Source organism: Kitasatospora brasiliensis (assembly GCF_032654805.1).
Lineage (GTDB): Bacteria > Actinomycetota > Actinomycetes > Streptomycetales > Streptomycetaceae > Kitasatospora > Kitasatospora brasiliensis.
In genome coordinates, this window is record NZ_JAUOOW010000001.1 from 1,135,656 (window position 1) to 1,586,061 (window position 450,406).

At 71.8% G+C, this 450,406-nt stretch carries 420 protein-coding genes, 4 tRNA genes, 1 other RNA gene, 4 pseudogenes, 1 CRISPR repeat array and 3 riboswitches (2 of these 433 only partly in view); of the genes and pseudogenes, 163 read left to right on the forward strand and 266 right to left on the reverse strand.

The window, feature by feature from the left end; genetic code table 11:
- Nucleotides 1-92, forward strand: a riboswitch (TPP riboswitch); it begins 21 nt to the left of the window's first position.
- Nucleotides 93-95: 3 nt separating this feature from the next.
- From thiO to pknB, 4 genes are all read left to right on the forward strand, one after another.
- Nucleotides 96-1,271: a glycine oxidase ThiO gene (gene thiO / locus QWJ13_RS05160; RefSeq protein WP_316520796.1), complete on the forward strand. Its 1,176-nt coding sequence runs from the start codon at nt 96-98 to the stop codon at nt 1,269-1,271.
- Nucleotides 1,268-1,492: a sulfur carrier protein ThiS gene (gene thiS, locus QWJ13_RS05165; RefSeq protein WP_316520799.1), complete on the forward strand. Its 225-nt coding sequence runs from the start codon at nt 1,268-1,270 to the stop codon at nt 1,490-1,492. The genes thiO and thiS overlap by 4 nt, the downstream gene beginning before the upstream one ends.
- A 3-nt stretch (nt 1,493-1,495) precedes the next feature.
- Nucleotides 1,496-2,293 carry a thiazole synthase gene (locus QWJ13_RS05170; RefSeq protein WP_316520800.1) on the forward strand — a complete coding sequence of 266 codons (798 nt, stop codon included), beginning with the start codon at nt 1,496-1,498 and terminating at the stop codon, nt 2,291-2,293.
- 97 nt (nt 2,294-2,390) lie between these two features.
- Entirely contained in the window at nt 2,391-4,169 is a 1,779-nt protein-coding gene (gene pknB / locus QWJ13_RS05175) for a Stk1 family PASTA domain-containing Ser/Thr kinase (protein ID WP_316521679.1), read from the forward strand.
- Nucleotides 4,170-4,188: 19 nt separating this feature from the next.
- Here pknB and QWJ13_RS05180 read toward each other — a convergent pair whose 3' ends face one another.
- Nucleotides 4,189-4,818 (reverse strand): molybdopterin-dependent oxidoreductase, encoded by a 630-nt coding sequence (locus QWJ13_RS05180; protein WP_316520802.1) that lies wholly within the window; start codon nt 4,816-4,818, stop codon nt 4,189-4,191.
- Between the two features lie 185 nt (nt 4,819-5,003).
- Here QWJ13_RS05180 and bfr point away from each other — a divergent pair, with 185 nt between their 5' ends.
- A complete protein-coding gene (gene bfr, locus QWJ13_RS05185) occupies nt 5,004-5,483 on the forward strand; it encodes a bacterioferritin (protein WP_316520803.1) in 480 nt (159 codons plus the stop codon).
- Nucleotides 5,484-5,496: 13 nt separating this feature from the next.
- Here bfr and QWJ13_RS05190 read toward each other — a convergent pair whose 3' ends face one another.
- Nucleotides 5,497-5,799, reverse strand: a complete 303-nt coding sequence (locus tag QWJ13_RS05190) for a (2Fe-2S)-binding protein (protein ID WP_316520805.1) — start codon at nt 5,797-5,799, stop codon at nt 5,497-5,499.
- 161 nt (nt 5,800-5,960) lie between these two features.
- Nucleotides 5,961-7,310: a class II 3-deoxy-7-phosphoheptulonate synthase gene (locus QWJ13_RS05195; protein ID WP_316520807.1), complete on the reverse strand. Its 1,350-nt coding sequence runs from the start codon at nt 7,308-7,310 to the stop codon at nt 5,961-5,963.
- 290 nt (nt 7,311-7,600) lie between these two features.
- Here QWJ13_RS05195 and QWJ13_RS05200 point away from each other — a divergent pair, with 290 nt between their 5' ends.
- The gene (locus tag QWJ13_RS05200) at nt 7,601-9,550 is read left to right on the forward strand and encodes an anthranilate synthase family protein (RefSeq protein WP_316520808.1); all 1,950 of its coding nucleotides are present in this window, start codon (nt 7,601-7,603) and stop codon (nt 9,548-9,550) included.
- Between the two features lie 44 nt (nt 9,551-9,594).
- On the opposite strand, the gene QWJ13_RS05205 is transcribed toward QWJ13_RS05200, so the two are convergent.
- The 3 genes from QWJ13_RS05205 to QWJ13_RS05215 are packed head-to-tail and all read right to left on the reverse strand — an operon-like array spanning nt 9,595 to nt 12,348.
- A complete protein-coding gene (locus QWJ13_RS05205; protein ID WP_316520809.1) occupies nt 9,595-10,275 on the reverse strand; it encodes a response regulator in 681 nt (226 codons plus the stop codon).
- Complete coding sequence (gene macS, locus QWJ13_RS05210) at nt 10,275-11,498, reverse strand: MacS family sensor histidine kinase (RefSeq protein ID WP_432277429.1); 1,224 nt, start codon at nt 11,496-11,498, stop codon at nt 10,275-10,277. The genes QWJ13_RS05205 and macS overlap by 1 nt, the downstream gene beginning before the upstream one ends.
- A gap of 52 nt (nt 11,499-11,550) precedes the next feature.
- Complete coding sequence (locus QWJ13_RS05215) at nt 11,551-12,348, reverse strand: lysophospholipid acyltransferase family protein (protein WP_432277451.1); 798 nt, start codon at nt 12,346-12,348, stop codon at nt 11,551-11,553.
- A gap of 261 nt (nt 12,349-12,609) precedes the next feature.
- Here QWJ13_RS05215 and QWJ13_RS05220 point away from each other — a divergent pair, with 261 nt between their 5' ends.
- Together QWJ13_RS05220 and QWJ13_RS05225 are read left to right on the forward strand one after the other, a co-directional pair.
- Nucleotides 12,610-13,401, forward strand: coding sequence for an alpha/beta hydrolase (locus QWJ13_RS05220; protein ID WP_316520811.1), 792 nt, complete (start codon nt 12,610-12,612; stop codon nt 13,399-13,401).
- A 10-nt stretch (nt 13,402-13,411) separates the two neighbouring features.
- Nucleotides 13,412-14,224 carry a hypothetical protein gene (locus QWJ13_RS05225; RefSeq protein WP_316520813.1) on the forward strand — a complete coding sequence of 271 codons (813 nt, stop codon included), beginning with the start codon at nt 13,412-13,414 and terminating at the stop codon, nt 14,222-14,224.
- A gap of 44 nt (nt 14,225-14,268) precedes the next feature.
- On the opposite strand, the gene QWJ13_RS05230 is transcribed toward QWJ13_RS05225, so the two are convergent.
- The 5 genes from QWJ13_RS05230 to QWJ13_RS05250 all read right to left on the reverse strand — a co-directional run bounded on the left by QWJ13_RS05230 (nt 14,269) and on the right by QWJ13_RS05250 (nt 18,591).
- Nucleotides 14,269-15,054: an endonuclease/exonuclease/phosphatase family protein gene (locus QWJ13_RS05230; RefSeq protein ID WP_316520814.1), complete on the reverse strand. Its 786-nt coding sequence runs from the start codon at nt 15,052-15,054 to the stop codon at nt 14,269-14,271.
- A gap of 131 nt (nt 15,055-15,185) precedes the next feature.
- The gene (locus tag QWJ13_RS05235; RefSeq protein WP_316520816.1) at nt 15,186-16,130 is read right to left on the reverse strand and encodes an ROK family glucokinase; all 945 of its coding nucleotides are present in this window, start codon (nt 16,128-16,130) and stop codon (nt 15,186-15,188) included.
- Nucleotides 16,131-16,321: 191 nt separating this feature from the next.
- Complete coding sequence (locus tag QWJ13_RS05240; RefSeq protein ID WP_316520817.1) at nt 16,322-16,789, reverse strand: DUF5304 family protein; 468 nt, start codon at nt 16,787-16,789, stop codon at nt 16,322-16,324.
- 145 nt (nt 16,790-16,934) lie between these two features.
- The gene (locus QWJ13_RS05245; RefSeq protein WP_316520819.1) at nt 16,935-18,107 is read right to left on the reverse strand and encodes an ArsA family ATPase; all 1,173 of its coding nucleotides are present in this window, start codon (nt 18,105-18,107) and stop codon (nt 16,935-16,937) included.
- Between the two features lie 31 nt (nt 18,108-18,138).
- Nucleotides 18,139-18,591, reverse strand: a complete 453-nt coding sequence (locus QWJ13_RS05250) for an SRPBCC family protein (protein WP_316520821.1) — start codon at nt 18,589-18,591, stop codon at nt 18,139-18,141.
- 313 nt (nt 18,592-18,904) lie between these two features.
- Between QWJ13_RS05250 and QWJ13_RS05255 the strand changes: the two genes are divergently transcribed.
- Nucleotides 18,905-20,698, forward strand: a complete 1,794-nt coding sequence (locus QWJ13_RS05255) for an AMP-dependent synthetase/ligase (RefSeq protein WP_316520822.1) — start codon at nt 18,905-18,907, stop codon at nt 20,696-20,698.
- A 51-nt stretch (nt 20,699-20,749) separates the two neighbouring features.
- On the opposite strand, the gene QWJ13_RS05260 is transcribed toward QWJ13_RS05255, so the two are convergent.
- Nucleotides 20,750-21,901, reverse strand: a complete 1,152-nt coding sequence (locus QWJ13_RS05260) for a glycosyltransferase family 4 protein (protein WP_316520824.1) — start codon at nt 21,899-21,901, stop codon at nt 20,750-20,752.
- A gap of 211 nt (nt 21,902-22,112) precedes the next feature.
- Here QWJ13_RS05260 and QWJ13_RS05265 point away from each other — a divergent pair, with 211 nt between their 5' ends.
- Nucleotides 22,113-23,483: a glycosyltransferase 87 family protein gene (locus tag QWJ13_RS05265; protein WP_316520826.1), complete on the forward strand. Its 1,371-nt coding sequence runs from the start codon at nt 22,113-22,115 to the stop codon at nt 23,481-23,483.
- Nucleotides 23,484-23,503: 20 nt separating this feature from the next.
- On the opposite strand, the gene QWJ13_RS05270 is transcribed toward QWJ13_RS05265, so the two are convergent.
- From QWJ13_RS05270 to QWJ13_RS05295, 6 genes are all read right to left on the reverse strand, one after another.
- On the reverse strand, nt 23,504-24,535 hold the full coding sequence (locus tag QWJ13_RS05270) for a hypothetical protein (protein WP_316520827.1): 1,032 nt from the start codon (nt 24,533-24,535) through the stop codon (nt 23,504-23,506).
- Nucleotides 24,536-24,678: 143 nt separating this feature from the next.
- Nucleotides 24,679-25,725 carry a C40 family peptidase gene (locus QWJ13_RS05275; RefSeq protein WP_316520828.1) on the reverse strand — a complete coding sequence of 349 codons (1,047 nt, stop codon included), beginning with the start codon at nt 25,723-25,725 and terminating at the stop codon, nt 24,679-24,681.
- Between the two features lie 227 nt (nt 25,726-25,952).
- The gene (locus QWJ13_RS05280) at nt 25,953-27,071 is read right to left on the reverse strand and encodes a C40 family peptidase (RefSeq protein ID WP_316520829.1); all 1,119 of its coding nucleotides are present in this window, start codon (nt 27,069-27,071) and stop codon (nt 25,953-25,955) included.
- 10 nt (nt 27,072-27,081) lie between these two features.
- A riboswitch (cyclic di-AMP (ydaO/yuaA leader) is annotated at nt 27,082-27,235 on the reverse strand.
- Nucleotides 27,236-27,565: 330 nt separating this feature from the next.
- On the reverse strand, nt 27,566-28,603 hold the full coding sequence (locus QWJ13_RS05285; RefSeq protein WP_316520832.1) for a C40 family peptidase: 1,038 nt from the start codon (nt 28,601-28,603) through the stop codon (nt 27,566-27,568).
- Nucleotides 28,604-28,782: 179 nt separating this feature from the next.
- Complete coding sequence (locus tag QWJ13_RS05290; protein WP_432277430.1) at nt 28,783-30,177, reverse strand: NYN domain-containing protein; 1,395 nt, start codon at nt 30,175-30,177, stop codon at nt 28,783-28,785.
- A 133-nt stretch (nt 30,178-30,310) separates the two neighbouring features.
- A complete protein-coding gene (locus QWJ13_RS05295; RefSeq protein WP_316520834.1) occupies nt 30,311-30,574 on the reverse strand; it encodes a hypothetical protein in 264 nt (87 codons plus the stop codon).
- Nucleotides 30,575-30,775: 201 nt separating this feature from the next.
- On the opposite strand from QWJ13_RS05295, the gene QWJ13_RS05300 reads away from it, so the two are divergent.
- Nucleotides 30,776-31,558, forward strand: a complete 783-nt coding sequence (locus QWJ13_RS05300) for a rhomboid family intramembrane serine protease (RefSeq protein WP_316520836.1) — start codon at nt 30,776-30,778, stop codon at nt 31,556-31,558.
- 41 nt (nt 31,559-31,599) lie between these two features.
- Nucleotides 31,600-31,881 carry an Lrp/AsnC family transcriptional regulator gene (locus QWJ13_RS05305; protein WP_316520838.1) on the forward strand — a complete coding sequence of 94 codons (282 nt, stop codon included), beginning with the start codon at nt 31,600-31,602 and terminating at the stop codon, nt 31,879-31,881.
- A 15-nt stretch (nt 31,882-31,896) separates the two neighbouring features.
- Here QWJ13_RS05305 and QWJ13_RS05310 read toward each other — a convergent pair whose 3' ends face one another.
- The 3 genes from QWJ13_RS05310 to QWJ13_RS05320 form a co-directional block, all read right to left on the reverse strand.
- Entirely contained in the window at nt 31,897-33,261 is a 1,365-nt protein-coding gene (locus QWJ13_RS05310; protein WP_316520839.1) for an aminotransferase class V-fold PLP-dependent enzyme, read from the reverse strand.
- 52 nt (nt 33,262-33,313) lie between these two features.
- Nucleotides 33,314-33,432, reverse strand: a riboswitch (SAM riboswitch).
- 109 nt (nt 33,433-33,541) lie between these two features.
- Entirely contained in the window at nt 33,542-34,618 is a 1,077-nt protein-coding gene (gene trpD, locus QWJ13_RS05315) for an anthranilate phosphoribosyltransferase (RefSeq protein WP_316520841.1), read from the reverse strand.
- 120 nt (nt 34,619-34,738) lie between these two features.
- On the reverse strand, nt 34,739-35,164 hold the full coding sequence (locus QWJ13_RS05320) for a response regulator (protein WP_316520842.1): 426 nt from the start codon (nt 35,162-35,164) through the stop codon (nt 34,739-34,741).
- A gap of 397 nt (nt 35,165-35,561) precedes the next feature.
- Between QWJ13_RS05320 and ctaE the strand changes: the two genes are divergently transcribed.
- From ctaE to QWJ13_RS05345, 5 genes are all read left to right on the forward strand, one after another.
- Nucleotides 35,562-36,182 (forward strand): aa3-type cytochrome oxidase subunit III, encoded by a 621-nt coding sequence (gene ctaE / locus QWJ13_RS05325; protein WP_316520843.1) that lies wholly within the window; start codon nt 35,562-35,564, stop codon nt 36,180-36,182.
- Between the two features lie 187 nt (nt 36,183-36,369).
- Complete coding sequence (qcrC, locus tag QWJ13_RS05330; protein ID WP_316520844.1) at nt 36,370-37,179, forward strand: cytochrome bc1 complex diheme cytochrome c subunit; 810 nt, start codon at nt 36,370-36,372, stop codon at nt 37,177-37,179.
- An 8-nt stretch (nt 37,180-37,187) separates the two neighbouring features.
- Nucleotides 37,188-38,240 (forward strand): cytochrome bc1 complex Rieske iron-sulfur subunit, encoded by a 1,053-nt coding sequence (gene qcrA, locus QWJ13_RS05335; RefSeq protein WP_316520845.1) that lies wholly within the window; start codon nt 37,188-37,190, stop codon nt 38,238-38,240.
- The gene (gene qcrB, locus QWJ13_RS05340) at nt 38,237-39,898 is read left to right on the forward strand and encodes a cytochrome bc1 complex cytochrome b subunit (protein WP_316520849.1); all 1,662 of its coding nucleotides are present in this window, start codon (nt 38,237-38,239) and stop codon (nt 39,896-39,898) included. Before qcrA ends, qcrB begins: the two co-directional genes overlap by 4 nt.
- A 104-nt stretch (nt 39,899-40,002) precedes the next feature.
- Nucleotides 40,003-40,374, forward strand: coding sequence for a GntR family transcriptional regulator (locus QWJ13_RS05345; RefSeq protein WP_316520851.1), 372 nt, complete (start codon nt 40,003-40,005; stop codon nt 40,372-40,374).
- Nucleotides 40,375-40,393: 19 nt separating this feature from the next.
- Here QWJ13_RS05345 and QWJ13_RS05350 read toward each other — a convergent pair whose 3' ends face one another.
- The 4 genes from QWJ13_RS05350 to ctaC all read right to left on the reverse strand — a co-directional run bounded on the left by QWJ13_RS05350 (nt 40,394) and on the right by ctaC (nt 44,870).
- Entirely contained in the window at nt 40,394-41,653 is a 1,260-nt protein-coding gene (locus tag QWJ13_RS05350; protein ID WP_316520854.1) for a L,D-transpeptidase, read from the reverse strand.
- A gap of 174 nt (nt 41,654-41,827) precedes the next feature.
- Nucleotides 41,828-42,244, reverse strand: coding sequence for a cytochrome c oxidase subunit 4 (locus tag QWJ13_RS05355; protein ID WP_316520856.1), 417 nt, complete (start codon nt 42,242-42,244; stop codon nt 41,828-41,830).
- Nucleotides 42,244-44,019 carry an aa3-type cytochrome oxidase subunit I gene (gene ctaD, locus QWJ13_RS05360; RefSeq protein WP_316520858.1) on the reverse strand — a complete coding sequence of 592 codons (1,776 nt, stop codon included), beginning with the start codon at nt 44,017-44,019 and terminating at the stop codon, nt 42,244-42,246. Before ctaD ends, QWJ13_RS05355 begins: the two co-directional genes overlap by 1 nt.
- The gene (gene ctaC / locus QWJ13_RS05365; protein ID WP_316520859.1) at nt 44,016-44,870 is read right to left on the reverse strand and encodes an aa3-type cytochrome oxidase subunit II; all 855 of its coding nucleotides are present in this window, start codon (nt 44,868-44,870) and stop codon (nt 44,016-44,018) included. Before ctaC ends, ctaD begins: the two co-directional genes overlap by 4 nt.
- 369 nt (nt 44,871-45,239) lie before the next feature.
- Here ctaC and QWJ13_RS05370 point away from each other — a divergent pair, with 369 nt between their 5' ends.
- Nucleotides 45,240-46,661, forward strand: coding sequence for a cysteine desulfurase/sulfurtransferase TusA family protein (locus QWJ13_RS05370; protein WP_316521686.1), 1,422 nt, complete (start codon nt 45,240-45,242; stop codon nt 46,659-46,661).
- 6 nt (nt 46,662-46,667) lie between these two features.
- On the opposite strand, the gene QWJ13_RS05375 is transcribed toward QWJ13_RS05370, so the two are convergent.
- Nucleotides 46,668-47,645 carry a carbohydrate kinase family protein gene (locus QWJ13_RS05375; protein WP_316520860.1) on the reverse strand — a complete coding sequence of 326 codons (978 nt, stop codon included), beginning with the start codon at nt 47,643-47,645 and terminating at the stop codon, nt 46,668-46,670.
- 276 nt (nt 47,646-47,921) lie between these two features.
- Here QWJ13_RS05375 and QWJ13_RS05380 point away from each other — a divergent pair, with 276 nt between their 5' ends.
- Together QWJ13_RS05380 and QWJ13_RS05385 are read left to right on the forward strand one after the other, a co-directional pair.
- On the forward strand, nt 47,922-48,128 hold the full coding sequence (locus QWJ13_RS05380; RefSeq protein ID WP_316520861.1) for a hypothetical protein: 207 nt from the start codon (nt 47,922-47,924) through the stop codon (nt 48,126-48,128).
- 103 nt (nt 48,129-48,231) lie between these two features.
- Nucleotides 48,232-48,861 carry a hypothetical protein gene (locus tag QWJ13_RS05385; RefSeq protein ID WP_316520862.1) on the forward strand — a complete coding sequence of 210 codons (630 nt, stop codon included), beginning with the start codon at nt 48,232-48,234 and terminating at the stop codon, nt 48,859-48,861.
- A gap of 55 nt (nt 48,862-48,916) precedes the next feature.
- On the opposite strand, the gene erpA is transcribed toward QWJ13_RS05385, so the two are convergent.
- Nucleotides 48,917-49,270, reverse strand: a complete 354-nt coding sequence (gene erpA, locus QWJ13_RS05390) for an iron-sulfur cluster insertion protein ErpA (RefSeq protein WP_316520866.1) — start codon at nt 49,268-49,270, stop codon at nt 48,917-48,919.
- Between the two features lie 243 nt (nt 49,271-49,513).
- On the opposite strand from erpA, the gene QWJ13_RS05395 reads away from it, so the two are divergent.
- Nucleotides 49,514-50,374, forward strand: a complete 861-nt coding sequence (locus QWJ13_RS05395; protein WP_316520867.1) for a GNAT family N-acetyltransferase — start codon at nt 49,514-49,516, stop codon at nt 50,372-50,374.
- Between the two features lie 53 nt (nt 50,375-50,427).
- Here QWJ13_RS05395 and QWJ13_RS05400 read toward each other — a convergent pair whose 3' ends face one another.
- The 3 genes from QWJ13_RS05400 to QWJ13_RS05410 form a co-directional block, all read right to left on the reverse strand.
- Nucleotides 50,428-51,810 carry a pyridoxal phosphate-dependent decarboxylase family protein gene (locus tag QWJ13_RS05400; protein WP_316520868.1) on the reverse strand — a complete coding sequence of 461 codons (1,383 nt, stop codon included), beginning with the start codon at nt 51,808-51,810 and terminating at the stop codon, nt 50,428-50,430.
- A gap of 187 nt (nt 51,811-51,997) precedes the next feature.
- Nucleotides 51,998-52,462, reverse strand: a complete 465-nt coding sequence (locus QWJ13_RS05405) for an Lrp/AsnC family transcriptional regulator (protein WP_316520869.1) — start codon at nt 52,460-52,462, stop codon at nt 51,998-52,000.
- A gap of 115 nt (nt 52,463-52,577) precedes the next feature.
- Nucleotides 52,578-53,501, reverse strand: coding sequence for an NADP-dependent oxidoreductase (locus QWJ13_RS05410; RefSeq protein WP_316520871.1), 924 nt, complete (start codon nt 53,499-53,501; stop codon nt 52,578-52,580).
- Nucleotides 53,502-53,692: 191 nt separating this feature from the next.
- Here QWJ13_RS05410 and nadA point away from each other — a divergent pair, with 191 nt between their 5' ends.
- Nucleotides 53,693-54,877: a quinolinate synthase NadA gene (gene nadA, locus QWJ13_RS05415; protein ID WP_316520872.1), complete on the forward strand. Its 1,185-nt coding sequence runs from the start codon at nt 53,693-53,695 to the stop codon at nt 54,875-54,877.
- Between the two features lie 110 nt (nt 54,878-54,987).
- Here the strand turns inward: nadA and pspAA are convergent, their stop codons facing one another.
- Entirely contained in the window at nt 54,988-55,281 is a 294-nt protein-coding gene (gene pspAA / locus QWJ13_RS05420) for a PspA-associated protein PspAA (protein ID WP_316520873.1), read from the reverse strand.
- A gap of 37 nt (nt 55,282-55,318) precedes the next feature.
- Nucleotides 55,319-56,125, reverse strand: coding sequence for a PspA/IM30 family protein (locus tag QWJ13_RS05425; RefSeq protein WP_316520874.1), 807 nt, complete (start codon nt 56,123-56,125; stop codon nt 55,319-55,321).
- A gap of 301 nt (nt 56,126-56,426) precedes the next feature.
- On the opposite strand from QWJ13_RS05425, the gene QWJ13_RS05430 reads away from it, so the two are divergent.
- Both QWJ13_RS05430 and QWJ13_RS05435 read left to right on the forward strand, forming a co-directional pair.
- On the forward strand, nt 56,427-57,026 hold the full coding sequence (locus QWJ13_RS05430) for a DUF3043 domain-containing protein (RefSeq protein WP_432277431.1): 600 nt from the start codon (nt 56,427-56,429) through the stop codon (nt 57,024-57,026).
- A 179-nt stretch (nt 57,027-57,205) separates the two neighbouring features.
- Complete coding sequence (locus tag QWJ13_RS05435) at nt 57,206-57,946, forward strand: methyltransferase domain-containing protein (RefSeq protein ID WP_316521692.1); 741 nt, start codon at nt 57,206-57,208, stop codon at nt 57,944-57,946.
- Nucleotides 57,947-57,984: 38 nt separating this feature from the next.
- Here QWJ13_RS05435 and QWJ13_RS05440 read toward each other — a convergent pair whose 3' ends face one another.
- Nucleotides 57,985-58,185, reverse strand: coding sequence for a hypothetical protein (locus QWJ13_RS05440; RefSeq protein ID WP_316520875.1), 201 nt, complete (start codon nt 58,183-58,185; stop codon nt 57,985-57,987).
- 53 nt (nt 58,186-58,238) lie between these two features.
- Here QWJ13_RS05440 and cobU point away from each other — a divergent pair.
- The 7 genes and pseudogenes from cobU to QWJ13_RS05475 all read left to right on the forward strand — a co-directional run.
- Nucleotides 58,239-58,847: pseudogene (gene cobU, locus QWJ13_RS05445) on the forward strand (bifunctional adenosylcobinamide kinase/adenosylcobinamide-phosphate guanylyltransferase); the annotation flags it as partial.
- Between the two features lie 31 nt (nt 58,848-58,878).
- Nucleotides 58,879-60,003 (forward strand): nicotinate-nucleotide--dimethylbenzimidazole phosphoribosyltransferase, encoded by a 1,125-nt coding sequence (locus tag QWJ13_RS05450; RefSeq protein WP_316520876.1) that lies wholly within the window; start codon nt 58,879-58,881, stop codon nt 60,001-60,003.
- A gap of 99 nt (nt 60,004-60,102) precedes the next feature.
- Nucleotides 60,103-60,894, forward strand: a complete 792-nt coding sequence (locus tag QWJ13_RS05455; RefSeq protein WP_316520877.1) for an adenosylcobinamide-GDP ribazoletransferase — start codon at nt 60,103-60,105, stop codon at nt 60,892-60,894.
- Between the two features lie 257 nt (nt 60,895-61,151).
- Entirely contained in the window at nt 61,152-62,651 is a 1,500-nt protein-coding gene (locus QWJ13_RS05460) for a leucyl aminopeptidase (protein WP_316520878.1), read from the forward strand.
- A gap of 408 nt (nt 62,652-63,059) precedes the next feature.
- Nucleotides 63,060-64,466, forward strand: a complete 1,407-nt coding sequence (lpdA, locus tag QWJ13_RS05465) for a dihydrolipoyl dehydrogenase (protein ID WP_316520879.1) — start codon at nt 63,060-63,062, stop codon at nt 64,464-64,466.
- Between the two features lie 80 nt (nt 64,467-64,546).
- Complete coding sequence (sucB, locus tag QWJ13_RS05470; RefSeq protein WP_316520880.1) at nt 64,547-66,313, forward strand: 2-oxoglutarate dehydrogenase, E2 component, dihydrolipoamide succinyltransferase; 1,767 nt, start codon at nt 64,547-64,549, stop codon at nt 66,311-66,313.
- Between the two features lie 148 nt (nt 66,314-66,461).
- Nucleotides 66,462-66,977: a DUF4240 domain-containing protein gene (locus QWJ13_RS05475; protein ID WP_316521694.1), complete on the forward strand. Its 516-nt coding sequence runs from the start codon at nt 66,462-66,464 to the stop codon at nt 66,975-66,977.
- 9 nt (nt 66,978-66,986) lie between these two features.
- Here QWJ13_RS05475 and QWJ13_RS05480 read toward each other — a convergent pair whose 3' ends face one another.
- Both QWJ13_RS05480 and QWJ13_RS05485 read right to left on the reverse strand, forming a co-directional pair.
- Entirely contained in the window at nt 66,987-68,078 is a 1,092-nt protein-coding gene (locus QWJ13_RS05480; protein WP_316520881.1) for a DUF2510 domain-containing protein, read from the reverse strand.
- A 162-nt stretch (nt 68,079-68,240) separates the two neighbouring features.
- Nucleotides 68,241-68,747: a GNAT family N-acetyltransferase gene (locus QWJ13_RS05485; protein ID WP_432277432.1), complete on the reverse strand. Its 507-nt coding sequence runs from the start codon at nt 68,745-68,747 to the stop codon at nt 68,241-68,243.
- 67 nt (nt 68,748-68,814) lie between these two features.
- On the opposite strand from QWJ13_RS05485, the gene QWJ13_RS05490 reads away from it, so the two are divergent.
- Nucleotides 68,815-69,720 (forward strand): TIGR01777 family oxidoreductase, encoded by a 906-nt coding sequence (locus QWJ13_RS05490; RefSeq protein ID WP_316520883.1) that lies wholly within the window; start codon nt 68,815-68,817, stop codon nt 69,718-69,720.
- Nucleotides 69,721-70,164: 444 nt separating this feature from the next.
- The gene (locus tag QWJ13_RS05495) at nt 70,165-71,496 is read left to right on the forward strand and encodes an FAD-dependent oxidoreductase (protein WP_316520884.1); all 1,332 of its coding nucleotides are present in this window, start codon (nt 70,165-70,167) and stop codon (nt 71,494-71,496) included.
- Between the two features lie 338 nt (nt 71,497-71,834).
- Here QWJ13_RS05495 and QWJ13_RS05500 read toward each other — a convergent pair whose 3' ends face one another.
- Nucleotides 71,835-73,691, reverse strand: a complete 1,857-nt coding sequence (locus QWJ13_RS05500; protein ID WP_316520886.1) for an NsdA family TPR-like regulatory protein — start codon at nt 73,689-73,691, stop codon at nt 71,835-71,837.
- A gap of 416 nt (nt 73,692-74,107) precedes the next feature.
- Here QWJ13_RS05500 and QWJ13_RS05505 point away from each other — a divergent pair, with 416 nt between their 5' ends.
- The 7 genes from QWJ13_RS05505 to QWJ13_RS05535 all read left to right on the forward strand — a co-directional run bounded on the left by QWJ13_RS05505 (nt 74,108) and on the right by QWJ13_RS05535 (nt 81,648).
- On the forward strand, nt 74,108-74,869 hold the full coding sequence (locus QWJ13_RS05505; protein WP_316520887.1) for a 3-hydroxybutyrate dehydrogenase: 762 nt from the start codon (nt 74,108-74,110) through the stop codon (nt 74,867-74,869).
- A 148-nt stretch (nt 74,870-75,017) separates the two neighbouring features.
- Entirely contained in the window at nt 75,018-76,397 is a 1,380-nt protein-coding gene (locus tag QWJ13_RS05510) for an MFS transporter (RefSeq protein ID WP_316521696.1), read from the forward strand.
- Nucleotides 76,398-76,463: 66 nt separating this feature from the next.
- Complete coding sequence (locus QWJ13_RS05515; protein ID WP_316520888.1) at nt 76,464-78,374, forward strand: helix-turn-helix domain-containing protein; 1,911 nt, start codon at nt 76,464-76,466, stop codon at nt 78,372-78,374.
- Between the two features lie 133 nt (nt 78,375-78,507).
- Nucleotides 78,508-79,278, forward strand: a complete 771-nt coding sequence (gene lipB / locus QWJ13_RS05520; protein WP_432277452.1) for a lipoyl(octanoyl) transferase LipB — start codon at nt 78,508-78,510, stop codon at nt 79,276-79,278.
- A gap of 155 nt (nt 79,279-79,433) precedes the next feature.
- Entirely contained in the window at nt 79,434-80,387 is a 954-nt protein-coding gene (lipA, locus tag QWJ13_RS05525; RefSeq protein ID WP_316520890.1) for a lipoyl synthase, read from the forward strand.
- A 234-nt stretch (nt 80,388-80,621) separates the two neighbouring features.
- Nucleotides 80,622-80,816: a hypothetical protein gene (locus QWJ13_RS05530; RefSeq protein ID WP_316520892.1), complete on the forward strand. Its 195-nt coding sequence runs from the start codon at nt 80,622-80,624 to the stop codon at nt 80,814-80,816.
- Between the two features lie 142 nt (nt 80,817-80,958).
- Nucleotides 80,959-81,648: a DUF4191 domain-containing protein gene (locus tag QWJ13_RS05535; RefSeq protein ID WP_316520893.1), complete on the forward strand. Its 690-nt coding sequence runs from the start codon at nt 80,959-80,961 to the stop codon at nt 81,646-81,648.
- A gap of 83 nt (nt 81,649-81,731) precedes the next feature.
- Here QWJ13_RS05535 and QWJ13_RS05540 read toward each other — a convergent pair whose 3' ends face one another.
- Nucleotides 81,732-82,199 (reverse strand): RDD family protein, encoded by a 468-nt coding sequence (locus QWJ13_RS05540; RefSeq protein WP_316520895.1) that lies wholly within the window; start codon nt 82,197-82,199, stop codon nt 81,732-81,734.
- Between the two features lie 299 nt (nt 82,200-82,498).
- Here QWJ13_RS05540 and glnA (QWJ13_RS05545) point away from each other — a divergent pair, with 299 nt between their 5' ends.
- A complete protein-coding gene (glnA, locus tag QWJ13_RS05545; RefSeq protein ID WP_316520896.1) occupies nt 82,499-83,911 on the forward strand; it encodes a type I glutamate--ammonia ligase in 1,413 nt (470 codons plus the stop codon).
- A gap of 453 nt (nt 83,912-84,364) precedes the next feature.
- On the opposite strand, the gene QWJ13_RS05550 is transcribed toward glnA (QWJ13_RS05545), so the two are convergent.
- Nucleotides 84,365-92,134 (reverse strand): polymorphic toxin-type HINT domain-containing protein, encoded by a 7,770-nt coding sequence (locus QWJ13_RS05550; protein ID WP_316520897.1) that lies wholly within the window; start codon nt 92,132-92,134, stop codon nt 84,365-84,367.
- Nucleotides 92,135-92,753: 619 nt separating this feature from the next.
- Between QWJ13_RS05550 and QWJ13_RS05555 the strand changes: the two genes are divergently transcribed.
- Nucleotides 92,754-96,902, forward strand: coding sequence for an FG-GAP-like repeat-containing protein (locus tag QWJ13_RS05555; RefSeq protein ID WP_316520898.1), 4,149 nt, complete (start codon nt 92,754-92,756; stop codon nt 96,900-96,902).
- Between the two features lie 57 nt (nt 96,903-96,959).
- Here the strand turns inward: QWJ13_RS05555 and QWJ13_RS05560 are convergent, their stop codons facing one another.
- The 3 genes from QWJ13_RS05560 to QWJ13_RS05570 form a co-directional block, all read right to left on the reverse strand.
- Nucleotides 96,960-97,529, reverse strand: a complete 570-nt coding sequence (locus tag QWJ13_RS05560) for a phosphatase PAP2 family protein (RefSeq protein ID WP_316520899.1) — start codon at nt 97,527-97,529, stop codon at nt 96,960-96,962.
- Entirely contained in the window at nt 97,522-98,898 is a 1,377-nt protein-coding gene (locus tag QWJ13_RS05565) for a diacylglycerol/lipid kinase family protein (RefSeq protein ID WP_432277433.1), read from the reverse strand. The genes QWJ13_RS05560 and QWJ13_RS05565 overlap by 8 nt, the downstream gene beginning before the upstream one ends.
- An 87-nt stretch (nt 98,899-98,985) precedes the next feature.
- The gene (locus tag QWJ13_RS05570) at nt 98,986-100,086 is read right to left on the reverse strand and encodes a PP2C family protein-serine/threonine phosphatase (protein WP_316520900.1); all 1,101 of its coding nucleotides are present in this window, start codon (nt 100,084-100,086) and stop codon (nt 98,986-98,988) included.
- Nucleotides 100,087-100,594: 508 nt separating this feature from the next.
- Between QWJ13_RS05570 and QWJ13_RS05575 the strand changes: the two genes are divergently transcribed.
- Complete coding sequence (locus QWJ13_RS05575) at nt 100,595-100,951, forward strand: arsenate reductase family protein (protein WP_316520901.1); 357 nt, start codon at nt 100,595-100,597, stop codon at nt 100,949-100,951.
- A 24-nt stretch (nt 100,952-100,975) separates the two neighbouring features.
- On the opposite strand, the gene QWJ13_RS05580 is transcribed toward QWJ13_RS05575, so the two are convergent.
- Nucleotides 100,976-101,446 carry a pyridoxamine 5'-phosphate oxidase family protein gene (locus tag QWJ13_RS05580; RefSeq protein ID WP_316520902.1) on the reverse strand — a complete coding sequence of 157 codons (471 nt, stop codon included), beginning with the start codon at nt 101,444-101,446 and terminating at the stop codon, nt 100,976-100,978.
- Nucleotides 101,447-101,533: 87 nt separating this feature from the next.
- On the opposite strand from QWJ13_RS05580, the gene QWJ13_RS05585 reads away from it, so the two are divergent.
- Together QWJ13_RS05585 and QWJ13_RS05590 are read left to right on the forward strand one after the other, a co-directional pair.
- Nucleotides 101,534-102,082 (forward strand): DUF1697 domain-containing protein, encoded by a 549-nt coding sequence (locus QWJ13_RS05585; protein ID WP_316520903.1) that lies wholly within the window; start codon nt 101,534-101,536, stop codon nt 102,080-102,082.
- 115 nt (nt 102,083-102,197) lie between these two features.
- Nucleotides 102,198-102,725 (forward strand): FHA domain-containing protein, encoded by a 528-nt coding sequence (locus QWJ13_RS05590; protein WP_316520904.1) that lies wholly within the window; start codon nt 102,198-102,200, stop codon nt 102,723-102,725.
- Between the two features lie 114 nt (nt 102,726-102,839).
- Here the strand turns inward: QWJ13_RS05590 and QWJ13_RS05595 are convergent, their stop codons facing one another.
- Entirely contained in the window at nt 102,840-103,646 is an 807-nt protein-coding gene (locus tag QWJ13_RS05595; RefSeq protein WP_316520905.1) for a hemerythrin domain-containing protein, read from the reverse strand.
- A gap of 266 nt (nt 103,647-103,912) precedes the next feature.
- Nucleotides 103,913-104,959 carry an alpha/beta hydrolase gene (locus QWJ13_RS05600; protein WP_316520906.1) on the reverse strand — a complete coding sequence of 349 codons (1,047 nt, stop codon included), beginning with the start codon at nt 104,957-104,959 and terminating at the stop codon, nt 103,913-103,915.
- A gap of 350 nt (nt 104,960-105,309) precedes the next feature.
- On the opposite strand from QWJ13_RS05600, the gene QWJ13_RS05605 reads away from it, so the two are divergent.
- Entirely contained in the window at nt 105,310-106,053 is a 744-nt protein-coding gene (locus tag QWJ13_RS05605; protein WP_316520907.1) for an SDR family oxidoreductase, read from the forward strand.
- Nucleotides 106,054-106,162: 109 nt separating this feature from the next.
- Here the strand turns inward: QWJ13_RS05605 and QWJ13_RS05610 are convergent, their stop codons facing one another.
- From QWJ13_RS05610 to pulA, 3 genes are all read right to left on the reverse strand, one after another.
- The gene (locus QWJ13_RS05610; protein WP_316520908.1) at nt 106,163-107,899 is read right to left on the reverse strand and encodes a carbohydrate-binding module family 20 domain-containing protein; all 1,737 of its coding nucleotides are present in this window, start codon (nt 107,897-107,899) and stop codon (nt 106,163-106,165) included.
- Between the two features lie 256 nt (nt 107,900-108,155).
- A complete protein-coding gene (locus QWJ13_RS05615; protein WP_316520909.1) occupies nt 108,156-110,486 on the reverse strand; it encodes a M4 family metallopeptidase in 2,331 nt (776 codons plus the stop codon).
- Between the two features lie 591 nt (nt 110,487-111,077).
- Nucleotides 111,078-116,624 (reverse strand): pullulanase-type alpha-1,6-glucosidase, encoded by a 5,547-nt coding sequence (gene pulA / locus QWJ13_RS05620; protein ID WP_316520910.1) that lies wholly within the window; start codon nt 116,622-116,624, stop codon nt 111,078-111,080.
- A 339-nt stretch (nt 116,625-116,963) separates the two neighbouring features.
- On the opposite strand from pulA, the gene QWJ13_RS05625 reads away from it, so the two are divergent.
- A complete protein-coding gene (locus tag QWJ13_RS05625; RefSeq protein WP_316520911.1) occupies nt 116,964-117,932 on the forward strand; it encodes a phosphatase PAP2 family protein in 969 nt (322 codons plus the stop codon).
- 48 nt (nt 117,933-117,980) lie between these two features.
- Here the strand turns inward: QWJ13_RS05625 and QWJ13_RS05630 are convergent, their stop codons facing one another.
- On the reverse strand, nt 117,981-121,007 hold the full coding sequence (locus QWJ13_RS05630) for a bifunctional [glutamine synthetase] adenylyltransferase/[glutamine synthetase]-adenylyl-L-tyrosine phosphorylase (protein WP_316520912.1): 3,027 nt from the start codon (nt 121,005-121,007) through the stop codon (nt 117,981-117,983).
- A 218-nt stretch (nt 121,008-121,225) separates the two neighbouring features.
- Here QWJ13_RS05630 and QWJ13_RS05635 point away from each other — a divergent pair, with 218 nt between their 5' ends.
- On the forward strand, nt 121,226-121,954 hold the full coding sequence (locus tag QWJ13_RS05635) for a class E sortase (RefSeq protein ID WP_316520913.1): 729 nt from the start codon (nt 121,226-121,228) through the stop codon (nt 121,952-121,954).
- 82 nt (nt 121,955-122,036) lie between these two features.
- Here QWJ13_RS05635 and QWJ13_RS05640 read toward each other — a convergent pair whose 3' ends face one another.
- Nucleotides 122,037-123,350: a hypothetical protein gene (locus QWJ13_RS05640; protein ID WP_316520914.1), complete on the reverse strand. Its 1,314-nt coding sequence runs from the start codon at nt 123,348-123,350 to the stop codon at nt 122,037-122,039.
- 162 nt (nt 123,351-123,512) lie between these two features.
- The gene (gene glnA, locus QWJ13_RS05645) at nt 123,513-124,874 is read right to left on the reverse strand and encodes a type I glutamate--ammonia ligase (protein ID WP_316520915.1); all 1,362 of its coding nucleotides are present in this window, start codon (nt 124,872-124,874) and stop codon (nt 123,513-123,515) included.
- Between the two features lie 176 nt (nt 124,875-125,050).
- Here glnA (QWJ13_RS05645) and QWJ13_RS05650 point away from each other — a divergent pair, with 176 nt between their 5' ends.
- Nucleotides 125,051-126,805 (forward strand): NAD+ synthase, encoded by a 1,755-nt coding sequence (locus tag QWJ13_RS05650; RefSeq protein WP_316520916.1) that lies wholly within the window; start codon nt 125,051-125,053, stop codon nt 126,803-126,805.
- 16 nt (nt 126,806-126,821) lie between these two features.
- Here QWJ13_RS05650 and QWJ13_RS05655 read toward each other — a convergent pair whose 3' ends face one another.
- From QWJ13_RS05655 to QWJ13_RS05665, 3 genes are all read right to left on the reverse strand, one after another.
- A complete protein-coding gene (locus QWJ13_RS05655; RefSeq protein ID WP_316520917.1) occupies nt 126,822-127,874 on the reverse strand; it encodes an endonuclease/exonuclease/phosphatase family protein in 1,053 nt (350 codons plus the stop codon).
- A 201-nt stretch (nt 127,875-128,075) separates the two neighbouring features.
- On the reverse strand, nt 128,076-128,705 hold the full coding sequence (locus tag QWJ13_RS05660) for a TetR/AcrR family transcriptional regulator (protein WP_316520918.1): 630 nt from the start codon (nt 128,703-128,705) through the stop codon (nt 128,076-128,078).
- A 165-nt stretch (nt 128,706-128,870) separates the two neighbouring features.
- Nucleotides 128,871-130,478, reverse strand: a complete 1,608-nt coding sequence (locus QWJ13_RS05665; protein ID WP_316520919.1) for an MFS transporter — start codon at nt 130,476-130,478, stop codon at nt 128,871-128,873.
- Between the two features lie 320 nt (nt 130,479-130,798).
- Here QWJ13_RS05665 and panB point away from each other — a divergent pair, with 320 nt between their 5' ends.
- From panB to QWJ13_RS05680, 3 genes are all read left to right on the forward strand, one after another.
- Complete coding sequence (gene panB / locus QWJ13_RS05670) at nt 130,799-131,668, forward strand: 3-methyl-2-oxobutanoate hydroxymethyltransferase (protein WP_316520920.1); 870 nt, start codon at nt 130,799-130,801, stop codon at nt 131,666-131,668.
- A 139-nt stretch (nt 131,669-131,807) separates the two neighbouring features.
- Nucleotides 131,808-132,830 carry an ATP-binding cassette domain-containing protein gene (locus tag QWJ13_RS05675; protein ID WP_316520921.1) on the forward strand — a complete coding sequence of 341 codons (1,023 nt, stop codon included), beginning with the start codon at nt 131,808-131,810 and terminating at the stop codon, nt 132,828-132,830.
- Complete coding sequence (locus tag QWJ13_RS05680; protein WP_316520922.1) at nt 132,827-133,642, forward strand: ABC transporter permease; 816 nt, start codon at nt 132,827-132,829, stop codon at nt 133,640-133,642. The genes QWJ13_RS05675 and QWJ13_RS05680 overlap by 4 nt, the downstream gene beginning before the upstream one ends.
- A 62-nt stretch (nt 133,643-133,704) precedes the next feature.
- Here the strand turns inward: QWJ13_RS05680 and QWJ13_RS05685 are convergent, their stop codons facing one another.
- Nucleotides 133,705-137,064, reverse strand: a complete 3,360-nt coding sequence (locus QWJ13_RS05685; protein WP_316520923.1) for an AfsR/SARP family transcriptional regulator — start codon at nt 137,062-137,064, stop codon at nt 133,705-133,707.
- A gap of 170 nt (nt 137,065-137,234) precedes the next feature.
- On the opposite strand from QWJ13_RS05685, the gene QWJ13_RS05690 reads away from it, so the two are divergent.
- The gene (locus QWJ13_RS05690) at nt 137,235-138,050 is read left to right on the forward strand and encodes a site-2 protease family protein (protein ID WP_316520924.1); all 816 of its coding nucleotides are present in this window, start codon (nt 137,235-137,237) and stop codon (nt 138,048-138,050) included.
- A gap of 33 nt (nt 138,051-138,083) precedes the next feature.
- Here QWJ13_RS05690 and QWJ13_RS05695 read toward each other — a convergent pair whose 3' ends face one another.
- The gene (locus tag QWJ13_RS05695) at nt 138,084-138,275 is read right to left on the reverse strand and encodes a hypothetical protein (protein WP_316520925.1); all 192 of its coding nucleotides are present in this window, start codon (nt 138,273-138,275) and stop codon (nt 138,084-138,086) included.
- 113 nt (nt 138,276-138,388) lie between these two features.
- Entirely contained in the window at nt 138,389-139,081 is a 693-nt protein-coding gene (npdG, locus tag QWJ13_RS05700; protein WP_316520926.1) for an NADPH-dependent F420 reductase, read from the reverse strand.
- A 47-nt stretch (nt 139,082-139,128) separates the two neighbouring features.
- Between npdG and QWJ13_RS05705 the strand changes: the two genes are divergently transcribed.
- Nucleotides 139,129-139,731, forward strand: coding sequence for a hypothetical protein (locus QWJ13_RS05705; protein ID WP_316520927.1), 603 nt, complete (start codon nt 139,129-139,131; stop codon nt 139,729-139,731).
- A gap of 79 nt (nt 139,732-139,810) precedes the next feature.
- A complete protein-coding gene (locus QWJ13_RS05710) occupies nt 139,811-141,148 on the forward strand; it encodes an MFS transporter (protein ID WP_316520928.1) in 1,338 nt (445 codons plus the stop codon).
- A gap of 34 nt (nt 141,149-141,182) precedes the next feature.
- On the opposite strand, the gene QWJ13_RS05715 is transcribed toward QWJ13_RS05710, so the two are convergent.
- From QWJ13_RS05715 to QWJ13_RS05725, 3 genes are read right to left on the reverse strand one after another with little or no spacing between them, the layout of a single operon-like run.
- Complete coding sequence (locus QWJ13_RS05715; protein ID WP_316520929.1) at nt 141,183-141,446, reverse strand: type II toxin-antitoxin system RelE family toxin; 264 nt, start codon at nt 141,444-141,446, stop codon at nt 141,183-141,185.
- Nucleotides 141,439-141,708, reverse strand: a complete 270-nt coding sequence (locus QWJ13_RS05720; RefSeq protein ID WP_316520930.1) for a type II toxin-antitoxin system Phd/YefM family antitoxin — start codon at nt 141,706-141,708, stop codon at nt 141,439-141,441. The genes QWJ13_RS05715 and QWJ13_RS05720 overlap by 8 nt, the downstream gene beginning before the upstream one ends.
- A 48-nt stretch (nt 141,709-141,756) precedes the next feature.
- The gene (locus QWJ13_RS05725; RefSeq protein ID WP_316520931.1) at nt 141,757-141,984 is read right to left on the reverse strand and encodes a hypothetical protein; all 228 of its coding nucleotides are present in this window, start codon (nt 141,982-141,984) and stop codon (nt 141,757-141,759) included.
- Between the two features lie 104 nt (nt 141,985-142,088).
- Between QWJ13_RS05725 and map the strand changes: the two genes are divergently transcribed.
- Complete coding sequence (map, locus tag QWJ13_RS05730) at nt 142,089-142,934, forward strand: type I methionyl aminopeptidase (RefSeq protein WP_316520932.1); 846 nt, start codon at nt 142,089-142,091, stop codon at nt 142,932-142,934.
- Nucleotides 142,935-142,970: 36 nt separating this feature from the next.
- Here the strand turns inward: map and QWJ13_RS05735 are convergent, their stop codons facing one another.
- The gene (locus QWJ13_RS05735; protein WP_316520933.1) at nt 142,971-143,666 is read right to left on the reverse strand and encodes a bifunctional DNA primase/polymerase; all 696 of its coding nucleotides are present in this window, start codon (nt 143,664-143,666) and stop codon (nt 142,971-142,973) included.
- Nucleotides 143,667-144,063: 397 nt separating this feature from the next.
- Between QWJ13_RS05735 and QWJ13_RS05740 the strand changes: the two genes are divergently transcribed.
- From QWJ13_RS05740 to QWJ13_RS05755, 4 genes are all read left to right on the forward strand, one after another.
- Nucleotides 144,064-144,282 (forward strand): DUF8847 domain-containing protein, encoded by a 219-nt coding sequence (locus QWJ13_RS05740; protein WP_316520934.1) that lies wholly within the window; start codon nt 144,064-144,066, stop codon nt 144,280-144,282.
- A gap of 33 nt (nt 144,283-144,315) precedes the next feature.
- Nucleotides 144,316-144,513 carry a hypothetical protein gene (locus QWJ13_RS05745; RefSeq protein WP_316520935.1) on the forward strand — a complete coding sequence of 66 codons (198 nt, stop codon included), beginning with the start codon at nt 144,316-144,318 and terminating at the stop codon, nt 144,511-144,513.
- A gap of 28 nt (nt 144,514-144,541) precedes the next feature.
- Nucleotides 144,542-144,940 (forward strand): ACT domain-containing protein, encoded by a 399-nt coding sequence (locus tag QWJ13_RS05750; protein WP_316520936.1) that lies wholly within the window; start codon nt 144,542-144,544, stop codon nt 144,938-144,940.
- 96 nt (nt 144,941-145,036) lie between these two features.
- Nucleotides 145,037-145,294, forward strand: coding sequence for a Prokaryotic metallothionein (locus QWJ13_RS05755; protein ID WP_316520937.1), 258 nt, complete (start codon nt 145,037-145,039; stop codon nt 145,292-145,294).
- Here QWJ13_RS05755 and QWJ13_RS05760 read toward each other — a convergent pair.
- The 3 genes and pseudogenes from QWJ13_RS05760 to QWJ13_RS34320 all read right to left on the reverse strand — a co-directional run.
- Nucleotides 145,239-145,829 (reverse strand): aminotransferase class I/II-fold pyridoxal phosphate-dependent enzyme, encoded by a 591-nt coding sequence (locus QWJ13_RS05760; protein WP_316520938.1) that lies wholly within the window; start codon nt 145,827-145,829, stop codon nt 145,239-145,241. The genes QWJ13_RS05755 and QWJ13_RS05760 overlap by 56 nt on opposite strands.
- Nucleotides 145,711-146,319 (reverse strand): Gfo/Idh/MocA family protein, encoded by a 609-nt coding sequence (locus QWJ13_RS05765; RefSeq protein ID WP_316521700.1) that lies wholly within the window; start codon nt 146,317-146,319, stop codon nt 145,711-145,713. Before QWJ13_RS05765 ends, QWJ13_RS05760 begins: the two co-directional genes overlap by 119 nt.
- Before the next feature lie 37 nt (nt 146,320-146,356).
- Nucleotides 146,357-146,620: pseudogene (locus QWJ13_RS34320) on the reverse strand (Gfo/Idh/MocA family protein); the annotation flags it as partial.
- A gap of 303 nt (nt 146,621-146,923) precedes the next feature.
- Here QWJ13_RS34320 and QWJ13_RS05770 point away from each other — a divergent pair.
- A complete protein-coding gene (locus tag QWJ13_RS05770; protein ID WP_316521742.1) occupies nt 146,924-147,364 on the forward strand; it encodes a hypothetical protein in 441 nt (146 codons plus the stop codon).
- A gap of 242 nt (nt 147,365-147,606) precedes the next feature.
- Here QWJ13_RS05770 and QWJ13_RS05775 read toward each other — a convergent pair.
- A pseudogene (locus tag QWJ13_RS05775) lies at nt 147,607-147,819 on the reverse strand (arsenate reductase/protein-tyrosine-phosphatase family protein); the annotation flags it as partial.
- Nucleotides 147,812-149,275: an ASCH domain-containing protein gene (locus tag QWJ13_RS05780; protein ID WP_316520939.1), complete on the reverse strand. Its 1,464-nt coding sequence runs from the start codon at nt 149,273-149,275 to the stop codon at nt 147,812-147,814. The gene QWJ13_RS05780 and the pseudogene QWJ13_RS05775, both read right to left, overlap by 8 nt.
- A gap of 572 nt (nt 149,276-149,847) precedes the next feature.
- Here QWJ13_RS05780 and QWJ13_RS05785 point away from each other — a divergent pair.
- Genes QWJ13_RS05785 through QWJ13_RS05795 form a run of 3 tightly spaced genes read left to right on the forward strand, consistent with a single transcriptional unit; the run spans nt 149,848 to nt 151,451 of the window.
- The gene (locus QWJ13_RS05785; RefSeq protein WP_316520940.1) at nt 149,848-150,126 is read left to right on the forward strand and encodes a hypothetical protein; all 279 of its coding nucleotides are present in this window, start codon (nt 149,848-149,850) and stop codon (nt 150,124-150,126) included.
- On the forward strand, nt 150,095-150,595 hold the full coding sequence (locus QWJ13_RS05790; protein ID WP_316520941.1) for a DUF6879 family protein: 501 nt from the start codon (nt 150,095-150,097) through the stop codon (nt 150,593-150,595). Before QWJ13_RS05785 ends, QWJ13_RS05790 begins: the two co-directional genes overlap by 32 nt.
- 4 nt (nt 150,596-150,599) lie before the next feature.
- Nucleotides 150,600-151,451, forward strand: coding sequence for a helix-turn-helix domain-containing protein (locus tag QWJ13_RS05795; protein WP_316520942.1), 852 nt, complete (start codon nt 150,600-150,602; stop codon nt 151,449-151,451).
- 166 nt (nt 151,452-151,617) lie between these two features.
- Here QWJ13_RS05795 and rnpB read toward each other — a convergent pair.
- Both rnpB and QWJ13_RS05805 read right to left on the reverse strand, forming a co-directional pair.
- An RNA gene (gene rnpB, locus QWJ13_RS05800) (RNase P RNA component class A) lies at nt 151,618-152,015 on the reverse strand.
- 13 nt (nt 152,016-152,028) lie between these two features.
- Nucleotides 152,029-153,513, reverse strand: a complete 1,485-nt coding sequence (locus QWJ13_RS05805) for an MFS transporter (protein WP_316520943.1) — start codon at nt 153,511-153,513, stop codon at nt 152,029-152,031.
- 335 nt (nt 153,514-153,848) lie between these two features.
- On the opposite strand from QWJ13_RS05805, the gene yaaA reads away from it, so the two are divergent.
- Nucleotides 153,849-154,634, forward strand: coding sequence for a peroxide stress protein YaaA (gene yaaA / locus QWJ13_RS05810; protein ID WP_316520944.1), 786 nt, complete (start codon nt 153,849-153,851; stop codon nt 154,632-154,634).
- Nucleotides 154,635-154,651: 17 nt separating this feature from the next.
- Here the strand turns inward: yaaA and QWJ13_RS05815 are convergent, their stop codons facing one another.
- The 3 genes from QWJ13_RS05815 to QWJ13_RS05825 are packed head-to-tail and all read right to left on the reverse strand — an operon-like array spanning nt 154,652 to nt 157,393.
- Nucleotides 154,652-155,785 (reverse strand): bifunctional RNase H/acid phosphatase, encoded by a 1,134-nt coding sequence (locus QWJ13_RS05815; RefSeq protein ID WP_316520945.1) that lies wholly within the window; start codon nt 155,783-155,785, stop codon nt 154,652-154,654.
- 4 nt (nt 155,786-155,789) lie between these two features.
- The gene (locus tag QWJ13_RS05820) at nt 155,790-156,533 is read right to left on the reverse strand and encodes a zinc ribbon domain-containing protein (protein WP_316520946.1); all 744 of its coding nucleotides are present in this window, start codon (nt 156,531-156,533) and stop codon (nt 155,790-155,792) included.
- 23 nt (nt 156,534-156,556) lie between these two features.
- A complete protein-coding gene (locus QWJ13_RS05825) occupies nt 156,557-157,393 on the reverse strand; it encodes a Nif3-like dinuclear metal center hexameric protein (protein WP_316520947.1) in 837 nt (278 codons plus the stop codon).
- A 724-nt stretch (nt 157,394-158,117) separates the two neighbouring features.
- Here QWJ13_RS05825 and QWJ13_RS05830 point away from each other — a divergent pair.
- Nucleotides 158,118-160,103 carry an alpha/beta hydrolase family protein gene (locus QWJ13_RS05830; protein WP_316520948.1) on the forward strand — a complete coding sequence of 662 codons (1,986 nt, stop codon included), beginning with the start codon at nt 158,118-158,120 and terminating at the stop codon, nt 160,101-160,103.
- Nucleotides 160,104-160,414: 311 nt separating this feature from the next.
- A complete protein-coding gene (locus QWJ13_RS05835; RefSeq protein ID WP_316520949.1) occupies nt 160,415-160,588 on the forward strand; it encodes a hypothetical protein in 174 nt (57 codons plus the stop codon).
- Nucleotides 160,589-160,663: 75 nt separating this feature from the next.
- On the opposite strand, the gene QWJ13_RS05840 is transcribed toward QWJ13_RS05835, so the two are convergent.
- Nucleotides 160,664-161,746 carry an alcohol dehydrogenase catalytic domain-containing protein gene (locus QWJ13_RS05840; RefSeq protein ID WP_316520950.1) on the reverse strand — a complete coding sequence of 361 codons (1,083 nt, stop codon included), beginning with the start codon at nt 161,744-161,746 and terminating at the stop codon, nt 160,664-160,666.
- Between the two features lie 187 nt (nt 161,747-161,933).
- Here QWJ13_RS05840 and QWJ13_RS05845 point away from each other — a divergent pair, with 187 nt between their 5' ends.
- From QWJ13_RS05845 to QWJ13_RS05860, 4 genes are all read left to right on the forward strand, one after another.
- Nucleotides 161,934-162,587: a class I SAM-dependent methyltransferase gene (locus QWJ13_RS05845; RefSeq protein ID WP_316520951.1), complete on the forward strand. Its 654-nt coding sequence runs from the start codon at nt 161,934-161,936 to the stop codon at nt 162,585-162,587.
- A gap of 96 nt (nt 162,588-162,683) precedes the next feature.
- On the forward strand, nt 162,684-163,697 hold the full coding sequence (locus QWJ13_RS05850) for a hypothetical protein (RefSeq protein ID WP_316520952.1): 1,014 nt from the start codon (nt 162,684-162,686) through the stop codon (nt 163,695-163,697).
- Between the two features lie 7 nt (nt 163,698-163,704).
- Nucleotides 163,705-164,718: an N-acetylmuramoyl-L-alanine amidase gene (locus QWJ13_RS05855; protein ID WP_316520953.1), complete on the forward strand. Its 1,014-nt coding sequence runs from the start codon at nt 163,705-163,707 to the stop codon at nt 164,716-164,718.
- Between the two features lie 214 nt (nt 164,719-164,932).
- Entirely contained in the window at nt 164,933-165,814 is an 882-nt protein-coding gene (locus tag QWJ13_RS05860) for a hypothetical protein (protein WP_316520954.1), read from the forward strand.
- Nucleotides 165,815-165,875: 61 nt separating this feature from the next.
- Here QWJ13_RS05860 and QWJ13_RS05865 read toward each other — a convergent pair whose 3' ends face one another.
- The 3 genes from QWJ13_RS05865 to QWJ13_RS05875 all read right to left on the reverse strand — a co-directional run bounded on the left by QWJ13_RS05865 (nt 165,876) and on the right by QWJ13_RS05875 (nt 169,124).
- Nucleotides 165,876-166,937 (reverse strand): prenyltransferase/squalene oxidase repeat-containing protein, encoded by a 1,062-nt coding sequence (locus tag QWJ13_RS05865; protein WP_316520955.1) that lies wholly within the window; start codon nt 166,935-166,937, stop codon nt 165,876-165,878.
- Entirely contained in the window at nt 166,934-167,677 is a 744-nt protein-coding gene (locus QWJ13_RS05870; RefSeq protein WP_316520956.1) for a class I SAM-dependent methyltransferase, read from the reverse strand. The genes QWJ13_RS05865 and QWJ13_RS05870 overlap by 4 nt, the downstream gene beginning before the upstream one ends.
- Nucleotides 167,678-167,813: 136 nt before the next feature.
- A complete protein-coding gene (locus QWJ13_RS05875) occupies nt 167,814-169,124 on the reverse strand; it encodes a glycosyltransferase family 4 protein (RefSeq protein WP_316520957.1) in 1,311 nt (436 codons plus the stop codon).
- Nucleotides 169,125-169,381: 257 nt separating this feature from the next.
- Between QWJ13_RS05875 and QWJ13_RS05880 the strand changes: the two genes are divergently transcribed.
- The 10 genes from QWJ13_RS05880 (at nt 169,382) to QWJ13_RS05925 (ending at nt 184,934) form a co-directional block, all read left to right on the forward strand.
- Nucleotides 169,382-169,999, forward strand: a complete 618-nt coding sequence (locus tag QWJ13_RS05880; RefSeq protein WP_316521702.1) for a TetR family transcriptional regulator — start codon at nt 169,382-169,384, stop codon at nt 169,997-169,999.
- Between the two features lie 292 nt (nt 170,000-170,291).
- Nucleotides 170,292-171,533 carry an SCO2321 family membrane protein gene (locus tag QWJ13_RS05885; protein ID WP_316520958.1) on the forward strand — a complete coding sequence of 414 codons (1,242 nt, stop codon included), beginning with the start codon at nt 170,292-170,294 and terminating at the stop codon, nt 171,531-171,533.
- A complete protein-coding gene (locus tag QWJ13_RS05890) occupies nt 171,533-172,213 on the forward strand; it encodes an SCO2322 family protein (protein WP_316520959.1) in 681 nt (226 codons plus the stop codon). Before QWJ13_RS05885 ends, QWJ13_RS05890 begins: the two co-directional genes overlap by 1 nt.
- Nucleotides 172,214-172,229: 16 nt before the next feature.
- Nucleotides 172,230-173,339, forward strand: coding sequence for a CbiQ family ECF transporter T component (locus QWJ13_RS05895; protein ID WP_316520960.1), 1,110 nt, complete (start codon nt 172,230-172,232; stop codon nt 173,337-173,339).
- Complete coding sequence (locus QWJ13_RS05900; RefSeq protein ID WP_316520961.1) at nt 173,336-174,937, forward strand: ABC transporter ATP-binding protein; 1,602 nt, start codon at nt 173,336-173,338, stop codon at nt 174,935-174,937. Before QWJ13_RS05895 ends, QWJ13_RS05900 begins: the two co-directional genes overlap by 4 nt.
- Complete coding sequence (locus QWJ13_RS05905) at nt 174,934-175,770, forward strand: ECF transporter S component (protein WP_316520962.1); 837 nt, start codon at nt 174,934-174,936, stop codon at nt 175,768-175,770. The genes QWJ13_RS05900 and QWJ13_RS05905 overlap by 4 nt, the downstream gene beginning before the upstream one ends.
- Before the next feature lie 168 nt (nt 175,771-175,938).
- On the forward strand, nt 175,939-176,340 hold the full coding sequence (locus QWJ13_RS05910; protein ID WP_316520963.1) for an NUDIX hydrolase: 402 nt from the start codon (nt 175,939-175,941) through the stop codon (nt 176,338-176,340).
- Between the two features lie 57 nt (nt 176,341-176,397).
- Nucleotides 176,398-178,692, forward strand: coding sequence for an excinuclease ABC subunit UvrA (locus tag QWJ13_RS05915; protein WP_316520964.1), 2,295 nt, complete (start codon nt 176,398-176,400; stop codon nt 178,690-178,692).
- Nucleotides 178,693-178,918: 226 nt separating this feature from the next.
- A complete protein-coding gene (locus QWJ13_RS05920) occupies nt 178,919-183,991 on the forward strand; it encodes an HD domain-containing protein (protein WP_316520965.1) in 5,073 nt (1,690 codons plus the stop codon).
- A gap of 343 nt (nt 183,992-184,334) precedes the next feature.
- Nucleotides 184,335-184,934 (forward strand): hypothetical protein, encoded by a 600-nt coding sequence (locus tag QWJ13_RS05925; protein WP_316520966.1) that lies wholly within the window; start codon nt 184,335-184,337, stop codon nt 184,932-184,934.
- Between the two features lie 67 nt (nt 184,935-185,001).
- Here QWJ13_RS05925 and QWJ13_RS05930 read toward each other — a convergent pair whose 3' ends face one another.
- The 3 genes from QWJ13_RS05930 to QWJ13_RS05940 form a co-directional block, all read right to left on the reverse strand.
- Entirely contained in the window at nt 185,002-185,325 is a 324-nt protein-coding gene (locus QWJ13_RS05930; protein ID WP_316520967.1) for an antibiotic biosynthesis monooxygenase family protein, read from the reverse strand.
- A 136-nt stretch (nt 185,326-185,461) separates the two neighbouring features.
- Nucleotides 185,462-185,944, reverse strand: coding sequence for a CYTH domain-containing protein (locus QWJ13_RS05935; RefSeq protein WP_316520968.1), 483 nt, complete (start codon nt 185,942-185,944; stop codon nt 185,462-185,464).
- A 22-nt stretch (nt 185,945-185,966) separates the two neighbouring features.
- Complete coding sequence (locus tag QWJ13_RS05940) at nt 185,967-188,039, reverse strand: MFS transporter (RefSeq protein ID WP_316520969.1); 2,073 nt, start codon at nt 188,037-188,039, stop codon at nt 185,967-185,969.
- Nucleotides 188,040-188,306: 267 nt separating this feature from the next.
- Here QWJ13_RS05940 and QWJ13_RS05945 point away from each other — a divergent pair, with 267 nt between their 5' ends.
- Complete coding sequence (locus QWJ13_RS05945) at nt 188,307-189,497, forward strand: peptidoglycan-binding domain-containing protein (RefSeq protein ID WP_316520970.1); 1,191 nt, start codon at nt 188,307-188,309, stop codon at nt 189,495-189,497.
- Nucleotides 189,498-189,574: 77 nt separating this feature from the next.
- Here the strand turns inward: QWJ13_RS05945 and QWJ13_RS05950 are convergent, their stop codons facing one another.
- The 4 genes from QWJ13_RS05950 to QWJ13_RS05965 form a co-directional block, all read right to left on the reverse strand.
- Nucleotides 189,575-190,162 carry a TMEM165/GDT1 family protein gene (locus QWJ13_RS05950; RefSeq protein WP_316521705.1) on the reverse strand — a complete coding sequence of 196 codons (588 nt, stop codon included), beginning with the start codon at nt 190,160-190,162 and terminating at the stop codon, nt 189,575-189,577.
- Nucleotides 190,163-190,402: 240 nt separating this feature from the next.
- Nucleotides 190,403-191,194 (reverse strand): ABC transporter permease, encoded by a 792-nt coding sequence (locus QWJ13_RS05955; RefSeq protein WP_316521707.1) that lies wholly within the window; start codon nt 191,192-191,194, stop codon nt 190,403-190,405.
- Nucleotides 191,194-192,807, reverse strand: coding sequence for a dolichyl-phosphate-mannose--protein mannosyltransferase (locus QWJ13_RS05960; RefSeq protein WP_316520971.1), 1,614 nt, complete (start codon nt 192,805-192,807; stop codon nt 191,194-191,196). The genes QWJ13_RS05955 and QWJ13_RS05960 overlap by 1 nt, the downstream gene beginning before the upstream one ends.
- 208 nt (nt 192,808-193,015) lie before the next feature.
- Nucleotides 193,016-194,311: an MFS transporter gene (locus tag QWJ13_RS05965; RefSeq protein ID WP_316520972.1), complete on the reverse strand. Its 1,296-nt coding sequence runs from the start codon at nt 194,309-194,311 to the stop codon at nt 193,016-193,018.
- Nucleotides 194,312-194,466: 155 nt separating this feature from the next.
- Between QWJ13_RS05965 and QWJ13_RS05970 the strand changes: the two genes are divergently transcribed.
- Nucleotides 194,467-195,048: a MarR family winged helix-turn-helix transcriptional regulator gene (locus tag QWJ13_RS05970; RefSeq protein ID WP_316520973.1), complete on the forward strand. Its 582-nt coding sequence runs from the start codon at nt 194,467-194,469 to the stop codon at nt 195,046-195,048.
- Nucleotides 195,049-195,168: 120 nt separating this feature from the next.
- Here QWJ13_RS05970 and QWJ13_RS05975 read toward each other — a convergent pair whose 3' ends face one another.
- The 3 genes from QWJ13_RS05975 to QWJ13_RS05985 form a co-directional block, all read right to left on the reverse strand.
- A complete protein-coding gene (locus QWJ13_RS05975) occupies nt 195,169-196,971 on the reverse strand; it encodes a glycosyl hydrolase family 18 protein (protein WP_316520974.1) in 1,803 nt (600 codons plus the stop codon).
- Nucleotides 196,972-197,331: 360 nt separating this feature from the next.
- On the reverse strand, nt 197,332-198,009 hold the full coding sequence (locus QWJ13_RS05980; RefSeq protein ID WP_316520975.1) for an FxLYD domain-containing protein: 678 nt from the start codon (nt 198,007-198,009) through the stop codon (nt 197,332-197,334).
- A 149-nt stretch (nt 198,010-198,158) separates the two neighbouring features.
- A complete protein-coding gene (locus tag QWJ13_RS05985) occupies nt 198,159-198,719 on the reverse strand; it encodes a DoxX family protein (protein ID WP_316520976.1) in 561 nt (186 codons plus the stop codon).
- A gap of 295 nt (nt 198,720-199,014) precedes the next feature.
- Here QWJ13_RS05985 and QWJ13_RS05990 point away from each other — a divergent pair, with 295 nt between their 5' ends.
- Complete coding sequence (locus tag QWJ13_RS05990) at nt 199,015-199,647, forward strand: MarC family protein (RefSeq protein WP_316520977.1); 633 nt, start codon at nt 199,015-199,017, stop codon at nt 199,645-199,647.
- On the opposite strand, the gene QWJ13_RS05995 is transcribed toward QWJ13_RS05990, so the two are convergent.
- Together QWJ13_RS05995 and QWJ13_RS06000 are read right to left on the reverse strand one after the other, a co-directional pair.
- Nucleotides 199,648-200,193, reverse strand: coding sequence for an NADPH-dependent FMN reductase (locus tag QWJ13_RS05995; protein ID WP_316520978.1), 546 nt, complete (start codon nt 200,191-200,193; stop codon nt 199,648-199,650).
- A 104-nt stretch (nt 200,194-200,297) separates the two neighbouring features.
- Nucleotides 200,298-200,732, reverse strand: coding sequence for an Lrp/AsnC family transcriptional regulator (locus tag QWJ13_RS06000; protein ID WP_316520979.1), 435 nt, complete (start codon nt 200,730-200,732; stop codon nt 200,298-200,300).
- Between the two features lie 243 nt (nt 200,733-200,975).
- On the opposite strand from QWJ13_RS06000, the gene QWJ13_RS06005 reads away from it, so the two are divergent.
- The 3 genes from QWJ13_RS06005 (at nt 200,976) to QWJ13_RS06015 (ending at nt 203,730) form a co-directional block, all read left to right on the forward strand.
- The gene (locus QWJ13_RS06005; protein ID WP_316520980.1) at nt 200,976-201,806 is read left to right on the forward strand and encodes a tryptophan 2,3-dioxygenase; all 831 of its coding nucleotides are present in this window, start codon (nt 200,976-200,978) and stop codon (nt 201,804-201,806) included.
- A 99-nt stretch (nt 201,807-201,905) separates the two neighbouring features.
- Entirely contained in the window at nt 201,906-203,132 is a 1,227-nt protein-coding gene (gene kynU / locus QWJ13_RS06010) for a kynureninase (protein WP_316520981.1), read from the forward strand.
- Nucleotides 203,133-203,232: 100 nt separating this feature from the next.
- A complete protein-coding gene (locus QWJ13_RS06015; protein WP_316520982.1) occupies nt 203,233-203,730 on the forward strand; it encodes a F0F1 ATP synthase subunit B family protein in 498 nt (165 codons plus the stop codon).
- Between the two features lie 181 nt (nt 203,731-203,911).
- Here the strand turns inward: QWJ13_RS06015 and QWJ13_RS06020 are convergent, their stop codons facing one another.
- A complete protein-coding gene (locus QWJ13_RS06020; protein ID WP_316520983.1) occupies nt 203,912-205,729 on the reverse strand; it encodes a choice-of-anchor A family protein in 1,818 nt (605 codons plus the stop codon).
- Nucleotides 205,730-206,010: 281 nt separating this feature from the next.
- Here QWJ13_RS06020 and QWJ13_RS06025 point away from each other — a divergent pair, with 281 nt between their 5' ends.
- The 3 genes from QWJ13_RS06025 (at nt 206,011) to QWJ13_RS06035 (ending at nt 208,261) form a co-directional block, all read left to right on the forward strand.
- Complete coding sequence (locus tag QWJ13_RS06025) at nt 206,011-206,718, forward strand: 4'-phosphopantetheinyl transferase family protein (protein WP_316520984.1); 708 nt, start codon at nt 206,011-206,013, stop codon at nt 206,716-206,718.
- A 139-nt stretch (nt 206,719-206,857) separates the two neighbouring features.
- Nucleotides 206,858-207,340 (forward strand): hypothetical protein, encoded by a 483-nt coding sequence (locus tag QWJ13_RS06030; RefSeq protein WP_316520985.1) that lies wholly within the window; start codon nt 206,858-206,860, stop codon nt 207,338-207,340.
- A 51-nt stretch (nt 207,341-207,391) separates the two neighbouring features.
- A complete protein-coding gene (locus tag QWJ13_RS06035; RefSeq protein WP_316520986.1) occupies nt 207,392-208,261 on the forward strand; it encodes a helix-turn-helix domain-containing protein in 870 nt (289 codons plus the stop codon).
- On the opposite strand, the gene QWJ13_RS06040 is transcribed toward QWJ13_RS06035, so the two are convergent.
- A complete protein-coding gene (locus tag QWJ13_RS06040) occupies nt 208,230-208,658 on the reverse strand; it encodes a hypothetical protein (protein WP_316520987.1) in 429 nt (142 codons plus the stop codon). The two genes, QWJ13_RS06035 and QWJ13_RS06040, sit on opposite strands and share 32 nt — an antisense overlap.
- Nucleotides 208,659-208,829: 171 nt before the next feature.
- Entirely contained in the window at nt 208,830-209,810 is a 981-nt protein-coding gene (locus QWJ13_RS06045; RefSeq protein WP_316520988.1) for an Lrp/AsnC family transcriptional regulator, read from the reverse strand.
- A 114-nt stretch (nt 209,811-209,924) separates the two neighbouring features.
- On the opposite strand from QWJ13_RS06045, the gene QWJ13_RS06050 reads away from it, so the two are divergent.
- Nucleotides 209,925-210,737 carry an inositol monophosphatase family protein gene (locus tag QWJ13_RS06050; protein ID WP_316520989.1) on the forward strand — a complete coding sequence of 271 codons (813 nt, stop codon included), beginning with the start codon at nt 209,925-209,927 and terminating at the stop codon, nt 210,735-210,737.
- Between the two features lie 3 nt (nt 210,738-210,740).
- On the opposite strand, the gene QWJ13_RS06055 is transcribed toward QWJ13_RS06050, so the two are convergent.
- The 5 genes from QWJ13_RS06055 to QWJ13_RS06075 all read right to left on the reverse strand — a co-directional run bounded on the left by QWJ13_RS06055 (nt 210,741) and on the right by QWJ13_RS06075 (nt 216,583).
- Nucleotides 210,741-211,646, reverse strand: coding sequence for an amidohydrolase family protein (locus QWJ13_RS06055; protein ID WP_316520990.1), 906 nt, complete (start codon nt 211,644-211,646; stop codon nt 210,741-210,743).
- Nucleotides 211,643-213,277, reverse strand: coding sequence for an acyl-CoA dehydrogenase family protein (locus tag QWJ13_RS06060; protein ID WP_316520991.1), 1,635 nt, complete (start codon nt 213,275-213,277; stop codon nt 211,643-211,645). The genes QWJ13_RS06055 and QWJ13_RS06060 overlap by 4 nt, the downstream gene beginning before the upstream one ends.
- Nucleotides 213,261-213,896, reverse strand: a complete 636-nt coding sequence (locus QWJ13_RS06065; RefSeq protein ID WP_316520992.1) for a TetR/AcrR family transcriptional regulator — start codon at nt 213,894-213,896, stop codon at nt 213,261-213,263. The genes QWJ13_RS06060 and QWJ13_RS06065 overlap by 17 nt, the downstream gene beginning before the upstream one ends.
- A 141-nt stretch (nt 213,897-214,037) precedes the next feature.
- Nucleotides 214,038-215,576: a S28 family serine protease gene (locus tag QWJ13_RS06070; protein WP_316520993.1), complete on the reverse strand. Its 1,539-nt coding sequence runs from the start codon at nt 215,574-215,576 to the stop codon at nt 214,038-214,040.
- Nucleotides 215,577-215,728: 152 nt separating this feature from the next.
- The gene (locus QWJ13_RS06075) at nt 215,729-216,583 is read right to left on the reverse strand and encodes a S1 family peptidase (protein WP_316520994.1); all 855 of its coding nucleotides are present in this window, start codon (nt 216,581-216,583) and stop codon (nt 215,729-215,731) included.
- A gap of 249 nt (nt 216,584-216,832) precedes the next feature.
- Here QWJ13_RS06075 and QWJ13_RS06080 point away from each other — a divergent pair, with 249 nt between their 5' ends.
- Nucleotides 216,833-217,717 (forward strand): metallophosphoesterase family protein, encoded by an 885-nt coding sequence (locus QWJ13_RS06080; RefSeq protein WP_316520996.1) that lies wholly within the window; start codon nt 216,833-216,835, stop codon nt 217,715-217,717.
- 112 nt (nt 217,718-217,829) lie between these two features.
- On the opposite strand, the gene QWJ13_RS06085 is transcribed toward QWJ13_RS06080, so the two are convergent.
- A complete protein-coding gene (locus tag QWJ13_RS06085; RefSeq protein ID WP_316520997.1) occupies nt 217,830-218,459 on the reverse strand; it encodes a hypothetical protein in 630 nt (209 codons plus the stop codon).
- A 595-nt stretch (nt 218,460-219,054) separates the two neighbouring features.
- Between QWJ13_RS06085 and QWJ13_RS06090 the strand changes: the two genes are divergently transcribed.
- The 5 genes from QWJ13_RS06090 to asnB all read left to right on the forward strand — a co-directional run bounded on the left by QWJ13_RS06090 (nt 219,055) and on the right by asnB (nt 226,689).
- Entirely contained in the window at nt 219,055-219,831 is a 777-nt protein-coding gene (locus tag QWJ13_RS06090) for a phytanoyl-CoA dioxygenase family protein (protein ID WP_316520998.1), read from the forward strand.
- A gap of 245 nt (nt 219,832-220,076) precedes the next feature.
- Nucleotides 220,077-222,002, forward strand: a complete 1,926-nt coding sequence (locus QWJ13_RS06095) for an NAD-dependent epimerase/dehydratase family protein (protein WP_316520999.1) — start codon at nt 220,077-220,079, stop codon at nt 222,000-222,002.
- Nucleotides 221,995-223,380, forward strand: a complete 1,386-nt coding sequence (locus tag QWJ13_RS06100; protein ID WP_316521000.1) for an MFS transporter — start codon at nt 221,995-221,997, stop codon at nt 223,378-223,380. The genes QWJ13_RS06095 and QWJ13_RS06100 overlap by 8 nt, the downstream gene beginning before the upstream one ends.
- A gap of 81 nt (nt 223,381-223,461) precedes the next feature.
- Nucleotides 223,462-224,724 (forward strand): nucleotide sugar dehydrogenase, encoded by a 1,263-nt coding sequence (locus tag QWJ13_RS06105; RefSeq protein ID WP_316521001.1) that lies wholly within the window; start codon nt 223,462-223,464, stop codon nt 224,722-224,724.
- A 114-nt stretch (nt 224,725-224,838) separates the two neighbouring features.
- Nucleotides 224,839-226,689, forward strand: coding sequence for an asparagine synthase (glutamine-hydrolyzing) (asnB, locus tag QWJ13_RS06110; RefSeq protein ID WP_316521002.1), 1,851 nt, complete (start codon nt 224,839-224,841; stop codon nt 226,687-226,689).
- A gap of 128 nt (nt 226,690-226,817) precedes the next feature.
- Here asnB and QWJ13_RS06115 read toward each other — a convergent pair whose 3' ends face one another.
- The 6 genes from QWJ13_RS06115 to QWJ13_RS06140 form a co-directional block, all read right to left on the reverse strand.
- A complete protein-coding gene (locus tag QWJ13_RS06115; RefSeq protein ID WP_316521003.1) occupies nt 226,818-227,105 on the reverse strand; it encodes an SHOCT domain-containing protein in 288 nt (95 codons plus the stop codon).
- A 222-nt stretch (nt 227,106-227,327) separates the two neighbouring features.
- Nucleotides 227,328-228,005, reverse strand: coding sequence for a response regulator transcription factor (locus QWJ13_RS06120; protein ID WP_316521005.1), 678 nt, complete (start codon nt 228,003-228,005; stop codon nt 227,328-227,330).
- A complete protein-coding gene (locus QWJ13_RS06125; protein WP_316521006.1) occupies nt 228,002-229,264 on the reverse strand; it encodes a sensor histidine kinase in 1,263 nt (420 codons plus the stop codon). The genes QWJ13_RS06120 and QWJ13_RS06125 overlap by 4 nt, the downstream gene beginning before the upstream one ends.
- A gap of 150 nt (nt 229,265-229,414) precedes the next feature.
- Nucleotides 229,415-231,961 carry an ATP-dependent Clp protease ATP-binding subunit gene (locus QWJ13_RS06130; RefSeq protein ID WP_432277453.1) on the reverse strand — a complete coding sequence of 849 codons (2,547 nt, stop codon included), beginning with the start codon at nt 231,959-231,961 and terminating at the stop codon, nt 229,415-229,417.
- A gap of 84 nt (nt 231,962-232,045) precedes the next feature.
- Nucleotides 232,046-232,750, reverse strand: coding sequence for a VIT1/CCC1 transporter family protein (locus QWJ13_RS06135; RefSeq protein ID WP_316521008.1), 705 nt, complete (start codon nt 232,748-232,750; stop codon nt 232,046-232,048).
- A 535-nt stretch (nt 232,751-233,285) separates the two neighbouring features.
- Nucleotides 233,286-233,357, reverse strand: a tRNA-Val gene (locus QWJ13_RS06140).
- 145 nt (nt 233,358-233,502) lie between these two features.
- Between QWJ13_RS06140 and QWJ13_RS06145 the strand changes: the two genes are divergently transcribed.
- Together QWJ13_RS06145 and QWJ13_RS06150 are read left to right on the forward strand one after the other, a co-directional pair.
- Nucleotides 233,503-234,912 carry a coiled-coil domain-containing protein gene (locus tag QWJ13_RS06145; RefSeq protein WP_432277434.1) on the forward strand — a complete coding sequence of 470 codons (1,410 nt, stop codon included), beginning with the start codon at nt 233,503-233,505 and terminating at the stop codon, nt 234,910-234,912.
- A 149-nt stretch (nt 234,913-235,061) separates the two neighbouring features.
- On the forward strand, nt 235,062-235,274 hold the full coding sequence (locus QWJ13_RS06150; protein WP_316521010.1) for an FmdB family zinc ribbon protein: 213 nt from the start codon (nt 235,062-235,064) through the stop codon (nt 235,272-235,274).
- On the opposite strand, the gene QWJ13_RS06155 is transcribed toward QWJ13_RS06150, so the two are convergent.
- The 3 genes from QWJ13_RS06155 to QWJ13_RS06165 form a co-directional block, all read right to left on the reverse strand.
- A complete protein-coding gene (locus QWJ13_RS06155; protein ID WP_316521012.1) occupies nt 235,271-236,245 on the reverse strand; it encodes an HAD family hydrolase in 975 nt (324 codons plus the stop codon). The two genes, QWJ13_RS06150 and QWJ13_RS06155, sit on opposite strands and share 4 nt — an antisense overlap.
- Nucleotides 236,245-238,764 carry a phosphoribosyltransferase gene (locus QWJ13_RS06160; protein ID WP_316521013.1) on the reverse strand — a complete coding sequence of 840 codons (2,520 nt, stop codon included), beginning with the start codon at nt 238,762-238,764 and terminating at the stop codon, nt 236,245-236,247. The genes QWJ13_RS06155 and QWJ13_RS06160 overlap by 1 nt, the downstream gene beginning before the upstream one ends.
- A gap of 104 nt (nt 238,765-238,868) precedes the next feature.
- Nucleotides 238,869-240,077, reverse strand: a complete 1,209-nt coding sequence (locus tag QWJ13_RS06165) for an HpcH/HpaI aldolase/citrate lyase family protein (protein WP_316521014.1) — start codon at nt 240,075-240,077, stop codon at nt 238,869-238,871.
- A gap of 380 nt (nt 240,078-240,457) precedes the next feature.
- On the opposite strand from QWJ13_RS06165, the gene QWJ13_RS06170 reads away from it, so the two are divergent.
- Nucleotides 240,458-241,576 carry a TerD family protein gene (locus QWJ13_RS06170; protein ID WP_316521016.1) on the forward strand — a complete coding sequence of 373 codons (1,119 nt, stop codon included), beginning with the start codon at nt 240,458-240,460 and terminating at the stop codon, nt 241,574-241,576.
- 94 nt (nt 241,577-241,670) lie between these two features.
- Here the strand turns inward: QWJ13_RS06170 and QWJ13_RS06175 are convergent, their stop codons facing one another.
- Nucleotides 241,671-242,411 (reverse strand): Tellurium resistance, encoded by a 741-nt coding sequence (locus QWJ13_RS06175; RefSeq protein ID WP_316521018.1) that lies wholly within the window; start codon nt 242,409-242,411, stop codon nt 241,671-241,673.
- A 340-nt stretch (nt 242,412-242,751) separates the two neighbouring features.
- On the opposite strand from QWJ13_RS06175, the gene QWJ13_RS06180 reads away from it, so the two are divergent.
- Complete coding sequence (locus QWJ13_RS06180; protein WP_316521019.1) at nt 242,752-243,873, forward strand: DUF2637 domain-containing protein; 1,122 nt, start codon at nt 242,752-242,754, stop codon at nt 243,871-243,873.
- A gap of 204 nt (nt 243,874-244,077) precedes the next feature.
- Here the strand turns inward: QWJ13_RS06180 and QWJ13_RS06185 are convergent, their stop codons facing one another.
- The 5 genes from QWJ13_RS06185 to QWJ13_RS06205 all read right to left on the reverse strand — a co-directional run bounded on the left by QWJ13_RS06185 (nt 244,078) and on the right by QWJ13_RS06205 (nt 248,132).
- A complete protein-coding gene (locus tag QWJ13_RS06185; RefSeq protein ID WP_316521021.1) occupies nt 244,078-245,172 on the reverse strand; it encodes a DUF475 domain-containing protein in 1,095 nt (364 codons plus the stop codon).
- Between the two features lie 148 nt (nt 245,173-245,320).
- Entirely contained in the window at nt 245,321-245,899 is a 579-nt protein-coding gene (locus QWJ13_RS06190) for a TerD family protein (protein WP_316521022.1), read from the reverse strand.
- A 266-nt stretch (nt 245,900-246,165) separates the two neighbouring features.
- Complete coding sequence (locus QWJ13_RS06195; RefSeq protein WP_316521024.1) at nt 246,166-246,741, reverse strand: TerD family protein; 576 nt, start codon at nt 246,739-246,741, stop codon at nt 246,166-246,168.
- A 200-nt stretch (nt 246,742-246,941) separates the two neighbouring features.
- Nucleotides 246,942-247,400, reverse strand: a complete 459-nt coding sequence (locus tag QWJ13_RS06200) for a peroxiredoxin (RefSeq protein ID WP_316521026.1) — start codon at nt 247,398-247,400, stop codon at nt 246,942-246,944.
- 294 nt (nt 247,401-247,694) lie between these two features.
- A complete protein-coding gene (locus QWJ13_RS06205; protein WP_316521027.1) occupies nt 247,695-248,132 on the reverse strand; it encodes a DUF3052 domain-containing protein in 438 nt (145 codons plus the stop codon).
- A 516-nt stretch (nt 248,133-248,648) separates the two neighbouring features.
- Between QWJ13_RS06205 and aceE the strand changes: the two genes are divergently transcribed.
- Together aceE and QWJ13_RS06215 are read left to right on the forward strand one after the other, a co-directional pair.
- Entirely contained in the window at nt 248,649-251,399 is a 2,751-nt protein-coding gene (gene aceE, locus QWJ13_RS06210) for a pyruvate dehydrogenase (acetyl-transferring), homodimeric type (protein ID WP_316521029.1), read from the forward strand.
- Nucleotides 251,400-251,584: 185 nt separating this feature from the next.
- Nucleotides 251,585-252,043, forward strand: coding sequence for a nitroreductase family deazaflavin-dependent oxidoreductase (locus QWJ13_RS06215; protein WP_316521030.1), 459 nt, complete (start codon nt 251,585-251,587; stop codon nt 252,041-252,043).
- Nucleotides 252,044-252,100: 57 nt separating this feature from the next.
- Here the strand turns inward: QWJ13_RS06215 and QWJ13_RS06220 are convergent, their stop codons facing one another.
- On the reverse strand, nt 252,101-253,705 hold the full coding sequence (locus QWJ13_RS06220; protein WP_316521031.1) for an MFS transporter: 1,605 nt from the start codon (nt 253,703-253,705) through the stop codon (nt 252,101-252,103).
- Between the two features lie 219 nt (nt 253,706-253,924).
- Between QWJ13_RS06220 and QWJ13_RS06225 the strand changes: the two genes are divergently transcribed.
- The 4 genes from QWJ13_RS06225 (at nt 253,925) to QWJ13_RS06240 (ending at nt 256,784) form a co-directional block, all read left to right on the forward strand.
- Entirely contained in the window at nt 253,925-254,602 is a 678-nt protein-coding gene (locus QWJ13_RS06225; RefSeq protein ID WP_316521033.1) for a TetR/AcrR family transcriptional regulator, read from the forward strand.
- A 72-nt stretch (nt 254,603-254,674) separates the two neighbouring features.
- The gene (locus QWJ13_RS34325; protein WP_432277435.1) at nt 254,675-255,043 is read left to right on the forward strand and encodes a histidine kinase dimerization/phosphoacceptor domain-containing protein; all 369 of its coding nucleotides are present in this window, start codon (nt 254,675-254,677) and stop codon (nt 255,041-255,043) included.
- Complete coding sequence (locus QWJ13_RS06235) at nt 255,037-255,384, forward strand: MmcQ/YjbR family DNA-binding protein (RefSeq protein ID WP_316521035.1); 348 nt, start codon at nt 255,037-255,039, stop codon at nt 255,382-255,384. Before QWJ13_RS34325 ends, QWJ13_RS06235 begins: the two co-directional genes overlap by 7 nt.
- A gap of 185 nt (nt 255,385-255,569) precedes the next feature.
- Nucleotides 255,570-256,784, forward strand: a complete 1,215-nt coding sequence (locus tag QWJ13_RS06240; RefSeq protein ID WP_316521037.1) for an alpha/beta hydrolase — start codon at nt 255,570-255,572, stop codon at nt 256,782-256,784.
- A 51-nt stretch (nt 256,785-256,835) separates the two neighbouring features.
- Here QWJ13_RS06240 and QWJ13_RS06245 read toward each other — a convergent pair whose 3' ends face one another.
- From QWJ13_RS06245 to QWJ13_RS06255, 3 genes are all read right to left on the reverse strand, one after another.
- The gene (locus QWJ13_RS06245) at nt 256,836-257,816 is read right to left on the reverse strand and encodes a helix-turn-helix transcriptional regulator (RefSeq protein ID WP_316521038.1); all 981 of its coding nucleotides are present in this window, start codon (nt 257,814-257,816) and stop codon (nt 256,836-256,838) included.
- Nucleotides 257,817-257,989: 173 nt separating this feature from the next.
- On the reverse strand, nt 257,990-259,015 hold the full coding sequence (locus QWJ13_RS06250; protein ID WP_316521039.1) for an aldo/keto reductase: 1,026 nt from the start codon (nt 259,013-259,015) through the stop codon (nt 257,990-257,992).
- Complete coding sequence (locus QWJ13_RS06255) at nt 259,012-259,515, reverse strand: MerR family transcriptional regulator (RefSeq protein ID WP_432277436.1); 504 nt, start codon at nt 259,513-259,515, stop codon at nt 259,012-259,014. The genes QWJ13_RS06250 and QWJ13_RS06255 overlap by 4 nt, the downstream gene beginning before the upstream one ends.
- Before the next feature lie 121 nt (nt 259,516-259,636).
- Here QWJ13_RS06255 and QWJ13_RS06260 point away from each other — a divergent pair, with 121 nt between their 5' ends.
- Complete coding sequence (locus tag QWJ13_RS06260) at nt 259,637-260,470, forward strand: serine hydrolase domain-containing protein (protein ID WP_316521041.1); 834 nt, start codon at nt 259,637-259,639, stop codon at nt 260,468-260,470.
- Here QWJ13_RS06260 and QWJ13_RS06265 read toward each other — a convergent pair.
- Nucleotides 260,467-261,243: a pirin family protein gene (locus QWJ13_RS06265; RefSeq protein WP_316521043.1), complete on the reverse strand. Its 777-nt coding sequence runs from the start codon at nt 261,241-261,243 to the stop codon at nt 260,467-260,469. The genes QWJ13_RS06260 and QWJ13_RS06265 overlap by 4 nt on opposite strands.
- Nucleotides 261,244-261,480: 237 nt before the next feature.
- Between QWJ13_RS06265 and QWJ13_RS06270 the strand changes: the two genes are divergently transcribed.
- The 5 genes from QWJ13_RS06270 (at nt 261,481) to fabF (ending at nt 266,551) form a co-directional block, all read left to right on the forward strand.
- A complete protein-coding gene (locus tag QWJ13_RS06270; RefSeq protein WP_316521713.1) occupies nt 261,481-262,677 on the forward strand; it encodes a PucR family transcriptional regulator in 1,197 nt (398 codons plus the stop codon).
- A gap of 90 nt (nt 262,678-262,767) precedes the next feature.
- Entirely contained in the window at nt 262,768-263,718 is a 951-nt protein-coding gene (locus QWJ13_RS06275; protein WP_316521045.1) for an ACP S-malonyltransferase, read from the forward strand.
- Nucleotides 263,715-264,746 carry a beta-ketoacyl-ACP synthase III gene (locus QWJ13_RS06280; RefSeq protein WP_316521046.1) on the forward strand — a complete coding sequence of 344 codons (1,032 nt, stop codon included), beginning with the start codon at nt 263,715-263,717 and terminating at the stop codon, nt 264,744-264,746. The genes QWJ13_RS06275 and QWJ13_RS06280 overlap by 4 nt, the downstream gene beginning before the upstream one ends.
- 111 nt (nt 264,747-264,857) lie before the next feature.
- The gene (locus QWJ13_RS06285) at nt 264,858-265,100 is read left to right on the forward strand and encodes an acyl carrier protein (RefSeq protein ID WP_316521048.1); all 243 of its coding nucleotides are present in this window, start codon (nt 264,858-264,860) and stop codon (nt 265,098-265,100) included.
- Nucleotides 265,101-265,285: 185 nt separating this feature from the next.
- Complete coding sequence (gene fabF / locus QWJ13_RS06290; protein ID WP_316521049.1) at nt 265,286-266,551, forward strand: beta-ketoacyl-ACP synthase II; 1,266 nt, start codon at nt 265,286-265,288, stop codon at nt 266,549-266,551.
- Nucleotides 266,552-266,642: 91 nt separating this feature from the next.
- Here fabF and QWJ13_RS06295 read toward each other — a convergent pair whose 3' ends face one another.
- Nucleotides 266,643-267,137, reverse strand: a complete 495-nt coding sequence (locus tag QWJ13_RS06295) for a DUF3145 domain-containing protein (RefSeq protein ID WP_316521050.1) — start codon at nt 267,135-267,137, stop codon at nt 266,643-266,645.
- Nucleotides 267,138-267,501: 364 nt separating this feature from the next.
- Nucleotides 267,502-268,527: an NADP-dependent oxidoreductase gene (locus QWJ13_RS06300; protein WP_316521052.1), complete on the reverse strand. Its 1,026-nt coding sequence runs from the start codon at nt 268,525-268,527 to the stop codon at nt 267,502-267,504.
- A 131-nt stretch (nt 268,528-268,658) separates the two neighbouring features.
- On the opposite strand from QWJ13_RS06300, the gene QWJ13_RS06305 reads away from it, so the two are divergent.
- On the forward strand, nt 268,659-269,123 hold the full coding sequence (locus QWJ13_RS06305) for a MarR family winged helix-turn-helix transcriptional regulator (protein WP_316521054.1): 465 nt from the start codon (nt 268,659-268,661) through the stop codon (nt 269,121-269,123).
- A gap of 121 nt (nt 269,124-269,244) precedes the next feature.
- Nucleotides 269,245-270,768, forward strand: coding sequence for an LCP family protein (locus tag QWJ13_RS06310; protein ID WP_316521055.1), 1,524 nt, complete (start codon nt 269,245-269,247; stop codon nt 270,766-270,768).
- A gap of 45 nt (nt 270,769-270,813) precedes the next feature.
- On the opposite strand, the gene QWJ13_RS06315 is transcribed toward QWJ13_RS06310, so the two are convergent.
- Genes QWJ13_RS06315 through QWJ13_RS06330 form a run of 4 tightly spaced genes read right to left on the reverse strand, consistent with a single transcriptional unit; the run spans nt 270,814 to nt 273,638 of the window.
- Nucleotides 270,814-271,725, reverse strand: coding sequence for a 1-aminocyclopropane-1-carboxylate deaminase/D-cysteine desulfhydrase (locus QWJ13_RS06315; RefSeq protein WP_316521057.1), 912 nt, complete (start codon nt 271,723-271,725; stop codon nt 270,814-270,816).
- Between the two features lie 22 nt (nt 271,726-271,747).
- Nucleotides 271,748-272,416, reverse strand: a complete 669-nt coding sequence (locus QWJ13_RS06320) for a GOLPH3/VPS74 family protein (protein ID WP_316521058.1) — start codon at nt 272,414-272,416, stop codon at nt 271,748-271,750.
- Nucleotides 272,417-272,453: 37 nt separating this feature from the next.
- Nucleotides 272,454-272,681, reverse strand: a complete 228-nt coding sequence (locus QWJ13_RS06325; protein WP_316521059.1) for a type II toxin-antitoxin system antitoxin — start codon at nt 272,679-272,681, stop codon at nt 272,454-272,456.
- Nucleotides 272,682-272,690: 9 nt separating this feature from the next.
- Nucleotides 272,691-273,638, reverse strand: coding sequence for an SPFH domain-containing protein (locus QWJ13_RS06330; RefSeq protein ID WP_316521060.1), 948 nt, complete (start codon nt 273,636-273,638; stop codon nt 272,691-272,693).
- A gap of 203 nt (nt 273,639-273,841) precedes the next feature.
- Here QWJ13_RS06330 and QWJ13_RS06335 point away from each other — a divergent pair, with 203 nt between their 5' ends.
- A complete protein-coding gene (locus QWJ13_RS06335) occupies nt 273,842-275,932 on the forward strand; it encodes a hypothetical protein (RefSeq protein WP_316521061.1) in 2,091 nt (696 codons plus the stop codon).
- Between the two features lie 627 nt (nt 275,933-276,559).
- Here the strand turns inward: QWJ13_RS06335 and QWJ13_RS06340 are convergent.
- From QWJ13_RS06340 to QWJ13_RS06520, 37 genes are all read right to left on the reverse strand, one after another.
- Nucleotides 276,560-276,952 (reverse strand): hypothetical protein, encoded by a 393-nt coding sequence (locus tag QWJ13_RS06340; RefSeq protein WP_316521062.1) that lies wholly within the window; start codon nt 276,950-276,952, stop codon nt 276,560-276,562.
- A gap of 281 nt (nt 276,953-277,233) precedes the next feature.
- Entirely contained in the window at nt 277,234-277,578 is a 345-nt protein-coding gene (locus QWJ13_RS06345; RefSeq protein WP_316521063.1) for a hypothetical protein, read from the reverse strand.
- Between the two features lie 22 nt (nt 277,579-277,600).
- Complete coding sequence (locus tag QWJ13_RS06350) at nt 277,601-277,918, reverse strand: DUF6349 family protein (protein ID WP_316521065.1); 318 nt, start codon at nt 277,916-277,918, stop codon at nt 277,601-277,603.
- A 17-nt stretch (nt 277,919-277,935) separates the two neighbouring features.
- On the reverse strand, nt 277,936-278,790 hold the full coding sequence (locus QWJ13_RS06355; protein ID WP_316521066.1) for a hypothetical protein: 855 nt from the start codon (nt 278,788-278,790) through the stop codon (nt 277,936-277,938).
- A gap of 127 nt (nt 278,791-278,917) precedes the next feature.
- The gene (locus tag QWJ13_RS06360; protein ID WP_316521067.1) at nt 278,918-279,676 is read right to left on the reverse strand and encodes a hypothetical protein; all 759 of its coding nucleotides are present in this window, start codon (nt 279,674-279,676) and stop codon (nt 278,918-278,920) included.
- Between the two features lie 207 nt (nt 279,677-279,883).
- A complete protein-coding gene (locus QWJ13_RS06365) occupies nt 279,884-280,987 on the reverse strand; it encodes an N-6 DNA methylase (RefSeq protein ID WP_316521069.1) in 1,104 nt (367 codons plus the stop codon).
- Nucleotides 280,988-281,150: 163 nt separating this feature from the next.
- Nucleotides 281,151-281,762, reverse strand: a complete 612-nt coding sequence (locus tag QWJ13_RS06370) for a hypothetical protein (protein ID WP_316521070.1) — start codon at nt 281,760-281,762, stop codon at nt 281,151-281,153.
- The gene (locus tag QWJ13_RS06375) at nt 281,759-282,415 is read right to left on the reverse strand and encodes a hypothetical protein (protein WP_316521071.1); all 657 of its coding nucleotides are present in this window, start codon (nt 282,413-282,415) and stop codon (nt 281,759-281,761) included. Before QWJ13_RS06375 ends, QWJ13_RS06370 begins: the two co-directional genes overlap by 4 nt.
- Nucleotides 282,416-282,439: 24 nt before the next feature.
- Nucleotides 282,440-282,793, reverse strand: a complete 354-nt coding sequence (locus QWJ13_RS06380; protein ID WP_316521072.1) for a hypothetical protein — start codon at nt 282,791-282,793, stop codon at nt 282,440-282,442.
- Between the two features lie 42 nt (nt 282,794-282,835).
- Nucleotides 282,836-283,192, reverse strand: a complete 357-nt coding sequence (locus QWJ13_RS06385; RefSeq protein WP_316521073.1) for a hypothetical protein — start codon at nt 283,190-283,192, stop codon at nt 282,836-282,838.
- Between the two features lie 56 nt (nt 283,193-283,248).
- Nucleotides 283,249-283,527, reverse strand: a complete 279-nt coding sequence (locus QWJ13_RS06390) for a hypothetical protein (protein WP_316521074.1) — start codon at nt 283,525-283,527, stop codon at nt 283,249-283,251.
- A gap of 129 nt (nt 283,528-283,656) precedes the next feature.
- Nucleotides 283,657-284,775 (reverse strand): SpoIIE family protein phosphatase, encoded by a 1,119-nt coding sequence (locus tag QWJ13_RS06395; protein ID WP_316521075.1) that lies wholly within the window; start codon nt 284,773-284,775, stop codon nt 283,657-283,659.
- Between the two features lie 27 nt (nt 284,776-284,802).
- The gene (locus tag QWJ13_RS06400) at nt 284,803-284,943 is read right to left on the reverse strand and encodes a hypothetical protein (protein WP_316521076.1); all 141 of its coding nucleotides are present in this window, start codon (nt 284,941-284,943) and stop codon (nt 284,803-284,805) included.
- Nucleotides 284,944-284,967: 24 nt separating this feature from the next.
- The gene (locus QWJ13_RS06405; protein WP_316521078.1) at nt 284,968-285,453 is read right to left on the reverse strand and encodes a hypothetical protein; all 486 of its coding nucleotides are present in this window, start codon (nt 285,451-285,453) and stop codon (nt 284,968-284,970) included.
- The gene (locus QWJ13_RS06410; protein WP_316521079.1) at nt 285,450-285,896 is read right to left on the reverse strand and encodes a hypothetical protein; all 447 of its coding nucleotides are present in this window, start codon (nt 285,894-285,896) and stop codon (nt 285,450-285,452) included. Before QWJ13_RS06410 ends, QWJ13_RS06405 begins: the two co-directional genes overlap by 4 nt.
- A gap of 56 nt (nt 285,897-285,952) precedes the next feature.
- Complete coding sequence (locus QWJ13_RS06415; RefSeq protein ID WP_316521080.1) at nt 285,953-286,255, reverse strand: hypothetical protein; 303 nt, start codon at nt 286,253-286,255, stop codon at nt 285,953-285,955.
- 70 nt (nt 286,256-286,325) lie between these two features.
- A complete protein-coding gene (locus QWJ13_RS06420; protein ID WP_316521082.1) occupies nt 286,326-286,625 on the reverse strand; it encodes a hypothetical protein in 300 nt (99 codons plus the stop codon).
- Nucleotides 286,626-286,725: 100 nt separating this feature from the next.
- Complete coding sequence (locus QWJ13_RS06425; RefSeq protein WP_316521083.1) at nt 286,726-287,700, reverse strand: hypothetical protein; 975 nt, start codon at nt 287,698-287,700, stop codon at nt 286,726-286,728.
- 12 nt (nt 287,701-287,712) lie between these two features.
- Nucleotides 287,713-288,039: a hypothetical protein gene (locus QWJ13_RS06430; protein ID WP_316521084.1), complete on the reverse strand. Its 327-nt coding sequence runs from the start codon at nt 288,037-288,039 to the stop codon at nt 287,713-287,715.
- A 49-nt stretch (nt 288,040-288,088) separates the two neighbouring features.
- Nucleotides 288,089-288,424 (reverse strand): hypothetical protein, encoded by a 336-nt coding sequence (locus QWJ13_RS06435; RefSeq protein WP_316521085.1) that lies wholly within the window; start codon nt 288,422-288,424, stop codon nt 288,089-288,091.
- 79 nt (nt 288,425-288,503) lie between these two features.
- A complete protein-coding gene (locus tag QWJ13_RS06440) occupies nt 288,504-288,881 on the reverse strand; it encodes a hypothetical protein (RefSeq protein ID WP_316521087.1) in 378 nt (125 codons plus the stop codon).
- A gap of 92 nt (nt 288,882-288,973) precedes the next feature.
- Nucleotides 288,974-289,594, reverse strand: coding sequence for a hypothetical protein (locus tag QWJ13_RS06445; protein ID WP_316521088.1), 621 nt, complete (start codon nt 289,592-289,594; stop codon nt 288,974-288,976).
- Nucleotides 289,595-289,754: 160 nt separating this feature from the next.
- A complete protein-coding gene (locus QWJ13_RS06450) occupies nt 289,755-290,201 on the reverse strand; it encodes a hypothetical protein (protein WP_316521090.1) in 447 nt (148 codons plus the stop codon).
- Nucleotides 290,202-290,492: 291 nt separating this feature from the next.
- Nucleotides 290,493-291,980 (reverse strand): DNA cytosine methyltransferase, encoded by a 1,488-nt coding sequence (locus tag QWJ13_RS06455; RefSeq protein WP_316521092.1) that lies wholly within the window; start codon nt 291,978-291,980, stop codon nt 290,493-290,495.
- A 14-nt stretch (nt 291,981-291,994) separates the two neighbouring features.
- Nucleotides 291,995-292,153, reverse strand: a complete 159-nt coding sequence (locus QWJ13_RS06460; protein ID WP_316521093.1) for a hypothetical protein — start codon at nt 292,151-292,153, stop codon at nt 291,995-291,997.
- A gap of 68 nt (nt 292,154-292,221) precedes the next feature.
- Nucleotides 292,222-292,650 (reverse strand): hypothetical protein, encoded by a 429-nt coding sequence (locus QWJ13_RS06465; protein ID WP_316521094.1) that lies wholly within the window; start codon nt 292,648-292,650, stop codon nt 292,222-292,224.
- A 542-nt stretch (nt 292,651-293,192) separates the two neighbouring features.
- A complete protein-coding gene (locus tag QWJ13_RS06470) occupies nt 293,193-294,026 on the reverse strand; it encodes a hypothetical protein (RefSeq protein ID WP_316521095.1) in 834 nt (277 codons plus the stop codon).
- 32 nt (nt 294,027-294,058) lie between these two features.
- Complete coding sequence (locus tag QWJ13_RS06475; RefSeq protein ID WP_316521096.1) at nt 294,059-294,463, reverse strand: hypothetical protein; 405 nt, start codon at nt 294,461-294,463, stop codon at nt 294,059-294,061.
- Nucleotides 294,464-294,553: 90 nt separating this feature from the next.
- Nucleotides 294,554-294,982 carry a hypothetical protein gene (locus tag QWJ13_RS06480; protein WP_316521097.1) on the reverse strand — a complete coding sequence of 143 codons (429 nt, stop codon included), beginning with the start codon at nt 294,980-294,982 and terminating at the stop codon, nt 294,554-294,556.
- A gap of 53 nt (nt 294,983-295,035) precedes the next feature.
- Nucleotides 295,036-295,938 (reverse strand): helix-turn-helix domain-containing protein, encoded by a 903-nt coding sequence (locus QWJ13_RS06485; RefSeq protein WP_316521098.1) that lies wholly within the window; start codon nt 295,936-295,938, stop codon nt 295,036-295,038.
- Between the two features lie 48 nt (nt 295,939-295,986).
- Nucleotides 295,987-297,126 carry a hypothetical protein gene (locus QWJ13_RS06490; protein WP_316521099.1) on the reverse strand — a complete coding sequence of 380 codons (1,140 nt, stop codon included), beginning with the start codon at nt 297,124-297,126 and terminating at the stop codon, nt 295,987-295,989.
- A gap of 175 nt (nt 297,127-297,301) precedes the next feature.
- Entirely contained in the window at nt 297,302-298,399 is a 1,098-nt protein-coding gene (locus QWJ13_RS06495) for an AAA family ATPase (protein WP_316521100.1), read from the reverse strand.
- 31 nt (nt 298,400-298,430) lie between these two features.
- Nucleotides 298,431-298,796, reverse strand: a complete 366-nt coding sequence (locus tag QWJ13_RS06500) for a hypothetical protein (protein ID WP_316521101.1) — start codon at nt 298,794-298,796, stop codon at nt 298,431-298,433.
- 224 nt (nt 298,797-299,020) lie between these two features.
- Nucleotides 299,021-299,611 carry a hypothetical protein gene (locus tag QWJ13_RS06505; protein WP_316521103.1) on the reverse strand — a complete coding sequence of 197 codons (591 nt, stop codon included), beginning with the start codon at nt 299,609-299,611 and terminating at the stop codon, nt 299,021-299,023.
- A gap of 279 nt (nt 299,612-299,890) precedes the next feature.
- Nucleotides 299,891-300,142 (reverse strand): hypothetical protein, encoded by a 252-nt coding sequence (locus tag QWJ13_RS06510; protein ID WP_316521105.1) that lies wholly within the window; start codon nt 300,140-300,142, stop codon nt 299,891-299,893.
- Between the two features lie 29 nt (nt 300,143-300,171).
- A complete protein-coding gene (locus QWJ13_RS06515; RefSeq protein WP_316521107.1) occupies nt 300,172-301,026 on the reverse strand; it encodes a peptidoglycan-binding protein in 855 nt (284 codons plus the stop codon).
- Nucleotides 301,027-301,083: 57 nt separating this feature from the next.
- Nucleotides 301,084-301,443, reverse strand: coding sequence for a hypothetical protein (locus tag QWJ13_RS06520; protein WP_316521108.1), 360 nt, complete (start codon nt 301,441-301,443; stop codon nt 301,084-301,086).
- A 688-nt stretch (nt 301,444-302,131) separates the two neighbouring features.
- On the opposite strand from QWJ13_RS06520, the gene QWJ13_RS06525 reads away from it, so the two are divergent.
- Nucleotides 302,132-303,079, forward strand: coding sequence for a NucA/NucB deoxyribonuclease domain-containing protein (locus QWJ13_RS06525; protein WP_316521110.1), 948 nt, complete (start codon nt 302,132-302,134; stop codon nt 303,077-303,079).
- Between the two features lie 690 nt (nt 303,080-303,769).
- Here QWJ13_RS06525 and QWJ13_RS06530 read toward each other — a convergent pair.
- The 14 genes from QWJ13_RS06530 to QWJ13_RS06595 form a co-directional block, all read right to left on the reverse strand.
- Nucleotides 303,770-305,782: a hypothetical protein gene (locus QWJ13_RS06530; protein WP_316521112.1), complete on the reverse strand. Its 2,013-nt coding sequence runs from the start codon at nt 305,780-305,782 to the stop codon at nt 303,770-303,772.
- Between the two features lie 2 nt (nt 305,783-305,784).
- Nucleotides 305,785-306,873: a hypothetical protein gene (locus QWJ13_RS06535; protein WP_316521113.1), complete on the reverse strand. Its 1,089-nt coding sequence runs from the start codon at nt 306,871-306,873 to the stop codon at nt 305,785-305,787.
- Entirely contained in the window at nt 306,873-307,799 is a 927-nt protein-coding gene (locus tag QWJ13_RS06540; protein WP_316521115.1) for a hypothetical protein, read from the reverse strand. Before QWJ13_RS06540 ends, QWJ13_RS06535 begins: the two co-directional genes overlap by 1 nt.
- Before the next feature lie 31 nt (nt 307,800-307,830).
- Nucleotides 307,831-308,739 (reverse strand): phage tail family protein, encoded by a 909-nt coding sequence (locus tag QWJ13_RS06545; protein ID WP_316521117.1) that lies wholly within the window; start codon nt 308,737-308,739, stop codon nt 307,831-307,833.
- The gene (locus QWJ13_RS06550; protein WP_316521119.1) at nt 308,739-312,920 is read right to left on the reverse strand and encodes a phage tail tape measure protein; all 4,182 of its coding nucleotides are present in this window, start codon (nt 312,918-312,920) and stop codon (nt 308,739-308,741) included. The genes QWJ13_RS06545 and QWJ13_RS06550 overlap by 1 nt, the downstream gene beginning before the upstream one ends.
- A 10-nt stretch (nt 312,921-312,930) precedes the next feature.
- A complete protein-coding gene (locus QWJ13_RS06555; protein ID WP_316521121.1) occupies nt 312,931-313,233 on the reverse strand; it encodes a hypothetical protein in 303 nt (100 codons plus the stop codon).
- 26 nt (nt 313,234-313,259) lie between these two features.
- Nucleotides 313,260-313,763 (reverse strand): hypothetical protein, encoded by a 504-nt coding sequence (locus tag QWJ13_RS06560; protein ID WP_316521123.1) that lies wholly within the window; start codon nt 313,761-313,763, stop codon nt 313,260-313,262.
- Between the two features lie 115 nt (nt 313,764-313,878).
- A complete protein-coding gene (locus QWJ13_RS06565; protein ID WP_316521125.1) occupies nt 313,879-314,370 on the reverse strand; it encodes a phage tail tube protein in 492 nt (163 codons plus the stop codon).
- A gap of 177 nt (nt 314,371-314,547) precedes the next feature.
- Entirely contained in the window at nt 314,548-314,985 is a 438-nt protein-coding gene (locus QWJ13_RS06570; protein ID WP_316521126.1) for a hypothetical protein, read from the reverse strand.
- Nucleotides 314,986-315,258: a hypothetical protein gene (locus QWJ13_RS06575; protein ID WP_316521128.1), complete on the reverse strand. Its 273-nt coding sequence runs from the start codon at nt 315,256-315,258 to the stop codon at nt 314,986-314,988. It lies immediately after the preceding gene.
- A complete protein-coding gene (locus QWJ13_RS06580) occupies nt 315,255-315,659 on the reverse strand; it encodes a hypothetical protein (protein WP_316521130.1) in 405 nt (134 codons plus the stop codon). The genes QWJ13_RS06575 and QWJ13_RS06580 overlap by 4 nt, the downstream gene beginning before the upstream one ends.
- Nucleotides 315,659-316,066: a hypothetical protein gene (locus QWJ13_RS06585; RefSeq protein ID WP_316521132.1), complete on the reverse strand. Its 408-nt coding sequence runs from the start codon at nt 316,064-316,066 to the stop codon at nt 315,659-315,661. The genes QWJ13_RS06580 and QWJ13_RS06585 overlap by 1 nt, the downstream gene beginning before the upstream one ends.
- A gap of 1,135 nt (nt 316,067-317,201) precedes the next feature.
- Nucleotides 317,202-317,624: a DUF6093 family protein gene (locus tag QWJ13_RS06590; RefSeq protein ID WP_316521134.1), complete on the reverse strand. Its 423-nt coding sequence runs from the start codon at nt 317,622-317,624 to the stop codon at nt 317,202-317,204.
- Nucleotides 317,621-318,070, reverse strand: a complete 450-nt coding sequence (locus QWJ13_RS06595) for a DUF6093 family protein (protein WP_316521135.1) — start codon at nt 318,068-318,070, stop codon at nt 317,621-317,623. Before QWJ13_RS06595 ends, QWJ13_RS06590 begins: the two co-directional genes overlap by 4 nt.
- Before the next feature lie 196 nt (nt 318,071-318,266).
- Between QWJ13_RS06595 and QWJ13_RS06600 the strand changes: the two genes are divergently transcribed.
- Genes QWJ13_RS06600 through QWJ13_RS06615 form a run of 4 tightly spaced genes read left to right on the forward strand, consistent with a single transcriptional unit; the run spans nt 318,267 to nt 320,851 of the window.
- Entirely contained in the window at nt 318,267-318,959 is a 693-nt protein-coding gene (locus QWJ13_RS06600; RefSeq protein WP_489753392.1) for a WXG100-like domain-containing protein, read from the forward strand.
- Entirely contained in the window at nt 318,937-319,731 is a 795-nt protein-coding gene (locus QWJ13_RS06605; RefSeq protein WP_316521138.1) for a hypothetical protein, read from the forward strand. Before QWJ13_RS06600 ends, QWJ13_RS06605 begins: the two co-directional genes overlap by 23 nt.
- Nucleotides 319,728-320,270, forward strand: coding sequence for a hypothetical protein (locus QWJ13_RS06610; protein ID WP_316521140.1), 543 nt, complete (start codon nt 319,728-319,730; stop codon nt 320,268-320,270). The genes QWJ13_RS06605 and QWJ13_RS06610 overlap by 4 nt, the downstream gene beginning before the upstream one ends.
- A gap of 41 nt (nt 320,271-320,311) precedes the next feature.
- Complete coding sequence (locus QWJ13_RS06615; protein WP_316521141.1) at nt 320,312-320,851, forward strand: SUKH-4 family immunity protein; 540 nt, start codon at nt 320,312-320,314, stop codon at nt 320,849-320,851.
- A gap of 288 nt (nt 320,852-321,139) precedes the next feature.
- Here QWJ13_RS06615 and QWJ13_RS06620 read toward each other — a convergent pair whose 3' ends face one another.
- Nucleotides 321,140-321,610 (reverse strand): hypothetical protein, encoded by a 471-nt coding sequence (locus QWJ13_RS06620; RefSeq protein WP_316521143.1) that lies wholly within the window; start codon nt 321,608-321,610, stop codon nt 321,140-321,142.
- A gap of 331 nt (nt 321,611-321,941) precedes the next feature.
- Here QWJ13_RS06620 and QWJ13_RS06625 point away from each other — a divergent pair, with 331 nt between their 5' ends.
- Entirely contained in the window at nt 321,942-322,850 is a 909-nt protein-coding gene (locus tag QWJ13_RS06625; protein ID WP_316521144.1) for a hypothetical protein, read from the forward strand.
- A 77-nt stretch (nt 322,851-322,927) separates the two neighbouring features.
- Here QWJ13_RS06625 and QWJ13_RS06630 read toward each other — a convergent pair whose 3' ends face one another.
- Genes QWJ13_RS06630 through QWJ13_RS06635 form a run of 3 tightly spaced genes read right to left on the reverse strand, consistent with a single transcriptional unit; the run spans nt 322,928 to nt 327,076 of the window.
- Nucleotides 322,928-324,940, reverse strand: coding sequence for an ABC transporter ATP-binding protein (locus tag QWJ13_RS06630; protein WP_316521145.1), 2,013 nt, complete (start codon nt 324,938-324,940; stop codon nt 322,928-322,930).
- Complete coding sequence (locus tag QWJ13_RS34330) at nt 324,937-325,170, reverse strand: helicase associated domain-containing protein (RefSeq protein ID WP_432277437.1); 234 nt, start codon at nt 325,168-325,170, stop codon at nt 324,937-324,939. The genes QWJ13_RS06630 and QWJ13_RS34330 overlap by 4 nt, the downstream gene beginning before the upstream one ends.
- Nucleotides 325,142-327,076 carry a DEAD/DEAH box helicase gene (locus tag QWJ13_RS06635; RefSeq protein ID WP_316521147.1) on the reverse strand — a complete coding sequence of 645 codons (1,935 nt, stop codon included), beginning with the start codon at nt 327,074-327,076 and terminating at the stop codon, nt 325,142-325,144. Before QWJ13_RS06635 ends, QWJ13_RS34330 begins: the two co-directional genes overlap by 29 nt.
- A 178-nt stretch (nt 327,077-327,254) precedes the next feature.
- Between QWJ13_RS06635 and QWJ13_RS06640 the strand changes: the two genes are divergently transcribed.
- The gene (locus QWJ13_RS06640; RefSeq protein WP_316521148.1) at nt 327,255-327,941 is read left to right on the forward strand and encodes a nucleotidyltransferase family protein; all 687 of its coding nucleotides are present in this window, start codon (nt 327,255-327,257) and stop codon (nt 327,939-327,941) included.
- 17 nt (nt 327,942-327,958) lie between these two features.
- Here QWJ13_RS06640 and QWJ13_RS06645 read toward each other — a convergent pair whose 3' ends face one another.
- From QWJ13_RS06645 to QWJ13_RS06720, 16 genes are all read right to left on the reverse strand, one after another.
- Complete coding sequence (locus tag QWJ13_RS06645) at nt 327,959-328,768, reverse strand: endonuclease/exonuclease/phosphatase family protein (protein ID WP_316521149.1); 810 nt, start codon at nt 328,766-328,768, stop codon at nt 327,959-327,961.
- Nucleotides 328,765-329,427: a hypothetical protein gene (locus QWJ13_RS06650; RefSeq protein ID WP_316521151.1), complete on the reverse strand. Its 663-nt coding sequence runs from the start codon at nt 329,425-329,427 to the stop codon at nt 328,765-328,767. The genes QWJ13_RS06645 and QWJ13_RS06650 overlap by 4 nt, the downstream gene beginning before the upstream one ends.
- Nucleotides 329,424-330,701, reverse strand: coding sequence for a formyltransferase family protein (locus QWJ13_RS06655; protein ID WP_316521715.1), 1,278 nt, complete (start codon nt 330,699-330,701; stop codon nt 329,424-329,426). Before QWJ13_RS06655 ends, QWJ13_RS06650 begins: the two co-directional genes overlap by 4 nt.
- Nucleotides 330,701-331,894, reverse strand: coding sequence for a DegT/DnrJ/EryC1/StrS family aminotransferase (locus tag QWJ13_RS06660; protein WP_316521153.1), 1,194 nt, complete (start codon nt 331,892-331,894; stop codon nt 330,701-330,703). The genes QWJ13_RS06655 and QWJ13_RS06660 overlap by 1 nt, the downstream gene beginning before the upstream one ends.
- Nucleotides 331,891-332,577, reverse strand: coding sequence for a nucleoside/nucleotide kinase family protein (locus QWJ13_RS06665; protein WP_316521155.1), 687 nt, complete (start codon nt 332,575-332,577; stop codon nt 331,891-331,893). The genes QWJ13_RS06660 and QWJ13_RS06665 overlap by 4 nt, the downstream gene beginning before the upstream one ends.
- Nucleotides 332,574-333,668: an aldo/keto reductase gene (locus tag QWJ13_RS06670; protein WP_316521157.1), complete on the reverse strand. Its 1,095-nt coding sequence runs from the start codon at nt 333,666-333,668 to the stop codon at nt 332,574-332,576. The genes QWJ13_RS06665 and QWJ13_RS06670 overlap by 4 nt, the downstream gene beginning before the upstream one ends.
- A gap of 31 nt (nt 333,669-333,699) precedes the next feature.
- Entirely contained in the window at nt 333,700-335,826 is a 2,127-nt protein-coding gene (locus QWJ13_RS06675) for a B12-binding domain-containing radical SAM protein (RefSeq protein ID WP_316521159.1), read from the reverse strand.
- Nucleotides 335,827-336,058: 232 nt separating this feature from the next.
- The gene (locus tag QWJ13_RS06680) at nt 336,059-336,952 is read right to left on the reverse strand and encodes a hypothetical protein (protein WP_316521160.1); all 894 of its coding nucleotides are present in this window, start codon (nt 336,950-336,952) and stop codon (nt 336,059-336,061) included.
- A gap of 17 nt (nt 336,953-336,969) precedes the next feature.
- Complete coding sequence (locus tag QWJ13_RS06685; protein ID WP_316521161.1) at nt 336,970-337,413, reverse strand: hypothetical protein; 444 nt, start codon at nt 337,411-337,413, stop codon at nt 336,970-336,972.
- 29 nt (nt 337,414-337,442) lie between these two features.
- A complete protein-coding gene (locus tag QWJ13_RS06690; RefSeq protein ID WP_316521163.1) occupies nt 337,443-338,252 on the reverse strand; it encodes a phosphotransferase family protein in 810 nt (269 codons plus the stop codon).
- A gap of 197 nt (nt 338,253-338,449) precedes the next feature.
- Nucleotides 338,450-339,025: a helix-turn-helix transcriptional regulator gene (locus QWJ13_RS06695; RefSeq protein ID WP_316521165.1), complete on the reverse strand. Its 576-nt coding sequence runs from the start codon at nt 339,023-339,025 to the stop codon at nt 338,450-338,452.
- The gene (locus QWJ13_RS06700) at nt 339,022-341,103 is read right to left on the reverse strand and encodes a tetratricopeptide repeat protein (RefSeq protein WP_316521167.1); all 2,082 of its coding nucleotides are present in this window, start codon (nt 341,101-341,103) and stop codon (nt 339,022-339,024) included. Before QWJ13_RS06700 ends, QWJ13_RS06695 begins: the two co-directional genes overlap by 4 nt.
- A complete protein-coding gene (locus QWJ13_RS06705) occupies nt 341,097-342,575 on the reverse strand; it encodes a Scr1 family TA system antitoxin-like transcriptional regulator (protein WP_316521169.1) in 1,479 nt (492 codons plus the stop codon). The genes QWJ13_RS06700 and QWJ13_RS06705 overlap by 7 nt, the downstream gene beginning before the upstream one ends.
- 291 nt (nt 342,576-342,866) lie before the next feature.
- The gene (locus QWJ13_RS06710; RefSeq protein ID WP_316521171.1) at nt 342,867-343,238 is read right to left on the reverse strand and encodes a hypothetical protein; all 372 of its coding nucleotides are present in this window, start codon (nt 343,236-343,238) and stop codon (nt 342,867-342,869) included.
- A 62-nt stretch (nt 343,239-343,300) separates the two neighbouring features.
- Complete coding sequence (locus QWJ13_RS06715) at nt 343,301-343,867, reverse strand: hypothetical protein (protein ID WP_316521172.1); 567 nt, start codon at nt 343,865-343,867, stop codon at nt 343,301-343,303.
- A 263-nt stretch (nt 343,868-344,130) separates the two neighbouring features.
- The gene (locus QWJ13_RS06720) at nt 344,131-344,727 is read right to left on the reverse strand and encodes an ATP-binding protein (protein ID WP_316521174.1); all 597 of its coding nucleotides are present in this window, start codon (nt 344,725-344,727) and stop codon (nt 344,131-344,133) included.
- Between the two features lie 333 nt (nt 344,728-345,060).
- On the opposite strand from QWJ13_RS06720, the gene QWJ13_RS06725 reads away from it, so the two are divergent.
- On the forward strand, nt 345,061-345,906 hold the full coding sequence (locus QWJ13_RS06725; protein ID WP_316521176.1) for a helix-turn-helix domain-containing protein: 846 nt from the start codon (nt 345,061-345,063) through the stop codon (nt 345,904-345,906).
- The gene (locus QWJ13_RS06730) at nt 345,903-346,124 is read left to right on the forward strand and encodes a DUF397 domain-containing protein (protein WP_316521178.1); all 222 of its coding nucleotides are present in this window, start codon (nt 345,903-345,905) and stop codon (nt 346,122-346,124) included. The genes QWJ13_RS06725 and QWJ13_RS06730 overlap by 4 nt, the downstream gene beginning before the upstream one ends.
- 300 nt (nt 346,125-346,424) lie before the next feature.
- Here the strand turns inward: QWJ13_RS06730 and QWJ13_RS06735 are convergent, their stop codons facing one another.
- The 10 genes from QWJ13_RS06735 to QWJ13_RS06780 form a co-directional block, all read right to left on the reverse strand.
- Nucleotides 346,425-347,279 carry a helix-turn-helix domain-containing protein gene (locus tag QWJ13_RS06735; protein WP_316521179.1) on the reverse strand — a complete coding sequence of 285 codons (855 nt, stop codon included), beginning with the start codon at nt 347,277-347,279 and terminating at the stop codon, nt 346,425-346,427.
- A 39-nt stretch (nt 347,280-347,318) separates the two neighbouring features.
- Nucleotides 347,319-347,837 (reverse strand): DUF6879 family protein, encoded by a 519-nt coding sequence (locus QWJ13_RS06740; RefSeq protein WP_316521181.1) that lies wholly within the window; start codon nt 347,835-347,837, stop codon nt 347,319-347,321.
- A complete protein-coding gene (locus tag QWJ13_RS06745; RefSeq protein ID WP_316521183.1) occupies nt 347,761-348,063 on the reverse strand; it encodes a hypothetical protein in 303 nt (100 codons plus the stop codon). The genes QWJ13_RS06740 and QWJ13_RS06745 overlap by 77 nt, the downstream gene beginning before the upstream one ends.
- Before the next feature lie 312 nt (nt 348,064-348,375).
- Complete coding sequence (locus tag QWJ13_RS06750; RefSeq protein WP_316521184.1) at nt 348,376-349,179, reverse strand: hypothetical protein; 804 nt, start codon at nt 349,177-349,179, stop codon at nt 348,376-348,378.
- Nucleotides 349,176-349,502: a hypothetical protein gene (locus tag QWJ13_RS06755; protein ID WP_316521185.1), complete on the reverse strand. Its 327-nt coding sequence runs from the start codon at nt 349,500-349,502 to the stop codon at nt 349,176-349,178. The genes QWJ13_RS06750 and QWJ13_RS06755 overlap by 4 nt, the downstream gene beginning before the upstream one ends.
- 85 nt (nt 349,503-349,587) lie before the next feature.
- A complete protein-coding gene (locus QWJ13_RS06760) occupies nt 349,588-349,821 on the reverse strand; it encodes a hypothetical protein (protein ID WP_316521186.1) in 234 nt (77 codons plus the stop codon).
- The gene (locus QWJ13_RS06765) at nt 349,821-350,870 is read right to left on the reverse strand and encodes a major capsid protein (RefSeq protein ID WP_316521188.1); all 1,050 of its coding nucleotides are present in this window, start codon (nt 350,868-350,870) and stop codon (nt 349,821-349,823) included. Before QWJ13_RS06765 ends, QWJ13_RS06760 begins: the two co-directional genes overlap by 1 nt.
- Nucleotides 350,871-350,882: 12 nt before the next feature.
- On the reverse strand, nt 350,883-351,302 hold the full coding sequence (locus tag QWJ13_RS06770; RefSeq protein ID WP_316521189.1) for a head decoration protein: 420 nt from the start codon (nt 351,300-351,302) through the stop codon (nt 350,883-350,885).
- A 134-nt stretch (nt 351,303-351,436) separates the two neighbouring features.
- Complete coding sequence (locus QWJ13_RS06775; protein WP_316521191.1) at nt 351,437-352,045, reverse strand: hypothetical protein; 609 nt, start codon at nt 352,043-352,045, stop codon at nt 351,437-351,439.
- 299 nt (nt 352,046-352,344) lie between these two features.
- Nucleotides 352,345-354,165 (reverse strand): hypothetical protein, encoded by a 1,821-nt coding sequence (locus QWJ13_RS06780; RefSeq protein ID WP_316521192.1) that lies wholly within the window; start codon nt 354,163-354,165, stop codon nt 352,345-352,347.
- Between the two features lie 312 nt (nt 354,166-354,477).
- Between QWJ13_RS06780 and QWJ13_RS06785 the strand changes: the two are divergent.
- Nucleotides 354,478-355,137: pseudogene (locus QWJ13_RS06785) on the forward strand (NF041680 family putative transposase); the annotation flags it as partial.
- Here the strand turns inward: QWJ13_RS06785 and QWJ13_RS06790 are convergent.
- From QWJ13_RS06790 to QWJ13_RS06800, 3 genes are all read right to left on the reverse strand, one after another.
- Nucleotides 355,086-355,301 carry a hypothetical protein gene (locus QWJ13_RS06790; protein ID WP_316521745.1) on the reverse strand — a complete coding sequence of 72 codons (216 nt, stop codon included), beginning with the start codon at nt 355,299-355,301 and terminating at the stop codon, nt 355,086-355,088. The pseudogene QWJ13_RS06785 and the gene QWJ13_RS06790 overlap by 52 nt on opposite strands.
- A gap of 167 nt (nt 355,302-355,468) precedes the next feature.
- Nucleotides 355,469-355,786, reverse strand: coding sequence for a helix-turn-helix domain-containing protein (locus QWJ13_RS06795; protein WP_316521194.1), 318 nt, complete (start codon nt 355,784-355,786; stop codon nt 355,469-355,471).
- 154 nt (nt 355,787-355,940) lie between these two features.
- Nucleotides 355,941-356,756 (reverse strand): SAM-dependent methyltransferase, encoded by an 816-nt coding sequence (locus tag QWJ13_RS06800; protein ID WP_316521195.1) that lies wholly within the window; start codon nt 356,754-356,756, stop codon nt 355,941-355,943.
- A gap of 393 nt (nt 356,757-357,149) precedes the next feature.
- Between QWJ13_RS06800 and QWJ13_RS06805 the strand changes: the two genes are divergently transcribed.
- The 4 genes from QWJ13_RS06805 to QWJ13_RS06820 all read left to right on the forward strand — a co-directional run bounded on the left by QWJ13_RS06805 (nt 357,150) and on the right by QWJ13_RS06820 (nt 360,753).
- Complete coding sequence (locus tag QWJ13_RS06805; protein WP_316521197.1) at nt 357,150-357,716, forward strand: RNA polymerase sigma factor; 567 nt, start codon at nt 357,150-357,152, stop codon at nt 357,714-357,716.
- Nucleotides 357,713-358,405 (forward strand): hypothetical protein, encoded by a 693-nt coding sequence (locus tag QWJ13_RS06810; protein ID WP_316521199.1) that lies wholly within the window; start codon nt 357,713-357,715, stop codon nt 358,403-358,405. The genes QWJ13_RS06805 and QWJ13_RS06810 overlap by 4 nt, the downstream gene beginning before the upstream one ends.
- Before the next feature lie 189 nt (nt 358,406-358,594).
- On the forward strand, nt 358,595-359,692 hold the full coding sequence (locus QWJ13_RS06815; RefSeq protein WP_316521200.1) for an IS110 family transposase: 1,098 nt from the start codon (nt 358,595-358,597) through the stop codon (nt 359,690-359,692).
- 413 nt (nt 359,693-360,105) lie between these two features.
- Entirely contained in the window at nt 360,106-360,753 is a 648-nt protein-coding gene (locus tag QWJ13_RS06820; RefSeq protein ID WP_316521202.1) for a hypothetical protein, read from the forward strand.
- A gap of 10 nt (nt 360,754-360,763) precedes the next feature.
- Here QWJ13_RS06820 and QWJ13_RS06825 read toward each other — a convergent pair whose 3' ends face one another.
- Complete coding sequence (locus tag QWJ13_RS06825) at nt 360,764-361,195, reverse strand: hypothetical protein (RefSeq protein WP_316521203.1); 432 nt, start codon at nt 361,193-361,195, stop codon at nt 360,764-360,766.
- 163 nt (nt 361,196-361,358) lie between these two features.
- Between QWJ13_RS06825 and QWJ13_RS06830 the strand changes: the two genes are divergently transcribed.
- Nucleotides 361,359-362,021 carry a hypothetical protein gene (locus QWJ13_RS06830; protein ID WP_316521205.1) on the forward strand — a complete coding sequence of 221 codons (663 nt, stop codon included), beginning with the start codon at nt 361,359-361,361 and terminating at the stop codon, nt 362,019-362,021.
- Between the two features lie 62 nt (nt 362,022-362,083).
- On the opposite strand, the gene QWJ13_RS06835 is transcribed toward QWJ13_RS06830, so the two are convergent.
- Together QWJ13_RS06835 and QWJ13_RS06840 are read right to left on the reverse strand one after the other, a co-directional pair.
- Nucleotides 362,084-363,619, reverse strand: coding sequence for a terminase large subunit domain-containing protein (locus QWJ13_RS06835; protein ID WP_316521207.1), 1,536 nt, complete (start codon nt 363,617-363,619; stop codon nt 362,084-362,086).
- Nucleotides 363,616-364,167: a hypothetical protein gene (locus QWJ13_RS06840; RefSeq protein WP_316521208.1), complete on the reverse strand. Its 552-nt coding sequence runs from the start codon at nt 364,165-364,167 to the stop codon at nt 363,616-363,618. The genes QWJ13_RS06835 and QWJ13_RS06840 overlap by 4 nt, the downstream gene beginning before the upstream one ends.
- Before the next feature lie 346 nt (nt 364,168-364,513).
- Between QWJ13_RS06840 and QWJ13_RS06845 the strand changes: the two genes are divergently transcribed.
- Entirely contained in the window at nt 364,514-365,422 is a 909-nt protein-coding gene (locus QWJ13_RS06845) for an SRA domain-containing endonuclease (protein ID WP_316521210.1), read from the forward strand.
- 1,194 nt (nt 365,423-366,616) lie between these two features.
- Complete coding sequence (locus tag QWJ13_RS06850; protein WP_316521212.1) at nt 366,617-367,306, forward strand: DUF4145 domain-containing protein; 690 nt, start codon at nt 366,617-366,619, stop codon at nt 367,304-367,306.
- Between the two features lie 45 nt (nt 367,307-367,351).
- Here the strand turns inward: QWJ13_RS06850 and QWJ13_RS06855 are convergent, their stop codons facing one another.
- Nucleotides 367,352-367,726 (reverse strand): hypothetical protein, encoded by a 375-nt coding sequence (locus QWJ13_RS06855; protein ID WP_316521213.1) that lies wholly within the window; start codon nt 367,724-367,726, stop codon nt 367,352-367,354.
- 42 nt (nt 367,727-367,768) lie between these two features.
- Nucleotides 367,769-369,349: a restriction endonuclease fold toxin-2 domain-containing protein gene (locus QWJ13_RS06860; RefSeq protein ID WP_316521215.1), complete on the reverse strand. Its 1,581-nt coding sequence runs from the start codon at nt 369,347-369,349 to the stop codon at nt 367,769-367,771.
- Between the two features lie 1,036 nt (nt 369,350-370,385).
- Between QWJ13_RS06860 and QWJ13_RS06865 the strand changes: the two genes are divergently transcribed.
- Both QWJ13_RS06865 and QWJ13_RS06870 read left to right on the forward strand, forming a co-directional pair.
- Nucleotides 370,386-370,628, forward strand: coding sequence for a DUF397 domain-containing protein (locus QWJ13_RS06865; RefSeq protein ID WP_316521216.1), 243 nt, complete (start codon nt 370,386-370,388; stop codon nt 370,626-370,628).
- Between the two features lie 94 nt (nt 370,629-370,722).
- Nucleotides 370,723-371,676 carry a helix-turn-helix domain-containing protein gene (locus tag QWJ13_RS06870; RefSeq protein WP_316521218.1) on the forward strand — a complete coding sequence of 318 codons (954 nt, stop codon included), beginning with the start codon at nt 370,723-370,725 and terminating at the stop codon, nt 371,674-371,676.
- Between the two features lie 17 nt (nt 371,677-371,693).
- On the opposite strand, the gene QWJ13_RS06875 is transcribed toward QWJ13_RS06870, so the two are convergent.
- From QWJ13_RS06875 to QWJ13_RS06890, 4 genes are all read right to left on the reverse strand, one after another.
- On the reverse strand, nt 371,694-372,506 hold the full coding sequence (locus QWJ13_RS06875; RefSeq protein WP_316521219.1) for an SAM-dependent methyltransferase: 813 nt from the start codon (nt 372,504-372,506) through the stop codon (nt 371,694-371,696).
- A gap of 216 nt (nt 372,507-372,722) precedes the next feature.
- The gene (locus tag QWJ13_RS06880) at nt 372,723-373,178 is read right to left on the reverse strand and encodes a sigma factor-like helix-turn-helix DNA-binding protein (protein ID WP_316521221.1); all 456 of its coding nucleotides are present in this window, start codon (nt 373,176-373,178) and stop codon (nt 372,723-372,725) included.
- Between the two features lie 900 nt (nt 373,179-374,078).
- Entirely contained in the window at nt 374,079-374,810 is a 732-nt protein-coding gene (locus tag QWJ13_RS06885) for a hypothetical protein (protein WP_316521223.1), read from the reverse strand.
- Nucleotides 374,783-375,049 (reverse strand): hypothetical protein, encoded by a 267-nt coding sequence (locus QWJ13_RS06890; protein WP_316521224.1) that lies wholly within the window; start codon nt 375,047-375,049, stop codon nt 374,783-374,785. The genes QWJ13_RS06885 and QWJ13_RS06890 overlap by 28 nt, the downstream gene beginning before the upstream one ends.
- 138 nt (nt 375,050-375,187) lie before the next feature.
- Between QWJ13_RS06890 and QWJ13_RS06895 the strand changes: the two genes are divergently transcribed.
- Complete coding sequence (locus tag QWJ13_RS06895; protein WP_316521226.1) at nt 375,188-375,487, forward strand: DUF8825 domain-containing protein; 300 nt, start codon at nt 375,188-375,190, stop codon at nt 375,485-375,487.
- Between the two features lie 25 nt (nt 375,488-375,512).
- Here QWJ13_RS06895 and QWJ13_RS06900 read toward each other — a convergent pair whose 3' ends face one another.
- Nucleotides 375,513-375,935 (reverse strand): Ser-Thr-rich GPI-anchored membrane family protein, encoded by a 423-nt coding sequence (locus QWJ13_RS06900; protein WP_316521718.1) that lies wholly within the window; start codon nt 375,933-375,935, stop codon nt 375,513-375,515.
- Nucleotides 375,936-376,123: 188 nt separating this feature from the next.
- Between QWJ13_RS06900 and QWJ13_RS06905 the strand changes: the two genes are divergently transcribed.
- From QWJ13_RS06905 to tnpB, 3 genes are all read left to right on the forward strand, one after another.
- Nucleotides 376,124-376,606: a hypothetical protein gene (locus QWJ13_RS06905; protein ID WP_316521228.1), complete on the forward strand. Its 483-nt coding sequence runs from the start codon at nt 376,124-376,126 to the stop codon at nt 376,604-376,606.
- A 5-nt stretch (nt 376,607-376,611) separates the two neighbouring features.
- On the forward strand, nt 376,612-377,685 hold the full coding sequence (locus QWJ13_RS06910) for a hypothetical protein (RefSeq protein WP_316521230.1): 1,074 nt from the start codon (nt 376,612-376,614) through the stop codon (nt 377,683-377,685).
- A 131-nt stretch (nt 377,686-377,816) separates the two neighbouring features.
- Nucleotides 377,817-379,316: an IS607 family element RNA-guided endonuclease TnpB gene (tnpB, locus tag QWJ13_RS06915; protein ID WP_316521232.1), complete on the forward strand. Its 1,500-nt coding sequence runs from the start codon at nt 377,817-377,819 to the stop codon at nt 379,314-379,316.
- Nucleotides 379,317-379,417: 101 nt separating this feature from the next.
- Nucleotides 379,418-380,422: direct repeats of the CRISPR family, unit length 29 nt; unit sequence GTCCGACCCGGGCACGCGCGGGCTGACCG.
- A gap of 65 nt (nt 380,423-380,487) precedes the next feature.
- On the opposite strand, the gene QWJ13_RS06920 is transcribed toward tnpB, so the two are convergent.
- From QWJ13_RS06920 to QWJ13_RS06940, 5 genes are all read right to left on the reverse strand, one after another.
- Nucleotides 380,488-380,862: a hypothetical protein gene (locus QWJ13_RS06920; protein WP_316521233.1), complete on the reverse strand. Its 375-nt coding sequence runs from the start codon at nt 380,860-380,862 to the stop codon at nt 380,488-380,490.
- Nucleotides 380,863-381,240: 378 nt separating this feature from the next.
- On the reverse strand, nt 381,241-381,837 hold the full coding sequence (locus QWJ13_RS06925; protein ID WP_316521235.1) for a site-specific integrase: 597 nt from the start codon (nt 381,835-381,837) through the stop codon (nt 381,241-381,243).
- Between the two features lie 128 nt (nt 381,838-381,965).
- Nucleotides 381,966-382,661: a hypothetical protein gene (locus QWJ13_RS06930; protein WP_316521237.1), complete on the reverse strand. Its 696-nt coding sequence runs from the start codon at nt 382,659-382,661 to the stop codon at nt 381,966-381,968.
- A gap of 69 nt (nt 382,662-382,730) precedes the next feature.
- Complete coding sequence (locus QWJ13_RS06935) at nt 382,731-384,143, reverse strand: ParB N-terminal domain-containing protein (protein WP_316521239.1); 1,413 nt, start codon at nt 384,141-384,143, stop codon at nt 382,731-382,733.
- The gene (locus QWJ13_RS06940) at nt 384,136-384,807 is read right to left on the reverse strand and encodes a ParB/RepB/Spo0J family partition protein (RefSeq protein WP_316521241.1); all 672 of its coding nucleotides are present in this window, start codon (nt 384,805-384,807) and stop codon (nt 384,136-384,138) included. Before QWJ13_RS06940 ends, QWJ13_RS06935 begins: the two co-directional genes overlap by 8 nt.
- 463 nt (nt 384,808-385,270) lie before the next feature.
- Between QWJ13_RS06940 and QWJ13_RS06945 the strand changes: the two genes are divergently transcribed.
- Nucleotides 385,271-385,471 (forward strand): hypothetical protein, encoded by a 201-nt coding sequence (locus QWJ13_RS06945; protein ID WP_316521243.1) that lies wholly within the window; start codon nt 385,271-385,273, stop codon nt 385,469-385,471.
- Nucleotides 385,472-385,585: 114 nt separating this feature from the next.
- Here the strand turns inward: QWJ13_RS06945 and QWJ13_RS06950 are convergent, their stop codons facing one another.
- The 5 genes from QWJ13_RS06950 to QWJ13_RS06970 form a co-directional block, all read right to left on the reverse strand.
- Nucleotides 385,586-385,855 carry a hypothetical protein gene (locus QWJ13_RS06950; protein WP_316521245.1) on the reverse strand — a complete coding sequence of 90 codons (270 nt, stop codon included), beginning with the start codon at nt 385,853-385,855 and terminating at the stop codon, nt 385,586-385,588.
- A gap of 98 nt (nt 385,856-385,953) precedes the next feature.
- The gene (locus QWJ13_RS06955) at nt 385,954-386,190 is read right to left on the reverse strand and encodes a hypothetical protein (RefSeq protein ID WP_316521247.1); all 237 of its coding nucleotides are present in this window, start codon (nt 386,188-386,190) and stop codon (nt 385,954-385,956) included.
- 362 nt (nt 386,191-386,552) lie between these two features.
- A complete protein-coding gene (locus QWJ13_RS06960; protein WP_316521249.1) occupies nt 386,553-386,813 on the reverse strand; it encodes a hypothetical protein in 261 nt (86 codons plus the stop codon).
- A gap of 570 nt (nt 386,814-387,383) precedes the next feature.
- Nucleotides 387,384-388,472: a ParB/RepB/Spo0J family partition protein gene (locus QWJ13_RS06965; RefSeq protein ID WP_316521250.1), complete on the reverse strand. Its 1,089-nt coding sequence runs from the start codon at nt 388,470-388,472 to the stop codon at nt 387,384-387,386.
- Between the two features lie 143 nt (nt 388,473-388,615).
- Nucleotides 388,616-388,843 (reverse strand): hypothetical protein, encoded by a 228-nt coding sequence (locus QWJ13_RS06970; RefSeq protein WP_316521252.1) that lies wholly within the window; start codon nt 388,841-388,843, stop codon nt 388,616-388,618.
- A 195-nt stretch (nt 388,844-389,038) separates the two neighbouring features.
- Here QWJ13_RS06970 and QWJ13_RS06975 point away from each other — a divergent pair, with 195 nt between their 5' ends.
- Together QWJ13_RS06975 and QWJ13_RS06980 are read left to right on the forward strand one after the other, a co-directional pair.
- Nucleotides 389,039-389,608: a hypothetical protein gene (locus QWJ13_RS06975; RefSeq protein ID WP_316521254.1), complete on the forward strand. Its 570-nt coding sequence runs from the start codon at nt 389,039-389,041 to the stop codon at nt 389,606-389,608.
- Nucleotides 389,609-389,652: 44 nt separating this feature from the next.
- Nucleotides 389,653-390,420 (forward strand): hypothetical protein, encoded by a 768-nt coding sequence (locus QWJ13_RS06980; protein WP_316521255.1) that lies wholly within the window; start codon nt 389,653-389,655, stop codon nt 390,418-390,420.
- Nucleotides 390,421-390,431: 11 nt separating this feature from the next.
- Here QWJ13_RS06980 and QWJ13_RS06985 read toward each other — a convergent pair whose 3' ends face one another.
- Nucleotides 390,432-391,430, reverse strand: a complete 999-nt coding sequence (locus tag QWJ13_RS06985; protein WP_316521257.1) for a recombinase family protein — start codon at nt 391,428-391,430, stop codon at nt 390,432-390,434.
- A 72-nt stretch (nt 391,431-391,502) separates the two neighbouring features.
- Nucleotides 391,503-391,745 (reverse strand): DNA-binding protein, encoded by a 243-nt coding sequence (locus tag QWJ13_RS06990; protein WP_316521258.1) that lies wholly within the window; start codon nt 391,743-391,745, stop codon nt 391,503-391,505.
- Between the two features lie 283 nt (nt 391,746-392,028).
- Here QWJ13_RS06990 and QWJ13_RS06995 point away from each other — a divergent pair, with 283 nt between their 5' ends.
- Entirely contained in the window at nt 392,029-393,696 is a 1,668-nt protein-coding gene (locus QWJ13_RS06995; RefSeq protein WP_316521260.1) for a tyrosine-type recombinase/integrase, read from the forward strand.
- Nucleotides 393,697-393,854: 158 nt separating this feature from the next.
- On the opposite strand, the gene QWJ13_RS07000 is transcribed toward QWJ13_RS06995, so the two are convergent.
- From QWJ13_RS07000 to QWJ13_RS07010, 3 genes are all read right to left on the reverse strand, one after another.
- Nucleotides 393,855-394,268 carry a PIN domain-containing protein gene (locus QWJ13_RS07000; protein WP_316521261.1) on the reverse strand — a complete coding sequence of 138 codons (414 nt, stop codon included), beginning with the start codon at nt 394,266-394,268 and terminating at the stop codon, nt 393,855-393,857.
- On the reverse strand, nt 394,265-394,879 hold the full coding sequence (locus QWJ13_RS07005) for a hypothetical protein (RefSeq protein ID WP_316521262.1): 615 nt from the start codon (nt 394,877-394,879) through the stop codon (nt 394,265-394,267). Before QWJ13_RS07005 ends, QWJ13_RS07000 begins: the two co-directional genes overlap by 4 nt.
- Nucleotides 394,880-395,462: 583 nt before the next feature.
- Nucleotides 395,463-395,536: transfer RNA gene (locus QWJ13_RS07010), tRNA-Ile, on the reverse strand.
- Between the two features lie 201 nt (nt 395,537-395,737).
- Between QWJ13_RS07010 and QWJ13_RS07015 the strand changes: the two genes are divergently transcribed.
- Nucleotides 395,738-396,595, forward strand: coding sequence for a trypsin-like serine peptidase (locus tag QWJ13_RS07015; RefSeq protein WP_316521263.1), 858 nt, complete (start codon nt 395,738-395,740; stop codon nt 396,593-396,595).
- A 128-nt stretch (nt 396,596-396,723) separates the two neighbouring features.
- Complete coding sequence (locus QWJ13_RS07020) at nt 396,724-397,473, forward strand: trypsin-like serine peptidase (protein ID WP_316521265.1); 750 nt, start codon at nt 396,724-396,726, stop codon at nt 397,471-397,473.
- 130 nt (nt 397,474-397,603) lie between these two features.
- On the opposite strand, the gene QWJ13_RS07025 is transcribed toward QWJ13_RS07020, so the two are convergent.
- Nucleotides 397,604-397,676 (reverse strand) — tRNA-Asn (locus QWJ13_RS07025).
- A gap of 62 nt (nt 397,677-397,738) precedes the next feature.
- Nucleotides 397,739-397,811 (reverse strand) — tRNA-Asn (locus QWJ13_RS07030).
- Between the two features lie 243 nt (nt 397,812-398,054).
- Here QWJ13_RS07030 and QWJ13_RS07035 point away from each other — a divergent pair.
- The 4 genes from QWJ13_RS07035 (at nt 398,055) to QWJ13_RS07050 (ending at nt 402,833) form a co-directional block, all read left to right on the forward strand.
- Nucleotides 398,055-398,348, forward strand: coding sequence for a hypothetical protein (locus tag QWJ13_RS07035; RefSeq protein ID WP_316521266.1), 294 nt, complete (start codon nt 398,055-398,057; stop codon nt 398,346-398,348).
- A gap of 148 nt (nt 398,349-398,496) precedes the next feature.
- Nucleotides 398,497-399,930: an FGGY family carbohydrate kinase gene (locus QWJ13_RS07040; protein ID WP_316521268.1), complete on the forward strand. Its 1,434-nt coding sequence runs from the start codon at nt 398,497-398,499 to the stop codon at nt 399,928-399,930.
- A gap of 111 nt (nt 399,931-400,041) precedes the next feature.
- Entirely contained in the window at nt 400,042-401,445 is a 1,404-nt protein-coding gene (gene gad / locus QWJ13_RS07045; protein ID WP_316521269.1) for a glutamate decarboxylase, read from the forward strand.
- A gap of 371 nt (nt 401,446-401,816) precedes the next feature.
- Entirely contained in the window at nt 401,817-402,833 is a 1,017-nt protein-coding gene (locus QWJ13_RS07050; protein ID WP_316521270.1) for a helix-turn-helix domain-containing protein, read from the forward strand.
- Between the two features lie 10 nt (nt 402,834-402,843).
- Here QWJ13_RS07050 and QWJ13_RS07055 read toward each other — a convergent pair whose 3' ends face one another.
- From QWJ13_RS07055 to QWJ13_RS07075, 5 genes are all read right to left on the reverse strand, one after another.
- Nucleotides 402,844-403,995, reverse strand: coding sequence for an RNA polymerase sigma factor (locus tag QWJ13_RS07055; protein WP_432277438.1), 1,152 nt, complete (start codon nt 403,993-403,995; stop codon nt 402,844-402,846).
- A 137-nt stretch (nt 403,996-404,132) separates the two neighbouring features.
- On the reverse strand, nt 404,133-406,040 hold the full coding sequence (dnaG, locus tag QWJ13_RS07060; RefSeq protein WP_316521273.1) for a DNA primase: 1,908 nt from the start codon (nt 406,038-406,040) through the stop codon (nt 404,133-404,135).
- A 57-nt stretch (nt 406,041-406,097) separates the two neighbouring features.
- Entirely contained in the window at nt 406,098-407,408 is a 1,311-nt protein-coding gene (locus QWJ13_RS07065; protein WP_316521275.1) for a deoxyguanosinetriphosphate triphosphohydrolase, read from the reverse strand.
- A 103-nt stretch (nt 407,409-407,511) separates the two neighbouring features.
- Nucleotides 407,512-408,522, reverse strand: coding sequence for an SGNH/GDSL hydrolase family protein (locus QWJ13_RS07070; RefSeq protein ID WP_316521277.1), 1,011 nt, complete (start codon nt 408,520-408,522; stop codon nt 407,512-407,514).
- A gap of 216 nt (nt 408,523-408,738) precedes the next feature.
- Nucleotides 408,739-409,683, reverse strand: a complete 945-nt coding sequence (locus tag QWJ13_RS07075) for a PAC2 family protein (protein ID WP_316521279.1) — start codon at nt 409,681-409,683, stop codon at nt 408,739-408,741.
- Between the two features lie 682 nt (nt 409,684-410,365).
- Here QWJ13_RS07075 and QWJ13_RS07080 point away from each other — a divergent pair.
- Entirely contained in the window at nt 410,366-411,097 is a 732-nt protein-coding gene (locus QWJ13_RS07080) for a GNAT family N-acetyltransferase (protein WP_316521280.1), read from the forward strand.
- Here the strand turns inward: QWJ13_RS07080 and QWJ13_RS07085 are convergent.
- The gene (locus QWJ13_RS07085; protein WP_316521282.1) at nt 411,087-412,355 is read right to left on the reverse strand and encodes an ADP-ribosylglycohydrolase family protein; all 1,269 of its coding nucleotides are present in this window, start codon (nt 412,353-412,355) and stop codon (nt 411,087-411,089) included. The genes QWJ13_RS07080 and QWJ13_RS07085 overlap by 11 nt on opposite strands.
- Before the next feature lie 112 nt (nt 412,356-412,467).
- On the opposite strand from QWJ13_RS07085, the gene QWJ13_RS07090 reads away from it, so the two are divergent.
- The gene (locus QWJ13_RS07090; RefSeq protein ID WP_316521283.1) at nt 412,468-413,463 is read left to right on the forward strand and encodes a hypothetical protein; all 996 of its coding nucleotides are present in this window, start codon (nt 412,468-412,470) and stop codon (nt 413,461-413,463) included.
- A gap of 7 nt (nt 413,464-413,470) precedes the next feature.
- On the opposite strand, the gene QWJ13_RS07095 is transcribed toward QWJ13_RS07090, so the two are convergent.
- From QWJ13_RS07095 to QWJ13_RS07130, 8 genes are all read right to left on the reverse strand, one after another.
- Nucleotides 413,471-413,791 carry a transcriptional regulator gene (locus QWJ13_RS07095; protein WP_316521285.1) on the reverse strand — a complete coding sequence of 107 codons (321 nt, stop codon included), beginning with the start codon at nt 413,789-413,791 and terminating at the stop codon, nt 413,471-413,473.
- Nucleotides 413,791-414,261, reverse strand: coding sequence for a hypothetical protein (locus tag QWJ13_RS07100; protein WP_316521286.1), 471 nt, complete (start codon nt 414,259-414,261; stop codon nt 413,791-413,793). Before QWJ13_RS07100 ends, QWJ13_RS07095 begins: the two co-directional genes overlap by 1 nt.
- Before the next feature lie 224 nt (nt 414,262-414,485).
- Nucleotides 414,486-414,998 (reverse strand): ribonuclease, encoded by a 513-nt coding sequence (locus QWJ13_RS07105; protein ID WP_316521288.1) that lies wholly within the window; start codon nt 414,996-414,998, stop codon nt 414,486-414,488.
- Nucleotides 414,999-415,230: 232 nt separating this feature from the next.
- On the reverse strand, nt 415,231-417,939 hold the full coding sequence (ppdK, locus tag QWJ13_RS07110; RefSeq protein WP_316521289.1) for a pyruvate, phosphate dikinase: 2,709 nt from the start codon (nt 417,937-417,939) through the stop codon (nt 415,231-415,233).
- A 563-nt stretch (nt 417,940-418,502) separates the two neighbouring features.
- Nucleotides 418,503-419,672 carry a tRNA dihydrouridine synthase DusB gene (gene dusB, locus QWJ13_RS07115; RefSeq protein ID WP_316521291.1) on the reverse strand — a complete coding sequence of 390 codons (1,170 nt, stop codon included), beginning with the start codon at nt 419,670-419,672 and terminating at the stop codon, nt 418,503-418,505.
- A 67-nt stretch (nt 419,673-419,739) separates the two neighbouring features.
- Nucleotides 419,740-420,594 (reverse strand): DUF4097 family beta strand repeat-containing protein, encoded by an 855-nt coding sequence (locus QWJ13_RS07120; RefSeq protein ID WP_316521292.1) that lies wholly within the window; start codon nt 420,592-420,594, stop codon nt 419,740-419,742.
- A gap of 2 nt (nt 420,595-420,596) precedes the next feature.
- Nucleotides 420,597-421,241: a response regulator transcription factor gene (locus tag QWJ13_RS07125; RefSeq protein WP_316521294.1), complete on the reverse strand. Its 645-nt coding sequence runs from the start codon at nt 421,239-421,241 to the stop codon at nt 420,597-420,599.
- Nucleotides 421,229-422,443 (reverse strand): sensor histidine kinase, encoded by a 1,215-nt coding sequence (locus QWJ13_RS07130; RefSeq protein WP_316521296.1) that lies wholly within the window; start codon nt 422,441-422,443, stop codon nt 421,229-421,231. Before QWJ13_RS07130 ends, QWJ13_RS07125 begins: the two co-directional genes overlap by 13 nt.
- Nucleotides 422,444-422,578: 135 nt before the next feature.
- Between QWJ13_RS07130 and QWJ13_RS07135 the strand changes: the two genes are divergently transcribed.
- Both QWJ13_RS07135 and QWJ13_RS07140 read left to right on the forward strand, forming a co-directional pair.
- Entirely contained in the window at nt 422,579-423,157 is a 579-nt protein-coding gene (locus tag QWJ13_RS07135; RefSeq protein WP_316521298.1) for a hypothetical protein, read from the forward strand.
- A gap of 73 nt (nt 423,158-423,230) precedes the next feature.
- Complete coding sequence (locus tag QWJ13_RS07140; RefSeq protein ID WP_316521299.1) at nt 423,231-423,620, forward strand: hypothetical protein; 390 nt, start codon at nt 423,231-423,233, stop codon at nt 423,618-423,620.
- Here the strand turns inward: QWJ13_RS07140 and QWJ13_RS07145 are convergent.
- On the reverse strand, nt 423,614-424,504 hold the full coding sequence (locus QWJ13_RS07145) for a helix-turn-helix transcriptional regulator (protein ID WP_316521300.1): 891 nt from the start codon (nt 424,502-424,504) through the stop codon (nt 423,614-423,616). The two genes, QWJ13_RS07140 and QWJ13_RS07145, sit on opposite strands and share 7 nt — an antisense overlap.
- Before the next feature lie 102 nt (nt 424,505-424,606).
- Between QWJ13_RS07145 and QWJ13_RS07150 the strand changes: the two genes are divergently transcribed.
- Nucleotides 424,607-426,085 (forward strand): MFS transporter, encoded by a 1,479-nt coding sequence (locus tag QWJ13_RS07150; RefSeq protein WP_432277439.1) that lies wholly within the window; start codon nt 424,607-424,609, stop codon nt 426,083-426,085.
- An 88-nt stretch (nt 426,086-426,173) separates the two neighbouring features.
- Here the strand turns inward: QWJ13_RS07150 and QWJ13_RS07155 are convergent, their stop codons facing one another.
- Nucleotides 426,174-426,977: an alpha/beta fold hydrolase gene (locus tag QWJ13_RS07155; protein WP_316521301.1), complete on the reverse strand. Its 804-nt coding sequence runs from the start codon at nt 426,975-426,977 to the stop codon at nt 426,174-426,176.
- Between the two features lie 95 nt (nt 426,978-427,072).
- Nucleotides 427,073-427,435 (reverse strand): MerR family transcriptional regulator, encoded by a 363-nt coding sequence (locus QWJ13_RS07160; protein WP_316521303.1) that lies wholly within the window; start codon nt 427,433-427,435, stop codon nt 427,073-427,075.
- Nucleotides 427,436-427,513: 78 nt separating this feature from the next.
- On the opposite strand from QWJ13_RS07160, the gene QWJ13_RS07165 reads away from it, so the two are divergent.
- The 3 genes from QWJ13_RS07165 to QWJ13_RS07175 all read left to right on the forward strand — a co-directional run bounded on the left by QWJ13_RS07165 (nt 427,514) and on the right by QWJ13_RS07175 (nt 431,215).
- Complete coding sequence (locus tag QWJ13_RS07165; protein WP_316521304.1) at nt 427,514-428,752, forward strand: MFS transporter; 1,239 nt, start codon at nt 427,514-427,516, stop codon at nt 428,750-428,752.
- A 502-nt stretch (nt 428,753-429,254) separates the two neighbouring features.
- A complete protein-coding gene (ybiA, locus tag QWJ13_RS07170) occupies nt 429,255-429,830 on the forward strand; it encodes a riboflavin biosynthesis intermediates N-glycosidase (RefSeq protein ID WP_432277454.1) in 576 nt (191 codons plus the stop codon).
- Nucleotides 429,831-430,144: 314 nt separating this feature from the next.
- Nucleotides 430,145-431,215 carry a hypothetical protein gene (locus QWJ13_RS07175; protein WP_316521306.1) on the forward strand — a complete coding sequence of 357 codons (1,071 nt, stop codon included), beginning with the start codon at nt 430,145-430,147 and terminating at the stop codon, nt 431,213-431,215.
- An 84-nt stretch (nt 431,216-431,299) separates the two neighbouring features.
- Here the strand turns inward: QWJ13_RS07175 and QWJ13_RS07180 are convergent, their stop codons facing one another.
- Nucleotides 431,300-432,682: a glycine--tRNA ligase gene (locus QWJ13_RS07180; protein WP_224279482.1), complete on the reverse strand. Its 1,383-nt coding sequence runs from the start codon at nt 432,680-432,682 to the stop codon at nt 431,300-431,302.
- Between the two features lie 191 nt (nt 432,683-432,873).
- On the opposite strand from QWJ13_RS07180, the gene QWJ13_RS07185 reads away from it, so the two are divergent.
- Genes QWJ13_RS07185 through QWJ13_RS07200 form a run of 4 tightly spaced genes read left to right on the forward strand, consistent with a single transcriptional unit; the run spans nt 432,874 to nt 436,023 of the window.
- On the forward strand, nt 432,874-433,872 hold the full coding sequence (locus QWJ13_RS07185) for a metal ABC transporter substrate-binding protein (protein ID WP_316521308.1): 999 nt from the start codon (nt 432,874-432,876) through the stop codon (nt 433,870-433,872).
- 14 nt (nt 433,873-433,886) lie between these two features.
- Nucleotides 433,887-434,651: a metal ABC transporter ATP-binding protein gene (locus QWJ13_RS07190; RefSeq protein WP_316521309.1), complete on the forward strand. Its 765-nt coding sequence runs from the start codon at nt 433,887-433,889 to the stop codon at nt 434,649-434,651.
- Nucleotides 434,648-435,577, forward strand: coding sequence for a metal ABC transporter permease (locus QWJ13_RS07195; RefSeq protein WP_316521310.1), 930 nt, complete (start codon nt 434,648-434,650; stop codon nt 435,575-435,577). The genes QWJ13_RS07190 and QWJ13_RS07195 overlap by 4 nt, the downstream gene beginning before the upstream one ends.
- 35 nt (nt 435,578-435,612) lie before the next feature.
- The gene (locus QWJ13_RS07200; RefSeq protein WP_316521312.1) at nt 435,613-436,023 is read left to right on the forward strand and encodes a Fur family transcriptional regulator; all 411 of its coding nucleotides are present in this window, start codon (nt 435,613-435,615) and stop codon (nt 436,021-436,023) included.
- Nucleotides 436,024-436,110: 87 nt separating this feature from the next.
- Here the strand turns inward: QWJ13_RS07200 and QWJ13_RS07205 are convergent, their stop codons facing one another.
- From QWJ13_RS07205 to leuA, 4 genes are all read right to left on the reverse strand, one after another.
- Nucleotides 436,111-436,941 (reverse strand): isoprenyl transferase, encoded by an 831-nt coding sequence (locus tag QWJ13_RS07205; RefSeq protein ID WP_316521314.1) that lies wholly within the window; start codon nt 436,939-436,941, stop codon nt 436,111-436,113.
- A gap of 4 nt (nt 436,942-436,945) precedes the next feature.
- Nucleotides 436,946-437,692 carry a DNA repair protein RecO gene (gene recO, locus QWJ13_RS07210; protein WP_316521316.1) on the reverse strand — a complete coding sequence of 249 codons (747 nt, stop codon included), beginning with the start codon at nt 437,690-437,692 and terminating at the stop codon, nt 436,946-436,948.
- 163 nt (nt 437,693-437,855) lie between these two features.
- Complete coding sequence (locus QWJ13_RS07215) at nt 437,856-438,521, reverse strand: TerB family tellurite resistance protein (protein ID WP_316521318.1); 666 nt, start codon at nt 438,519-438,521, stop codon at nt 437,856-437,858.
- 238 nt (nt 438,522-438,759) lie between these two features.
- A complete protein-coding gene (gene leuA / locus QWJ13_RS07220; protein ID WP_316521319.1) occupies nt 438,760-440,556 on the reverse strand; it encodes a 2-isopropylmalate synthase in 1,797 nt (598 codons plus the stop codon).
- A 353-nt stretch (nt 440,557-440,909) separates the two neighbouring features.
- Here leuA and QWJ13_RS07225 point away from each other — a divergent pair, with 353 nt between their 5' ends.
- Both QWJ13_RS07225 and QWJ13_RS07230 read left to right on the forward strand, forming a co-directional pair.
- The gene (locus tag QWJ13_RS07225; protein WP_316521321.1) at nt 440,910-441,932 is read left to right on the forward strand and encodes a M4 family metallopeptidase; all 1,023 of its coding nucleotides are present in this window, start codon (nt 440,910-440,912) and stop codon (nt 441,930-441,932) included.
- Between the two features lie 144 nt (nt 441,933-442,076).
- The gene (locus tag QWJ13_RS07230; RefSeq protein WP_316521323.1) at nt 442,077-442,343 is read left to right on the forward strand and encodes a protealysin inhibitor emfourin; all 267 of its coding nucleotides are present in this window, start codon (nt 442,077-442,079) and stop codon (nt 442,341-442,343) included.
- Between the two features lie 40 nt (nt 442,344-442,383).
- On the opposite strand, the gene era is transcribed toward QWJ13_RS07230, so the two are convergent.
- The 12 genes from era to QWJ13_RS07290 form a co-directional block, all read right to left on the reverse strand.
- Nucleotides 442,384-443,313, reverse strand: a complete 930-nt coding sequence (gene era, locus QWJ13_RS07235) for a GTPase Era (RefSeq protein WP_316521324.1) — start codon at nt 443,311-443,313, stop codon at nt 442,384-442,386.
- 70 nt (nt 443,314-443,383) lie between these two features.
- A complete protein-coding gene (locus QWJ13_RS07240) occupies nt 443,384-443,569 on the reverse strand; it encodes a hypothetical protein (protein WP_316521327.1) in 186 nt (61 codons plus the stop codon).
- Between the two features lie 119 nt (nt 443,570-443,688).
- The gene (locus tag QWJ13_RS07245; protein ID WP_316521330.1) at nt 443,689-444,042 is read right to left on the reverse strand and encodes a cytidine deaminase; all 354 of its coding nucleotides are present in this window, start codon (nt 444,040-444,042) and stop codon (nt 443,689-443,691) included.
- A gap of 22 nt (nt 444,043-444,064) precedes the next feature.
- Nucleotides 444,065-444,616, reverse strand: coding sequence for a DUF4383 domain-containing protein (locus QWJ13_RS07250; RefSeq protein ID WP_316521333.1), 552 nt, complete (start codon nt 444,614-444,616; stop codon nt 444,065-444,067).
- 36 nt (nt 444,617-444,652) lie between these two features.
- Entirely contained in the window at nt 444,653-444,889 is a 237-nt protein-coding gene (locus QWJ13_RS07255) for a hypothetical protein (protein WP_316521335.1), read from the reverse strand.
- A 33-nt stretch (nt 444,890-444,922) separates the two neighbouring features.
- Nucleotides 444,923-446,248: a hemolysin family protein gene (locus QWJ13_RS07260; RefSeq protein ID WP_316521337.1), complete on the reverse strand. Its 1,326-nt coding sequence runs from the start codon at nt 446,246-446,248 to the stop codon at nt 444,923-444,925.
- A gap of 20 nt (nt 446,249-446,268) precedes the next feature.
- A complete protein-coding gene (gene ybeY, locus QWJ13_RS07265; RefSeq protein ID WP_316521340.1) occupies nt 446,269-446,763 on the reverse strand; it encodes an rRNA maturation RNase YbeY in 495 nt (164 codons plus the stop codon).
- A gap of 14 nt (nt 446,764-446,777) precedes the next feature.
- Nucleotides 446,778-447,809, reverse strand: a complete 1,032-nt coding sequence (locus tag QWJ13_RS07270; protein ID WP_316521723.1) for a PhoH family protein — start codon at nt 447,807-447,809, stop codon at nt 446,778-446,780.
- Nucleotides 447,810-448,090: 281 nt separating this feature from the next.
- Nucleotides 448,091-449,014 (reverse strand): ribonuclease Z, encoded by a 924-nt coding sequence (locus tag QWJ13_RS07275; protein ID WP_316521343.1) that lies wholly within the window; start codon nt 449,012-449,014, stop codon nt 448,091-448,093.
- A 6-nt stretch (nt 449,015-449,020) separates the two neighbouring features.
- Complete coding sequence (locus QWJ13_RS07280) at nt 449,021-449,374, reverse strand: histidine triad nucleotide-binding protein (protein ID WP_316521345.1); 354 nt, start codon at nt 449,372-449,374, stop codon at nt 449,021-449,023.
- A gap of 56 nt (nt 449,375-449,430) precedes the next feature.
- A complete protein-coding gene (locus QWJ13_RS07285) occupies nt 449,431-450,111 on the reverse strand; it encodes an RDD family protein (RefSeq protein WP_316521348.1) in 681 nt (226 codons plus the stop codon).
- Nucleotides 450,112-450,211: 100 nt separating this feature from the next.
- Nucleotides 450,212-450,406: the 3' portion of a S41 family peptidase gene (locus QWJ13_RS07290; RefSeq protein ID WP_316521350.1), read on the reverse strand. It continues 3,069 nt past the right edge of the window; 195 of the gene's 3,264 nt are visible here — the last part of the coding sequence; its start codon lies off the right edge, out of view; the stop codon is at nt 450,212-450,214.

Consider the following 450,406-nt stretch of genomic DNA (forward strand, 5'->3'; position numbering starts at 1 on the left):
GCGAACCGGGCTGAGAGGCGGGCTGACACGGCCCGCGACCGTCCGAACCTGATCCGGGTCATACCGGCGAAGGGAGAAGAGCAGCCTTGTCACGCTTGCCCTCAGGCAGCCACCCCGACGTCCTGGTGATCGGCGGGGGCATCATCGGCCTCGCCGTCGCCTGGCGCACCGCCCGGCGCGGGCTGCGGAACGTGATCGTGGTCGACCCCGAGCACGGCCACGGCGCCGCCGGGGTCGCGGCCGGGATGCTCGCCCCGGTCACCGAGCTCCAGTACGGCGAGGAGCCGCTGCTGCGCCTCGGCATGGCCTCCAACGAGCGGTACCAGGGCTTCGCCGCCGAGCTCACCGAGGCGAGCGGCGGCCTGGACACCGGTTACCGCCGCTGCGGCACGATCGCCGTCGCCCAGGACTCCGACGACCGCGCGGAGCTGCGCGAACTGCACGCCTTCCACCGGCGCCTCGGCCTGGACTCGACCTGGCTGACCGGCCGGGAGGCCCGCAAGCTGGAGCCGATGCTCGCCCCCGGTGTGCGTGGCGGCCTGCACGTCGCCGACGACCACCAGGTCGACCCGCGCCGTCTGCTGGTCGCCCTGTCCGCCGCCTGCGAGCGCGCGGGCGTCCTGCTCCACCGCGCCGAGGCCGTCGAGCTGCTGGTCGAGGACGGCCGGGCGACCGGCGCCCGGCTTAGCACCGGCGAGACCGTGAGCGCCGGGCAGGTCCTCCTCGCCGCCGGCCCGCACAGCCACCGGCTGCCCGGACTGCCGGAGGGCGTGCTGCCCGCGATCCGTCCGGTGAAGGGCCAGATCCTGCGGCTGCGCGTGCCGGACGCCTACCGGCCGTTCCTGTCCCGCAACGTCCGCGCGGTCGTCCGCGGCCGGCACCTGTACGTCGTTCCGCGCGAGAACGGCGAGCTGGTGGTCGGCGCGACCACCGAGGAGCAGGGCTACGACACCACCGTCACCGCCGGAGGGGTTTACGAACTCCTGCGTGACGCCCACGAGTTGATCCCGGGCATCACCGAACTCCCGCTGGTGGAGACCGCGGCGGGCCTGCGCCCCGGCTCGCCGGACAACGCCCCGCTCCTGGGCCCGACTTCACTGCCCGGCCTGGTCGCCGCCACCGGCCACTACCGCAACGGCGTGCTGCTCACCCCGGTGACCGCCGACCTGCTCTCCGAGTACCTGACCACCGGCGAACTCCCGGATCCGGCACAGCCGTTCACCCCCACCCGGTTCTCCCCCGCCCGCCTCAGCACGAAGGCCTCCGCATGACCGAGATCGCCCTGAACGAGATCACCCTGACCGTCAACGGCGAGCCCCGCCGGGTGCCCGCCGCGACCACCCTCGCCGAGCTGGTGGCCACCGTCAGCGCCGCCCCCACCGGTGTCGCCGCCGCCCTCAACGAGGCCGTGGTGCCGCGCAGTTCATGGTCCGGGACGGCGCTGAGCGCCGGCGACCGGATCGAGATCCTCACCGCCGTCCAGGGAGGCTGAACCATGGCCGACGACCTCCTCACCATCGCCGGGACGACCTTCTCCTCCCGGCTGATCATGGGCACCGGCGGCGCCCCCAGCCTGGAGGTCCTGGAGCGCGCCCTGCTCGCCTCCGGCACCGAGCTGACCACGGTCGCGATGCGCCGGGTCGACGCCTCCACCCAGGGCTCCGTCCTGGACGTGCTGACCCGCAACGGCATCCGCGTGCTGCCCAACACGGCCGGCTGCTTCACCGCCGGCGAGGCCGTACTGACCGCCCGGCTGGCCCGCGAGGCGCTCGGCACCGACTGGGTGAAGCTGGAGGTGATCGCCGACGAGCGCACCCTGCTGCCGGACCCGATCGAGCTGCTGGACGCCGCCGAGACCCTGGTCGACGACGGCTTCACCGTGCTGCCGTACACCAATGACGACCCGGTGCTGGCGCGCAAGCTGGAGGACGTCGGCTGCGCGGCCATCATGCCGCTGGGCTCGCCGATCGGTTCGGGCCTGGGCATCCGCAACCCGCACAACTTCCAGCTGATCGTGGAGAGCGCGGGCGTCCCGGTGGTGCTGGACGCGGGCGCCGGCACCGCCTCCGACGTCGCGCTGGCGATGGAGCTGGGCTGCTCCGCGGTGATGCTCGCCTCCGCGGTGACCCGCGCTCAGGACCCGGTGCTGATGGCCGAGGCGATGCGGCACGCCGCCGAGGCGGGCCGCCTCGCCCACCGGGCCGGCCGCATCCCGCGCCGCTTCCACGCCGAGGCCTCCTCCGCGATGGCCGGCCGCGCCGACCTGGACACCCGGGAGCACCCCGCGTTCTGACCCCGGGCCCGTGTCACAAGCCGGGCACAGCCGGGCCCGGAGGCGGTGTCCTCCGGGCCCGGCCCGGCGCTTCGCCACTACAATCGCCCAGGTGGACATGGCACTGCACGACCCCCTGATCGGTTCCCTGCTCGACAACCGGTACCGGGTCGAGCAGCGGATCGCGACCGGCGGGATGTCCACCGTCTACAAGGGCACCGACACCCGCCTGGACCGGGTGGTCGCGCTCAAGGTGATGCATCCCTCACTGGCCGGCGACGAGGGCTTCACCGCCCGCTTCATCCGCGAGGCCAAGGCCGTCGCCAAGCTCACCCACCCCAACGTGGTCAACGTCTTCGACCAGGGCGCCGACGGCGGCCATGTCTTCCTGGCCATGGAGTACGTGCCCGGCCGCACCCTGCGCGACCTGCTGCGCGACCGCGGCGCGCTGTCCGTCCGGGCCGCGCTGGACGTGCTGGAGCCGGTGCTCGCCGCGCTCGGCGCCGCCCACCGGGCCGGGCTGGTGCACCGCGACGTCAAGCCGGAGAACGTGCTGATCACCGAGGGCGGCCTGGTCAAGGTCGCCGACTTCGGCCTGGTCCGGGTGCTCGGCGCCGGCGACGGCGCGCCCACCTCGACCACCACCGCCACCGGCGGCACGGTCATGGGCACCGTCTCCTACCTGGCTCCCGAGCAGATCCTCCCGGACGCCCCCACCGACCAGCGGGTGGACGTCTACGCGGCCGGCATCCTGCTGTACGAGATGCTCACCGGCCACCGCCCGCACACCGGCGACAACCCCGTCCAGGTCATGTACAAGCACCTGCACGAGGACGTCCCGGCCCCCTCGCTGGTCGCCCCCGCCGTCGCCCCCGCGCTGGACGCGATCGTGGCCGGCGCCTGCGCCCGAGCCGCCGACGCCCGCCCGTACGACGCGGTGGAGCTGCTCGCCGCCCTCCAGCGGGTGCGCCGCACCCTCACCCCGGCCGAGCTGGACGCCGAACCGCCGGCCTCCACCCGGCCCAGCCCGCGCTACCCGACCAGCGAGCCGACCTCGGTGATCCAGCCGCTGCCGCGGCCCGCCGAGGCCCCGCCGACGGAGCGCACCAGCGTCCTGGACATGCCGCCGGAGCTGATGGACCAGCTGCTCACCGAGCCCCGCCCGTACGACGAGCCGGCCCCGGTGCGCCGGCGCCGGCCGAACCCGCTGCGCCGCCTCCCGCGCAAGCCGCTGATCTGGACGGCCGCGGCGACCGCCCTGGTGCTGACGATCGGCGGCGTCACCTACGGGATCTCCGAGGGGCTGTACGGCTCGGTGCCCAGCGTGCTCGGCGTGGACCGGGCGCAGGCGCAGCGGGTCCTGGACCAGCAGGGCCTGCACGGGAAGTTCGTCGAGGCGTTCAGCGAGTCCGTCCCGGCCGGCCAGGTGATCTCCTCCGACCCCGGGGTGGGCGCGCGCACCCGCAAGAGCGACAGCGTGACCGTCACCGTCTCCAAGGGCCCCAAGCGGATCGCGGTGCCGGACCTGGTCGGCAAGAGCGCCGCCGACGCCGCCACGGCGCTGGCCGGCGCCCAGCTGACCAAGGGCGGCGTGACCGAGACCTACGACGACACGGTGCCCGAGGGCTCGGTGATCAGCACCTCGCCCGCGGCCGGGCAGCTGTTGCAGGAGAACAGCTCGGTCTCGCTGGTGGTCAGCAAGGGCATGGTAGCCGTCCCGAACGTCACCGGGATGAGCAAGGACGAGGCGCAGAAGACGCTCCAGGCGGCCGGCTTCATCATGCAGACCAGCGGCTGGGACGTGTTCGGCGCGGTGACCTCCTCCGGCCAGTCGCCGGCGGCGGGCGAGCGGCGGCCGCAGCGCACCGTGGTGACCGTGAAGTTCTCGCTGTTCTAGAAGCTCCGGCCGGGCCCGGTCAGCGCAGCGGCCCGTCGCCGGGCTCCTCCTGGTAGGAGTAGCGCTGCTCGCGCCAGGGGTCGGCGAGGTTGTGGTAGCCGCGCTCCTCCCAGAAGCCGCGCCGGTCGGCCCGCATGTACTCCACCGCGCGCACCCACTTGGGGCCCTTCCAGGCGTACAGCCGCGGCACCACCAGCCGGACGGGGAAGCCGTGCTCGGCGGTGAGCGCCTCGCCGTTGCGGTGGGTGGCGAGCAGGGTGTGCGGGTCGGCGAAGTCGGCGAGCCGCAGGTTGGCGCTGTAGCCGTACTCGGCCCAGACCATGACGTGGGTGACGCCGGGCGCCGGGGGCACCAGGTCGAGTACGGCGGCGCCGGGCACGCCCGTCCACTCGTTGCCGAGCACGGAGAACTTGGTCACGCAGTGCAGGTCCGCGACGACGGTGGTGCGCGGCAGGGCGTTGAAGGCCTCGAAGTCCCAGCTGTGCTTCTCCGCCGAGGCGGTGGCGCCGAACACCTGGAGGTCCCAGGTCAGCGGCTTGAAGCGGGGCACCGGCCCGTAGTGCAGGGCGGGCCAGCCGCGCTGTGCGCGCTGGCCCGGCGGGAGCCTCGGGTCAGACGGCGGAAGCGGTTCGTGTTTCGACTGACCCATGAATCCATGGTGACAGACGGCGGACGGGCCCCGGTGCGCGCCCCTTTCGCGAATCCACGCCCCACCCAAACGGGACATTCCGACACATGTCCTAGTGAGTGTGAACTTACTGGAATTTCCGCCCGAACCGGTGCCAGGATGCCCAGCGCAGGACCCACGGCCGGACGAGCGCAGGAGGCACCACCATGCAGGGCGATCCCGAGGTCATCGAGTTCCTCAACGAGCAGCTCACCGCCGAGCTGACCGCGATCAACCAGTACTTCCTGCACGCCAAGATGCAGGAGAACTTCGGCTGGACGAAGCTCGCCAAGTACACCCGGCACGAGTCCTTCGACGAGATGAAGCACGCCGAGACCCTCACCGACCGGATCCTGTTCCTGGACGGGCTGCCCAACTACCAGCGCCTGTTCCACGTCCGGATCGGCCAGACGGTCAAGGAGATGTTCGAGGCGGACCGCCAGATCGAGGTCGAGGCGATCGACCGGCTCAAGCGCGGGATCGTGGTGATGCGGGCCAAGAACGACGTCACCTCGGCGAACATCTTCGAGGACATCCTGGCCGACGAGGAGCACCACATCGACTACCTCGACACCCAGCTGGAACTGCTGGAGAAGCTCGGCGAGCCGCTCTACCTCGCCCAGGTCATCGAGCAGCCGGACTCCTGAGGGCCAGGGCGGCTCAGGCCGCCCGCAGCGGGATCACCGGCGCGGGCGCCGGAACCGGGAGGACGGGCGCCGAAACCGGGACGGCGGGCGCCACCGGCGCCTCCGGCTCCGCGAGGCCGAGCTTCGCGGCCAGCCGGGCGGTCGGGCAGGGCCGGGCGCCGTGCTCGCCGAGCAGCCCCTGGATCCGGCGCACGCAGGACCCGCAGTCGGTGCCGGCCTTGCAGCCCTTGGCGATCTGGCGCGGAGTGCTGGCACCGCCGTCGATCGCCTGCTTCACCTGGTCCTCGGTGACCGCATGGCACATGCACACGTACATCGAGGACTCTCCCGGGGGTGAAGCGGAGTGGATCTTGACTAAGGCTTGCCTTAGTTCACTAAGCCTCACCTTACCTGGCGATCCGGGCACGAAGAAGCCCCTCCGGGTTCGGGAACCCCGAATCCGGAGGGGCCTTCGTCACATTCGGCGCTACCCGGGGATCACTGCCCCCGGTACATCTCCGCCACCAGGAACGCCAGGTCCAGCGACTGGCTGCGGTTGAGGCGCGGGTCGCACGCCGTCTCGTAGCGCTGGTGGAGGTCGTCCACCAGGACCTCGTCGCCACCGCCGACACACTCGGTGACGTCGTCGCCGGTCAGCTCCATGTGGATGCCGCCCGGGTGGGTGCCGAGCGCGCGGTGCACCTCGAAGAAGCCCTTGACCTCGTCCAGGACGTCGTCGAAGCGGCGGGTCTTGTGCCCACTGGACGCCTCGAAGGTGTTGCCGTGCATCGGGTCGCAGATCCACACCGGCTTGGCGCCGGAGGCGGTGACCTTCTCCACCAGGGTGGGCAGGTGGTCGCGGATCTTGCCCGCACCCATCCGGGTGATGAAGGTCAGGCGGCCGGGCTCGCGCTCCGGGTCCAGCTTCTCGATCAGGGCGAGCGCGTCGTCCACCGTGGTGGTCGGGCCGAGCTTGACGCCGATCGGGTTGCGGATCTTGGAGGCGAACTCGATGTGCGCGTGGTCCAGCTGCCGGGTGCGCTCACCGATCCACACCATGTGGCCGGAGACGTCGTACAGCTCTCCGGTGCGCGAGTCCACGCGGGTCAGCGCGGTCTCGTAGTCGAGGATCAGCGCCTCGTGCGAGGAGAAGAACTCGACCGCCTTGAACTCCTCCGGCTCCACGCCGCAGGCGCTCATGAACGCCAGGGCGTTGTCGATCTCCCGGGCGAGCTGCTCGTAGCGCTGGCCGGCCGGCGAGTTGCGGACGAAGTCCTGGTTCCAGGCGTGCACCTGGCGCAGGTCCGCGTAACCACCGGTGGTGAACGCGCGCACCAGGTTGAGCGTCGCGGCGGACGCGTTGTACATCCGCTTCAGGCGCTCCGGGTCCGGGTTGCGGGACTCGGGGGTGAACTCGAAGCCGTTCACCGAGTCGCCGCGGTAGACCGGCAGGGTCACGCCGTCGCGGGTCTCGGTCGACTTGGAGCGCGGCTTGGAGTACTGGCCGGCGATGCGGCCGACCTTCACCACCGGCACCGAGGCCGCGTACGTCAGTACGGCGGCCATCTGGAGCAGCGTCTTCAGCTTGTTGCGGATGTGCTCCGCCGAGACTCCGTCGAAGGCCTCGGCACAGTCACCACCCTGGAGGAGGAAGGCCTCCCCGCGCGCCACGGCACCGAGCCGGGCGCGCAGCTGGTCACACTCGCCGGCGAAGACGAGGGGCGGATAGGAGGCGAGCTCCGCAAGGGTCTTGCGCAGAGCCTCTTGGTCCGGCCATTCAGGCTGCTGCGCCGCGGGCAGGGACTGCCAGGAATGGGCAGTCCGCGATGTCTCAGTCGTAGCGGTCACACCGCCAAGGCTACGGGGTGACAGGAGTGGCACGTGACTACTGACCGAGGAATGAGACACATCTCGGACAAAAGCCCGACCGTCCTCACCCCCCGCACCGCATCCGCTACGCTCGCACCATGCACGCGTCCCACACCCACTCCTGGTGGTGGTCCTCCCCCAAGGGTGGCCCACAGTTGACGCGTTCCTAGACGAACACGACGGCCGCCCCTCGGGGCGGCCGTCGGCATCTGAGCAGACGGCCCTCCGGGAGCGGACCTCGCACCGCCTTCACCAGTCCACCCGGAAGGATGCCGATTCCCGTGACCGCCGCCGCCACCCTGCTCGCCCGCCTCACCGCCCCCGACGCCCCCGCCTTCGCCCTGCTGCACCGCCGCACCCCGCGGCTCAGCCCGGACACCGTCGAGGTGCTGCTGGGCACCGTCGACAGCTACGAGCACCTCGCCGACCTGCCCGTCCGCAGCGGCGCGCCGGCCGGCGGCAGCCCGGTGCACGACCTGCTCGCGCTCGTCCCGTACCGCCAGATCCGCGAGCGGGGCTTCGAGGCGCACGACGACGGGACCCCGCTGCAGGCCCTCTCGGTGACCGGGCAGTACACCCTGCCACTGGCCGAACTCACCTCCGCCCTACCGGAGTTGCCGGTCTCACTGACAGGCGGCGGGTTCGACGTGGACGACGACGCGTACGCGGAGATCGTCCGCCGGGTGATCCGGGACGAGATCGGCAACGGCGAGGGCGCCAACTTCGTGATCCGGCGCGACTTCCACGCGACGCTCGAAGACTGCTCCACCGAGCTGGCGCTGACCCTGTTCGGCCGGCTGCTGGAGCAGGAGCGCGGCGCGTACTGGACCTTCCTGGTGCACACCGGGGAAAGGGTCCTGGTCGGCGCCTCCCCCGAGGTGCACGTCCGGCAGAGCGGCGGCACCGTCGTGATGAACCCGATCTCCGGCACCTACCGCTATCCGGCCGGCGGCTCCGACCTCGACTCGCTGCTCCGATTCCTGCACGACCCCAAGGAGTTGGAGGAGCTCACCATGGTCGTGGACGAGGAGCTCAAGATGATGTGCACCGTCGGCGACCTCGGCGGCCAGGTGCTCGGGCCCCGGCTCAAGGAGATGTCCCACCTCGCCCACACCGAGTACGAGCTGCGCGGGCGCACCTCGCTGGACGTCCGCGAGGTGCTCCGCGAGACGATGTTCGCCGCGACCGTCACGGGCAGCCCGGTCGAGAACGCCACCCGGGTGATCAAGCGGTACGAGCCCGCCGGGCGCGGCTACTACTCCGGCGCGCTCGCCCTGATCGGCCGCTCCGCCAGCGGCGGGCAGCTGCTGGACTCGCCGATCTGCATCCGCACCGCCGACATCGACCCGGCCACCGGCCGGCTGGTCGTCCGGGTCGGCGCCACCCTGGTGCGCCACTCCGTCCCCGAGTCCGAGGTCGCCGAGACCCACGCCAAGGCCGCCGGGGTGCTCACCGCGATCGGTGCCCGGCCCGCGCCCGCCCGGCTGCCCCACCCGGTCGGGCCCCGGCTCGCCGACGACCACCGGGTCCAGGCCGCCCTGGACGCCCGCCGGGCCGACCTCGCGCCGTTCTGGCTGCGGATGCAGCAGCCGGCCGAGATCACCGAGGCCGAGCCGGCCCTGGTGGTGGACGGCGAGGACACCTTCACCTCGATGCTCTCCCACCTGCTCGGCTCGCTCGGCCACCGGGTGACGGTCGTCCGCTACGACGAGCCGGGGCTGCGCGAGCGGGTCGCGGAGCACCGGGGCGCCCTGGTGCTCGGCCCCGGCCCGGGCGACCCGGCGCTCGCCGACGACCCCAAGATGGCGGTGCTGCGGCCGATCGTCGCGGACGCGCTGGCCGCCGTCCGCTCCGGCGCCCGCACCTCGCCGGTGCTCGCGGTCTGCCTGAGCCACCAGCTGCTGGCCGCCGAACTCGGGCTCGCGCTGGGCCGCAAGGCCGTCCCGTACCAGGGTGCGCAGGAGCGCATCGACCTGTTCGGCAGCCGGCGGACGGTCGGCTTCTACAACACCTTCACCGCGCGCTGCTCGGAGCAGGACGCCGCGCGGCTCGCCGCCGAGGGCGTCGAGGTCTCCCGGGACGCCGTCACCGGCGATGTGCACGCGCTGCGCGGGCACGGCTTCGCCGGGCTCCAGTTCCACCCGGAGTCGGTGCTCACCCGGAACGGGGTGGACATCGTGGCGGGCCTGCTGCGCGAGGCGGCGGCCGCACTGCGCTGAACGATCGGGCCGGGGCGCGGCGCGGCCACGCCCCCGGCCGGTCCTCAGATCTCGTCGTCCAGGCCCTGCTCGATCGCGTACCGGACCAGCTCCACCCGGTTGTGCAGCTGGAGCTTGCCGAGCGTGTTCTGCACGTGGTTCTGCACCGTCCGGTGCGACAGCACCAGCCGGTCGGCGATCTGCCGGTAGGACAGCCCCTTGGCCACCAGCCGCAGCACCTCCGTCTCCCGGGCGGTCAGCTGCGGGGCGGCCGGCGCCGAGGCCGGGGCCGGCTCGGCGGCCAGCCGGCGGAACTCGCCGAGCACCAGGCCCGCCAGGCCGGGGGTGAACACCGCGTCGCCGACGGCCGTACGGCGCACCGCGTCCAACAGCTCCTCCCGCCCGGCCGACTTCAGCAGGTAGCCGGTCGCGCCGGACTTCACCGCTTCCAGCACGTCCTGGTGCTCGCCGCTGGCCGACAGCACCAGCACCCGCACCCCCGGGTCGTGCGCGACCACTTGGCGGCACACCTCGGCGCCGGGCAGACCGGGCAGGTTGAGGTCCAGCACCACCACCTGCGGGGTGCAGGCGCGGGCCCGGCGGACGGCCTCCTCGCCGTCGCCGGCGGTGGCCACCACGTCCAACCCCGCCTCGGCGAGGTCGCGCGAGACGGCGTCCCGCCACATCGGGTGGTCGTCCACCACCATCACCCGCACCGGCCGGTCGGCGGTCGGCTGATCGGTCATCAAGAGCTCTCCCTCGGGACGCGCAGTTCGACCTCGACGCCCTCGCCGGGCGTCGAGTACAGCTCGGCCGTGCCGCCGAGGTCCAGCAGCCGGCCGCGGATGGACTGGGAGACGCCGAGCCGTCCGGCCTGTTCCGCCTCGCCGAGCCGGCCGGGCGCGAAGCCGGGGCCGTCGTCACGGATGCTGACCGTGACGGCCTCCGGCTCGTCCTCGACCAGGATCCAGGCCCGGGCCCGCTCCCCCGCGTGCTTGCGCACGTTGTCGACGGCTGCGCCGACCGCCGCGGCCAGCTCGCCCGCCGCCGGGCCGGGCAGCAGCACCGGGGTGCCGGGGGCGGAGAGCGTGATCCGCTCGTCCGCGTACGGGCGCAGCAGCGCGGTGAGGTCGCTCGGCGCGTGCGGGTCCGCCGGCTCGGCGGCGTCCGGTCCGGCGTTGCGCTGGGCCGGCAGCGGACCGCCCGTCATCAGGGCCCGCAGCGCCCGCTCCTGTTCCCCCGCCAGCCGGCCCAGCTCGGCGAAGTCCGCGCCGCCGCCCGCTTCCCGGCTCAGCTCGGCGCCGCGCCGCTGGACCAGGGCGAGCACCTGGAGCACGCCGTCGTGGATGTCCCGGGAGAGCCGCTCGCGCTCCCGGGTGGCCGCCTCGACCTGGAGCGCCCGGGTGAGGGTGGCCTCGCTGGCCCGGGCCAGCTCGATCACGTAGCCGATCGCGCACCCGGCCACCAGCAGCAGCACGATGTTGTGGATGTTGTCGCCGGTCGGCCCGCCGTGGCCGAGGATGTTGGCGACGCCGATCACCGAGCCCGCGGCCGCCGCCGGGCGCCAGCCGGCCTTCGCGGCGTAGCCGAGCACCGTGCCGGCGGCCCAGATGGTCGGCAGGGTGGGCGCGCCGTGGCTGATCCGGGCCGGGGAGTCGGTCAGGCCGCTCAGCACGATGCCGGTGACGGCGAGGGCGAGGTCGGCGCCCAGGACGTACCGGGTGCAGCGCTGCGGGTCGGCGAAGGCCCGGGTGCTGGCCAGGGTCCAGAGGGTCAGCGCCCCCATGAAGATCCAGCCGGCCACCGGGTGCAGGAAGTGCAGGTACGAGTTGAAATAGCGCAGCAGGGCGTAGCACAGGGCCAGCACCCGGAAGTAGGAGATCGCCCGCCACAGCGGGAGCTCGACGGACATCCCGCCGGCCGCCACCGTGCCGCCGACCGCGCCGGCTCTGCCGCCGCCCTCGGTCATCCGCCCCGCCCCTCCCCTGGGCCCGTCCGGGCCGCTCGGGCGGCCCGGACGCCTACTCCGGCTTCTCGGCTTCGACGGCCTTCTCGGCATCGGCGGCCTTCTCGGCCTTCTCCGCCTCGGCGGCCTCCGCCTTCTCCGCCTTGGCGGCGGCCCGGCGCTCGGCCTCGGCCTTCTTCTTGTCCTCGGCGATCTGCCGCTTGGCGGCGGTCGCGTAGACGTCCACGTACTCCTGGCCGGAGAGCCGCATGATCTCGTACATCACCTCGTCCGTCACCGAACGGAGGATGAAGCGGTCGTTCTCCATGCCGTGGTAGCGGGAGAAGTCCAGCGGGCGGCCGATCCGAATGCCGGGGCGGATGCCGAAGTTGGGGATCACCTGGCCGGGCGGCTGCACCTTCTCGGTGTCGATCATGGCGACCGGGATCACCGGGGCGCCGGTGGCCAGCGCGACGCGGGCCAGACCGCCGACCTTGCCGCGGTACAGCTTGCCGTCGGGCGAACGGGTGCCCTCGGGGTAGACGCCGAACAGCTCGCCGCCCTCCAGCACCGCGATGGCGCTGCGGATCGCGGCCTCGCCGGCGCCGCGCACGCCCGAGCGGTCCACCGGCAGCTGGCCGACGCCCTTGAAGAACGCGGCGGTCAGCCGGCCCTTGAGGCCCGGGGTGTTGAAGTACTCGGCCTTCGCGATGAAGGTGACCCGGCGCTTGATCAGCGCGGGGAAGAAGAACGAGTCCGAGAAGGACAGGTGGTTGCTCGCGATGATCGCCGCACCCTCGGTGGGGATGTTCTCCTCACCCTCGATCCAGGGCCGGAAGAAGATCCGAAGCAGTGGCGCGACGATCATCTTCATCAGTCGGTAGAACAACCCGGGCCTCCTGTTATGCGGACCGGTCGATCCTAATGCCCCGCGGCCGTCCGCTGCGCCCGGCCCCGCCGAAGGGGGTCCGGGCGGCCCTGCCGTGGGGGGCCGAGGCGGCCCTGTCGTAGAGGTCCGGGCGGCTCTGCCGTAAGGGGTGTACGACCCGGCGCGGAGCGTGGGACGATGCGAATCCGCAACGCCCCACGCCAGCGTCACCTCCCCCAGCGCCACCCGCCCGCGAAGGAGTCCGCCATGCCGTTGCTGCCCGGCGCCGAGCCGTACCACCACCGCGGTGGACGGGTGGGAGTGCTGCTCTGCCACGGCTTCACCGGCTCCCCGCAGTCGATGCGGCCGTGGGCCGAGCAACTGGCGGCGGCCGGGTTCACCGTCTCGGTGCCGCTGCTGCCCGGACACGGCACCCACTGGCAGGACATGCAGCTCACCCGCTGGGAGGACTGGTACGCCGCGGCCGAGCGTGAGCTGCTGACGCTCGCCGACGCGTGCGACCAGGTCTTCGTCTGCGCGCTGTCGATGGGCGGCGCGCTCGCGCTGCGGCTCGCCGCGCTGCACGGACCGACGGTCTCCGGGCTGGTGCTGGTCAACCCGTCGGTGCGCTCGGACACCCCCGTGAGTGTGCTGCTGCCGGTGCTGCGCCACCTCGTCCCCAGCGTGCCCGGGGTGGCCGGCGACATCGCCCGGCCCGGCTCGGCCGAGGTCGGCTACGACCGCACCCCGCTGCACGCCGCCTGGTCGCTGAGCCGGCTGTGGCGGGAGGTTCAGCGACTGCTGCCGGAGGTGACCCAGCCGGTGCTGCTCTTCCACAGCCCGCAGGACCACGTCGTCTCCGCGGCCAACTCGGAGTTGGTGCTGGCCCGGATATCCTCGACCGACGTGACGGAGCGGCTGTGCCAGCGCAGCTTCCACGTCGCGACGCTGGACCACGACGCGGCGGAAATATTCGCGGCCGGCGAGGACTTCATCCGACGGCTGGCCGCGCACGCGGCGGGCGTCACCCGGGTCGAATCCGACGATCACCATGGCTGAAGGGCCGGAAGTGCACGAGAGCAGCACGACGGGCGGCGGGGACGAGACTCCCCGCGAGGACGGCGCGACCAAGGACAGCGCGGCGAACGCCGCCGCCCCGGGCGGCGCGCCGACGGACCGTACGGGCCCGGGCGGCGCGCCGACGGACCGTACGGGCCCGGGCGGCGCGCCGACGGACCGTACGGGCCCGGGCGGCGCCGCGACGCCCCCGCCCGTCCAGGACGCCGCCGGGGAGCCGGCCGCGGACGCCGCCGCACCGGAGGCACCCGCCGAGCGCCGTGCGCGCCGCGCGCCCGAGCGCAGCCAGGCCGAGCAGGACGAGATCTTCGCCGCCCTGGTGGCCCAGTTCGACGACCCGGTCGACCTCAACAACCCCAACTGGCCGGAGGTCGAGAACCTCCGGGCGCAGAACGAGCTCAAGGGCGGCCCCAAGGACGACCCGGCGGGCGGCCGCGCCGACCTGGACGACCTGTCCGGCCTCGCCCCGCAGCCCCGCCCCCGCTCCGGCCGGCCGGTGATGCCGGCGGGCGGCGCCGGACCGCGGGACTTCGAGCTGGCCGAGGAGACCGACGAGGGCCACTTCGTCCCGCCGGAGCCCCCGCCGCTGCCGGCCGCCGACGTGACCGCCAAGTTCGCCTGGCTGGCGGTGCTCGGCGGCCCCGCCCTGCTGCTGATCGACGCGGTGGTCTGGCGGGAGATCTCCGGCTGGCCGGCCTGGGTCGGGATCACCGCCTTCCTCGGCGGTTTCGTCACGCTGGTCGCGCGGATGAAGGACCGCGACGAGGACGAGCCGGAGGACCCGGACCACGGCGCGGTCGTCTAGCCCTTCGGTCGTCTAGCCCTTCGGTCGTCCAACCCTTCGGTCGTCTAGCCCTTCGGCAGTCCCTTCGGCGAGGTCCTCGGCAGTTCGAGGACGGCGAGCACCGGCAGGTGGTCGGTCGCGGCCCGCAGGTCGGCCTCGGTGACGCCGGGCAGCCCGTGCGGCACCCCGCAGCCGAGGACGGTGATCCCGGGCGTGGCGAAGACGGCGTCGATCCGCTGGTAGGGGCGCTCCGGGACGGAGGTGAACTCGCCTCCCCAGGGCGCCGTCGGGTGCCCGTCCTGGAGTCGGGAGGCCAGCAGCTGCCAACCCGGGCCGTCCGGATGCTCGTTGAAGTCCCCTGCCACGACGCCGAGTTCGGCGATCCCGAGCTGATCGAGCAGCAGCTCGAACTGCCCGTACCGCTCCGCCTGGTCCAGGCTGAGGTGGCAGCTGGTGACGGTGAACGGCGCCGTGCCGGGCAGCCGCAGCAGCGCGGTGGCGAAGCCCCGGGCGTGCAGGCCGCGGGTCTTGGGCAGCAGCCGGTCGTACACCCCCAGCCGCTCCACCGCGCCGGGCCGGGCCAGCAGCAGCGGACCGGCGGCGGTGCGGCCGCCGCCGGCCAGCACCCGCGTCCCGGTCCGCCGGGCCAGCCAGGCCGCCTGCCCCTCGGGCCGCCAGTAGCGCGGGGCCTCCTGGACGCAGACCAGGTCCGGCTCGCAGGCCCGGATCACCCGGGCCAGCGCCCGCCGGTCGTCGCGCAGCGAGCGGACGTTGTAGCTGAGCAGGCGCAGCCGGCCCGGACCGGACGGCGGCAGCGGCCCGACGGCTTCGACGGCTTCGACGGCGGTCATGGTCCTCCCCTGGACGGTCACCGGATCGGGTCCGACCGTACGCGGCGGCGCCGGGACGCGCGACGGCGGCGGTGCGTCCGGGATCGGTCGGGGATCCGGGTCGCACCGCCGCCGGCGGGCTGGAGGGAGTGTCAGGCGGTGCGCGCGAGGTCCGCGGCGCCGACGATGCCGGCCGCGGAGCCCATCGAGGCCAGGACGACCTCGGCGCGCGGGCGGTGCACCCCGCCGGTCAGGTAGTGCTCGAAGGCCTTGGCGACCGGGTCGAGCAGCAGCCGGCCGGAGTCGGAGACGCCGCCGCCGAGCACGAAGACGCCCGGGTCGAACAGCGCGGCGAGGTCGGCCATGCCGCGGCCCAGCCAGTCGGCCAGCTCGGCGTAGCACTCCAGGGCGAGCGGGTCGCCCTCCTCGGCGGCCTGGGTGATGTGGATGCCGCGGATGGTCTCGGCCACGCCGTCGTTGAGCTCCAGCATCCGGCGGCCGCGCCGCGGGTCGGCGGCGGCCTTCTCCCGGCCGTAGCGGCGCAGCGCCCGCCCGGAGCCGTACTGCTCCCAGCAGCCCTTGCCGCCGCAGCCGCAGGTCAGGCCGTCGGGGACCATGTTGAGGTGGCCGATCTCGCCGGCCACGCCGAAGTGGCCGCGGTGCAGCCGGCTGTCCAGGACGATGCCGCCGCCGATGCCGGTGCCGACGGTGATCAGCACCATGTCGCGGTGGTCGGCGGCCGCGCCGAAGCGGAACTCGGCCCAGGCGGCGCAGTTGGCGTCGTTCTCGACGACGGTGGACAGGCCGGTGAGCTCTTCGATCCGCCCGCGCAGCGGCTCGTTCTCCCAGTCGATGTTGGGCGCGAAGATCACCGTGGAGCGGTTGCTGTCGACGAAGCCGGGGGCACCGACGCCCACCGCCGTGACGCCGGGGTGCTCCTCCTTGAGCTCGCGCACGGCCTGCGCGATGGCGTCGACCGCCCACTGGGGGTCGGCCGGGGTGGGCACCCTGGTCCGGGACAGGATCGCGCCCGCCTCGTCGACCACACCTGCCGCGATCTTGGTCCCGCCGACATCGACGCCGATGGTCAGAGCCATGTGTCCCTCAGCTATTCACTCGTTCCGCTGGGCGGAACGCTACCGCCCAACCCGGCCCCCGTACACAGCCTCGCATACATTATCCGAAGGCAATCCAGGAGAGACGGGGCCGCGAAGCTTCAAAAGTCGTATCTAATCTCCTTCTTCGTGACGTATGAGAGCAACGCGATCACCGTCCGGAAGTCACGGTTTCACTGCTTGGCGGACGACCCGTCAGCCCCGTCAAGGTCACCGTCGAGGTCGATCTTCTCGGTCGGCGCGCCCTGCCCGGAGGTCCAGCGGCTCTCGTGCCCGGCCACGGCGGCGCGGTAGGCGGCCAGCAGCTCGGTGCCCGCGGTGGCCAGCCCGGTGCCGACGGCGGCGAGGTGGGCGTAGACCTCCGGCTGCTGGGTGCGCAGCCGGTCGGCCATCCCGGAGAGGGTGATCAGGGTGGTGGCGCCGGCCTCCTGGGCCTTCTCGCCGAGCGCGCCGGCGAACCGGCGAACCTCGTCCACCAGCGGGCCCAGCTCCGGCCCGAACGGGTGCTCGGCGCGGTCCTCGGCACGGCCCTCGGCGCGGTCCTCGGGGCGCTCGTCCGTACGGCTGTCGGCGCGGTCGTCGGCGCGGTCGTCCGCACGGCCCTCGGTACGGTCCTCGGCGCGGTCGTCGGTGCTGGTCATCGCGGGCGTCTCCTCAGCCGTGGCCGCACCCCGCGGCCCTCCGGCCCGACGCTACCCGACCGGCCGTGAGCCCAAGAAAAGCCCGGGAAGGCCGGGGAAAGCCCGGGAAAGCCCGGGAAAGCCCGGGAGGCGCCGATAGCCCCCGTCAGCCCCGCGGCCAGAGCGCCGGATCCGGCGCGAACCGCACCGCGAGCACCCCGTCGGCCAGCCCCGCCCCGGCCACGGTGCAGCGGCGCAGCGCGGAGGGCAGGGTGAGCACCCGGCGGTGGGCACCGAGCCCGACCACCAGGTCGTCGCCCCGGCGGACCAGGTCCAGCTCGGCGCGGTCGGCGCCGGGCAGGTCGAGGTGCCAGACCAGCAGGCCGTCCTCGGCGAGCCGGTCCTCGACCGGCCAGTGCCCGGGGGCGAGCCGCTCGGGCCCGTCGCCGTCGCCGTAGAGGCGGTCGGCGACGGCTTCCAGGGTGACGTCGGTCAGGTCCCCGACCAGCACCGGGGCGTCGGTCTCGGCGGCGAGGGCGGTCAGCTCCTCCTGCCGGCGGCGGGCCAGGTCGGCCAGCCAGGGGTCGGGCGAGGCGGCGGCGGCCTCGGGCAGCGCGCCGTGCACCACCACGGCGTCCGGCCGGTGCCCGTGCAGCGCGAGTCCGGCCCGGATCCGGCGCAGCTCCCCGTACGGGTGGCCGTCGGCCGGGACGACCAGCCGGACGCTGGTGCCGGGGTCGGTGATCGCGGCCCGGGACTCGGCGAGCGCCGCGGCAGCCGTGGTGCGCCCCTCGTACAGCCAGTCGGCGGGCATCGGGACGCCGGCCAGCCCGGCCAGCAGCGGGCGCAGCGCCCGGGCGGCCTGCCGCTGTTCGGGGACGAGCCGGTCCAGGTAGCGGGCGAGCTGCTCGGGCAGGGCGAGGGTGGCGATCAGCTCGGCGGGCGGCGGGGCGAGCACGACCAGGACGTCCTGGTCGGCGGCGGGCAGGGCGCGCAGCAGGGCGAGCCGGGCGATGCCGGGGAGGGCGGTGAGCTCCTCGGGGTCGAGCTGTTCGGCGCCGAGCAGGTCCAGGGCGGGCTTGAGCCGGCCGGTGAGCGCGCCGACGGCGTAGCGGAAGGCGGCCTGCTCGTCGATCCGGGAGACGGTCAGGCCGGGCGCGTAGCCCAGCGGTTCGGGCTCCAGCCGGATGCCGAGGGCGGAGTCCAGGGCGCGGTGCGGGTCGTCGGCCGCCAGCAGCCAGGTGCGGTGGCCGCGCCGGGCGGCGTGCAGGGCGGTGGCGGCGGCCACCGTGGGCGCCCCCGCGTCGCCGCTGACCAGGATGGTGCGTGTCGCCGTCATTGCGTCCGGCCCCCCTTCGGTGGTGTCGGCGTCAGGGCTTCTTGCCGGCGGTGTCCTCGACGCGCTTCTTCAGGCCGGCCAGGGCGCGGTCGATGATGACCTTCTCGGCCTTGCGCTTGATCATGCCGAGCATCGGGATCTTGACGTCCACGGCGAGCTGGTAGGTCACCTCGGTGCGGCCGCCGGCCAGCGGGGCGAGGGTGTAGGAGCCGTCCAGCGAGCGGAGCATCTGGCTGCGGACGAGGGTCCAGCCGACCTCGCGGTCGCCGTCCCAGGTGTAGGCGAGGACGTGCTCGTCGCGGATGGCGCCGGCGTCGAGCAGCAGTCGGACCTGGGCGGCGCGGCCGTCGTCCCCGGTCTCCAGCACCTCGATCTCCTTGACCTCGCCGGTCCACGCCGGGTAGGCCGCGAAGTCGGCGATCACGGCCATGACCGTGGCCGGGGTCGCGTCGATGGTGATGCTCGACCTGGTGTGCTCCGCCATGGAAATGGCCCTCCGCCTCGTCCCTCTGACTGCCGGTCCGGCCGGGGCGCGCTCGGCCCGGTCCGCCCGGAGCAGGCTATCGCGACCTGTGGCCGGTGATCGGCGACGGGCGGCCGCGGTGCGGCGGGCGGGGGCATGTTACCGGCCGGTCGCCCTACGCTGCCGTAGGGTGCCATTCGAACGACCTGGTCACGGCCCGGTCGGACCCGGCCGGATGTGACACTTCGAACACCGGACCCAACCCCCCTGGTCGAAGCTGCCTACCGGGCAGTAACGTCCTGCCGTCCCGCAGCGTCGCGAACGAGGAGCAGTCTTGCTCGACTTCAGCCTTCCGGCCCTCTACCAGGTACCGAGCGACGGCAACCTCGCCGACCCGGTGCACCGGAACGCCGAGGAGCACCCGGACGTCGCCGTCCTCAGCCGCAAGGCCGACGGCCAGTGGCAGGAGCTGACCTCGGTCCAGTTCCTGGCCGAGGTGCACGCCGCCGCGAAGGGCCTGATCGCCGCGGGCGTCGAGCCCGGCGACCGGGTGGGCATCATGTCCCGCACCCGGTACGAGTGGACGCTGCTGGACTTCGCGATCTGGACGGCCGGCGCGGTCACCGTGCCGGTGTACGAGACCTCCTCCGCCGAGCAGGTCGAGTGGATCCTCGGCGACTCGGGCGCGGTCGCCGTGATCACCGAGACCGCCAAGCACGTCCAGGTGGTCGACGAGGTCCGCGACCGGCTGCCGGAGCTGAAGCACACCTGGCAGATCGAGGGCGGCGCGCTCGCCGCGCTGGCCGAGGCCGGCCGGGACGTCCCGGACGCGACCGTCCACGAGCGCCGCCGGATCGCCGGCCCCGACGACGTCGCCACCATCGTCTACACCTCGGGCACCACCGGCCGCCCGAAGGGCTGCCAGCTGACGCACGGCAACTTCCTGGCCGAGTGCGGCAACGTCGTCGAGCAGCTGGCCCCGCTGTTCCGGACCGGCGAGAGCTCCGTCCTGCTCTTCCTGCCGCTGGCCCACGTGCTCGGCCGGATCGCCGAGATCGCCCCGGCGATGGCCCCGATCAAGCTCGGCCACGTCTCCGACATCCGGGACGTCACCGCCGAGCTGGCCGCCTTCAAGCCGACCCTGATCCTGGGCGTGCCCAGGGTCTTCGAGAAGGTCTACAACACCGCCCGCGCCAAGGCCCAGGCCGACGGCAAGGGCAAGATCTTCGACAAGGCCGCCGAGACCGCGATCGCCTACAGCCGCGCGCTGGACGCCGGCGGCGCGGGCCTGGTGCTGCGGCTCAAGCACGCCGTCTTCGACAAGCTGGTCTACAGCAAGCTGCGCGCCGCGCTCGGCGGCCGGGCCACCCACGCCATCTCCGGCGGCGCCCCGCTCGGCGAGCGTCTGGGCCACTTCTACCGCGGCATCGGCTTCACCGTCCTGGAGGGCTACGGCCTGACCGAGACCTGCGCGGCCACCGCCTTCAACCCGTGCGACAAGCCGAAGATCGGTACGGTCGGCCTGCCGGTGCCCGGCTGCTCCGTCCGGATCGCCGAGGACGGCGAGGTGCTACTCAAGGGCCCGCACATCTCCACCGGCTACTGGAACAACCCGCAGGCCACCGCGGACTCCCTCAAGGACGGCTGGTTCGCCACCGGCGACCTCGGCTCGCTGGACTCCGAGGGCTACCTGACCATCACCGGCCGCAAGAAGGAGATCATCGTCACCGCCGGCGGCAAGAACGTCGCCCCGGCCGTGATCGAGGACCGGATCCGCGGCCACGCCCTGGTCGGCGAGGTCATGGTGGTCGGCGACCGCAAGCCCTTCGTCGCCTGCCTGATCACCGTCGACCGGGAGTTCTTCCCCAAGTGGAAGGAGCTCAACGGCAAGCCGGCCGACGCCGCCATCGCCGACCTCGCCACCGACCCGGACCTGCTGGCCGCCCTCCAGGCCGCCGTGGACGACGGCAACGCGGCCGTCTCGCACGCCGAGGCGGTCAAGAAGTTCCGGCTGCTGGACACCGAGTTCTCCGAGGAGAGCGGCCACCTGACGCCCTCGCTCAAGCTCAAGCGCAACGTCGTGCTGAAGGACTTCGCGGCCGACATCGAGGCCCTCTACCAGAAGTGAGACCGTGACGGGCCCCGCCTCCCCAGGAAGGGGGCGGGGCCCGTCGCCGTCTCAGCCCGTCGGCCCGTCGCTCGCCAGCAGCGAGGTCAGCCGCCCGGCCAGCAGGTCCCAGCGCCAGGAGCGCTCCACCCAGCGCCGCCCGGCCTCGCCCAGCTGCCGCCGCAGCTCCTCGTCCCGCAACAGCCGGACGATCCGCTCGGCCGCCGCCGCGGCCGAGCCGCCGGGCACCACGTACCCGGTCTCGCCCTCCAGCACCGCGTCCGGCGCGCCGCCGGAGTCCCCCGCGACCACCGGCAGGCCGGTCGCCGAGGCCTCCAGGTAGACGATGCCCAGGCCCTCGACGTCCAGCCCCCCGCGCCGGGTGCGGCAGGGCATCGCGAAGACGTCCCCGGCCCCGTAGTGGGCGGGCAGTTCCTCCCACGGCACCGCGCCGGTGAACCGCACCGAGGCCCGTACGCCGGTGGCGTCCACCAGCTTCTCCAGGTCCGCCCGGTACGGGCCGCCGCCGACGATCAGCAGCACCGCGTCCGGCACGTCCGCGAGGATCTGCGGCATCGCCTCGATCAGGGTGTCCTGGCCCTTGCGCGGCACCAGCCGGGAGACGCAGACCACCACCGGCCGGTCCGCCAGCCCCAGCCGGCGGCGCACCTCGGCGCCCCCGGAGTCCGGGTGGAAGGTCGACTCGTCCACGCCCGGCGGCAGCTGCACCATCCGGGCCGCGGCCCGCGGCCCGACCGCGGCGGCGATCCGGGAACGGGTGTACTCGCCCAGGTAGGTCAGCACGTCGGTGCCCTCGCCGATCCGGCGCAGCAGCTGCCGGGAGACCGGCAGCTGGGCCCAGGCGGCCTCGTGCCCGTGGGTCATGCCGAGCTGCCGCCCGGCGCCGGCCCGGCGCAGCGCGGGCGCCATCAGCCCGAGCGGGGCGGCGGCGCCGAACCAGACCGAGTCGCACTTCTCCGCGCGCAGGATCTCGGCGGCCCGCCGGGTGACCCGCGGTGTGGGAACCATCACCTTCGTCCGGTCCCTGATCACCGGGAACGGCTGCTCGGCGTCGAAGCGGGCCACCTCGCTGCCGTCCCGCCAGGTCGAGGCGTAGACCACGACGCTGCCTGCGGGCTGACGGACGGCCATGTTGTGGACGAAGGCCTGGATGCCACCGGGGCGGGGCGGGAAGTCATTGGTGACGATCAAGGTTCTGTGCATCAGGCCACGGCTCGCTCGGTCGGGGGGTGCGCGGTGTACCGCTGGGTGATCCGTACGATAGGTCAACACCACGACCCGCCGGGAACGGAACCGTCCATGGCAACCGTTTGACCCCCGGGTCTGTCCTAGTACCTAGGCCGCGTCGCGCGGCCCGGGCGTCCGTCGGTACGACGCCTCCGGTGGGGACGTACGAGACGAACGAGGGAGCGCAGTGGAATTGGCCCCGGCCACCGAGACCGGCTCTTCGCGCGGCCGCCTCGGCCGCCCGCTCGGGGCGCTCGCCGCGCTCGGGGCCACCTGGGTGGCCACCCGCACCCTGCTGGTGCTCCTGACGACCGGCGTGCTGAAGGGGCCCGGCGGCGACGTCACGGCCGACGTCTGGATGATCTACCACGCCTGGTACGGGGTGCTCCAGACCGGCACCTTCCCGTTCGACGACGTGACCTGGCAGTACCCGCCGGGCGCCGCCCTGGTGATCCTGCTGCCCGGCCTGCTGCCCTGGTCGTACCTGGTCTCGTTCTGGGTGATCTGCGGGATCGCCGACGCCGCCGCGGCCGCGCTGCTCATCCGCACCGGCCTGCGCCGGGGCCGGGCGCTGACCGGCGCCTGGATCTGGGTGGTGGGCGTCCCGCTGCTCGGCCCGATGATCTACAACCGCTTCGATGTCATCGTCACCGCGGTCGCCCTGGCAGGCCTGCTGGCGCTGATCCGCCGCCCGGCCCTCGGCGGGGTGCTGCTGGGCCTGGGCGGCATCGTCAAGATCTGGCCGCTGCTCGGCCTGATCGGCACCCCCTCCGGCCACCGCACCCGCCGCTCCTGGACGCTGGCCGGCGCCACCGCCGTCTCGATCGGCTTCCTGCTGACGGCCGGGATGAACGGCGCCTTCGACTTCCTGGCCTTCCAGAAGGAGCGCGGCATCGAGGTCGAGTCGCTCGGCGCGCTACCGCTGCACGTCGCCCGGCTCGCCGGGGCCTGGGACGGCAAGGTCACCATGAACTACGGCTCCCCCGAGATGCTCGGGCCGTGGGTCAGCGTGATCAGCAAGGTGATGATGGCCGGCACCGTGCTGGGCTTCGGCTGGCTGCTGCTGTGGCGCTTCACCTCCAAGCGCCGCAACGCGTCCACCATGTACGACGCGGCGCTGTGCGCGCTGCTGATCTTCGTGGTGACCAGCCGGGTGATCAGCCCGCAGTACCTGGTCTGGCTGCTCGGCATCGCGGCGGTCTGCCTGACCGTACGGGGCACCAGCCAGCGACCGGTGGCGGTGCTGATCCTGCTCGCCTGTCCGCTGACCCTCCTCGAATTCCCGACCATGTTCTCCCAGGTCCTGTCCAGCGGCCCGGCGGCGGTCGCCGTCCTGGCCCTGCGCAACCTGCTGCTGCTGGCCGCGACCGTGCTCTCCTGCGTCCGGCTCTGGCGCTCCACCCGCGGCGAGGCCCCGCTGCCGCCGACCGTGGTGCTGGACCGCGAGCCCCCCGCGCTGCCGGCCGCCGGCTACCCGGTGCGCCCGGGCATCGCCTACGAGCAGGACCTGCTGGACGGCATCGGCCACCCGGGTGCCCGGGCCGAACAGCGCCGCTGAGTCGCCGAGCCGCGCCCCGGTCAGCCCTTCAGCGCCGCCACCTGCTCCAGCCAGCGCCGGGTGAACTCCGCCAGGCCGACGCCCAGCTCCCGGCGCAGCAGCCGGTCGGTCCGGCCCTCCCGGTCCTCGCCGTGCCCGTCGGCCGCGCCGACGGCCCGGTAGAAGGCCACCAGCCGCTGCGGCCCGTGGTCGCGGGCGATCAGCTCGCAGGCCAGCCAGGACTGCTCGTAGGCCTGGGCGATGCCGCTCGCACCGGCGGTGAAGTCCCGGTCGGCGGGCAGTGCGGTGGGCAGCTTCCCGGCGGCGACGTCCCGGGCCAGCTCGGGGGCGATCTGCCGCGGGCCGCGGCCGGAGTCCCGGTAGGCGGTCCAGTCGGCGGCGCCCTCGGAGAGCCACATCGGGGTCCAGGCCCGGGTGTCGGCCCTGGTCGCGACGTGGGTGGCCTCGTGGGTGACGACCACCTGGCGGCCGAAGTCGCTGAGCCGCCCGTACGCCTGCGGGTTGACCAGCACCCGGTCCGCCGGGGTGTGCCAGGGCGCGCCGGGGGCGGCCACGGTGACCGCCGCCATGCCCGTCCAGTCGGCCGGGTCGCCGTCCAGCAGCCGGGCGAACGACTCCTCGGTGGCCGGCCGCTCCAGCAGCAGCCGCCCGGCCCAGGCGCTGCCCCAGACCTCGGAGACGGCGGGCACCGCCCGGTCCCCCACCGCGACCAGCTCGGCCGGATCGGGGCCGGCGGCGGGCCCGAGCACCAGGCAGTGCGCGCCCGGCGCCGCGCGGAGCGGCCCGAAGTCCCACGGCGCGGGCGGGCCGCTCGCGCTCTCCTCGCGCTCGACCCGCCAGCCGTCCCCGGTCAGGGCCAGCTCGATCCGGCGCGGGTACACCACCGGGTACGCGTCGTACCCGGCGATCCGCACCGCCAGGTCGGCGGCGGCGGTCAGCCGCTCCGGCCCGCCGGAGCCGGCGAGCACCAGGTTGCGGTACTCCGCCTCGGCCACCGGCAGCCCGGCCCAGGGCGGCGCCGAACCCGCCCGCCGCGCCAGGGCCGCGGCCACCTCGGCACGCCGGTCCGCCGAGCGCGCCGCGGGCACCGCCGACGGGGCGGCCGGCGGCAGCGACAGCTGGGCCAGCCCGCCGGCCGCGAGCAGCAGCGCGCCGCGCCGGGACAGCGGGCGGCGGGGTATCCGGGCGGGAGTGCTCAGAGCCGGACCACCCCGGAGACCGGCATCGCGGTGACGCTCTCGTAGCGGACCTTGGCGCCCGGGCGGGGGGCGTGCACGATCACCCCGCCGCCGGCGTACATGCCGACGTGGTGCATGTCCCGGTAGAAGATCACCAGGTCTCCCGGTCGCGCTTCGGACAGGCTGATCCGCTGCCCGGCGTACGCCTGGGCCTGCGAGGTGCGCGGCAGGGTCACTCCGGCCTGCCGCCAGCTGTAGTACATCAGACCGGAGCAGTCGAACGCGTGCGGCCCGGTGGCCCCGTAGACGTACGGCGAGCCGATCATCCGCACCGCGGCCGCCAGTGCGGCCGCCCCGCGCTCGGAGGCGGCCGGCGCGTTGCCGAGGTCCAGCCGGTCGGTGCCCCGGGTGGCGCGGTCCTCGGCGTCCCGGGCGTCCTGGGCCGCCAGCCGGGCCCGCTCGCCGGCGCCCAGGCCGTTCAGCAGCTTCTGCGCCGCGGCCAGCCGCTGCTGGATCTGCTGCTTGCCGTCGGCGAGCGAGCGGCGGGTCTCGTCCAGCTCGGCGAGCTTGTCGGCCGCCTCGGTGCGGCGCTGGTCGAGCCGGCGCTGCCGGGTGAGCAGCTCGTGCAGGGTCTCCTGCTGGCGGGTGGCGGCCTGGCCCATGGTGCGGGCGCGGGCCAGGTAGCCCTCCGGGTCGGTCGAGAGGATCAGCTGGGCGGTCTGGGTCATCCCGCCGCCGCGGTACTCCGCTCCGGCCACCGCCGCCAGGTCGCCGCGCAGCTGGTTGAGCTGGTCCTGGGCGAGGGCGATCTCCCCCTGGAGGATGGTGGTCTCGCCCTGGAGGCGCCGCTGCGCCTCCTGCGCCGCGTTGTACTTCTCGGACGCCTGCTCGGCCTCGTCGTACAGCTGTTCCACCTGCGCCTTGACGTCCTGGCGGTCGGTCGAGTCCGGGCTGCCGGGGGTGGCCTGGGCGCTGCCGCCGGTGGCCACGCCCAGCGCGGTGGCGGCGGCCGCGGTCAGCACCAGCGCCCGGGCGAGCAGTGGGGAACGACGGTGCACGGGCATGGCGGCGGCGACTCCAATCCTGCGGCGCGGACCCCCGCCGCCGCACCACTGCGGGCGGCGTCGAGCGGAAGTCCGGTGGCAGACGTTAGCGAGTCCGGGCAAGCGAGTCCAAACCCCTCCCAACCCGAATATTCGACCGCCAATCGGACATCAGCTCGACCGCGCCGCAAAGCCGCAGGCCCGGCCTTCCCTGGGGAAGACCGGGCCTGGAGGCGTTCGAGCAGGTGTCAGACCCGCACGATGGAGGCCAGCGGCATGTTGGAGACCGCCTCGTAGCGCACCGACGCACCCGGCTTGGGGGCGTGCAGCACCTGGCCGTTGCCCGCGTAGATGCCGACGTGGTGGGCGTCGCTGTAGAAGATCAGCAGGTCGCCGGGCTGGGCCTGGGAGAGGTCCGTGCCGATCCGGGTACCGGCCCCGGCCTGCGCCTGCGAGGTGCGCGGCAGGGACACGCCCGCCTGGTTGTACGCCCAGACCATCAGGCCGGAGCAGTCGAAGGAGCTCGGGCCGGTGGCGCCCCAGACGTACGGGCTGCCGATCTTGGAGGCGGCGTACGAGAGGGCGGCGGCACCGCGCGAGCTGCCCGCGGCCACCTTCACCGGAGCGGTGGTCGTGGGGGCCGAGAGGTCGCTGCGGCCATTGTCGCGCGAGGCGCGGTCGGCGCCCTGCTGCTGCGCCTGGGCGGCGTCCGCCTTGGCCTTGGCGTCGGCGGCGGCCTTCTGCTCGGCCTGCTGGATCGCCTGGCGCTCCTGCTCGGACAGCGTGTTGAACAGGTCCTGGGCAGCCTTCAGCTTGCTCTGGACCTCCTCCTTGGAGGCCTTCAGCTGCGTGGTGGTGGAGTCCAGCTCCGCGAGCTTGTTCTGGGCCTCGGTGCGGTCCTGGTCCAGCTTGCGCTGCTGCTCCTGGAGCTGCTTCAGCTGGTTCTTCTGGGTGTCCCCGGCCTGGTTCAGCGCACCGGCCTGGTTCAGGAAGGTGTCCGGGCTGGAGGAGAACATCAGCTGGACGGTCGGCGAGATGCCGCCGTTGCGGTACTGCTCGCCGGCGATCTCGGCGAGTCCGCCCTGGAGCTCGGTCACCTGGGCCTGCTGACGGGCCACCTGGTCCTGGAGGCCGGAGACCTGCTTCTCCAGCTCCTGCTGCTTCTCCAGCGAGGCGTTGTACTTCTCGGTCGCGACCTCGGCCTGCTCGTTGTACTGGTCGACCTGCTCCTTGACCTGTTCCTTGGTCGGCTGCGGGTCGGCGTGGGCGCCGGACTGCGCGGAGAGGGCGACGGCCGCGGCGGCGAGACCGGTCATGATCGAGACGCGGGCGCGGCCGGCGGGCTTGGGACGACGATGGGACGCCACGAAGGCGGGCTCCTTCTTCCTACGTCCGCCTACCGGGTGAGCTGACGGGTTCGGGCCGGAAGCATGCCCTACGACGCCTCACGGCCGCTCCAGCGGCCGACCTGGCGCCGATTCACCCCGGAGGAACATGGTTCCCCGGCTCCGCTCCGCAGCGCCCCCAATTGCTGGGCTCCCCTGTCGGGCAGTCGCTTCGACCTGCCCCGCTGCCTCGCGAACTCGGCGGAGACCACCGCCGCCACCCTGGCTGGGCGATCGACAGTGCGGTGGTCCAAGGCTCGACCCTAGTAACTGAACCGTGATCCGTTCAAATCCTTGTCAGAAAAAAGACCGAAGATTACCCAAGTTCTTTTGTGAAAATGACCGATGGTGACCACTGGTACACGCAAGGCTGATCAGTTCTCAGCATTCGACCGCAAAAGGGTTTGAAAACCCGAACGCCACCCCCGAACGGAGGTGGCGCTGGTCACAACTGCTCGCGCGGGCGTGTCGGGCCGTCAGACCCGGCGGATGGTGTTGATCGGCATCGCGTCGGCCTTCATCACCTTCACCACGTCACCGGTGTGCGGCGCGTGGACCACCATGCCGTTGCCGATGTACATCCCGACGTGGTGCATGTCCGAGCCGTAGACCACCAGGTCGCCCGGCTGGGCCTCGTTCAGCGAGGGCACCCGGGTGCCGTAGTGGCCCTGCTCCTGCGAGGTGCGCGGCAGCGAGACGCCGGCCTGCCCGTACGCCCAGACCATCAGGCCCGAGCAGTCGAAGGTGGTCGACCCGGTGGCGCCCCAGACGTACGGCGAGCCCTGCTTGCCCATCGCCTTGGACACCGCGGTGGCCGCGTAGCCGCTGGCCGCCGGCAGGTTGCCGAGGTCCACCCGGTCGCTGCCGCGCGAGGCGCGGTCGTCCTGCGTCTCCTGGGCCTTCAGCGCGGCACGGTCGGCGGCGCTGAGCGAGTTCAGCAGGTCCTGGGCGGCCTTCAGCTTGGCGTTGACGTCCGACTTGGCCTGGTTCAGGTCCTTGGTGGTGGTGTCCAGGGAGGCGAGCACCGCGGCCGCCTCGGCCTTCTCCTGGTCCAGCCGGCGCTGCTGGTCCAGCAGCCCCTTGAGCGCCTCGGCCTGACTGGTGCTGGCCTGCTGGATGGTGGAGGCCTTCTCCAGGTAGCCGGAGGGGTCGGAGGAGAGCATCAGCTGGACGGACGCGTCGATGCCGCCGGTGCGGTACTGCTCGCCCGCCACCTCGGCGAGGCCACCCTGGAGCTGGGTCATCTCCTCCTGGCCGCGGGCCACCTGGTCCTGGAGCTGGTCGGCCTGCTTGCGCAGCTGGTCGGCCCGCTCCTTGGCGCCGTTGTACTTCTCGGCCGCCTGCTCCTGCTCCTCCTGGAGCTGGTCGATCTGCGCCTTGACGTCCGCCTTGTTCGGCTGGGGCGCGGCGTGTGCGGCCACCTGGGCGGAGAGGGCGACCGCGGTCGCAGCGGCAGCGGTGAGCACGGAGATCCGCGCGCGGCTCGGCTGCTTGGGACGGCGGTGGGAGGCCAAGGGACCGGCTCCTTCTTCCAACGGACTCACCTGATGGGATGAGATTCCCGAAAATAGGTTTGACACCAGACCCTAGTGAAGTTCTATCGGTTCTGCCACTCCCCCGAACGCGTGAAATCCGTTCACCACGCTGACTTCACGTTTCCTGACCGACCCTCACCACACCCGCGAATTCGGGCTCAGGGCCGGGCCAGCCGGTTCAGCAGCAGCACCGACGCCACCGGGCGCGCACCCGCCTTGCGCACGCCGTCCGCGACCTCCCGGTCGGTGGACACCACCACCACCGGACGGCCCTGCGGCTCGGCCCGCACCAGACGGCGGATCAGCTCGTCGGCCGTCTCCCCGGTCCGGCTGAACCGCACCCGGACCCCGCGCGGCGGCGCCATGATCACCGGGACGTCCAGGTCCTGCCCGTCGAACACACAGGTGACCTCCGCCTGGGTGCGCTGGGCCAGCATCGCCAGCCCGCCCAGCAGCCGGATCCGCTGCTGCTCCAGCGGCAGCGTCGGATAGCCGGTCTTGGTCACGTTGTAGCCGTCCACCACCAGGTGCACCTGGGGGATCGCCAGCAGCTGGTCCAGCAGCGCCGGATCGTCCTCGGCCAGCCCGCGCCGGGCCACGTCGTGCGGCGAGGCCGCTCCCGGCACCACCGCCTCCACCAGGTCCGCCGGGCGGATCTGGGAGACCGGCAGCGCCAGCTCCCGCTGGAGCCCCTGGGCCGACTGCAACACGGTGTCCAGCAGCAGCCGCAGCCGCATGTCCTCGACGCTGCGCCCCTCCCGCGCCGACCGGCGGCCCTGCTCGGCCGCGTTCTCCAGCTCGGAGACCCGGTGCCGCAGCCGGCGCGCCTCGATCTCGGCCGCGCTGCGCTCGGCCGCGGCCTGCGCCTTCACGGCCTCCAGCTCCCCGGTCACCCGACGGGCCTCGGCCTGCGCCCGGCGGGTGTCGCTCTCCAGCGACCGCACCTTCTTGCGCAGCGACTCGGCCTCCTTGCGGACGCCGTCGGACTCGGCCCGCTGCCGGTCCAGGTCCGCCCGCCCGGAGGCCCGCAGCTCGGCCAGCTCCGCCTGGAGCTTCTCCACCAGCCGGGCCGCCTCCGCGGCCGCGTCCTCGGCGCCGGCCCGCTCGGCCTCCTCGCCGGCCTCGGCCACCAGCCGGCTCCAGCCCGCCGACCGCACCAGGTAGGCGGCGGCCGCGACGTCCATCGGATCGGCGGCGCTCGGGACGGTGCCCGACTCCAGCGCCTTCACCAGGTCCGGCTGCCCCAGCCGCAACCGCTCCGCTATCCGTACCCGGAAGGCCGGCTCCGCCTCCAGCGCCGCCGCCAGCGCGGTGGCCGCGTACTTGGCCCGCCGCGCCGGGGTGAACTTCACGTACTGACGCAGGCTCTGCGGGAGCTCGGCCGACGGCAGCCCGCCGAGCGCGTCCGAGGCCAGCCCGACCACCCGCCGGCGCACCCCCTCGGGCAGCGGCCGGTCGAGCTTCTCGACGACGCGCTCCGCCTCGGCCGGGGCCTCGGCCGCAGCTGGCTGAAGCCCCTGGGCTTCGCCGGGCTCCTTCGCTGCGTCCACCACGTCCTCGGCTCCGATCCTGGTCCAGCGGGGTACGGCCGCTGCCGCCCCTGTCGTCACGCTCCGTGCGTCTTGTTCTGTATTGTCCCGTGCGGCGGACGGGGGTGTCGCGCACCGCCCGCCGCACCGCCGGGGATCAGCCCTGCTCGGCGGGGGCCTCCGCGTCCTCGGCCCCCGGGCGGGCCACCAGCTCGACCTGGTCCACCGCGTTGCACCAGCGGCAGCGCACCGACTCGATGGTCTCGCTGAGCACCTCGGTCTCCTCGACCTTGGACTCGCCGGACAGGTCGAAGTGCAGGAACTCGGTCACCCGCGCGGTGCGGGTCACGTCGAAGCGGGTGAGGTTGCCGCACAGGGTGCAGCGCCAGCGCGTCTCAGCGGTCAGGGCGGGGACGGTCATCGGGGGTCCTCTCGGGTGGTCCCAGGTCGGGCTGGGCACTCCCCCCGGAGCCCCGGCGTCGGCGGCGGGAGGCGGGATCGCCCGCCCCCAGCCTATTGCCTGGGGCAACCGCCGCGACCACCGGTTGCCCGAACACCCGCGCTGGTCCACCTGCCGTAAACCGCCGTGTCACCTGCGGCGCCCGGAGGGATGCTTGGCCGCATGGCGATCGCGGTCCCCGACCACACCGCCGCCCGGGGCCGACACCGGGCGGCCACCCTCCTCACGGTCACCTACGCCCTGATCGCGCTCAACACCCTGGTCTTCCTGCTCGGCCCGGCCGCCGGGCTCAACCCGCTGTACGGCAGCGGCCAGACCCGGGTCTGCGCGGAGCAGCGGTACGAGCAGCGCTGGGGCGCCGTCCCGGCCGAACTGCTGTCCGGCCGGCCGCTGACCGCCGAACAACTGGCCGAGGCCCCCGACCCGGTCCCCGGCTGCCCGGCCGCCCCGATCCCCGGCAAGCACCCGGCCCTGTCCGCGCTCACCGGCCTCTTCCTCCACGCCGGCTGGCTGCACCTGCTGGGGAACCTGCTCTTCCTCCACGTCTTCGGCCCCACCGTCGAACAGCGGCTGGGCCGGGCCCGGTACGCCGTGTTCTACCTGGCGGCCGGCTGCCTGAGCACGTACGGCTTCGCGCTCGCCGAGGCGCACTCGCCGGACGCCACCCGGGTGCTCATCGGGGCCTCCGGCGCGATCTCCGCCGTCCTCGGCGCCTATCTGCGCTTCCACCCCCGGGCCCGGGTGACCACCCTCGTCCCGCTGCTGTTCTTCCTGCCGCTGCGCTTCCCGGCCTGGCTGGTGCTCGGCCTCTGGTTCGCCCTCCAGTGGTGGTCGGTGCACTCGGCCGGCCCGGGGGTGGCGTACCTGGTCCACGTGATCGGCTTCTCCGCCGGGTTCCTGCTCGCCTGCCTCGCGGCCCGCCACCCCCCGCGACGACCCGGCTGACGCCCGATACGCTGGCGGGACCTCACAAAGGAGCCCGAACAGTGATCACCGCCATCGTCCTGATCAAGACCAGTGTCGACCGCATCCCGGAGATCGCCGAGTCCATCGCCGCCATCGAGGGCGTGAGCGAGGTCTACTCGGTGACCGGCGGCTACAACCTGGTGGCGATGGTGCGGGTGCGCCGGCACGACGACCTGGCCGAGGTCATCCCGGGCCGGCTCAACAAGGTCCCGGGGGTGGCCGACACCGAGACCCAGATCGCCTTCCGCACCTACTCCCAGCACGACCTGGAAGCCGCCTTCGCCCTCGGCCTGGACGAGTAGCCGAACGAGTGGCGCTCAGCCCGCCCGACGAGTGTCCGCGACGCAGCGCCCGCCCTCGTTGCGGTAGTTCCAGGCCGCGCCGTCCGTGACCAGCTCCCGGACGGCGGTCAGGAAGCGCTCGACGTGCTCGTCCGGCGTCCCGGCCCCGAAGCTCACCCGGATCGCGTTCAGGCTGCGCTCGCCGGGCAGTGAGGGCTCCGGCGCACCGCACTCGGACGGGGCGACGTCCTCGTCCCCGAGCAGGGTGCGGAGCAGCGGGTGGGCGCAGAACAGCCCGTCGCGCACCCCGATGCCGTACTCGGCGGACAGCGCGGCCGAGAAGTGCGAGCTGTTCCAGCCCTGGACGACGAAGGACAGCACGCCCACCCGGGCGGAGTCGGCGCCGAACAGGTTCAGCACCTTGACCTGCGGGATCTCGGCCAGCCCGGCCGTCAGCCGGGCGATCAGCTGCCGCTCGCGGGCCTCCAGCGCGTCGAAGCCGGCCTCGCTCAGCGCCCGGCAGGCCGAGGCGATCGCGTAGGCGCCGATGACGTTCGGCGAGCCGGCCTCGTGCCGGGCCGGGCCGGTGTGCCACTGGACGGCCACCGAGCCGTCGGTCTCCCGGGCCACCGTCCGGGTCGCCCCGCCGCCGGCCAGGTACGGCTCGGCCGCGTCCAGCCAGTCCGCCCGGCCGGCCAGCACCCCGGCGCCGAACGGCGCGTAGATCTTGTGGCCGGAGAAGGCGATCCAGTCGACGTCCAGCTCGCGCACCGAGACCCGGTGGTGCGGCGCCAGCTGGGCGGCGTCCAGCACCACCCGGGCGCCGTGCCGGTGGGCGGTCCCGGTCAGCTCGGCGACCGGCCAGAGCTCGCCGGTCACGTTGGAGGCGCCGGTGACGCAGAGCAGCTTGGGGCCCTCGGGCGCCTCGGCGAGCGCGGTGTCCAGCGCGGCCACGGCCTCGGCCCGCGAGCGCGGCGCCCGCAGGTAGGTGACGTCCAGTCCGGCGTGCGCCCAGGGCAGCAGCGAGGCGTGGTGCTCGGTCTCGAAGGCGAACACCCGGGTGCCGGCCGGAACGGCGGCGGCCAGCAGGTTGAGCGAGTCGGTGGTGGCCCGGGTGAAGACCACCTGGTCGCCCTCGCGCAGGTCGAGGAACTCGGCGACGGTGCGGCGGCTCTGCTCGAACAGGTCGGTGGACAGCTGCGAGAGGTACCCGGCCCCGCGGTGCACGCTGCCGTAGTACGGCGCGTAGGCGGCGACGTCGTCCCACACCCGCTGGAGCGCCGGCGAGCTGGCCGCGTAGTCGAGCGCCGCGTAGCCGACCTTCTCACCGCTGGCGAGCGGGACCTGGACATCGGCACCGAGGACGGCGAGCGGGGCACAGATTTCGGCAACAACGGACATGGGGATGCACTCCTTCTCAGGGTGAGGGACCCCGGGAGTGCTAGTCGTCCGGCGTCCGCGCTTGTCGCACGGACGGCTTGCCGTGACGACCCGGTCCTCACCCAGGGCACCCCGCCACGGACGGAGGGTTGCCGGACAGCAAGCTGGGGCTTGGCGCTGTCACTCATGACCTGGCCAAGACTCTAGGTCGCGGCCGACGGGCGGTCAAACGGCGTTCCACCATCCGGACAGCGCGCGGAAGCCCGCGCCGGCGCACCGACGCGGGCTCCCAACTACCGCCTCAGGCCCGGCTGGTGGCCTCCGACCACCGCCGCAGCAGGTCCTGCGCCGCGCCGGAGTCGATCGCCCTCGCGGCCCGCTCCATGCCCGCCGCCAGCTGCTCGGCGAGCGGCGCCTCGCCCAGGTCCAGTGCCACCAGCGCCGCCGCCGTGTTCAGCAGGACGGCGTCCCGCACCGGCCCGTGCTCCCCGGCCAGCAGCCGCCGCGCGACCTCGGCGTTGTACGAGGCGTCCGCCCCGCGCAGCGCCTCGATGCCGACCAGCTCGATGCCGACGTCCCGCGGGTCGAAGGTGCTCTCGGTGACCTCCCCGTCGCGCACCAGCCACACCCGCGAGGTGGTGGTGATGGTCAGCTCGTCCAGCCCGTCGTCGCCGCGGAAGACCAGCGCCGTCGCGCCCCGCCGGGCCAGCACCCCGGCGATCAGCCCGGCCAGCCGGGTGTCGAAGCAGCCGACGGCGTGCGAGGCGACCTTGGCCGGGTTGGTCAGCGGCCCGAGGATGTTGAAGGCGGTCGGCACTCCGAGGTCGACCCGCGCGGTGGCGGCGTGCCGCATCGAGGGGTGGAACTTCGCCGCGAAGCAGAAGGTGAGCCCGACCTCCTCGGCCACCTCGGCCACCCGCCGGGCCGACAGGTCCAGCGCCACCCCGAGCTTCTCCAGCACGTCCGAGGAGCCGCTGGCGGAGGAGGCCGACCGGTTGCCGTGCTTGATCACCTTGGCCCCGGCGGCGGCCGCGACGATCGCCGACATGGTGGAGATGTTGACGGTCTTCGCCCGGTCGCCACCGGTGCCGACGATGTCCACCGCCGGGCCGGGGATGTCCAGCGGCTCGGCGTGCTCGTACATCGCGTCGACCAGGCCGGTGATCTCCTCGACCGACTCGCCCTTGGCCCGCAGCGCGACCATGAATCCGGCCACCTGCGCGGGGGACGCCTCGCCGCTCATGATCCGGTCCATCGCCCACGCGGTGGACGAGCGGTCGAGGTCCTCCCCCTTCAACAGCGCCGTCAGGAGGTCCGGCCAGGTGCGGACCACCTGCGCGGGGTCGCTACCGCCGTTCGCAGGGTTCACGTTCACCATGGCTGACTCCAGCTGTTGTCGGTTCCCCGCTCCGGGGGGACGTCCGTACGGATGGAGCCAGCCTATCGAGCGCGACGCCCGCTTCTCCTCCTGTTCTGCGGACCGCCGCCGGGGCGGGACTCAGCGGACCGCCGGAGCCCGCTTCGCCAGCCGCGCCCGCAGCAGGGTGGCCACCGCCTCGGCCAGCGCCACCGGTTCCACCGGGCGGGAGATCGCCGCGTCGGCCCGGCTCCAGGCGGCCAGCCAGGAGTCCTGCGGCCGGCCGATCAGCACCAGCACCGGCGGGCAGCCGTAGATCTCGTCCTTGAGCTGCCGCCCGAGGCCCAGCCCGCCGACCGGCACCGCCTCGCCGTCCAGCACGCAGAGGTCCACGCCCCCCTTCTCCAGCGCCTTGAGCACCGCGGGGGTGGTCGCGCACTCCAGGTAGGACAGTTCCGGAAGATCCTCGGCGGGCCGACGGCCGAGTGCCGTCAGCACCTGCTCACGGGTGTTGCGGTCGTCGCTGTAGACGAGGACGGTGAGCGTCTCATCGGTCGTGTACGCCATGGGCCCTGCTCCCTCAAGTGTGATCCGGACCACGTTCGCCTGATCCGGATGCTACTCCCGATCACCCGTCGCCGAGTCCCCCTCGCGCACCTTCCTCCCCGAGCCGCCGCGCCCGGGGCTCACCCGCTCGGAGGACGGCCCGTCACCCGATCCGGCCCGGTCCACCCGTACGGCCGACCCGGAGCCCCTTTCCCCTACCTCCCGGGGCTGCGCCGACCGTGCAACGACCCGCCGGGCAAGGGGGTCGTGAGCTGCTCCGAGGAACCATCAGAAAAGGGACGCGCCGCTGCTCAGCCCCCGTCCGGACACCCCGTCGCCCCTCAAGCGGGCATACCGCACGCACCGGACACTCCGAGGGACACCCCCCGACGTGAAGACGGAATAAGGGACCGACATAATGTCCGTCGTGGCGACAGCAACAGCAGTAGAAACCGGGCACGCGCACGGATCGGTCAACCGGCCGAACATGGTCAGCGTCGGAACGATCGTCTGGCTCAGTTCCGAGTTGATGTTCTTCGCGGCCCTCTTCGCGATGTACTTCACGCTCCGCTCCGTCAAGGGGCCGGAGTTCTGGACCGAGAAGGCCCACGCCCTCAACGTGCCCTTCTCCTCGGTCAACACCACCATCCTGGTGCTCTCCTCGCTCACCTGTCAGCTCGGCGTGTTCGCGGCCGAGCGCGGTGACGTGAAGAAGCTCCGGGCTTGGTTCATCCTCACGTTCGCCATGGGCGCGATCTTCATCGGCGGCCAGGTCTTCGAGTACACCGATCTGGTCAAGAAGGACGGTCTGTCGCTGTCCTCCGACCCGTACGGCACGGTGTTCTACCTGACCACCGGCTTCCACGGCCTGCACGTGACGGGTGGTCTGATCGCCTTCCTGCTGGTCCTGGGACGGACGTACGCAGCCAAGCGCTTCACGCACGAGCAGGCCACCGCCGCGATCGTCGTGTCGTACTACTGGCACTTCGTCGACGTCGTGTGGATCGGCCTGTTCGCGACCATCTACCTGATCAAGTAACCAGCTGATCAGGTCGCTGGCCACCGGCTGCGGCCCCCGCCCTCACCGGCGACGGGCCGCTTCTGCCGGTGCCGACGCTCCCACCGACCGACCGCGCGCGCAGCCCTAGACGGGCAGCCTCGTGCCGGCCAGACCGGCCGCCGGGTGCACCCACCAGTCGACCAGATCCTGACACCGGGGTTATTCCGTGAAAAAGCTCTCCGCACGACGGCGCCACCCATTGGCGGCGCTGGTCGTCCTACTTCTCGCCCTGGCGGCAACCGGGGGGCTGTACGCCGCGTTCGCGCCCGCCGACAAGGCGCAGGCCGACGTCGCCGCGCAGTCGCTCGCGATCGATGAGGGCAAGAAGCTCTTCGCCGTGGGCTGCTCCTCCTGCCATGGCCTGAACGGCCAGGGCAGCAGCGACGGTCCGAGCCTGGTCGGCGTCGGCTCCGCCGCTGTCGACTTCCAGGTCGGCACCGGCCGCATGCCCGCCCAGCAGCCCGGCGCGCAGGTCCCGCGCAAGAAGAACATCTACTCGCAGGCCGAGATCGACCAGCTCGCCGCCTACGTCGCCTCGCTCGGTCCCGGCCCGGTGACCCCGACGGAGGAGCAGTTCACCTCGACCAACCCCGAGGACATCTCCAAGGGTGGCGAGCTGTTCCGCACCAACTGCGCCCAGTGCCACAACTTCGCCGGCCAGGGTGGTGCCCTGACCAAGGGCAAGTACGCCCCCTCGCTGGAGGGCGTGGACGCCAAGCACATCTACGAGGCCATGCAGACCGGCCCGCAGAACATGCCGTCGTTCCCGGACACCACCATGCCCGAGGAGCAGAAGAAGCAGATCGTGGCCTTCGTCCGCCACACCACCAACGATGAGCCCAACCCCGGCGGTCTCACCCTGGGCAGCCTCGGTCCCGTGACCGAGGGTCTGTTCGGCTGGATCTTCGGCCTCGGCACGCTCATCGCGGTCGCGATCTGGGTCGCCGCCCACACCACCAAGGCCAAGAAGTCATGAGCCACGACATGTCAGAAGAGAAGCTCCCGGAGCCGCACGGCTCCGCCGGCGAGGTAGCCGACCACGGCAACCCGTTCGCCGACCCGGGCCTGCCGGCCCACGAGGTCCGTCGCACCGACATCGACGAGCGGGCCGCCAAGCGCGCCGAGCGCCAGGTCTCGCTGATGTTCGTGATCTCGATGCTCGCCACCGTCGGCTTCATCGCCTCGTACGTGGCCATCGACCCGGACAAGATCGTCTACATCTTCCCGTTCGGGAAGGTCAGCGGTCTGAACTTCGCGCTCGGCCTGACCCTGGGCGTCGCGCTGTTCATGATCGGCGCGGGCGCGGTCCACTGGGCCCGCACCCTGATGTCGGACGTCGAGCTGCCGGCCGAGCGTCACCCGATCGAGGCCTCCGACGAGGTCCGCGCGGACGTCATCGACCAGTTCAAGACGGGCGCCGCGGAGTCCGGCTTCGGCCGCCGCAAGATGATCCGCAACACCCTGATCGGCTCCATGGCGCTGGTCCCGCTCTCCGGCGTGGTCCTGCTCCGTGACCTTGGCCCGCTTCCCGAGAAGAAGCTCAAGGAGACCGGCTGGAACGAGGCCACCCAGGCCAAGCCGCTGTCGCTGATCAACATGAACACGATGCAGCCGATGAAGCCCGAGGACATCATCGTCGGCTCGCTGACGTTCGCCATGCCGGAGGGCCTGTCCACGCACAGCGAGGACTTCCAGCAGCGGATCGCCAAGGACGCCCTGATGCTGGTCCGCATCGCGCCCGAGGACATCAAGGACGACAAGTCCAAGGAGCTGGGTTTCGAGGGCATCCTCGCCTACTCCAAGATCTGCACCCACGTCGGCTGCCCGATCAGCCTGTACGAGCAGCAGACCCACCACGCGCTCTGCCCCTGCCACCAGTCGACCTTCGACCTGGCGGACGGCGCTCGCGTCATCTTCGGCCCGGCCGGCCACCCGCTGCCGCAGCTGAAGATCACCACTGACGAGAAGGGCAACCTGGTCGCCACCGGCGACTTCGCTGAGCCCGTCGGCCCGAGCTACTGGGAGCGTGCTCGATGAGTAGCGCGAGCAGCACCACGACCGGTGCCGCCAAGCCCTCCAGCACGCGTGAGAAGCCCGCCAACAAGTGGGAAGCCGCAGCTGACTGGACGGACGGCCGGCTGGGGATCTACTCCCTGGCCAAGGCCAACCTGCGGAAGATCTTCCCGGACCACTGGTCCTTCATGCTGGGCGAGATCTGCCTCTACACCTTCGTCATCATCATCCTGACCGGTGTCTACCTGACGCTGTTCTTCAAGCCCTCGATGGCCGAGGTCATCTACGACGGCTCGTACGTGCCGCTCAAGGGCATCCCGATGTCGGAGGCCTACGCCTCCACGGTGGACATCAGCTTCGAGGTCCGCGGCGGTCTGCTGATCCGCCAGATCCACCACTGGGCCGCCCTGGTCTTCGTGGCCGCGATGCTGGTCCACATGCTGCGCGTGTTCTTCACCGGCGCGTTCCGCAAGCCGCGTGAGATCAACTGGGTCTTCGGCTTCCTGCTGCTGGTCCTGGGCATGTTCGACGGCTTCTTCGGCTACTCGCTGCCGGATGACCTGCTGTCGGGTACCGGTATCCGCTTCATGGAAGGCGCGATCCTCGCCGTCCCGCTGATCGGCACCTACGTCCAGATGTTCCTGTTCGGGGGCGAGTTCCCCGGCCACGACATCGTGCCGCGGTTCTTCACCATCCACGTGCTGCTGATCCCGGGCATCATGCTCGGCCTGCTGGTGGCGCACCTGATCCTGGTCTTCTACCACAAGCACACCCAGTGGGCGGGCCCGGGCAAGACCGAGAAGAACGTCGTCGGCATGCCGCTGATGCCGGTCTACATGGCCAAGGCCGGTGGCTTCTTCTTCCTGGTGTTCGGCCTCATCGCCGTCATCTCGGCGATCGCCACGATCAACCCGATCTGGGCGTACGGCCCGTACCGTCCGGACCAGGTCTCCACGGACGCCCAGCCCGACTGGTACATGGGCTTCTCCGAGGGCCTGATCCGTGTCATGCCGGGCTGGGAGATCAGCGTCTGGGGCGGCCACACCCTCAACCTGGGTGTGATGGTCCCGCTGGCGATCTTCCCGCTGGTCCTGGTCTCGATCGCGGCCTACCCGTTCATCGAGGGCTGGATCACCGGCGACAAGCGCGAGCACCACATCCTGGACCGCCCGCGCAACGCTCCGGTCCGCACCGCCCTGGGTGCCGCCTGGATCAGCCTCTACCTGATCCTGCTGATGGCCGGTGGCAACGACCTGTTCGCCACCCACCTGCACCTGTCGATCAACTCGGTCACCTACTTCGTCCGCGTCGGCTTCTTCGTCGTCCCGGTCGTCGTCTTCATCATCACCAAGCGCTGGTGCCTCGGCCTCCAGCGCCGTGACAAGGAGAAGGTGCTGCACGGCCGCGAGACGGGCGTCATCAAGCGCCTGCCGCACGGCGAGTTCGTCGAGGTGCACGCCCAGCTGCCGCAGAAGGACCTGTACAAGCTCACCGCGCACGAGCAGCCCCAGCCGGTCGAGCTGCCGGCCCAGACGGACGAGAACGGCGTGGCCCGCAAGGCCGGCGTCGTCACCCGCACCCGGGCCAAGCTCTCCCGCGGCTTCTACGGCGAGGGCAGCCAGATCCCCAAGCCGACCGCCGAGGAGCACCACGAGATCACCAGCGGCCACGGCCACCACTGATCCCGTAGCACCACAGCGTCACCCCGAGGGCCGCTGACCAGAGTTCATCTGGTCAGCGGCCCTCGGGCCTTTGTGTACCCGCCCGCGCGCCCCTAGGAGCCCCCGTGCAGCTCACCGTCGACCCCACCTCCGCCACTCCCCCGTACGAACAGATCCGCGCCCGGATCGCCGAGCAGGCCCGCTCCGGCGAGCTGCCGACCGGGCTGAAGCTGCCCACCGTCCGGGCCCTGGCCGAGGAGCTGGGGCTGGCCGCCGGCACCGTCGCCAGGGCCTACCGCGAGCTGGAGGCGGACGGCGTGGTGGAGACCCACGGCCGGCGCGGCACGCTGATCGCCGCCACCGGGGACGCCGCCCACCGGCTGGCCGCCGAGGCCGCCGCCGAGTACGCCACCCGGGCCAGCCGCCTCGGCCTCACCGCCGCGGAGGCCCTGGCCGCCGTGGACACCGCCCTGCGGCTGGCCTACCCGGAGGGCTAGAAGGGCTTCTCCCGGCCTGTCACATCTCGGGGCGGATCATCCCCGAGGCGGGGGCCTGGGAGGCCGGTGCGGTGGTGCTGACGGGCTGTCCGGTGGCGCTGTGCTTCACCCAGTCCGTCCAGCCGATGTTCCAGTCCCCGAAACCGTTGCCGAAGGGCTCCATCGCGCCGCCCCTGCTGTTCACCACCGTCACCAGGTCCCCCACCCGGGTGTGCTGGAAGAACCACTGCGCGTTGTCGGTACTCATGCCGGTACAGCCGTGGCTGACGTTCTCCAGGCCCTGCGAGCCGACCGACCAGGGTGCCGCGTGGACGTACTCGCCGCTCCAGGTCACCCGGGTGGCCCACTGCACGTCGAGGTCGTAGGACTCCGAGCTGCCTGCCGCTATCCCGATCGTCTCCCCGTTCATCCGGACCGAGCGCTCCTGGCCGAGCACCACCTTGACGCCGTTGCGGGTGTCGAAGCCGGGCTTGCCGGTGGTGACCGGGATGGTCCGCAGCACCTCGCCGTCACGCTTCAGGGTGAGCTCGTGGGCGGCCGCGTCGATCACCGACTCCACCCGCTCGCCGATCCGCAGCCTCAGCGAGCTGCGGTCGCCGCCGTAGAGGCCGTCGGCGATCCGGCTGCCGGTGCCGTCGAAGGCCAGCGAGACGGCCGTACCGGCCGGCCAGTAGTCCTCCGGACGGAAGTGCAGGTTCTTGTCGTCCACCCAGTACCAGGCGCCGTTGACGGCGGGCTGGGAGCCGACGGTCAGGACACGCTCGACCTCCTGGCGGGCCTGGGGGTCCTTCACGGCCTCGGAGAGCTGCACGGTGAGCGGCTGGCCCACCCCGTAGACGCCGCTGCCGGAGGAGTCCGGCCCGAGCTTGGCGGTGAGCAGGCGCTGGGCTTCGAGAGTGCTGAACTTCGCGGTGGTGTCGCCGCGGCCGCCCTTGCCGTCGTCGGCGGAGATCCGGACCGCGTACGCGGTGGAGGCCTTCAGCCGGCCGGTGGTCTGCCAGCTGTGCTGGTCGTCGGCGAGCTTCCCGGCGACCACCCGGCCGTCCGGGCCGACCACGGTGACATCGGTGAGCCGGCTGCCCTTCAGGGCGGTCACGGTGACCGGCTGGGCGGGGTCGGCCTTGGTGTCCGCCGAGAGGTGGACCAGCGGGGCGGCGTCGATCCGGTGCGGCCCGGCGGTGTCGTCCTGCCCGGAGGACGTGCAGCCGGCCAGCGGGGCCAGGACTGCGAGGGCCAGCGAGATGCCGCCGAGAGCTGCGATTCCGCGCCTGTCGGCCATGGCCGCCTCCGATGGTTCGCACGATTGATCAGATCGTAGGAACGCGCCAGACGAAGCGACATCCGAGGGACTTCCGCTTCACCCGTCGGGGTGAGGCCATCACCCCTGGGGACGCAGCAGGGCCGGTCCCCCCTTGTGCGGGGGGACCGGCCCTGGTGCCGGAGGCGGAGAACCCTACTGGTTCTGGTTCTCGCCGCGGTAGAACTCGAAGACCCATCCGAAGATGCCGATCAGGATGATCGGGGCGGCCCAGAACATCAGCCACCAGCCGAAGATCACGCCCATGAAGGCGAGCGCGCCACCGAGCGCCAGCGAGAGCGGCTGCCAGCTGTGCGGGGCGAAGAAGCCCAGCTCGCCGGAGTCGTCCACGACCTCGGCCTCGGGGTTGTCACCCGCGCCACTGTCCACCCGACGGGCGGTGAAGGCGAGGTAGTACCCGATGAAGGCGCAGAGGCCGAAGGCCAGGAACAGCGCCGTGGTACCGGCGGCCTCGACGCCCTTGTCCGAGTGGTTGGTCCACAGGCCGTAGGTCACGGCCATGGCCAGCACGAAGACCGACAGGCCCAGGAAGATCTTTCCCTGTTCCTTCATCAGGCGTCGCCCTCCTTCTTGCCCTTGCCCAGCTGCGGGGCGTCGTACTTCGCCGGGGTCACGCCGGCGAGGTGCTTGGCCGGCTCACCGTGGTTCTCCAGGTAGTCCAGCGCGGCGATGTCCGGGTGGTGGAGATCGAAGGCCGGGGATTCGGAGCGGATCCGCGGGAGGGTGAGGAAGTTGTGCCGCGGCGGCGGGCAGGAGGTCGCCCACTCCAGGGAGCGGCCGAAGCCCCACGGGTCGTCCACGGTGACCTTCTCGCCGTACTTGGCCGTCTTCCACACGTTGTAGAGGAACGGCAGCATCGACAGGCCGAGCACGAAGGAGCCGATGGTCGAGACGGTGTTCAGGGTGGTGAAGCCGTCCGAGGCCAGGTAGTCGGCGTAACGGCGGGGCATGCCCTCCGCGCCGAGCCAGTGCTGCACCAGGAAGGTGGTGTGGAAGCCGAAGAACAGCGTCCAGAAGGTGATCTTGCCGAGGCGCTCGTCCAGCATCTTGCCGGTCATCTTCGGCCACCAGAAGTGGAAGCCGGCGAACATCGCGAAGACGACGGTGCCGAAGACCACGTAGTGGAAGTGGGCGACGACGAAGTACGAGTCCGAGACGTGGAAGTCGATCGGCGGGGAGGCCAGCAGAACACCGGTCAGACCACCGAAGAGGAAGGTGACCAGGAAGCCGACCGTCCAGAGCATCGGGGTCTCGAAGCTCAGCGAGCCCTTCCACATGGTGCCGACCCAGTTGAAGAACTTCACACCGGTCGGGACCGCGATCAGGAAGGTCATGAACGAGAAGAACGGCAGCAGTACCTGTCCGGTGACGTACATGTGGTGCGCCCACACCGTCACGGACAGACCGGCGATCGCGATGGTGGCCGCGATCAGACCGGAGTAGCCGAACATCGGCTTGCGGCTGAAGACCGGGATGATCTCGGACACGATGCCGAAGAACGGCAGCGCGATGATGTACACCTCGGGGTGGCCGAAGAACCAGAACAGGTGCTGCCAGAGCATCGCCCCGCCATTGGCCGGGTCGAAGACGTGGGCACCGAACTTGCGGTCCGCCTCCAGGGCGAACAGCGCGGCGGCCAGCACCGGGAAGGCCAGCAGGATCAGCACCGACGTCAGCAGGACGTTCCAGACGAAGATCGACATCCGGAACATCGTCATGCCCGGAGCGCGCATGCAGATGATCGTGGTGATGAAGTTGACCGCACCAAGGATCGTGCCGAAGCCGGAGAAGGCCAGACCCATGATCCACATGTCGCCGCCGACGCCGGGCGAGTGCACCGCGTCCGACAGCGGGGAGTAGGCGAACCAGCCGAAGTCGGCGGCGCCGTTCGGGGTGACGAAGCCCGCCACCGCGATGGTCGAACCGAAGAGGTACAGCCAGTACGCGAACATGTTCAGACGCGGGAACGCCACGTCCGGGGCACCGATCTGGAGCGGCATGATCCAGTTCGCGAAGCCGGAGAACAGCGGCGTCGCGAACATCAGCAGCATGATCGTGCCGTGCATCGTGAACGCCTGGTTGAACTGCTCGTTCGACAGGATCTGGGTCCCGGGACGAGCCAGCTCGGCGCGCATGACCAGGGCGAGGATGCCACCGATCAGGAAGAAGGCGAACGACGTCCCCAGGTACAGGGTGCCGATCGTCTTGTGGTCAGTGGTCGTCAACCACTTGATGATGGTCGAACCCGGCTTCCGGGTCCGCTGCGCCCCGACCGTGACGGCACCGGCGCCCCCGCCGGCCGCGGCGGGCTCGTTGAGGATTGTCACTTCTCTTCACTTCCCATGCCGATGAGGCCGGAGGGCACCGCACCGTTCTGGCCCTTGGCACGAAGCTCGGCCAGGTGCTTGTCGTAGTCGGCGCGGTCGACGACCTTGACGTTGAACAGCATGCGCGAGTGGTCGACGCCGCAGAGCTCGGCGCACTTGCCCATGTACTCGCCCTTGACGGTCGGGGTGACCTCGAACTTGTTCACCACGCCCGGCACGACGTCCATCTTCATCATGAAGTTGACGGGCCAGAAGTCGTGGATGACGTCACGCGAGGTGAGACGGAACTGCACCGTCTCGTTGACCGGCAGCCAGAGCGTCGGGGCCTCCTTGGGCGTGCCGACCTCGTACGCGGCGTCCTTGTTGGCCGGGTCAGGAGTCTCGGTGTTCTCGTAGTTGAACGCCCAGCTCCACTGGAAACCCACCACGTTGACGTAGTGCTGCGGCTTCTCGGAGGTGGCGGTCAGCTTCGCCTCGTCGCGGGCGACGAAGTAGAAGAGGACCGAGACGATGATGATGGGGACCGCGGTGTAGAGCGCCTCGATGGGCACGTTGTACCGGGTCTGCGGGGGGATCTCCACGCCGGTGCGCTTGCGCCGGTGGAAGACCACGCTCCAGATGATCAGACCCCACATCAGTACGCCGACCACCAGCGCCGCGATCCAGGAGCCCTGCCACATCTGGAGGACCATGGGTCCTTCCTTGGTGACGGGGCTCGGGAGGCCAAGCCTGGGGAGGTCGTTGGCCGAGCAGCCGGTGGCGGTCGCGATGACGAGGCCCAGTGCCAGCGCCTGAGGCAGCTTCCGCCGCATCGTGCGCCGCGGCGAGCGGTCGGAGCCGTTGGGACTCACGTAGCGCCTTCCCGAAGTCTCGCCCGCCTTCGCGTCGCCCCGGGGAGGAGTGTGAGCCTCCCCGGCGACCCGTCCACGGGCACGGTTTGAATGCTTATGCGGGCCAAACCCTACTCCAGCCTTATGCGCTCCTGACGGGCAGCCCCCGGTAACGCGCCGCCTGCTAGCCCGATCAGGCCCGGCAAGGGCTGCGTCGCAGGTCATCGTAGGCATTCGAGGTCCGTACGCCCGATCGGGGGATGACCTCGGACGACACCCGTGACGGCTCGTCGGACACGGACGAAGCGGACATTCAGGATGATCGACTGACGGCGGGTGAGCCGCCCGGGCGGACCGGGCCGTCCGCCGGGGGTGTCGTTAAATGTGACCGTGTACTTCGACGCGGCCTCGACGGCCCCTCTGCACCCCGTCGCGCGGCAGGCGCTGACCGCCGCCCTGGACGAGGGCTGGGCCGACCCGGCCCGGCTGTACCGCTCCGGCCGGCAGGCCCGGATGCTGCTGGACGCCGCCCGCGAGACGGTGGCCGCGGTGCTGGGCTGCCGACCGGACGAGGTCTCCTTCACCGCCAGCGGCACCCAGGCCGTCCAGCTCGGCCTGCTGGGCGCCCTGACCGGGAACCGGAGGCGCGGCGGCCACTTCGTCCACTCCGCGGTGGAGCACTCCAGCGTGCTGCACGTCGCCGAGCGATGGGGGTACCCCCGGCCGGAGGCTGGGGGAGAGGGCGCCGGGGGCGAGGTCTCGGTGGCGCCGGTGGACCGGGGCGGCCGAGTCGACCCGGCGGCCTTCGCCGCCCTGCTGCGCCCGGACACCGCGCTGGCCGCGCTCCAGAGCGCCAACCACGAGGTGGGGACGGTGCAGCCGGTCGGCGAGGTCGCCGCGCGGTGCGCCGAGGCCGGCGTCCCGCTGCTGGTGGACGCGGCGCAGAGCGCCGGCCGGACGGACGTCCCGGCGGGCTGGTCACTGCTGACCGCGAGCGCCCACAAGTGGGGCGGCCCGGCCGGGGTCGGGGTGCTGGCGGTGCGCAAGGGCGTGCGGTACGTCTCGCCGCTGCCCGCCGACGAGCGCGAGGGCGGCCGGGTACCCGGCTACGTCAACGTCCCGGCGATCGTGGCCGCGGCCGCCTCGCTGCGCGCCGTACGGGCCGAGGCCGAGCGGGAGAACGCCCGGCTGCACGCGCTGGTGGAGCGGATCCGCACCCGGGTGCCACGGCTGGTGCCCGAGGTCGAGGTGGTCGGTGACCCGGTGCATCGGCTCCCGCACATCGTCACCTTCTCCTGTCTGTACGTGGACGGGGAGGTGCTGCTGACCGAGCTGGACCGGGCGGGCTTCGCGGTCTCCTCCGGCTCCTCCTGCACCTCGTCCACGCTGACGCCCAGCCACGTGCTGGCGGCGATGGGGGTGCTCACCGAGGGGAACGTCCGGGTCTCGCTGCCGTACGGGACGGCCGAGGCGGACGTGGAGCGCTTCCTGGCGGTGCTGCCGGACCTGGTGGCCGGCGTCCGGGCGCCGCTCGGGCTGGACCTGCCGGCGCCCGAGGCCGCGGCCGAGGAGTCGCTGCTGGTCATCGACGCCCTGGGCAAGCGCTGTCCGCTGCCGGTGATCGAGCTGGCGAAGCGGATCGGCGAGGTGCCGCCGGGCGGCACGGTCGTCGTGCTGGCGGACGACGAGGCGGCCCGGCTGGACATCCCGGCCTGGTGCGGGATGCGCGGGCAGGAGTACGCGGGCGAAGCCCCGGCCGCCGAGTACGGCGGCGACCGGGGCTCGGCCTACCTGGTGCTGCGTCGGTCCTGAACGGGACTACTTGACCAGGTGGGCGCTGATCTCGGCGGCCGCCTCGGCCCCGTAGGCGTCCTCGAAGCGCTTCAGGAAGGAGGCCGGGCGCAGCTCGTACTCCTGGGTGCCGACAGTCTCGATCACCAGGGTGGCCAGCATGCAGCCGATCTGGGCGGAGCGCTCCAGGTCGAGCTCCCAGGACAGGCCGGCCAGGAAGCCCGCCCGGAAGGCGTCGCCGACGCCGGTCGGGTCGACCTTGGACTCCTCCTTGGCGCAGCCGACCAGGATCGGGGCCTCGCCCTTGCGCTCGATCCGGACGCCCTTGCTGCCCAGGGTGGTGATCCGGGTGCCGACCCGGGCGAGCAGCTCGTCGGCGTCCCAGCCGGTCTTGCTCTCGATCAGCGCGGCCTCGTACTCGTTGGTGAACAGGTACGCGGCGCCGTCGACGATCTCGCGGATGTCGTCGCCCTCCAGGCGGGCCAGCTGCTGGGAGGGGTCGGCGGCGAAGGCGTAGCCGCGGGTGCGGCACTCCTGGGTGTGGCGGACCATGCCCTGCGGGTCGTCGGCGCCGATCAGGACGAGGTCCAGGCCGCCGATGCGGTCGGCGATCGGCTTCAGCTCGATGTTGCGGGCCTCGGCCATGGCGCCGGTGTAGAACGACGCGATCTGGTTGTGGTCCTCGTCCGTGGTGCACATGAAGCGCGCGGTGTGGCGGGTCTCCGAGATGTGGACGGAGTCGCAGTCCACACCGTTGCGCTCCAGCCAGCTGCGGTACTCGGCGAAGTCCGCGCCGGCGGCGCCGACCAGGACGGGGTGCAGGCCGAGCACGCCCATGCCGAAGGTGATGTTCGGCGCGACGCCGCCGCGGCGGATGTCCAGGGCGTCGACCAGGAAGGACAGCGACACGGTGTGGAGCTGCTCGGCGACGAGCTGGTCGGCGAACCGGCCGGGGAACGTCATCAGGTGGTCGGTGGCGATCGAGCCGGCGACGGCGATACGCACGGGGGGTCTCCTCAGGGTGGCTTCGGGGCCGACGGGCAAGCGGGGGCGAACCCGCCTACGGTACCGGGCTCCGGCAGGTGCCCAGGCAGGAGTGCCACAAGTCGTCGCCGGTACCGGCCAGAGTGGCACCCGGCGCCATCGAATGTGTACTACCTCCCGGTAGCACTGGTGGGCGGCCCGGGGCGCTGCCTAAGGTCGGCCCCAGGAGGCCCCGTGCGCGGCCTCGTCGGCGACCGTGGCAGCGTGGCCACGGCCTTGGATCCGGAGCGATGCCCGATGACGACCGACCACTCCCCCGTGCCCGCCCCGTGGACGGACGACGGCGAGTCCCTCGACGCCCTGCTGGACTCCTCCCGGCGGCTGCGCCGGTTCTGGCCGCAGGTCGCCGCCGGCCCGCAGCCGGCCGCCCCCTCGCCGGCCGGTGTCCTGGTCTCCTCCGGGGCGCAGCGGGTGGTCGCCGGGATGGCCGAGTACGGGTTCTGACCCCGGAACGGATCGGTGCGGAACCGGATCCGTCCGGAACACGTCACATCCGCGCGGCGCGGCCGAGCGGGCGGCACCGCTGAGCCCTCGGGAGGATGAGCGGATGAATCTGGAGACGATGCCCCGGCGTGGTCGGCGGACGGTGGCCCTGGCGGCTCTGGCCCTGGCGGCGGTGGTGACGGTGGCGGGCTGTGACAGTGGAGGCAAGCCCTCCTCGGACGCGGCGGCGAGCGGAACGACGGCCGCTTCGGCCCCGGCTTCGGCCCCGGCCTCCCCGGATGCCGCGCAGCCGACCGGCACCACACCCGCCCCGGCCTCGCCCGGACAGGCCACCCCGGCCGACCCGGCCACTCCCCCGGGCAACGGGATCGCGGTCGGCGAGCCGAACCCGAACGGTTCGGGCCCGGCCGCCCGGCCGCCGGTCGGCTATCGGGTGGACGGCACCACCAAGCTGACCGTCTACTTCTTCGGCGGGGTCTGCACCACGTACTCGCTGAAGGCGGACGAGTCGCAGCCGGGCCGGGTGGAGGTCCTGGTGGTGCCGGGCGCGCCGACGGTCAAGCCGGGGCAGGTGTGCAACGCGCTGGCCAAGCGGCAGTCGGTGGCGACCGATCTGCGCTCGCCGCTGGCCGGGCGGACCGTGGTCGACCGGACGAGCGGCCAGGAGGTGCCGCTGGAGGGCGATCCGCACATGGGGCCGGACCCGGTCACCCCGGACGGCGCCGCCCAGTAGCGGAAACGGAAAGGCGGCCCCGGGGTGCTCCCCGGGGCCGCCTTCCGCAGCGGGCTTAGCTGAACGAGTCGCCGCAGGCGCAGGAGCCGGTGGCGTTCGGGTTGTCGATGGTGAAGCCCTGCTTCTCGATGGTGTCGACGAAGTCGACGGTGGCGCCACCCAGGTACGGGGCGCTCATCCGGTCGGTGACGACCTTGACACCGTTGAAGTCCTTGATCACGTCGCCGTCGAGCGAGCGCTCGTCGAAGAACAGCTGGTAACGCAGGCCGGAGCAGCCACCGGGCTGGACGGCGACGCGCAGCGCGAGGTCCTCGCGGCCTTCCTGCTCCAGCAGGGCCTTGACCTTGGCCGCGGCGGCATCGGTAAGGAGGATGCCACTCTCGACGGTGGTCTCGTCCTGGACGGTCATCTGCTTTCTCCCGGTCTTGACGACGGTCTGCCGCCAGTGCCAACCAACAGCCGTCCGGTTTCATTTCCCGGGCGGCGGTGGATTTCTTCGGCCTGTGTCGGCTCGTTATCGGTGGACCGGGCGTACACCCGCGTCCCATACGCTCCCCATGCTCGCACACCCCCGGCGGCCTGGTCACCGCCCGAGGCGGAGATCCGGGTGAACCGGCTCCATCGCGGGCCGTCGGACGCCAGGATGGTCCTCATGATCCTTCGCCCGGTCAGGGACACCGCCGCGGACGCCGAGGTCGTCCAGGAGCTCGCCGCCGCCGCGTTCGGCGAGGCGGGCCCGGCCGGTCCGGCGCGGGAGCGGGCGCCGCTGCGGCTGGCCCGGACCAGGCACCTGGCGCGCACCGATCCCGGGGGCTGCTGGCTGGCCTCGGTCGACGGCGAGCCGGTCGGGGCGGTGCTGTCGATCCGCCGGGAGGGCCTGTGGGCGCCCTCGCTGTTCGCCGTCCGGCCGTCCGCGCAGGGCAAGGGCGTCGGACGGCTGCTGCTGGAACGGGCGGCGGCGCACTCCCGGGGCTGCCTGCGCGGCATGGTCTGCGCCTCGGACTCCCCGGCGGCGGCCCGCCGCTACCGGCTGGCCGGGTTCACCCTGCACCCGGCGATGCGGCTGGCCGGGCGGGTGGACCGCGACGGGCTGCTCGACCCGGGGGACATTCCGGTGCACCGGGGCAACGCCACCCACCTGCACCTGCTGGACTCGGTGGACCGGCGGCTGCGCGGCTCCGCGCACGGGCCGGACCACGAGCTGATGATGGGCCACTTCGAGGAGCTGCTGATCGCCGACGCGCTGGCCGGCAGCGGCTACTGCTACCGGGACGGCGGCGTGGTGCGGCTGCTCGCGGCCACCAGCAAGCGGATCGCCGTCCGGCTGCTGCGGGAGGCGCTGGCCCGGGTGCCGGACGGGGTGGAGGCGCGGGTGGAGTACCTGACCGCGGAGCAGGAGTGGGCGCTGGACGTCGGGCTGGAGGTCGGGCTGACGCCGCGGGCGGGCGGCTTCGTCGGGGTGCGCGGGATGCGGCCGCCGACGCCGTACCTGCCGAGCGGGGCGTTCCTCTAGGACACGCGTACGGCCCCGCCGGAAGCGCCGACGGGGCCGTGCCGAAGAGGTGCTCAGACCATGGTGTCCAGGATCTCCCGGACCATCTCCATGGTGGTGCCCGGGTGCAGGAAGGCGAAGCGGGCGACCGTCTCGCCGTCCCAGCCGGTCGGGGTGACGAAGCCGATCTGGTCCGCGAGCAGCTGCTGCGACCAGCGGTAGTAGTCGTCGTTGGTCCAGCCCTTGCGCTTGAAGCAGACCGCCGAGAGCTGCGGGTCGAAGAGCAGCTCCAGGTGCTCGGACTCGCGGATCAGCCGGGCGGTCTCCCGGGCCAGGGTGAGGCCGGTCTCGATGGCGTCGGTGTAGGCCTGGACGCCGTGCACGGCCAGCGAGAACCAGAGCGGCAGGCCGCGGGCGCGCCGGGTCAGGTGGTAGGCGTAGTCGGTGGGGTTCCACTCGTCGCCCTCGGTGTGCAGGACGTCCAGGTAGGAGGCGTCCTGGGTGTGCACGGCGCGGGCGAGCTGCGGGTGGCGGTAGATCAGCGCGGCGCAGTCGAAGGGGGCGAACAGCCACTTGTGCGGGTCGACCACGAAGGAGTCGGCGTACTCGATGCCGTCGTAGCGCTCGCGCACCGAGGGGGCGAACAGGCCCGCGCCGCCGTAGGCGCCGTCCACGTGGAACCACAGGTCGCGCTCGCGGGCGACCTCGGCCAGGCCCTTGAGGTCGTCGACGATGCCCTCGTTGGTGGTGCCGGCGGTGCCGACGACGGCGATCACCGTTTCGGGGTTCGGGTCGGCGGCCAGTGCGGCGCGCAGCGCCTCGCCGGTGAACCGCCGGTCGACGGCGGGGACCTTGAAGGCCTCGACGCCGATGATGTTGAAGGTGTTCTTGACCGAGGAGTGCACCTGGTCGGCGACGGCGATCCGCAGCCGGACCTCCGGGCCACTGGGCCGACCCTCACTGGCCAGCTTGCGGCGGGCGGTGTCGCGGGCGACCACGAGGGCGGAGAGGTTGCCCGCCGAGCCGCCGGAGACGAAGGTGCCGCCGGCCGACTGGGGCAGGCCCGCGCGGTCGGCGATCAGGCGCAGCACCTGGTTCTCGGCGGCGATCGCGCCGGCCGCCTCCAGCCAGGAGATGCCCTGGAGGGAGGCGCAGGAGACGACCATGTCGAACAGCAGCGCGGCCTTGGTCGGGGCGCAGGGGATGAAGGACAGGTAGCGCGGGCTGTCGGCGGAGATGACCGCGCGGGACAGCTCGTGGTCGTACAGCTTGAGCACGTCGGCCGGGTTGTTGCCGTCCTGGTTGAGCAGGCCGGCCAGCTGGGTGCGCAGGTGCTCGCCGTCACCGGGGTGGTCGAGCGGGACGGGGTCGTATTGCAGCCGCTCCCGCATGTAGTCGAAGACCAGGTCGACCAGGTCGTTGTCGGGCCGGTGCATGCGGTCGGGTGCTGCGGACACGGCTGTCCCTCTCGGCGTGTGGTGTCGGGGGGCGTCCGGTCGGCGGGACGCTCCACCGCGACGGCCGGACGTGATCAGCGTAGGCAGCACGGGTGCCTCACCGCGCGTCGGAACGCGGCTGGTCAGGCAGGTTTCGAGCGTCTTCGGGCCGGCCCGCGCAGGATTCCTGCGCGCGGCCCGGGAGGGCTCAGCCGATGAGCTGGGAGAGGACCACGGAGGAGCGGCTGCGCTGCACGCCGGGCTCGCGCCGGATGCGCTCGATGACGGCTTCCAGGTGGCGCATGTCGGCGGCCCGCAGGTGCACCAGGGCGTCCGGGTCGCCGGTGACCGTCCAGGCGGCGACCACCTCGGGGAACTGCCGCAGGCTGGCCAGGATCTCCTCGGGGGCGGTGCGCTCGCGGCAGTAGACCTCGACGAAGGCCTCGGTCTGCCAGCCCAGCACGGCCGGGTCGAGCACCACGGTGAAGCCCCGCACCACGCCGCGCGCCCGCAGCCGGTCGATCCTGCGGCGCACGGCGGTGGCGGAGAGGTTCACCTGGAGGCCGATCTCGGCGTACGAGGCCCGGCCGTCGCTGCCGAGCCGGGCGAGCAGCTGCCGGTCGGTCTCGTCCAGGTCTGCCCCGGACACCTCGTGCGCTCGGCTGCTGCTCATGGGTGCGGGGCTCCACAGGTCGTACGGGGTCGGTTGGTCCGGCTGGTCCTACGGCGGGCGGCCGCTGCCGAGACGGTCCGTCACCATTCTGGCCGATGGCCCGGCCGGCGGACCCTCACGGGACCAGCAGCACGATCTTCCCCCGGGTGCGGCCCTCGGCGCTGAGCGCCTGGGCGGAGGCGGCCTGGGCCAGTGGGAAGGTGGAGGCGACGGTGACGGTCAGCCGGCCGTCGTCGGCGAGCGCGGCCAGTTCGGCGAGGCCTCCGGCGTCCGGACGGACCCAGACGTACCGGCCGCCGAGCGCTTTGACCCCGAAGTCGGCGATCGAGGCGATCCGGCCCGGGTCGGCCACCAGCTCGGCCGAGACCCGGACGGCGCCGTGGCCGACCAGGTCGAGGGCCGCGTCCACCCCGTCGGGGGCGAGCGCGCGGACCCGGTCGGCCAGGCCCTCGCCGTACACCACCGGCTCGGCGCCGAGGCCGCGCAGGAAGTCGTGGTTGCGCTCGGCCGCGGTGCCGATCACCCGGGCACCGGCGGCCCGGGCCAGCTGCACCGCCAGGTGGCCGACCCCGCCCGCGGCGGCGTGCACCAGGACGGTGTCCCCCTCGCCGACCCGCAGCGCCTTCAGGGCCTGGAGGGCGGTGAGCCCGGCCAGCGGCAGGCCGCCGGACTGTGTCCAGTCCAGCGCGGCCGGCTTGCGGGCCAGGGTGCGGACCGGGGCGGAGACCAGTTCGGCGTAGGTGCCGTGCTCGACGGCGTCCTTGCGGACGTAGCCGTACACCTCGTCGCCCGGGGCGAACTCGGTGACGGCGCCGCCGACGGCGCGGACGACCCCGGCCAGGTCCCAGCCCATGACCAGCGGGAAGTGCGCGTCGAGGATGCCGTCCAGGGCGCCGTCCCGGATCTTCCAGTCCACCGGGTTCACCCCGGCCGCCCGGACCTCCACCAGGACGGAGTCGGGGCCGACCTTGGGGTCGGGCAGGTCGGTGTACTCGACCACCTCGGGGCCGCCGTAGCGGTTGATCGCGATTGCCTTCATGGGCTCAGCCATACCCCGGGGCTTCGAAATACCGATTCGGACTCGCCGGGAAGCATCCTTTCCGGCGAGCGGTTCTCGTCACATCGACAGGATGGCCATCGTCACTCTGACGCTAAGCGGTTAGAATAGATAGCGTCAGTTAGACGAAAAGGCCCCACCGCTAGCTCGGCCGCACAGAAGGGCACCCGCCCGTGACCACCACCATCACCGAGACCCACGGCGTCGACCCCACCCCCACGCCGCTCGCTCTGCTGCTGCTCGGCCGCGAGGCCGACCCGAACAGCGAGCGCGGCGTCGAATGCCCCGGTGACCTCCCCCCGGCCTCCGACCCGAACCTGGTCGAGCGCGCCCGCGCCGCCAAGGCCGCGCTCGGCGACCGCGTCTTCATCCTCGGCCACCACTACCAGCGCGACGAGGTGATCGAGTTCGCCGATGTCACCGGCGACTCCTTCAAGCTCGCGCGCGACGCGGCGGCCCGCCCCGAGGCCGAGTACATCGTCTTCTGCGGCGTGCACTTCATGGCCGAGTCCGCGGACATCCTCACCAGCGACCGGCAGCAGGTCGTCCTGCCGGACCTCGCGGCCGGCTGTTCGATGGCCGACATGGCCACCGCCGAGCAGGTCGCCGAGTGCTGGGACGTGCTGACCGACGCCGGCATAGCCGACGTGACCGTCCCGGTCTCGTACATGAACTCCTCCGCCGACATCAAGGCCTTCACCGGCCGGCACGGCGGCCTGATCTGCACCTCCTCCAACGCCAAGCGCGCCCTGGAGTGGGCCTTCGAGCAGGGACAGAAGGTGCTCTTCCTGCCGGACCAGCACCTCGGCCGCAACACCGCGGTGCGCGACCTGGGCTTCTCGCTGGACGACTGCGTGGTCTACAACCCGCACAAGCCCAACGGCGGCCTGACCGCCGAGCAGCTGCGCGACGCGAAGATGATCCTCTGGCGCGGCCACTGCTCGGTGCACGGCCGGTTCAGCCTGGACTCGGTGAACGACGTCCGCGAGCGCATCCCCGGCGTGACCGTCCTGGTGCACCCCGAGTGCAAGCACGAGGTCGTCGCGGCCGCCGACATGGTGGGCTCGACCGAGTACATCATCAAGGCGCTGGACGCCGCCGAGCCCGGCTCCAAGTGGGCCATCGGCACCGAGCTGAACCTGGTCCGCCGCCTGGCCAAGGCGCACCCGGACAAGGAGATCGTCTTCCTGGACCGCGCGGTCTGCTTCTGCTCGACCATGAACCGGATCGACCTGCCGCACCTGGTCTGGGCGCTGGAGTCGCTGGTCGAGGGCCGGGTGCCGAACGTGATCACCGTCGACCGGGAGACCGAGCAGCACGCCAAGGCCGCCCTGGACCGGATGCTGGCCCTGCCGTAAGGCGAGCGGGCGGGAAGCCGCCCCGAGCCGAAGGGCCCGCCGCTGCCGAAAGGGCGGGCCCCCTCCCACCGGAGGGGGCCCGCCCTTTCGTCTGGCAGCAGCCGCGTGCGCTACTCGGGGAAGCCCGGGATCACGCCCTCGCCGTCGGCCATCAGCAGCTCGCGGACCTCGTCGATCGTCGCGTCGGCGCTCGGCAGGATGAGCTCGGACGGCTCCAGCGAATCCAGCGGCACCGGGGTGCCGTACTGCTTCACCGCGTCGATGAGCTTGCCGTACGCCTGACGGAAGAGCGCCTCGTCGCCCGACTCCACCGCGGTGACGAGCTCGGCGTCGAGCTCGTTGAGCAGGTTCAGGTGGCTCTCGCCCACCTCGTACTGCCCCTCACCCATGACCCTCATGATCATGCCGTGCGTCTCCCTGGTTCGTGGGGTCGAGCTCGAATCACTTGTTGTAGTTGATGCGCGGGGTGTCCTGCGGCTGCTGCTGGGGCTGCTGCTGCGGCTGACCCTGCTCGATCGCGGCGGGGCCGGACGAGGAGGGGCCGGACAGCTCGGCCTTCATCCGGGCCAGCTCCAGCTCGACATCGGATCCGCCGGCCACGCGCTCCAGCTCGGCCTCGATGTCGTCCTTGCGGCCGAGACCGCTGGCGTCGTCGAGCGCGCCGGAGGCGAGCAGCTCGTCGATGGCACCGGCGCGGGCCTGCATCTGGGCGGTCTTGTCCTCGGCACGCTGGATCGCCAGGCCGACGTCGCCCATCTCCTCCGAGATCCCCGAGAAGGACTCGGCGATGCGGGTCTGCGCCTGGGCGGCCGTGTACGTCGCCTTGATGGTCTCCTTCTTGGTGCGGAAGGCGTCCACCTTGGCCTGAAGTCGCTGGGAGGCGAGGGTGAGCTTCTCCTCCTCGGCCTGGAGCGCCTGGTACTGCGTCTCCAGGTCGGTGATCTGCGACTGCATGTTGGCCTTGCGGGTCAGCGCCTCGCGCGCGAGGTCCTCGCGGCCGAGCGACAGCGCCTTGCGGCCCTGGTCCTCGTACTTGGCCGACTGCTGCTGGAGCTGGGTCAGCTGGAGTTCGAGCCGCTTGCGTGAGGTCGCGACATCCGCGACGCCACGCCGTACCTTCTGGAGCAGCTCAAGCTGCTTCTGGTACGAGTAGTCAAGCGTCTCTCGCGGATCCTCCGCCCGATCCAAGGCCTTGTTCGCCTTGGAGCGGAAGATCAGCCCCATACGCTTCATGATTCCGTCGCTCATGGGCCTCGGGTGCCCCCTTCTCCGGCCTGCGGTCTCTATCTCGTTACCAGACACGACGAGTGTATGTGCAGCGAGCCCGTCGCCGCAGTGCACCTGCCTGCAACAAGACTGCTACAGCGACCAGTGGCGTTTCCTCCTCCCCCGGGTGGATCCGCCCCTCATACCCCCCATACTCCATCCGACTGATCCCCTACGGGAAGGCCCCGGGAAAGCCGCTTCGGACGGCGACCCGGCGGTATCGATATGTGTTTGGGTCCGAGGGCACCCGTGGAAGCCGTGTCGCACCCCGTACGCTGGTGGTGTGTTCCGACGCCGTTCAGATGATGCCGCCGCCTCCGCCACCGTGCTGGAGAAGCAGGCCGAGACCCCCCAGGCCCGCGACCCGCAGGCCAAGAAGGGCCGCCCCACCCCGAAGCGCAATGAGGCCGAGGCCAATCGGCGCACCCGGGTGACGGTCCCCAAGGACCGCAAGGAGGCCGCCCGCCAGGGGCGCGAGCGGATGCGCTCCGAGCGCGAGAAGCAGCGCCAGGCCCTGCTGAACGGCGACGAGCGCCATCTGCCGGCCCGTGACAAGGGCCCGGTGCGCAAGTTCGCCCGCGACTACGTGGACTCCCGCTGGTCGCTCGCCGAGTTCTTCCTGCCGGCCGCCGTGGTCATCCTGGTGCTGAGCATCGTCAAGGTGCCGGCCATCCAGCTGCTCTCCACGCTGCTGTTCCTGCTGTTCTTCGTGTTCGTGATCCTGGACTTCGTCCGCCTCGGCCTCGGCCTGCGCAAGCAGCTCGCCGAGCGCTTCGCCGGCGAGAACACCCGCGGCGCCGTCGCGTACGGCATCATGCGCACCCTCCAGATGCGCCGGCTCCGCCTGCCCAAGCCGCAGGTGCGGCGCGGGGAGAAGCCCTGACCGCCGAACCGGTCGACTCCGGCTGGGCCCCGCCTTCCTGGGAGGGGCCCGGCCTCTACGCACTTCCCGGACAGGGCGGCGCGCTTCCGGGCCAGGGAGCCGGCGGCCACGACCGGCTGGCCCAGGAACGCCGGCTGCCCTCGCGCAGCGGCTCCTTCGCCGGCGGCACCGGCGCCTGGCTGGACCGGCTCGGCGGACTGCGCAACTTCGTCCGCCAGGAGCTCGTCTCCCGCCAGCTGGCCGAACAGCTGGCGGGCCGCACCGCGCAGCGCGTGCTGGACATCGGCTGCGGCCAGGGCACCCAGGCGCTGCGGCTGGCCCGGGCCGGCCACTACGTCACCGGGCTCGACTCGGACCCGGTCGCGCTCGGCGTCGCCCAGGGGGCGCTCGCCGAGGAGCCGCCGGAGGTCCGCGGCCGGATGCAGCTGCTCGCCGGCGACGGGCACCAGTGCGGGCGCTGGTTCGGCCCGCGCAGCTTCGACGTGGTGCTCTGCCACGGCGTCCTGATGTACCTGCCCGACCCGGACCCGATGATCGCCTCGCTGGCCCGGCTGCTGGCGCCCGGCGGACTGCTCTCGCTGCTGGTCCGCAACCGCGACGCGCTCGCCCTGCGGCCCGCGGCCGCCGGGGACTGGCGGGCCGCCCTGCACGCCTTCGAGAGCGACCGGTACTACAACCGGCTCGGACTGGCCGCTCGGGCCGACCGGCTCGCCGACCTCACCGTCACCCTCTCCGAGGTGTCGGTGCCGCTGCGGCACTGGTACGGCGTGCGGGTCTTCACCGACAACGCCCCGGACGACGCGGCGCCGCCGGTGGACGGGCGGCAGCTGGCCCAGCTCCTGGAAGCCGAGGACCGGGCCGGCCGCACCGACCCGTACCGGCAGGTCGCCGCGCTGTTGCACGTGATCGGGGCGAAGTAAACCGTCCGCTCGCCTCCGGGGCGGGCGCAGGCTCAGGCTCAGCCCTCGTGCAGGCTCATCGCGTAGACCTGGTTGCCGTCCTCCAGCAGGACCGCGGTGTCCACGCCCTCCTCGGCGAGCTGCTTCCACGTCTCCCCGATCCAGGTCTCGGCGTCCCCCTGGCCGGCGAACTCCTCCTGGCTCCCGGTGGGCGTCACCGCGCTGCCGTCCGCCTTCTCGTACCGCCACGTCCAGACCATGTCCGGCTCCTCCCACTGACGCTGCCTGTGTGCTGCGCACCATAGCCTGCCCGGCCGGATCTTCCGTATGCCTTTCCGGCAGGATGGGCGGCATGGCGACCCCACCCCCGCTCCCCCGCACGCTGCTGCTCGGCGGCGCCCGCTCCGGCAAGTCCACCCGCGCCGAACAGCTGCTGGCCGACCACCCGGACGTCCTCTACGTGGCCACCGGCGGCACCCGGGACGGCGACGCCGAGTGGGCCCAGCGGGTCGCGCTGCACCGGGAGCGCCGGCCGGCGAGCTGGCGCACCGCCGAGACCTGCGACCTGGAGGCCGTCCTGGCCGACCCGGCCGACCCGGCGCCGGTGCTGGTCGACTGCCTCGCCCTGTGGCTGACCGCCGTGATGGACGAGTGCGGCGCCTGGGACGACGAGGCCTGGGCGAACGGCGGCGAGGCCGCGGTGCAGCGCCGCTGCGAGGCGCTGGCGCGGGCCTGGGCGGCCACCGGGCGGACGGCCGTCGCGGTGAGCAACGAGGTCGGCATGGGCGTCGTCCCGGCCACCGCCGCCGGCCGTCGCTTCCGGGACACCCTGGGCCGGCTCAACATGGCGGTGGCGGACGCCTCGGAGCGGGTCCTGCTGGTGGTGGCGGGCCAGGTGCTGACCGTCAAGCCAGCGGTTTGACGAACACCTTCGACGTGTAGCCTCTCCGACGATGGACACGACCGTGGATCTCGATACGTTCTCCTCGCTCGTCGAGCGCCCCGACGAGAGCGCCCGGCGGGCCGCCGAGGAACGCTGGCAGGCGGCCGACCGGCCGCGCGGCGGGCTCGGCAAGCTGGAGGAGCTGGGCAGCTGGCTCGCCTCCGTACAGGGGCGCTCCCCGGTGCTGCCGATCTCCGCCCCCAAGGTGCTGCTGTTCGCCGCCGACCACGGCGTGGCGGCGCTCGGGGTCTCCCGGATGCCCGCCAAGGGCGGCACCGCGGCCCGGGTGCGGGCCGTGCTCGACGGCAGCGCGCCGGTGTCCCGGCTGGCCGCGCGCTACGGCGCCCAGGTCCGGGTCGTCGACGTCGCGGTGGACGCCGACCCGCACGACTTCCCGGACGAGGTGACCGTCCACCGGATCCGGCGCGGCTCCGGGCGGATCGACGTCGAGGACGCGCTCACCGCGCAGGAGACCGTCCGCGCGTTCCGGGCCGGCATGGCCGTCGCCGACGAGGAGGCCGACGCCGGCACCGACCTGGTGCTGCTCGGCGACCTCGGGGTCGGCGCCACCACGGTGGCCGGCGTGCTGGTCGGCGCGCTGTGCGGGACGGACGCGGCGGCGGTGACCGGGCGCGGCTCCGGGATCGACGACCGGGTGTGGATGGTCAAGTGCGCCACCATCCGGGACTCGCTGCGGCGGGCCCGGCCGGTGCTCGGCGACCAGCTGGCGCTGCTCGGCGCGACCGGCGGAGCCGACTTCGCGGCGATCACCGGCTTCCTGCTCCAGGCGGCCGTCCGACGGCTGCCGGTGGTGCTGGACGGCGTGGTCTCGGCGGCCTGCGCGCTGGTCGCTCAGCGGATCGCCTTCCGGGCCCCGGAGTGGTGGCGGGCCGGGCAGTCCAGCGGCGAGCCCGCCCAGGCGAAGGCGTACGACCGACTGACCCTGACGCCCCTGCAGGACCAGGGCATCACCATGGGCGAGGGCGTCGGCGCGCTGCTGGCGCTGCCGCTGCTCCAGGCCGCGGGGGACGTGCTCGCGGACGAGGCGCCGAAGCCGTTCGTACCGGCCGCGCCGAGCGCGCCCGGGGAGCAGCCGAAGCTGCCGTCGGCGGCGGATCTGCTCAGGAAGCTGTAGCACGGCGGGAGTTCCGCCCGGATTGTCCGAAGAGCGCCCCTTCCCAGGGGCGTTCTTGCTTGGGGCTCGCTCCGAGCTCGCGGTGAGAGGAACGCGCACATGACGGACCCCGAGGAGCGGGCCGGCTGGGCCGAGGGCCTGCGGTTCGGGTTCGGGACGCTGTCCGTCCTGCGGGTGCGGGTGGAACGGTGGGACCGGGCGGCCGGGGCCCGGGCGATGACGGCGGCTCCGCTGGTCGGGCTGGTGCTGGGGGCGGTCGCGGCCGCCGTCGGGGCGCTGGTGGCCTGGCGGGCGGGCGGACTGCTCGGCGCGGTGGCCTCGGTCGGAGCGCTCGCCGGGCTGACCCGGGGGCTGCACCTGGACGGCCTGGCGGACGTCGCCGACGGGCTGGGCAGCGGGAAGCCGGCCGAGGACGCGCTGCGCATCATGAAGCAGTCCGACATCGGCCCGTTCGGCGTACTGACCCTGGTCCTCGTCCTGTTCGCCCAGATCGCCGCCCTGGCCGGGCAGTTCGGCCACTCCCCGCTGCGCGGCGCGCTCGCGGTGCTCGCCTCGGCGACGGCCGCCCGCTGCGCGCTCGCCTGGGGCTGCCTGCGGTCGGTGCCGGCCGCCCGGCCGGGCGGGCTCGGGGCGATGGTGGCGAGCACCGTGACGCCCGCCGGGGCCGTCGCCGGCACGGCCGCCGCGGCGCTCGCCCTGGCCGCGGCCGGCCTGCTTGACGGATCGTCAATTCTTCGCCTGCCGCTGGCTGTTGTGCTCGGCGTGGGCTGCGCCCGGCTGTTGCTCGGACGGTGCGTGCGCAGGTTCGGCGGCATCACCGGGGACGTGCTCGGGGCGATGGCCGAGACCGCCGCGACCGCCTCGTTGTTCGCCCTGGCTTTGCTCGTCTGATACCAGGCGGCGCGTGATCCCACCATGCGGACTACCATGCGTGAAGCACCGCAGCCCTGCACTGTCGCAGGTCCTGCCCGCCCGGCGCGTACCGAGGAGCCGGGGCCTCCGGTGTGCGCGGCCGCTCGCGGCGGACGCGCACACCAGGGGACCCGGACCCGGAGGCCCGCCGACGGGCGGCTCGCGACGGCGGGTTGCGCCGGTGCGGCAGCCTCGCCGTGGCCGGCCGTGGACCGCGAAAGAACAGGACGCATTACGTGACTGCATTGTCTGTGAGCACCTCCTCCGCCGCCGCGCTGCGTGCGGACGCCCTGGTGGTCGGTGTCGCGAAGGGCCCGAAGGGGATCGTGCCGACCCCCGGCTCCGAGGCCGTGAACGAGGCGTTCGAGGGCAAGCTGACCGAGGTCCTCAGCACCCTGGGCGCGACCGGCGCCGAGGGCGAGGCCGTCAAGGTCCCCTCCGCCGCCGGCCTGAAGGCCCCGCTCGTACTCGCGGTCGGCCTGGGCGAGGCCGCCGAGGGCGACTACGACCCGGAGACGCTGCGCCGCGCCGCCGGTGTCGCCGCCCGCACCCTGGCCGGCGTCAAGAAGGTCGCGCTGGCCCTGCCGGCCGAGTCCGCGGAGGCCGTCGAGGCGGTCGCGCTGGGCGGCCTGCTCGGCTCGTACTCCTACGGCACCTACAAGGCCGACGCCGGCAAGGAGCCGGTCGGCGAGCTGGTCGTGCTGGCCGCCCGCAAGGGCAGCAAGGACGCCAAGGCCGCCGTGGAGCGCGCCACCGCGATCGGCGAGGAGATGAACCGCGCCCGCGACCTGGTCAACGCCGCGCCGAACGACCTGAACCCGAAGAGCTTCGCCGCGATCGCCCAGGCGGCCGCCAAGGAGCACGGCCTCAAGGTCGAGGTGCTGGACGAGAAGGCGCTGACCAAGGGCGGCTTCGGCGGCCTGCTGGGCGTCGGCGGCGGCTCGGTCAACCCGCCGCGCCTGGTCAAGGTGGCCTACACCCACCCGAAGGCCAAGGCCACCGTCGCGCTCGTCGGCAAGGGCATCACCTACGACTCGGGCGGCATCTCGCTGAAGCCGGCCGGCCACAACGAGACCATGAAGTGCGACATGGCCGGCGCCGCCGCCGTGTTCGCCGCCGTGGTGGCCGCCAAGCGCCTGGGCCTGGTCGTCAACGTCACCGCGTGGCTGGCGCTGGCCGAGAACATGCCGTCCGGCTCCGCCACCCGCCCGGGCGACGTGCTGAAGATGTACGGCGGCAAGACCGTCGAGGTCCTGAACACCGACGCCGAGGGCCGCCTGGTGCTGGCCGACGCGATCGTGCGGGCCGGCGAGGAGAACCCGGACGTCATCGTCGACGTGGCGACCCTGACCGGCGCCATGGTGCTGGCCCTGGGCGACCGCACCTTCGGCGTGATGGCCAACGACGACGAGCTGCGCGAGGAGCTGCACACGCTGGCCGGCGAGGTGGGCGAGCAGTCCTGGCCGATGCCGCTGCCGGCCGACCTGCGCAAGGGCTTCACCGAGTCGACCATCGCCGACCTGGCCAACATGGGCAACCGGATGGGCGGCGGCCTGGTGGCCGGTCTGTTCCTGAAGGAGTTCGTGGCCGAGGGCATCGACTGGGCGCACCTGGACATCGCCGGTCCGGCGTTCCACGAGGGCGCGCCGTACGGCTACACCCCGAAGGGCGGCACCGCGAGCGCGGTGCGCACCCTGGTCCGCTTCGCCGAGCAGAAGGCGAACGGCAAGGCCTGATCCGGCGGCCCCCTCGGGGCGGCCACTGATCGAGGACCCGCGGTGACGGGGCCCGGCGCACGCGCGCCGGGCCCCGTCGGCGTCCCGGCCCGGTTACCTGCGAGTAGCTCGGGGCGGGGCGACGAACCCCTGTTCGCTGCGGGCGAAACTTTGTTCCACAGTGCGGAAGAAGCCGCGGCGGGCGACGCGGAACACGCCCGTCCGACGGCTGTCTACACCGCGCTGAGCTGCGATGATGCCCTTCCGCCGAGGCTATTCCCGCCCCGGTGATCACTTCTCGGGACACCCCTCGGGCAGACCCGGACATCAGCCACCGTGAACAAGTGCGAAGATGTATTTCCGGCACGACTGGGCGCCCCACAAAGGCTTCCGACCCACCGGACCGCGACCGGCCCGGCGACCCACCCCATGCATGGAGGACGTGACGTGGCGAACGACGCCAGCACCGTTTTCGACGTAGTCATTCTCGGAGGCGGAAGCGGCGGTTACGCCGCGGCGCTCCGCGCCGCTCAGCTGGGCCTGAGTGTTGCCCTGGTCGAGAAGGGTGAGCTGGGCGGCACTTGCCTGCACCGCGGCTGCATCCCGACCAAGGCGCTCCTGCACGCCGCGGAGATCGCGGACGAGACGAAGGAGGCCGCCGAGTTCGGCGTTCTGGCCACCTTCCAGGGCATCGACATCAACGGCGTCCACAAGTACAAGGACGACGTCATCGCCGGCCTGTACAAGGGCCTCCAGGGCCTGGTGGCCTCCCGCAAGGTCACCTTCATCCAGGGCGAGGGCAAGCTCTCCTCGCAGACCTCGGTGGACGTCAACGGCCAGCGCATCGAAGGCCGTCACATCGTTCTGGCCACCGGTTCCGTCCCGCGCTCGATCCCGGGCCTGGAGATCGACGGCAACCGCGTGATCTCCTCGGACCACGCCCTCAAGCTCGACCGCATCCCGAAGTCGGTCGTCATCCTCGGTGGCGGCGTCATCGGCGTCGAGTTCGCCTCGGTCTGGAAGTCCTTCGGCGTCGACGTCACCATCGTCGAGGGGCTGCCGCACCTCGTCCCGCTGGAGGACGAGAACTCCTCCAAGCTGCTGGAGCGCGCGTTCCGCAAGCGCGGCATCAAGTTCGAGCTGAAGGCCCGCTTCTCGGGCGTGGAGTACACCGAGACCGGTGTCCGCGTCTCCACCGAGAACGGCAAGCAGATCGACGCCGACCTGCTGCTCGTCGCCATCGGCCGCGGCCCGGTCTCGGCCGGCCTCGGCTACGAGGAGAACGGCGTCGCGATGGACCGCGGCTACGTCCTGGTCGACGAGTACATGCGCACCAACGTGCCCACCATCTCCGCCGTCGGCGACCTCGCCCCGACCCTCCAGCTGGCCCACGTCGGCTTCGCCGAGGGCATCCTGGTGGCCGAGCGCCTGGCCGGCCTCAAGCCGATGCCGATCGACTACGACGGCGTTCCGCGGGTGACCTACTCCAACCCGGAGGTCGCCTCCGTCGGCATCTCCGAGGCCAAGGCCGTCGAGCTGTACGGCAAGGAGAAGGTCGTCACCCTCAAGTACAACCTGGCCGGCAACGGCAAGAGCAAGATCCTGAAGACCGCCGGCGAGATCAAGCTCGTCCAGGTCAAGGACGGCGCCGTGGTCGGCGTCCACATGGTCGGCGCCCGCATGGGCGAGCAGGTCGGCGAAGCCCAGCTGATCTACAACTGGGAGGCTCTGCCGGCCGAGGTCGCGCAGCTCATCCACGCGCACCCGACCCAGTCCGAGGCCCTGGGCGAGGCGCACCTGGCGCTGGCCGGCAAGCCGCTGCACGCGCACGACTGATCACGCCCCACCCCCTTTCCCGGTACTTCCCGTACGCAAGTACTTCCCGTACGCAAGACTTGATAGGAGTCGCTGAAACCATGGCGGTCTCAGTAACACTGCCCGCGCTGGGCGAGAGCGTTTCCGAGGGCACCGTCACCCGTTGGCTGAAGGCCGAGGGTGAGCGTGTCGAGGTCGACGAGCCGCTGCTGGAGGTGTCGACCGACAAGGTCGACACCGAGATCCCGGCCCCGGCCTCCGGCATCCTCTCCTCGATCAAGGTCGCCGAGGACGAGACCGTCGAGGTGGGCGCCGAGCTGGCGATCATCGACGACGGCTCGGGTGCCCCGGCCGCTGCCCCGGCCCCGGTCGCCGAGGCCGCGCCCGTCGCCGCCCCCGCTCCGGTCGCCGCCCCGGCCCCCGTTGCCGCTCCGGCTCCGGTCGCCGAGGCCCCGGCTGCCGCTCCGGCCGCCCCGGCCGGCGACGCCACCCCGGTGCTGCTGCCCGCGCTGGGCGAGTCGGTCACCGAGGGCACCGTCACCCGCTGGCTGAAGGCCGAGGGTGAGACCGTCGAGGTCGACGAGCCGCTGCTTGAGGTCTCCACCGACAAGGTCGACACCGAGATCCCGTCGCCGGTCGCCGGCACCCTGGTGAAGATCCTCGTCGGCGAGGACGAGACCGCCGAGGTCGGCGCCCAGCTCGCGCTGATCGGCGCCGCCGGTGCCGTCGCCGCCGCCCCGGCTCCGGTCGCCGCGCCGGCTCCCGCTGCCGCTCCGGCCCCCGTTGCTCCGGCCGCCCCGGCTCCGGTCGCCGCTCCGGCCCCTGTTGCTCCGGCCGCTCCGGCCCCGGTCGCCGCTCCGGCTCCGGTTGCCGCCGCCCCGGCTCCCGTTGCCGCCCCGGCCCCGGTCGCCGCTCCGGCTCCGGCTGCCCCGGTGGCCGACAACGGTGACGCCTACGTCACCCCGCTGGTGCGCAAGCTCGCCGCCGAGCACGGCGTCGCGCTGGCCTCCGTCGCCGGCACCGGCGTCGGCGGCCGCATCCGCAAGCAGGACGTCATCGCCGCCGCGGAGGCCGCCAAGGCCGCTCCGGCCCCGGTCGCCGCTGCCGCCCCGGCCGCCGCGCCGAAGGCCGCCGCCGCGCCGTCCGCCCTGCGTGGCCAGACGGTCAAGATGACCCGCATGCGCAAGGTCATCGGCGACAACATGATGAAGGCGCTGCACGAGCAGGCCCAGCTGACCAGCGTGGTCGAGGTGGACGTCACCAAGATCATGTCGATGCGCGCCAAGGCCAAGGACGGCTTCCTGGCCCGCGAGGGCGTCAAGCTCTCCCCGATGCCGTTCTTCGTCAAGGCCGCCGCCCAGGCGCTGAAGGTCCACGCGGTCGTCAACGCGCGGATCAACGACGCCGAGGGCACGGTCACCTACCACGACTCCGAGAACATCGGCATCGCGGTGGACTCCGAGAAGGGCCTGATGACCCCGGTCATCAAGGGCGCGGGCGACCTCAACATCGCCGGCATCTCGAAGAAGACCGCCGAGCTGGCCAGCAAGGTCCGCGACAACAAGATCACCCCGGACGAGCTGTCCGGCGCGACCTTCACCATCAGCAACACCGGCTCGCGCGGTGCGCTGTTCGACACCGTGATCGTGCCGCCGAACCAGGTCGCCATCCTGGGCATCGGCGCCACCGTCAAGCGCCCGGTCGTCATCGAGGCCGACGGCGGCACCGCCATCGGCATCCGCGACATGGTCTACCTGTCGCTCTCCTACGACCACCGCCTGGTGGACGGCGCCGACGCCGCCCGCTACCTGGTCTCGGTCAAGGAGATCCTGGAGGCCGGCGAGTTCGAGGTCGAGCTCGGCCTCTGACCCCACCCGGTCACCGCGGCACCCCGCGTACGGAACCCCGCGTCGTCCCCGGACGGCGCGGGGTTCCGCCGTTCCCACCCGTACTCTTGCGACGCGCCCGGGGCCGTGGCATGCGCGGACGCGGCCGAACGGGGATGCTTGAGCGGTGATGGACGAGACGGACTTCTGGCAGATCATCGACGAGACCCGCGACGCCGCCGAAGGCGACCCCGACGAACAGGCCGACCTCCTGGTGGAACGGCTCCTCCAGCTGACCCCGGACGATGTGATCGACTTCGCCCGGCTGTTCCAGGCGCGGTACCGGCGCGCCTACCGGAACGACCTGTGGGGCGCCGCCTACCTCCTGCTCGACGGCGCCTCCGACGACACCTTCGACTACTTCCGGTCCTGGCTGATCGGTCAGGGCCGGGAGGTCTTCGAGGGCGGCCTGGCCGAGCCGGACGACCTGGCGGACCTGCTGCCCGAGTTCGACGAGGAGGAGGACGGCGAGGCCGAGGACCTCGGCTACGCCGCCGACGAGGCGTACGAGCAGCTGACCGGGCTGCCGCTGCCCGAGGTCGGCGGACGGCAGGCCGGGCGGCCGTCCGGGCCGGCGCTGGACTTCGACGACCCGGACGTCATGGCGAAGCGCTTCCCCAAGCTCTGGGAGCGGTACGGGGACTGACCGCGGTACTCAGGTGCTGCTGCCGGACGAGGTGTCCTGGGTGATGCCGTTGAGGAGCTGGTCCAGCACCGAGAAGTCCGGCGCGCTCGGGGTGTCGTCCACGCCGCCCTCCATGACCACGAAGCCGCCGCCCTTGGCCGGGAGGGCGGCGAGCAGGACGTAGCCCTGGGTGCCGTCCGAGGTGCGGACGTGCCAGCGGGTGGCGTAGCCGAGCACACCGGCCACCTTGACGTAGCCGGAGCCGGCGTCGGTGTGGGAGCTGATCCCGGTGAAGATCCCTCCGGCGTAGCCGGGCATCGCGGTGTCGGCGGCCTCCCTGGCCGTGGTGCCCTGGACGCTGTCCTTCTCGATCGAGAACTGGCCGCGGATGCAGGTGCCGCCGCTCGGGCAGGTGTACTGGCCGGTGCCGAGGTAGAGCGAGGAGTGCTTGAGGCCGGTCGACACCTCCCAGCCCTCGAAGAGCGGCACCAGGATCGCGTGCTGCGGGTCGGGGACGGTGCTCTTGACCACCGGCGCGGGCTTGGGCGGCGCGGGGGTGGGCGTGGTCGGGCTGGGGCGCGGCGTGGGGCTGCTGGTTTCGGTCACGGTGACCGTGGGGTTCGGGGTCGGGTCCGCCCGGTGGTTGTCGTCACCGCCACTCCCGCTGAGGGCGATCCCGGCGACGATCCCGCCCACGGCCAGCACGGCGACGGCGATGCCGACGAGCACGCCGGTCTTCCGCTTGGCCGGGGGCGGCGGATAGTAGCCCGGGTCGGGCCGGCCGTAGCCGGGAGTGCCGTAACCCGGGTAGCCGGGGTTCTGGGGCGGGTAGCCGGCCTGGCCGCCCTGGCCCTGGTAACCGCCCTGCCCCTGGTAGCCGTCCTGGCCGGGGTAGGTGTACGTCGGGGCCGGCGAGCCGCCGGGGTAGCCGTACCCGGGGCGCTCGTCGGAGGGCTGCTGCTGCCAGGTCTGGGTGGCGGCGTCGGCGAGCCCGCCCGCGACGCCGCCCTGAAGCGGCCTGACCTCGTTGCTCCAGGCGCTGCCGTCCCACCAGCGCTCGTGACCGGGGGTGCCGTCCGCACCCGGAACCGGGTACCACCCGGGAGGCGTCGAGTTGCTCACGGCGGTACGGTACCCGGCGCGGCGGCGCCCCAGACGACCGGGACTGTCACGACTCCGCACCACCAGGGGCCGCCAACCGCCCTTTGCGGCAAGCCTGTTCGGGCAGGCGGGCGGGTTCGGACGGCGAGCGTTCGGGTTCGGACGGCGGACGGGCTCCGACGGTCAATCGGCGAGGCTGCGGGCCATCCAGACGTCGTCCACGTACTGCCCGTCGATCAGGAACTCCTCGGCCAGCGAGCCCTCGACGACGAAGCCGCAGCTCTCGTAGAGGCGCCGGGCCGGGGCGTTCCAGCCGAGCACCCGCAGGGTCACCCTGCGGGCGCCCTCGGCCCGGGCCGCCGCGCAGGCCGCCTCGACCAGTCGGCGGCCGATGCCCCGGCCACGGACGGTGCCGTCGACGACCAGGCCCTGGATCTGCCGCACGTGCCGGTTGCAGGCCAGCGGGGTGGGCGGGACCTGGCGGACGTAGCCGACGATCCGGCCGTCCAGCACGGCCAGCAGGTACTGCTCGGGGGTGTGCCGCTCGTCGAAGATCGGGTCCTCGACGGGCGGTGGCGGGAGGACGTCGGACAGGACGGACCAGGCCGCGTGGTTGACGACGGCGAGCTCGCGGTCGTCCTCACTGCGCGCCACACGGATGATCAGATCGTCATCAGGCATGCGCGTCATGCTAACGAGGCGTACGGGCGAGCGTGACGAGCCGTCGGAAACGCGGGGGAGCTGCGAGGATGGGGCCATGCGCATCGCTGTCACGGGCTCCACGGGTTTGATCGGTTCGGCACTCGTCCGCTCCCTGCTGGCGGACGGCCATGAGGTGGTCCGGCTGGTCCGGCACCGTTCGAAGACCGGCCCACGGCCGGACGGCAGCACGGCGATCGGCTGGAACCCGCTGCTCGGCGAGGTCGAGCGGGACGGGCTGGCCGGGGTCCAGGCCGTGGTGCACCTGGCCGGCGCCGGGGTCGGCGACCGCCGCTGGACGGATTCCTACAAGCGGGAGATCCGGGAGAGCCGGGCGTACGGCACCGAGACGCTGGCCGTCGCGCTGGCCGAGCTCAAGGAGCCGCCGCAGGTGCTGGTGAGCGCCTCCGCCGTCGGCTGGTACGGGCAGACCGGTGACCGGGTGATCGACGAGGACTCCCCCGCCGGCGACGACTTCCTCGCCGAGGTCTGCCGGGAGTGGGAGGACGCCGCCCGGCCGGCCGAGCGGGCCGGCATCCGGGTCGTCCACCCGCGCAGCGGGATGGTGCTCTCCTCGGCCGGCGGGGCGGGCGCCCGGCTGTTCCCGCTGTTCAAGCTGGGCCTCGGCGGGCGGCTCGGCAGCGGGCGGCAGTACTGGAGCTTCATCTCGCTGCACGACGAGGTGGCCGCGCTGCGGTTCCTGATCGACCACGACGACCTCTCCGGCGCCTTCAACCTCACCGCGCCGAACCCGGTGACCAACGCCGAGCTGACCGCCGCGCTCGGGCGGGCGCTGCGGCGGCCGACGCCGTTCCCGGTGCCGGAGGCGGTGCTCAAGGTGGTGCTGGGCGAGATGGCGGTCGAGGTGGTCGGCAGCCACCGGGTGGTGCCGCGCCGGCTGCTGGACGCGGGGTTCCGCTTCACCCATCCGGATGTGTACTCGGCGGTGCTCGCGGCGATGTGACGGCGCGGCGCGGATTCGCGGCGCGGGCGCGTCGCGCGGACTCGCGGTGCGGGCGCGCGGGTGGCGGCGCGCGCTGCCGGGTGGGTGCACGTGCGGGTCACGCGGGGCCGCGCGTCCTCCGACTACGGCATCCGCCCTGGCCAGAGGCATATGCCGGGCGGGGCGGGAGGGGGCCCGGGGAGGGGGCGCATGGGAGCACATGACAGGCGCGTCGCACGCCCCCGGTGACCGTACGCGCCCGTCGACCCCCCAACCCGGCCGCTACGGCGCACTGTCCGTGACCGCGCCCCGCCCTGTGTCGCACGCCCCCGCCCGGAGCCCGGATCCGGCCCGGTGCGCTTGTCTGATGCTCCTACTGACGGGGCATCACCCTCCACGGACCGTGTCCCGGCACCCCGCTGCCTGCGTCGGCCGGAGCCCCGGGACCAGGGAGGGAGCACCCCAGTGCCCACGTACGACTTCACCCGCCGCGCCCGCCGGCCGTCCGACCCGGACGTCGTCGTGGTCGGCGCCGGACTCGCGGGCCTGGCCGCCGCCCGCGCGCTCACCGGTCGCGGCCTCGCCGTTCAGGTCCTGGAGACCACCGACCGGATCGGCGGCCGGATGGCCACCCGCGAGCAGGACGGATTCCGCCTCGACGACGGCAGCCACCTGCTGAACACCGCCTTCCCCGAACTTCGCCGCGCGCTCGACCTCGACCGTCTCGACCTCCGCCCGCTCGCGCCCGGCGTCCTGGTGCACAGCGCCGGCCGGCGGTACCGCACCGGCGACCCCCAGCTCACCGTCGCCCGGCAGGCCGCCACCCGGGCCCCGCTCGGCAGCCCGCTGGACAAGGCCCGCCTCGGCGGCTGGCTCGGCCGGCTCGCCGGCACCGCCGTCGGCCGGCTCCAGGCCCGGCCGGAGACCACCACCGCCCGCGCCCTGGGCGGCCACGGCCTCGCCCCGCGCACCGTGGACGGCTTCCTGCGCCCGCTGCTCAGCGCACTGCTCTCCGATCCGGCGCTCGGCACCAGCAGCCGGATCGCCGACCTGGTGCTGCGCTCGTACGCGCGCGGGCGGCTCTGCCTGCCCGCCGACGGGATCGCGGCCGTCCCCGCCCAGCTGGCCGCCGCCCTACCCGCCGACACCGTCCGGACCGGAGTACGGGTCACCTCGATCGCCGCGGACGGCGTGGAGACCCTCGCACACGGCCGGATCGGCGCCCAGGCCGTCATCGTCGCCACCGACGCCCGCTCCGCCGCCGACCTCCTGCCCGGACTGCGGCTGCCGGACTTCCACCCCGTCACGACCTTCTACCACGCGGCCGACCGCGCCCCGCTGGGCGAGGCCGTCCTGCTGCTCGACGGCGACCGGCCGAACGGGCACCCGCCGCTCGTCTCGCACTCGCTGGTGCTCAGCGAGCTGCACCCGTCCTACGCCCCGGCCGGCCAGGCCCTGATCGCCACCACCGTGCTCGGCCGGCGCGCCTTCGACCTGGGCGGCCCCGCCGGGCTGGAGCCGACCGTCCGGGCCCGGCTGGCCCAGCTCTACGGCACCTCGGCGGCGGGCTGGCAGTTCCTCAACGTGCGCCACGTCCCGGACGCGCTGCCCACGATGCCGCCCCCGCACAACCCCCGCCGCCCGGTCCGACTCCTGGCCGGCCTGTACGTCGCCGGAGACCACCGGGACACCAGCACCGTCCAGGGCGCCCTGGTCTCCGGCCGCCGGGCGGCCCAGGCGGTCCTGCGCGACCTCGGCGTCCCGGCCGACACCCGGGAGGCGGAGGCGGCAGCCTGACACCTCACCGCCGGAGCGCCCGGCACACCAGCGGCCTGCCGGGGTGACAGGCCGACGGAGTGCCCAGGCGCCGAGGGCGGGGGTGTGAGGCCCTGGCCTCGCGCCCCCGCGCGCCGACCACCCAACGCACGACGGCCCGGCCCCCGTGAACCAGGAGCACGGGGCCGGGCCTCGCCCTCAGGCGGCCCCGGGTGCGCCGTCGGCCCGGACTCCGTACGCCAACGGCCCGGTGGGGCCCACGCGCCGAACGCCACACGCCGCACACCGCACGCGCTACAGCCTCCGCCTCGCACGCCGGGCGCCGACGGACTCCGCGTCGGCGCCCCGTGCCGGGTGGGTCAGATCACCCCCGCCTGTCGGGCCGACTCCTCGAAGGCGCGGGCCACCGGGCTGCCGCGGTACGGGGTGAGGCGGCGGTGGAAGTCCCGGACGTACTCCAGCGAGCGGGCCGAGCGCATCTCCCCCGCCGCCCGCAGCGCGTCGGTGGCCATGGTGCAGGCCTCGTCGAGGTCCCCCATGCCGAGCCGGGCGGTGGCCAGCACCAGCCGGCAGAAGATCCGGCTGCGCGCGTAGGCGGGCGAGCGCAGCCGCAGCGACTTCTCGGCGTGCTGCGCGGCCGTCCGCCACTGCTGGAGGTCGCGGTAGCAGTGGGCGAACTCGTCGGAGAGCTGGGCCTCGTCGAAGTACCGCGCCCAGGAGGGCAGTTCGTCGCCCGTCCGGGCCGCGGCCAGGGAGCGTTCGGCGCGCACCAGGGCGGTGGTGCAGGAGCGGACGTCGCCCAGCAGGCCGTGCCCGCGCGCCTCGGCGGCGTGCATCAGCGACTGGACGACCGGCGGCACCGCGGTGCCCACGCCCTGCTGGGCGACCCGGGCCAGCTGGACCGCCTCCCGGCCGTGGCCGAGGTGGACGGCCTGCTGGCTCATCGTCACCAGCACGTAACCGCCGAGCGCGCGGTCCCCGGCGGCCTGGGAGAGGCGCAGCGACTGGACGAAGTAGCGCTGGGCCAGGCCGTGCGCGGCGATGTCGAAGGACGTCCAGCCGGCCAGCCTGGTGAGGTCGGCGACCGCGCCGAACAGGGCCCGGCCGATCTGCTCGCCGTAGCGGCCGCGCAGCATCGGCTCGGCCTCGCTCTCCAGGTAGCGCACCAGCGCCTGGCGGGCGTGGCCGCCGCCGTAGGCGTGGTCGAGGGCGCGGAAGAGGTCGCCGACGGCCCGGATGGCGGCGATGTCGCCGCGGCCGACCCGCAGGGCGGGGCGGGACTCCCGGGCCGGGTCGGTGTACGGCGGCTCGACCGCGAGGGGCGGCCGGCGGCTCTGGATGGGCACCCGGCCGATGGTGGGGGCGGTGCCGGTGGTGCCGGCCGTGCTGCGGGAGACGGGGGCGCCGACGCCCGGGCCGCGCGCCGGGCTCACGGGGGACGGGCCGGGCGCGCCCGGCGCCGGGGCGCCGGTGATGGCCGCGGAGGTGGCGCTGCCGGACGGCGGGCCGGTGGCGGCGTCCGGGCGGGCCAGGGTGGAGCCGTCCCGGGCGACCCGCTCGTCGGTGCGGCCGATCAGCCAGTCCCGGCTGGGGACGACCAGGCCGGCCGGGGTGAAGGCGATCCGGCGCAGCTCGGACTGCGGGCCGTTGTCCTTGCGCCACATGCTCGCCACGATGTCCACCGCCTCCTGCGGCGTCTCGGCGAACTCCAGGCCGGCGTAGACCGGGGCGCAGGCGTCCAGGCCGAGGTCCTGGGCGGTGAGGCGGCGGCCGAGCCGTCGGGTGAAGACCTCGGCGATCAGCGCCGGGGTGGCCCCGCGCGGCTGCTGGCCGCGCAGCCAGCGGGTGACCGAGGTCTTGTCGTAGCGCAGGTCGAGGCCGTGCTCCAGGCCGAGCTGGTCGACCCGGCGGGCGAGGCCCGCGTGCGAGAAGCCGGCCTCCTCGATCAGTGCCGCGAGCTGGCCGTTCTGCGGGCCCGTGCCGGAGTGGCCGGCTCGGGCCGGGGCGGGCGCGGGCCCGACGGGGGCCTCGTGCCGGTCGGGTGTGGCCTGCACCGGCAGCCGCAGGTCGTCGGCGGCCGGGGCATCGGCGGTCAGCGTGTCGGCGGTCAGGGCGTCGGGGGCGTCCGGAAGGGTCCGGCCGACCGGCCCTCGGTGCTGGCCGAGCGGGTCGAGCGGTCCGTACGCCGGGCTGTCGGTTGCAGGCCGTTGGGGCATGTCTGTCAACACCTCTCGGACGTCGCACCTGGCCTCACCAGCACTTAGGCGGCCTGGGGCGGCGCCCCCTGTCGGGAATCGGCGTGAATGTAGCGAGCATTCGGACGCTATGGGCGGATCTGACCGATCAATCCACCGAACGGGTGAAGCAACCGCGCCCATTGTGGGTAAGCGGGGCCACCTGGGGTTTGGCCGTCCGCGGTCGAACTTCCGGCCTTTCCGAGGGCGTCTCCGGGGGTGTCTCCGGAGTTCGATCCAGGGGGCTCTCCGAGGTGGCTCCCGAGGGCCTCTCCGAGGGTCGATCCGCCGTTCGGGCCCCGGGCCGGCGGCATGGCGAACGGCACCACAGCCCAGCGGACTGCTGTGGCGGTCCATCACATGGGAGCGGGGCCGCCGGATTCCTACCGTTCTCGGCCATGGACACCTCTACTGCCCGCCCGCTCGCCGGCCGCACGGCCATGGTCACCGGGGCCGCCTCGGGCATCGGCCGGGCCTGCGCCGAGGCCCTCGCCGGGGCCGGCGCCCGGGTCTACGTCGTCGACCTCGCGGCCGGCCCGGCCGAGGAGCTCGCCGAGCGGATCGGCGGTCGCGCGATCGTCACCGACCTCTCCGACCCCGAGGCCGTGGACGCCCTCCCGGACGACGCCGACATCGTCGTCAACAACGCCGGCCTCCAGCACGTCGCGCCCGTGCACGAGTTCCCGATCGAGCGCTTCACGCTGATCCAGCGGGTCATGGTCGAGGCCCCGTTCCGCATCCTGCGCCGCACCCTGCCGCACATGTACGAGCAGGGGTGGGGCCGGATCGTCAACCTCTCCTCCGTCCACGGCCTGCGCGCCAGCGCCTTCAAGTCCGCCTACGTCACCGCGAAGCACGCCCTGGAGGGCCTGAGCAAGACCGTCGCCCTGGAGGGTGCGCCGCACGGCGTCACCAGCAACTGCATCAACCCGGGCTACGTCCGCACGCCGCTGGTGGAGAAGCAGATCGCCGCCCAGGCGCTCGCCCACGGCATCCCCGAGGAGGAGGTGGTCGAGCGGATCATGCTCGACCGCACCGCCCTGAAGCGCCTCATCGAACCCGACGAGGTCGCCCAGCTCGCCGTCTGGCTCTGCTCCCCCGCCGCTTCCTACATCACCGGCGCCAGCCTCCCCGTCGACGGCGGCTGGACGGCCCACTGAGCCGGGGGCGCTCCGTGAGCCGGCCGAAGACCCCATAGGACAGGGACACACATTCGACCCCGGGACTATGTGAATCGATCACATAGTCCCGGGGTCGGGCGCTTCCTACCTTGTGGCGACATCGTCCCCCCATCCGGAAGTGGTGACCATGAACGGCTCCGGCACCCCGGCCAGCACAAGAGGCTCACTGCCACGTGTGGTGGCCGCGAGCCTCATCGGTACGACCGTGGAATGGTACGACTACTTCTTGTACGGAACAGCGGCGGCGCTGGTGTTCGGGAAGCTGTTCTTCCCGAACAGCGATCCGCTGACCGGGACGCTGCTGTCGTTCCTGACCTACGCGATCGGATTCGCGGCCCGGCCGCTCGGGGCGCTGGTGTTCGGGCACTTCGGGGACCGGATCGGGCGCAAGAAGCTGCTGGTGGTGAGCCTGCTGCTGATGGGCGGATCGACCACGGCGATCGGGCTGCTGCCCACGTACGACTCGATCGGGGCCGCGGCGCCGGTGCTGCTGACGGTGCTGCGGCTGGTGCAGGGCTTCGCGCTCGGCGGCGAGTGGGGCGGCGCCGTGCTGCTGGTGTCGGAGCACGGGGACCAGCGGCGGCGCGGGTTCTGGGCGTCCTGGCCGCAGGGCGGGGCGCCGGCCGGGAACCTGCTGGCGGCCGGGGTGCTGTCGCTGATGACGACGGTGCAGTCAGACGCGGACTTCCTGGCCTGGGGCTGGCGGGTGCCCTTCCTGCTGTCGGCGGTGCTGGTCGCGGTCGGCCTGTGGATCCGGCTCGCGGTGGACGAGTCGCCGCTGTTCCAGCAGGCGCTGGCCGCGCAGCGGAGCCGGAAGAAGGTCGAACGGCCGCCGCTGGTGGAGGTGTTGCGCGACCACTGGCGGGAGGTGCTGGTGGCCATGGGCGCGCGGATGGCGGAGAACATCTCCTATTACGTGATGACGACCTTTGTGCTCACCTACGCCGTCACCCACGCGCACTTCTCCAAGCAGACCGCGCTGAACGCCGTCCTGATCGCCTCCGCCATCCAGTTCGCGCTGATCCCGCTGTTCGGCGCGCTGTCCGACCGGGTCGGGCGCAAGCCCGTGTACCTGGTCGGCGCGGTCGGGGTGGGCGCCTGGGCCTTCGTCTTCTTCGGCATGGTGGACACCCGGTCCTTCGGCTCGCTGGTCGCCGCCGTGACCGTCGGCCTGGTCTTCCACAGCGCGATGTACGCCCCTCAGGCGGCCTTCTTCTCCGAGCTGTTCGCGACCCGGATGCGCTACTCGGGCGCCTCGATCGGGGCCCAGTTCTCCTCGGTGGCGGCCGGCGCCCCGGCGCCGCTGATCGCCACCGCGCTGCTCAAGGACTACGGCAGCGCCACCCCCATCGCGGTGTACGTCGCCATCGCGGCGGCGATCACCGTGCTGGCGGTGCTCTGCGGCCGGGAGACCAGGGGCCGGGACCTCGCCGAGGTCGCGGAGGAGGAGGGCCACCCGGGCCAGGAGGCGCAGGCCGGCGAGCTCGGGAAGCCTGCCGCCGCCTGAGGCCGAGCCGGTACGATCGCGCTTTCTCGGAACCGACGGAACCGACGCCGATTGGCAGCACGCACCATGAACCACCCTCACGAAAGCGCCGCGCCCGCGCTGCGGCGGCTGCTCGACCTGCTCGCCTCCGGCGCCGCCACCGAGGACTTCGCCGACGTGCTGGCCGACGCCCGCCGCCGCGGAGCGTCGGCCGCCGTCCTCGCCGAGATCGACGACGCCACCTGGCAGGCCCTGCGGGTCCACCGCACCCTGCGTCAACACCGGCGCCGCGAGGCCGAGTTGACTGCCCTGTTCGACACCGCAGGCGACCTCGCCGCCTCCCGGGACCTGGACACCGTGCTCCAGGCGATCGTCCGCCGGGCCCGGCTGCTGCTCGGCACCGACACCGCGTACCTGACCCTGCCGGACGAGGCCGCGGGCGACACCTACATGCGGGTCACCGACGGCTCGGTCTCCGTCCTGTTCCAGACCCTGCGGCTCAGCCTCGGCGACGGCCTGGGCGGGCTGGTCGCGCAGACCGCCCGCCCGTACGCCACCCCCGACTACCGCAACGACGCGCGCTTCCACCACACCGGCATGATCGACGCGGGCGTGCTGGACGAGGGCCTGGTGGCGATCATCGGGGTGCCGCTGCTGATCGGCGGGCAGGTCATCGGCGTCCTGTTCGCCGCCGACCGCACGCCGCGCGCCTTCTCCCCCGACGAGGTCGCGCTGCTCTGCTCGCTGGCCGCGCACGCCGCGATCGCCCTGGACACCGCCAAGTCGCTGGCCGACACCCGGGCCGCGCTGGCCGAGCTGAACGCCGCCAACGAGCTGGTCCGGGCCCACTCCGCCGCCGTCCAACGCGCCGAGCAGGCCCACGACCGGCTCACCGACCTGGTGCTGCACGGCGCCGAGGTGCCGGACGTCGCCGCCGCCGTCGCGGCCCTGCTGGGCGGCGAGATAGCGGTCCTGGACGCCGAGGGCGAACCACTGGCCGGACGCTCCGCCCCCGCCGCGGAACTGGCCGAGGCGTTCGCCGCCTCCCGGGCCGAGGGCCGGTCCGTACGGCACGGCGAGCAGTGGGTCTGCGCGGTGCTGGCCGGGCACGACGCGCTCGGCACCATGGTGCTGCGCGGCCGCCCCGACCTCGACGACGCCGACCGGCGGCTGTTCGAGCGGGCCAGTGTGGTCACCGCGCTGCTCCTGCTGCTGCGCCGCTCGGTCGCCGAGACCGAGAACCGGATCCGCGGCGAGCTGCTCACCGACCTCCTCACCGCACCCGAACGCGACCCGGCCGGGCTCACCGCGCGCGGCCGCCGGCTCGGCGTCGACCTCGCCAGGCCGCACCTGGTGCTGGTCGCGGAGCCGGCCGACGGGAAGGGCGACGACCGCGGACGGCTGGCGGGCGCGGCCCGGCGCTACCTGTTCGGCTCCCGGGGCGTCAGCGCCGAACACGGCGAGACGGTGGTGCTGCTGACCCCCGTCGAGTCCGGCGGCACCGACGACCCCGAGGCGACCGCCCGGCAGGCCGCCGAGCGGCTGGCCCGGCTCGCCGGGTTCCCGGTCACCGTCGGCGCCGGCCGCCCTGCCGCCGGGCCGTCCGCGCTGGCCGCCTCCTACACCGAGGGCCTGCGCTGCGTCCGGGCGCTACGGGTGCTCGGCCGCGCCGGCGAGGGCGCCTCGGCCCGCGCGCTCGGCTTCCTCGGCGTACTGCTCGGCGACGGCCACGACGTGGACGGCTTCGTCGGCGCGACGCTCGGCCCGCTGCTGGCGTACGACGCCCGGCGCGGCACCGAGCTGGTCCGCACCCTGCGCGCCTACTTCGACTGCGGCGGCAGCCTGACCCGGGCCAAGGACGAGCTGCACGTCCACGTGAACACCGTGGTCCAGCGGCTGGACCGGGTCGAGGCCCTGCTCGGGCGGGACTGGAACCACCCGGAGCGCTCGCTGGAGCTCCAGCTCGCGCTGCGCCTGCAACTGCTCGCGGCGAGCTGAGGGGATCCCACCGGGCCGGGTCGGGCCGGGCAGTTGGCGGGCTCGGTCCGGGCTCGGCGTACAGTGGGGAAGTTGGTCTCGAACGCCTGGCAAGGAGTGCGACACGGTGAGCAAGAACGTGCGTTTTGTTCACATGGGCATAGGTGAGCGGACCGTGCCCTACCAGGAGGCCTGGGAGGAACAGCAGCGGCTGCACGCGCTGCGGGTCGCGGACGAGATCCCCGACACCGTCCTGCTCCTGGAGCACCAGTCCGTGTACACCATGGGCAAGCGCACCAACCCCGCCGACCTGCCGCTCGACGGCACCCCGGTGGTCGAGGTCAACCGGGGCGGGGAGATCACCTGGCACGGCCCCGGCCAGCTGGTCGGCTACCCGATCGTCAAGCTGCCCGACCCGATCGACGTCATCGCCTACGTCCGCCGGCTGGAGGAGGCGCTGATCCGCACCGCCGACGAGTTCGGCATCGGCACCACCCGGGTCGAGGGCCGCAGCGGGGTCTGGGTGCTCGGCGAGTCCCTGCCGGACGCCGTGGTGGACCCGGCGCAGGTCGTGGACATCGGCAAGCTGACCCTGCGGATGGGCCTGCCGCTGGGCATCGACCCGCGCCTGGCCGGCCCCGAGTACGCGCCCTCCAACGCCGGTCAGCGCGGCGACGACCGCAAGCTCGCCGCGATCGGCGTGCGGGTCGCCCGCGGGGTGACCATGCACGGCTTCGCGCTCAACTGCGACCCGGACATGACCTGGTTCGACAAGATCGTGCCGTGCGGCATCCGGGACGCGGGCGTGGCCTCGCTCACCGGCGAGCTGAAGCGCGACCTGCCCGTCGCCGAGGCGGCGCCGCTGGTCGAGCGGCACCTGGCGGAGATCTTCGCCGAGCTGCCGGAGCCGGCGCCCAGCCGCTGACCCCTCCTTTCGGCGGCCACGGAACACATCGAGCCGCCGGGAATCTACTGGCCGGTAGTCGTGTTGCCCTGCGATTGCAGGGCGGCAGGCCCGGCGAAGCCCGTACAACCACAGGCGTACCCTGGGGGTACCCCGTCTAGTTCTAGGAGTCGCACGTGTCCGCTGTCGCGCCCGACGGCAGGAAGCTTCTCCGCCTGGAGGTCCGCAACAGCGAGACCCCCATCGAGCGGAAGCCCGAGTGGATCAAGACCCGCGCGAAGATGGGCCCGGAGTACAACGCCCTCCAGTCGCTGGTGAAGAAGGAGGGGCTGCACACGGTCTGCCAGGAGGCCGGCTGCCCCAACATCTTCGAGTGCTGGGAGGACCGTGAGGCGACCTTCCTCATCGGCGGCGACCAGTGCACCCGCCGCTGCGACTTCTGCCAGATCGACACCGGCAAGCCCGCCGAGTTCGACCGCGACGAGCCGCGCCGGGTCGCCGAGTCCATCGTCACCATGGACCTCAACTACGCCACCATCACCGGCGTCGCCCGCGACGACCTGGAGGACGGCGGCGCCTGGCTGTACGCCGAGACCGTGCGCCAGGTGCACGCGATGACCGCCGACCGCGAGGCCGGCCGCACCGGTGTCGAGCTGCTCATCCCCGACTTCAACGCGGTGCCCGAGCAGCTGGCCGAGGTCTTCTCCTCCCGCCCCGAGGTGCTCGCGCACAACGTCGAGACGGTGCCGCGGATCTTCAAGCGGATCCGCCCCGCGTTCCGCTACGAGCGCTCGCTGGACGTCATCACCCAGGCCCGCGCGGCCGGGCTGGTGACCAAGTCCAACCTGATCCTCGGCATGGGCGAGACCCGCGAGGAGGTCAGCCAGGCGCTGGCCGACCTGGTCGGCGCCGGCTGCGAGCTGATCACCATCACCCAGTACCTGCGCCCCTCGCTGCGCCACCACCCGGTGGAGCGCTGGGTGAAGCCGCAGGAGTTCGTCGAGCTCCAGGAGGAGGCCGAGGAGCTGGGCTTCGCGGGCGTCATGTCGGGCCCGCTGGTGCGTTCCTCGTACCGGGCCGGCCGGCTGTACCGGCAGGCGCTGGAGCGGCGCGAGCAGGCGGCGGTCTGATCGTCTCCCCGGCCGGGTCGATCGATCGAGCCATCATCGACCGACCCGTTTGAGCCATCTGAGCCATGCGAAGGGCGGAGCCACGGCTCCGCCCTTTCGCTTTCACCCCGCTTTGACGGCCTGGTCACGGGCTGGTAACACGGGGTGGGGACTCTGGACGCCCGGCGGGCGTTCGATTCTTCTCGGCCAAGTCTTCCCGCCCAAGCGCAGGTGCCAGGAGAGGAGCTGTTCGGCATGCGGATGCGGATCCGGTCGGTGGGGGTGGCGCTGCGGTTCGCCGAGAGCGTCCTGTCGGCTCCCGGGCAGCGGCACGCGCGCCGCAACGCCTGGGCGGCGGTGTGCGAGAACCGCGAGTACGCGGCGGACCGCCGGCACGACGACGCGGTGGCGGGGACCGGGACGCCGACGGCGGGCAGGCGGATCCGCTAGCGGATGCCGGCATCGCTCTGCGCGATGACCGCGGGCCCCAACGTCGCTGTGCGCGACGGAGTGTGGGCGTGCGCGTCACGGTTCGGGCGAACGGGTACCCGGGCTTGGATATCCCGTACCCGTGCCACGTACCATGAGCGTTATGGCGAGGGAAACATCCGAGAACCCCGGGCGACTGAAGCAGATCCGCCTGGCGTACACCATGACCAAGAAGGTCGATACCAAGATCGGCCTGATCATCGCCGGCGTCGGCCTGCTGACCTTCGGCGTGTTCCTCGCCATCGGCTTCGCGATCGAGCATCCCGTCTACCTGGGCATCCTGGGCTTCATCGTGGCCGTGCTGGCCATGGCGATCGTCTTCGGACGCCGGGCCGAGCGCGCCGCGTTCGGGCAGATGGAGGGGCAGCCGGGCGCCGTCGCGGCGGTGCTGGACAACATCCGGCGCGGCTGGAGCTCCAGCACCACCCCGGTCGCGGTCACCCGTAACCAGGACGCGGTCTACCGCGCCGTGGGCCGGGCCGGCATCGCGCTGATCGGCGAGGGCAACCCGAACCGGGTCCGCCAGCTGCTGGCCTCCGAGAAGAAGAAGATGGCCCGTGTGGTCGGCGACGTGCCGGTGCACGACATCGTGGTGGGCAACGGCGAGGGCGAGATCCCGCTGAAGAAGCTCCAGATCCACCTGATGCGCCTGCCCCGCGCCATCACCGCGGCCCAGGTCACCGAGACCAACGACCGCCTGCGCGCGCTGGGCGACCTGCTCTCCAAGGCGCCGATCCCCAAGGGTCCGATGCCGAAGGGCGCCCGGATGCCCAAGGGCGGCCAGGCCCGCTGATCCTCCCCCTCCCCTGACGACACAGAACGGCCCCGCCGCGGAAGCTCCGCGGCGGGGCCGTTCGGCGTTCTCGGGGGACGGCGCTAGATCCGGACCTCGACCGTGCCGACCGCCTTGTCGTGCAGGCCCCGGGTGTCCCGGTCCCAGACCAGCGGCGGCACCACCAGGCAGAGCAGCAGGGTGCGCAGCAGGACCTGCGGGATGGTCGCGCGGCCGCCGTCCAGGCGGATCACCCGGAGGCCGAACAGCCGCTTGCCGACCGTGGTGCCGGTGGTGGACAGCAGCAGGGCCGCCACCAGGAAGTACAGCGGGCTGGTCCACAGGTTGGCCTCGCCCTGGTCGCCGCGGGCGAGCAGCCCGTAGGAGATCAGGGAGACCAGCCAGCCGTCCACGAACAGGGCGCCGATCCGTCGACCGGGGCCGGCGATCGAGCCGGGGCCCTCCTTGGGCAGCCCGAGGCGTTCGCCGCGGTAGCCGAAGTCGGTACCCATCTTCTCGGCGGCGGCCCTGGGGCCGTCGATCCACGATCCCAACGCTTCTCTGGTGTCCACGAATCCACAGTAACCGGGCTGACGGCGTGCGCCGCCACCGCCTCCCCCGCGTCCCGGGCACCACCCCCCGACCGGGTGAACCGACGTTCCGGAGGTTTCCACGCGGTCTAGACCACTTCCGGGAGGCTGCCCAGGTGGGCGAGGTGATTTGTACCGCCCCATGCGCCTTTGCCGCCCACCCGGCGCCCGTGGTTAACATCTAGGAAACGAACAGGTCACCGACTGGAAACGACCCATTCCTATGGTGAGCCCAATTTCGCACACCGAGTTCAGCCGAGTTCGCGCACCGAGGAGGATGGATGTTCAACAACGCCGCCGAAGTGAAGCAGTTCATCCAGGACAACGACGTGAAGTTCATCGACGTCCGCTTCTGTGACCTGCCGGGCGTCCTGCAGCACTTCTCCGTCCCCGCGGCGACCTTCGACCCGTCCGAGATCCTGATGTTCGACGGCTCATCGATCCGCGGTTTCCAAGCCATCCACGAGTCCGACATGGCCCTGGTGCCGGACCTCGCCACGGCCCGCCTCGACCCCTTCCGGGCCGAGAAGCACCTCAACATCAACTTCTTCATCCAGGACCCGGTCACCGGCGAGGCCTACAGCCGCGACCCCCGCAACGTCGCCAAGAAGGCCGAGGCCTACCTGGCCTCCTCCGGCATCGCCGACACCGCGTACTTCGGCCCCGAGGCCGAGTTCTACGTCTTCGACTCGGTGCGCTTCGAGACCAGCGCCAACGCGTCCTTCTACCACATCGACTCCGAGGCCGGCGCCTGGAACAGCGGCGCCGCCGAGGGCGACGTGCGCGGCTACAAGGTCAAGTACAAGGGCGGCTACTTCCCCGTCCCCCCGGTGGACCACTTCGCCGACCTGCGCGCCGAGATGTCCCTGGAACTCGGCCGGGCCGGACTGGAGGTCGAGCGCCAGCACCACGAGGTCGGCACGGCCGGCCAGGCCGAGATCAACTACAAGTTCAACACCCTGCTGCACGCCGCCGACGACCTGATGCTGTTCAAATACATCATCAAGAACGTCGCCTGGCGCAACGGCAAGACCGCCACCTTCATGCCCAAGCCGATCTTCGGAGACAACGGCTCCGGCATGCACGTCCACCAATCCCTGTGGACCGGGGGCTCCCCGCTCTTCTACGACGAACAGGGCTACGCCGGCCTCTCCGACACCGCCCGCTACTACATCGGCGGCCTCCTGCGGCACGCCCCCTCGCTGCTGGCCTTCACCAACCCCTCGGTGAACTCCTACCACCGCCTCGTCCCCGGCTTCGAGGCCCCGGTCAACCTGGTCTACTCCCAGCGCAACCGCTCCGCCGCCATCCGCATCCCGATCACCGGCTCCAACGCCAAGGCCAAGCGCATCGAGTTCCGCGCCCCGGACCCGTCCTCCAACCCCTACCTGGCCTTCTCCGCCATGCTGATGGCCGGCCTCGACGGCATCCGCAACAAGATCGAGCCGCTGGAGCCCGTCGACAAGGACCTCTACGAGCTGGCCCCCGAGGACCACGCCAACGTCCCCCAGGTCCCCTCCTCCCTCCCCGCCGTCCTGGAAGCCCTCGAAGCCGACCACGAATACCTCCTCGCCGGCAACGTCTTCACCCCCGACCTCATCGAAACCTGGATCGACTTCAAGCGCACCAACGAGATCGCCCCCATCGCCCTCCGCCCCCACCCCCACGAGTTCGAGCTCTACTACGACCTGTAGGAACCTCGCCGTCGAACGCCAGAAGCCCCGTTGAAGTCGACTTCAACGGGGCTTCTGAAGAAATGCAGCCTTGATGTCTGCAGATCCAACGATCTTACTGCGAGTTTAGAATCCTATCGCGCCCTGCCCGGAAGATCTCAATTGCCCTGGCATCATGCTCCATGAACTCCTCCCAGAATCCTGGCACACCCCAGGCGGCCGGGCCGATCACTATTGACCCGTCCCACTCCAGGCGGAAACTCCATGATAGATGAGGCTCCGGATCCACCATTTCGAATAGCCGAGAGTCGAAGATCGGCGGAAGTTCCCCTTCATGGAACTCAATCCTGAAATAATTTGGGCCATCGGCCTGGCAGAAGATCTCCAGAACCGTGTACTCGACGCCTGGGCGCAGATCGCCAGACCCTTGTCGAATTCGCTGGTCAAGTCCCTCCGGGTCTGTGAGCCGAACCCTCACTTCGAACCCCTTCGATTCAGGACCACCTTATAGTCATAGTCATACATGATCTCTCCCGTCACAGAGTTCCTGTAGAAATGCACCTGGTAGTCACCATACGGGCTCTGGTGCGTGCCAGTACTCCACTTCCCCCACTGCTCCGCTCCACCTCTGGCTGCGAAGCGCTCCTGAAGCTCCTTGTTACCCATAACACTCCCCGGCATAGCCATCCTGGAAGCGTTGATCGCATCCTGCGTCAGCCGCCCGTCAGCAGTGAACGGGGAACTCGCAGACTCGGCTCGCAGCTGACCGGCAAGCTTCTGCGCCTCGGCCGATCCGGATATAAAGTTGCCAAATTCATCGCAATTACTGTTGTGCACCAGGACCGGTGTGGCGCCGGCCAGCACATAGTATGTGTGAAGGTCTGCGACCGTCAGGTTGTGGGCAACCTGGGGCTGCGTAGTGTACGTGCGGGCCGAAACGACAACGAGTGACCCGTGGTCGGCGGTGAACAGGCGGTGGCCCGGCTGAAGGTCTTCGGCCAGAATCCACTGGCGGTCCGTGTCATCCCAGTAGGGGTGCTGAGCGGTGGATACCAGTCGGATGGAGGCGCTTGAGGAGCCCTCCTCGCCAACTGCCGACAGCGTCAGTTCCGTGAACTGAGTGTCGTCCGGGGTGACGATCTTGTCGGTGACTTCCTTTCCTGCTGCCTGACCGGTTTGCGGATCAGCCGCCGCAACAGTGTCACCGACCCCGATTTCCCCGATCGGCTTGGTGGTCCCGTCGGCCATCAGCACTAGCGTGTCAGGGGGGAAGCTGTTGCAGCTGGGTTTTCCACCCGACTTCTTCGCGGCATTTGCGGCGTTCTTGGCCGCGACACCCTTTCCGACCGGCGAACTGGCGAAGGATCCCCTTCCTTGGCCGACGATCTCAATGTTCTCAAGCTGCCAGCTGAAGAGCTTCTTCCAGAGCTGCTCGTAAGTGTCGGAGTGAAGGCAGGCATTGTCCGAGAAGCAGGCGTTGACCGCAGCCGCCACGTACTGGTGGTAGTCCTCCTTCTCGTTGTTCTTGAGTCCGAATGTCTCCTTTCGCTTCCTGATGGTCTCCGTAATGTCCTTCTGGAGCTTCTTGAAGTTGGGTGCACCGGTGATGCCGATGCCTCCGGGGAGTACGGCGTCCTTGGTCGAACTGATGTCGACCTGCCAGGCGCCGGAGGAGTCCTGGTGCCACTCCTCCGTCAGGATGTGGCCATCGGTCGTCTGGCACTGGCCGAAGCCGCCGCAGGTGCCATCGGGGTGGAGTCCGCTCGGGTCGGAGAGGTTGACGGGGTTGTTGTTGCTGTAGGCGTAGCCGTTGATCTGCTGCGGGTCGGTGAGGTCGAGGAGCGGGTCCACCGAGATGAAGCGGCCGTTGGCCGCGTCGTACTCGCGGGCTCCGAGGTGGGTGAGGCCGGTGGTGGCGTCGTTGGTGCCGCCGACGAAGCCCCGTTCGGTGGGCCATGAGGCCGGTTTCTTGCCCCGCGGGGTGCCGAAGGCCGTGGTGTCGCCTCGGGTGTATGCCGGGCTGTCGGCGCTGATCGTGAGTTGGGCGGTTCCCTGCCGGTCGGGGATGAGGTAGTTGAGGCTGCCGTCGGAGGACTTGACGATGGTGATGGCACCGGCGTTGATGTAGCGGGTACCGGTGACCTTCTTGGCTGCCTTGTCGAGCTTGAGCTCCTGACCGCCACCCAGGTAGAGGGTCACCGAGTCGGGCTCGCGGCGCAGGAGGCGGTTGCCGTCGGCGTCGTAGAGGAAGGTCGTGCTCTTGCCCGCGGTGGTGGACTTGGCGAGGTGGCCCTCGATGTCCCATTCGAGGGTCTGGTCGCCGTCGGCGGTGACGCGGCGGACGGTGTTGCCGACCTCGTCGTAGCTGAAGGTGTCGGTCCGGGCGCCGGTGCCGGTGATGTCGACCCGGGACAGGGCGTGCGGTCGGGCGCCTCCGGGGGCGGGGTAGGTGGAGGAACGCTGGGTCTGGTCGCTCTGCTGGTTCTCCGTGGTCTGGGTGAGCTGTGTCCAGGCGGTCCAACTGGCGTCGGTGAAGGCCCGCTTGGTGTAGTTGAGGGTTCCGCCGGCGGCCGTGATGAGCTTCAGGTCGCCGCCGGAGCTGACGACCGAGGCCGAGACGGGCTGGTTGAGCTGACCCACGACCTGGCTGACGTTGCCCCAGGGCTGCCAGTTGCTGTCAGGCCTGCGGACGGTGTGCCAGATGGTTCCGTCGGCGATGGTGACGACTTCGAGGCCGGCACCGGTCGCCGTGGCGGCGAGGTTGGTGGGCGAGTTGAGCGCCCCGGTCATGCTGTAGACATCGCCCCACTTCTGCCAGTTGCCTGTGGGGAAGCGGACGGTGTGCCAGAGCTTGCCGCCCGCGAGCACCATGACCTCAAGACCGGTGCTCGTGGCCGCGCTGGTGACACGGGTGGCACCGGCGAGGTTGCCGGCTTCGCCGTAGACGTTGCCCCAGGCTCCCCACTCGCCGGTGGGCTTGCGCAGGGTGTGCTTGAGCACGCCGTCGGAGAAGGTGAGGACCTCCAGCCCGGAGGCGGTGGCGGACAGGGACAGCTGGCTGGGGTTGGCGATGGGACCGGCGGCGCCGGTGACGTCACCCCAGGGCTGCCAGGTGCCGTCCGCCATGCGCCGGGTGTGCCAGACCTTGCCCCCGGCGATGGCCATGATCTGCAGGGTGTTGTCGGACCAGACCGCCGCGACGTGCTCGACCGCGGCGGGCAGCGCACCGGCCTTGGTCGTGGTGTGCAGGTTCTCGTAGTTGCGCCAGGTCCCGTTGGCACGCTGCTGCGCCAGGTAGACCTGGCCGCCGGAGATCGCGACCGAGGAGGTCTGGCCGTCACCGGCGATGGCGACCGAGGTCACCTTGGTGGTGTCCATCAGCGGGCCGGGGGCGGCGCCGCTGGTGCGGTTGGTCGCCTGGGTGCGGTTGCCGGCCGCGTCGTAGGTGTAGCTGGTCCAGTACGGGTCCGCTCCGCCCACGAACGGGCCGTTGGCCGAGTCCGGCTGGGCCACGCAGTTGTCCGTCGCCGACCATGCGTTGGTCAGACGCTGAACGAAGTCGTACGTGTAGCACTGGGTGTCCGTGACAGTGGTGTCGTCGCGGACATCATGGACGCCGGTGATGTTGCCGACGGGGTTGTAGGTGTAGGTCTTCTCGTCGAGCTTCTGCGGAGTGCCGTTCTCCCGGTCGGTCCGCGCGAGCGCCAGGCGCCGGGTGGCGTTCTCGTAGACGAAGGTCTGGGCGACTCTGGAACCGGTGTTGCCGACCGAGGTCTGCCCGAGCTCTCCGTACTCCGTGTATTCGTTGCCGCTGGAGTACGGGCGGCTGCCGGTGACCGTGGTGGGCAGGCCCAGCGGGGTGTACTCCTGGTGGACGCTCTCCGCGGCCAGTCCACCGCCGGCCGGGTACGTGGTGGTGTCGACCAGGCCGGTGTCGGGTGTGTAGGTCTGGGAGGTGGTGTAGGTGCCTGCCAGGAGCTCCTCACTGTCCGGGATGGTGACGGTGGTTCCGGTGGGCCGGGCCGCGCCGTCGAATCCGGTGACGGCGGTGGTGAAGGCCTTGCCGTTCTCGAAGCGGGTGCTTCCGGTGGCCAGGCCATTGCTGCCGGGCAGCGTGTCGTAGGCCCACTCGGCCAGCTTCGTGCCGGTGGTGGAGCCGTCGTACATCGCCGTCTTGCGACGGAGGATGTCGTAGGTGTAGGCGAGCGTCTTGCCCCGGCCGTCGGTGACGGTGGCGAGGGTGCTGTCGGCGTTGTAGGTGCTGGTGGTGGTGCCCTTGTCCGGGTCGACCGCCTTGGTCTGGCGGCCGAGCAGGTCGTACTCCCAGCTCCAGGCGTTGCCCGCGGCGTCGGTGAACCGGGTGAGCTTGCCGGCCGGGTCGTAGGAGTACTTCAGCGTCTCGTACGCCGAGGCGGATGCGCCGTAATCCGGGCTTCCGCTCTTGTAGTGCCGTACCTCGGAGGGGCGCCCGTGCGCGTCGGTGATCGTCAGCGTCGGCGTGCCGCCCAGGGGCGGGGTGGTCGCGCTCCAGTTCACGCCGTAGCGGGTGGTGGTGCGCCACTTCTCGACGTTCTCGGACTTGAAGATGCTCGCGGTCGGCCGGTCGAGCCCGTCGAACTCGGTCTCCGTCTGGGACGGGACCTGGTTGTCCAGGCCGATCCACAGCGCCGCTTCCGGAGCCCCCTGGGCGTGGTACGCGGCATTGGCGCGGTAGACCCGGCTGTGGCTGTCGTAGAAGCTGTCGGTGATGTTGCGGCCACCATCAGCGCCGTACGCCTCCTCCTGGACCTGACGTGGCCGCAGGAGACCGTCGTACAGCGAGATGCTGGTGCGGTAACCGCCGCCTTCGAGAAGGGTCTTGGTGGTGACGGCGGGCTGCTTGCCCGGCTCGATGGTGTAGGTGTACTTCGCGCTGGGCGAGGCGCTCTTGTCCCGGCCCGGGTTCCACACCGCCGTGGTGCGGCCGAGGGCGTCGTAATCGGCGTAGGTGGTGCGGTTGTTGGCGTCCACGACCTTCACCGGGAGGGCGCGCAGGCCGTCGTACGTGGTGGTGCTCGTGAACTTCTTGGGGCTCGTGGACTGGACGACCGTCGCCTGGCTGCCGCTCGCCGGGGTGTAGGAAGTCGTCGTCTCCGCGTTGTTGACGTCCTTGGCGGAGGTCACCCGGCCGTACTGGTCGTACGAGGTGGTGGTGGCCGTCAGGAAGTGCGGGGTGCTGCCGTCGTAGCGGTCCAGGGCCTCCACCGAAGTGGCGTAGCCCTTGCCCGGTTCCGGAGCCTTCCCCACCGGCCGGCCGTCGTAGGCCGTGCGGGTCTCGCTGGTGACGGTGGCCGGTGTGGCGTCCGTCGAGCAGAGTGTGCTGCTGGTCTGGACGGACTGCGGGTAGGAGATCAGCCAGTTGGCGGTGTCCGGGGCGACGTAGGTGGTGCGGGTGCACTGCTCGTCACCGGTGACATTCGTGTCGCCTTCGTCCGAGACGGTCTTGATCTGACCGTAGTCGTCGAACGTCGTGCTCGAACGCACCGTGCGGGCCGTGCTGCCGTCCGGCTGGAAGGCCTTCGTGGTCACGCTCTCGGTGCGGATCATCGTGGCGACCAGCGGCGGCAGGGCCGCGGCCTCGGGTCGACCGGATTCACCCGGTGGGGTCGATGTGGGCTTGCCGTCCTTGCTCGGCAGTGCCTTCACCGCACGGGTCGCGGTTCCTCGGGTCCACGGGTTCTTGACGGTGCTGGTGAGCGGTTTGCCACCGTCACGGTCGTAGGCGATGGTCTCGCGGACGTAGCCGGCGAGCTCGTTGCTGTCCTTGACACCCTGGACGGGGTTGGCCGGCCTCGGCTGGCCGTTGGCGAGGGTGTCGCCGTCCATTCCGAGGAAGTAGCGGGTCTCCGTCAGGCTCTTGTCCGAAGCACCGACACGGGTGAGGACTCGGGGAGCACCGCGGAAGTCGTTCCAGGTGCGCTGCTTGTCCGGGGTGAACTCGGAGTTGTCGCGGCGCCAGGCAAAGCCATCGGGGTACTCATAGGTCGTGACCTTGTCCGGAGAACCGGATCCGGCCACCAGGTCGTGCTCGGTGACCTTCTCCACGAGGTACTTGTGGAACCAGTCGAGGACCGGGTCGACCGCGCCCTCGGGGGTCCACCAGGACGGGTAGCAGCGCCTGGTGTTGCTGTCCGGGGTGGGCAGGGCGCCCGCGACGCAGTCGATGTCCGTGTACTTGATGTCGGTGTTGGAACCGGTCTCGGAGGTGATCCGGTTGACCCGGTACCGGTTCATCGGCGGACGGCCCTCGGCCGAGTCGACCCGGTTCGGGCGCAGGTCCCCGCCGAAGACCACGGGCTGGAGCGTCTGCTGGGTGGAACCGGCCTTGGCGGTACGGGTGATGGTCTTCAGCCACAGGGCCCGGCCGCCGCTGTCGCCGGTGGCGGGGAAGTCCTGGTCCAGGCTCCAGGAGTCGACGTCCTTGTAGCTGCCGTCGCCCTGAAGGGCCTGGGTGCCGATGCCCGTCAGCCGCTTCTTGGACCAGAAGGTCGGGGAACCGTTGCGGCAGTCCTGGCCCTTGTCGCAGGACTGGTCGACCGGGGTGTCGTACCAGTTGGCGGCATTGGCCTTGGTGAAGGAGCAGTCCGCCGCCACACACCGGTCGGCGGTGGAGAAGGTGACCTTGCCCGCGGGCGAGGCGCTGTAGACCTGGCCGGCCCGATGGCCGTACTCGATGTGGTTCAGCGTGGAGGCACGGGTGTAGCCGGCGTCGGCCTTGGGGGTTCCCGTGGTGGTTGCGCCGATGTTCTTGGTGTAGGCGTTCTTCTCCTGGTCGTAGAAGTACGCGATCGCGTTGCCGTGCGGGTCGACGACGTAGTCCAGCTGCCAGCGCCAGGCCCGGTCTCGCACCGAGTCCTTGAACGCCGGGGCGTATCCGGGCTCGCCGGGGTGGTTGCCGAACACGGGCACGGTCAGGGCCGAGCCGGTCTCGGGCTTGCCGGCGCTCCATCCGGGCAGGCGGTTCTTGCCGAAGAAGTACTGGGCACCGTCGGTCGTGGTGACCTTCCAGTACTCGTTGTCGGTGTCACCGTTCGCGGTGTCCGTGGCGTTGCCGTTGAGCTTCTCCACCCGCGAGCCGTCGTCGTTCGACAGCTTCCACGTACCCGTGGCATCGTCACGCACCAGCGCCGAGGCGTTGCCGTTGAGCGAGATGGAGGCGTTGTCGGACTTCCAGCACAGGTCGCCGCTGGTGTCGGGGGCATTGCTGCCCGCGCCCTTGTCGCCCGCGCACGAGGTGTAACTGCGCTCGACGTAGCCGGGGTTGTACTCCCAGCCGTCGCCGATCCAGGAGGACTGGTTGTTGGTGGTCGCGGTACGTCCGTCGATCGCCGCGGACGAGTAGCCGAGGGCGACCTTGGGCGCCAGGTCACCGGGCACCGGCGGCAGGGCAATCGGGTAGAACCAGCTGAAGGAACCGGTGTTGCCACCCACCGACCAGCTGCCGGACGGTGCCAGTGAGGTTGCCTTGTAGTCGCCCTCCGGCCCCGACGCCCCGGCTGTGGCGGCCAGTACGGTCGCACCGGCGGCCGACACCTCGGAAACCTGGGTGAAGGACGCCTTCACCGCGCCGCCGCCCGCCTGGCCGACGGCCGGGGTGACCGCGACGTCGGCCGTCAGCGTGCCGGCCTTGGTGTCGTTCGAGGCCGCCAACGGGGTGGCCGTACGGCACTGCGGCTGATCCGGCGTCGTCAGCGCGCACGCCGGCAGCTGGACGAAGGTCAGGCGGGAGCCCCAGTCGGCCCCGAACGACTCGCGGAAGGCCTTGTAGTCCAGCTGGACCCGGGCCTTGTCCGGAGCGGCGCTGCCCGCCACCGGCTCGACGTCGACCAGGACACCGTCGAGACCCACGGAGGCCGCGGCGGCACGGTCGGACAGGCCCACCCGGACCTTGGGCTGCTCGCCCGATGCCGGACTCGCCCCGACCGAGGTGACGGTCAGCGGCAGACCGGAGGCCTTCGCCTGAGCGGACGGCTGCTTCGCCGACGCCGGTGGCAGGGCGACCTCGGCCTTCCCCGGCTTGGGCCAGGCCGCGGCCGGAGGCGCGGTCGGGAGCTGGGCCGCCTTCGGGTCACGGCGTTCCGCCTCGACCTTGGAGAGCGGAACGGACTTGGCGTGCTGGACCGGCGGCAGCTTGAACTCATGGTCGGCCGCTACCGCGATGGCCGGAATCTGTACGGCGGCGGCGATCAGAGCCGCCGCGGCCATGGGCGCGACTTTACGGAGCACAGGGCGTGTTATTGCCTCGGAGCGACGCCTTCGCGCGCCGGGCGAGGCGCCCATGTCGGATGGATACATCCGTTTTCATCCTCTTGATTGTGTTGTGCGGGTGCGATCGCACCCGGCGGGACGCTACCAAGGGCTCCCAACACCAAGAGTTTTGAAGGGCCATCACGCGCCTTGCCCAAGGCCCTTTATCTCTCTTCGGTAACTCCTTTACGCACTCAGCGATACTTCTTCGCATCGACACCACGCCACAAAGGGCGGCTTTGTCTCACAAAGTCCCTCCGCCCTACTCACGCTCCGCACTCCGTGATCACGATGTGGTATCCGATTCCGGACCCATAACAGGAACCGGACGCCCCACCCCCTGCCGGAACGCCATCGCCCGCTTGCATGATGGGGGCGCCCGCGAACCAGACAGAAAGCGACGGGGATGCACCATCACAACGCCCATCGAATAGGGCGAACGACCCGGAAGTCGGCGGCCGCGCTGATAGCGGCGGCCGCCGTCGGAATCGCGGCGTTGGGGCCGATTCCGGCCCGCGCTGACGCCGGAGGCCCCTCCACTGCTCCTCAGGCGAACTCCCCTGAACAGAAAGCGTCTTTGAAGGCTCATCAGACCGGCATTCCGGTCGAGGTAGCGGACCGCCAGGACGAGACGACCGAGCTCGTGGCGAACCCGGACGGCAGCTTCACCCTGCGCCGGCACGCGAGGCCGGTCCGCGCCAAGGTCGCCGGGCAGTGGCAGTCGGCCGATGCCACCCTGGAGCGGCGTGGCGACGGCAGCATCGCCCCGAAGGCCTCCGTCTTCCCGATGACGTTCTCCGCCGGCGGCAGCGCTCCGCTGGCGACGATGCAGAAGGACGGCAAGTCCCTCGCCATCACCTGGCCGACGCCGCTGCCGCAGCCCGAACTGAGCGGCAGCACGGCCCTGTACCGCGAGGTGATGCCCGGCGTGGACCTGAAGGTCCTCGCCGAGGCGGACGGTTTCGCCCATCAACTGGTCGTCAAGACGCGCGAGGCCGCCGACGATCCCCGTCTGGCCCGGATCAGCTACGGACTGAAGACCGCGGGTATCACCCTCACCTCCGGTCAGGACGGCCGGATAGCCGGGACCGACGGAACCGGCAACACGGTCTTCACGGCGGAGGCCCCGCGGATGTGGGACTCCCACGCCCCGGCCGAAGCCTCCCGACAGCCCGCCGCCGCGCCCTCGTCGATGGCCAAGAACGCACCGGCGGCGCCCGTTCCGTCGAAGCCTGTCGCGCCCGGTCCCGCCGAGCACGCGCCGAAGACCATGGCCACCGAGATCACCACGGACACCCTGCGGCTGACCCCGGACGCCGATCTGCTGCACGGCGCGGACACCGTCTTCCCGGTCGTCATCGACCCGACGTTCACCGACGGCTGGCGCAACCGCTGGGCGGTCGTCTACTCCGCCACGCCCAACGAGGCCTACCCGGACGGGAACGGCTGGCACTCCGACAACCCGGCGGACGAGCCGCGCGTCGGCTACAACGGCAGCGGCAACACCCGCTCCTACTTCGAGATGAACACCAGCGGCCTGGCCGGGGCCAGGATCATGTCGGCGACCTTCCACGCCGAGGAGACCCACTCCTGGACCTGCAACCCGGCCGAAGCGGGCAACACCGAGCTCTGGGCGACCGGCCTCATCAGCGGCACGACACCGACCTGGAACAACCAGGCGCCCTGGATCTGGCAACTGGACGCCAAGGCCTTCGCCCACGGCAACCCCGGCTACTGCCCCGGGACGGAAGGGGTGGACTTCAGCACCGAGAACCTGCGCGCCGTCGTCCAGGGCGCCGCGGACCGGGGCGACGGCAGCGTCACCCTCGGGCTGCGCACCCCGGACAGCTACCTGGGCAACAAGTACAGCTACAAGCGGTTCAAGAACAACCCCTGGCTTGAGGTCACCTACAACCGGCCGCCGGTCCTCCACGACTACGCGGGCTGGGAAGCCCAGTGGACGCCCGGTAGCAGCAGCAACGTCAATGTGCCGTGCATCAGCGATCCCGCGGCCTGGCCCACCATCGGGCGCAACGACCTCGTCATGACCGCCCGGATCTCCGACCCGGACAACGACAGCGAACTGAAGGCCAAGTTCGAGGCGTGGGACCACGACACCGGGCAGTACATCCTGGTCGATCGGGCCTCCGCGCCCAACGGTACGTGGGCCATCATGCCGATCGGCTGGGCCAAGATGCGTGACGGCGGCCGCTACAAGTGGCACGCCCAGGCCGAGGACGGCCTCGACGTCTCGGGCTTCGGCCGTGACTGCGGCTTCAACGTGGACGGCACACCCCCCACCAAGCCGACCGTCACCTCCGCGGACGGCCACCGGCTCGACACTCCCGAGGTGCCCGCCCGCACTCCGCGCACGATCAAGTTCGCCTCCAGCGACCAGTTCGGGCTGAAGGGCTTCTGCTACTCCCTCAACAAGCCGCTGCCCGTGGTCAATCAGGGCTGCGGCGGCACCTGGGTGGACGCCGGCCCGGACGGTACGGCGACCGTGACGGTCACGCCCACCATCTGGCCGACCAACCGGCTCACCGTCCAGGCCGTGGACAAGGGCGGCAACCTCTCCCCCTACGACGGTTCGGACGGCGGCCCCAACTCCAGCACCACGCTGATCACGACCGCCGCCAGCAACTGGGTCCACGACGCCACCGACCCCGCGCTCGTCGGCGACCGGCCCGGCGACCTGACCGGTGACGGGCACGCCGACCTGGTGGCCGCCACCAGCACCGGGGAACTCGTCCTCTACACCGGCCGCGGCGACGGCACCTTCGACCAGCCCCGGACCATCGCCAATCCCGGCTGGTCCGGCGCCCAGATCGTCCACCGGGGCGACTTCACCAGCCAGACCCCGGGCCAGACCAAGGACGGCTACGAGGACTTCCTCGTCAAGCAGGGCACCCGGCTCTACCTCTACCCCGGCACCGGCATGGGCGCTCCCGACGAAGGCAAGCGCACCGAGCTGCTCCACCCCAGCGGAGGCGACTGGTCCGGCACCAGCCAGATCGTCGCTCCTGGCAACATCGACGACATGGCCGGCAACGACCTGATCACCAAGGACGGTGACGCCCTCGTCCTCTACAGCGGCACCGCCGCCGGCCCCCTGGCCGCCGAGACCGGCACCAACAGGCTCAAGCCCGGCACCGTCGTCTCCTCGGCCGGTTGGGCCGACTACGACGTCCTCGCCCCCGGCGACGTCAACGGCGACGGCATCCCCGACCTGCTCGCCCGGCGCAACACCACCGACCCCGCCGACCCCGAGTACGGGCGCATCCGCCTGGTCCTGGGCGCCCGGAACTCCGACGGCCACGGCTACCGGGCCGGCGACCCGGCCGCCGGCGCCGTGTACGCCACCGGCTTCGACCCCCAGCACAAGCCGCTGATCACGACGCCGGGCAACCTGCACGGCAGCGTCGCCGACAGCGGCAAGGGCTACCCGCTCTTCACCCCGACCCCGGGCCAGGCCACCGGTGACGTCCTCGCGATGGCCCCGGCCGACCCCGCGGCCGTGGTGACCCACTACGGCGCCGACGGGAGCGCGCAGACCACCACCTGCCCGACCGGCTGCCTGCTGATGTACCCGGGCACGCCCACCGGGCTCGGGCTGCCGCGCCTGGTCGGCCAGGGCAACCTGCTGCACGTCACCACCGCGCTCGACGGCGGGCAGAGCCTGCGCAGCCCGGCCACGTCCATGACGCGCGCCGCCAACGGCACCCTCGTCGCGGTGAAGGCCAACACCGACGGGAGCCTGTCGGCGACCAACCAGACGACCCCGACGGGCGGCTTCCGCAGCTGGTACGCGCTCAGCGGTCCGGGTGTCCACACCGGGGACCCGGCGCCGATCCTGTCGCCGGCCGCCGGCGGCACCGTGCACATCTTCGCCCGCACCCGCGCCGGGCGGATCGTCGACTACGCCCAGGCCGGCCCCGACGCCGCGTTCAGCCCCTCCGTGGTGATCGGCAGCTCGGCGCCGGTGTTCGCCCAGGACCCCGCCGTCAACCTCACCGCCAACGGCAGCATGATCGTCACCGCCATCGACACGGCGGGCGACCTGTGGGCGACCAACCAGAGCTCGCCCGGAACGCCGTTCGGCACCTGGTACAAGGTCAGCGCCAGCGGCGGTCTCACGGGCCACGCCGCGACCGTGCGCTCCCCCGCGGGAGGCGGCACGCTCAACCTGTTCGCCCGCACGACGAACGGACACATCGGCTACTTCGGCCAGAGCAGCTCCACTTCGGGCTTCAGCGCCGGCGACTACCTCGGCGCCAACTCGCCCGTCTTCGCCGGGGACCCGAGCGTCACCACCAGTGTCAGCGGCGGCATGATCGTGGCCGCCATCGACGTCAACGGTGACGTCTGGGCCATCGACCAGGCCGCGCCCGGAACCGCCTTCCGCTCCTGGTACCGGATCACCCCCGGCGGCGGCACCGGCGGTGCCACCGGCATCGTGCTCTCGGCCGGCGCCGGCGGCACGGTCAACATCGTCGCCCGCACGGCCGACGGGCACATCGCCCTGTTCGGACAGGGCAGCCCGACCAGCGGGTTCAGCAGCGGAACCTACCTCGGCAACCCGAACATGACCTTCGCCGGCGACCCCCGCATCCTGCTCTTCGACAACGGAGCCATGGTCGTCACCACCAGCGACGCCGCAGGCACCACCTGGGCCATCGACCAGCCCGCGCCGGGAGCGTCCTTCCGCTCCTGGTACCAGATCTGACCGGCCGACTCTGTCACGGCCCCGTCGCTCTCCTGTCGGAGAGTGGCGGGGCCGCTGTCATCCGGGGCGGCCCGGCGGGGCGGCCCGGACGGCGGCGAGGGAGGCCACCGCGGCGGCGAAGCCGAGGAGGGCGCCGGCCGCGACGTCACCGGGGTAGTGCACGCCGGTGTGGATCCGGGAGTAGCCGACCGCGGCGGCCAGGGCGCCGAGAGGGACGGCCAGCGGTGGGAGGAGGACGCCGACGGTGGTGGCGAAGGCGGTCGCGGCGGCCGTGTGTCCGGAGGGGAAGGAGGCGGACTCGGGCATCGGGACCTGGCGGCCGACGGCGACCCGGGCCTGCTCGCGGTCGGGGCGGGGGCGGCGGACCAGCTGTTTGCCGATCAGGTTGGCCGCCACCGAGGCCAGCGCCACCGCGCCGGTCCCGGCCACCGCCGCCTGTCGGGGGCGGCCGGGCCGCAGGGCGAGGAGCGCGGCGGTGGCCAGCGAGATCTTCGAGTGGTCGGCGGCCCGGGAGAGGCGGCGCAGCGCGGAGTCCAGGGCCGGGGTGGGGGTGCCGGCGACGGCCGCGTAGACGGCTCCGTCGAGCGCCCGCAGGTCGGTGAGGACGCCGGATGTCGGGTCAGCCACCGTGCCGGCCCTCGGTGGTGCGGCCGAACGCGAGGGCGACCAGTCGGCGCCGGCTCAGGCGCGGCACGGGCGCGGCGACGCCCGGGCGGTCGTACGGGACGAGGACCCGCAGGGCGCGCGGGTGCAGGGTGCACACGACCGGTACCGGCGTCTGCTGGGCGTCCCCGTCGATCGCCACCGGCAGCTCGCCCGTCCCGCCCTCGGCGACGGTCACCTCCACCCGCTGGGCGGTCAGCTTCCGCAGCCCGGTGGACCTGGTGCCGCGCAGGACCACGTCCGCGGCCTCGGCCGCGTCCTCCACCCGGATGGCCAGCACGCCGAGTTCGCCGGTGTCGAGCCGGGGGCGGCGGTCGCCGAGGCCGAGCAGTTCGGTCGAGCCGTACGGGTTGTTGCTGACGAGCACCGCCTGCCGGTCGGTGAGCACGGTGGCGTCGACCCGGGCGGCGATGCGCGGCGCGTCCGGGCCGACCAGCAGGTCGGGCAGCAGCTTCAGCACCGTGCCGGCCTTGTCGTCGCGGTATCCGGGGCTCTGCACGATGTCGGCGTACACCCCGAAGGAGACGGTGTTGACGAAGGCCCGACCGGAGACCTCGCCGAGGTCGACCAGCAGTTCCTCGCCGCCGGTCAGCGCGTCCAGGGAGCGGGTCGGGTCGGCGCGATCGAGGCCGAGGTCCATGGCGAAGTGATTGCGGGTGCCGGCGGGGACCACCAGGAACGGCAGGTCCTGCTCGGCGGCGACGGCCGCGACCAGCGCCAGGGTGCCGTCGCCGCCCGCCACGCCGAGCAGGTCCGCGCCCTCGGCCACGGCGGTGCGGGCCAGCTCGGTGAGGTCGGAGCGGGTGACCCGGTCGAGCACGACCACCCGGGCGCCGAGCGCCTCGGCCCGCGCGATCAGCCCGAAGCGGGCGACCTTCCCGCCACCGGACTTCGGGTTCATGATCAGGACGGGTCGCAGCGGCCGGGGCGCGGGGTGCGCCCGCATCGGCGGCTCCGGAGCGGCCCGGCGCACGGCCGCGTGGGCGAAGGCCAGTGCGGCGCCCCAGCACCCGACGAGGACCAGGGCCGTCAGCCACAGCCGGTGGTGGGCGAAGAGCACCAGCACCGCGACCGGCGCCGCGATCGCGACGAGCAGCCCGAACACCCGGACGGCGCCCCGGTAGGCAAGGAACCACCAGACGCCCGCGGCCCACACGACCAGTCCGAGCAGCCCCGCCGCGACCACCAGCAGCCCGCCCTCCCCCAGCGCGACGAGCAGCATCGCCAGGGCGCCGGCCGCCGCCACCAGGGCGCAGCGCGCGAGGAGCGGCGCGCCGGTCCCCCGGCCGGTACCCGCCGTCGGTGTTCCGTCGATCTCGTCCTCCCGCAGCACGCTTCGAGGTCGTTGACAGCAGCCTGCGCGCCCCCGCGCCCCGGGGGCATCCCGGCGGGGCCCGTCCGGGTGGCTACCGGCGGCGGTTCATCGCGAGAGGTCCCGGGTGAGGGCGAGGAGGGCGAGGTCGTCGGCGAGGAGGCCGGCGTAGTTGTGGACGTCCTGGGCGAGGAAGGAGACGACGCGGTCGGGGGTGGTGCTGCCGAGGGTGGCGAGGCGGGGGGCCAGGGGGTAGAAGGCGCCGGTGGTGTCGCGGGCCTCGCTGACGCCGTCGGTGTAGAGGAGCACGGTGTGGCCCGGGGGGAGGGCGACGGTGATCGCCTTGCTGCGGTCGTCGGTGGGGCCGAGGTGGCCGAGGCCGAGCGGGAGCTCGTCGGCGCAGGAGATCGGGGCTATGCTGCCGCCGCCGAGGAGCAGCGGGGTGGTGTGGCCGCGGTTGACGATCTCCACGCAGTCCGAGCCCTGGCGGTACTGGAGCAGGACGGCGGTGACGAAGAGTTCGTCGTCGCCCCGGTCGGCGGCGTCGCGCAGCACCGCGCGGTCCAGCTGGTCGGCGAGGTCGACCAGGCCGGGGGTGTCGTACGCGGTCGCGCGGAACGCGCCGAGGACGTCGGCGACGGTGCGCACCGCGCCCAGGCCCTTGCCGCGGACGTCGCCGAGCAGTATCCGTACGCCGAAGCGGGTGTCGCACACCTCGTAGAGGTCGCCGCCGACCAGGACGTCGGCCTGGGCGGGGCGGTAGAGGCCGGCCACCCGCAGGCCGCCGGGCCGTTCGGGCACCGGGCGCAGCACGGTGCGCTGGAGGGTCTCGGCGATGGTCCGGGCGTGGAGCAGGTCGAGGTTCTGCCGGGTGCGCTGCCAGGACAGCGCGGTGCCCATGAGGCCGGAGATCAGGGTGGCGATGTAGACCCAGATGTGGTGCTGCTCTTCGACGTGGCCGGTGCGGGTGGCCAGGATCAGCTGGAGCGTGAGGGAGCCGGCGGTGGCGGTGGCGGTCAGCGCCGGGCCGTAGCTGAACGCGGTCAGCACGGGCAGCGCGGTCAGCAGGAATCCGGAGGAGATGGCGTCCGGGACGACGGCCTCGGCGACCAGGTCCAGCACCAGCAGGATCACCGGCAGCCAGGAAGCCCACCGCGACGCCGCCGGCTCCACCGCCGCGAGGCGCGGCGGGCGGGACGCTGTGGGCACGGTGGGACCTCCTGGCAGGCGGCCGCTCCGGGTGGTCGGCCCGGATTGGCCGGTTTGGTCCCACCATGCTCCCCTACGGACGACCCGGCCACGAACGGCCTAACGTCCCGGCCACTGGGGCCGGAGGGGCTAATTCCACTGATAGTGGATCATTCCACTCATTCGGACGAATGGCTCAGCGGACGGTCACCGGCGGGGTGTCGTAGCCGCGCAGCCCGGCGGCCGCCTCGGGGTGACGGAACAGCGGGCCCAGGGCGATCAGCGAGCGGACCCGGGGCTGGTCGGGGGCGTTGCGCTGGAGGATCGAGCGGCCGAGCAGGACGAGCGAGGCCCTCCTTGGTCATCAGCTGCTCGATGACGGCCGCGCCGTCCATCCGGTGCCCGCCTCCCGAGATCGCGTCCTCCGGCGAGTGAACCACCGCTGGGCGCAGTGGAGTTCCCGTGAGGTCGACTCACCCGGCGAGACGGTTCCCGGGGCGGGCGCGGGCGGCTCGGTAGGGTGGCCGGCATGGAGATCTGGATCAACCCTCGGTGCGGCAAGTGCCGCACCGCGCTCGGCGAGCTGGACGGCGCCGGGGTCGAGTACACCGTGCGGCGCTACCTGGAGGAGCCGCCGACCCCGGCCGAGTTGGCACAGGTGCTGGAGCGCCTGGGCCTGGAGCCGTGGGACATCACCCGCGTCGACGAGCAGGCGGCGAAGGACCTGGGCATGAAGGACTGGCCCCGGGAGGAGGGTGACCGGGAGCGCTGGATCGCGGCGATGGCCGAGCACCCGATCCTGATCCAGCGCCCGATCATCACCGCGGACGACGGGCACGCCGTCGTGGCCCGCACCCCCGAGGCCATCAAGTCCGTTCTGCCGTAGGGCCGTTGCTTCCACCCGGGCCGGTCAGTGGAGTTGGATCTTCTCCACCGGCCGGCCCGGGTGCCAGTTGTGCACGAGCAGGTGGTCGCCCTCCAGGGCGGTGTGCACCACCTGATCCAGCTCCAGCCGGAAGGCGTGGAACGGGATGGGCGGCGGCTCGGGCAGATCGGCGGCGAAGGCGGCGAGTTCGGTCTCGTCGGTGATCTCCACCGCCCGGCCGGACACCTTGGAGTCCCCGCCGGCCATCGTCTCGTCCGCCGGGTGGGCGTGCAGCGCGTAGCGGGCGTCGCGCTGGAGGTCGCGCGCCTTGACCGCGCCGTACATCGACCCGATCCACAGGTCGGCGCCGACGAAGTCGACCTCCGTCCCGCTCACCCGGGGCGACCCGTCCTTGCGCAGCGTCGCCAGGACATGGTGCTTGTTCGCCTCGAACCGGGCCCGGACCAGGGGCGCCAGGTCGGGGGCCTCCTGCTCGAAATCCTGCCAGGTAGCCATGGCGTCAGTCTGGCACCGGGCACTGACAACCGCCCCGCGGAGAAGACCGGCCGGGCCGTTGTCGGTGGCCGGTGCCACACTGTCCGGGTGACCACCACGACCACGTACATCGCCTTCCTGCGGGCCATCAACGTCGGCGGCCGGACGGTGCGAATGGAGCGGCTGCGGGCGCTGTTCACCGAGCTCGGGCTGGGGAACGTCCGCTCGTACATCCAGAGCGGCAACGTCTTCTTCACCACCGGCGAGCCTGACCGCGCGGCGCTGACCGGGCGGATCGAGGCGCACCTGGAGCAGGCGCTCGGGTATCCGGTGCCGGTGCTGCTGCGGACGGTGGACGAGGTGGCCGAGCTGCTCGCCGCCGAGCCGTTCCGGGGCGTCGAGGTGACACCGGACGTCCGGCTGGTCGTCGCCTTCCTCTCCGAGCCGCTGCCGGCCGAACTCGCCCTTCCCCACCGCTCGCCGAAGGGGGACGTCGAGGTGCTCGCCGCCGATCCGGGAGCGGCGTACGTGGTGGTCCACCTCCGGGACGGCAAGTGGGTCACCAAGGAGATGTTCGGCAAGGTCTACCGGGGGGCGGTCACCTCCCGGTTCCTGCACACCACGGAGAAGATCCTGGCGGCCGCCCGCAAGGCCTGACGGGCCGCGGGGCACCCCGGAGCGCGCGGAACCGCCCGGCCTGACGGGGCGTCTGCACTGCCGTGACGTACGAACCATCTGGACAGCCCGAGTCGGCCGCGCCGACAATGCGGCCATGACGCACCCTGAGCTGCCCTCCGACGCCGAGCGGGACGAGGCGCTCGGGGTGCTGCGGGACGGCGCGGGCAGCGGGCGGCTCTCGCACGACACCTTCCTCGGCCGGATGGACATCGTCCTCCAGGCCACCAGCCGGGGTGAGTTGGACGCGGCGGTGGCCGGGCTGCCGACCGGCGGGCCGGTCGAGCGCTTCGTGCTGCGCACGGTCGGCCGGGCCTCCTCCTTCGGCGACCGGCTGAACCGGGCCTGGCGCACCGAGCGGCTCCCCGGACTGAGCCTGCCGCAGGCCGGCGCCACCCGGTTGACGATCGGCCGGCTCCCCGGCTCGGGGCTGCGGCTGCACGACGCCTCGGTCTCCCGCAACCACGCCGAGCTGCGGCACGAGGGCGGGGGCTGGGTGCTGTACGACCTCGGTTCGACCAACGGCACCCATGTGAACGGGCGCCGGATAGCGGGCGGGGTGCGGGTCCGGCCGGGCGACCAGGTGCGGTTCGGGAACCTGGAGTTCCGGCTCGCCGCGTTCTGACCGGGCTCCCGCCGCCGGGGCGGGTCGGTGCGGGAACTGCCGGGGCGGACGGTAGCGGGGCGCGCGATCGACTGCCCGCGCGGGTGCGTCGACGGGCGGCGGACGCAACCCTGTTCAGTCGGCGATCGGTCCCAGGCCGCCGAAGCCGACGCCCTCGGCGGGGCCGTCCACCGGGCCCCACAGCGACGAGGTGCAGCGCTGGTAGGTCGCGTGCCAGTGCGGCCAGTTGCGGGCCACGTCGTCGTCGCACTCGGCCAGCAGCCGGTCGACCCGGGCGGGCTCCACCCCCTCCAGCAGCCAGGCCAGCGCGTCCGGCAGTCCCGGGCCGTCGGCCAGCCGCAGCAGGTCCAGCAGCTCACCCAGCCCGCCGAGGCGGGAGTTGTCCGCGATCACCCGCTCCATCCGGGGCAGCAGCTGCCGCTCCTCGATCCGCAGGTGGGTCTCCAGCCGGGCCGCCAGGTCCTCCATCGCGTACGCGACGGGCCAGGCGCTGCCGGCGTCCCGGCTGGCGATCCGCACCAGGGTGGTGACCCGGGTGAAGGAGTGGTCCAGGTTGTGGTGGTCGTCCTCCAGCCAGTTGAGCAGCAGCCGCAGCTCGGGCGCGAAGCGGCGCACGATCGGCCAGAGCCGGCTGTCCTGCTGCTCGTGGTGGCAGGTGAGCATCGCGGTCATGAAGTTCCAGTGCCGCAGCAGCGCCTCGCCCTTGTGGTCCTCGCCGGGCTGGAGCAGTCGCAGCGCGTTGGGCAGCCGGGCGAGGTCCCGGCGCATCGCGGCGTGCACCAGGCGCAGGCCGGCGAACCGCAGGGTGGCGGGCTCCTCGGCCAGGGCCCGTCCGTACGCGTCCGCGTTCCGGGAGTCGGCTCCGGGCTGGCCCTGGGCGGGCACGGTGGGGGTGAGCGGGGACACCAGGTGGATGGGCATGGCACTCTCTTCGCGGCGTGGGGCACGGCGGGCGGCGGCGGCCGGTCGGGACCGCCCCAGCCAAGGTGCTCGCAGTCGATCAGAAACGAATCAATGTCCGATTGACGCGCAGGTCACGGGCCTGCGGGCGGACGGCCGTCGGGCCCGTCCGGGGGCCGCCGGAGAGCGGGCCGGGGCGGGCCGGAGAAGAGAGAACCGCCGGTGCCGGGGGCGCGGAAGGCGTCCCCGGCACCGGCGGTGCGGGTGCTGCTACGGGTGCGGGGGCCTCAGTCGGCGGCCGGCCCCGCCAGGTGGGCGGTGAGCCACACCAGGGTGTCCGGGATCATCTTCTTGAAGTCCGAGGTGAGGTGCTTGCCGCCGGGCTGCTCGTGGTACTCCAGCTTCACCGGCGGCACCGCCTTGTCCACCCAGGTCTTGACCACCTTGGTCTCGTACGGGTTGGCGCCGCCCGCGGTGACCAGCATGGCCACGTCGGCCTTGCCCTGGGCGACCAGCACGTCGGGGTTGTTGGCGGCCCGCTCGGCGTCGTGGCCCTTCCACAGCAGCGAGTCCGGTATGAAGTAGCCGTCGATCGGCACCGCGGCCTTGTAGACCTGCGGGTACTGGAGCGCGAGCTTGGCGCTGCAGAAGCCGCCGGTGGAGGCGCCCATCACGCCCCAGCCGTCCCGGCCCTTCACGGTGCGGAAGTTGGCGCGGACGAAGTCCGGGATGTCCTCGGCCATCCAGGTGCCCATCTTGGGCTGGCCCGGGATGTCGGAGCAGTCCAGCGCGTTCTTCTCGTCGCTGTTGAAGTTCTGCACCGGCATCACCATGATGAACGGGTGGGACTTGCCCTCCTTGACCAGCTTCTCGTTCTCCTCCTGGATCGGCAGCTGGTTGTCGGTCCAGGTGTTGTAGCCGTTGCTCTGGCCGCCCGCGAAGAGGGTGAGCACCGGGAAGCCGGTCTTGGCGAACTTGGGGTCGTTGTACTCGGGCGGCAGCCAGACCCAGACCTTGCCGGAGACCCCGGACTTCGCCCCGGTGACGGTGGTCATCATGATCGGCCCGGCGGCGGTGTCCCGGGCCTTGGACAGGTTGGCGGCGGGCCCGGTGGGCATCAGCACCTTGCTGTTGGCGGTCGGGGTCGCGGTCGCGGACGGGGTGCCGGCGGTGCTCGGGCCGCCCGCGGAGCTGCTGCTCCCGGCCGGGGTGTTCGCGGCGGTGTGGTCCCCCTTCTCACCGCCGGAACTCCCGCAGGCCGCGAGCGAGGCGGCCAGGGCGAGCACGGCGGCGCCGGACAGGACGGCGCGGGAACGGGACGACTGCCTAAGCACGGTGAGGACTCTCCGACCGATGTCGCGCCCGGTCCGTCTGACCGGGCGGCGGCCCCCCGGTGGGGCCGGACAGGCCCGAGGGCACAGCGCTGGTGCGTCCCCCGGGAATGATGGCGCGGCGCCCCTCCCGGGGCGCGCGTTCCTGCGATCTTATGACGTGGACCGGGGCGGGCCGGTTGCGAGGTGGCCACCGGAAATCCAATGTTTGTTCGCGATCAGGTAAAGGCCTTCACGGCGCCCCCCGTTCGGCGGGGGCCGGTCGGCGGGGGCGGGCGGCGAAGGTCCGCCGGACCGTCCGGATTTCGGATGCTTTGACCAGCCCGAGGAACCGGGCCGACGAGGAGAGTGGCATGACCCAGCGGATCGCCGTCGTCACCGGAGCCGGCAGCGGCGTCGGCCGGGCCGTGACGGTGGAACTGGCCGCGGACGGCTGGCGGACGGTCCTGGCCGGCCGGCGGCCCGGGCCGCTGCACGAGACCGCCCGACTGTGCGCCGCCCCGGCCGACGTGGTGCCGACCGACGTCACCGACCCGGCCGCGGTGGACGCGCTGTTCGCCGCGGCCGCCGAGCGCCACGGCCGGGTGGACCTGCTGTTCAACAACGCCGGCGCCTTCGGCCCGGCCGTCCCTCTGGAGGAGCTGACGGTCGAGGACTGGCGGGCCGTGGTCGACCTCAATCTGACCGGCGCCTTCCTCTGCGCGAAGGCCGCGTTCCGGCAGATGAAGGCGCAGCACCCGCGGGGCGGCCGGATCATCAACAACGGCTCGATCTCCGCGCACGTCCCGCGCCCGCACTCGATCGCCTACACCGCGACCAAGCACGCCGTCACCGGCCTGACCAAGTCGCTGTCGCTGGACGGCCGCCCGTACCGGATCGCCTGCGGGCAGATCGACATCGGCAACGCGGCGACCGATCTGACGGCGGCGATCGGCGCGGGCGCCCGGCAGGCCGACGGCCGGATCGCCCCCGAGCCGACCATGGACGTGGCCGACGTGGCGCGCACCGTACGGCACATGGCCGGGCTGCCGCTGGAGGCCAACGTGCAGTTCGCCACCGTGATGGCCACGGCCATGCCGTACATCGGCCGCGGGTAGCCGGCGAGGCAACCCGGAGGGCCCCCGGTCGGCCGCCGCCGGCCGGGGTCCCTCCGGGAACTCACGGGCGCCTAGGGGCGCCTGGGGCCGCAAGGGCGCTCACAAGCGCTCACGGCCGCCAGGTGTCGTTCAGCGTGACGACCCCGCCGGAGGTCACCGTGGCCGTCCGGTTGGCGCCGGACTCCCAGGTCACCGCGCCGCTCGCGTCCTTGCGGATGTACTTGTACTGGACGGACGTGCCGCCCGGCAGCGACAGCGCCAGCGACCAGACCGGGTAGCCGGCCGAGGAGAGCGGCAGCGCCTTGGCCGGGTCCCAGCCGCCGAGCGCCGCGGCGTCGCCGGACACGTAGATGTTCTGTCCGACCGCGGTGGTCGCGTTGACGTTGAACGAGGCGCCGGAGACGCTCGTCCCGGACGGGACGTACAGCGCGACCGCGTCGCCCGCACCGACCGTCGCGGTGAACTGCCCGTTGGCGCCCACCTGGTACGTCGGGCCGGTGCAGCCGCCGCCCGCCTGCGGGTCGCCGTGCTGGACGTCGCAGTAGGTGCCGGCCGGCAGCCCGGTCTGGAAGGTCCGGGTGATCGCGCCGCCCTCGTGGTTGATCGCGACGTACCCCTTGTTGCCGCGGCCGAAGGCGATCGCATTGCCCCCGTTGGACCACCAGTTCGTCACTCCGGTGCCCGCGACCGCGTTGCGGAAGCTGACCATGTTGGCGACCTGCCGCCAGGCGTGGGTGCAGTTCCACCCGTCCTGGTAGCAGGCGTTGACGGTGCCGCCGTTCGGCGGGCCGTCGTCCTTGTTGGTGAAGGAGTAGCCGGAGTACACGTTGGGCGAGCCGTACGGCGAGGCCAGCAGGAAGACGTTGGCCAGCGTGTAGGTGTTGCCGTAGGTGTAGTTGAGGGTGGAGCCGTTGCGCTCGGTGTCCCAGTTGTCGAGGAAGGCGCGCGCCTGGCCGCTGGGCAGGTAGCCCCAGGAGGCGCCCCAGCCGTTGAGGTTGGCGAGCTTGTCGGTGGTGAACATCCGCTTGAGGTCCATGCCGACCCGGAACTCGTCCACGTCGCCGGTGCCGGTGTACTCGGTCGGCTGGACGGGCTCGCCGGCGCCGTAGATGACCTCCTGCGCCCAGTAGGCCTTGGGGTTGGCCATCTTGGCCTTGATCGCGGCGAGGTCGGTGGCGGCGATGTGCTTGGCGGCGTCGATCCGGTAGCCGTCGACGCCGAGCGAGGCCAGGTCGTCCAGGTAGTGCGCGATGGTGGTCTGGACGTACGTGCTGCCGGTGTCCAGGTCGGCGAGGCCCTCCAGCTCGCAGGTCTGCACGTTGGTGCGGTCCTGGTAGTTGGTGATCGGCTGCCGGCAGGAGTGGAAGTCCTGGTTCTGGTACGTGCCGGGGTAGTTGTACTTGGTGTACGCGGTGCCGCCGGTGCCGGTGCCGGAGCCCGCCGACATGTGGTTGACCACCGCGTCGGCGATCACCTTGACCCCGGCCGTGTGGCAGGCGGTGACCATGTTCTTGAAGGACGTGCGGTCGCCGAGCCGGCCGGCGATCTTGTAGCTGACCGGCTGGTAGGAGGTCCACCACTGGGCGCCCTGGATGTGCTCCTGCGGCGGGGAGACCTCGACGAAGCCGTAGCCCTTGGGGCCGAGGGTGGAGGTGCAGGCCTGGGCGACGGAGTCGAAGCGCCACTCGAAGAGGGTGGCGGTGACGTCCTTGCCGTTGTCGGCGGGCGGGGCGGCCTGGGCCGCGGGGGCGCCCAGGGAGGTGCCGAGCGAGAGCGCGAGCGCCGCCGAGGCGGCGAGCGCACCGGCCGCGCGGACGGGCCGGCGGGTGGGGGCGGGGGTGACCACATCGTCTCCTGAGGGTGGCTGGGGTGGGGCAGCCGGAGGGGGCGAAGGCATGCAGGAAGTTTCTGTAACTTGCCGGAAACTTGCAGCGCTGAACCTAGAGGTGCCCGAACGGACCGTCAAGACCCCTCTCACGCCCCAGGAGACACGTTTTCGCATCACCCCTCGTCGAGCGGCACGACAAGGGCCCGGCAGCCGTAGCCGCCGGGCCCCTCACCTGTCCTGGTTCACCGGCCCCTCAGGAAGGAGCCGCCCCGGCTCAGCCGGTCTGGACGGCGGTGTCGTCGATCACGAAGCTGGTCTGGAGCGAGACGTCCTCGGTGCCGCTGAAGGTCACGGTGACGCTCTGACCGGCGTAGGCCGACAGGTCGAAGGTCCGCTGCTGGTAGCCGGCCGCGGCGTCCAGGTTGGAGTAGGTCTTCAGCGTGGTGCCGTTGACCGCGACCGTCAGCTTGTCGTACGCGGTGGTGGTGCTGGTCTCCGCGGTGTCGATGTGCAGCCAGAAGCTCAGCGTCGCCTTGCAGCCCGCCGGGATGCTCACCGTCTGGGACAGCGAGTCCGAGTGGGTGGAGCCGTAGCCGTTCAGCCACGCCTTCCACGAACCGCCGTGGGCCGGCTGCGAGGCGCTGCTGTCGACCACGCCGCTGGACGCCGTCCACGGGGTGGCGGTGCCGGTCTCGAAGCCCGCGTTGCCCAGCAGCTGGGCCGGGGTGCAGCCGCCGCCACCGGTGGAGACGGTCCAGGTGAAGCTGGTGGTGCCGGTCTTGCCGGCCGAGTCCTTCGCCGTGACGGTCACGTTGTAGGTGCCCGCGGTGGAGGCGGTACCGGTGATCGCGCCGGAGGAGGAGATCGACAGGCCGGTGGGCAGGCCGGTCGCGCTGTAGGTCAGCGGAGCGGTGCCGCCGGTGGCGTTGATCTGGAGGTTCACCGCGCCGCCGACCGCGGTGGACTGGTTGCCCGGGTTGGTGACGGTGACGCCGCCGCTGGGCGCGGTACCGACGTTGACGCCCGCCCAGGCGGTGCTGACCGCGGTCAGCTCGGCGCTGCCGGCGCCGTACAGGTCGGTGGCCGCCTTCTCCGTCGCGGTGCGCGCCGCGGCGTAGTTGGTGCTGGAGGTCATGTAGGTGGTCAGCGCGCGGTACCAGATGGCCGCGGCCTTGTCCCGGCCGATGCCGGAGACCGAGATGCCGCCCTGGGTCGGCGAGTCGTAGCTGACGCCGTTGATGACCTTGGCGCCGCTGCCCTCGGCCAGCAGGTAGAAGAAGTGGTTGGCGACGCCGGACGAGTAGTGGACGTCCTTGTTGCCGACGGTGGAGGACCAGTAGTCGGCCGAGGCGCCGTCCTTGGACGGCTTGTCCATGTAGCGCAGCGGGGTGCCGTTCCCGTTGATGTTGATCAACTCGCCGATCAGGTAATCGGGGTTGTCGGTCGGGATGTTGGCGGAGAACTCGACCATGGTGCCGAAGATGTCCGAGGTGGCCTCGTTGAGGCCGCCGGACTCGCCGGAGTAGGTCAGGTTGGCGGTGGCCGAGGTGACGCCGTGGCTCATCTCGTGGCCCGCGACGTCCAGCTCGGTGAGCGGCGCGAGGTTGCTGGCGCCGTCGCCGTACGTCATGCAGAAGCAGGAGTCGTCCCAGAACGCGTTCACGTAGTTGTTGCCGTAGTGGACACGGCTGTAGGCGCCGACACCGTCGTTGCGGATGCCGTTGCGGCCGAAGGTGTTCTTGTAGTAGTCCCAGGTGGCCGCGACGCCGAAGTGGGCGTCGACCGCGGCGGACTCGCCGTTGTTGACGGTGCCGTCACCCCAGGTGTCGGTGGACTTGCTGTACAGCGTGCCGGTGCCCGAGGACCCGTGGTTCAGGTTCGTGGTGTACATCCCACCGCGGGTGGTGTCCTTCATCTGGTAGGACGAACCCGACAGGGTGGTGCCGATGGTGACGTTGCCGACGAAGACGCCCTTGCCGGAGCCGGTCTCGATGCCGTCCCACTGCTGGATGACCTGGCCGCTGGTGGCGTCGGTGATCACGTGCATCTTGCTCGGGGTGCCGTCGGACTTGGTGGAGGAGACGACGGTCTCCCAGGCCAGCCGGGGGCTGTTGTCGCCGGCCCAGACCACCAGGCGCGGCGCGGTGTCGACGGCGGTGCCCGACTGGGCGGCGAGCGCGGCCGACTGCGCGGCCGGCGCGGCGAGCTTCGGCGTGGTGCTCACACCGTTCAGCGAGGCGGTGCTGGCCCGGTCGACGCTCTTGGTCGCACCGGTGGGCGCCTGGTGCACCACCAGGTCCCCGCCCAGGACGGGCAGTCCGTTGAGGGTGCGCTCGTACCGCAGGTGGCGGGTGCCGTCCGCGTCCTGGATGACGTCCTTGGTGACCAGCTTCTCCTCGCCGCTCAGCCCGAGGCTCTGGGCGAGGGAGGTGGTCTGCTGGTTCGCGACGGAGATCAGCTGGGCGCGGCTCGCCTGCTGGGCCGCGACGGCGGTCGGCGCGTCCGGCGTGGCCGCCTGGGCGATCACCGGTATGCCGGTGACCAGCAGCGCGGTGGAAGCGGCCAGGACGACCGCCGCCTTCCGGGCGTGAGCGTATCGGGACATGCGGACTCCTTTTCCGACCGGCGCTGGGTCGCGCCGGTGGAGAGAAACCTGAGCCGCGGGGTCGCGGCGCAGTGGGGGCCCCCGCCGGGTGCGACGGGGGTGCGAATGCGGTGCTCACAACTCGTTGCAGGTCGGGACGCGCTGCACCTGATCTGGAGCAGCTGCACCGGGGGGTGGGGCCCCCTCGTCTACAGCCGGGGGAATCGTGGCAGCAATCGAGCCGTCAATGACAGATGCATGCCACGGATTGGCCGATTCATTACCGAAACCGTATGCACGACGATCCGTCAGTTGTGTTACCCCATTGCGAACTCGTGAACACGGTTTTCATGCCGGGGCGCAAAGTTCGATCACTACCGGCGGTCGGTGACCAGGGATCAGGGCTCTCGGCCGCCCGTCCGGGCGGCCGGCAGCGCCCGGCAGACCCGGCACGTCACAGTTCCGGCCGTGCCACCGTAAGGTTCCGGCCATTGTTCGTTCCGAACGGAACCGTTTCGTCCATCGGCACATCCGGGCCCGCCCGAAGGCGGACCCGGATGCACGCGTCGGTGTCGGACGCGCCGACGCCGGCACGCACCGGTGCCGGACGCGTCAGTGCTGGACGAACACCGCCACGGTGCGGCCCGGCACGGTGAAGGTGCCGGTCGCGGCGTCGAAGCCGGACCGCTTCACCACCTGGTCCGCACCGCCCGCCTGGACGGGGTGCAGCGCCTGGCCGGTGCCCTTCAGCGCCGGCACGGTCTGCGCCTGCGCCGTCGGCGTGGCGTTGAAGACCACGGTGACGCCCTTCTCCGCCCCCGGCAGGCCGGTGCCGTCCAGGTGCAGGGTGATCACCCCGGGGGTCTCGGCGGCGGTGCCGGACAGCGGGTAGGAGAGCCGCTGCTGGACGGCGGCCAGGGTGGGCAGCGAGAACAGCGGCGAGGACCGCTTGATCCGCAGGAACTCCTGGTACTGCGCCGAGGCCGCCCGGATGTCGGCCGCGCCGACGGTCAGCTTCGGGTTCGCCAGCAGGGACTGCGCGGTCGGCCACTGCTCCTGGTTGTCCTTGGCCGGCGGCAGGCCGCGACCCCAGCCGTTGCCGTCCACCGCCCCCGTCAATGGATCGGGCCAGTGGATGGCGTTGAACCAGTCCCCCGAGTCGTAGGAGTTGGAGTCGAGCGACTTGGAACGCAGCAGGTCGCTGCCGGCCTGGGCGAAGCCCGCGCCCTGGGTGAGCGCGGTCAGCGACAGCCCGAACGCCTGCATCCGGGCCCGGTCGGCGGGCGCGGTGCCGGTCGGCAGCTTGTACGCGAGCGCGTCGAAGAGGTCGGTGTTGTCGTGGGCGTCCACGTACTCCACCGCCTCGCCGGGCTTGGCCGCGTACCCGGTCGGGGCGCCGTTGTAGTCGACCTGGGCGCCGGTGACGGGCTTTCCGGCGCTGTCGGTGAAGGAGTAGCCGGCCAGGTTACCGGTCAGCCCGACCTTCACCTGGTCCATCTGGTGCAGCAGCCGGGCCTTCTGCTCCTCCGGGGTGCCGTTGGCGGGCGAGCCGTTCGGGTCGGTGTACAGGCCCGAGGCGAAGCCCTGCTGCGGGGCGGAGTTCAGCATGAAGTTGCCGCCGCGGGCGGCGTCCCGGATCCGGTCGTCGAAGGTGGCGATGCCGGTGCCGGCCATGTTGACCTGGGTGGCCTGCTCGAACCGGGCGTTGTCGGCGACGACGCCGAAGTTCCAGCCCTCGCCGTACAGGAAGACGTTCTTGCCGTCCACGCCGTCCGAGGCCGGGGTCATCTTCCGCAGCGCGGCCTGCACATCCAGCATGGTGGACTTCGGGTCCAGGCCCATCAGGTCGAAGCGGAAGCCGTCCACCTTGTACTCACGGGCCCACAGCGTCACCGAGTCGACCACCAGCCGGTTCATCATGGCGTGCTCGGGCGCGGTGTCGGAGCAGCAACTGTCCGTCGTCACCTTGCCGTTGGCGTCCAGCCGCTGGTAGTAGCCGGGCACCACCCTGTCCAGCACCGAGTGTTCGGCCTGGCCGCTGGCGGCGGTGTGGTTGTAGACCACGTCGAGCACCACCCGCAGCCCGGCCGCGTGCATCGCCTGCACCATCTGCCGGAACTGCACGGTCCTGGCGGTGCCTTGAGGATCGGTGGCGTAGGAGCCCTCCGGCACGTTGTAGTGCAGCGGGTCGTAGCCCCAGTTGTACGCGTCCTCGGCGGCCACCGCCGCCACGCACTCCTGCTGCTTCGGGCCGTTCGGAGGAAGCGACGCGAGGTCACAGGCGGGCAGCTTCTGGTCCGCCCGGTTCTCCCGGATGGTGGCGATGTCGAAGGTCGGCAGCAGGTGCACCGTGGTCACCCCGGCCGCGGCCAGCTCCCGCAGGTGCTTCATCCCGGCCGAGTTCGACTCGGTGAAGGCCAGGTAGGTGCCGCGCTCGGCGGCCGGGACGGTGGAGTCCTCGACCGAGAAGTCCCGGACGTGCAGCTCCTGGATCTGCTGCCGCGCCGGCGGGACGGCCTGCGGGCGGGCGTGGTCGTCCCAGCCCTTGGGCTTGAGCTCCTTGGCGTTCAGGTCCGCGACCAGGCTCCGCCCGGAGTCGGTGGAGAGCGCCACCGAGTACGGGTCGGTGACGGTGTTGACCACCAGCTGCTGCGTCGAGGGGGCCCAGACCTTCACCTGGTACAGGTAGTACTTGCCGTCCAACTCCCGCTTGTCGCGGACGACTTCCCACACCCCGGTCTCATCGTCCAGCTTCAGCGGCAGCGTCTTGGGGGTGCCCCCGGCGGCGCTGTCGAAGACCTGGACGGAGACCTCCTGCGCGGTCGGCGCCCAGAGCGAGAGCGCCACCTTGCCGTTGTAGTACGCCGGGCCGAAGTCGGTCTTGCCGGTCTTTCCGGCGTACAAGTCGTCCAGTGCGCCCGGGATTTGGACGCCGGTGGCGGCCAACACGGCACCGCTGGGCAGGTGTTCGGTGAACAGCAGCTGGCCGCGCAGCGCGGCCGGGACGCGGGCGGTGTCCCGCTGGTCCACGGTGAAGGCCCGGTAGCCCGCCAGGTGCGGGTACTTGGCCTTCTGCGCCTCGGTCAGCCCGCCCTTGACCGGGCTGAGCCGCAGCCACTTGCCGGGCTTGGTCAGCGCGCCCCGGTCGGCCCGGATGCCGCCCTCCGGGTCGTACACCAGCTGGGCGCTGGTGCCGCCGGCCAGGGCGTCGTCACCCGCGCCGTAGTTCGCCGGGACGACGACGGTCTTCGCGTCGATCCACTGGGCCTTGGCGCCGGTGAGGTCCACCTGCGAGGAGGCGGCCTGGTTCTGGGGCAGCAGGTAGCCCTCGCGGCCGCCGAGGATCCAGACCTCCTTGCCGTTGACGGCGAAGTCCAGCGACTGGTCGCCGGGCAGGTCCTTGTCGTTGCCCTTGTGCAGGATGTAGCTGAGGCTGGTCGCGCCGGGGGCCAGCGGCACCTCGAAGACGGCGCCGAAGGCGTCGCGGCGCGCCGGCGTCAGCGGCTTGCCCCAGTCGGTGGGGGTGGCGGCGCCGGTCCAGTCGTGCAGGCCCCAGCCGTCGTAGTCGCCGTCGGCCCGGTTGTAGTGGATGACGGCGGTGTTCGCCGGCTGGGTGTCGGGCGGGCCGGGGTCGGCGGTGCGCACCGCCGGGTCGCCCTGCTTGAGCCACACCTCGCCGGTGCTGCCGACCTCGATGTGCCGGTCGGCGTCGACATCCTTGGCGCCGTCCTTCTCCACGATGAACCCGACGTCCGAGGCGCCGGGCTTGAGCTTCACGTACGCGAAGGCGCCGTACGCGTCCCGCCCGGTGAAGGGGTGCCCGGCCGGCCACGGGGTGGCCTCGCCGTCGGCGAGGTCGCCCCAGGCGTAGAGGTTCCAGCCGTCGTAGTCGCCGTCCGGCCGGTTGTAGTGGACGACCGCGTACGGGCGGGAGCCCGCGGTGGGGGCCGGCTTGGGCGCGGGGGTGCCGGTGGTGAAGCTCGCGGCGGCGGAGCGCAGGTGGCCGCTGGAGTCCCGCACCACGGCCTTGTAGCGGACGACCGTGCCGGGGGCGACGGCGCCGAGGTCCTGCGTCACGGCGAAGAGCCTTTGGCCGTCGGAGCCGGACGCCCCGGTGTCGGCCGTCCCCAGCGTCTGCCAGGGCCCGTTGCCGATCTGGGCGGCGAAGCCGACCTGGTCGAAGCCGCCGCCGTCGACGTGGGCGCCGACGGTGACCAGCCCGGTCGAGCCGTCCGCCGGCGGCCGCACCGAGAGCTGCGGCGCCGCACCGACGGCCGCGAGCTTGCCGTTCGCCTTGAACACCACCGAGGAGAGCGCCGGCACGGTGACCGTCACCTTGCGGTCGGTGCCGCTGGTGAGCCGCGCGCCCGCCGCCGGGTAGATCCGGTCGAAGCCCATCCCCGCCGAGAAGGTGTCCAGCGTGACGGTCTTCGGCTCGGCGGCGTTGTTGACCGCCACCAGGTACTCGACCTGCTGCCCGGCGTCGATCCGGGAGAAGGCGTAGACGCCCGCGCCGTCGGCGGCGTACCGCTCGATCTGGGCGCCGTCGGCCAGCGCCGGGTTGTCCCGGCGCAGTTTGGCCAGCCCGGCGATGCCCTGGTAGAGCTCGCCGCCCTGTCCGTACCGGTCGGCCGGGCCGGAGGGGCCGCCGAGCACCCGGTCCTCGTTGTACGAGGCCGTCTTCGAGGCGAACATGTCCTGCCGGGCGTCCTTGTCGCCGCCCGCGCCGGTGAAGCCCTGCTCGTCGCCGTAGTAGACGACGGGCTGGCCGCGGGTGAGGAACTGGAGCTCGTTGCCGAGCCGGTCCTTCTTCAGCAGGGTCGCGTCGTCGGCGCCCGGGTTGTCGGCCGCCAGGAAGGAGCCGAAGCGGCCCATGTCGTGGTTGCCGAGGAAGGTCGGCAGCTCGTACGCGTCGGTGTCGGCGCTGGTGTAGCGGTAGTCCTGGGCGTAGACGTCGGCGAGGTTGCGCGCCGAGCCGCCCTGCGAGACGTAGGAGCGGGCCGCGCCCTGGAACGGGAAGTCCAGGGTGGCCTGGAGCTTGCCCTTGGTGACGTACGGCGAGGTGACCGCCGGGTCGCCGGAGTAGACCTCGCCGAACATGAAGAACTTCTTGTTGCCCTGCTTGGCGGCGAAGTCCTTGAGCGCGGGCGCCCACTGCTGCCAGAACGCCATGTCGACGTGCTTGACGGTGTCGATCCGGAAGCCGTCCACGCCGGCGTCCTTGACCCACTGCTGGTAGACCTTCTCGAAGCCCTTCACCACCTTGGGGTTCTGGGTGTCGAGGTCGTCCAGGCCGCTGAAGTCGCCCTCGGTGGCGGACTCGCCGACGAAGGTCGAGTCGCCCCGGTTGTGGTACAGCGCCGGGTCGTTGAGCCAGGACGGGGTCTTGGCGGTGGCGTCGGCCGGGCCGCGGAAGACCGGGGTGTAGGGGAACGAGTCCTTGGTGATCTTCGGCCAGGAGGCACCCGCGTCGGCGACGGCGGTCTCGTCCACCGGGTTCCCGTCCGCGTCCAGCGTCGGGTAGGCGCCGGTCGAGCGGTAGCCGTACTGCTTCTCGGCGTAGTCGATGACGTCGGCGGTGTGGTTGGTGATGACGTCGAAGAAGACCTTGATCCCGCGGGCGTGCGCCTTGGCTATCAGCTCCTTGAGCTGCTCGTTGGTGCCGAAGTGCGGGTCGACCTGGGTGAAGTCGGTGATCCAGTAGCCGTGGTAGCCGGCCGAGGCGTCGGCTCCGCTGCCCTGGACGGGCTTGTTCTTGAAGATCGGCGCCATCCAGATCGCGGTGGTGCCGAGGTCCTGGATGTAGTCGAGCCGCTGGATCAGTCCGGCCAGGTCGCCGCCGTGGTAGAAGCCCTTGTCGGCGGGGTCGAAGCCGTTCTCCAGGCGGCCGCCGGCGATGCCTCCGGTGTCGTTGGCGGTGTCGCCGTTGGCGAAGCGGTCGGGCAGCACGAAGTAGAACTGCTCGCGGCTGAGGTCGTGCCGCCCGGCGGTGGCCGCCAGCGCGGCGTCCGAAGGCGGGGCCGGCGGCGCGGCGGCGAAGGCCGCGGGGGCGCTGCCGAGGGTGGCGGCGGTCAGCGCGGCGGCCAGCAGGACGGAGGTCCGGCCTGGCGGTCTGCGGCGAGATCTGCTCCGTAGCGGGCGGAGCGGGGCGTCGGCCACTGAGGGGCTCCCTTAGGGGAAGGGGCGATCGATTTCCCAGGAAGCTAGCGGCCTGCAATATGTTTCAGCAAGATGCAGAAACCGTTCTGCACTGGGAAGTTCCAGGTGGGCGCGCGGCCCCGAGCCGCCACCGGCCGTCCCCGACCACCCCGATTACTCCGTCGGAGCGACGGGCGTGACAATGGGACGTATGTCCGTCCCACCGGTACGAACCGAACCCCAGCGCACCCCCTACCCCGGTGGGAGCCGGCCCGTAGCCCTCAAGGGGGACAGCCGGTGAAGAATCCACTTCCGGAGGATGAGCAGACGGCTACGAGCGGTCTGGCAGACTTTCCGTCCATGGGGGAACCGACCGAGATCCAGCGTGGCGACGCACGGCGCGCCGACGCGGCCAGTGGTGGCGGTTCCGACGCAGCGACGGCCCTCCCCGGCCACCCGCCCGATGGAGCCACCCGTGCCGCCCAGACCCGTACCGCCGCCCTGCGCGGCCGCGTCCGCGCCCAGCGCCGGTCGCCGGCCCGGCCGCGGATCTGGTTCGAACTGGCCCTCATCGGGATCAGCTACTGGCTCTACTCGCTCGTCCGGAACGCCGTTCCGGAACAGGAGGCGATAGCCCAGAAGCACGCGAGCTGGATCTGGAAGCTGGAGCACCACCTCGGCATCGCCGTCGAGCGCTCGATCAACCACGCGGTGGACAGCGTCGGCTGGCTCATCACGGGGATGAACTACTACTACGCGACCCTGCACTTCGTCGTCACGATCGGCGTGCTGGTCTGGCTCTACCGCAGCCACCCCGGTCGCTACGTCGCGGCCCGCACGGTGCTGTTCGTCACCACCGGCATCGCCCTGGTCGGCTTCTACTTCTTCCCGCTGGCCCCGCCCCGGCTGATGACCGACGGCGGCTTCATCGACACCGTGAAGGTCCACGGCACCTGGGGCTCGATGGCCTCCGGCCCCGCCGCGCACGTCTCCAACCAGTACGCGGCGATGCCCTCGATGCACATCGGCTGGTCGACGTGGTGCGGCCTGGCGATCTTCTTCCTGGCCCGCCGCACCTGGGTCCGGGTGCTCGGCCTGCTGTACCCGGCGGCCACCCTGGTGGTGATCGTCTCCACCGCCAACCACTTCTGGATGGACGCCGTCGGCGGCCTGCTCTGCCTGGCGGTGGGCTTCCTCGCCGCCCGCTGGCTCTACCACGAGTGGGTCTACCGACTGCCCAGGGTGCCCGCCCGGGAGACGGCGGCCGAGCGGCCGATCACCGTCCCGGAGCAGTGGAGCGAGCCCGCGGTCAGCACCGTACGCCGCTAGCCGTCAGCAGGAAGGGGCCCCGGGCGGGGGCCCCTTTCGCGTATCCGCTCACTCGTAGCCGTAGAACAGCCGGTCCACCACCGCCCGGGCCCGCCGGGTGGCGCGCCGGTAGTCGTCCAGCAGCTCACCGCTGTGCCCGGAGCCGTACCCCAGGTAGCGGGCCACCCCGGCCAACTCCCGGGCCTCCCCCGGGAAGCTGTCCCCCGGCCGCCCGCGCACCAGCATCACCGCCGCCCGCACCCGGGAGGCCAGCACCCAGGCCGTGTCCAGCACCTCGGCGTCCTCCGCGCACACCAGCCCGCCCTCCACGGCGGCGGCCAGCGCCGCCCTGGTCCGGGTGGTGCGCAGGGCCGGCACCTCGTGCCCGTGCCGCAGCTGGAGCAGCTGCACCGTCCACTCCACGTCCGCCAGCCCACCCCGGCCGATCTTGGTGTGGGTGGTCGGATCCGCCCCGCGCGGCAGCCGCTCGGCCTCGATCCGCGCCTTGATCCGGCGGATCTCCACCAGGTCCCGCTCCGGCACCCCGTCGCCCGGGTAGCGCAGCGGGTCGATCAGCTGCCGGAACCGGGTGCCCAGCTCCTCGTCCCCGGCCACCGGCTCGGCCCGCAGCAGCGCCTGGCTCTCCCAGGCGTGCGACCAACGCCGGTAGTACGCCGCGTACGAGGCGAGGGTGCGCGCCAGCGGACCGCTGCGCCCCTCGGGCCGCAGGTCCGCGTCGACCAGCAGCGGCGGCTCGGTGGAGGGCGCGCCCAGCAGGGTGCGCAGCTCGTTGCAGACCGCCTGGGCGGCCCGGGCGGCCTCCTCCTCCAGCGAGCCGAGCAGCGGCTCGTGGACGAAGAGCACGTCGGCGTCCGAGCCGTAGCCCAGCTCGTGGCCGCCGAAGCGGCCCATCGCGATCACCGCGATCCGGGTCGGCAGGTCCCCGTGCTCGGCCTCCCACCCGGCGACGCAGGCGCGCAGCGCGCCCTGCAAGGTGGCGGCGTTCAGCGCGGTGAGCGCCTCCCCCGCGGTGTCCAGCGCCTCGGCCGGGCACTCCCCGAGCCGGCCGAGCACGTCCGCGGCGGCCGTACGGAACAGCTCCCGGCGGCGCACCGAACGGGCGGCCGCCACGGCGGCGGCGGCGGACCCGGCCCGGCCGACCGCGGCCAGTATCTCCCCCTCCAGGGCGGCCCGGCCACGCGGTTCCAGGCCCTGCGGGTCGCCCAGCATGGCCACCGCCTCGGGGGCGCGCAGCAGCAGGTCGGGGGCGAGCCGGCCGGCCGACAGCACCCGGGCCAGCTGCTCGGCGGCGGCGCTCTCGTCCCGCAGCAGCCGCAGGTACCAGGGGGTGCGGCCGAGCGCGTCGGAGACCTGGCGGAAGTTGAGCAGCCCGGCGTCCGGGTCGGCGGACTCGGCGAACCAGCCGAGCAGCACCGGCAGCAGGGTGCGCTGGATGGCGGCCTTGCGGCTCACCCCGGAGGCGAGCGCGCTGATGTGCCGCAGCGCGGCCGCCGGGTCCGCGTAGCCGAGCGCCTCCAGCCGGGCCCGGGCCGCGTCCGGGGTCAACCCGGTCGCGCCCGGAGGCAGTTCGGCGACGGCGTCGAGCAGCGGCCGGTAGAACAGCTTCTCGTGCAGCCGCCGGACCTCCATCGCGTGCCGCTTCCACTCGCGTTGCAGCGCGGCCATCGGGTCGGCCCGGGTGTCGTCGTTGATCAGCGCGGCCAGTGAGCGGGCCAGTCGGCGCAGGTCCTCCGCGGCGGTGGGCATCAGATGGGTGCGGCGCAGCCGGTACAGCTGGATGCGGTGCTCCAGCGAGCGCAGGAAGCGGTACGCGGTGTCCAGCGAGACGGCGTCCGCCCGGCCCACGTACCCGCCCCGGGAGAGCGCGGCCAGCGCCTCCAGGGTGTTGCCGCTGCGCAGCGCCGGGTCGGTGCGGCCGTGCACCAGCTGGAGCAGCTGGACGGAGAACTCTACGTCGCGCAGCCCGCCCGGGCCGAGCTTGAGCTGGCGGTCCAGCTCGGTGGCCGGGATGGAGTCGATCACCCGGCGGCGCATCTGCTGGACGTCGGCGACGAAGTTGTCCCGGGCGGCGGCCTGCCAGACCATCGGGGCGAGCGCCTCGACGTACGCGGCGCCCAGCTCGGCGTCCCCGGCGACCGGGCGGGCCTTGAGCAGCGCCTGGAACTCCCAGGTCTTGGCCCAGCGCTGGTAGTAGGCGAGGTGGCTGGCCAGGGTGCGCACCAGCGGGCCGTTGCGGCCCTCGGGGCGCAGGTTGGCGTCCACCGGCCAGATGGTGCCCTCGCCGGTGGTGTCGGCGCACAGCCGGGTGAGGGCGGCGGCCAGCCGGGTGGCGGCCTTGATCGCCTCCTGCTCCGCCACGCCCTCGCGCGGCTCGGCGACGAAGACCACGTCCACGTCCGAGACGTAGTTGAGTTCGCGGCCGCCGCACTTGCCCATGCCGATCACCGCGAGCCGGCAGGCCGCGGCGGCCTGCGGGTCCTGCTCGGCGGCGAGGTCCAGGGCGGTCTGGAGGGTGGCGCCGGCCAGGTCGGCGAGTTCGGCGGCGGTCTGCGCGAGGTCGGTGGTGCCGGTGAGGTCGCGGGCGGCGATGGCGAGCAGGCAGCGGCGGTAGGCGACGCGCAGCGCGTTCGCCGGGCTGAGGTCGCCGTCCCGGAGGCCTTCGGCGAGGGCCCGGCGGAAGTCCTCCGGGCCGGGGTGCATGTCGCGCAGCTCGAAGGTGACCAGCACGTGCCAGTCGTGCGGGTGCCGGGCCAGGTGGTCGCCGAGCGCGGTGGAGACGCCGAGCACGCCGAGCAGCCGGTCGCGCAGCGGCTTGGACGTGGTGAGGGTGTCGCGCAGGGTGTGCCGGTCGGCCGGGTCGGCGGCCTCCAGCAGCCGGGCCAGGCCGAGCAGCGCGAGGTCGGGGTCGGCGGTGGCGCCGAGCGCGTCCAGCAGCAGGGGATCGTCGGCCAGGCCCTCCAGCCCGGGGCCCTCCAACAGCCGCACCGCCCGCGCGGGATCGGTGAACCCGCGCCGGACCAGCCGGTTCTCCGGCCTGCTGACCCGGCTCCCGGCCCGCTGCTCCTCCACCGCCATGGCCCCTCCGTCCGTCCCCGCTAGCAGATTACGCGCCCGCCGCCCGCCCCGCCGTGCCCTGCGGAGCACCGCCCCGGCGCGGCGTGGCGTGTCGGCTTGCCCGCCGGCTCGACGGCGCGGTGGAGTACCCAGGGCTGCCGGACGCCCGCCGGGGCGGTTCCGTGCCGGGCCCCGCCGTCCGCGGCTCTCCCCCGCACTCCCGCCCGAAGGGACCACCCATGGCGACCGCGTACCCTGCCGAGCCGAGAGCCCCGCGCCGAAGCCTCCTGCGGCCCGCGATCGGCGTGTTCGGCGACCTGCTGTTCACCGTCGGCGTGCTGCTCGCCCTGCTGATCGTCCACTCGCTGTGGTGGACGAACCTGGTGGCCGACCGGCACGCGGGCCTCTCCGCCGAACGGCTGCGCCACTCCTGGTCGGCCCCGACGGCCCCACCGTCCGCCGCCGCACCGCCCCCGTTCGACCCGGGCGAGGCCGTCGGCTTCCTCCACGCCCCGGCCCTGGGCGCCGGCTACCAGGTGCTGATCAAGGTCGGCGCCGACAACGACACCCTCGCGGACGGCGTGGCCGGTGCCTACACGACGCCGTACCGCGCGGCCATGCCCTGGGAGGCCCGGGGCAACTTCGCCCTGGCCGCCCACCGCGACGGGCACGGCGCCAAGTTCCACGACCTGGACCGGCTGAAGCCGGGCGACCCGCTGGTCGTGGAGACCCGGGACCGCTGGTACGTCTACCGGGTCGACGCCACCCTGCCGGAGACCGCCAAGGACGACATCGGCGTGATCGCCCCGGTGCCGGTCGGCTCCCCGTACGGCGGGCCGGGCCGCTACATCACCCTGACGACCTGCACCCCGGTCTACACCTCGCTGTACCGGATGGCCGTCTGGGGCAGCCTGGTCCGGGAGGAGCCGATGGACCAGGACCGTACGCCGCCCGCCGAACTGCGCTGAGCCGCCCCCCGGCACACGACGGACGGGCGGTGCGCTCGGTGCGCACCGCCCGTCCGTCACTTGGTCACTTCACCGGCACCGGTCAGGCGCGACGCCGGCCGATCCGCATGGCCGCCGCACCCGCCGCGAGGAACGCCGCCGAGAGGCCGAGCATGGCGGGCGAGGTCTCGCTGCCGGTCTCGGCCAGCTCGCCGTGGTGCCCGTGGTGGTGCTCCTCCCCGGGACCGCCCTCGTGGCCGCCGCCACCCTCGTGGCCGCCACCGCCCTCGTGGCCGCCACCGCCCTCGTGGCCTCCGCCACCCTGGCCGCCCTGGTGGTGCGACCCGTACTTGGCGTTGTTGTTCGTGTTGTTGTTGGAGTTCGAGTTGGAGTTGGAGAAGTTGTTGGTCTGCGAGGCCGACTGGCTGTTGGTCGCGTTGTTCTCCGAGGAGTTGTTCGCGTTGGCGCTGGCGCTGTTGTTGGCGCTGTTGTCGATGTTGTTGTAGATGGTGTTCTGGACGTTGACCGTCACGTTGACGTTCTGGTTCTGGTTCTGGCTCTGGCTCTCGGACTGGTTGCCGCCGCTGCCGCCGTTGCCGCCGCCACCGCCGTTGCCACCGCCGCCACCGTTGCCGCCGCCACCGCCGTTCCCGCCACCGCCGCCGTTGCCGCCGCCCCCGTTACCGCCACCGCCGTGGCCGGGGCCCCCGTGCCCGCCACCGGGGGGGCACTCGGGGTGGTGGTGGCAGTGCTTGCCGAGGGAGGACGACATCTGCTCCAGCTCGGCCAGGTCGTCGAGGAAGCCCGACGTCGACGAGCCGCCGAAGATCCGACCGCGCTCGCCGTCGTCCTCGCCGTACTCCTCGTCCTCCTCGGCTCCGTCCTCGGCCGGCTCGGCAGCCGGGTCGGCGGCCGGGGCCTGGGCCGCGGGCGGCTGGGCGGCGGGCGCCGGCGCGGCCGGTGCCGGGTCGGCGGCCGGAGCGTGCGCGGCGGCGGCCGGGGCGTGCGCCACGGCCGGAGCGGCAGCCGGCGCCGGAGCGGCAGCCGGCGCCGGAGCGGCGGCGGGTGCCTTGGCGGGGGCCTGCGCCGGAGCCTGGGCCGGGGCCTTGGCCGGAGCCTGGGCCGGAGCCTGGGCCATCGCCGCGGGCGCGCCGGCCGTGGGGGCCTTGGCGCCGTCCGTCCCGTAGGACTGACGGAACACCAGCTTGGACGGCAGGGAGTTCCGGGTGGTGGTGGTGCCGCTGCCCTCCGCGGCCAGACGGAGGAGCCCGTCGACCCATTCACCCTGGGCCGCCGCCGGTGCGGCGGCTGTGTGGTGGTCGGTGGAGGGCGTGGCGTAGGCCGCGGAGCCGGCACCCCACACGAGGGCGGCCGACGTCAGTCCGGACAGGGCCAGGGTGGTGATTCGAGTACGCATGACACTCCAGGATGATCCGCAAAACGGATCTTCTGAATACGCCTCTTCGTCACGCCGCCACGGCTCGCAGCGCGGCAGAGTAACCTCATTGGCCCAACGGATTAACGTGCGTGGTGTACAGCGGCCACACCGCCCGCACGGCCCACCCCGGTTGACAAACGGTCAGAGCACCTGGAGGTTCTTCCGCAGTTCGAAGGGCGTCACCTCGGAGCGGTACTCCTCCCACTCCTTGTGCTTGTTGCGCAGGAAGAAATCGAAGACGTGCTCGCCGAGGGTCTCGGCGACCAGCTCGCTGCGCTGCATCAGGTCGATGGCCTCGCCGAGGTTCTGCGGCATCGGCTGGATGCCGAGGGCGCGGCGCTCGGAGTCGGTCAGCGCCCACACGTCGTCGTCGGCGCCGGGCGGCAGCTCGTAGCCCTCCTGGATGCCCTTGAGGCCGGCCGCGAGGGTCACCGCGTAGGCGAGGTACGGGTTGCAGCCGGTGTCCAGCGAGCGGATCTCGATCCGGGTGGAGCCCTGCTTGCCCGGCTTGTACATCGGCACCCGGATCAGCGCCGAGCGGTTGTTGTGGCCCCAGCAGATGTACGACGGCGCCTCGCCGCCGGCGCCCGCGGTGCGCTGGGAGCCGCCCCAGATGCGCTTGTACGAGTTCACCCACTGGTTGGTGACGGCGGCGGTCTCGGCGGCGTGCTTCAGCAGGCCGGCGATGAAGGACCGGCCGACCTTGGAGAGCTGGTACTCGGCGCCGGACTCGTGGAAGGCGTTGCGGTCGCCCTCGAACAGCGAGACGTGGGTGTGCATGCCGCTGCCCGGGTGCTCCGAGAACGGCTTGGGCATGAAGCTCGCGTGCACGCCCTGCTCCAGCGCGACCTCCTTCATGACCAGGCGGAAGGTCATGATGTTGTCGGCGGTGGACAGCGCGTCGGCGTAGCGCAGGTCGATCTCCTGCTGGCCCGGGGCGCCCTCGTGGTGCGAGAACTCGACCGAGATGCCCATCGACTCCAGCATGGTGATCGCCTGTCGGCGGAAGTCGTGGCCCACCCCGCGCGGGGTGTGGTCGAAGTAGCCGGACTGGTCGGCGGGGATCGGCGGGGTGCCGTCGCCGGGCAGGTTCTTCAGCAGGAAGAACTCGATCTCGGGATGGGTGTAGAACGTGAAGCCCTGTTCCGAAGCCTTCTCCAAAGTTCGCTTGAGAACGAACCGGGGGTCGGCGTAGGAGGGTGAGCCGTCCGGCATCAGGATGTCGCAGAACATCCGGGCGGTGCCCGGGGTCTCCGAGCGCCACGGCAGGATCTGGAAGGTGGTCGGGTCCGGCTTGGCGATCATGTCGGACTCGTACACCCGGGCGAAGCCCTCGATCGCGGAGCCGTCGAAACCGATGCCCTCCTCGAAGGCCTGCTCCAGTTCGGCCGGCGCCACGGCCACCGACTTCAGGAACCCGAGCACATCGGTGAACCACAGGCGGACGAACCGGATGTCACGCTCTTCGAGCGTCCGAAGCACGAACTGCTGCTGCTTGCCCATGGGGACAGTCTCACCTCTGATCTTTACGCTCGTGTTACGCGGCGGAGGCCAGGGAAAGACCTCGTCAAGCGATTGCCCCCCATCATGGCCGATCTCCGCCCGCCACGGCAGCGCGGGATCCCGTTCGCCCGCTTCCGCCCCGCACATCTCGTCAGTTGGACGATTAGACTCGGAGTATGCCCGTTCTCCGTCTCGCCCTGTGCCAGATCGACCCCTGGGTAGGCGACCTCGCCCGCAACGGCGACGAGGTGGTGCGCCGGACCCGCCAGGCCGCGGCGGCCGGCGCCCAGCTGGTCGCGTTCCCCGAGATGGCCCTCACCGGGTACCCGGTGGAGGACCTCGCGCTGCGCCGCTCCTTCGTCGAGGCCTCCCGGGCCGCGCTGGTCGAACTGGCCGCCCGGCTGGCCGCGGACGGGCTGGGCGAGGTCCCGGTGGTGGTCGGCTACCTGGGACGCTCCGAGCACGCCTCGCGGCGCTTCAACCACCCGGCCGGCTCCCCCCAGAACTGCGCCGCGGTGCTGCACCGCGGCCGGGTGGCGACCCGCTTCGCCAAGCACCACCTGCCCAACTACGGCGTGTTCGACGAGTTCCGCTGGTTCGTCCCGGGCGACCAGCTGCCGGTGCTGCGGGTGCGCGGGGTGGACGTCGCGCTGGCGATCTGCGAGGACATCTGGCAGGACGGCGGCCGGGTCACCGCGGCCCGCGAGGCCGGCGCCGGGCTGCTGCTGGTGATCAACGGCTCCCCGTACGAGCGGAACAAGGACGACCAGCGGCTGGAGCTGGTGCGGCGCCGGGCGGCCGAGGCGGGCTGCGCCCTGGCGTACGTCAACATGGTCGGCGGCCAGGACGAGCTGGTCTTCGACGGGGACTCGATCGTGGTCGACCCGGACGGCCGAGTCCTCGCCCGCGCACCGCAGTTCGAGGAGCACCTGATGGTGCTGGACCTCGACCTCCCGGCTGCGGACGGCGACCACACCGACGGCCTGCTGCTGAGCGACGGGCTGCACCTGGTCCGCACCGACCTGGACGACGGGCCCGCCCCCGCGCCCGCCGAGAGGCTCACCGCCGAGGTGGCGCCGCGGGTGTCGGACGAGGCGGAGATCTGGGCCGCGCTGGTCTCCGGCACCCGGGCGTACGTCACCAAGAACGGCTTCGCGTCGGTGCTGATCGGCCTCTCCGGCGGCATCGACTCGGCGCTGGTGGCGGCGATCGCGCTGGACGCGGTCGGCGCGCGGAACGTCCACTGCGTCTCGATGCCCAGCCGCTACTCCTCCCGGCACTCCCGGGACGACGCGGCCGAACTGGCCCGCCGCACCGGGCTGCGCTTCCGGACCGTCTCCATCGCCCCGATGTTCGACGCCTACCTGGCCGCGACCGAGCTGACCGGCCTGGCCGAGGAGAACCTCCAGTCCCGGCTGCGTGGCACCCTGCTGATGGCGATCTCCAACCAGGAGGGGCACCTGGTGCTCGCGCCCGGCAACAAGAGCGAGCTGGCGGTCGGCTACTCGACCCTGTACGGCGACTCGGTGGGCGCCTTCGGGCCGATCAAGGACGTCTACAAGTCGCTGGTCTTCCGGCTGGCCCGGTGGCGCAACGAGGAGGCCGAGCGGCGCGGCGAGGTGCCGCCGATCCCGGAGCACACCCTCACCAAGCCGCCGTCCGCCGAACTGCGGCCGGACCAGGTGGACACCGACTCGCTGCCCGACTACGACCTGCTGGACACCGTGCTGGGCCTCTACATCGAGGAGGACGAGGGCCGGGACGCGATCGTGGCGGCCGGCTTCGACCCGGCCGTGGTGGACCGGGTGGTCCGGCTGGTCGACACCGCCGAGTACAAGCGGCGCCAGTACCCGCCGGGCCCGAAGATCTCGGCCAAGAACTTCGGCCGGGACCGCCGCCTGCCGATCACCAACCGCTGGCGGCGCGGCTAGTCGTACCGGTAGTCGGCTAGTTGTACCGGAAGCCGGCGGTCACCGGGAGGTGGTCGCTGCCGTCCCGGGGCAGGGTGCGGGAGTCGACCGGAGCCAGCCCGCCCTTGCTCATGATCTGGTCGATCCTGGCCATCGGGAACGCGGCCGGCCAGCTGAAGCCGAAGCCGTCCCCGGCGGCGCCCTGGGCCGAGCGCATCTGCGAGGTGATCGGCGCCAGGCTGCGGTCGTTCATGGTGCCGTTGAGGTCGCCGAGCAGCAGGACCTTCTTCAGTGACTCGCCCTCGATGGCGTCGCCGAGCGCCTGGGCGCTGACGTCCCGCTGGTTGACGGTGAAGCCGCCCTCGGCCTTCAGCCGCACCGAGGGCAGGTGGGCCACGTACACCGCGAGGGGGCCCTGCGGGGTGGTGACCTCGGCGCGGAAGGCCCTGGTCCAACCCATCTTGAGGTCCACCGGGGAGGCCTCGCCGATCGGGTACTTCGACCAGAGCCCGACCGTGCCCTCCACGGTGTGGTACGGGTAGGCCCCGGCGAGCCCGCTCTCGTACGCGCGCAGGTGCTTGCCGGCCAGTTCCTGGAGGGCGACGATCTGGGCGCCGGAGTCCACCAGGGTGCGGATGGTGCCGGGCACGTCGGTGTTGGCGGCGGCCACGTTGTGGCTGACCACCGCCCAGTCCCCCTTGCCACCGCTCTTGTCGGACAGCAGGCCGCCGAACAGGTTGGCCCAGAGCACGACGGGCAGCAGCAGGGCCAGCAGCGCGGTGGCGGAGCGGCGCAGCAGCGCGGGCACCAGCAGCACCGGGACGGCCAGGCCCAGCCAGGGCAGCATGGTCTCCAGCAGGCTGCCGAGGTTGCCGACGCTGTTGGGCACCTCGGCGTGGAAGGCGAGCAGCCCGGCGGTGAGCACGGCCAGCAGGGCGATCACCAGGCCGCGCCGCCAGGTGCTGCTGCCGCGGGCGTCCCGGCCCCAGTGGCGCAGGCCGAGGAAGCCGGCGCGCCGCGCCGCGGGGGCCGAGCCGTCGTCGGCGCCCCCGGGGGCCGCGATCCGCTCGGTCCTGTCCGCCTGCGCCATGCCCTGGCTCCCGTCGCTCGTGCCGTCGCCGATCCGGTGCCCTGCCCGCGCGGTGCGGGCACGTACCGGGCCGGTGCCGGAGTGGTCGGATACCCGGCTCAGCCTATGCCGGGACAGACGTCGGGCTCCCTGAGCAGGTTCCGGCGTGGCCCGCTTTGGTGAGCGAGGCCACGTCGGGGGCGCGGATCAGCGCGGCGGGGATCAGCGCGGCGCGAGCCCGCCGAGCAGCGAGTCGACCATGGTGCGGGCCAGCTCCGGGTCCTCCAGGTCGGAGTCGTCCCAGAGGATGCTGCGGTAGAGGATCGGGCCCATCAGGAGGTCGCCGAGCAGGTCGACGTCGAGGTCGTCGCGGAGCACGCCCTCCGCCACCGCCCGTCGGACCACGTCCAGCGCGGCCTCCCGGCGCGGCTTGATCACCCGTTCGCGGTACGCGTTGTGCAGCTCGGGCAGGGTGTGCAGCTGCCCGAGGGCGGCTTTGAGCACCCAGCGGGTGCGTTTGGCCAGGCCGCGCCGGCGCATGTGGTCGATCGTCGCGATCAGGTCGGCCCGGGCGCCCTGGCCGGTCGGTTCCGGCATCGGGGCCTCCAGCTTGCCGACCACGTCGACCAGCAGGGCCTCCTTGTTGGGCCAGCGCCGGTAGATGGTGGCCTTGCCGACGCCGGCCGCGGCGGCGATGCCCTCGATGGTGAGCTCGGACATCGCGGTGCCGGCCGACATCAGGTCCACGACCGCGGTGAAGATGGCCTGCTCGGCGGCCTCGCTGCGCGGTCTGCCGCGGCGTACCGCGGCGCAGGGCTGTCCGGTGTCGGCGGCCGGGGTGTCCGTGTTCATCCCCGCTGTTCTCCCTCGCTGTCCCTGGGCGCAGGGGCGCCGTCCCGTCTCGGTGGGCGGACCGCCGGGCGGGCGGTGCCGTCCCGACGGGCCGAGGCCCTGCCGCCCGGGGCGCACCCGGGCGACAGGGCCATTGTGACGCAGTCGTACGGTCGGTCCCGCAGGTCAGGCGTCCGCGGCCGCGGCCTGGCGGTCCCGGCCCTGCTGCTCGGGAGCCGGGCCGGCCGGGGCCGCGGGGGCGGCCGAGCGGCGCGGCAGCAGGAACCAGGCGACGGCGACGCCGATCAGCGAGACGCCCACCGAGAGCCCGGCCACCACGTGCATGGCGTGGACGAAGGAGTCGTTCGCCGGTCCGATCAGCGCCTCGCCGCCGGGGACGCGGTCGGCGATCGCCAGGGTGGCCTCCAGCGACTCGCCGGCTTTGGCGCGCAGGGGCTCGGGCAGGTGGCTCAGGGTGTCGGACATGCCGTCGCGGTAGACGGTGGAGAGCACCGCGCCGAGCACCGCGATCCCGAGCGAGCCGCCGACCTGGCGGAAGGTGTTGTTGACGGCCGAGCCGGCGCCGGCCTTCTCGCGGGGCAGCGAGCCCATGATCGCGACGGTGACCGGCGGCATCACGTGCGCCATGCCGGCGCCCATCACCAGGCCGATCACGACCAGCGCCCAGATCGTCGTGGTGGCGGTCAGCAGCACGTAGCCGACGAAGCCGAGCGCCACCAGCAGCATGCCGCCGGCGGCGGTGGCGGCGACGCCGAAGCGGTCGACCACCAGCCGGGCCCGCGGGGCGAACACCAGCTGGGCGGCGGCCAGCGGCAGCATCAGCACACCGGCCTGGAGGGCGCTGTAGCCGCGCACGCTCTGCACGTAGAAGACGCCGAAGAAGGAGACGCCCATCAGCGCGAAGAAGACCACGCCGACGACCACCACGGAGGCGCTGAACACCCGGTTGCGGAACCAGGTGACGTCCAGGGCGGGGAACGCGGTGCGGCGCTCGAACACGACGAAGGCGACCAGCGCGAGCACCCCGACCAGGGTCGGCGCCCAGGCCTCGACCGCGGTGAAGTCGGCCAGCTCGCCGCCCTTGATGATGCCGTAGATCAGCGCGACCAGGCCGATGATCGACAGCAGCACGCCGATCGGGTCCATCCGGCCCGGGTTGGGGTCCTTGGACTCGGGGACCAGGATCACCATGGCTATCACCGCGACGACCACGATCGGGACGTTGACCAGGAAGACCGAGCCCCACCAGAAGTGCTCGATCAGCAGGCCGCCGGTGATCGGGCCGACGGCGATCGCCAGGCCGACCGCGCCGGCCCAGATCCCGATCGCCTTGGGCTGCTCGGAGCGCTCGAAGACGTTCATGATGATCGCCAGCGTGGCGGGCATCACGAGCGCGCCGCCGACGCCCATCAGGGCGCGGTAGCCGATGAGTTCACCGGGCGAGGCGGCCAGCGCGGACAGCAGCGAGGCGAGGCCGAAGACCACCATGCCGGCCAGCAGCGCGCGCTTGCGGCCGAACCGGTCGCCGAGCAGGCCGGAGGTGAACAGCAGCCCGGCGAAGACCAGGGTGTAGGAGTTGATCGCCCATTCCAGGTCGCTCTGGGTGGCCCCGAGGCCGACCGGAGCGGGGGTGGCGATGGTCTTCATCGCGACGTTGAGGATCGAGTTGTCGAGCACGACGACGAGCAGGGCGAGCAGCAGGGTGCCGAGGATCGCCCAGCGCCGACGGTGGATGGCTTCCGGCACGCGAGGTGGCGCGGCTGCGGTGGTCATTGGAGTTCCCGTCCGTTTGGCGTGGCACTGGCGGGCAATTCCGAGCCGAACGCGTCTCGTAACCCCCCGGAGCAAGAGTAGCGGCCGATACGATACGAGACGAATCCGTTTCGTAAACAACAGGCAAAGCCGGTGGCCGCCCGACGGCCGACCACCTCCCGCGCACCCCGGCGCCGGGCCGCCCGCACGCCCGGTGTGTCGCGGATCGCACCGGGACGACCGCACCCCTCTTTGCGCCGGAGCCGGGGCGTGCAAGCATGGAGGTGATCCGGGGACGCCGTACGGCGCCACGAGACGACAACCCTTCAGGAGTCCGTTCGATGAACGCTTCTTCGCCTTCGCCTGCCCAGAACCAGGCGTCGACCACCAGCCTCTACGGCGGGGTCAACAACCGCCGCGTCACCGTGCGCGACCTCGCCGCCGCCAAGCAGCGCGGCGAGAAGTGGTCGATGCTCACCGCCTACGACGCCCTCACCGCGGGCGTGTTCGACGAGGCCGGCATCCCGGTGCTGCTGGTCGGCGACTCGGCGGGCAACTGCCACCTCGGCTACGAGACCACCGTGCCGGTGACCATGGATCAGATGGTGATGCTCTCCGCCGCCGTCGTCCGCGGCACCAAGCGCGCCATGATCGTCGCCGACCTGCCGTTCGGCTCGTACCAGGAGTCCCCCGCGCAGGCCATGCACAACGCGGCCCGGCTGATGAAGGAGGCCGGGGTCGGCGCGGTCAAGCTGGAGGGCGGGGAGCGCAGCGCCCGCTCGATCGAGCTGCTGGTCGAGGCCGGCGTCCCGGTGATGGCCCACATCGGCCTCACCCCGCAGTCCGTGCACGCCCTCGGCGGCTACCCGGTCCAGGGCCGCGGCGACGAGGGGGCGCACCAGCTGCTCCGCGACGCCAAGGCCGTCCAGCAGTCGGGCGCCTTCGCGGTCGTCCTGGAGGCCGTCCCGGCCGAGCTGGCCGCCCAGGTCACCGAGCAGCTGGCGATCCCGACCGTCGGCATCGGCGGCGGGCCCGGCACCGACGCCCAGGTACTGGTCTGGACCGACATGGCCGGCATGACGGCCGGCCGGGTGCCCAAGTTCGTCAAGCAGTACGCCGACCTGCGGACCGTCCTCGGCGACGCCGCCCGGGCGTACGCCGAAGACGTGCGCACCGGCGCCTTCCCGGCGGCCGAGCACAGCTTCCGCTGACCCCGGCACCGCCACGACGGCCCCGCTCCCCCACCGGGAGCGGGGCCGCCGGCATGCCCGCGGGGAGGGTGACAGCGGCGTGACAGCGGGCCCGAGCCGGTGACAGGAGGCTGACAGCCGGGTCGGGAAGCCTGGAGGCATGACAGGCATCGCGACAGCCCGGAACGACCGGGGATCCACCTCCGCGAACGCGGTGGAGGTGCACGGCATCGTCAAGCACTTCGGCGACACCAAGGCCCTCGACGGGGTCGACCTCACCGTCGAGGAGGGCACCGTCCTCGCCCTGCTCGGCCCCAACGGCGCCGGCAAGACCACCCTGGTGCGCGTCCTCTCCACCCTCATCAAGCCGGACGCCGGCACCGCGTTCGTCGGCGGCTACGACGTGCTGCGCCAGCCCAAGCAGCTGCGCCGCACCATCGGCCTGACCGGCCAGTACGCCTCCGTCGACGAGCTGCTCTCCGGGTACGAGAACCTCTACCTGATCGGCCGGCTGCTCGACCTCTCCCGCCGGGACGCCAAGGCCCGGGCCGCCGAGCTGCTGGAGCGCTTCTCGCTCACCGAGGCCGCCAAGCGGATCGCCAAGACCTACTCCGGCGGCATGCGCCGCCGCCTGGACCTGGCCGCCAGCATGATCGGCAGCCCCCGGGTGCTCTACCTGGACGAGCCCACCACCGGCCTGGACCCGCGCACCCGCAACGAGGTCTGGGACGAGGTGCAGCGGATGGTCGCCGACGGCACCACCGTGCTGCTGACCACCCAGTACATGGAGGAGGCGGAGCAGCTCGCCGACGAGCTGACCGTCATCGACCGGGGCAAGGTGATCGCCAACGGCGGCGTCGCCGAGCTGAAGGCCAAGGTCGGCGGCCGGATCCTCCAGGTCCGCGCGGCCGACCCGGCCGAGCTGCCGCGCATGGCCGGCTGCCTGCGGGAGATCGGCATCGCGGGCGCCACCGTCTCCGCCGACACCGGGCTGCTCGCGGTGCCGATCACCGGCGACGAGCAGCTGACCGCGGTGATCGGGGCGCTCGGCACCCGCGGCTTCGCGATCGCCGGCATCGACACCAAGGTGCCCAGCCTGGACGAGGTCTTCCTCGCCATCACCGGCAAGCCCGCGGCCGACCCGGTGCCCGCCCCCAGCCTCGCCAAGGAGCCCGTCGCATGACCACCGCCACGTTCGCCCCCGCCCCGGGGGACGACACCCGGATCGGCCTGACCGGCACCCTGCGCCACATCGGCGCGCTGACCCGGCGCAACCTGATGCGGATCAAGGCCGATCCGGAGTCGATGTTCGACGCCGTGCTGATGCCGATCATCTTCACCGTGCTGTTCGTCTACGTCTTCGGCGGCGCCATGTTCGGCGGGAACCAGGACGCCTACAAGCAGTACATGATCCCCGGCCTGCTCGGGCAGACCGGCATGACACTGGCGCTGGCCGTCGGCACCGGCCTGAACAGCGACTTCCAGACCGGCGTGATGGACCGTTTCCGCACCCTGCCGATCGGGCGGGCCTCGGTGCTGCTGTCCAAGATCGTCGCCGAGGGCCTGCGCGCCCTGGTCTCCTCCACGATCCTGCTGACCTTCGCCTTCATCCTCGGTTTCGAGCTGAAGACCGGTGTGCTGGAGCTGCTCGCCGCGGTCGGCCTGTCGATGGTGTTCGGCATGTCGATCGTCTGGATCTCGATGCTGCTGGGCATGGCGCTGAAGAGTGCCCAGGCGGTGCAGGGCGTCTCCATGCTGGTCCTGATGCCGCTCCAGTTCGGCAGCTCGATCTTCGCGCCGACCAGCACCATGCCGGGCTGGCTCCGGTCCTTCACCGAGGTCAACCCGCTGTCCGCGCTGGCCGACGCCTCCCGGGCGCTGCTCAACGGCGAGGGGGCGGTGGCCCATCCGGTGATGGTCGTGCTGGTCTGGTCGGCGGCCGCCACCGCGATCTTCGCCCCGCTCGCGGTGGCCCGCTTCCGCAAGCGGGTCTGAGCGAGCCGGGCGCGGCGGACGGGCCGGCCGGGTGATCAGGGGACGGGCACCCGGCCGGCCGCTCAGCCGATCAGCTCGTCCAGCAGCTTCCGGGTCTGCTCCTGGGTCATCCCGGCGCCCGTGCCGTACGCCTCCTCGTACCCGGCGTCGCCCAGCAGTCCCCGCAGCACGGTGGCCGCCCGCTCGCGCTCGGCGCGGTCCAGGTAGCCGCCCTTGGGGCCGTTCAGCGCACCGTGCGCGCCGAGCAGGACGGCCGCCTGGCGGGCCCGCTCCAAGTCCCCGTCCCGTTGGGCGAAGGCGCGCAGGACCCCGGCCGCGGCGGGCACCACCATGATCGTCATCTGTTCGGCGAAGCCGGACGCCGCCGTCACCGAGAACAGCGTCCGCCGGCCCTCGCGGAGCAGGGCGAGCCCCCGCTCCGGATCGTCGGCCCGTGCGACGATCCAGCCCCGGGAGGCGGTGAGCATCCCGGACACGATGCTCGGCGCCGCACCGCCCGACCTGGCCCCCTCCAGCAGGTCCAGCTCGGCCAACGCCTGGTCGTACTCCTCGCGTTGGGCGTGCACACCGGCCAGCGTCAGCCGGCCGAACAGCAGCGCGCCGGTGGTGGCCTGATCGGCGGTCAACGGGCCGAGGCCCTGCACCGTCTCGCGGATGATCCGCTCCCCGGCCGCCATGTCCCGCTCGATCAGGGCGCTGCCCAGGTTCACCCGCAGGACCGGCACCTCCTGGAGCGCCCCCAGCTCCTCGGCCAGCTCGATCGCCCGGGTGTACGCGGCGACCGCCGCCTCGACCTCGCCCCGCATGGACAGCGACTCGCCCTGGGCCGACAGCGCCTGGGAGACTCCCCAGAGGTTGCCCGCCTCCTCGAACAGCGCCAACGAGCGCTCGCCGTCCCGGATGCCCTGGCCCCCGCCACCCGGCCAGTCGTTCATCATCTTGGCCCGGATCTGGAGGATGAAGGCCAGGTCGTTCGGGCTGCCGTGCTCCTCGCAGCCACGGACCGCGTCCTCCATCAGCTCGATCATCAGCTCCATCCGGCCGGTCAGGAAGGCCCCGAAGACCCGCATGATCGCCGGGAAGCGGTAGGACTGCGGCAGGCCCGGGGTGTAGACGTCCATCATCCGCTGGGCGATCCCGACGGCCGCCGGGTCGCCGAGGACCTCCAGGTTCCCCTCGAACAACCCGATCAGCCGGTACATGGCGAGCAGCCGTCGGGCCTCCTCGACCACGCCCTCGGGCATCGGCACGCCGTACGCCAGCACGTCCTGCTCCAGCGGCACCGCGAGGACGTCCGGACCGAACGGCTCCGGGCCCAGCGCCGCGACCGCGTCGTACCAGCCGCGGGCCTCCAGGCTGTAGCCGCGCAGCGACCAGTACCAGCTCATGCCGAGGACCAGCACCAGCGCCTGCTGCTCGTCCCCGAGGTCGACCGCCCGGCGCAGCGCGGCCCGGATGTTGTCCTGCTCCCGGTCCAGCACCGCCAGCCAGTGCAGCTGCCGGGGGCCGTGGACGTCCCGGCCGGCGACGCCGAGCACCGCACGGAAGTGCGCCAGGTGGCGGGCCTCGGTGGCGGTGCGCTCGGCGGCGGCCTCGGCGAGGCGCTCGGTCGCGTACTCGTGGATGGTCTCCAGCATCCGGTAGCGCGGCAGGCTGGCCCCGTCCAGGTCGGCGACCAGCAGGGACTTGTCGACCAGCGACAGCAGCAGGTCGGCGACCTCGCCGGGGGCCACCTCGGCGCCGTCGGCGCAGACCGCCTCGGCGTCCTCCAACTGCCAGCCGCCCGCGAACACCGAGAGCCGGCGCAGCACCGCCCGCTCCCCCTCGCCCAGCAGCTCCCAGCTCCAGTCGACCACCGCGCGCAGGGTCTGCTGGCGCGGCAGCAGGGTGCGGCTACCCGCGGTGAGCAGCGCGAACCGGCCGTCCAGCCGGTCGGCTATCTGGCGCGCGGTCATCACCCGCAGCCGGGCGGCGGCCAGTTCGATGGCCAGCGGCAGCCCGTCCAGCCGGCGGCAGATCTCGGCGCAGGCCTCCGGGTCGCCCTGCGGGTCGAAGCCGGGACGGGCGGTGGCGGCGCGCTCGGCGAACAGCCGCAGCGCGACCGGGTCGGGCAGCGGCTCGACCGGCAGCACCGTCTCGCCGGGCACGCCCAGCGGCTCGCGGCTGGTGGCCAGCACCGTCAGCCCCGGGCACTCGGCGAGCAGGACGTCGGCGAGGTCGGCGGCGGCCTGGATCAGGTGCTCGCAGTTGTCCAGGACGAGCAGCATCCGGCGAGGGCCGCAGTGCTCGACCAGCCGGCGCACCGGGTCCTCGGCCCGCTTCTCGATCACCTCGGCGACCATGCTGGTGCTGTGCAGCACGATCTCGCGCAGGCCGAGCGCCGAGACCACGGCGGCGGGCACCGCGTCCGGGCTCTCCAGCGGGGCGAGTTCGGCCACCCAGACGCCGTCCGGCCAGCTCCCGGCGGACTGCTCGGCGCGGCCGGCCTCGGTCGAGAGGCTGGTCTTGCCGGAGCCGCCGGGGCCGGTCAGGGTCACCAGCCGACGGCCCGTCAGTATGCCGCGCAGGGTGGCGAGTTCGTCCTCGCGGCCGACGAAGCTGGTCAGCCGGCCGCGCACGTTGCCGCCGGGGCGCGGGGGGCGGGGGGCGGCTTCCGGCTCCGTCCCGGGCGCCTTCGGGGACTCCGGCGCCTTCGGGGCTTCCGGCGCCTTCGGGGCGAGCAACTCGGCGTACAGGGCGCGGAGTTGGTGGCCGGGGTCGACGCCGAGCTCCTCGACCAGGGCGCGCCTGGTCCGCTCGTAGTGGCGCAGCGCCTCGGCCGTCCGGCCGCTCTCGTGCAGCGCCCGGAGCATCAGCAGCTGCAACGGCTCGTCCAGCGGCTGCCGTTCGCACAGCTCGGCGAGTTCGGCGACCAGCTCGGCGGCCCGGCCGAGGCCGAGGTCGGCGGTGATCCGGTGGCGGCGGGCCTCCTCGCGCTGGGCCTCCAGCCGGGCGGCCGGGCCGGTGCGGTCCGGCAGGTCGGTCAGGGCGGGGCCGCGCCACAGCGCCAGGGCGGCGCGCAGCTTCTCGCCGGCGGAGGAGTGCTCCCCGGCGTCCAGGGCCAGGCGGCCCTCACCGGCCAGCCGCTGGAAGTCGGCGAGGTCGCCGGACGGGCCGGTCAGCCAGTACCCGGCCGGGCCGGAGCCGACCTCGTCCCGGCCGATGGTGCGGCGCAGCCGGCCGACCAGGGTCTGGAGCGCGGCGGAGGCGTCCTGCGGCGGCTCGGCCTCCCACACCTCGTCCACCAGGACGTCGGCCGGCACCGGTCGGCCCTGCCGCAGGGCCAGCGCGGCGAGCAGGGCCCGCAGCCGGGCGCCGCCGATGGGGACCGGGGTGCCGTCGTCATGGTGGGCCGTCGTCGTCCCGAGGATGCCGTAGTACACCGGACCATTCTGGTCGATCGACGGGAGAAGGGCCGCACCATTGTTCCAGCGCCCGTGGAACGCGGCCGCGCGCCCGGACGTTCACCCTGAGCGGCTTGTCCGGTCCCCGGCCCGCCCTGGCATGATCGACCCCTACCCGCGTTCCTCGGACACCCCGGAGCTAGCCCGCCATGACCTTCGCCGCCACGCCGCGCTCCCGCAGCGAGGACCGCCGGATCAGCCCGGTGTTCTGGGTGCTCCTCGCCGTCCTCGGCACCTCCGGCTGGGCGCTGTACTCCGGCTACGGCAACACGCGGTTCGGGATCTTCCTCTTCGTGGTGACGGGCTGGATGGTCTCGCTCTGCCTCCACGAGTACGCCCACGCGCGCACCGCGCTGCACGGCGGCGACATCTCCGTCGGCGCCAAGGGCTACCTCACGCTCAACCCGCTGAAGTACACCAACGCGCTGCTCAGCTTCGTGCTGCCGATCGTGTTCGTGCTGCTCGGCGGCATCGGCCTGCCCGGCGGCGCGGTCTGGATCGAGCGCCACCGCATCCAGGGGCGGCTCAAGCACAGCCTGGTCTCGGCGGCCGGGCCGCTGGTCAACCTGGTCGGCGCGGTGCTGCTCCTGCTCCCGGTCGCCACGGGCTGGCTGGACGACTCCCAGGTGACCACGTCCTGGAACGGCTACGAGCTCCAGGTCTCGCCGCTCGCCCTGGCGTTGGGCTTCCTCGGCATGCTGGAGCTGAGCGCGACCCTGCTGAACCTGCTGCCGGTGCCGGGCCTGGACGGCTACGGGATCGTCGAGCCCTGGCTGTCGTACAAGACCCGGCGGGCGGTCGAGCCGTTCGCGCCGTACGGGATGCTCGCGGTGTTCGCGCTGCTCTGGCAGCCCCAGGTGAACGCGCTGTTCTTCGACGCCGTGTACGGCGTGATGGAGCTGATCGGCGTCGACCGGCTGTACGGCCAGATCGGCCACGAGCTGTTCAGGTTCTGGACGAACTAGCCCGGTCTCGGCCGGTCGGTCCTGCCGAGCCGGTCAGTCCTGCTGGGCGGCCGCGACGGCCTCGGCGATCTTCGCCCGGCGGCGGTTCATCCACAGCACGTTGCTGGCCACACCGGCCAGCGGCAGCCAGATCAGGCCCACCCAGAGGCCCTGGGTCAGCGAGAAGACGGCGGCGACCAGCGCGAGGACGACGACGATCAGGGCGAGCAGGGACGTGCGGGGCATGGCGGCGGACTCCTCGGACCGGGTACGGACGGCCGGGTTGCGGCCGGGACCCATTGTCGCCGACCTCACCTCCGGAGGCTGTCCAGGGGTGAGGTCGACACGACGGCTGGGGCTCAGACGTCGGTGATCCGCAGGCCCGCGTGGGCCTTGTAGCGGCGGTTGACCGAGATCAGGTTGGCCACCAGCGCCTCCACCTGGTGGGCGTTGCGCAGCCGGCCCGCGTAGACGCCGCGCATCCCGGGGATCCGCCCGGCCAGGCCCCGCACGATGTCGGTGGCCTCCCGGTCGTCGCCGAGCACCATGACGTCGGTGTCGATGCTCTCCACCGACTCGTCCTGGAGCAGCACCGCCGAGAGGTGGTGGAAGGCGGCGGTGACCCGGGAGTCCGGCAGCAGCACTGCGGCCTGCTCGGCGGCGCTGCCCTCCTCCGGCTTCAGCGCGTACGCGCCCTGCTTGTCGAAGCCCAGCGGGTTGACGCAGTCCACGACGATCTTGCCGGCGAGTTCCTCGCGCAGCGCGGTCAGCGTGGCGGCGTGGCCGTCCCACGGGACCGCGATGATCACCACGTCGCTCTGCCGGGCGACGGCGGCGTTGTCGGCGCCGCGCACGCCGAGGCCCAGCTCGGCCGCCGAGGCCTCGGCCCGGGCCGCGTCGCGGGAGCCGATGATCACCTGCTGGCCGGACTTGGCCAGCCGCAGGGCCAGGCCCCGCCCCTGGTCGCCGGTGCCGCCGAGGACACCGACCACCAACTGCGAGACGTCCGGTACCTCGTGGGCGGGGTTCGTCACTGAATCGAGGGAAGTCATGGGCCGAGTTTGCCAAATCCGCGGACCGGCGGGACATCCTGGCCCGCATGGACGCGGTGAGAGTTTCGGCACTCCGGGAACGGCTGGTGGGAACGGGCTGGCTGGAGGCGGTCGGCGGCTTCGCCGGGGCACTGCGCCACTCGGTGGAACGACGCGGGGCGAGCGGGCTGCTGCTGGTCGGCACCGAGGCGTACGAGCCGTGGCACCTGGCCGCCCACCTGGACGACGAGGCCGCCTGGTCGGACGTCCCCCGGCTGGCGCCGACCCTGTTGCGCCACCATCCGCCGTCCGACGCCCCGGCCCATCTGACGCACGGTCTGACCCGGCTCACCGAGGCCGGGCGCGGCGCCACCGTGCTGGTGGTGGCTCCGGTGGCGGCCGGCCCGCCGCTGCTGGAGCGGGTGCACGACGCCCGGCGGCAGGGCGCGACAGTGCTCGCGCTGGACGGGGGCGGCCCGGCCTTCGGCGACCTGGTCGGCCTCGCCCATGAGCGGCTGGCCGTCGGCACCGCCGCCGAGGAGCCCTTCGACCTCGCCCAACACCTGGTCAGCGTCGCCGCCGGGCAGCGGGCCGGCCGCCGTTCCGTCCGGGACCGGTTCACCGAGTTCGCCGGGCGGCTGGCCTCGATGCCGACGATCAGCCGCTGGTGAACCCGGGTGTCCCAGGTATCCCACCCGCCGTCGAAAACCCTTTGCGGGACAGGCGTTGACCGTCCGAGGATGATTGTTCGTGAACGTCGACGAACCCCCGCATTCCCCCGTGCCCGGCCGCACCCGGACGCTGCTGCGTTCGCTGACGCCCGATCTGTCCCCCTGGCGCGCCTCCCGCGACTTCCGCTACCTGTGGACCTCCGGCTGCGTCACCAGCTTCGGCGGCTTTCTCACCCTCGTCGCCGTGCCGATGCAGATCAAGGAGCTCACCGGGTCGTCCTTCGCGGTCGGCCTGATCGGCGCCGTCGAACTGATCCCGCTGATCGTCTTCGGCCTGTGGGGCGGCGCCCTCGCCGACGCCCTGGACCGCCGGAAGCTGGTGCTGTGGGCGGAGGCCGCGCTCGGCCTGCTGGCCGGGCTGCTGCTGCTCAACGCCCTGCTGCCGCACCCGCTGCTCTGGCCGATCTACGTGGTCGCCGCGCTGGTCGCGGCCGCCGACGGCATCCAGCGCCCGGCACTGGACTCGCTCCTGCCCCGGCTCGTCCCGCATCAGCACCTGACGGCGGCGTTCGCCCTCAAGTCGCTTTACCACAACGCCGCTTCGGTGGCCGGCCCGGCGCTGGCCGGTGTCGTGGTGGCCTTCGCCGGGGTGCAGACCGCGTACGCGCTGGACGCGCTCTCCTTCGTCGCCTCGCTGCTGATGCTCGTCCGGATCAAGGCGGTGCCGCCGCCGACCGGGGCCGAACGGCCGTCCCTCCAGGCGGTGTTGACCGGTGTCCGGTACGCGTGGAGCCGCAAGGATCTGCTCGGCACCTACGCGATCGACACCTGCGCCATGCTGTTCGCCTTCCCGGTGGCCGTCTTCCCCTTCCTGGCCTCGGAGTTGGGCGCCGACTGGGCTCTCGGCCCGATGTACGCGGCCTCCGCCCTCGGCGCCCTGCTGGTCGGCGCGACCAGCGGTTGGACCTCCCGCGTCCACCGCCACGGGCGGCTGCTGGTGGTCGCCGCCGTCGCCTGGGGCGCGTCGATGGCGCTCGCCGGGCTGACCGAGCACATCTGGCTGGTCCTTCTCGGCCTGGCGCTGGCCGGCGGCGCCGACGAGATCAGCGGGCTGGCCCGCTCGACCATGTGGAACCAGTCCATCCCGGACCAGCTGCGCGGCCGGATGGCCGGCGTCGAACTGCTCAGCTACTCCGTCGGCCCCCAGCTCGGCCAGGTCCGGGCCGGCACCATGGCCGGACTGGTCGGCGTCCGCGCCGCCGTCTGGGCCGGCGGCGCCGCCTGCGTCGTCGCCGTCCTCGCCGTCGCCGCCGCCCTCCCCAAGCTCCTCGCCTACGACGACCGCACCGACCCCCACGCCGCCGCCGTCCGCGCCACGCACGAACGCGCCGACCGGGAGGCCGCCCCGGCCACCTGACACCCTCGCCGCCCGGGGCGGCGTCGACGAGGCGTCAGGTTCCGTAGATCGTCGAACGGTGGCCGACGTGGACGGCCCACACCACCAGCTGCCCGTTGTCGATCGTATAGATGACGCGATGGTCACCCACCCGCAGGCGCCGACGGTCGGGCTGCGACACGAGTGCGGTGGTGTTGAAGCCGAGCGGATCGCTCTCCAGCTCGGTCAGCTTGACCAGGATGCGAAGCGCCATGTCACGGGGGATCTTCCGGAGTTCGGCCTGAGCCTCCGGCCGGAAGACAGCGCGGTACTCACTCACTGCGGGCCAGCGTCTCCCTCATCACGTCCTCCAGGGAAACGCCCGGCGCGGTGTCGGCCATGCGCTCGTCGATGATCCGGTTGATCTCTCGCTCTTCCCACGCCTGGTACTTGCGCAGGACATCGATCGACACGACGGCGGCAACCTCCTTGCCCCGACGCGTGATCACGGTGGGTACGTCGTCCCGATCGGCCCGCTCAACGACCTCGGCCAGGTGCGCGCGAACATCGCGGATCGACTCTATGGGCAACGGCTGCGTCATGCGCTCAAGCGTACATGATGTCCCAGGTGTACACCTGGGCGTGCCCGGCTACTCGGTCTCGTCCTTGGGCTGGTCGCTCCAGCGCGGGTCGTTGCGCCACTCCCGGTTGCGCTCGTCGGCGATCCGCAGGGCCTGGGCGGCCTCCTCGGGGGTGGCGTACGGGCCGAGGCGGTCCTTCGCGGGGCACTCCGGGCCCTCTTCGACCTTGTTGTGCTTGATGCAGTAGAACCACTCACCGGGCTTGCCGGTCGGCTTGCGGTTGAATCCGAGGGGCATGGCGCTCTCCCGTTCCGAGGTTGGGTCGGTACCGATCATTCCCCGCCCCGGGCCGGGCCGCACACCGCCCTGGGGGCGTAGGGGGTGACGACTAGACTCGCGGCATGGCTCTCGTACCCGGCACCCAGTCCCCCACCCGCAAGGTCCCGGCGCACATCGCGCGCCCCGAATACGTCGGCAAGCCCGCGCCGACGCCGTACACCGGGCCCGAGGTGCAGACCGCCGAGACGATCGAGAAGATGCGGATCGCCGGCGGGATCGCCGCCCGGGCGATGGAGGAGGCGGCCAAGCTGATCGCCCCCGGCGTCACCACCGACGCCCTGGACGCCGTCGCCCACGCGTACATGTGCGACCACGGCGCCTACCCGTCCGACCTCGGCTACCGGGGCTTCCCCAAGTCCGTCTGCACCTCGATCAACGAGGTGATCTGCCACGGCATCCCGGACTCGACCGTGCTCCAGGACGGCGACATCGTCAACATCGACGCCACCGCGTACATCCACGGGGTGCACGGCGACCTCAACGCCACCTACCTGGTCGGCGACGTGGACGAGGAGTCCCGGCTGCTGGTCGAGCGCACCCGGGAATCCCTCGACCGGGCGATCAAGGCGGTCAAGCCCGGCCGCCAGATCAACGTCATCGGGCGGGTCATCGAGTCCTACGCCAAGCGCTTCGGCTACGGCGTGGTGCGGGACTTCACCGGGCACGGCATCAACACGTCGTTCCACTCCGGCCTGATCATCCCGCACTACGACAGCGAGCGGGCCACCGAGGTGATCAAGCCGGGCATGACCTTCACCATCGAGCCGATGCTGACCCTCGGCACCTACGACTACGAGATCTGGCCGGACGGCTGGACCGTCGTCACCAAGGACCGCAAGCGCACCGCCCAGTTCGAGCACACTCTGGTGGTCACGGCGGACGGCGCGGAGATCCTCACCCTGCCGTAACGCCGCGCCACCACAAGGGCGTTGCCCCGGGCGCCGTCAGCCGATCAGCCACTGCTCCTCGGCGACGGCGCCCACCTCGGTGCAGGCGTCGGTGAGCACGTCCAGCACCCGCAGCGGGTCCGGCAGCGGCTGCTCGGGCCCGCGCAGCCACCGCACCTTGGCGCCGTCCGACAGCGCGGCCGGCGGCAGCAGGGTGTACGAGCCGCGGCAGTGCCAGCGCAGACCGGGGTGCTCGGACATGGTGTCCGGGGTGGAGTCGAGCGCGCTCGGCCACCACTCGTCCTCGTCTTGCGGGGTGCCGCGGGTGGCGGTGAAGAACAGGTAGCGGTCCTCGCCGACGGCGGCGACCGGGCCCTCGACGCCCCGTGCCGTCAGCCGCTCCAGCGCCAGCCGTCCGGCCTCCGCGGGGACGTCCAGCACGTCGTGCACCCGGCCGGTGGCGGTGATGAAGTTGGCCTCCGGGTCGCGGGCGAGCCAGCGGGAGAGCTGCTCCGGGTCGGTGGTGGCCTGGGTCTGCCAGGCGAAGGAGACCGGGTGCTGGGCGGGGGCCGGGCAGGCCACCCGGTCGCAGGAGCACCCGTAGCCGGCCGGATGGGCGGCGGGCGCGAGCGGGAATCCGGCGCGTACCGCGCCGAGCAGCTGATCGAGTCCGGCGGCCGGATCGTCCGCGCCTCCCGCCCGCTGACGATCACGCTTCTGCCACCAGGTCGTCCACCTGCTGCCGGCTTCCATCGGGCCCCTTCCGCGCAACTGCCGTGCCTGGTGCGACACAGCGTTCGACGTACCACTCGACGCAACGCACGGCACCCCCGACTGCTTCCCGGGGTGCTCGGCCCTGACGTCCGCGCCCCGTCGGCCGCGGCCCGGGGTCACCGGACGGCCGACGCCCGGGTCACGGTACGCAGTCGCGGCAGCACGCTGTCCGCGCCAAATCGGCCGGAGGGCGCGTGGATTCGCGCCTCGCCCGGCCCGTACGGGGGCCCGCTGACCCGGGTGGACCCCGGGGGCGTAACAGGAAGGATAAGGGTGCGGAGGGCCTCCGGATGACCGGGGGCGGTGCCTCTCCGGTCACACTGCCGGCGCCGCGGGGCCGGTCCTGGGTCACCCGCGGAGGTGAGACCCTGGAGGGATGAAGAGCGCGGACACCGAATTCGTCGGCGGCCCCCTGGACGGGCGGATCCTCCCCATCCCGCTGGGGCCGATGTTCGGCGTACCCAAGAAGTACAAGGTGCCGGTCCCCGCGCACGAGGGAGTGCCCGCGCGCACACTGGTGTACGTCCGGAGCAAGCAGGTTCGGGGCCTGAGCTGGTCCTGGCGCTACGAGTACGACGAGGCGGCCTCCGGCTGACGGCCGCCTCCTCCCGCTCCCCCGGAGGTCGGCATGGCGAGGACGGTTCGGCACCGGCGGAGCCACTCCCGGGCGGTCGCCCACCACAACCGGCAGGTCGCCGGGGTGACGGCGGTGCTGCTCGCGGCGGTCTGCGTCTACACGGTGGTGATCGGCCCGGACGCCTGGCTCTGGTTCGGCTGGGCGATGCTGCTGCTGGTGTGCGTGGCGCTGTTCGCGATCCGCCCGTGAGCACCGCCCAGCCGCTACGGTGGCGGGCATGGCCGCAGAACGAGACCTTGCGACGCTGCTGCGCGGGATGAGCCCGCAGCTCAACCCGGGGCGGTACGTCTACTGCACGCTCCCCGCCCGGGTGCCCGCCGGCATGCGGCCGGTGGTCACCGTCGCCGAGCCCGAAGGGGTGACGGTGGTGGTCGCCCAGGAGGAGGCGGACGCGCTCGGGCTGCGCTACGAGTACGTGGCGGCCTGGATCACCCTGCGGATCCACTCGGCCCTGGAGGCCGTGGGCCTGACCGCCGCCGTCTCCGGCCGGCTCGCCGAGGAGGGCATCAGCTGCAACGTGGTGGCCGGTTTCCACCACGACCACCTGTTCGTCGCCGCCGACGACGCCGACCGGGCCGTCCGGGCCCTGGAGGAGCTCGCCGCGCGCTCTGTCTGACGACGCCGAGTGGCCGTCTCCCCTGAAGCCTCCAAGACTGGAGGTGACCGCGCGGCCACCCTCGGCCGCCGGCCCCACCGGAAGGAGACGGCCGTCATGGCCATCTGCGTCACCTGCGGCAACGACTACTGGCTGGCCTTCGAGATCAAGACGGTCACCGGCGACACCTACACCTTCGACAGCTTCGAGTGCGCGATGGAGAAGCTCGCCCCGCGCTGCGAGCACTGCAACGTCCGCATCGTCGGCCATGGCGTCGAAGTGGCGGGCATGTTCTTCTGCTGCGCCAACTGCGCCCGCGTCAACAGCGAACTCGGCAAACAGATCCGCGACGCCGTCGGCGCCCACCCCGCGTAGCGCGGCCCACCCCGCCTGACCGGCGGAGGGGAAAGGGGGGCGGAAGAGTCGGCCTGTACGCCGGGAGGGTCTCGCACAGCACGGGCACGGCGCGGAGGTGGAAGAGTGGGGAGGCGGTGGCGTGGAAGGTCCAGGCCGGGACGATGACCTCGTCACCGGGCTTGATCCGCGCGGCCCAGTAGGTGGCGTGCAGGGCAGCGGTGCCGGAGCTGGTGGTGACCGCGTGCCGAACGCCGAAGTAGTCCTGCAGGCCGTCCTCCAGCTCGGCGACGATGCCGGACCGGCCGGGGATGGAGATTGCCTCCTCCAGCTGGGCGGCGACCTTGGCGCGAGTGGTGTCATCGATCGGCGGCCAGGCGAAGTGTGGCCCGCAACATTGACGGCGGGCTCGCCGCCGAGCAGGGCAAGGGTGCTGGTCACAGCATCTCCTTCGGATCGATGTAGCGCCCCGCTGCCTTGGACCGGTAGCAGGAGGCGATGAAGGCGGCGTGCGCGAGGTGCTGCTTCGGGCCGGAGGTATTAGGCCGCTCGCCATCCAGGACCCGGCAGAAGTAGTCGATCTGCGCGGTCGCTGCCGAGGCGGGCGCGTGCGGTCGGGTCAGCTCCTCCACCACGGCGCCGTGCAGGTCGAGCCGCTGGACCTGGCCCTTGGCCAGCAGCACCGAGCCGCGGGTGCCGACCACGTGCAGGCGCTCGGTCTTCGGGGCCACCCACCTGGACAGCAGCACCGAGCCGTACAGGTCTGTGTCGTAACCGAGCTGGATGACGGCCGTGTCCTCCGCGTCGTACCCGCCACCGGGGACGGCGGCGGTGGAGAACTCGGCGATGACCCGGCTGGGCAAGCCGAAGGACCACAGCAGCAGGCCGATGAGGTGGTAGCCCATGTCGATGATGCAGCCACCGCCGGCCTGCCGGATGTCCCCGCGCCAGCCGGCGCCGGGGTCGTCGGTGTGGAAGGTGTACTGGCCATCGATCAGGAACGGGACGCCGATCTGGTCCAGCAGTCCGGCGACACTCGCGTGGATCGGGTTGAAGCGCCGCTGGAGGGGTGACCATCAGCTCGACCTGCCCGTCCTGGCAGATCTGGGCGAGATCCCGGGCCTCCCACACGGATGTGGCGAACGGCTTCTCCTTGAGGACGTGGACGCCCCGGGCGGCGCACTCCTGGACGACCTCGCGGCCGGCGTGGTGCGGGACGGCGACAACCGCGAAGTCCGGGGCCACGGCGTCCAGCAGCTCACCGGCGCGGGTGAATCCCGGGACCTGGAGCTGTTCCTGCCGCTGCCGCAAGGTGTCGGGGTTGCTGTCGCAGATCGCGATGAGCTCGGCCCTCGGCCCTCGCCGTCACGAACCAATCGCTCGACCTCGCGACCCGGATCGGCGCCGTACGGTGCGTCACCCTGGTGCGCGAGCTCGCTCCGGCGTTCAAGCCCTACCGTCAGGTCGACGGTGTCGCCGACCTCATGGACCGCCTCAAGGCGAGCTGACGTTACGGGTTCAAAGCCGACACCTTCAATCCCGAAACATGACTTGCCCAATGAATACAGGTGTAGTTGCACCCAAGGTTGATCTCCCAACTGGCCCGCGGATAGCCCCAGGCGGAGGACTGGCGGCCCAGCAGGAAGTCACTTGCAGGAGGCGGCTGACACCTGGTTCGGCTACCCCGAACAGAAGCATCACATGCACCTGTCGCAGGCATACATGCTGGTGGGTGACACGGGCAGCGCCTACCAGGCACAGGAGGAGGCCCTGGCGCTCACGGACTCTCCGTCGGTAACGGCGCGCGCCCTGCCGGCAGTGGACACCGCCAAGTGCCTGCGCGTCGACGGCGACCCGACCGGTGCGGCCGAGATGGCGCCCGGGGTGTGGGAGCGGCTGCCGGCCGCCTACCGTGAGGGCCTGATCCGATCCCGCACCGAGACGCTGCATCGCCAGCTCACCGGTCGACCGCACGCGCTGCTCGGGGAGGCGCGACCGTTCTCACCGCCACACGATCGCCACCGCACACCCGGAAACAGGCTGCAGCAGGCACGAAGAGTCAGCAAGCAATTACAGATCTTCGAGACATGACAAGGCCCCTGATCTGCGAAGTTGCAGATCAGGGGCCTTCCCTCAGCTAGGCGACGGAAGAGTCGGCCTGTACGCGTAGAACAGGGCCGTGGCTTCATGGATCTCCAGGACGGCAGCTGCGAAGTCCTCGGGACCGCCGCCCCACGGGTCGGTGATGCCCGAACCGAGGATTCGCCCGCGAGCGCCGTTTCGTCGTCGACCGCGACCAGGTCGTCAGCCCACCTGAGCAGCCGCTCGTCCAGGAACCGGCCCCGGTGGCCGGTCAGGTCGTAGCCGAAGGCGGAAGCGGCCTCGATCATCAGCGGGTGCGCAGGCTTGCCCACGTGCCAGTCACGGGTGCCCGCCGAGCGCACGTCCAGTGCGCCCCCGGACCGCTCCGCGATGATCAGGGCTGCGATCGGGGAACGGCAGTGGTTCCCCTTGCAGACCACCAGGACCCGCCTGCGCCTACTCACCGGGGTTCACTCGCTCGATCTCGAACGTGATCACGCCGAGGGCTTCCTTCTCCGGCGGGAAGATCGCGTGGATCGCCCGCAACTGCTCGGCTTCGGTCGCGTGCGGGTTGACCGCCTTCACGTCCTCGGTGCCGAACATCTCCTTGAAGGTCCTGTAGGTGCCGATGCGGGTCACCTTGGTCAGGCACTCCTCACCACGGCAGGTGAAGTTGAGCAGGTCCCCGACCCTGATCCGCTTCATCGAGGCGTAGGCGACCCGGACTTCGACGGTCTTGGAGCCGTCGGCGATCAGGTCGAAGTACTGCTTGTAGATCTGGATGTTGCGGGGACGGCCATGCGCCTGGGATTGGTTCCTGGCAGGCTGGCGGGTGGTCATCAGGGCTTCCAATGCGGTTGTGGTGTAGGACCGGAAGAAGTGCCTCGGGCTGCTGAGCATGAGCTCACCAGCGCCCGTGAGCGCTTCGACGTAGTCCGCTTGTGTGCCGGGCCAGGCGGCCGGGTCGAGCAGCCATTCCGCGGTGCTGCCTTCCGTCGCGTCTCCGGCGTCGGCAGAGGCGCGCAGGAGGCTCTTGGAGAGCTTTCCGCCGTCGTTGCCGAGGATCTGGGGGGTGAAGACGCGCAGCGGCACGGGAGCGGCCGGCGCCCCGATCGCGACGTGGGCGCCATCCACCAGTTGGCAGCCGTACGCCCAGTCGCCGCCCTTCACCATCACGTGCAACGTGCCGTCGTCGGGGCGGTAGGAGCGTTCCTTGACCACGTTGCGGTACAGGGTGGAGAGGTCCAGGTACCCGCCGCCGAACGGCGTGATGTCGGCTTCGTAGCGGCCGTGCTCGTGGCACATCGCTTCGAACAGTGCCCCGGAGTCGTCCAACTCCAACAGTCGCGTGTGGTCGGCGTACTTCTGGGCCCACCCGCACACCGGACACGGCAACCGGATGTGCGCCGTCCCGCTGGCCGGAGCCAGCCAGAACCGGATCTGGTCCAGGAACTCCAGCGTGCGCAGGAACTCGGCCCGGAACTCCGGGCCCGCCTGCTGCTCCGTGTAGGTGCCGACCCGGTACTCCACGCCCGTGCGGCTGGTCATCGCGTCCAGGAGAGGGGCGTAGTACTCGGCCACCAGGGCACGGATGCCGTGGTCACCAAGCTGGCGGTGGTAGGTGAGCTGGTACATCCGGCCGCCATCGGTGATGGTCTCCGCCGGAGCGTTGTCCAGCGCCACGAAGTCCACGGCCGTATCGACCCCGAACTCATCGCGGGCCCGCTCGGCGACCAGGAACGACAGGCTCTGTACCAGGTGCGTGCCGATGTGCGGACGCCCGTTGAGCTGCGTCCCCACAGTGAACTCGATCCGCTCCGTCCCGGCCTCCAGCAAGCGGGGACGGAGCACGTCCAGGGCATCGTCAACGGCGTTGGCCAGCACGGTGTTCGGTGACCTGAGAAGGTCGATGGTGTTCAAGTGGTGCCTCCGCTCTGCTCATGAACCGGTTGACGGCCGGCTCAGTGCTGGTGTCGGTGGCGCATGCGCTCGGCATGCAGGGCCCTGAACCGCTCCACAGCGGTGCTCACGGGGTCCGGCGCTTCCGGGGCGTCGGGCGGCTCGGCGGGCGTCGAGGACTCTCCCTCTTCGGTCGGCGCGGGAAGGGCGACCTCGTCACTCACCGGCGCTCCCGGTGCGACACCCGGGGCACCCGCACCCCGGCGGCAACGAGTACCGCACCGGCCGGGACTCCGACTGCGCCACCCGGTACTCGTTCAGGATCGCGGCCATCTTCTGCGGGCTGGCCCGTTCCCTACTCCGTTGTGAACCAGCGGACTTTACGGCAGCGGGCATGCCCGGCTCCTCCTTCGCCGACGCGTGGGGGCGTGTGGGGTAGACCGTACGAACCTCGGCCAGTGGCACTCAACGAAGTTGCTCATAGTTGCTGGAACCCGCCTGAGGGAGCTTCTGTGCCGTCGAACGCTTGACCTGGGAGTGGTCGTGGGGCGAAGGTCGGAGGTGACATGCGGCCGGATCGCGGGGGGAGCAACATGCGGCAACACAGCAGCGATGGCGATGACTTGACCGCTACTTTCTTCTGCACGGACCCCAACTCTCAGGGCGGCGTCGAGTGCGAGACGTTCTATGAGACCGACCGTGACTCATGGATCGTGCAACTCAAGAGGCGCGGGCCGAAAGTTCGAGACCAGCTCGTCGCCCTTGCCGATGACGAGACGTTCGGGGAGATGTCCGGGCGGACCATGGATGTGTTCGTTCGGAAGTACGTCAGGGAGCGTTATGGAATTGATCTCGGCGGCACGCCGAATTGAGCTGCTGTTCGGAGAGCCCGCCCAAGAGGTCCGGAAGCTTGAGCTGCGGGACTTCTACGAGGTGGACCGACCGTTGTTCGAGGCATGGCGCTCAGTTGACCGTGGGACGGTCGAGGAGACGATGCGCGGGCATCGGGCGTTCCTGACCGGGAAGGCCGCTGCCGGCTTCCCGTACCGGCGTGTCCGGGTCGTCTCCGAGCCCCTCTCGGACTACCAGCGGATGGCGGTCGAGCTGGCCGACCCCACGGAACGTCTTCGGTGGCTTCCCCGCCGTCTCGTGTCGGCGCTGCCCTTGCCGGGGAACGACTGCCTGATCCGGGATGACCTGGTGGTCTTCAACCTCATCGGGGGAGACAACCAGCAGACCGACATCCAGCTCTCAACCGATCCGGACGTGATCCGGTTCTGTAACGAGACGTTCGAGCGGGCTTGGTCGCTCGGCGTCCCCAATGGTGAGTACAAGCCGTAGCGACATGTCTGACCAGGAACCATCCGAGTCCGCAAGGCGCGCTTTCGGGACTCAGCTCAAGGAACTCCGCCGGGATGCCCATCTCTCGGGTGTCGAACTCGCACAGCGCTGCGGTTGGCACAAGACCAAGGTGTCGAAGATCGAGCACGGGACGCAAATCCCCACCGAGGAAGACATCCGAAGATGGGCCACGGCCTGTGCTGTCGAGGGACAGACTCCCGAGCTCATCGCGATGAGTCGTGAGATCGAGCAGATGTGGACCGACTACAAGCGGTGGCACCGACCGGGGATGAAGCGTCTCCAGTTCCAAGCCATGGACTTGTACGCGAAGACCAAGCTGCTCCGGGTGTACGAGTCGCTGTTCGTCCCCGGCTTTCTACAGACGGTCGAGTACGCCAAGGCACAGTTCACCATCCATGCCAAGCTGCACGGCCTGCCGTTGGATGACGTGGAGGAAGCGGCACAGAACCGCATGGCCCGGAAACGGTTCCTCGGTACCGGGGCACCGATATTCTCGTTTCTCCTGGAAGCCTCGGCGCTAACTAACAATACGGGTGGCGCTGAGGTGATGAACGAGCAACTTGATCACCTCCTGGAAGTGTCCAGGCTCCCGTACGTGTCCATCGGGATCATCCCGCAAGGTCGGCCACGGTCGCTCTACCCCGGTGAGGGCTTCTACCTGTTCGATGAGAGCTTGCTCAAGCAAGAGTTCTGGTCAGGGGCGTTCCAGACGGCCAGGCCCGAGAACATCTCGTACTTCGTCCGCGTGTTCGCCGCCCTGCGGGACCAGGCCGTGTTCGGCGCTGCGGCCCGGAGCGAGATCGAAGCGGCCCGTGGCCGCCTTCAAGGGGCCTGAGGAGCGGTGATCAGCCGACGACGCCGCCACACCATCGCCACAGAGCGCCGAGAAACGGCCCCAAATGGGCAGAACCACCCTGGATTGACAACCCGGGGTGACCAAAAGAGGGAGGCCCCCTGACCTGCTGTTTTGCAGGTCAGGGGGCCTCCCTCAAGCTAGGCGACGGAAGAGTCGACCTATACGCCGGGTTCTGTCACCCGGGTTGCTTGCGCGGCCCGGGGAGACGGTCATCCATCTAGGGCTGCCGTTGCCGACAGCCTCGTGCGGTCTACCCGCGAGCTCGGGCGAGCAGCCCTCGAACACTCGCGCACGGTGCCCGAGGGCACCGATCTTGACCTTGCTCCAGGTGGGGTTTACCTAGCCGGCCGGGTCACCCCGGTCGCTGGTGGTCTCTTACACCACCGTTTCACCCTTACCCACCACGTCAAGCGGTGGGCGGTCTGTTTTCTGTGGCACTGTCCCGCGGGTCACCCCGGGTGGGCGTTACCCACCACCCTGCTCTGTGGAGCCCGGACGTTCCTCGGCGGGTCTGGGACCCGTCGCGACCGCCCGGCCGGCTCTTCCGCCGTAGTGGTCATGGTAGCCGCTCGGGCGGGGCCTCCCGTACACCGGACCGGGCGGCCGGCACCTCGGCGCCGAACCGGGCGGCCACCCGGGCGGCCGTGGCGCTCGCCCAGGCGGTGGTGGTGGCCAGGCCCAGGAGCAGGACGGCGCCGCCGAGGCCGACCAGGATCCACCAGCCGGCGTGGCTGGCCGGGGCGAAGCCGGTCGCGACCGGGCCGACCACGGCCGAGGTGACGACCGTACCGATCACCGCCACGCCCAGCGACTGGCCGACCTGACGGCTGGTCGAGGCCACCGCGGCCGCCACCCCCGCCTGGGCGCGCGGCATGCCGGAGACGGCGGTGTTGGTGATCGGCGCGTTGACCATGCCGAAGCCGAAGCCGAACAGCGCGTACGCGGCCAGCAGCAGCGCCGGCGGGGAGTCGGCGGCGAGCCGGGTGAGCAGCACCCCGCTCGCGGCGATGCCGAGGCCGGCCGCCACCAGCGGCACGCGCGGGCCCCGGCTGCCGACGATCCGCCCGGACAGCGGCGCGCAGACCAGCATCATCCCGGCCATCGGCAGCGTCCACAGGCCGGCCCGCACCGGGCTGTAGTGCCGGACGTCCTGGAGGTAGAGGGTGCTCAGGAAGAGGAAGCCGCCGAGCGCGGCGAAGGCGCAGACGGCGGTGGCGGCGGCGCCGGTGAACGGCGCGCTGGCGAAGAACCGCGGGTCCACCAGCGGTTCGGCCACCCGCCGCTCCCAGAGCGGGAAGGCGATCAGGGCGGCCACCGCGGTCGCGGCCAGGGCGAGGATCAGCGGGGAGGTCCAGCCGTTGCCGGGGCCCTCGATGATCGCGGCGGTGCCGCAGCCGAGCAGCACGATCATCAGCAGCTGCCCCACCGGGTCCAGTCGGCGCGACCGGGGCGCGCGGGACTCCGGGACGTAGCGGACGGTCAGCACTATGGCGGCGATCGCCACGGGGACGTTGATCAGGAAGATCGACGGCCAGCCGGCGCCGTCCACCAGGAAGCCGCCGAGCAGCGGGCCGAGCGCCATCGAGAGGCCGACCACGCCGCCCCAGACGCCGATCGCCCGGGCCCGTTCCTTCGGGTCGGTGAAGGTGTTGGTGATGATCGACATCGCCACCGGGTTGAGCATCGAGCCGCCCACCGCCTGGAGCGCCCGGAACACCACCAGCCATCCCAGGCTCGGCGCCAGGCTGCACAGCAGCGAGCCGAGCGCGAAGCAGGCCAGGCCGGTCAGGAACACCCGGCGGCGGCCGAAGCGGTCGGCCACCGAGCCGAACAGCATCAGCAGCGAGGCCAGCACCAGGGTGTAGGCGTCGATGATCCACTGGAGCCCGGACGCCGGGGCGTCCAGGTCCCGCTGGATCACCGGCAGGGCGACGTTCACCACGGTGTTGTCGAGGCCGACGATGAACAGGCTCAGGCAGCAGATCGCCAGGATGAGCAGTCGGCGGCGCGGTCCGGGAAGGGACGACGGGGCATCGGGCACGCCCCGATCCTCCCACCCCCACGCGGTCCAGGAGGCTTGAACGGACCGTCCGGGTGGCCGGCCGGGGTGGGCGTAAGGGCTCGTACGGGGGGAGGGGACGGGCGGGTGTGGAGGGAGTCGGGCGGTGGGTGACGCGGCGAAGGCGGCCGGGCCGTGGTGGCGGCCGGGCCGGGGGTGTTCGGGCGGGTGAGCGAGCACTCGGAGCGGCTCCGGCGGCGGAACGTCCGGTACTACTCGCCCCTGTGCGTGGCGCCGGGAGCCGGAGCGGCCGCAGTAGGGTGGCGGGGTTCGTCCGAGCGGGGTCCGTCCGCCGCCGACTGTTGAGGAGTTCCGCTGTGCTGGTGCTGTTGCCGCCGTCCGAGGGCAAGGCCGGGTCCGGGGAGGGCGCGCCGCTGGCGCTGGACCGGCTGTCGCTGCCCGGACTGACGGCGGCGCGCGGCGCGGTGCTGGACGCGCTGGTGGGCCTGTGCCGGGGCGACGAGGACACCGCCGCCGAGGTGCTCGGCCTCTCCCCCGGGCTGCGCGGCGAGATCGCCAAGAACGCCGGGCTGCCGACGGCGGGCGCGCGCCCGGCGGGCGAGGTGTACACCGGGGTGCTGTTCGACAACCTCGGCCTGGCCACCCTGGACGCCGCCGCGTACGACCGGGCCGAGCGTGCGCTGCTGGTCTTCTCCGGACTCTGGGGCGCCGTACGGATCTCCGACCGGATCCCGTCCTACCGCTGCTCGATGGGCGTGAAGCTCCCCGAGGTGGGGGCGCTCGGGGCGTACTGGCGGAGCGCGATGGCGCCCGTGCTGCCGGAGGTCGCGGACGGGCTGGTGCTGGACCTGCGCAGCTCCGCGTACGCGGCGGCCTGGAAGCCGGTCGGCGAGGTGGCCTCCCGGACCGCGACCGTCCGGGTGCTCCAGGAGCGCAACGGCAAGCGCAGCGTGGTCAGCCACTTCAACAAGGCGACCAAGGGCCGGATCGTCCGGGACCTGCTGGTCGCCGGGGCCGAGCCGAAGACCCCCGGCGAGCTGATGGACACGCTGCTGGAGCTGGGCCACCGGGTCGAGCCGGCGGCGGAGGGCACCGCGCGCAAGCCGTGGCAGCTGGACGTGGTGGTCACCGAGGTGCACTGACCCCGCGCCCGCGCGGGTCAGCGCAGGTGCGAGGTGTCGTTGAGCAGCCGCAGCGAGGCGTTGCCGTCCGCGTAGTACTGGACGGCGCAGATCGAGGCGGCGGACAGCTCCATCCGGTACATCGAGTCCGGCGGGGCGCCGAGCGCCAGCCGGACCAGGGTCTTGATCGGGCTGACGTGCGAGACCACCAGCACGGTCTTGCCCGCGTACCGGGCGAGGATCTTGTCCCGGGCGACGCCGGCCCGGTGGGTCAGCGTGGTGAAGCTCTCGCCGCCACCGGTCGGCTTGGCCTTGGCGGAGCCGAGCCAGGCGGTCAGGTCCTCCGGGTGGCGCTCCCGCACCTCGGCGAAGGTCAGGCCCTCCCAGGCGCCGAAGTCGACCTCGCGCAGCCCGTCCTCGTAGCGGACCTCCAGGCCGAGCCGGGCGGCGACGGTCTCCGCGGTCTGCCGGGTGCGGCGCATCGGGGAGGCGACGACGGCCTGGACGCTGCCGCGCGCGGCGAGCGCCTCGGCGGCCCGTTCGGCCTGCCAGCGGCCCTTGTCGGAGAGCTCGGGGTCGCTGCCGCCGCTGCCGGAGAAGCGCTTCTCCGGGGTGAGCGGGGTCTCGCCGTGGCGCAGCAGGACGAAGGTGGTGGGGGTGCCGAGGTCGGCGGGGGCGGCCCAGCCGGCCTTGGGGGCGGCGGTCTCCAGCGGCGGTTCCTCGGGGGCGGGGGCGCAAGCGCGGGGCTCCCACTGGCGCCCGGCCTTGCCCGCGTCCATCGCCTCGTTGGCCAGCCGGTCGGCGTCCTTGTTCCGCTCGCGCGGGATCCAGGTGTACTCGACCCGGCCGCGCGGGAAGACGGCGCGCGCCTCGGCGGCGAGCGGCTGCATGTCGGGGTGCTTGATCTTCCAGCGCCCGGACATCTGCTCGACGACCAGCTTGGAGTCCATCCGGACGTCCACCGAGGCGTCCGGGTCCAGCTCGCGGGCCGTCTTCAGTCCGGCGATCAGACCCTTGTACTCGGCCACGTTGTTGGTGGCGTGGCCGATGAACTCGGCGGCCTCGGCGATGATCTGCCCGGTGTCCCCGTCGCGGACCACCGCGCCGTAGCCGGCCGGCCCCGGGTTGCCCCGGGACCCGCCGTCGGCTTCGACGATGAAGCGCGCCGCCACCGGCTCAGGCGCCCGAGTCGGCGGTGCGGACCAGGATCCGCGAGCAGTTCTCGCAACGGACGACCTTGTCGGCCGGCTCGGCCTTGATGGCGTTCAGCTCGGTGATCGAGAACTCGGTGCGGCAGCCCTCGCAGCGGCGCTGGTAGAGGCGGGCCGCGCCGACGCCGCCCTGGGTCTCGCGCAGCTTGGTGTAGACCTTCAGCAGGTCGGCCGGGATGACGGCGGCGACGGCCTCGCGGTCGCGCTTGACCTTGTCGGCCTCGGCGTCGATCTCGGCGAAGGAGGCGTCGCGGCGGCCCTCGGCCTCCTTGAGCACGACGGTGGAGTGCTCCAGGCGGGCGGACAGCTCCTCGACCCGGGTGGTGGCGCTCTCCTGGCGCTCCATGATCTCCAGCACGACCTCTTCCAGGTCGGCCTGGCGCTTGGCCAGCGAGCCGATCTCGTGCTGGAGGTTCTCCAGGTCCTTCGGCGAGGTGATCGCGCCGGAGTCCAGGCGCTGCTGGTTGCGGTCGGCACGGGTGCGGACCTGCTCGACGTCCTGCTCGGCCTTGGTCAGCTCGCGGGCGGTGTCGCTCTTCTGGGCCTCGGCGGCGACGACGAGGTCCTTGAGCGCGGTGTGGTCGGCGGTGGCCTTGTCGATCTCGGCGTGCTCGGGCAGGCTCCGGCGCCGGTGGGCCAGCTGGTCGAGCTTCGAGTCGATGGCCTGGAGGTCGAGCAGGCGGATCTGGTCGGCGGGCGCGGCGTTCAAGCGGAGAGCTCCTGTGAATCGGGTCAGGCGGTGAAGGACATGGGGGCGTGCGCGGTCCACGGGTCGGTGACCCGGTGGGAGACCTTGGTCTCCACGGCCCAGCCGCGCTGGTCGGCGGCGGCCAGCAGGGCCCGCTCGGCCAGGGTGAGCCAGGGCCACTCGGTGGCCCAGTGGGCGGCGTCGAGCAGCGCGACGGGCGCCGCCTCGGTGGCCTCGGAGGCCGGGTGGTGGCGCAGGTCGGCGGTCAGGTAGGCGTCCACGCCGGCCGCCCGGACGTCGGCGAAGAAGCTGTCGCCCGAGCCGCCGCACACCGCGACCCGGCTGATCGGCCGGTCCGGGTCGCCGGAGACGCGGACGCCGGCGGCGGTGGCGGGCAGGCCCTTCGCCACCTGCGCGGCGAAGGCCGCGAGGGTCAGCGGGGGCTCCAGCAGGCCGATCCGGCCGGTGCCGCGGCGGCCCCGCGGGTCGGTGGGGTCCGGTACCAGCGGGCCGGTGACCCGCAGGCCGACCGCCTCGGCGAGCGCGTCCGAGACGCCCGGGTCGGCGTGGTCGGCGTTGGTGTGGGCGACGTGCAGGGCGATGCCGTTGGTGATCAGCGTGTGCACCACCCGGCCCTTGAAGCCGGTGGCGGCGACGCTGGTGGTGCCGCGCAGGTAGAGGGGGTGGTGGGTGACCACGAGGTCGGCGCCCCACTCCACGGCCTCGTCGACGACCGCCTGGACGGGGTCGACGGCGAACAGCACGCGGTTGACCTCGGCCTGAGGGTCTCCGCAGACCAGGCCGACGGCGTCCCAGGACTCCGCCCACTGCGGCGGGTAGACCTCTTCGAGCGCGGTGATGACGTCGGACAGTTTCGGCACCTGTCGAGACTACCGTGCGCACGGGGGCGGTCGGGCCTCGGCCGTTCGGCGGGCGGCCGGTGATCTCCGTCGGCCGCCGCTCGGACGTGGTCGGGACACCGTTCGGACGCGGGTGTCGCGGACGTACAGGTGCACGTCAACGTGAGCCGGTGGGCGTGCGGCGGCCCCCGCGCGCTCCGTACGCGCCCACGCGCCGGGCACCTGCTACTCACAGCGGGGTTCTCGCATGAATTCGAAACCACCCTCTGATCACCCTTACGAGTGAAGTGACCGGTTCCGTGTTGAGCCGCCGGTTTTCTCGAAACTAACTTCACTCCTGCGAACGGGAGTTGCCCCCACCATCCGGCCGAGGCCGGGCGGGCACGCCGATCGAGAGGCCTCGTCCTCATCACCCCTGGAGGAGCAGCCACCGGGGCGGCAACAGACGAAGGGATGTGAGGCGCATGGGGTCGGACACATCGCTGCGCGCTGTTGCGGGCGAGGCACCCTCGGGGCGCGAACCGGATGCGGCCGGTCGGCGCCCCGAGACGACGCGGGCGGCACCGGCCCACTCCGGGGGCTTGGGAGGCCGCGGTGATTGGGAGGTCACCGTCGGTTGCCCCTGGCGCACGGCCGGGCCGTCCGCGTCCTCACCGAAACAGGACCCCCTCGAACCGGCGCAGGAACGAATCGCCAGACAGCGGATCACCAGACGCCAGGCGGCCGGGGTGAGCGGAGCGTGAACGTGGCCACCCGGACCGCGACCCAGGCCCTGCGCCGACAGAACTTCACCTTCGCCGCCGACGGCAGCCACGCCGCCTGCCTGGCCTCCTGCGCCGACAGCGGCTGGTACGTGGAGAGTTGGCGGCTGCCACAGGACGGCACTCCGGCCGCCCCGACCGCGCTGCCACTGCCCGGCAACCGCCCGGAGAGCCCGCGCTCACAGCTGCTCCCCCTGCCGGACGGCTCGGTGCTGGCCTGTCGGCACGACGGCGAACGGCACGACCTGGTCCGCCTCTCCTACGGTGAACTCGCCACCGTGGAGCAGCCGCTGGGCTCACTACGACTGGCCGGACTGCGCCTGCTGCCGCTCCCCGCGGCGACAGGCGCCGACCCGCGGACGCCGGTGGCGGTCGCCCTCGGCAGCGACACCCGCCCGGCGACCACCGCCTGGTTGGTACGGACGGACGGCAGCGAGCCCGAGCGGGTCGCCGAGATCCCCGGCCTGCACGGCGGCGGCACCTGGCTGGACCACACCGGCACGCTGCTCGCGCTGGACCGGGTGAACGCGGGCCTGGTCCGCAGCGTGGTGCTCGACCTGCGCACCGGCCGCACCACCCCGCTGCTGGAGATCGGCCCGCAGAGCAACGACCGGCTGGTGCTGTTCGACCCGGACAGCCGCTTCGCCATGGTGCGCAGCGACGCGCCCGGCACCGACCGGCTCGGCTGGGGCGTCCTCGGCACCGGCGAGCCGCTGCGGTTCCCGGAGTGCCTGCACGTCGCGGGCATGCTGCTGCGGCCGGTCGCGCTGCGCACGGCGGCGGACGGCCCCCGGGTCGCGGTGCAGATCGACCACGGCGCGGGCTCCGCGCTCGCGCTGTGGCGGCCGTCGGCCGGGCGCCTCGACCCGCTGCCGGTGCCGCCCGGGCGGCTCGGCGCGGTCGGGCACTGGGGCGGGGCGGGGCTGCGGCTGCCGTACTCCTCACCCGACCACCCGGCGGCGCTGGCCACCCTGGACGTGGACGCGCTGCTGGCGCACGGCCCGCTCCCGGCCGTCTCGGGACCGGCCCCGCTGCCGCTGCAACTCGCGCCGCTGGCCTCGGGGTTGCCCGGCCCCTGGCGGGACACCGTGCTGCCCTGGCAGCCCGGCGGGGTGCGCCCCGTCCGCACCGAGCCGGCCGGCTGGCGGCTCGACGGCAGCACCCCGCCCGCGGACGGCGGCCGCTGGCAGTCCGCGCAGAGCCTCGAACTGGCGGGCCCGGCAGGCCCGTTGGAGGCCGTGGTGTACGGCGGGGACGCCTGGCTGAGCAGCCCGCACCTGGTGCTGGCGCTGCACGGAGGCCCGGCGGACGCCTGGCGGCTGGAGTTCGACCCGGCGTTGCAGCGGATGGCCGCCGAGGGCCTGGCGGTGGTCGCGCCGAACCAGCGCGGCTCCACCGGCTACGGCGTGGCGCACGCGCTGGCCATCCGGGGCGCCTGGGGCGGGCCCGATCTGGAGGACGTGCTGTACCTGTTGGAGGGCATCGCCGGGCAGCGCGCCGCGCTGGGCCTGGAGCCGCCGGCCCTGTTCGGGGTCAGCTACGGCGCGTTCCTGGCCCTGCTCGCGGCCGCGCACGCGCCGGTCGAGCAGGTCTCCCGCTGCGCGGTGGTCGCGCCGTTCCTGTCCGGCGCCCGACTGCTGGCCGAAGCGGCGCCCCCCGTACGGGCGTTGGCCACCCGGCTGGGCGGCGACGAGCCGATCGCCGACGCCCGCGGACCGCGCGACCTGATGCAGCTGGCGCACCGGCTGGGCGCGCCGCTGCTGATGGTGCACGGCAGCCGGGACGAGGTCGTGCCGGTGAGCCAGTCCCGCACGCTGCGGCACGAGTTGCTGCGGATCGGCCGGATCGAGGGCGAGGACTTCCGGTACGTGGAGGCGACCGGTTCCGGGCACGAGGTGCTCGCCGACGAGGGCGCCGCCGTGCTGCACGAACTGCTGGCCGCGTTCCTGCGGACCGGGCGGCCGGGCTGATCGGGCCGATCGGGCCGTCCGGGCCGTCCGGGCCTGTCGGCGGGACGCTAGGCGATCCGGGTGAACTCGCCGCGCTCGGGCGTCGAACGCGGGCCGACGGCCGGCTCGATTCGGCACCCCGGACCAGCCCGGGACTCGCGTCAGGATCTCGATAGGATCTCGCCCGTCCCGGCCGTTATGGTGGCCGGGCACGGGCCGCGATCACCGGCTGCGGGCGCGTACCGAGCGCCCGATCGGGGACCCGACCGCGCGCCACCCGCGCCGGCCGGGCGCCGATGACCTGCACCCCCTCCGCACGGAAGACGAATCTCATGTCCGACACCCTCACCGACACCACCGGACCCGCGGTTACCGGGACCGACGCCGACGAGAAGACGGCCAAGGGCACCGCGGCGCACGGCCGTCACCGCGGTGGCTGCGCCGCCGACGACAGCCCGGAGTCCGACCCGCACGGCCGCCACCGCGCGGCCGGGGCACGGGGCTGACCGGCACCACCGCACCGGCACGACGGGCGAGGGCCCGTGGGAGGCGACAGTTCTCCCACGGGCCCTCGCCCGCGCTCAGCCCATCGTCACGATCGTCCGCAGCGCCTCCCCGCTGCGCATCTGCGCGAGGGCCTCGTTGACGTCCGCGAGACCCACCCGGTGGGTGACCATCCCGTCGAGGTCGATCCGCCCGGCCCGCCAGAGGTCCACGACCAGCCCGATGGTGCGCGCCACCGTCGCCCCGCCGTAGAGCGAGGGCAGCAGCCGCTTCTCGTTGAAGAACAGCTCGCCCATGGTGAACTGCGCGAGGTCGTCCTGCGCGCCCGCGCCGATGACCACCACCGCGCCGCCGCGCCGGGCCGCCTCGTAGCCCGCCCGGACGGTGGCCGCGCGGCCGACCGCCTCGAAGACGTAGTCGAAGCCGCCGCCGGGCAGCTTCTTGGCCGCCGCCTTCAGCTCCTCGGGCGCGAGTGCCTCGGTGGCGCCGAAGGCCAGGGCGCGTTCGCGGCGCGAGGCCACCGGGTCGACGACGGTGATCCGTCCGGCGCCGCAGACCCGGGCGCCCTGGACGGTGGCCACGCCGACCCCGCCCGCCCCGATCACCGCGACGGAGGCGCCGGGCTCGACCCGGGCGGTGTTCACCGCGGCGCCGATGCCCGTGGTCACCCCGCAGCCGATCAGCGCGGCGGCCTCGTACGGGAGGTCGGCGGGCACCTTGACGACGGCGCTCGCGGCGACCACCACCTCCTCCGCGAAGGCCCCGGTGCCGTAGAACCCGGAGGCGCTCAGCTCGCCCTCGGCGATCCGGAAGCCCGGGGCGCCGAGGCCGCGCAGGCTGGCGACGCACAGGTGGCCACGGTCGCTCCGGCAGTGGTCGCAGTGGCCGCAGGGGGCCATCCAGCAGAGCACCACCCGGTCGCCGGCGGCGAGGCCGGTGACGCCCTCGCCGACCTCCAGCACGTCGCCGGCGCCCTCGTGCCCGGGGACGAACGGCGCGGGCTGCGGCAGCACGCCGCTCATCGCGGAGAGGTCCGAGTGGCAGAGGCTGGCGGCGTGGATCCGGACCCGTACGGTGCCGGGGCCGAAGCCCACCGCCGTCACGTCCTCACGGACGTCGAGGGTCTCCTGACCGGTCTTGTGCAGGACGGCTGCGCGCATGGTGCTGCTCCCCGGGTGCCTGGTGTTCCTCGGATGGTGTGCCTCGGATCGGCGGTCGCGCCGATTCTGGCACGGGCGGCGCGGCGCGACTAGAACGCGTTCCACCCGGGACCGGGGGCGGCCGCGACCACTACCGTCGAGTAGGGTCCGTGCACGTCCGCCCACATCCTGCCCCGAGGAGCACCGCATGTCCGACCTGCTGGAGAGGGCCGCGGCCCCGGCGCCCGAGGTGCTGGCGGCGTTCGAGTCGGCCACCGGCTTCATGCCGCTGGACGAGGGGCTCGCGCTGTACGCGGCGGCGCTCACCGCGGCCCGCGCCACCGGGCTGCCGGTGCTGGAGATCGGCACCTACTGCGGCCGCTCGGCGATCCTGCTCGCGGCGGCGGCCCGGGCGGCCGGGACGGTCGCGCTGACCGTCGACCACCACCGCGGCTCGGAGGAGCAGCAGCCCGGTTGGGAGTACCACGACCCGACGCTGGTCGACCCCGAGGTGGGGCTGATGGACACCCTGCCGCGCTTCCGCCGCACCCTGCACGCCGCCGGGCTGGAGGAGCACGTGGTGGCGCTGGTCGGCCGCTCGCCGCGGATCGCCGCGCTCTGGGGGCGCCCGCTCGGCCTGGTGTTCATCGACGGCGGCCACACCGACGAGCACGCGAGCGGCGACTACGAGGGCTGGGTGCCGCACCTGGCCCCGGAGGGCCTGCTGGTGGTCCACGATGTCTTCCCGGACCCGGCCGACGGCGGCCAGGCCCCGTACCGGGTGTACCTGCGGGCGCTCGCCGAGGGCTTCGAGGAGATCTCGGTGACCGGCTCCCTGCGCGTCCTGCGCCGCAAGCCGTAGTCTCGTGATGCCGGGGCCGCCGGGCGGGGGTTCGAACGGTACGGTGGCGCGCAGCACCAGGCAGAGCATCGGCGGACGGTGGGGGCCAGCAGCGACATGACGGACCAGCAGAACAGCGCTCCGGCGGTCTGGGACCCGACCGCGCGCGGCGGCGCCGGCGGCTGGGTGCGCAACCCGCAGCGCCCTGCCGACGACCGGCCCGCTCCCGTCGCCCCCGAGGCGGCGGAGGCTGCCGAGGCGTCGGCCGCGCCGGAGTCACCGGCCGCCGCGCCCGGGCCGGCGACCCCGCCGCCCCCGGCCCGGGCGCCGCACGCCCCCGCCTTCCCCCCGCAGCCGGCCGCCGCCCCGCCGCGGCCTCCGTACGGCGACGGCGACGCGGACGCGGACCGCCGGGCGAAGGTCCGCCGGGCCGCGCTGCTGGTCGGCTTCGCGGTGGTCCTGGTGCTGGCGGTCGTCGGCGGCATCATCGTCGGCCGCGACGCCGACGGCGACAACAACGAGGCCAAGCCCGGCACCGTTTCCGCTCCCCCGCCGGTCGACTCGAACAACCTGCCGCCGGTCCCCGCGCCCACCGCCGCCGACACCGCGCCGGCCACGCCCGCCCCGGCGGCCACCGGCGCGTCCTCCCCCGCCGCGACCACCGCCGGCCCGGCCGCCAAGGCCCAGGCACAGGCGGTGAACGACCTGCTCGCCACGGAGGCGGACGCCAGGGCCTCGATCGGCAACGCCCTCGCCAAGATCAGCAGCTGCCCGGCGAAGGCCGACATCGAGAGCACGGCGAAGACCCTGGAGGACGACGCCACGCGGCGCGACGGCCTGCTGACCCAGCTCACCAACCAGAGCGTCACGGACCTCCCGGGCGGCGTGGAGGCGGTGAACTCGCTCAAGTCCTATTGGCAGTCCACCTCCGCCGCCGACCGGGCGTACGCGGGCTGGGCGCGCGCCCTCGCCGGCCAGGGTTGCACCCACCCTGTCCCGAGCACCCCGGAGAAGACCCAGGCGGACGGGCTCGTCCAGCAGGCCGCCACGGCGAAGGGGGTCTTCTCCGGCAAGTGGCACTCGATCGCGACCACCAACGGCATCACCCCGCCCACCCAGGACAGGATCTGACCGCCCAGTGACCGGTTCCGCCCCCCAGCCGCCCCGCCGCTCCGCCCTGCTGCGCGCCGCCACCGCGGTGGCCGTGGTCGTTCCGCTCTGTACGGCCGGCTGGCTGGGCTGGCGGGCCATGGACGACACCGGTCCGGCGGGCGCCACGGCCTCCGCGTCGCCGATCGTCACACCGTTCACCACCCCGGCCCCGGCCGAGCCCCCCACCGGCACCCCCCTCACCCCTCCGGTCGCACCGCCGCCCTCGACCGAGGCCGCGGCCGCGACCCCGGCCCCCACCCCGTCCGAGACCCCCATGGCCACGCCGGCCGCCACCCCCGAGAAGCCGCCCGCCCCCCAGACGCCCGCCGACCTCACCGGCCGCACCGTCCTGCTCGACCCCGGCCACAACATCCGCAACTCCGCCCACACCGCCGAGATCAACCGTCAGGTGGACATCGGCAACGCCCGCAAGGAGTGCGACACCACCGGGACGGAGACCAACGCCGGCTACACCGAGGCCGAGTACACCCTGGACGTCTCCCGCCGGGCCCGCGCCATCCTGGCCGCCCGGGGCGCCAAGGTCGTGCTGACCCACGACGGCGACCGCCCCTGGGGCCCGTGCATCGACGAACGCGCCCGCGCGGGCGCCGACGCGCACGCCGACGTCGCGGTCTCGGTGCACGGGGACGGCGGCCCGGCGAGCGGCAGCGGGTTCCACGTGATCATGCCCGCCAGGGTGGTCGCGGGTAAGGCGGACAACGCGGCGATCGTCGACCCCTCGCACCGGCTCGGCCTCCTGCTGCGCGACCGGTTCCACGCCGCGACCGATGAGCCGTACGCGGACTACATCGCCAGGGACGGCCTCGACACCCGTTCCGACCTGGGCGGCCTCAACCTCTCGACGGTCCCCAAGGTGTTCATCGAGTGCGGTAACATGCGCAACTCGACGGACGCGAAGCGGATGACGGACCCTCAGTGGCGCCAACAGGCGGCCCAGGGGATCGCCGACGCGCTGACCGCGTTCCTGACGACCCAGTAGAAGACCGAAGCGCGATACCGGAGTTGAGCCGCGCACCAGCGGCGGGCGGCGCTCCGCCCGGGCCGCGCGGTTTGCAACGACTTCGCCCCATTCCCGGTCCCGCCGTGCACCGGCGGGACGGTTGGGCCTAGGCTTCTGGTCCGTTCGGGAGTTTCGGCTGGTCAGCCAGACCGCACGAAGCACCGTCCACGACACGTCAACGAGGGGAACGTTAGTGAATCTGCGCGCTCTCACCAGGGGAGACGCCGCCGTCGCAGGCGCGGCCGTCCTGCTCTTCATCGCCTCCTTCCTGCCCTACTGGACCGTGGATTGCAGCGGCCGGTACTGCGGGAACACCTCACAGAACGCGTGGAGCACCGAACTGTTCCCCGTCCTGCCCTCGATCTACCTGCTCGGCATCCTCGCCGCCGCGCTGATCCTGGTGCAGCGCTTCCAGGGCAAGGACGCGGCCAACCGCCAGGTGCTCGGCCTGCGGCTGGACCAGTGGGGCATCGCCTTCTCCGTCGCCGCGCTGTGGACCTCGGTCTGGTCCCTGGGCGGTGGCCCGTCCTCCGGCAGCTTCGGCCACGGCTTCGGCGCCTGGCTCGGCGTCATCGCGCTGGTCGTGCTCGCCGGCGCGGCCGCCGCGAGCCCCCTGGTGCCCGCGCTGAAGGCCCCGCTGGTCACCGACCGCCCGGCGACGGCGGCCGTCCCCGGCCAGTACGGCTACCCGGGCGCGCCCGGCCAGCCCGGCCAGCCCGGTCAGTACGGCTACCCGGCGCAGGGCCACGACCCGGCGTTCGGCGGCCAGGTCGCCCAGGGCGGCTACGGCTACCCGGGCGCCGGCCAGCCGGTCGCGACCGCCCAGCCGCAGGACGCCGCCCCGGCCCCGCAGCCGGCGCCCGCCCCGGCGGCGGACTTCCAGCCGTTCTGGTTCGCCGTCCCGGCCCCGCGCCAGCTGGCCCCGAAGGAGAACCCGGCCGGCGCCCCGGTCGGCGAGGTCGTGCCGGGCACCTGGTACCTGGCCGTCGAGCAGCGCGGCGCCGCCCTGGTCGCGCAGCTGCCGGACGGCACCCAGGGCGTGCTGGCCGACACCTCGGGCATCCAGCGCGGCTGACGTCCTCGGACGCGCGAGAGGGGCGGGACCGGAGAACCGGTCCCGCCCCTCTCGCATGGGCTCAGCAGCAGTCCTCGACCACCAGTCCGACGGGCAGCTGCTCCCCGCCGAAGACCGCGACCGTCGCCGGGTCCCCGCCGAGCGCGGCCACCGCGAGCAGCAGCGCCCCGGCCGTCCAGGTGGTGCGTTCCTCCGGCCAGATCGCGTCGTCCTCGAAGACGTACCCGGTCCAGTAGGAGCCGTCCTCGTGCCGCAGGTGCTTCTGGATCCAGCGCAGGATGTCCACCGCGCGGTCGGACTGGCCGATCGCCCAGAGCGCGAGCGCCAGTTCGGCGCTCTCCCCGCCGGTCACCCACGGGCGGTCGCTGACGCAGCGCACGCCGAGGCCGGGGACGACGAAGCGCGCCCAGTCCCGCTCGATCCGCTCCAGCGCCGCGTCACCGCGCAGGCCGGTGCCGAGCACCGGGTAGTACCAGTCCATCGAGTAGCGGCCCTTGTCCAGGAACCGCTCGGGGTGGTGGGCGACGGCGTGGCCCAGCCGCCCGGCGGCGAGCTCCCAGTCGGGCTGCGGCTCCTCCAGGTAGTCGGCGATGGCCAGGCCGCAGCGCAGCGCGTGCAGGATGCTGGACGAGCCGGTGAGCAGCGCCTCGCCGGTGGCGGTGCCGTCCTCGTCGACCCGCCAGGCGATCGGGCCGCCGGGCAGCCGCAGCGCGACGATGAAGTCCAGGGCGCGCCGGACGACTGGCCAGATCCACTCCAGGAAGGTGTCGTCGCCGGTGCTGAGGTGGTGGTGCCAGACCCCGACCGCGACGTACGCGCAGAAGTTGCTCTCCTTGGCCCGGTCGGTGACCACGCCGTCGGTGTAGGCGGCGTACCAGGAGCCGTCCGGGTTCTGGGTGGCCGCGAGCCAGCGGTAGGCGGCCTCGGCGGCGGCGTGCTCGCCGGCCGTGTCGAGGGCCATCGCGGCCTCGGTGTGGTCCCAGGGGTCGAGGTGGTGCCCGGCGAACCAGGGTATGGCGCCGTCGGGGCGCTGCTCGGCCAGGATGCTGCGCACGGTGCCGGCGGCCTGCTCGGCGTCGAGCACCCCGTCGAGCAGCAGCGCCTCGGGGACGGCGGCGGTCATGCCGCTCCGCCCGGCGCGCGGTTGGGCTTGGAGGCGTACGCGACGAAGCTCTTGCCGATGACCGGGTTGAGCGCCCGCTCGGCGGCCTTGGTGAGGGTGCTGATCACCGGGGTGCCGACGATGTCCCAGACGAGCAGCTGGTGGTACGCCTTGACCGGCAGCGCCTTGTCGTTGTCGACGCCGACCGCGCACTTGATCCACCAGTATGGCGAGTGCAGCGCGTGCGCGTGGTGGGTGCCGTACGGCTCCAGGCCGGCGTCCTTGAGCTTGCCGAGCAGCTCGTCGCCCCGGTAGATCCGGATGTGGCCGCCCTCGTTCGCGTGGTACTCGTCGGACAGCGCCCAGCAGATCTTCTCCGGCAGCCAGCGCGGCACGGTGACGGCGAGCAGGCCGCCCGGCTTGAGCACCCGGAACATCTCGTCGAGCACGCCCTTGTCGTCCGGGATGTGCTCCATCACCTCGGAGATGATGATCTTGTCGAAGTACTCGTCCTCGAACGGCAGCGCCAGCGCGTTGCCCTCCATCGCGACCGCCGACGCGCCCTCGGGGGCCTCACCGGCCTGCTCCATCGCCGCGAACCACTTCTTGACCTCGGCGATCTCCTCGGTGTTCTGGTCGAGGGCGATCACATTGGCGCCGCGGCGGTAGCACTCGAACGCGTGCCGGCCCCCGCCGCAGCCCAGGTCGAGCACCCGGTCGCCGGGGGCGAGCGGAAAGCGCGAGAAATCGACGGTCAGCACTTCAGGACTCCCATTCCTTTTGCTACCAAGCGTTCTTGACGCTTCGTCAGGCAGGCTCGGCGCCCGCCCGTCGCCTGACCCTCACCGGCTCGTCTCACCGGCTCGTCACCGTGAGGCGGTGGCGGCGAGGCGGCGGCTAGGCCACGTACCGCCAGCCCGGCCCCGACCGGGCCCGGGCGCCGACCCCGGTGGCGATCGCCGCGCGGTAGGCCTCGGCGGTCAGCTCGGCGGCCCGCTCCCAGGTGAACCGGGCCAGCACCCGCTCCCGTCCGGCCGTGCCGAGCGCGGCCCGCAGCTCCGGGTCGTCCAGCAGCCGGCCGAGCGCGGCGGCCAACGCGTCCGCCTCCCCCGGCGGCACCGCCAGGCAGGTCTCCCCGTCCGGGCCGGCCACCTCGGGGATCGCCCCGCCGGTGGTGGCGACCAGCGGGGTGCCGGTGGCCATCGCCTCGGCGGCGGGCAGCGAGAAGCCCTCGTACAGCGAGGGGACGCAGGCCACCTCGGCCGAGCGGTAGAGGTCCACCAGCTCCTGGTCGGTCAGCCCGCTGCGGAACTCGATGTGCTCGGCCAGCCCGAAGCGGCGCACCGCGTCGGCGACCGGCCCGTCCTCCTTCTGCGGCTTGCCGACCACCACCAGGTGGGCGTCCCGCTCGGTGCGGACCTTGGCGAGCGCCTCGACCAGGAAGACCAGGCCCTTCAGCGGCACGTCCGCGCTGGAGGTGGTGACGATCCGGCCGGGGACGCGCTCGATGTCCGCCGAGGGCGACCAGAGCCGGGTGTCGGCGCCGATCGGCACCACCGAGATCGCGCCCGGTGCGGCACCCAGGTGCTCGGCGATCTCGCGCTGCGAGGTGCCGGAGACGGTGATCACGTGATCCAGCCGGGCCGCGACCCGGCGCTGCATCCGGGTGAACGCATACCAGCGGCGCAGCGACAGCCGCTTGGCCCGGGTGGTGGCGGCGTCCAGCTCCAGCCGGCGGTCCACGGTGATCGGGTGGTGGATCGTCGTGACCAGCGGGAAGCCGTGCCGGGCCAGGCCCAGCAGGCCGTAGCCGAGGGTCTGGTTGTCGTGCACCACGTCGTAGCGGCCCTTGTGGGCGGCCAGGTAGTGGCGGGCGCGCAGCGAGAAGGTGAGCGGCTCGGGGAAGCCGCCGGTGCGCATGGTGGCGAACTCCAGCACGTCCACCGGGCCGCGGAACTCGTCGCGGGCGGGGGTGCGGAAGGGGTCGTCGGCGCGGTAGAGGTCCAGGCTGGGCAGCTCGACCAGGCGCACCGAGCCGGGGCCGTCGACCTCGTCCAGGACGGCGAAGGGCTGGGCCCCGATCACGTCCACGTGGTGGCCGAGCCTGGCCAGCTCCCGGGAGAGGTGCCGTACGTATACGCCCTGACCGCCGCAGAAGGGGTCCCCGCGGTACGAAAGCAGGGCAATCCGCAGCGGCTGCGCGGTCATCCTGGGCCCTCTTCTCTGGCTGCTGTCTGTGCTGCCGGACATGACGTCCGGTCGCTAAAGTAGATCAGGTTTCAGTGGCTGGGGAACTCGTGATCGACCACGTGAACAATGAGAGACCTCGAAGATACCGGCCCGTAGCTTTTCCTCAGGAGGCAGGGCTGGTGATTCCCGCCACGCCGGATCCTGCCGACCATGTGGAGCACGCCGCCACTCTCGCCCGCCCGGGAGCACCCTTGCCGTCGCCCTCTCCTTCGACCCTGCCCGGCTCGTCGCCGGGTTCGCCGTCCGCATCGACTCCGGGGGTGCCGCCGCTGACCGCGCGGCAGGCCGAGCGGCGCCGGCGCATCCTGCGGGCCGCCACCGCGCTGGCGGTGCGGGGCGGGTACGAGGCGGTGCAGATGCGGGAGGTCGCGGAGGGCGCCCAGGTCGCCCTCGGCACGCTCTACCGCTACTTCCCGTCCAAGGTCCACCTGCTGGTCGCGGTGATGCTGGAGCAGTTGCAGGGCCTCCAGGAGCACATCCGGCGCCACCCGCCGACCGACCCCGAACCGGCGCCGCGGGTCGCCGACACCCTCACCCGGGCCTTCCACGCGCTCCAGCGCGAACCGCTGCTCGCCGAGGCGATGGTCCGGGCGCTGTCCTTCGCGGACCGCTCGGTCGGGGCCGAGGTGGACCAGGTCAGCGTGGCCACCGGACAGCTCATCCTGGACGCCATCGGCCAGTCCGGACCGCCCACCGAGAGCCAGCGGGCGGCGGTGCGGGTGATCGAGCACACCTGGCACTCGGCGCTGGTCGCCTGGCTCTCCGGACGCGCCTCGATCGCCGAGGTACGGGCCGATCTGCACACCGCGGCGCGACTGCTCACCCTGCCCTGAACCCGGCGCCCACTGGAACGTGTTCCTGCCGCGGCCGGGCCGTTGGCGCGCTCCGGCGGCTAAAGTCGACGGGCAGGACAACTCCATCCCGTTCCTCTCCCGGGGAAAGCCGGTGCGAATCCGGCGCTGACCCGCAGCCGTGAGCCCGGCGCCGTACCCGGCCGCCCGGACGAGTCGGAGCACCCGGGGAGGGGCGAGCGGCCGGACCAGGCGCACCCGCCCGGCACCGTCGAGGACTACGGAACGGCCCCCGCCCGGGCCACCACCGCTCACCGAAAGGCACACCCGCACCATGCTGACCGCCGCCCGCCTGGGCGCCGCCACCCTGTCCGCCGCGCTGCTCACCGGCCTCGCCGCCGGACCGGCCCTCGCCGACACCCCCGCGCCGACCACCGCCGCCGCCCCGGACGGCCTGTACGGCAAGAGCGACCCCACGTACGACGGCGTCTGGCGGCAGTCGCTGGCGCTCACCGCCCTCACGGCGGCCAAGGTCACCCCGGCCGACTCGGCGGTCGGCTGGCTCACCGGACAGCAGTGCGAGGACGGCGGCTGGCCCTCCTACCGGGCGCCCGGCGCGGCCTGCGACGCCAAGACCGAGGACAGCAACGCCACCGCCGTCGCCATCCAGGCCCTGGTGGCCCTCGGCGGCCACCAGGACGCCGTCGACAAGGGCGTCGCCTGGCTCAAGGCCAACCAGAACGCCGACGGCAGCTGGGCCTACAACCCGGGCAGCCCCGGCGACGCCAACTCCACCGGGCTCGCCGTCAACGCGCTGTTCGCCGCCAAGACCGACCCGGCGGGCGTCGCCAAGGCCGGCAAGTCCGCCTTCGACGGGCTCGCCCTGTTCCAGCTCGGCTGCGCGGCCCCCGCCGACCAGCGCGGCGCCTTCGCCTACCAGCCCGACCCGGCCGGCGGCCCGCTCACCCCGAACGCCCTGGCCAGCGGCCAGGCCGCGCTCGCCGCCGTCGGCGGTCACCTGCCGGTCGCCGGCTCGGTGCACTCCGACGCCGCGCCCAAGGCGCTCGACTGCGCCTCCGACACCGCGGCCCCGGTGTCGCACGCGGACTCCGGCGAGGCCGTCGGCGCCTACCTGACCGCCCAGCTCGCGGCGGGCGGCAACCACCTCAGCCTCACCACCCCGGGCGCCGAGCCCAAGCCCGACTACACCGCCACCGCCTGGGCCGCCCTCGCCCTCACCCAGAGCGGCCACTCCCAGCAGGCCGCCGGCACCGTCGACTGGCTCGCCAAGGAGGGCGCCGCCTGGACCAAGGACGGCAGCGACGCCGGCGCCACCGCCACCCTGCTGCTGGTCTCCCAGGCCGCCCACCGCGACACCGCCGCCCTGACCGGCCGGCTCACCGCCCTCGGCCCGGCGCCCAAGGCCACCGGGGCCGCCGCCTCGGCGACCGCCGCCCCGGAGAAGAAGAAGGACGGCGGCATCGGCCAGTACTGGCTGATCGGCGTCGGCCTGCTCGTCGGCGTCGGCGGCGGCCTCCTGCTCAGCCTCCAGCGCAAGCGCAACCCGCACGCCTGATGCGACGCCACTCCCACCCCGCCCCGACCGCGCTCGCCGCGGTGCTCCTCCCCCTGCTCGGGGCGGTGCTGCTGCTCGTCTCCGCCGCCCCGGCCCAGGCGGCCGGGTACCGGTACTGGTCGTTCTGGCGCGACGCCGACGGCGGCTGGGCGTACCAGCAGCAGGGGCCCGCCATCGCGGTGCCGCCGGACGGCGCCGTGGACGGGTGGCGGTTCGCGCTCAGCCCGGACGGCGGGCAGAACGCCACGAAGCCGCGGACGGCCGGGAGCTTCGCCGACATCTGCGCGGCCGCCCCCGTGCAGGAGGGCCACAAGCGGGTGGCCGTCGTGCTGGACTTCGGGACCGCCGAGGACGCCGGTTCGTCCGCCGCCCCGGTGCCCGAGCAGCGCACGGCCTGCGCCAGCGTCACGCCCCGCGCCACCTCGGCCGAGGTGCTGGCCGCCGTCGCCCCGCCGCTGCGCTACGACAACAACGGCCTGCTGTGCGCCATCTCCGGCTACCCGAAGGCGGGTTGCGGCGACCAGGCCGACGCGGCGGGCGCGGCCCCGTCGGACACCGGAGCCGCCTCGTCCGCCGACCACGGCAGCGGCCCCGACGTCGGCCTGATCGCCGGTGGCGCGCTGGTCGCCGTCCTCGCGGGCGGCGCCTTCTGGCAAGCCCGTCGCCGCCGCAACTCCTAACTCCCAGGACCGCACCGTGAGCAGCACCGCCGCCCGTAGCACCCGGCCGCCCACCGGCCCCCGTCAACTACACCCCGGGGCCTGGTGGTTGTGGGCGCTCGGGCTGGGCGCGGCGGCCACCCGGACCACCAATCCGGCGATCCTGCTGCTGCTCGCCGCCGTCGCCGGGTACGTGGTCGCGGCCCGGCGCGGCGACGCCCCCTGGTCGCGTTCGTACGGGGCGTTCCTGCGTCTGGGCCTGCTGGTGCTCGGCATCCGGCTGGTGTTCGCGGTGTTCCTCGGCTCGCCGATCCCCGGCACCCATGTGCTGTTCACCCTGCCCGAACTCCCGCTGCCCACCTGGGCGCAGGGCGTGCGGATCGGCGGCCGGGTGACCGTCGAAGGGCTGCTCGCGGCCCTGTACGACGGGCTGCGGCTGGCCACCCTGCTGATCTGCGTCGGCGCCGCCAACTCCCTGGCCAGCCCGGCCCGGCTGCTGCGCGCTCTGCCCGGCGCGCTCTACGAGGCGGGTGTCGCCGTGGTGGTGGCGATGACCTTCGCGCCGAACCTGGTCGCGGACGTCCGCCGGCTGCGCGCCGCACGCCGGCTGCGCGGCCGTACGGACAAGGGGATCGCCGCCGTGCTGAGCGTCGGACTCCCGGTGCTGGAAGGCGCGTTGGAGCGGTCCATCGCGCTGGCCGCCGCGATGGACACCCGGGGCTTCGGCCGCACCGCCGACGTGCCGCGCCCCCTCGCCCGGGTGACGGCCGCGCTCACCCTGGCCGGCCTGCTCGGGGTCTGCCTGGCCGCGTACGGGCTGCTGACGGCCGGCGGCGCGGGCTGGGCGCCGCCGGTGCTGCTGCTCGGCCTGGCCACCGCCTTCGCCGGGCTGCTGCTCGGCAGCCGACGCTCCGTCAGATCCCGCTACCGGCCCGATCCCTGGGCGCTGCCCGAGTGGCTGACCGCCGGTTCCGGGGCGGCCGTGGCGGCCCTCACCACCTACCTGGCCACCCGGGACCCGGCCGCGTTCGCCCCCACCGTCGTCCCGCCGACCGTCCCCTCCCTGCCGCTGGCCGCCGTCCTGACCGTCCTGCTCGGCCTGATACCGGCGTTCGCCGCCCCGACCCCGCCCCGGAGGGCATCGTGATCACCTTCGAGCAGGTCTCCGTCCGGTACGCGGACGCCGCCGCGCCCGTCCTGAACAACGTCGACCTGGTCGTCCCCGAGGGTGAGCTCTGCCTGCTGGTGGGCCCGTCCGGCTCCGGCAAGTCCACCCTGCTGGGCACGGTCAGCGGCCTGGTGCCACACTTCACCGGCGGGGTGCTGCACGGCCGGGTCACCGTCGGCGGCCGGGACACCCGTGAGCACCGGCCACGCGAACTCGCCGACCTGGTCGGCACGGTGGGGCAGGACCCGCTGGCGCACTTCGTCACCGACACGGTGGAGGACGAACTCGCCTACGGCATGGAGTCCCTGGGCCTGCCGAGCGACGTGATGCGCCGCCGGGTCGAGGAGACCCTCGACCTGCTCGGCCTCGCCGACCTGCGCGACCGTTCGCTCAACTCCCTCTCCGGCGGCCAGCAGCAGCGCGTCGCGATCGGCTCGGTGCTCACCGTGCACCCGCGCGTCCTGGTCCTGGACGAGCCCACCTCGGCGCTCGACCCGGGCGCCGCCGAGGAGGTGCTCGCCGTCCTCCAGCGGCTGGTGCACGACCTCGGCACCACCGTGCTGCTGGCCGAGCACCGGCTGGAGCGGGTCGTCCAGTACGCCGACCAGGTGCTGCTGCTCACCCCCGACGCCCCGCCCGTCCTCGGCGAGCCCGCCGAAGTGATGGCGCACTCCCCGGTGCACCCGCCGGTGGTCGGCCTCGGCCGGCTCGCGGGCTGGCGGCCGCTGCCGCTCTCGGTGCGCGACGCGCGCCGCAAGGCCGCCGCGCTACGCACCGACCTGGACGGCCGGGTGCCCGCCCCGGTCGCTCCCCCCACCGCCGAGCCGATCGCCGCGGCCGACCGCCTCGCCGTCCGGCGCGGCCCCGTCCCGGCCCTGCGCGGCGTGGACCTCGCGCTGCGCCCCGGCGAGATCACCGCCCTGATGGGCCGCAACGGCGCCGGCAAGTCCACCCTGCTGGGCAGCCTGGTCGGCCTGCACACCCCCGCCTCCGGCAGCGTCCGGGTCGGCGGCCGCACCCCGCACCGCACCCGCCCCGCCGAGCTGATCCGCGAGGTCGGCCTCGTCCCGCAGGACCCGCGCGACCTGCTGTACGGCGAGTCCGTCACCGCCGAGTGCGCCGCGGCGGACACGGACGCGGGCGCCCCCGCGGGCACCTGCCGCGCGCTGGTCGAACGCCTGCTGCCCGGCATCGCCGACGACACCCACCCCCGCGACCTCTCCGAGGGCCAGCGGCTCACCCTCGCCCTCGCCGTCGTGCTCACCGCCCGGCCCCCGCTGCTGCTCCTGGACGAGCCGACCCGCGGCCTCGACTACGCCGCCAAGGCCCGACTCGTGGAGATCCTGCGCTCACTGGCGGCCGAGAACCACGCCGTCCTGCTGGCCACCCACGACGTCGAGCTGGCGGCCGAGCTCGCCCACCGCACGGTGATCCTGGCCGAGGGCGAGATCGTCGCGGACGGGCCGACCGCGGAGGTCGTGGTCTCCTCCCCCGCCTTCGCCCCGCAGGTCGCCAAGGTGCTGGCGCCCGGGCCGTGGCTCACCGTCGGGCAGGTCGCGGAGGCGCTGAGCGCATGAGCAGCCGTCCCGTCCCGCTCGGGCGCCGATCGATCACGGCGCTGCTCCTCGTCACGGCCGTCGGCGTCGCCGCCTTCGGCTGGCCGCTGCTCGCCTCCACCGGCTCGGCGCTGGTCGGCCACTCCGCGGACGCCCCCTGGCTGTTCGCGCTGCTGCTGCCGCTGCTGCTCGCCGTCGTCATCGCCCAGATCTCCGAGGGCCGCTCGGCGGGCGGCGGCGCGCCCGGCCTGGACGCCAAGTCCGTCGCCCTGCTGGGGGTGTTGGCGGCGGCCGGTGCCGCGCTGCGGCCGCTCGGCGCGGGCACGGCCGGGCTGGAGCCGATGTTCTTCCTGATGGTGCTGTCCGGGCGGGTGCTCGGGCCGGGCTTCGGCTTCGTGCTCGGCTCGCTGTCGATGTTCGCCTCCGCGCTGCTGACCGGCGGGGTCGGGCCGTGGCTGCCGTTCCAGATGCTCGCCATGGGCTGGGTCTGCCTCGGCGCCGGGCTGCTGCCGGGGGCCTCCTCCCTGCGCGGCCGCCGCGAGCTCCTGCTGCTCGCCGGATACGGAGCCGTCGCGTCACTGCTGTACGGCACGATCATGAACCTCCAGGGCTGGCCGTACATCGGCGGCCTGGCCGGCTCCATCTCCTTCGTCCCCGGCGACCCGCTGCCCGACAACCTGGTCCGCTTCGCGGCCTACTGCCTGACCACCTCCCTGGGGTGGGACCTGCCCCGGGCTGTTCTGACCGTCGTCCTGTGCCTCACCCTCGGCACCCCCGTCCTGCGCGCCCTGCGCCGCACCACCCGCCGCGCCGCCTTCGACGCCCCGGTCACCTTCCGCCCGCCGGAGCGGTGAGCCGCGGCGCCCGGCGGACGTAGGCCTTCGCCGCGGGGAGGAACTCCGGCATGACTCACCCATGTGGGCGGCGCCAACCCGCACTCCCCCCGCGCGCCCCCGGACTCGCGCGCTCGACGGCGCCAAGATGGCGGCGACACCCCCGCGCGACCTTCCAGGAGCAGAGCCATGACCGAGCAACTCCCCGCCGTCGCCGTCGCCATCGTCGTCAAGGACGGACGGGTGCTGATGGTGCGACGGCGGATCGCCGAGGGAGAGCTGTCCTGGCAGTTCCCGGCCGGGGAGGTCGAGGCCAGGGAGTCGCCCGAGGCGGCGGCCGTCCGGGAGACCGCCGAGGAGACCGGCCTGCACGTGGCGGCGGCGAAGGTGCTCGGCGAGCGGGTGCACCCGCAGAACGGGCGGCGGATGTTCTACACGGCCTGCGAGGTGGTCGGCGGCGCCGCCACGGTGGTGGACTCCGACGAGCTGGACCGGGTGGTCTGGGCGTCCCGCGCCGAGCTGGCCGAATACGTGCCGTTCCCGATGTTCCCGCCGGTGCGGCAGCACCTGGACGGCCTGCTCACCGGTTAGGCGAGGCCGGTGCACCGGACCGCCGCTCCGATGTCGGACAAACCTATGATGGCGGGCATGGGCGTTCAGCATTCCACCGACGAAGCCGTCATCCGGGTCGTGGGAGCGGCCGTCAACAACCTCAGAAATGTCAGCCTGGACCTGCCGAAGAAGGCCCTCACGGTCGTCACCGGCATTTCCGGGTCCGGCAAGTCGTCGCTGGTGCTCGACACCGTCGCCGCCGAAGCGCAGCGCCTCGTGAACGACACCTACGCCTCCTTCGTACGGAACCGGCTTCCGCACATGCCGGCGCCCGAGGTGCAGTCGATGAGCGGCCTCACCTTCACCGCGATCATCGACCAGCGCCGGTTCACCGGGAACTCCCGGTCGACCGTCGCCACCGCCTCCGACCTCGCCCCGCTGCTCAGGCTCGTGTTCTCCCGGGTCGGCGAGCCGTCCGCCGGGTACTCCCCCGCGTACTCCTTCAACGACCCGGCCGGCATGTGCCCCGCCTGCGAGGGCCTCGGCACCGTGGTCGACATCGACATCGAGGAGCTGATCGACCCCGACCGGAACATCGACGAAGGGCCCGTGCGGTTCAGTCAATTCCGGCCCGGCGTCTACCGCTGGAAGCGCTTCGCCCACTGCGGTCTGTTCGACCGGAAAAAGCCGATGCGGGATTACACGGAGGAGGAGATGCGGCTCTTCCTCTACGCGGACCAGCTCAAACTGCCGAATCCCGATCCGCAATTCCCGAAGACCGCCCGCTTCGACGGCGTCGTCACCCGGATGCGCGACGTGTACGTGAAGAACCGCCCGGCCAAGATGTCCCCGCAGGTCCGCGAGGAGCTGGAACGCCTCACCACCCACCAGGTCTGCCCCGAGTGCGACGGCGCCCGGCTGAACGCCGCCGCCCGGGCCAGCCTCGTCGACGGGCGTTCGATCGTGGACTGGTCGGCCATGTCGGTGGCCGAACTCCGGGAACTGCTGGAGACCTTGGACGATCCCCGGGTGGCCCCGGCGCTCGCCGGCATCCGCCACACCCTGGACGCGCTGCTCTCGGTCGGGCTCGGCTACCTCTCGCTCGACCGCGAGTCCTCGACCCTCTCGGGCGGTGAGGCGCAGCGGGTGAAGATCGTCCGGCACCTCGGCAGCGCGCTCACCGACATCACCTACGTCTTCGACGAGCCATCGACCGGCCTGCACCCGGCCGACGTCCAGCGCCTCAACCGGCTCCTGCTGCGGTTGCGCGACGCCGGGAACACCGTCCTCGTCGTGGAGCACCACCCCCAGGTGATCCGGGTCGCCGACCACGTGGTCGACATGGGGCCGGGCGCCGGCGCCGGCGGGGGCCTGGTGCAGTTCGAGGGGACGCCGGAGGAACTGCGGGCGAGCGGCACCGCCACCGGGCGGCTGCTCTCCACCCCGCTGGAGCTGCGGCGCACCGTCCGCGCGCCACGCGGGCACGTCCGGGTCACGGACGCCCGCGCGCACAACCTCACCGGCTTCGACGTCGACATCCCGATCGGCGCCCTCACCGCCGTCACGGGCGTCGCGGGCTCCGGCAAGAGCTCCCTCGCCACCAACGAACTCCCCAGGCAGCACCGGGAGTTCACGGTGGTCGGGCAGGATCCGCTGCGCGGCGGCGTACGGTCGATGCCGCTCAGCATCCTCGGCGTCGCCGACGCGGTGCGCGAGGCGTTCGGCCGCGCGTCCGGGCTCGAACCGGCCTGGTTCAGCTTCAACTCCAAGGGGGCCTGCCCCGCCTGCCGGGGCAAGGGCCACATCACCACCGAACTCGCCTTCCTGGACGACGTCGCCACCCCCTGCGACGCCTGCGGGGGCGAGCGCTTCAACCCCACGGCCCTGAAGGCGGAACTCGACGGCCACACCATCGCGGACGTCCTGCGGATGGCGGCGGGCCCCGTCGCCGAACTCTTCGCCGACCGCCCCGACATCGCGGGGCCGATGCGGTGGCTGGAGCGCGTCGGGCTCGGCTACACCGCCGTCGGGCAGTCGCTCGACACCCTCTCCGGCGGCGAGAAGCAGCGGCTGCTGCTCGCCCGGCACCTCAGCGCCTCCGCCGACTTCGCCGAGGAGCGGATCGTCCTGGACGAACCGACGACCGGCCTGCACCCCAGCGACGTACAGCGACTGGACACGCTCTTCGCCGAGCTCGTGGACGCGGGCGCGACCCTCGTCGTGGTCGAGCACAACCTGCTCGTCGTCGCCCAGGCGGACCACGTGATCGACATCGGCCCCGGCGCCGGGGCGGACGGCGGTCGGCTGCTCTTCGCCGGCCCGCCGGCGGAACTCGCCGGCCGGACGGACTCGCTCACCGGGCGGGCCCTCGCCGAGGCGTCGGCCCGCTAGCTTGTGCCCCGCGGCGCCGGGAGCGAAGGCGTTCGGGGAAGCCAGTGGAACTACGTCAGTTGCGCGTCTTCGAGGCCGTCGCCGCCCACCGCGCGGTCGGCGGCGCGGCCGTGGCGCTCGGGCTCCGCCTCCTCCACCCCTGGGCCCCGGGCCGATCCATCGAGTCCCCTGCGTGGGCCTTCCGGGCGTGATGGGATCATGGGCGCGCTCAGAGGAGGGCGGATCCGTGAACGAAGGAACGCGCAGGGCCTTGCTGATCGGGGTGGGCGAGACCCCGGCCGCGGCACATCGTTTCCCCCCGCTGCGAAACGCGGTCACCGCGGACCTGAACGAACTGGGCGCGGCCCTCACCGACGCCGGCTACGACGTCGAAACCCTGCGGGACCCGACCCGCAACGAGATCGCCGACCGCATCACCCGGATCGCACAGGACGCCCCGGACGGTGGCACCCTGCTGCTCTACTTCTCCGGGCACGGCATCCGAATCCGCGATACCGACTACCTGCTACCCGCCGACGCGCTGGCCCCCGCCGACGGCGATCCCGCGGCCTGGGAGCAACCGCACATCGCGGAGTCACTACTCGAAGCGGACATCAGCAAGTACCTGTCCGGCCGCACCACCGGAACCGTCCTCTGGCTGATCGACGCCTGCCGCTCAGCCGAGGACGGCGGCCCGGTGGTCTTCGGCAGCGGCATCACCAAGGGTCCGGCCGACGGCGGCTTCGCCGTCATGACGGGCTGCAAGCCCGGTCAGCGCTGCGGCTACACGGACGCCGGCAGCTTCTTCACCCGGGCGCTCGCCGAGGCCTTCGGGCCGCTGACCGAGGCCGCCACCGTGGAGCAGATCCATCGAACGGCCTCCCTTCGCACCCGCCAACTGGCGCTGCGCCACCGGGCGGACCCGCAGGAGGTCCGGATCCACTACGGCAGAGACCTGGAGGACGAGACCCGGCGGACGGTCGTCGCCCCGAGCCGACGGCTGCTCGAATCCTGGCGCGAGGCTGTACACGCGCCCGAACTCTGGGCCCGGGTCCCGGCCTCGGACCAGTGCCTGATCCCCCGCTTCCACGAACTGTTGACCACCCTCGCCGCCGAGACGGCTCGCGAAGTCCACCGAGCGCAGTCCCGGCTGCCCGATCCCTGGGCCGACGACGACTTTCCGGTCCGGCTCCTCCGCCGCCGACTTCCACAAATTCTCGGCGAAGGCGTCGAGTTGTCCGCACTGGAGGTCGCCGCGCTGATCGCCGGGGTCTTCCTCCACGAGGCGGCCTGGGCCGACCGGCTCAGCCAAGCGTATGAGGTCGCCCCGCACTTCGTACGTCCACGGAAGAACGGCGACGCACTCCGGGCGCACTATGAGCAGATCGTCAAGCACCACCCGCAGATCGCCGAGAAGCTCGCCCGGATCTATGAGTGGTACGAGAATCCGCCACCGGCGGACAGGCACGCGGTCGCCCTCTGGTTGACGCACCGCTGGATCGCCGACCGGTTCGAGACCGACGACCAGCCGGTGCCGGCGGATCGAACCGACAGGTTCGCCGCCCGGATCCTGGAAGCCGACGAGTCGGCCTTGTCCGGCGATGCCGACCGTGCCCGCGAGTTGTCCTCCGCCCTTCAGCTCATCGCTGCGGCACCCACGCTCGGACTGGCCTCCGACCGGCCGCCCTCCTTTCCCACCCGCCATGCCCTGCCTGAACGCTCTCAAGAACTCCGGTTCCGCCCGCTCACCGCACTCCTGCGACTGGCCTCCCTGCTGGCCTTCGACGCCCGCGCCCTGCCCGAGGTGCTGGCCGAACACCTGGCCGTCTCCGATCGGATACGACCGCAGGAGGTGATCAGTGTCCTCCGAGGGGCGGTCTGGGACGCCGAGGACCACGAGGGAGCGCCACGGGACCTACACCTCGACGCCGTATGTCCGCACCCGGCGCTGCACGCCGCGCTCAGCAGCGTCGTGGAGGACGTCGACGAGCTGAGCCAGGCGTTCCGGGACACGGCCCACACCATGGCCGCGCGCGATGCCCTGCTACTCGCCGGGCTGCCGGCCCGCGCCACGGACCGCCGTCTCAGGCCCGCCGGATCGCCGGATCGACAGGCCTACACCGTCCCCCTCTTGCAGTTCTCACTCGCCCAGACCGAGGTGCGCCGCCTCCTGATGGGGGAGAAGCTCTACGACGGCGAACGGGGCCTCGCGCTGCGCGAGATGTACCAGAACGCCATGGACGCCTGCCGCTACCGTGAGATGCGCCTGCGGTACCGAACCGCGTTGGGCCGGAAGCCCGCACCGTGGTCCGGCGCCATCCGCATAGCCACCGGCACGGACCCCCGGGGCCGTTATGTCGAGTGCGTCGACAACGGCGTCGGCATGACGGTCGATCAGCTCACCAGTACGTTCACCCGAGCCGGGCGCCGCTTCGAGCAGTCCCGCGCCTTCCGGCGGGAGCAGGCTGCCTGGCTCCGGCACGACCGCTCACTCCGGCTCTACCCCAACAGCCGATTCGGCATCGGCGTCTTCAGCTACTTCATGCTGGCCGAAGAAATGACGATCACCACACGTCCGGTCGACGAGGAGGGTCGACCCGCCGCCAACGCCCTACGGGTCGAAGTGTCGAGCGGCGGAAGTCTGTTTCGGGTCCAGCAGGAGGATGGCGAACTCGACGACGGCCTCCCCGAGGGCGGCACACGCGTGCGGCTCTACCTCCGCGACGAGTACACCCTCACGGGCTCGGCCTGTGCGGACGTGCTTCGGTCGCTGGTACTCGTCAGCGAGTTCAGGCTGGAAGCGTGGAGCGATGACACGTGCGATCAGGTGTGGCTGCCGGGCGCCCTTCAACCAGGCGGCAGCCAACGACTCATCATGTCGGAGGCGGCCGTCGAAGCCGTGCCGGGAACGCTCTGGTGGGTCAAGGCACAGGGGGCGGTCCTCTGCGACGGCATCGCCACCGATTCCCGCCCCTTCGGATACGTACTCAACCTGACCGGCCCCCACGCCGGCGAATTGAGCGTCAACCGCAAGAAGCTCGAACGCTACGACCTCCAGTGGGAGGCCGAGCAGTGGCGGTTGGGCGCCGAAGCCCTCATGTCCTGGGCCGAACTCGACCTCGACTGGCTCCACGGACTGGAGAACCGCAACCTCAAGGCGGCTCGGGTGCTCCGAAAGGAGTGGCATGGCCGCGGAGTTCGGGCCCGGGTCGGGAGCGGACATCGGAACACGGTCGACCTGGACGAGGTCGGCTGGTTCTCCGTCGACCAGTGGCTTGGCGAAAAGCACCGCCACGACTACGACAAGCGGAACGTGAGGGAAGCGCTCCGGCCCTGGAGACCCGCCATGCTTCGCAAGCGCCAGGCCGCGCGGGCGGACGGGCCTTTCTCGCCGGTGGGACATCCGGTGCCCGAGCCCGGCTGGTCTGCGGTTGCCACCACGGACACCACGGACTGGCGCAACGTGGTCTCGCTCGCCCACACCCAGGACACCACACCGGCGGAGATCCTTCGCGCCGCCCGCGGATTGCGGGTGGCGCACCCCTCGTTCGCCGGGCCCGCCGTACGCGAAGGAACCGTGGACTGGGAGCCCACCTACATCGACTCGGTGATCGTGAAGGCATTGCTGCCTCCTGACGAGCCGAGGTTCCAGACCGATGCGCATCAGGCACGTCACAACCGCCCCGGGAGCGGCTACGGGCATGTGCCGTCGGATCTCAGCGGTATCGTCCGCGCCTCCGTGACGAACGGATACCCACTCGGCGAGTTGGCCGAGGCCTGTGCGCGCTACGCCCCGTTCCTCCCCAAGCCGATCGGGACGGTGCCGGATCACCACCGCGACCACATCAGCGACGAGAACGATCTCCGGCTCCTCTACACACCAGAGGATGCGAGGACCTGGCGGCCGGTGGCCCACCCCTGGGACATCCCCGTCGTGGCCGGATCCCTGGACATCAGCCTCGCCGAGGCCTGGTCGCGAGTCTCCCGATTCTCGTGGCTCGGACGACCGGCACCCGATCCGGAACTCGTCTTCCTCTGGGCGGACGTCCCCTACGAGGTGGAGGCAGTACTCCGGTGCTACGTCATCCAGGCTCCTGACGGCAGCGCGACGCTCCCCTGGGCCGCGACAATCGCTCTGGCCGCAGAGTGGGGAATCTCCCTGCGCAAGGCCGAGAAGCTCCTCGCTCGCGAGGCCGACCGGCTGCGTCTGGCCTACCGGCGACGGTATTCAAACGGCTCGTCCGGGCGCGGCCGGATCCCGGAAGAGGCCACCGCGGACGTCGTCGCCCAGCTGCACAACCTGGGCTTCCGGCTGGAAGACGGGTTCTCCCTTCGCGATCTCGCGTTCGCCCGCGACTATGAGACATCATGGCCTGAACTCGCCGAATCCCTTGACGATCTGCGTGACGCCGGGGTGGATGTTCCGGATGCCGGCCGGCTGCTACGAGCCTGGGACGACCTGCCTCTACCGAGCAAATACGCGTTCTCCGGCCGCGACCCGTCCTACGACGGTGCGGACTACCCCGTACTTCCGAGTTCGGAGGTGTTGTTCACCGGCAGCCAGCAACTCCAGCAGAAACTCTCGTTCCTCTGGAAGACCGCAGCCAAGGAGTCTCGCCGCCTGGGCCTCGAACCGGAGGTCCTGGCCCAGGACCTGAGCGCCGAACTGAAGAACTTCCGACCCACGTGGCATGAAATCCATGCGCTCATCGACTTGGGCGAAGACGAGAACTTCGACGAGTGGTTCGAAAGTCCCCGCTGGACCCGTCTCACCCCGGCGGCTCTCATCCGATATGCCCGCGCAAAGAATGTGGGAGCACGCGCCGCATTCCAGCTGCTGGCTCCGCTGCGGACGATCGGTGCGCCGATACCGGAGCTCGATGCCGATGCCATCATCGGACTGCCCGACGAGGTACCGGTCGACGACGATGCGAGCGCCCTCGATCCGACGTGCCGGGTGTCCGCCCCGACCGAGCCGATCGGCCCGCTGGACCTCGTCAGCATCGCCGGCCGGCTCGGCGAGCCGCTGCCCCGCTCCTGGCGTCGCATCGAGCCGTACCTCCCGCTGGAGCCGACGGCACCGTCACCGATGACCGGCATTCCCGACCTCATTCCGACGTGGCAGGATCTGGCGATCCTCTCCCAAGGCCTCGACGGCATGCTGCCCGCGGTCTCGGGCCGGGTGACACCGGAGCGCCTCGCCTTCGCCGCCGAAGGCGTCGGGCAATCCGTCGCATGGATCCGGGAACGACTCGGGAGGTACGCGGAGCTCTTCGGCCTGGAAATCTCACCGGAAACCGACGCGGAGGATCGAGCTTGACACGGCAACGCTCACACGAATTCGACAAAACCTATGCCGAAGAGTACTTCGGCATCATCGGCACCACGGGTTTCAGCCAGCGCCCCACCGCCGACGGGCGCGGGGTCATCGTGAGTGGCACGTGCCCGCGCTGTCACGGCCGGACCGAGACGGAGATCCCCCAGGGGATTCCGGGGGTCGGCGGGAAGGGGTTCCTCGACCTGCTCATCGGTCGGGGAAGTGGAACGAGTGAACCCGAACCGCTGGTCGGGGAGGTGCACTTCTGCGAATGCGGACACGCGCACCCCGGACTACCCCCGGACTCCTGCTTCATCGGCTGCGGTGGAAGCTGGAGAGTCCAGCCGTGAACACCCGCTCCGACCGCCGCTGGGCCGAGCTGGCCCGCGAACTCGAATTCACCCGGCTGCCCGAGCTCCGCCGACAGGCCGAAGGCTGGCGAACCGGACTGACCGGACTGACCGCACTGCTCACGGTACTGGCCTTGCTGAAGGGCCGGGACAACCTGGCCGATCTGCCGGACTGGGCACGATTGGCGGCCACCGGTCTGCTGGTGGGAGCCTTCGCGCTGCTCGTCACCGGCTCGCTCCTCGCGATGCGATCGGCCCACGGCGCACCCGAACCGGAGATCTTGCTGGGCGGGCAGGCGCTTCGCCGCTGGACCGAACGGGAAGCGTCCCGGGTGACCACGGCGCTGGCCCGGGCGTCGGCATGCTGCGTGCTCGGCCTCGTGCTGATCGTGGGCGCCGTGGCCGTCACCTGGACGGCCACCCAGACCAAGGCCGCGAATCTCGTCAGCGTCACGACCCCCTCCGGCGAGACGTGCGGCGAACTGGTGTCAGCGGATCAGCACCAGCTCCTGATCCGCCCGACGACGGCGGCCTCCGGCGTCACGGCCGTGCCCCTGGGGAACCTTCTGGGCATGCGTCCCGTCACATCGTGCTGAGCACAGCGAGACCGGGAACCGTCCGACCGGGAACACGCTCCTGGTCGAACGGTTCGCGGTACGGACGTCAGGCCTTGGGGCCGGTGGACTGGACGACGTCGAAGGACCAGAGGGTGGAGCCGGTGGCGGCGGGGCGCTTGGGGGCTTCGTCGGCGGGGCCGTTCTGGTGGGCGGAGCGCATGGGGCCCTCCATCCAGGCCTTGAAGGACTCCTCGTCGCGCCAGCGGGTGTAGACGAGGTACTGGTCGGTGCCCTCGACGGGGCGGAGGAGCTCGAACCACTCGAAGCCGTCCGAGTTCTCCACGGCGCCGGCCCGGGAGGCGAAGCGCTGCTCCAGGACCTCGCGCTGCTCGGCGGGCACGGTCAGGACGTTGATCTTGACGACGGACATGCTGCTCCTTCTGCTCCGGTGACTGCTTACGGGCAGCAGTCTGCTACACCTCACGGTCGGGCGGGTCGGCGACCCGTTCCGGCGTGGCACCCCGCGCCGGTTCGGCGCCGGATCGCAGACAACGACCTTGCCGGAGTCAGGACTTGGGCAGGCCTTGGCGCGCCAGGGTCTGGTTCTTGTACGCCTTCACGCCGGTGATCTCGGGGCCGAACCAGTCCGGCGCCGGGAACGCCGCCGCCTCGGGCTCCGAGTCGAACTCGACTTCGGCGGTGCGCAGTCCGGCCAGTTCGCCCTGGTAGACGTCGACGTAGACGGTGACACCGGACGCGTCGAAGGTGTAGCGGTCCTTGGCCAGGCGGGCGCCCTCGGTGGCCGGCCAGAGGTCGGCGAACTCCCCTTCGTCCAGCTCGCGCTCCACCTCGATCCGGACGGGGGAGGGTTCCGGGCCCGAGGTGCCCCGCTTGACGCCGAGGACGAAGCTGCCGCCGATCCGCCGCAGCCGTACTTCCGTCCCGTCCTCCTTGATCGCGATGTACCCCTGCTCGATGTGCTGCCGCACCGCCGTCGGCGGCGGCTCGAAGGCGCTCAGCAGGAACTTGCGCTCGATCTCGACCGGCATGGCAAGACCGCCCTTCCACGCGTCAGAACGACCGGCCCTCCCCACGGTACGGCCCCTGTGGCCTCTCCTGGTCGGGCCGGTCGCGGAGGTCCGCGCAGAGCGAGGAGCTGAGCCGGTTCAGCACCCCGGCGAGGTCGGCGTACCGCTGCTCGTCCCAGTCCCCCAGCAGTTCGGCGAGCTGGGTGCGGCGGGCGGCGACCAGCCGCAGCGCCGCCTCCTCCCCCGGTTCGGTGAGCCGCAGCGGCAGCCGGCCCGAACGTGCCGCCAGCCCCCGGCCCTCCACCTCCCGGACGGCGTCCTCGATGACGGAGACCGGGACGATCCGCCGCTCGGCCAGTTCGGCCGGCTCGACCGAACCGTGCTGGTGCATCTGGAGGAGCAGCCAGCTGGAGGCGGGCAGCAGGTCCAGCCCGGCGGTCGCGGTGATCCGCCGGAAGAGGTCGCGCCGGGCCTCGCGGCTGTTCAGCACCGAGAGGGCGCGGGCGATCTCGTCCAGCGAGGTGCGCTCCACCGGGTTGAACCCGATGGACTCGCTGAGGTCCGGCGCGGTGACGGTGGAGCGCAGCTTCTGCTCGCGCAGGAACAGCGACAGGACGAAGGCGACCACCGCGACCGGCACCGCGTACAGGAACACCCTCGTGATCGCCTCGGCGTACGCGTGGTAGACCCCGGGCTGGACGGCGGCCGGCAGCTGCGGGATGACCCGCGGGTCGGAGGTGATGACCTCCGGACGGAAGCCGGGCGGCAGCGGCACCCCGGCCAGGGCGTCGGCGAGCCGGCTGCGCAGTCCGCTCGCGAAGACCGTCCCGAAGATGGAGACGCCGAAGGAGGCCCCGATGGAGCGGAAGAAGGTGGCACCCGCGGTGGCCACGCCGAGGTCCTCGTAGCCGACCGAGTTCTGCACGATCAGCACCAGCACCTGCATCACCAGGCCCAGCCCGAGGCCGAAGACCAGGAAGTAGCCGCTCATCTCGGCGGTGCTGCTGTGCTCGTCCAGCCGGGAGAGCAGCAGCAGCCCGATGGTGGTCACGGCCGTACCGGCGATCGGGAAGATCCGGTAGTGACCGGTACGGGCGACGATCTGACCGGAGCCGATCGAGGTGAGCAGCATGCCGAGCACCATCGGCAGCATGTGGATGCCGGACATGGTGGGCGACACCTGCTGGACCACCTGGAGGAAGGTCGGCAGGTAGGTGAGCGCGCCGAACATCGCGAAGCCGATCACGAAGGAGATCACCGCGACCAGGCTGAACGTCCGCGAGCGGAACAGCCGCAGCGGCAGCACCGGCTCCGCCGCCGTCCGCTCGACCAGGACGAAGGCGAGCAGCAGCACCAGCCCGAGCACGCCGAAGCCGACGATCTGCCAGGAGCTCCAGGCCCAGGTCGTCCCGCCGAGCGAGGTCATCAGCACCAGACAGGTGGCGACGGCGGCGATCAGCGCGGTGCCGAGGTAGTCGATCCGGTGCTCGCGCCGGACCTCCAGCCCGTGCAGCACCGCAGCGATCACCACCAGGGCGACGATGCCGATCGGCAGGTTGATGTAGAAGACCCAGCGCCAGCTGAGGTGGTCGACGAACAGTCCGCCGAGCAGCGGCCCGAGCACGCTGGTGACGCCGAACACCGCGCCGAACAGGCCCTGGTAGCGGCCCCGGTCCCGAGGGGCGACGAGGTCGCCGACGATCGCCTGGGAGAGCACCATCAGCCCGCCGCCGCCCAGGCCCTGGAGAGCGCGGAAGGCGATCAGCTCGCCCATGTTCTGGGCGATCCCGCACAGCACCGAGCCGAGCAGGAAGATCACGATGGAGGCCTGGAAGAAGCGCTTCCGGCCGTACATGTCGCCGAGCTTGCCCCACAGCGGGGTGGCGGCGGTGGAGGCCAGCAGATAGGCGGTGACCACCCAGGAGAGGTGGTCGAGGCCGCCGAGGTCGCTGACGATGGTCGGCAGCGCGGTGGAGACGATGGTCTGGTCGAGGGCGGCGAGCAGCATCGCCAGCAGCAGGGCGCCGATCGGCACCCAGAGATTGGGCACGGTGACCGCCGGCGGGCCGGACTCCCCCACGGGGCTCCGGCCGGACGCGGCACTCGGCTCGGTCATGGCGTGTCCGTGGGCGTCATGGCGTCTCCCTGCTCACCGCGCCGGGTCGGTTCGCCCCGATTCGTTCCGTCGGGTTGAGCCGAGCGTAAGCGCCGGGGACAACCGCCGCGCCCCGGGCGTTCCCGGAGGGGTCAACCGGCGCCGACCGGCATCACGGCCCCACCGAGGGACGGACGCCCCTGTCCACCCCTCGGACGGTCCTGCATAATCAGGCGCGGCCGTGCGGACCATCCGCAGGAAGAACCGAACACCGAGGAGGACCGGCCGATGCCGGACCAGCACTGCCCGACGTGCGGCACCGCACGCTCCACCGGCTGCGGCTGCGTCCCGGACCCGAGCCTCACCGAGACCGCCGTCCTGCCCCACATCGAGGGCCCGCCGCTGGTCCGCCCGTACATCCCGCAGACCGCCGACCAGGTGGCCGACGAGGGCCATCCGGGCGTGCCGACGGTGGATCCGTTCGCGACCACGGTGCTGCCGCCGGTCGCCCCGGGGCGTCCCGCCGGCGGGCCGCCGGTCGCTCCCCCGCTGGGGCCGGACGCGGACGCGTACGCCACCACCGTGCTGCCGCCCGTACCGCCCGTCGGGCCGGGGCAGGCCCCGTTCGGGGCGGACGCGGACGGCTACGCCACCGCGCTGATGCCGCCGGTGCCGCCGGTGCCGTCGACGCCGTCGATGCCGTCCGCCGGGCCGGGCGGGTACCCGGCGACGGCCGCGCAGCCTCAGGCAATGCCGCAGCCGCAACCGCAACCGCAACCGCACGGGAACGAGATCGGCGTCTTCCCCGTCAGCCGGCCCCCGGGCCCGGCCGAAGGCGGCCGCGCCGCCAGACGGGCGGCCGAACGGACCCCGCTCGCCCAGCGCAAGGGCCTGCTCGCCGGAGTCGGCGCCGCCCTGGTGGCGCTCACCATCGGCGTCGCGTACGCGGTGACGCCCTCCACCGAGCCACCGGCCAAGCAGGCGCAGCCGCTGCCGACGACCACGCTGGCGCCCGCGCCGGTGGACCCGCCCACCACGGCGGCGCCCGCCCCCAGCGCGGTGGCGCCGACCAGCGAGGCGCCGAGCCCGACGGCCACCCCCACCCCCACCCACAAGCCGAGCCCGACGAAGACGGCCACCCCGCCGCCGACCACCGCACCGGCCCCGCCGCCCGCCGCCCCGGCGCAGCCTCCGGCCCCGGCCCCCACCCCCACACCGCCGCCCCCGCAGCCGCCGGCCCCGGCGCCCAGCCCCCGGACGCTCCAGATGGGGGACAGCGGGCCCGACGTCCGCGCCATGCAGCAGCTGCTGTACACCGCCGAATGTGGATTCATCGACAAGTCGATCGTCAGCGGCACCTTCGACGGCCTGACCAGGTCGGTGCTGATGAGCTACCAGCGCGAGAACCGGATCAAGGGCGAGAACGGCGTCTACGGCCCCAAGACCCAGGCCGCCCTGACCGCGGACCCGGGCTGCTGAACCCCAAGCTCCCCCGCACGCGGAAGGGCGGCGGCCGCCCACCGGCAGCCACCGCCTTCCCCCACCCGGCCGAGGCGTCAGCCGGTGATCGCCCCAAAGATGCTGATGCCCGCCAGCACCACCATGATCGCCGCCGCCACCCGGATGATCAGCTTCATCGGCACGTACTTGAGCAGCTTCTGCCCGCCCACGATGGCGATCCCGCCGACCGCGCACAGCGCCAGCCAGGAGCCCAGGCCGACGGCCAGCGGGTCGGCGTACTTGGCGGCCAGGTTGGCGGTCATGATCTGGGTCAGGTCACCGAACTCGGCGATCGCGACCACCAGGAAGCTGGCCCCGGCCACCTTCCAGAAGCTGTTCGAGGACGGCTCCTTGGCGGCGTGCTCGTCCTCGTCCTCACCGCCGTGGAACAGCAGCATCGCCGCGCCGACCAGGAACAGCAGGCCGGTGACGCCCTCCACCCAGCGGTGCGGCAGCAGCGAGAGCAGGTGTCCGGCGACGAGTGCCAGGGCCACCTGGACGGCCATGGCGGCGGCGACGCCCGCGAAGACGTAGCTCGCCCGGTACTTGGTGCCGAGCACCAGGCTGGCCAGCGCGGTCTTGTCCGGCAGTTCGGCCAGGAAGATGATGCCGAAGGTCAACGCGGCAACGGTCAGACTCATCAGGGGTTTCCTCGGTCAGCGGGCTGCCCGGCCTCCGCAGGTCCGTCAGGGGACGCTTCGGCCCGACAGCACTGGTCATGGTCACAGCACTGCGGCCGAAGGTCTCGCCGACACCGCTCATCGAGCGGTGCCCCGGGCGCCGGGCCCGTGGGGGCCAGTATGTCGACGGTCCGGTGGAGGGCTACTCCCCTTCAACGGCCCCAAGCGTACCGGACGGCGCCGGCCGGCCCGCCGCCGGAAGGACTAACGACCGTGCGGCTCGGGCGCCACGAGCCCGCGCCCGACCAGTTCCAGCACCACCACGATCGCCACCGACTCCACCGCCAGCAAGGCGATCAGCACGAACAGCTGCACCGCCCCCGCCTGGACCGGCGAGGCGCCGCCCAGCAGCATCCCGACGAAGGCTCCGGGCAGGGTGACCAGGCCGACCGTCCGGGTCTGGTCCAGCGCCGGGACGAGCGAGGTCGCCGCCGCCGTACGGCAGATCTCCAGCCGGGCCTCGCGCTCCTCGAAGCCGAGCGCCAGCGCCGCCTCCACCTCACCGCGCCGCAGCCGCAGCTCGTCCAGGGCCCGCCGCCCGGCCAGCGAGGTCGCGCTGAGCGCGCCGCCGATCAGGATGCCGGCGACCGGGATGACGGACAGGCCCTGTGTCGGCAGCAGTCCGACGCCCAGCAGCAGGGCGAGCACCGGCAGCACCCCGGCGCCGATCGGGGCGGCGGCCCAGACCCAGTCGGGCCCCGGGGTCATCCGCCGGCCCGCGGTGCGCACCGCGACGCTGAACATCAGCAGCACGAACAGCGCCGACCACCAGAGCGAACCGACCACCCAGGTGATCACCGCGGCGACGGCGGCCAGCTGCACCACGGCGCGCAGACCGGCTCGCAGCACCGCGTGCCCGTGGCCGAGCAGGCCCCACCCGGCCACCGCGACGGCGGCCAGCAGCAGGACGGCGGTGACCACGCCGAGCACCGGGGTGACCGGCAGCAGCTGACCGGCGGGGGCGGAGAGCGGCACCGGCGAGGCGGAGAGCGGCATCAGATCCAGCTCGTGAACCACATCCGGTCCTGCCAGGACGACATCGGGATCACCTCCGCCGTGTACAGCGGGTAGAAGAAGGCGAAGCAGCCGACGATCGCGAGCACGATCACCCCGGCCCCGATCGCGCCGATCCGGCGGCGCTCGGGACTGCACCCGGCCGGGCCGAGCAGCGCCCCGAGCATCTGGGCGACGGCCAGGCACAGGAACGGCACCAGCACGACCATGTAGAAGGAGAAGATCGTCCGCTCCTGGTACTGGAACCAGGGCAGGTAGATCGCGGCCACCGCGCAGAGCACCGCGCCGGAGCGCCAGTCCCGCCGGAAGAACCAGCGCCACAGCAGGTAGACCAGCGCGAAGCAGGCCGCCCACCACAGGAACGGCGTGCCGAGGCCGAGGATCTGCGCCGCGCAGCCGCCCGAGGAGGTGCAGCCGCGCTGCCCGTCCGGGACCTGCTCCCAGTACATCGAGACCGGGCGGCCCACGACCAGCCAGGAGAACGGGTTGGACTGGTAGGTGTGCGGGGTGCTCAGGCCGGTGTTGAAGTCGTACATCTGCGCGTGGTAGTGCCACAGGCTGCGCAGCGGCGCGGGCACCCAGCTCATCGGGACCTGGGGCAGCGGGATGCCCAGGAAGCTGTCCGGGGAGAGCCCGGCGCGCCCGTCCGCCCAGTGCCGGTCGTAGCCGCCCTCGCCGTTGCCGCCGGTGGCCAGCCAGCCGCTCCAGGCGCCGACGTACACCACCACGGCGGAGCCGACCGTGGCGAGGAAGGCGGGGACGGCGTCCCGGCGCAGCATCGAGCGCCAGGGGCGGCGGGCGCCGGCGCCCCGGCGGCCGGACTGGTCCCACAGGACGGTCAGGATGCCGAAGGCGGCGAGGATCATCGCGCCGTTCCACTTGACGGCGCAGGCGGCGCCGAGGAGCACCCCGGCGGCGATCCGCCAGGGGCGCAGGCCGAGCCGGACGGTGTCGCCGTCGGTCGCCGCGGCGAGCCGGGCGCGGGTGTGGTCGCGGTCGATCAGCAGGCTGCCGAAGGCGGCGAGCACGAAGAACATCTGGATGCCGTCGAGCAGGCCGACCCGGCTCATCACCAGTTGGAGGCCGTCCACCGACATCAGCAGCGCGGCGGTGCAGCCGAGCAGGGTGGAGCCGAGGAGCCGGCGGCCGATCCGGGCCAGCATCAGGACGGTGACGGTACCGAGCAGCGCGGTCATGAACCGCCAGCCGAAGGGGTTCAGCCCGAACAGCTGCTCGCCGATCGCCATCACCCATTTGCCGAGCGGCGGGTGCGCGATGAACTCGGCCGCGGAGCTCAGCGGGACCACCTGCGGGTGGGCCAGGATGTCGGCGTTGGCGTGGTCGGGCCAGGTGCCCTCGTACCCCTGGTGGAGCAGCGACCAGGCGTCCTTGGGGTAGTACGTCTCGTCGAAGACGAAGGCGTCGGGGTAGCCGAGGTTCCAGAACCGCAGCAGGCCGGCGAAGAGCGCGACGCAGATCGGTCCGAGCCAGCCGGAGTGGTCGGCCGCCCAACGGACCAGGCCTCCGCGCGGGGCCGGAGCCGGGGTGGCGGGGGCCGGGGCCGCCGGTGGGTGCGTGAGCGCCGCTTGCGTCATAGCCTCGTCGATTCGCCTGTCTGCTCTGCCCGGGGGCCGGGCTCTGCCGGGTGGCCGGGCGCCCTGCCCGGGTCCTGCCGCGCCGGCGGGGGCCGGGCGGTCGACAGCCACCGACACTATGTGGCGGTGCTCGGGAAGCCAAGCGCGACGGGCACCGACCAGGTGACCTGGACGGTGCCCGTTTCGAACGCTTTCGCGGACCGCCGCGTTACGCCGCGGTCTGGAGCTCCCGGACCGGGGCTGCGGTGCGCACCACGACCGGCGCCGCGTTGTCCTGCTCCGGCGTGAGGTGCGGGCGCAGCCGCAGCGCCAGGGCGACGATCAGCAGCGTGGAGCCCGCCATGGCCGCCAGGTAGAGCGGCCAGGTGCCGGAGCCGACCAGCAGCACGCCGACGGCCGGGCCGACCGCGATCGCGACCTGCTTCACCAGGGCGTACGCGGAGTTGTAGGTGCCGAGCATCCGGGCCGGGGCGAGGTCCGCGACGATCGGGCCCATGGTCGGCGCGAGCAGCGACTCGCCGACGCCGAAGAGGGCGTAGATCGAGACGATGGCGACCGTGGCGGCCATGGTCTCCGTCCGGATCAGGCCGGCGACCAGGGCCATCGCCCAGGCGCCGAGCCAGACCACGCCGGCCGCGGCCATCGCGGTGGTGCGGCGGCGGCGCGCGGTGATCCGCACCATGAACATCTGGAGCACCACGATGGTCAGCGCGTTGGCACCGATCGCGAAGCCCAGGGTGGAGGGCGCGGTGCCGACGGTGTCGGTGGCGAAGGCCGCGACGCCGGACTCGAACTGGCCGTAGCAGGTGAAGAAGATCAGCCCGGCGAGGATGCTGAGCCGCACCATCGCCTTGTCGGCGAGCAGGGCGCGCAGCCCGGTCGGACCGTCCGCCTGGCCATGGACGGCCGCCAGCTGCGCCATGGGTATCCGGGCGGTGCCGGTGACCAGGGCGAGGCCGAGGAACGTCACCGCCTCGATGGTGAACAGCCGGGTGAGGCTGGCCGGGTCGGACACGTCGACGATCTGCCCGCCGACCAGCGCACCGATGCCCATGCCCAGGTTGATCAGGGTGAACTGGAGCGCGAAGGCGTGCGAGCGGGTGGCCGCCGTGGAGCAGCGGACGATCATCGTGGCGAGCGCCGGTTGGCAGGTGGTGACACCCGCGCCGAACAGGAGGGAGGCGACCAGCAGGGCCGGGGTGCCGGTGGCCTGGCCGAAGGCGAACGCGCCGGTGGCGGCGAGCGCCGTACCGGCCAGCAGCACCGGGCGGGGGCCGTACCGGTCGATGCCGCGGCCGGTGAACGGGAGGACGGCGAGGGCCGCCAGTGCGAAGACGGTGAAGACCATCCCGGCCGCCAGCGAACCCAGCCCGCGCACCTGGTCCACGTACACGAACATGTACGGGAGCGTGAACCCGCTGCCGAACGCACTGAGCGCGTTGCCGATCTGGACGCGGCGCAGCGGGCCGCCCGCTCCACGTCGCTGCTGCCTCTGCTGCTTCACCGTGCCGGTCACCGTGCACATCCCTTCCTGGTTCAACTGGATACTCTTAAGTCCAGAAGATTTCAGAGCTAAAGTTTGACGAGATAAAGTCTTAGCACCGGAAGAGTGCGGAGTCAAAGGCTTAAGGAGTGCATAACCATGCGACACTGGTGCGCATGACTACGGACAAGCCGCGGCCGGCTGCCGACAAGCCCGCCCAGGCCACCCGCCTGGAGCTCGGCATCGCCGAGCAAGTGGCCCTCTACCAGCGGGAGTTCCCCACCGTCGACCCCCAGGTGGAGACCATCGTGCAGACCCTCCTGAGGGTCTCCCGGCGGATGGGCGTGGCGTACGACCGTCAACTGACTGTGCTCGGAATCACCTCCGCCGAGTGGGAGGTGCTCAAGGCCCTGGTGGTCTCCGGAAGCCCGTACCAGCTGGGGCCGGGCGAGCTGGCCAAGCGGCTCGGGCTCACCCCGGCGGCGATGACCCACCGGATCGACCGGATGGTGGCCGACGGCCTGGTCACCCGGGAGCGGGACGAGGCCAACCGGGTGCGGGTGATCATCGAGCTGACCGAGACCGGCCGGGACAAGTGGCTGGAGTCGATGCGGATGGCGGCGGTGTTCGAGGAGGAGTTCCTCCAGGACATCGCGGGCGAGGAGCGCACCGAGCTCTCGGCGACGCTGGACCGGATGCTGCGGCGGATCGAGGAGAGCCAGCCGGACGCGCTCGGGCGCACCGAGGACCTGGCCTGACGCCTCCCGGCACGGGAACGAACGAGTCCGGCCCGCCGGGAGGAGGTTCCTCCCGGCGGGCCGGACTCGTCACATCAGGTGCTGCGAGGATCCGTCAGGCCCTCGGAGCGCGGTCCGACGTCAGCAGGGGCCGAGGTCGGTCCAGGCGCCCCACTGGCCGCTCAGACTCGGGTCGTCGCCCTTGGTCCACCACTTGTTGCTGTAGTAGTGGCCCTTCCACGAGACCTTGGTGCCGCCGGCCGCGTAGGTGGTGTTCGCGTCCCAGCTCGGGGCCGCGGAGCAGACCGGCGCAGGCGTGGTCTGGGTGCTGGTCGGGGTCGGCGACGGGGTACCCGGGTCGGTCGGGGTCGGGCTCGGGGTCGGGGTCGCCGAACCGCTCGGCGCCGGCGGGGCCGGGCAGCCGGTCGCGGAGCCGTTGGTGGCGCTCACCATCTTGTCGAAGAGGGCCGTCTTGGTGCCCAGGTCGTACAGCGAGAAGGCGAAGGAGCCGCCGAGGCCGTTGCAGTGGGCGTAGTCCATCTTGGCCTGGATGGACTTGGCGTCCTCACCGCTCCAGAAGGTGTTGCCGTCGTAGAAGTACGTGGCCTGCGCCGCGTCGTCCCAGTAGGTCTTCGCCGGGTTGTCGACGAAGCCCGCGAGCTCCTTGTACATCTGGATGCCGGGGACGTTGCCGGACATCGCCGCGCCGGCGGCCGGCTGGGCGGCGGGCTGGAACAGGCCGTGCTGGCCGTTGTCCTTCACGCCGGTCCAGCCGCGGTAGTAGAACGGCACACCCATGTTGATCTTGCTGGCCGGGAAGCCGCCGGGGATGCCGTAGTCCTTGTCGCCGACCGTCCACGCCTTGATGGCGTTGTCGATCGAGTACTTGCCGTTGCCCGGCTTGACCGGGGTCGACGGGTCGTTCGGGCCCGCGTAGAGCGCGGCCTGGTGGTTGGTCGGGCCCTGGGCGTCCCAACCGCCGTGCATGTCGTAGGTCATGACGTCGAGGAAGGTCAGGTACTGACCGATCTTGTCCGTCTCGACGTTCATGATCTTGTCCTGGCCGGCACCGACCGCCGCCGACAGGGCGTAGGTCTTCTTGTCGGCCGCGCCCTGCGCGTCCAGCTGGGTGCGGAACTCCTTCAGCAGGGCGGTGAAGTTCTGCTTGTCCGCCGGGCTGGAGATGTTGCCGGTGTGGCCGCCGCCGCCCGGGTACTCCCAGTCGATGTCGATGCCGTCGAAGACACCGGCGCCCGAGCCCGGGCCGCCGAAGCCGGCGTCGGCGGGCAGGTTGCCCTTGATGAACATGTCGATGCAGGACGACACCAGGTTCTTGCGCGAGGCGTCCGTGGCGGAGGCCGGCGAGAAGTACTTGGAGTAGGTCCAACCGCCGATGGAGAGCAGGACCTTGAGGTTCGGGTTCTTCGCCTTCAGCTTCTTCAGCTGGTTGAAGTTGCCCGCGATCGGCTGGTTCCAGACGTCGCCGACGCCGTCGACCGAGATGTCCGGGCCGAAGCTCTTCTGGTAGTCGGCGAACGCGTCGGCGGCGCCGTCACCCGCGTTGGGGTTGTTGTCGTTCGTGTCCGCGGCCTTGGTGGCCTCGAAACACCCCAGGCTGGTCGGGTTGATGTTGGCGAAGTCGTAGATCAGGTAGTCCAGCTTCCCGGCGACGCCGGTGTCCTGGATCGTCTTGGGGTAGTACGCGTTCGCGTAGACCGACCACTGATCGTAGTACGCGACCTTGATGCCGCCGCTGGTGGCGGGCGCGCCGGTGGAGTTGGTGGTCGCGGCGTTGGCCGCGCCGCCGCCGGACAGCGCGAGGCCGGCGCCGAGCAGCAGGGAGGCGGTGGTGCCGGCCGCGATGGCGGCCGTGCTCTTGGGGCGGCGTCGGCGGCCGCCCTGCGGAGCCGGGGTCCCGGCCCTTTCAATGCGTGAGCGCAGCATGGGTGCGTGACTCCTGGTTGTGGGGGTTTCCGTCGCCCCGGGGGCACGCGTCCGGGGTGGGGCCGGACGACCGGGACATGACAGGCATGGGTGGGGAATCGAGCGGGATCAGACCATGACGGACTACCGGGATGTGCCGAACCGGCGCCGACGGCACGAGGCCGTCGGCGCCGGTTCAGGGGCTCCCTGCACCTGGGGAATAAAAATGGACTAGACCAACTCGCCCGTCAAGGGGTCCTGTTGGGCCTTGAGCCCCGCTTAAGGTTCCGCCCGCCGTCCACCCCCGCGCTGAGCTGGGCGGCTTCCCCGGGAGTCGGTGACACGGAGTCAGCGGCGGGCGGTGCCGGGAGTCATCGGGAGTCAGTAGCGGACGGCGTTGGCCACCTCGGCCTTGACCGTGCCGGAGAGGTCCCGGTTGGAGTGCCCGGTGGCCTGGGAGCTCTGCCCGGCGGCCACGTCCTGGACGGTCACCGCGGTCGCGTCCAGCACCTTGCCGGACTCGTCGGTGAAGTTCACCTGGATCACGTACCGGTACGACTGCTGCCCGTGGTTGGTGACGGTCAGCGGCACCTGCGCCTTGCCGTCCGAACCGGTGGTCACCGGCCCGGCGGCGACGTCCGCCTTGGCGTCGAGCCCGCCCTTGATCCCGGCGACGGCCGAGGAAGCCGCCGACGCCGCCGAGGAGGCCTGGGCCTGCGCCGAGGCGATCGCCGCACCCGCCCCGCCCGCCGCCGAGGCCAGCGCCGAGGCGGCGGAGGCGGCGGCACTCGCGGCCCGCCTCACCTCGGCCGCCGCCGAGGAGGCCGAACTCTCCGCGCTCTTGCCGCCGGAGCAGCCCGCGAGGGCCGCCGTACCGACCACCGACACGGCCACCAGGCCTGCCACCAGGCGCCGTTGGGAGTACTGGGGGGCATCCGGGTGCCGCCTGGTGACCCTCGGCGGCGAGATCGGCGAGATCGGCGAGATCGGCGAAGCCGACGAGGCCGGGGAGGCCGGGGAGGCCGGGGAGCTGGCGCGGGTGAGCGGCTGGCGGTCCATGCGGTCCCTCGTCTCGGTCGGACGGCCTCGTGGGGCGGCCTCGGCGGCGGCACGGTGTGCCGGGCTGCCCGGCACACCTCCCGCCCACCCTCCGAGGGCCGGCGGAGCACCGCCAGCAGGGCTGCTGCCTCCGGGTGACGCGGCCGGGCCTACGAGAGCCCCGAGCCCTCCTGCTCGTCCGACTCCACCGCGGCCCGCTCCTCGCGCAGCCGCAGCAGGTGCCGGCGCCGCGCGACCGTGCCGTACGCCCCGGCGGCGCTCGCCACGAAGGACACCAGACCGACCCACGGCCGGTCGAAGACGTGGCCGGTCAGGTGGTCCAGCGAGTACCGGCCGGCGCCGGCCAGGCCGACCGCCAGCCCGGTCGCGCCGAGGAAGGCCGGGTACTCGTAGCCGCCGGACATGGCGAAGAAGCCGGCCGGGGCGTGCACCGACACCGCTCCCGCCATCGTCCCGGCCACCACCGCGCCGGCCGCCGGCGTGGCCAGCCCGGCCACCAGCAGCGCCCCGCCGCCCGCCTCGCCGAGGCCGGCCGCGAGGGCGCTCTGCCGGGCCGGGTGGAAGCCCATGTGCTCCATGGCCTCGGTGGTGCCCTCCAGGCCGCCGCCCCCGAACCAGCCGAACAGCTTCTGGGTGCCGTGCGCGATCAGCACCCCGCCGACCGCGCTGCGCAGGGCCAGCAGGCCCAGGTCCTTACGGTTCAGGCACATGTCGCATCCTCGTTTCGGCAGAGATCGGCAGAGGTCGGCAGAGATCAGGCGGAATCATCGGATACCGGCAGAGATCGCCGGAGAGGAGTGTGGTCCGCCTCTCCGGCAGTCCTGCTTCCATGGCACCCGAGAGCGCAGCTCTGTTCGAGCCGGGACCGCCATCCGGGCGAATCCGCCGCCGATCGGGAATGAACCGCCGACCCGGGTCGGACCGCCGGTCGAAGAGATCCACGCCACGCCCGGCCGCGGGGCGTGGCGGGCCGGGCGCGCCGGGCCCCGCGGTCATGCTTGGCCCATGTTCGTCTTCAACCTCGGCAGTGCCTTCATCACCTTCTTCGCCGTGGTCGGCCCGCCGAAGACCCTGCTGGCCTTCGCCCGCCTGGCCGGGACCCGCAGCAACCTGGAGCTGCGCCGGCTGGCGGCGCTGAGCACGGCCATCTCGGCGGTGATCGGCCTGGTGCTCGGCTTCGGGGCCGACGAGCTGACCACCCTGTTCCACATCAGCGACCAGTCGCTCCAGCTCGCGGGCGGGGCGATCTTCTTCGTCTACGCCGTCGCGCTGGTCTTCGGGGTCCACCTCGGTTCGGACGGCGACGAGGACGAACACCTGGCGAACCCGCTGGTGGACGGCATCCGCGAACTGCTGCTGCCGTACATCGCCAGCCCGCTCGCGATCACGGCCGTCCTGGTCGCCTCGCTCAACCAGGACAACTGGGGCTGGAAGGCCGCCGTCTCCGGGGCGTACGTGGCCGTCGCGGTGATCAACTACCTCTGCGTGGCGGTGCTGGCGCCGCTGATGCGCCGCACCCACCGCACCTCGCTGGAGGTGCTGTCCCGACTGCTCGGGCTGCTGCTGGCGGCGGTCGGCGTCGAACTGTTCCTGGAGGGCCTGGCCGGGCTGGGGGTGCACCTGCCGGAGGGTCACTAGCTAGGCGTGTCGCCCCGCGAGGCGGGCCAGCACCTCGCCGATCCGCTCGCGCACCAGAGGGTCGGCGACCAGCCCGTCCGGGCCGACCGCCCCGCGCTCCAGCGGGATCCGGACGCAGGCCTCGTCCAGCACGGCCGCGCCGGTGTAGCCGAGGACGGTGCGCAGGGCGGCCTCCGCGCCCAGGCCGCGGCCCGGGCCGGCGGCGTTGATCCAGGCGGCGGGCTTGTCCGAGATCTCGACTCCGCCGACCGTCCAGTCCAGCAGGTTCTTGAACGAGCCCGGCAGCGTCCCCGCGTACTCGGGGGTGCAGACCAGCAGCGCGTCGGCCGCCTCGATCGCGGCCCGCAGCGCGGCCACCGGCTCCGGCAGCGGGTCGGTGTCGTGGTCCGGGTTGAAGTGCGGCAGCCCGGCCAGCCCGGTGTAGTACGTGGTCCGCAGGCCCGGGGTGGTGGCGGCCACGGCGGCCGCGGTGCGCAGCACCGTCTCGTTGGCGGAGCCGGCCCGCAGGCTCCCGGGCAGCAGCAGGATGTGGCGCTCGTTCGACATGCCCGGGAACCTACTCCCTGACGTCCGCGTCAAGGCCAGCCGACGCCGCCGCACCGCCCGCGCCGCGCGCCTCGCCCGCGCCGGTCAGCGCGAGCCCGCGCCGGTCAGCGCGGCTCCACCGGCCGCCAGGGCACCGGGCTGGAGAGGATCATCGAGCTGGACGGCTGGCCGTAGCCGCCGAGCCGGTCGCACACCGCCTCGAACTCGGCCATCGTCGACACCGCGACCAGCAGCACGCAGCACGCCCCGCCGGTGACCCGGTGCAGCTGGACCACCTCCGGCCAGGTCGGCACCTCGGGGTCGCGCAGCACGCAGCGCGGGCCGTAGCACTGGATCTGGACCAGCGCGGTGATCGGCAGCCCGGCCCGGGTGAGGTCCACATGGGCGTGGTAGCCGCTGATCACGCCCTCGGACTCCAGTCTGCGGACCCGTTCGGCCACCGCGGGTGCGGACAGGCTGACCCGGCGGGAGAGTTCGTTGTACGAGAGCCGGGCGTCGGCCTGGAGCTCGGCCAGCAGACGGCGGTCGACGGCGTCCAAGGCGGCCTCCCAGGGTGTTCGGAATGCGGTCGGAACCAGGCCGGAAAACCGGAGTTTCCGTTCGTAAGGCGAATCGGCGAAACGCCTCGTGAACGACAGGTCCACAGGCGGTTGCGATGCCCGTCGACCATTCAAGCGGGGGGCACCGCCGCCGCACAATGGCACTGGTGGAACCCGGCAGTCCGTCCGGTCCACAGGACCGGTTCCACCGGGCCGGATTCACCAGGGAGCAGGAGGATCGGGATGGGGCACGACACGATGGAGACACCCAACCTGTCGTTCGGTCGGGCCGGAGCACCGGGCCGGGGCACCCCGTACGCCCAGTACGTGCGCCTGGAGGAGCTGCACGGCCTCCAGCACCCGCGCAGCGAGGAGCCGACGGAGCTGTCGTTCATCGTCACCACCCAGGTGATGGAGCTGCTGTTCGACCTGCTGCGGCACGAGTGGACGCTCGCCCGGCAGGCACTGCGCGAGGACGACCTGACCGCCGCACTGGCCGCACTGCGCCGGGGCACCCACGTCCAGGACGTGCTGGTGGAGTCCTGGGACCTGCTGGCCACCATGACGCCGCGCGAGTTCAACTCCTTCCGCTCGCTGTTCGGCGAGGCCTCCGGCTTCCAGTCCGCCGCCTTCCTGCACCTGGAGTTCCTGCTCGGCAACAAGAACGCCGCGCTGCTCGGGATGTACGACGGGATGCCCGAGACTCAGGCCGAACTGACCGAGGCGCTGCGCTCCCCCGGCCTGTACGACGAGGCGCTGGCGCTGCTGGCCCGCCGCGGCCTGGCCCCGCACCGGGCGGCCTCCGAGCAGCGCTACCAGCCGTCCGCCGAGGTCGAGGCGGCCTGGCGGCGGGTGTACACCGAGCCGGAGTCCGCCGCGCTCCAACCGCTCGGCGAGGCCCTGCTGGACGTGGCCGAGCGGGTCACCCGATGGCGCCAGCGCCACCTCTCGGCGGTCAAGCGGACCATGGGCGGCAAGCCCGGCTCGGGCGGCTCCAGCGGGCTGACCTGGCTGCGCAAGTCGGCCGAACAGGACGTGTTCCCGGAGCTGTGGACGATCCGGGACGGGCTGTGACGGGAAAGCTGGTGACGGGAAGGCCGGTCACGGGAAGGCTGGTCCACGGGACCGGCCGAACGGACCGGCCGGACCGAGGATGACGAGGGAGGGACCGGCATGACCACGCGTGAGGAGTGCGCGGCGCTGGACGCCGTCGACCCGCTGGCGGCGTTCCGCAAGGAGTTCGCCCTGCCGGACGGGGTGATCTACCTGGACGGCAACTCGCTGGGCGCGCTGCCGGTGCGCACGCCCGAGCGGGTGCGCCAGGTGGTCGAGGAGGAGTGGGGCCGGGAGCTGGTCCGCAGCTGGAACGACGCCGGCTGGTTCGAGCAGCCGTACCGGCTGGGGCGGCGGATCGCGCCGCTGATCGGAGCCGATCCGGCGGAGGTCGTCGTCTGCGACACCACCTCGGTCAACCTGTTCAAGGTGCTGTCGGCCGCGCTGCGGCTGCGTCCGGGCCGGGGCACGGTGCTCGGTGACGCCGAGGCCTTCCCGACCGACCTGTACATCGCCGAGGGCGTGACCGGCCTGGTCGAGGGCGCGCGCAGCACCCTGATCCGCCCCGAGGAGCTGGACCGGCACCTGGACGGCGACGTCGCCGCGGTCGTCCTCTCGCACGTGGACTACCGCACCGGCGAGCTGCTGGACATGCCCGGGATCACCGCCCGGGCGCGGGCGGCCGGCGCGCTGATGATCTGGGATCTGTGCCACTCGGCGGGCGCGCTGCCGGTCGAACTCGACGCCGCCGAAGCGGACTTCGCGATCGGCTGCACCTACAAGTACCTCAACGGCGGCCCCGGCTCGCCGGCCTTCCTGTACGTCGCCGAGCGGCACCTGGCGGCCGGCCCGCTCCAGCCGCTGAGCGGCTGGTTCGGCCACGCCCGGCCGTTCGCCTTCGAGCCCGGGTACGACCCGAAGCCGGGCATCGGCCGCTTCCTGACCAGCTCGCCCTCCCTGCTCGGCCAGGCCGCCCTGGGCGTCTCGCTGGACATCTGGGAGCGGGCCGACCTGGCGGCCGTCCGGGCCAAGAGCCTGGCGCTGACCGACCTGTTCGTCTCGCTGACCGAGGGGCTGGACGGCATCGAGGTGGTGACCCCGCGCGAGCACGCCCGGCGCGGCAGCCAGGTCGCACTGCGGCACGCCGACAGCTACCCGGTGGTGCAGGCGCTGATCGAGCGCGGAGTGATCGGCGACTTCCGCGCACCGGACCTGATGCGCTTCGGCTTCACCCCGCTCTACCTCTCGTACACCGAAGTCTGGGACGCGGCCCGGCAGTTGACCGAGGTACTGGAGAGCGGCGAGTGGCGGGCGGAACGGTTCTCCCGACGGGGCGAGGTGACGTAGCGGCCGCCGTGACGCAGCTCATGTCCGGGCCGAGTTCGACCACCACCACCCCTGGGGATGCTTCCATCTGACGGAACGTCGCAACCCGGGGAGGTCGTGCGTGACCCTCGAACTCGGCCCGCTGAAGCCCGAACCGGCCCCGCTGATCCTCGGCCTGGCGCTGTTCTTCCTGCTGCTGTGGACGCTCGGCCGCGGCCTGCTCCCCCGGATCGAACGGGTGCGGGCCGAACGCTGGGACGCCACCGAGGGCCGCGCCGAACGCGCCGAGGCCCTGCTCGCCGAGGCCGAGGCGACTCGGACCGCCCGACTGCTGGAGCTGGCCGAGGCCCGGCACGAGGCGGCCCGGATCCGGGAGGAGTACGCCGAGCGCGGCGCGGCGGCGATGGCCTCGGCCCGCGCCGAGGGCCTGCGCACCCGGGACGCGCTGCTCGCCACCGGCCGCGCCCGGATCGCCGCCGACCGGGCGGAGGCGGAACGGCTGCTGCGCCAGGACGTCGGCGAGCTGGCCGTCATCCTGGCCGGCCGGGTGATCGGCGAACCGGTGCACACCGTCGCCGCCCGACGCCGCACGGTGGAGCGCTTCTTCGAGACCAACTAGCCGGTACGGACGCCCAGTTCGGGAGTGGGCGATGCGTCCCGACGGAAGCCGGCGAGCACCGCCCGTACCGCGTCGGCGAGTTGACCGGGCGGGGCGGGGACGGCGCAGGCCGCCCGAGTCGATCCGACTCGGGCGGCCTGCGCCGCTGTTCGGCTGGTCAGCTCTTCAGCCGTACGGGCCGTCAGCTGTGGCGGCCGCGACGGCGGGCGGCCAGCACGGCCAGACCGCCGAGGCCGAGCAGGCCGATGCCCGTCAGGCCGAAGACCATCGGGGTGTTGCCGGCGCCGGTGGAGGGCAGCTGACCGCCGCCACCGGGCTGGTCGCCGGTCGGCCCCTCGGACGGGTAGTAGCTCGGGGCGGGGGCCTCGCTCGACGGCGACGTGCCGGCCGACGGGGAGGTCGGGGCCGGGGACGTCGGGGTTACGGTCGGCGTCGGGCGCGGGGACGTCGGGGTCGCGGTGGGCGTCACCGTCGGGGTCGGCGTCGGAGTAGGCGTAGGCGCCACCGTGGGAGTCGGCGTCGGCGTCGGGGTCGACGTCGGCGCCACCGTGGGAGTCGGCGTCACCGTCGGGGCCGACGTCGGCGCCACCGTGGGAGTCGGCGTCACCGTCGGGGTCGACGTCGGCGCCACCGTGGGAGTCGGCGTCACCGTGGGAGTCGACGTCGGCGCCACCGTGGGCGTGGGCGTGGGCGTCACCGTGGGAGTCGACGTCGGCGCCACCGTGGGCGTGGGCGTGGGCGTCACCGTCGGCGTCGGGGTGGGAGTCGGCGTCGGCGTCGGCGTCGGCGTCACCGTCGGCGTCGGGGTGGGAGTCGGCGTCGGCGTCACCGTCGGCGTGGGCGTGGGCGTCGGCGTCTCCGTCGGCGCAGGCGTCTCCGTCGGGGTGGGAGTCGGTGTCTCCGTCGGCTTAGGCGTCGGCGTCGGGCTCGGCGTCACCGCGCAGTCCGGCAGGTCCCCGTCGAACGGGTAGCTGTGGATCTCGTAGCCGCCCGTCCCGGTGTGGATCAGGTTGCCCGCCAGGTACACCCGGCCGTTCATGCCCGGCTGGGAGATGGTCGTGGTGCCGCCCGGGTTGCCGGCCAGGACCGAGCCCTGGAACTGGGCGCTGCCGAGGATCCGGGCCGAGGTCGCGGTCGGGAAGTTGTACATCAGCTTCGAGCGCATCTCGGTGGTCTGGTCCCCGGCCAGGCCGGTGCCGGTGTAGGTGTTGATGACCGGGCTGTCGCCGAGCATGTTCACCACGACGGTGGCCCCGGCCGGGATCTTGTCGAAGACGAGGCCGATCTGCCCACCGCTGGGCGAGGCGAGGTCCTGGTTGACGTTGAAGACCTGCTTCATGCTGGTCCCGTCGCCGGTGAAGGTCGCCTCGCTGGAGGTGATCGCGACGGTGCCGGTCGCGGTGGCCCGGCTGACGCAGGCGGAGACGTCCTCGATCTGGGCCAGCACGTCCTGGTACGGCGCGGCGGCCTTCGGGTCCTCGATCAGCTCGCCCGTGGGGTCGATGTTGACGGTGCCGGTGACGCTGCCCGCGTGGCGCAGGTTGCCGAAGGCGGAGCCGCGGGAGTCGATGCCGCCGATCAGGACGGTGTTGCCGGTCAGGACGTCGACCTTGCCGCCGGTGGTCACGAAGTCGCTGCCGTTCGGCGGCACGACGCGCGAGCCGACGCCGACGACGCCCATGTTGTAGGCGCCGCCGCCGTCCTTGTCGACGGTCAGGTCCCCCAGCGCGACGACCTTGCCCTCGGCCTCGGCGGCGCGGCCGTTCACGGTGTAGTCCCCGCCGGTGAAGACGTTGATGGTGGCGTCACGGCCGGGGAAGTCGCCGTTGTTCGCCGGCGGCCAGGTGGCGGGGCAGTCCGGCCCGGAGCAGGCGCCCAACGGCGGTGCCAGCGGCGCGGCCGAACCGGCCGTCAGCACGGCTGCCAGCGGCAGCGCGGTGACGGCGGTCGCGACCGCGATCCGTATGGACCGGCGCCCGCGCGGGGCCGGAGTGCTCACGGTGGTCGTTCTGTGATCCGGCGAACCGGTGGCCTGACCCATCGACAATTCCCTCCGCGCATACGAAAACGGCAGGCGAGTGCCTGCCGCGCGTTCCGTGTGGTCTGCTGGCGGTCCAGCAGATCCGGGACATCCAATCCCAAATCGGACTTTTCATACCCTACATATCCTCAGATAAGAACTGAAATCAATACGAAAGGAGCAGCGCGTGTCGGGCGTGTCGGCATCGGCCGCCAGGCCCGGCAGACGGGAGCCGCGCGAGAGGCCCTAGGTTGGGAGGCATGACCACCGAGGCCCAGGACCAGAGCGCGCCGCTCGTCGCCGTCGCGTCCGCCGACGCCGTACTGCGCCACCCCGAGGCGGGCGAGCACCTGCTGACCGACCTGGAGCGGGAGCGCGCCGCGCGCTTCCGGCAGGAGTCCGGGCGGATCGACTTCACCGCCGGGCACCTGCTGGTCCGGCTCTGCGCCGCCCGGCTGCTCGGCGTGCCGGTGGCCGGCCTCGTCCTCGCGCAGCAGTGCCCGGACTGCGGGCTCGCCGACCACGGCAAGCCCTACCTGCCGGACCACCCCGAGGTGCACGTGAGCTTGTCCCACACCCGGGGCGTGGTCGCGGCCGGTGCCGGGTTCCGACCGGTCGGGGTGGACGTCGAGCTGTCCACCCGGGGCGGCGGACTGGGCGCGGTCGCCCGCCGGGTGCTCGCGCCGGCCGAGCTCGCCCTGGTCGAGGCCGACCCCGAGCCGGAGCGGGCGTTCCTGCGGCTCTGGGTGCGCAAGGAGTCGCTGATCAAGATCGGGCGGGCCACCCTGGACACCCTCGGCCGGATCGACCTCTCCGCACTGCCGCTCGCCGTCCCGCCGGGCGCCCCGCTGCGCAGCCGGTACGAGGACCTGCACCTGCTGGACTGGACCGACCCGGAGCACGCCGCCGCCGTCGCGGCCGTCAGCACCGCCCCGCCCCGGATCGTGGAGCTCACGGCGGCGGTCTGAGCAAGGGCCCTCGGGCCCGGGGAGCCGCCACCCGTCCGGCGGGCCCGTGAATAAGCGGTGTTAGCGTGCCTGGTCGTGGGCACGCCGAACGCGCGCGCCCGCATCCCCAGCTGCCCACCGGATCCAAAGGGTGCCCGCCATGGCCAAGTTCCTGCTGAGCCTGCACGTCCTCGTGTCGGTCCTGTTCATAGGCCCGGTCGCGGTGGCCGTCAGCATGTTCCCGCGCCGGGCGAAGGCCGCGCTGGCCGCCGGGCCGAACCAGGCCTCCGACGCCGGTGTGCTGCGCGTGCTGCACCGGATCACCCAGGTCTACGCGCTGCTCGGGGTCTCGGTGCCGGTGCTCGGCATCGGCCTGGCCCAGGTGATGGACGTGCTCGGACAGTCCTGGATCATCGTCTCGATGGTGCTGACCGCGATCGCCGCGCTCGCGCTGCTGCTCTTCGTGCTGCCCGGCCAGCAGGCCGCCGTGGACGCGCTGGAGCTCGAACCGTCGGACGAGCAGCACGCCAAGGCCGTCGGCGGCCTGAAGATGCTGCCGATGACCGCCGGGGTGTTCAATCTGCTGTGGGCCGTGGTCGTGGTGATCATGGTCATCCGGCCGGGTTCCAGCACCGGCGCCTGATCCGCGCGGCCCCTCCCCGCCGACCGGCCCGTTCGAGTACCGTGCTGGGCCATGACGATCATGGCGGGCATGGGCGGCCCGACGGGAACCGGCGTCGGCCCGCTGCTGCGCGGCTGGCGGGAACGGCGACAGCTCAGCCAGCTGCGACTGGCGCTGCGGGCGGACTCCTCGGCCCGCCACCTCAGCTTCGTCGAGAACGGCCGGTCCCGCCCCAGCCGGGAGCTGCTGCTGCGGCTGGCCGAGGAACTGGACGTCCCGGTGCGCGAGCACAACACCCTGCTGCTCGCGGCCGGCTACGCCCCGCACTACCCCGAGACGCCGTTGGACGACCCGTCGATAGCCGCGCTGCGCGGCGGTCTGGAGCGGTTGCTGACCGCCCACGACCCGTACCCGGCGGTCGTGGTCGACGGGTCCTTCCGGGTCCTGGCGGCCAACCGCTCGCTCGGCCTGCTCCTGGACGGCGTCGCCCCGCACCTGCTGGAGCCGCCGTTCAACGCGGTCCGGATCACCCTGCACCCGGACGGGCTGGCGCCGCGCATCGTCAACCTGCGGCAGTGGCGGCAGCATCTGCTGGAGCGGATGGCGCGGCAGCTGGAGCTGGTCCGCGCCGAGCCGCTGCGCCGACTGTACGAGGAGGTCAGCGGCTACCCCGTGCCGGCCGAGGAGCCGGTGGCCGGGCCGACCGCGGGCAATCCGGCCGCGGGCGATCCGGCCGCACTCGGGTCGCCGTTCGCGCTGCCGTTCCGGATCCGGCACGAGGGGTGGGTGCTCTCCTTCCTCTCCACCATCGCGACCTTCAACACTCCGCTGGACGTCACCGTCTCCGAGCTGGCCATGGAGACCTTCCTGCCGGCCGACGCGGCGACGGCGGCCTTCCTCCAGTCGGCGGTCAGGCCCGGGAACGACGCCGCAGGGCGGTGAACTGGAGGACGGCGAACACGGCCACCACCGCGGCCTGCGCCGGGATCCAGACGAACCCGGCGGTGGTCGGCTCCAGCCACAGCTCCATCGCGACCAGGCTGAGCACCACCCACACCAGGTTGAGGTCGATCACGGCCCGCACCCCGAACGCCGGAGGCCGCCGCCGGGCGGCCAGCGCGCCGACCGCGAGCGCGTACCCGAGCAGCAGGGCTCCGACCCCGACCACGGTGGATCGGCCGGCCCCGAGCAGCTCGCCGAGCGGGCCGGAGAAGGCCAGGTAGGCCAGGCCGTTGCCGCCGGTCACCACGGCGTCCAGGGCCAGCGTGCCGCGCACCGTCCACGGCGAGAGGGCGGAACCGGATCGGGCGGGGGTGAGGGTGTTCGTGTGGGCGGACATGGCGGATCGCCTCCTGACAGGGGGTTGGGCCCGAGGCCGTGGCGGCCGCACCGGGTGCCTCCACCCTGCCCGGACCGGCGGCGGGCGTCGATGACCCCGCAGGTAACGGCCGCCTGGCCACGGCCTCCGGGCCACAGCCGCCGAAGCAGAGGCCGGGCCACGGCAGCCGAGCTACAGCCTCCGGAGCAGGACGCCGGCCCGCTTCACCGCGCGGGCGGTGATGGTGGTCTCGGCCCGGGCGACGCCGAGCGGGCCGAGGGTGTCGGTGAGGAAGCGGTACAGCTCGCCGTGGTCCGGACAGAACACCGTGGCCAGCAGGTTGGTCGGGCCGCTGGTGGCGAACACCCCGTGCACCTGCGGGTGGCGGGCCAGCGCCGCGCCGACCTCGGCGAGCCGGCCGGGCGGCACGTCCAGCCAGAGGTTGGCGTCCACGGCCAGGCCGAGCAGCCGCGGGTCCACGGTGGCGTGGGTGCGCAGCAGCCCGGCGCCGTCCAGCCGGTGCAGGCGGCGGCGAACCGTCGACTCGGGCGCGCCGACGGCCGCGGCCAGCACGGCGTGGGACTGCCGGGCGTCCTCGCCCAGCCGCTCCAGCAGCGCGCGGTCGAGGGCGTCCAGCGACGGGGGTGCGGCGGGGCGCTCGGCCACCGGCCGGGCGAGCGCGGCGGTCTCCGCCTCCGTCAGGTACCCGGCCCGCCACTGCCCTGCGTCGGCGAAGGCGTGCAGCACGGCGTGGGTGGTGGTCTCGGTGACGGCGCCGGTCGCGGGCAGCTGCCCGTACAGCAGCCGGTCGCGGGAGCCGGCGTCGGTGAGCATCACGGCGCCGACCTCGTGGCCACCGAGCATCACGTCGACGAACGGGACGTCGGAGCGGTCGGCGAGGGCACGCGCGATGGCGTCCACCCGGCCGCTGAGCACCCGGACCCGCAGCAGCAGCGCGCCCACGGCGGCGTCCTCGACGTCGGGCAGCCGGACCACCCGCAGCACCCCGGCCTGGCGCATCCGGCCCAGGCGGCGGGTGACCGTCCGGGCGGAGACGCCCAGCACGTCGGCGATCCGGCCGGGCTCGGCCCGCCCGTCCACCTGGAGGGCGCAGACCAGACGGCGGTCGAAGGTGTCCAGCACGGTGTCCGGATCCGCAGTGGCGAGGTCCATGGTGTCCGATCCCCGCAGCATCCGGCGGCTCGTACGTCCTGTTCGGCAGCATTGACGGTACTCCTTGTCCCGGACGGCCGGGGGAGCCGGCCCGGGAACGGAGGAGTCGCCGCGATGGGCAACGAGACGGACGCACGGTGGACGCTCGCGGCGGGCGTGGCCACGGCGGTGCGCGAGGTCGGTGCGGAGCTGGCGGCTCGCCGCCGCGCCGACCCGGTCACCGCGCGGACCGCCGAGGAGGCGGCGGCCCGGTTCGCCGAACTGGACGGCCCGGCCGCCGAAGCACTACGCGAGAAGCTCACCGCGCTGCGCCCGCAGGCCGGTTGGGCGCCCGAGGGCCTGGACGGCTCGGTGCCCGCCGAGGGCGAGTGGTGGCTGGCCGACGCGACCGACGGCGCGGTGCAGTACCTGCTCGGGCAGCCGCACTGGGCGGTGACCGCCACCCTGGTGCGGGACGGCGCGGCGGTGCTGGCCGTGGTGCACGCTCCGGAGCAGGACGGTCGCACCTACCGGGCGGTGCTGGGCGGCGGGGCCGAGCTGGACGGGCGCCGGATCGCGCCGCTGGAGCGGGAGTTGGCCGTCACCGTGGCCGCCACCAGCCAGCCGCCGCGGGTGGCCGCCGACCCGGTGGCGCTGCGCCGGGCGGGCGAGTCGCTGTCCGCGATGGCGGGCGCCGTCCTGGCGGTGCGCAATCTGGGCCCGACCGCGCTCCAGGTGGCCCAGGTCGCCTCCGGTCACCTGGCGCTGTTCTGGGAGTACGGCCAGGACGCGGGCAACCTGCTGCCCGGCGCGCTGATCGCGAGCGAGGCGGGCGCGACGGTTTCGGACACCACCGGATCGGCCTGGACGGCCGGTTCCGGCGGCTTCCTCGCCGCCGCGCCCGGGTTGCACGCTCGGGCGCTGGAGGTGCTGCGTGCCGTCAACTGAACCTCAGGAGAGCCCGAAGAGGGCCGCCGCGTTGTCGTGGCAGACCGCCCGCAGCCACTCCTCCCCCAGCCCCAGCCCGGCCAGTGACTCCAGCTGGTGGATGTACCGGTAGGGGATGTTGGGGAAGTCGCTGCCCAGCAGGACGCGCTCCTGGAGCCCCCGCAGGCGCGGCAGTTCGGACCGCGGGAACGGATCGTCGGCCTCGACGAAGTCGGTGAACGCGATGGTGGTGTCCAGCCGGACGGCCGGGTGGCGCTCGGCCAGGTCGAGGAAGCCGTGGTACTCGGGCAGCCCGAGGTGGGCGACCACCACGATCAGCCCCGGGTGCCGTTCCAGCACCGTGCCGATCGGCCCGGGGCCGGTGAACTTGCCCGGCACCGGCCCGGATCCGCAGTGGGTGACCACCGGGGTGCCGGTCTCCGCGAGCAGCCCCCAGACCTCGTCCAGCAGCGGGTCCGCCGGGTCGTAGCCGCCGACCTGCAGGTGCGCCTTGAACACCCGGGCGCCGTCCTCGATCGCGCGGGCCACGTAGCCGGGCGCCTCGGGCTCGGGGAAGAACGTCGCGGTGTGCAGGCACTCCGGGGTGCGGGCGGCGAAGTCGGCGGCCCAGGCGTTCAGCCAGCCGGCCATGCCGAGCTTGTGCGGGTAGAGCATGGATGTGAACGCCCGGACGCCGAACTCCCGCAGCCGGTGGACGCGTTGCTCCTCCGCCTCGCGGTAGGTGATCGGCCAGGGACGGTTCACCAGCGGGCCGGCCGCGTCGAAGTACGCCCACACCTTGTCCAGGACGTTCTTCGGCATGAAGTGGGTGTGCACGTCGATCAGCCCCGGCAGGCCGAGGGCCTGCCAGAACTCCCGTACGCCCGCCGCCTCTTGTCCTTGACTGCTTTCGTGTTCCCGGTCTCTCACGCGGGCACCGGGCGGGCGCGGTCGATGATCGCCTCGGTGTCGACCCCGGACGGCAGGGTGCCGAAGGCCGCGCCGTGGTCGCCGCCCAGTCGGCTCGCGCAGAACGCGTCGGCCACCGCCGGGCTGCCGTACCGGACCAGCAGCGATCCCTGGAAGGCCAGCGCCATCGACTCGACCAGCCGGCGGGTGCGGAACTCCAGGTCGCTCAGGTCGGTCAGCTCCTTGCGCAGCGCGGCGACGGCCGCGTCCAGCCGGCGGTCCGCCCCGGCGGCGGCGTCGAGTTCGCCGAGGAAGGCCTCCACGCTCTCCGGACGCTTGGCCATGGCGCGCAGCGCGTCCAGCGCGGCGACGTTGCCGGAGCCCTCCCAGATCGACACCAGCGGCGCCTCCCGGTAGAGCCGGGGCATCCCCGACTCCTCCACGTAGCCGTTGCCGCCCAGGCACTCCAGCGCCTCGGCGGAGTGCGCCGGACCGCGCTTGCACACCCAGTACTTGGCCACCGCCAGGCCCAACCGCCGTACCAGCGCCTCGTTCTCGTCCCCGGCCAGGGTGAGGTCGGTGGCCTGGGCGAGCCGCATCGCGACGGTGGTGGCCGCCTCTGACTCCACCACCAGGTCGGCGAGCACGTTGCGCATCAGCGGCTGGTCGACCAGCGCCTTGCCGAACGCCCGCCGGTGCAGGGCGTGGTGAACCGCCCGGGTGGCACCGTAGCGCATGCCGGAGGCGGCGCCGATGGTGCAGTCCAGGCGGGTCATGTTGACCATCTCGATGATGGTCGGCACGCCCCGGCCCTCCTCGCCGACCAGCCAGCCGACCGCGCCGTCGTACTCCAACTCGGCGGAGGCGTTGGACTTGTTGCCGAGCTTGTCCTTGAGCCGCATCAGGCTCAGCCGGTTGCGGCTGCCGTCCGGCAGGACGCGCGGCAGCGCGAAGCAGCTGAGGCCGCCGGGGGCCTGGGCGAGGGTCAGGAAGAGGTCGGACATCGGCGCCGAGGTGAACCACTTGTGGCCGGTGAGCCGGTAGGTGCCGTCCGGCTGCGGGGCGGCGGTGGTGGTGTTGGTGCGGACGTCCGAGCCGCCCTGCTTCTCGGTCATCGACATGCCGGCGATCAGCCCGCGCTTGGTGCGCGGCTCGCGCAGCCCGAAGTCGTACTCGGTCGCGGCCAGCAGCGGCTCCAGCTCGGCGGCCAGGGCGGGGTTGGCGCGCAGCGCCGGGACGGCGGCGTAGGTCATCGAGATCGGGCAGGTGTGGCCGGCCTCGACCTGGCCCCAGACGTAGAACTTGGCGGCGCGGGCGGAGTGGGCGCCGGGGCGCTCGTCGCGCCAGGGCGCGGCGTGCAGGCCGTGCGAGACGGCGGTGCGCATCAGCTCGTGCCAGGCCGGGTGGAACTCGACCTCGTCGATCCGGTGGCCGAAGCGGTCGTGGGTGCGCAGCACCGGCGGGTTCTCATTGGCCAGCCGGCCCCAGTCGGCGGCCTGCTCGGAGCCGGCCAACCGGCCCAGCTCGCGCAGCTCGGGCTCGGCCCAGTCGGCGCCGGCCCGCTGGAGGGCGGCGAGCAGGGCGGGGTCGGCGGCGGTGTCGTGTCCGTACGGCAGGGGCACCTGGTTGGTGACCTCATGCGTCGCTGTCATCGCGTCCTCCCAGGGCACGCAGGGTGAAGGAGACCAGGGCGGGGACCACCCGGGTGTTGTCGCTGTGCTCGGTGCTGCTCTGTTCGGGCTCCGCGGCGAGCGGGCCGGCCAGTGCCTCGGCGACCGCGCCGACCAGGGCGGCGGCGGTCAACACCGGGTCCTGCTCGGGCAGTTCGCCGGCCGCCACGGCGGCGGCGATCTCGGTGGCGATCACGTCCCGGAACGCCCGCCGGAAGACCAGGCGCTCGCTGTCGACCACCGTGTCGGCCGGTTCGACCAGCAGCGCGTACGCCAGCCGGGGCGCGCGCAGGGCGCGGGCGGCGAAGGTCTCGACCACGGCGGCGATCCGCTGCCGCGGGGTGTCCCGGAGGGCGACGGCGGCGTTGACCGCCTCGATCTCGCCGGTGACCACCCGGCGGAACAGCTGGACCGACAGCTCGGCCTTGTTGGCGAAGTGCTGGTAGATGCTGCCGGTCGCGATGCCGGCGCGCTCCGCCACGGCGGCCATCGTGCAGCCGCCGTAGCCGCGCTCGGCGAGCAGGCCGACCGCCGACTGGAGCACCGTTTCGCGCTGGGCGTCCAGGCGGGCTTGTACGGCGGGCGTGCGTCGGTAGGCCATGGAAGCATTGAAGCACTGATTCAGCGCTTCGGGGAGGGATTCGCCGCGCGGGGTCTGCCGACAACGCGGGGAGGCCGCCCCGTGGTCCGGGACGGCCTCCTCTGGGTGCTGCTCGGTGTTACAGCTGGGTGCTGCTCGGTGTTACAGCGGGCGGCGCTCCTGCTCCTGCCGCTGGTTCTCCGCGTCCAGCGGGCCGAAGGCCGGCACCTGCGGCGACGGGGCGAGCGCGCGGGCGGCGCTCGGGTCGCTCAGGCCGGCCCACTCCTGCACCTTGGCGGTGGCCGCCGCCGACTGCGCGGCGGGCAGCTGCTCGATCTTGGAGCCGTGGTTGCCGCCGGGCACGGTGTAGACGTAGCTGTCCTCGCTGCCCCGACCGAGGTGGAACGGCTTGGCGCCCCACGGGTCGTTGCCGCCGTAGACGTACATGATCCGCTCGCCCTCGCGCTTCACCCAGCGGTCGATGTCGGGCATCGCGTTCGGGTTGAAGACCGTCCGGATCTCCTTCGGCACGTAGCTGCGGACCGAGTAGAGATCCTTGTAGTCGTAGTGCAGCACGCCGTTCAGGTGCGAGACGTCGAAGAACGGCGCCCCCAGCTCGGTGGCGGCCTGGTAGTAGTACGCGGTGTACTTCGCCAGCGACTGGTCACTGTTGCCGGTGACGCCGGACTGCGAGTCGAACCAGGCGTACAGCTCGTCGTCGGTCGCGGTGGCGGCCACCGGGACCTTGGCGCAGTCGGACTCCAGGCTGTACTGCCAGAACCCCCAGACCACGTCCAGCACACCGGCCTCGTACGCCCGGTCCGGGGTGCCGAGGGTGTTGAAGGTGGAGCCGGCCGCCTTGTTGTCGGCGACGTAGCGGGGCTCCAGGCGGTCGCGGCGCACCAGCAGTTCGCGCTGGGCGTTGTTCAGCCTGGCGCGGCACTCGGGGGTACCGACGGTGCGGAAGAACTCGCTGTAGGCCGCGTAGTCGTTGACGTTCGTGTTGTTCGGCGCGACGTAGGCGATCGTGCCGGCCACGTCGTCCGGGTAGAAGCGGCGGAAGTAGGTGGAGGACATGCCGCCCTTGCTGGCCCCGGTGGACAGCCACTCCTGCTGGTAGATCCGCTTGAGCGCGGTCACCAGCCGGTGCGAGTCCGCGGCGCCCTGGCGGATGCCGGCCTTGGACCAGTCCGCCGGCTCCGGGCGGGAGGGGGTGAAGAACCGGTACTCGATGGACACCTGGTTGCCGTCCACCAGCCGGGTCGGCTCGGTGCGGGACGGGTTGGTGCCCAGGGTGTAGCCGTTGGTGTAGAAGACGGTCGGACGGTCGTAGCCGCGGTGCAGCAGGCTGAAGCGCTGCTGGAAGGTGCCCAGCCAGGGGCGGTCGTGGTCGATCGGCTGGGTGTAGGTGGCGACGAAGTAGCGGTGACCGGTGGTGGTCGGCTTCTCCTCGGTGATGGTCACCCCGGGGATCGCCGCCAGGCGGTCCTTGATGTCGGCGTTCGGATCGTCGGCGGGGCTCCGGCCGTGACGGGAGCCGTTGCCCTGGTCGTTCTGGTCGCCCTGGTCACCCTGGCCGCCCTGGTCTCCCTGGGCGGCGCTCCGGCCGTCGGCGGCGGACGCCGGGCTCGCCAGGCCGCCGACCGCGAGCAGCGGTATCAGCAGGGCGGAGGCCAGCAGCCTCTTCACGGTGGTGGTCATCAATTCTCCATCTCTGTAGCGCATGTGGCGCGGGTGGTGCGGGTGGTGCCGGTGGTACGGCGGCCGGCCGGTGGACGGCCGAATGGGCCACCCGCCGTTCGCGGATGGCCCATCGGGAGAAAAGTGCTGGTCAGCGGGGTTGCCCTGGCGTGCTACGGGCGGGGCAGGGTGCAGCCGGGGAGGGTGAGGTCGAAGCGGTTGCCGGCGGCGAAGCAGGCCGGGATGCCGTACGTCTCCTGGGCATAGCCGATGCCCGGACGCACCGTCACCGCACCGTTCTGGTCGACCTCACAGGGGTTGTCCAGGGTGCAGGTCTCGCCGCTCTCGTTGATCGTGTTGTTGACGGCGACCACCTGGCCGGTCGAGGCGTCGACCACCGGCGAGCCGGAGGTGCCGCCGATCACGTTGCAGGTGGAGGTGTAGCGGACCGAGTCCTTGAAGGTCCAGTCGGCTTCCTTCAGCCGGTAGGCGAAGCCGTCGACCGAGCAGGAGTAGATCTTCTTCCAGTAGCCGGAGACGACCCGGATCGAGGTGCCCTGGACCGGGTGGGTGGCGGCGATGGTCAACGGGGCTATCCCGTACTTGGACTGGATCGAGGCGTAACTGGTGTTCAGCTGGTAGATCGACACGTCGGTGTCGGTCATCGCGCCGTAGACGATCTTGTTCGCGCGCAGCGTGGCGACGCCGGTGCCGGCGGAGTTGAGCAGGGTGAAGCTCCGGCTGGACGCCTGGTTGAGGACCACCTGGCCCGGACCGGGCATGCCGGTCTCCAGGCAGTGGCCGTTGGAGAGGACGAGGGCCGGGTCGCTCGCGGCCGAGCCGGGCATCCGCACCAGCGAGCCGGAGCAGTTGCTGAGGGCGACCGTTCCGGCGAAGGTGACGGCGGCGACGGGCTTGGCCGCCGACTCGGCGGCGGAGGCTGAGGCTTGGGCCGGAACGGCTCCGACGAGGGCGGTAGCCCCGGTGACCAGGAGCGTTGCGGCCGTGCCTATGAGCGGCTTCTTCATGAGAGACCTCTCGATGTGGGGGTCTACGGTGGGGGTGCACCCAAGCTGTCGCGGACATGACCCACTGTCAAGGGTCAAGACGACACCAAGAACCAGCCAAGGCGCATTGGCCGGTTACCGTCGCCGCCCGACTCCCGGCCCGGCCGGCCCCACACGACGCCGAACGGCAAGATCGTCAACTCCCGCCCCACTTCCCCGAGCCGCCACGTAGGGTGGGGCCCATCGACCGAGCGACCCCAGGGGGCAGGAGTGACTACGGAGAACCGCAGCGACGCACGGTCAGAGCGGCCCGCCCCGACGGGCGGACGGCTGCTCGCCGTGAGCGATCTGCACATCTCCTACCAGGAGAACCGCGACCTGGTGCAGAAGCTCCAGCCCTCCCACCCCGGCGACTGGCTGCTCGTCGCCGGTGACGTCGCCGAGCTCACCACCAGCATCGAGTGGGCCCTCGGCCTGCTCGCCGAGCGCTTCGCCCGGGTGGTGTGGGTGCCCGGCAACCACGAGCTGTGGACCCACCCGGAGGACCCGGTCCAGCTGCGCGGGGTGGCCCGCTACGAGTACCTGGTCGAACGCTGCCGCAAGCTCGGCGTGGTGACCCCCGAGGACCCGTACCCGCTCTGGGAGGGCCCGGGCGGGCCGGTGCGGATCGCCCCACTCTTCCTCCTCTACGACTACTCCTTCCGCGCGCCGGGCACGACCACCAAGGAGGCCTCGCTGGCGGCCGCCTACGAGAGCGGCATCGTCTGCGCGGACGAGCGGATGCTCCACCCGGACCCGTTCCCGGACCGCGACTCCTGGTGCCGCGAACGCGTCCGGCTGACCGAGAAGCGGCTGGCGGCCTGCGAACCGGACGTCCCGCTCGTCCTGGTCAACCACTACCCGCTGGTCCGTCAGCCCACCGACATCCTCTGGTACCCCGAGTTCGCCCAGTGGTGCGGGACGGAGCTGACCGCCGACTGGCACACCCGGTTCAACACCGCGGCGATGATCTACGGCCACCTCCACATCCCGCGCCGGACCACCTACGACGGCGTGCCGTTCACGGAGGTCTCGCTCGGCTACCCGCGCGAGTGGCGCAAGCGCGGCGTGCCGGACCCGCTGCTGCGGGAGGTCTTCCCGAAGGCGACGGGCTGACGCCTCCGCTCGTTTCCCGTTGCGCCGCCCGGGAGTTGACCCGGGCGACGGGCGCCCGGGCGGCGGTTCCCAGTCGGCGCCCGGCGCGCTGCCAGCAGGGCCCGGCGCGCTGTCAGCGGGGCTCGAACCAGTCGGTCATGGCGAGGTACTCGGGCGCCGGCGCACCGTCGGCCGAGGCCCAGTCGCCCTGGCCGTGCCGCTGTTCCCAGGCCAGGTGGCGGCCGGTCACCGCGTCGACGAAGTCGCCGGCCAGCCGGGCCGCTTCGTAGAGGTCCTGGTCGGTGCTCTGCGAGCTGGCGGCGACGATCTGGCCGCGCACCTCGGCGGAGTGGCCGTAGCGGAATCCGCCCGTGCCGAGCAGGTGTTGATCGATGTGCACGGCCTCGCCGTTGTTGCGGCCGAGCCGGCGGTGGGCCGCGGCCTTGGCGGCCGCCTTCGGCAGGAAGGCGTGGCCGCCCTCGCCGATGGTGACCACGCCGAGGACCGCCTCCTCGTTGGGGACCCAGCCGCCCGCGGTGGCGTCCAGGAGGACGAAGCCCATCGCGGGACGGGGATAGGTGCCGCGCGGCGCCCGCAGCTCCTCGGTGGTGTGCTGCTGCCAGATGCTCGCCGCGCGGCGCAGCCCGGCCTCCAGCAGCAGGGCGTCCAGTTCTTCGCCGGTGAGCATGTACGCGTAGGGGTTCCTGCGGTGTGCCGCCTGGACCTTCAGGCCTTCGGGCGAGACGGTGCCGACGCCGGTCATGCCAGCCTCCGGGGCGTGTGTGGGGTGGGGGGAGAGGCCCATGATGTGATCACGGGCCGGGCCCGGCGGCCCGTGACCGGGGTCACGTTTGGCGCCGGACGGCCGGACGGCCGCGTCCGGTGGGCGGAATCCCGCTGGTGACGCGGGATCGCGGCGGCTTTCATTAACTTCGCGCGAATCTTTGAATGGTCCAAAGCGCCGGTAAAGGCGGCCCGAAATCGACGCCCGACCAGCCCGCATCCGGCCAAATCCGCGCCCGGCGGCGGGTCGGCGGGCGAATCCCGGGCACTTCCGCCCGGATGAACCTCGACAAAGCGGACAGAACTGTCAAAATGGGTGGTCTGGACCAATCTCTTGACGATCTTCAAGGCATCCCCTTATGTTTTCGGTGCGACACGTTCCGATTGCTTCGCCGGTAGCCGTTGTCCGCGGACGCCATTGAGCGCATCCGCAACACGACGGAGAGCCGGGTTTCCTGCGCCCTTTCCCTCCCTGCCCGGCATTGTCCCGCGGGCGGCGCGGCGCTTTCCGATCCGGGCTACCGGCCGCGATTCAGAGATCCGATGACAGCGGCTGAAGGAAAGGCTCCATTGTCATGACATCGCAAGCCGGCATCTTACGGACCGAGGTATTCCAGCGGGACGGGTTCGCCCCGGTCGGGACGCTCCTGCCCCCGGAGGAACTCCAGATCCACCGCGAGATCTACGACAAGCTCCTCAGCGGAGAGATCGAGAGCGGCGACAAGCGCTCCGACCTCGCGTCCCACATCCCGCTCCGGGAGGGCATCCGCGAGAACATCACGCAGATCATGTGGCCCTCCGCCCTCCACGCCCCGCTGCGGGAACTCCCGTTGCAGTCCAGGGCGTTGGCGGTGGCCCGCGAACTCATCGGCGACGACGCCGTGTTGGACTTCGACATGATGATCCACAAGTCCCCCGGCTCCGCCGTGCCGACGCCCTGGCACCAGGACGCGGCCTACTGGATCGACCTGCCGGACACCCGTGCGGTCACCGTCTGGGTGGCGCTGGACGAGGCGACGCCGGACAACGGCTGCATGTGGTACATCCGCGGCTCCCACCGGGAACCCCTGCGGGCCCACCGCCCGACCAGCGACGGCCGGAACATCGAATGCGACTGCTCGGAGACCGAGCCCGGCGCGACCGCGGTGCCGCTGTCCGCGGGCGAGGCCGTCGCGCACGCCGGCCAGACCCTGCACTATTCCCGCGGCAACACCTCCGACCGCAATCGACGCGCCTACATCCTCAATTACCGGCCCGCCGAAATGATCCGGCTCGAACGGGAGCAGGGCATGGATCACGGCCTGGAGGACAACGAGCGCAAGGTGCGCAACAGGAACGCGGAAGACGCCTGATCCCGGGCACTCCTTCCACCGCACCTTCCACCGCACCTTTCGCCACGCCGTTCGCGGCACCTTTCACGGCACCTTTCGCGGCACCTTTCGCATCGGCGCCGGCCCGTCCGGCGCGGTTTTCCCGCAGTTCACCCGCTTCCCCGTCGTTCCCCGCAATGCGCCATCCATTTCTGCGAGGTATTGCCATGGATTCCCAGAAGCACACGGCCGCCGCCGGCGGAACGGTCCGATTGAGCGGTGCGGTGATGACGCACCCGAAACGCGTCGAAGCGGCCACGCTGATCGCGCGGGCGGACACCGCCGGCCGGGTACGCGTGGTCACGGACCCCGAGCCCGAAGGTCCGCCGACGGCGCTGCGTTCCGCCGCGCTCGCCTGGGACGCCGTGGCACCGGACGCCACCCACCACCTGGTGCTCCAGGACGACGTGGTGCTGGCCGAGGGATTCTTCGCGTACGCCGAGCAGGTCGCGGCGGCCGTCCCGCACGAGGCCGTCGCCTTCTACGCGGGCTGGGAGGGGCGCACCGGCGCGGCGGTACGGCTCGCGGCACTGGCCGGTGAGCAGTGGACGTACGCCATCGAGGAGCACACCCCGTGCCTGGCGCTGATGCTCCCGGCGCGGGCGGCCCACGGCTACACGGCCTTCGCGGCCGAGCACGGGGTCGGCTGGCCGTACGACGTCGTGATGCAGCGGTACCTGAACGCGTTGGAGGTGCCGATCCGGGTGGCCGTGCCCTGCACGGTGGACCACAGCGAGGTGCCCAGCATCGCGGGCAACAGCACCCACGGCTGGCGGGAGGCGGCCCTGTTCACCAGCCCGGCCGTGGTGCCGCCGACGTTCGACTGCGCCCAGTTCGCCGTCGTGCCGTTCTACCAGTACGGCGACGCCCGGACGGCCGTCCGGCACGGGAAGGACGCCGAATGGGAGTACCTGGAGACCGAACGGTACCTGCGCCGCCTCGGGTTGGCCGAGCAGTGCCGTACGGCCTTCGAGGCCGCGCCCGCGTCCACGCTGTCCGAGCGGATCGCCCGGCCGGTGTGGGAGACGGCGTTCGCGATGGGGACGGTGGTGGCCGCCGTCACGGCCGAGCCACCGGCGGCGGAACTGATCCGGGCCGTGATGGACACCCTCGGACCGGGCGGCCTGTGCGAGGACTACACCGCCGAGGAGCTCGGCGAACTGATCGCGCCAGTACGGGAGTTGGCTCTGATCGCGTTCGCCGAGGGCCGCGCGGCGAAGCTGGGCGGGTCGGCGGGGTCGGCCGGGCCTTCCGGGTCGGCCGGCGCCGCTCCGGAAGGCCGGGCCCGGGTGACGGTGACCGGCGGGGACGGCGGCTTCGGTCACCAACTGGCCGGTCTTCTCGGCGACTTGGGTCATCGGGCCGTCCACCTTTCGGACGCGCCCGACGCCGGGCAGCCGAATGACGGCCAGGCGGACGACGGGCAGCCGGACGACGGGCAGCCGGACGGTGCCCGCCACCTGGTGCACCTCGGCTCCCCCGACGACGCTCCGGACGCCCTGTCCAGGGTGCTGGCGGCGGCAGCCCGGGCCCGGGTCGGCCGACTGGTCTACGTCGGCTCCTCGGCGGTCTACCGGGGCACCGCCGAGCAGTCCGTCACCGAGGACTCGGTGACGGAGGCGCCCGGGGATCCGACGGCGGCGGCCTGGTGGCACCAGGAGGAGCAGTGCCGCCGCTGGGGCGCGGAGCACGGCGTCGAGGTGCAGGTGCTGCGGTCGGCCGAGCCGGTCGGCCCCGGTGTCCTGATCGAGGGCGCGGCCGCGAACTGGATGCACCGCGCGTGGACCCGGCGCTCGCTGCTGCTGGACCGCGGACGCCACCACCAGATCGTGGACTACCGGGACCTCGCCTCGGCGATCGACGCCGTCCTCTCGGCGCCGGCCACCCGGCCGGTGTTCAACCTCGCCTCCGAGACCTACACGGAGGAGGAGTTGGCCGAATTGGTCGCGCTCATCGCCCGCCGCACTCTCTGGGAAGATCTCCCCCAACCTGCCGTCCGGCAGGGCGTCATGGCCACCGACCTGATCGAAACCGAGTTGCGGTGGCGGGCGTCGGCTCCGTCGCACGAGGGCCTGCGAGCCCTCGCGCAGTGGCTCGCCTGTGACACCCATGACGCGATCACCGGTCTTCCACAGTTGGGAAGCAATGTCTGAGCAAGCTCTGAAGCGGCCCGCGGGCTCCGAGGACGGGATGTTCTCCCGGGAGTACGCGGCCGCCACGACCACCTTCACCGCGGTCATGTTCCTGACCGGGTTCGCCGCGCTGGCGGTGGTACCCACCCTGCCGACGGCGGCCAGGGACCTGGACGGGGTCTCCCTGTTCCCGGTGGTGGCCGGCTGCTTCGTCGCGGCCAGCCTCCTCGGCGGAGTGCTGGGCGGCCACTGGGCCGACCGCTCCGGGGCCCGCCGACCGCTGGCGGCGGGCATGGTGCTGTCGGTGGTCACCCTGCTGGTCTCGGCCACCAGCACCTCGATATGGCAGCTCGCCGCGGGGCGGTTCGTGGACGGGCTCGCGGCCGGCATGGTCGCGGTGTCCGTCAACACGGCCATCGGCCAGGCGTATCCGGAGCATCTGCGCCCCCGGATGCTGGCCATGATGAGCACCAGCTGGATCATCCCCTCGCTGGTGGGCCCGCCCTTGGCCGGGCTGGTGTCCGAGTGGTGGTCCTGGCGGGTGGTGTTCTACGGGCTGGCCGCGCTGTCCCTGCTGCCGGCGCTCGCGCTGGTGGTCGTGCTGCGCGGCCGCTCCTCGGCGGAGGAGCCGGCGTCGTCGGACGAGCACCCGTCGCGCCCGCCGCTGCTGATCGCGGCGACGCTCAGCCTCGGCGCGGCGCTCGGGCAGTACGGCGTCTCCGGCTGGGACGCCCGCCATCTGCTGTTCGTGGCCGTCGGGTTGGGCCTGCTGGTGTTCTTCGCGCCCCGGCTGCTGCCGGTGGGCACCTGGCGGGCCGCCCGGGGCCTGCCGACCACGGTGCTGCTGCGCGGCCTGGCCTCCGGCACGTACTTCACGGTGGAGGCCTTCCTGCCGCTGATGCTGATCACCGAACGGCACACCGCCGCGGTGGTGATCGGCGTGTCGTTCACGCTCTCCGCCGTGGTGTGGGCGGGCGCCTCCTGGGTCCAGGGGCGGCTGCTGCAAGACGTGCCCCGGCACCGGATGGTCTCCATCGGCGCGGTGATCATGATGGCGTCGATCGTGCTCGCCGCGGCCGGGACCCTCCCGGCGGTGCCGACCCTCGCCGCCGCCGCGGCCATGCCCCTCGCGGCCGTCGGCATGGGCCTGCTGGACCCCTGCCTCACCGTGCTCTCGCTCTCGCACAGCCCGGCCGGACGCCAGGGCTACGCGAGCAGCGCGATGCAGACCAACCAGAACCTCGGCCAGATCACCGTCATGGCCCTCTTCTCCGCCGTGCTCAACATCTCCCTGAGCCTGGGCACGGCCGAACTCACCGGCTACGGCGCCGCCTTCGGGCTGCTGCTCGCGCCGACCCTGCTGATCGCCCTGCTCGCCGTACGCGCCCGCAAGGAGTAGACGACCGAGCGGACCGCCCGCGCGAACGGACCGACGGGCTCCCCACACCTTGACCGTTTTCCTCACCAGAAAGGGATCATCGTGCGCATAGACCTGGTCGTCATCGGCCTGGGTTACGTCGGACTGCCGCTCGCCCTGGAGGCCAGCCGCTCCGGGCTGGCCGTCACCGGCCTGGACCTCGACGAACGAACGGTGGCGGGGCTCAACTCCGGCACCTCCCACATCGATGACATCGACGACGCCTCGGTCGCCGGCATGTGTGCGGCGGGCTTCACCGCGACGACCGACGAGCGGGTGATCGCGGACGCCGCCACGGTGGTGATCTGCGTGCCGACCCCGCTCTCCCCGCACGGCGGGCCCGACCTCGCCATGGTGGAGAGCGCCTGCGCCGCGGTGAGCCGGAACCTGCGGCCCGGGACGCTGGTCGTCCTGGAGTCCACCACCTACCCGGGCACCACCGACGAGATCGTCCGCCCGATCCTGGAGCGCTCGGGGCTGACCGCCGGGGCCGACTTCCACCTGGCCTTCTCCCCGGAACGCGTCGACCCGGGCAACCGGCACTACGGGATCAAGAACACCCCGAAGGTCGTCGGCGGGTACACCCCCGCCTGCACCGCCGTCGTGGCCGGCTTCTACAGCAAGTTCGTGGACAGCGTCGTCCAGGCCGCCGGCACCCGCGAGGCCGAGATGGCCAAGCTCATCGAGAACACCTACCGGCACGTCAATATCGCCCTGGTCAACGAGATGGCGGTGTTCTGCCACGAACTCGGGATCGACCTGTGGGACTCGATCTCCTGCGCGGCCACCAAGCCCTTCGGCTTCCAGGCCTTCCGGCCGGGCCCCGGTGTCGGCGGCCACTGCATCCCGATCGACCCCAACTACCTGGCGCACAAGGTGCGCACCCTGGGCTACCCGTTCCGGATGGTGGAGCTCGCCCAGGAGATCAACACCCGGATGCCGCGGTACGTCGTCGAGCGCGCCCAGCACCTCCTCGACCGGGCCGGCAAGACCCTCAGCGGGGCGCGGGTGCTGCTGCTCGGCGTCACCTACAAGGCCGACATCGCCGACCAGCGCGAGACCTCCGCCCGGGACGTGGTCAAGCGGCTGCGCGCCCTCGGCGCCGAGGTGTCGTACCACGACCCCTACGTGCCGCGGTGGGAGGTCGCCGGGGTCGCCGTACCCGCCGCGACGGCCGAACTGCCCGAGGCCCTGGCCCAGTCGGACCTGGCGATCCTCTTGCAGCACCACAGCGCCTACGACATCGAACTGATCGGGCAGCAGGCCCCGCTGCTCCTCGACACCCGGGGCTCCGCGCGCCCGCAGCCCCATGTGGAACGACTCTAGGACCGGCCGGCCACCGGACAGCCGCACCGCCGGCCGCACCGCCCCCGCCTGCCCTTCTCCACCTCCGTTGATTCTCCCTTTCCACCTCCGCTTCCTTATTTCAGGAGTAACTCCATGTGCGGTATTGCCGGATGGGTCGACTTCTCGTGTGACGTGGCCCAACACCAGGACATCGCACAGGCGATGACGGACACGATGGCTCGGCGCGGGCCCGACGCGGAAGGACTCTGGCTCGGGCGGCACGTCGCGCTGGGGCACCGGCGGCTCTCCGTGATCGACCTCGAAGGCGGTTGCCAGCCCATGGCCGCCGAGGAGGGCCCCGGCGCCCGCGCCGTGCTGACCTACAGCGGCGAGACCTACAACTTCCAGGAACTGCGCAACCAACTCGCCTCCCTGGGGCACCGGTTCAAGACCCGGAGCGACACCGAGGTGGTGCTCCGCGCCTACCTGGAGTGGGGGCCCGACTTCGCCACCCGGCTGGAGGGAATCTTCGCCTTCGCCGTCTGGGACCTGGACCGGGAGGAGCTGATCCTCGTCCGGGACCGGATGGGCGTGAAGCCGCTGTACTACGCGACGACCCCCAGCGGGGTGCTCTTCGGCTCCGAGCCGAAGGCCATCCTGGCCCACCCCGCCTTCGAGGCCGTGCTGGACGCCGACGGGCTGCGCGACATCCTGTCCGTCGCCAAGGTGCCGGGCCACGCGATCTTCCGCGGGATGCGGGAAGTCCAGCCCGGCTGCACCGTGCGGGTGAGCCGCTCCGGCGCCGTCGAGCAGCGCTACTGGCAGCTCCAGGTCGGCGAGCACACCGACACCCTCGACCGGACCATCGGCACCGTGCGCGAGATGCTCGAAACCATCGTCACCGAGCAGATGGTGGCCGACGTGCCACTGTGCACCCTGCTGTCGGGCGGCCTGGACTCCAGCTCGCTCACCGCGCTCGCGGCCCGGGTGACCCGCAGCCGAGGGCTCGGCCGAGTCCGCTCCTGCTCCGTCACCGACCCGGACCCGGCGGGCGCGGCCGGCGTCCACGGCAGCCAGGCCAACGACGACCAGTTCTACGCCCGGCTGCTGGCGCGGCACGTGGACTCGGACCACAGCGAACTGCCGCTGAGGGCACCGGACCTGCTCGCCCCGGCGCTGCGCTCCTCCGTCCTGGCCGGCTACGACCTGCCGATCGCCAAGGGCGACGAGCACGCCTCGCTGCACCAGCTGTTCGGCCTGGTGCGCGGACACTCCACCGTCGCCCTCTCCGGGGAGTGCGGCGACGAGGTCTTCGGCGGCTACCGCTGGCAGCGCGACCCCGACGCCGTCTTCTCCCCCACCTTCCCCTGGGTGCACGAGGGCCGGGCCAACTACCAGGGCAATGAGGTGATCTTCGCGCCCGACCTGCTCGCCAAGCTCGACCTCGCGGCCTACGAGCGCGACTGCCACAGCGCCGCGGTCGCCGAGATCTCGGCGGGCGAGCACCTCGCCGACCCCGCGGAGGCCCGCTACCGGGAGGTCACCTACCTGGCACTCACCCGCCACGCCCAGGTGCTGTTCGACCGCAAGGACCGGATGAGCATGGCCACCGGACTGGAGGTCCGGGTGCCCTTCGCCGACCACCGCCTCGTCGAGTACACCTTCAACATCCCGTGGGCCATGAAGAGCTTCGACGGCCGGGAGAAGAGCCTGCTGCGCGCGGCCATGAAGGACCTCCTCCCGGAGGCGGTGGCCCAGCGCGTCAAGACGCCGTACCCCTCCATCCGGGCCGAGGCCTACAACCGGACGCTCCGGGAGCGGCTCGCGGAGGTGGTCCGCGCGGACGGCGGCCCGCTGGCCCCGCTGTTCTCGGCCGAGCTCAAGCAGGCCGTCGCCAAGGAGGGGGCCGCCGCGCTGGAGCAGGGCATGAGCCGGGCGGCGCTGGAGACGGCGCTCCAGCTGGACGACTGGCTGCGGACGTACGACGTGCGGCTGGCCCTCTGAGGAACGGCCCTCCGGAGTACGCCCTCCCGAAGTACGCCCTCCGAGGCCGCCGACGCCGTGGATCCTCACGGCCTCGGCGACCCGGGCGGCGGCGCCCCGGAGGACGGCCAGGAGGATGACCAGGTTGGTCACCTGGTGCCACCTCCTCCGGTGCCACCCGGCGGCGGCTCGCTGAGCACGGCCCTCTTGGCGCGGTACTCCTCGGCGTCGATGTCGCCCTCGGCGTAGCGGCGGCCCAGGACGGCCAGCGGGTGCTCCGCCGCACTCACGGCCCCGGCCCCGAACCCGCAGCCGTGCCGCCGCCAGACGGTGCGGCGCAGCAGCGCGACGACCAGGACCACCACGGCGATCCAGACCAGTGGGATCAGCAGGATCCACGGGCCGGGGCCGGTCCAGGCGGCCAACTGGGTGTACATGGTGTTCAACTCCTCGGTGGTGGGCCTCCAAGACCTCGGGTGGTTTCCCGAGATGCCTAGAGCGTCCCGCCGAGGAGCCTCATCACGCGTCCTACCAGCAGCGACAGTTGGGATACTCCCGGGAGAGTACGAACCGCCCGCGACACGCAGCACCGGGAGCAACCTCCCGAAGGCGAAGGCCTCCCGGAAGCGGCCGCCCGAAACCGGCCGCCCAGGGCTCCGTCAGCCCAGCCAGCCCGGCCGCACCAGCCCCGACTCGTAGGCCAGCACCACCAGTTGCGCCCGGTCCCGCGCGCCGAGCTTCATCATCGCCCGGCTGACGTGCGTCTTCGCCGTCAGCGGGCTGACCACCAGCCGCCGGGCGATCTCCTCGTTGGACAGGCCCATCCCGACCAGCGCCAGCACCTCACGCTCCCGCTCGGTCAGCATCGAGATGTCCGAGAGCCCCGCCGGCACCGCCTCGGGCGCCTTCGACCGGGCGGCGAACTCGCCGATCAGCCGCCGGGTGACCCCCGGCGACAGCAGCGCGTCCCCCGCGACGGCGACCCGGATCGCCCGCAGCAGGTCGGCCGGCTCGGTGTCCTTGACCAGGAAGCCCGCCGCCCCCGAGCGCAGCGCCTCGAAGACGTACTCGTCCAGCTCGAAGGTGGTCAGCACGACCACCCGTACGGAGGACAGCGCCGGATCCTCGGCGATCCTCCTGGTCGCCTCCAGCCCGTCCATCCGCGGCATCCGGATGTCCATCAGTACGACGTCCGGCAGGAGTTCGCGGGCGAGCCGCAGCGCGGCCTCGCCGTCGTCCGCCTCGCCGACCACCGTGAGGTCGTCCTGGAGGTCCAGCAGGGCACGGAAGCCCGCCCGGACCAGCAGCTGGTCATCCGCCAGCAGTACCCGAATCAATCGCTCTCCGCCTTCGGTGTCGGCAGCTCCGCCCGGACCCGGAAGCCGCCGTCCGGCAGCGGCCCCGCCGTGATGGTGCCACCGAACGCCGCCGCCCGTTCCCGCATCCCGACCAGCCCGCTGCCCGAGCCGCCGGCGTCGCCGAGCACCGCGGGCCCCGGATCCTCCACCCGGACCACCAGCACGGACGGGTCCGTCCAGTCCAGCACCACGACCGCCTGCCGGGCCACCGAGTGCCGGACCACGTTGGTGAGCGCCTCCTGGACGATCCGGAAGGCGGTGAGGTCGACGGCGGCGGACAGCGCGCGCCGCCGGCCGCGCTCCAGCACCTCCGCCGTCAGGCCCACCTTGTCCGCCTGCTCGGTGAGTTCGTCCAGCCGGTCCAGCCCGGGGGCCGGCCCGCGCGGCGGCGCCCCGGGCCCGCGCAGCGTCGCGAGCACCTGGCGGACCTCGCCGAGCGCCTCCTTGCTGGTCGACTTGATGGTGACCAGCGCGCTGCGGGCCTCCTCCGGCCGCCGGTCCAGCAGGGCGAGCGCGGCTCCCGCCTGGACGTTGATCAGCGACAGGCTGTGCGCCAGGATGTCGTGCAACTCCCGGGCCATCCTGAGCCGTTCCTCGTTGGCCCGCCGCTCCTCCAGCTGCTGCCGGTAGGCCCGGTGGGCGGCGATCCGCTCGCGCCGGAACCGGACCAACTCACCCCCCGCCATCACCAGCAGCAGCCAGGCCAGCAACCCCAGCTCGGCAGGCCAGACGCTGCCGGACGGCGGGGCCGCGCGCTGCCAGCTCTCCGGCAGCGCGAAGGTGCCCAGCAGGTGCACCAGGTAGACCCCGCCGGCGCCGGCCCAGGCCGCCCCGCGGTGGCCGGAGCCGATCGCCACGCAGCAGGCGATCAGCCAGCTCGCGAAGGCCGGCCCGTACGGGTACCCGGCGGCCAGGTACCCGGCGGTGACCACCGAGGTGCCGGCCACCACCGCGACCGGCCGGCGGCAGCGCAGCACCAGCAGGGCCGGCCCGAGCAGCAGCAGCAGGTAGCCGAAGGCGTCCAGCGGGACCCGCCCGTGCTGGTTGTGCCCGGCGAAGGTCGAACCGACCACCTGGACCAGCGCGACCGCCGCCGCCAGCCCCAGCGGGTACCCCGCCCCGGCCGCGCGCGCCCACGGCGGGCGCCACGGCTCGGGCGGTTCCTCCGGCGTCCGGCCCGGCAGCTCGGGCGGCGGCCGGCCCGGCGGCTCGGCCGGCTGGGACGTGGGCGGCATCATGCCCACAAGCTAGACCCGCGCCCAGCCTCCGCGCGTCCTCCACCAGTGGCGTTCGGGCGTACTCCCGCTGAAGTACGCCCGCCCCACCGTTCTCAGCCCCCGGCAGCAGCCCCCGCAGCAGCCGTCCCCCAGCCGCCCCTCAGCCGCCCCTCAGCCCTCCGCGGCGGCCTCCGCGGCGGCCTTCGCCCCGGCAGCAGCCTCCGCCTCCTCGAAGGTCGCCGAAGCCTCCGGCCGCGCCAGCGTGACCACCAGCTCCCCGTCACTCACATCCGCGACCAGCGTGTCCCCCTCCCGGACCGTCCCGTCCAGCAGCAGGTTGGAGATCCGGTTGTCCAGCTCCGACTGGATCGTCCGGCGCAGCGGCCGCGCCCCGAACTCCGGCTGGTAACCCCGGTTGACCAGGTACTCCTTGGCCGCCTCGGTGACCTCCAGCCGGACGTCCTGGGCCCGCAGCCGGCGCCGGCTGCGCTCCAGCAGCAGGTCCACCACCGACAGCAGGTCCTTCCGGGTGAGCGCGTGGAAGACGATCACCTCGTCGATCCGGTTGAGGAACTCCGGCCGGAACTGCACCCGCAGGTCGCGCATCAGGTCGTCGCGGATCTCGTCCACGTTGCCCGCGTGGTCGAGGATGCGCTGCGAGCCGATGTTGCTCGTCATGATCACCACGGTGTTGCGGAAGTCGACCGTACGTCCCTGGGAGTCGGTCAACCGCCCGTCGTCCAACACCTGGAGCAGCAGGTTGAAGACGTCCGGGTGCGCCTTCTCCACCTCGTCGAAGAGCAGCACGCTGTACGGCTTGCGGCGCACCGCCTCGGTCAGCTGCCCGGCCTCCTCGTAGCCGACGTACCCGGGCGGGGAGCCGACCAGCCGGGAGACGGTGTGCTTCTCCTGGAACTCGCTCATGTCGAAGCGGATCATCCGGTCCGGGTCGCCGAACAGCAGCGCCGCCAGCGCCTTCGCCAGCTCGGTCTTGCCGACGCCGGTCGGCCCGAGGAAGAGGAAGGAGCCGGTCGGCCGCTCCGGGTCGCCCATCCCGGCCCGGCCGCGGCGCACCGCCTGGGCGACCGCGGTGACCGCCTCGTCCTGGCCGATCACCTTCTGGTGCAGGTGCTCCTCCAGCTTGAGCAGCCGCTCCCTCTCGGTCGCGTTCAGCTCCGCGACCGGGATGCCGGTCCGGGAGGAGAGCACCTGCGCGATGTCGTCGGCCGTCACGTCGACGACCTCCTCGCGGGACTCGGCGATCGCCGCCAACTCGTCCTCGGTCTGCCGCAGTTCGGTCTTCAGGTTGGCGGCCCGGACGAACTCCTCGTCGGCCACAGCCTCGTCCAGCTCCCGCTTCAGCTTGGTGATCCGGTCCTGCACGCCGGTCGCCGCGGTCGACCCGCTCAGGCTGCGCAGCCGGACCCGCGCACCGGCCTGGTCCAGCAGGTCGATCGCCTTGTCCGGCAGGAAGCGGTCGCTGACGTACCGGTCGGAGAGCGTCGCCGCCGCGTCCAGCGCCTCGTCGGTGAACCGCACCTGGTGGTGCGCCTCGTACGCGTCGCGCAGCCCCTGGAGGATCTCGATCGTCTCCTCGACGCTCGGCTCGGGCACCAGCACCGGCTGGAAGCGGCGCTCCAGCGCGGCGTCCTTCTCCACGTGCTTGCGGTACTCGTCCAGCGTGGTCGCGCCCACCACGCTCAACTCCCCTCGGGCGAGCGCCGGTTTGAGGATGTTTCCGGCGTCCATCGAGCCCTCGCCGCCGCCCGCGCCGACCACGGTGTGCAGCTCGTCCAGGAAGAGGATCACGCTCTTCTCGGCCTCGGTGACCTCGTCGATCACGTTCTTCAGCCGCTCCTCGAACTCGCCGCGGTACTTGGATCCGGCCACCAGCGCGGTCAGGTCGAGAGTGACCACCCGCTTCTCCTTGAGGCTCTGCGGCACGTCCCCGGAGACGATCCGCTGGGCCAGGCCCTCGACGATCGCGGTCTTGCCGACGCCCGGCTCGCCGATCAGCACCGGGTTGTTCTTGGTCCGCCGGGAGAGGATCTCGACGGTCTGCTCGATCTCCTCGGCCCGCCCGACCACCGGGTCCAGCCGGCCCGAGCGCGCCTGCTCGGTCAGGTCGCGCCCGTACTCGTCCAGCGTCGGCGTCTCGCTCGGGTGCGCGCCCGCACCGCTGCGCTCACCACCGGGGCCGCGCCCCTCCAGCACCGACTTGAGCGCCTCCTGCGAGGGCGCCGCGTTGCGCAGCGCCACCCCGGCACCCGAGCGCTCCTGGTCGAGCAGCGCGCCGAGGATGTGCTCAGGGCCGATGTACGAGGCACCGACCGCCTGCGAACGGGCGTGCGCGGCGAGCAGCGCGCGCTTCGCCGAGGGGGTGAGCGCCGGCCTGCCGTCCGCCTCCTCGGCGGTACCGGACGGCAGGGCGTGCTCCAGGTCCCCGGAGAGCCGGTCCGGGTCGATGCCGGCCCGCTCCAGCATCCGGCGCGAGGGGTCCACCCGGGTGGCCGCCCAGGCCAGGTGCGCGGTGTCGAGGTCACTGCAGCCGTCCTCGGCCGCCCGCCGCGCGGCCAGCGCGAGCAGTTCCTGCGAGGACTCGCTGAGCAGCCGCCCGATCGGCACCCGCTGCACGGCGGGCGGGGAGGCCAGCGGGCTCATCCCGAAGAACCGGCTGAGCAGGTCGGAGAACGGGTCGTTCGATCCGAACGGGGGCATGGTCACAGCGATTCACCTCTCCCAAACGGTTTGCAGCCACACAAACACAGGCCGCTCGGCCCCGCCCGTCGAGGCGGTCCGGGCTCACCCGGTGACCTGGTCCAACAACACGCCACCGCTGTACGTCACCAGCATCGCCAGCAGCCCACCGGCGACGTTGCGCATGATCGCCCGCGCCGGGCCGGCACCGCCCAGCCGCGCGCTCGCCCAGCCCGACAGGGTGAGCGCGGCCACCACCGACAGCACCGTCACCGGCAGCCGCCACGACTCCGACGGCAGCAGCACCGCCAGCAGCGGCACCAGCGCGCCCAACGTGAACGCCGCCGCACTGGCCAGCGCCGCCTCCCACGGATTGGTCAACACGTCCGGGTCGATGCCGAGTTCGGTCTGCGCGTGGGCCGCCAGCGCGTCCCGCTCGGTCAGCGCCACCGCCACCTCCCGGGCCAGTCCGTCCGCCAGCCCACTGCCCCGGTAGTAGTCGGTCAGCTCGTCCAGCTCCCCCTCCGGGTCCTCCGCGAGCTCCCGCCGCTCCTGCGCCAACGCGGCCCGCTCGGTGTCCCGTTGGGTGCTCACCGAGACGTACTCGCCGGCCGCCATCGACATCGCCCCGGCCAGCAGCCCGGCCACCCCCGCCGCGAGCAGCGCCGTCCGTGAACCGGCCGCGCCCGCCACCCCGGTCACGATCCCGGCCGTCGACACCACGCCGTCGTTGGCCCCCAACACGGCCGCCCGCAACCAGTTCAGCCGCGAGGACAACTCCGCACGCGACTCCCCGACCTGCCCAGCCATCCGCCCACCACTCTCAGGCCCCGGTACGCTCCCCCCGATCCTCACCCGCCTCCTCCACCCCCGCCACCCACAGCCCCACGCCCACCCGCAGCCGCGCCTCCCGACCAGCCGACCCGGCCCCGAACGCCGCGCCGGCTGCCTGGAACGCCGCCCTCTCCGCCGAACTCGGCCCGCTCGGCATCACCGCCCAACGTCATCTCCCCTGGCTCCCTCAAGGACACCGACTTCTTCCGCGGCGCGATGCCCCCGACGCGCCGCACCGCCCTGATCGCCGAAACCACACCAAGCGCCCCGGCACCCCGCCGAAGTCGGCCACTTTCCTCGCCTTCCCCGACGCGCGGCTGGGGCGACGTGGGAGGAGACCGGGTACGTCTTCACCACCCGGACCGGTCGGCCGATCGAGCCGACCAACCTCTACCGCTCGTTCGTCCGGGTGTCCTCGGCAACATGGACCGGCTGCCCAAGCGGCGCCGCTGATGTCAGCCCGAGACGTCAAAAGGCCCGCAGCATGATCGCTGCGGGCCTTTTTCGCCGGTGGGCGCGGACGGTTTCGAACCGCCGACATCTGCTTTGTAAGAGCAGCGCTCTACCACTGAGCTACGCGCCCCCTGTCGTGGCCTGGTGGGCGCACGACGAGTGCCTAGGGTACCTGGTCCCGGGGGGTGGTGGGGGCCGGGTGGTTGGTGGGGCGGCGGAAGGGGGCGTGGGACGGGGTGGGAGGGGGTGCCGGGGCGGCGGGGGGATCGGGGAGAATGGGGGCTGGATCAGCGGGTCGGAGCAGGGAGCGCGCAGTGACGGTGGCCGGCGGGAGCGGGCGGGGGCGGCGTCGGGCGGGGAGTGCGCTGGCCGATGCCTTGGTGTTGCCGGTGGCGTTGGCGGGCGCGATGGGGGCGGTCGTGCTGGCGTCGGCCGGGAACGGCGGCTGGTGGGGCCGGCGCGGCGGCGGTGAGGGCGGACGGGCGCAGGCTCGGGAAGCCCGGGCGGCGGCGCAGGAGGCGTTCTACGAGCTGGAGGAGACCCAGCGCGAGGTGCAGCTCGCGGTGGAGACCGTCCGGGCGGCCGAGGAGGGCCAGACGGCGCAGCGCGCGCTGGCCGATCTGGCGGCGATCTCCGGCCGGGTCGACCAGGTCACGGTGAACTACCTCGCCGCCCTCGACGCCCACAACCTGGACAGCGAGTCCCTGGACGCGGGCGAGGCCGCGCAGGCCAAGCGCCGGCTGGACGACGTGAAGGGCCAGCTCGGCTCGGCCCGGGCGGAGCTGAACGACTTCCTGCGCCGCCTGCAGCCGACCGTCCAGCATGCCGAGCAGCAGCTGATGCGGGTCACCCCGGCGGTCGAGCAGGCCAAGCGCGCGCTGCTCGCCGCCAGCAACGCGCTGGACGAGGCGCGCGGCGCCGGCCTGCGGGCGGACGACCTGGCCGCCCGGCTGGCCGAACTGGCGCCGGAGCTCGGCCGGTTGAACGAGGGCCCGGCCCGGCACGGGGTCGCGGACACGCTGCGGCGCGCGGACGACGTGAAGCAGCGCGCCGAGGCGATCGCCGCCGACGCCGGGCAGCTGCCGGAGCGGGCGCGGGAGATCGATCGGCGGGTGGCGAGCCTGCGGACCCGCATCCAGGCGCTGGAGACCAAGGCCGAGACGGTGGCGCCCGCGCTGAGCGAGCTGCGCCGCCGGTTCAGCACCGCCTGCTGGCAGGACCTCCAGCGGGTGCCGGACCAGGTCGCCGAGGCCGGCCGTGCCGCCGAGCGCAAGCTCGCCGAGGCCGCCCGGGCCCGGGACGAGCAGCGCTGGGCGGACGCCACCGCCGCGATCGGTACGGTCCGCGCGCTGCTGGAGACCGCCGACGGCTCGGTGCTCGCGGTGAACGACCGGCTGCGGCAGCTGAACGAGGTGCAGCACGACCCCAGCCGGGAGGTCGAGCGGGCCCGCTTCGCCATCCGGGACGCGCAACGGCTGGCGATGGCCGGGCGCAGCGCGCCGGACCCTCGGCACGCCGCCCCGCTGGACGAGGCGGTGGCCCGGCTGGACCGCGCGGTGGCCGCGCTGGAGGCGGCCGGCCGGCACCCGGACTACTGGCACTTCCTGACCGAGCTGGCGGCGGTGCGGGACACGGCGGCGCGGGTGATCGGGATGATTCGCGGCGATCTCGGCCACCAGCGCTGAGACCGGCAACGCTGAGACCGGCAACGCTGAACCGGCAGCGCGGGCACCGGCAGCGCGGGGAACGTCAGCGCGGGGAACGTCAGCGCTGAAACCGGCCATCCGGGCCGAGACCGGCTGGCAGCGCCGAGCGCGGTCGGTACGCTGCCGGTATGCCACGCTACGACTTCCGCTGCCGCTCCTGCGGCGCCACCTTCGAGCTCCGCCGCCCGATGGCCCAGGCCAACGACCCCGCGGTCTGCCCGCAGGGCCATGAGGACACCGTGAAGCTGCTGTCCACCGTCGCCGTCACCGGCGCGGCCGGCGGCGCGCCGCAGCAGGCCCCGAGCGGGGGCGGCTGCTGCGGCGGCGGGTGCTGCGGCTAACCGGACACCGTCGAAACCTCGGCGTCACCCAAGGCGCCCAAGGCGCCCAAGGCGCCCAAGGCGCCCAAGGCGCCCAAGGCGCCCAAGGCGCCCAAGGCGCCCACGGCACCGAAAGCAGCCGGGGCCTCCGAAGCAACGGCCAGGAATCGCCTGACGATCTCCTCCCCCGCCGTCACCCCCACCTCCGCCAGGGCGGTGACGCCGGGGGCCGTCCAGCCGCTGTCCGCGAGCTCACCGTGCCCCGGGCGCCAGCCCGCGTCCGCCGCGAGCAGCAGGTCCGCGTCGAGCAGCGAGTCCCCGGCGGCCAGTACGGTCGGCGCACCACCCGGCTCCGCACCACCCAGCTCCGCGCCGCCGCGCCGCACCACCTCGGCCAGCGCGGCACTCTTGGTGAGCGGCACCGGCACCGCGTACACCTTCCGCCCCTGGAGCGAGACCGCCCAGCCGCGCTCGGCGCACCAGCCGGTCAGCTCCGCCAGCCAGCCCTCCGGCAGCTCGGCCCGCTCGACCACCAGGTAGGCGAACAGCTCGTCGGCGACGCTCCGCTTGCGCGTCCACGCCGGGTCGGCGCACTCGGCGAGCCGCCCGACCACCTCCGCCAGCGGGGCCGAGCCGACGGCGATCCGCCCGGTGATCTCGGCCCGCCAGTCCCCGTCCGGGGCGCCGTTCACCAGCAGCTGCCCGCCGTTGGCGCAGATCGCGTACGCGGGCACCCAGTCCTGCGTCGGGCCGGGCAGGCGGACCCGCCCGTACTGCTCCGGCGTCCGGGTGGTGGCCGGGACGAAGCAGGCCCGCCGGGCGAGTTCGGCGAGCAGCTCGGCGGCCCGCTCGGTCATGAAGGACAGCGGCCGCCCCTGGTACTCCTCGACGCAGCGCAGCCGCGGCGCGGGCCGAACGGACACGTCCAGGGCCATGGCCCGCTCGGAGTAGATCAGCGTCCGGTCGAGGTCGCTGGCCACCAGAACACCCATCAGGAATCCCTCCCCTTGCTCTCCCGCACGACGTTCTCCCGTACAGCGTTCTGCCGCACAGCGTTCTCCCGCACGACGTTCTCCCCCACGGCGTTCTCGCACGCCACACTCCGCCCGTCGCCCCCGGTCGCCCCCCGGCTGTAGCGGGGGTGGATCAGGCCGACGCACGTGTACGGCAGACCGTCCACCTCCTCGACCACGACGCCGCGCTGGGCGGCGAGCAGCCGGACGTGGTCGAGGTCCGCGCCGGCGCCGCGCCGGGCGAGGATCCGCCAGGGGACGCGGCGCAGCAGCACCCGGGTGGTCTCGCCGACGCCCGGCTTGACCAGGTTGACGTTGTCGATGCCGTACTCGGCGCTGATCCGCTCGACGGCGGCCCAGCCGGCCCAGTCGGGCGCCCGGCCGGGGGCGGTGGCGAGCCGCTCGGCACCCTGGACGGCCGCGTCCCACACCTCGCCGAAGTGGGCGGCCACCGCGTCCAGGAAGTCCGCCGAGACGTCGTTCCCGGCCAGGTCGGCATAGTGCTTGGCACCGTGGAAGTCGTCCGGGCCGATCAGCCCGGACCGCAGCACGGTGCGCGAAACCAGTCCGGAGACCGTGGAGTTGAGGCAGGCGGACGGGATCAGGAAGTCGTCCCGGGTGCCGTACGTCCGCACGCAGCGGCCCGGGTCGGCGAGCACGGCGAGGTCCGGGTCGAAGCCGGTGCCGGCCAGCGCGTCGGCGAGTTCGCGGGTGATCGCGCCCTTGCCGGTCCAGCCGTCCACGAACACCACGTCCGACGCCCGGTGGTGGGCCGCCAGGTACCGCAGGGCGACCGGGTCGATGCCGCGGCCGCGCACGATCGAGACCGCGTAGTGCGGCACGGACAGGCCGTGGGCGAAGGCCAGCCAGCGGCGGATCAGGATGCCGACGGGCGTGCCGGCCCTGGCCAGCGAGGCGAGCACCAGGCCGGGGCCGCGCTCGCGCAGCAGCGTCTCGGCGACGGTGCCGACGCCGAGCGCGATCCGGCTCGCGGAGCCGCGCAGCGCCTGGTGGAACAGCTCCTGGTACTCGGGGCTGGGCTGGTACTCGACCGGCAGCGACTCGGCGTAGTGGGCGCCGCCGTTCTGGACGGCTTCCTCGCGCTCCTCGGTCGGGGCCTCCAGCGCGACTCCGGAGAGGTCCTTGAGCAGCCAGGCCACCTCTTCGGCGGGGTACGAGGAGAACGCCGGTCCGTACAGAGGAGCGGGCAGCGGACGTGCCGGCCGGTGCGAGGGCAGCACCGCGAGCACCACCTGCCCGGTCACCTGCCGCAGCTGGCCGAGCAGCGCCCGCTCCCCCCGGTGCAGCGCCGGGGTGTCGGCCACGTCGTCGACCACCAGCACCACCGCGTCGAAGCGCCGCGCCGGGTCGCTGCCGGGGGCGACGTTGTACGCGTAGCGTTCGCGCGAGCCGCCGTCCTGCGGGTCGTCGTGGGCGGGGAAGGCGAGCCGGGTGCGGATCGCGTAGCCGGGGTCGTCGACCGCCAGGACGGGCGAGCGGGTGGTGGTGGAGAACCGGACGCGGTCGCCGCCGAGGCGCTCGGCGAGGGCGTCGGCCAGGCGCAGCGGCGCGTACATCAGCTCCTCGAAGCCGAGCACCAGCACCCGCTGGGCCCCGGCGGGCAGCGCGTCGGCCAACTGCCCGGCGAGCCGGGGCAGTACGGCGTCCAGCCGGTCGCGGTCGCGGGCGGTGAAGCCGTGCCGGCCGCCGTCCGGGAGCCCGGCGGGCCAGTCCAGCTCGACCCGGACCAGCGGCGCGGCGCCGCCCGCCGGGGGCGCTTCGACCGTCGCCGCCTCCGCGATCAGCCGCCCGGCCCGGGCCACGACGTCCTCGGGCAGCTCGACGCCGCCGCTGGCGGTGGCCACCAGGTCCAGCCGGGCGCCGAGTTCGGCGGCGGCCTCGTCGAGCCGGCGCCGGTCGGCGGCGGAGCGCAGGTCGACCAGGGCGACCACCACGTAGTGCCCGCGCGGGTGGCGGGCGTGCAGGTCGCGGATGGTGTTGAGCACCGTCCGCCCGGTCGAGAATTCGTCGTCGACCAGCACCAACGGTCCGTCCCCGTCCAGCAATTGGGGGTCCGACGGGAGCAGCAGGTGCGAGGTGGCGTGCGAGTGCTCCTCCTCGAATCCGCCGAGCGGCGCCATCCCGGGCACCGGACGGCGGGTGGAGTGGAGGTAGGGGGCCTCCAGGCCGTCGGCGACGCTGTGGCCGAGGCCGGTGGCGGTCTCCGCGTAGCCGAGCACCACGGCCCGGGAGGCGGCCTCGGCGCCGAGCAACTCGCGGACGCGGCGGCCGAGTTCGAGACCGGCTCCGTGGACCACCGAGGGTCGCTGCGGCACGTGTTTGCCGAGCACGTTGGAGACCAGCAGGTGAGCGCGCTTGGGGTTGCCCGAACGCAGCGCCAGGCCGACGAGTTCGGGAAGGCGCTCGGAGCCGGTCAGCGCGATCCCGGCCCGGTCGGCGACCCAACGGCCGGTCCACGTCTGCGGTATTGCTGTCACTGCTGGTCCTGCCTTCGATGGTGCGTTGGTGCGTTGGTGCGTTGGTGCATTGCTGCATCGGTCAGAGAGAACGGGTCGGAGAGAGCGGGGGCAGAGAGAACCGGTCACCCGCACAGGCAGGCCGACAGCAGCTCCGCGAAGCTCACGTCCTCCCGGGCCACGCCGAACACCTCCGCCCGCAGCAGCACCCGCTCCGCCCAAGCCCGGTGCGGCCGGGCTTCGTTCATCTTGTTGGTGTACGCCGAGCGCAGTACTCCGCCGCCGCCCTGCTCCTGTCGGAGGATGTCGCGGGCGTCGCAGTACTCCTCGTGCGTGACCACGGAGAGGGCGTGCACGGCGGGCACATGGCTGGGGTGGATGCAGGTCTTGCCGAGCAGGCCGTTGGCCCGGTCGAGTTCGACCTCCCGGATCAGCCCGTCCAGGTCGTGCTCGATGATCCGCCGGCGCACCTCCTCCCCGGAGGCCCGAAGCGCCCCGCCCCCGCCCCCGCCCCCGTCGAACCCGAACGGCGTCCGGCGCAGCTGCGGCTTGAACATCCGCTCCTGGACCGGGAAGTACTCCCAGACCGGCCCGGTGACGGTGTACCCGGTGCCGTCCGCCCGGCCGAGCACGTTGACCACGTCCCCGATCACCGCCGCGACCAGCGCCACGTCGTACGCGGTGAGGTCGGGCGAGCGCCGCAGGCCGTACGCGGAGCACAGGTCGGTGACCCCGAGCCGGACGGCGAGCACCCGCTCGCGCTGGTCGGCGAGCAGGTCGGCGATGCCGAAGAGCTGCTCCCGCCTGGTCTCCAGGTGGGCGAGTTCGGGCGACTCCAGGACGGGCATGGCGAACAGCCGGCGCCCGGTCGCGGCTTCGGCGGCGGCGAGCGCGGCCAGGTACTCGCCGCCGTTGGCGGGGGTGAACTTCGGCAGCACGAAGCCGCTGAGCAGTTCGACGGCCGGGCCGAGCCGCTCGGCCAGGTCGAGGATCTGGGCGGCGGCTCGGACCCTGATGAAGAGCAGGGGGTGGCTCTGTGTACAGTTGGTGAAATCCTTGACCAGGTCATTCAGCTGCTCGACCAGGTTCCGTTCGCCCGCGTCCACCTCGTGGTCGGCGATCGCGTCCTCCAGGCAGAGCACCATCGACACCACGCCCCGACCGGCCAGTTTGCGGATGTCGGCGGCCAGCGCGGGCCTGGTGGCCGGGCTGTAGAGGGTGCCGCCGAGGGCGGTGGCGAGCACCGCCGGCTCGCTCCGCGCGGTGAACGCGCGCGGCTGCTCCAGGAAGAGCCGACCGCGTACGTCCTCGGCGAGATGGCCGAAATGCCGCAAGGTGCTCTCCTCCGGGAAATGGACGGGCCCGCGGCCCGCTGCCGATGACGCCCTGGTCAACCGGCCTGCCGGGCGCCACGGTTCCCGGAGTGCGCCGCCGCGGGACGCCCCCGCGCCGACCCCCCCGGGGACCGTTCGACCGTCCATCGTACGGACGGGATCCGGGCGGTCCCGGTTCCCCGTCACTGAACTCCCGGAACATCCCGGTCCACTTGAACGATCATGGGAGCGGCGCCGGCGAACCCCGGAAGTGACGGCACCGAACGCGGAAACGACGGCCGCAAACCTCGGAAAGCGCAAGTCTTGGCAAAGTCCGACTCGGCGCGGACCGGTCCGGTCACGTTGTCCGAAGGGGTGGCGAACAGGCAGGATGGTCGGCTATGACGCACGTGATGGCCAAGGGCGCCAACATCGCACTGCCGGCGGCGGCGGTCCGCGCCGTGCTGCGCTGGAGCGCCACGCCCGGTGCGCCGGACGTGGACGCGTCCGCGCTGCTGCTCGGCGCGACCGGCAAGGTCCGCTCGGACGCCGACTTCGTCTTCTACAACCAGCCCCGCCACCCCTCCGGCCTGGTCCGCCACCTGCCCAAGCAGCAGACCTCCGGCGGCGCCGAGATCATCGACACGGTCGAGGTCGAACTGGGCAAGCTGCCCGTCGAGGTGGACCGCGTGGTGCTGGCCGGATCCTCCGAGGGCGGGCCGTTCCGCGCGGTGCCGGGGCTGCGTCTGCTGCTCTTCGACGCCACGGCCGGTGAAGGCGCGCCCGCGCTCGCCGAGTTCGGGATCGAGGACCCCGAGAACGTCACCGCCCTGGTCGCCGGCGAGCTCTACCGCCGCTCCGGGAGCTGGAAGTTCCGGGCGATCGGCCAGGGCTACACCTCCGGCCTGATCGGGCTCGCCACCGACTTCGGCATCACCGTGGACGACGAGGCGGAGGACGGCGCCGGCCAAGCGCCCGGGCCCACCGCCACCCCGTCCGGCGGGTTCGACCCGCGCAGCGCCCCGATGCCGGACCCGCGCTCGACCACCCCCGAGCCGGGCACCTTCACCCTGGCCCCGGCCGTCCCGCAGTCGGCTCCCGAACCGGCCCAGCCCACCCAGCCGCCGGCCACCCAGCTTCCGGCCGCCGCGAGCGCCACGCCCCCGCCGCCGCCCACCGCCCCGCCGACCATGCCCCCGCCGCCCACCGCGCCGCCGAGCCACCAGCCGGGCACCGGCTACGGCTACCCCCAGCAGCCCGCCACGGGGTACGGCTACCCGCAGCCCAACCAGCCCGCCGGCGGCTACGGCTACCCCCAGCCGGGCACCGGGTACGGCTACCCCCAGCCGAACCAGTCCGTCCCTCCGCAGCAGCGCCCGGCCGGCGGCTACGGCTACCCGCAGCCCGGCACCGGCCAGCAGCCGCCCGTCCCGCCGCAGCCGCCGACGGCCCAGCCCGCCACTCCCCCCGGCGAGGACTTCGCGCTGCCCCCGCAGGGCCCGCAGTTCCAGCCCCGCTGACGCCCCGGCGGGGCCTCCCGACCAACCCCGGCAGGGCCGCCCGAGCACCCCGGCCCCGGCCCGGGCCCCGCCGACAGCCACCGCACGCGGACCGTCAGTCCCCCTTGTACCCGCGCTGCCACTGCATCCCGAACCCGTACAGCCGGTCGATGTCCGCCTGGAACCCGTTGACGTACCGCACCTCACGGCGCACCGTCAGCTGGTTGTCCCCCGAGTTCTCGATCAGCACCACCGCGCAGGAGCGCGCCGCCCGGGCCCGCTCCTCCAGCTTGATCTCGATCCGCGGCCCGGTCTGCGGCACGATCGTCAGCACCGCGTGCGACTGCTCGAAGGCCGGCGTGCCGTCGTAGATGTAGACGAAGATCAGCAGCCGTTTGAACTTGTCCTTCTTCTCCAGGTTGACGTACATCGTCTCGCCGGACGGCGCCCCGTACTGGTCGTCGCCGCTGAGCTTGATGTACGGCGGGTTCTGGAGGTCGCCGAAGAGCCCGCCGAGCGGCTGCACCACGCCCGTGCTGCCGTCGGAGAGTTCGTACAGGCAGGCCAGGTCGAGGTCGACGTTGGTCGGCCCGCCGCTCGAGGCCGAGTCCGGATCCTGCGGCCGCAGGATCCGCGGGCTGAAGAACCGTTTGACGGAGTCCCGGGTGCTCGGCCGGGACGGGCCCCCGGCGCTCATCGTCCAGTGCAGGTTGACGTACAGGTAGCCGGTGGTGGCGGCCGACCCGGTGATCGCGTGCTGCGGGGACGACTTGGTGAGTATGACCTTGTGCTGACCTCCGGGGTTGTCGAAGGTGTAGCTCCTGTCCCCGCGCAGGTACTCCCAGATCGAGACCATGCCGTCCTCTCCCCCTGCTCCCGCCAGGCGGCCTGACGGTCCGCCGACCAATGATCGGGCATCGGCCCGGCCGTCGGATACCCCGTTCACCCCCTTCGCTACCCAACCGGGCCAGACCGGCGGGTCGATTGGCGGGAGCCGACCACCCTCCCGTAACATGCCGCCCCTTCGGACGCGATATCGTCTAGCCGCACAGGTGTCCCGTCCGCCCCTGCGCGGGTACGGCGGGTGCGCCGTGCGGCGACGAACGAACCGTCAGGCAGTGCCCGCACGGCTGGTCCTGACCGCCTGTGTCGCGATGTGATCCTGTCCCCTGCGGAAACCCGAGGCCCGACCCGCAATGAACCTGACCTCCATACAGCTGGTCTGGACCGTCGTCGGCGGCGCAGCCCTGCTGTTCGTCGCCGTCCTGATGGCGACGCTGCGCTTCAAGAGCTCGAAGAAGGACGCGGCCGGCGACTCCTGGGAGCGCAGCGAGGAGCGTCGCCGCCGCAAGGAGATGATCTACGGCATCTCCTCGTACACGCTGCTGTTCTGCTGTGCCGGTGTCGCCGCCGCCCTCTCCTTCCACGGCCTGGTCGGCTTCGGCAAGGAGAACCTGGGCCTGTCCGGCGGCTGGGAGTACCTCGTCCCGTTCGGCCTGGACGGCGCCGCGATGTTCTGTTCGGTCCTCGCCGTCCGCGAGGCCAGCCACGGTGACGCCGCGCTCGGCTCCCGTCTGCTGGTCTGGGTGTTCGCGATCGCCTCGGCCTGGTTCAACTGGGTGCACGCCCCGCGCGGCGTCTCGCACGACGGCGCCCCGCAGTTCTTCTCCGGCATGTCGATCTCGGCGGCCATCCTGTTCGACCGGGCGCTGAAGCAGACCCGCAAGGCCGCGCTGCGCGAGCAGGGCCTGGTGCCGCGTCCGCTGCCGCAGATCCGCATCGTCCGCTGGCTGCGCGCCCCCCGCGAGACCTACGCGGCCTGGTCGCTGATGCTGCTGGAGAACGTCCGCAGCCTGGACGAGGCGGTCGAGGAGGTGCGCGAGGAGCGCCAGGCGAAGCTGGACGCCAAGGCCCGCGCCCGTACCGCCGACCGCCGCGAGCGGGCCGAGCTGAAGGCCATCTCCCGCCAGGGCGGCATGCTCTCCCGGGGCCGCGGCGGCCGCCAGGTGCCCGCCCTCACGACCGCCGGAGACGGCCCGAGCGCTACGGAGCCTGCCCTAGCCGCGGAGTCCGCAGCCTCCACCTCGACCTCCCCCGAGCCGACCGCCCTCGACTCCGCCCGCCGCCCGCGCGCCGCCGTCGGCTCCTCGTACTCCTCCTCGCTGTCCTCGCCCTCCGCGCTGTCCTCGTCCTTCGATACCGGGTCGTCCCGCAGCGGCTCGACCGTGGACCTGACAGCCGACGACGACACCCTCTCGATGCCGAAGCTGGACTCCCTGGAGCGCAAGCTGCGCGCGATCGAGCAGCAGCTCGGCTGACCAGGTTCTCGGCCGACGTCCCGGACCGCACCGGGCCACGAACACCGAACGGCCGCCCCCGGAACCCCGGGGGCGGCCGTTTCGCGTACCAGGCCGTCTCGCGTACCAGACCGTTTCGTGGATCAGACCGTTTCGTGGATCAGACCGTTTCGTGGATCAGGCGTTTCGCCTGCCAGGCCGTCTCACGCACCGGTCGGCGGACGGCTACTTGCCCGCGCCGACCAGCTCCGGCTCCTCGTCCGCGCCCTCACGCCGGTTGCGCACGACCGACGAGCCGAGCGCCAGGCCGATGAAGGCGACACCGATCAGGCCGGTGACGATCTCCGGGATGTGGTACTTGATCCCGACCAGCAGGATCGCCGCCAGCGCGCCGATCGCGTAGTGGGCGCCGTGCTCCAGGTAGACGTAGTCGTCCAGGGTGCCCTTGCGGACCAGGAAGACGGTCAGCGAGCGGATGTACATGGCGCCGATGCCGAGGCCCAGGGTGATCTGGAAGATGTCGCTGGAGATGGCGAACGCGCCGACCACGCCGTCGAAGGAGAACGAGGCGTCCAGGACTTCCAGGTACAGAAAGAGGAAGAACGCCGCCTTGCCGGCGACCTGCATGATCGGCTTGCCGGCCTTCTCCGCCTCCTCCTCGCGCTCCTCCTCGGCCTCCAGGCCCGACTCGAAGATCGAGGACAGCCCGTTGACCGCCAGGTAGGTGACCAGGCCGAGGACGCCGGCCAGCAGCACCGTCTCCGCGTGCTCCTCGGCGAAGAAGTTGGCCGCGAGCACCAGCGAGACCAGGGCGACGATGCTGGAGAAGGCCTCCAGCTTGCCGACCTTCTCCAGCGGGCGCTCGATCCAGGCCAGCCAGTTGTACTCCTTCTCCCCCAGGATGAAGTCGAGGAAGATCATCAGCAGGAAGACGCCGCCGAAGGCCGCGATGGCCGGGTTGGCCGCCTCCAGGTACTGGCCGTAGGTGAGGCCGGCGTGGGTCTTGTCGGAGTGCAGCGCGAGATCGACGACCGTCGCGGGGTTGAGCTTCGCGGTGAGGCCGACGACCAGCAGCGGGAAGACCAGGCGCATGCCGAAGACCGCGATCAGCACGCCGACGGTCAGGAAGATCTTCTGCCAGTACGGGTTCATCCGCTTCAACACCGTGGCGTTGACCACCGCGTTGTCGAAGGACAGGGAGATCTCCAGGATGGAGAGGATCAGCACGATGCCGAAGCCTTGGGCTCCCCAGAGCAGTCCGGCCGCGACCAGGCCGATGGCGGTGATCGCGAACGACCAGCCGAATGTGCGGAGGAACACGGGAGTTGGCTACCTTTCGGGTTCTGGCCGTGCCGGGAGCGGCCTCGTCCCGAGGCGGCCCCGACCGGGCCGGGCCCGGTCAGGTCACCCCCGCACTGCCTTCTGTTCTCATCATCAAGGCGGGTACGATTAGTCCGTTTTCCGCCCTTTACTGTACGTTCACGCCGAAGTCGAGCGCGATGCCGCGCAGACCGGAGGCGTAGCCCTGGCCGACCGCGCGGAACTTCCACTCACCCGCGTAGCGGTACAGCTCGCCGAAGATCATCGCGGTCTCGTTGGACGCGTCCTCGGACAGGTCGTAGCGGGCGATCTCCTGGCCGTCGACCGAGTTGACGACCCGGATGTAGGCGTTGCGGACCTGCCCGAAGTTCTGCAACCGCGCCTCGGCCTCGTAGATCGAGACCGCGAAGACCACCTTGTCCGCCTGCGCGGGGACGAGGTCGAGGTTGACCAGGACCACCTCGTCGTCGCCAGCCTCGTCGCCGCCGGTGAGGTTGTCGCCCTGGTGCTCCACCGAGCCCTCGGGGCTCTTGAGGTTGTTGTAGAAGACGAAGTACTCGTCGCCGAGCACCCGTCCGCCACCGCAGATCAGGGCGCTCGCGTCGAGGTCGAACGGGGCACCCGTGGTCGAGCGGGCGGACCAGCCGAGGCCGATCTGGACCTGCGTCAGGTTCGGCGCGGCCTTCGTGAGCGAGACGTTGCCGCCCTTGGCGAGCGTGACCACCATGACGTTCTTCCTCCCTTGCTTCTCCCGGGGCGCGCCTTCAAGGTGTAATCCCCCGCGACCCCGACCGACCGGCTCTGGTCGGCTGAACTTCCTGAACTCACATCCTCGCAGCGCGACGGACCGTCACGGCACCCGGTCGCGCGGGCCCCGGCAGCCGGTCGCGCGGGCCCCGGCCCGTGCCGCCCGGAAACCTCCGCAAACGCGGCCGGGGCGGCCCCGGACCGCGGAGGTCCGGAGCCGCCCCGGAGGCGCGGCGGGCGGGAACGTCAGACGTTGACGCCGAAGTCCTGGGCGATGCCGCGCAGGCCGGAAGCGTAGCCCTGGCCGATGGCGCGGAACTTCCACTCCCCGCCGTTGCGGTACAGCTCGCCGAAGACCATCGCGGTCTCGGTGGAGGCGTCCTCGGAGAGGTCGTAACGGGCCAGCTCCGAGTTGTCGGCCTGGTTGACCACGCGGATGAACGCGTTGCGCACCTGGCCGAAGTTCTGGCTGCGGCTCTCGGCGTCGTAGATCGACACCGGGAAGACGATCTTGTCCACGTCGACCGGGACGGCGGCCAGGTTGACCTTGATCGACTCGTCGTCACCCTCGCCCTCGCCGGTCAGGTTGTCACCGGTGTGCTCGACCGAGCCGTCCGGGCTCTTCAGATTGTTGAAGAACACGAAGTTGCCGTCCGAGGCGACCTTGCCCTGGGCGTTGCACAGCAGGGCGCTGGCGTCCAGGTCGAAGTCCGCGCCGGTGGTGGTCCGGACGTCCCAGCCCAGGCCGACGACGACGGCCGTGAGGCCCGGGGCCTCCTTGGTGAGCGAGACGTTGCCGCCCTTGCTGAGGCTGACTCCCACGTGTCCTCCAAGAATCGGGAGGCACGTCGAGTGGTGCCCCCGGTGGTGCGGTCCGGGGCGGTGGGAGACGAATCGGCTCCCGTGCCCCACCCCGCCAACGGCCCGAGCGTAGTACGGGGTTCCCGGCCGCCGCCGTGATCAGGCCGGACACGGCCCCACGGCACCCGGCCGGCGGGTTCGGCGGGGGCCCGGGCGGGGCCTCAGAGGGTCGCGAGGACCTTCAGGTACTCCTGCTCGTCCCGGGCGTCCGGGAGGCCGTTGACGACGCTCCAGCGCACCTGGCCGGCGGCGTCGATCACGAAGGTGCCGCGCAGCGGGCAGCCCCGCTCCTCGTCGAGCACCCCGTAGGCCCGGGCGACCTCACCGTGCGGCCAGAAGTCGGCCAGCAGCGGGAACTCCAGGCCCTCCCGGTCGGCGAAGACCCGCTGGGAGAACTGCGAGTCGCAGGAGATGCCGAGCACCTGCGCGGTGTCGTTCTGGAGGCCCGCCAGCTCCCGCTGGATCGCGCCCAGCTCGCCGGTGCAGACGCCGGTGAAGGCGAACGGGTAGAAGACCAGGACGACGTTCTGCCGGCCGCGGAAGTCGGAGAGCCGGACGGACTCGCCGTGCTGGTTGTTGAGCTCGAAGTCCGGAGCCGGGGTGCCGACCTCGATGGCCATGAGCGGGACCTTTCTGACGCGACGGGAACGCGACCGAACGCGACCGGGACGCGACCGGGACCCGGCCGCACCGCGCGGCGGGCGCAGCGGGGCACATCCTCCCATTCGTTTACGGCCGTTCGGCCGAACGGATGAGGCGGGCCGGCCGCAACCCCACTCCGTTCGCCCTGCGCGAACACCTCCGACACACTCCGGACACACCCCGGGCATCCGACGGGCATCCGACGGACATGCGACGGGCCCCGCCGGAGGGGATTCCTCCGACGGGGCCCGGTGCGGGACTTCAGAGCGCGCTCAGCGCTTGCCGCCCTTCGCGGTGGACTTGGTCGCGAGCCGGGTGGCCGCCCAGTCCTTGACGATGTTGATCGAGCTGGTCTGGGAGAGACCGGCGGTCTTGGCCGCGTCGTTGATCTCGGAGGCCTCGATGTGGCCGTCCCGCCCGGTCTTGGGCGTCATCAGCCAGATCAGGCCGCCCTCCGCGAGGTACTCCAGCGCGTCGACGAGGGAGTCGGTGAGGTCCCCGTCGTCGTCGCGGTGCCACAGCAGGACGGCGTCGGCGACGTCGTCGTAGTCCTCGTCGACGAGATCCGTACCGGTGAGCTCCTCGATGCCTTCGCGGAGGTCCTGGTCAGTGTCTTCGTCGTACCCCAGCTCCTGGATGATCTGGCCTTCTTCGAAGCCGAGACGGGTCGCCGGGTTGGACTTGTCCGCGGGGTCCGCGGTCGCGCTCACGGGAATAACCTCCAGTATTCGGCTCGGCATCCATGCCGAGGCTGTGGCCGTAGTCCACACGGGCGCGGCGGTTCGCGCAAGTACCCGACCCCCGATCCCCTCCAAAGGTTGACGTGTCGCACCGGAACACGCCGTTCGACGTGTCGCGAATCACACCGATTTGCCCTTCTCTGCATGGGCCAAGGATGCTTCGGGTGGTCCCGGCCCACAGGGCGTACGTGTGCCCGAAGTGCGAACGGCATTCGGGTCCGCGCGTGCGCGGGCGTAAAGTCTCCTGTTGGCCCTCACCCCGGCCGCCCGCCATCGGGCGGACGGGAACCAGGTCGGACCACCTCTTTTCGTAACACCCGGGGGTGTGCGGAGCGGACGAAGAAGCCCGCGTCGCGCGCCACCAGAGCCGGACCGCCCACCAGGCGGAACGGTTACCGATCGGTAGAGATGACGGATCTCCGAGCGCGGTAGCACGATGGAGGCGGCGCGACACACCTCAGTTTCGACCGACAGTGAAGGAACAGCGTGGCTTCCGGATCCGATCGCAACCCGATCATCATTGGCGGCCTTCCGAGTCAGGTCCCGGACTTCGATCCCGAGGAGACCGCGGAATGGCTGGAGTCGCTCGATGCGGCCATCGACGAGCGGGGGCGTGAGCGCGCCCGCTACCTGATGCTGCGGCTGATCGAGCGCGCCCGCGAGAAGCGTGTCGCCGTACCCGAGATGCGCAGCACGGACTACGTCAACACCATCGCGACCAAGGACGAACCGTTCTTCCCCGGCAACGAGGAGATCGAGCGGAAGATCCTCAACGCGACCCGGTGGAACGCGGCCGTCATGGTCTCCCGGGCGCAGCGCCCGGGCATCGGTGTCGGTGGCCACATCGCCACCTTCGCCTCCTCCGCGTCGCTGTACGACGTCGGCTTCAACTACTTCTTCCGCGGCAAGGACGCCGAGGGCGAGTCGGGCGACCAGGTCTTCTTCCAGGGCCACGCCTCCCCCGGCATCTACGCCCGCGCCTTCCTGCTGGACCGACTGTCCGAGCAGCAGCTCGACGCGTTCCGCCAGGAGAAGTCGAAGGCCCCGTACGGGCTGTCCAGCTACCCGCACCCGCGGCTGATGCCGGACTTCTGGGAGTTCCCGACCGTCTCGATGGGCCTCGGCCCGCTCGGCGCGATCTACCAGGCCCGGATGAACCGGTACCTGGAGCACCGCGGCATCAAGGACACCTCGGACTCGCAGGTCTACGCCTTCCTCGGCGACGGCGAGATGGACGAGCCCGAGTCGCTCGGCCAGCTCTCCCTGGCCGCCCGTGAGGGCCTGGACAACCTGACCTTCGTGGTCAACTGCAACCTCCAGCGCCTGGACGGCCCGGTCCGCGGCAACGGCAAGATCATCCAGGAGCTGGAGTCCCAGTTCCGGGGCGCCGGCTGGAACGTGATCAAGCTCATCTGGGACCGCAGCTGGGACCCGCTGCTCGCGCAGGACCGCGACGGCGTCCTGGTGAACAAGATGAACACCACCCCGGACGGCCAGTTCCAGACCTACGCCACCGAGACCGGCGACTACATCCGCGAGCACTTCTTCGGCGGCGACCTGCGCCTGCGCGCCATGGTCGAGAACATGTCCGACCAGCAGATCCAGCACCTGGGTCGCGGCGGCCACGACCACAAGAAGATCTACGCGGCGTTCAAGGCTGCCCGCGAGCACAAGGGCCAGCCGACGGTCATCCTGGCCCAGACGGTCAAGGGCTGGACGCTGGGCCCCAACTTCGAGGGCCGCAACGCCACCCACCAGATGAAGAAGCTGACGGTCGAGGACCTGAAGCGCTTCCGCGACCGGCTGCACCTGCCGATCACCGACAAGCAGCTGGAAGAGGGCTACCCGCCCTACTACCACCCGGGTCGTGACTCGGAGGAGATCCAGTACATGCACGACCGCCGGGAGGAGCTCGGCGGCTACGTGCCGACCCGCAAGGTCCGCCCGCGGAAGCTGGAGCTGCCCGGCGACGACGCGTACAAGGCGGTCAAGAAGGGCTCCGGCAACCAGACCATCGCCACCACCATGGCGTTCGTCCGGGTGCTCAAGGACCTGATGCGGGACAAGGGCATCGGCAACCGCTTCGTGCCGATCGCGCCGGACGAGTACCGCACCTTCGGCATGGACTCGCTGTTCCCGTCGGCGAAGATCTACAACCCGCTGGGCCAGACCTACGAGTCGGTCGACCGTGACCTGCTGCTGGCCTACAAGGAGTCGCCGAAGGGCCAGATGCTGCACGACGGCATCTCCGAGGCCGGCTGCACCGCCTCGCTGATCGCCGCCGGCTCGTCCTACGCGACCCACGGCGAGCCGCTGATCCCGGTCTACGTCTTCTACTCGATGTTCGGGTTCCAGCGCACCGGCGACCAGTTCTGGCAGATGGCCGACCAGCTGGCCCGCGGCTTCGTCATCGGCGCCACCGCCGGTCGCACCACGCTGACCGGTGAGGGCCTCCAGCACGCCGACGGCCACTCGCACCTGCTGGCCTCGACCAACCCCGGTGTCGTCGCGTACGACCCGGCGTACGGCTTCGAGATCGCGCACATCGTCCAGGACGGTCTGCGCCGGATGTACGGCTCCAGCGCCGAACACCCGCACGGCGAGGACGTGTTCTACTACCTCACCGTCTACAACGAGCCGATCAAGATGCCGGCCGAGCCCGAGAACGTGGACGTCGAGGGCATCCTCAAGGGTCTGCACAAGTACGCTCCGGGCACCGCCGGCCAGATCCCGGCCCAGATCCTCGCCTCCGGCGTGGCCGTGCCGTGGGCCCTGGAGGCCCAGCGCATCCTCGCCGAGGAGTGGAACGTCAAGGCCGACGTCTGGTCCGCGACCTCCTGGAACGAGCTGCGTCGCGACGCGGTGGAGGCCGAGGAGTTCAACCTGCTGCACCCCGAGGAGCAGCAGCGCGTGCCGTACGTCACCCAGAAGCTCCAGGGTGCCGAGGGCCCGGTCGTCGCGGTGTCCGACTGGATGCGCGCGGTGCCGGACCAGATCGCCCGCTGGGTGCCGGGCCAGTACCAGTCGCTGGGTGCCGACGGCTTCGGCTTCGCCGACACCCGTGGCGCGGCCCGTCGCTTCTTCCACATCGACGCGCAATCGGTCGTCCTGGGGGTGCTCACCGAGCTCGCCAAGCAGGGCAAGGTCGACCGCTCGGCGCTGAAGGACGCGATCGACCGCTACCAGCTGCTGGACGTGGCCGCGGCCGACCCGGGTGCCGCCGGCGGCGACGCCTGATCAGCCGCTGGGCCTCGTAGGCACCGAGGGGCCGGACTCCCGTACGGGGGTCCGGCCCCTCGGCGTACGCGGCGGCTCGGCACTGGCGGATCGGCACTGGCGGATCGTCCGTGGTGGCTCGTCCGTGGTGGCTCGTCCGTGGTGGCTTGACCCTCACACCGGTGTGAGCTCCTAGGCTCGGCGCCATGACCAACGAGACGAGGCCCGGCTCCTCCGGGCGGCACCCCGAACCCGTCGACGGCGGGAGCGAGTTCAACCGGCAGGTGGTCGCCGAGTTCCGGGCGAACGGCGGCGCCGTCGGCGGCGACCTCGCCGGCCTGCCGATCCTGCTGCTCACCGTGGTCGGCGCCCGCAGCGGCGAGCCCCGCACCACGCCGCTGGTCTACCTGCCGGACGGCGGGCGGCTGGTGGTCTTCGCCTCCAACGGCGGCGCCGACCGGGACCCGGCCTGGTACCGCAACCTGGTCGCCCACCCGGAGGTGACCGTCGAGGTCGGCGCCGAGCGCCACCCGGCCCTGGCGACCCCGGTCGACCCGGCCGAGCACGACGCGCTCTGGGCCCGGCAGATCGCGGTCAGGCCGCAGTTCGCCGACTTCCGCTCGACGGTCCGGACCGTCCCGCTGGTGGCCCTCACCCGGGTCTGAGCACGACGACGGCCCCGGACTCCAGCGAGTCCGGGGCCGTGGCGTACCGGCGGGGCGTCAGATGTGCACGGACGGGCCCGCGTCGGTGGTGCCGCGGCGGGTGAACAGCCCGAGCACGGCGGCGGCGAGGGCCACCACGGAGGCGACCGCGAAGGCGAGCGACATGCCGCTGACGAAGGAGTCGTGGACGGCGCCGGCCATCCCGTCCAGCGCCTGCTGCGGGGTGCCGGCCGGGGCCGGCGGGACGATGCCGAGCTGGGCGGCCTGCTTGAGGCCCTCGGCCGCCTCGCCCTCGACCGGCGGCAGGCCGGCCTTGGCCCAGTTGCCGGGCAGCACGTCGCCGACCTTGGCGGCCATCAGCGCGCCCAGCACGGCGGTGCCGAGGCTGCCGCCGACCTGCATCGCGGACTGCTGGAGTCCGCCGGCGACACCGGAGAGCTCCAGCGGCGCGTTGCCGACGATGACCTCGGTGGCACCGACCATGACGGGGCTGATGCCGAGGCCCATCAGGACGAACCAGAGCGACATCACGCCGTTGCCGGAACCGGCGTCCAGGGTGGACATGCCGAACATCGCCGTGGTGGTGATCAGCATGCCGGCCACGATCGGGATCCGCGGGCCCAGCTTGCCGATCGCGATACCCGCCACCGGCGATCCGATGATCATCATGCCGGTCATCGGCAGCAGGTGGATGCCGGCCTCGACCGGCTTCATACCGTGGACATTTTGAAGGTAGAAGGTCACGAAGAAGATCGCGCCGAAGAACGCGAAGGCCATCAGCACCATCAGCAGCACGCCGGCCGACAGCGGCACCGAGCGGAACAGGCCGAGCGGGATCAGCGGCTCGCGGGCCTTGCCCTGCCAGAGCGCGAACAGCACCATCAGCAGCACCGCGCCGCCCAGGAACAGCAGCGTCTTCGTGTCGCCCCAGCCCCACTCGGGGGCCTTGATGATGCCGAAGACCAGCGCGAACATCCCCACCGAGAGCAGCGCTATGCCGGGCACGTCGAACGACCTGGCGGCGTTCTCGGCCCGGACGTCCTTGAGGATCCACAGGCCCAGCGCCAGCGCGAACAGGCCGACCGGGATGTTGATGAAGAACACCGACTCCCAGCTGACGTGCTCGACCAGCAGGCCGCCGACGATCGGGCCGGCCGCGGTGGAGGCGCCGATCACGCCGCCCCAGATGCCGATCGCCATGTTGAGCTTCTCGACCGGGAAGGCCCCGCGCAGCAGTCCGAGCGCGGCCGGCTGGAGCAGCGCGCCGAACAGGCCCTGGAGCACCCGGAAGGCGATCACCGTCTGGATGTTGCCGGCGAAGCCGATCGCGGCAGAGGTGGCGGCGAAGCCCACCGCGCCGACCAGGAAGGTGTTCTTGTGGCCGAAGCGGTCACCGATCTTGCCGGCGGTGATCAGGAAGACGGCGAGCGCCAGCAGGTAGCCGCTGGTGACCCACTGGATCTCGGAGGGGGCCGCGTGCAGCTTCTCCTGGATCACCGGGTTGGCGATGGCGACGATCGTGCCGTCCAGCGCGACCATCATGACGCCGACCGCGACGGTCAGCAGCGTCAGCCAGGGGTGCCCCTTGAGGCCGCCCCCCGACGGCGGATTGGGCGGCGGCGACGCGTCCGCCTCGGAGTTCTTGACGACGGACTGACTCATCTCGGCCCTCCGGGGGCGTGGCTGGGTGCAGGACTTGGTCGTGGCGCCCCGGCCCACCCGTCCCCACAGGTGCCCTGGCCCGACGGGCGCCACTTCGGCAGGTTATGTCAGCTACTGACATTCGGCAAATAGTGACTTCTGGCCATTGCTGCCATTTGTCAGACCGCTACGATGGTGATCTCCAGCCAGCCCCGCCCAGCGCTCCGGAAGGCCCCCACCATGGCCGCTCGCACCCCCCGCACCACCGACACCCCGGAGGGCTCCGCCCACCCGCCCGGGCTGCGCGAGCGCAAGAAGCAGCAGACCCGGGACGCCCTCGTCCAGGCCGCCCACAAGCTCTTCCTCCGGCAGGGCTTCGCCCGTACGACCGTCGACGAGATCGCCTCCGCCGTCGACGTCTCCCAGCGCACCTTCTTCCGCTACTTCGCCAACAAGGACGAGGTCGCGCTCGCCGTGATGGCCGTCGCCGAGGACTACTTCATCGAGTGCCTGCGCAACCGCCCGGCCGAGGAGACCCCGCTCCAGGCGCTGCGCGCCTCGATCGTCAAGGCCTGGCTCGACCTCGGCAGCGCGGAGACCACCAGCCCCGACTCGATCCACAGCGCCCTCGAACTCATGCGGATGCTGGAGGAGACTCCCCCGCTGCTCGCCGCCCACCTGCGCCGGGTCACCGAGCAGGAGCGACTGGTGGTCCAGGTGCTCGCCGAGCGCGAGGGCCTGGACCCGACCGAGGACCTGCGCCCGGCCGTGCTCGCCGCCGTCTTCGCCAGCCTGCTCCGCTCGGCCCACATGTCCTGGAGCGCCGGACAGCAGCCGCCCGGCCCCGAGGGCATGGTCGCGGTGATCGAGCGCTACTTCGACAACCTCGCCCCGGCCCTGGCCGGCCACTGGCGGTAGTACCACCGGCGCCCCCACGTCCTACCCGGGTGTCACCCGATACCCGGGTACGGCCCGGAAGTTCGCGCTCCGGTGATCGCGGTGCAGGCCGCCGGCGCGCCGTACCGGATCACCGAGGTGCCGGCCGAAGCCGCCGAGGAGTTCACCGCGATCGCCGGCACCGCCCGTGAGTCGCTGGCCGAAATGCGTCGGCTGCTCGGCGTGCTGCGCGGCGAAGAGGCCGCCGGGGAGCGGGCCCCGCAGCCCGGCGCCGGCCAACTCGCCCAGCTGGTCGAGACGGTGGGCCGGGCCGGGGTGCCGGCCGAGCCGACGGCGGAGCCGGGCGTGCGGACCCGGGTGCCGCCGACCATCGACGGCCGCTCGCCCGCGCGCCGGCGGGCGCGGCACGAGCGGGGCGCGGGCCGGTCGGTCCGCGCCCCCGATACGCTGCGGCCATGGTGACGTTCGACGAGTTTCGCGCGATGGCGCTGGCCCTGCCGGAGGCCGCCCAGGAGCCGACCTGGGACATCGAGACGCTGCGGGTCCGCGGCCGGATCTTCGCGATGGGCGCGCCCGACGGGGAGCGGGTCACCGTCAAGGCGTCCCCGGAGGACCAGGCCGAGCTGCTCGCCGCCGAGCCCGAGGTGTTCTCCTCCGCCCCCTACGTCGGGCGGCACGGCTGGGTGAGCGTCCGGCTGGACCTGGTGGACGGGGACGAGCTGCACGACCTGGTCACCGAGGCCTGGCGGCGGACGGCGCCCAAGCGGATGGTCCGCGAATTCGACACCCGGAACTCCGCCTAGACCCCCCTGACCGGCCCCATCAGGACGCCGCCAGGACATCCCCGGTTCATGTGATCCATCCCACAGTTTAGGCGTTCCCGTCACCCCTCCGGGCGCCCTAGGCTTGCGCAGGGAAGTCAGCAGAGTTATCGCACCCTCCGGGCGCCGCCCGCGAAACGGTGACGGACCCCAAGGGAGTTGGTGCGGTGCGCAACCGTCGACGCTGGAAGCGGGTACTGATCGGGGCGTTCGCCGGTTGCGCGGTGCTCGCCGACGCCGGAGCCTCCGCCGCCGCGGCCGCGGTCTCCTCCGAACAGCTGGCGATCTCCACGCCTCCGGCCGGCAGCGCCGCCTGGGTCCAGGACCACTCCTTCGGCCGCTCCCTGCCCGACCCGGCCGGCACCACCCCGGCCGCCGCCGCCAGGTTCTTCGCCTCACTGGCACCCACCGAGCTGGACCGGCTGATCCAGGAGTACCCGCTGGTCGTCGGCAACTACGACGGCGCCCCGCTGGAGCTGCGCTACCGCGCCAACCGGATCGCCCTGACCGCCGAGCGCGACGCCGCCCGGGCCCGCGCCAACGACCACAAGCTGGGCTCCGACGCCCGCGCGCTGGCCGTCTCCCGCGCCAACGACGTCGAGCACCTGCTCGCCCCCGACCGGCAGGTCCTGGCCTTCGACCCGCGCGGCCGCGGCCTGGTCAGCGAGGTGTGGGGCGACCTCGCCGACGCCGAGCGGATCGCCGTCGTCGTCCCCGGCTCGGACGCCGACCTCGGCCACTTCGACCAGGCGGCCGACCCGCTGCGCTCCCCGGCCGGCATGGCCCGCGCCCTCTACGCCGAGGAACAGCGCCAGGCCCCGAACACCCGGACCGCCGTGATCTCCTGGACCGGCTACGTCACCCCCTCCGGCCTCGGCCCGGACGCCGCCACCTCCCGGCTCGCCGACGTCGCCGCCCCCCGGCTGGAGCGGCTGCTCGCCGGGCTCAAGGAGACCACCCGGCCCGACGCGCCGCCGTCGCTGCTCTGCCACTCGTACGGCTCGGTGGTCTGCGGCTCCGTCGCCCCGGAGATCCCGCGCGCGGCCGCCTCGCCGTCCGACACCTCCGGCATCACCGACCTGATGGTCTTCGGCAGTCCGGGCATGGGCGTGCAGAGCACCAGCGAGCTGGGCACCGGCGTGCACGTCTGGGCCACCCGCAACCCCAGCGACTGGATCGGCAACGTGCCGTTCCTGGAGGTCGGCGGGCTCGGCCACGGCGCCGACCCGACCGCGGGCGGCTTCGGCGCCGAGCAGATCTCCTCGGCCCGCGCGGCCGGCCACAACGGCTACTTCACCGAGGGCACCGACAGCCTGCACAACTTCGCGGCGATCTCGCTCGGCCGCTACCAGGACGTGATCCGGGCCAACCCGGGCTCCTAGGGCGCTTCTTGTGGGTTTCGTCGGACCCGGCGGAGATCCGCAGGACACGCTCTAAGCCGGCTGGTCCTGGTACAGCCGCAGGGCGTCCGCCGCCGCCCGGGCCAGTTCGCGCCGGGCGGCCGGCGGGGCGAGCACCTCGACGTTCGCGCCGAAGGTGAGCAGCGAGCGGACGGCCGCCGGGGTCGGGAAGGCCATCGCCACCTCGACCCACTCCTCGGCCGGCCCGCCGGCCGGCTCCGGCGGCGGCTCGGTGACCCGGCCGCCGTGGATGCGCAGGAACACGTCCAGCCGTCCGCGCCGGACCCGCGCCCGCACCGGCACGTCCTTCGGCAGCCGTTCCACCTGCTCGCGCAGCACCGCCCAGACGTCGCCGAGCCCGACCCCGCTCCGGCGCCGCACCGCCTCCTCGGTGGTGTCGGCGGCCAGCACCCGGTCGGCCCGGAACAGCCGCGGCTCGCCGTGCAGATCGGCCACCAGGTACCAGACCGCGGCCTTGCTCACCAGCCCGTACGGGTCGACGGTGTACTCCACCGGCGCGGGCGTGCCGCCGTGCCGGTAGCGCAGCCGCAGCCGCCGGTCGGCGAAGACGGCGTACTGCAACTCCCCCAGGTCCGGGCCGGCGGCCACCGGGGTCCGCGGCCACCGGGCCGGGTCGACCAGGATCCGCTCGCTGATCCGCTCGGCGGCCGGCCGGCGCGGGGCCGGCAGCGCCGCCATCACCTTGCGCAGCGCCGAGCCGAGCGCGCCGTCCAGTCCGAGGTCGCCGTGCGCGCCCTGCGCGGAGAGCACGAACAGCGCCCTGGCCTCGTCCGCGGTCAGGCCGGTGACGTCGGTGCGGTAGCCGGGCAGCAGGCCGATGCCGCCGCGCCGCCCGCGTTCGGTGAACACCGGCACCCCGGCGGCGGAGAGCGCGTCCACGTCGCGGTAGATGGTGCGCACGGACACCTCCAGTCGCTCGGCGAGCTCGGTGGCGGGCACCCGGCCGCGGGTCTGGAGCAGCAGGAGGATCGAGAGCAGGCGGTCGGCCTTCATGGCTCCAAGAATCCCAGCAATCCTGACGACGGCTGTCAGGTTTTACTGGGAGATTGCGTTCCCGGACCGAAACACCACCCGACACCAGGGAGTTGACCCCGGATGAGCCCCGTCCGGGATGCCCGCCGGGCCGGGGAGAGTCGACCGACTCCCCGGCCCGACACGGCCGTTCGCTACTCGCGCCCCGCCGAGGTGCCGCTCATGTCCGCGTACCGGTCCCCCGCCACCCGGTCGGCCACCGGCTCCAGCAGCGCCAGCTCCTCGGCGCTCAGCCGCAGCGTCGCCGCCGCGGTGTTCTCGGCGAGCCGGCTGCGCTTGCGGGTGCCGGGGATCGGCACCACGGCCAGCCCGTGCACCTCGGCCCGCTGGTGCACCCAGGCCAGCGCGACCTGGGCGGTCGTCACGCCGCGGGCCGCCGCGATCTCCCGTAGCGGGGCGAGCAGTTCGGCGTTGGCGGCCGCGTTGTCCCCGGTGAAGCGCGGGAAGATGCGGCGGAAGTCGTCCGCCGGGAGGTCCTCGGCGTTCTGGAAGGCGCCGGTCAGGAAGCCCCGCCCGAGCGGCGAGTACGGCACGAAGGCGACGCCCAGCTCGGCCGCGGCCGGCACCGCGGTGCGCTCGACGTCACGCGCGAACACCGACCACTCGGACTGGATCGCGGCGATCGGGTGGACGGCGTGCGCCTCGCGCAGCTCGGCGCCGGTCACCTCGGACAGGCCGAGGTGACGCACCTTGCCGGCCGTCACCAGTTCGGCCATCGCGCCGACCGAGTCGGCCAGCGGCACGGCCGGGTTGCGGCGGTGCATGTAGTAGACGTCGATCACGTCGACGCCGAGGCGGCGCAGCGAGGCGTCCACGGCGGTCCGGATGTACGCCGGGTCGTTCCTGATCATGCCGCGGACGGAGCCGACGCCGCCGTTCCCTTCCTCGCGCACCACGGCGAACTTGGTGGCGATCACCACCTTGTCCCGGTTGGCCCGGACGAAGGGGCCGATGAGCTCCTCGTTGCGGCCGTGGCCGTACATGTCGGCGGTGTCGAAGAGGGTGACGCCGGCTTCCAGCGCGGCGTCCAGGGTGGCGAGGGCCTCGTCGGTGTCGGTCTGGCCGTAGAACTCGCTCATGCCCATGCAGCCGAGGCCCTGGACGCCCACCAGCGGGCCGCCGGTGCCGAGTTCGACGGTGGGAAGGACGGTCTGAGTCATGCGCTCTGCTCTTCCTCTGCGTGGTGGTACTGGCAACGGGCCGGGGCGCCGGTCGCGTCGGCGACCTTCCCGGCATAGTGGTCGATCTTGTAGTCGAGGACGGCGAGGGTGGCCTGGAGGTCCGTGATCTTCTGCCGGACCTCCTCGCGCTGGGCCTCCAGGAGCTGTTGGCGCTCCCGGTAGGTCCGCTCGCCCTGGCGGGCCATCTCCACGTACCTGAGCATGTCCGCCACCGGCATCCCGGTCAGCCGCAGCCGGCCCAGGAAGGCCAGCCGGTGCAGGTCGGCGTCGCAGTAGCGGCGCTGGCCGCCCGCGACCCGGTCGACCGGGTCCAGCAGGCCGATCCGCTCGTACCAGCGCAGCGTGTGGGCGGTCAGACCGCTCGCGGCGGCGACCTCGCTGATGGTGTGCCGCGGGGTCCGGTCCGGATCCCCGTCCGGGCGGCTGTACACCTCGGAGCAGCTGCGCATGTCGATCTCGATGCGTGCGGGTGTGGCCATCGCTCGTCTCCCCCTGTCCTGTGCGACGTGAACGACGCTAGCGAGTTGGAGTGCACTCCAAGCAAGTCTGGCACCCGGGTGGCCCATCGCCCGTTCTCCCGCCCGACTACAGTCGGACCCCATGGAGAGCTTGCGGATGATCGAGAACTGGCCGGTGCCCCATGCCGCGGCGGCGGTGGTCCGGGGGGCCGACGGCGCGGTGCTGGGCGCGCACGGGCCGCAGCAGCACCTGTTCCCGCTCGCCTCGGTGACCAAGCTGCTGACCTCGTACGCGGCGCTGGTCGCCGTCGAGGAGGGCGTGTTCGAGCTGGACGACCCGGCCGGGCCCCCCGGGGCGACCGTCCGCCACCTGCTGGCGCACACCTCCGGCCTGGGCTTCGACGAGGACCGGGTGTTCGCCGAGCCCGGCAAGCGCCGGCTCTACTCCAACGCGGGCTTCGGCGCGCTGGCGCGGGCGCTGTCCGAGGCCGCCGGGATCGAGTTCTCCCGCTACGCCGCGGAGGCGGTGTTCGAGCCGCTGGGGATGACCGACACCCTGATCAACACCGCGCACAAGTCCCCGGCCGGCGCCGGCGGCCTGTCCACCGTCGCCGACCTCGCCCGGTTCGCCGCCGAGTTGCAGTCGCCCAAGCTGCTGGACCCGTCCACCGTCCGCCAGGCCACCCGCGAGGTCGCCTTCCCCGGTACCAGCGGCGTGCTGCCCGGCTACGGCCACCACCGCCCGAACGACTGGGGCCTCGGCTTCGAGATCCGCGACGGCAAGAGCCCGCACTGGACCGGCGCCGCCAACTCCGCCGAAACGTTCGGGCACTTCGGCCAGTCCGGCACCTTCCTGTGGGTCGACCCGCAGGCCGGCGTGGCCTGCGTCGCGCTCACCGACCGCGATTTCGGCCCGTGGGCGGTCGAAGCCTGGCCGGCCTTCTCCGACGCGGTACTGGCGGAACTCGCGAACTAGCCGTACGAGACCGGCGAGTGCATCTCCCAGAGCAGGAGTTCCGCGCCGGTCTCCCCCGCCGCCGGGTCGGCGAAGGCGTCGCCGGTGATCCGCACGCTGTCGCCCGGGACCATCGAGCGGCCGGCGCCCTTGGGGCCCGGGACCGTCCGGTAGCCCAGCGAGCCGGCCGTCAGGTGGGCGTACCGCCAGGGCGCCTCGGGCAGTCGCGGCAGCGGCTGCCACGGCCCGGCGGTGGCCAGCCAGAGCGCGGCGTCGCCGCGGCGCAGCCGCAGGGCCGGCGTCCCGGCGTCGCGCGCCAGCCCGGAGGCGAGCAGCGTCAACCCGCCGTCCGCCGGTTCCACCTTGCGCAGTCCGTACGCCGGGGCGGCGTCGAACTCGTCCGGCTGGAGCCACATCTGGACGAAGCGCACCGGCCCGGTGGCGCCGCCGACGTTGCGCTCGGTGTGGGTGACGCCGGAGCCGGCGCTGAGGTGCTGGACCATCCCGGGGCGCACCACCCCGCCGTGGCCGTGCGAGTCCCGGTGGGCCAGCGCGCCCTCCAGCACCCAGGTGAGGATCTCGGTGTCCCGGTGCTTGTGTTCCTCGAACCCGGCGCCGGGGGCGAGGAGTTCCTCGTTGCACGCGAGCAGCGCGCCGAAGTGGGTGTTCTTCGGGTCGTAGTGGCCGGAGAAGGAGAACGCGTGCCTGGTCTCGATGCCCTCGGCCGGGGCGGAGCGGTAGCGCTCGGCGGTGCGGCGCAGATCGGCACGGGGGCGGTCAACGGCTTCGGTCACGCCCCCACCGTAACGGGTGTCACTCGGAGGGTGACGTCGCCGTGTGACCCTTGCCACCGCGTCGCTCCACCGGGGGGCGTGCACGAGCAGTCACCCGGGTGAGGCAGTCTTGTCCTTGTGTCAGCCGCTTCCGCGAACTCCAAGAGCGACCCCAGTCCCAGCCCCGCAGCCGAACCCGCCGGGAAGAGCCCGGCCGCCCGGTCGGGCCGTGACCGCCCCGGTCGCGCGGCGCCCCGTCTGACCGCGCAGGAGCGCAGAAACGCCGCCGAGCGCGCCGAGCGCCGGGCGGCGACGCTCAAGCGGCTGGAGAAGTCCTCGGGCAAGCTGGCCACCGCCGCGATCTCGCGGATGGACGACCAGCTCGGCTGGTACCGGCGGATGCCGCCGGAGCACCGATCCTGGATCGGTCTGGTCGCGCAGGCCGGCATCGCCGCCTTCACCGAGTGGTACCGCCACCCCGACGCCGCCCAGGCGATCTCCACCGATGTCTTCGGCACCGCCCCGCGCGAGCTGACCAGGGCGATCACCCTGCGCCAGACCGTCGAGCTGATCCGCACCACGATCGAGGTGATGGAGGAGGCCATCGAGGAGGTGGCCGCCCCCGGCGACGAGGCGGACATGCGGGAGTCGGTGCTGGTCTACGCCCGGGAGATCGCCTTCGCGACCGCCCAGGTGTACGCCCAGGCCGCCGAGGCGCGCGGCGCCTGGGACGCCCGGCTGGAGGCGCTGGTGGTCAACTCGCTGCTGTCCGGCGACGCCGACGAGGGCGTGCTGTCCCGCGCCGCGGCGCTCGGCTGGGGCCAGCCCAGCCAGGTCCGGGTGGTGATGGGCAGCGCGCCGGACGGCGACAGCGAGCTGGTGGTGGAGGCGATCCGCCGGGCCGCCCGGTACGCCAAGCTGAACGTGCTGACCGGGGTGCTGGGCAAGCGCCTGGTGGTGGTGGTCGGCGGCGAGAAGGAGCCGGTGCACGCCGCCCGGGCGCTGATCGGCCAGTTCGCGCCGGGCCCGGTGGTGGTCGGCCCGACCGTGCCCGACCTGCTCTCCGCGACCCGCTCGGCGCACGCCGCCGCGGCCGGCCTGCGCGCCTGCTCCGCCTGGCCGGACGCCCCCCGCCCGGTGCTGGCCGACGACCTGCTGCCCGAGCGGGCCCTGGCCGGCGACCAGGCCGCGCGCCGCCAGCTGGTGGAGGAGATCTACACACCGCTGGACGAGGCGGGCTCGGCCCTGCTGGAGACGCTGAGTGTCTACCTGGAGCAGGCCTCCTCGCTGGAGGGTGCGGCCCGGATGCTCTTCGTCCACCCCAACACGGTGCGCTACCGGCTCCGACGTGTGACTGACGTCACGGGATACGCCCCGTCCGACGTGCGTTCGGCCTTCACCCTGCGGATCGCCCTGGCCCTCGGCCGGCTGGACACCTCCGGCGATCACGGCTAGCCGGAGTGTAGGGACCATACAATCCCGGATGGTTTTCTTCGTTACCGTCGCCTACCCGCCCCTGGGTGCCTGGCGAGAGAGGGTTGAACCGTGCTCGTAATCGTCGCCCCTGGACAGGGTGCCCAGTCCCCCGGTTTCCTCAGCCCCTGGCTGGAGCTGGACGGTGTCGCCGACCGCCTGCGTGGCTGGTCGGAGGTCGCCGGGCTCGACCTTGTGCACGCCGGTACCGAGGCGTCCGCCGAGGAGATCAAAGACACCGCCGTCGCCCAGCCGCTGCTGGTCGCCGCCGGTCTGATGACCGCCCGGGAGCTGTTCCCGGACGAGGTCGCCGCCCGCAAGCTGGTCGGCGCCGTGGTCGGCCACAGCGTCGGTGAGATCACCGCCGCCGCCGGCGCCGGAGTGCTCACCGCCCGTGACGCGCTGACCTTCGTCCGCGAGCGCGGCCGGGCCATGGCCGAGGCCGCCGCCGTCACCGAGACCGGCATGCTCGCCGTGCTCGGCGGCGAGCCGGAGGAGGTCGCCGCCAAGCTGGCCGAACACGGCCTGACCGCGGCCAACAACAACGGCGGCGGCCAGATCGTCGCCGCCGGCACGCTGGCCCAGCTGGAGGCGCTGAAGGCGGACCCGCCGGCCCGCGCCAAGCTGGTCGCCCTCAAGGTGGCCGGCGCCTTCCACACCGAGCACATGGCCCCGGGCGTCGAGCGGCTGGCCAAGCTGGCCCCGACCCTGACCGCGGCCGACCCGCAGGTCCGCTTCGTCTCCAACAAGGACGGCGAGGTCGTGACCTCCGGCACCGAGGTGCTGGCGCGCCTGGTGTCGCAGGTCTCCAACCCCGTCCGCTGGGACCTCTGCATGGAGACCCTCGGGCAGCTGGGCGCGACGGCCGTGATCGAGCTGTCCCCCGCGGGCACCCTCACCGGGCTGCTCAAGCGCAACCTCAAGGGTGTGGCCACGCTCGCCCTCAAGACCCCCGCCGATCTGGACAAGGCCCGCGAGCTCATCGCGGAGCACGGCGGTCAGGAGCAGGAGAAGCAGGCATGACCAAGCCCCAGATCCGTCCGGTGAGCGGCGCGCAGTACTCGCGCATCCACGGTGTCGGCGGCTACCGTCCGGTCCGGGTGATCCCCAACTCCGAGGTCCTGGAGTGGATCGACTCCTCGGACGAGTGGATCCGCACCCGCAGCGGGATCGCCGAGCGCCGCTGGGCGGGCCCGGAGGAGACCGTCGCCGAGATGTCGATCCAGGCCGCGGGCAAGGCCATCGCCCAGGCCGGGATCACCGCCGACCGGATCGGCGCCGTGATCGTCTCGACCGTCTCGCACTTCAAGCAGACCCCCGCGATCGCCACCGAGATCGCCGAGCGGCTCGGCTGCGGCACCGCACCGGCCTTCGACATCTCGGCCGCCTGCGCCGGCTTCGGCTACGGCCTGGGCCTGGCCGACGGCATGGTCCGCGGCGGCAACGCCGAGTACGTGCTGGTCATCGGTGTCGAGCGGCTCAGCGACCTGACCGACAAGTCGGACCGCTCGACCGCCTTCATCTTCGGTGACGGCGCCGGCGCCGCGATCGTCGGCCCGTCCGACACTCCCGGCATCGGCAAGCTCATCTGGGGTTCGGACGGCTCGCAGGCCGACCTGATCACCCAGACCGAGGCCTGGGACACCGTCTTCACCAAGGCCGACGCCGTCAACGGCGCGGGCGAGGAGATGAAGTGGCCGGCCCTGCGGATGGACGGCCAGCCGGTCTTCCGCTGGGCCGTGTGGGAGATGGCCAAGGTGGCCCAGCAGGCGCTGGACGCCGCCGGGATCACCGCCGACCAGCTCGGCGCGTTCATCCCGCACCAGGCCAACATGCGCATCACCGATGCCATGATCAAGGCGCTCAAGCTGCCGGAGTCGGTGCCCGTCGCCCGCGACATCGCCGAAACCGGGAACACCTCCGCGGCCTCCATCCCGCTGGCGATGGAACGCATGCTGGAGGGCGGCGAGGCCCACAGCGGGGACCTGGCCCTGATCATCGGGTTCGGGGCGGGTCTCGTGTACGCCGCGGCAGTCGTTACTCTCCCCTAGGCGCACTCGCCCCCTTGGGTGCGCTCGCCCCATTGGGCCCATTGGCCCGATCCACACGCCTGTGTCCGGCCGCCGGCCGGACGCGTTCAACACCGAAGAGGAGCAGCCAGTATGGCTACCAAGGACGAGGTCCTGGAAGGTCTCGCCGAGATCGTCAACGAGATCGCCGGTATCCCGACCGAGGATGTCGCGCTCGACAAGTCCTTCACCGATGACCTGGACGTCGACTCGCTGTCCATGGTCGAGGTCGTCGTGGCCGCCGAGGAGCGCTTCGACGTCAAGATCCCGGACGATGAGGTCAAGAACCTGAAGACCGTCGGCGACGCGGTGGAGTACATCCTCACCAACGCCTGAGCGATCGACTCGTTCGACTCGGCCAGCCCGTCCGGCGTCCCGCACGCCCAAGACGGCTGACCTGTCGGCCCGGCTGACCCAGCCGGGCCGACCCACCGGCCGGGACGCCCACACACCGGGCGCCCGGCCGGGCCCATCCTCGGCCACGCCGCCGACCCCCGCACACGTGAGAGAAGAAGAAACCAGTGACCGCTGAAAATCGCACCGTGGTCGTCACGGGTATCGGCGCCTTCACGCCGCTGGGCGCCGACGCCGCCAGCACCTGGGAGAACCTGGTCGCCGGCAAGTCCGGCGTGGCTGCCCTGACCGAGGAGTGGGCCGAGGACCTTCCGGTGCGCATCGCCGCCCGGACCGCCGTCGAGCCGGGCGACATCCTGCCCCGCCCGCTGGCCCGCAAGCTGGACCGCTCGGCGCAGTTCGCGCTGATCGCCGCCCGCGAGGCCTGGGCCGACGCCGGCTACGAGACCCCCGCCACCGACGAGGCCTCCAAGCTCGCCCCCGAGCGCCTGGGCACCGTCATCGCCTCCGGCATCGGCGGCGTGACCACCCTGCTCGACCAGTACGACGTACTGAAGGAGAAGGGCGCCCGCAAGGTCTCCCCGCACACCGTCCCGATGCTGATGCCCAACTCCCCGGCGGCCAACGTCGGTCTGGAGGTCGGCGCCCGCGCGGGTGTGCACACCCCCGTCTCCGCCTGTGCCTCCGGCGCCGAGGCGATCGGCTACGCGATCGAGATGATCCGTACCGGCCGCGCCGACGTCGTGGTGGCCGGCGGCACCGAGGCCGCGGTCCACCCGCTGCCGATCGCCGCGTTCGCCAACATGATGGCGATGTCCAAGCGCAACGACGAGCCCGAGCTCGCCTCCCGCCCGTACGACAAGGCCCGTGACGGCTTCGTGCTGGGCGAGGGCGCCGGCGTGGTCGTGCTGGAGTCGGTCGAGCACGCCGAGGCGCGCGGCGCCCGGATCTACTGCGAGGCCGTGGGCCAGGGCCTGTCCTCGGACGCCCACCACATCGCCCAGCCCGAGCCGACCGGCGCCGGCGTGGCCCGCGCGCTGGCCGACCTGTTCGAGCGCAACGAGCTGGACAAGGCCGAGATCGTGCACGTCAACGCGCACGCCACCTCGACCCCGCAGGGTGACACCGCGGAGCTGAAGGCGCTGCGCAAGGAGCTCGGCGACGACCTCGACCACATCGCCATCTCGGCCACCAAGTCGATGACCGGTCACCTGCTGGGCGGCGCCGGCGGTATCGAGACCGTCGCCACCGTGCTGGCCCTGCACCACCGGGTGGCCCCGCCGACCATCAACGTCGAGGAGCTGGACGAGGACGTGGACGCGGACATCGTCCGCGGCGAGGCCCGTCCGCTGCCCGAGGGCCGGATCGCGGCGCTGAACAACTCGTTCGGCTTCGGCGGCCACAACGTGGTGCTGGCCTTCCGCACCCGCTGACGCCCGACGGCAACGCCTGACGCGGCCGACGAGGAAGGGGCCGGCGCTCTCCGCGAGCGCCGGCCCCTTCGTCGTACCCGCTCCGGGCCGGTCAGACCACCTGGTGCAGCCAGCGCACCGGCGCACCCTCGCCCGCGTACCGGAACGGCTCCAGCTCGTCGTCCCAGGGCTTGCCGAGCAGCCGGGCGATCTCGGCCTCCAGGTCGGCCCCCTCGCTGCGGGCGCGCAGCAGGACGGCCCGCAACCGGTCCTCGGGGATCAGGATGTCTCCGTGGATGCCGGTGACGGCGTGGAAGATGCCGAGCGAGGGCGTGCTGCTGTACCGCTCCCCCTCCGCCGTGGCGGACGGTTCGCTGGTCACCTCGTACCGCATCAGCTGCCAACCGCGCAGCGCGGAGGCGAGCTTCGAAGCCGTACCGAGCTCTCCTTGCCAGGACAGCTCGGCACGCCAATGCCCGGGTGCGGCCGGCTGGCGGATCCAGTCCAGGCTCACCCGCACACCGAGCACCCCTGCGACGGCCCACTCGACGTGCGGGCACAGCGCGCGGGGCGCGGAGTGGATGTACAGAACTCCACGTGTCGTCACCGGGACCTCCAGGCTGTGGACGAGGGTCGCCTTCCCCAGCTGCCTCGCGCCTACAGTTGACCCGCAGTTAGCCACGTTAGCCGACATTAAGCTACTAAATTGAGCAAAACGGACAGGCTTTCGCTCAATGCTAGTCGAATCCTCAACGAGGTCTACCCCCCGGCCGGATCTCTCCCCCGAACGGCCCCATCGCCTGGCGGGACCACCGTACCGCGCCAGGTCACAAGATGGATGACGCACTTTCGGATCCGGCCGGAATGCGGTATTGCGGTCGGAACCCCCGCACACCCGGCCGGGGCCGCCCGAAGCGAACCGCCCCGCCACCCGGTCGGGGTGGCGGGGCGGTCAGCTTCCTGACGGGACGTCAGCCTTCCAGGCGGACGACCATCTTGCCGGTGTTGACGCCGCGCAGCAGATCGAGGAAGGCCTCGGTGGCGTTCTCGAAACCGTCCACCACCGTCTCCTCGGTCCGCAGTTCACCGGACTTCAGCCAGCCGGACACCTCCGCGACGAACTGCGGCTGGAGCGCGGCGTGGTCGTTCACCAGCATGCCCTCCAGGCGCAGCCGCTTGCCGATGGCCAGCGCGAGGTTGCGCGGACCGGCCGGCGCGCTGGTCGCGTTGTACTGGGCGATCGCGCCGCAGAGCACCACGCGGCCGTGCACGTTCAGCGCGCCGATCGCGGCCTCCAGGTGGTCGCCGCCGACGTTGTCGAAGTAGAGGTCGATGCCCTCCGGGGCCGCCTTGGCGAGCTGCTCGGCGACCGGGGCGGCCTTGTAGTCGAAGGCGGCGTCGAAGCCGTACTCGTCCACCAGCTTGGCGACCTTCTCCGCCGAGCCGGCCGAACCGACCACCAGCGAGGCGCCCTTGAGCCTGGCGATCTGACCGACCATCGAGCCGACCGCGCCGGCCGCGCCGGAGACGAAGACCCTGTCGCCCTCCTTGAGGCCGCCGACGGCGAGCAGGCCGGCGTAGGCCGTCATGCCGGGCATGCCGAGCGCGCCGAGGTAGGCGGAGAGCGGGGCGGCGTCCGGGTCGACCTTGACCGCGTGCCTGGCGTCCAGGGTCGTGTACTCGCGCCAGCCGAGCCCGTGCAGCACCGCGTCGCCCGGGGCGAAGCCCTCGGCACCGGAGGCGACGACGTAACCGACCGCGCCGCCGTCCATGGCCCGGCCCAGCTGGTACGGCGGGGCGTACGACTTCACATCGTTCATCCGCCCCCTCATGTAGGGGTCCACCGAGAGGAAGGCGTTGCGGACCAGGATCTCGCCCGGCTCCGGGGTCCGGACCGGGACCTCGACCAGGGCGAAGTCGGCCGGCACCGGCCAGCCCTGCGGGCGGGCGGCGAGGTGCCATTCACGGGCGGTCGCGGGGGTGGCCTGCTCTGCCATATCGGGCACTCCTTGAGGGTCGGTGCGGTCGTGGGGCCGCGTGGGGTTCACGAGCCTGGAAAGTTGAGCAAGTGAAGTAACCATGGGCATGAAAGGTTCACTATGTCAACTTTTCAGGTAGACTCTCGGCCATGAACACTCAGCCGGTCCAGGAAGCCGCGCCGCAGCCCGACGAGATCACCCGCGAGGTCGTCGACCTGATGGCCAACCTGGTCGCGCTGTTCCACCGCGAGTACGAGGACGCCGCCGCCGCCCGCTCGCTCACCGGCGCCCAGGCCAAGGTGCTCGCCCTGCTGCGGCGCGGGCCGATGCCGATGCGCCAGATCGCCCAGACGCTCAGCTGCGAGCCGTCCAACATCACCGGCATCGTCGACCGGCTCGAATCCCGCGGCTTCGTCACCCGCGAGGCCGACCGGCACGACCGCCGGGTCAAGCTGGTCGCCGCCACCGGCACCGGCTCGGCCGCCTCCGAGGAGCTCCGCGAATCGCTGAACTTCGCCCGGGAGCCGCTGGCCGCGCTCGACCCGGAGGAGCGGACGGCGCTGCGCGATCTGCTCCGCCGGATGCTCGCGGGCGCGTCCGGCCCGGGGGCGTGACCAGCATCACAAGCTCCGCGGGCTATTCGATAGCCCCAGGGGGGTAACCGAACCGCCTTCCGGTGCGTCTAACGTTCGAACATCGAACGCTGGGAATTTCCTGAAGACGGGGGGCACGAGGATGAGCAGCAGCACGCGCCGACGCCGCTACCTGCGGACCGCGATCGGACTGGCCGCCGTGCTGGTGCTGTCGGTGGTGGGCGCCGGAGCCTGGTTCTACCACCGGCTGGACAACAACATCACCACCTTCGACGCGGGCGGCGTCGCCCCCGCCACCGAGCGCCCACCGGCCCCGGTCCCGGCCACCCCGGGCGCCTCCGTCCCGGTCAACGTGCTGCTGCTCGGCTCGGACACCCGTGACGACGGCAACGACTCGCTGGGCGGCGGCGACGCGGGCGTCGGCAACTCGGACACCGCGATCCTGATCCACATCTACGCCGACCACAAGCACGCCGTCGGCGTCTCCATCCCCCGCGACACCCTGGTCACCGTCCCGTCCTGCAAGCTGCCGAACGGCACCTGGACGAAGCCGAAGTACGACCAGATGTTCAACTCCGCCTTCAGCGTGGGCCTCGCCCCCAAGGGCAACCCGGCCTGCACCCAGAACACCGTCGAGAAGCTCACCGGGCTGCGGGTCGACCACACCATGGTGGTCGACTTCAAGGGCGCGGCCACGATGTCCGAGGCCATCGGCGGCGTGGACGCCTGCGTGCCCAACGACGTCAACGAGTACGGCATCCACCTCAAGAAGGGCCTCCAGAAGCTCTCCGGGCAGTCCGCCGTGGACTACCTGCGAATACGCCACGGCATCGGCGACAACTCCGACATCGGCCGGATGAAGCGCCAGCAGGCCTTCCTCTCCTCGATGATCAAGAAGGTCCAGAGCCAGGGCTTCTCGCTGCCCACCCTGCTGCCACTGGCCGACGCGGCCACCAAGTCGCTCACCGTGGACGAGGGGCTGGGCACCGCGATGAAGCTGGTGGACTTCGCCCGCTCGGTCCAGGACATCAAGCTCTCCGACGTCACCTTCGTCACCGCGCCCTGGCGCTTCGCCGGCGACCGGGTCCGGCTGGTCCAGCCGGACGCCGACACCCTGTGGAAGCTGCTGCGCGAGGACCGCACCCTGGACGGGCAGAGCACCGCCGGCACGGGCCAGGTGGTCGCCTCCCCCAGCGCCGACCCGGCCGGCCCGAACACCCCGCTCGCCCCGGAGCAGGCCTCGGCACCGATCACCGTGGTCAACGGGGTCGGCACGCCCGGCCTGGCCAACTCCGGCGCCGAGACGCTCAAGGCGCGCGGCTTCCAGGACATCACGCTCGGCCACAACACCCCCGGGCACCAGACCACCGTGGTCTCCTACGACCCCGCGCTGAAGGCCGCCGCCGACCAGGTCGTGGCGCTCTTCCCGGGCGCCAAGGCGGTCGAGGAGCCCGGCTCCGGCGGGATCACCGTCATCCTCGGCGCCGACTTCCGGACGGCGGGCACCCAGATCAACTCGGTGGCGGCCCCCAGCCCGGCCCCCGCCGACCCCACCGCGGCCGCCACCCCCGCACCCGCCCCCACCCCGAACGGCATCCCCACCGGCATAGCGGAGAACACCCGCAACGCCGACACCGACCCCTGCGCCAACCTGACCTTCGGCTGACCCCCGCCCTGGCCCCGCCCGCCTTTCGGACGGGCGGGGCCTTGCCTACTCCGGGTCGGGAAGGCCGGTGACGACGGCGGTGAGGCGGGTGCCGCGGGGGAAGGCGCCGGCGGCCGTCAGGTCGGCGAGGGCGGCGAGCAGTTTGGCGACGTAGCGGCGTTCCAGCGGAATACCGTGGCGGCCTTCGAACTCCTCGGCGTAGTCGGCGAGTTCGGCCGGGACCTTGCCGTAGCCGCCACCGTGGTGCGCGTGGTCGATCCGCCAGTTGCCGAACTCGCGTCCGTACGCCGCCCGGTGCAGCCGGGCGACCTCGGCCTCCAGGTAGCCCTCGCCGCCGCGCAGCACGGCCACCCCGAGCGCCCGGGCGCCCGCCGGCAGGCCGGCCGCGATGCCGGCCAGGGTGCCGCCGGTGCCGACCGGGCAGCAGACCACGTCCCGCTCGCCGAGGTCGGGCAGTTCGGCCGGGATGGCGGCCGCGCCCACGGCGGCGAGCGGGTTGGAGCCGCCCTCCGGGAGGACCAGGCACGGGCCCCAGCGGCGGAGCAGGGCGTCGGTGCCGTGCTCCCCCGCGGCCCGGCCGGTGGCCTCCCGGTACTCGGCCCGGGTCAGGAACTCCAGCCGCATCCCGGCCGCCTCGGCGGCCCGCAGCGACCAGTTGCGCGGCCGGTCGGCCAGCTCCTCGCCGCGGACCAGCCCGACGCTCTCCAGTCCGAGCGCCCCGGCGGCGGACGCGACGGCCCGCAGGTGGGTCGAGTACGCGCCGCCGAAGGTCAGCAGCCGGGTGTGGCCCTGTTCGACGGCGGCGGCCAGGTTGGGCGCCAGCTTGCGCCACTTGTTGCCGGGGACGATCGGGTGCAGCAGGTCGTCCCGCTTCAGCCGCAGCTCCACCCCGGCACGGGCGAAGGCCTCGTCGGCGCAGTCCACCAGCGGGGTCGGCAGCAGGGCGGGTTCGAGCATCCGGCCAGCTTAAGCCCGGCTTTCAGCCCATGGCCGCGTGCTCCGCCGCCTGGCCCGCCATCCGCCGGCCCAGTGCCGTGGTGAGCGCGCGCGGGACGGGCCCGGCCGCCGGGGCCAGCTTCTTGATCCGGCCGCGGTACTCCCGGCGCTGCCCGGCGCTCAGGGCCGAGCGGAGCCTGCCCGTCGCGACCAGGGCGGTCAGCGCCGCGTCGGCGGGGTCGACCCGGCTGAGCGGCCCCGTGAGCGCCCTGGTGACGGCGGCCGCCAGCGCCTCGCGCGCGCCGGGGTCGTCCAGGGTGACCAGGGTCACCGGGAACAGCCCGGCCACCCGGTGCGGCCGCAGGGTGATCAGGCCGGCGTCCGCCAGGCCGTCCCGGACCCGGCGGACCGGCTGGTCGCGCCCGGCGCTCTTGGCGCGGCCGATCCATGCGTTCCAGCTGCGCGGCCGGGCGCCCTTGACCTGCTCCAGCAGGGCGGCGCTGTACGGGTCGAGGCCGGCCTCGGCCGCGCCGGTGCGCACCCGGGCGACGGCCTTGCGGCCCTCCTCGTACAGCAGGCCCCGGCGCAGCAGCTCGGTCAGCGCCGCCGCCTGGAGCAGCAGGTTGAGCGTGGAGTGCTGGGTGGTGCGGGCGCGCCGGGGGTCGTAGGCGAGCAGGTACAGCTTCTCGGGCAGGTTGACGGGCAGGTCCATCTACGTCTCCGAAGGTCTGTCGAGGGCCCGACCGCGGTCACTCCTCCGAGGGACCGCCGGTCTCCGGGCTCTCCTTGGGCGGGCGTCCGCGCCGGGGAAGCCGGGCCGCGCCGCCGGGCATCCGCCCCGCGTCGGTGAGGGCGCGGCGGAGCAGGAACTCGATCTGTGCGTTGGTGCTGCGCAGGTCGTCCGCGGCCCACCGGGCGAGGGCGTCGTGAACTGAAGGGTCCAGTCGCAGCAGGAGCTTCTTCCGTTCCGTCGCCAAGGCCTCGCCTTACTGGTAGAGGGAGCCCGTGTTCACGACGGGCTGGGTGCCGCGGTCGCCGCAGAGCACCACCAGGAGGTTGCTCACCATGGCGGCCTTGCGCTCCTCGTCCAGGTCCACGACATCGCGTTCGGCGAGGCGGTCCAGCGCTTCCTCGACCATCCCGACGGCGCCCTCGACGATCAGCCTGCGCGCCGCGACCACGGCCCCGGCCTGCTGGCGCTGGAGCATCACCTGAGCGACCTCCGGAGCGTACGCGAGCCTGGTGATCCGTGACTCGATGACCCGCACTCCGGCGGAGGCGACCCGGGCGGCGATCTCGGCGGAGAGCTTGCGGGCGATCTCGTCCGCGCCGTCGCGCAGCGACAGCTGGCCTTCGTGGTGGGCGTCGTACGGGTAGCTGGTGGCGATGTGCCGTACGGCGGTCTCGGTCTGGATGGCGACGAAGTCGGCGTAGTCGTCCACCTCGAAGACCGCCATCGCGGTGTCCTCGACCTGCCAGACCACCACGGCGGCCATCTCGATCGGGTTGCCGTCCGCGTCGTTGACCTTGGCGGTCTCGGTCTCGTGGTTGCGGATCCGGGTGGATATCCGGCGGCGGCTGGTGAAGGGGTTCAGCCAGGTCAGGCCCTCGGCGCGGACGGTGCCCCGGTAGCGGCCGAGCAGCTGGACCACCCGGGCCTGGCCGGGCGAGACCACCGTCAGGCCGCACATCAGCAGCACCGAGCCGAGCACCAGCAGCGGTCCGGCGACGATCAGGGCGATGCCCGGCGCGTCGGCGCGGACGGACAGCCGGGCCGCGCCGACGACGAACGAGCCGACCCCGGCGAGCAGGCCGAGCAGGGCGCCGCCGAGCGCCGGCAGGCCGGCCGCGCCGGTGATGGCCCGTTCGGTGATCTTGGGGGTCGGGAGGTCGAGGACGGGGCCGTCCTCGACGGCGATACGCGGTGTGGTCATGGGAGCGACTCCTTCGTCGAGCATCCGCATCCGATGTCAAAGTGATATCACTTTTTCTCCGCGTTACGCCACACGTCCGTACCGGGACGACCCCGATACTCCCGGTATGCCACCGATGCGGCAGACTTGTGACCCCGTCCGAATGTTCATACTTACCGCCTGTTTTCTGAACACTCAGCATCATTTGTGGGGGAGCTCCATCCATGACAGCGCTTGCCGAGTCCATCGACACGCCGGACAGAACAAGCCCGGGCGCGGGGACCGAACGGCAGCGCCCGTGGGCCCGGCTCGAACGGCCCGACGCCGCGCAGCTGCGGCTCGTCGCGGCCCTCCTGGTCCTCCCCCCGCTGCTCCACCTGGTCTCGGCCGACCTGCTGAGCTTCGGGCTGGTCTGGTACGCCGCCGCGACCCTCATCCGCTCCCGGACCACCGCCTTCGACCGCCTGATGATCTCCGGCGGCGTCCTGATCGGCTGGACCTGCGGGCTCAGCCTGCTCGCCAGCTACTGGCCGTGGGGCCTGCACCCGGTGGCACTCGCCGAGGCCACCGCCGTGCCGCTGATCGCGATCCTGCTCGCCCAGGGCCCCCGCCCGGCCGGCCGGGCCGAGCGGCCGGGGGCACGGCTGCGCCGGCTGCTCCCCACCCGGGACATCGCCCTGCTGCTGCCGGCGGCCGCGGCCGTCGTGTTCACGCTGTACCCGGTGATCCGCCGCAACGCCACCGAGCGGCTGGGCCTGATCATCTCGTTCGAGGACCTCGCCCGGCACGCGGCGCTGTACGACACCATCCTGCGCCTGGGCGGCCTGACCACCCTGGACAAGGCCGCGGCCGCCGCCACCGTCACCCAGGGCCTCGACACCTACCCGCAGGGCAGCCACCTGACGCTGGCCGTGATCACCAGCTTCCTGCACGGCGGCACCTCCCAGGACTCCCCGCTCGCCCAGATGTCGCTCTTCGTCCTGCTGTCCGCCCTGGCCGCGGCCGGTCTGGCGGTCGCCGTCCTGTGGGCGGTGCAGCGGGTCGCCGGCCCCGCGCTGCGCGGCTGGCGCGCCCTGGCCCTCGCAGTGCCCGCCGCCATCTACCTGGTCGTCGCCGAGGTGCCGCAGCTGCAGGCCCGCGGCTTCCTGAGCGAGATCTTCGCGCTCGGGCTGTTCGCCCTGCTGATCGCCCTGGCGATCAGGCCGCTCAACCGCTTCCGCGAGCAGGTCACGGCGCTCGGCGCCCTGACCGTCGGCATCTCCTTCGGCCACTACCTGCTGCTGCCGGCCGTCGCCGCCGTGGTGCTCGCCTGGGCCGCCATGCACTGGCGGGACTGCCTGCGGCACTGGCCGACCGTACTGGCCACGGCCGCGGTGACCGGCGCCCTCACGCTGTTCCCGCCGTTCACCAACGCCGGCTCGGCCGGCTCGGCGGACGTCCTGACCCTGCCCGGCAGCATCAGCCCGGTCGGCCGCCACCTGCTGCTGCCCCTCGTGGTGGCGTCGTTCCTGGGCCTGCTGACCCGCGGCGCGCGCGCCAACCGCGTGCGCAAGGTCGCCCTGGTCTCGCTCGCCTCGGTCTCGCTGCTCTGCTACGGCGTGATGAAGTACCAGCTCCACACGGCGGGCACCACCTCGTACTTCTACGAGAAGATGATCCACCAGCTGATGGTCGTCGGAGTGATCTGCTTCGCCGCCGCCCTGCTGCCCGCGTTCGGCCGCCGTGTGCTCGCCGGCCCGAGCACCGCACCGGCCCCCGGCGCCGGCCGCACCGCCTGGTCCCGGATCCGCTCCGGCGTTCCCGTGGTCGCCGTCACGGGCTGCCTGGCCTTCGCCGTCCTCAGCAACGCCCAGCCGGACTCCGGCCAGGCCGGCTGGAAGGGCAGCCCCGGACGGGCCCAGGTGCGCGGCTCCGGCGCGCACTACAACGTGGCCGAGCGGATCGCCGCCATCCACGACGACGACCCGCAGGACGGCCGGATGCCGGTCTCCCTCGTCGGCAACCGCGTCTTCCACGACCCCTACCCGGACTGGAGCGGGATCGAGGACAACCTCTGGCTGAGCGTGCTCAACCGCAACCAGGCCGCCGCCGCGCCGCTGTGGGAGTGGGCGCTCTCCCACCGCAACGCCCAGGACATCGCCGACCTCGCCACCCGCGAGTCGAAGACCCCGCTGCGCTTCTACCTGGACGAGGGCTCGCCGCTGGTCACCGACCTGAAGGCGATGGCCGCCGAGGGCACGCTCCCGGACCTGGCCGTCTCCGTGCTGCACCGCCAGGACGGCGAGCTGGTCGCCACGCCGGTCCGGCTCCACTGACCCGCGCTCACGACTGTGGGGCCGTCACCGGCGAACGGTGACGGCCCCACAGTCGTGAGCATCCGACGGCCGGGTGAATCGCGGCGTGGCAAACCCCGGCGGGCGGGATTCCTGCCCTACAGTTCCACTCGACGCGGCTCCGGCGTCCGGGCTGGTCAGAGGCCTTCTCGGAAGGCCGACAGCCGCCGGGGGAAAGAAGAAGAAGTGGGGCGGGTGGGACTCGAACCCACGACCAAGGGATTATGAGACCCATTCGCAGTTTGATCGGCTTTCGCCGCGCTTCACTGCTCTTCCCTGTCTTCCCAGGTCAGGAACCCTTTGGCCCCTCAGGCCGTCTCCGGCCTTCACTGACTTTCACTCGCCTTCGCTGCCGCGCATTCCCCACAGGATCCCCAAAGGCCCTCCGGCAAGAAGGGTGGGCATAGGCAGCCGAGCGGCTGACCTGCAACAACTCCCTCGCCGGAAACCTGGTCCAAGGGAGAGCCTTACCGAGGCAGAGCACTTCCATCTCACATATCCAACGGCATGCGAAGTCCCGTCAGATATTCGATTCGGCGAGAATATCCGACTGCTCACCCGCCCGGAAGGCCTACGAGCAACGGGGCGAACACTACCGAGCGTGACAGGCTATTTGGGATCGCCTTCATGATGGCTGGCGTAGCGACAGGTCCCCATGAGGTCGAGGATCCCGGGGCAAGCGGTGCCGTCCTTGAGGCTGTGGTCGCACTGTTCGAGCTGCGTGTCGCCGAACTGGTCGAGGCGTTCGGCGAGGGCGACTGCTGCGGTCGCGAGGGCCGCCCAGGCTTCGTCTGTGTCGCTGTACGGCCAGTAGGCGGCCCTGGCGGTGGCGAAGGCCGCATGGGCGGTGGCGAGGTCAGGGTTGTGAAGTGTCCAGTGAGCGGTGGCTTCGACGAGGTTGGTGAGGTTGACGGTGCGTGGCGGGGTGGCACGCTTGAGATGGCGAAGGGCGATGGCGAGTTCGCTAGCGGTGGCTTCTTCGCCGGGGAACATGTAGTACACGGGGCTCCGCGGGTGAGTGCTGGGCGTGATGGGCTGCTGGCGAGCGGGCCTGATGGGACGGATTGAGTTCGTCGACGTGTTCGAGGAGCAGGTCTCCGGCGAGTTCGGGAGCCACCTCCCGGGCGTCAAGACGGCAACTGGAAGGGGCGTCTGCCCAGATCAGGCCGTTGCAGACTGCGGGGGTCGGTCGGTTGGAGTGGCTCCGGATCTCGGCGGAGGAGCGGCTCCCGTGGACCCTGAAGAACTCAGACGGATGGAACGCGCGTGGGGCAGCCTGGTTGCTAGAGGCCGCGTTGCCGCCTGGAGAGTTCCGCCCGTCGGTTGAGTTCATCAGCGCCAGCTCTGGTTCGGGCGAGGGCTTTATGGTCGACCGGGGCGCTGACCCCCATGTGGGTGTGGATCTGCTCGTAGAGACCGTTCTCCACGATCGTCATGGGCACCTCCCTCCAGTCAGCTGGGCCGATGAGCATGGTGATCTTCGTGATGCGCGCCACAAGCGCGTCGCACCGTATTGACCATGTGCCGTTGATGGCCTGGTCTGTGGCCGCCAGAAGGTCTCCCCACAAGAGCACTAGTTCCTCTCGGAGAGCTGTGCGGAAGGTTTCAAGTTCAGGGGTGTCGGTCATTCGAGTGCTTTCGCGTTCAGGTTCAGAGCAGACCGAACTGCTGCGAGGTGTCTTCGGTGCGCCCAGGCTGGTGGACCTTGACAAGGTAGCCGCCGCCGGGGGCTTTGCCTGCTTCGCGCCGATCGTTGGCGGTGGCGGTGAGGACCTTGTAGGGGCCTCCCTGATCGAACCAGCCGGGCGGGTAGACGGCGTCTCGGTGGGCGCGGAGTTGGGCGCCGCTCTTCCTGGTAGCGCCTTGGGGTAGGGCGGGCAGGTCTCGCCAGCCGGGGTGGGCGTGGTCGAGTGCGTCTTCGACGGCGTCGTTGTGGTGCTGGCGGATCCGGGTGGCGAGGTTGAGCATCGGCGGGTTCCTTGGGGTCAGGCGGCGGGCTGGTGGGTGGGGATGCCTTGGCGGAGGCGGGCGTCTTCGGTGAACAGGCGCAGGATCGTTTCGTCGCCGACGGGCGTGGTGCTGCGGGTGTGGGTGTGATTGGTCCAGGTGCCGTTGGTGCGTTCCCAGATGACCTTGTCGTGGACGACGTGGTCGCCGTCGGTGAAGGCGGCGGGCACCTGGGGGTAGGGGATCCTGGGGAGGGTGTTGGGGTCGACATGGCGGTGGGCGATGACGGGCACGATGGTGCTGCCGCTGCGGGACAGGGTGGTGGGGAACTTCCACCAGGTGTCGGGCAGGCTGGTCATGGAGCCGCGGGTGGGCGGAGTGACGGTGCGGGTGGTACGCCGGTATTCGCCCCGGCCTCGGTGCCGGATGCTGGTGACGACGGACTCGTGGCCGGTGGCAGTGTGCACGATGACGTCGCCGCGGCGCAGGAGGCGAGCGGGGAGGTCCATGACGCCGTAGGCGCCGATCCGACGTTCGGGGTGGCGGGCGGCCGGGCTGTGGGGCCAGTTGGTGACGTAGGTGGCGATGGTGTCGACGAGTTCGGTGACGGCCTTGGCCGGGTTGTTGCGGCGGTCGAGTCTGCGGTCGACGAGGGTGATCTGCTCCTGGGGGAGGGCGTCGCTCGGGTCGCCGAGGTAGTGGATGGCGTGGAGGCCGCCGATCCCGGCGGCGTCGCGTTCGACGGTGGCGTGGTTGTCGGTGGTCCAGATGACGGTGTTGTCGGGGAGGGTGACGGCGACCCAGGAGGCGCCGGCGGAGGCGTGGCCGCCGCAGGTGGTGGTGATGCCGTGCTGGTGGAGGCCGGTGGTGATCAGTTCGCGCAGGGTGTTCACGATGGGTTCCTCGGCTGGCCCCGGGGGAGGTGGGGGGCTCCCCCGGGGTGGGTGTGGTTCGGGTGGCGGGGTGGTTCGCGGGTGGCGTTGGCGGGTCAGTGGGCTTCGGCCGGCTCCCGGGGGCGGGTTAGTTCTGGCTGGTGGATGCGGTGCTGGTCTTGCGGGTGCGGGGTGTGCTGGTGCGGGTAGTCGTCTTCTTCTCGGCGGTGGCCTTGGTCGTTGCCTTGCGGGCGGCGGTGGGCTTGGTGCCGGCGCCTTTGGTGGCGGTCTTGTGGGCTCGTGTCGGCTTGTCGGCCGGGGTTCGGGGCGTGGTGGCTGCGCGCTTGCGGGGGGCCCTGGCGTTCGGCTTGGGGGTGTGGGAGGGCTGTGCGGGTGTGGGGGTGTCGGGCTCGCTCGTGTCCGGGGTCGTCGGCGTAGGGGCGGCCGGGTCGGTGGTGTCGGCGGGCGTGGGGCTGTGCGGGTCGGATTCGGTCGGTGCCGGGGTGTCCGGCCGGTTGGTGGTGGTGGTTTCCCAGGGTCGGTGGCCGACGTAGAGGGGCGCGTTGTCGAAGGTGGGCAGCAGGTCGCGGAGGAGCGTGGCGTGGATGAGCTCGGCCGGGTCGCCGTCGAGGCCGTGGAGGTGCATGACGGCGTGGTAGCTGCTGCCGGGAGGGAGGGCGCCGCGCCGGGTGGGCTGAGGTTCCTTGGGGCGGCGGCCGGGGGCGGTGACCCAGAGCTGGAGGGTCACGCCGTCGCATCGGATGCGGGCGCTGATGCTTCGGCCTTCGTGGTTGGTGAGGCGCTGGACGTCGGGGTCGTCACCGGGGCGGGGGTTGGGGATGTAGCCGTCGAGGCGGGTTGCGAGGTCCTGGAAGGTGGTGGTGAGGGTGGTGGTGGTGAGAAGCACGGAGTGGTCCCTTCGCGGGTGGGGTGAACCCAACCCACATTGTTTATGTTTTATACTCAGCTGGGATGGCGCCATCGGCTCGCCAATCCGGCCCAGCCGGGTTCGAGCTGGGGCCCCTATCGCGAACAACCTCCTCCGCGGGGCCCCTCCCTTGTGTTTAGATTCTATACTCATTTAAATCAGGTGTCCACTCTTCTTTTCCCGTGGTCAGGCCACCTTGTCCCCCGCGACTCCGGCGAGCATCGCCTCCGCTCTGCCGACGGCGGCGATCATCGTCGCACCGCCAAGCAGGCTGTCCCGGTGCCTGAAGATGGCGGCCTTCTCCGCCAGGGCGAGACGCTCGGTATCGCCCTCGGCGAGCACATCCCCGCGCCAGACGGTGGTGTTCGGGCCGAGCCCCCAGAGGATCATGTTGACGGCCGCGCCAGCTGCGGCGATCGAGTCGATGTCGTTCAGGTGCCAGCGGCAGGTGGCCGGGTCGATCCGGTGCTCGCGCAGGACCTGGGCTATGGCGCGGGTCATCCCGCCGGTACCGCCCGCAGGGTCGCAGAAGCTGTACCCCGGCTGGACCTCGGAGCAGTCGTCGAGCTGCATGCGGGCCATGAGCTCGCAGACCTCCGGCGGGGTGTGGTACTCCCCCAGCGCCTCTCTGGAGCCCTTACTGCGCAACGTGGTGACCATCCAGGACATCAGGTCGCACTCGGCGAGGTCGCAGGGGTCGCTGGAGCCGGTGACGGTGAGCAGGCCGCTGGTGATCGCGGCGTGGGCGACGGCCCGCACGCAGGCGAGTTCGTGCTTGCTCAAGGTCTCTTCCGTCCAGGAGGCGATCGGCGCGGCGCGGTGGACGAGGTCGGGGCGGCGCATCCACCAGTAGGCCCAGCATTCGCGGATCAGACGGACGAGGTCGGTGGAGCTCAGGCCGAGCATCCAGTCGGCCTGCTTCGGGGCGTCCGGGCCCTTGAGGGGCCACAGGGCGAGGGCCGCGACCACGCCGACGGGGATCTCCATCCGGCTTCCGCCGTGGTGGCTGTGCCAGGCGCCGGCAGCGGCCTCGGCTATGCGCAGTGCCGCCTCGTGCGCTCGGACGCCGGACGGCACCGGGAAGGCCCGGGGCTTCAGCTTCGGTGCGGACGGGGGCGTCGGCGGGGCGACTTCCAGGCCGGGGATGGCCACGGGGGCCAGGTGCGCGGGGGCGGTTCGCCGGTCGGCGGCCGGTGCGGCCACGATGCGCAGCCGGGGCTGTGCCTGGGCCGGGCGGGGCTCCTCGTCGTCGGGCTGGGCGAACAGGTCGAGCTGCTGAGACCGCTTCATGACGGTTTGTCCTCTGTTTTTGGGAATGGAAAGGCCCGGCCGGTGGAGTGCGACCGGCCGGGCCGCGTGGGTGTGCTGAGGAGGGGTTCAGTCGGCGGAGCCTGCCCGTGCCGCGCCTATCCGGCGGGGGTGGGCTCCGTCTGGACGGCGCGAGGCGTGTTCACTACTCCACGTCGAGGGTGCTGTCGTCAGTCTCCAGGGCCCGGACCCGCTGCTCGTGCTGTTCGGTGGTGATGAGGCGGGCGTCGAGCTGGGCGTCGAGCAGGCGCCGGATGGCCGGCAGGGCCGCGGTGCGGGCCGCGGCGAGGCGCTGCTCGTCGCCACTGATCACGGCGAGCTGCCATGTGGCCTGCCGGGCGATGACTGTCCCCGCGAGGTCCCTGAGGTGGAGCCGGGTGGCCTGGTCGAGGGTGGCGAGCCGGGCGTCGTCATGTGCCGGGTCGCTGTTCGTGCTGGGGCGGGACGGAGGGCCGGACGGGGCCTGGGCCCCGGCCCGGCTCGGCGTGGAGCGGTTCAGGGCGTGGAGCAGGTGGGCGGCGGCGCGCCCGTACTGGCCGGACAGGTGCAGCGCGGTATAGGTGAAGACGGCCACGACGGCCTCATCGGCGAGTTGCGCCCTGTACTGCTCCGGGCTCAGGTCCGACTCCTCCTGCGGCCGGTGGTCGTAGCCGCTGCTGAGGACGGCGTTCAGGGCTTCTCGGGTGGCGCGTTCGACCTGTGGGGTCAGGCCCAGTCGGGTGCTCGCCGCGCGCAGGGCTTCCTCGGTGCCGGTCATCGACTGTCCCTCCCTTCGGTGGCCTCGGCGTCGACCAGGAGGTGGTCGGCGATGTCGCCTCCTACTTCGTGGAAGTCGTCGAGGACGGCGAGGGCCCGGTTGTGGGCCGAGGGCAGGGAGCGGGCGGTCACGACGAAGTGGGCGCGTCCGGTGAGGGCGAGGGCGTTGGCTTCGCGGCGGCTCAGGAGACCTCTGCGGATCTGGTCGATCTGCGTGTCCCCGTCGAGGACGACGGTCCACGTTGGCGCGTCCGGCAGGTGAGCGAAGTAGCCGCAGTCTGCGCAGCCCTGTCCGCGGGGGTGGTATCGGCCGGCCAGCTTGGCCCGGTGGTTCGCGACGGAGTGCGGGGCTCCTGGGGTGTCCTGGGTGGTCTGCGCCCAGGCGTGGGAGCGGTTGCTGCTGGGCGAGCCAGAGTCGATGACGTGCAGGTGCAGGCGCGGCTCGGCGGGGTTGAAGCGGGACTCGGCGCGGGCCGCGGCGCGCCCGTCGAGGTAGCCGTGGATCACGGTGCGGGCAGTCAGGGCGTCGCGGTGGACGATCACGTCGAGGCGGGGCGGCTCCCCCTGCACGGCCGTCTGCATTGCGCCCAGGCCGGCGAGGGAGAGCACGGTGTCGGCCAGGGTGCTGGCCACGGTGGGTTCGGGCTCGGTCATGGTGTGCTCCGTCGGTGGTGCCGGTCAGTGGTGGAGGTGGGTCTTGCCGGCGAGAACGGCGCCGACGAGGTCGGCGATGTGGTCGACGTCGCGGAGGTCTCCGGCGTGGTGCAGCGCGGTGTGGAACAGGTCGGGGTAGTGGAAGTGAGCGACGAGGTCGTGGTCTTGGGCGATGTCGAGGCCGAGCAGGTTGTCGGGGCGGCGGGCCCAGGAGACCGTGGTCGCCAGCTGGAGGAGCGTGCCGGTGGCCATGACGAGTTCGGGGCACACTTCGTGGCTCACGATCGTCTGCACCACCTCGGTCAGGTGCTGCTCGGGGACGAAGCAGAGTTCCTCGGCGAGGGTGCTGTGGCCGGTTCGGGTGTTGCTGGTGGGCATGGCGGATGTGGCCTTTCAGGTGTGGTGAGGAGGGCCGGGTGGTCAGGGGTTGAGCTGCGGGTCGTCGACCAGGGCGACGGCGATTCCCGAGGCGACCTCGGCGATGCGGTCGGCGTCGGCGTCCAGCGCGAGGCAGTCCCGGTACAGGTCGGCGTAGTAGCGGTTCCAGACGAGCTCGTGGAACTGGGTGAAGGTCAGGTCCCGGAAGGCGTCGGGCCGGACGGTCCAGCCGATGGTGATCGAGTGCTCGACCATGGTGAAGGCCTTGTTGGCGGCCCGAAGGTTGAGGTAGTCGGCCGAGGTGACGGCGTCGAGGATGGCGGCTTCGTGGTGCTCGGGGCCCCGCATCGTGATGGCGGCGAGGAGGGTCGTGGAGTCGATGTTGGCGAGGAGGGTCATGGTGTTCTCCGATCGGTGGTTGGCCCGGGGCCGCTGCCCCGGGCCGGGCGGGTTGGTCAGGCGGTGAGGTAGTCGAGGACGGCGAGGGAGAAGTCCCGCGGGAGGGCGCCGGGGCCGGCGTCGCGGCTGGTGGCGTAGTTCTCGGCGAGGGCGAGGGTGTCGAGGACGGCGTCCTCGCGGTCGGGGCGGGTCAGGAGTCGGGCGACCGCGTCGAGGGCGAGGGCGGCGGCGGAGAGGGTGAGGCGGTGGATGTCCTGCTCGGCTCGGGCGGCACGGGAGCGGGCGAGGCTGGCGTAGTAGTGGGCCTCGTCGGCGGCGGCGGTGAGCGCGTTCACGGTGGTTCCCTCCCTGGCGGGTGGGGGCCTCTCCCCCTCCCTTCATGTTTAAATTCTATACTCATTCATGATGGGGGTCCACTCCGCCAGGAAGTTCTCAATGGGTGGACGGCGCTACATTTACGCAGGTCAGATCTCCGGAAGGGCCGCCACGAGCGTCGTAGCGTTGTCGGCCCGCTCTCCGCAATCACTCATACGAGCGTCGGCAACGGCCCGCTCCACCGCGTCGGCGACCAGGTCTCCGGCGGCCGACTTGACCAGGGAGCGGTCGAGGGTCACGTAGGAGTACCGGTCGATGGCCGCTCGCGTGGCGCCGTTCTTCTCCAGCGGGTGGTAGGCGCCGTCCGTGCACAGCACCAGCGTGTCGACGAGGTCCCGGTGCACGGTCCGCTCCTCGATGCCCCCGTAACCGACTTCCGCCAGCAGCCGGTTGTGGTCCCACCGGCCCACCGGCTTGCCCAGGCGCCGCTTCACGGCGGCCAGATTGTGGTCCTCGGTCAGCAGTTCGCTGTGCCCCGACGGGCTGAACGCCCAGACCCGGGAGTCGCCCGCCCACGCGATGCGCACCTCGTCCCAGTCGGGGTGCCAGGTCGCCACGGCCGCCGTGGAAGTGGTCCCGTCCGCGACCCCGGTTCGCCGGTACCAGTCCGGCAGTTCGGCTCGCACCTGCCGGATCGCGTCGCCCGGGGAACCCAACTCCGAGGCGAGGTACGCCAGCCGCGAGGCGGCGTACCGGGCGAACGCGGCCGTCTCGTCGGTGTCCCCGACGCCGTCGCAGACCACGAACGCCCACACCCCGCTATTCCCGTCGCGGTGCGCGGCGAGAGCGTCGCACTGCTTGTCCCGCTGGCCCCGCAGCTGCGCCCCGCCGATCGGGGGACCTGCGGGACGTACCCACCGGGTGGAGTTCGCGGTCTTGGACAGGCGGTCGACATCGGCCCGGGTCAGGTCCGTGTAGGTGCCGTCGAGGCGCCGGCGGCCGGTGACGAGGACCGAGCCGCGGAAGAACGGAGCCCGCCCCCCGCCGCCCGCGATTGCGGACCACATCTGCTGGCTGTACCGGTTGGCCTCCTCCTCGGCCTCCCGGCTTCGGCAGTGCACGGTGTAGCGGCCGAGCGGCAGCGACGAGTAGCCCTCGCCGAGGTTCCGGACGAGGATCTCCCGCTGGCCGGCGGGCACCGGCGGGTTGGGGATCTCGTCCTGCTCGCCGTCGGGGTCGACGGCGAACGCGAAGGTGCTGTTGGGCATGGCTGAAGTCTCCTTGGTCTGATGGGCTCAGAGCCCGTTGGTGGCCCACTCGTGGGCGTATACGCAGTCCTCGCAGCACAGGTCGTCAAAGACCAGGCCGACGAGGCCTCCGGGTTCGACGATGAACGTGCAGTGGGCGCAGGTGATGTACTCCTGGGCGGTCAGCACAGGGTCGGGCCCTTTCCGGGGTCGCTACCAGCGGGTGCGGCGCCGGTGCTCCGGCTGCTGCTCTGGGTGTGTGCGCCAGTGGTTGTCGTAGATCTGGTGCCACGGGCGGGTGAGGGTCATGACGGCCTGGGAGTCGGCGAACTGGGCCATGCCGGCGAGGCCTTCGACGACGGTGCGGGCCAGGTCCTCCCGGGCCTTCCCGGGCGTGACCGTGTGGGCGGTGCGGTACGGGCCGGGGTCTTCCCGCCAGGCGATCCAGTCGTCCGCCGGGCACTCCAGCAGCCACATCGTGCGGATCTCGACCGCGCCGAGGAGATCCTGCTCCTCGGTCCAGCCGGGCACGGCCCGCAGGTCGGCCGGGCAGCCGTCCTCTCCGAGGTGCGGGATGCAGTCCCGGGCGTCGGACACGTACCAGCAGGCGTCCCGTGCGGCGTCCCACGGATCCGAGCCCGCTTCGGCGGCCCAGCGTTCGGCGTCGAGGGAGATGTGCAGGTCGATGCGGATCTTCACGGGCCGACCGGGGTTCGGAGGTCGCTCCGCACCACGGCCAGCAGCCCTTCGAGGCCTTGGACCTGCTTGTCCGTGAGGCTGGTGAACTGCCCGTCGGCGCCGGGGGGCCCGAGGAAGAGGACCGGGCCGGTCAGGGTGAGCAGGCTGGGTTCGTCCCGGAGCAGGTCCAGGGCGAGGGTCGCGGGCAGGTTCACCGGCAGGGTGTCGCCGTCCTTCGTGACGGCGGTGGAGAGGACGGGCGTGCCGTGCGGGCACGTCGCGGTGTGGCCGATGTAGTCGGCTTCGCCTCCAAGGTGCTGCGAGGCCGCGGCGTGCCGGGCGACGGGGTCGGTCGGCAGGTGCACCGGCGTGGTCTCGCCGGCCGGGCTGACGAGTACGGCGTTGGCCTGGCTCTCGGTGTGCTCGTGCGGCTTGGGGGTGAGCGGTGCGTTGCTTGTGGGCATGTCGGTCTTCCTTCGTTGTTTCGGGTTCGGATTGGGCTTTCGGCTCCGGATCCGCTTCAGCAGTCGGCCGCGGGCGGGTACTCGCCCGGTGCGGGTTCCGTGTGGGTGTCGTAGAGCTGGCGGACCCGGTTGGCTGCGTCGGTGCTGCTCTGGGCGAGTACGCCGTAGGACTCGTAGCCGGCTTCGAGCAGGTCCTCGGTCAGGTGGTTGCTGGTGCTCGCACACAGGGGTTCGGGCATGATCCGGGCGATGCTCATCGTGGGGCCGTGGACGTGGATGGCGACGCGCCATCCGGTGGGCTGGGCTGCGGCCGGGGTCGGGGCGACGAGGGCGGCGGCGATCACGAGGCGAAGAAGCACGGTGTCTCCGGGTGTTGGTGTGGGTGGGGGCCGGGGGCCGCCGGGCGGCGGCCCCCGTGGCGAGGCCGGATCAGGTGGCGGCCGGGTACCAGACCTCGATAGCGGCGAACAGCGCGCTGTAGGCCTTGGTGGCGGCCCAGTTGGTGTCGAAGGCGTCGCCGACGGTGTCGAGGGTGGCCTTCCGCTCGTCCAGGAGGCTGATCTCGACGTGGGTCTCGCCGCGTCCGGCGCCCGGGCCGAACTGGATCTTCACGGTGCGGTCGGCGTCCGGGGTGACGTCCACGTACACGGAGTTGAGGACGGGGCGGGCGTTGATGCCCGGGTTGTGAATGCGCTTTGCGGTCATCTGGGCGAGCCGGCTGTAGTTCATGTGCGTCCTCTCAGGTTCGAGGGGATCCCCCCCTCGCCCATGTTTAGATTCTATACTCATTAAGTGCCGGTGTCTACACCGACACTTCCCAACTCCCCCTCTATGCCGCCGACTTCCTGTAAACGTGATGGAGGTCGACGACCAGCACAGCTCCCTCCGCGCCCGGGGAGGCCGTGGCCCGGGCAAGTCGCCCGGCGGCGTCCTTCGGGTCGTCTCCGCAGTCCAGGGACTCATACACGTGCCCCCGGTTGATCGCCGCGTGCAGGTTGACCCCGGGCGTGGCCAGCGCCAGCCAGCTGGCGGTACGCATCGACACCTCCCGGTAGGCCAGCGGCCCCACCGGGCCGGTTCCGCGGTCCTCGCGGACGGGCACCCCGAAGACGACGCCGGGAGTGCGCAGGCAGTAGGCCGCGATACTGCCGGACCACGCCAGCCGGAGGAAGGCGTCCCGTACGCGCCACGTCGCGACGATGACGCCGGACAGCGAGCCGCCCCAGGAGTACGGCTCCGCGCGGACGACATCAAGTTGCCGCCGGAGGGCCCTGAACGGGTCGCCCGCCCCGACGGCTCGCGCCGCGAGGGCTGCGGCGTGCCGTCGAGCGTACCCCCCGGCGAGGCCCCCGTTACCGGCGTCGCACAGGGCGACCGCGCGACGGCCCGAGTCGACGTCGTAGGCGATGCCGTGGCCACTGAAGCCGTCGGGGTGGCCACCGGGCATGGTGGCCACGCTCAGGTCCCATCGGCGGCGCCTGGTCTTCGGCGTCGAGCGGAGGATGTCCTTGATCACGTGGTCGAGGTACCACGGGTTGCGGGTCGGCGGAGCGCCGGCATTCGGGTGGGGGGTGACCCAGACCGGCCCGCGGAACATGGGGGCGGCGCCGCCTCCGGCGATCTCGCTCCAGAGGTGCCTGGCGAAGCGGTTGACGCTTTGGCCGTGCGCCTGCGGGGCCCTGTGGACAAGAAGGGGGCCGAGACGGATCGCACGGGAGTGCGGCGGGATCGCCCAGCGGCGGTAGGTGTCGACGGGGAACGTGGCTCCGTCGGGTGCGATGCGAACGGCGAATCGGTCGTCCATGAGGCCTCCGGGTCAGTGGTCGAGGTGGTCGGCGAGGGAGTTGAGGAGGGCGGCGCCGGCTTCGGTGGTGTGCCGCGCGGTGTCGCTGCCGCAGGCGGCGGCTGCCAGGTGCAGGGCCGCGACGAGGATCGGGGTCGGCAGGCTTGCCAGCCAGTCGGCGTAGGGGGTTTCGCCGCCGACGGATTCCCAGGCGCCGTGGGCGGCACTCTCGGTGACGGCGGCGGCGTAGGCGGCGCCCAGCGGGGTGAGGCCGTAGTCCTGGACCAGCAGCGCGGCCAGGGCGCGACGGTCATCGGCGGCGAGGAGGGCGGGGAGTGCGGGCTGCAGCGTGGTGGTCATGGTCTTCCTCGGTTCGGGCGGCTCCCGGCCGGGAGCCGCCCTGGGGCGGTCAGTTGTGGCGGAGGCGGCGGTCGGTGGCAAGGTCGGCAAGAACCAGGCGGGCGCTGCGCAGCTGGTGGGAGCCGGTCCACGGGTCCCGCAGGGCTTGGGCGGTGGTGTCGGCGAGGAGTTGCACGAGGGCGGGGCTGGTGGAGCTCAGCCACTCGGGGAAGGTCTCGCCGTGTTCGCCGATCTGTCGCCAGGTGCCGGCCAGGGTGTCGGTGACGATGGCTGCGGCTTCGGCGGCCTCGGCGGGGGCGAGGTCGTGGTGGCGGCCGATCCAGTCGTGGAGCTGGCCGAGTGCTGCGAGGTCACGAAGGTCTGCGGGTTCGACGGCGGTGGTCATGGGTTTCTCCCGGGGATGGTGAGTGGGTTGGTCGTGGGCGGGGCGCCGGCCGGGCGGGATCCCGGTCGGCGGGGCACCGTTACTTCCACTGGGCGATGATCGCCGCGAACTCGGCCTCTCGTGCGCGGGCCTCGGCTGCCAGCCGGGCGGGATGCTCGGCTGCGATGGCGTCGAGGCGGGCGATCTCCTCGCGGTGTTCGGGGCACTCCCAGCGCATGATCGTCGTGCCGCCGGGGTTGGGCTCGGTTTTGGTGTATTCGTCCCCGGCGGCTTCCCAGGTGGGGTGGCCGGTCGACAGGTACCAGAAGGCGCCGTGGTCGTACTCGACGTCCCACTCGTGGTCGTAGTCGTCGGGGTCGTCGCCGCCGTACTCCCACGGTTCGGTGAACTTGTAGAAGCCGATGCTCCAGGTGCCGTCTTCTCGTTGCCAGGTGACGTTTTCGCGGTGCAGGCTCATCGGGGTCCTTTCTCCAACCTTGTGTTTATATTTTATACTCATTTCCTGGTGGGGGTCCACTCCGGCGACAGGTTTTTCCTGGCAATTCCCATCTACGCCAAGCCAGTTGATTCGTTCGTTGTCGGCCGCTGCATCTGTGGCCATGTGACGCCGGCGAGAGCGCGCCGGTGTCGTTCGGGCAGGGCGACCACGGGGTGGCCGAGCCAGTCGCGGCCCATGTGCGCGAGGACGGCGGCGTCCGCCTTGTCGTACCGTCCCGGGCCTTCGCACTCCAGGCCGTACCGCTCGGCGACGGCGTCGCGAACCATGCCCTTCGCCGCCCTCGCGCGCACCTGCTTGGGGTGGTCCTTGGCAGGGTTGGCGACCCCGCACGCGTAGATCTTCAGCGAGGCCGGCGGGACCTGGGCGTAGGGGATCCCGTTCTCCCACAGCGTCTGGGTCACCATCCACCACAGTCCGCCGAGCTCATGGTGCCCGGCCTGCGCGCCGTGCCCGTAGGCCGCCCCTTCAAGGACGACGAGGTCCGCGCGCCGGACCCGGTCGGTGATCTCCCGCTTGTGCCAGTCCAGTCGGGGGTGGCCGCGCAGGTTCCCGGGCCGCAGGGCGTCGGCCCAGTCGACGCCGGCGATGCCGGTGGAGGTGAGGGACAGGTCGAGGCCGATGACCAGAGGGGTGGGCCCCGTGGGCGTGGTCGCGGTGTCGGCGGTGTTCATCCGGTTCGTACTTTCTTGCTGGAGGTGGTGTCGGGCCTGGCCGCGGCGTGGGCGGGCTTCGGCCGTGCGCCCTTTGCGGCCGCTGCTCACCATCGGGGCCTCCCCTTCGGCTCGTTCGGCTGCTGCCAGGGGATCGGCGGCGGGAGGATCGCGGCACAGGTCAGGCCGCGATCGCGAGGAGGAGTTGTTCCTGCGCCGGGTCGGTCTCCGGCTCGACCGGCGGCGGGGAGTCGACGGCTGCCCGGCAGGGGTCGCACGGCTGCTCCCCGACGGCGTAGTGCCGCTCATGGCCGTCCCCGGTGCCGCAGATGTCGCGGGGTTTGCCGGGCAGGGGCAGGTCGAGGTCGTCGACGCCGTCGGCGGTGCCGATGACTTCGCCGCCGAGCCACAGGCGGCCGCCGGCGACGCCGTCGAACTTGCTGGGGTGGGGGCGGGTCTGGCGGATGCACATGGCCCGGTAGGGGCAGGGCACGCAGTCGGCCATGGCCGGTGTGCACTTCTCGATCAGTTCGGTCTTGTTCGCCCATGCGCCTTCGGCGGGGCTGAAGCGGTCGTCGCGGTAGCAGACGGGGGTGAACAGGTCGGTGTCGGGCAGGGCGGTGAACACGGGCTCGGTGGTCCTTGTCGGTGGGTGCCCTGCCCGGCCGGCCCGGAAGGGGGCGGGGCGGCCGGGCAGGAGTTCAGGGGCGGTCGGCGGGGCGCCGGTGGAGGCGCAGCAGGGTGAGGCGGTGGCTCGGGTCGTGGCAGACGCAGGTGATGTGGCGGTCGTGGAGCGGGCCGCCGTCCCAACCGTCGGCGCTTTCGCAGTGGCGGCATTGCGGGTCGGAGGTCTGTGCGGGGACGAGTGCGCGGCGCGGTGGTGGGTCCGGGCGAAGGCGCCACCGCGGCCGGGGGCCGGTCACAGGACTTCCAGGAGCTGGCGGCCGATCCAGTGGGCGACGTTGCAGGACACGGCGTTGCCCGCCTGCATCGTCTGTTCGGCGCCGGTGCCCAGGACGATGTAGTCGCTGGGGAACCGCTGTCCGGCCAGCTGTTCCTTGGGTTTCAGCATCCGGAACCAGCAGTCCTCGATGCTCTCCGCGGTGGCGACGACCGCCGCCGAGTCCCGGGTGGACAGGGTGTGGAGCGGGTAGCCGGCGTGCTTGGCGGTGGCCTTGCGGTACGGGACCACCAGGGTGTTGCGGTCGCGGGGGTCGACGCGGCCTCCCGGCATGACGAGGCCGTGGTGGTTACCCTGCGCGCTGACCGTGGAGATCGGGGCGTGCACCGAGGAGGTGGAGGCGTTGTTGCGGAACTCCACGATGTACGGGGCGGTGAGGAGGGCTTCGGACTCGCGGGTGGTGCGGGTCCGTAGCGGCTGCTGCGCCGGGTAGGGCTCGGTGTTCCAGCTGCCGCCGACGGGAACGATCAGTGCGTCGCCCTGCTTGGTGCTGCGGGTCGGCATCGGCCGCTCGGCGACGGCGTAGGCCCGGTCTCCGCCGTCCTTGCCGTGGGTGAGGGTGATCGAGTACGGCTCATGCGGGTACTTCACGAGCCCGGCTTCGATGCGCTGCATCGTGGTGTCGGCGAGCTTCCTGCTGCGGGAGCCGATGCGCTGGCCGAGGTCGGTGAAGTCGATGGCTGCGCTGGCCGGACGCACCCACGGTTCTACGAGGGAGTGGCGGCAGCGCGTGCTCGGGCAGCGGTAGTCGTACTGCTTGCCGTATTTTCCGATCGTGATCTTCGGGTCTCGCCAGGTCTGGACGGCGTTGACCTGCTCGCCGCACTCGAAGCACCACGCCAGCGGGGACGGGGTGAGGTTGGGCTTGCGCATGCCCTTGCGGGTGAACGTGATGTAGATGCGGTCGCGCCACTGCGGGGCCCGAAGGTTGTTCTCGTCTCCGATGTGCGCCGAACTCACCGATGTGATCTGGCAGTTGTAGCCGAGCGCCTTCATCGCGCCGATCCATGCCGTGAACAGGACCCAGTCGGTCGCGAATTCGAGCACGTTCTCCACCACGATGGCCCGGTAGCGGTGGACCTCGGCGGCCCGCACGACGCACCACGCCGTGACCCGGGTCTTCTCGAACGCGGCGTCGGGCAGGACCTTGAACTCGTCGTCGCCGTCGAGGAGGTCGAGTTGCGGGGTCTCTCGGCGGCGGCCGCCGGCGGGGCTGATCTCGGTGCAGATCACCGATGCCCACAGCACGTCGGTTCTGGGCAGGTAGCGCATCGGCATGCCGGAGACGTCGATGCACAGGTGGTCGGCCCGGCTGTGGTTGGCGGCGTGGGTGGCCAGCGCAAGGTTCCAGTGGTTGACGCCCAGTTTGAGCTCAAGCCCGGCTTCGGCCAGGCCCGTCGAGGAGCCGCCGGCGCCGCACAGGAAGTCGGTGAAGGTGATGGACATGGGCGGGGCTCCTCTCAGTTCTCGGGGTTGTCGGCCAGGGGCCGGGCGGGCGGGCAGGTCGGACTGGGGAGGTCGTCGCCGAGGTGCTCGGGGTAGGGCTTGATCGCGGGGTGCCAGTGGTTGGCGGCGTGGGCTATCTCGGGCGGAAACGGGGTGTTGTCGGGGGTCGCCATGCGGAAGTCCAAGAGGTGATGGCGGGCTCGTGGATGAGAGCCCATACAAGTTGAGGAGTTGAAGGTGCTCAGGTCTGGCGGGTGATTCCGTCGTGGTCGGTGGCAAGGCGCAGGAAGGCAATCCAGCGCACCCACGCGGGGTATCCGTCTTCGGGGTCTTCGATGACGAGCCGGGCCGGGAGAGCGAACAAGGAGTCGTACATGGCGAGGGCTGCGGTGATCTCGGCGGTGCTGATGTGCCAGCGGCCGGGAAAGGTCAGCTTGTTGTCGGGGATGCCGCCGGGGCTCGGGGCGGTGCTGTCCGGGCCCTCCTGGAAGAGACGGTGGCCCCGTGGCGCGTCGGGGTCCGGCCACAACAGAGGCTGGTGGTCGGTGAGCATCCCGAACCGGCGCATCGTGCTGCGCAGGGCGCTCAGCCCGAGGGCGGTGGTCTCGTACCGGTGGTCCGGGTCGTCGGGTTCGCCGGTGCGTTGGACGATACGGAAGTGCATTGTCATGACGGGGTCTCCGGGAGGGTTGCAGGGTGCTCAGTAGGCGCGGGCGCCGCGATGCCGGGCCGCGCGGCGCAGGAAGGGGGTCCAGCGGCGCCAGTCGTCGATGAGGCTGCTCTCAGTGGCCCGGTCTTCGCAGGGGGCACACTGGTGGGCGGCGAGGGCGGCGGTGATCTCGGCCGGGGCGGTCTGGAGAGGTGGTGGGCGCCTCGGGCCCGGCGGGTGGCCGGGCCCGGGCGGGCCGGGGTGTTCAGGGGCGCTTGCGGGCGCGGTAGGCGATGCGGGCCGCCCAGAGCGACAGGGCGAAGCCGGTGCCGCTCAGGGCGAGGGCGATGATCTGGATGGCGTCCACGGGTTGTTCCGTTCCGGGCCTGTCAGTGGTGCGGGTTGTTGTCGCGGGGGCCGTGTCGGCGTTCCCGGGGTGGGCGGCGCAGCGCCTCCTTGGCCCGGCGGGGGACCAGATGGGCGGCACCGGCGGGCTCGCCCAGAAGAGCCCGGTGAAGTCCAAGGGCGGTTCGAAGTCGTCGCCCAGCCGGCCGTCGGGGTGGTCAGCCACGGGGGCCCGCCATCCGCGCGGGGCATTGGGGCGCGGTGAGGAGGCGGGCTGTGGCCAGGTAGGTGCCGGGCGCGTCGCCGATCTTGATGGCGTGCGCGATCTCGCGGGCGAGCTGCTCGTCCTCCTGCGAGGTCTGGGGGTGGACGAGCCGGCAGGTGCACGTGCCCTGCGGGGTTCGGCTGCCGGAAGCGAGTTCCGCCAGGGTCACCTGGACGACCCGGGTACGGTCGCGGTCGGCTAGCGCGTAGCGGGGCCAGTCGGGGCTCAGGTGCTGCTGGGTGATTCCGGCGGGCTGGCTTCGTGCGACCGCCCAGGCATACCGGGCGGCTTCCCGGCTTGCGCCCGGGAAGGCCTTCCTGACCTCGTAGGTCGCGGGGCCGTGGTCGTGGATCGTGGTGACGGTGACGACGGCGGGGTGGGCGTGGGGGACGGTCAGCAGGGCTATTCCTCGCGCTCCGAGGTAGGTGTCGATGGTGACAAGGAGCGGGGAAAGGAGAGCGCCGTTGAGAAGGTCGGGCCCGTCCGGGGTGGAGTCGTACACGCTGTCGCGGACGGTCGGGTTGTCGCTGCTGCCCCTGATCGCCCGCCAGGCGATGGCGGCGTCGATGTCGTCGGGGAGGTCTCCGATCTCGTTGCCGGTGTCGATTCGCAGGTAGCTGCCGTCGGGCAGTTCGGCGGTGATCGCTTCGGTGTCGCCGTCGGAGGTGATGTCGGTGACGAAGCCGCGGCGGCGCAGCGCGGCGGTCAGGGGCCCGAAGGCCTCGTAGCGGGCCTGCCATTCGGGGTCCGTGACGCGGGGATGGGTGGGTAGTGGCGCGAAGGTCACCAGGGGCTCCAAGAGGTCGTGTGTCGGCGGGGTCAGGTGAGGCGCAGCAGGCGGGTCAGGAGGCCGCGTCGTCGGGTGCGGGTGGGCTTCGGGGAGGGTGGGGGCGGCAGGTAGCGGGCGATGGCGCCGAGGACGGGGCTGGGGTTGGTGCCGAGGTGGTGGTCGTCGCCGAGGAGGGTGGAGTCGTAGATGACGGCTCGCTGGCCGGTGGGGAGGGTTCGGGTGATCTGCCAGCCGGTGGCGCCGCTGGGCTTGTGGGCGGCGGCTCCTCCGATGCCGTCGTCGGTGACGGCCAGGAGGGCGCCGTCAGGCAGGTGCAGGTGCAGGCTGGCGTGTCGGCTTTGGGCGGCGAGGTGGAAGGGGATGCCGGCCCGGCGGGCGAGGTCGGTGATCGGCCGGTAGGTGTCGGCGAGGGTGGGGGTGTGGAGTGGTGGCACGGTCCCTCCGTGCATGATGTGGAGTTCTTGCATGAGTTCCCATACAAGTTTGGGGCGGCCGGGGGTGTGGACCCCCGGCCGCGAGGGGGGTTAGGCGGCGCGCTCGACGGAGTGCTGGTCGGACCAGGTGGTGAGCGCGGTGGCCATTGCGCGGAGCTGGGCGGAGAGGCGCCGGGCGGTTCGGATGTCGAACTGGTTGGGTTCGGCGGGCAGTTCGTGGCGGCGGTGGCCGAGGAAGTCGAGGAAGTCGTCGACGCGGTTGGACAGTTCCGCTGCGGGGGCGTCGGCGGCGTCCCGGTCGGGGGCGGCGTTGACGCTCTGGGCGAGGGCGGCGATCTGGTCGAGTTCGTTGTCGATCTCTTCGTTCTCGGCGCGCTCGGTGGCGATGGCGCGGACGAGCGGGTCGAGGATGCTGGAGTAGTCGAGGGCGTAGGTGGGGCGCCCCTGGTCGTCCTTGACGGTGATGAGCGTGGGCAGCATTTCGATTCCCTTCGTCTCGGGGGTTTCCCCCCTCTTCATGTTTAAATTCTATACTCATTCAATGGGGGGTGCAAGTTCCGCCGGCCAGTTACCTATTCGTGATATTTGGCGCGTTGGCGTGCCGCCCTGACCGCCTCGAACGCCTCCCGTCTCGCCGACCGCACCGCGTCCGAGCCGACCTCCGCCTGCTCTCGCCGCACCTGCGCGTCCCTCCGGAAGTCGGACAGCCACTCCTGCTCCCGCTGTCTCCGCGCCACCGTGCGGTCCCGTTCCTCGGCCTGCCGCTGCGCCCGGGCGCTGGTTCCGCAGGCCCGGCAGTTCGCCGCGACCTTCCGGTGACGCGAGCACGGCCGCGCCTGCGAACCCTCCGGATCCGCCGGCTCCCCCGCGGCGTCAGCCGTGGGGGGTAGGGGGGTAGGTAGGACATAGGAAGGAGAAGGAAAGGAAGGGGTTCCCCCGGGGGAACCCGGTGGGTTCCCTTCGGGCAACGTGTTGGGTTCCCCTGGGGGAACCTTCGCCCCCGCCGTAGGTGGGTTCCCCTCGGGCAACCCATGGCGTCGGGCCGCCCGTTGCTCCCGCTCCTCGACGTCGAGGTAGGTCCGCGCGGGGGCCGCCGGCGTGGCGCGCGGGGTGCGCGGCCGTGCCAGGCGGGGGTTTCGCGGCGCCGTGACCGCCGCGCGCTGCCGCTCGCGCAGTTCTTCCCTGTCCGGGGTGTCCGGCACCCCGAGCGGGAACACCTTGTACAAGGCGGCACGGCCCGGCCTGCCGACTTCCACGCGCTCGACCAGGCCCTTCGCCACGAGCTTGGTGACCAGAGTGATCGCCCTCTTTTCCGTCACGCCGGTCCACGCCGCCATGCGGTGCATACCCGGACGGGACAGGCGAGTCTCGTCGTCTGCCGAGTCACAGATCTTCATCAGCGCCAGTTTCTCGGCGGGGTTGCTGATCACCTCCGGCGGCAGGTAGGCGGCGGCGACCATGAGTTGTATCGACATGCGGGGCTCCCCCTCGGCGGCACGGTGCGAACTGGTGCTGTACCGCGCTCACTTGGGGGCCGCCTTGACCTCGATCCTGCGGGAGCCCTTCTTCACGACCCTGCGCGTGGGCACCGCGATGCCGGCGGTCACGAGGGCCTTCACCATGCGGTCCGCGTCGGGGACCATCGGTATCGGCGCGTCGAGGTCGTCGAACAGCTCGATCATGGCGCGCACGTCCGGCTCCTCCACCTCCTTGTCCTCGCCCCGCCACCCCAGGACGTTGCGCCCGTATGTCCCCGCTTCGGTACCGTCGACGGCCTTGCGCACGAACTTCTTGACCCGGTCGGCCTCCGCCCAGTCCTTGTGCGCGTTGGCGTAGTCCGCCAGGTGCACCGCCACGTCCTCACGGTTGTGCACGATGTTGGCCTGGACCGGCCGCCCGGACGCCGGCACGCCCCAACAGGCCGTCGCGAATGGGCAGTAGTCGCACACGGTGTCGATGCCGGGCCCGTAGAACGAACGGGGGGCCTGCTCGGGGTGCTCGGTCTCGGTGATCCGCTCCAGCCACCACACCGCCTCTTCGGCGATCTCCGGGTCGTAGGGGAACTCCTGGATGAACTCCTCGCCGGAGTCGCGGGAGATGAACCGCATCCGCACCCGCTCGACGTCGATCGGGCCGAGCCGGGCCAGGACCCGTTGGCCGTCGACGTCGGCGAAGCCGCCGGTGCGCAGCAGCCGCACGTAGGTCATGACCTGCCGAAGCTCCCCGGCGGTCGCGCCGTAGCGCCGCACCTCGTCCCAGCGGTAGATGGTGCGGGTCTTGATGTCCTCCACGGTGTTCACGTCGGCGGCGACCTTGGGGCGCAGGCGACGCGGGAGCTGGCGGGCGGTGGCGCGGTCGAGCTGGACGATGTCGATGCTGCCGCGAATCGTCGCGTCGGCGACCCTCTTCTCGACGAGCCAGCCGAACTCGCGGCGGGCGGCGGTGGTCAGGCCTTCGTGGATGTAGGTGCCGAGCATCGCGGCCGGGCTGACGACGTGATCGGTCGGCTCCCAACCGTGGTGGATGTACGCCGCGCGGCGCTCGCACACGAGGTCGGACGCGCCGAGCTGGCGCTGCTGGGAGCGGGGTCGGGCCTGGTCGACGGCGTCGGCCGCGACCCAGATGGACGGCGACTCCGGTAGGTCGAGGACGGAGGTGGACATGGGTGTACTGCTCCAAGAGGTCGTGACGGCAAGGGGCCCGTGAGGGGCGGGGCCGCCGGCAGGAGGGCACGCCGAGGTGCCAGCGCGGCTGCGGTGTGCGGCGTGCCGGCCGGGGTACGGTGCGCGTGGGTGACGACGGGGCCGGGCTCCTGGCGAGGAAGCCCGGCCCCGCCGGTCAGGCCGCGACTGGGGTCTCGCCGACGATTTCGGCGTCGGCCTCGGCCTGCTGCGCCTCGGCGGCGGCCCGCAGGCGGGCGGCGTCGCTCTCCGGGACGTCGTCGATGCCGGCCTTCGGGGCGGCGAGCTCGGCGGCACGCGCCTTGACCGCCCCTCGGACGGTGTGCCACTCCATCTCGGACAGGCCGGTCTTCGACCCGGCATCCAGCTCGTCCCACAGCTTCAGGCAGGCGTCGCGGTCGGCGGCGGCGGCGATGCGCTCCATCCACGGCCCAGTGCGGTCGCCAACGAGTACGGGCATCTGTCGAGGCTGACTGGCGGTGGAGCAGCCGAGCAAGTCGAACACCAGCCGCTCGATGGTGAAGTCGGGCAGCTGCATGGGCTTGCCGCTCTCGACGCGGAACTTGAGGGTGCGGGCCTTGACGAGCTCAGGGGTCTGGTCGCGCCGCATCCGCACCCACATGGTGACGTCGAAGCAGAGGTCCTTCTGCGCGCCGACCTTCCACTCGCGCACGGGACGGCGCCGGTCGTCCAGCAGGGGCTGGCCGTCCTCGTTCGTCGCCGAGATCTCCTTGCCCCTGGCCAGCATGATCGCTATTCCGGGGAACGTCTGCATGGCGCGGATGACCCGATCCCAGCGGTTGACGGAGTCGTTCCACAAGTTGCGGGTGACGTCGATGTTCGCGTCGGGGTCGTCGCGCAGCTTGTCCCGGTTGCGCTTGGAGCGGCGGGCCCGGGCGTGGGCCCAGTCGGACAGCATCCGCCACAGTGCGGTGCCGGAGTCGACGATGAGGACGACAGGGGGCTCGCCGGCTGCGGCGGCCCGGCGGGCTTCCTCCTTGACGGCCTCGACCTGCTCGGCGATGTCCACGTAACTGCCGTCGTGCTCGATCACTTCGAACCTGGCGCCGGGGATCGCCCCGTACTCGTCGGCGGTTCCCTCGGACAGGTCGAGGACGTAGCAACTGCCGACTCGCTCGGACTTCGTGAACTCGATGGCCGTGTAGGACTTGCCGGCGCCTTCCTCGCCTTCCAGCAGGATGAAGGGGAAGGGGATGACGCAGGTGGGCTTGCGTGACTTGATCTTCGGTGGCACGGGTGGTTCTCCAAGAGGTTGGTGCGGTGCGTCAGTCCGTACGCAGGGCACGGACTTCGATGCGCGGCGCCCACTCGGGGTGAAGCTCGATGAGCAGGCGGGCGTAGCGCGACCTGAAGTCGTTGTTCAGCCGGAAGTCGCCGTCGGATCCGAGGGTGGCGCGGCCGTAGGAGTAGCGGACGAGCTCGAAGAGCATGCCGAGGCTGATCGTGGCGAAGCGCGCTTCGATGCACTCCGCGGTGAGCCGCTCCAGCTCGGTGAGGACCCACGGGTTTGCCCCGTGGAACTGCTCGAACCGTTCCTGGATCGTCCCCGCGCGGGGCGTCCCGGTTGCGGGCGCGACGATGCGGCGGACGGTTTCCAGGCCAGGCAGGTGGTCCTGAGTGACAGCGGACACGGCGCTCTCTCCCCTCAACTTGATGGGGATACTAAGCAAGAGTCCCCATACAAGTCGAATTTCTGACCACCCCTCCCCACGCAGAGGGAGGTCGAGCGCCTCCGGCTGCAACATCACGCGGCGGCGAGCGCGCCCTCATGAGTGACTCCCCATTTGCGAGGCGGGCCCTTCACCCGCCCTCATGTTTATATTTTATACTCACTCATGGGGGTGGTCAACTTTGGTCAGCTCTTCTTCTTGACACCCCTCGTGAGGATCTTCGATCCGGGGCCGTCGTACCGGCCGCTCTTGAGCGCCTCCACGACCTCGCCGTTGATCTCAGGAGCCTTGCTCTTGACCCTGGAGAAGCGGCCCGTGCTCTCCAGGCCGTCGGAGGCGCTGCTCAGCAGCCACAGAGGCGAGCCCGACAGGGACCAGTCCGGCCCCGGGAACGCGCTCGCCTTGATCGCGGCGCTCAGGCGGGGCAGGAACGCCGCGGGATCCTCGCCGACCATGGCAGCGATCTCCTGCTGGCCGACGATCGGCGGCAGGTCGGCACGCTGCACCGTCAGCGCGGACACGAGGCCACGCCCCGGGGACTGCTCCTCCACCAGCTGCTCGACGACCCCCATGTTCGGCTCCTTCGTGCGCGCGAACCTCTCGCCCTGGGCCACCGCGAAGCCCAACGTCCAGTAGGCCCGACCGCTGACGATCACCGCCTCGCTGTAGTCCAACTGCCCGCGCTGGATCCACTGCGCAACGTTGCGGGCCACCCCGTCGTAGATCGCGCCGAACTCCTGCTGGCCGACGAGTACCGGCTTCCTCTTGACACTCACTTCCGCCACTCCCTGCCATCGTGAAAAGTGAGTATTAAGACTATGCCCAGGCTGTGGAAAACCTGGCATCGAACCCCAGTGATAGAGTATGAAGTCCAAGAGGTCGGGCCCCCATTCCGCAAGGAACGGGGGCCCAACTCGTTCTTCGGCGGGCGCCGGCCTTCGGCCCGCATCTGCTCACCCCGTCACGGGACGACGGTAACTCGTGGACACGGCGCCCTCCAGACGCTCTCCATCCGGCCGGTCCGGCAGTCCTCGGCGAGCGCCACGCCGTCACCCCTACTGCGACAGTGCGGCCTTCACTGCCGGGTAGGCCGGCGGCCTGGCGTAGCCGAGCAGCCAGCCCCACCGGGGCGACAGGTAGTGCTCCGCCGCCCTGAACACCGCGTAGTAGACGAAGCTGACCAGCGGCACCAGGATGCCGGCGAGGGCGGTAGCGTCGAGATCGAGGCCGCAGCGGGCGGCGGCGGCCACCAGCCAGCCCACCAGGGCGGGCACGCCGGTGCGCAGCAGGGACAGGTAGAAGTTCACCGAACTCCTCTCGGTTGCGGGGGTGTCGGTCAGGACCACAGACGGCTCCAGGTGGACGGGCCGGGCAGGCCGTCCGCATCGCCCCCGCTCCAGCCCTGCGCGCGCTGGAACGCGGCGACGTTCGCTCGGTCGGCTTCGCCCCAGGACCGCGACGGGCCAACCTTGTAGGCGCCGCCGAAGCCCTTACGTACGAGCTGCTGCCCGAGGGCGAGGATCGAGTCGTTCACCCGGCCGGGCCCGAAGGCGGCTCGGCCGGGGAACGCCGGCGGGCCGGACGGCTGTGGGGCGGGGCCGTTGCCGAGCCGGGCGGCCACCCGGGCACGGAACTGCCCCATGTCGATGCCGACCGGGTCAGGCTTGCCGACCTGCCACTCCTTGTGGCCGATGACGGACCGCTCGGACCAGCCGTGCGCCCGGCACACCGCGGCGGCGGCCCGCACCATCGCCTCGACCTGGCTGTCCGGCCAGCCCTCGGAGCCGGTCCCGCTGTTGACGCACTCGAAGCCGTAGAAGCGGGAGTTGCCGTCCGTGTTGTTCTGGTCGACCGGGGGCAGGGGCCGCTCGGCGATGACGGCCTGAAGGACGTCGCCGTCACCCGCGCCGGCGTGGTTGGTCCGGCCGTAGCCCACCAGGTGCACGCCGCCTTCGCGGTCGATGACGCCGTGGCACAGCGGGCCCGGCAGCCCGTCGTAGCCGTCCCGGCAGATCTGCACGGAGTTGGCGGTGCCGGAGGTGGCGGTGTGGTGGATCACGATGCCGTGCACCGGCCCCCACGCACCCTTGGAGTTGCGGTTGTGACTGCGCCAGTCACCGACCTCGGCGACGGAAAGCCCATCGCTGCGAAGGGAGTTGAGGAAGGCGTCGGCGCTCAGAGGCGTTGCCAAGATGGTTCGCGTTTCTCCCCCGCGCACCAGGTGGTGGTGTAACTCGGCGCCAGCTGCCTACGCGCGTGCGCCCTTGGAGAGCAGCCACAGCTGCACGGCCGCGACGACGAGCGGTGCGAGGAACGCGCCGATCAGCCACCGGCGGTTGGCGATCGCCGCCGCCTCGGCTGCTTCCCGTGCGCGGGCCTCCGCGGTGAGGTCTCGTTCGATGACGACGAGCCGCTGGTCGATCAGCCGCTGATCGGCGACGTAGACGTCCTTGGTGACGGCCTGCTCGATCCGGCCGGCGAGAACCTGGAGGTCGGTCCGCAGATTCTCACGGAGCCCCGCGATGCCGTCCCGCTGGTCCTCGCGAAGCTGGAGCAGAGCACGCTGAAGCTCCCCCAGCGTGGGTTCTGCGGCCGGCGGGACACTCACGACAACTCCGAACAAGCGTTCCCCGCGCTGGCAATCAGCATAGAGCCTCCAGCTGGGCAGAGGCCAACAGTTCGCGATCGCGCCAAATTCTTCCGACTCGACTCCACAAAGCTCACCCATGGCCACCCTCACCTCCACTTTCTCGGGAACATCAGGTTCCGGATCATGGCAAGCCGTACGGAATAAGACATTCCTCTTTGCGTCAATTGATCCCCATGCGCTGAACGGATAGCTTGGCGATCCGCACACCCACTGTCAGGCTCGCCGAAACCGGAAATCTGAAAGGATAGAAATGCGCTTCAAGTGGTCCGCAGTCCTTGGAGTCGTGGCGCTAGTCGCCACAGTCGGCTTATCTCCGACTGCCTCCGCGACACCCACGGGAGTAAAGATGATCACCTTTACTTCCGCCACCCCGTTTCCCGACATTCCAATAGGGACCCCAGTAGGCCAAGCCGTCGAAAATATCACCAGCTCAGGGGGGTTCGAATCCGTAGCAGGTGATACTTCAACGGCTTTGCCGCGTCCTTCCATCCCGTCCCCCCAGGAAGCAGAAGCTCTAAAGCCGTCAAAATTCTACAGCAGCAATCCGGCGGGAGAATCCTCCACGCAAGGCCTTAGCGCCGGCGATTCCACTGTAGACTTCGCGGCATGCCGAAATAATCCGAGCGGATCAGCGGCCGACGGAGCAGTGATCGATCACTTCAACTTCTGCCGACACTATTACTCAAAAGAGATCCTCTACGGAATAGCTGGAGAGGTACTAGGAACGCTCGACTGGCGGGTAACCGAGGTCGGCAGGGGCCAATCGGGGGCCAGGGAGGCCTTCATCAGTGCAGAACTGGCCGAGTTCAAGACATCTGGGTACTTCAACGACTCTTCAAGGCTCACGATCTACCTGGGAACGAACGCAAAGCAAGGGCAGAATGCCTGCCAAGCCGTTGGAGCCACCAATCCAATCACAAATACGGTAGCCCAGTGGAAAGCGAACGGCCTCCTGGGATGGAGCATCATCTCGGATCATACCCTGGGGGCAGGGGACGAAGAGGTCGTTAACTGCATGTGGTCGATCTACAATCGGGCAGCGCCATACCTAGAAATGTGGACAAACTGGGCCAGTCCCCCCTATCAGGACCTCCGCTTCGACTCGGCCTACTACCTTCCCCAAAAGACCGGAGTCATCTTCAGCAGGGTCATCCCCGTCATGCAATACAGCCAGACGGACCCTCTGGTAAAGGATGTCGCCGAACACCTCTACACGGCTTTTACGAACCCGAACTCAACCCTTCCCGCCCAAGCCAACGGCTCCAAGGTAATCCCAGGGAACATCAAGGCGACACCCCCGAGCCTCATTACGCGCCTATATCGTGGGGCCAACCTGATCGCAGATCAGGCCTATAGGGACAACCGTGCTGCCGTGGAGAAGGCATGCGCTCCCCTTCCTCACAAGCCTGACGAGGAGTGTGACGAGTTCCCGTTCGCGTCGACATGGGAGGGTGCAGGCCGCGGCGACGGGAACTTCTCGGTCCGGTACGTAGACGGCACCCAGAACGGGAAAGCTGGGACCCAACTGTCCACCTGGTACGGGTCAGACCGCATTCTCCACAATGACAAGTTTGGGGTCGAAATCCTTCCGTAGTCACGTAGGATCACCTCGGCGGCGGGAAGACGTTTGGTCATCCCGCCGCCGGGTCGAATGCGAAATGGAACTTCTCCACTCCGTGGAGCAGTTCCATCTTCGCGTGGTCGCTCAGGTCCAGCGAACTACTCCAAAAGACATTTAGCATAAAGTTTCGCGACGGCCCTCCAAGGTCCAACGTCAGACCGGTAGGGCCAGAGAATAGAGTCCATGCTTCCGTGTGCCCCGTAAGAGACCTGTATGGAGCCCTTGCGATGAGCCTGAACCCGTCCGGACGCACTGGATTGTTAGCAACCTCAAGAGTCACAGCCGCATAGTGATCCCGAATCGAGCTTCGAACCTTAATGGCCCCGTCGGCCATCACAACGCCCGGAATTTCTTCACACAAAGGAAGATCCATCCAATTGCCGTCCTCGATGAACTCACTCCGTTCCCATAGCCCAAACTGCGAACGTTCGACTGAAACCAGGCCTGCGGCCTCGGCGTGAAGGGTCTGCATATCACCGATCCTTCCACACGGCTGCCACTCAGGGGCCTGCTTGGGAGCAACTCCAGGAACGAGCACGGCTGCGTACACAATCTCGTGCCGGCTTCCTAACCCCTCGCTGACCCGTCAGGCAGGCTAGCCACCGCTCGACGCCAGGCAGGCCTGGGTCGCCTCCCCACGTTCCAGACCTCTTTCAGGCAGCGTTAGTCGATGCAGGACCACTCGACGCCGCTGAACGAGATCCAGCCACCGAAGCTGCCGGTCGCGTTCCACACCTCCAGGTTGCCGTTCGGCTGAAGGAAGAGCGTCGCCGTCGCCGGGTTGGATGCGGCCACCGTGAAAACCTCGCCGACCCGGGGGCGCATTGCGGGGTCGTCGATGACGGCGACGACCCCTCCGCCGAACGATGCCGGTACGGCCGCGATTCCGCGCAGCATCACTGTACCGTCGGGCCTCCTCTTGATCCCGACCGAGCGCCAACCGGTCAGCGAGGTGCAGCCGTTCTGAAAGGCCGGGGTCGCCCACGAGGCCGACTCCGCCCTGACGGTGCCGTTGGTGACAACGATGTCCCCACCCTGCACGCGCAGGCCAGTGCCGCTTTGGAGCAGCATGCCTCCGGCCAACGCCTTGACCGTCAGACCGTCCTTGCTTAGGGACATCGCCGCAACCTGGTCGGCGAGCTGGGTGAACCAGGCCTCGGGATTCAGATGGGTGAGCGCGGTCTTGTATCCGCCGGTGCTGCGCCGCACACTCATCTCGATCGAGGCGGCGCTCGTTGCGTCGCCTGCCGCTCCCGATATCACGGCCTCGCCAGCCATCCCCCACTCCCCTGCGACGCTCAGGGAGTAGCCACCACGTGATGGATAACTCGTACCCGGGCAACCAGAGTTCAGCCACAGCCGCGGGGTGTGGATACCGTTGGTGGTGAGTTGGGGACCAGTCAACCGGGTCACCGGAACGCTACCGTCGGGTGTGGCGCGCACTTCGGCAGTGAGCCGCGCGGGCTGCTGCTCGACGTCGGCCCCGGAGTACAGCAATGCGGACGGGGCTGCTTTCCCCTCGATGGGGTCGGACGGGGACAGCATCACCCGTCGGCCGGTCGTGCCGGTCTGGAGGGTGCCACCGGTGATGGTGCCACCGGTGATGGTGACGCCCTTGATGGTGCGCCCGTCGATGGCGTCGACCGACAGGGCTGCGGCAGTGATCGACCCGGCGGCGATCTTGTCGGCGGTGATCGCGCCTACGGCGATCTTGTCGGCCGTAACGGCAAGGGCCTTCAGCTCCCTGCTGGTGATGGCGTCGGCGGCGATCTTCCCCGCGGTGACCGCGTCGGCGGCGATCTTCAACGCAGTGACCGACTTGGAGGCGATCTTCGACGCGGTCACCGCACTGGAGGCGATCTGCCCGGCCGTGACGGCGCCGGCAGCAAGGGTCTCCGTGGTCACCGCCCCTGCGGCGAGTGCGCCAGTGCTGATGCTCCCCGCGGCGATCTCCCGTGCGGTGATGGCATCGGCGGCGACTGTGCCCGGGGTGACGGAGTCGCCGGCGAGCTTCCCGGCCACGACGGCGGCTTCGCCGAGCTTCGCTGCGGTCACGGCGGCGTCGGCGAGGGCGCGCTCGTCGATCGCCCCGCCGGCGACCTTCGCGGCGGTGACCGCGTCAGCCGCGAGCTGGAGTTCACCGACGATGCCGTCCAACACCTCTTGGGCAACGACGGGGGCGGGCCCGGCGGTCGCCGTGCCTGACGGCGCCGATGCCTTGCCGGAGGTGGTGCGGGCCACCAGGGTGACCCACACGGGCACAGTGGTGGGGACGGTGACGACACCTCCTTGTGGCGTGTCGATGGTGGTGACGAGGGTGGCGGGCGACGGGACGGTGCCGGCCACGGGTGAGGCGTGCACTTCGACGCGGGCCAGGTCCAGCGGGCTGGGCGAGCCGTCCGTGAAGGCCCCGTTCCAGGTGACGCGGACGCCGCCGAGCGCCGGTGCAGCGGTCGGCGGCGACGGTGCGGGCGGAACGGGGCCGTTGACGACGTTGACCGCGGTCGTGCCGTCCGGCATCTGGCCGATGACGGCGCGCAGTTGTCCGCCGGAGGTGACGGTGAGCGCGCCGTCGTCGATGCTGCTGTGGGAGAGGCGGGAGGACCGGGATAGGTCTCGCAGTGCCGTCTCCAAGGCCGCGATGCGCGCGGCGAGGGCATCCAGGGCAGTGGCCACGGTCACGCTCCGGTCGTGTAGGCGCGGTCGAGGTGCAGGGTGGCGGTCTCCGGCTGGTCGTCTTCGGCCGGGTGCAGGGTCCAGCCGGTGATGCGGCACCAGCCGTCGTAGGTGGCCCACTCGTCGTGCAGGGACACCTGAACGTCGTCGCCGACCCGCCAGGAGCCGATCGGCGCGGCTGGGTGGTCGACGACGGTGATCTCATCGACGGTGGCAAGCTGTTGGCGGCGGGCGCGTTCGGCGCGGGCGATCTGGGCGAGGACGGCGGGGTCGGTGACCGAGGGCCGGTCGAGGACGTGCTCCAGACGCAGCCGCCCGTCGCGGACCGCGTCCACCGCCCGGACTTTCGCGGAGCCGTCGCCGGCACCGAGTGCGACGACGACCTGGGCGTAGTCGTCGGCGCTGCTGGTGATCGGCTCGGGCTCGACGACGTTGACGCCGCTCGCGAAGTGCAAGTCCTCGCGCCTGCTGCCCAGGCGGGGCCAGGCGACGAGGATGCGCCGACCCGGCCGTTCCCCCTCCCAGGCGACGGTCTCCGTCCACTCCGGGCCGCCGTCCAGGGCAGTGGCGTCACGGATCACGCCCGAGAGTGCCGGCGCCTCCCACTCCTTGGTGGCGTAGGGGTGTTCGGCGTCGCCTAGACGGGCGGGGCAGCCGCCAGGCGGCAGGTCGACGCGCACGCCGAGGTCACCGTCGGGCTGCTCCTGGAGGTAGGCCCACGTGTCGGCGATGACCTGGCACGGGTCGGCTCCGGTATAGGGACCGCGGCCGCCGAGGTTCCCGTGCAGGTCGTGGCGCTTGGTCGGGTAGGCGCCGAACCCGGCGGCCTCCAACGCCAAGGAGGAGCCTTCGGGCTTCGCCGTCCAGATCTGGCCGCCCCAGGCGAGCTGCTGGTCTCGCACCGCCCACAGCAGCACGGTGCCGGCCTCAGCCTGGCTGGGCGCGAGGTGGGCGAACCGCGGTTCGATGACGGCGCGCATCTGGCCGGGCCCGTTACGTTCGAAGCCGAACGAGACGCCGCCCAGCGGCAGGTCATACGCCAGGACCTCCCCCGTAAGGGCATGGGTGGTGAAGTACCGGTACACCGGCATCAGTAGACGTCCTCGACGAAGTCCACGTCGGCGCTCAGGGTCGTCGTGTTGTTGACGTCCACGTTGCCGCTCACGTCCAGCCTCACGGACTGCACCGCGAGGGTCTGGGTGGTGCCACGCTGCTCCTGGCGGAAGCTGTAGTGGTCGACCATGGTGATGTCAGCCCGGGACACGGTCGTGATGGCATCGGTGTCGAGGTAGGCGTCACTGCCAGGGCTTCCGCCGAGCACGTTCCGGAACGCCACGTTGACCGATGCAGCCACGCGCAGGCCGTGAAGGGTGGTGATGACGGCGGCGTTCGTGGCCCAGTAGGGGATGTCGATGTCGACCTTCGCGCCGGCGGACGCTGGCCAGTCCTGCCACGTCGGCGACGACGGGATCGAGGAGTACTTGAACGTCTGGATGGTGCGAACGCGGCGCTCTCGCCTCGGGTTGGCCAGCGTCCGCAGGTCGGTGATCATCGCGTTGGTGATCGTCTGGCAGTTCGGCGGCTGGGTGATCCGGGCCAGTGCGATCGCGGTCATGCCGGGTGGCGGCGCCGCTGTGGTCGCGGAGACGCCCGGGATGACGTGGAAGTACCCGATGTCCTCCGAGCTCGGGTTGCGCGAGCCCTCATACTCGGGGTCTTCAACTCGCAGAACCAGCAGGTCGGTTCGACCGGTGCCGCCGGTCGGGGCGATCGGCACGAGGTGGTCGCCGCTGTTGTACTGCGTGTAGGAACCCTGGCCCCAGGTCGCGCCCCGGATGATCGCGGAGCCGTTGCCGACCCGCACACCGGGGCCGGGGGTGGGGGTGGAGCGGACCTTGAGGTCTCCGCCCTCGGTGATGCCCTGGCTGCCGCGGGACAGGTCCCGCACCATCATGCGCAGTGCGCGGGCAGGGTGGATGCCGCCGGTGACCATGAGGGGCGGCTGGATGAGCGTCATCGCGTCGTGCTTCTTCCGTGCTGTGGGGGGGTTAGAGAGAGGAGGAGGCGTCGCGCCAGGTGAGGGCGAGGCGGGAAGTGCCGGTGGCGTCCTGCGCCGTCCACCGGACCTCGGAGCGGCCTGGCGGGATCGCGAAGGCGTCGAGGCGCGAGGCGCGGGTGAGGGCCCCGGCGGCGGACCCGAGCCCGTTGCGGATCACGGTGCGGGTGCCAGGCCTGGTCTCGATGTCGAGCGTCTCGCCGTCGCCCAGCACGACGGCGAGGTCCAGGACCGCGTCCGTGCCCTCGATCCACACCTTCGGGTTGACCACGGGCCCGGTGATGCGGACCGTCGGCCAGGTGGGCCTGTTGCCGGTGTTGAGGGCCCAGCCGGGCCGGGCCTTCGGGTCGGCGGTGCCGGTGGTCATCGGGGCGCGCAGCGGCGCGCCGAAGCCCTGGCCGCGCTGGTTCGACACGTCGAGCCCCAAGTTCAGGCCGGACGGGGTGTCGGCGTACCAGGCCGGGTCGAGCGCCACGAAGGTCACGTGGATGGGGATCCAGCCGAACGGCGCGTCCGCGAGGCTGATGGCCTCGACGCCGGCCAGCCGCCCGTACTGGCGGCGCACCGGCTGGCCGGGCCTGCGGATGCGCAGCACGTCGGTTGCGCCCGGAGTGAGGCGCACCTTGGTGTCGGCCGCGCGCTCCAGCTCGGCAAGCTGGTCAAGGCCCGCTGCGGGGTTGCCGGGGGTGCGGATGCCGGCGGTGATGCGCAGGGTGCGCGGCGCGTAGGTGTCCTTCCCCGGGTAGTTGCCGTCTTCGTCGGGGATGGGCCGGTCCCCGGCGCGCCTCTCCGGGGTGCCTATGCCGTCGATGTCCTCGATGAGCACGTCGGTGCCGTGGCCGATGAGGACGCCGGCGACGTCGAGCTGCCAGTCGGCCAACTGGGTGGTGTCGGTGGTCATCAGGCGCGACCTCCCCGCTGGAGGTGACGTACTCGGCGCATCACCGCGTCGGCAACGTCTTCGCCGGTGACGTTGCTGCCGGTGACGCTGATGGTCATGGAGCCGACCAGTGGCGCCGGGGCGTTGTCTCGCACCAGGACGGCGGCCGTGCCGGGGGTTCGGGCGGGGATGAGCTTCGCCGCGGCGGGCCGGGCGGTCGCCGCAGTGCGGGCGGTAGCGATGCCGCCGTTGGCGAAGTGCCGGTGCCCGCCGTACAGGACGGTCCCGCCGAAGCGGCGCGCGGTCTCCTCCAGGATCAGCTTGGAGCGGGCGCGCTTAGCCGGTGCCAGGGGGATGTAGCTTTCCCCCGCGGTCTCCGGCTCGCCGAAGACGCGCCAGCTGCCGGCGGGGACGATCTCCGCGATGTGGTTCTCGGGGCCGCGCGGTGCCCGGAGCTTGCCGTTGTGGATGCCGCCGTTGGCGTAGAACTCCAGCACGCCACCGTTCGCCTTGACTGCGGCGAACGGCGAGTCCCACGCGCCGTTGTTGAAGCCCGCTGCGCCCTTCGGGGAGAGGATGACCGGGATGTCGATCCGGCTGGGGGCGTTGACGTTCACCGAGATAGTCTTCGATCCGGGGATCGACTTCACGGACGCGCCGATGGAGTTCAACTGCCGTTCGACGGCCGCCATGTCGCCGGACAGCAGCGCCGAGGTGAGGGCCTGTGCGGCCGCGGCGCCCTTCTGCTGGCTCACCTGAGCGATCAGCGTCAGCATCGACGACCACTCGGCGTTCGCCGCGCCCCCGGCCGTCTTGAACGCCCCGATCACGGCGGACAGGTCGGGGGCGTCGATCGGCTGCTTCGCGCCCCAGATCGTTTTGATCATGTCCATCGCGGCGTTGATGTCGCCTGCGAGCAACGCCTGCGCGAACGCCTTCGCGCTGTCGAGGCCCTTGATCCCGGCGATCTGGGTGACCAGATCGAGGCCGGTGGACAGTTCGGTGCGGGAGGCCTCCGCTCCGGCCCGCGCGGCGTTCGTCATGTCGGTGACGGCCATCTGCTGCATCAGGCGGCCGAACGCGGCGACGTCGTCGGTCTCCGCCGCGCTGGCCCAGGCCCGTGCCGTGTCCTTGCCGTACTTCTCGGCGATCATCGGGACTTGTTCCAGGCCTGCCCGGTAGGCGTTGGTGGAGCGGGCGGTGCCTTCGGTGACGATCGACTCCAGCTCGTCGGCGACCTGCGTCTGCCCGTTCTTCAGCTGGCCGACGAGCTCGGCGAGCATCCCGGAGCTGGCGACTCCGAGCTTGCTGAAGTGATCGGCGAGGTCCAGGCGGCCTTGCACGGCGAGCTCGGACAGATTCTTCTGGAAGTCGCGCTGCGTCGCCAGCTGGCGGCGCAGCTCCCCCATGTAGTCGTCCAGGCCCGCCCTGGTGACCTGGGTCAGCTCGGTGAGCTGCTGCGCGGCTCCGGTCTTCCCGGCCTTGAGGTTGGCGACGAGTTCGTGCGCCATGCCGGCGCTGGCGTCGCCGAGCTTCGCGAAGTGGTCGGCGAGCGGGCCGTAGCCGCGCGCGGTCAGCTCTTCCAGGTCACGTTGGAAGCCCTTCTGGGCTCCGGCCTGCTCGGAGAGGGCCTTGATGTAGCCGGACACCGATGTCTTGGCGAGGTCGAGTTGCAGGGCCCCGGCGCGGCTGGACGAGGCGACGCGGTCCTGCGCGGCCTTGAAGGCGTCCGCCGGTTCGACGATCGAGCCCAGGACCTTGGCCATGTTCTTCATCTCGTCGGTCCACTTAGGCGTGCCGTTCTTGTCCGTCGGCAGCGACATCGACGGCGACCAGACGTCCAGGTTTTGCTGCACAGACGCCTTGACCTTGGCGTTGACGATGTCCATGGCGGCGGCCTGCTCGGCATCGGCCTTGATCGCGTCAGACCAGGACTTGCGCCGGTCGTTGAGGATCTTCTTCGCCTTGTCGAAGCTGATGTCGTACCCGCCGAGGTCGGGGTTCCACGACTTCGCCTTGCCCAGGTCGAGCTTGTCGTTGAGCTGGGCGAGCTTTTCGCCGCCGCTCATCAGGCCGTCGATGACCTCGGTCATCTCCAGCCCGGCGGCCTTCAGCTTCTTCATGTCGTCGCTGTTCGCGAGGGACTGGGCGAGGGCACGCATGCCCGCGCCGACGTCGTGCTGCTCCCGCTCTGCGCGCAGCGCCTGGGTGAGGTCGTCGGTGACGGCCTTCGCCTTCTGCTTGGAACTGCTGTACGCGGCGTAGCCGAGCACGCCGAGGGCGAGGACTCCGGTGAGGCCGGTGACGGCGAGGCTCGTGCCGCGCAGGATCGCGGGCAGCATGGAGCCGCCGGCCTGCGCTTCGGCGACCGCGGTGCGGAACGCGGTGAGCTGGGTGGCCAGTTGGGCGACACCGGCGCGGGTGACCAGGGCGACGGCGCCGAGCGCGACGAGGACGCCGATCGTGGACTTCACGCCGGGCGGCAGGTTGTTGAAGGCGTTGGCGACGATCGACGCGTCCTGGGCGAGTTCCTGGAGAACGGGCAGCAGGACGCGGGCGATGTCCATGCCCAGCGCGGCGGCCCGGTTCCGGAACAGGTCCCACTGGCCGGCGGTGGTGTTCATCTGGATCGCGTAGGCGCGCTGGGTGGCGTCTGCCCTGTTCACCGCGATGGCGATGCCCTCGTAGGTGTCGGCGTAGTTCTTGCCGTCGGCGGCCGCCAAGGCCAACACAGCCCGGACAGCCCTGATGTCCTTGAACAGGTTGACCGTTGCCTCGGCCTGGCCTCCGGTCACGGCGTTGACCTTGCCCATGACGACGTACAGGCCGTCCTGCTGGATGGCGCTGGCCGCGGACTCGTAGCCGAGGTCATTGAAGAGCCCGGCCAGCTCCTTCGTCGGCTTCATCAATCGGGTCATCAACATGTTGAGGCTGGTGGCGGACTCGGCTGCGGGGATTCCCGCCAGGGTGATCGCCGCGAGGGCAGCGGACACGTCCTCGAAGGAGACGCCCGCGGCGGCGGCCATCGGCACCACGTCGCCAAGCTGCATGCTCAGCTCTTCGAACGAAATGACACCCTTATTGACGGTTTGGAACATGATGTCCATCACGTCGGCGGCCTTCGATGCGGGCATGCCGTAGGCCTTGAGGACGCCCAGCAGGCCCGTCGCGGCGGTCTCCGTGCTGGTCAGACCCGCGGAGGCGCCCATCGCGGACACCCGCAGGATCGACATGGCCTCCGCACCGTCGAAGCCGGTCGACACGACCTGGTACAGGCCTTCTGCCAACTGGCTTGCTGTCTGAGGAAGTTCGGTCGACATCCGCACGATCTCGTCGGTGAACGCGCGGACGTTCCTGCCGTCGATCTGCTCGGAGATGGTCAGGACGTTCGCCATCTCCCGCTCCAGGCGGATCGCGCCGACCGCACCGGCGGCCAGCACCGTGCCGAGGGCGAACCCGCCGGCGACCCAGCCGGATATTCGGGATGCCGTGGCGGCCTGCGCGGCCGCAGCGGCCTCGGTCTGCGCGCGGCTGACCTCGGCGGCGGCAGCAGCAGCCCGACGGGTCGCCTGCTCCTCGGCGGAGGCGAGCGAGGTGCGGGCCTGCGCCGCGGCGGCACCGGCCTGAGCCGCGGTGGCGCTGGTGCGCTCGGCCAGCCCGGCGGCGCGGGCGGCGTGCTCCTGCGCGGCGGCGGCCCGGGCGGCCTGCACCGCCTGCGCTTCGGCAGCACGGGCAGCGGAAGCGGAAGCGGCCTCGGAGGTGCGCTGCGCCGCGACGGCGCCCGCGCCGCTGGTGGCCTGGGCGCGGGCGGCCATCGTCTGCGCGACTTCCTGGGCGCGGGTCGCGCGGGTCGTCGCCTCGATCGCCGCGGCGTGTTCGGCCTCGGCGCGGGCGGCGGCCTGGGAGGCCACCATCTGGGCGCGGCCGGCACGTTCGGAGGCGGCGGTCGCCGCCTGCTGTGCGGCGGCGGAGCGTTCCGTGGCCTCCCGGACGGCGGTCTGGGAGACGGCGGCCTGCTGCGCGGCGGCGACCTGGGCGCGGCCGAGCCGAGCCGCAGCTGCCTCAACCCGCTCCAACGCGGCGCGCGTCGTCGCGAGTTGCCCGTCGAACTGCCTGAGCTGCTGCGCGCCGCCGCGCAGCCCAGCGGTCAGCTGGGGGAACGAGGCCTGTAGCTGGACGTACAGGGTGTAGGCGCCGGACACCCGGCTGCTCCTAACTGGACTGCTTGGTCAGCCCGATGCGCACCCCGCGCCCCTCAGCCCCCTGGGGGACCTGCTCCGACTCCATCTCGATCAGCTCGCAGCCCGGGCAGCGGCTGGTCTGCGCCACGTAGGCGTGCCGGTCACCGCCCTGCTGCTCGTCCCACTCGGCGCTCCGTGTGCCGCACCCACCGCACACGTCGCGCTGCCACGCGGCCCACGCCAGCGCCTTCGCCCGGTCCAGCGCGCTCCACCGGCCGTCACCCGCTCCCATCAGCTGCGAGTGCGGGATCCGGTAGGCCTCGCACAGCTCCATCTCCGCGCGAAGCTGCGGGTCGGCCTCTAGCCTTTTCCCAGGTCAACCCGGATCTGCTGGTTGACGGCGAGCGCCCCGGTGAACAGCACCTTCGCGTCGGAGTCCGACCACTCGTCCAGCAGAACCTGGGCGTCCTCCACCGTCATCCCGTCGACCTCGGAGCCGGTCTCATCCCGCTCGACGTGGGACGCGGCGAGCAACGCAGCCGGGAACGTCTCGACGTTGTACTGCATGCCGTGGTCGGCCTGCTCCTCCGTCGGCGCGTGGGCCTTGAGCAGCGCCTCCCACGCCGGCCTCGGCAGCGCCCGGAACGTCAGCGACACGGTGGCGTCGGCGAGGGCCTGCTCGGCCGTCGCCAGGACCGAGCGGGCGATGACAACCTGCGGGTGCGCCTCCACGAAGGCGTCCACCGCGGCGTCGTCGACGCCCTGACCGGCTGCGGCAGTTCGGGCCGCCGTACGGGCCTGCGCCACCTTCATCTGCGCGTCCGTCACGGCGAGCTGCGCCGCGTCGTCGTCGCAGACGGACACTGTGCGCTCCGGCAGGGCACGAGACCGAAGCCGGGTCATCTTGGCCCTCCAGTGCGCGTCCCGCGCGACCGCCTGAACCGGCGGCTCAACCATGGTGGTCGTCATCGCCCGCCCCTCAGCCTGCGGCGGCGGCCGGAACCGGCGCGTCCAGGGTCGGCAGATCACTGATGCTGAACGAGACCTTGAACTTGGCCGGCTCCGCACCCGTGCTGTACGACGGCGCGCGGCTGCCCACGCGCACCGGGAAGACATCGAGGGACTTGGACTGCGGGACGTCGCCCTTGCGGAGGATGCAGACGTAGCCGACGGTGTCCTTCGACAGCAGGTCCTCGACGGCGTCGCTACCCAGGTCCTCGTAGAAGGTCAGCGAGCTGTTCGCGGCCTTGTCCTCGCCGGGGATGGACGTCGCGAACTTCGCCCCCAGGTCCGGGGTCTCGATCGGGGAGTTCTCCAGGCTCCAACCCTCGATGTCGGATACCTGCCGGGACAGGTCGGTGCCCGCGGTCAGCTCCTGGCGGGTCGGGATGTTCGTCGCTGCCGCGATCGTCTTGACAAAAACGATCCGGGTGACGCCGCGGCGCATGTACCGCTGCTGCGTGGATGCCACGCTGGACTCGCATTTCCGGGGACACGATCACCCGGGAAGCGGTGCGCCGCCGGAGACCCGTCCCCTCGTCGCACCACCCGACTTCGGGGCGGCGGAAGGGAGTCGGCCCGTACCGGTGGTCGGGCGTCCGTGCGGGGGTCTCCACGGTGAGATGCCGCCGAAGCCGGCGGCGGCGGGTCAGCTGTCAGGTGTCGTCACGTGCAACGTGAACCGCGCGATGTAACTGTATACGCCGCCCGAGACAGCTTGCCCGTCCTCCTTGTCGATCTCCCTGCCGATGACCGTGTGCCCGGCCGGGGTGATCGGCGTCGCGAAGCCGCCCTTCGGGCTCGTTCCGAGGACCGCCGTCCGGACCTTGTCGGCCATCCACTCCGCCTGCTCGCCGGTCGTCGCGACCGAGGTCACCTGGTAGAGGAGCCTGCCGTCACCGGCCTGATCGCCGAACGGCGGCCCGGAGGCGGTCCCGCCCAGCGGGTACAGCACCGTGTACGGGATGGTGTTCCCGGTCGGCTTGTCGGCCGTCGTCGGCGCTGCCCCGTACCCGCAGCTTCGGCCGGTCGCTCCGGCGATCGCGTCCCGCAGCGCCGTCGACACAACCCTTCCCTGAACGGGCATCTACTCGCCCTCCTCTTCATCTTCTCCCGCACCGTCGCTCAGTCGGCACGCCGTGATCTGCCCGGCCAGGTCGAGGTCGGCGTAGCGCAGCATCCCGGCCCGGTCCCACATCGGCATGCCGACCGGGGAGGTCTCCAGGTACAGGCCCAGCTCCCCCGTCTCCTCCTCCACGACCTCCAGCACGAACACCGCCCGGGACAGCAGCCCGGCACTGTGCGCCCGCAGCACCCCGGCCACGGCCTGGTGGATGTCGTCGGTGAGCCGCTGGTTCATCCCGACACCACCGCCTCGGCGACCCGCGCCATCGAGGCGACGAACAGCGGCTCGACCCGCTGCACAGCCGGACCGACGTGCGGAAACGGAGGCTGGTGGTACACCCGGCCGAGGCTGTCCGCCCCGGAGAAGCCGTACTCCAAGCGCGGGCCCTGCGGGCGGGCGGTTCCGACGACCGCTTCCACGCCGGTCGGGGTGGTGTGAACCTCCGTCGTCCAGGATCGCCGGTAGTCGCCGGTCTGAACTCCCGGGCCCGGGCGCCCGGACGCCCCGGCACGGATCGCGGTCTCCAGGATCATCGCGTGGTGCCGCACCACCGCTGTCGCCGCCGGCACCGCGACGGCGGCCCGCGCCTCCAACTGCCCGGCCAACACCCCGGCGTTGCTACTCACCTGCGCCATCAGCCGTTCACCACGCCGTGCTCGCCGGGCTGCGGCACCCCGAGCGCCCACTCGGTGAGCTGGGTGAACAGCGCCCGCACGAACTCGTGCGGGCCACCGTCGAGGAGGTCATGCCGCGCGAGGACAGAGCGTTCGGCCTCGGCGGGGTCCAGGGCACGCAGGAACGCGGCGGCCGCGGGGCCCGGGTCCGGTGCTTCGCCGACGACAACGCGCGCGGTGCCCTCCCACTCGGGGGCGGAGGTCGGACGCAGCAGCAGCTGGAGCTCCGGCAGCTGCCCGGCGGTGTGCCGCAATTCGTACAAGTGGACCTGGTCGGCGACGTCGTGGCCGTCGATCTCCAGACGCGCGGTCGGGCCGGTTGCCTGGATGCGGACATGACGCGGCTCGGAAGGGTTGGTGGGGGTCATGGTCACGAGCGTAGGAGCCGCGACGGACACGGCAGCTTGTCTGGTTCCCCGAAAGGCACTTCCTGCCGGACGCTAGGCATTTCGCGCTATGGGGGCAGTTCCACCGGTTCGACGACCGTCGCTGCCGGCGACACGGCGCTGCCCAACCTGGTGGTTGTGTACGGCCTGCCCCCGCGGAAGCGGGGAGGAACCGCCCCCAGCAGCCGTTTCCTCCCCGGCAAATGATGCATATAGGTTACTTGCCTCGACGGAATATGCTCAGCATTATCCGGGCACCTCTCAGCACACCATCCGACGCTTTGTGCTGACGGCTAGTCACAGGTAGTCTCTTGCGTCGGAAGCGAGTTCCGCTCCCCACCCGGCCCCATCACGTCCGTACACCCGTGCGGCGGAACACCCGGCGCGACGAAGTCCGTCGCGTCGACGGCAGGAAGGGGGTAGCGCAATGCCCGACTCGAACCCGCAGGCTACCGGCAATTCGGAGGCCTCGCGAGACGTCGAGCGGGAGGAGCGCGACGCGGAACGGTTCCACCAGAAAGTCGTCGAAGCCATGAAGTGCACGGCTGCGGTCGTGCCCCCTGCGATCGCAATGATTGTCGCGGTCTGGACAGGTAGGCGATAACGGCGGACAGCGCGCCCGCCAGACTGGAATCTGACGGGCACGCCGCCCTCTGGTGGCGCTGCGCCGCCTAAGCGGGCTCAGCTCCTCCTAGGCGTCGTCCGCGCCACAAGTTGAGCCCTTGTCGCGGACGGCGCCCCATCCATTAACGAACTCGATTATCTCACGCGAGCATCAAGTTCGAGATTTGAATCAAACCTCCAGTTTCAAGTAGCAAATTTCCGAGAAGTTTACAAACTCCCCACCAAGGATCGTTTCCCAAATCGACAATAAATCAGTCGCTTCAAGAACAATATCCAGGGTTCGGATTATTTATCTTGCCCTTGAGCCGGAAGAGTGACAACAACGTGTTGAGGCTCCAACGATATCACCAATATGCAGAAGTCATGGGTCTTCCTACCATCAGACAATGCATCCACCTTGACGAAGTCGCAGGTAGGAGCCCGGCGCAGGGTCGTCAATGACAACATTTGTTGACGCGTCGTCCGCCCGGACCATCGCCGCCCACCACGCCAGCTACGGTGCTACGACCTCGTCCAGCCTCGTGATCCGGGCGACCTCCACCGTGCTGGCCTCCCCCGGGTCGAGGGCCTGCCAGACCCTGCCGACAGTGCCTGCCGTCGATTCCTTCGCGGCGGTGACGGTCACCAGGTCACCACGCTGCGGTAGCGGAGCAGACAGCGGGGTGACGAGCCCGTACCAGGAGGCATTGTCCTCCAACCACCGGCCGCCGACGAGGTGCTCGACCGCGGCGAGGCCGTGCGCGGACAGCACCGCACCGATGCCTTCCCAGATCGTGGTCGTCGGGGTGGGGCCCACCAGCCCGGTGTCGACGTCCAGGACGGGGGTGCCGGTCGGCCTGCTGATCCGCACGGTGTCGACCATCACGGTGGTCTCCATGGTCAGGCGGACGGCTTCGAGGTCCACTGGGGTGCTCATGCCGCCGCACCTCCGGCCTTCTCGATGCGCATCCACGTCCGGCGGACCACCGACAGGCCGCCGGACTCCCCCGGGTCCAGCACCTTGAAGACCCGGCCGCTGCCGGCCGGGTCCGTGCTCTCCACGATCGTGACGGTGTCGCCCTCCATGGCGACCGGCGCGGACAACGGGCTGAAGAGCATGTAGCGGCCGTCGCCGTCGTCCTTGTACGGCTGGCCTTCCAGGCGCAGCACGATCCCCGGCCCGCCGGAGGCACGGTGCAGGCCGGGGCCCTCGAATTTCACGACGTCGGGGCCCGGCACGTACTGGCCGGTGTTCGGGTCGAAGATCTGTGGGCCGGGCTCGCCGATCCGGATCTTCTCTGTCAGGAGCAGCCGCTCGACGATGGCGGCGACGCCGCCGGATTCGGGCATGGCGGTGCCGGGATCTGTGGTGGGGGTGGTCATGATCCGAGCCTAGGAACCGCGGCGGACACTGCCAGCAGCCGGCAGGCTCTCCCTTCTACGGGCCGTACGAGATGCTTGCCTACCGTTCGCTCGCCGACGGCAGGCTGGTAGCCTTCCGTTCGCTTAACGACCACACAGAGTGCTGGACCGTGGCCTGTCAGCCAGTCAGGGCCCGGTGACGCAGGGGGGCGATCAGATGGGCGTAGTTCTTCCCGACGAGTTGGCTTGGCTTCTTGACCTCATCGGCGTCCACTGGCCAAACGTGGACGAAGACGAGTTCAACGAGATGGCGGACTCGCTGCGCTCTTTCGCCGATGAGGTCGACAACGGTCGCGCCAGCTCGGTCGTTGCGGTTCAGCGGATGATCGCGGAAAACATCGGGCCAGCCACCGAAGCGTTTGAGGCGCACTGGAACAAGCTGAACGGCAAGCACCTTCACAACCTTGCCGAGGCCGCACGGATGCTGGCCACCGCTCTCGACGGGGTGGCTCTGGTGATCGCCGGCGCGAAGGGCGCCGCGATCGTTCAACTGGGCATTCTTGCTGGTGAAGTGGCTGCGGCTCAGGCTGCGGCGCCACTCACCCTGGGCCTGTCGGAGTTCGGTGCGTTGGGTGCCACGCAGGTCACGCGGATCGCGGTGAAGAAACTCCTCAAGGAGGCGGAGCAGCAGATCGTGGCCCAGCTGATGCAGGTCGCGAAAGCTCCGATCATGAACGCTCTGGCCGGGATGGCCACCGATCTCGCGATCCAGGCGGCGAATATTTCCACTGGAACACAGAACGGCGTCAACTGGAAGTCCGTCGTAAATTCGGGTGCCGAAGGCGCCAAGGACACCGATCTCGGAGCGGCTGTAACAGGGGGCGGAGATGGACGACCAAATTCGGCATAATCACTCGGAGACCGCACGACTCGCAGCTCAAATGGGCTCCCATGCGGATCACCTTGAAAGCACCGCTGGCGAGCACACCCGGAATGTCAGACGCAAGCTCCAGACGAACCATCACAAGGATGCTCTGGCTACTGCCGCCAAAGAAGCCGCGACGGAAATTCTGAGCGTTATCAAGACGGCCGAGCGGGAGCTGCGCCAGCATCTGCGGACGGCGCAGACCGGGTTGAACCACATGTCGCACAATCACCATGAGAACGACAAGGTTCTGGCCGATAAGATCGCCAATATTCACCAGCGGTCAGAGGACCAGGTGAAGAAGCTACGCTCGGAGACTCATCGGGCACAGGGGCCGGATCCCACGAAGCCGGCAGCCACGGTCACCTTGCAGTGGAAGCCGGGGATGTCTCGGCCCGGGTTCGCCCGGAAGGCCCAGCAGCTCGCCGGGCTGAGCCGAGAGGGGAAGCTGTACAAGGCGACCAACAAGGTCCTGCGAGACGTCAACATCACAGGGCAGTATAAGAGCGCCATCATCCACATCATCTACGAGAATCAAAGGGGCAACCCGAAGCTACAGCAAGCCGCAATCGCTGTTGCAGCGTCCATGAACCCGGATCACGTCCAAGACTTGCAGCTAGGTGGACTTGACCACTGGGAAAACATTAAGATGCTTCACGAAAAGACAAATACCGTCACCGGCAAGCATCAAGTCTGGCCGGCGATCATGAAAGTCCCAGACGGGACACCTGTCAAGGTTAAAGTAAAATGGAAATGACCAATTCCAGCATCCCCAGCCTCGTGGCCCTGCTTCGCGAGACCCTGGCCGAGCATCGAATGACCCTCGGGTTGTACGACTGCAACGTTCCCGAGGGCGCCGATAGCAGCCTCATCCCGCCCGGCACTCCCGCCGGTGTCGCAGACCTGCTCGCCGCAACCGACGGCCTCTACCTCGACCACACCACGCGTCTCTTCCGGGCAGAAGAACTAACGGACCAGCAGTTCCCCACCGGGCTTGAGGGTGCTGAACTCCCAGACGGGTCCACCCTGGACGACACATCCCGGTTCTTCTTCTTCGGCCAGGCCCGCGAGAATCCGCTGCTCGTAGACCGCGACGGCAGCGTTTGGCGAGTTCCCGATGAAGGCTACGTCTGGTACACCGGCTGCCGCGTAGAACCGGTCGCCGACACCGTCAGCGAGTTCGTCAGGACCTGGGTGGCCTCCCCCCAGTTCCAGCACCTCGCCGGCCTCGAACCCAGCGACCTCGAAACCAGCCACTGGTACCGACTACTCCGGCTAAGTGGACTCGCCACGTAGTCTCGCACCTGCCCGCACCACCGAGCCGTCCAAGGAGCACCGTGGCCACCCACGACGAACTCACGCAGCTGTTCAGCCCCCAGGGGGTGATCACCCTCCCCCGCGAAGAAGCCATCCGGCACAAGATCGCGGACGCCGATGCGGAGGTCTTGGCGGCCGTGGGCCTACCCGCGCAGCTCGACCTGATCTTCAGCCTCGCAGTGCCCGGAGAACCAGCCGCGTTCTCCCTGGTGCCCATCGACACCGGCGACGAGGTCGTGAACGTGCTGTGCCTCGGCGGCCCCACCGGCACAACAGACATGCGCTACTGCCTCGACCTTGAAGACGGCTACGTCATCCTGCTCACGCTCGGAGACGAACCCGCAGCCGAAGTCATCAACACCACCCTCGCCGAGTTCGTCGAATTCCTCTACCGGCTCGGCCGAAGGTTCGAAGACATCGCAGGCCGGAGCACCGAGCATATGGACACCTACACCCTCCAACTGCGCGCCTACCTCGCCGGACGCGACCCTCGTGCGTTCGCACAACCGGACAGCTGGTGGAGCATGGTCTTCGACCGCCTCCTCGGCAAGGACCTCTAACAACGCAGCCCTCGCTGTGCACGCCTCCGCAAGGGGGCGGGAACAAGCACGGCCACACGGCAACAAAGCCAGATCAACGGGTCGCTAGCATCAGCGCCATGAACAGCAGCAGCCCCCTCACGGCGACCGGGACCTGGCCGGTGTGCGGCCACGAAGACCCGTCCGGCCCCCACACCGGGCCGGGCCCCGGCCGCTGCGTACGCCTCCGCGGGCACCGCGAACGCGCCGACGGTACTGGACCGCTCATCCACCACGACGGCGCCCGCGACGCCCCGGGGCGGATTGCGGTCAGGTGAGCGTGTAGGGCCTCGGGTAGCCCTGCCGCACACACGCGGCCGCCTCCCTACCAAGGTGGGCCACGGCACCCGCCTCCCCCAAGGCGTCCATCAGCATGACCACCGTGCAGATCGCGATCATGTGAATGCGGCCTTCAAGCCCGAGGTCGGCCATCGCCTCGGCGAAGCCCACCTCCCCATCGGCGATCCGGCGCACGGCAGTCGTCGTCGCGAACTCGATCTCCGCAGGCCCCAAGGCCCCCACGGTGTTGAGGTCGGACACTTTCATGGGCGGCTCCCCCAGCTCGCCAAGGAGGTCGTCGTAGTAGAGGCCCAGCAATGTGAGTACGAGCCTCAGCCGTTCCGCATCCAGGCCATCGAGGCACGTCGCGACCTGCGCAGCGTCCCTCGTCAGGTATCCCCTCGTCAGGTCGATCCCCCGCCACTTCGCGTCCACCATCCACGGGTGGTCTGTCTCCGTCACGCGTCCACGTCTACCGGACGTGCGGGCTCTGTGGAGGCGGTTCCGGCTGATTCACCAGTTCGGGGACAACATAGGTACTGCCGTCGCGCTCCCGAAGTCGGTACGCGGGTCAGCAGCTTCGTGTCACCGGTTGGTGACCCTTCCGAAGGGACGTTTCGGACAGTTACCTATGGGGACAGTAACGGCTCACGAATCGGATCTCCTCCGCGCCCACGCTCTCCACCCCGTCCTCCTGGTAGCGTCCCGGGGCACGAAGGCATGCAACTCGGCTTGAACCGTCGCTCGCGCGCTGTCGACAGGGTGCCCTCGGGCCGCGCACGGAGGAGTTTCAGTGACTCGCAACGACGACCTCGGCAGGTTCCTGTACTGGTCCGAGCGGCAGGTCCGCAGTCTGGCTGCCGACAACCGGATCACACTCGGGAAGTGGGCACTGACGTCAGTTGGACTGCCGTCCTCCCTTGCCGGCGCCCCTATGCCCCAGGTGTCGGCCGCTCCGCCGGCCAAGGAGCCGGACCGTCGGGAAATATCGGTCCGCATGCGCAAGGCGCTGAGCCGACAGACCGCGTTGACCTTCGACTCGCCACCGCCCGTTCAGTTCGCCGAAGGCGTCGGCCGAGTCGAGTTCGCGCGCTTCGTCGGTGGGCCAGCCCAAGACAAGGGCCTCCTCCTCCACGCACGTACCCACAACTCCAGCGGGCAGAGGGTCGACCTCGTTCTGTTCGGCAGCCTCGACAACACGCCGCACTTCACCACGTCGGACGCATCGGAGAGCGGCTGGTCTTCGTCCGCACAGTTCGCGGTGTCCCAGCTGCTGGAGGCTCGCCACCACGATCCGGACTCCTGCTGGGGGGACTCGCAGTCTCTCGCCATCGAGGCGTTGAAGATCGCCCTCTTTCAAGGAAGCTCTGGCCCGGATGAGGAGCATGACGGTCGGCCATGGACTCGCGGCTTCACCCTCGGGTCGGCAGAGAGCTGCGAGTGGTTCGCGGTGGTCTACGAGGACGTCGTACTAGACCGCGATCGATGGCGGTTCCGTGACGACGATCTGTTGCGGGGAACAGAGCGCGTCGTCATCGGAGCACCGGTGTGGGTTCGCACTGCCAGTCCCGAGTCACTCGTTCGGTACGCCGAGCTCCGACGGGCGAGCAGGAGCCCGGCGCAGCGGCGCTTCCGCTTCGCACCGTTTGGTCTGCGGCGGGTGGCCCGGGCGGAAGTCAACCCACCCGCCACGCTGGACTAGGCACCAGGACGGCGGGGCCTTCATCGCACACCCCTTGGCCCTGCCCGTCACGGCCCCTGACGTTGGGCGGAACAACTTCACTTCGCTGTCTGAGGGTCGGGTTCGGTGGTGGCCTGCTCGGGCAGGTGTCCGCTGATGCCGTACTGGGCGGCCTGGAGCTGGTAGGCCTCCCTGTACTTGGTGGGCGTGGCCATCAGCTGCTGGTGGGTGCCGTCTTCGATCAGACGGCCCTGGTCGAGGACGTAGATGTGGTCGGCGCGGGCGGTGGCGGCGAGGCGGTGGGTGATGAGGACGACGCTGACGCCGAGGTCGGTCAGGGCCCGGATGCGCTCGAAGGCCTCGATCTCGGCCTTGGCGTCCATGGCGCTGGTCGGTTCGTCGACGACGATCAGGTGCGGCAGGCGCCCGTCCGGGCCGGGGGTGGTGACACGGTGGCGCAGCCGGGCGAGGGCGACGCGCTGCCACTGGCCGCCGGAGAGCCCGACGCCGTTGGCGAACCCTTTGGCGAGGAGGGTGTCCCAGCCTCGGTCGAGGTCGGCGAGGACGGGGCCGAGGTCGGCGTACTGGGCGGCGGCGTCCAGTTGTTCCTGGATGGCGGGGGCGTCGGGGCAGCCGAGAAGGAGGTTGGCGCGCAGGGTGAACGACCAGCGTTGGAAGTTCTGCGCGAGCAGCGCGATGCCGGCAAACAGCTGGGCGCGGTCGGCGAGGGCAGTGTCGGTGCCGTCCCACAGGATGTGGCCCTGGTGGGGCTGGTAGACGCCGCACAGCAGGTGGGCGAGGGTGGACTTGCCGGAGCCGTTCTCGCCGACCAGGGCGATCACCTGGCCGCGGCGGATGGTGATGCTGACTTCGTCGAGGGCGGGGGTGTCGCGGCCCGGGTAGGTGAAGCTGACGTCTTCGACGCGGATCTCGTCGGGGCGGGCGGGAAGCGGTGTGCCGCCTTCGGGGATCGCGCGGCGGTGCCCTTCGCGGCGGAGCCGGTCGAGGTCGGCGACGAACAAGCTCTCCTCGTAGAGGGAGTTGATCTGGGAGACGAGGCCGCCGATCGATGCGGAGCCGGTGCGGACCGCGAACACGGCGGTGCCGGCGACGGCCAACGGCATGGAGCCGGTGCTGACGAGCCAGCCCAGCATGGTGAACGCCGCGGTGGTCGCGAGGCCGGCGAGCGTGGCGGTCAGCAGGTCCGTACGGGCCTTCGCCCCGGCGAGCCGGGCCTGCTCGCACTCGGCGGCGCGGGCCATCTGCTCGTAGTGCCGCAGCAGGAACGGCCCGCACGCGTGAACGCGGACCTCGGCGGCCGACCACGGCCGGATCAGCATGTCGGACAGGAGGCCGCTGGCCCGGCTGTGCTGGAGCATCGCCTGCGTGGAGAGGTAACGGCGCCGGGCGGTGCGCACCGCGCCCCAGCCGCGCGGGGCGGTGATGAGCAGCAGCATCGGCAGCAGTGCGGGGTGGAGGACGGAGAGCACTCCGGCGGCGGAGACCAGTCCGAAGGTGGCGGTGAGGACGGCGGTGGCCTGGCCGATGATGTGCTGGATCGATCCGGCGCCCCAGCGGGCGGAGTCGACGTCGGCCAGGAAGGTCGGGTCTTCGATCGCTTCCAGTTCGGAGCGGGAGACGATTTCCAGGAAGTCGACGGTGGCGGCCCTGAACACGGCCGGTTCCAGGCGGCCGGAGGCGCGCCCGGACACGGCGGCGAGTACTGCGGCGAGCGCGGAGACTACGCCGACGGCCATGACGGCCGGGATGGCGGTGTGCATGACGGTCGCCACGTCGCCGGGGGTGAGGAGGCGTGCGAGGGCCTGGTTGGTGGCGATGAGCATCACCGCGGCGGCGACGCCGCGCAGCAGCTCGGCCGTCACCAGGGTGATCAGCGCGGTGCGGTCGGCAGACCACGCCATCCTGCCGGCCAGTGTCAGGAAACGGGGCATCTGGCGGGCGACCGTCGCGAAGGTGACCTTGGCGCCGGCGAACTCGTGCTTCGTCCAGCCGTAGTCGTAGCGCATCGGACCGCCGAACAGCAGCTGCTCGCTGTCGGAGACCGGCGCGTCGGACGCCTTCTCGGTAGCGGGGTCAGAAGGTGTGCTCACGATGCTCCTTGGCGAGCGTCGGGTTCGATGATGGTCTGGTGGGTCGGGTGCCCGCCACTACTGTTCTGAGGGTCGGCTGGTGAAGGGAGTGCGACACCACAAGCGGTGAGTTCGGCGCGTTGCCACGGAGCGAGCGTGCCCTTGCGTGCCTTCTGCCGGCAGTTCTTCAGCCAGTTTCCGAGCTGCTCGGTGTCGCCGCCCCTACCTACGCGGAGGTGGCCGTTCTCCACCGCGAAGGCCCTCAACAACTTGATGTTCTCCAGGAATCGGCCGTCTGCGGCATTGGTGACGAAGCCGAGGCCGGTCAGCTCGTCGCGCCGATCGTCGCTGAGCAGATCGAAGCGGACGCGTTTGCCGCGGACCTGGGCTCCGAGAGGCCGCCCGCCGACGGGGGGTGACGTACGTCGCCGGAACCAGGAGGTCACCGTTCGCGGCCTTGTAGTCGGCGAGGTCCTGGATGAACTGCTCCCACGCGGCGTCCCGGGAGTGCCAGACGACACCCAGGTCCGTCAGGCGACGTGCGACGGCCGCGGGCAGGGAGCCGGTACGGTGGCGGTGCCTGGCGTTGTGCAACCACTGGCCGGTCCGCTCCCCGCTGGGGCCGGTCCAGTCCCTGCCGACCCGAAGGTGCCCGTTCGCGGCGTGGAAGACCCTCAGGTCCTCCAGGTGGCGTTCCCGGCGAGAGCCGGTGGAGAAGACGACCTGCGTGGCGACCGCGTCGATGAAGCCGTCGGGGATCTCAGCACCGCTGAAGGAGATCCATTTCGGCAGGGCCGCGGGCTCAGAGGGCCGGGCGTTGTCCCGGCGGGCGCGGCGAAGCCGGGTCAGGTGGCGGGCTAGCCGGTCGTCCAGGGCCGCCATGGCCTGGACGGTGAGGAGGACGGTGTCGAAGCCGCCGCCCGCGCCCTGACCTGTGTCTTCGGCAGCGATTGCCGGCACGATGATGGCTGCCGTCTTGGGACGGGTAGGGTCGCCTCGACGCAGTGCTCGTCCGGCGATCTGGGCGATTTCGATCTTCGAGCTGCGCGGATCGACGATGGCCACCGCATCCGTTTCCGGGGCGTCATATCCCTCGATCAGGAGTCGGGAGTTGGTGAGCACGGACAGCCCGCCCGTGTTCGTACGGAACTGGTCGAGGATCTGTTGCCGGACAGCTCGGTCCTGACTCCCGTTGACGTGCCCGGTCCACAACGAGCTCGGCCGCTGCCCCGGCGGCAGGTACTCCATCGCGTGGCGAATGACGTTGGCGAACGCCCGGGCGGCGGCCACCGTCGAATGGTAGGTGATCATGCGGGTGGCACCGTGCTCGGTCGCCGCGCGCAGCACCGCGATCGCCTTCGCCACGACGCTGGCCTCGACGTGCATGGGCCCCAGCTCCAGGAAGGCCTCCCGCTGCACGAGTTCGGTGGCCACGGGGCCGACGGCTGAGGCGACGATGAGCTCGTAGTCGGCGAGCAGGTCTTGCTGGATCGCCTCGCCGAGCGACAGGTTGTAGGCGATGGGGCCGTGTCGGTCACGTCGCACGAGGATGCCGCCGTCACCGGCGAGATCCTTGAGGGTCGCGGTCAGGGACACGCGGCGCGCAGCGGGCACGAAGTTGTCGTCGTGGATCTGGGCCCAGCTGTTGCCGTCGGCCCGGTGTAGTTCGTCGATGACGACGAGGTCCCAGGCGCCGGCTCCTGCGCGGTGCGCGGCGATCACGGTGTGCAGGCTCTGGTAGGTGCAGGCCACGGTGAGCCGGCGTCCTGCCGGTCGGAGGCCGGCCAGGTCACGGGCGTTGCCGACGACGCGGGCCCGTGAGCCGCCCTGGTTGAATCCGTCGAGCCGGCGGGAGTCGGAGCAGACCGCGATAACCTCGCCGAGGGCATCGGCGCCGAAGGCCTGGCGCCACTGGCCGAGCGTCTGGACTATCAGGTCCAGCGTGGGCACGGCGACCAGGACCCTCCCTGCTTCGGGGTCGACCGCCCGTTGAACGACGGTACCGGCGGTCACAGTCTTGCCGGTTCCGCAGGCCATCACGATGACGGTCTGCGGGGACTCGGCCAGCATCGTGCAGGTCTTCTCCACAGCCGTCTGCTGGTGCGGCCACAGGGGCAGTCCGACGGGGCCGAGCTGGCCGAGCGTGGGGACGGGCATGGCGCTCCTGCTCTTGGAGGGTGTGATGGGTCCGACCGGGCTTCCCGGAGGGACTGGGATCTCAGGGGCCGATGGCCGGGCGGGCGCCGGGAGTGCAAGCTGTCGATGTGTCAACTTCAATACCTAATCGAGTGGTTCGTGATGCTATCTGCGGGACGGTTGTGGCAGGGTCGGCCGGGTGCTTCTTCTTGACTACGCGGACGCCCGCGACCACCAAGGCTTCGATCACCTGACCGCCGAGTCCCTGCGCGATGTGGCCACTACGGGCACGCCCGAGGACCAGGCCGCGGCGTTCGCGGCCACCGTCCTGCGCAACCCCTCCGTACCGGCGGTGCTGGAACGCCTTGCCGATCTCGGCCTGCCTCCGTGGTACCTGACGGCCGGGAGCCTGTTCCAGACGGTGTGGAACGCGGCGGCCGGGCGTGCGGACCTGTCGGCGGGCATTCGTGACCACGACCTGTTCTTCTTCGATGAGGACACCTCATGGGAGGCGGAGGACGTCTGGATCAAGAAGTGCCTGGGGGCGGTCGCGGACCTCGGTGTCGAGCTGGAGCCGCGCAACCAGGCGCGCGTGCACATCTGGTACGAGTCGAAGTGGGGCAAGAAGATCGCCCCGTACCGGGACCTGCCCGATGCGATCAGCTCCTTCGCGGCGACCAGCTGCTGCGTGGGGCTGTCCCTGGATAGCGGCGGCAAGCTGGCCGTGCACTCCACCCACGGGTTCGCCGATCTGTTCAACCTGGTGCTGCGGCCGAACCCGCTGACCGTCGCCCCGCAGGCGGTGTACGAGGCGAAGGCCGAGCGGTGGATGCAGGAGTGGCCGCAGCTGACGAAGCTGCCGTGGGAGGAGCCGACCGGCCGGTAGGTCCCGTCCCGCGCCGATCAGATTGCGGTGAGCAGCAGCGCGGAGTGGTCGCTGAGGCGGCTGCTCCGCACCTCGTGGTCGAAGCCGACCGCGTCGACCCGGGCGTGGATCTGCGGCGAGGTGAAGACGTGGTCGAGCCGCTGGCCTCCCTTGGGCCCGTACCAGGTGAGGTCGGCGGCGGTCGGGTGGGTCTGCCGGAAGGAGTCGACCAGCCCGAGGCGCTGGCTGAAGGCCAGGTAGAAGTCGAAGTCATGGTCCTCGAACAGGGCGCGGCTGGCGGTCGGGCCGTGGCCGGGCTCGACCACATTGAAGTCGCCGGTGACCAGGAGCGGGACGGTCGGTTCGGCGTCGATCCGGGCGGTCAGGGCGTCGAGGGTCTGCTGCTGGAACACGTGGCGCCTGGTGCTGCTGTCGGCGCTCATGCCGTTGGTCAGGGAGTACAGGCCGATGATGTCGAGGGCGCCGAGGTGGCTGGCGAGCCGGACCCCGTGGAAGCGGGGGTTGGTGCCGGCCAGTGACGTTGGGGTGGTCTCGTAGCCCTTGGTGGCGATCACGGTCATGTACTTGTCGTCGGGGCTGGTGCGGGGCCGGGCGATGGTGTAGCCGGAGGAGGAGAGTTCGCGCACCAGCAGGTCGGCGGCCTCACCGGTCTTGACCTCGGTGAGGACGAGGCAGTTGGCGTTGGTGGCGTAGAGCCAGTCGATCTGGAGGCGGACGCGTTCGGCGGACGGGCTCGCGATGTTGAGGGCGACCACGCGCAGTTCGCTGGCAGCGACGCTGTCGGCGACGGTGTCGGGGTTACCGAAGAGGAAGTTCTGCTCGTTCACTGGGTCTCCATGGGCTGGGTGGGGCGGGCGGCGAGGATGTCGCGGACCGTGGCGGCGAGAATCTGGGACGGCATGCGCTTGGCGTCGCGTTGGGCGTCGGTCTCAGAGTGGGTGCCGCGGGCGGTGAAGGACTCTCCGCTGGGCGCGTCGATGATGCGGAAGGCGTCCTTGACGGCGGGTCCGCGCAGGACGAGGGAGATCGTTCCGGCGTCGGCGGTGACGGAGTGGACCGCGGTGTGGTGCAGGACGTACTGGTCGCCGGCGCGTTCGGTGCGGATCTGGCGAGGGCGCAGCGCGGCCGGGTCGATGGTGTCGAAGCCCTCGTTCGTGCCGTACTGGACGTGCCGGTAGGCGCCGGTGAGGATCATCGACGCGAACGACCAGCGGTGGTCGTGGGGGCGGTCGAAGTAGCCGGGCCGGAAGCGGTGGACGCGCAGGCGGTAGCCGTCTTCCTGGTGCAGGACGAGCTTGTCGAGGAAGTCGAACCGTTCGCACATCGCGGCGAGGGCGAGCGAGTCGGGCAGGGTGGTGAGGAGGTCGGCGAGCAGCGTCCAGTTGTCGCGGGTGAGGTCGTGGAAGGCGAGGGCGGCGGCGGAGGCCACGGCCGGGAGGTCGTCCCAGTCGAGGCCGCGCAGTGAGGGCAGGGGGGCGGGGGTCATGCGGCGGCTCCGTTCGGGCGGGGAGCGGTGTCGAGGCGTTGCCGCAGCGCGGGGTGCATGCGGTAGTGGCGGCGGGGGGTGCCGGTCTGCGGCTGCCCGGCGGGCAGGAATCCGGTGGCGGCGACGTGCAGGCAGACGTCGGTGAGGAGTTCGAGCTGCGTGTCCTTGACGCTCTGGCGCAGGCCGGGGACGCCGGTGGGCACCTCGCGGGCGGTCAGGACGTGCCCGGCGTCGACGTCTTCGGTGACGTGGTGGACGCTGCACACCACCGGGTCTCCGGCGAGGACGGCCCAGGCAACGGCGTCCATGCCGCGGTAACCGGGCAGGGCGCCGTTGTGGGCGTTGATCGTGCCCAGGTGGGGGACGGCGAGGATGGTGGAGGGGACGACGTCCATGCCGATCAGCACGAGCAGGTCGGTGCGCCAGTCCGCGAGGTGGGCGGCGATGGTGAGCCAGTCCCGGTGTGCGGCCCGCTGGTGCGGCACGGTGGAGGGCTCCGGGACGGGGCGGGGTCGGGTGCTGTCGGAGGCCGGGTACCAGGCGCTGGCGTAGGCACTGCTAGGCGGTTCCGCCCGCTGGCCTGCGTCGTGGAGGACCACGCCGGCGATCGGCAGGTTGCGGGCAGCGTCGAGGAACTGGGGCAGGCCGCGGGAGTCGGCGCCGGCCAGTACCGCGATCCGGGGCTCCAGCATGGTGGCGGGCGCGTTGGTGGCGGTCTCGACCACGGGCAGCGGGCGGCCGGAGGGCCACGGTGAGTGGACGGTGAGCGTGTCGAGGGCTTCGAGGGAGCGTGCGAGCGTGTCGGCGGCAAGTTCGGTGGCGGGCAGCGGCGCGACGAGGCAGACGCCGAGGAGCTTTAGCGCGGCGTTGAGGTACCGGCGGTCCGCGGCCCCCTGAGCCAGGGTCAACCAGTGCCCGGCGAGCAGCAGGTAGAGCTCGGCCAGGTCTGCGTCGATCGCCCGGGCGACGGTTTCGACGGGCGGGCGTCCCAGAGCGGACGTCTCGACAACGTGGAGCAGGGCCTCGTCCCCGGGGTCGGCGACCCGGCGCTGGCCGGCGCGCGCGGCGATCCAGCCGCGGGCGGCGGCCCGGGCCTGGTTGTCGGCGAGCGACGGTCGGGCGATGAGCAGGGGCGGTCCGGCCGGCGGAACCGCGGGCAGGGGTGCGGGTGGCGGGGAAGGCCGTAGGGCCTGGGCGCGCAGGTCTCGCAGGGTGGCGACCGTGATGGGGCCGCCGTCCGTTCGGGCGCTGTCGGTCAGCGCGTCGGGGGTCATCACCGGGCCACGTCCTCGCTGAGCGTCACCAGGGTGTCGAGGTGGTGGGCGACGGCCTGCTCGTCGCCCGCGTACCCGAACAGCGGGGCCTTGATGAAGGAGTCGATGAACTTCTGCGCACCGGGGAAAGCGGCGGCGGCGATCTCGGGCACGACCGTCCAGGGCATGGCGCGGCCGGTGCGGTGGAACAGCGGCTCGTTGGCGATGACGGTGGTGGAGCCGGGCATGTCGAACTCGGTCCCTCGCCGGGTGAGCCGCTCGGTGAATTCCTGGGCGGTGACCGTGGCGGCCTTGCGGTGGAAGCGCAGCCCCAGGACGTACAGGCCGTTGGAGCCGTGCTGCGGGTCGACGTCGGCCAGGGAGACGACGGGGTTGCCGTCGAGGGCGGCGGCGAACCGGCCGAGGACGGTGCGCCGGCGCTGTTCGATGTCGTCGGCCTTGGCAAGCTGGTCGAGGCCGATCGCGGCCGACAGGGTGGTCATCCTCGACTTGAGGCCCATCCCGGTCAGGGCGTACCGGTAGTGCGGGACGTCGGGGTCGATCTCCTGGAACGACCGCTTGTTGTAGTGGCCGTGCAGGAGGGCGAGTTCGCGCAGCTGGTCGTCGTCGGTGACCAGCAGGCCGCCCTCGCCGGTGGTGATCGCCTTCTGGTTGGTCGAGAAGACCGCCATCGCGCCGAAGGTGCCGACGTGCTGCCCGTTCCAGTCGGCGAAGTGGGCGTGGGAGCAGTCCTCCAGCAGCATCAGGTCGTTGGCGCGGCAGAACGCGGCGATGGCGGTCATGTCGCAGGGGTTGCCCCACATGTGGGTGACGATGACGGCCCGGGTCCGGTCGGTGAGCAGGGCGGGCAGCGCGGCGGGGTCGAGGTTGCCCCAGCCGTCGGCGTCGGCGAAGACCACCTTCACGCCCTCGTACGCGAACGGGGTGGCGGTGGCGAAGAAGGTGTAGGCGGGGGCGATGACCTCGTCCCCTTCTCCGAGACCGGCGGCCACGCACATCGCGTGCAGGGCGGAGGTGCCGGAGGAGTAGGCGATGGCGTACCGGCTGCCGACGAACCGGGCGAACTCGCGCTCGAACTCGCCGATGACGCCGCTCGCGTCGCGGTCGGACAGGGAGCGGTCGAGCTGCCGGTCGACGGCCTGGCGCAGCCGCTCGTCGATGCGGGGCCAGGTGTAGGGGACGGGCTTGGTCACGGGCGTTCTCCTGCCGTGGTCGGGGCGGTGGTGATGAGGTCGCGGATCAGAGCGGCGGCGCAGTGGGCGGTGGTGTCGAGGTCCTCGCCCACCGGGATCTTCATGACGCGCCAGCCCTCGGCCGCGGCTGTGGCGCGCAGCCGGTCGAGGCCACGCTGCTGGTAGTCGAGGAAGGAGGCCCGGCCGAGGTTCGTGTAGGTGCCGTGCATGCCGAGCTCGGCGGGCCTCAGCCGACCGGACTTGCGCTCCCACAGGACTTCGGGGTCCACGTCCAGGAGGATCGTGTAGTCGGGGCGGCGGACACGGGCGAAGAGGCGGTCGATCTCGTCAGTGCGCCAGCCCTGGCCGGCAAGGCGGGAGGCGAGCTTGAAGTACCAACCGTCGACCAGGACCGGCCCGGCCTTCAGTGCGGGGGCGACGACCTGTTCGCCGTGGGCGGTGAACCAGGAGGCTTGGAGGTGCGCCCAGAAGGCGTCGGACAGGTCGGGTGCGTCCCCGCTGTGCCAGAGCATCCGGGCCAGCGGTTCCATCAGCGTGGCGGCGTAGGCGGAGTGCGTGGAGACCTGCCGTCGGTTGACGTGCCGGACGCCGAGGTCGGCCAGGAGTTCGGCGGCGCGGGCGGCGAGCGTGGTCTTGCCGGCCCCGTCCGGGCCTTCCAGCACGAGGAACGGCGCGGTGCTCATCGGGTCACCTCGTCGGTGAAGACCTCGCCGAGGCCGTCGAGGGCCTGCTGTGCCCGCCGGCCCACGTCGGCGAGGAACAGCAGGTCGTCCGTGGTCAGCCGTGCCGGGTCGCAGGTCAGGTTTTGCTCGATCTGCGTCGCGGTGGTGAAGCCGGTCAGCACGGCGGCGCCGGGCCAGCGGCGCAGGCAGTAGGCGAGTGCGGCGTGCGGCAGGGTGTGGAGGCCGTCGCCGAGGCGGCGGCGGATCTCGTCCAGATGCGGGCCCAGTACGGCGAGTGCGGGTTCGCTGAACCATGCCTTGCGCTGCCGGTGGTCGCCGTCCGCGAAGGCGGGCGGCGCCGCGGCGGTGTGCTTGCCGGTGAGCAGGCCCTGCCCGAGGGCCTTGTTCACGATCACCGTGACCGCGTGGGCCTCGCTGAACTCGCGGATGCCGTCGGTCGCCGAGGGCGGGGTGAGGAGGTTGTCCCGTACGGCGAGCACGTCGGGGCGGATCGCGGCGAAGTGCCGGCGGAACCGGGCGTGCTTGTCCTCTCGCTGCCCGGGCTCGGTCGTCAGCCGCTCGGGCGCGAAGCGGTGCGGTCCGCGCATGCCCACCGCCCGGATCAGCCCCTCGGCCTGGAAGGCGCGCAGTGCGGCGACGGCGTCCTCCAGGTACATGTCACCGGGGCCGAAGTTGCTGTTGTGCAGGGAGTAGACGTCCAGGTGGTCGACGCCCAGGCGCTGGAGCGTCGTTTCGAGTCGGCGGCGCAGGTGGGCGGGGTCCATGGCGTGGTCGGCGCCGGGCTCGGTGTAGTAGCCGACCTTGCTGGTGACCGCGAACTCGCCGCGGGGAATGCCGGAGAGGAAGTAGCCGAGGAGTTGTTCGGAGTGGCCGTGCCCGTAGACGTCGGCGGTGTCGAACAGGTTCGCGCCCAGGTCGAAGGCACGGTCCAGGCCCGTGATGGCCTGGTGGTCGTCGGCGGTGCTCCAGCCCATCGGCATGCCGAGGTTGTGGGCCGGGCCGCCGATCGGCCAGCAGCCCACGCCCAGGCGCGCCACGGTGGCGCCGCCGGGCAGGGTCAGGCTGCCTCCGGGGCGGGCGGGTGCGTTCATGCGGTGCTCCTCACGGGGTGTGCGGGCGGGTTCAGGTGCCGCAGGGGTCGGCGGCGTTGATCAGCTCCCAGCCGGTGGAGGCGTTCCACCGGTCGTACTGCTCGGTCAGCCGGTCGGCGTGCCGGGCGGACAGCGTGGCGGTGAGCGCGCCGATGCCTGCCCCGACGGTGTCGCGCAGCTGGTCGAACTCGCGGTCCAGCAGGCTCGCGATGCGGCGGGCGAGGCCGCTGGTGTCGCCGGGGGCCGTCGTCGCGGTGATCTCGCGGAGCATGCCGCCGAGGACGGTGTAGGCGGAGTCCTTGAGGACGGTGCGGGCGGAGCGCACGGCGTGACGCGGCTCGCCGTCGAGGACCTTCTCCAGCGACTTCAGGGTGTAGTCCAGCGGGAAAGACCGGTCGATCCACAGCTGGGCCGCGGTGCTGGCTGCGCCGATGCGCGGGTCGAGGTAGCGGGAGTCGACCCGGCCCATGGAGGGCCGGGCCGCGCCGGTCAGGCCGGCCTGCTCGGCCTTCCTGGTGTAGGCGGCGCCGACCAGGCACTCCATGCTGACGAGCATGTAGGAGATCCCGGAGTGCAGCGGTCGGCCGGTGGCGTGTTCGGCGACGAATCCGGGGTCGCGGACGCCTTCGACGATCGCCTCGACGGGCAGGTGCGGCAGGGGCTTCAGCAGCAGGTCGGTGCGGCCCTGGAAGGTGTGGCTCTGCCCAAGTTCGTCCGCGCTCATCAGCGGGTCGAAGGTGATGTAAGTGAGGCGGCTGGGCACCCCGAGGGCGGATAAGGTGCGGATCGCCAGCGCGTTCTGCTCCGCCGTGGTGTCCTTGTTGAAGCGGGTGAGGATCGAGTCGACGCCGGACTCGACGCCGAACAGGCAGCGGCGAAGGCCCAGTTCGACGAGCTTGCGCCACATGTCGGCCCGCTCGGTGTGCCACCTGGCGTCGTGCCGGGGGTTGCAGACCTGCTCGATGCGGCAGCTGGTCTCCCAGCGGAAGCCCGCGTCGTGGAAGGTGTGCGCCAGGTCCAAGGCCCGCGGTACGGCGTCCGGGGCGCCTCCGATGAACTCCTCGTCGACGCTGTAGATCGTGCGGGAGAGATGCGGGAATCGGTTGAAGACGTCGCTCATCTCGCCGAGGAGCCACGGCAGAGCGGACGGTTCGCCGCCCGACCACTGGCCCTTGTGGCCGCGCGGGCAAAACGAGCAGGCGGAGATACAGCCGCGCGAGCACTCCAGCTGGGCGACGCCGTCGTGCTGGAAGGTGGCCGCCAGCAGATCGAGTTCGGGCAGGATGTCGGTCTGCGCCCGGTTCGGGGTGGTCGGGGTCCGGCGGCGGGCCAGTTGCAAGCCGCCGCCTCGGGCGGCGCCGGTGAACCCGATGCCCTGGATCTGTTCGCGGTCCAGCTCGCCGTGCCAGTGGGCCAACAGGTCCTGCATCGTGGACTCTCCGGCGCCGCGGGCGATCAGCAGGTTCGGGTACTGCTGGAGCAGCAGGGCCTCGTTGCGGACGGTGAGACTGCCGCCGGCGATCACCAGCGGCGGGTTCGGCAGCCGGAACGCCGCGTCGAGGAGTTCGGTGAGCAGGTCGTGCTGCCCGAAGGTCGCCGAGATGCCGAGGATGTCCGGCGGCGTGCTGCCGATGTCCTTGATCAGGTCGCCCATGGTGACGCCGAGTTGCATGTCCAGCAGCCTGACCTCGCCGAGCAGGGTGGATCGGGCGGCCCTGGCCAGGTCGGAGATCCCGAGCGGAAATCGGGGCAGGGGGAAGGTCTCGGGGTGGTAGAGCGCGGTGATGGTGACGGTGGGCCTGGTGAAGTACTGGGCCGCCGCGTCGTCCAGGGTGGCGAGGGTCAGCCAGCTGCCGGCGTCGTCGAGCGAGAGGTGCCCGTCGAGGCGCGTCGGCCAGGCCCGGGTGCTGTGCGGCTCTCCGGACAGGTCCGCCACGACCCAGCGGCCGTCGAGGCGCTCGATCAGGATCAGGCGGCGGTCCAGCGTGCCGGTGACGCGCACCCGGCCGGACCCGTCGGCGAGGTGGTCTTCGAGGTGTGCCCTAAGGGCGGGCGGGTCGGTCAGCAGGAGGTCCGATTCGTCCGCTGCGGTGTCCGGGAAGCCCGGAACGGCGAGCCGCAGGGCTTCCCGAAGCCGTTCGACTGCGAGAGGCGTCATGGGAGTTGCACGGTCGATCATGGGTGTACTCCTCTGGTGAGCGGGGTGGCGGGCCCGGTAGCTGAAGCGCGGCGAGGTGGGCAGCGCGCCGCGAACCGGGCAGCAGGCCTGGGGCGGGGGATGGAGGGCGGCCGGGAAGGCGGCCGTGGTGTCGGCGGTCCGGCGGGGCCCCGGGCTGGGTGCGCGGCCCGGGCCTCTTTTGGATCTGGCACCGGGCTCGGAGGTTCACGTCCTATCCGTCGCCTGCGGTGTCGCTGCCGTTCTCGGTGGCGTCCGCGACGGCCGCCTCGTGGCGGGTGAGCCACCGCGTGGGATCCGCGAGGTCGGCGGCGGTCGGGTACAGGTCCTCTCGGCCCAGAACCTGACGCAGCAGCGGGTTGCCGCCGGCGCCGAGGAGGGCCACGACGAAGGCCTCGCTCTCGTCGACCTGCCGCGAGGACACCGGGCTGGCGAGGTCCGCTCGCAGGTCCCGGTAGACGTCGCTGGGCGGCGGCTCGTCGGGCAGGGCCCCGACCACGGCCTGCCCGCACAGGGCCTTGGAGACGAGGCGCTCAATGTGCTGGCTGTAGCCCGGAGTGAGCACCACGGGCCTGCGGCGCTGCGCCTCGGGAAGGAGCTTGGGGGCGTCCAGCATGCTGCACCTGACCTGAGCGAACAGCAGCTCGGGGTAGGCCTCGTACTGCGCGAGGGAGGCCAGCTGGTGAGCGAAGAGGGTGACGAGCTGGCGGCCGGTGGGGTGCAGGTGCTGGTCGTAGACCTCGGGGATGAAGGTCAGGTCGAGGGTGCCGGAATCTCGCCGCAGGAGGGTCGCGCGGCAGGTCGGGTAGTAGTGCGCCGCGAGCGTGGAGGCCCCTCGACGGGCCCTGTCGACCAGGCTGTTGGAGAGTTCGCTGGCGGTGGAGCCGGCGGGCAGGGTGGCCAGGGCGAGGCGGGTCACGGCGACGTTGTGCTCGACCTGCCTGGCGATGTACACGTCCGGGGTGACGGCGCACACGACGATGCGGCGAGGCAGCGCGAAGGCGGACAGGTCGGCCACGTGCTGGGCGGCGGCCTCGATCAGGCCGGCGAAGCGGCCGAACTCGGCCGGTTCCAGGTGCGCTTCGTTGCGGTACTGGAAGTCGGTCATCGTGGTCCACTTCTCGGTCAGGAGTCGGAGGTGAGGGTGACGATGCGGCCGGGGCGGCCGGTGGGCAGGGAGTCGGCTCCGATCAGGCGAAGGCCCGGCAGCCTGGACCTTCCGGCTTCGGTGAGCTGAAGGAGGGTCCAGCCGCGCCACACGGCGGCGCGGGCGAGCAGGCCGTCGTGGCCCACTTCCACCGCGAGCGTCATCTCCCCCGGGGTGGCGAGGTAGCCGGTGCTGGTCTTCGAGCCGCCGGGCAGGGCCGCGCGCACGAGTTGCTCGGGCTTCGGGCCGCCGGGGGCATGGATCTCGGCACGCAGGCCGCCCTGGTAGAGCGCGGTGGTGGAGATGTAGCGAGGCGGGTCGTCGCCGGTGCCGGCGGTCAGGGTCGGCTCGCCGGAGAGGTCGGCCAGCAGCAGCACGGGCAGGCCGGTGCGGGCGACGAGGTCCCGCGCGCGGTCTCCCACGATCGGCGTCGCTTGCGAGTTCTCCGCGGTCACCGTGCGGCCTTCGTCAGGACGCGGGAGGCGGGCAGCCAGCCCCAGGGGGCGGGCGGCAGGGGGGAGGTGAGGACAGTGGCCAGGCGCCGGTCGGCCTCCTCGCGCAGATCGGGCTCGGTGCGGGCGCACTCGGCCAGGTAGAGCCACGCCGAGATCGCGAAGACCGGACTCATCAGGCCGTAGGCAGCGTCGGAGGTGACGTCCTCACCGTAGGAGGAGGCGAACTCCTCGTACCTCTCGGGCGGTACGCCGTACGCGTCACGGGCCCACGCTGCGGCGGCCAGGTCCCACTGCCTGGGTCCGGTCGCGGCGCGCTCGAAGTCGATCAGCGCCGCACCGTGCGGTGTCGCGATGCAGTTCGAGGGGGTCGCGTCGCCGTGGATCACGCACAGCGGGCCCCACGGTGCGGCGCGCCACGCCGTGCGCGTGTTGGCCAGCACCGTGCGCAGGTGCCGCTCCTGCTCGGGAGAGAGCGTGCCCCGCGGCAGGTCCCGCAGGCGCCCGACCAGGTCCCGGCACGGGTCGAACCGTGTCAGGCCCAGGTCTCGGGGCACGGCCAGGCCGTGCAGGCGCCGCAGGACCTCGGCGAGGTCGGCCGAACTGGCCTCGCCGTCGCCCAGGTCCTCGGCGAAGCCGACCTGGAGCTGGTACCGGCCGCTGGAGTCGGTCAGCGGGTAGGCGGAGTTGCCGACCGGCCGCGGGGCCCTGATCCCGTTGCTCAGCAGCCACCGCGCGATCCGGGTGTCCCTCGCAGCTTCCTCGACAGCGGTACCCGGGGCCCACACCTTGGCCACAGCCCCGGACATGGGCAGGCGCCAGGTGTGGTGGGGGCCGGCTTGGATCAGGGCTGCGCCACGCGGATCGAGGCCGTTGCGTCGGGCCGCGACGATGACCGCAGCGCAACTTTCGTCGGGAGTCACGTCAGTACCTTCCGGAGTCAGGGGTCAGTGGGATGGGTGGCGGTTGCGACATCGGACAGGTGGACACGCGGGTGCGAAGGGGGTCACCGGCCCGCGTCACCCCCGTGCACCCGTCTCGGCGGCGGGCACCACTGCTTCTCCGGGCTGTTCCGCCCCGGGGACTTGAGGCACACGCACGGGTGGCCTGCCGGCAGTTTCTGGAGAGCGTGCAGGAGGTAGACCGCGTGGGCGCCGCCGGAGGCGCCGAGGCGGCCGTAGAGCAGGTGCCGGTCCGCCCTCACGGCGGACGGGCTACGGCCCTGCCGCTCGGCGGCCTCCCTGTACGACAGACCGCTCGCCAGCAGCACCGCGGAAGCCCGCAGGTGGGGAGGGATCCCCTGATACGGCGGGCGGACCTCCGCCGGCATGTCCACCAGGCCGAGCCGGCAGGCGAGGTCGACCGCGTGGGCACGCCGTGAGGCCCCGAGACAGGCGAGCACCCTGCGCACGAGATAGCCCCCGCGTGCCTCGCCCCGGCCCCCTCCGATCTGCGCGTTCGATGCCCCGCTCGCCATGAGGCACAGCACTTCGTGCAGCACCGCCGAGACGCTCACGCGGGCACCGCACAACGGGCAGGCCCGGCCGTGCACCGCCTCGCGCTTGGCGGAGAGGGCGGTCACAGTTCCACTCCGATCCGCTGGGCGGCCTCGTCGACGGCCTTCAGATCGGACGGGCTGCCCGCGTACATCCGCAGGGAGAAACGCAGCAGCTCGACGGCCTGCTCCAGGTGACCCTGTGCGCCTGCCAGTTCGCCGGACCACAGCAGCACACGGCCCTGCCACGGGCGCGCGTTCTCGGTGACGAACAGGTTCATCGCCTCGGCGAACTCACGCTCCGCCGGGGCGAAGTCGCCCCGGCCCGCGAGGATGCGGCCCTCCCACGCCCGGGCGCGGCCGGCGTTCAGGCCGTCGCCCGCCGCGGCCAGTTCCCGGTGGGCACCACGCAGGTGGCCGAGCGCGATGTCATCGTCTTCGAGGTCGTGGTGGGCGAGGGCGAGCGCCACCCTGGTGACCGCAGTGTCGCGACTGTGACCCAGACTGGTGCGCCGACGCAGCGCCTCGGTCAGGTAGACGCGGGCGAGTCCCGGGTTGCCTCCCGCGTGGTTGGCGAGGCCGAGGTCGTGCAGGTGCTGGGCCTGGCCGGCGTCGTCCCTGTCCTCGGTGGCAAGTGCGAGGGCCGCTCCGCAGTCCTCGACGGCGCCGTCGTGGTCGCCCATCGCCCGTCGCAGCGTGGCGCGGGCGCCGAACAAGTCGCGCAGCAGGAACCGGCCGGGGCCCGACGACGCCTGAACGAGGCGCTGGGCGGCCGGGATCGCACGGTCGTAGGTCCACTTCCACAGCGTGTAGGGGCGCTGGCGCAGCAGCCACGGCCACCAGACGTGGGCGAGATGCACGGTGACGTGGTCCAGGCCGTGACTGTGGGCGCTCTCCAGGGCGGGGCGCAGGTAGGTGTCGCACCGCGCGTACCAGGTCAGGGCCGCCTGCTTGTCGGCGAGGGCAGCGCGGTGGGGTGGGGGGTAGCGCAGGTTCGGCTCGACGGTGCGCCGGAAGGGGTGCAGGGTTCGCGAGGCCGTGTGGGCCTCGGCCACGAGCCAGTCCAGGGCTCGGCGGCGGACGGTGTCGATCTCGTCGTTGTCCCCTGCCCGTCGGCCCAGGGCGGCGGCGTGGCGGCGCCCGCCTGCGGTGACGAAGCCGTAGTGCCCGCCGGTCTCACCGCCGCCGGGCGGGCGGACGAGCCCGGCCGCCACGAGCTCGGTGAGGTGGCCGATCGTGGCCGACGGGTCGAGGCCGGTGGCGGCGCCCGCCATCTCAGGGTCGATCCGGCTGCCGGGCAGCGGCAACGCGCCGAGTGCCCGGTAGAGGCGGTTGGTGTCCGGGGCCAGGGCCCGGTACGTCTGGTCGAGTGCTGCGGTCACGGTGCTCTCCAACGGGGCGGCCGCCGAGGCGGCGTGGAGGGTAAGGGGGTGTCCGGCGGCCACGTGGGCGCCGGACAGGGCGAGCGCGAGCGGCACGCCGCGGCAGTCCTCGGCGAGGGCCGCGAGGTCGAACGCCTTGCCTGCCGCTCCGGCGGTGGCCGCGAGGAGTTGGTGGGCGGCGTCCGGTGGCAACGGGCCGAGCACCTGGTGGTGGGCGCCGTCGGCCAGTAGGCCGGGCAGCAGCAGCCGGGAGGTGATGATGACCGGCGACCCGTCGGCGGGCAGCAGTGCCCGCACCTGCTCGTCGCAGGCGGCGTCGTCGAGCAGCATTGCCACCGGCCGGGTCGCGGTCAGGGTGCGCAGCAGAGCGCGGGCCTCCTCAGGGTCGGTGGGGGGTTGGGTGATGCCCAGGGCACGCAGGTGCCGGGCCGTGACGTCGTCGGGGTGCGCCGGACTGGTGGTGCCGTGGGCGCCGAGCTCGGCGTACAGCTGTCCACCAGGCGGGTGCCCGTGCCGGTGCAGGGCGTGGAGGGCGAGGGTGGTCTTGCCGATGCCGGCCGGGCCGGTGATCAGCACGGGCTGCGGGTCGTCCTGGGCGAGCAGGTCCGCGAGGGCGGTGGTGAGGTTGTGGCGGTCGACCAGGGGGCGCCGGCGTGGGAGTTGGCGCGGTACCGGGGGCGGGGGCGGGGGCGGGGTGTGCAGGGTGATGCCGCCGTACACGGTCTGGGCCTGGACGGCCGCGCCGAGCACCGTGGCGCCGGTGATCGAGTTGTGGGTCACCATCGCGCCCTCCGGGGGAGGTCTCCGGCAGCGGCGCGTTCCAGCAGCCGGACGCTCTCCGCGGGGGGCAGGGCGCGGTCCAGTGCGATGTGCGGGCGAAGGTCGTCGCCGTGCTGGTAGGTGATGTCGACCAGGCCCCAGACCGCTGTCACGATCCGGCCGTCACGGAAGGCGAGTTCGGCGGTGTCCGCGGTCAGCACGGCGCCAGCGGCCGGGGGCAGGACACGCACCCGCAGGGCGGTGGTGCGGGCCAGGTGGGCGAGGTGGAGCATCTGGGCGGCGTGCACACCGGGCTCGTCATCGGGGCGGCGCAGCAGGTCCGAGTCGAGGAGCACCGTCGTGGGCGGGGCGTCCGGGGCGCGCAGGCGGCCCTCGAACGCTTCCGCCCGCACGGCGCCCACCTGCCGGAGCCACGCCGTCGCCGCCTGCGGGCCGTGGAGCAGGTCCGCACGGTAGGCCTGACACAGGGCGCAGCTCCGGTCCGACACAGGCGCTGCCGCGCGGGGCGCGGCGTTGTCCGCGACCCGCACCCGGGAGGCCTCCTTTCGCGCGACGGCCTGCTCGTATGCGGGCACCCGTACAGCTGCCGGAACAAGGAGGGAGCCGGCCAGCAGCATGGACGAGGCCTGATGCTCCAAGAGCTGGTAGCGGTGCGCCCGGCCGGGGCCGCGGTCGATGAAGTACCCATGCCTGGTCCGGGTGTTGGCCGCGACGCAGTGCTCGAAGTCTGTTGCGGCGATCGCCCCCGTGCCGTAGGCGTGAAGGACGTCGGCCAGGCGCCCGCCCGCCGCCGCTTCGCGCAGGACCGGGCTGCTCCCTGCCTCCAGGGCGTCGACGTCGATGCCCTGGAGGCAGGCGGGCAGCCGGGCAGTGACGTCGGCCCGAGCCAGTCCCTGACACTCGCGCAGGTGTCGCAGGTGGCTGCCCAGCACGACATCCACCAGTGTTCCTCCGCGCCAAGGAAGTTCGGGTAGCCGTGCGCTTGTCTGCGGTGCGGGCGGGGACGTCGTCGGGATCGACGGCACGCGGTGCTCCACGACGCGAAGATGCGCCTGTCCCGCACCGGGGAGCGCCGGCCCGGCGCTCGGCGCCGCGGTGTGGGTGGCGATCTCGTCCAAGCAGACGATCACCGCGCACACGCGGCGCGCCAGGTCCAGCGCCACCGGGTACTCCCCCTTCCTCAACGCCGCGTCGGCGTCGAGGAGTTCGGAGGCCATCATGTCCAGCAGAGCGGGGCCCGATTCTCCGCCGCTGCCGCGACGCAGACGGCGGGCCACATCTTCCAGGGCTTCCGCGAGGTGTTCCGCCGACGGGTTTTCCAACTGGGGGACGCCGGTACGGGACAGCTCGGCTGCGATGCGGTCGAGCGCGCCCCTCCAGGACAGTTGCGGCACGCCGTCCGCGTCGAACGGCACGTCCAGCCGGTGGGCGGCCAGGGCGCGCAGCGCGCTGACGGCATTGCTGCTGCCTAACACCGGTGTCTCCTTGGGTCTGTGCTGAACTGGTAGGTCGCCTGCCGGCTGGAGGGGTCGCCCTCGGCGCCCCGTGTGGGTGGTCCTGCCTGCCCTGCCCGGGGCGCGAGCCTCCACCCCGGTCCGCCGCCGCGGCCGGTGGTGACAGCCACCGGTTTGCCGACCTAGCGGCGGCGGCGTTTCCCCGGCACCGGCCGTCGGCTCTCCGGCGGCTCACAACGAGTCTTCAGGCGCTGGCCGGGTAGCGCCGTTCGCGTGCCCGGTCGAGGGCGGCGGCCAGGCGGTAGGGCTCGGTCAGCACCGGATCGGTGTGGGGCAGCGCCTTGGCGGAGAGAGCCAGCGTCTGCGTTCGGCCTCCCGGCCGACGGGCGGGCACTTGATCGTGCGCTCCGATGCGTTGCGTCCGTCGATCAGCTCCGCGTCGGGTCCCAGCCACAAGGCCGGGGCGATCGGCAAGAAGACTTCGACGGTGGAGTGGTTGGCGAGGACCGGGCCGAGCAGTTCCGCCACGGCGCTTGACAGGTCGGTGAAGACGTCGGCGCCGAGGTCGCCCGGGAGTCGCACCACGACGAAGCCGGTGCCGACGGGTATCGGGGCGGCCTCGCCCCTGGCCCAGGTCGCCCAGGTCGCTGCCGGGTCGGCGGTGCGACGGCTGAACCAGCGCATACCCGATATCACCTGGCCCAGGAGCCGGGCTGGAACGACGGACTTCGATCTCATCTCTACCTCTATGAAGGGGAGTTGTGGCAGCGGCCAGAGTGGCCGCGTGGGCGTAAAGGGCTGGTTCCGCTCACAAGGGCGCGGTCGGGATCCTTCCGCCGTCCGCCGAACTCCAGAGCCCTCCGCGCGCGGCGCAGCGCGACGGCCAGATCCCGGTGGCGGGTCAGCCTGCCCGAGCCGTCCGGGTCGACCAGCCACTGCATGCCCCAGACCCGACCGCTCCCGGGAGCCGGCATCAGTACCGAGGGGGGTTCACCGCCGTCCTCGGGCTCGGTGAACAACACGGTGCCGCGCAGCTGCCAGTCCGCGCCGGGACGTACCGGCACCAGCCAGCAACTGGTCTGGTCACCGTGACTGAAGAGCACTGGACCGGGCGGCACCCCGCTCTCGTCCAGCTCGGCGAGCACTGCCTGGGTCATGAAGGCAGTAGCCACCAGGACGGCGTCGAACCGACAGCTGAGCTGCACCGGGGCGAGGCTGCCACTCCTCCACAGGTCGGTGGTCGTGCACGGGGTGCTGCTGACGCCGGCGAGCCAGCGCCTTCCCAGCACGTGCGGCGCGATCCGGGTGACCATCGTGGACCTTCCGTCAGAGGTATCCAAGGGGGCTGCCCGACCGCCCCCTCGCCCGGGAGGGCATGAGGCGGCCGGACAGCCGCTGTCTGCCCCGCTGTTCGAGTGCTGGACAGGCAGCGCGGGCGCCGGGGTCGTCGTTCGTCGGCCCCGCTGCGCGGACCCTGACGGGCAGGGGCCGCGGGCCCGACTGGCCTACCGGCGGGAGCGGAGGCCAGCCGGGAGCTTCGACACGTCCGGCACGCGCCGAGCATGCGGGCCGCGGGCTACGCGGCGCTGCGCCTCCGGGGGCGTCGCCCGGGTCGGTGGAACCTGGTCGTACCCCCGCGGCCGAGCAGGGAGACGACGTGCAGGGCCGGTATCGGGGCCGGGATGGGTTCCAGTGGCACTTCCGCCGGGGTGGCGGTGACCTCGCCGAATACCCGCGAATCGAGCTCCACGCCGACCTCGAACCAGACGGACCAGCCAGTGGGGCTCCCCCCGGCGTCGCGGCGCTGGTGCCAACCGGCGTCGTCGGCGTAGCCGATCGCCACGGTGACCCCTCGGCCGCCGAGGGCGGTCAGGTCCTCGTCCCGACTCCCCATGTCTGGCACCGTCAGGCGGGGGTCGGTGATGGTGATCCGAAGCCGGCTCCGCCGGGGGTCCAGGTCGACGTCGATGGTCAGCTCGGCGTGGGGGTCGGCGTCGGTGTACTTCAGCGCGTTGTCGACGAACTCCGAGGTGCACAGGCGGACGGCGTACGCCTGGTCGTCATCGAGGGTGACCCCGTCGAAGCTTCTCACTCGTTCGAGGAGCAGGTTGCGGACGGCGCCTGCTGCGGCGGTTCTCAGCGGGGTCTTGATCTGTAAGACGCGATGGTGCATGGCAGTTCCCTCCGGGGCCAGCATGGGCGGCTTGAAGGCGTTTCCGGGGAGGCGACCCTGGCGGCCACCAGCGAGGTGAATGGGGCTCCCCGCTCTGGATCTAGACATGCTCAACTGCGCGATCGCGGGTCACCGCCCGGAGGCGATGGTTTGCGATCCGTGACACCGAGGATGGCAGCTGCATGTGCGGCATGACAAGTGCGCCTGCCAAATTTGAGAATTCTCATCGACGGCATGGCGACTCGCATGGCTCGCCTAGGTGCGGCTGGCGATTGGCATGATGCAGAGGGCAAACTGACCACTTGATGGCCCAGATCCGAGAAAGGGGTACCGATGGCGGCAGCCACGGTTCGGCAACGCCAACTCGGCAACCAGTTGCGGAAGCTACGCGAGACGCGAGGCCTCACCCTGGACGCTGTCGAGCAGCTCACAGGCATCACCATGGCCAAGCTCTCGCGGCTGGAGCTGGCCAAGACGCCGGCGAAGCATGCTGACGTCGACAAGATCGCCCGGGCCTACGAGTGCGACGACGAACTCCGTGAATCGCTGGTGGCGGTCGCCCGGGAAGGCAACAAACGAGGCTGGTGGTTCAACTACCAGGAGATCTTGCCGCCGTGGCTGGCTGACCAGATCAGCTTGGAGTCCTCGGCGACTTCGTTCCGTACCTACCAAGTCCAACTCATCCCAGGACTCTTCCAGACCGCCGACTACGCACGAGCTGCCATCAACGGGCTGGCCATAGGGGCGTCACCTGAGGACGTCGAGGCGCGGGTACGCGTCCGGCGTGAACGGCAGGCCGTACTCACCCAGCCGAAGCCGCTGGAGTTGTGGGCCGTCATCCACGAAGCTGCCCTCCGCAGTCTCGCAGGCGGAGCGCAAGTCATGCGTGGACAGTTGGAGAAGTTGCTGGAACTCGCCGTCCTCCCGAACATCACCATCCAGGTCATGCCCACTGAGACAGGTGTCCACCAGGGCATGACCGGGCCGTTCTCCATCCTAGGATTCCCTGGCAGTGAATTCGACGTCGTCCTACTCGAAGGTCTGCTGAGCAGCGAGTGGGTCGAAGACCCACAACGGGTGAGTGTCTTCGACCGGGCGTTCCGCGAGGTCGCTGCCGAAGCGTGGCCCGTCGGACAGTCCCTCAACTTCATCGCTGAGCAGAAAGACCGGTTGAAGTGAGCATCGTGCCGAACTCCACAACGTTGCAGGTCGCGTGGAGGAAGTCCAGCTACAGCGGCGGCAATGGAGACTGCGTTGAAGTCGCCGCTGCCGGATCAGTCATCTACATCCGAGACTCGAAAGATCCTGAAGGACCGGCGCTGGCCATCACCCCGGAGACCTATGCTCTTCTTATCCGGACGGTGGCAGCCGACGACTTCGACTTCGGAACCGTCTAGCAGCCGATCCAGGCGGTCCACGGTCCGGCGCAGCCGGCGGGCGCCGGACCGGGCCTACTGTTCCACCCCCTCCCCTCGCCGATCTACCAGAGGAATGCCCAACGGCCGCGGCGCACTTGCCGCGTAGCACACCCCGTCCACCGGCCTCCAGCCGAGCTGCGGCGCCCCACGGATACGTCACAGGCTTTCTCCTTGCGGGCCGGAGCTGCCCGTCGTGGTGTCGACGGGAAGCCAAGTCGTAGTCGACCGTAGCGGCGAGGTCGCGCATGATGGAGCGACGTTGCGAGTAGTTGCGTGCCGTCACCGATGGCGTTTGAGCGCGGCGGCGATCCTGTGGCGTGCCGCGTGCCCGAACAGCGCCATCTCGGCGAAGGTGGCGAACGCGTTCGCGTACATCGCGATCTCGTGGGGCTGGGTCAGTCGGAGGTGGCCGCTGATCAGTTCGACGGAGGTCTGCATGTCGTCGAACATGTAGAAGTCCTCGGCCGGGGAGCGGCGTCGACCGGTGTGGATAGGGATGATGCCGAGGCTCACGGTGGGCCTGGCGCTGAACTCGATGAGGGTTCCGAGCTGGCCGGCCATCGTCGCGGCGTCGGCGACGCCGCCGTGGAGGAGCGATTCCTCGATCACGACCGCGAAGGTGCGCCGCCGGCTGCGGTGAAGCATCGCCTGTCGGTCCATCCGGGCGTCGAGGGCGGCGTCGACGTCGTCGGCCGTGTTGCGGGCGCGCTGCACCGCGGTGAGGACTGCCCGGGTGTACTCGCGGGTCTGGAGCATCCCGGGCACCACGCGGTGGGCGTACACCCGGAAGTGCCGGGTGCGGCGGTATAGGTCGAGGACGGAGTCCTGGGCGTGGCGCAGGCCCGTCTTCTCCAGGCGTCGCCACTCGACGTACATGGACTCTAGGGCTCGGGATGCCGCGATCAGGTCGTCTACCTGGTCGGGTACTTGGCAGGCCCGACACCAGGCGCGGATGTCGTCGTCGGAGGGGGCGGCCTTGCCGTCTTGGATGCGAGAGGTCTTGGCGGGGTGCCAGCCGCAGCGTCGGGAGAGTTCGCGGCCGGTGATTCCGGCGTCCCGGCGCAGGTCGCGCAGCCGCTCGGCCAGGGCCTTGCGGGCGGCGATGACGCTGGAGGATGGGGTGTAGGAGGGCACGGAGGTCAGCTGGTGTTGGGCGTGGGTCCTCGCTGCCGGTCAGAGGGTGAACTGGTCGTGCGGGAGCGCGCGGGTCCAGACGTCGTCGAACGCCCGCGAGCACAGGGCGACCGCAGCAGGGTCGTCGGTGAGCTCCCCGCCGAGGGAGTCGCCGTCGCCGTTGAAGTGGCCCCAGCGCACCAGGCGGTCGTCGAACAGCCAGAAGTCGTTGCCGGGCAAGGCGATCAACGACGCGTCCCGGCGCGGCAGCCAGCGAACCTGCTCGCCGGCCGCCACGTTCGGGAACGTCACGTCGTACTCGTAGCGGATGTACTCGCTCGGAGGCGTCGACACGATTCGGGCCCGCCGGATCTCCACTCCGCGTCCGACGGCCTCGGCGATGACCTCGAGCCAGGGCCGCCACCACGAGGAGCGGTCGCCTGGGTCGGCCCGGTGTCCTGCTCTCCAGGCGTCGAGTGCGGGGTCGTTCTGCGTGTATCCGTCACGCATCTCCAGGTGAACGGCCGTCCGTACCGTGGCCGTCAGCAGCTCTTCGATCCGCGCCGCGCTCGGCGACATCGCACGCCTCCCTCAACGCCCGCACCATCCGTACGGGCACCCTGAACACGCCCTCGTGATCCGGGATCCGGCCGGTTCGCCGACACTCCTCGACCGTGCCGTCATCGGCCGTCCACCCCTGGATCACGAGGTCCGAGTTCTCCTCGTCGACCCACACCGTCGGCGAATCGCCGTCGGGGCTCTCCGGGTCCTTCGCAATGAACCGTAGCCGCATGACCTTCCCCATCGCCGAGAGGTTGCGAGAAGTTGTGCCGGTCGCCATCGTCCCTCGCTGACAGCCGGCCTGTCAGGTACATCGACATCCTGTGGACCTTTGGACCGTACGGCCGACGGACGGCGGTGACAAGGCTGCGGCGTCATGCCAGTTGGGCCAGAAACCCCGCTCACGCCCTGCGGTCACGGCGACCGGGCGGATGCCCCTCGGGGGCCACGCGCGCAACTTCTCGCATCGGGCCTCGGCGGCGTCTCCACCACGCCCGCTGGCCGCCGGACCCGGCCTGCTGTCGCTCGTCCCCATCGGCAGCGCGAGCACCGCTGCTTACTGCTCGGACGTGAGCCCGAAGGTGCGGCTGCACCGAGGGTGGGAGATCGGCCACTCGGCGGCCTCCTCGACGGTGCGCGGCATCTGCGTGGCCTTGTCCAGGTCGGTGTGGCTGGTCCAGCCGCAGTCGTAGCCGTCGAAGACGTGGACGTGCTGGATGCCGTACTCGCGTGCGGCATTGAGGGTGCCGGCGTTGTAGGCAACGGCGGAGCGGGCGAGGACGGCGGCTTCGGCCCAGGCCCGCACCGGCATGCGGGCGCCGTTGCGGTAGACGACACGGTCGAGGCGGTAGGCCGCGGCGAGCCGGTCGGCGAGGGCCCGGGCCGCGGCCGAAGACCCTGCGCGGTCGACGCTGAGGAGCGGCAGATCGTGGCGGGCCACGGCCCGGGCGGACCGGTAAAAGGCGCCCGCCGTCCGGACGGCCTCCTGCGAACGGTGCAGCAGTTCGCCGTACGTGTCGGCGGTCAGCTCCCGCACGACGCCTTGGTGGGCCGGGGTCCAGGCGAAGGTGCGGCCGAGGCTCGCGGCGGCGTCCCGGGCGGCGTGTTCGTAGAGCCGGGGGACCTCGTGGTGCGCGTAGTCGCGGATCACCCCGTCCACCGCGTGGTGGAACATGCGTACCGCGTCGGCGAAGTCGGTGATCACTGCGGCCAGTCGGGCGGTGCGGCGGCCCTGGGAGAGCGCGGCGAGGACGGCGGCCTGGGCGCCGGTCAGGTACTCCCAGGCGGCCGCGAGTTCGGAGGGAACGCCGCCCTCGTCTTCGCGCTCGGGGCTGTCGGCGGTCGGGGCGGTGTGGTTCACCGGGTGCGGCGTGCGGGCACGAGGGTGGCGGTGTCGAGGTGCGCTGCGGTGTCGTCTCCGGGCGCTGTCTCGTCCGGGCCCCGGATGGCCTGGATCTGGGCGAGTTGGCGTTCGATGCCGGTGAGGTTCGCGGTGCGGTCGACGGTGACCGCGCCGTCCACGACGAGGCGGAGCGGGTCGGCGAGCAGCGCGGCGCGGCGTTCGGCCAGGACCTCGGCGGCGACGGCGCGGGCGGTGCCGAGGCGGTTGTACCGGGCGGTGAGGTCGTCGGTGTTGGTGGTGCCGAGCTGGGCGTGCAGCCAGGCAAGGACGGCGGGGTCCACGGGTGGGGGTCCGATCGTCGGGTGCGGCGGGACCGGCACCCCCGGTGCGTGGTGGGGGTGCCGGTCCTGCCGGTGAGGTGGGTGGCTAGTCGGTGCGGGTCTTGCGGGTCCGCGGGGTTCTCACCGGCGGCTGGGTGCCGTCGGCCTGGGGGCCCGGGGCGTGCTGGTCGTCCGGGTGCTTGGAGTGCGGCCAGGCGTCCGGGTTGGTGATGAGTTCGGCCAGCTCCGGGGGCGGGATGCAGCCGGGCAGCAGGACCACGTGCTCCCCGGTGCCGGGGTGTTGGAGGTGGACGGCGTAGGCGAGGCGCCGCTCGGGCATCAGAGGACCTTGGCCACGATGTGGCAGTCCGGGGTGTGGAGGACCGGCATCGCGACGGCCGCGCCCTTGGTCCAGATGGAGACTGGGTCGTCGGTGACGCCGCGGGTGAGGATGATGCCCGGGGCGTCCTCGCGGACGATCTCGGGGTTGGTTCCGCGCGCGAGGACTAGGGCCTCGGCGGTGACGCCGTAGAGGGTCTGGCCCCACTTCGCGCGGTCCGGCGGCAGCATGATCCACCGGTCGTCGGGCAGCACCTTGGTGGCGGCGCCGTCGACGTTGACCTGTGCCTTGTAGAGGGTGACCGGCGGCAGGCCGTAGTCGTTGCGCACCGCGTTGACCTCGGACACGGTCAGGGTGCGGGTCGGCGTGTTGGACGGGTTGACGCTGCGGTAGTACGCGGCCCGGTAGGCGTTGTTGCGGGCGAGCTGGGAGAACGCCTTCTTGGAGGTGAGGACCATCTCCGGTTCGGGCGCGCCGAGGTCGTCCAGGTAGGACAGCCAGCCGAGTTCGTCGGCGAGCGGGTCCGACGTCGGGTCCGACCAGGGCTTCGGTGCCACCGGCATGTTGCCGGCGGGCACTCCGAAGTCGATCTCGATGGTGAGACCGGCTTCGTTGTCGAGGGTGAACTTGCCGTCGAGCAGGACGTCACCGGCGGCAAGTTCGAGACGGCTCCTAATGGCCTCGATGTGCCTCTCGGCGTCGTCGAACAGCAGCTCCAGCAGCCGGTCCTGGTCGGCGCCGTGGGACTGCTCCAGAAGGATCTGCTGCTGCTCACCGACGGTGAGCTTCTGGCCCAGGGCGGGGAGCAGGCCTTCCCGCGTGGTCTCCCATGCGGTCCTGTCGCCGAAAGCCACGCTGGAGTCGTAGGCGCGGTACTTGGCGGTGTTGACCTTGCGGCCGTTGCTCTTGATGCGCCACTTGACCTCATTGGTGACCAGGGCCGGGAAGACGGTGCTGGTCAGCAGGAAGTCGGACGGGGAGGGGATGGCGCGGGCGAAGGTGGTGAGGTCGGCCGCGGACACGCCCTTGACGAGGTCCTGAATCGTCATCGCTCAGGCCCCCTACACGAACCGGATCTGGGCGCCGCCGGGCGACGCCGTGATCTTGGTGGTGTCGATCCCGCCGGGGATCTTGGAGGCGCGGGCGACGCCGTGCCACAGCAGGGCGCACGGGATCCGCGTCTGACCCGGTGCGAACAGGGCCTCGTCATAGACCAGGCCACAGAGGGTCTGGCGGCCGTCGGTGGCGGCCGGGTCGTACGGCCCGTACAGGCCGGACGCGGTGATCTTGCCGAGGGCAAGGCCGGACAGGAGCCGGCTGTAGGGCTGGGTAGAGTCGGTGGAGGCTACGTAGTGGGTGTTGGCGACGAGCTTGGACGCGTCGACGGTGACCGTCTCGGTCTGGTCGGTGCCGTGGGTGGACGCGAGCCAGGGGCGTCCGGCGGTGTACGTCGCCGAGGTGGTGATCGGCTGGGTGGTCAAGGGTGTGATCGCCTTCGCGGGAGCTGGCGGTCACGCACTCACCTGCTGGTGGTGCCGTCCACGTCGGTGGTGCGGGGCGTGGTCCCCTGGTCCCGGTTCGCTGCCGGGTCAGACGAGCGGGTGCGGTCGGTTCGTCAGGCTGTGAGGTAGCCGCGGCGCTTGGCCATGTCCAGGCCGACGGAGCTGACCGCGGGGGCCTGGCCGCGTGACGGCGGGCCGCCGGCGGGCGACCCGGTCGGCGCGGGCGGCGCGGTAGTGGGCGAGGCCGGACCGAACAGCTCCGGGCGGCGGTCGGCCAGCAGCTTCGCCGCGTCGGCGACAGCGTGCTCGTCGGCGTCGGCGGCAACGTCGAGGAGACGGATCGCGTCGTCCAGGTTCTGGCCGGTCGCGCCCAAGCGACTCAGGGCCGCGTGCCGCACAGCCTGGTGGAGCCGGTCGAGGGCCTGCTGCTCGCGCTGAAGGGCCGCCTGTTCGCGCTGCGCGGCTGCCTGCTCACGGCGCTCGACCTCCCCGAGGGCCGCCTGCTCGGCGGCGCGCTGCGCCTCCACCCATGCCTGGAGGGTGGTGGCGTCGGCGAATCCGAGGTCGGCGACCAGCTTCTTCACGCCGGCGCGGGAGCCCTGGTCCTTCTCGCGGCTCAGGAGTCGGGACAGGGTGTCCTGGGTGATGAGGGCGCTGCCCTGGTCGGTACTGGCCGGGGTCTGCGTGGCGGCCGGGTCTCCGGCGGGCGGGTTGGCAGTCATCGGATTCCTCCGGAGCAGCACCCCCGCGCCAGTGACCAGTGTAACCAGGGGGTGGTCCCGGGCGGGCGCTACCCGCAATGGGTTCCCCCACGGGAACCCACGTCCTGGGGACCCAACAGGTTCCCCCGGGGAAACCCAGCAGGTTGCCCCGGGGGAACCTGCTGGGTTTCCCCGGGGGAACCCCTTCCTTCCTTCCTTTCCTTACCTACTTCCTTCCTACCCCCCAACCCCCCACGGCTGACGCCGCAGGGGGCCAAGGCGGCCCCCTAATGCCCTTCTGGGGCGTCCGGAGTGATCTTCTACCCGAAAGCCTTTGCGAGCGGCACAGAGGGCACCGCGGGGCCTTCGGCGGGCAGGCCGAGGAAGTCCCGGACCACCCCGGTGTCACCGGTCGCGTCGGCCAGGCGGGCAGCAGCGTCGAAGGCCCGGGCCTGGATGCGGCGGATCTCGTCGGTGATGTCGGTGATCGGGAACCCGGCGTCGGAGAGCATCCGCACGCAGGTCTCCAGGCTGAACAGCCCGGCCTCATAGCCCTTCACCGCGAGGTCGAGGGCCTCCGTCTTGTCGGTGGGCAGGTGCGGGCCCCACACAATCTGAGCGGCCGGCAGCTCCCCGGTGGGCCAGCCGACCTGTCCGGCCTGGAAGAGCCGCCCAGCCATCTTCAGCAACAGCTGGTACTTGTGGGCGCGGGCGAGCCGCATCTCCCCCACCAGGGAACCCAGCGGCCCCAGCGACAGCGACAGGGCATAGCCGGACGGCACCTCCGACGGCTTCACGACGCCCAGGCCGGAGGCGGTCAGCCGACTGTTCCCGGCGAGCCGGTCAAGGAGGTGGTCGGTGCGAGCGCGCAACTCCCGCAGCTGCGGAGAGGTATCGAGGGTGGACATGGAACCGCCTTCGTTCAGCGACCACACGGTGCCCGCTTCGACCTTGAGCGGCACGGGGGCGCCGGTGCTGCGGTCCTTCGGCAACCTAACCCCGGACAGGGCGACGATCGGCGTCCCGGTGGTCCCCGACGCGGCCGAGGAGTCCGTATCCGTGGCTGCCAGTTCATCGAGGGCCTGCATCACGCGGGAGATCACCGGCTGCCCCCAGTGCTCCCCGACCTCGACAATCGAGTTCGTGATGTGCACGACCGGCACAAAGTCGATTTGTAGATCCAAGCCATGGAGAACTTCACCGTCTCCCCGCACCCGATACCGCGCCTTCTCGGCGGGCAGGTTGTAGACGTTGTGCCCGGCCTTGAGGTCTTCGAGCAGCCACTCCGCGTCGGTCAGGTAGCAGGTCGTGAACGACGGCTTGTCCGGCGACCACGGGTAGGTGCGGGCGACCATGCCGCTGCCCGCGTCCACGCGGTCCCCCGGCAGCAGTAGCGCCTCCCCGTCATTGCCAGCCGCCCACTCCCGGTGCGGGCCGCCCTTCGAAGGGACCACCGACCTGGTCACGCCGGCGATCGGCCCCAACTCGTAGGTGATCCGGCGTATCCGCGCCTTCCGGCCGGTGGCCGGGTCCTCGGGCAACTCCCACGCAAAGTGCACCGTCGTAGGGAACTCCCCGCCGTCGGCCTCGTCATCGGTCCACTCCGGGAAGTACCAGCCCGGGTCCATCGTGCGCAGCTGCGGCCGCCCCGCCGCCGCGTCCCAGGCCAGCGTGTAGACGCCGTCGCCGTAGCGCACCGCGGACCGTTCACACTGCTGCATCCGCATCGGCAGCAGCTCCCGCCGCGCCCAGCCCCGCAGCCGGTCCTGCACGTCCCGGGCAAGCGCGGCGTGCGGCACCGCCTGCGCGCCGTCACCTTCACCTTCGGCACCCGGCACAACGATGGACTGTGACGGACCCAACAGGTACCCCAGCGCCGACGCGTTGAGCTTCGCCGGATCACCCAGCTCGCGCCGGTCGAGACCGTTCTCGTCCCCAGCCGCAGACGCGACCTGCCCGGCCTGGTTCTGGTCGTACGCGATGAGAACCTTGTACGTCTGAAGTCGCCGCAGGTCCTCCGCCGGCACCCAGCCGGAGGCGAGTTCACCGAACGGCCCGACGCCACGCCGTGGCGGCTGAGACATGATCGGCTTGTAGTTCAGCCACGACCACGCGTCGATGATCAGCTCACGCAGGCCCACGGATGCTGCCCTCCCAGGCAACCAAGCCCCACGCCATCCCGAAGCTTAATTCGGTCACTGCAGTCTCTCAGCCCGGCGAACTCCCGGCGGTCGACCAGCGGGCAGATCGCCAGAGCTCAGAAGAGGCTGGTGTATACGTGTTGCCAGTCAGTGACGGCCTGTGCAATGGGCGAGGTGGGGCCGATCGCCGCGCTGGCATTCGCGATCGCGGTCAGCGCCAAGCGGGCCCGGGTGCGCAGGCGCCGCTCAGCTGGGTTGGCAGCAGCCTCGGAGACATCAGCAAGGCTGTCCAGCAGTTCTGCGCGCTGCTGGGCCTGGGATCAGCTCCACCCCAGGCTCGGCCTGGCTCGACTGCGACGGGCCGCTGCCGGTCATCGAGGGCACGGTCATCCGGCTGGCCGTCGAGAAGCTGCCCAGCGGCGGGGTGAACCGGCCGGTCTGGCTCTGGTGGTCGCGCACCGACGCCACCGCGGCCGACCTCGACCGCTGCTGGCAAGCGTTTCTCCGCCGTTTCGACCTGGAGCACACGTTCCGCCTGCTCAAGCAGACGCTCGGCTGGACCCGGCCCCGCCTGCGCGACTCGGCGGCGGCCGACCGATGGACCTGGATCGTGATCGCCGCCCACACCCAGCTCCGCCTCGCCCGACCGCTCGTCGCCGACCTCCGCCACCCTTGGGAGCGGTCGGCGGAACCGAACAAACTCACCCCCACCCGCGTCCGACCTGGGTTCAGGAACCTCCACACGAAGACCCGCTCACCAGCGCAAGCGCCGAAACCCACCTGCCCCGGACCGGGCCGGCCACCCGGCCCGAAGAACAAGCAATCCGCCGCCCGCCACGAAGTGGGCAGAGTTCTTGCCACCGGCGAGGCTTACGCCGGCCCGCCCACCACAAGAAGGGCACCAAACCTCGCCCCACAACTCAGACGGCTGAAGGGCCGCTCAACAGCGATTCCGCCACTGCCACGGCGTAAGGGCTGATCACCCCTTCGTCGTCTCCCTCTGCCGCATCCTCCAGCCACTCAGCCAGTGGGCCTCGAACGGCGATGTCGACACGGTGGTTGCCCTGGCGGAGCGACTCGACGGCTTGATGGAGCAACACCGCAGAATCACGCTCGGCGAAAGGGGAAGAGCTCATGACGGCCTCCCTGGTGGGGGAACGGGCAACGACGTGCGAATGGTTGCAGATCTGCTGGCGGACAGAAACTGCTCACGGACGTTAGACGACAGGCCCATGACCGAAGAAGGTAGCAGGGCACACGAACATCCTCGGTCCGGCCTCGGCACCCGTCCGTCAATCGCCGCCTACTGGGCCTTCTCGGCGAGCTCTGCCCACAGCCCGGCCGGGTATAGGTCGATCCGCAGGGCGACCTCCAGGCGGATGATGGTCGCGACATCGGGCAGCACCTCGCCGGCCAGGAGGCGGTTGATCGTGGTGTGCGCGACACCGGCTCGGCGACTGAGTTCGCGCGCCGACCACGACTGGTCAGCCAGGGCGTCGCGAAGGCGCCGCACGAAGGCGAGTCCGACGACCGCCTCGGGCGGTGCGTCCTCGACGAGTTCGACGTCAGGCCAAGTCCCGGAGGCCACGAACCTCACGGTCGACTGCTGCGTGCGCGACACTCGCTCCCCTCTCCTACCTGGACGGCGCTGCCCCCTATCCTTCCTCACCCAGGCATGGCGCCGGCAGCTTGGCGGCCGGATAGTGCGGCGTCCAGGATTTCTAGGCCACGGTTGCATCCGACGGTGCCGCAGGTGCTTCACTTGGCAGCAGAGGTCACTGCTTCACGGCAACCCCGGCGTAGGCGGCCACCTGGGCATCGGCGATCTCCAGTTCAACGCCTTCCGGTCGCCATCTGTGGGTCGGACAGAGACCGGGGTCGAGGAGGTACCAGCCGTCGAAGAAGTGCTCGACCTCTTCCCGCGTACGCATGCGAACCTCGGTGCCGGCGGCCGCGTAGACCTGGGTGATCCGCTCGGCTTCGGCTGGACCGAAGTCGGGGGTCCCGTGACTGATCACCAGGGCGCTGCCCGGGGCCAGGGCCTCCTTGAGGTGCTCCACGATGCGGGAGGCGTCTTCGTCGCCAGGGACGAAGTGGAGCAGGGCGATCAGGCTGAGTGCAACCGGCGCGCGCAGGTCGATGGCCTGTTCTAACTCCGGTGAGGTGAGGATGGCGGCCGGGTCGGCGACATCGGCTTGGAGGTAGACAGTCCGGCCTTTAGGGCTGCTCAGCAGAAGGGCCTGCGCGTGAGCCAGCACGATGGGGTCGTTGTCGACATAGAGCACCCGGGCGTGCGGATTGACCCCCTGTGCGACCTCGTGCAGGTTCGGCGACGTGGGGATGCCGGTGCCAATGTCGAGGAACTGCGTGATGCCCTGTTCGGCAAGCAATCGCGTCGAGCGGTGCATGAAAGCCCTGTTGGCCCGCGCGGCTACCCGAGCAGATGGGAATACGGCGATCGCCTGGCCGGCCGCTTCGCGGTCCGCGGCGAAGTTCGTCGTCCCTCCCAGGTAGTAGTCGTACATGCGGGCCGAGTGAGCCAGGTGGAGCTGGAGATCGATCTCGTCGCCCTCGTCATCGCGCTTCTCCACCGCGTCCCCCGAGCCCCGTTGTCCTGACTTCACCTACGCTGCGCGCCGTGGCGCGCGCCACGGCGGATGCTCCAGCGGTTCCTGCCCGGGGCCGTTGCATGTCAACCCTGAAGCCGCCCGAACGGTCGACACTGACGTCGAGACGCAGTGAACAGATCAGGACCACAGGTCCGACAACCCGCCAGGCAGTCCAGTAGTCATACTATTACCGTCCGTCAACTTCTTTGCGCCTCCTTTGCACCGAGGGGCCCCAACTGCGCTTGCATGTGTGGCAAGGGGACACGAGTTCCCCCTGACGTACCAGCACCGACCGAATCCGGTCCGGGGAGGGGCACCACCATGATCAACCGGGACGAGCCGCCCAATGTCGGCGGCCTCAGGGGAGGCCGGGCCGTGAACGACACCAACGGCACGACAGGCGGTGCACGCCTCACTCTCACCTTCGACGCGTTCTGCGCCACGCACGAGCGCGCCTGGGCAAACTTCGTCCGCACCCAGGTAGGCCATCGCGACGACGGCCCCGAACTGGTAGTGGCCGCCACCAAAGAACATCTGCACCGCAACTGGGCCCTCGCCCTCCGCCAAGAAATCCCAGCCGCCTACGCCTGGAGGCTCCTCAAGGAACACCTTGCGCACTGGCGTGCCGCACAGAGCGAACCCATCGCCGTACAGACCGCGGCAATGGACGCCGTGATCGACCACTTCCGCCACCAGGCCCGCATCAGCCTGGAGACTTTGCCCGAGCGGATCGGCCTGATGACCGCGATCCTCGACCTGCCCGAGAAGCAGTACGACTGCGTGATCTTGCGGTACTGCCTCGACCTGGACGACCAGGAGGCCGCAGCCTACCTCGGCACCTCCGTGGCCACCTATCGCTCAAATCTGCGCCACGCCCGCCGCCGTCTGGCCCGCGCCATCGGACGGCCCGACCTCGCCGAACGGTCGAAGGAAGAACAGTGAGCCGACCCGCCGCCGACCAACACCCCAGCCTGCTCTCCTGGCACGACAGTCCCGCCCGCGCCCTCCACCTGGGCACGGGTACACCCACGGCCAGGGTCTACACCTGCACCACAACCGCCCCGCCCGCCGCAGCCGCCCACATCACGGCAGCTCCGCCACCCTTCCCCTCGGAGCACGAACAGGCTTTCCACGAACTGAATCTGACTATCGCTCTGGTGCTCAACGCACCCCAGGCCGGCCGCTCCCTCGCCCGGCTCGTCAACTCCGACCAGGTCCACCCCGAAGGCGCGCTCGTCTTCGCCAGCCTGCTGCACATCACCGACAGGCCCGAAGGCGCCCAGTTCTGGTGGCAGTTCGCCGCCGGAGGCGGCAACGCCACCGCCGCTTACCTGCTCCACCTGCACCATCTGAGCCTCGGCGAGACCCGTGACGCCGCCCACTGGCGCGGCCAGACCGAGCAGCTGGCAACCAAGTCGCGCGCCGCGCCGCACACCGGACGAACCGTCACCCCTCTCCTGCCTGACGACGTCCGGCTCGACATACTCGCCCGCTGCCACGAAGGCCTCAGCCCCCGCCTTCCCGCCGCCCTCGAAGCTGTCATCAACAGGTTGACAGTCGATTGCGATGACGAGGACTTCGGCGAAATCCCGCAGCCTTCCCCAATCATCACCGGGCAACTCGCCCGCTGAGCCCACCAGTTCCCCCGCCTCACGCAGGGTCGCGCTTGCCATGACCCGGGTGGAACATTTATGTTCCATTCGTGGCTCCGGATGGCCACCCGGCGGGGAGCCCGCCGCCCCATGCCCGAGCTGTGATTCGGCCAGCGGCCCCATGGTGTCGGCGGGCGGCCCGTACGGCGGCTGGCCGAAGGGGGCATCGTGGCATCGCTATATGCCGGTATTGACTGGTCTGAGAAGTTAAACGACCTCGCCGTCGTCGATCGCACCGGTCAACTCGTGGCAAGCGGCCGTTTCGAGGCGACGCCCGCCGGCGTCCGTGAGGTGCTCAAAGTCCTCTCCGGGCTGCGCGCCAGCAACTCCTTCAGCCGCAAGGCCGTGCCCATCGCGATCGAGGCGAGCCGCGGCCTGCTGGTCTCCGCGCTCCAGCAGCACGGCCAACCCGTCGTGCCGATCCACCCGGCGACCGTCGCCCGCTACCGGGGCCGGATCAACCCCGGCAACCGGAAGAAGTCGGATGCCGGGGACTGTTTGCTGCTCGCCAACATCCTGCGCACCGACGGCCACCTCCACCGGCCGCTGCACCGCAGCTCCGACCACGCCAACGCCATCGGCGCCCTGACCCGAGCCCAGCTCCGAGCGGTCCGCACCCGCCAGTACCACTACCTCCAGCTGCGCGCCCAGCTCCGCCAGGTCCACCCAGCCGCCGTCCAGGCCTGGGCGACCATGGAAGACCGGCTGCTCCGCCCCGAGGCCCGCGAGATCATCGCGCTCGCACCGACCAGCGGCACGGCGGCCCGCCTCACCCGGCGGCAGATCCGCGCCGCGCTCGAACGCGGCGGCCGTACCCGGCTCCTCGACGCGGAGACGGAGCGGCTCCACGCTCTCTTCCGCGAGCCCGTCCTGCGCAACCCGGCCGCCTTGGAGGACGCCCTCGGACAAGGGGTGCTGTCGACGCTCCAGTTCGTCAACGTGGCGTGCCAGAACGTCGAGTGCGCGACCGACGCCGCGATCGGCCTGTTCCTCCAGCACCCACAGAGCGAGATCTACCTCTCGTTCCCCGGGATCGGCCCGCTCACCGGCGCGCGCCTGCTCGGCGAACTCGGCGACGACCCGGCCCGCTTCCCCACCGGAAAGGGAATGGCCGCCTACGCGGCCGCCCGCCCCTTCACCTGGGCGTCCGGATCATCCCGCACCGTCATGCACCGCAGGATCTCCGCGAACAAGCACCTGGCCGCCTATGGGCACCACTGGGCGTTCGCCACGCTCACGAAGTCCAAGGAGTGCCGGGCGTACTAGGACCTGCGCCGCGACGCCGGCGACCGACACAACGCCGCCCTGCGGCGCCTGTACGCCAAGTTGCTGCTGTCGCTGCACCATTGCCTGCTCCACGACATCGAGTTCGACGCCGCCGCGGCCTGGCCGCGCGCCCCCGCAGAAGAAGCCACAACCGCCTGAACCTCGGGTGGACGGACGGACGGCCGGACCGGGAACACGCCCAGAACTACACCCCGGGTCCCGAGCCCCGACGCGGATACGGTGCCCGGCCCGGCCGTCTCTCCGCCCACCCGAGGCCGCTCAGGCATCGTGGTTGGGCGGGCGGCCGGGCCCGTACGCCTGAATTGTGCAAGCCGGGTCACGAACCCCGAGGAGGGAACGGCGACGGCCCGGCCGCCCACTCCCCACCTCCCCCTCCGAAGGAGAACAGTTCGATGCCTTCCCCTCTCGACGAAACGTACCTGGGCACGCTGTGCCATCACCTGGCCACCACGCCGCCCGCCGACGGGCCCTGGGTGTCCCGGGCGCGCGGCTGGGCCCTCCCCGGGGACGGGACGATGCCAGGAGCCTGGCTCAGGGCGAGCGGCGAACCGTCCACCCTTTACCCGGCCGCGATCGAAGCAGGCCTTCCGCTGCCGCTCACCCAGGTAGTCGAGGACCGCCACCAGATCGCCGCCGAGGAGAACGCCCTGGGCACCGTCCTCGCGGTCTTCGCCGCGCTCGTCGTCACCGCGCCCGGTCGACAGGCGCACCTACCTGGTGGCCCCAGTATCGGCACGGTCATCGGCGGTCTCACCCGCCGCGGCGGCATCCACGACATCACGGTGCGGGCCACGATGCGGGAACTCGACAAGTCAGGCCCCCAGGCGATGGCGCGGCTGGTCCATGACGCTGGCCGGGCACGCGGCTCGCAGGTCGACCTGCGGACCGTCGCGGCCCTGGCCTACGGCACGCCCGGCAACCGTCCCCAGCAGCTGTCCACCAACCCGACCGGGCACTGGCCGGGCGCTCTGGACGAACGAGGTACCTGGACGCCCGTCGCCGAGGTCTTGCGGGACGCCGTCTTCGCCTCGCCTCGGTAGCACGTCCGCCCTACCTGCGGTACCCCCGCACAGCGGAACACGCCTCGTACAGGAGGCCCCAGACCTCGTCGACCATGGAGGCGGACCGCAGGGTCTCCCGCCGGACGAACTCGGCGGTGGCCTTCGGCTGGAGGTGGCAGAGCCTCACGAACTCCTGCGCGAGCGGGATGGCGCCGACGAAGCGGGCGTCCTCGGCCTTGGCGTCCGCGATGCCGAACGGCGTGCCCAGGTCCTCGGCAATCTCCACTCGGGCGTGCAGCGTCTCATCGGTCGCCGCGTGTACCAGTCGGCGCAGGTCCGGGACCCCTTGGAGGTCGCGGGAGCCCGGCGGGCATTCCCGGAGCAGCAGTCCCGCGAAGGCGTACGGGAGGTGGATGTTGCCGAGCCCTCGATGCTGCTGGTCCAGCTGCCGGAGCACCGGCGACTGCAACGCCGCGGTCACCAGGCCGCGTCGCCGGTCTCCTGCGCGGCGAGCAGGATCTCAACCACGTCGTTGACGTTTCGGGGTTCGGAGGAGGAGGTCGGCATGCCCGCCACCCTACGGGCCGCCCGGCCTGGCGCCGGCGGCCCCTCCGCCTGGGCCCCGGACTGCCAGACTGAGCACCGTGATCTACCACTACGCCAGCCGCGACGGCTGGGCAGAGATACAGGACAGCGGCCAGCTGGAACCTCTCAGCCACCAGACCTCGTCGCTCGACAACCTCCCGCTGCTGTGGCTCACCGACCGGCCCGACGGCGGCGGAACCGGGGTCGATCCGCAACGCCTTCACGTCCGCATCTCCGTCCACCCCGAGTACGGCGTCCACCCTTGGCTGATCGCCAGGTTCGAAGCCTCGACCGAGGGCCGCAACCTGAACACCCCCGGCTCCGACCCGGACTCCTGGTTCGTCACCACCCGGCCCGTTCCCCGAGAACGGTGGCTGACCGCGGTCGATCACGCGACCGGTGAGGTGCTGTGGAGGAACGAGAGTCCTCCCGCCCCACCGGAGATTCCGGAAGGCTGGACGCTGACCGATTCCGACATCGAGGAGTTCGCGGATTTCTTCCGGGAGAAGGTGAACGACCCCTCGGTGGTGCCGCTCGACGGGCGCTTCGAGTACTGGCCCATCTTGGTCGGGCCGCGGCTCGACGCCCGGCTCAACGCCCTCCGGAGCAGCCGAGACAACACCACCGAAACCGGCCGGTACCGCACGTGGCTGTGCTGGCGGGCGCTGTGCGAGGACGCCGCCCGCCTTCCCGGCTTCCCCGAGAAGTGGCGTCACGCCTGAGCGGCCCGCGGCGGGGTGTGCAGGTGGCCCTACCGCTCCCTGCACACCCTCCAGTCCCACGGTCACCGGCGGCCCAACAGCCGACTGTCGTCCATGCCCTGCGCGAGCGCGTCGAGTTGCCCGGCGCCCGCCAGCTCGGTCATGCCGTGCACTGCGGCGTCCATCCTGTCGGGGCTATCCATCCCCGCGACCCACGTCACCATCTGGCCCTCCAGCTCCGGGTAGTGCCCGACATGGTGCACCCGGCCCTGCTCGTACAGCTGCGCCACCGGTTCGGCGCGCAGCCTCTTGCCGACCTTGGCGTTGACCTCGACGATCAGCGGCATCAGCTGACCGAGGGTCTCGCCTTCGCGGGCGAGTTGGTCCCACGCCTGGGCGAGGATCTGGCGGGCCATGTTGCCGCCGTAGTTCGCCTCGACCACGATCGCGTCGGCGCGCAGCCGCAGCGCGAGCCGGCAGGCGGTGAGGCCCCAGTCGTTCGCGCCGAGGGTGCCGGACTCGTCCGCGACGACGTACAGGTGGTCGTGGTAGTCGAGGCCGAGGCCGACGATGCCGGTCTCGTCGTTGACGGAGCTCTCGCCGCCGGACGGGTCGACGGCGACGACCACCCGGGCCAGCTCGACACCGGAGAACTCCACCGCCGTGATCCGGGCGGTGTCGATCCACGCCCGCCGCCACACCCCGCCTTCGACAGGGCGGGGCCGCTGCTGGAACAGGCTCGCCCACACCCGCTCGCCGACGGCACGGCGGATCCCGGCGAGCGCCTTCTTCCCGTACCGGGCGGGCCACAGCGGTTCTCCGACCTTCCGGCCGAGCGCGTCGTCGGGGCTGTCTGCGATGGCCGGCAGGTCGATGATCGTCCAGTCGGACGCCGTCTCCCCCGCGAGGATCCGACCCGCGAGATCATCTTCGTCCCACCTGGTCTGGATGACGATCACGCTGCCACCCGGTTCGACGCGGGTTAGCAGAACGGCCTGCCACCACTCCCACAACCGCCGTCGCATCGTGGGCGATTGGGCGTCCGCGGCGTCCTTGATCGGATCGTCGATGATCGCCAGGTTCGCGCCTTTGCCGGTCAGGCCGCCGCCCACACCGGCCGCGAACAGGCCACCCTCCCGGCCCGCGATGTCGAACCGGTTCGCCGCCTTCGACCCCGGGTGCAGCGTGACGCCGAGCTGCTCGCCCCAGGTGGTGATCGCGTCCCTGATCCACCTGCCGTGATCATCCGCAAGGTCGGCCGAGTACGACGCGATCATGACCCGGTGGTCCGGGCGCTGAAGGAGGTACCACAACGGCGCCCACCTGGCGGCCCGCCGGCTCTTGCCGTGCCGCGGCGGCATCGTCAGCAGCAGGCGAACCGTTTCTCCTGCCGCGATACGCCGGAACGCGTCGTCGATCAGGTCCAGGTGCGCGGCCTGCATCTCCCGGCCGTCGGTCAGGAGCGCGGCGAGCGAGCCTGGCGAGTGCCGCAGCGCGATGTCGCGCTCGACCGCCGCGAGCCGGGCACGCAACGCCGGCGAGGCCTGCGCGGCGATGGCTCGGCGCCGCTCGGCGGGAAGGACCCGGTACCGCTCGACCAGGTCCTCGATCCCGGTCACTCCTCGTCCCGGGCGGCGGCCGGGTCGGTCAGGGCGATCAGCGCGGCCAGCTCGTCGCTGGTGGTGTCCGCCGCGACCTCAATCGGGCCGCCGTCGTGGCCGGTGATCTCTGTACGCGCCGGCTGGTCCAGGCCGAGGAGCCGGGCTCGGCGCTCCATGATCCGCAGAGCCCGGTCGATCGCTTGGAGTTCTCCGTCGCGCACCGCCCGCCGGTAGGCGACGAGAAACAGCCGGTCGAGGCGGGCGTCCTCCAGCGCGCGAAGCGCCTCGACATCGGCCTGCGCGGCGGCGAGCCGACGGTCGAGGGCCTCGGTGACGTCCCGGTTGACCGAGCGCACCAGCGTCTCGTCGTCCGGACCGGGGCGCCCCTTGGAGTACAGCTCGTGGCCGTACCCGCACGGGTAGGCGATCCGATCCGAGTTCACGGTCGGGTCGGCGGCGAGCTTGCGGCCAACGGTCAGCGGATCGGCGCCGGCGAGACGCAGTTCGACGGCGTCGGCCCGCCGCTGGGCGATCGCGGCGCGCTGGGCCCGGGTGGGGCGGGGCATGGGCGCAGGTCCTCCGTGGTGCGCCCCCGCGCCACCCCCCATGATCCCTTACGGGGCGATCCCGCCGGTGACCACGTGCGAGGCCTACTCCCCTTCTCCACGCCGAGGCCACCGCGCAGTCCTCGACCGGCGAGATCGGGCCCGCGCCGGCTGGGAGGGCCTGTGGGCCGCTGGTGGGCTCGGGCGGCCAGCGATGCGTGACCCAAGCCACTTCCAAACTGCCCGAGCTCGGGAATTTCCGGAGGCGACCTGCACTTGCCCATTCCGAAGCGGAGGAAGGCCAGGTTGCGATGTAGATTTAGGTCATCATTTGACCTAAAGTGCCAAGTGGGGTAGCTTCACCATCATGGAGGAGGTGCAGATGACGAATGAATCAATTCAGCCGGGCGCCACGCTGACCCGCCGCCAGGTCCACGACCTGTTCGGCGGCCGACTGCAAGGCGGGATCTCGCCAACCAAGGGGAAGCACATCCTGGTCTTCATCGGCCTCCCCGAGCCTGGCAGCCCCGCCCCCGGCTTGTCGCCGGATGGCACCCTCCACTACGTGGGCGAAGGCGCGAAGGGCGACCAGCAGTTCACCCAGAGCAACCGGGCCCTCCTTCACCACAAAGAAGACGGGCGGCGAGTCCATGTCTTCCAGGACCGCGGCACCCGCCGCGTCGGCGGTGAACACCTCTACAAGTACATCGGCGAGTTCGAAGTCGCCGCGGACAACCCCTACTACTACGCGGACGAGGTGGACCGGCACGGCCAGGCCCGTCGAGTCATCAACTTCAGACTGCGCCCGGTCGGCGGCGACAACGTGCCGTTCGTGGACCCGGGGCAGATCGCTCGACGCCAGCGGGAGGCAAGGCTGCGAAACGGCCCCCTAGGCGAAGCCCTGGGTACTCGGGCCCCCTCGCGGAATCATGAAACCGAGCTCGTGGCAAGGTTCATCGCCCATCTCCACGCTCGCGGCCACAGGACCTCGCGGCTCGCACTGCCCGTGCCGTACGAACCCGGCAGTGGTCTCGTCGATCTGTTCGACGAGACCACCCAGACCATCTACGAGGTGAAGTCCTCAGCCGCGCGCACCGCGGTGCGCCAGGCGATCGGGCAACTGCTGGACTACCGCTGGCGGCAGGGCGGCACCGCGTCCATGGGCATCATCCTGCCATCCGAGCCGTACCCGGACCTGCTCGACCTGTGCACCAGCCTCTCCATCGAGGTCGTCTGGCCTGACCCGGACACCGGCTTCAGGTCCAGCAAAGACTGATGCCGAGGGTGGGGACCCCCGGCATCAGAATCAACCAGCCGCTCGCGTCGTTTCTCAGGCTCCGCGAGCCGGCCCCTCACTGCCCGTCTCATCGAACAGGAGCACCCCCAGTATGTCCGACCACTCCCACCTGCCGAAACCGTCAGCACACGAGTGACAGAGGTAACTCTCCCGTACACGCAAGGCTCCGAGCCGACTCCGACTCGGACCCCTGGGGGCGCCCACCTGGCACGCCCCCACCGCCGGCTACGGGCCGGACACGCCAACGCAACGCTGCCAGCCTGGCCGCGTCCAACAATCCTGGGGGTCTGACGTGCTCCACGTCTTCGCAACACTCTGCTCTGACGACAACATGATGAAGGCGGCCAGGTTCGCCCTGCCCGTCCTCCTCGACCTCCTCCGCCAGGTGATCGCTCAGCGCCGGAAGCGGACCGACTTCCCCTCGACCGCCTCCGTAAGCTCGGTCCTGGCCGACGCCGAGGCGCCCGCTCCCCTGTACCCGTCGCGGCGAGTCGGTGAGCTCCACCGCGCTGCCGCCCGCCGTCGCTGCACCCAGCCGGCCCAGCAACGGGCCGTCGAGGTCCGGGTCATCGCCCAGGCCCAGCGGACGCCCGCGTCGAGGAACCGGGGCGCGAACCGCCGTCGGCCCGGCGGTCGCCAGTCATAACCGCGGCCCGACTGCCCTCCGGCCCGGCACCGCTGCGGTGCCGGGCCGCTCTCGTCCTCACCCTCCGCTGCTCTAATTCAGGCAGGACGCCAACCTGCTCACCGTCGCCCGTGAGCCGGGAGGACGAGCAGCGGGTGGACGCCCCGGGAAGTAGGCGCTCCGTCCTGCTCAACGCCGTCCGACCTCTCCAGGTACGCCACGAGAGCACCGCCCCTCCGACTGACGAGCACTTGCCCGCGCTCGCGCTTGTCGACTGCCAGCCGGGTACGATGGCGCCACCCACCCCCTCCGCCTATCTAGGCATTAGCCCGGCCGAGCCCGGCTACCGCAGCGCGAGGTCGCGTTCGACCGACGCGAGCGGATGCACAGCGCCGGCAACGCCTGCTCGACCGCGGCGCTGGTCCCGAGCGGGGCGGGGGGAGCAGGTCCTCCGCGGTGCGCCCCGCGTCACCACCCGTGATCTACCACACGGCAGGTACCCGACTATGACCTCGACACTTCCGCCAACCGCCGAGTAGCGTTCCCCGGTGACTAGCACCTTGCCAGCCGAGATCGCCTTCTGTCCCACCTGCATGCGGCACCACTCGATGACCGTTCACGGCGCGGTAACCGAGCAACCCGATTTCGACCACGGCCGGGACGAGATCAGACACGTGATGCTCGCGTCGTGTGGTGGCTGCGGCGGTGTCGTCACGCTGGTTCAGGACCCCCTACCGGACGACACCATGGACGAGCCGGAGGTCGTGTGGCCGACTACCTCCCGGCCGATTCCGCCCGAGGTGCCCCGTCAGGTGGCGAAGTCCCTGGCCGAAGCGCGTCGTTGCTTCGAGCTAGCTGGCGCGCACGCAGCAACCGCCACGATGGTGCGGCGCGCAGTCGAGCTGATTTGCAGGGACCACGGCCACGCCAAGGGCACGCTGGCAAAGAAGCTCACCGAGATGCAGTCGGCGGGCACCATCGACGGTCGCCTGTTCGGCTGGGCAGACTCGCTGCGATTCCTCGGCAACGACGGAGCGCATGGAGACAACGTCTCCAGACAGGATGCCGAAGACGGCCTCGCCCTCGGGGAGGCGCTGGTCGAGTACGTGTACGTCCTCGCCGCCAAGCACAAGGCATACGAGCAACGCCGGTCCACGGCTTCGTCGAAACGTGCACCCGCAACCACCGTCCCCGTTCAGGCAGCGGACAGCACGAGCGCGCCAGTCACCCAGGGTTGACCAGATCGCGCCTCAGGCCCGGGCGGCCGTCCCAGCACCAACCAGCTACGCCGGAAAGCTCCCGATGAACGCTTCGAGGCCTCCGGCCAGGTCGAGGGGCTGAGGGTCCACGTCGTAGTCGATCCACCACACGACGGGTACGTCGGGCGCCAGGTCGTGCAGTACCTGGTAGAGGACGGTCAGAGGTCCGACCGGTGATCCCCGGTCCTCGAACGAGAACATGCCGTGCCGGAGGTTGAACGACACCTCCGCTGGCCGCCCGGAGTCGACGTCCACCACGATCTCCAGGAAGCCCTCGAACGCGGCGCTCACCGTGGCGTCCGGCCAGTACCTCCGGACACACTCCTCCACCTGATCCCCGGTGAAGGCCCACGGTCCGACTTGCTCGTGATCGGGGCTGACGTAGAAGCTGGATCCCACGGGTGCTCTTTCTCTCGGTGGTGCGGGCTTCGCAGGCCCCGGTCAGGGTTCGATTCGGACGCGGCCGGTGACGCCCTGGGCCGTCATGAGGGACTGGAAATAAGTGCTGGCCTTGGGGTCGTTGGTGATGAGTTCCAGGTGGGTGACCTTGTTGCGGGGGTCCTTCAGCGCCGACGCGTACTTCTCCAGCTTCTTCGACTCCCCCTCCATGGTGTTCTCGTATGCGAACTCGAAGACGTTGTCGGCGTTGTCGAGCCGAAACGGCGATCGGCAACTCTGCTGCGTTCCGATGTACTTGGCGTCGATCGCAGCGCCGTCCTCCGGGCGGACACCATCGGCGTCCATGCCCAGTTCGCGGCCGGTCGCGGGATCCGTCACGTCGGTGTACAGCCGGTACTCCGTCGACCCGGCCACCCGGACCTGGTAGGCGCGCCTCGCGTTGATCTTCGGGTCGGCCTTGGCCGGCGGTGCCGGTGCGTGGGGGCCGTTGGCCTGGTACGTGCGGCCGTCCTGCTCCATCTGCGTCATCCACGCCCGGATCGCTGCCTGCTGCTGCGCGGGCAGCAGCGGGAACGGGCTGAGCGGATCGTGCGGCAGCGGCTGCATGCCGGGGGTGACGGTGAACGGAGGCGGCTTGGGGCCCGGCGCGGCCGCGGCGTCGCCCGCCCCAGCCAGCACGACAGCCGCGGTGGCCGTGGCGGCGATCCCCGCTCCCACCGGGATCAGGCTCGCCGCCGCACTGTCGACCACCGCCGCGGCCTCGGCGAGGACGGCGAGTTCCGCGCTGCCCTCCACCGCTGCGGCCATCGCGACCGCCGCGGTGCCGGCCTCGGCCGCGATCGCGGCCTCGCCACCGGCCGCGGCGACGTCGGACCCGCCGAACGTGAAGAACGTCAGCGCGATCCCGACACCCGCGACGATGCCGGCGCCGACGGCAAGGTCCTCCAGTTTGTCCCGCAGGTCCTCGACCTCCCGCGCGTACGCCTCGCACGCCTGCCCCAACTTGAAGGCCGCGTTCGTGATGCTGTTGAGCAGCGGGCCCTGCGTGGCACAGCCGTCGTGCATCAACGCCCAGTTCTGCGCGAAGGAGGTGACGGCGCTGGAGCTGCTGGACGCGGTGACCCGCTGGACGCGCTTGTCGCCCTCGACGCCCAGGCGGCTGACGAGACCGGCGAAGTTCTTCCAGCCGGTGGCGGCCTGGCGGAGCTTGCCCGGGTCGCCCTGGGGCCAGAACTTCTTGAGCAAGTCGTGGATCGCACCGCTGTCATTGTGGCCGACGGCGGAGCGGAGCGCGGCCTTGGCGACTTCCTCGTCGCACTCCGGGTTCGCGGACTCGGGGAGTTTCTGCGGGGCCATCAGCGAGGTGGCGACGTCGGCTTCGGTCTGGAGGTAGTTGATCGCCATGGTGTACAGGCCGTTGGCAGTTCCACCGAGTTGGCCGACGACCTGGGCCATCGCGTCGACGATCTTCTGCGCGGCGGGATCGTACTTGGCGGCGAACTTCTTGCCCGCGTCGTCGTCGCCGGCCATGCCCGCGATGTCGTCCATGGAGAAGACCAGGCTGCGATAGAGCTGCGCAGCGGTGTTGTGCAGGTCGGTGAACCCGGCAGAGGAGAGGATCATGTCTGCCGGTTTGACGTGGAAACTGGTCACCAAGCCCCCCGCTTGTCCGTCCCCGTTCACGGTAGCAAGGCTGGGCGCCTCTGAGACGGAGGTCCGAGGCGCCGGACAGGAGCAGGCCGCGCGCCGCCCCTCTGACAACATCCCGAGCGTCGCTCACCGGGATCCACCGACCCCTAGAATGCCCCGCACCCTTCTCGTCCACCCGTCAGTTCCTGGCCTGAACAACCAGGTTGTTGCCTGTGCCCCTCCGTGTACTGCGCGAGACTCACGACGAAGAAGCCGAGGCGCCCTGACCGCTGAACTGCTCCGGGTGTTCAGGGAGTCCGCACACAGCCTCTTCGCCCAGCGCGAGAGCCGCAACCAGGCCACCCGACCTAAGGCCACCGAGGTTCGGTCGCCGCTCAGCCCCGACCCTCCTCCGGCCCGAGGAGCCTCAGGGCGACCGTCGCGGGCCCGGCAACCGCCGGTCGTGGCGGTACCGCCCCTACCTATGACTCGGCACCGCAGCAGTGCCGAGCCGGTCCCCGTCTCGCCTTCCATGACCAGTCCAGACAGAACGCGGACCTCTTCACCCTCGCCCGTGGGCCGGGAGGCAGAGCAGCGGGTGAACGTCCCGGGACGCAGGCGCCCAGCCCTGCTCAACGCCACCCGGCCTCCCCGTACGCCGCGACCGCGGCAACCCCCGTCGGACCATCCTCCCCGCCCACGCTCGCCGGCCTGCGGCCGGGCACGACGATGCAGGCGCCCCTTCGCTCGGCCTGGGCACGAGCCCGACGGCCCGCACTCCGGTGCGGGCTCCCCGAGGTCGACGGGAGGCGCGCCAAGCCCTCACGCTTCCATCACACCACCGATCGCAGTGCTATCAGCACAATACTTCCGTCACCCATTTGGCGGGTCCGACGTTCGAATATCGAGGACTACGCTTCATTCCCGACCCCCAGGAAATTTCCTCCAGAAATTTCCCGACTCGGCCACCTGCACAGCATGGTGTCCGGTCATATTTTTCGGGGCGCCCAGAATTTCGAACACGAGAGGGATGATCGCCGTGGCGGAACACTGGAACGGGATGCCGGCCGGACTGATCGACGCAGTCTGGGTCAAGAGCAGTGCGAGCTCTCCGAACGGCCAGTGCGTCGAGATCGCCCCCGTCCAGGGGGAGGTGGCGGTTCGGAACTCGCGCAACCCGGGCGGTCCCGCACTGTTGTTCACAAAGCCCGAGTGGGCCGCACACCTGGCAGGCGTCAAGGCAGGCGAATACGACCACATGGTCACCGACTAGAATTCACACAGGAATACAGCGCGGACGCGCGGCCCTGGATTTGTGAGAACATGAGACCGTTTACCCATCCGGTCTCTCCCACACTGGGGCCCGCGTGTCCGTTTTTGACGCTTCCGAGGCATTTAAGGGCGGTGTCCCGGCCAGCCGCCCGGACGCCGATCCGAAGCAGAACCCCACCGTCGCGGCCGTACTCGCCAGGGCCACGCTCCGTTCACTGCGGCTGAGCCGCAAGTTGAAGCAGGCAGCCGTAGCCACCGGCACCAACATGTCCGCCTCGAAGCTGTGCAAGATCGAGACCGGAAACGCGATCATGCAGGCCGGGGACGCGGAGCGCCTCGCCGACTTCTACCACCTGCCCCCTGCCGAGAAGGCCTGGCTGGTCACGCTCGGCCAGCAGGCCAGCAACCCGCCGGCGTGGCAGCAGGCAGGTCTCGTCGCACCTCCGTTCATGGAGCAGCTGGTCGGCCTGGAGCCCGCGGCCGTCAGGCTGTGGACCTACGAGGCTGACCTCATCTCCGGGCTGCTGCAGACCGAGGCCTACATGAGGGCGGTCATGGCCAGCAGCCAGCCGCCGCTGCGTGCCGACGAGATCGAGGAGCGGGTGAAGCTGCGCCTCTACCGACAGGCCAAGGTCTTCGCCGATCCTCCGGACTGCATCTTCCTCTTCGACGAGAGCATGCTGCTCCGCCGCATCGGCAGCAGGGAAACCATGGTCGGACAGTTCGACCACCTGATCGGCGTCGCCGGCAACCCGCGGATCCAGATCCGCATCGTCCCGTTGGACGGCATGCAGGTCCTGTCGGGCGTGTGCTCCATGACGCTGTTGGACTTCGGCATGGGGTCCACCGGCCTGCCCTCCGTGATCTACCTGGAGGTCGGCGACGGCGGCAGGTACTTCGTCAAGGGCATCGGGCCGGTCGAGCCGGAGGAGGGCGCACCGTCGTTCGACCGCCACAGCACCACTCTGACGATGCTGCTCGGGCAGGCCGCCGGCCGTGACGAGAGCCTGGAGATACTGAAGGTGGCCCGGCAGCGGTTCCTCCGCTGACGGGCCCGCTCTCTTCTTCAGGGGATACGGGCGACTCCGCCGAACTCGACCCACTCGTGCGTCGCCTGCGGCCTGCGCAGCTCGGAGTCCGGCCGCCAGTGGGTGACGTCCACCAGGTACGGGTGAAGGACGGAGAGGCCGCTGAAGTAGCGGCGGACGTCTCGTTTCTCGCGCACGCGCCCCCAGTGGCCGCCCGTGCCCTGGTCCATCAGGTCGGTGACCGCCTCGCGAACCTGCTCGTCGTCGCTCACCAGATGACAGATCACCAGGTAGCTGCCGCGAGCAAGGTGCTCCCGCATGCGCTGAATCATCGCCTCGGGCTCTTCCGTATCCTTCAGGCAGTGGATCACGGATACCCACAGGGCAGCCACGGGCCGGCTGAAGTCGATGAATCCGCCCCTGGAGGCATGCTCGATGATCCGCCCGGTATCGGTCATGCTCGCTTCAATGAACCTGGTGCCGCTGTTCACCTCCAGTGAAGTACGACCGTGTGCGATCACGATCGGGTCGATGTCTATGTAGGCGACCCGCGCATCAGCGCGTACCTCCTGGGCCACCTGGTGCACATTGGGCCTGGTCGGCAGGCCCGACCCGTGGTCAAGGAACTGGGTGATCCCGCACTCGTGCGCGAGGAAGCGCACGACTCTCTCTAAGAACCACCGGTTGTTCAAAGCCAGTTCGCGGCTGCTCGGAGCGATCTCCAGAAGGCCCTCGCAGGCCTTCCGATCCGCTTCGAAATTCAACTCGCCGCCGAGCAGCCAGTCATACATACGCGCTGCACTCGGGATGGAGGTGTCGATGGCACGAAAATGCCCATCCTCGGTACCCACGGCGCCCCTTCCGTGGCCAGATCAACCCAGGGTGATCCCCGGGCAGTTGGGGACTAATCGTAAGCACGAACAGACAGTTACACCACGAGGCCGAGCGGGCAGCCGAAGCACCGGGTAGCGCACCCCGGCGGACAGGGGCGTATTTACGCAGGTCGCACGCCACCCAGCTTCGCCAGGCGATAGTTTAACTACCATGCGACATCTCGACATTGAGTGTCATGCGCGCGCAAGGATTCGAAGTGCAGCGCGCAGTTCCACTTCCACAACCCCCACGCTGACCCCCATCAGCCGCGCAGCGGCCGGAAGATCGAGCCCCAGTCGGTAACGCAGGAGAACCACGTCGGCAGCAGCCGCCGGAAGCACCTCATGCAGCCAGTCCGCCGCAGGACGGCCCACCTCGGTGCGCCGCGAAACGGCGCCCCGCAACAGACTCCAGCACACCGCGGTCGGTTCAGGGCCCCCCAGCACCTCGTCCCAGCCGGCTTCGACGTAGCCGAAGGTCCATGCCACCACCTCGGCCGCAGGCCCCGCGGCCTGCAGTCGCGCCCGCGCGTACATGCCGTATTGCGCCCTGTGCAGCTCGACGAATCCCTCGAAGCCGCTACGCGCCCTGCTCCGCGCTGCCGCTTCCAAGAGGCCCCCCGAGGGGCGACCTCGCAAGTACGAGCGCATGCCTCCTCCTGCCGTTCCTCGACTCCGACCCGCACAACAGTCAGGGCGGCCCTCCCCCGGCCGGGGAGAACCGCCCTCGGTGGTCAGACCATCCGCACTCGCCGAACGCGGACCACGATCTCCCTGGTGGAATGGAGCAGGCCCATGAGAAGCGCCGCACGGGAAGCCGCGATCGGGCCTTCGCCCAACGCAACCCACACGATGAGCGGGACCGCGAGTACGCCACTTAAACGTCCGACGACATCGATTACCCCGAACGAGCACAAGGCCCAACCATGCGGGAAATCGCTGCTAGCTTGGGCGGAATCGGGGCGCGGGAAAATTCGCTGCCGCGCTCCGAGGAATCGGTCGAGCATACCTTCATCTCTTTGTTCTTGATCGGTTCCATGTTCGGCCCCGGGCACGGTGGGGCGTTACCGCGCCCGGGGCCGGTACCGGGTGACCGGCACAAGCTCAACCTACCGGCAGTTCCGGCCCACAAGCCGCTTGAGGCCGAACCCCGCAATTTCCGCTTCACCGACCCCATCAGTTCGAACCCAAGTTCGCTCGAACCATCCAGAAAACCGCATTCTGCACCACTTCCCGATCACATTCTCCCCGCATCCGAAATTCCGGACCCACCCATTCCGTATATGCACCGCCGGAGAACTTTGATCGGCTCCTCGCGTCTGGCCTTCACGAGAGGCACCGGCAGCGACAGCCCGAAGGTAACCACCCCCTTCTACGGCCATCACCGTTCCCCCTCCTTCCGCTCTGCGGCCCGCTGCACCGCCTCGTACCGCCCACGGGCCCGCGCGGCATCCGCGTGAGCGCAGCCGGCCTCGGCTGTGGCGCGATCGAGGTCAGGCCGGCGCTCGGCCAGCACGGCGGCTGCGGCCTCGGCTTGCTCCCGGGCCCGGCTCAGGGCCGCCTGAGCGCGCTCGACGGCGGCGTCGGCCTGGTCTCGGCGGGCGGCCAAGTCCTCGACCTGAGCCGTGAGCCGGTCGCGCCGGTGCGCGGCCTCGCAGTGGCGCCGCTCTGCCGCCTCCAGCTCCGCCCGGGCCTCGGCCACCCACCTCTGGGCTTCCTGCCGGGCGGCTTCCCGCTGGCCTCCTCCAATGGACCGTGCCCGGTCCCGGTGGGCAGGACAGCGGGCTCCTCGATCGAGGCGGACAACCGCCCCGCAGCCACCTCGACCGCCGCCAGCGCGGCCCGCAGCGTCTGCTCGACCTCCCGCAGCTGTGCCTCGCCGAGCCGCACGCCCGCCTCGGCGGCCGAGGCTCGTGCCTGGGCGGTGAGCGCGGCCACCAGCCGGTGCCGCTGCGCGGACAGTTCGCGCAGCACCGGCCCGGCAAGCTCCTCCTGCGCGGTGCGCAGCGCCTGGCCCAGGTCCAGCAACTGCCCGACCTGCTCGGGGTGTGCGTGGGCGAAGGCCGCGATGGTGGGACGGTGCAGGGCCCTGATGCTGGCCGCGAGCGCCCGCTCGCCCGCCGCCCGGGCGCGGGCGGCAGCCTCGTTCCGGGCCTTGGTGAACTCGGACGGCGGCCGGGCGAACAGCGCGTCGGCCACCGTGTCGAAGCTCCCCGGCTCGGGCTGGGCGGGGGCCTTGCCGGGCCGGGCGGCGTTCACGAGGACCGCAGTGCCCGTTCGCACTCCCGGCACCGGACTTCGGCCAGGCCGGGCGGGTACCAGGGATCTCCCGGGCGCGCCGGCCGGTAGTTGGCGTGGTCCATCAGGCCGGTGTCCAGGCCGCACAACGTCTTCGGCAGGGGGTCCTCCGGGACGTCGGGGTCCGCGCCAGCGGCGTGCACTGCCAGCACGGGCGGCCCCAAGCTGTCCGGCCTCAGCGCCTCGCCCGGCTCCATCTCGAACAGGACGACGATCGATCCCATGAAGTCGAGCATCCCCCCCCGCCCCCGGCTCACTGCCGGACGTAGGCCATCCGAGCGCACCCTGATGGAGAAGCCGATCTTGCAAGGCGACGGAGAGGCGTAACGCAGCCACAGGTCGGGCGCCCGTACGATTCTGTCGTGGGCAAGCAGAAGACGTTCGAATTCACCGACCAGCTGAGAAGCGCGCAGAGGGCACTGGCCGCTGCCCGGCAGGAGCGTCAGGCCTTCTTGGCCTCGCTGCCCCGCTGGGACGGCGACCTGGCCGCCGTGAAGCAGGGCCTCGGCGAGGAGCAGATGGCGCAGTCGGCACGGCTCGCAGAAGCCGAACGGCAAGCCGCCCACACCGTGTGGGCCGATCCGTTCTGGGCGTCCTTGACCGGCGAGGACCAGGTGAGCGCCCGCCAACAGCTCAGCCACATCGATGACGCCTCCGCCTGAAGGGCGATAGCCGGGCCGGTCGGCCTCAGCCTGCGAGGACGAGCGGTCCCGGTCGCGCGGGGGGCACCGTGCCGAAGCTGGCCACTACCTCGAACAGGCCGCTGGTCCCGGCCGCCGGTCTCGGCCCGAGCCCGAGGGCGTACCGACCGGGCTGGAGGTCCGGCGGGACCAGCCACACGAACTGGCCGGATGCCCCGTCGACGGTGTCGTTGACGGTCTGCACCGCGAACAGCGCGGTCTCGTCGCCGGTGAACAGCTTCAACACGTGATGGGCTCTCGTGCCGCGAACCCAGGTGATCAGATAGGGCTCGCCTCTCACGACAAGCCCGCCTGCCCGCGGCTGCGAGAAGGAGGGCCGGGTCGGGGACTGCGAACGGCCAGTCAGGCCGGCCACGGACAGGGCCACCACGCCGAGGCGCCACAGGCCCCCAGGGACGCCATGGGTCATGCCTTCATTGAACGTCAACAAATCGCCGTATGTATCTCGAACCGGTGAATCATCATCCAAACGGGCAATCGAGGCATCAGGCCACGACCCGGGGCCGCGATGGTCGCGCTTTCCCCTGATCACACACCGCTACCAACAGCACCGCGGTACGGTGCGTCCGGGCAACAGCGGAACGGGGGGACGACGCAGTGGAAGAGATCGTCACACTGGCCCACAACGTGGCGGGGGTCCTGCGCGCCTGGGGAGAGCGCAAGCGCCAGGCTGATGCGCATCCGGACGACCCCCTCGAAGCCGTCCTGCTCGATCTCTACGAGGCGCTGGAAAGAACCTTCGCGGACCGTCCGATGGGGCTGGAGGTGGTGAACGAACTCGTTAACGGTCAGGGGGAGTTGACCGAGACGGACTGCACGATCTTCGAGGCCCTTCTACGCCGGGCCCTCCGCGGCGATCCCCTGCAGATCGTACGTCTTCAGAGGATCGTTGCTCGCCTGCCCCCCTCCTACGGTCAGACGGCCACAGTCCACAACGAGAGCGCGGTCGGCTCTGGCGGCGTCAGAATCACCCCTTCCTCTGCCCGCCGCCCCCCCATTGAGTTGAGAACCGGCAGAGGCGAGCCTGCCGTCGGCGGGCCACCCGGCCCGCCGTTCGAGGACGACGAGGAAGACGACTAGCCGCGGTGGGAGACATCGCCAAGGGCGCGTTCAGCGGGGCCTGGGCGCTGCTGGTCGGCTGGATCCTGCCCACCGCCGTCAACCTCGGCGTCTTCCTTGTCGCCGTCTGGCCGACCGTACGCACGACCCGGCTCGCCGCCGGGACCGTACCCGCCGGCCTGCCGAGCACCTCACTGCTCCTCCTGACCGGCGCTGTCGTGCTCGGCCTGGTTCTCTTCGCGCTCAGGACCCCGCTCTACCGGCTCCTGGAGGGCTACCTGCTGTGGCCGAGCTGGCTCACCGCGCGCCGCTGCGCCCACCACATTCACGCGAAGCACCTGCTCAAGAAGCGGCGCAGCCTGATCCTCTTGGCCAACCGGGATCGCGACGGCGAGCCCCTCACCGAGGCCGAGACCGACCGGCTCGCCGCGCTGCGTGCCGACCCCGACCTCCAGCGCCACCGCGGCGCCGACGAACGTCGCGGCCGGGTCCAGCGGGCCCTCCTCGGCGAGCAGCTGCGCCGCTACCCCGTCGACGACCGGCAGATCACCCCGACCCGGCTCGGCAACGCCATCCGCCGCTTCGAGGAGTACGGCCACGACCGGTTCCGCCTCGACACCCAAGTGCTGTGGGACGAGCTGACCGCCGTCGCGCCCGACCCGGTCCGCCGGCAGATCGAGGCAGCGAACACCCACGTCGATTTCTTCATCGCCCTGCTGTACGGCCACCTCCTCGTCGCCGCCACCGCGCTCGCCGCCCTCACCGCGGCCGCCGCCCGCGTCGCGCCGCTGCTCGTCACCGCGCTCGTGGCGCTGCTCCTCACGCCGGTCTGGTACCGGTGCGCGGTAGCGGCCACCGACGGTTGGGCGTCCTCCGTCCGGGCACTCGTCAACACCGGACGCAAGCCCCTCGCCGACGCCCTCGGCCTGGCCCTGCCCACTAGCGTCGAAGACGAACGAAGGATGTGGACCGCGGTGACCCGCCAGTCGCTGCGCCCCTTCGGTGACCGCTCCGACGCCCTGGACGCCTTCCGCAGCAGTACCGACCCGGCGTCGCCCGACACCTCGGCGACCGGGCCGGAAGCCGCCCAGTCCCCTTGACCGGCGATCCCGGGGCGGCCAACTCTTCCACGCCCCAACATCTTTCAGCGGCGAATCCACAACCCGGCCCAGGTTGTCGGTGGGGGGCGCTAGGGTCTCACCACGCGTTGCCGAACAGCCACGGAGAAGGGGTGAACTACGCCTTGTTGCAGGAGACTTTGCAGGCCTTCAAGTTCGCCCTCGATCCCACCCCCGCTCAGGAGGCGGACCTGAACCGGCACGCCGGTGCCGCCCGGTGGGCCTTCAACTGGGCCCTGGCCCGGAAGATCGCCGCGCACCGCGAGTGGCGTACCCGGGTCGACGCCCTCACCGAAGGCGGGCTGAGTGAGCGCGACGCCCGGAAGAAGGCCAGCGCCAGCGTCCGCATCCCGGGGCAGGCCACAATCAAGAAGCACTTGAATCAGGTCAAGGGCGATTCTCGGCTCGACGGCGAGCACCCGGACGGCTTCCATGGCCCGTTCCTGCCGTGCCCGTGGTGGCACGAGGTGTCCACCTACGCGTTCCAGTCCGCGTTCTACGACGCCGACGCCGCCTTCAAGAACTGGTTCGACTCCCTCACCGGCCGCCGCGCCGGCCGCGCCGTCGGCTACCCAAGGTTCAAGAAGAAGGGCCGCGCCCGGGACTCCTTCCGGCTCCACCACGACGTGAAGAAGCCCACGATCCGCCCCGACGGCTACCGGCGGCTGATCATGCCCCGCCTCGGCTCGGTGCGCATCCACGACTCCACGAAGCGCCTGTCCCGCCTCATCGCCAAGGGCCAGGCGATCGTCCAATCCGTCACCGTCTCCCGCGGCGGCAACCGCTGGTACGCCAGCGTCCTCGTCAAGGTCACCCGCGACATCCCCGACAAGCCCACCCGGGCCCAGACCGAGCACGGCACTGTCGGCGTCGACTGGGGAACCTCCCACCTCGCCACGCTCTCCCAACCCCTCGACCCGACGAACCCGGCGAGCGTCCACGTCGACAACCCCCGCCACCTCAACGCCGCGACCCGCCAACTCGCCAAGGCTCAGCGTGCCCTGTCCCGCACCCAGCGCGGCTCCAACCGCCGCACCCGGGCCGCCCGCCGCGTCGGCGTCATCCAGCACCGCATCGCCACACGCCGCGCCACCACCATCCACCAGCTCACCAAGCAGCTGGCCTGCCGCTTCGCCACCGTCGCCGTCGAAGACCTCAACGTCACCGGCATGAGCGCCTCTGCGAAGGGCACCGTCGAGAAGCCCGGCCGCCGCGTCCGACAGAAAGCAGGCCTCAACCGGGCCATCCTCGACGCCTCCCCCGGCGAACTCCGCCGCCAGCTCACCTACAAGACTTCCTGGTACGGCTCCAGCCTCGCGGTCGCCGACCGCTGGCTCCCATCCAGCAAGACCTGCTCGGCCTGCGGGACAGTCAAACCCACACTGCCCCTGGCCGAACGGGAGTACCACTGCACCAACTGCGGCCTGACGATCGACCGCGACCTCAACGCGGCCATCAACATCGCCCGGCACGCCGTCCCTCTGGTAGAGGGGGACGTAAAAGCCCGTAGAAGCCCGGTAAGCCCCGCCCGCGAGGGCAGGCACGGACGCGCCGGAAGGCAGACGCGGGAAGGCCCACCGCCACCAGACGGCGGGTCACCTCGGCGGGAGTAATCCCCCGACAGCCCACACACCCACCCGACCATCGCTCGGGCCACAACTCCACAGAGAGCAAAGAAAGCGCAAAGCCCACATAGAAGCCCAGCTCACGAAGGGTCCGACCCGGGCACGCGCGGGCTGACCGCTGCAGAAGCTTCGCGGCCTCGGGTACGACGAGTCCGACCCGGGCACGCGCGGGCTGACCGCCCACCCTGCTGTACTCCCTGGAGATGACCCAGTCCGACCCGGGCACGCGCGGGCTGACCGTCGAGAACACTGGTGAACGGCCCGGTCACTAGGTCCGACCCGGGCACGCGCGGGCTGACCGTTATATAACTTCCGCTAGTGTGGAGTTGTTGGGTCCGACCCGGGCACGCGCGGGCTGACCGCGGCGTACATCTTCACGCCGGCCAGGCCGAGGGTCCGACCCGGGCACGCGCGGGCTGACCGCTCCGGCTTCCGTCTCGGCGTCGGTGGCGAGGGTCCGACCCGGGCACGCGCGGGCTGACCGCTGAACTATTCCGGGGGTGCGGCTGATGGCATGTCCGACCCGGGCACGCGCGGGCTGACCGACTCGCTCGTCAACGGATCGGTTCGGCCGGGCGTCCGACCCGGGCACGCGCGGGCTGACCGGCGGAGAAGGGGATCATCACGTCCACAAAATGGTCCGACCCGGGCACGCGCGGGCTGACCGCAGCAGCACAAGGACGAGCTGGCGGAGATCCAGTCCGACCCGGGCACGCGCGGGCTGACCGGCGGAGGAAGTCTCCGACCGGCGCGCGGCCGCGTCCGACCCGGGCACGCGCGGGCTGACCGCGCGATCAGACCCAGCAGGACGAGCGTCGGCAGTCCGACCCGGGCACGCGCGGGCTGACCGGTCTCCTGTACGTTTCGGAGCTTGCCCCAGGCGTCCGACCCGGGCACGCGCGGGCTGACCGCGGATGGGGGTGCGCCTCGACCCGGCCACCGGGTCCGACCCGGGCACGCGCGGGCTGACCGCGGATGGGGGTGCGCCTCGACCCGGCCACCGGGTCCGACCCGGGCACGCGCGGGCTGACCGTAGTCGTGCATGGCTCGTAGAGCCTGCCGTGAGTGCGCCCCGGGCACGCGAGGGCTGGCCGATCGCCGTGTTCATCCAGTGGTACTCCACCAGGTGCGACCCGGGCGCACGGCGCATGTTCTCCTGCTACTTGCCCCCGCCCTTCCCGTTCTTCCCCTTCTTGACCTTCTTCTCCGTCTTCGGTTGATCGTTTCGCCCACGTGCTTCGAGGGCCTTCAGCCAGCCGGTGCGGACCGGCAATGCCAACGCGCCCGCGTCTCCGAAGGTGAGGTCTCGGACCTGGTGCTCCCTGGCGCCCTGCATGATCAGGTCCAGCACCTCGGGAGGAAGAGGGATCCTCCGCAGCTCGCGAGGGCGACCGAGGGTGCGGCTGATGGTGCTCTGGTCGAGGTTGAGCAGCGGTGCCGCGACAGTCTGGCCGCCAAGGTCGACGATGCTCTTCATCGCGTCCGCGCGGTCGGACGCGGCAGAGTCGAGGACCGCCTTGACCGCCTGCCACACGGCATCTGCCCGTTCGAACTTGGCGAGTGCGGCTTCGAGTTCATCGTGTTCCTAGCCCTTGGCCCCCATCATGTACCCCATGCATGGGCTGTTCTGGAGCCCTTGGAGTGTGTCCTGCGTGCAGGTGGTGGCCACCACCTTGCCCGGCGTCTGCCTTCGCTGTGTCTCACCGTCGGCGCCGAGGAGATCCGCTGGCGGCGCGGCACGGTCACCCGCAGCCCGATCGACCTGCCCGCAACCTGGGTGACGGGCCTCCGTCGAAGCCTGCGCCGACGTTCAGGGCGCGCACCGGCTGCCGCGGGGCCGCAGCCAACTGCGCGCGGAGCGCGCCTTCCCGAAGGGGCCCGCCGACGGGCGAGGTCGGCGGGCCCTAGACCGCTAACCGACGATCGGGGCGACGAGTTCGTCGATGCGGTCGGCGATCGGCTCGCTCCAGCCGTCCGGAAGCACGCCGGGATCGGAGCCGTGGACGCCGAGGTAGGCCCGGCGGTGGGCGGGCGGCAGGTCGTTCTGGGTTCCTAGCAGGTCGAAGAGGTGCCCGCGCGGGGCGTGGGCTGTGGTGTGGGTCGTTCCGGCTGCACGGAGGATGGCGCGCAGCCTGCGGGCGGCAGCGCCTTCGAAGTCGAGCTGGGGAAGGACCAGCATGTCTCCGGGCTGGAGGCCGGGGCGGACGGCTTCGACGGCGGCGCCGACGATACGCGGGAGGGCGATGGTCCTGATCGCCACCCTGCCTCCGGCGGTGAGGTAGTGGCGGTCGCTTCTAGTGGTGATGTCGGATTCGATCAGTTCGTCCATCTCCGCGAGGCGAAGCCCAGCGTAGAGGCTGAGCTTGATCAGGAGGTCGTCGCCCGGCGAGGTGGCGTTGGCGAGGATGGCCGGGACTTCGCCTGGCGTGATGGTTGCGCGCTCGCGGGTGCGGTGTCGGCGCTCTCGGGCTTCTCGGCGGGCGGCCTGGGCTTCGGCGGCGGTGAACATCGGCAGGTCCTTCGGGTACGCGATGGTAGGCGTGGTACGGCGGCGGGGCCATGGTACGGCGGGGCGCAGAGAGTGCGCCTGGGGCAGCCCGTCGGGTGGACTGCCCCAGGCAGGGCCGGAGGGCCGGGCTACCGGTCCGCCGGGTGGGGGTGTTCCGCGATCGAGCCGGTGGGCCTCTGGGCGTTCAGGGGCTGCTGGAGTTCGCCGAGTTGCGGTTGGTGTACGGCGGGGCCGGGCTGCTGGTGCTGGTCGACCTGGCGGGCGGGCCACGCGCCGTTGCTGCCGGCGCCCTCGCCTCTGGCCTTCACGGTGCGAGGTGGTCGCGGGAGGAGTTCGCCTTGCCCGTTGCCGGGCCGCAGGGTGGTGACGCGGGGCCGGTCGCCGTGGACGTTAGGGACGCCGCGGTTGTGGAGGTAGTGGGCGAACTGCCAGTTGCGGCAGGACCGGAAGGCGTGGTCGGCGGCGTGGGGGTCGTCGGCGGGGACCTCGGCGTTGGTGAAGTCGATGGGTCGGACGCCGTCGAGGTGCACGGTGAGGTCGTGCACCGTGAGGTCCTGGGTGTGGCCGGGTGCGAGCTCAAGGGCGAGGTGGGGGTTGTCCTCCCACCGGTAGGGGCTGGAGGTGACGCCGCACAGGTACCAGGCGAGGGCGTGGGGGAACTCGTCGAGTTCGACGGTGGCCTCGCGGGTGGTCTCGTCGATGTGCCGGCTGTAGCGGCCGTGGAGGGCGACTGCGCAGTGGCGGCTGAGGTCGATGCCGGTGACGTATTTGAGCCACAGGTATCGGTACCGACGCTCCCCCACCAGGAGGGTGATGGACGGCAACGTGGTTGTCCTGTCTGTGAGTTGAAGAAATCTCTTTGTTTCTATTTTATACTCACAGAGGGTGGTTGCCTAACCGTCGTCACGCTCCCGGCAGGCCCGCATCAGGGCCTCCACCAGCGGGCGGTGCCGGTTGTGCCGGTACGAGCCGGGGTACTCCATGTTGAACTCCAGCTCCAGTGCCGCGCGCCGCTCCTCCTCCGGCAACGCCTTCGGCTTGCGGCACACGGCGTAGATGTTCCCGCCGTTCGGGTTGCCGCGGATCTCGACCTCGTCGAAGTAGCGGCCCATCAGGGCGCACAGGGAGTCCGGGTCGTGGAACCGCTGCATCGTCCACACGCCAGCCCTGAACGTCGCCGTGAAGCCGTTCTCGTCCAGGAACTCGATGCTGCGCCGGTAGCGGCCGTTGTTGCGAGCCTTCTTGCCCCCGACCCTACGTGCGACCGAGCCGAGCGACCTCGTCCCCGTGTAGAAGGTGCCGTCTTTGGCGAGCAGCGAGTTGCACGTCGCGACGACCGCGTTCTCGAAGTCCAGCGACGTGACCGAGTTCAGGACCGAGTCGAGGACGACGACGTCGTACAAGCCGTTCTCGGGGACATCCCGCTGGAGGTCGCGGATGTGGCTGACGGTGGCGGCCACATCCAGGGCGTTCTGCTTGCCGGCGGCCTTGACGTGCGGCTCGTACCAGTGCGCGTCCCAGCCCTGCGACTTGATCCTCTGGATGTACGCCAGCTCACCGGCGCCGAAGTCCATCACGCGCTGGCCGGGGCGCAGCGCGGGCAGGACGTGCTGCTCGTACGTCGTGGACTTGTTGGAGTCGCCCTCGTCGCCGCCCAGGCGGTGCATCTGGCACCAGTGCTGGTTGTAGGCGCGGATGCCGAGCTGGGTGTAGTCGTAGACGCCGTAGTCGCCGTCCAGCCACACGGCGAGTTCGTCGGCTTCCTGCACGGACAGCCGGTAGCAGAGCAGCGGCAGTTTCAAGTCGGCCACGACCACGGCGTAGTCGTTGTTCAAGATCACGCGGCCGTCGTGGTCGGCGACGACCGAGCCCCAGGTGCCGTAGCGGGTGACCAGGCGGCGGATCTCGGCCTGGATCGCGGGGTTGGAGCGGGAGACCGCGGTGACGTCCTCGGGCTTGATCCATTCCCAGCCGTGCGCGTGCGGCCCGGCCTCGGGCACCCGCACCTTGGAGCCGTCCGTCTCGATCGAGTTGTGCAGCAGGTTGAACTGGACTTCGTCCTGGGTGGAGACGTGGCCGTCGAGGAGAATCGCCGGCGCGTGCGTCTGGCCGATCGCCTTCAGGGACTTGGTGCGCTGGTGGCCTGCCACGAGAATGCCGTTGCCGTTGACGATCACGGGCTTCACGCAGCCGAACAGCTTCAGCGACTGCTGGAGACGGTCGAACGCCTCCTCCGACAGGCGGCGCGGGTTGTAGGGGGCGGGCTTGAGCCCGTCGATCGCGTAGGCCTCCACGAACTCAGGCACCAGCGGCCTCCAGCTGCGCCTCGTGCTGGTCGAGGAGGTAGTGCGCGAAGCCGGTGTCCGTACCCCGCAAGGTGTAGAACGCGTCGTGGACGTTGTTCAGCCGCTCGACCTCGTCCTTGGTGATCTGTACGCGGGTGGTGCCCCACTGGACGAAGCCCCACTGGAGGTGCTCGTCGGCGGTCTTCTCGCCTTCCCGGTCGGTGGTCTCTGCGGCGAGCTGGGAGGGCAGCTCGATGGAGTCGAGGAGGTCATCCAGGGCGTGCTGGTCGTAGCCCGTGCCGTCCAGGTCGGGCAGTGCGGACAGGATGTCCGCGAGCAGTTCGGTGTCGTACCCGGCCAGGTCGCTGGTGCGGTTGTCGACGATGACGATGCGCGCTGCGGCGTCGTCGTCCACGTCGACCCAGGTGACGGCGATCTGGTCCCAGCCGCGCTGCTTGACGGCATCCCAGGTGTGGTTACCGGCCAGGATCTCGTGCCGTCGGCCGGTCAGGGTGCCGCGGTTGGCGACGATCGGCTTGAACTGGCCGTTCCACTTCAGGGACTCGGCGACGGCGTTCACGTCGCCGCGCCGCGGGTTCAGGTGGTAGCGGGTGAGGTCGCCGATCGGGTGGGCGAATGGCAGGAGGTCGTCAACGATCCGGTCAACGGGTTCGTGAGTGCTCACGGAACTGGTCCTTCGTAGGCCGATTCCCCGCGCCCCACGCGGGACACAGCCTAGACGACCTACTACGGCAGCGGTGAAGTCCGGGGTCTGCCCTGCCTTCGCTGATCAGGGGGTTTGACGTGAAGAGGCTGTCTCGTCAACACTTCTGGCGGGCGGTCTGGTCGAAAACACCGCGCCCCCTCTCCCGAGAATGTAGGGCGAGGACGCTCAGCGGCCTATGTGGTCTTGCCTCGCCGGCGCGTGGCTCGACTGCCTCGGCTACCTCCAGTTCGTGAGGTGAGCGCCCCGGCAGGGGCAGGTGGTTCGCCACCATGCGGTAAGGGCGTTGGTCGCGCGACCGACGCCTGTTCATCGAGACGATGCGCCGGCAGGGATCTCGGTTCGCACCTTGTCCGCTTGCGCGGGAGGTCGGACCGGCCTGCCCTGCGCTGGATCGGCTCGGCCTCCCCAGAGGAGGTCCACCGTGGAGCGCACCCCACTGACTCGCGTGCTTCTTGCCGCATGCATCTTCTTGATCGGCCTGCTCGCGGGCCTCATCGCTGGGCTGCTGTCGCGCGCCGGCGGCGCGCCCTGGCCCACAGCGGTGAGGGATGGCGGAGCCGGCTTCGTCGCCGCCGTTCTTCTGTGCATCACCGCGGCGGCCTTCTTCCTGAGCAGGGAGTAGACGGGCCGCCAGGGCGCCCTTCTGTGGAGCCCTTGCCAGTTGGGATGTCCGCCCGGCCCTTCCTCAACGAGACCGCGAGGCGGGGTCGGCCGGAGCGATCGGCGGTCCGGGGGCTCAGTCGTTCTCGTTGCTGCGGGCTGCGTGGTTGGTGATGTCCTCGATGGTGATGTGGCGGCCCTTGGCGTGCTGGTCGCAGAGCTCTGCCAGCTGCTCGGCGCCGTCACCGCCGAGGGTGAGGCCGATCGCGAGCAGCGCGGTGTCGCGGTTGGCGTACGAGCCGGGCAGCCAGCTGTCGCCGTGCAGGATGAGCCAGCCGATACCCGATGCTGCACCGGTGGGCGAGAAGAGTTCGAACGGGCCGACCTTGTCGGGCAGGTATGTCACGTGGGTCACCTTGTCGTTTCGAGATGTGCCGAGTGTCGCCGGGCAGAGGTTCGCCCGGCACGGTGACGGGACCGGCCGGGCGTGGTTCGGGGCTGACACTACTCACCGCGGTCTTCGTCGTGGGCTTCTCGGGGGGTGAGTTCTCCTGCGCAGAGGCGGCGGACTATGTCCAGGCGGTCGGCGAAGACGGTGTGGCCGGCGGTGATGAGGTCGGCGGCAACGGCCTGGAGGCGGGCCTCGGCGTCTTCGGCGCGCTGCCACAGGAGGTCGAGTTCGAGGTCGTTAATGGTGCTGGCGTTGGGCCGCCGGCGTGTGGTGGCGGGGTTGTCGGTCACTTCGGGCTCCGTTCCGCTGGTGGTTCGAGAACACGGGGCCGGGCGGCTGGCTGTTGGTCGTGTTGGCGGCCGGGTAGTGCAGGTTGGGGAGGGCGTTGTGGCGGGCGGGGCCCGGGCCGAGGGTTTCGACCCCGGCCCGGTTGCCGGTAGCGGCGGGGCCGCGGGTGCGCCGCTGCCCGTCGAAGGGGTGGCAGGCCTCGCGCTCCTGGCCGGGGGTGGCCGGGTGGGCGGTCATCGGTTGTTGCATCGGCAGAGGCTGGATACGGGGTCGCACCAGGAGTCGCAGGACTTGCACCAGATGGCTCCGGGGTGGGGCGGGGTGCGCTCGGGCTGAGCATGCTCGGGCTGGGTGGTCGTGGTGGTCACGTCTTGTTCCTCTGCTGGTGGGAGTGGAGGGCTTGGAGGAGTTGTTCGCGGTGCCAGGCGGCCTTGGGGTCGGGCCAGCGGCTGCTGTGGCGGCGGGTCCGGGCTGCCGGCGGGGGTGGTGGGGATGGCCTGTGCTGTTCGGCGCGGAGGGCGGACAGGGGTCCGTAGCGTTCGCGCATCAGCCGGGCGTAGGCCTCGGGGTCGGCTGCGCCGTGGGCGGTGTAGGTGTCGTGCACGGTGGTGTGCTCCTTGGGCATGCGCAGGCCCGCCCGACGGGGGGGTGTCGGGCGGGCCTGGTCGTGACGTGCTTGCTGGCGGTCCTCTCGTGGCGTGCTCGTGGGAGCTGCCCGTTCCTGGCAGGTGGGGCGCGGGGGGAGTGCCGCCTGCCAGGACCGTGAGAGGGATGTCACGGCGCATGCGTCGGGGGTGGGTCCGGGTGGGGCCGGACCCCCAGGTTCCGACGACATGCAGACCGTATCATCAATGAGTCCCCATACAAGTCATGGGCGTGTGGAAGGCCGGTCGGCTGGCTTCAGCTCCTCCGCCGTGCAGCCGTCGAACGGGGTCGTCCCGAAGGCGTCGCTGTCCGGGTCGTGGCCGAGGGAGCGAACAGCGGTCCTGTGTGCTGGTGCCGCACCAGGCGGCAGCGGGCATCTGGAGCCAGTCGGGGCGGGTCATGATCCGTACCTTTCGTGCGCGGGGTGGTGCGAGTCATTTGTAGCGGGCGCGGGCCGCCCGTGCCGGCGGACAGCGGGTTCGGAGGCGGCGGGGTGGGCCTTCCCGCCCGTGACCGGCGGCCCCTGGTGGGGCCGCCCGGGTCGTCCGGGTCAGGCGGCGACGGGCACGGGGGCGTCGGCGCCCTCGGCGATGTCGGCATCCTCGGCGACGATCTCGGCGAGCATGTCGGCGAACTCGGCCTCAAGCAGGGCGTCGGGGTCGCCCGGCTCGGCGCTGCCGTCCTCGTCGGGGGCCTCGGAGAGGGTGGGGGCCGCGGCCGCGCTGGAGGCAACGATCTGGCGGACGTCGGCGCACGCCTTGGCCTGCCGGAGATGGAACTTGGCGTCCTGAAGGCTCTTGGCGGTGCGCTCCAGCTGGTCCAGGCGGGCGACGATCTGGCCCTCCAGGGCCACGGCCAGGTCCTTGATCGGGGTCTTGGCGAGCTCCTCCAGGAGTTCGCGGACCCGCTCGATCTGGTCCAGCTTGTTGCGGGTGGCTCGCCGGGCGGCGGTTCGCTCGGCCTTCTCGTCCTCGGTCAGTTCCTCGACGTCGAACATGCCGGGCTGGCGCTCCTGCTCGCGGACCTGGTGGGCGAAGTGGAGCAGTTCGTTCTCGTCCATGGGCTTGCCGTTGTCGCCGCCGTTCGCCCACTTCTTGATGACGGCCTCCTGGTTCTCCGGCTTCAGCTCGGAGATTCGGTGCGCGGCGGCGGCTCCGATGTGACCGTGGGTCAGGTGGTGCTTGGCGGCGGGGATCAGGCTGAGCAGTTGCAGGCGCATCTTAATGAAGCGGGGGGTCTTGCCGAAGGCCTTGGCGACGTCCGCCTCGGTGAGCTCGCTGCCGTCCTCGTTCCGGTCCTCGTCGAGGATTCGCCGGAATCCCGACGCCTCCTCCAGCGGGGTCATGTCGGCGCGTCCGAGGTTCTCCGCCATCGAGCGTCGGAAGGCCTTGATGTCGGAGGCGGTGTCGACGATCTCCGCCCGGATGGTCGTGTTACCGGCCTCCTTGTTGGCGCGGTAGCGGCGCTCGCCCATGACGATCTCGTAACCGCCCTGAGGGCGCCGACGGACCTCAATCGGCGCCATGACCCCGAACTCCTCCACGGAGCCCCGGAGTTCGGCCATCTTCTCCTCGTCGAAGTACTCGCGGGGCTGGTTCGGGTTCGGGTGGATCTGGGCCATCTTGAGCAGCTTCGCCATGGTGGAACTCCCATCAGGTTTCGGAGGGCTACCCCCTCTTCATGTTTAAATTCTATACTCATTCATGGTGGGGGTGCAATCTTGGCGAAGAAGAATTTGAGGCAGTTTCAGCCAGGCTTCCCGGGGCCGGGATAAGCCCACACCTAGACGATGCGACCCTCGGCGGGGAAGTCACCTTCGATACCGCCGGAGCCACCTGTCGGCGACCGCTCGGAATCCCGAAGATCGATTCGCCCGGAATCCGCGAGGAGAATGAGGGCGCTGACCGCTTCCTGCCCGGAGATGGGACTGCCACACTCGGCCATGACGGTCAAGCCGGCCTGGCGCCGCTCCGCGAGCACGCGCAGCACACCCTCACAGCTGATCGCCATCGAAAAGTCCCCTCATGCCAGCACGCAGGCTCGACAGCAAGCCTGCGTGCGATCCACGGCGCCGTTCACTAGTGCTCCCCAGGCCGCCGACCCGGCCGAATGGCGCGACCGGCGGCCACAGCTTGCACCGAGATCAACAAACTGTCAAAGGAAGATCATTTGGATTCCAGGCGCCACCGGCATGTACCGTACCTGTTGCCGATCGCCAACAGGATTTCCTTTGTGGCGCGAACAACAGGGGGGCTCCAATTGACCACGCCAGCCGATAAGGCCGACGGGCTATGGAGCCTCGCAGGCAAGCTCAAGTACCTCCGCGCAAGACTCACCGGGGACGGCGAGAAGCCCCCCACCACTCGTGATCTTGCATCCCGGACAGCCGACAAAAACGGAAAGCCGACACTGGATCACACCGTGATTCACGCCACGCTTTCCGGCACGAAGGTCAACCCCCCCTTGAAGACGCTCTTGGGACTGGCCGACGCATTCGACTGCCCACCTCCGTACCTGATGCCGGGAGATCACGACCTGACCTCTCTGGAGGTCTACTACGAGCACCCGGCCGCCCGCGAGGCTCTACGCCTGGTCGCCGAACTCGGTGAGAGCGGAGCCGACGCGCTTCTCCAGGCCGCCCACGCCGTGCGCGAAGCACGCGGCCTGAACACTGGCACCGCCACAGCGAAGACCCGCCGAGGGCGTCGCCTGTCCCGCGCCGAGGCCGCCGAGGCGAGCCGCCAGGAAATCACCGAATTCTTCCTGTTCTGCTAGAACTCGCCGCTGGATGCGGCAGCACATACCGAAACGAGCACCCCGTGAACATCGCCGCCGTACTGTTGGGCGTCGCGCTGCTAGTGATCATCGCCACCGCTGGTCTCGCCACCACGGCAGCAGTGCGCGGCACGCGCATCAACGGCGCCGTCCGACCCCTGGAACGGTGGAGCCGCTCGGTCGCCGGCGCGATGGGCGCGACCGCGATCCTCCTGGCGATCCCCGCCATTGGCGACCGTCTCAACGCGGCCACTCACGTCGACAATCTGTCCATGCTGCTGGCGCACCTGTTCGGGATCGCCTGCCTCACCAGCTTGCGGGTGCTCCTGGTGACATGGACGTACCCACCGTCAGCTCGCGAGGCCGCGCTACGACTTCGGTTCGCCACAGCCGGCGCCTTCACTGTTGCCGCCACGATCGCTTTCGCGATGGCGGACCGAAGCGGTATCGCTTTCATCAACGCCGATGCCCAGGACGGCGGTGTCGGCACCTACCTGATGATCACCGACAGCTACTGGGTGCTGGCGGGGGCGATGATCGCGCGGGACTGCATACCGCTTGCGATCGACAACGCCCGCAGTGGCCACCGGACCATAGCGGTCGGGCAGGCGCTGCTCGCCGCCGGTGGCGCTGCCAGCGCACTGTGGGGTGCCACCGAAGCCGCGTACGTTGCCCTCACGCACATGGTGGGCGGCGCGTGGAGCCTGGGTGTGCAGGACGCGGTGAGTTCGTCGCTCGCGGCGCTGTACGGCATCTGCCTGTTCGCGGGCATCGCGGCCAGTGCGATGCGGCCTGCCGTTACTCGGCAGTGATCGGGCGGCGCCTAGGTCGCGGGGCGGATGGGCGGCGGGGCAGGCTGGTCCCGCCACCACAGCACAACGCGTCCCGGCCGGAGCTTGCGAACCCCTTGGCCGCCCGGGTGGACGTCGACACGGTGGAGCATGAGCTTCGCCAGCCCGGCCTTGGCCTCCGTGGGTGCCGAGTTCCACCAGTCGACGAGCTGCTTGATGCTGCCGCTCACCGGGGTGGCGGCCGCCCGTTCCAGGATGCGGATCCGGTGGCGCAGGGCCTTCTGCTGCTGGACGCCACTCTGGCGCGCCTTGGCGGCGCTGGCGGCTGTGATCTCGTGGCGCAGCACCATGCCGGCGAGGCTGTCGAGCCCCTGTGTGACCGCGTCCAACTCCGCCTTGGTGGCGGCAAGTTCCTTCTCCACCTCGGTCCGCGCGGCCTCCAAGGCCTTCTGGGTGCCGGGCTCCGACAGCCGGGCGACGATCTCTTCGCCGAGGTGGTCTTCCAGGACCTGCGCGGAGATCCGGACCTTCCCGCAGCTTCCGGGCCGGTCGGCGCGGGGCCCGGCCGAGCAGCAGTAGCCGGGGTTTCCGGAGTTGGTGCGCAGGCCCTGGTGGTTGGCTCCGCACAGGGCGCACACGACGAGGTCGTTGCTGCTGAAGGCGTAGTCGTAGTCGGGCCGGGGGTTGGCCTTCCGGCTGGCCTTGTGCTTCTCGGCCTCGGCCGCGTCCTTGGCCTGGAGCTGCGCGAACTGTTCTGGGGTGATGACGCCCGGGTGCCCGGCGTCGACGAGCTTGCCGTCCGGTCCGGGCTTGAGCCCGGCGATCGCCGGGTTGCGGAAGAGCCGGGCGATGGTCTGGCCGGTGAACGGGGAGCCGAGCGTGCCGACGACGCCGTGGGACCTCAGGTAGGCGGCGGCGCCGGCGCGGGTTCCCCCGCCGATCCGGCGCTGAACGGCCTCCCTCAGGGCCTGTGCTTCCTCTTTCACCAGCGTGCCCTTGTCGCCGGTGAACCCGAAGGTCCTTGCCGCCACTCTGCGCCTCCCATCCTGGACACCCTTTACGTGATGGAGACTCGTGGACGAGTCTCCATCACGTTGCACGTATCAAGCTGCGACAAGGCCGTCGATCTGGAGGTGCCTCCACAGGGACGCCGTGAGGACTCGCGTCGAGCCCCCGACGCGGATCATGTCCAGCGGGAAGGTCTCATCCCGGATCGCCGCGTACGCCGTATTGGGGCCTACGCCCAGCGCCTTCGCCGCGGTCACCACGTTGATGGTGACCGGCAGGCCAAGCACCTGCTCCAGGGTCATGCCCCGACCGGACTCGTCGGTCTTGTCGATCTTCATTTTGAGTCGTCGCGTTTCTCCCCCGCGCCAACCTGTGCCCAGCGTACCCGCCCGGTAAGAACAGGTGCAGATGACGCCAGGGCGTCAAGGATAGCGCCCCACACACGCGGGGCGGCAACCGCGAGCAACGCGAGTGAAGGGCAGGTCCGATTCACCAAAGCCCAAGCCCAGAGTGGTTGTTGCGTGTACACCTGATCAAGAATGGGACAGAATAGAACACACATTCGAATGGCGCTCCGTAGTCACTCGACCAACACCACGAAGGAAAGGGGAGGGCTGGCCCATGTTCGAGGAGAGGACCTACAAGCGGTGCGGGTGCAAGGGCCCGCTGCACCACCGCCGCGGCAAGGACAAGGGCAAGCCCGTCCTGAACGACGACGGCACCCACCGGATCGGCGACCTCGGCACCGGCTGCCCCGACCTGGAGAGGAAGCGCAACCACGGCTCCTGGTACTACTTCCTCCTCATCGAGGACGACGCCGGCAAGGAGACGATCCGCGTCCGCAAGGGCGGCTTCCGAACCCAGGAGGATGCCGCCGCCGCATGCAAGGAGGTCTGGGAGGACTACCAGGCCGGCCTGGACGTCGACGTGGAAGAAACGTTCAGCGCCTACATGGACCGCTGGGCCGACAAGAAGAAGGACGTCGCGCTGTCCACGGTCGCCAAGTACCGCGAGCACATCCGGCTACACATCGCCCCCTACATCGGGCACATCGACCGCAAGAAGATCCGCAAGAAGCACATCGAGCGGATGTTCGCGGCGATCCAGGATCGCAACGTCACCGTCCAGGCCCACCGCGAGTACGTGGCCCTCCTTGCGCAGGACTGCGAGAACAAGCGGCAGGCCTGGCGGGCCGCCCCCAATCTGGAGGACCGGCGGGTCCTGCGGGCCTCCTGGCATGAGGCCCGCGACCTCCTTGCCCTTGAGCGCAAGAAGATGCGCCGCGTCACCGACGTCCAGACTCAGTACCGCATCCGCGCCACGCTCTCCTCCGCCCTCGGCGACGCCGTGCGCGCCGAGGAGGTGAAGAAGAACTGGGCCGAGCTGGTCAAACTCCCCAAGGCGAACCCGCCCAAGCCGATGCTGTGGACACCCGGCCGGGTACGCCGTTGGCGCGAGACCGGCGAGATCCCCGGCAAGGTGATGGTCTGGACCCCTCAGCTCACCGGCGAGTTCCTCGACTTCGTCGTCAACGACGACCTGTTCGATCTATGGCACTTCATGGCCCTGCGAGGCCCGCGCCGCGGTGAGGCCTGCGCCCTGCCGTGGACGGAGGTCGACCTCGAAGCCATGTCCGTCACGATCAGCCGTCAGATCGTCTCCATCGCCTACAAGTTGTTCGGCACGACCCCCAAGGCGGACTCCGAACGCATCCTCGACCTCGACAGCGAGTCAGCCCGGCTCTTCGAGAAGCGCGCCGTCCTCCAAGTCGAGCAGCGAGAGAAAGCAGGCTTGGCCTGGCAGAACACCGGCTTGGTCTTCACCCAGGAAGACGGCTCCGGCTACCACCCCGACTTCCTGACCCAACGGTTCAAGCGCCTCGTGGAACTCTCCGGCCTGCCGCCGATCACCCTCCACGGCCTACGCCATGGCGCGGCCTGCATCGCACACGCCAGCGGATCGGACCCCAAGGAGATCTCCGAACAGCTCGGCCACAGCACCATCAAGATCACAATGGACACCTACACCAACGTCCTGCCCGAAGCGAAGAGGCTCCGAGCCGAAGCCTCGCTCGCCATCGTCCCCCGCTCCGGCCGCCAGGCCCCCGCTGCTCCAGCAGAGCCCGCTCGCACCATGGCCACCCCGAGCGCCGAGCCCATCAGCATACCGGCACAATCCTCTCCACCGACTCCGGCCCCTGCTCCAGCGGCCCAGCCGCGCCCAGCCAGCGGCGGACGCCTCGCAGCCCTCAAGCGGCTCCGCGAGAAGAAGGTGACCGGCGGCGTGTAGAGAGGGCTTGCTCGCATTCGTCTGCGTGGCTGGCACACCACGTCAAGATCACCATCGTTGGGCGCCACTCTTAAACAGGTAGCTAGCCGCCGCCCAGTATCCCGCCTTCACAGCGGGGCCCCCGGCCACCACCGGCCGGGGGTTGCTGATGCCGACACTCAGGGCGCCGTGGTGTCCATTCGTTTCTGCGGCAACCCACAGATCCGGTCCATGGTGATGAAATCCTTGTCCACATGCAGGACCGCCATGCCCATGAGCCGAGCGTTCGCCGCAAGCAGTAGGTCTACCGGTGAGGCCGACTCATGGGCAGCAGAGTCGGTCAGCTTCAGCTGCAACAGCTCCGCCTCGTCATAAGCGTCCTTGTGCATCTCAACCGGCGGAAAGATCGTTTCAAGGTTCCTGAAGTACCGGTCCCGCTCGCTAGCGCGGCGTACAGCCTTACCCATCTCCAGTCGGGTGACTTGGCACATCCCCACAAGCCCTGAGTCGATCGGCCCCATCCACGCCGGATACAGCGACTTCTTGTGCAGGTACCGAGCAGCAGCCGACGTGTCTACGAGGTACTGGATCATGCGGAGGACTCAGCCTCGCTCCCGTGATGCCTCGGGATCATGCCCTTGGGGCGCCGACCCGCTGGGCGTGCGTGCACCGTACCCTGGCCCCGGGGCTCCTGGAGACTCAGCGCATGGAGAATGCTGTTCCTGAGCTCCACTTCGCGCGTGAGAGCCCGCACGGACCGGAGTGTTGGACTGTCCCCAGACACGGGTAGCTGCCGCAGATCAGAGATCACTCTTTCGACCTCACGTGCGATCAGGGACGTGCCCAGGAAACCACGGGGCGGAGCACAAGGGCCGACCTCAGGCAGCACGTTCGACTTGCCCTGTGCAGCACGACGCACGTTGCGAATGCGCTCGGCAAGGTCTACGGAGTCATGCTCGTGGCCACCATCGTCCGGGTCCTCCTCGATGAGCGAGCCAAGGTCAACGTCGCCGTCCTCAAGCATCTTCGAGATGTCGTCGTAAGCAGCCTGAGCTCTCGACCGCGCTACAGAATCCGCTACCGCTGCCTTGATCGTCTCGGCTGGTGAAGAAGTCCCGAGCGCCTCGCCGGCCGCTTCCAGATCCGCATCATCGAGCTCGACCGAGAGGACCCCACCATCGATCTCAATCTTGATCACTGCCACGTCATCACCCCCTCCGTCTCTGATGAAGTCCCTGCCAGGACCAGTATCGGCCACAAGCCACAGCTGCGGCCCGCACCTCCCAGATTTGGGACCCCGGTCGGCCAACGACCACGCACCGGGGTGATCATGCCGTGTGGCGCAGCAGTCAGAGCGGCTGCACGACCGGTCTAAGAGAAGGTGTCCTCTCCCGGGCCCAGCCCTGACGCGCACTCTGCGTCACCGCACTGAACAGCCCCTCCCTGTTCCTGAGTCGGAATTCCGCCCCAGAGAATGCGGCGCCGACAGACGCAACGTGGGCCTTGCCGAGGATTTGGGTCAATTCAGCACGGGGCCCGATCCACCCGAAGGGGAGAGCCCTGACCCAGCCAGCGGGCTGCTCACGGACCAGGCCTGCCAGCGGTTGGGCGCGGGCTCCGAGGGGGCCGAAGCCCCCGGCCGTTCCCCAACCGTTCCCCAACCGGGGTGAATCTCGGCGTGCCAGACCCTCTCTGGCGGGAGCATGCCCTACAGTCTGAGCCGAGGGCTCTAGTGTTTCACCAGGTCAGAGCGCACTTTGGGCTGGCGCCTGGTCAGCTGTTCGAGGTGGGGCGGGTGGGACTCGAACCCACGACCAAGGGATTATGAGTCCCCTGCTCTAACCGGCTGAGCTACCGCCCCGGTTCGCCGCGTACGCCGGCATCGGCACACGTCAGCAGCGGACGGCCCAGCGAGGCCGTCCCGGGCAGCATAGCCGGTCGATCACCCGTGGTGCGCGCCGGGGGCGCGGCCGGGGTGCGCGAGGCCGTGCGGGGGGTGCGCCCCTCCCGGGTGGCGCAGCCCGGCTGGCGTCGGGGCGCCCGCCCGGTGCAGCCTGGGCGGATGACGATGCGTGGGACGGGGGCGGCGGGCGCGGCGCTCGCGCTGGTGCTGGCCGCGGCGGGCTGCACCACCGCGGCGGGGCCCGGCGGGGGCGCCCCGACGGTCACCTCTGCTCCGCCCGCCGCCCCCGGTGTCTCCGCCGACAGCCACGGCTGGAGCAGGCAGCGGTTCAGGGCCGCGGCCGGCCGGGCCACCGGGGTCACCCGCACCGCCAAGCCCACCGTGCTCAACGGCCTGGTCGGCGCGGTGTTCACCCGCAACGCCGACGGCGACCACTTCTGCACCGCCAGCGTGGTCGACAGCGCCGGGCTCAACCTGATCGTCACGGCCGCCCACTGCGTCTGGGACCCGAAGCTCGGCCGGCGCGGCGACCTGGTCTTCGTCCCCGGCTACCGCGACGGCGACACCCCCAGCGGCGTCTGGCCGCTGCTGGCCGTCACCGTGGACGACGGCTGGAACGACCACGCCGACCCGGACATGGACGTCGCCTTCGCGGTCGTCCAGGCCAGGAACGGGCAGCAGGTCCAGCAGGTGCTCGGCGCCAACCGACTGGGCGTCAACCAGGGCTACCGGCTCCCGGTGAAGATCACCGGCTACCCGAGCAGCAGCGGCGTCCCGATCACCTGCGCCAACACCACCACCCGGCAGAGCCCCACCCAGCTGCGGATCGACTGCCCCGACTACACCGGCGGCACCAGCGGCAGCCCCTGGGTCACCGACTTCGACCCGGCCACCAGGACCGGCACCGTGGTCGGCGTGATCGGCGGCTACCAGGAGGGCGGCGACAGCCCGGACACCTCGTACAGCAGCTACTTCGGCGACCGCGTCCAGGCCCTCTACGACCGCGCCACCGGCTGACCGGAGGTCAGGGCATGGACCCGGCGGTGGCGCCACCGGGCGGGGCCTGGTAGATCTTCCTCACGAACGCTCACGAACGGCGGAACGCACGCGCCCGCGGCCGCCCCGAGGAACGAGACGGAGCTCCGATGGCCCCCCGCCCGGCACGGCCCGCGCGCACGGCACGAACGGCGGCGCTGGCCGCCCTGCTGCTGGCCGCCGGCACCGCGTGCGGCGGCGGCCAGGACGGGGCCCCCACGGCCGAGGTCGCCCCGCAGAGCCCCGCCCGGGATCGGGTCGGCACCCTCTCCATCCACACCGCGCAGGGCCCCCGGGCCTGCACCGCGAGCGTGGTGCACAGCCCCCGGCGCAATCTGCTGGTCACCGCGGCACACTGCGTGCAGACCCGCAGGATCGGCCTGCTGGACGGCCTGGTGTTCACCCCGGGCTACCGCAACGGCGCCACCCCGTACGGGACTTGGCCGGTGCAGGCGATCACCGTCGATCCGCGCTGGGCGGCCGGCGACGACCCCGAGTACGACGTGGCGTTCGTCACGGTGGGCGCGGTCGACGGCCGGCAGGTCGAGGACGCGGTCGGCGGCAACGCGGTCGACACCGGCCGGGGCTTCGGACTGTCCGTCTCGGTCACCGGCTACCCGAACGAGAGCGACGAGCCGATCACCTGCGCGGTCCGGACCAGCTCGCAGAGCGCCACCCAGGAGCGCTTCGACTGCGGCGGCTACACCGACGGCACCAGCGGCAGCCCCTGGGTCGCCGCGAACGGCGCGGTGGTCGGCGTGATCGGCGGCTACCAGGAGGGCGGGAGCACCCCCGGCACCTCGTACAGCGTCACCTTCGACCAGCGGGTCGCCGACCTCTACCGGAAGGCCACCGCCTGAGCCGGCCGCGGGCGCGGTGTCGCGTACGTCACAGCGGCCCCGCACGGTCGGCGCGGCCGCACAACACGAAGGCCCCCCGGTCGACCGGGGGGCCTTCGCTCTGAGCAGTCACCGGGCGGACCCGGTGCAGCTCCCGCAATTGGACTCGAACCAATAACCTGCCGATTAACAGTCGGCTGCTCTGCCAATTGAGCTATGCGGGATCGCGATACTCGACTTCCGTACCACGGACGGGATCCGGACCCCGGAGGGACCTTCTCCCGAGCTCCCCCAATTGGACTCGAACCAATAACCTGCCGATTAACAGTCGGCTGCTCTGCCAATTGAGCTATGGGGGATCGGCTTCCGCTTCGGCCCCCGGTCTCCCGGGCTCCTCGGCGCTCGCTGCGGGACATACATTAGCGCACTCGGGGGGGTGGTCCGCCAATCGCTTTCCCAGGTTGCCGACGGGCCGCCGCCCGGCGCGCCCCGCGCGCGCCCGGCGACGGGGCCGGGGGATGCTGGGGGCGCGGACGGTTCACCGTCCCGACGGACGGGTAGGGCAATGCGGCAGAAGCCGCCAGGAGAGGGTGGATCCGATCATGTGGAAGCTGTCGTTGGCCGTCGGTTTCGCGGCCGGCTACGTCCTGGGCTCGAAGGCCGGGCGCCAGCGCTACGAACAGATCGCCGAGGTCAGCCGGCAGATCGCCCGGAACCCCACGGTGCAGAGCGCCACCGACCGGGCCCGGCAGCAGGCCGGGGTGGTGGCCGGGAAGGCCGCCGGCGCGGTCGCGGACCGGGTCGGCGACCGGCTGCCGAACGCCGTCACCGACCGGGTGCCGTACTTCAACCGCTCCCGGGCGGCGGACGACGGCTGGGGCACCTTCCGGCCGTGAGGCTCGGCCCGCGGGCCGGCGTCGTGTGACGCCGGCCCCCGGGGCCGCCCGGGGCCCGGGTCAAGCGCACCCCAACCGGGCGTCGCGAACCCGCAACAGCGCCCCCGGCCCGGACGCGTCACGGGCCGGGCTGAGGCATGATCTCGACATGGCCATCGTCGCGGGGATAGACAGCTCGACCAGCCGCACCCGGATCGTCGCTTGTGACGCCGACACCGGTGCCGTCCTGCGCTCCGGCAAGGCTCCGCACCCCGTCCCCGAGGACCTGGAACTGCGCCAGGGCGAGGCCGATCCCCAGGTCTGGCTGCACTCGCTCGGCGACGCCGCGACCGGCGGCCTGCTGGAGAGCGTCCGGGCGATCGGCGTCAGCGCCCAGCAGCACGGGATGATCGGCCTGGACGCGGGCGGGGTGCTGGTCCGCCCGGCGATCCTGTGGAACGACCCCCGCTCCAGCGGCGCCGCCGCCAAGCTGCTGGACGCCTTCGGCGGCCCGGCCGCCTGGACCGCCGCGATCGGCGCCGTGCCCGCCCCCACGTACACCATCGCCAAACTGCGCTGGCTGGCCGAGTTCGAGCCGGCCAACGCCCGCCGGGTCGCCGAGGTGCTGCTGCCGCACGACTGGCTGATCTGGCAGCTGCTCGGCCACCCCAAGCGCCGTACCACCGACCGCGGCGACGCCTCCGGCACCGGCTACTGGTCGCCGATCACCGGCGAGTACCGGCAGGACCTGGTCGAGCTGGCCCTCGGCCACGAGCTGAGACTGCCCGAGGTGCTGCCCCCGTCCGAGCCCGCCGGGCACACCCCCGAGGGCCTGCTGATCTCGGCCGGCACCGGGGACAACATGGCCGCGGCTCTGGGCCTGGGCCTCGGCCCGGGCGACGCGGTGGTCTCGCTCGGCAGCGCCGGGACGATCTTCGCGGTGCACGGGGAGGCCGTGGTGGACGCCTCCGGTCTGGTCTCCTCCTTCGCCGACGCCAGCGGCCGCCACCTACCGATGGTCGCCACCCTCAACGCCGCCCAGGTGCTGCGCTCCACCGCCGCCCTGCTCGGCCGGGACCTGGAGGGCCTCAGCGACCTCGCCCTGCACTCCACCCCCGGCGCGTACGGCCTGGTGCTGCTGCCGTACCTGGACGGCGAGCGCACCCCCGCGCTGCCGCACGCGGCCGGCACCCTGACCGGCCTGCGGGCCGAGGCGATGGCCCCTCAGCACCTGGCCCGGGCCGCCGTCGAGGGCATGCTGTGCAACATCGCCGACGCCCTCGACGTGCTGCGCGCCCAGGGTGTCGCGGTGAAGCGGGTGTTCCTGCTCGGCACGGCCGGCCGGCTGCCCGCCGTGCGGCACATCGCCCCGATGCTCTTCGGCGTCCCGGTCGTGGTGCCGCCGCCCGGCGCCCACGCCGCCCGCGGGGCCGCCCGGCAGGCCGCCTGGGCGCTGGCGGGCACCGCCGAGCCACCGGAGTGGGGCCTGCCGGACGCCGAGACCGTCGAGCCCGACGGGGAGCAGGACCTGGCGATCGGCTCGGCGGTCCGTCAGCAGTACCGGGCCGCCCGCGACCAGATCCACCCGGAGGCGGCGGGCTGAGCGCCCGGTGGCGGCCGGTGAGGAGCGGCGGCCGGTGAAGATGCGTCACCCGGCACCCGGTGGCAGCGTGGGACGGGACCCGGCCACCGACGCGAAGGGCGACAGGACGCCATGGCGCTGCACAAGGGAGCCGGCGGCGACCGCCGGCTGAGCATCGGCCCGTACCCGACCATCACCGACCCGCTGGGCGCGATGAAGCTGGCCCCGCCGCTGCACCGGCTCGGCGAGGCCCCGGTCGCCGCGGAGACCGCCTACCAGCTGATCCACGACGAGTTGATGCTGGACGGCAACGCGAGGCTCAACCTGGCGACCTTCGTCACCACCTCGATGGAGTCCCAGGCCACCCGGCTGATGACCGAGTGCCTCGACAAGAACATGATCGACAAGGACGAGTACCCGCAGACCGCCGAGCTGGAGCGGCGCTGCGTGGCGATCCTCGCCGACCTCTGGCACGCCCCCGACCCGGACGCCGCCGTCGGGTGCTCCACCACCGGCTCCAGCGAGGCCTGCATGCTGGCCGGGATGGCCCTCAAGCGCCGCTGGACGCGCCGCAACGCCGAGCGCTACGCCGCCGGGGCCCGGCCCAACCTGGTGATGGGCGTCAACGTGCAGGTGTGCTGGGAGAAGTTCTGCAACTTCTGGGAGGTCGAGGCCCGCACCGCGCCGATGGACGGCGACCGCTTCCATCTGGACGCCGAGCAGGCGGTGGCCCTGTGCGACGAGAACACCATCGGCGTGGTCGGCGTGCTCGGCTCCACCTTCGACGGCTCGTACGAGCCGATCGAGGCCATCTGCGCGGCCCTGGACGCCCTCCAGGAGCGCACCGGCACCGATGTGCCGGTGCACGTGGACGGCGCCTCCGGCGGCATGGTGGCGCCCTTCCTGGACCCGGAGCTGGTCTGGGACTTCCGGCTTCCCCGGGTGGCCTCGATCAACACCTCCGGGCACAAGTACGGCCTGGTGTACCCCGGCGTGGGCTGGGCGCTCTGGCGCGACAAGGAGGCGCTGCCCGAAGAGCTGGTCTTCCGGGTCAACTACCTGGGCGGCGAGATGCCGACCTTCGCGCTCAACTTCTCCCGGCCCGGCGCCGAGGTGGTGGCCCAGTACTACGTCTTCCTGCGGCTCGGCCGGGAGGGCTTCCGGGCCGTCCAGGGCGCCTGCCGCGAGGTCGCCACCTACCTGGCCGGGCAGATCGGGAAGCTGGACGGCTTCCGGCTGCTGACCCGGGGCGACCAGCTCCCGGTGTTCGCCCTCACCACCGAGGAGGGCCGGCCCTTCGACGTGTTCGACGTCTCCCGGCGGCTGCGCGAGCGCGGCTGGCAGGTGCCCGCGTACACCTTCCCGGCGAACCGGGAGGACCTGTCGGTGCTCCGGATCGTCTGCCGCAACGGCTTCTCCCGGGACCTCGCCGACCTGCTGCTGGCCGACCTCGGCCGACTGCTGCCCGAGCTGCGGCGCCAGCCCGTCCCGCTCAAGGAGCTGGGAGTGGAGCCCCGGGCGGGCTTCCACCACTGACCGGCCCGCGCCGCTCGCCACCTGGCGAAACGTCACGGCAGGGAACGTCACGGCGGGAAGGGCGCAGCGAAGCGCCCTCCCCGCCGGAGCATCCCGGTCGGTCCGGGGCAGCCTCCCCCCGCGAGGCTGCCCCGGGCCGGTGGGGGTACCGGGGCCGACTGACCGCCGGCCAGAGAACTGTGCACGAAGAACGCATGAAGGTTCGAGCCCTCCCGGGGGTTGTGAGACACTTCCGTCCGTCTCAGCGCCATGACCTGGGGTTTGGGACGCCACGCCGACGAGGGTGGAGACGCTCAGACGCCGAACGGCCCGGGCCGGGACCCCTCCGCTCCCCCGCCCCCGTCCCCGTTTCGTGAGTTTGGAGCGCCGTTTTGGCTTCCGCCTGGAAGCAGCTGCCCGAGGAGCTGTCCGAACCCGCCAGACGCCTGGCGGAGGAGCTCCGGACCATCAAGGACACCGCCGGACTGTCGCTGTCCGAGCTGGCCTCCCGGACGCACTACAGCCGGGCCTCCTGGGAGCGCTGGCTCAACGGCAAACGGGTCGTCACCGAGCAGGCGCTGGAGGCGCTGGTCGGGGCGGTGGACTGCGACGCGGCCGCGCTGCGGGCGCTGTGGCGACAGGTGGGGGCCGAGGCCGCCTGCGGACCCGTCGCCGGAGAACCTCCGAAGCGCGAGGAGCCCTCGGAGCCCGAGGAGCCCTCCCCCGCCGTCTGGTGGCGGCGCCCGGTGGCGCTGGTCTCCGGCGCGGCCGTACTGGCGCTGCTGCTGGTGCTGACGGGCCTGCGGATCGGCCACTCCGGCGGGCAGGCCTCGGCGGCCGGTACGGCGACCGGTACGGCGACCGGTGCCGCCGCCAGTGCCAAGCCCTCGGCGACCGGCCCCGCCTGTCGGGCCGTCGGCTGCGCCCACAAGGACCCGAAGACCACCGGCTGCGGCCAGGACGCCCGTACCCTGCAGACCCAGGTGGTCGGCCAGGTGGTCGTCTACCTCCGGTACAGCGAGGTCTGCCAGGCCGCCTGGGCGGCCATCACCGAGGGCCGGCCGAAGGACTACACGACGATCACCGACAGCACCGGCGACAGCGAGACTGCCGTCATCCACTGGGGCTACGACAACTACTCGTCGATGCTGAACGCGGCGGACCCGGCCGTCAGCTTCCAGGTCTGCGGCTACCAGCCGGCCGGACACGACTGCACGACGGCGGTCTCCGGCCTGGCCATGGTGGTGGCCTCCACCCCGATCCCGATCGGGCGCGCCTCGCCCCCGCCCGGCACCGGCGCGGGCGCGCCCACGACCCCGGCCCCGGCCACCCCGGCCGTCCCCGAGCCCACCGATCCGCCGGTTCCGACCGATCCGCCGGTTCCGACCGACCCGGCGAGTCCTTCCTGAGCCAGGGCGGTCAGTCCAGATAGCCGCGCAGCTGCGCGGCGTAGGCGTGGTCGCGGAGCTTGACCAGGGTCTTCGACTCGATCTGGCGGATCCGCTCCCGCGTCACGCCGAACAGCGCGCCGATCTCCTCCAGCGTGCGCGGGCGGCCGTCGTCCAGGCCATAGCGGAGCTGGACGACCTGACGCTCCCGTTCCCCCAGGGTGGCCAGGACGGCGTCCAGGTGCTGGCGCAGCAGCAGGAAGGTCGCGGACTCGGCGGGCGAGGCGGCGTCGGCGTCCTCGATCAGGTCCCCGAGCGCGACGTCCTCCTCCTCGCCGACCGGGGTGTGCAGCGAGATCGGCTCCTGGGCCAGCCGGAGCAGCTCGCGCACCCGCTCCTCGGTCAGCTCCAGCACGACGGCGATCTCGGCCGCCGTGGGCTCCAGACCGCGCTCCTGGAGCAGGCCGCGCTGCGCCCGGACCACCCGGTTGATCAGCTCGACCACGTGCACCGGCACCCGGATCGTCCGGGCCTGGTCGGCCAGCGCCCGGCTCATCGCCTGCCGGATCCACCAGGTCGCGTACGTGGAGAACTTGAAGCCGCGGGTGTAGTCGAACTTCTCCACCGCCCGGATCAGGCCCAGGTTGCCCTCCTGGACCAGGTCCAGCAGGGTCAGCCCGCGGCCGACGTAGCGCTTGGCGACGGAGACCACCAGGCGCAGGTTCGCCTCGATCAGCCGGCGCTTGGCGATCCGCCCGCGCACCACCAGGGTGTCCAGCTCGCCGGCCAGCGGGTCGGGCGGCGGCGGGTCGCGGTCCAGCCGCTCCTCGGCGAACAGGCCGGCCTCCACCCGGCGGGCCAGCTCGACCTCCTCCTCGGCGGTGAGCAGGCGGATCCGGCCGATCTCGCGCAGGTACTGGCGCAGCAGGTCGGCTGCCGGGCCGGTGTCCTCGGCGGGCTCGGGCCCGGTATCCGGCTCGGGCTCCAGGCTGTCCGGGTGGCCCTGGGGCCGGCCCTGGGCGGGGACCCGGGCGCCGTCCGGGGGCGCCGCCCCGGCCCGGCCGTGATCGGTCTCCTGCTCCCCGGCATCCTGCCGGCCCGCCTTCGGCCGGCCTGCCGGCCCGGCGGGGTTCGCTCGCGTGCTGGTGGTGGTCGCTGCGACGAGGCCTTGCTCCACGGGCATCCCCTCGGGGCGGGCGCGACTCTGGCGGACCCGCGCTGTACGGAGGTGGGACGCCCTCCAGTGTGGGGTACGCCACACTCCGCGGCCGAGACTCGTGCGCCGACTTTTCCACGCGGCCGGTGGTGCGGCAGCGCGCGTTACAGCGCCGCCGCGCCCCGGCTCTTGAGCTGATCGCCGTACTGCTGGAGCTGCCACAGCTCGGTCTGGACCGCGTGCAGCTGCTCGGCCTCGGCCCGGGGGCCGAGCCGCTGGAGGTAGCCGCGGACCTCGGTGATCCGCCGGTCCACCGCCAGCATCCGCAGCTTGACCAGGAACTCCCCCGCGTAGACGGCGTCCGCCTTGCGGCGCGAGCGCACCGGCTCGACGGTCAGCTCGGTGACCAGCGAGCGCACCCGGTCGTCCGGGGACGCCTCGCGCACCGCGCTGGTGAAGTCGGGCAGCGTCGCCCCGTACGCGGCGCCGCCGGCCTTGCCGATGGCCTGCCGGACGGCGGCGTACGGCGGGGTCGGGAACTCGTCCTCGCCGTAGTGGTCGAAGGCCGGGCTGACCAGGTCCGGGTGCTGGAGCGCCAGCTTGAGCAGCTCGCGCTCGACGAACTGGGCCGGGTCGCGCGGGTTGAGCCGGAAGACGGGCTGCGCGGGGTGCTGCGGCTGGACGGGCTCCGGGCGGCGCTGGGCGGCCGCGCCGCGCGGGTTCTGCTGGCGTTCGCGGTCCCAGCGGGCCAGCTGGGAGATCCGGCGGACGACGAACTGTTCGTCCAGGATGCCGAGCATGCCGGCCAGCCGGACGGCGTACTCGTGCTGGATCGAGCGGTCCTTGATCTTGGCGACGATCGGGGCCGCCTCCTCCAGCGCCGCCGAGCGCCCCTCCGGGGTGTCCACCCGGTGCCGGGCCACCGCCGAGGTCAGCGCGAACTCGAACAGCGGGACCGGGTTGTCGATCAGCTGCTTGACCGCCTCGTCCCCCTGGGCCAGGCGCAGCTCGCACGGGTCCATGCCGCCGGGGCTGACCGCGATGGAGGTCTTGGCGGCGAACTTCTGGTCGTCCTCGAAGGCGCGCAGGGCGGCCTTCTGGCCGGCCGCGTCGCCGTCGAAGGTGAAGACGGTCTCGCCCCGGTACTGGGAGGTGTCCATCAGCAGCCGACGGATGATCTTGATGTGGTCCTCGGCGAAGGCGGTACCGCAGGTGGCCACCGCGGAGGTGACCCCGGCCAGGTGGCAGGCCATCACGTCGGTGTAGCCCTCGACCACCACCGCGCGGCCCGACTTGGCGATCTCCTTCTTCGCCAGGTCGATGCCGTACAGCACATGGGACTTCTTGTAGATCGGCGTCTCGGGGGTGTTCAGGTACTTCGGGCCGTTGTCGTCCTCGCGCAGCCGGCGGGCGCCGAAGCCGACCACCTCACCGGCGATGTCCCGGATCGGCCAGACCAGTCGGCCCCGGAAGCGGTCGATCAGCCCGCCGCGCTGGCCCTGCGAGGCCAGGCCGCCCAGCAGGATCTCCTTGTCGGTGAAGCCCTTGCCGCGCAGGAAGCGGACCAGGTGCTCCCACCCCGCGGGGGCGTAGCCGACGCCGAAGGTCTTGGCGGCCTCCTCGTCGAAGCCGCGCTCGGCCAGGAAGCGGCGGCCGATCTCCGCCTCCGGCGAGGCCAGCTGCTCCCGGTAGTAGGCGGCCGCCACCTTGTGCGCCTCGACCAGCCGGGTGCGCTCGCCCTGCTGGTGGCGGGGGCTGTAGCCGCCCTCCTCGTAGCGCAGGGTGATGCCGGCCTGGGCGGCCATCCGCTCGACGGCCTCGGCGAAGGTGAAGTGCTCGATCTTCATCAGGAAGGCGATGGTGTCGCCGTTCTCCTGGCAGCCGAAGCAGTGGAAGACGCCCTTGGCGGGGTTCACGTAGAAGGAGGCGGACTTCTCGTCGTGGAAGGGACAGACGCCCTTGTACTCGCCGCCGCCACCATTGGTCAGCTGTACGTAGTCGCCGACCACCGCGTCGATCGGCAGTGCGCTGCGCACCGCTTGTACGTCTTCGTCCCTGATCCGCCCGGCCACCCCGGAAGTCTACTGGGGCGGCCGGGCTTCAGGTCGTGGCGTTTCGTGCGGTGACGCTCACGCCCAGGCCGCGCCGACCAGTCTGGCGTGCAGGGCCAGGGCCGAGGCGTCCGTCAGGGTGGCGATCTGGTCGACGACCGTGCGCAGGGCGGCGCGGTCGTCCTCGGCCTCCCGGTACATCGCGGTGAACACCGGGTCCAGCCCCTCGGGGGCGCGCTGGGTGAGGACGTACGCCAGCTCGGCGATCACGATCCGCTGGCGGGCCCGCAGCTGGGCCTGCTCGTCGCGCTGCATCACGTAGCGGACGGCGACCGCCTTGAGCACCGCGCACTCCAGCCGGACCTCCCTGGGCACCACCAGCTCGGCCGCGTAGCGGGTGAGCCGGCCCGGCCCGTAGCGGGCGCGGGTGGCCTGCTCGGCGGCCAGGCAGAAACGGCCGATCAGCTGACTGGTGAGGTCCTTGAGCCCGGCCCGGGCGCGCGCGGTGCCGTCGTAGGAGCTCGGCCACCACTCCTGGGCGAGCAGCCGGTCCAGCGCGGCGGCCAGCTCCTGCGGCTCGGCGTCCCGCGCGTAGCGCTCGGCGACCTCGAAGAGCTCGGCGCGCTCGCTCGGGGCGCGCAGCGCGGCCGGGTCGATGTGGCCGGCCTGGAGACCGTCCTCGACGTCGTGGGTGGAGTAGGCCACGTCGTCGGACCAGTCCATCACGGTGGCCTCGAAGCACCTGCGCCCGGCCGGGGAGCCGGCCCGCAGCCAGCGGAAGACCGGCAGGTCGTCGGCGTAGACGCCGTACTTGGTCGAGGCCGGGTCGGTGGGGTGGGCGCCCTTGGGCCACGGGTACTTGGTGGCGGCGTCCAGGGCGGCCCGGCTGAGGTTGAGGCCGACGCTGCGGCCCGGCCAGGGGGCGAGCCGGGCGGCGGGCCGGTCCTCCTGGGGCGCGAAGCGCTTGGGTTCGAGCCGGGTCAGGATGCGCAGCGACTGGGCGTTGCCCTCGAAGCCGCCGCAAGCCTCGGCGGCCTGGTCGAGGGCCTCCTCGCCGGTGTGGCCGAACGGCGGGTGGCCGATGTCGTGGGCCAGGCAGGCCGTCTCCACGAGGTCCGGGTCGCAGCCCAGGGCGGCCCCCAACTCCCGCCCGACCTGGGCGCATTCGAGGGAGTGGGTGAGCCGGGTGCGCGGGAAGTCGCTGCGCATCGGGGCGACCACCTGGGTGGTGCCGGCCAGTCGGCGCAGCGCGGCCGAATGCAGCACCCGGGCGCGGTCCCGCTGGAAGGCGGTTCGGCCCGGGCGCTTGTCTGGTTCGGGGACCCAGCGGGCCTCGGCTGCGCGGTCGTACGGATCGGGGGCGGCGAGGCGGTGCGTGGTGTCATCCATATGCACCTCACCGTACGCCGCACCCCCGACACGCGGGGTGTGCCGCGCGCGAAGGGAAGCGGACGGGAGCGTGAACCGCGGGAGCCCGCGCCCGGGCGCGCCCTCAGCCCTTGATCGCCTTCAGGACCACGGCGGAGGCCGCCTCCTGGCCCTTGGCATTGGGGTGGATCGGGGCCAGGCCGTGGGCCGGGAGCGGCGGCTCGACCCAGCGCTCGGCCTCCCCCGCGCACATGTCGTGCCCGGCCGAGGGCCCGGCGAGGTCCACGAACACGGCGCCGGCTGCCTCCGCGCTCTTCCTCAGCATGCCGTTGAGCTGCTGTTCCTTCTCCACCAGGAAGCCCAGGTCGGCCGTGGCCACGGCGTTGCCGAGCACCGGCAGGCAGCTCGCAGGGTCGGCCGGGAGCAGCCCCGGGTACCCGATCACGTAGACCTTGGCCTTCGGGGAGCGCTTCCTGATGTCCTGGAGCACCCCGCCGAGCCGGACGCCGGCCGCGTCCACCTTGCGCTGGACCTCGTCGGTGCCGTTGCCGGCAGCGTAGTGGTCACGGCAGGGCGACTGGCTGACCCGGTCGGCACTGTCGGTGATCACGCCCTTGACGATGTCCACCAGGTTCTCCTTGGCGCACTGGGTCACGACCTCCATGAAGCCGGCGTCATTGCCGCCGATCCCCACGGTGACCAGCCGGGTGTCCGCGTTCAGCGCGTCCAGCTGGGCCGGGTTGGTGCCGTCGGCGACCTTCTGCGGGCCGGTCAGGTCCCCGGTGCGGGCGCTGCTGCAACTGACGTCCTTGAACTGCCCGGGGGCCAGCGCGAGCGCCTTCGCCACCAGCGAGGGGTAGTTGACCGCGGAGCGGTAGCAGGCGCCCGGCTCGCCGGTCTGCGGCGCGATGTTCATCCCGGCGGTGTACGAGTCGCCGAGCGCGACGTACGGGCCGGTGGGCGGCGGGGTCGGGGTCGGGGTCGGCGACGCGGTGGCGGCCTTCGGCTGGTCGGGCACCGCGCCCGCAAGACCACTCCCCCCGCCGTCCGAACCGCCGGAGCCGCTGCAACCGGCCAGCAGGAGCGCGGCCAGCCCGGCGGTCAGGGCGTGGGTCGGGCGGACGGTCGTCGGCATGGTCTCTCCCCGGGGAAACGAGTCACGGTCGGCTCCTGACGGCGGGCCCGTCCCCCGGGCACCCCAGGGGCCAACGAACGTCCGGGGTCGAAGACTCCCACACCTGCGAAATCGCCACCGGGCGGGCCGAAACCGGCCGGAAACCGTCCCACTCCCCCGGATCCGGCCTCGGCCCCGCCCTGGGAGCCGTCCTCGGACCCGCCCTCGGACCTGCGGCTACTCCGCGTCGCGCTCGTGCTCGGCCAGGAACTGTTCGAAGCGCCGCCCCAGTTCGTCCGCCGAGGGCAGGTCCACCGGCTCGGCCAGCAGGCTCTCCCGGCCCTCCGCGCCCGCCACCGCGTCGTACTGGCCCTCCATGCCGCGGATCGCCGAGCGCAGCTCGCCGTCCCCCTGGGCCAGCTGCTCCTCGATGTCGGCGTGGACCTCGGAGACCCGCTCGCGCAGCCCGGTGCCGGGCAGCACCAGGCCGGTCGCGGACTGCGTCGCCTCCAGCACCTGCACGGCCGCCGCCGGGTAGGCGGAGCGGGCCACGTAGTGCGGGACGTGCACGGCGAAGCCCAGCACGTCGTGCCCGGCCTCGGCCAGCCGGTACTCCACCAGCGCCTGGGCGCTGCCCGGGACCTGCGCCTGCTCGAACCACTGCGGGTAGCCCGGGGCGAGGTCCAGCCGGTTGCCATGCGGCGTCAGGCCGACCGGGCGGGTGTGCGGCACGCCCATCGGGATGCCGTGGAAGTCGATCGAGAGCCGGACCTCGAAGCGCTCCACCAGCTCGCGCACGGCGCGCGCGAAGCGCTCCCACTCGACGTCCGGCTCGGGGCCGGTGAGCAGCAGGAACGGTGCTCCGGCGGCGTCGTGGAGGAGCTGGAGCAGGATCTCCGGCGGGTCGTAGGACGTCCAGCGGTCGTGGTCGAAGACCATCGACGGGCGGCGGGCCCGGTAGTCCACCAGACGGTCGTGGTCGAAGCGGGCCACCACCTGCGGCGAGCCCGTCTCCAGCAGGTGGGCCACCACCTGGCCGCCGGCCTCGCCGGCGTCCATGAAGCCCTCGAAGTGCTGGAGCAGCACCAGAGCGGCGCCGGTGTCGCGCAACTGCGCGTTGGCCGCGGCCACGGCGGCCACGCCCTGCTGATCCAGCTCGTACAGCGCCTGGAAGTCACGCACCGCGCACCCAACCCCGTTCTCTGCTCGTCCCGGCCGACCGGCTTCTCGTCCACTCCAGCGTGCCGGGCGCCGTCGGAATTCCCGCCCCTCCCGGTGCCCCCGTCCGGCCCTTCGGACGACCCGCCCGAGAGGCTCGGCGGGCCACTCCGGACCATGATCGCACCCGGGGGCAGAGCCCCTGGTCACGGCCATGGTCACGACCCCGGAAGGGGCCCGTCCGGAGGGCCCGGGAACGGCCCGCGCGGCCATTCGCGTGCCGCGAAGTGACGCACCGCCTTCTGGCGGGTATCGTCCTCTCGCTGCCTCGCATCGTCGCGTCGTCGCCACGTCGTCCGTAACGCCGTGGGCCACGTCCCGGTCCGGTGCTCGGCCAGCCACCCACGACGCATCTTGCCTTCACCTGGCCGCCTGCTTCCCTTCGCGCTCTCGTTTCCTTCTCGGCCATTTCGCGGACGCACACTGTCCCGCCGCACCTCCCGCCGGACCGGTCCGAGGACCCGTGTCCGTTCCGGCACCCCGCGCCGCCCGTTCCGGGCCGCCGCCCCCGCCCCGTTCGACCGGACCTCCGGCGTGCGCGGGTACCCGGCGGACGGACCCGGGCGCAGGCGTACCCAGACCAGCGCACCCCTTGCCGCACCCCGGCGTGGGAGGCACCCTCCGACCGATGAAGGACCAAGGTTCCGTGCCCGTACCTGTCATCCTCACCGGCCGCACCGTGCGGCTGGAGCCCCTTGCCGCGCACCATGCCGAGGCCATCGCCGAGGCCGGCGCCGAGGACCGTACGACCTACGCCTTCACGCCCGTCCCGCACGGCCTGGAAGCGGCCCGCGACTACGTCGCCCGGGCACTCGCCGACCAGGCCGCGGGCCGGTCGCTGCCCTTCGCGACCGTGAACCTCGCCGACGGCCGGGTGGTCGGCTCCACCCGGTTCCTGGAACTCGACTACTGGCAGGGCCCGATGGTGTGGCCGCCCGTGCCCGGGGTCCCGTTCGGCGATCCGGCCACGGCCGTCCCCGACGCCGCCGAGATCGGCAACACCTGGCTCTCGCCGAGCGCCCAGGGCACCGGCATCAACACCGAGCAGAAGCTGCTGATGCTCCGCCACGCCTTCGAGACCTGGGGCGTGCAGCGGATCTCGCTGCGCGCGGACGCCCGCAACCTGCGCTCGTGCGCCGCGATCGAGCGGCTCGGCGCGACCTCCGAGGGGGTCCGCCGGGCGCACTCGCGCGGGTTGGACGGGATGGTGCGCTCGACCGCGTTCTACTCGATCCTGGACGACGAGTGGCCGGCCGTGCGGGACATCATCGAGCTGCGGATCGCCAACGCCACCTCGCCGAGCGCCCCGGACCCGGCGATCAACCAGGAGTGCCTTAGACAGGGCGGCAACGGCGGGCAGCTGATGATCACGGCCTGAAGCCGAGCGACCGGTAGCCGTACCGGGCCAGGTGCAGGACGGTCGGCAGGGTCGTGTGGTCGTCCCAGGCCCGGTGGCGGCTCGGATCGGCCTCGACCAGGACCTCGGTCGGCCGCCAGCCGTCCCGCACCCGGGACACCCGGACGCTGAAGATCTCCGCGCCGCCGACGCTTCGGTACAGGTGCAGGACGCCCTCGGAGGCGACGGCGACCCAGCGTTCGTCCGTGTCCCGGGCCCGCAGGCCGCGCCTGATCCGCTCCCAGTCGGCGTCCGACCAGGCCACGGCCGGCGCCGGGTGCGGGCGGGGCAGGCTGATCGGCCTCAGATGCGGTTCGCCGGCCGCGCGGACGCTGCCCGGTTCGGGGAACGCCCAGGCGGGCAGCGGCTCGCAGGCGTCCAGCCAGGCGCGCGGGATGCCCGCGCTGCCGGTGTGCGCGGCGACCACTCCCCCGGTGATGGCGGCGACGGTGTCCATGTCGCCGCCGGCCGCGATCGCTTCCCACACGGCGGCGCGGTAGTCGGTCAGGTTCCGGGCGGCGCACCACAGCGCGTACGGGACGGTGTCGGCCGCGGACGTCCGGCTGCCGTTGCCGAGCGCCCGCGCGGCGACCCGGAGGTCCGGCTGGGAGAGCAGTCGGCGGGCTTCCTCGACGCCGTCCTTGACGGCCCCGTTCGGGGTGAGGTCGGCCACGGCCTTCAGGAAGCCGTCCGGCGCCATCGGCCGGGTGCGCGTGTGCGCGGCGTACGCGGCCGCCACCGCGACCGCGATCGCCCCGTCCACCGCCTGCGGGTGGGTGTGGGTGATCAGGGCGGTGTCCGCGGCGGGGCGCACCACCGCCCGCGGGTCCTCGGCGTGGGCGGCGCCGAGCGGGGCGACCCGCATCGCGGCGCCGTTGCCGTACGAGCCCTGGCCGTCGAAGAGTTCGGCGGCCAGTCGCTCGGCGTCGCCGCCCTCACGGATCAGCCGCAGCAGCCGGTTGGCGGCCGGGCCGTAGCCGCGGTCGAAGTCGTGGCGCAGGGCGAAGGCGTAGGTGAGGTCGAAGGTGTCGATCGCGCCGCGCTCGGTCTGGGCGGCGTACACCGAGCAGGCCATCTCGGTGTCATCGGTCCACGGCCAGGGGCCGGGCGGTTCGGTGCGGGCCGCGAGATGGGCCCGGGCGGTCTCCGGGACGAAGAACTGGGCGCCGAGGGCGTCGCCGACGCAGAGGCCGAGGAGCGCGTCCAGCGCGGGGCCGCCATGGGGAAATGGAATGGTCATATGGCCCCAAGCTCAGCGGCTCGACCGACGGTCCGTCAACACCCGTGACCGCGAGCCCCACCGACGAGGGATGTTTCGCATACCTCCGATCCCGGCGGGCAGGCACCCCGGCATGACCCCCGCGAACCTCCTCGACCCGGTCGCCCTGCTCGGCGCCGATCAGCAGCACATCGCCACCCGGGCGCAGCTGCGCCGGCTCGGGGTGCCCTCCGGCACCATCGCCCACCGGCTGCGGCCGGGCGGCCCCTGGCAGCAGGTGCTGCCCCGGGTGATCTGCCTCCAGAGCGGGCGGCTGACGTTCCATCAGAAGCTGCGGGCCGCACTGGCGTACGCGACGCCGAAGGGGCGCGAGCCGCGGTCCGGGGAGGTGCTGCTGACCGGCTTCGCGGTGCTGTCCGAGGCCGGGCTGCCGAGCGCCGGGCACCCGGCCGACCTGAACTCCGTCGATGTGCTGATTCCCGCTCAACGGCGCGTCGGGGACAGGGAGTTCGTCCGGGTCCACCGGGCCTCCGGGGCGATGCCGGGCGGCTTCGAGCGGGACGACGGCCTGTGGAGCACCACCGTCTCCCGGGCGCTGGCGGACCTCGCGCCACGGGAGACGGGGCAGCGCCGGTTCCGGGCGCTGTGCGCGGAGGCCGTCCAGCGGCGGCACTGCGAACTCGGGGAACTGCTCGACCAGTTGCTGACCCGGCCGGGCGCGCTCGGACTGCCCCAGGTGGCCCGGGTGGTGGAGGACCTGACGGTCGGGGTGCGGTCCGTGGTGGAGGGCGAGGCCCGCGAACTGCTGGCGCACGCGGGCCTGCCGGAGCCGCTGTGGAATCCGGTGCTGTTCCTGGACGGCCGCTTCCTCGCCGTCCCGGACGCCTACTGGCCGCACGCCTGCGTGGCCCTGGAGATCGACTCCCGCGCCTGGCACCTGCGCCCGGCCGAGCACGAACGCGGTCTGGCCCGCGCCAACCGCCTCACCGCCGCCGGCCTCCCGGTGGTCCGCACCACCCCGACCCAGCTCCGCCGGGACCCGTCCCCCGTCCTGCACGAACTGACCGCCCTGGTCACCACCGGCCCTCACGCCCCACACCCCCGCATCACCTGGCGCCGGGCGCGGTGACGGCCCCCTAGGCCGTCGAGCCGTGCCGGGCACCGGCCTCCTCGGCGGCGGCGACCAGGCGGCGCAGCTCGGCGAGGTGCGCGGTGAGGGCCGCCCGGCCCGCGCCGGTGGCAGCGAGCCAGGTGCGCGGGCGCTTGCCGACGTACCCCTTCTTCACGGCGACGTACCCGGCCTCTTCGAGGGCGGTCGCGGCCTTGCTGAGGACGGAGTCGGAGACCTCGCAGTGGTCCCGGACGGCGCCGAACTCGGCCTCCTGGCAGGCGCCGAGGAAGGCCAGCACGGTGAGCCGGGTGGGGTGCTGGAGCAGCGGGTCGAGGGCGGGTGGCATCAGCGGGCCTCCGCGCGGCGCCGGACCACCCGGTTCAGCCGGCCGGTGGCCGCCCAGAACGCGAACCCGGCCGCGAACCCGGCGGTGGTGGCGATCCACCGCGGACCGCCGCCGGCCAGCCAGGCGATCGCCATGCCCGCCACGCCCGCCCCGCACACCCCGAGGACCCCCAGCACGACGGGGCCGCCGATGCCGGACGGCACGCCGCGCCGGACGATGCCGTCGCTGCGCATCGCGATTCGGGCGGCGGCGCCGGACACCGCGCCGAAGGCGCCGCCCAGCACCCCGAGCAGCCAGTGCTGTCCGGACTCGATCGCCTGGCCGACGCCGAGCCCGTAGGCGGCGAAGGCGAACGCGAAGAACCCGCCGTACCAGCCGGGCATCCGGCCCGGACGCTGGGCGGCCTCCCGGGCGTGTTCGGCCAGGCGCAGGGCCTCGGCGGCGGGCAGGCCGGCGGTGGAGTCGCTCATGGGATCCCCCTCGGAGACGGTGGTGATTCCACTATGGCATGTGTTTTCCATGTTGGAAAGTACTTTCCAGGGGGCGAGTGGGGCGCGGCCGCCGGGGCCCGGGGCAGAAAGCCGGGAGCCGGGGCGGGCCCGGGAGGCGGGCAGGCCGACCGCGGCCGGGCAAGACCGCGGCCCCCGCCCCGGGAGGGGGCGAGGGCCGTGGACCGCGCGTCGAAGGGGCCGGGTCAGCAGCGGGAGTCGATCTCCTGGAACGTGGCGTAGTGGTCGGCGGACCAGTACTGCTCGCCGGCGTCGCCGGTGACGACGCGGCGGGTGCCGCGGTCGTTGGAGCCCGGGGTGACCACGGTGAACTCGTGGTAGTAGCCGTTGCCCTTCTTGGGGAGCCGGCTCTCGCGGTTCTCGAAGACGATGCCGTCGCGGTTGTAGGGGTACGGCCCGCCCTTGGCGATCAGGGTGAGGGTGTCCACGGCCTGGCTGGGGAGCTTGCTGCGGCAGACGTCGTCCAGCGAGGCGTCGCTGGGGACCCAGCCGCCGGCCGGGGCGGAGGTGGCGCCGCCGGGAGGCGGGGTCGGCTTGGGGGCCGCGGGCTTGGGCGCCGACGTCCCGGACGCCGAGGCGCTCGCGGCGGCGGTGGAATGGCCGCTCCCCTTGCCACCGGTGAGGAGGTACCCGGCGCCGGCCAGGACCGCCAGGATCAGCACGGCCACCACGACGAGCGGGTTTCTGCGGTTGGTCATGCGGTCCAGCTTGGCAGGCGCCCGGCGCGCGCCGGGCCAGCTACACACGTGGCCGCCGCCACACTGCCCGGACGCGGAAGAACGGCCGGGCGGGGACGGACGCCATTGTCCGTTCCCGCCCGGCCGTTTCACGTACGCCGGTTCTCCTGCGCCGAGCTCCGGTGCACGCCCTCCCGACGGGAGGGAAAGCGGTCAGTCGTACCCGCGCGTGAGGTGGGGATGCCTACCCTCCTCAGCGCGAGTCGCTGCCCGCCGACTCGATGGCGGCGCGGCCGGCCTCCAGGCGCGCCACCGGGATCCGGAAGGGGGAGCAGGAGACGTAGTCCAGCCCCACCTCGTGGAAGAAGTGGACCGAGTCCGGGTCGCCGCCGTGCTCGCCGCAGACGCCGAGCTTGAGGTCGGGGCGGGTGGCCCGGCCGGCCTCGACGGCGTGCTTGACCAGCGAGCCGACGCCGTCGCGGTCGATGGTCTCGAACGGGGAGACCCCGAAGATGCCCTTCTCCAGGTAGGCGGTGAAGAACGAGGCCTCCACGTCGTCCCGGGAGAAGCCCCAGACCGTCTGGGTCAGGTCGTTGGTGCCGAAGGAGAAGAACTCGGCGGCCTCGGCGATCTGCCCGGCGGTCACCGCGGCGCGCGGCAGCTCGATCATGGTGCCGAGCTTGATGTCCAGCTGGACGCCGGTGGACTGGGCGACCTCGGCGAGCACCCGCTCGCACTCGTCGCGGACCAGCTCCAGCTCCTGGACGGTGCCGACCAGCGGGATCATCACCTCGGGGCGCGGGTCCCCGCCGGCCAGCTTGCGCTCGGCGGCGGCTTCGGCGATGGCCCGGACCTGCATGCCGAACAGGCCGGGGATGACCAGGCCGAGGCGCACGCCGCGCAGGCCGAGCATCGGGTTCTGCTCGTGCAGCTTGTGCACCGCCTGGAGCAGCCGCAGGTCGTTCTCGTTCGGGTCCTTGCGGGCCTCGGCGAGGGCGACGCGCACCGACAGCTCGGTGATGTCCGGCAGGAACTCGTGCAGCGGCGGGTCCAGCAGGCGGACGGTGACCGGCAGGCCGTCCATCGCCTGGAACAGCTCCAGGAAGTCGCCCTTCTGGAGCGGCAGCAGGGTGGAGAGGGCGAGCTCGCGGTCCTTGTCGTTGTCCGCCAGGATCAGGTGCTCGACCTCCTTGCGGCGCTCCTCGCCGAGGAACATGTGCTCGGTGCGGCACAGGCCGATGCCCTGGGCACCGTAGCGGCGGGCGCGCGAGCCGTCCTCGGCGTTGTCGGCGTTGGCGCGCACGGCCAGCCGGCGGCGGCCGTCGGCGTGCGACATCAGCCGGTGCACGGCCTGGACCAGACCGCCCTGGACGTCGGCGCCGGCGTGCAGGGTGCCCTCGAAGTACTCGACCACGGGGGACGGCAGGACGGGCACCTCGCCGAGGTAGACCTTGCCGGTGGCGCCGTCGATCGAGACGACGTCGCCCTCGTGGATCACCTGGCCGTCGGCGGTGGTGAAGCGGCGGGCCTTGGTGTCGACCTCCAACTCCTCGGCGCCGCAGACACAGGTCTTGCCCATGCCGCGGGCGACCACGGCCGCGTGCGAGGTCTTGCCGCCGCGCGAGGTCAGGATGCCCTCGGCGGCGATCATGCCGTCCAGGTCGTCCGGGTTGGTCTCGCGGCGGACCAGGATGACCTTCTCGCCGGAGCGGGACCACTTGACGGCGGTGTACGAGTCGAAGACGACCTTGCCGATCGCGGCGCCCGGCGAGGCGGCCAGGCCCCAGGCGATCTGCTGCGACTCGGTGTTGGGGGCGAAGCGGGGGAACATCAGCTGCGAGAGCTGGCCGCCGGTGACCCGCATCAGGGCCTCGTCCAGGTCGATCAGGCCCTGGTCGACCAGCTGGACGGCGATCCGGAAGGCGGCCGCGGCGGTGCGCTTGCCGACGCGGGTCTGGAGCATCCAGAGCTTGCCGCGCTCGATGGTGAACTCGATGTCGCAGAGGTCGCGGTAGTGGTTTTCGAGCTTCTGCATGATCGCCATCAGCTCGTCGTAGGACTTCTTGTCGAGCTTCTCCAGCTCGGCCAGCGGCAGGGTGTTGCGGATGCCGGCGACGACGTCCTCGCCCTGGGCGTTGGACAGGTAATCGCCGTAGACGCCCTGGGTGCCGGTGGAGGGGTCGCGGGTGAAGGCGACGCCGGTGCCGGAGTCCTCGCCGAGGTTGCCGAAGACCATGGTGCAGACGTTGACCGCGGTGCCCAGGTCGTTCGGGATGCGCTCCTGGCGGCGGTACAGCCGGGCGCGGTCGCCGTTCCAGGAGTGGAAGACGGCGTGGATGGCGAGGTCCATCTGCTCGCGCGGGTCCTGCGGGAAGGCCCGGCCGGTCTCGCGCTCGACGATGCCCTTGAACACCTCGACCAGCGTCTTGAGGTCGTCGGCGTCCAGGTCCAGGTCGTTGACGGTGCCCTTGGCGTGCTTGGCCTCGTCCAGGGCCTCCTCGAACAGCTCGCCGTCGACGCCCAGCACGGTCTTGCCGAACATCTGGACCAGGCGGCGGTAGGAGTCCCAGGCGAAGCGCTCGTTGCCGGACTGGGCGACGAGGCCGGCCACCGACGCGTCGGAGAGGCCGATGTTGAGGACGGTGTCCATCATGCCGGGCATGGAGAACTTCGCGCCGGAGCGCACCGAGACGAGGAGCGGGTTGTCGGCCTGGCCGAGCTTCTTGCCCATCTCCTGCTCCAGCGCGTCCAGGTGGGCGCTGATCTCCTCGTGCAGCGAGGACGGCTCGCTGCCGGTCTCCAGGAAGACCTTGCAGGCCTCGGTGGTGATGGTGAACCCCGGAGGGACGGGGAGGCCAAGGTTGGTCATCTCGGCCAGGTTCGCGCCCTTGCCGCCGAGAAGGTCCTTGAGGTCCTTGTTTCCTTCGGTGAAGGAGTAAACAAACTTCTGCTGGGACGGCACGGGTCGGTCTCCTCGTCGCGGTTGCCCTGACGCCGGAGAACATACCCATTTCGAAGGCACTTCTCTGCCCTGAATACGCCACCCGAGGCCGGTACCGATCGGTAACCCACTAGATCGAATGCACATAAAGGCGTTCACCTCTGTTGGTGAAATCGTCCTCCTGACGCGAGCCACTGTTCAACTCTTGAACGCACGCCTACCCGGAGATCACGCGATTCGGACGCACGGTAGCGGCCGTGGTCCCGTCGCGTCGCCCCGGCTTGATTTCCTGCACCCGGATCGCCCGATCACCGGCCGACCGACTTCGGGAAGCGATTCACAGCCGACCTGTCCACTTCGTCCACTGACCGGCCATCAGCCTCCACCGTATGTGGCAAGCGTCACCAGCGCATCTCATCGGTTGAACGTAGGAGTCCTCCGCCGATCGTCGCACTGCGTCCGGGCATGTGCTCACCGAGTGATGATCCGGCGCCAAAAAGGAGCCCTCTTGTCCATCCTGGACAAGAGGGCTGAGCCTCGATGGCCAATGGCCCAGAGGGGCCGTTTTTGCCACTACGGACAGATCATCCGCCAGAGGTATCCGATTCGGCGTCAGCGCCCGGTCGGGCACAGTCGTACGGATCGTCCAACCAGCCCTCCGGCAGGACCACCCGGTTGTTGCCGCTGGTCCGCCCGCGCGGGCCGTCCGCGCCGTCCGGCCAGGCCTGGGACTGCTCCACCTGGGCGAGGGTTTCGGCCAGTTCGGCCAAGGAGGAGGAGCCGGCCAGCCTCACCCGCAGCTCGGAGCCGACCGAGAAGCCCTTGGTGTACCAGGCGACGTGCTTGCGGAAGTCGATCACCCCGCGCGTCTCGTCCCCGATCCACTCGCCGAGCAGCTGGGCGTGGCGCACCATCGCCTTCGCCACGTAGCCGAAGTCGGGGCGGGCGTAGTCCACGTCGCCCTCGAAGATCGCGACCAGGTCCTTGAACAGCCACGGGCGGCCCAGGCAGCCGCGGCCCACCACCACGCCGTCGCAGCCGGTCTCGCGCATCATCCGCAGCGCGTCGTCGGCCGACCAGATGTCCCCGTTGCCCAGCACCGGGATGTGCCCGGGGACGGACTCGCGCAGCCGGGCGATCGCCGACCAGTCGGCCGTCCCGCCGTAGTGCTGGGCGGCGGTGCGCCCGTGCAGGGCGATCGCGGCCACGCCCTCCTCGGCACCGATCCGGCCGGCGTCCAGGTAGGTGAGGTGGTCGTCGTCGATGCCCTTGCGCATCTTCATGGTCACCGGCAGGTCGCCGGCGTTGGCGACGGCCTCGCGCAGGATCTCCCGCAGCAGGTTGCGCTTGTACGGCAGCGCCGAGCCGCCGCCCTTGCGGGTGACCTTGGGGACGGGGCAGCCGAAGTTGAGGTCGATGTGGTCGGCCAGGCCCTCGTCCGAGATCATCCGGGCGGCCTTGCCGACGGTCACCGGGTCCACCCCGTACAGCTGGATCGAGCGCGGCTTCTCGCTCGGGTCGAACTTGATCAGCTGCATGGTCTTGGCGTTGCGCTCGACCAGTGCCCGGGTGGTGATCATCTCCGAGACGTACAGGCCCTTGCCGCCGCTCTGCTCCCGGCACAGGGTGCGGAACGGCGCGTTGGTGATGCCGGCCATCGGCGCCAGCACGACGGGCGGCCACACCCGGATCGGGCCGATGTCGAGCGGCGCGAATTCGGTGTCGGACGCGGTGGGTGCGGGCGTGACTGTCATGCGCGGCTGACCTCGGGTACGGGGGACGGGACTCTCCATTGTCCCCCACCCGGGTGAGCGGCTACCGCTACCGAGCCGGCATCGGCGGCATGGGGTCCATGGGATTCATGGGCGCCTCCGACGGCTGCGCGGGTTCCGACGGCTCCGGCAGCAGCGACGGGGTGATCGAGAGCGACCCGGAGGTGACCGCGGCGTGCACCCGGTTCGGGCTGGCCGCGTCCTGGAGCAGCGGTTCGATCTGGCCGCTGCCGCTGCCGATCCGGCTGGAGATGGCGTACCGGCTGCCCTTCGGCAGGGTCAGCTCCACCGCGCCGGAGGTGGCCGTGGCGTCCACCTCCCGCGGGGCCTTGGCGAAGTTCAGGTTCACATTGCCCGAGACCATCCCGGCCGTCACCCGCTCGGCGCTCAGCTTGTCGCCCCGCACCAGCCCGGAGGTGGCGTGCACGGTCACGTCCCCGGAGGTGTCGGTCAGCATCAGCTGCCCGGAGGTCAGCTCCATCCGCACCTCCCCGCTCAGGCCCTCCACCTGGACGTCGCCGGAGGTGATCGACCCCGTCACCTCGGTCGCGGCCGGCACCTCCAGTTCGAACTCGGCGCCGCAGCCGAAGTCCGCGAACGGCAGGACCAGACGACACTGCATGGCGACGTCGAGCACGCCGTCGACGACGGTGGTGGACACCATCGGCTTGCGCACCATCCAGTCCACCCGCTGGTGGACCACCACGTGGCCCTCCCGGCCGACCCGCACCCGGACCGAGGCACTGCCCGTCGCCAGGTGGACCCGGTGGATCGGACGGTCGTACGCCCAGCTGCTGCCGGTGCGCTGCTGCACCGCCATCGACCAGGTCTGGATCCCGGCAATGATCATGACCAGGACGATCGCGACCGTCCCGGTGACCCGCCAGGCCTTCACCCCGCGCACCGTTACCCGACCTCCAGGAAGCGCAGCACCGCCATCACCCGGCGGTGGCTGTCCTCGGCCGGCGGCAGGTCGAGCTTGGTGAAGATCGAGTTGATGTGCTTGGCCACCGCGCTGTCACTGACCACCAGCGAGGCGGCTATCGCCCCGTTGGAGCGGCCCTCCGCCATCAGGCCGAGCACGTCGCGCTCGCGCGGGGTCAGCTTCTCCAGCGGGTCCCGGTGGCGGCGCACCAGCAGCTGGGCGACCACCTCCGGGTCCAGCGCGGTGCCGCCCTCGGCGACCCGCTGGAGCGCGTCCACGAAGTCGTCGACGTTGGCCACCCGCTGCTTGAGCAGGTAGCCGACGCCACTGGTGTTGGTCGCCAGCAGGTCGGCGGCGTAGCGCTCCTCCACGTACTGGGAGAGCAGCAGGACGGCGGTGTCCGGCCACTGCTGCCGGATCACCATCGCCGCCTTCACCCCCTCGTCGGTGAAGCCCGGGGGCATCCGGACGTCCGCGACCACCACCTTCGGGCGGTGCTCCTCGACGGCGGCCAGCAGTTCGGTGGCGTCCCCGACGGCGGCCACGACCTCGAAGCCCACCGCCTCCAGGACCTTGACCAGGCCGACCCTCAACAGGACCGAGTCCTCGGCGATCACAGCGCGCACGGCAACTCCACGGTGATGGTGGTGGGGCCCCCGAGGGGGCTGAGAACGGACAGCGCGCCGTCGACCGAGGCGGCGCGCTTGCGCAGACCGGTGAGCCCGGTGCCGCGCGTCGGGTCGGCGCCGCCGACGCCGTCGTCGCTGATGACCAGGCACAGCCGGCCGCCGGAGGTCCGCACCGAGAGGTCGACCCGGTTGGCCTTGGCGTGCTTGGCCACGTTGGTGAGCGCCTCGGAGACGGTGAAGTAGGCGACCGCCTCGACGGTCGGGGCGATCCGCTCGGAGAGGTCGACCTCCAGGCGCACCGGCAGCGGGGCGCGGGCGGCGATCCCGGACAGCGCCGCGTCCAGGCCGCGGTCCTCCAGGACGGCCGGGTGCAGGCCGCGGACCAGGTCGCGCAGTTCGTCGATGGCCGCCTGGGCCTCCTCGTGCGCGTCGACGATCACCTGCATCACCTCGGGCGGCGCGTCCTTCAGGGTCCGCCGGGCCAGGCCGAGGTTCATCGCGAGGGAGGTGAGCCGCTGCTGGGCGCCGTCGTGCAGGTCACGCTCGATCCGGCGGCGCTCGGCGTCCACCGCGTCGACCAGCCCGGCCCGGCTCTCGGCGATCTCCTCGACCCGCCGCTCCAGCGCCTCCGCCCGGTCCGGGCCGAGCAGCCGGCGGGCCGCCCACACCTCCAGCCGGGCCAGCTGGGTGCCCGGCAGCGACAGCACCGACAGCAGCAGCGCCCCGCCCACGGTGAACACGACGTCGTACCCGGCCAGGTCCGTACGCACCGCCGTCCCGGCGGGCAGCAACCAGACCCAGACGTACACGCTGGTCAGCACCACGGCGGCGGCCCACGCGTACAGCAGCGCCAGCGCGCCCACCGCCAGCAGCGGGCCGACCAGCAGGTGGTAGAGCACCTGACGCCAGGTCAGCCCCAGCAGCCAGACCCGAAGGCCCGTCGCCGGCCGCAGCGGCGGCACCTCGACCCCGGCCAGGGCGCGCAGCCGGCCGCGCTGGACGTCGGTCAGCGGGCGGACGAAGAGCAGGACGGCGGCGAGCGCCGGGAAGAGCAGCTTCGATTCGGTGACGGCCAGCCAGACCGGAAGCGCCATGGGTATTCCGGCGGCCGTGAAGCGGACGTCCCGCCAGACCTCGGGCGACCACGGTGGGCGCCGCAGGCTCCTGACGAGCGCTCGGCGCAACGTGGTGGAGGACATGCCGGACAGCGTAGGGCGCGGTGATCACCAGCCGCCATGAAGGGGGGTTCCGGGCGGGGGTGTAGCTAGCTACACCCCCGATTCGGGGTGGGACACCACCGACAGCGAGGGGGGTCGGGCGGAAGGCTTGAGGGCATGACGAGCACTGCATCGCACTCCGCCACTCCGCCGCACGGGCGGCCCGGCCCCGGGGGTGTTTCCGGGGGCCGCGGGGGTGCCCCCGGAAACACCTCCGGGGGCGCGCTCCGTTCGGTTCCGGAGCCGGAGCCCGCCTGGGCTCCGGAACCGGCTCGGGCTGCCGAGCCGGAGGGGACGCTGCCGATCGGGAGCGGGCCGTGGTCGGTCCGCAGCGTCGGGTCCGGCCGCGGCCGGCCCGCGCTGGAGCTGTACCAGTACGGCGAGTTGACGGACGTCCTGGTCGCCGCCCGGCTCACCCCGCAGCTGCTGCGCGGGGCGCGGCACTGCCGCTCCACCGGGCGCGGCCGGTACGTGCTCGCCTGGGGCCGGCTGGCGGCCGACGGTACGGCGCCCTCGGTGGTGTTCACCGGGCGGCGGCCGTTCCGGCGGGTGCGGTCGGCCGCCGAGGTGGTCCCGGTGGCCGGGCGGTTCTGGTTCGCCTGGGCCGAGGGGCCGTTCGACGCGGTGCGGGTCGAGCACCCGGCGGGCGGAGCGGCCGAGCGGCTGCCGCTGGAGCGGGTTCGGGGGAACAAGTGAGCGAGCGAAGCGAGCGAGCCATCAAGAGGTGCGTACGGGCGAACGCCCCTGCCGAGCCTAGCGAGGTGGGCGCATGAGTACGGCCGTCCTCACTGCCCGGCCCCTCTCCGGGTACGTCCTGCCCGCGCGCTTCGCGAAGCTGCCGGCCATGGCCGCAGTCGCCCTGCTGCCCTGGCTGGCGGTCCTCGCCGTCTGCCACGAGACGCCGTGGGTGGTGCTCGACCTCACCGAGTTCGCCGCCCTGCTCACGCTGGACGCGCTGCTGCGCCGGCGCAGCACCGCCGCGCCGTGGGCGGGCGCGGCGGTGGCCCTGCTGCTCACCGGCGACGCGTTCGCCGACATCGTCTGCGCCGGCCCGGGCCACGCGGTGCTCGCGGCGCTGCTCATGGCCTGCTGCATCGAGCTGCCGCTCGCCGCGATATGCCTGCTGCTCGGGCGGGACGCGGCCGTTCGCGGCTACTGAGCCCTGGTCGGCAGTCGGTCCATCAGCGCCCGGGTCTCGTCGTCCAGCGGGGTGTACGTGATCATCCGTGTCCCCAGCTGCGGGCTGAGCCAGAAGTTGGTGTACTCGCAGCGCAGCAGCCCGACGCCCGGCACCTGGAAGCGCTTGACGCCGTTGCCCGGCCGCATCACGTCGTGCCGCTGCCAGAGCTCCGCGAACTCCGGCGAGGCCCTGAGCAGGCGGGCCACCAGCGCCTTGCGGGTCGGATCCGAGCTGTGGTCCGCCATCGCCGCGCGGAACCGGGCCACGATGCCCAGGCGCTCGGTGCGGTAGTCGATCAGCACCTCCCGGAAGTGCGAGGGCGTGAACGCCATCCACATCAGGTTCCGGTCCTCGGGGGCGAGTCGGTCGAGGTCGCCGACGAACCCGGTGTACTGGGCGTTGTACGCCAGCACGTCGTAGCGGGAGTTGAGCACCAGGGCCGGGAACGGCGCCAGCCGCTCCAGCAGCATCCGTACGCTCGGGGTCACCGACGGGCAGTCCCTCACCGGCGCCGGGTCGTCCGTGCCGGCCAGGGTGAACAGGTGCGCGCGCTCGCTCGGGTCCAGCAGCAGCGCCCGGGCCACCGCGTCCAGCACCTGGGTGGACACCTGGATGTCCCTCCCCTGCTCCAGCCACGTGTACCAGGTCACCCCGACGGCGGCGAGCTGCGCGACCTCCTCCCGGCGCAGCCCCGGGGTCCGGCGGCGGCCGGTCATCGGCAGGCCCACCTGCTCGGGCGCGAGCCGCTCGCGGCGGCTGCGCAGGAACGCGGCCAGCTCGTGCCGGCGGGCGTCGTCGGGAGTGGTCGGGCGCTGACCGGCCGAGCCGGTACGGGCTTGCGCGGAGGGCATGACGAGACTCATGCTCCCCAGCATGCGACAGCCGTCAGCCTGTTGCCAGGTACTTCTTATACCCGGATAACCAGACTCTGGTACCAGGGTAGGGGGCGGCGGATCGTAGGACCCGTGACCCAACAACTCGCCGTCGCCGCCGCACCGAGCCGCACCGCCACCCGCACCGAAGCCGCCGGGCCCACCGACCCGACCGGCGCCGCCGGCCCCGCCACCACCCTCGGCACCGCCGGACTGATCACCGTCCTGCTCGGCGCCTTCCTGCCGATGCTCGACTTCTTCATCGTCAACGTCGCCCTGCCCACCATCGACCACGACCTGGCCGCCGGGCCCGCCGTCCTCGAACTGGTCGCCGCCGGCTACGGCATCGCCTTCGCCGTCCTGCTCGTGCTCGGCGGGCGCCTCGGCGACATCTTCGGCCGCCGCCGGCTCTTCGTCGTCGGCGCCGCCACCTTCGCCCTCACCTCGCTGGCCTGCGGCCTCGCCCCCGGCGCCTGGTCCCTGGTCGCCGCCCGCGCCGCCCAGGGCGCCTCGGCCGCCCTGCTGATCCCGCAGGTGCTCGGCACCATCACCGCCGCCACCGAGGGCGCCCGGCGCGGCCGCGCGCTCAGCATCTACGGCGCGGTCGGCGGCATCTCCGTGGTCATCGGGCAGGTGCTCGGCGGGATGCTGGTCGCCGCCGACCTGTTCGGCACCGGCTGGCGCTCGGTGTTCCTGCTGAACGTGCCGTTCGCGCTGCTCGCCGTGGTGCTCGCGGTCCGCTACGTCCCGGAGAGCAAGGCCGCCCGGGCCGCCCGGGTCGACATCCCCGGCACCGTGCTGCTCACCGCCGCGCTGCTCGCCCTGCTCATCCCGCTGATGGAGGGCCGCGCCGCCGGCTGGCCGCTCTGGTCCTGGGTGCTGCTGGCGCTGTTCCCCGTCCTCGCCGTCGCCTTCGGCGTCGTGGAGCGCCGCGCCGAGCAGCGCGGGGACACCCCGCTGGTGCCGCCGTCCCTGCTGCGCATCCCGGAGATGCGGCGCGGCCTGGGCATCGCGCTCCCCTACTTCGCGGGCTTCGGTGGCTTCATGTTCGTCATCGCGGTCGCCCTCCAGCAGGGCCTGAAGCTCGGCCCGGTCGCGGCCGGCTGGGCGCTCGTCCCGATGGCGGTCGGCTACTTCTCCGCCTCGCTGGCCGGCCCGCGGCTGATCGGCCGCTGGGGCAGCCGGGTGCTCAGCGCCGGCGCCGTCATCCAGGCCACCGGCCTGGCCACCCTCGCCCTGACCGTCCTGGCCGACTGGGCGCACTTCTCCCCGCTGCGGATGGCCCCGGGCGTCGCCCTCGCGGGCATCGGGCAGGGCCTGATCGGCACCCCGCTGTTCCGGGTCGTCCTCGCCAAGGTGCCCGCCGCCCGGGCCGGCGTCGGCAGCGGCGTCCTCGCCACCGGCCAGCAGTCCAGCCTCGCCCTCGGCGTCGCCACCCTCGGCACCCTCTACCTCTCGCTCTCCCCCAGCCTCGGCATGGACCGGACGCTCGCCCTCTGCCTGGGCATCCAGCTGCTGGGCTCCTTCACCATCCTCTACCTGACCACCCGTCTCCCCCGCTCCATCGGCTGACGCCCGGGGGTTCCCGCGGTGACGGCGGCAACGGCCTCGCGATCGGCACGTCCGATCGCGAGGCCGTCGGCTTTCGGGCGTACGGGTGTCAGCGCCCGATCCGGTCGAGCCAGTGGCCGACCAGGGCGCGGACGGTACCGGCGGCCTCCACCTGGGGGTTGTGGCCGACGCCGTCGAGAACGGTGGCGGCCATCCGGGGGTAGTGGTCGAGCAGGGCGAGCTGGTCGCGCCAGCCGACCAGGGCGTCCTGTCGGGTGGCGACCAGCAGGTGGTGGCCGCGGTGCCGCGGGGCACGCCGCTCGGGCCAGTGCGGCAGCAGGAAGTCGGCTTCGAGTTCGGCGGCGGCCGCCCGGTCGTGCGCTTGCCAACCGGGGCGGACGTACTGCTCGAAGAGCTCCCAACTCGCCTTGGTGTGGCGGGCCATGACGTACCCGAAGAGCTCGCGGTCGGCGGCCGGGAGGCGCGCGAGGAAGTCCTCGTCGCGCTCGACCACGGACTCCTCCGGCAGCGTACGGTCGGCACCCCAGCGCACCACCGGCACCAGCAGCGCCGAGCCCAGCACCTGCTCACCGAATCGCGCGGTCACCGCCCGGGCCAGCTGGCCGCCGAAGGACTGCCCGACCACGGCGAAGCGCCGCTTCCCCAGGCGGGCCTCGATCCATCCGGAGACGGCCTCGGCCAGGGCGCTCGCCGAGGCGGGGCCCGGCAGCCGGGGGCTGCTGCCGTGGCCGGGGAGGTCGAGGTAGAGGCGCTGCCAGCCGGGGCGGTCGGCGAAGGCGGGTTCGAGCGGGAGCAGCACGCGGTGGTCGACGGTGTAGCCGTGGATCAGGACGATCGGGGTGCCGTCGCCGAACGCGGTGTGGTGGAGGACAGGGGCTGTCGTGTCGGTCATGGCGGTAGCGTCCGACCGTGACACCGGTGGCAAGGTCAAGCGGCGGCAACGGAGCGGTGGATCGGTGGGGTGGATCGGTGGATCGGTCGACCGGCTCAGGCGAGGCTCTTGACCACGTCCAGGTACTCCCGGATGGCGTCCCGGTTGCGTGTCAGGCACTGGATCCGGCGGGTCATCCGGTCCGTCTCGCACTCCAGGGTGGAGAGCATCTCCGGGGTGGCGTCGGTGAAGTGGATCGTCCGCGGGGCGTCCAGGCAGGGCAGGATCTGCTTGATGATCCGGGTGGGCAGCCCCGCGTCCAGCAGTCCGCGGATCTGGAGCACCCGGTCCACGAGGTACTCGTCGTACGCGCGGTAGCCGTTCGCCTCCCGGCGCGGTGTGATCAGCCCCTGCTGCTCGTAGTACCGCAGCAGGCGCGGAGTGCTCTCCGTCAGCCGGGCGAGTTCGCCGATGCGCATGTGTGACCACCCTCACTCCGGGCCGGCCCCGCCCCGGCTGGACCTTGACATGGATGTCAACGATAGACGATCGGGTCCATGCCCACCTCCGAACTCCGCACCCCAGAACGGCCGGTGGCCTCCGGGCCGCAGCCACCCCGACTCCCCTGGCCCGCCCTGCTGGCCATGAGCACCGGCGGATTCGTCACGGTCATGACCGAGGCCCTGCCCGCCGGAGTCCTGCCCGCGATGAGCGCCGGCCTCGGCGTCGGCCAGTCCGCCGCCGGGCAGTCCGTCACCCTCTACGCGGTCGGCTCCATCGCGGCCGCCATCCCGCTGACCGCCGCCACCGGCCACCTGCCCCGCAAACCCCTGCTGCTGTTCGCCATCGCCGGCTTCGCCGCGGCCAACGCCGTCACCGCCGTCTCACCGAGCTACCCGCTCACCCTGGCCGCCCGGTTCGCGGCCGGCCTGGTCGCCGGAATGTTCTGGGCCCTCGTGGCCGGCTACGCCCGGGGCATCGTCGCGCCGGAGCAGCGCGGACGGGCGATGGCCGTCGCCATGACCGGCTCGACGGTCGCCCTCTCGGTGGGCGTGCCCGCCGGCACCCTGCTCTCCGGCCTGGTCGGCTGGCGGGCCACCTTCGGGCTGATGAGCGTGGTCGCCGTGGCACTCACCGCGTGGATGCTGCTCGCCCTGCCCGCCCTGCCCGGACGGACCGAGCAGGCCCGCACCCCCGTACGCCGGGCGCTGCGGATCCCGGGCGTGGCCGCCGTCCTCGGCGTCACCGCGACCTTCGTGCTCGCCCACAACATCCTCTACACGTACATCGCCGCGCTGCTCGCCCCGCTGGGGCTCGACGGCCGAACCGACACCGTCCTGCTCGTCATCGGACTGTCCGCACTGGCGAGCATCCTCGGCACCGGCGTCCTGATCGACCGGCACCTGCGCCCGCTGACCATCGCCGCCTCCGTCCTCGTCGCCGTCGCGGCCCTGATCCTGGCCGCCGCCCTGCTCAGCTCCACCGGCTGGCCCGCCTACGCCGCCGCCGCCATCTGGGGCCTCGGCTTCGGCGGCGCCGCCACCCTCCTCCAGACCGCCGTCGCCGACGCCGCCGGCCCCGCCGGGGACATCGCCCAGTCGCTGCTCGTCACCTGCTGGAACCTCGGCATCGCGGCCGCCGGCCTGGCAGGCGGCCTCCTCCTGGACCACGCCGGACCGACCGCCCTCCCCTGGTCCGCCCTCGCCCTGCTCGCCGCCGCCCTGGCCGTCACCGTGGGCGGCCGCCGGCACGGGTTCCCCGCCCCTTCGGGCGAACCGGATGCGCGCCCCTCCTGACCACTGGGCGAGCCGCCGTCCTCTGGGCCGCATGACAGTCAAGGGGAGCCGCCTGGCGGGCGTCAGTTCCACGCTCCTTGCAGGGGCCTTCGCCCGGCACCTTCGCCGCAGCCACGCGGAGGTCCTCGCCGTGCAGTCCTCCTCGCATCACGTGGCGCAGGTGGAGCCGCTCGGCCACGGCGGCGGCTTCGCGTCGGTGCGGTTCGGCGGCGGTGTCCCAGAGCGCAGGGCCCCGGACCTCCTGCCCCCAGGGGCCGAACCGCGGTGGTCCGCCGGGCGGACCGCCCTGGTACACGTTGATGACGCCTGCCTGGTTCGGATTCCCGCCGACCGTGCCGCGCCCGAACTCGTTGTGGGTGTCGTACCGTTCCATCCCCGCCCGTCCCGGAGTCCCCTCCCGCGTGCGCGAATCCTAGGAGCCGGCTCACCCCCACGAGGGTTATATGCCGCAAACGGTTAGCGGACACGAAACCCTTTATGTCAGACTGACGATATGAGCGAGATGCACGTGGGGGACCCGGCCCTGGCCGCCGTCCGCAGTCGCGAGGAGCTGGCCGCGGTGATGGCCGACGGGGTGCGGCCGAAGTGGGTGATGTTCTGGGGGCACACCGAGCGCAAGGGTGGCGGGACCAGGCAGGAGTGCCTGAGTCAGTGGTGGCCCAGTGAGTTCACGGTCGACGGGGTCACGTACGCGTCGGCCGAGCACTGGATGATGGCCGGCAAGGCCCGGATGTTCGGCGACGAGGAGATCGCGCAGCAGGTGCTGGAGGCTCAGTCGCCCGCCGAGGCGAAGAAGCTGGGCCGGCTGGTCAAGGGCTTCGACGACGAGAGGTGGGTGGCCGGCCGCTTCGAGCTGGTGGTGGCGGGCAATGTCGCGAAGTTCGGGCAGGACGAGACGCTCCGGTCCTACCTGCTGGGTACGGGTGACAGGGTGCTGGTCGAGGCCAGTCCGCTGGACCGGATCTGGGGCATCGGGCTGGCCGCCGATGACATCCGCTCCCAACAGCCCTCCGAGTGGCGCGGGTTGAACCTGCTCGGCTTCGCCCTGATGGAGGCGCGGGCGCGGCTGGGCGCGTGAGCTCGATCGCTCCGCTGCTCGACGGGACGGTGGTGGCGTCGGCCGCCGCCGGCCCGCCGGGACGCGTGGCCGCTCCTGCCGCCCGCCCTCGTCGGCGCGGCCGTCGGGCATGCCGTAGCGGCGCTCGCTCCCGGCCCGTACTACGAGGCGACACCGCTGCGGAGCGCGACCGGCGCACTTCTCTCAACGGCCGCCGTCTGCGCGCTCCTTGACACCTGTCGAACGCGGGCGGTCGTGCGCTCTTAACTCTCACGCCACATACTGACGCGAGGATGTCACGCAGTCAGGGTCCGGATGGACAGGTTGGGGTGATCATGCGCATGCGGCTGACGGAACAACCCACAGGCCAGCAATCGGAAAGCGAGCAGCAGGCGGCCGAACTCCGCGCGGAACTGGACGAGTTACTCCGCGCGAGCCGCTATGCGACGCAACGCGAACGGCGCCTGAACGAGGCGATCCGGGCCACCCCGGGCCGCCAGCGTCCGGACGGGGAGCTGTTGCGGCAGCTCGCCCAGGCCCGCACCCTCCGCGAGGGCCTGGCCAACCGCTGTCTCCAACTCGGCGACCAGCTTGAGGTGTTGGAGAACTGCATCAGAAACGGGCAACAGCCCCCACCACCGCAGCGGAAACCGCCCGTCCGTCCCGACATCGGCGCGCTGACCGAACGGATCACCGCCCTCCACCGGGCCGGCGCCTTCACCGAGGCCGCCGAGATGGTCAACACGGCCGCCGCCCGCCTCACCCCCGCCGACGCGGCGCTGCTGGTCGGCATGCTGGCCCGGTACGGGCCGCCCGGCGCCTCCCTCCACCTCGCCCGGCGCGTCGCCCGGGCCGCGCCCGCCCACGCCGTCGCCGCGCTCGCCGAGCTGCGCGAGCTGGGCCAGGCCGAGGAGGCGGCGGAGGTGTTCCACACCTTCTGGAGCTACCCGGCCGCCGCCGTCCCGGATCTGCTCTCCACCCTGGAACGGGCCGGGCTGACGGCCGACAGCGCGACGCTGCTCTGGGAGTGGGGCTCGGCGCCGATGCCCGAGCTGACCTCCCTCGCCGTCTGCCTCCAGCAGCACGGCCGCGCCGACGACGTCCGGACCCTGCTGCGCCAGGCCGCCGGCCGCTCCACCGGCGACGTGGCCGCCCTCGCGACCGGTCTGCCGCCCGCCCTCGCCACCCTCCTGCTGAGCGAGCTGGCGGCCCTGCGCCCGCCCGTCGAGGTCGTCCGGCTGGCCACCGCCCTGGACGGCGCCGGCAGCTCGGAGCTGTACGCGCGGCTGCTGGCCGCGCTGCTCGCCGACGAGGCCCGCCACCGCACCACCCTCGCCACCCTGCGCACCGCGGGCCTGCCGACCCGCCCGCCCGCCGCCCCGCGCTCCCGATGGGGCCGGCGCTGACGGCCGCAGAACAGCGGCCCCGAAGCAAGGGAGCCCCCGCCCGCCCCGGCAGGGCGAACGGGGGCTCCCTCAGCGGGAATCCGCTCAGCAGCCGATCAGGCGCGCACCCAGGTACGCCTTGACCTGGTCCAGCGACACGCGCTCCTGTGACATGGTGTCGCGGTCGCGGACGGTCACCGCGTTGTCCTCAAGGGTGTCGAAGTCGACGGTGACGCAGAACGGCGTGCCGATCTCGTCCTGGCGGCGGTAGCGCTTGCCGATCGCGCCGGCGTCGTCGAACTCGACGTTCCACGCGGTGCGCAGGTCGGCGGCCAGGCCGCGGGCCTTCGGGGACAGCTCGGCGTTGCGCGACAGCGGCAGGACGGCGACCTTGACCGGGGCCAGGCGCGGGTCGAGCCGCATGCCGACGCGCTTCTCCATGACGCCCTTGGCGTTCGGCGCCTCGTCCTCGAAGTAGGCGTCGATCAGGAAGGCCAGCATGGCGCGGTTGAGGCCCGCCGCCGGCTCGATGACGTACGGGAAGTACCGCTCGCCGGACTCCTGGTCGAAGTACTTCAGGTCCTGGCCGGAGGCCTCGCTGTGCACCCGCAGGTCGTAGTCCGTGCGGTTGGCGACGCCCTCCAGCTCGGAGAACTCGGAGCCGCCGAAGTTGAAGCGGTACTCGATGTCCACCGTGCGCTTGGCGTAGTGGGAGAGCTTCTCCTTCGGGTGCTCGAAGAAGCGCATGTTCTCGGTGCGCAGGCCGAGGCCGACGTACCAGTCCCAGCGCTGCTGGAGCCAGTACTCGTGCCACTGCTCGTCCTCGCCCGGCTTGACGAAGAACTCCATCTCCATCTGCTCGAACTCACGGGTCCGGAAGATGAAGTTGCCGGGGGTGATCTCGTTGCGGAAGCTCTTGCCGGTCTGGGCGATGCCGAACGGCGGCTTCTTGCGCGAAGTGGTCTGGACGGCCTTGAAGTTGGTGAAGATGCCCTGGGCGGTCTCCGGGCGCAGGAACGCCAGGCCGCTCGCCTCCTCGGTGACGCCGAGGTGGGTCTTCAGCATGCCCGAGAAGTCCTTGGGCTCGGTGAACTGGCCCTTGGTGCCACAGTCAGGGCAGTTGACGTCCTTGAGGCCGTTCGGCGGCGGGAAGCCGTGCTTGGCCTCGTACTTCTCCTCCAGGTGGTCGGCCCGGTGGCGCTTGTGGCAGGAGAGGCACTCGGTCAGCGGGTCGTTGAAGGTGGCGACGTGGCCGGAGGCCTCCCACACCTCGCGCGCGAGGATCACCGACGAGTCGAGTCCGACGACGTCCTCACGGGCCTGGACCATCGCGCGCCACCACTGGCGCTTGATGTTCTCCTTGAGCTCGACACCCAGCGGCCCGTAGTCCCAGGCGGCACGCGTGCCGCCGTAGATCTCGCTGCAGGGGTAGACGAAGCCACGGCGCTTGCTCAGGCTGACGATCGTGTCGATCTTGTCGGCGGCCACAGTGCTCTCTTCAGTACGTACGGCACGGTCAGGGCACGGCTGGTTGCGCGTACCCGAATACCTCAGGTTACCGGCCAGACGGGTACGTGATTCAAATCGGTATGGTCCGGCCGCCCCCACTCTCCGCCACCTGCCGTTCACCCATTCGAGTGAGTTGACAATCATTTCCATCTGAGATGAGAATGATTGTCATGATGATCGGACTGCCTCGACTCGGAGTGTCCCGCCGGACCCGCACCTCCATAGCCCTCGGCGCCACCGCCCTCGCCGCCTCCCTCGTCCTCACGGCCTGCGGAGGCAACGGCAGCGCCGACAGCGGCAACGGCAAGCTGAAGGTCGTCGCGTCCTTCTACCCGATGGAGTTCCTGGCCCAGCAGATCGGCAAGGAGCACGTCGCGGTCACCGACCTCACCGCCGCCGGCGTCGAGCCGCACGACCTGGAGCTCACCGCCAAGCAGGTCGGCACCGTCTCGAAGGCCGACGCGATCATCTACCTCAAGGGCCTCCAGCCCACCGTCGACCAGGCCGTCGCCCAGTCGTCCAGCAAGCACAAGGTCGACGCCACCGCCGCCAGCCCGCTGGTCGACCACCATCTCGACGAAGGCACCGAGGAGACCGACGGCCACCACCACGAGGGCCCGGCCGGCGACCCCCACATCTGGCTCGACCCGACCCGCTACGCGGCGGTCGCCAAGAGCGTCGGCGACGAGTTCGCCAAGGCCGACCCGGCCCACGCCGAGGACTACCGGAAGAACACCGACGAGCTGGTCACCAAGCTCACCGCGCTCGACCAGGAGTTCCGGGCCGGCCTGAAGGACACCACGACCAAGACCTTCGTCACCAGCCACGCCGCCTTCGGCTACCTCGCCGACCACTACGGCCTCACCCAGGTCGCCATCAACGGCGTCGACCCGGAGTCCGAGCCCACCCCGGCCCGCCTCGCCGCCGTGCAGAAGGCCGCCAAGGACAACGGCGTCACCACGATCTTCTTCGAGACCCTGGCCAGCCCCAAGCTCGCCGACACCGTCGCCAAGGACCTCGGCCTCAAGACCGCCGTCCTGGACCCGCTGGAGGGCGTCAAGGACCCCTCCAAGGACGACTACCTGACCGTGATGAAGCAGAACCTGGCCAACCTCCAGGCCGCCCTCGGCGTCCCCGCCCCGGACGCCGCCCCCGCCCCCGCGAACTGACGGGACCACGCACCATGACCGATCCGATACCCCCGGCCGTCCGCCTCCGTGACGCCGTCGCCTCGCGCGGCGGCCGGCCGGTGCTGCGCGGCGTCGACCTCACCGTCCGCCCCGGAGAGGTGGTCGCCCTGCTCGGCGCCAACGGCTCCGGCAAGTCGACCACCGTCAAGGCCGTCATCGGCTCCGTCCCGCTGGGGCAGGGCACCCTGGAGCTGTTCGGCACCCCGTACGGCTCCTTCCGCGCCTGGCACCGGATCGGGTACGTCCCGCAGCGCACCACCGCCGCCTCCGGCGTCCCCGCCACCGTGCGCGAGGTGGTCTCCACCGGACGGCTGCCGCAGCACCGGCTGCTGCCCTTCCGCCGCAAGGACCGCGAGGCCGTGGACCGCGCGCTGTCCGCCGTCGGCATGCTGGAGCGGGCCGCGGACGGCGTCGCCGACCTGTCCGGCGGCCAGCAGCAGCGGGTGCTGATCGCCCGCGCCCTGGTCGGCTCCCCCGACCTGCTGATCATGGACGAGCCGATGGCCGGCGTGGACGCCGCCAGCCAGCAGGTGCTGGCCGACACCCTGCGCGCCGAGGTCGCCCGCGGCGCCTCCGTCCTGCTCGTCCTGCACGAACTCGGGCCCCTGGAACCGCTGATCGACCGCGCCGTGGTGCTGCGGGACGGCTGCGTCGCCCACGACGGCCCGCCGGTCCCCAACACCGGACTACACGCGCTGCCCGGCCACGACCACGTCCACCCGCACGCCGACCTGACCCCGCCGAGGCTGCTCGCATGACCGAGATGCTGTCCTACGACTTCATGCAGCGCGCCCTGCTCGCCGCCGTCCTGGTCGGGATCACCGCCCCGGCCGTCGGCATCTACCTGGTGCAGCGCCGCCAGGCCCTGATGGGCGACGGCATGGGCCACGTCGCGCTGACCGGCGTCGGCCTCGGCTTCATCTTCCAGACCAGCCCGGTCTGGATGGCCGTGCTGGTCTGCGTGCTCGGCGCCGTCACCATGGAGCTGGTCCGCTCGCGCGGCAACCAGCGCGGCGACATCGCCCTCGCGATGCTCTTCTACGGCGGCATGGCCTGCGGCAAGCTGCTGGTCTCGATGTCCGCCCAGGCCGGGTCCGGCTCGCTGGAGAGCTATCTGTGGGGCTCGATCCTCACCGTCGCCCCCGCCGACCTGGCCACCATCGCGGCGCTCGGCGCGGTGGTCATCGCGGTCACCGTCGGCCTGCGCCGCCAGCTCTTCGCGATCTGCCAGGACGAGGACTTCGCCCGGGTCACCGGGGTGCCGGTGCGCACCCTCAACCTGCTGCTCGCGGTGATGGCCGCGGTCACCGTCACGGTCGCCATGCGGGTGGTCGGACTGCTGCTGGTCAGCGCCCTGATGGTGGTCCCGGTGGTCGCCGCCCAGCAGCTCACCCGGTCCTTCGCCGCCACCCAGGCCGCCTCGATCGCGCTCGGCGTGATCGTCTCGCTGGCCGGCGTCACCGGCTCCTACCACCTCGACGTGCCCTCCGGCCCGGCCATCGTGCTGCTCGCCATCGCGGTCTTCGCGGTGTTCAGCCTGCTCGCCGCCCCGCTCGCCCGGCGGCGCCACCGCGGCGCGGCCGAGCACGGCCCGAAGGTCTGCGACGTCGAACTGCCCGAGCAGGCCGCCGTCGAACAGTCGGACACGGGCACCCCTGAGCGGGGGGCCGGGCTGGCACAATGATGTGCGAGACGCCCAAGACCCCAGGAGGACCCACGGTGACCACCGCAGGCCCGTCGCCGCGCGCCCGCTCGACCCGGCAGCGTGCCGCCGTCTCGGCGGCCCTGGACGAGATCGCGGACTTCCGCAGCGCCCAGGAGCTCCACGACCTGCTCAAGCACCGCGGGGACTCCGTCGGTCTGACCACGGTGTACCGCACGCTCCAATCGCTCGCGGACGCCGGTGAGGTCGACGTGCTGCGCACCGCCGACGGCGAGGCGGTCTACCGCCGGTGCAGCAGCGGGCACCACCACCACCTGGTGTGCCGGCACTGCGGCGCCACCGTCGAGGTGGAGGGCCCCGCGGTGGAGCGCTGGGCCAACTCGGTCGCCGCCGAACACGGTTTCAGCGACATCGCGCACACCCTGGAGATCTTCGGGACCTGCGCGGAGTGCGCCAAGAAGATGTGAGCCCAGGCCCGTACGCGACGGGCTCGTACGACGAAGAGGACCCACCGGGAACTGCCCGGTGGGTCCTTTCCGTTGCGCGTACGGCCGTCAGCGCGGCGACGGCAGCGCGCCGACCTCGTTCGGGATCGCCCCGCCGAAGCGCCGGTCGCGCATCGCGTACTGCTCGCAGGCCCGCCACAGGTCGCGGCGGTCGAAGTCCGGCCAGAGCACGTCCTGGAACACGAACTCGGCGTAAGCCGACTGCCAGAGCAGGAAGTTGGAGGTGCGCTGCTCGCCGCTGGGGCGCAGGAACAGGTCCACGTCCGGCATGTCCGGGTGGTACATGTACTTGGCCAGGGTCTTCTCGTTGACCTTCTTCGGGTCGAGCTTCCCGGCCGCGACGTCCTGGGCGATCGCCTGCGCCGCGTCGGCGAGTTCGGCCCGGCCGCCGTAGTTGACGCACATGTAGAGCGTGACGGCGTCGTTGCCCTTGGTCTGCTCCTCGGCGACCTGGAGCTCCTGGACGACGCTCTTCCACAGCTTGGGCATCCGGCCCGCCCAGCGGATCCGCACGCCCATCGCGTCCATCTCGTCGCGGCGGCGGGCGATGACGTCCCGGTTGAAGTTCATCAGGAACTTCACCTCGTCGGGCGAGCGCTTCCAGTTCTCGGTGGAGAACGCGTACAGCGAGATGTTCTTGACCCCGAGCTCGATGGCGCCCTTGAGGACGTCCAGCACCACGGACTCGCCGACCTTGTGGCCCTCGGTGCGGGGCAGACCGCGCTCCTTGGCCCAACGGCCGTTGCCGTCCATCACGATGGCGACGTGCTGGGGGACCAGCTCGCCGGGGAGCTTCGGGGGCTGTGCGCCGCTGGGGTGCGGGGTCGGGGGGGCGTAGGCCCTCTGCTTGCCGCCGCCGAAGAGCCGTCGCGCTGCCATGTGCTCACTTCTCCACGTATCTCATCGAGCGGATGCCCCGCTCCAGGTGCCACTGGAGGTAGGCCGCGACCAGGCCGCTGCCCTCCCGCCAGTACCGGGGCTCGCAGGCGTCGGCCGTCCGCCAGTCCCCTGACAACAGCGCCCCGAGCAGTACCAGTGTCTCAGGGGAGGGTACGGCACATCCGGGTACTCGGCAGTCCCCGCAGAGCACCCCGCCCGCGGGGAGGGAGAAGAAACGGTTCGGCCCTTCCAGGCCGCATTTGGCGCAGTCGGTGAAGCTCGCGCCGTACCCGTTCACCGCGAGTGAGCGCAGCAGGAAGGCGTCCAGCACCAGGTGCGACTCGTGCAGCCCGGCCGCCAGCGTGCGCAGCCCGCCCACCAGCAGCAGGTACTGCTGGACGGCCGGCTCGCCCTCGTTCTCGGCGAAGCGCTCGGCCGTCTCCAGCATCGCGGTGCCGGCCGTGTACCGGCCGTAGTCGGTGACGATCGAGCCGCCGTACGGCGCGATGGTCTCCACCTGGGTGCAGAGCGGCAACCCGCGGCCGACCAGCTCACTCCCCCGACTGAAGAACTGGACGTCCACGTGCGAGAACGGCTCCAGGCGGGCGCCGAACTTGGACTTGGTCTTCCGCACCCCGCGCGCGACCGCCCGCACCTTGCCGTGGTGGCGGGTCAACAGGGTGATGATCCGATCGGCCTCGCCGAGCTTCTGCGCCCGCAGCACGACGCCGTCGTCCCGGAAAAGACTCATGGGGACCATTGTCCCCCACCCGCCCCCGGCGCCGGACAGCCGTGTTGCCCGCACCGGGGGCCGTGGGGGAGGCCGCTGCGGTGCGGGTCACGGCGGGCCCGGGTGGGGAGTCCTGGCCCGTTGTGGGGGATTCGGAGGTGGTCTGCGGGGTCTTCCGGGAGTGCTACTTGTACGGCGCCCTGGTCGCCGCCTCCAGCAGCGCGCCGACTCGGGCCTGCGGCAGGTCCAGGCAGCAGCCGACCGCGGCCAGCGCCTCCCGCTCCTGCGGCAGGTAGCGGCCGTCGGCCAGCGCGATCGCCGCGCCCTGGAGCAGCAGCCGCTCGCGCCCGGCGTGGGCCAGGTGCGGGGTGAGCGGTTCGAGCACCGCGTGCAGTTCCACGGCCAGTCCGCCGGACATCCCGTGGGCGTCGTAGAGTTCGCCGCCGAGGCCGGAGAGCGCGGCGAGCGCGGCCAGCACCTGGGCCTCGCCGCAGTCCTCGAACCCGGCCTCGCGCACCGTGGCGCAGGCCGCTTCGCGGGCCGCCCGGTGGGCGGTGCCGCCGGCCGCGAGCAGGGCCAGGGCGATGGTGTACTGGGCGTCGCGCAGCATCGAGCCGAGGCGCACGCTGGTGGGCTGCTCCAGGCTCTCGACGCCGTACCTGCCGTGGCAGCCGGTGCACTGGACGCTGCCGATCACCGGGCCGAGCGGGAGCACCGGGGTACCGAGCAACCGCAGCCACCGCCGGCCGTGCTGCCGGCGGTAGTTGCGGTCCCCGCCGCAGCCCGGGCAGAAGAAGTCACCGAGAACGTCAGTCCGCCACCGCGGGCGAACACCCCACAACCTGGTCACGGCGCCACTCCCCAGACATGGCAGGCGGCCTGCTCGACACTGGGCAGGTCACGCGACCGGACACCGAGCCGTCCCACCGACCCGGCTTTCCGGTGGGTCGATGTTGCCACGGTTACCGGCACGTGTCAGTACCTCGAACGGCTTCCGATTCGAAAAAATGTGGCGCAGGCCACAACGGCAGGTGGGGACGGCGAAGGGCCGCCCCGCGGGACGGCCCTTCGCATACCACCCGTTCGAATTAGCCGCGCTGCGAGCGGTTGACGGCGCTGATCATCGCCTTCAGCGAGGCCAGCACGGTGTTGCCGTCGATGCCGACGCCCCACAGCACCTTGCCGTCCACCGCGCACTCCACGTACGCGGCGGCCTGGGCGTCGCCGCCCTCGCTCAGCGCGTGCTCCGCGTAGTCCAGGACGCGTACGTCCACGCCGATCCGGGCCAGCGCGTCGGCGAAGGCCGAGACCGGGCCGTTGCCGGTACCGGTCAGGGTCACCGGGACGCCGTCCACCACGGCCTCGGCGGTCAGCGCGTCCCGGCCGTCCTCGGTGGTCAGGGTGCGCGAGCCGCTCAGCGAGATCCGGCCCCACGGGTTGCCGGTGGTCGGCAGGTACTCGTCCTCGAAGACCCCCCAGATCTCGGCCGGGCTGACCTCGCCGCCCTCGGCGTCGGTCTTGGCCTGGATGATCCGGGAGAACTCGATCTGCATCCGGCGCGGCAGGTCCAGCTTGTGGTCGTTCTTCAGCACGTACGCCACGCCGCCCTTGCCGGACTGGCTGTTGACCCGGATGACCGCCTCGTAGGTGCGGCCGACGTCCTTCGGGTCGATCGGCAGGTACGGCACGCCCCAGGTGTGCTCCGCCACCGGCACGCCCGCCGCCTTCGCGTCCGCCTCCAGGACGTCGAAGCCCTTCTTGATGGCGTCCTGGTGGGAGCCGGAGAAGGAGGTGTACACCAGGTCACCGGCGTACGGGTGGCGCGGGTGCACCTCCATCTGGTTGCAGTACTCGGCGGTGCGGCGCACCTCGTCGATGTCGGAGAAGTCGATCTGCGGGTCGATGCCCTGCGAGAACAGGTTCATCCCCAGCGTCACCAGGTCGACGTTGCCGGTCCGCTCGCCCTGCCCGAACAGGCAGCCCTCGATGCGGTCGGCGCCCGCCATGTAGGACAGCTCGGCGGAGGCGACGGCGGTGCCCCGGTCGTTGTGCGGGTGCACCGACAGGCAGACGAACTCGCGGCGGGACAGGTTGCGCGACATCCACTCGAACTGGTCGGCCTGGACGTTCGGGGTGGCCCGCTCGACGGTGGCCGGCAGGTTCAGGATGATCTCGCGGCCCTCCCCCGGCTGCCAGACGTCCATGACCGCCTCGCAGACCTCCAGCGCGAAGTCCAGCTCGGTGTCGACGAAGATCTCCGGCGAGTACTGGTAGCCGAAGACGGTGTCATCGCCCAGCAGCTTCTCCGCGTACTCCATCACCAGCCGGGTGCCCTCGGTGGCGATCGCCCTGGTGGCCGCCTTGTCGTTGCGGAACACCACCCGGCGGAACAGCGGCGCGGTCGCGTTGTACAGGTGGACGGTCGCCCGCGGGGCGCCGACCAGCGACTCCACGGTCTTCTCGATCAGCTCCTCGCGAGCCTGCGTCAGCACCGAGATGGTGACGTCCTCGGGGATCGCCCCCTCCTCGATCAGCGAGCGTACGAAGGCGTGGTCGGTGGCGCCGGAGGAGGGGAAGCCGACCTCGATCTCCTTGTAGCCCATCTTCACCAGCAGGTCGAACATCATCCGCTTGCGGGCCGGGGACATCGGGTCGATCAGCGCCTGGTTGCCGTCCCGCAGGTCGGTGGACAGCCAGCGCGGCGCCTTGGTGATCACCTGGGACGGCCAGCTGCGGTCCGGCAGGTCGACGGTGCCGAACGGCAGGTAGCGCCCGTACCGCATGCCCGAGGGCCGCTGGCGCACCGCGGCGGCGGTGATCGGGGTGGGGCGGTCCACGAAGGGGCGGCCGGCGGGGATGGCGGAGGCGGGGATCTGCTCGGTCATGGAGGTGACTCGGCTTCCTGTGATGCGTGGTGCGGGCGGGTCGGGGATGGTCGTCACCCGGTTCGACACCGGATGGACACCGACTGGCCGGCTTCGGCTGCGGCTCGCGCTACACCGTCGGATCGCCGATCGCGCGCACAGCTCGTTCCCCGCGGCGAGGGTGCCGGCCCCAGTGGACTACAGGCCCTCGACGCGGCAGCTAAGAAGAAGCAGCCCGTTGCGCATGATGGCCCCAGCGTAACCCAGCCCCGCGCGCCCCCGAAGTGATCCGGGCTTCCGTTCCACTCCTTGAGACGCGGCCCGTCGTGCAAAAGGTGGTGACAACCGGTCATCGAGGCCTCACCCTGGGCCACATGACTGCCGCAGTAGCGATCTGCACGATCGTCCCGCCGTACGTCCTGGACCACCTCGCCGAGGCCGGTCACGAACCCGCCGTCCACTCCCTGGCCCTCGACGCCGCGCACCGCGCGGCCCGCATCGCCCCGCCCCCGGCCGTCGCCGGCGTCGCCGGCCTCAGCCGGGTGGTCTACGACAGCGGCCACGGCCAGCGACTGCCCGGCCGCACCGTGCGCACCGAGGGGCAGGGCGCCTCCTCCGACGCCTCCGTCAACCACGCCTACGACGGCCTCGGCGCCACCTTCGCGCTCTACGCCGACGTCTTCGGCCGGCACTCCATCGACGACCGGAACCTGCGGCTGGACGCCAGCGTCCACTACGGCCGCCGGTACGACAACGCCTTCTGGAACGGCCGGCAGATGGTGTTCGGCGACGGCGACAACGTGGTGTTCGGCGACTTCACCGCCTGCATCGACGTCATCGGCCACGAACTCACCCACGGCGTCACCCAGTTCACCGCCGGCCTGGACTACCAGGACCAGCCCGGCGCGCTCAACGAGTCGGTCTCCGACGTCTTCGGCTCGCTGGTCAAGCAGTACGCGCTGCGCCAGGCCTCCGCCGACGCCGACTGGCTGATCGGCGCCGGGCTGCTCGCCCCGGGCGTCCAGGGTGTGGCGCTGCGCTCGATGAAGGCGCCCGGCACCGCCTACGACGACCCGCAGCTCGGCAAGGACCCGCAGCCCGCGCACATGCGGGACTACGTGGACACCCCCCAGGACAACGGCGGGGTGCACATCAACTCCGGCATCCCCAACCACGCGTTCTACCTGCTGGCCACCGCGCTCGGCGGCTCGGCCTGGGAGCGCGCGGGGCGGATCTGGTACGACGCGCTGACCGGGGGCGCGCTGGCCGCCGACGCCGACTTCACCGCCTTCGCCCGGGCCACCGTGGCCGCCGCGAAGGCCCGCTACCCCGGCGACCAGTCGGTCGCGGACACCGTCACGGCCTCCTGGGCGCAGGTCGGCGTCAGCCCGGGGTGACGATCGCCCGGCCGGGCCCCGGACGCCACCGGGGCCCGGCCGAAGGGCGGTTGAGGCCGGGTTGAGGCCGGGTTGAGACGGGCTTGAGGTCACGGTCCGGGAAAACCCCGGCAAAACGCCTCCCCTGGTAGCACCATGGGCACCATGCGCATCCAGGTGACCCGGACCGGCGGCTTCGCGGGGATCGTCCGCCAGGCGGAGATCGACACCGCCGACCGCACGGACGCCCCGCACGTCCACGCCCTCGCCCGCGAGGCCGTCGCGGGCGGGCTGCGCGCGCCCTCGTACGGGGTGCCGGACGGCTTCCACTACGAGATCACCGTCGACGGCCGGACGGTGTACTGCGCCGACCCGAAGCTCAGCGACTCGCAGCGCGAGCTGGTCTCCCTGGTGCTGCGCGAAGGCGCCTAGCCCCAGGGAGACCATCAACTCCCTTGCGGGAGGGGACGGTTCAGAAGCCCAGCTTGCGCAGCTGCTTCGGGTCGCGCTGCCAGTCCTTGGCGACCTTGACGTGCAGGTCCAGGTAGACCGGCGTGCCGAGCAGCGCCTCGATGTGCTTGCGGGCGGTGGTGCCGACGTGCTTGAGCCGCGAGCCCTTGGCGCCGATCACGATCGCCTTCTGGCTCTGCCGCTCGATGTAGACGTTGGCGTGGATGTCCAGCAGCGGACGGTCCGCCGGGCGGCCCTCGCGCGGGAGCATCTCCTCGACCACGACGGCCAGCGAGTGCGGCAGTTCGTCCCGCACGCCCTCCAGCGCGGCCTCGCGGATCAGCTCGGCGACCATGATCTGCTCGGGCTCGTCGGTGAGGTCGCCCTCCGGGTAGAGCTGGTCGCCCTCCGGCAGCAGCTTGGTGAGCAGGTCCGCGACCAGCTCGACCTGCTTGTCGCCCACCGCGGAGACCGGGATGATCTCGGCCCACTCGAAGCCCAGCTCGATGCCGAGCTGGTGGATGGCGATGAGCTGCTCGGCCAGGCGCTTGGAGTCGACCAGGTCGGTCTTGGTGACGATGGCGACCTTCGGGGTCTTCTTGATCCCGGCGATCTCCTTGGCGATGAACTTGTCGCCGGGGCCGATCTTCTGGTCGGCGGGAAGGCAGAAGCCGATCACGTCGACCTCGGCCCAGGTGGTGCGGACCAGGTCGTTGAGGCGCTCGCCGAGCAGGGTGCGGGGCTTGTGCAGACCGGGGGTGTCGACCAGCACGAGCTGGGCGTCGGGGCGGTGCACGATGCCGCGAACGGTGTGCCGGGTGGTCTGCGGGCGGTCGGAGGTGATCGCGACCTTCGTCCCCACCAGGGCGTTGGTCAGGGTCGACTTGCCCGCGTTGGGCCGGCCGACGAAGCACGCGAACCCGGAGCGGTACGAGGAGGAAGGGGCATTCATGGGCTCCATTCTCCCTGATCACCGGAGCCCCGCCGTCCCGACCCACCCCCGGGGGCTCCCGGGGGGCCGGTCAGCCCTTCTTGGCGCCCTTGCCGGCCTTGCCCGCGCCGCCCCCGGTGGGGATCAGCGAGACCACCACCAGCACCAGCAGGAAGCCGAGCGAGCCGTACAGCCAGAGGTCCGACCCGGTCTCCTGCCACTTCCCCAGCCCCATCACGAACAGCAGCAGCCCGGCGAAGAACGCCACCGCCCCCATGCCCCCAGCCCCCTCACCGAGTCCACTCCCCCGGTGAGATTATCTGCCGGACGGTGGCGGGGACCATGCCCTACGGACAGGGCCCCCCCAGGCCCCCGCCCAGCCTCCCGCCGGGGGCCTCAGCGCGCCTCGGCGGCCACCCGCAGCGTCCCGTCCGGGCCCGCCAGCAGCACCGGCGTCCCGGCCCCGCCCAGGTCCCGCACGGCCGCCAGGTCCTCCGCGGCCGGCTGCTCCGCCTCGCTGACCACGGCCGCCGCCTCCAGCGACTTGGCGCCGCTGGCCACCGCCATCGCCACCGCCGTGCGCAGCGCGCTCAGCCGGAGCGACTCCAGCGCGACCGTCCCGGCCACATAGGTGCGCCCGGTCTCGTCACGCACCGCGGCCCCCTCGGCCACGCCGTTGCGGGCGCGGGCCGAGCGGGCCAGGGTGATGATCTTCTTGTCTTCGGGGTCGAGCTCGACGATGTCACTCATGCCGCCGAGCTTAGGGCCTGCCTCAGTGGCCGACCGGATGGGTCCGCCCACGGTTCGGGTTGAGGAGCCTGACGAAGGTCTTCGCCGAACCGGACGGCATCTCCTCCTCGTGCGAGATCCGCTTGCGCCAGAACGGGTTGTCGTGCGGCAGATGGCTGCTCACCCTGCCGTACATCCCGAAGGTCGTCACGACGATCCCGAAGACGAACGCGAACAGCACGTTCGACATCCGGAAGTTCAGGATGTTCGCGTCCGGCCGCCCGAGCACCGTCAGGCCGTAGAAACCGGACAGCACGAACAGCACGCCCACCGCCATGTTGAGGTTGGACGCGAAGTTCCCGCCGATCACCGCCCCGAGCACCAGGACCGCGCCCGCCACGATGGACAGGATGCTCAGCGCCCCGTTGGTCGACAGCCCGGCGATCCGGTCCCCGTGGGTGGCCAGGAACCCGGGATGGTCGGCCAGCCCCAGGATCCCGAACACGATCAGGAAGATCCCCCCGAGACCCGCCCCGATCCGCCACACCATGGCCAGGCGGCGGTCGACGGGCGGCAGAGTGTCTTGCAGCTTCATGGCGACCTCCAGAGCTCACGCCCCAGCAGTACGGGTCTAGCTGTACGGATGGGTCCCCTGCATGTGCGGTGTCTCGTGCATGTAGAGCGAACCGCACTGCTGGCAACCCCGCAGCCCGGTGCCCCACTCCTCCTCGGGCCGCGTCTCGGCGTCGTCGGACATCGTCCGGCCGCAGAGCGCCACCGACAGGTCCTCGTCCCGCACCACGTGCCAGGACTTGACTCCGCCGGCCGCCCCCTGCGGGCCGTACTCCGCGCGAAGTTTGTGCGTCATGCCCTCCATGGTCGCTCGGCGACCGCGCACCCGCTACTCGCCCGCCGACTCCCCGGCTCCCCCGGCCGCCCGCACCGGCGAGGCGACCATCGAACCGATCCGGTTGCGCCGGCCCGCCGAGGACTCGGCGGTCAGCAGGATCCCGGTCAGCCCGCCCTCGACCGGCTCCGGCAGCGGGATCTCGCAGGACGAACCGGGGATCGGCACCCGGCCCAGGTGCTTGGCCAGCAGGCCGCCCACCGTCTCGACGTCCTCGTCCTCCAGCTCGATGCCGAACAGCTCGCCCAGATCCTCCACCAGCAACCGGGCGGTGATCCGGTACGAACCGTCCCCGAGGTCCTCCACCGGGGCGATCTCCCGGTCGTACTCGTCGGTGATCTCGCCGACGATCTCCTCCAGGATGTCCTCGATGGTGACCAGGCCCGCCGTGCCGCCGTACTCGTCGATCACGATCGCCACGTGCGAACGGCGCTGCTGCATCTCCCGCAGCAGGTCGCCGGCCGCCTTGGAGTCCGGCACGAACACGGCCGGGCGCATCACCGCGCCGACCTCCTCGGCCTCCGCCTCCCGGTTGATGTGGGTACGGCGCACCAGGTCCTTGAGGTAGACGATGCCGACCACGTCGTCCTCGTTGTCGCCGACCACCGGGATCCGCGAGAAGCCCGAGCGCAGCGCCAGGGTCAGCGCCTGCCGGACCGTCTTGTGCCGCTCGATCATCACCAGGTCGGTGCGGGGCACCATCACCTCGCGCACGATGGTGTCGCCCAACTCGAAGACCGAGTGCACCATCCGGCGCTCCTCGTCCTCGATCAGGTCGTCCTTCTCGGCGAGGTCCACCAGCGCCCGCAGCTCCGCCTCCGAGGCGAACGGCCCCTCCGGGTACCCCTTGCCCGGGGTCAGCGCGTTGCCCAGCAGGATCAGCAGCCGCGGGATCGGCCCCAGCACCGCCGCCAGCGGCAGCAGCACGAAGGAGGCCGCCGTCGCCGCGGTGAGCGGGTGCTGGCGCCCGATCGTGCGCGGCGAGACCCCCACCGCCACGAAGGACACCAGCACCATCACGCCGAACGCCAACAGCACGGCCTGCCACGTCGGATGGAGGTTGCGCACGCACACCGCGGTGACCAGGACGGCCGCCGCCATCTCGCTGGCCACCCGGATCAGGGTGGCCAGGTTGAGGTAGGTGATCGGGTCGGAGGCGACGATCAGCATCCGCGCGGCACCACGCCGCCCGCTGCGCACCGCCTCCTCCGCCCGGAACCGGGAGACCCGGGAGACACCCGCCTCGGCGCACGCGGCCAGCCAGCCGAGCACGACGAGCAGCACGGCGCCGAGGATGAAGCTCGTACTCTCACCACTCACAGGGGTTCAGCGCTCCGCGCTCAGTGGGTGGTGGGGGCGGGCGAGAGGCCGCCGAGGCCGCGGCCGGCCCGCCAGTCGTCCAGGATGCGCTTCTGGAGGGCGAACATCTCCTCCTCTTCCTCCGGCTCCTCGTGGTCGTAGCCGAGGACGTGCAGCACGCCGTGCACGGTGAGCAGTTGCAGCTCCTCGTCCATCGAGTGCTTGGAGGGGGCCGCCTTGCCCTGCTGCTCGGCCACCTCGGGGCAGAGCACGATGTCGCCGAGCAGGCCCTGCGGCAGTTCCTCGCCCTCCTTGCCGGGACGCAGCTCGTCCATCGGGAAGGACATCACGTCGGTGGGCCCGGGCAGGTCCATCCACTGGATGTGCAGCTCCTCCATCGCCGCACCGTCCACCAGGATCACGGACAGTTCTGACTGCGGGTGGATCCGCATCTTGTCCAGTGCGAAGCGGGCGACGTCGAGGATGGCTTCCTCGTCGGCCTCCCAACCGGACTCGTTGGCGATGTCGATCGACATGAGGTGCTGTGTGCTCAGCTTTCGGTGCGATGGGACTGTCGGGGTGCTCGGGCTGCCGCGGCCTTGCCCGTCCGGCGCTGGGCCGGCTTGCGAGGCGCCGGGGAGAACTCCTCGGCCTCCTGGCGGGCGTCCCAGCGCTCGTAGGCGTCCACGATCCGGCCGACCAGCTTGTGGCGGACCACGTCGGTGCTGGTGAGGACGGAGAAGTGGATGTCGGGCACGTCGGCCAGGATCTCCTGGACGACCTTGAGGCCGCTGCGGGTGCCGCCCGGGAGGTCGATCTGGCTGGTGTCGCCGGTGACCACCACCCGGGAGTTGAACCCGAGACGGGTGAGGAACATCTTCATCTGCTCGGGCGAGGTGTTCTGGGCCTCGTCGAGGATGATGAAGGCGTCGTTGAGGGTGCGACCGCGCATGTACGCCAGCGGCGCGACCTCGATGGTGCCGGCCGCCATCAGGCGCGGGATGGAGTCCGGGTCCATCATGTCGTGCAGCGCGTCGTACAGCGGGCGCAGGTACGGGTCGATCTTCTCGTAGAGGGTGCCGGGCAGGAAGCCCAGCCGCTCCCCCGCCTCGACCGCCGGGCGGGTCAGGATGATCCGGTTGACCTCCTTGGCCTGGAGGGCCTGGACGGCCTTGGCCATCGCCAGGTAGGTCTTGCCGGTACCGGCCGGGCCGAGGCCGAAGACGATCGTGTGCTTGTCGATCGCCTCGACGTAGCGCTGCTGGTTGACGGTCTTCGGACGGATCGTCCGGCCCCGGTTGGACAGGATGTTCGCGGTGAACACCTGGGAGGGCGCCGGGCTGTCCGGGTCCTCCTGCTGGCCGCGGAGCATGGCGATGGAGCGCTCCACGGAGTCCTCCGTCAAGGGCTGGCCGGTGCGCAGCACCAGCATCATCTCGTTGAAGAGCCGCTGGACGAGGGCGACCTCGGCCCGGGCTCCGGTGGCGGTCACCTCGTTGCCGCGCACGTGGATGTCGGCGGCGGGGAAGCCCTGCTCGATCACGCGCAGCAGCGAGTCCGCGGCGCCGAGCAGGGTGACCATCGGGTGCTTCTCGGGGATGACGATCCGAGCGCTGACACGGCCGTCCTCGGCCGGTTCGGGGCGCGACTGTCCGTTCGTACGGGTCTGCGATGTGTCACTCATGGGTCGGCGCTGAGGCCTGCCTCATCCCATCCGTGGTGTCGTGTGCCGCTCGGTGTCTCCGGGGCACCAGGGTACGCCGCGAGCGTGATCGCCGGGGCGGGCGGCGGGGCCGCACCCGACGATGCTGCGGCAGATCGCGGTCCGGCGCGAGCCCTTTTCCATGGCGCTCCCCCGGCGGTTCACGCCGGGCGGCGGGGCGGAACCGGCACCCGGTCGAGGTCGGCGGCCAGCACCAGCTCCCCGTCGAAGTGCTTGCGGGCGTCGGCCAGGTGCTGGCCGAGGTCCGGGTAGCGCTGGGAGAAGTGGGTCAGCACCAGGGTGCGCACCCCGGCCTCGGCGGCGGCCTTGGCGGCCTGACCGGCGGTGAGGTGGCCGTGCTCCTCGGCGAGGCGGGCGTCGGCGTCGGTGAACGTCGCCTCGACGGCCAGCAGGTCGGCGCCCTCGGCGAGCCGGTGCACGCCCTCGCACATCCGGGTGTCCATCACGAAGGCGAACTTCTGGCCCGGCCGCGGCTCGCTGACCTGCTCCAGGGCGACGGTGCGGCCGTCCACCTCGATCGTGCCCTCGTGCTGGAGCCGGCCGACGGCGGGGCCGCGCACCCCGAACGCGGCGAGCCTCTCCGGCACCAGCCGGCGGCCGTCCGGCTCGGACAGCCGGTAGCCGAAGGACTCCACCGGGTGGTCCAGGCGGACGGCCTCCAGCGCGAAGCGGGCGCCGGGCGCGGGCAGCGCCCCCGGCTCGTCGATCGGCCGCGGCCGCAGCACGGCCGTCTCGTGGTAGGCGGTGGAGTGCCGCAGCCGCTCGAAGTAGACCTCGCCGGAGGCCGGGAAGTAGACGTCGACCGGGTGCGGGACCCGGTCGAGGTTGATCCGCTGGATCACCCCGGCCAGGCCCAGGCAGTGGTCCCCGTGGAAGTGGGTGACCGCGATCCGGGTGATCTGGGTCGCGGTGACCCCGGCGTGCAGCATCTGGCGCTGGGTGCCCTCGCCGGGGTCGAACAGCAGGCCCTCGCCGTCCCAGCGCAGCAGGTAGCCGTTGTGGTTGCGGTGCCGGGTGGGCACCTGGCTGGCGGTGCCGAGGACGACGAGTTCGCGCTGGGACACCCGGGATCAGACCATGCGCTCGGTCATCGGCTTGCCGCCGAGCACGTGGACGTGCGCGTGGAAGACGGTCTGCCCGGCGCCCGCACCGGTGTTGAAGATCAGCCGGTAGTCCTCGATGCCCTCGTCCCTGGCCACCGCGCCCGCCTCGGCGAGCAGTTCGGCGGCGATCTCCGGCTCGGCGACGGCCAGCGCGGCCGCGTCCGGGTGGTGGACGTGCGGGATCACCAGCACGTGCACGGGCGCCTTGGGGGCGATGTCGCGGAAGGCGAGGGTGCGCTCGGTCTTGCGCACCACCGTCGCCGGGATCTCGCCCGCCACGATCTTGCAGAACACACAGTCGGGCTGCGGCTCGCCGGCCATGACTCTCTCCTCGGGATCGGTACGTCGGATGTGGGGTGGGGCCCTACGGGCGCAGCCTAGCCGAGCCGGGCGACGGCCTGCTGGTACTCCTGGAGGTGCTTCCAACGCACCGCTCGCACGCCGACGACGTCGCCCTCGTCGGTGTCGTAGTCCTCGGTGAGCAGGTTGACCGCGAGGATCACGAAGCCGATCAGCCAGCGCCTGGTGAGCCGCCAGGTGTTGGGCCGCATCACGCCCTTGCGGCGCACCACCCGCATCGCCAGGATCCCCTTGCCGACGCTGAAGCCGGTCAGCCGGGCGAGCACCACCTGGTTGAGGAAGGACGCGCCGAGGCCGACCACCAGCAGCGCCACGAAGTACGGCACCGCCGGGCCGCCGCTCTGCACGGCGTGGCCGGCCACGTGCGTGGTCTTCGGCCGGCTCGCGGCGTTGGCGGCCACGAAGCCGAGGCCGATCGCGAACAGCCAGTCGAGCACGATCGCGAGGAAGCGCCGGCCGCCGCCCGCCTCCTTGGGGCAGGGCGGCAGCGCCGGGCCCTGCTTCCGGTAGGGGCCGGGGTACGGCTGCTGATAGCCCTGCGGCGCGTACGCCTGCGGCGGGTACGGCTGCGGCGCGTACCCCTGGTGCTGCTGCTGGTACGGCTGCGCCGGCGGGTACGGCTGCTGCTGGTAGGGCGGTTGCGGCTGCTGCCCGTATGGATTCCGGCCGTACTGCGGCGGCGGGTAGCCCTGCGCCATGTGATTCCCCCGTGAGCTGTGGATCAAGAAACAGCCCCGCATCCTACCCACGCAACCCGACACCGCCGGAGCGGGCGGTCGGCCCGCTCCGGCGGTACCGCTACTCCCAGGGCAGCGGCGGCGCCGTACGGGCCGGGGCCCCGGCCAACGCGGCCAGGGCGAGCCGGACGCCCTCGGACAGCTGCGGGTCCTCGCCGGCCGCCCAGTGGTGCGGGGCGAACGGCACCTCGACGTCCGGGTCGACGCCGTGGTTCTCCAGCCCCCAGCCGTAGTTCTCCACCCAGAACGCGTACTT

Coding starts and splice junctions, on each gene's coding strand:
- thiS (WP_316520799.1), top strand. CDS start 1,268: ATGACCGAGATCGCCCTGAACGAGATCACCCTGACCGTCAACGGCGAG.
- QWJ13_RS05170 (WP_316520800.1), top strand. CDS start 1,496: ATGGCCGACGACCTCCTCACCATCGCCGGGACGACCTTCTCCTCCCGG.
- pknB (WP_316521679.1), top strand. CDS start 2,391: ATGGCACTGCACGACCCCCTGATCGGTTCCCTGCTCGACAACCGGTAC.
- QWJ13_RS05180 (WP_316520802.1), bottom strand. CDS start 4,818: ATGGGTCAGTCGAAACACGAACCGCTTCCGCCGTCTGACCCGAGGCTC.
- bfr (WP_316520803.1), top strand. CDS start 5,004: ATGCAGGGCGATCCCGAGGTCATCGAGTTCCTCAACGAGCAGCTCACC.
- QWJ13_RS05190 (WP_316520805.1), bottom strand. CDS start 5,799: ATGTACGTGTGCATGTGCCATGCGGTCACCGAGGACCAGGTGAAGCAG.
- QWJ13_RS05200 (WP_316520808.1), top strand. CDS start 7,601: ATGCCGATTCCCGTGACCGCCGCCGCCACCCTGCTCGCCCGCCTCACC.
- QWJ13_RS05205 (WP_316520809.1), bottom strand. CDS start 10,275: ATGACCGATCAGCCGACCGCCGACCGGCCGGTGCGGGTGATGGTGGTG.
- macS (WP_432277429.1), bottom strand. CDS start 11,498: ATGACCGAGGGCGGCGGCAGAGCCGGCGCGGTCGGCGGCACGGTGGCG.
- QWJ13_RS05215 (WP_432277451.1), bottom strand. CDS start 12,348: ATGAAGATGATCGTCGCGCCACTGCTTCGGATCTTCTTCCGGCCCTGG.
- QWJ13_RS05220 (WP_316520811.1), top strand. CDS start 12,610: ATGCCGTTGCTGCCCGGCGCCGAGCCGTACCACCACCGCGGTGGACGG.
- QWJ13_RS05230 (WP_316520814.1), bottom strand. CDS start 15,054: ATGACCGCCGTCGAAGCCGTCGAAGCCGTCGGGCCGCTGCCGCCGTCC.
- QWJ13_RS05235 (WP_316520816.1), bottom strand. CDS start 16,130: ATGGCTCTGACCATCGGCGTCGATGTCGGCGGGACCAAGATCGCGGCA.
- QWJ13_RS05240 (WP_316520817.1), bottom strand. CDS start 16,789: ATGACCAGCACCGACGACCGCGCCGAGGACCGTACCGAGGGCCGTGCG.
- QWJ13_RS05245 (WP_316520819.1), bottom strand. CDS start 18,107: ATGACGGCGACACGCACCATCCTGGTCAGCGGCGACGCGGGGGCGCCC.
- QWJ13_RS05250 (WP_316520821.1), bottom strand. CDS start 18,591: ATGGCGGAGCACACCAGGTCGAGCATCACCATCGACGCGACCCCGGCC.
- QWJ13_RS05260 (WP_316520824.1), bottom strand. CDS start 21,901: ATGCACAGAACCTTGATCGTCACCAATGACTTCCCGCCCCGCCCCGGT.
- QWJ13_RS05275 (WP_316520828.1), bottom strand. CDS start 25,725: ATGCCCGTGCACCGTCGTTCCCCACTGCTCGCCCGGGCGCTGGTGCTG.
- QWJ13_RS05295 (WP_316520834.1), bottom strand. CDS start 30,574: ATGACCGTCCCCGCCCTGACCGCTGAGACGCGCTGGCGCTGCACCCTG.
- QWJ13_RS05300 (WP_316520836.1), top strand. CDS start 30,776: ATGGCGATCGCGGTCCCCGACCACACCGCCGCCCGGGGCCGACACCGG.
- QWJ13_RS05310 (WP_316520839.1), bottom strand. CDS start 33,261: ATGTCCGTTGTTGCCGAAATCTGTGCCCCGCTCGCCGTCCTCGGTGCC.
- trpD (WP_316520841.1), bottom strand. CDS start 34,618: ATGGTGAACGTGAACCCTGCGAACGGCGGTAGCGACCCCGCGCAGGTG.
- QWJ13_RS05320 (WP_316520842.1), bottom strand. CDS start 35,164: ATGGCGTACACGACCGATGAGACGCTCACCGTCCTCGTCTACAGCGAC.
- ctaE (WP_316520843.1), top strand. CDS start 35,562: ATGTCCGTCGTGGCGACAGCAACAGCAGTAGAAACCGGGCACGCGCAC.
- qcrA (WP_316520845.1), top strand. CDS start 37,188: ATGTCAGAAGAGAAGCTCCCGGAGCCGCACGGCTCCGCCGGCGAGGTA.
- qcrB (WP_316520849.1), top strand. CDS start 38,237: ATGAGTAGCGCGAGCAGCACCACGACCGGTGCCGCCAAGCCCTCCAGC.
- QWJ13_RS05350 (WP_316520854.1), bottom strand. CDS start 41,653: ATGGCCGACAGGCGCGGAATCGCAGCTCTCGGCGGCATCTCGCTGGCC.
- QWJ13_RS05355 (WP_316520856.1), bottom strand. CDS start 42,244: ATGAAGGAACAGGGAAAGATCTTCCTGGGCCTGTCGGTCTTCGTGCTG.
- QWJ13_RS05380 (WP_316520861.1), top strand. CDS start 47,922: ATGACGACCGACCACTCCCCCGTGCCCGCCCCGTGGACGGACGACGGC.
- QWJ13_RS05385 (WP_316520862.1), top strand. CDS start 48,232: ATGAATCTGGAGACGATGCCCCGGCGTGGTCGGCGGACGGTGGCCCTG.
- erpA (WP_316520866.1), bottom strand. CDS start 49,270: ATGACCGTCCAGGACGAGACCACCGTCGAGAGTGGCATCCTCCTTACC.
- QWJ13_RS05395 (WP_316520867.1), top strand. CDS start 49,514: ATGATCCTTCGCCCGGTCAGGGACACCGCCGCGGACGCCGAGGTCGTC.
- QWJ13_RS05405 (WP_316520869.1), bottom strand. CDS start 52,462: ATGAGCAGCAGCCGAGCGCACGAGGTGTCCGGGGCAGACCTGGACGAG.
- QWJ13_RS05410 (WP_316520871.1), bottom strand. CDS start 53,501: ATGAAGGCAATCGCGATCAACCGCTACGGCGGCCCCGAGGTGGTCGAG.
- pspAA (WP_316520873.1), bottom strand. CDS start 55,281: ATGATCATGAGGGTCATGGGTGAGGGGCAGTACGAGGTGGGCGAGAGC.
- QWJ13_RS05425 (WP_316520874.1), bottom strand. CDS start 56,125: ATGAGCGACGGAATCATGAAGCGTATGGGGCTGATCTTCCGCTCCAAG.
- QWJ13_RS05440 (WP_316520875.1), bottom strand. CDS start 58,185: ATGGTCTGGACGTGGCGGTACGAGAAGGCGGACGGCAGCGCGGTGACG.
- QWJ13_RS05450 (WP_316520876.1), top strand. CDS start 58,879: ATGGACACGACCGTGGATCTCGATACGTTCTCCTCGCTCGTCGAGCGC.
- QWJ13_RS05455 (WP_316520877.1), top strand. CDS start 60,103: ATGACGGACCCCGAGGAGCGGGCCGGCTGGGCCGAGGGCCTGCGGTTC.
- lpdA (WP_316520879.1), top strand. CDS start 63,060: ATGCATGGAGGACGTGACGTGGCGAACGACGCCAGCACCGTTTTCGAC.
- sucB (WP_316520880.1), top strand. CDS start 64,547: ATGGCGGTCTCAGTAACACTGCCCGCGCTGGGCGAGAGCGTTTCCGAG.
- QWJ13_RS05475 (WP_316521694.1), top strand. CDS start 66,462: ATGGACGAGACGGACTTCTGGCAGATCATCGACGAGACCCGCGACGCC.
- QWJ13_RS05485 (WP_432277432.1), bottom strand. CDS start 68,747: ATGACGCGCATGCCTGATGACGATCTGATCATCCGTGTGGCGCGCAGT.
- QWJ13_RS05490 (WP_316520883.1), top strand. CDS start 68,815: ATGCGCATCGCTGTCACGGGCTCCACGGGTTTGATCGGTTCGGCACTC.
- QWJ13_RS05500 (WP_316520886.1), bottom strand. CDS start 73,691: ATGCCCCAACGGCCTGCAACCGACAGCCCGGCGTACGGACCGCTCGAC.
- QWJ13_RS05505 (WP_316520887.1), top strand. CDS start 74,108: ATGGACACCTCTACTGCCCGCCCGCTCGCCGGCCGCACGGCCATGGTC.
- QWJ13_RS05510 (WP_316521696.1), top strand. CDS start 75,018: ATGAACGGCTCCGGCACCCCGGCCAGCACAAGAGGCTCACTGCCACGT.
- QWJ13_RS05515 (WP_316520888.1), top strand. CDS start 76,464: ATGAACCACCCTCACGAAAGCGCCGCGCCCGCGCTGCGGCGGCTGCTC.
- lipB (WP_432277452.1), top strand. CDS start 78,508: ATGGGCATAGGTGAGCGGACCGTGCCCTACCAGGAGGCCTGGGAGGAA.
- QWJ13_RS05530 (WP_316520892.1), top strand. CDS start 80,622: ATGCGGATGCGGATCCGGTCGGTGGGGGTGGCGCTGCGGTTCGCCGAG.
- QWJ13_RS05535 (WP_316520893.1), top strand. CDS start 80,959: ATGGCGAGGGAAACATCCGAGAACCCCGGGCGACTGAAGCAGATCCGC.
- glnA (WP_316520896.1), top strand. CDS start 82,499: ATGTTCAACAACGCCGCCGAAGTGAAGCAGTTCATCCAGGACAACGAC.
- QWJ13_RS05550 (WP_316520897.1), bottom strand. CDS start 92,134: ATGGCCGCGGCGGCTCTGATCGCCGCCGCCGTACAGATTCCGGCCATC.
- QWJ13_RS05575 (WP_316520901.1), top strand. CDS start 100,595: ATGGAGATCTGGATCAACCCTCGGTGCGGCAAGTGCCGCACCGCGCTC.
- QWJ13_RS05580 (WP_316520902.1), bottom strand. CDS start 101,446: ATGGCTACCTGGCAGGATTTCGAGCAGGAGGCCCCCGACCTGGCGCCC.
- QWJ13_RS05590 (WP_316520904.1), top strand. CDS start 102,198: ATGACGCACCCTGAGCTGCCCTCCGACGCCGAGCGGGACGAGGCGCTC.
- QWJ13_RS05595 (WP_316520905.1), bottom strand. CDS start 103,646: ATGCCCATCCACCTGGTGTCCCCGCTCACCCCCACCGTGCCCGCCCAG.
- QWJ13_RS05605 (WP_316520907.1), top strand. CDS start 105,310: ATGACCCAGCGGATCGCCGTCGTCACCGGAGCCGGCAGCGGCGTCGGC.
- QWJ13_RS05615 (WP_316520909.1), bottom strand. CDS start 110,486: ATGTCCCGATACGCTCACGCCCGGAAGGCGGCGGTCGTCCTGGCCGCT.
- QWJ13_RS05625 (WP_316520911.1), top strand. CDS start 116,964: ATGGGGGAACCGACCGAGATCCAGCGTGGCGACGCACGGCGCGCCGAC.
- QWJ13_RS05630 (WP_316520912.1), bottom strand. CDS start 121,007: ATGGCGGTGGAGGAGCAGCGGGCCGGGAGCCGGGTCAGCAGGCCGGAG.
- QWJ13_RS05635 (WP_316520913.1), top strand. CDS start 121,226: ATGGCGACCGCGTACCCTGCCGAGCCGAGAGCCCCGCGCCGAAGCCTC.
- QWJ13_RS05640 (WP_316520914.1), bottom strand. CDS start 123,350: ATGCGTACTCGAATCACCACCCTGGCCCTGTCCGGACTGACGTCGGCC.
- glnA (WP_316520915.1), bottom strand. CDS start 124,874: ATGGGCAAGCAGCAGCAGTTCGTGCTTCGGACGCTCGAAGAGCGTGAC.
- QWJ13_RS05650 (WP_316520916.1), top strand. CDS start 125,051: ATGCCCGTTCTCCGTCTCGCCCTGTGCCAGATCGACCCCTGGGTAGGC.
- QWJ13_RS05655 (WP_316520917.1), bottom strand. CDS start 127,874: ATGGCGCAGGCGGACAGGACCGAGCGGATCGCGGCCCCCGGGGGCGCC.
- QWJ13_RS05660 (WP_316520918.1), bottom strand. CDS start 128,705: ATGAACACGGACACCCCGGCCGCCGACACCGGACAGCCCTGCGCCGCG.
- QWJ13_RS05665 (WP_316520919.1), bottom strand. CDS start 130,478: ATGACCACCGCAGCCGCGCCACCTCGCGTGCCGGAAGCCATCCACCGT.
- panB (WP_316520920.1), top strand. CDS start 130,799: ATGAACGCTTCTTCGCCTTCGCCTGCCCAGAACCAGGCGTCGACCACC.
- QWJ13_RS05675 (WP_316520921.1), top strand. CDS start 131,808: ATGACAGGCATCGCGACAGCCCGGAACGACCGGGGATCCACCTCCGCG.
- QWJ13_RS05680 (WP_316520922.1), top strand. CDS start 132,827: ATGACCACCGCCACGTTCGCCCCCGCCCCGGGGGACGACACCCGGATC.
- QWJ13_RS05690 (WP_316520924.1), top strand. CDS start 137,235: ATGACCTTCGCCGCCACGCCGCGCTCCCGCAGCGAGGACCGCCGGATC.
- QWJ13_RS05695 (WP_316520925.1), bottom strand. CDS start 138,275: ATGCCCCGCACGTCCCTGCTCGCCCTGATCGTCGTCGTCCTCGCGCTG.
- npdG (WP_316520926.1), bottom strand. CDS start 139,081: ATGACTTCCCTCGATTCAGTGACGAACCCCGCCCACGAGGTACCGGAC.
- QWJ13_RS05705 (WP_316520927.1), top strand. CDS start 139,129: ATGGACGCGGTGAGAGTTTCGGCACTCCGGGAACGGCTGGTGGGAACG.
- QWJ13_RS05720 (WP_316520930.1), bottom strand. CDS start 141,708: ATGACGCAGCCGTTGCCCATAGAGTCGATCCGCGATGTTCGCGCGCAC.
- QWJ13_RS05725 (WP_316520931.1), bottom strand. CDS start 141,984: ATGCCCCTCGGATTCAACCGCAAGCCGACCGGCAAGCCCGGTGAGTGG.
- map (WP_316520932.1), top strand. CDS start 142,089: ATGGCTCTCGTACCCGGCACCCAGTCCCCCACCCGCAAGGTCCCGGCG.
- QWJ13_RS05735 (WP_316520933.1), bottom strand. CDS start 143,666: ATGGAAGCCGGCAGCAGGTGGACGACCTGGTGGCAGAAGCGTGATCGT.
- QWJ13_RS05740 (WP_316520934.1), top strand. CDS start 144,064: ATGAAGAGCGCGGACACCGAATTCGTCGGCGGCCCCCTGGACGGGCGG.
- QWJ13_RS05745 (WP_316520935.1), top strand. CDS start 144,316: ATGGCGAGGACGGTTCGGCACCGGCGGAGCCACTCCCGGGCGGTCGCC.
- QWJ13_RS05750 (WP_316520936.1), top strand. CDS start 144,542: ATGGCCGCAGAACGAGACCTTGCGACGCTGCTGCGCGGGATGAGCCCG.
- QWJ13_RS05755 (WP_316520937.1), top strand. CDS start 145,037: ATGGCCATCTGCGTCACCTGCGGCAACGACTACTGGCTGGCCTTCGAG.
- QWJ13_RS05760 (WP_316520938.1), bottom strand. CDS start 145,829: ATGGCGAGCGGCCTAATACCTCCGGCCCGAAGCAGCACCTCGCGCACG.
- QWJ13_RS05785 (WP_316520940.1), top strand. CDS start 149,848: ATGCGGCAACACAGCAGCGATGGCGATGACTTGACCGCTACTTTCTTC.
- QWJ13_RS05790 (WP_316520941.1), top strand. CDS start 150,095: ATGGAATTGATCTCGGCGGCACGCCGAATTGAGCTGCTGTTCGGAGAG.
- QWJ13_RS05795 (WP_316520942.1), top strand. CDS start 150,600: ATGTCTGACCAGGAACCATCCGAGTCCGCAAGGCGCGCTTTCGGGACT.
- QWJ13_RS05835 (WP_316520949.1), top strand. CDS start 160,415: ATGTCCGACACCCTCACCGACACCACCGGACCCGCGGTTACCGGGACC.
- QWJ13_RS05840 (WP_316520950.1), bottom strand. CDS start 161,746: ATGCGCGCAGCCGTCCTGCACAAGACCGGTCAGGAGACCCTCGACGTC.
- QWJ13_RS05845 (WP_316520951.1), top strand. CDS start 161,934: ATGTCCGACCTGCTGGAGAGGGCCGCGGCCCCGGCGCCCGAGGTGCTG.
- QWJ13_RS05850 (WP_316520952.1), top strand. CDS start 162,684: ATGACGGACCAGCAGAACAGCGCTCCGGCGGTCTGGGACCCGACCGCG.
- QWJ13_RS05865 (WP_316520955.1), bottom strand. CDS start 166,937: ATGACCGCCGCCGTCCCCGAGGCGCTGCTGCTCGACGGGGTGCTCGAC.
- QWJ13_RS05875 (WP_316520957.1), bottom strand. CDS start 169,124: ATGACCGCGCAGCCGCTGCGGATTGCCCTGCTTTCGTACCGCGGGGAC.
- QWJ13_RS05885 (WP_316520958.1), top strand. CDS start 170,292: ATGCTGACCGCCGCCCGCCTGGGCGCCGCCACCCTGTCCGCCGCGCTG.
- QWJ13_RS05890 (WP_316520959.1), top strand. CDS start 171,533: ATGCGACGCCACTCCCACCCCGCCCCGACCGCGCTCGCCGCGGTGCTC.
- QWJ13_RS05905 (WP_316520962.1), top strand. CDS start 174,934: ATGAGCAGCCGTCCCGTCCCGCTCGGGCGCCGATCGATCACGGCGCTG.
- QWJ13_RS05910 (WP_316520963.1), top strand. CDS start 175,939: ATGACCGAGCAACTCCCCGCCGTCGCCGTCGCCATCGTCGTCAAGGAC.
- QWJ13_RS05915 (WP_316520964.1), top strand. CDS start 176,398: ATGGGCGTTCAGCATTCCACCGACGAAGCCGTCATCCGGGTCGTGGGA.
- QWJ13_RS05930 (WP_316520967.1), bottom strand. CDS start 185,325: ATGTCCGTCGTCAAGATCAACGTCCTGACCGTGCCCGCCGAGCAGCGC.
- QWJ13_RS05935 (WP_316520968.1), bottom strand. CDS start 185,944: ATGCCGGTCGAGATCGAGCGCAAGTTCCTGCTGAGCGCCTTCGAGCCG.
- QWJ13_RS05940 (WP_316520969.1), bottom strand. CDS start 188,039: ATGACCGAGCCGAGTGCCGCGTCCGGCCGGAGCCCCGTGGGGGAGTCC.
- QWJ13_RS05945 (WP_316520970.1), top strand. CDS start 188,307: ATGCCGGACCAGCACTGCCCGACGTGCGGCACCGCACGCTCCACCGGC.
- QWJ13_RS05955 (WP_316521707.1), bottom strand. CDS start 191,194: ATGCCGCTCTCCGCCTCGCCGGTGCCGCTCTCCGCCCCCGCCGGTCAG.
- QWJ13_RS05960 (WP_316520971.1), bottom strand. CDS start 192,807: ATGACGCAAGCGGCGCTCACGCACCCACCGGCGGCCCCGGCCCCCGCC.
- QWJ13_RS05970 (WP_316520973.1), top strand. CDS start 194,467: ATGACTACGGACAAGCCGCGGCCGGCTGCCGACAAGCCCGCCCAGGCC.
- QWJ13_RS05975 (WP_316520974.1), bottom strand. CDS start 196,971: ATGCTGCGCTCACGCATTGAAAGGGCCGGGACCCCGGCTCCGCAGGGC.
- QWJ13_RS05980 (WP_316520975.1), bottom strand. CDS start 198,009: ATGGACCGCCAGCCGCTCACCCGCGCCAGCTCCCCGGCCTCCCCGGCC.
- QWJ13_RS05985 (WP_316520976.1), bottom strand. CDS start 198,719: ATGTGCCTGAACCGTAAGGACCTGGGCCTGCTGGCCCTGCGCAGCGCG.
- QWJ13_RS05990 (WP_316520977.1), top strand. CDS start 199,015: ATGTTCGTCTTCAACCTCGGCAGTGCCTTCATCACCTTCTTCGCCGTG.
- QWJ13_RS05995 (WP_316520978.1), bottom strand. CDS start 200,193: ATGTCGAACGAGCGCCACATCCTGCTGCTGCCCGGGAGCCTGCGGGCC.
- QWJ13_RS06005 (WP_316520980.1), top strand. CDS start 200,976: ATGGGGCACGACACGATGGAGACACCCAACCTGTCGTTCGGTCGGGCC.
- kynU (WP_316520981.1), top strand. CDS start 201,906: ATGACCACGCGTGAGGAGTGCGCGGCGCTGGACGCCGTCGACCCGCTG.
- QWJ13_RS06025 (WP_316520984.1), top strand. CDS start 206,011: ATGACCACCGAGGCCCAGGACCAGAGCGCGCCGCTCGTCGCCGTCGCG.
- QWJ13_RS06030 (WP_316520985.1), top strand. CDS start 206,858: ATGGCCAAGTTCCTGCTGAGCCTGCACGTCCTCGTGTCGGTCCTGTTC.
- QWJ13_RS06035 (WP_316520986.1), top strand. CDS start 207,392: ATGACGATCATGGCGGGCATGGGCGGCCCGACGGGAACCGGCGTCGGC.
- QWJ13_RS06040 (WP_316520987.1), bottom strand. CDS start 208,658: ATGTCCGCCCACACGAACACCCTCACCCCCGCCCGATCCGGTTCCGCC.
- QWJ13_RS06045 (WP_316520988.1), bottom strand. CDS start 209,810: ATGGACCTCGCCACTGCGGATCCGGACACCGTGCTGGACACCTTCGAC.
- QWJ13_RS06050 (WP_316520989.1), top strand. CDS start 209,925: ATGGGCAACGAGACGGACGCACGGTGGACGCTCGCGGCGGGCGTGGCC.
- QWJ13_RS06060 (WP_316520991.1), bottom strand. CDS start 213,277: ATGACAGCGACGCATGAGGTCACCAACCAGGTGCCCCTGCCGTACGGA.
- QWJ13_RS06065 (WP_316520992.1), bottom strand. CDS start 213,896: ATGGCCTACCGACGCACGCCCGCCGTACAAGCCCGCCTGGACGCCCAG.
- QWJ13_RS06070 (WP_316520993.1), bottom strand. CDS start 215,576: ATGACCACCACCGTGAAGAGGCTGCTGGCCTCCGCCCTGCTGATACCG.
- QWJ13_RS06075 (WP_316520994.1), bottom strand. CDS start 216,583: ATGAAGAAGCCGCTCATAGGCACGGCCGCAACGCTCCTGGTCACCGGG.
- QWJ13_RS06085 (WP_316520997.1), bottom strand. CDS start 218,459: ATGACCGGCGTCGGCACCGTCTCGCCCGAAGGCCTGAAGGTCCAGGCG.
- QWJ13_RS06090 (WP_316520998.1), top strand. CDS start 219,055: ATGACATCGCAAGCCGGCATCTTACGGACCGAGGTATTCCAGCGGGAC.
- QWJ13_RS06095 (WP_316520999.1), top strand. CDS start 220,077: ATGACGCACCCGAAACGCGTCGAAGCGGCCACGCTGATCGCGCGGGCG.
- QWJ13_RS06100 (WP_316521000.1), top strand. CDS start 221,995: ATGTCTGAGCAAGCTCTGAAGCGGCCCGCGGGCTCCGAGGACGGGATG.
- asnB (WP_316521002.1), top strand. CDS start 224,839: ATGTGCGGTATTGCCGGATGGGTCGACTTCTCGTGTGACGTGGCCCAA.
- QWJ13_RS06115 (WP_316521003.1), bottom strand. CDS start 227,105: ATGTACACCCAGTTGGCCGCCTGGACCGGCCCCGGCCCGTGGATCCTG.
- QWJ13_RS06125 (WP_316521006.1), bottom strand. CDS start 229,264: ATGATGCCGCCCACGTCCCAGCCGGCCGAGCCGCCGGGCCGGCCGCCG.
- QWJ13_RS06130 (WP_432277453.1), bottom strand. CDS start 231,961: ATGCCCCCGTTCGGATCGAACGACCCGTTCTCCGACCTGCTCAGCCGG.
- QWJ13_RS06135 (WP_316521008.1), bottom strand. CDS start 232,750: ATGGCTGGGCAGGTCGGGGAGTCGCGTGCGGAGTTGTCCTCGCGGCTG.
- QWJ13_RS06145 (WP_432277434.1), top strand. CDS start 233,503: ATGGGGGCTGGATCAGCGGGTCGGAGCAGGGAGCGCGCAGTGACGGTG.
- QWJ13_RS06150 (WP_316521010.1), top strand. CDS start 235,062: ATGCCACGCTACGACTTCCGCTGCCGCTCCTGCGGCGCCACCTTCGAG.
- QWJ13_RS06155 (WP_316521012.1), bottom strand. CDS start 236,245: ATGGGTGTTCTGGTGGCCAGCGACCTCGACCGGACGCTGATCTACTCC.
- QWJ13_RS06170 (WP_316521016.1), top strand. CDS start 240,458: ATGACGCACGTGATGGCCAAGGGCGCCAACATCGCACTGCCGGCGGCG.
- QWJ13_RS06175 (WP_316521018.1), bottom strand. CDS start 242,411: ATGGTCTCGATCTGGGAGTACCTGCGCGGGGACAGGAGCTACACCTTC.
- QWJ13_RS06180 (WP_316521019.1), top strand. CDS start 242,752: ATGAACCTGACCTCCATACAGCTGGTCTGGACCGTCGTCGGCGGCGCA.
- QWJ13_RS06190 (WP_316521022.1), bottom strand. CDS start 245,899: ATGGTGGTCACGCTCGCCAAGGGCGGCAACGTCTCGCTCACGAAGGCC.
- QWJ13_RS06200 (WP_316521026.1), bottom strand. CDS start 247,400: ATGGCCATCGAGGTCGGCACCCCGGCTCCGGACTTCGAGCTCAACAAC.
- QWJ13_RS06215 (WP_316521030.1), top strand. CDS start 251,585: ATGACCAACGAGACGAGGCCCGGCTCCTCCGGGCGGCACCCCGAACCC.
- QWJ13_RS06220 (WP_316521031.1), bottom strand. CDS start 253,705: ATGAGTCAGTCCGTCGTCAAGAACTCCGAGGCGGACGCGTCGCCGCCG.
- QWJ13_RS06225 (WP_316521033.1), top strand. CDS start 253,925: ATGGCCGCTCGCACCCCCCGCACCACCGACACCCCGGAGGGCTCCGCC.
- QWJ13_RS06235 (WP_316521035.1), top strand. CDS start 255,037: ATGGTGACGTTCGACGAGTTTCGCGCGATGGCGCTGGCCCTGCCGGAG.
- QWJ13_RS06245 (WP_316521038.1), bottom strand. CDS start 257,816: ATGAAGGCCGACCGCCTGCTCTCGATCCTCCTGCTGCTCCAGACCCGC.
- QWJ13_RS06250 (WP_316521039.1), bottom strand. CDS start 259,015: ATGACTCAGACCGTCCTTCCCACCGTCGAACTCGGCACCGGCGGCCCG.
- QWJ13_RS06255 (WP_432277436.1), bottom strand. CDS start 259,515: ATGGCCACACCCGCACGCATCGAGATCGACATGCGCAGCTGCTCCGAG.
- QWJ13_RS06260 (WP_316521041.1), top strand. CDS start 259,637: ATGGAGAGCTTGCGGATGATCGAGAACTGGCCGGTGCCCCATGCCGCG.
- QWJ13_RS06280 (WP_316521046.1), top strand. CDS start 263,715: ATGACCAAGCCCCAGATCCGTCCGGTGAGCGGCGCGCAGTACTCGCGC.
- QWJ13_RS06285 (WP_316521048.1), top strand. CDS start 264,858: ATGGCTACCAAGGACGAGGTCCTGGAAGGTCTCGCCGAGATCGTCAAC.
- QWJ13_RS06300 (WP_316521052.1), bottom strand. CDS start 268,527: ATGGCAGAGCAGGCCACCCCCGCGACCGCCCGTGAATGGCACCTCGCC.
- QWJ13_RS06305 (WP_316521054.1), top strand. CDS start 268,659: ATGAACACTCAGCCGGTCCAGGAAGCCGCGCCGCAGCCCGACGAGATC.
- QWJ13_RS06310 (WP_316521055.1), top strand. CDS start 269,245: ATGAGCAGCAGCACGCGCCGACGCCGCTACCTGCGGACCGCGATCGGA.
- QWJ13_RS06315 (WP_316521057.1), bottom strand. CDS start 271,725: ATGCTCGAACCCGCCCTGCTGCCGACCCCGCTGGTGGACTGCGCCGAC.
- QWJ13_RS06320 (WP_316521058.1), bottom strand. CDS start 272,416: ATGGACCTGCCCGTCAACCTGCCCGAGAAGCTGTACCTGCTCGCCTAC.
- QWJ13_RS06330 (WP_316521060.1), bottom strand. CDS start 273,638: ATGACCACACCGCGTATCGCCGTCGAGGACGGCCCCGTCCTCGACCTC.
- QWJ13_RS06335 (WP_316521061.1), top strand. CDS start 273,842: ATGACAGCGCTTGCCGAGTCCATCGACACGCCGGACAGAACAAGCCCG.
- QWJ13_RS06345 (WP_316521063.1), bottom strand. CDS start 277,578: ATGACCGACACCCCTGAACTTGAAACCTTCCGCACAGCTCTCCGAGAG.
- QWJ13_RS06350 (WP_316521065.1), bottom strand. CDS start 277,918: ATGCTCAACCTCGCCACCCGGATCCGCCAGCACCACAACGACGCCGTC.
- QWJ13_RS06365 (WP_316521069.1), bottom strand. CDS start 280,987: ATGAAGCGGTCTCAGCAGCTCGACCTGTTCGCCCAGCCCGACGACGAG.
- QWJ13_RS06370 (WP_316521070.1), bottom strand. CDS start 281,762: ATGACCGGCACCGAGGAAGCCCTGCGCGCGGCGAGCACCCGACTGGGC.
- QWJ13_RS06375 (WP_316521071.1), bottom strand. CDS start 282,415: ATGACCGAGCCCGAACCCACCGTGGCCAGCACCCTGGCCGACACCGTG.
- QWJ13_RS06380 (WP_316521072.1), bottom strand. CDS start 282,793: ATGCCCACCAGCAACACCCGAACCGGCCACAGCACCCTCGCCGAGGAA.
- QWJ13_RS06385 (WP_316521073.1), bottom strand. CDS start 283,192: ATGACCCTCCTCGCCAACATCGACTCCACGACCCTCCTCGCCGCCATC.
- QWJ13_RS06395 (WP_316521075.1), bottom strand. CDS start 284,775: ATGCCCAACAGCACCTTCGCGTTCGCCGTCGACCCCGACGGCGAGCAG.
- QWJ13_RS06410 (WP_316521079.1), bottom strand. CDS start 285,896: ATGCCCACAAGCAACGCACCGCTCACCCCCAAGCCGCACGAGCACACC.
- QWJ13_RS06420 (WP_316521082.1), bottom strand. CDS start 286,625: ATGAACTACAGCCGGCTCGCCCAGATGACCGCAAAGCGCATTCACAAC.
- QWJ13_RS06425 (WP_316521083.1), bottom strand. CDS start 287,700: ATGGACGACCGATTCGCCGTTCGCATCGCACCCGACGGAGCCACGTTC.
- QWJ13_RS06430 (WP_316521084.1), bottom strand. CDS start 288,039: ATGACCACCACGCTGCAGCCCGCACTCCCCGCCCTCCTCGCCGCCGAT.
- QWJ13_RS06435 (WP_316521085.1), bottom strand. CDS start 288,424: ATGACCACCGCCGTCGAACCCGCAGACCTTCGTGACCTCGCAGCACTC.
- QWJ13_RS06440 (WP_316521087.1), bottom strand. CDS start 288,881: ATGAGCCTGCACCGCGAAAACGTCACCTGGCAACGAGAAGACGGCACC.
- QWJ13_RS06445 (WP_316521088.1), bottom strand. CDS start 289,594: ATGAACACCGCCGACACCGCGACCACGCCCACGGGGCCCACCCCTCTG.
- QWJ13_RS06455 (WP_316521092.1), bottom strand. CDS start 291,980: ATGTCCATCACCTTCACCGACTTCCTGTGCGGCGCCGGCGGCTCCTCG.
- QWJ13_RS06460 (WP_316521093.1), bottom strand. CDS start 292,153: ATGGCGACCCCCGACAACACCCCGTTTCCGCCCGAGATAGCCCACGCC.
- QWJ13_RS06465 (WP_316521094.1), bottom strand. CDS start 292,650: ATGACAATGCACTTCCGTATCGTCCAACGCACCGGCGAACCCGACGAC.
- QWJ13_RS06480 (WP_316521097.1), bottom strand. CDS start 294,982: ATGAAGAGGGGGGAAACCCCCGAGACGAAGGGAATCGAAATGCTGCCC.
- QWJ13_RS06485 (WP_316521098.1), bottom strand. CDS start 295,938: ATGTCGATACAACTCATGGTCGCCGCCGCCTACCTGCCGCCGGAGGTG.
- QWJ13_RS06490 (WP_316521099.1), bottom strand. CDS start 297,126: ATGTCCACCTCCGTCCTCGACCTACCGGAGTCGCCGTCCATCTGGGTC.
- QWJ13_RS06535 (WP_316521113.1), bottom strand. CDS start 306,873: ATGCCGGTGTACCGGTACTTCACCACCCATGCCCTTACGGGGGAGGTC.
- QWJ13_RS06540 (WP_316521115.1), bottom strand. CDS start 307,799: ATGACGCTCATCCAGCCGCCCCTCATGGTCACCGGCGGCATCCACCCT.
- QWJ13_RS06545 (WP_316521117.1), bottom strand. CDS start 308,739: ATGACCACCGACACCACCCAGTTGGCCGACTGGCAGCTCGACGTCGCC.
- QWJ13_RS06555 (WP_316521121.1), bottom strand. CDS start 313,233: ATGGAGCTGTGCGAGGCCTACCGGATCCCGCACTCGCAGCTGATGGGA.
- QWJ13_RS06570 (WP_316521126.1), bottom strand. CDS start 314,985: ATGCCCGTTCAGGGAAGGGTTGTGTCGACGGCGCTGCGGGACGCGATC.
- QWJ13_RS06575 (WP_316521128.1), bottom strand. CDS start 315,258: ATGAACCAGCGGCTCACCGACGACATCCACCAGGCCGTGGCCGGGGTG.
- QWJ13_RS06580 (WP_316521130.1), bottom strand. CDS start 315,659: ATGGCGCAGGTGAGTAGCAACGCCGGGGTGTTGGCCGGGCAGTTGGAG.
- QWJ13_RS06585 (WP_316521132.1), bottom strand. CDS start 316,066: ATGACCCCCACCAACCCTTCCGAGCCGCGTCATGTCCGCATCCAGGCA.
- QWJ13_RS06590 (WP_316521134.1), bottom strand. CDS start 317,624: ATGAGCACCCCAGTGGACCTCGAAGCCGTCCGCCTGACCATGGAGACC.
- QWJ13_RS06595 (WP_316521135.1), bottom strand. CDS start 318,070: ATGACCACCCCCACCACAGATCCCGGCACCGCCATGCCCGAATCCGGC.
- QWJ13_RS06600 (WP_489753392.1), top strand. CDS start 318,267: ATGGGCGTAGTTCTTCCCGACGAGTTGGCTTGGCTTCTTGACCTCATC.
- QWJ13_RS06605 (WP_316521138.1), top strand. CDS start 318,937: ATGGACGACCAAATTCGGCATAATCACTCGGAGACCGCACGACTCGCA.
- QWJ13_RS06610 (WP_316521140.1), top strand. CDS start 319,728: ATGACCAATTCCAGCATCCCCAGCCTCGTGGCCCTGCTTCGCGAGACC.
- QWJ13_RS06635 (WP_316521147.1), bottom strand. CDS start 327,076: ATGCCCGTCCCCACGCTCGGCCAGCTCGGCCCCGTCGGACTGCCCCTG.
- QWJ13_RS06650 (WP_316521151.1), bottom strand. CDS start 329,427: ATGACCCCCGCCCCCCTGCCCTCACTGCGCGGCCTCGACTGGGACGAC.
- QWJ13_RS06655 (WP_316521715.1), bottom strand. CDS start 330,701: ATGACCCCCGACGCGCTGACCGACAGCGCCCGAACGGACGGCGGCCCC.
- QWJ13_RS06665 (WP_316521155.1), bottom strand. CDS start 332,577: ATGAGCACCGCGCCGTTCCTCGTGCTGGAAGGCCCGGACGGGGCCGGC.
- QWJ13_RS06670 (WP_316521157.1), bottom strand. CDS start 333,668: ATGAACGCACCCGCCCGCCCCGGAGGCAGCCTGACCCTGCCCGGCGGC.
- QWJ13_RS06675 (WP_316521159.1), bottom strand. CDS start 335,826: ATGACGCCTCTCGCAGTCGAACGGCTTCGGGAAGCCCTGCGGCTCGCC.
- QWJ13_RS06680 (WP_316521160.1), bottom strand. CDS start 336,952: ATGACCGACTTCCAGTACCGCAACGAAGCGCACCTGGAACCGGCCGAG.
- QWJ13_RS06690 (WP_316521163.1), bottom strand. CDS start 338,252: ATGTCCGGGGCTGTGGCCAAGGTGTGGGCCCCGGGTACCGCTGTCGAG.
- QWJ13_RS06700 (WP_316521167.1), bottom strand. CDS start 341,103: ATGGTGACCCACAACTCGATCACCGGCGCCACGGTGCTCGGCGCGGCC.
- QWJ13_RS06710 (WP_316521171.1), bottom strand. CDS start 343,238: ATGCGCTGGTTCAGCCGTCGCACCGCCGACCCGGCAGCGACCTGGGCG.
- QWJ13_RS06715 (WP_316521172.1), bottom strand. CDS start 343,867: ATGGTCACCCGGATCGCGCCGCACGTGCTGGGAAGGCGCTGGCTCGCC.
- QWJ13_RS06720 (WP_316521174.1), bottom strand. CDS start 344,727: ATGCACCATCGCGTCTTACAGATCAAGACCCCGCTGAGAACCGCCGCA.
- QWJ13_RS06725 (WP_316521176.1), top strand. CDS start 345,061: ATGGCGGCAGCCACGGTTCGGCAACGCCAACTCGGCAACCAGTTGCGG.
- QWJ13_RS06740 (WP_316521181.1), bottom strand. CDS start 347,837: ATGTCGCCGAGCGCGGCGCGGATCGAAGAGCTGCTGACGGCCACGGTA.
- QWJ13_RS06745 (WP_316521183.1), bottom strand. CDS start 348,063: ATGGGGAAGGTCATGCGGCTACGGTTCATTGCGAAGGACCCGGAGAGC.
- QWJ13_RS06760 (WP_316521186.1), bottom strand. CDS start 349,821: ATGCCCGAGCGGCGCCTCGCCTACGCCGTCCACCTCCAACACCCCGGC.
- QWJ13_RS06765 (WP_316521188.1), bottom strand. CDS start 350,870: ATGACGATTCAGGACCTCGTCAAGGGCGTGTCCGCGGCCGACCTCACC.
- QWJ13_RS06775 (WP_316521191.1), bottom strand. CDS start 352,045: ATGACTGCCAACCCGCCCGCCGGAGACCCGGCCGCCACGCAGACCCCG.
- QWJ13_RS06790 (WP_316521745.1), bottom strand. CDS start 355,301: ATGAGCTCTTCCCCTTTCGCCGAGCGTGATTCTGCGGTGTTGCTCCAT.
- QWJ13_RS06820 (WP_316521202.1), top strand. CDS start 360,106: ATGCCTTCCCCTCTCGACGAAACGTACCTGGGCACGCTGTGCCATCAC.
- QWJ13_RS06840 (WP_316521208.1), bottom strand. CDS start 364,167: ATGCCCCGCCCCACCCGGGCCCAGCGCGCCGCGATCGCCCAGCGGCGG.
- QWJ13_RS06845 (WP_316521210.1), top strand. CDS start 364,514: ATGGAGGAGGTGCAGATGACGAATGAATCAATTCAGCCGGGCGCCACG.
- QWJ13_RS06860 (WP_316521215.1), bottom strand. CDS start 369,349: ATGATCCTCTCCTCTGCCGGGTTCACCGACCTGCACAACACCGCTGCG.
- QWJ13_RS06865 (WP_316521216.1), top strand. CDS start 370,386: ATGATCGCCGTGGCGGAACACTGGAACGGGATGCCGGCCGGACTGATC.
- QWJ13_RS06880 (WP_316521221.1), bottom strand. CDS start 373,178: ATGCGCTCGTACTTGCGAGGTCGCCCCTCGGGGGGCCTCTTGGAAGCG.
- QWJ13_RS06890 (WP_316521224.1), bottom strand. CDS start 375,049: ATGGGATCGATCGTCGTCCTGTTCGAGATGGAGCCGGGCGAGGCGCTG.
- QWJ13_RS06900 (WP_316521718.1), bottom strand. CDS start 375,935: ATGACCCATGGCGTCCCTGGGGGCCTGTGGCGCCTCGGCGTGGTGGCC.
- QWJ13_RS06925 (WP_316521235.1), bottom strand. CDS start 381,837: ATGTTCACCGCCGCCGAAGCCCAGGCCGCCCGCCGAGAAGCCCGAGAG.
- QWJ13_RS06960 (WP_316521249.1), bottom strand. CDS start 386,813: ATGCCCAAGGAGCACACCACCGTGCACGACACCTACACCGCCCACGGC.
- QWJ13_RS06965 (WP_316521250.1), bottom strand. CDS start 388,472: ATGGCGAAGCTGCTCAAGATGGCCCAGATCCACCCGAACCCGAACCAG.
- QWJ13_RS06970 (WP_316521252.1), bottom strand. CDS start 388,843: ATGGCGATCAGCTGTGAGGGTGTGCTGCGCGTGCTCGCGGAGCGGCGC.
- QWJ13_RS06990 (WP_316521258.1), bottom strand. CDS start 391,745: ATGAAGATCGACAAGACCGACGAGTCCGGTCGGGGCATGACCCTGGAG.
- QWJ13_RS06995 (WP_316521260.1), top strand. CDS start 392,029: ATGTTCGAGGAGAGGACCTACAAGCGGTGCGGGTGCAAGGGCCCGCTG.
- QWJ13_RS07000 (WP_316521261.1), bottom strand. CDS start 394,268: ATGATCCAGTACCTCGTAGACACGTCGGCTGCTGCTCGGTACCTGCAC.
- QWJ13_RS07015 (WP_316521263.1), top strand. CDS start 395,738: ATGACGATGCGTGGGACGGGGGCGGCGGGCGCGGCGCTCGCGCTGGTG.
- QWJ13_RS07020 (WP_316521265.1), top strand. CDS start 396,724: ATGGCCCCCCGCCCGGCACGGCCCGCGCGCACGGCACGAACGGCGGCG.
- QWJ13_RS07035 (WP_316521266.1), top strand. CDS start 398,055: ATGTGGAAGCTGTCGTTGGCCGTCGGTTTCGCGGCCGGCTACGTCCTG.
- QWJ13_RS07040 (WP_316521268.1), top strand. CDS start 398,497: ATGGCCATCGTCGCGGGGATAGACAGCTCGACCAGCCGCACCCGGATC.
- gad (WP_316521269.1), top strand. CDS start 400,042: ATGGCGCTGCACAAGGGAGCCGGCGGCGACCGCCGGCTGAGCATCGGC.
- QWJ13_RS07055 (WP_432277438.1), bottom strand. CDS start 403,995: ATGCCCGTGGAGCAAGGCCTCGTCGCAGCGACCACCACCAGCACGCGA.
- QWJ13_RS07065 (WP_316521275.1), bottom strand. CDS start 407,408: ATGGATGACACCACGCACCGCCTCGCCGCCCCCGATCCGTACGACCGC.
- QWJ13_RS07070 (WP_316521277.1), bottom strand. CDS start 408,522: ATGCCGACGACCGTCCGCCCGACCCACGCCCTGACCGCCGGGCTGGCC.
- QWJ13_RS07085 (WP_316521282.1), bottom strand. CDS start 412,355: ATGACCATTCCATTTCCCCATGGCGGCCCCGCGCTGGACGCGCTCCTC.
- QWJ13_RS07090 (WP_316521283.1), top strand. CDS start 412,468: ATGACCCCCGCGAACCTCCTCGACCCGGTCGCCCTGCTCGGCGCCGAT.
- QWJ13_RS07095 (WP_316521285.1), bottom strand. CDS start 413,791: ATGCCACCCGCCCTCGACCCGCTGCTCCAGCACCCCACCCGGCTCACC.
- QWJ13_RS07100 (WP_316521286.1), bottom strand. CDS start 414,261: ATGAGCGACTCCACCGCCGGCCTGCCCGCCGCCGAGGCCCTGCGCCTG.
- QWJ13_RS07105 (WP_316521288.1), bottom strand. CDS start 414,998: ATGACCAACCGCAGAAACCCGCTCGTCGTGGTGGCCGTGCTGATCCTG.
- dusB (WP_316521291.1), bottom strand. CDS start 419,672: ATGACAGTCACGCCCGCACCCACCGCGTCCGACACCGAATTCGCGCCG.
- QWJ13_RS07130 (WP_316521296.1), bottom strand. CDS start 422,443: ATGTCCTCCACCACGTTGCGCCGAGCGCTCGTCAGGAGCCTGCGGCGC.
- QWJ13_RS07135 (WP_316521298.1), top strand. CDS start 422,579: ATGACGAGCACTGCATCGCACTCCGCCACTCCGCCGCACGGGCGGCCC.
- QWJ13_RS07140 (WP_316521299.1), top strand. CDS start 423,231: ATGAGTACGGCCGTCCTCACTGCCCGGCCCCTCTCCGGGTACGTCCTG.
- QWJ13_RS07145 (WP_316521300.1), bottom strand. CDS start 424,504: ATGAGTCTCGTCATGCCCTCCGCGCAAGCCCGTACCGGCTCGGCCGGT.
- QWJ13_RS07155 (WP_316521301.1), bottom strand. CDS start 426,977: ATGACCGACACGACAGCCCCTGTCCTCCACCACACCGCGTTCGGCGAC.
- QWJ13_RS07160 (WP_316521303.1), bottom strand. CDS start 427,435: ATGCGCATCGGCGAACTCGCCCGGCTGACGGAGAGCACTCCGCGCCTG.
- QWJ13_RS07165 (WP_316521304.1), top strand. CDS start 427,514: ATGCCCACCTCCGAACTCCGCACCCCAGAACGGCCGGTGGCCTCCGGG.
- ybiA (WP_432277454.1), top strand. CDS start 429,255: ATGCACGTGGGGGACCCGGCCCTGGCCGCCGTCCGCAGTCGCGAGGAG.
- QWJ13_RS07175 (WP_316521306.1), top strand. CDS start 430,145: ATGCGCATGCGGCTGACGGAACAACCCACAGGCCAGCAATCGGAAAGC.
- QWJ13_RS07185 (WP_316521308.1), top strand. CDS start 432,874: ATGATGATCGGACTGCCTCGACTCGGAGTGTCCCGCCGGACCCGCACC.
- QWJ13_RS07190 (WP_316521309.1), top strand. CDS start 433,887: ATGACCGATCCGATACCCCCGGCCGTCCGCCTCCGTGACGCCGTCGCC.
- QWJ13_RS07195 (WP_316521310.1), top strand. CDS start 434,648: ATGACCGAGATGCTGTCCTACGACTTCATGCAGCGCGCCCTGCTCGCC.
- QWJ13_RS07205 (WP_316521314.1), bottom strand. CDS start 436,941: ATGGCAGCGCGACGGCTCTTCGGCGGCGGCAAGCAGAGGGCCTACGCC.
- recO (WP_316521316.1), bottom strand. CDS start 437,692: ATGAGTCTTTTCCGGGACGACGGCGTCGTGCTGCGGGCGCAGAAGCTC.
- leuA (WP_316521319.1), bottom strand. CDS start 440,556: ATGACCGAGCAGATCCCCGCCTCCGCCATCCCCGCCGGCCGCCCCTTC.
- QWJ13_RS07225 (WP_316521321.1), top strand. CDS start 440,910: ATGACTGCCGCAGTAGCGATCTGCACGATCGTCCCGCCGTACGTCCTG.
- QWJ13_RS07230 (WP_316521323.1), top strand. CDS start 442,077: ATGCGCATCCAGGTGACCCGGACCGGCGGCTTCGCGGGGATCGTCCGC.
- era (WP_316521324.1), bottom strand. CDS start 443,313: ATGAATGCCCCTTCCTCCTCGTACCGCTCCGGGTTCGCGTGCTTCGTC.
- QWJ13_RS07240 (WP_316521327.1), bottom strand. CDS start 443,569: ATGGGGGCGGTGGCGTTCTTCGCCGGGCTGCTGCTGTTCGTGATGGGG.
- QWJ13_RS07245 (WP_316521330.1), bottom strand. CDS start 444,042: ATGAGTGACATCGTCGAGCTCGACCCCGAAGACAAGAAGATCATCACC.
- QWJ13_RS07250 (WP_316521333.1), bottom strand. CDS start 444,616: ATGAAGCTGCAAGACACTCTGCCGCCCGTCGACCGCCGCCTGGCCATG.
- QWJ13_RS07255 (WP_316521335.1), bottom strand. CDS start 444,889: ATGACGCACAAACTTCGCGCGGAGTACGGCCCGCAGGGGGCGGCCGGC.
- ybeY (WP_316521340.1), bottom strand. CDS start 446,763: ATGTCGATCGACATCGCCAACGAGTCCGGTTGGGAGGCCGACGAGGAA.
- QWJ13_RS07270 (WP_316521723.1), bottom strand. CDS start 447,809: ATGGTCACCCTGCTCGGCGCCGCGGACTCGCTGCTGCGCGTGATCGAG.
- QWJ13_RS07280 (WP_316521345.1), bottom strand. CDS start 449,374: ATGGCCGGCGAGCCGCAGCCCGACTGTGTGTTCTGCAAGATCGTGGCG.
- QWJ13_RS07285 (WP_316521348.1), bottom strand. CDS start 450,111: ATGGCGCAGGGCTACCCGCCGCCGCAGTACGGCCGGAATCCATACGGG.